459 protein-coding genes, 2 tRNA genes, 1 other RNA gene, 8 pseudogenes and 1 other annotated feature (1 of these 471 cut by a window edge) are annotated in these 461373 nt (G+C 52.7%); of the genes and pseudogenes, 222 read left to right on the top strand and 248 right to left on the bottom strand.

Going from position 1 to position 461373, the window contains the following annotated elements; genetic code table 11:
* The 4 genes in view from nifV to nifM are tightly spaced (at most 2 nt apart) and all read left to right on the top strand, a layout consistent with a single transcriptional unit that may run on beyond the window.
* Positions 1-663: the 3' portion of a homocitrate synthase gene (gene nifV, locus C5523_RS12970; RefSeq protein ID WP_108701254.1), read on the top strand. 480 nt of this gene lie to the left of the window's left edge; the window shows 663 of its 1143 coding nt (coding positions 481-1143); its start codon lies off the left edge, out of view; it ends in the stop codon at positions 661-663.
* A 2-nt stretch (positions 664-665) separates the two neighbouring features.
* The gene (locus C5523_RS12965) at positions 666-923 is read left to right on the top strand and encodes a nitrogenase-stabilizing/protective protein NifW (RefSeq protein ID WP_039079146.1); all 258 of its coding nucleotides are present in this window, start codon (positions 666-668) and stop codon (positions 921-923) included.
* Positions 920-1363: a nitrogen fixation protein NifZ gene (locus tag C5523_RS12960; protein WP_108701253.1), complete on the top strand. Its 444-nt coding sequence runs from the start codon at positions 920-922 to the stop codon at positions 1361-1363. Before C5523_RS12965 ends, C5523_RS12960 begins: the two co-directional genes overlap by 4 nt.
* Positions 1360-2154 carry a nitrogen fixation protein NifM gene (gene nifM / locus C5523_RS12955; RefSeq protein ID WP_108701252.1) on the top strand — a complete coding sequence of 265 codons (795 nt, stop codon included), beginning with the start codon at positions 1360-1362 and terminating at the stop codon, positions 2152-2154. Before C5523_RS12960 ends, nifM begins: the two co-directional genes overlap by 4 nt.
* 347 nt (positions 2155-2501) lie before the next feature.
* On the opposite strand, the gene C5523_RS12950 is transcribed toward nifM, so the two are convergent.
* Positions 2502-3032: a flavodoxin gene (locus C5523_RS12950; protein ID WP_079497365.1), complete on the bottom strand. Its 531-nt coding sequence runs from the start codon at positions 3030-3032 to the stop codon at positions 2502-2504.
* Between the two features lie 358 nt (positions 3033-3390).
* Here C5523_RS12950 and nifL point away from each other — a divergent pair, with 358 nt between their 5' ends.
* The 10 genes from nifL (at position 3391) to C5523_RS12900 (ending at position 15970) form a co-directional block, all read left to right on the top strand.
* Positions 3391-4878 (top strand): nitrogen fixation negative regulator NifL, encoded by a 1488-nt coding sequence (nifL, locus tag C5523_RS12945; RefSeq protein ID WP_079497364.1) that lies wholly within the window; start codon positions 3391-3393, stop codon positions 4876-4878.
* Complete coding sequence (nifA, locus tag C5523_RS12940) at positions 4875-6446, top strand: nif-specific transcriptional activator NifA (protein ID WP_108701251.1); 1572 nt, start codon at positions 4875-4877, stop codon at positions 6444-6446. The genes nifL and nifA overlap by 4 nt, the downstream gene beginning before the upstream one ends.
* A 167-nt stretch (positions 6447-6613) precedes the next feature.
* Entirely contained in the window at positions 6614-8014 is a 1401-nt protein-coding gene (gene nifB / locus C5523_RS12935; protein ID WP_108701250.1) for a nitrogenase cofactor biosynthesis protein NifB, read from the top strand.
* The gene (locus C5523_RS12930) at positions 8011-8514 is read left to right on the top strand and encodes a nitrogen fixation protein NifQ (protein ID WP_108701249.1); all 504 of its coding nucleotides are present in this window, start codon (positions 8011-8013) and stop codon (positions 8512-8514) included. Before nifB ends, C5523_RS12930 begins: the two co-directional genes overlap by 4 nt.
* A gap of 193 nt (positions 8515-8707) precedes the next feature.
* Entirely contained in the window at positions 8708-9946 is a 1239-nt protein-coding gene (locus tag C5523_RS12925) for an EAL and HDOD domain-containing protein (RefSeq protein WP_039078952.1), read from the top strand.
* 266 nt (positions 9947-10212) lie between these two features.
* Positions 10213-11790, top strand: a complete 1578-nt coding sequence (locus C5523_RS12920) for a methyl-accepting chemotaxis protein (RefSeq protein WP_039078951.1) — start codon at positions 10213-10215, stop codon at positions 11788-11790.
* A 254-nt stretch (positions 11791-12044) separates the two neighbouring features.
* Positions 12045-13898 (top strand): phospholipase effector Tle1 domain-containing protein, encoded by a 1854-nt coding sequence (locus C5523_RS12915; RefSeq protein ID WP_108702322.1) that lies wholly within the window; start codon positions 12045-12047, stop codon positions 13896-13898.
* Positions 13895-14554, top strand: a complete 660-nt coding sequence (locus tag C5523_RS12910; protein ID WP_369944896.1) for a DUF2931 family protein — start codon at positions 13895-13897, stop codon at positions 14552-14554. The genes C5523_RS12915 and C5523_RS12910 overlap by 4 nt, the downstream gene beginning before the upstream one ends.
* Before the next feature lie 42 nt (positions 14555-14596).
* Positions 14597-15253 carry a DUF2931 family protein gene (locus C5523_RS12905; protein WP_108701248.1) on the top strand — a complete coding sequence of 219 codons (657 nt, stop codon included), beginning with the start codon at positions 14597-14599 and terminating at the stop codon, positions 15251-15253.
* Between the two features lie 42 nt (positions 15254-15295).
* Positions 15296-15970 (top strand): DUF2931 family protein, encoded by a 675-nt coding sequence (locus C5523_RS12900; protein WP_108701247.1) that lies wholly within the window; start codon positions 15296-15298, stop codon positions 15968-15970.
* A gap of 81 nt (positions 15971-16051) precedes the next feature.
* On the opposite strand, the gene C5523_RS12895 is transcribed toward C5523_RS12900, so the two are convergent.
* Entirely contained in the window at positions 16052-17467 is a 1416-nt protein-coding gene (locus tag C5523_RS12895; protein WP_108701246.1) for an aldehyde dehydrogenase family protein, read from the bottom strand.
* A 98-nt stretch (positions 17468-17565) separates the two neighbouring features.
* On the opposite strand from C5523_RS12895, the gene C5523_RS12890 reads away from it, so the two are divergent.
* Positions 17566-18468, top strand: coding sequence for a LysR family transcriptional regulator (locus C5523_RS12890; protein WP_108701245.1), 903 nt, complete (start codon positions 17566-17568; stop codon positions 18466-18468).
* Here the strand turns inward: C5523_RS12890 and C5523_RS12885 are convergent.
* Complete coding sequence (locus C5523_RS12885; RefSeq protein WP_108701244.1) at positions 18460-18939, bottom strand: carboxymuconolactone decarboxylase family protein; 480 nt, start codon at positions 18937-18939, stop codon at positions 18460-18462. The genes C5523_RS12890 and C5523_RS12885 overlap by 9 nt on opposite strands.
* Before the next feature lie 92 nt (positions 18940-19031).
* On the opposite strand from C5523_RS12885, the gene C5523_RS12880 reads away from it, so the two are divergent.
* Positions 19032-20429, top strand: coding sequence for a PLP-dependent aminotransferase family protein (locus C5523_RS12880; protein ID WP_108701243.1), 1398 nt, complete (start codon positions 19032-19034; stop codon positions 20427-20429).
* Positions 20430-20815: 386 nt separating this feature from the next.
* Here the strand turns inward: C5523_RS12880 and C5523_RS12875 are convergent, their stop codons facing one another.
* From C5523_RS12875 to sad, 9 genes are all read right to left on the bottom strand, one after another.
* Positions 20816-22267: a tagaturonate reductase gene (locus tag C5523_RS12875; protein WP_039078944.1), complete on the bottom strand. Its 1452-nt coding sequence runs from the start codon at positions 22265-22267 to the stop codon at positions 20816-20818.
* A 137-nt stretch (positions 22268-22404) separates the two neighbouring features.
* Positions 22405-22932, bottom strand: a complete 528-nt coding sequence (locus C5523_RS12870) for a GNAT family N-acetyltransferase (RefSeq protein ID WP_108701242.1) — start codon at positions 22930-22932, stop codon at positions 22405-22407.
* An 80-nt stretch (positions 22933-23012) separates the two neighbouring features.
* A complete protein-coding gene (locus tag C5523_RS12865; RefSeq protein WP_071194263.1) occupies positions 23013-23981 on the bottom strand; it encodes a sensor domain-containing diguanylate cyclase in 969 nt (322 codons plus the stop codon).
* 110 nt (positions 23982-24091) lie between these two features.
* On the bottom strand, positions 24092-25084 hold the full coding sequence (locus C5523_RS12860) for a sensor domain-containing diguanylate cyclase (protein WP_079498250.1): 993 nt from the start codon (positions 25082-25084) through the stop codon (positions 24092-24094).
* A 212-nt stretch (positions 25085-25296) separates the two neighbouring features.
* Entirely contained in the window at positions 25297-26742 is a 1446-nt protein-coding gene (locus tag C5523_RS12855; RefSeq protein ID WP_108701241.1) for a GGDEF domain-containing protein, read from the bottom strand.
* 124 nt (positions 26743-26866) lie between these two features.
* On the bottom strand, positions 26867-27223 hold the full coding sequence (locus tag C5523_RS12850) for a DUF4186 domain-containing protein (protein WP_039078939.1): 357 nt from the start codon (positions 27221-27223) through the stop codon (positions 26867-26869).
* Complete coding sequence (gene glsB / locus C5523_RS12845; RefSeq protein WP_108701240.1) at positions 27223-28149, bottom strand: glutaminase B; 927 nt, start codon at positions 28147-28149, stop codon at positions 27223-27225. Before glsB ends, C5523_RS12850 begins: the two co-directional genes overlap by 1 nt.
* Positions 28150-28198: 49 nt before the next feature.
* On the bottom strand, positions 28199-29788 hold the full coding sequence (locus C5523_RS12840; RefSeq protein WP_108701239.1) for a methyl-accepting chemotaxis protein: 1590 nt from the start codon (positions 29786-29788) through the stop codon (positions 28199-28201).
* Positions 29789-29890: 102 nt separating this feature from the next.
* Complete coding sequence (gene sad, locus C5523_RS12835; protein ID WP_107222768.1) at positions 29891-31279, bottom strand: succinate-semialdehyde dehydrogenase; 1389 nt, start codon at positions 31277-31279, stop codon at positions 29891-29893.
* A gap of 104 nt (positions 31280-31383) precedes the next feature.
* Here sad and C5523_RS12830 point away from each other — a divergent pair, with 104 nt between their 5' ends.
* On the top strand, positions 31384-32262 hold the full coding sequence (locus C5523_RS12830) for a LysR family transcriptional regulator (RefSeq protein WP_039078935.1): 879 nt from the start codon (positions 31384-31386) through the stop codon (positions 32260-32262).
* Here the strand turns inward: C5523_RS12830 and C5523_RS12825 are convergent.
* Positions 32216-32698, bottom strand: a complete 483-nt coding sequence (locus C5523_RS12825) for a GNAT family N-acetyltransferase (protein WP_108701238.1) — start codon at positions 32696-32698, stop codon at positions 32216-32218. The two genes, C5523_RS12830 and C5523_RS12825, sit on opposite strands and share 47 nt — an antisense overlap.
* A gap of 147 nt (positions 32699-32845) precedes the next feature.
* On the opposite strand from C5523_RS12825, the gene C5523_RS12820 reads away from it, so the two are divergent.
* Positions 32846-33790 carry an L-lactate dehydrogenase gene (locus tag C5523_RS12820; RefSeq protein WP_039078933.1) on the top strand — a complete coding sequence of 315 codons (945 nt, stop codon included), beginning with the start codon at positions 32846-32848 and terminating at the stop codon, positions 33788-33790.
* Positions 33791-33803: 13 nt separating this feature from the next.
* Here the strand turns inward: C5523_RS12820 and C5523_RS12815 are convergent, their stop codons facing one another.
* From C5523_RS12815 to C5523_RS12805, 3 genes are read right to left on the bottom strand one after another with little or no spacing between them, the layout of a single operon-like run.
* Complete coding sequence (locus C5523_RS12815; protein ID WP_039078932.1) at positions 33804-34565, bottom strand: DeoR/GlpR family DNA-binding transcription regulator; 762 nt, start codon at positions 34563-34565, stop codon at positions 33804-33806.
* 1 nt (position 34566) lies between these two features.
* On the bottom strand, positions 34567-35553 hold the full coding sequence (locus tag C5523_RS12810; RefSeq protein ID WP_107222770.1) for a D-threonate 4-phosphate dehydrogenase: 987 nt from the start codon (positions 35551-35553) through the stop codon (positions 34567-34569).
* Positions 35546-36781 carry a four-carbon acid sugar kinase family protein gene (locus C5523_RS12805; RefSeq protein ID WP_108701237.1) on the bottom strand — a complete coding sequence of 412 codons (1236 nt, stop codon included), beginning with the start codon at positions 36779-36781 and terminating at the stop codon, positions 35546-35548. Before C5523_RS12805 ends, C5523_RS12810 begins: the two co-directional genes overlap by 8 nt.
* Positions 36782-36956: 175 nt before the next feature.
* On the opposite strand from C5523_RS12805, the gene C5523_RS12800 reads away from it, so the two are divergent.
* The 6 genes from C5523_RS12800 to C5523_RS12775 all read left to right on the top strand — a co-directional run bounded on the left by C5523_RS12800 (position 36957) and on the right by C5523_RS12775 (position 42802).
* Complete coding sequence (locus tag C5523_RS12800) at positions 36957-38096, top strand: iron-containing alcohol dehydrogenase (protein WP_071194322.1); 1140 nt, start codon at positions 36957-36959, stop codon at positions 38094-38096.
* A gap of 21 nt (positions 38097-38117) precedes the next feature.
* Complete coding sequence (locus tag C5523_RS12795) at positions 38118-39002, top strand: dihydrodipicolinate synthase family protein (protein ID WP_039078929.1); 885 nt, start codon at positions 38118-38120, stop codon at positions 39000-39002.
* 75 nt (positions 39003-39077) lie between these two features.
* Positions 39078-40490 (top strand): sodium:solute symporter family protein, encoded by a 1413-nt coding sequence (locus C5523_RS12790; RefSeq protein WP_079498237.1) that lies wholly within the window; start codon positions 39078-39080, stop codon positions 40488-40490.
* A 1-nt stretch (position 40491) separates the two neighbouring features.
* On the top strand, positions 40492-41655 hold the full coding sequence (locus C5523_RS12785; protein ID WP_108701236.1) for an exo-alpha-sialidase: 1164 nt from the start codon (positions 40492-40494) through the stop codon (positions 41653-41655).
* The gene (locus C5523_RS12780; protein ID WP_108701235.1) at positions 41652-42122 is read left to right on the top strand and encodes a YhcH/YjgK/YiaL family protein; all 471 of its coding nucleotides are present in this window, start codon (positions 41652-41654) and stop codon (positions 42120-42122) included. Before C5523_RS12785 ends, C5523_RS12780 begins: the two co-directional genes overlap by 4 nt.
* A gap of 2 nt (positions 42123-42124) precedes the next feature.
* Positions 42125-42802, top strand: coding sequence for an SDR family NAD(P)-dependent oxidoreductase (locus tag C5523_RS12775; RefSeq protein ID WP_039078925.1), 678 nt, complete (start codon positions 42125-42127; stop codon positions 42800-42802).
* A 52-nt stretch (positions 42803-42854) separates the two neighbouring features.
* Here the strand turns inward: C5523_RS12775 and C5523_RS12770 are convergent, their stop codons facing one another.
* Positions 42855-43649, bottom strand: coding sequence for a PhzF family phenazine biosynthesis protein (locus C5523_RS12770; protein WP_039078924.1), 795 nt, complete (start codon positions 43647-43649; stop codon positions 42855-42857).
* 182 nt (positions 43650-43831) lie between these two features.
* Here C5523_RS12770 and C5523_RS12765 point away from each other — a divergent pair, with 182 nt between their 5' ends.
* Positions 43832-45034: a sugar transporter gene (locus C5523_RS12765; RefSeq protein WP_039078923.1), complete on the top strand. Its 1203-nt coding sequence runs from the start codon at positions 43832-43834 to the stop codon at positions 45032-45034.
* Positions 45035-45129: 95 nt separating this feature from the next.
* Here the strand turns inward: C5523_RS12765 and C5523_RS12760 are convergent, their stop codons facing one another.
* Positions 45130-45804, bottom strand: coding sequence for a MarC family NAAT transporter (locus C5523_RS12760; RefSeq protein ID WP_039078922.1), 675 nt, complete (start codon positions 45802-45804; stop codon positions 45130-45132).
* Between the two features lie 239 nt (positions 45805-46043).
* Between C5523_RS12760 and marR the strand changes: the two genes are divergently transcribed.
* Genes marR through marB form a run of 3 tightly spaced genes read left to right on the top strand, consistent with a single transcriptional unit; the run spans position 46044 to position 47127 of the window.
* A complete protein-coding gene (gene marR, locus C5523_RS12755; RefSeq protein WP_039078921.1) occupies positions 46044-46478 on the top strand; it encodes a multiple antibiotic resistance transcriptional regulator MarR in 435 nt (144 codons plus the stop codon).
* Positions 46479-46496: 18 nt separating this feature from the next.
* A complete protein-coding gene (gene marA, locus C5523_RS12750) occupies positions 46497-46880 on the top strand; it encodes an MDR efflux pump AcrAB transcriptional activator MarA (protein ID WP_139153698.1) in 384 nt (127 codons plus the stop codon).
* Positions 46881-46911: 31 nt separating this feature from the next.
* Positions 46912-47127, top strand: a complete 216-nt coding sequence (gene marB / locus C5523_RS12745) for a multiple antibiotic resistance protein MarB (protein WP_039078919.1) — start codon at positions 46912-46914, stop codon at positions 47125-47127.
* Between the two features lie 40 nt (positions 47128-47167).
* Here the strand turns inward: marB and eamA are convergent, their stop codons facing one another.
* The gene (eamA, locus tag C5523_RS12740; protein WP_039078918.1) at positions 47168-48061 is read right to left on the bottom strand and encodes an O-acetylserine/cysteine exporter; all 894 of its coding nucleotides are present in this window, start codon (positions 48059-48061) and stop codon (positions 47168-47170) included.
* 194 nt (positions 48062-48255) lie between these two features.
* Between eamA and ydeE the strand changes: the two genes are divergently transcribed.
* Entirely contained in the window at positions 48256-49443 is a 1188-nt protein-coding gene (gene ydeE / locus C5523_RS12735; RefSeq protein WP_071194273.1) for an efflux MFS transporter YdeE, read from the top strand.
* Positions 49444-49457: 14 nt separating this feature from the next.
* Here the strand turns inward: ydeE and C5523_RS12730 are convergent, their stop codons facing one another.
* The 3 genes from C5523_RS12730 to C5523_RS12720 form a co-directional block, all read right to left on the bottom strand.
* Positions 49458-50687, bottom strand: coding sequence for an MFS transporter (locus C5523_RS12730; RefSeq protein WP_039078916.1), 1230 nt, complete (start codon positions 50685-50687; stop codon positions 49458-49460).
* Between the two features lie 156 nt (positions 50688-50843).
* Positions 50844-51950, bottom strand: a complete 1107-nt coding sequence (locus C5523_RS12725) for a cobalamin-independent methionine synthase II family protein (RefSeq protein WP_108701234.1) — start codon at positions 51948-51950, stop codon at positions 50844-50846.
* A gap of 153 nt (positions 51951-52103) precedes the next feature.
* Positions 52104-52499 carry a rhodanese-like domain-containing protein gene (locus tag C5523_RS12720; protein WP_039078914.1) on the bottom strand — a complete coding sequence of 132 codons (396 nt, stop codon included), beginning with the start codon at positions 52497-52499 and terminating at the stop codon, positions 52104-52106.
* Between the two features lie 67 nt (positions 52500-52566).
* On the opposite strand from C5523_RS12720, the gene ftrA reads away from it, so the two are divergent.
* Together ftrA and mgtS are read left to right on the top strand one after the other, a co-directional pair.
* Positions 52567-53571, top strand: a complete 1005-nt coding sequence (gene ftrA, locus C5523_RS12715) for a transcriptional regulator FtrA (protein WP_108701233.1) — start codon at positions 52567-52569, stop codon at positions 53569-53571.
* 109 nt (positions 53572-53680) lie between these two features.
* On the top strand, positions 53681-53776 hold the full coding sequence (gene mgtS / locus C5523_RS12710) for a protein MgtS (RefSeq protein WP_039078912.1): 96 nt from the start codon (positions 53681-53683) through the stop codon (positions 53774-53776).
* A gap of 289 nt (positions 53777-54065) precedes the next feature.
* Here mgtS and C5523_RS12705 read toward each other — a convergent pair whose 3' ends face one another.
* The 3 genes from C5523_RS12705 to C5523_RS12700 all read right to left on the bottom strand — a co-directional run bounded on the left by C5523_RS12705 (position 54066) and on the right by C5523_RS12700 (position 55768).
* Positions 54066-54263 carry a hypothetical protein gene (locus C5523_RS12705; RefSeq protein ID WP_039078911.1) on the bottom strand — a complete coding sequence of 66 codons (198 nt, stop codon included), beginning with the start codon at positions 54261-54263 and terminating at the stop codon, positions 54066-54068.
* Between the two features lie 595 nt (positions 54264-54858).
* On the bottom strand, positions 54859-55020 hold the full coding sequence (locus C5523_RS27415) for a hypothetical protein (protein ID WP_158276519.1): 162 nt from the start codon (positions 55018-55020) through the stop codon (positions 54859-54861).
* A 361-nt stretch (positions 55021-55381) separates the two neighbouring features.
* A complete protein-coding gene (locus tag C5523_RS12700; RefSeq protein WP_079498229.1) occupies positions 55382-55768 on the bottom strand; it encodes a helix-turn-helix domain-containing protein in 387 nt (128 codons plus the stop codon).
* A gap of 99 nt (positions 55769-55867) precedes the next feature.
* On the opposite strand from C5523_RS12700, the gene C5523_RS12695 reads away from it, so the two are divergent.
* A complete protein-coding gene (locus C5523_RS12695; protein ID WP_039078909.1) occupies positions 55868-56599 on the top strand; it encodes an SDR family NAD(P)-dependent oxidoreductase in 732 nt (243 codons plus the stop codon).
* A 48-nt stretch (positions 56600-56647) separates the two neighbouring features.
* Positions 56648-56743, top strand: a pseudogene (locus tag C5523_RS27995) (MBL fold metallo-hydrolase); the annotation flags it as partial.
* 77 nt (positions 56744-56820) lie between these two features.
* Here the strand turns inward: C5523_RS27995 and C5523_RS12690 are convergent.
* On the bottom strand, positions 56821-57369 hold the full coding sequence (locus C5523_RS12690) for a thioredoxin fold domain-containing protein (RefSeq protein WP_108701232.1): 549 nt from the start codon (positions 57367-57369) through the stop codon (positions 56821-56823).
* A 279-nt stretch (positions 57370-57648) separates the two neighbouring features.
* On the opposite strand from C5523_RS12690, the gene C5523_RS12685 reads away from it, so the two are divergent.
* From C5523_RS12685 to C5523_RS12670, 4 genes are read left to right on the top strand one after another with little or no spacing between them, the layout of a single operon-like run.
* Positions 57649-58464 carry an SDR family oxidoreductase gene (locus tag C5523_RS12685; protein WP_108701231.1) on the top strand — a complete coding sequence of 272 codons (816 nt, stop codon included), beginning with the start codon at positions 57649-57651 and terminating at the stop codon, positions 58462-58464.
* A 26-nt stretch (positions 58465-58490) separates the two neighbouring features.
* The gene (locus C5523_RS12680) at positions 58491-59252 is read left to right on the top strand and encodes an SDR family oxidoreductase (protein ID WP_039078906.1); all 762 of its coding nucleotides are present in this window, start codon (positions 58491-58493) and stop codon (positions 59250-59252) included.
* A gap of 41 nt (positions 59253-59293) precedes the next feature.
* Positions 59294-60493 carry an MFS transporter gene (locus tag C5523_RS12675; RefSeq protein ID WP_039078905.1) on the top strand — a complete coding sequence of 400 codons (1200 nt, stop codon included), beginning with the start codon at positions 59294-59296 and terminating at the stop codon, positions 60491-60493.
* A 10-nt stretch (positions 60494-60503) separates the two neighbouring features.
* Positions 60504-61439 carry a GlxA family transcriptional regulator gene (locus C5523_RS12670; protein ID WP_039078904.1) on the top strand — a complete coding sequence of 312 codons (936 nt, stop codon included), beginning with the start codon at positions 60504-60506 and terminating at the stop codon, positions 61437-61439.
* Between the two features lie 2 nt (positions 61440-61441).
* Here C5523_RS12670 and C5523_RS12665 read toward each other — a convergent pair whose 3' ends face one another.
* Positions 61442-62392 carry an AraC family transcriptional regulator gene (locus tag C5523_RS12665; protein WP_108701230.1) on the bottom strand — a complete coding sequence of 317 codons (951 nt, stop codon included), beginning with the start codon at positions 62390-62392 and terminating at the stop codon, positions 61442-61444.
* 121 nt (positions 62393-62513) lie between these two features.
* On the opposite strand from C5523_RS12665, the gene C5523_RS12660 reads away from it, so the two are divergent.
* A complete protein-coding gene (locus C5523_RS12660; RefSeq protein WP_107222779.1) occupies positions 62514-63047 on the top strand; it encodes a carboxymuconolactone decarboxylase family protein in 534 nt (177 codons plus the stop codon).
* Positions 63048-63153: 106 nt separating this feature from the next.
* Here the strand turns inward: C5523_RS12660 and C5523_RS12655 are convergent, their stop codons facing one another.
* The gene (locus tag C5523_RS12655) at positions 63154-64224 is read right to left on the bottom strand and encodes a LacI family DNA-binding transcriptional regulator (RefSeq protein WP_079498219.1); all 1071 of its coding nucleotides are present in this window, start codon (positions 64222-64224) and stop codon (positions 63154-63156) included.
* Between the two features lie 202 nt (positions 64225-64426).
* Here C5523_RS12655 and C5523_RS12650 point away from each other — a divergent pair, with 202 nt between their 5' ends.
* The 3 genes from C5523_RS12650 (at position 64427) to cspA (ending at position 69397) form a co-directional block, all read left to right on the top strand.
* Positions 64427-67534 carry a beta-galactosidase gene (locus C5523_RS12650; protein WP_108701229.1) on the top strand — a complete coding sequence of 1036 codons (3108 nt, stop codon included), beginning with the start codon at positions 64427-64429 and terminating at the stop codon, positions 67532-67534.
* A 57-nt stretch (positions 67535-67591) separates the two neighbouring features.
* Positions 67592-68857 (top strand): MFS transporter, encoded by a 1266-nt coding sequence (locus C5523_RS12645; RefSeq protein WP_079498216.1) that lies wholly within the window; start codon positions 67592-67594, stop codon positions 68855-68857.
* A gap of 327 nt (positions 68858-69184) precedes the next feature.
* Positions 69185-69397, top strand: a complete 213-nt coding sequence (gene cspA, locus C5523_RS12640) for an RNA chaperone/antiterminator CspA (RefSeq protein ID WP_016495754.1) — start codon at positions 69185-69187, stop codon at positions 69395-69397.
* Positions 69398-69643: 246 nt separating this feature from the next.
* Here the strand turns inward: cspA and C5523_RS12635 are convergent, their stop codons facing one another.
* From C5523_RS12635 to C5523_RS12615, 5 genes are all read right to left on the bottom strand, one after another.
* Positions 69644-70771: a response regulator gene (locus tag C5523_RS12635; RefSeq protein WP_039078899.1), complete on the bottom strand. Its 1128-nt coding sequence runs from the start codon at positions 70769-70771 to the stop codon at positions 69644-69646.
* Entirely contained in the window at positions 70764-71834 is a 1071-nt protein-coding gene (locus C5523_RS12630; RefSeq protein ID WP_108701228.1) for an HDOD domain-containing protein, read from the bottom strand. Before C5523_RS12630 ends, C5523_RS12635 begins: the two co-directional genes overlap by 8 nt.
* A 5-nt stretch (positions 71835-71839) precedes the next feature.
* Positions 71840-72934, bottom strand: coding sequence for a sensor histidine kinase (locus C5523_RS12625; protein WP_107222783.1), 1095 nt, complete (start codon positions 72932-72934; stop codon positions 71840-71842).
* 3 nt (positions 72935-72937) lie between these two features.
* Positions 72938-74050, bottom strand: a complete 1113-nt coding sequence (locus tag C5523_RS12620; RefSeq protein ID WP_039078896.1) for an FIST N-terminal domain-containing protein — start codon at positions 74048-74050, stop codon at positions 72938-72940.
* Positions 74051-74288: 238 nt separating this feature from the next.
* Complete coding sequence (locus C5523_RS12615; protein WP_108701227.1) at positions 74289-75083, bottom strand: helix-turn-helix domain-containing protein; 795 nt, start codon at positions 75081-75083, stop codon at positions 74289-74291.
* 77 nt (positions 75084-75160) lie between these two features.
* Between C5523_RS12615 and C5523_RS12610 the strand changes: the two genes are divergently transcribed.
* From C5523_RS12610 to C5523_RS12595, 4 genes are all read left to right on the top strand, one after another.
* The gene (locus tag C5523_RS12610; protein WP_108701226.1) at positions 75161-77212 is read left to right on the top strand and encodes an FUSC family protein; all 2052 of its coding nucleotides are present in this window, start codon (positions 75161-75163) and stop codon (positions 77210-77212) included.
* Positions 77202-77417: a DUF1656 domain-containing protein gene (locus C5523_RS12605; RefSeq protein WP_108701225.1), complete on the top strand. Its 216-nt coding sequence runs from the start codon at positions 77202-77204 to the stop codon at positions 77415-77417. The genes C5523_RS12610 and C5523_RS12605 overlap by 11 nt, the downstream gene beginning before the upstream one ends.
* On the top strand, positions 77414-78277 hold the full coding sequence (locus C5523_RS12600) for an HlyD family secretion protein (RefSeq protein ID WP_039078892.1): 864 nt from the start codon (positions 77414-77416) through the stop codon (positions 78275-78277). The genes C5523_RS12605 and C5523_RS12600 overlap by 4 nt, the downstream gene beginning before the upstream one ends.
* A gap of 324 nt (positions 78278-78601) precedes the next feature.
* Positions 78602-78889, top strand: coding sequence for a hypothetical protein (locus C5523_RS12595; protein WP_039078891.1), 288 nt, complete (start codon positions 78602-78604; stop codon positions 78887-78889).
* 95 nt (positions 78890-78984) lie between these two features.
* Here C5523_RS12595 and C5523_RS12590 read toward each other — a convergent pair whose 3' ends face one another.
* Together C5523_RS12590 and C5523_RS12585 are read right to left on the bottom strand one after the other, a co-directional pair.
* Positions 78985-79416 carry an NUDIX hydrolase gene (locus C5523_RS12590; RefSeq protein WP_039078890.1) on the bottom strand — a complete coding sequence of 144 codons (432 nt, stop codon included), beginning with the start codon at positions 79414-79416 and terminating at the stop codon, positions 78985-78987.
* A gap of 58 nt (positions 79417-79474) precedes the next feature.
* Complete coding sequence (locus tag C5523_RS12585) at positions 79475-80044, bottom strand: TIGR00730 family Rossman fold protein (protein ID WP_039078889.1); 570 nt, start codon at positions 80042-80044, stop codon at positions 79475-79477.
* 186 nt (positions 80045-80230) lie between these two features.
* Here C5523_RS12585 and C5523_RS27410 point away from each other — a divergent pair, with 186 nt between their 5' ends.
* Entirely contained in the window at positions 80231-80377 is a 147-nt protein-coding gene (locus C5523_RS27410; protein WP_172600650.1) for a hypothetical protein, read from the top strand.
* A gap of 91 nt (positions 80378-80468) precedes the next feature.
* Here C5523_RS27410 and C5523_RS27250 read toward each other — a convergent pair whose 3' ends face one another.
* The 3 genes from C5523_RS27250 to C5523_RS12575 form a co-directional block, all read right to left on the bottom strand.
* Entirely contained in the window at positions 80469-80648 is a 180-nt protein-coding gene (locus C5523_RS27250; RefSeq protein ID WP_125124603.1) for a hypothetical protein, read from the bottom strand.
* Between the two features lie 106 nt (positions 80649-80754).
* Positions 80755-81057, bottom strand: a complete 303-nt coding sequence (locus tag C5523_RS12580; RefSeq protein ID WP_039078888.1) for a hypothetical protein — start codon at positions 81055-81057, stop codon at positions 80755-80757.
* Positions 81058-81241: 184 nt separating this feature from the next.
* Positions 81242-81436 carry a hypothetical protein gene (locus C5523_RS12575; protein WP_071194289.1) on the bottom strand — a complete coding sequence of 65 codons (195 nt, stop codon included), beginning with the start codon at positions 81434-81436 and terminating at the stop codon, positions 81242-81244.
* A gap of 466 nt (positions 81437-81902) precedes the next feature.
* Here C5523_RS12575 and C5523_RS12570 point away from each other — a divergent pair, with 466 nt between their 5' ends.
* Positions 81903-82187, top strand: a complete 285-nt coding sequence (locus tag C5523_RS12570; protein WP_039078886.1) for a hypothetical protein — start codon at positions 81903-81905, stop codon at positions 82185-82187.
* A gap of 172 nt (positions 82188-82359) precedes the next feature.
* On the opposite strand, the gene C5523_RS12565 is transcribed toward C5523_RS12570, so the two are convergent.
* Positions 82360-82638, bottom strand: coding sequence for a hypothetical protein (locus tag C5523_RS12565; RefSeq protein WP_079498210.1), 279 nt, complete (start codon positions 82636-82638; stop codon positions 82360-82362).
* 251 nt (positions 82639-82889) lie between these two features.
* Positions 82890-84227, bottom strand: a complete 1338-nt coding sequence (clcA, locus tag C5523_RS12560) for a H(+)/Cl(-) exchange transporter ClcA (RefSeq protein WP_232034427.1) — start codon at positions 84225-84227, stop codon at positions 82890-82892.
* A gap of 288 nt (positions 84228-84515) precedes the next feature.
* Here clcA and C5523_RS12555 point away from each other — a divergent pair, with 288 nt between their 5' ends.
* A complete protein-coding gene (locus C5523_RS12555) occupies positions 84516-85034 on the top strand; it encodes a DUF6622 family protein (RefSeq protein WP_108701224.1) in 519 nt (172 codons plus the stop codon).
* A 79-nt stretch (positions 85035-85113) separates the two neighbouring features.
* Here the strand turns inward: C5523_RS12555 and C5523_RS12550 are convergent, their stop codons facing one another.
* Both C5523_RS12550 and dcp read right to left on the bottom strand, forming a co-directional pair.
* Complete coding sequence (locus C5523_RS12550; protein ID WP_039078883.1) at positions 85114-85353, bottom strand: hypothetical protein; 240 nt, start codon at positions 85351-85353, stop codon at positions 85114-85116.
* A gap of 396 nt (positions 85354-85749) precedes the next feature.
* Complete coding sequence (gene dcp / locus C5523_RS12545; protein WP_108701223.1) at positions 85750-87795, bottom strand: peptidyl-dipeptidase Dcp; 2046 nt, start codon at positions 87793-87795, stop codon at positions 85750-85752.
* Positions 87796-87967: 172 nt separating this feature from the next.
* On the opposite strand from dcp, the gene ydfG reads away from it, so the two are divergent.
* From ydfG to ydfZ, 3 genes are all read left to right on the top strand, one after another.
* Positions 87968-88717, top strand: coding sequence for a bifunctional NADP-dependent 3-hydroxy acid dehydrogenase/3-hydroxypropionate dehydrogenase YdfG (ydfG, locus tag C5523_RS12540; RefSeq protein ID WP_108701222.1), 750 nt, complete (start codon positions 87968-87970; stop codon positions 88715-88717).
* A 90-nt stretch (positions 88718-88807) separates the two neighbouring features.
* On the top strand, positions 88808-89494 hold the full coding sequence (locus C5523_RS12535) for a GntR family transcriptional regulator (RefSeq protein WP_039078880.1): 687 nt from the start codon (positions 88808-88810) through the stop codon (positions 89492-89494).
* A gap of 172 nt (positions 89495-89666) precedes the next feature.
* Positions 89667-89870 carry a putative selenium delivery protein YdfZ gene (gene ydfZ / locus C5523_RS12530; RefSeq protein WP_039078879.1) on the top strand — a complete coding sequence of 68 codons (204 nt, stop codon included), beginning with the start codon at positions 89667-89669 and terminating at the stop codon, positions 89868-89870.
* A gap of 32 nt (positions 89871-89902) precedes the next feature.
* Here the strand turns inward: ydfZ and C5523_RS12525 are convergent, their stop codons facing one another.
* The 6 genes from C5523_RS12525 to C5523_RS12500 form a co-directional block, all read right to left on the bottom strand.
* A complete protein-coding gene (locus tag C5523_RS12525) occupies positions 89903-91366 on the bottom strand; it encodes a mannitol dehydrogenase family protein (RefSeq protein ID WP_108701221.1) in 1464 nt (487 codons plus the stop codon).
* 206 nt (positions 91367-91572) lie between these two features.
* The gene (locus C5523_RS12520) at positions 91573-92907 is read right to left on the bottom strand and encodes an MFS transporter (protein ID WP_071194296.1); all 1335 of its coding nucleotides are present in this window, start codon (positions 92905-92907) and stop codon (positions 91573-91575) included.
* A gap of 58 nt (positions 92908-92965) precedes the next feature.
* The gene (gene manD / locus C5523_RS12515) at positions 92966-94180 is read right to left on the bottom strand and encodes a D-mannonate dehydratase ManD (protein ID WP_071194297.1); all 1215 of its coding nucleotides are present in this window, start codon (positions 94178-94180) and stop codon (positions 92966-92968) included.
* A gap of 255 nt (positions 94181-94435) precedes the next feature.
* Positions 94436-95815 (bottom strand): MFS transporter, encoded by a 1380-nt coding sequence (locus C5523_RS12510; protein WP_039078875.1) that lies wholly within the window; start codon positions 95813-95815, stop codon positions 94436-94438.
* Positions 95816-95981: 166 nt separating this feature from the next.
* Entirely contained in the window at positions 95982-97007 is a 1026-nt protein-coding gene (locus C5523_RS12505) for a Zn-dependent oxidoreductase (protein ID WP_079498204.1), read from the bottom strand.
* Positions 97008-97118: 111 nt separating this feature from the next.
* Positions 97119-97445 carry a YnfA family protein gene (locus tag C5523_RS12500; protein WP_039078873.1) on the bottom strand — a complete coding sequence of 109 codons (327 nt, stop codon included), beginning with the start codon at positions 97443-97445 and terminating at the stop codon, positions 97119-97121.
* Between the two features lie 143 nt (positions 97446-97588).
* On the opposite strand from C5523_RS12500, the gene C5523_RS12495 reads away from it, so the two are divergent.
* Positions 97589-97930 (top strand): DUF1283 family protein, encoded by a 342-nt coding sequence (locus C5523_RS12495; protein ID WP_108701220.1) that lies wholly within the window; start codon positions 97589-97591, stop codon positions 97928-97930.
* A gap of 62 nt (positions 97931-97992) precedes the next feature.
* Positions 97993-98553: a spermidine N1-acetyltransferase gene (gene speG, locus C5523_RS12490; protein WP_108701219.1), complete on the top strand. Its 561-nt coding sequence runs from the start codon at positions 97993-97995 to the stop codon at positions 98551-98553.
* 18 nt (positions 98554-98571) lie between these two features.
* Here speG and C5523_RS12485 read toward each other — a convergent pair whose 3' ends face one another.
* A complete protein-coding gene (locus tag C5523_RS12485) occupies positions 98572-99270 on the bottom strand; it encodes a YnfC family lipoprotein (protein WP_064572401.1) in 699 nt (232 codons plus the stop codon).
* A 93-nt stretch (positions 99271-99363) separates the two neighbouring features.
* Positions 99364-100002, bottom strand: a complete 639-nt coding sequence (locus C5523_RS12480; RefSeq protein WP_108701218.1) for a LysE family translocator — start codon at positions 100000-100002, stop codon at positions 99364-99366.
* Positions 100003-100110: 108 nt separating this feature from the next.
* Between C5523_RS12480 and C5523_RS12475 the strand changes: the two genes are divergently transcribed.
* The 10 genes from C5523_RS12475 (at position 100111) to osmV (ending at position 109835) form a co-directional block, all read left to right on the top strand.
* Positions 100111-101022, top strand: a complete 912-nt coding sequence (locus C5523_RS12475; RefSeq protein ID WP_079498202.1) for a LysR family transcriptional regulator — start codon at positions 100111-100113, stop codon at positions 101020-101022.
* A gap of 91 nt (positions 101023-101113) precedes the next feature.
* Positions 101114-101419: a DUF1161 domain-containing protein gene (locus tag C5523_RS12470; protein WP_071194302.1), complete on the top strand. Its 306-nt coding sequence runs from the start codon at positions 101114-101116 to the stop codon at positions 101417-101419.
* A 155-nt stretch (positions 101420-101574) separates the two neighbouring features.
* The gene (gene ynfE, locus C5523_RS12465; RefSeq protein ID WP_079498199.1) at positions 101575-104013 is read left to right on the top strand and encodes a selenate/tellurate reductase subunit YnfE; all 2439 of its coding nucleotides are present in this window, start codon (positions 101575-101577) and stop codon (positions 104011-104013) included.
* A gap of 10 nt (positions 104014-104023) precedes the next feature.
* On the top strand, positions 104024-104641 hold the full coding sequence (locus C5523_RS12460) for a DMSO/selenate family reductase complex B subunit (protein WP_079498197.1): 618 nt from the start codon (positions 104024-104026) through the stop codon (positions 104639-104641).
* Position 104642: 1 nt separating this feature from the next.
* Positions 104643-105500 carry a dimethyl sulfoxide reductase anchor subunit family protein gene (locus C5523_RS12455; protein WP_108701217.1) on the top strand — a complete coding sequence of 286 codons (858 nt, stop codon included), beginning with the start codon at positions 104643-104645 and terminating at the stop codon, positions 105498-105500.
* Positions 105501-105520: 20 nt separating this feature from the next.
* Positions 105521-106135 carry a Tat proofreading chaperone DmsD gene (gene dmsD / locus C5523_RS12450; RefSeq protein WP_108701216.1) on the top strand — a complete coding sequence of 205 codons (615 nt, stop codon included), beginning with the start codon at positions 105521-105523 and terminating at the stop codon, positions 106133-106135.
* Between the two features lie 255 nt (positions 106136-106390).
* Positions 106391-107101, top strand: a complete 711-nt coding sequence (osmY, locus tag C5523_RS12445) for an osmoprotectant ABC transporter permease OsmY (RefSeq protein WP_108701215.1) — start codon at positions 106391-106393, stop codon at positions 107099-107101.
* 26 nt (positions 107102-107127) lie between these two features.
* Entirely contained in the window at positions 107128-108030 is a 903-nt protein-coding gene (gene osmX, locus C5523_RS12440; protein ID WP_071195528.1) for an osmoprotectant ABC transporter substrate-binding protein OsmX, read from the top strand.
* A 9-nt stretch (positions 108031-108039) separates the two neighbouring features.
* Complete coding sequence (gene osmW, locus C5523_RS12435; protein WP_039078848.1) at positions 108040-108687, top strand: osmoprotectant ABC transporter permease OsmW; 648 nt, start codon at positions 108040-108042, stop codon at positions 108685-108687.
* Positions 108687-109835 (top strand): osmoprotectant ABC transporter ATP-binding protein OsmV, encoded by a 1149-nt coding sequence (gene osmV / locus C5523_RS12430; RefSeq protein ID WP_071195527.1) that lies wholly within the window; start codon positions 108687-108689, stop codon positions 109833-109835. Before osmW ends, osmV begins: the two co-directional genes overlap by 1 nt.
* A 106-nt stretch (positions 109836-109941) precedes the next feature.
* On the opposite strand, the gene bioD is transcribed toward osmV, so the two are convergent.
* The 3 genes from bioD to C5523_RS12415 form a co-directional block, all read right to left on the bottom strand.
* A complete protein-coding gene (gene bioD / locus C5523_RS12425) occupies positions 109942-110637 on the bottom strand; it encodes a dethiobiotin synthase (RefSeq protein WP_039078846.1) in 696 nt (231 codons plus the stop codon).
* Between the two features lie 125 nt (positions 110638-110762).
* Positions 110763-111983, bottom strand: a complete 1221-nt coding sequence (gene mlc / locus C5523_RS12420) for a sugar metabolism global transcriptional regulator Mlc (protein WP_039078845.1) — start codon at positions 111981-111983, stop codon at positions 110763-110765.
* Between the two features lie 130 nt (positions 111984-112113).
* On the bottom strand, positions 112114-113010 hold the full coding sequence (locus C5523_RS12415; RefSeq protein ID WP_079498191.1) for a LysR family transcriptional regulator: 897 nt from the start codon (positions 113008-113010) through the stop codon (positions 112114-112116).
* 108 nt (positions 113011-113118) lie between these two features.
* Here C5523_RS12415 and C5523_RS12410 point away from each other — a divergent pair, with 108 nt between their 5' ends.
* Positions 113119-114369, top strand: a complete 1251-nt coding sequence (locus C5523_RS12410) for an MFS transporter (RefSeq protein ID WP_039078843.1) — start codon at positions 113119-113121, stop codon at positions 114367-114369.
* Between the two features lie 64 nt (positions 114370-114433).
* Here the strand turns inward: C5523_RS12410 and C5523_RS27990 are convergent, their stop codons facing one another.
* Positions 114434-114493: a KPN_01571 family protein gene (locus tag C5523_RS27990; protein ID WP_369944944.1), complete on the bottom strand. Its 60-nt coding sequence runs from the start codon at positions 114491-114493 to the stop codon at positions 114434-114436.
* Positions 114494-114695: 202 nt separating this feature from the next.
* On the opposite strand from C5523_RS27990, the gene C5523_RS12405 reads away from it, so the two are divergent.
* From C5523_RS12405 to C5523_RS12390, 4 genes are all read left to right on the top strand, one after another.
* A complete protein-coding gene (locus C5523_RS12405) occupies positions 114696-116183 on the top strand; it encodes a carboxypeptidase M32 (protein ID WP_108701214.1) in 1488 nt (495 codons plus the stop codon).
* A 68-nt stretch (positions 116184-116251) separates the two neighbouring features.
* The gene (locus C5523_RS12400) at positions 116252-116722 is read left to right on the top strand and encodes a GNAT family N-acetyltransferase (RefSeq protein ID WP_172960890.1); all 471 of its coding nucleotides are present in this window, start codon (positions 116252-116254) and stop codon (positions 116720-116722) included.
* A 302-nt stretch (positions 116723-117024) separates the two neighbouring features.
* Positions 117025-117426, top strand: a complete 402-nt coding sequence (gene asr / locus C5523_RS12395; RefSeq protein ID WP_039078840.1) for an acid resistance repetitive basic protein Asr — start codon at positions 117025-117027, stop codon at positions 117424-117426.
* A 276-nt stretch (positions 117427-117702) separates the two neighbouring features.
* A complete protein-coding gene (locus C5523_RS12390; RefSeq protein WP_108701213.1) occupies positions 117703-118524 on the top strand; it encodes a serine protease in 822 nt (273 codons plus the stop codon).
* Positions 118525-118526: 2 nt separating this feature from the next.
* On the opposite strand, the gene C5523_RS12385 is transcribed toward C5523_RS12390, so the two are convergent.
* From C5523_RS12385 to C5523_RS27405, 5 genes are all read right to left on the bottom strand, one after another.
* Positions 118527-120689 (bottom strand): bifunctional diguanylate cyclase/phosphodiesterase, encoded by a 2163-nt coding sequence (locus C5523_RS12385; RefSeq protein ID WP_108701212.1) that lies wholly within the window; start codon positions 120687-120689, stop codon positions 118527-118529.
* Between the two features lie 110 nt (positions 120690-120799).
* Positions 120800-121129 (bottom strand): multidrug/spermidine efflux SMR transporter subunit MdtI, encoded by a 330-nt coding sequence (gene mdtI / locus C5523_RS12380; protein WP_071195520.1) that lies wholly within the window; start codon positions 121127-121129, stop codon positions 120800-120802.
* Positions 121116-121478, bottom strand: coding sequence for a multidrug/spermidine efflux SMR transporter subunit MdtJ (gene mdtJ, locus C5523_RS12375; protein WP_039078836.1), 363 nt, complete (start codon positions 121476-121478; stop codon positions 121116-121118). Before mdtJ ends, mdtI begins: the two co-directional genes overlap by 14 nt.
* Positions 121479-121880: 402 nt before the next feature.
* Complete coding sequence (locus C5523_RS12370; RefSeq protein WP_039078864.1) at positions 121881-122948, bottom strand: AI-2E family transporter; 1068 nt, start codon at positions 122946-122948, stop codon at positions 121881-121883.
* Positions 122949-122964: 16 nt separating this feature from the next.
* Positions 122965-123141, bottom strand: coding sequence for a hypothetical protein (locus C5523_RS27405; RefSeq protein WP_172960889.1), 177 nt, complete (start codon positions 123139-123141; stop codon positions 122965-122967).
* A 145-nt stretch (positions 123142-123286) separates the two neighbouring features.
* On the opposite strand from C5523_RS27405, the gene umuD reads away from it, so the two are divergent.
* Entirely contained in the window at positions 123287-123724 is a 438-nt protein-coding gene (gene umuD, locus C5523_RS12365) for a translesion error-prone DNA polymerase V autoproteolytic subunit (protein ID WP_223878784.1), read from the top strand.
* 8 nt (positions 123725-123732) lie between these two features.
* Here the strand turns inward: umuD and C5523_RS12360 are convergent, their stop codons facing one another.
* The 6 genes from C5523_RS12360 to C5523_RS12330 all read right to left on the bottom strand — a co-directional run bounded on the left by C5523_RS12360 (position 123733) and on the right by C5523_RS12330 (position 130068).
* On the bottom strand, positions 123733-124494 hold the full coding sequence (locus C5523_RS12360; protein ID WP_039078835.1) for an SDR family NAD(P)-dependent oxidoreductase: 762 nt from the start codon (positions 124492-124494) through the stop codon (positions 123733-123735).
* Between the two features lie 270 nt (positions 124495-124764).
* Positions 124765-125826 carry an ABC transporter ATP-binding protein gene (locus C5523_RS12355; RefSeq protein ID WP_039078834.1) on the bottom strand — a complete coding sequence of 354 codons (1062 nt, stop codon included), beginning with the start codon at positions 125824-125826 and terminating at the stop codon, positions 124765-124767.
* Between the two features lie 2 nt (positions 125827-125828).
* Positions 125829-126698 carry a carbohydrate ABC transporter permease gene (locus tag C5523_RS12350; RefSeq protein ID WP_052249243.1) on the bottom strand — a complete coding sequence of 290 codons (870 nt, stop codon included), beginning with the start codon at positions 126696-126698 and terminating at the stop codon, positions 125829-125831.
* Positions 126676-127578, bottom strand: a complete 903-nt coding sequence (locus tag C5523_RS12345; protein ID WP_039078833.1) for a carbohydrate ABC transporter permease — start codon at positions 127576-127578, stop codon at positions 126676-126678. The genes C5523_RS12350 and C5523_RS12345 overlap by 23 nt, the downstream gene beginning before the upstream one ends.
* Before the next feature lie 218 nt (positions 127579-127796).
* Complete coding sequence (locus C5523_RS12335) at positions 127797-129125, bottom strand: ABC transporter substrate-binding protein (protein WP_039078832.1); 1329 nt, start codon at positions 129123-129125, stop codon at positions 127797-127799.
* On the bottom strand, positions 129112-130068 hold the full coding sequence (locus tag C5523_RS12330; RefSeq protein WP_071195517.1) for a TauD/TfdA family dioxygenase: 957 nt from the start codon (positions 130066-130068) through the stop codon (positions 129112-129114). Before C5523_RS12330 ends, C5523_RS12335 begins: the two co-directional genes overlap by 14 nt.
* Positions 130069-130677: 609 nt before the next feature.
* Between C5523_RS12330 and C5523_RS12325 the strand changes: the two genes are divergently transcribed.
* Together C5523_RS12325 and C5523_RS12320 are read left to right on the top strand one after the other, a co-directional pair.
* The gene (locus C5523_RS12325; RefSeq protein WP_108701210.1) at positions 130678-130959 is read left to right on the top strand and encodes a flagellar transcriptional regulator FlhD; all 282 of its coding nucleotides are present in this window, start codon (positions 130678-130680) and stop codon (positions 130957-130959) included.
* Between the two features lie 307 nt (positions 130960-131266).
* Positions 131267-132844 (top strand): EAL domain-containing protein, encoded by a 1578-nt coding sequence (locus C5523_RS12320; RefSeq protein ID WP_108701209.1) that lies wholly within the window; start codon positions 131267-131269, stop codon positions 132842-132844.
* 70 nt (positions 132845-132914) lie between these two features.
* Here C5523_RS12320 and C5523_RS12315 read toward each other — a convergent pair whose 3' ends face one another.
* The 11 genes and pseudogenes from C5523_RS12315 to C5523_RS12275 all read right to left on the bottom strand — a co-directional run bounded on the left by C5523_RS12315 (position 132915) and on the right by C5523_RS12275 (position 142616).
* Positions 132915-133667, bottom strand: coding sequence for an IucA/IucC family C-terminal-domain containing protein (locus C5523_RS12315; protein ID WP_039078830.1), 753 nt, complete (start codon positions 133665-133667; stop codon positions 132915-132917).
* Complete coding sequence (locus tag C5523_RS12310; protein ID WP_369944891.1) at positions 133654-134448, bottom strand: ABC transporter ATP-binding protein; 795 nt, start codon at positions 134446-134448, stop codon at positions 133654-133656. Before C5523_RS12310 ends, C5523_RS12315 begins: the two co-directional genes overlap by 14 nt.
* Before the next feature lie 14 nt (positions 134449-134462).
* The gene (locus C5523_RS12305; protein ID WP_079498181.1) at positions 134463-135494 is read right to left on the bottom strand and encodes an iron chelate uptake ABC transporter family permease subunit; all 1032 of its coding nucleotides are present in this window, start codon (positions 135492-135494) and stop codon (positions 134463-134465) included.
* On the bottom strand, positions 135484-136470 hold the full coding sequence (locus C5523_RS12300; RefSeq protein ID WP_108701207.1) for an iron ABC transporter permease: 987 nt from the start codon (positions 136468-136470) through the stop codon (positions 135484-135486). The genes C5523_RS12305 and C5523_RS12300 overlap by 11 nt, the downstream gene beginning before the upstream one ends.
* Positions 136467-137378, bottom strand: coding sequence for an iron-siderophore ABC transporter substrate-binding protein (locus C5523_RS12295; RefSeq protein ID WP_108702319.1), 912 nt, complete (start codon positions 137376-137378; stop codon positions 136467-136469). The genes C5523_RS12300 and C5523_RS12295 overlap by 4 nt, the downstream gene beginning before the upstream one ends.
* Before the next feature lie 33 nt (positions 137379-137411).
* Positions 137412-139481, bottom strand: coding sequence for a TonB-dependent receptor (locus tag C5523_RS12290; RefSeq protein WP_107224174.1), 2070 nt, complete (start codon positions 139479-139481; stop codon positions 137412-137414).
* 464 nt (positions 139482-139945) lie between these two features.
* Positions 139946-140770 carry a colanic acid biosynthesis glycosyltransferase WcaA gene (gene wcaA / locus C5523_RS12285; protein WP_052249245.1) on the bottom strand — a complete coding sequence of 275 codons (825 nt, stop codon included), beginning with the start codon at positions 140768-140770 and terminating at the stop codon, positions 139946-139948.
* A 126-nt stretch (positions 140771-140896) separates the two neighbouring features.
* Positions 140897-141037 (bottom strand): annotated as a pseudogene (locus C5523_RS27685) (pentapeptide repeat-containing protein); the annotation flags it as partial.
* Between the two features lie 428 nt (positions 141038-141465).
* On the bottom strand, positions 141466-141891 hold the full coding sequence (gene arsC / locus C5523_RS12280) for a glutaredoxin-dependent arsenate reductase (protein WP_108701206.1): 426 nt from the start codon (positions 141889-141891) through the stop codon (positions 141466-141468).
* A gap of 7 nt (positions 141892-141898) precedes the next feature.
* A pseudogene (locus C5523_RS27400) lies at positions 141899-142021 on the bottom strand (hypothetical protein); the annotation flags it as partial.
* A gap of 97 nt (positions 142022-142118) precedes the next feature.
* Entirely contained in the window at positions 142119-142616 is a 498-nt protein-coding gene (locus tag C5523_RS12275; protein ID WP_039078826.1) for a DUF1003 domain-containing protein, read from the bottom strand.
* Between the two features lie 259 nt (positions 142617-142875).
* Here C5523_RS12275 and C5523_RS12270 point away from each other — a divergent pair, with 259 nt between their 5' ends.
* Positions 142876-143454 (top strand): YceI family protein, encoded by a 579-nt coding sequence (locus tag C5523_RS12270; protein WP_108701205.1) that lies wholly within the window; start codon positions 142876-142878, stop codon positions 143452-143454.
* 45 nt (positions 143455-143499) lie between these two features.
* Here C5523_RS12270 and C5523_RS12265 read toward each other — a convergent pair whose 3' ends face one another.
* The 4 genes and pseudogenes from C5523_RS12265 to C5523_RS12250 form a co-directional block, all read right to left on the bottom strand.
* Positions 143500-144297 carry an anti-sigma factor gene (locus C5523_RS12265; RefSeq protein ID WP_108701204.1) on the bottom strand — a complete coding sequence of 266 codons (798 nt, stop codon included), beginning with the start codon at positions 144295-144297 and terminating at the stop codon, positions 143500-143502.
* Positions 144294-144809, bottom strand: coding sequence for a sigma-70 family RNA polymerase sigma factor (locus C5523_RS12260; RefSeq protein WP_039078823.1), 516 nt, complete (start codon positions 144807-144809; stop codon positions 144294-144296). The genes C5523_RS12265 and C5523_RS12260 overlap by 4 nt, the downstream gene beginning before the upstream one ends.
* 22 nt (positions 144810-144831) lie before the next feature.
* Positions 144832-145377 (bottom strand): tetratricopeptide repeat protein, encoded by a 546-nt coding sequence (locus C5523_RS12255; RefSeq protein ID WP_108701203.1) that lies wholly within the window; start codon positions 145375-145377, stop codon positions 144832-144834.
* A gap of 85 nt (positions 145378-145462) precedes the next feature.
* Positions 145463-145621: pseudogene (locus tag C5523_RS12250) on the bottom strand (cytochrome b); the annotation flags it as partial.
* Between the two features lie 227 nt (positions 145622-145848).
* Here C5523_RS12250 and C5523_RS12245 point away from each other — a divergent pair.
* From C5523_RS12245 to C5523_RS12220, 5 genes and pseudogenes are all read left to right on the top strand, one after another.
* Positions 145849-146163 (top strand): NIPSNAP family protein, encoded by a 315-nt coding sequence (locus tag C5523_RS12245; RefSeq protein ID WP_108702318.1) that lies wholly within the window; start codon positions 145849-145851, stop codon positions 146161-146163.
* Positions 146164-146685: 522 nt separating this feature from the next.
* A complete protein-coding gene (locus C5523_RS12240; RefSeq protein ID WP_155525396.1) occupies positions 146686-148074 on the top strand; it encodes a hypothetical protein in 1389 nt (462 codons plus the stop codon).
* 120 nt (positions 148075-148194) lie between these two features.
* Positions 148195-148866 (top strand): annotated as a pseudogene (locus tag C5523_RS27680) (TraX family protein).
* Between the two features lie 74 nt (positions 148867-148940).
* Positions 148941-150050: pseudogene (locus C5523_RS12225) on the top strand (IS3 family transposase).
* 97 nt (positions 150051-150147) lie between these two features.
* A complete protein-coding gene (locus tag C5523_RS12220; protein WP_172960888.1) occupies positions 150148-150507 on the top strand; it encodes a hypothetical protein in 360 nt (119 codons plus the stop codon).
* Positions 150508-151078: 571 nt separating this feature from the next.
* Here the strand turns inward: C5523_RS12220 and C5523_RS12210 are convergent.
* Together C5523_RS12210 and C5523_RS12205 are read right to left on the bottom strand one after the other, a co-directional pair.
* Positions 151079-151351, bottom strand: coding sequence for a hypothetical protein (locus tag C5523_RS12210; protein ID WP_108701197.1), 273 nt, complete (start codon positions 151349-151351; stop codon positions 151079-151081).
* Complete coding sequence (locus C5523_RS12205; RefSeq protein WP_108701196.1) at positions 151345-152403, bottom strand: hypothetical protein; 1059 nt, start codon at positions 152401-152403, stop codon at positions 151345-151347. The genes C5523_RS12210 and C5523_RS12205 overlap by 7 nt, the downstream gene beginning before the upstream one ends.
* Before the next feature lie 291 nt (positions 152404-152694).
* Between C5523_RS12205 and C5523_RS12200 the strand changes: the two genes are divergently transcribed.
* From C5523_RS12200 to C5523_RS12185, 4 genes and pseudogenes are all read left to right on the top strand, one after another.
* A complete protein-coding gene (locus C5523_RS12200; RefSeq protein WP_108701195.1) occupies positions 152695-153060 on the top strand; it encodes a hypothetical protein in 366 nt (121 codons plus the stop codon).
* A 38-nt stretch (positions 153061-153098) separates the two neighbouring features.
* A pseudogene (locus C5523_RS12195) lies at positions 153099-153377 on the top strand (transposase); the annotation flags it as partial.
* Between the two features lie 408 nt (positions 153378-153785).
* The gene (locus C5523_RS12190) at positions 153786-154187 is read left to right on the top strand and encodes a BPSL0067 family protein (RefSeq protein ID WP_108701194.1); all 402 of its coding nucleotides are present in this window, start codon (positions 153786-153788) and stop codon (positions 154185-154187) included.
* Positions 154174-154542 (top strand): STY0301 family protein, encoded by a 369-nt coding sequence (locus C5523_RS12185; RefSeq protein WP_108701193.1) that lies wholly within the window; start codon positions 154174-154176, stop codon positions 154540-154542. Before C5523_RS12190 ends, C5523_RS12185 begins: the two co-directional genes overlap by 14 nt.
* Before the next feature lie 619 nt (positions 154543-155161).
* Here the strand turns inward: C5523_RS12185 and C5523_RS12175 are convergent.
* Both C5523_RS12175 and C5523_RS12170 read right to left on the bottom strand, forming a co-directional pair.
* Positions 155162-155536: a hypothetical protein gene (locus C5523_RS12175; RefSeq protein WP_223878783.1), complete on the bottom strand. Its 375-nt coding sequence runs from the start codon at positions 155534-155536 to the stop codon at positions 155162-155164.
* A gap of 276 nt (positions 155537-155812) precedes the next feature.
* On the bottom strand, positions 155813-156265 hold the full coding sequence (locus tag C5523_RS12170) for a GNAT family N-acetyltransferase (protein WP_108702315.1): 453 nt from the start codon (positions 156263-156265) through the stop codon (positions 155813-155815).
* Positions 156266-156555: 290 nt separating this feature from the next.
* Here C5523_RS12170 and C5523_RS12165 point away from each other — a divergent pair, with 290 nt between their 5' ends.
* From C5523_RS12165 to C5523_RS12145, 5 genes and pseudogenes are all read left to right on the top strand, one after another.
* Entirely contained in the window at positions 156556-157080 is a 525-nt protein-coding gene (locus C5523_RS12165; protein ID WP_108701192.1) for a hypothetical protein, read from the top strand.
* Between the two features lie 316 nt (positions 157081-157396).
* The gene (locus C5523_RS12160) at positions 157397-157942 is read left to right on the top strand and encodes a hypothetical protein (protein WP_223878782.1); all 546 of its coding nucleotides are present in this window, start codon (positions 157397-157399) and stop codon (positions 157940-157942) included.
* 83 nt (positions 157943-158025) lie between these two features.
* A pseudogene (locus C5523_RS12155) lies at positions 158026-158314 on the top strand (transposase); the annotation flags it as partial.
* Between the two features lie 398 nt (positions 158315-158712).
* Entirely contained in the window at positions 158713-159114 is a 402-nt protein-coding gene (locus C5523_RS12150; RefSeq protein ID WP_071925300.1) for a BPSL0067 family protein, read from the top strand.
* A complete protein-coding gene (locus tag C5523_RS12145) occupies positions 159101-159469 on the top strand; it encodes an STY0301 family protein (protein WP_108701189.1) in 369 nt (122 codons plus the stop codon). Before C5523_RS12150 ends, C5523_RS12145 begins: the two co-directional genes overlap by 14 nt.
* A 219-nt stretch (positions 159470-159688) precedes the next feature.
* Here C5523_RS12145 and C5523_RS12140 read toward each other — a convergent pair whose 3' ends face one another.
* A complete protein-coding gene (locus C5523_RS12140; protein WP_039078815.1) occupies positions 159689-160030 on the bottom strand; it encodes a hypothetical protein in 342 nt (113 codons plus the stop codon).
* Positions 160031-160283: 253 nt separating this feature from the next.
* Here C5523_RS12140 and C5523_RS12135 point away from each other — a divergent pair, with 253 nt between their 5' ends.
* Positions 160284-160766 (top strand): glutathione peroxidase, encoded by a 483-nt coding sequence (locus tag C5523_RS12135; RefSeq protein WP_108701188.1) that lies wholly within the window; start codon positions 160284-160286, stop codon positions 160764-160766.
* Between the two features lie 132 nt (positions 160767-160898).
* On the opposite strand, the gene C5523_RS12130 is transcribed toward C5523_RS12135, so the two are convergent.
* Complete coding sequence (locus C5523_RS12130) at positions 160899-162107, bottom strand: MFS transporter (RefSeq protein ID WP_108701187.1); 1209 nt, start codon at positions 162105-162107, stop codon at positions 160899-160901.
* Between the two features lie 103 nt (positions 162108-162210).
* On the opposite strand from C5523_RS12130, the gene C5523_RS12125 reads away from it, so the two are divergent.
* A complete protein-coding gene (locus C5523_RS12125; protein ID WP_071195500.1) occupies positions 162211-163128 on the top strand; it encodes a LysR family transcriptional regulator in 918 nt (305 codons plus the stop codon).
* A 94-nt stretch (positions 163129-163222) separates the two neighbouring features.
* On the opposite strand, the gene C5523_RS12120 is transcribed toward C5523_RS12125, so the two are convergent.
* From C5523_RS12120 to C5523_RS12110, 3 genes are all read right to left on the bottom strand, one after another.
* A complete protein-coding gene (locus C5523_RS12120) occupies positions 163223-164110 on the bottom strand; it encodes a GNAT family N-acetyltransferase (protein WP_071195534.1) in 888 nt (295 codons plus the stop codon).
* Between the two features lie 188 nt (positions 164111-164298).
* Positions 164299-165012 carry an SDR family oxidoreductase gene (locus C5523_RS12115; RefSeq protein WP_103245580.1) on the bottom strand — a complete coding sequence of 238 codons (714 nt, stop codon included), beginning with the start codon at positions 165010-165012 and terminating at the stop codon, positions 164299-164301.
* A gap of 17 nt (positions 165013-165029) precedes the next feature.
* On the bottom strand, positions 165030-165776 hold the full coding sequence (locus tag C5523_RS12110) for an SDR family NAD(P)-dependent oxidoreductase (protein WP_071195498.1): 747 nt from the start codon (positions 165774-165776) through the stop codon (positions 165030-165032).
* A 241-nt stretch (positions 165777-166017) separates the two neighbouring features.
* Here C5523_RS12110 and C5523_RS12105 point away from each other — a divergent pair, with 241 nt between their 5' ends.
* Positions 166018-166944 carry an AraC family transcriptional regulator gene (locus tag C5523_RS12105; RefSeq protein WP_223878781.1) on the top strand — a complete coding sequence of 309 codons (927 nt, stop codon included), beginning with the start codon at positions 166018-166020 and terminating at the stop codon, positions 166942-166944.
* 320 nt (positions 166945-167264) lie between these two features.
* On the top strand, positions 167265-167669 hold the full coding sequence (locus C5523_RS12100) for a GNAT family N-acetyltransferase (RefSeq protein WP_039078854.1): 405 nt from the start codon (positions 167265-167267) through the stop codon (positions 167667-167669).
* Positions 167670-167861: 192 nt separating this feature from the next.
* Here C5523_RS12100 and C5523_RS12090 read toward each other — a convergent pair whose 3' ends face one another.
* Positions 167862-168845, bottom strand: coding sequence for an NAD-dependent epimerase/dehydratase family protein (locus C5523_RS12090; protein ID WP_108701185.1), 984 nt, complete (start codon positions 168843-168845; stop codon positions 167862-167864).
* 94 nt (positions 168846-168939) lie between these two features.
* On the opposite strand from C5523_RS12090, the gene C5523_RS12085 reads away from it, so the two are divergent.
* The 4 genes from C5523_RS12085 to codA all read left to right on the top strand — a co-directional run bounded on the left by C5523_RS12085 (position 168940) and on the right by codA (position 174043).
* Complete coding sequence (locus C5523_RS12085; RefSeq protein WP_108702314.1) at positions 168940-169848, top strand: LysR family transcriptional regulator; 909 nt, start codon at positions 168940-168942, stop codon at positions 169846-169848.
* A 459-nt stretch (positions 169849-170307) separates the two neighbouring features.
* A complete protein-coding gene (gene codB / locus C5523_RS12080; protein ID WP_079498153.1) occupies positions 170308-171570 on the top strand; it encodes a cytosine permease in 1263 nt (420 codons plus the stop codon).
* A gap of 2 nt (positions 171571-171572) precedes the next feature.
* Positions 171573-172808: a PucR family transcriptional regulator ligand-binding domain-containing protein gene (locus C5523_RS12075; protein ID WP_039078805.1), complete on the top strand. Its 1236-nt coding sequence runs from the start codon at positions 171573-171575 to the stop codon at positions 172806-172808.
* Positions 172805-174043: a cytosine deaminase gene (codA, locus tag C5523_RS12070; RefSeq protein WP_108701184.1), complete on the top strand. Its 1239-nt coding sequence runs from the start codon at positions 172805-172807 to the stop codon at positions 174041-174043. Before C5523_RS12075 ends, codA begins: the two co-directional genes overlap by 4 nt.
* A 110-nt stretch (positions 174044-174153) precedes the next feature.
* On the opposite strand, the gene C5523_RS12065 is transcribed toward codA, so the two are convergent.
* The gene (locus tag C5523_RS12065; RefSeq protein WP_071195492.1) at positions 174154-174870 is read right to left on the bottom strand and encodes a phosphoethanolamine transferase domain-containing protein; all 717 of its coding nucleotides are present in this window, start codon (positions 174868-174870) and stop codon (positions 174154-174156) included.
* Positions 174871-174970: 100 nt separating this feature from the next.
* Between C5523_RS12065 and C5523_RS12060 the strand changes: the two genes are divergently transcribed.
* Positions 174971-175666 (top strand): response regulator transcription factor, encoded by a 696-nt coding sequence (locus C5523_RS12060; protein WP_108701183.1) that lies wholly within the window; start codon positions 174971-174973, stop codon positions 175664-175666.
* Positions 175667-175688: 22 nt separating this feature from the next.
* Complete coding sequence (locus C5523_RS12055; RefSeq protein ID WP_108701182.1) at positions 175689-176942, top strand: HAMP domain-containing sensor histidine kinase; 1254 nt, start codon at positions 175689-175691, stop codon at positions 176940-176942.
* Positions 176943-177054: 112 nt separating this feature from the next.
* Here C5523_RS12055 and C5523_RS12050 read toward each other — a convergent pair whose 3' ends face one another.
* Positions 177055-177774 carry a type 1 glutamine amidotransferase gene (locus C5523_RS12050; protein WP_108701181.1) on the bottom strand — a complete coding sequence of 240 codons (720 nt, stop codon included), beginning with the start codon at positions 177772-177774 and terminating at the stop codon, positions 177055-177057.
* Positions 177775-177893: 119 nt separating this feature from the next.
* Here C5523_RS12050 and C5523_RS12045 point away from each other — a divergent pair, with 119 nt between their 5' ends.
* Complete coding sequence (locus tag C5523_RS12045; protein WP_108701180.1) at positions 177894-178667, top strand: helix-turn-helix transcriptional regulator; 774 nt, start codon at positions 177894-177896, stop codon at positions 178665-178667.
* Between the two features lie 134 nt (positions 178668-178801).
* Here the strand turns inward: C5523_RS12045 and C5523_RS12040 are convergent, their stop codons facing one another.
* On the bottom strand, positions 178802-179260 hold the full coding sequence (locus C5523_RS12040; protein ID WP_071195487.1) for a helix-turn-helix domain-containing protein: 459 nt from the start codon (positions 179258-179260) through the stop codon (positions 178802-178804).
* 61 nt (positions 179261-179321) lie between these two features.
* Here C5523_RS12040 and C5523_RS12035 point away from each other — a divergent pair, with 61 nt between their 5' ends.
* A complete protein-coding gene (locus tag C5523_RS12035; RefSeq protein ID WP_039078798.1) occupies positions 179322-179558 on the top strand; it encodes a tautomerase family protein in 237 nt (78 codons plus the stop codon).
* 116 nt (positions 179559-179674) lie between these two features.
* Here C5523_RS12035 and C5523_RS12030 read toward each other — a convergent pair whose 3' ends face one another.
* A complete protein-coding gene (locus C5523_RS12030; RefSeq protein ID WP_108701179.1) occupies positions 179675-181093 on the bottom strand; it encodes a sugar porter family MFS transporter in 1419 nt (472 codons plus the stop codon).
* A 304-nt stretch (positions 181094-181397) separates the two neighbouring features.
* Entirely contained in the window at positions 181398-182300 is a 903-nt protein-coding gene (locus tag C5523_RS12025; protein ID WP_108701178.1) for a LysR family transcriptional regulator, read from the bottom strand.
* Positions 182301-182398: 98 nt separating this feature from the next.
* Here C5523_RS12025 and C5523_RS12020 point away from each other — a divergent pair, with 98 nt between their 5' ends.
* A complete protein-coding gene (locus C5523_RS12020) occupies positions 182399-183121 on the top strand; it encodes an SDR family oxidoreductase (RefSeq protein ID WP_039078795.1) in 723 nt (240 codons plus the stop codon).
* Between the two features lie 234 nt (positions 183122-183355).
* On the opposite strand, the gene C5523_RS12015 is transcribed toward C5523_RS12020, so the two are convergent.
* Positions 183356-184429, bottom strand: a complete 1074-nt coding sequence (locus C5523_RS12015; RefSeq protein ID WP_039078794.1) for a LacI family DNA-binding transcriptional regulator — start codon at positions 184427-184429, stop codon at positions 183356-183358.
* A 268-nt stretch (positions 184430-184697) separates the two neighbouring features.
* On the opposite strand from C5523_RS12015, the gene C5523_RS12010 reads away from it, so the two are divergent.
* Positions 184698-185963 carry a maltoporin gene (locus C5523_RS12010; protein WP_108701177.1) on the top strand — a complete coding sequence of 422 codons (1266 nt, stop codon included), beginning with the start codon at positions 184698-184700 and terminating at the stop codon, positions 185961-185963.
* Between the two features lie 246 nt (positions 185964-186209).
* Here the strand turns inward: C5523_RS12010 and C5523_RS12005 are convergent, their stop codons facing one another.
* The 6 genes from C5523_RS12005 to C5523_RS11980 all read right to left on the bottom strand — a co-directional run bounded on the left by C5523_RS12005 (position 186210) and on the right by C5523_RS11980 (position 193352).
* Complete coding sequence (locus C5523_RS12005; RefSeq protein WP_108701176.1) at positions 186210-186530, bottom strand: glucose PTS transporter subunit EIIB; 321 nt, start codon at positions 186528-186530, stop codon at positions 186210-186212.
* A 67-nt stretch (positions 186531-186597) separates the two neighbouring features.
* Positions 186598-188655, bottom strand: a complete 2058-nt coding sequence (locus C5523_RS12000) for a beta-galactosidase (RefSeq protein ID WP_107224139.1) — start codon at positions 188653-188655, stop codon at positions 186598-186600.
* 31 nt (positions 188656-188686) lie between these two features.
* Positions 188687-189886 carry an arabinogalactan endo-beta-1,4-galactanase gene (locus C5523_RS11995; protein ID WP_108701175.1) on the bottom strand — a complete coding sequence of 400 codons (1200 nt, stop codon included), beginning with the start codon at positions 189884-189886 and terminating at the stop codon, positions 188687-188689.
* A 4-nt stretch (positions 189887-189890) separates the two neighbouring features.
* The gene (locus tag C5523_RS11990; protein ID WP_039078789.1) at positions 189891-190742 is read right to left on the bottom strand and encodes a sugar ABC transporter permease; all 852 of its coding nucleotides are present in this window, start codon (positions 190740-190742) and stop codon (positions 189891-189893) included.
* A gap of 10 nt (positions 190743-190752) precedes the next feature.
* On the bottom strand, positions 190753-192060 hold the full coding sequence (locus C5523_RS11985) for a carbohydrate ABC transporter permease (RefSeq protein ID WP_039078788.1): 1308 nt from the start codon (positions 192058-192060) through the stop codon (positions 190753-190755).
* Between the two features lie 56 nt (positions 192061-192116).
* Positions 192117-193352, bottom strand: a complete 1236-nt coding sequence (locus C5523_RS11980; RefSeq protein WP_039078787.1) for an extracellular solute-binding protein — start codon at positions 193350-193352, stop codon at positions 192117-192119.
* A 353-nt stretch (positions 193353-193705) separates the two neighbouring features.
* Here C5523_RS11980 and C5523_RS11975 point away from each other — a divergent pair, with 353 nt between their 5' ends.
* The 3 genes from C5523_RS11975 to galK all read left to right on the top strand — a co-directional run bounded on the left by C5523_RS11975 (position 193706) and on the right by galK (position 197078).
* Positions 193706-194815, top strand: coding sequence for an ABC transporter ATP-binding protein (locus C5523_RS11975; protein WP_079498140.1), 1110 nt, complete (start codon positions 193706-193708; stop codon positions 194813-194815).
* A 65-nt stretch (positions 194816-194880) separates the two neighbouring features.
* On the top strand, positions 194881-195927 hold the full coding sequence (gene galT / locus C5523_RS11970) for a galactose-1-phosphate uridylyltransferase (RefSeq protein ID WP_108701174.1): 1047 nt from the start codon (positions 194881-194883) through the stop codon (positions 195925-195927).
* A gap of 2 nt (positions 195928-195929) precedes the next feature.
* On the top strand, positions 195930-197078 hold the full coding sequence (galK, locus tag C5523_RS11965; protein WP_108701173.1) for a galactokinase: 1149 nt from the start codon (positions 195930-195932) through the stop codon (positions 197076-197078).
* Positions 197079-197237: 159 nt separating this feature from the next.
* Here galK and C5523_RS11960 read toward each other — a convergent pair whose 3' ends face one another.
* From C5523_RS11960 to C5523_RS11920, 9 genes are all read right to left on the bottom strand, one after another.
* The gene (locus C5523_RS11960; RefSeq protein ID WP_108701172.1) at positions 197238-197774 is read right to left on the bottom strand and encodes a GNAT family N-acetyltransferase; all 537 of its coding nucleotides are present in this window, start codon (positions 197772-197774) and stop codon (positions 197238-197240) included.
* 189 nt (positions 197775-197963) lie between these two features.
* A complete protein-coding gene (locus C5523_RS11955; RefSeq protein ID WP_108701171.1) occupies positions 197964-198887 on the bottom strand; it encodes a DMT family transporter in 924 nt (307 codons plus the stop codon).
* A 60-nt stretch (positions 198888-198947) separates the two neighbouring features.
* Positions 198948-199967 (bottom strand): iron-containing redox enzyme family protein, encoded by a 1020-nt coding sequence (locus tag C5523_RS11950; protein ID WP_108701170.1) that lies wholly within the window; start codon positions 199965-199967, stop codon positions 198948-198950.
* Positions 199968-200634: 667 nt separating this feature from the next.
* A complete protein-coding gene (locus C5523_RS11945) occupies positions 200635-201372 on the bottom strand; it encodes an ankyrin repeat domain-containing protein (protein ID WP_041851456.1) in 738 nt (245 codons plus the stop codon).
* A gap of 76 nt (positions 201373-201448) precedes the next feature.
* Complete coding sequence (locus tag C5523_RS11940) at positions 201449-201658, bottom strand: DUF6434 domain-containing protein (RefSeq protein ID WP_041851457.1); 210 nt, start codon at positions 201656-201658, stop codon at positions 201449-201451.
* A 197-nt stretch (positions 201659-201855) separates the two neighbouring features.
* Positions 201856-202593 (bottom strand): ankyrin repeat domain-containing protein, encoded by a 738-nt coding sequence (locus C5523_RS11935; protein WP_108701169.1) that lies wholly within the window; start codon positions 202591-202593, stop codon positions 201856-201858.
* A 1-nt stretch (position 202594) separates the two neighbouring features.
* Positions 202595-204019 carry a hypothetical protein gene (locus C5523_RS11930; protein WP_108701168.1) on the bottom strand — a complete coding sequence of 475 codons (1425 nt, stop codon included), beginning with the start codon at positions 204017-204019 and terminating at the stop codon, positions 202595-202597.
* A 384-nt stretch (positions 204020-204403) separates the two neighbouring features.
* Complete coding sequence (locus C5523_RS11925; protein ID WP_108701167.1) at positions 204404-204613, bottom strand: DUF6434 domain-containing protein; 210 nt, start codon at positions 204611-204613, stop codon at positions 204404-204406.
* A 42-nt stretch (positions 204614-204655) separates the two neighbouring features.
* Positions 204656-205576, bottom strand: a complete 921-nt coding sequence (locus tag C5523_RS11920; protein WP_223878780.1) for an alpha/beta hydrolase — start codon at positions 205574-205576, stop codon at positions 204656-204658.
* 256 nt (positions 205577-205832) lie between these two features.
* Between C5523_RS11920 and C5523_RS11915 the strand changes: the two genes are divergently transcribed.
* Genes C5523_RS11915 through C5523_RS11900 form a run of 4 tightly spaced genes read left to right on the top strand, consistent with a single transcriptional unit; the run spans position 205833 to position 210556 of the window.
* On the top strand, positions 205833-206105 hold the full coding sequence (locus C5523_RS11915) for a YtcA family lipoprotein (RefSeq protein ID WP_041851459.1): 273 nt from the start codon (positions 205833-205835) through the stop codon (positions 206103-206105).
* 6 nt (positions 206106-206111) lie between these two features.
* Positions 206112-207140 (top strand): multidrug transporter subunit MdtN, encoded by a 1029-nt coding sequence (gene mdtN / locus C5523_RS11910; RefSeq protein ID WP_108701165.1) that lies wholly within the window; start codon positions 206112-206114, stop codon positions 207138-207140.
* Positions 207141-207149: 9 nt separating this feature from the next.
* Positions 207150-209093, top strand: a complete 1944-nt coding sequence (locus tag C5523_RS11905; protein ID WP_108701164.1) for an FUSC family protein — start codon at positions 207150-207152, stop codon at positions 209091-209093.
* The gene (locus C5523_RS11900) at positions 209090-210556 is read left to right on the top strand and encodes an MdtP family multidrug efflux transporter outer membrane subunit (RefSeq protein WP_108701163.1); all 1467 of its coding nucleotides are present in this window, start codon (positions 209090-209092) and stop codon (positions 210554-210556) included. The genes C5523_RS11905 and C5523_RS11900 overlap by 4 nt, the downstream gene beginning before the upstream one ends.
* Positions 210557-210736: 180 nt before the next feature.
* Here C5523_RS11900 and C5523_RS11895 read toward each other — a convergent pair whose 3' ends face one another.
* From C5523_RS11895 to C5523_RS11880, 4 genes are all read right to left on the bottom strand, one after another.
* A complete protein-coding gene (locus C5523_RS11895; protein WP_108701162.1) occupies positions 210737-211189 on the bottom strand; it encodes a GNAT family N-acetyltransferase in 453 nt (150 codons plus the stop codon).
* Positions 211190-211362: 173 nt separating this feature from the next.
* On the bottom strand, positions 211363-211674 hold the full coding sequence (locus C5523_RS11890; RefSeq protein ID WP_079497884.1) for a hypothetical protein: 312 nt from the start codon (positions 211672-211674) through the stop codon (positions 211363-211365).
* A gap of 236 nt (positions 211675-211910) precedes the next feature.
* Positions 211911-212369 carry a DUF3828 domain-containing protein gene (locus C5523_RS11885; RefSeq protein WP_041851464.1) on the bottom strand — a complete coding sequence of 153 codons (459 nt, stop codon included), beginning with the start codon at positions 212367-212369 and terminating at the stop codon, positions 211911-211913.
* On the bottom strand, positions 212369-212740 hold the full coding sequence (locus C5523_RS11880) for a hypothetical protein (RefSeq protein WP_108701161.1): 372 nt from the start codon (positions 212738-212740) through the stop codon (positions 212369-212371). Before C5523_RS11880 ends, C5523_RS11885 begins: the two co-directional genes overlap by 1 nt.
* Positions 212741-213179: 439 nt before the next feature.
* On the opposite strand from C5523_RS11880, the gene C5523_RS11875 reads away from it, so the two are divergent.
* Entirely contained in the window at positions 213180-213929 is a 750-nt protein-coding gene (locus C5523_RS11875; protein ID WP_108702313.1) for an SDR family oxidoreductase, read from the top strand.
* Between the two features lie 112 nt (positions 213930-214041).
* On the opposite strand, the gene C5523_RS11870 is transcribed toward C5523_RS11875, so the two are convergent.
* Positions 214042-215877 carry a M48 family metallopeptidase gene (locus tag C5523_RS11870; RefSeq protein ID WP_108701160.1) on the bottom strand — a complete coding sequence of 612 codons (1836 nt, stop codon included), beginning with the start codon at positions 215875-215877 and terminating at the stop codon, positions 214042-214044.
* A gap of 632 nt (positions 215878-216509) precedes the next feature.
* On the opposite strand from C5523_RS11870, the gene C5523_RS11865 reads away from it, so the two are divergent.
* The 3 genes from C5523_RS11865 (at position 216510) to C5523_RS11855 (ending at position 218203) form a co-directional block, all read left to right on the top strand.
* Positions 216510-217067 (top strand): hypothetical protein, encoded by a 558-nt coding sequence (locus C5523_RS11865; protein WP_079498013.1) that lies wholly within the window; start codon positions 216510-216512, stop codon positions 217065-217067.
* Between the two features lie 223 nt (positions 217068-217290).
* Positions 217291-217773: a cold-shock protein gene (locus C5523_RS11860; RefSeq protein ID WP_041851468.1), complete on the top strand. Its 483-nt coding sequence runs from the start codon at positions 217291-217293 to the stop codon at positions 217771-217773.
* 184 nt (positions 217774-217957) lie between these two features.
* A complete protein-coding gene (locus C5523_RS11855) occupies positions 217958-218203 on the top strand; it encodes a YmjA family protein (RefSeq protein ID WP_108701159.1) in 246 nt (81 codons plus the stop codon).
* 99 nt (positions 218204-218302) lie between these two features.
* Here C5523_RS11855 and C5523_RS11850 read toward each other — a convergent pair whose 3' ends face one another.
* Positions 218303-219196 carry a PhzF family phenazine biosynthesis protein gene (locus C5523_RS11850; protein ID WP_108701158.1) on the bottom strand — a complete coding sequence of 298 codons (894 nt, stop codon included), beginning with the start codon at positions 219194-219196 and terminating at the stop codon, positions 218303-218305.
* A 234-nt stretch (positions 219197-219430) separates the two neighbouring features.
* Here C5523_RS11850 and C5523_RS11845 point away from each other — a divergent pair, with 234 nt between their 5' ends.
* Both C5523_RS11845 and C5523_RS11840 read left to right on the top strand, forming a co-directional pair.
* Entirely contained in the window at positions 219431-220861 is a 1431-nt protein-coding gene (locus C5523_RS11845) for an EAL domain-containing protein (RefSeq protein ID WP_108701157.1), read from the top strand.
* Between the two features lie 477 nt (positions 220862-221338).
* On the top strand, positions 221339-222901 hold the full coding sequence (locus tag C5523_RS11840; RefSeq protein ID WP_041851472.1) for a methyl-accepting chemotaxis protein: 1563 nt from the start codon (positions 221339-221341) through the stop codon (positions 222899-222901).
* Between the two features lie 138 nt (positions 222902-223039).
* On the opposite strand, the gene C5523_RS11835 is transcribed toward C5523_RS11840, so the two are convergent.
* Entirely contained in the window at positions 223040-223582 is a 543-nt protein-coding gene (locus C5523_RS11835) for a GNAT family N-acetyltransferase (RefSeq protein ID WP_108701156.1), read from the bottom strand.
* A 38-nt stretch (positions 223583-223620) separates the two neighbouring features.
* Positions 223621-224832 (bottom strand): MFS transporter, encoded by a 1212-nt coding sequence (locus tag C5523_RS11830; RefSeq protein ID WP_108701155.1) that lies wholly within the window; start codon positions 224830-224832, stop codon positions 223621-223623.
* Between the two features lie 327 nt (positions 224833-225159).
* Here C5523_RS11830 and C5523_RS11825 point away from each other — a divergent pair, with 327 nt between their 5' ends.
* The gene (locus C5523_RS11825) at positions 225160-225699 is read left to right on the top strand and encodes a DUF2058 domain-containing protein (protein WP_041851475.1); all 540 of its coding nucleotides are present in this window, start codon (positions 225160-225162) and stop codon (positions 225697-225699) included.
* A 172-nt stretch (positions 225700-225871) separates the two neighbouring features.
* Here the strand turns inward: C5523_RS11825 and C5523_RS11820 are convergent, their stop codons facing one another.
* The 3 genes from C5523_RS11820 to C5523_RS11810 all read right to left on the bottom strand — a co-directional run bounded on the left by C5523_RS11820 (position 225872) and on the right by C5523_RS11810 (position 229205).
* Positions 225872-227047 carry an IS4 family transposase gene (locus C5523_RS11820; protein ID WP_108701011.1) on the bottom strand — a complete coding sequence of 392 codons (1176 nt, stop codon included), beginning with the start codon at positions 227045-227047 and terminating at the stop codon, positions 225872-225874.
* Positions 227048-227548: 501 nt separating this feature from the next.
* Positions 227549-228247, bottom strand: coding sequence for an RluA family pseudouridine synthase (locus C5523_RS11815; RefSeq protein WP_079498020.1), 699 nt, complete (start codon positions 228245-228247; stop codon positions 227549-227551).
* A 67-nt stretch (positions 228248-228314) separates the two neighbouring features.
* On the bottom strand, positions 228315-229205 hold the full coding sequence (locus C5523_RS11810; RefSeq protein WP_108701154.1) for a LysR substrate-binding domain-containing protein: 891 nt from the start codon (positions 229203-229205) through the stop codon (positions 228315-228317).
* A gap of 285 nt (positions 229206-229490) precedes the next feature.
* Here C5523_RS11810 and C5523_RS11805 point away from each other — a divergent pair, with 285 nt between their 5' ends.
* The gene (locus tag C5523_RS11805) at positions 229491-230096 is read left to right on the top strand and encodes a glutathione S-transferase family protein (protein WP_108701153.1); all 606 of its coding nucleotides are present in this window, start codon (positions 229491-229493) and stop codon (positions 230094-230096) included.
* A 127-nt stretch (positions 230097-230223) separates the two neighbouring features.
* On the top strand, positions 230224-230574 hold the full coding sequence (locus C5523_RS11800; protein ID WP_041851479.1) for a DUF1304 domain-containing protein: 351 nt from the start codon (positions 230224-230226) through the stop codon (positions 230572-230574).
* A gap of 20 nt (positions 230575-230594) precedes the next feature.
* Here the strand turns inward: C5523_RS11800 and C5523_RS11795 are convergent, their stop codons facing one another.
* Together C5523_RS11795 and C5523_RS11790 are read right to left on the bottom strand one after the other, a co-directional pair.
* Positions 230595-233711, bottom strand: coding sequence for a multidrug efflux RND transporter permease subunit (locus tag C5523_RS11795; RefSeq protein WP_108701152.1), 3117 nt, complete (start codon positions 233709-233711; stop codon positions 230595-230597).
* A 196-nt stretch (positions 233712-233907) separates the two neighbouring features.
* Positions 233908-234315 carry a transporter gene (locus C5523_RS11790; protein ID WP_108701151.1) on the bottom strand — a complete coding sequence of 136 codons (408 nt, stop codon included), beginning with the start codon at positions 234313-234315 and terminating at the stop codon, positions 233908-233910.
* A 375-nt stretch (positions 234316-234690) separates the two neighbouring features.
* On the opposite strand from C5523_RS11790, the gene C5523_RS11785 reads away from it, so the two are divergent.
* Both C5523_RS11785 and C5523_RS11780 read left to right on the top strand, forming a co-directional pair.
* On the top strand, positions 234691-235395 hold the full coding sequence (locus C5523_RS11785; protein ID WP_041851482.1) for a response regulator: 705 nt from the start codon (positions 234691-234693) through the stop codon (positions 235393-235395).
* Entirely contained in the window at positions 235392-236468 is a 1077-nt protein-coding gene (locus C5523_RS11780; RefSeq protein WP_041851483.1) for a HAMP domain-containing sensor histidine kinase, read from the top strand. Before C5523_RS11785 ends, C5523_RS11780 begins: the two co-directional genes overlap by 4 nt.
* A 10-nt stretch (positions 236469-236478) precedes the next feature.
* Here the strand turns inward: C5523_RS11780 and C5523_RS11775 are convergent, their stop codons facing one another.
* From C5523_RS11775 to fdnG, 4 genes are all read right to left on the bottom strand, one after another.
* Positions 236479-237393: an ATP-grasp fold amidoligase family protein gene (locus C5523_RS11775; RefSeq protein ID WP_108701150.1), complete on the bottom strand. Its 915-nt coding sequence runs from the start codon at positions 237391-237393 to the stop codon at positions 236479-236481.
* Positions 237394-237584: 191 nt separating this feature from the next.
* Positions 237585-238238 carry a formate dehydrogenase-N subunit gamma gene (gene fdnI / locus C5523_RS11770; RefSeq protein ID WP_041851485.1) on the bottom strand — a complete coding sequence of 218 codons (654 nt, stop codon included), beginning with the start codon at positions 238236-238238 and terminating at the stop codon, positions 237585-237587.
* On the bottom strand, positions 238231-239118 hold the full coding sequence (fdxH, locus tag C5523_RS11765) for a formate dehydrogenase subunit beta (protein WP_108701149.1): 888 nt from the start codon (positions 239116-239118) through the stop codon (positions 238231-238233). The genes fdnI and fdxH overlap by 8 nt, the downstream gene beginning before the upstream one ends.
* A 12-nt stretch (positions 239119-239130) precedes the next feature.
* Positions 239131-242181, bottom strand: coding sequence for a formate dehydrogenase-N subunit alpha (fdnG, locus tag C5523_RS11760; RefSeq protein WP_072039773.1), 3051 nt, complete (start codon positions 242179-242181; stop codon positions 239131-239133).
* A 360-nt stretch (positions 242182-242541) separates the two neighbouring features.
* On the opposite strand from fdnG, the gene C5523_RS11755 reads away from it, so the two are divergent.
* Both C5523_RS11755 and C5523_RS11750 read left to right on the top strand, forming a co-directional pair.
* On the top strand, positions 242542-243111 hold the full coding sequence (locus tag C5523_RS11755) for a TetR/AcrR family transcriptional regulator (RefSeq protein ID WP_108702312.1): 570 nt from the start codon (positions 242542-242544) through the stop codon (positions 243109-243111).
* 58 nt (positions 243112-243169) lie between these two features.
* Positions 243170-243646 (top strand): nuclear transport factor 2 family protein, encoded by a 477-nt coding sequence (locus C5523_RS11750; RefSeq protein WP_108701148.1) that lies wholly within the window; start codon positions 243170-243172, stop codon positions 243644-243646.
* A 234-nt stretch (positions 243647-243880) separates the two neighbouring features.
* Here the strand turns inward: C5523_RS11750 and C5523_RS11745 are convergent, their stop codons facing one another.
* The 3 genes from C5523_RS11745 to C5523_RS11735 all read right to left on the bottom strand — a co-directional run bounded on the left by C5523_RS11745 (position 243881) and on the right by C5523_RS11735 (position 246129).
* Positions 243881-244570, bottom strand: coding sequence for a VIT family protein (locus tag C5523_RS11745; protein ID WP_079498031.1), 690 nt, complete (start codon positions 244568-244570; stop codon positions 243881-243883).
* A gap of 453 nt (positions 244571-245023) precedes the next feature.
* Positions 245024-245803, bottom strand: coding sequence for an SDR family oxidoreductase (locus C5523_RS11740; protein WP_079498135.1), 780 nt, complete (start codon positions 245801-245803; stop codon positions 245024-245026).
* On the bottom strand, positions 245803-246129 hold the full coding sequence (locus tag C5523_RS11735) for a nuclear transport factor 2 family protein (RefSeq protein WP_108701147.1): 327 nt from the start codon (positions 246127-246129) through the stop codon (positions 245803-245805). Before C5523_RS11735 ends, C5523_RS11740 begins: the two co-directional genes overlap by 1 nt.
* Positions 246130-246219: 90 nt before the next feature.
* Between C5523_RS11735 and C5523_RS11730 the strand changes: the two genes are divergently transcribed.
* Positions 246220-246549: a helix-turn-helix domain-containing protein gene (locus C5523_RS11730; protein ID WP_041851490.1), complete on the top strand. Its 330-nt coding sequence runs from the start codon at positions 246220-246222 to the stop codon at positions 246547-246549.
* Positions 246550-246627: 78 nt separating this feature from the next.
* Here C5523_RS11730 and C5523_RS11725 read toward each other — a convergent pair whose 3' ends face one another.
* Positions 246628-247173, bottom strand: coding sequence for a GNAT family N-acetyltransferase (locus tag C5523_RS11725; protein WP_108701146.1), 546 nt, complete (start codon positions 247171-247173; stop codon positions 246628-246630).
* Between the two features lie 456 nt (positions 247174-247629).
* On the opposite strand from C5523_RS11725, the gene C5523_RS11720 reads away from it, so the two are divergent.
* A complete protein-coding gene (locus C5523_RS11720) occupies positions 247630-247872 on the top strand; it encodes a hypothetical protein (protein WP_041851492.1) in 243 nt (80 codons plus the stop codon).
* 272 nt (positions 247873-248144) lie between these two features.
* Positions 248145-249464: a guanine deaminase gene (guaD, locus tag C5523_RS11715; RefSeq protein WP_108701145.1), complete on the top strand. Its 1320-nt coding sequence runs from the start codon at positions 248145-248147 to the stop codon at positions 249462-249464.
* Between the two features lie 115 nt (positions 249465-249579).
* Here the strand turns inward: guaD and uraH are convergent, their stop codons facing one another.
* Genes uraH through C5523_RS11700 form a run of 3 tightly spaced genes read right to left on the bottom strand, consistent with a single transcriptional unit; the run spans position 249580 to position 251760 of the window.
* On the bottom strand, positions 249580-249903 hold the full coding sequence (gene uraH / locus C5523_RS11710) for a hydroxyisourate hydrolase (protein WP_108701144.1): 324 nt from the start codon (positions 249901-249903) through the stop codon (positions 249580-249582).
* Positions 249900-250400, bottom strand: a complete 501-nt coding sequence (gene uraD / locus C5523_RS11705) for a 2-oxo-4-hydroxy-4-carboxy-5-ureidoimidazoline decarboxylase (RefSeq protein WP_041851495.1) — start codon at positions 250398-250400, stop codon at positions 249900-249902. The genes uraH and uraD overlap by 4 nt, the downstream gene beginning before the upstream one ends.
* A complete protein-coding gene (locus tag C5523_RS11700) occupies positions 250378-251760 on the bottom strand; it encodes a nucleobase:cation symporter-2 family protein (protein ID WP_071195303.1) in 1383 nt (460 codons plus the stop codon). Before C5523_RS11700 ends, uraD begins: the two co-directional genes overlap by 23 nt.
* 267 nt (positions 251761-252027) lie before the next feature.
* Between C5523_RS11700 and hpxO the strand changes: the two genes are divergently transcribed.
* Positions 252028-253182, top strand: coding sequence for an FAD-dependent urate hydroxylase HpxO (hpxO, locus tag C5523_RS11695; RefSeq protein ID WP_108701143.1), 1155 nt, complete (start codon positions 252028-252030; stop codon positions 253180-253182).
* 56 nt (positions 253183-253238) lie between these two features.
* Here the strand turns inward: hpxO and hpxR are convergent, their stop codons facing one another.
* Positions 253239-254162 carry a LysR family hpxDE operon transcriptional regulator HpxR gene (hpxR, locus tag C5523_RS11690; protein WP_108701142.1) on the bottom strand — a complete coding sequence of 308 codons (924 nt, stop codon included), beginning with the start codon at positions 254160-254162 and terminating at the stop codon, positions 253239-253241.
* Between the two features lie 127 nt (positions 254163-254289).
* Between hpxR and hpxD the strand changes: the two genes are divergently transcribed.
* The gene (gene hpxD, locus C5523_RS11685; protein WP_108701141.1) at positions 254290-255327 is read left to right on the top strand and encodes a molybdenum cofactor-independent xanthine hydroxylase subunit HpxD; all 1038 of its coding nucleotides are present in this window, start codon (positions 254290-254292) and stop codon (positions 255325-255327) included.
* A gap of 8 nt (positions 255328-255335) precedes the next feature.
* The gene (locus tag C5523_RS11680) at positions 255336-256301 is read left to right on the top strand and encodes a PDR/VanB family oxidoreductase (protein WP_108701140.1); all 966 of its coding nucleotides are present in this window, start codon (positions 255336-255338) and stop codon (positions 256299-256301) included.
* 72 nt (positions 256302-256373) lie between these two features.
* Here the strand turns inward: C5523_RS11680 and C5523_RS11675 are convergent, their stop codons facing one another.
* The 6 genes from C5523_RS11675 to argC form a co-directional block, all read right to left on the bottom strand.
* A complete protein-coding gene (locus tag C5523_RS11675; protein ID WP_041851501.1) occupies positions 256374-257204 on the bottom strand; it encodes an oxidoreductase in 831 nt (276 codons plus the stop codon).
* Between the two features lie 135 nt (positions 257205-257339).
* Positions 257340-258347, bottom strand: a complete 1008-nt coding sequence (locus C5523_RS11670; protein WP_041851502.1) for an AraC family transcriptional regulator — start codon at positions 258345-258347, stop codon at positions 257340-257342.
* Positions 258348-258609: 262 nt separating this feature from the next.
* Complete coding sequence (locus tag C5523_RS11665) at positions 258610-260148, bottom strand: methyl-accepting chemotaxis protein (protein WP_041851503.1); 1539 nt, start codon at positions 260146-260148, stop codon at positions 258610-258612.
* 427 nt (positions 260149-260575) lie between these two features.
* A complete protein-coding gene (locus C5523_RS11660; protein WP_071195310.1) occupies positions 260576-261607 on the bottom strand; it encodes a methionine synthase in 1032 nt (343 codons plus the stop codon).
* Between the two features lie 27 nt (positions 261608-261634).
* Positions 261635-262618 (bottom strand): DUF1852 domain-containing protein, encoded by a 984-nt coding sequence (locus tag C5523_RS11655; RefSeq protein WP_108701139.1) that lies wholly within the window; start codon positions 262616-262618, stop codon positions 261635-261637.
* 236 nt (positions 262619-262854) lie between these two features.
* Entirely contained in the window at positions 262855-263778 is a 924-nt protein-coding gene (argC, locus tag C5523_RS11650; protein WP_108701138.1) for an N-acetyl-gamma-glutamyl-phosphate reductase, read from the bottom strand.
* Between the two features lie 112 nt (positions 263779-263890).
* Here argC and C5523_RS11645 point away from each other — a divergent pair, with 112 nt between their 5' ends.
* Positions 263891-264778, top strand: coding sequence for a LysR family transcriptional regulator (locus C5523_RS11645; RefSeq protein WP_108701137.1), 888 nt, complete (start codon positions 263891-263893; stop codon positions 264776-264778).
* Between the two features lie 125 nt (positions 264779-264903).
* Here the strand turns inward: C5523_RS11645 and C5523_RS11640 are convergent, their stop codons facing one another.
* Positions 264904-266568, bottom strand: coding sequence for a methyl-accepting chemotaxis protein (locus C5523_RS11640; RefSeq protein WP_041851508.1), 1665 nt, complete (start codon positions 266566-266568; stop codon positions 264904-264906).
* Positions 266569-267008: 440 nt separating this feature from the next.
* On the opposite strand from C5523_RS11640, the gene umuC reads away from it, so the two are divergent.
* Complete coding sequence (umuC, locus tag C5523_RS11635) at positions 267009-268262, top strand: translesion error-prone DNA polymerase V subunit UmuC (RefSeq protein WP_108702311.1); 1254 nt, start codon at positions 267009-267011, stop codon at positions 268260-268262.
* Between the two features lie 7 nt (positions 268263-268269).
* Here umuC and smrA read toward each other — a convergent pair whose 3' ends face one another.
* A complete protein-coding gene (smrA, locus tag C5523_RS11630; RefSeq protein WP_079498056.1) occupies positions 268270-268833 on the bottom strand; it encodes a DNA endonuclease SmrA in 564 nt (187 codons plus the stop codon).
* A gap of 556 nt (positions 268834-269389) precedes the next feature.
* On the opposite strand from smrA, the gene ogt reads away from it, so the two are divergent.
* The 3 genes from ogt to uspE all read left to right on the top strand — a co-directional run bounded on the left by ogt (position 269390) and on the right by uspE (position 271962).
* Positions 269390-269905: a methylated-DNA--[protein]-cysteine S-methyltransferase gene (gene ogt, locus C5523_RS11625; protein WP_041851510.1), complete on the top strand. Its 516-nt coding sequence runs from the start codon at positions 269390-269392 to the stop codon at positions 269903-269905.
* Positions 269906-270113: 208 nt separating this feature from the next.
* Positions 270114-270866 (top strand): fumarate/nitrate reduction transcriptional regulator Fnr, encoded by a 753-nt coding sequence (gene fnr, locus C5523_RS11620; protein ID WP_061495443.1) that lies wholly within the window; start codon positions 270114-270116, stop codon positions 270864-270866.
* Between the two features lie 145 nt (positions 270867-271011).
* The gene (gene uspE / locus C5523_RS11615; RefSeq protein ID WP_071195317.1) at positions 271012-271962 is read left to right on the top strand and encodes a universal stress protein UspE; all 951 of its coding nucleotides are present in this window, start codon (positions 271012-271014) and stop codon (positions 271960-271962) included.
* Between the two features lie 45 nt (positions 271963-272007).
* Here the strand turns inward: uspE and C5523_RS11610 are convergent, their stop codons facing one another.
* Positions 272008-272883, bottom strand: a complete 876-nt coding sequence (locus tag C5523_RS11610; protein WP_107223149.1) for a LysR family transcriptional regulator — start codon at positions 272881-272883, stop codon at positions 272008-272010.
* Positions 272884-272985: 102 nt separating this feature from the next.
* Here C5523_RS11610 and C5523_RS11605 point away from each other — a divergent pair, with 102 nt between their 5' ends.
* Positions 272986-273441 carry a multidrug/biocide efflux PACE transporter gene (locus tag C5523_RS11605; RefSeq protein WP_041851514.1) on the top strand — a complete coding sequence of 152 codons (456 nt, stop codon included), beginning with the start codon at positions 272986-272988 and terminating at the stop codon, positions 273439-273441.
* Between the two features lie 81 nt (positions 273442-273522).
* On the opposite strand, the gene C5523_RS11600 is transcribed toward C5523_RS11605, so the two are convergent.
* The 3 genes from C5523_RS11600 to pntA all read right to left on the bottom strand — a co-directional run bounded on the left by C5523_RS11600 (position 273523) and on the right by pntA (position 277606).
* Complete coding sequence (locus C5523_RS11600) at positions 273523-274584, bottom strand: mechanosensitive ion channel family protein (protein WP_108701136.1); 1062 nt, start codon at positions 274582-274584, stop codon at positions 273523-273525.
* A 90-nt stretch (positions 274585-274674) separates the two neighbouring features.
* Complete coding sequence (pntB, locus tag C5523_RS11595) at positions 274675-276063, bottom strand: Re/Si-specific NAD(P)(+) transhydrogenase subunit beta (protein ID WP_071195321.1); 1389 nt, start codon at positions 276061-276063, stop codon at positions 274675-274677.
* A 10-nt stretch (positions 276064-276073) separates the two neighbouring features.
* A complete protein-coding gene (gene pntA, locus C5523_RS11590) occupies positions 276074-277606 on the bottom strand; it encodes a Re/Si-specific NAD(P)(+) transhydrogenase subunit alpha (protein WP_108701135.1) in 1533 nt (510 codons plus the stop codon).
* A gap of 527 nt (positions 277607-278133) precedes the next feature.
* Here pntA and ydgH point away from each other — a divergent pair.
* The 3 genes from ydgH to folM all read left to right on the top strand — a co-directional run bounded on the left by ydgH (position 278134) and on the right by folM (position 281406).
* A complete protein-coding gene (gene ydgH, locus C5523_RS11585; RefSeq protein WP_108701134.1) occupies positions 278134-279078 on the top strand; it encodes a DUF1471 family protein YdgH in 945 nt (314 codons plus the stop codon).
* A 184-nt stretch (positions 279079-279262) separates the two neighbouring features.
* Positions 279263-280645, top strand: coding sequence for an amino acid permease (locus tag C5523_RS11575; RefSeq protein ID WP_108701133.1), 1383 nt, complete (start codon positions 279263-279265; stop codon positions 280643-280645).
* A gap of 38 nt (positions 280646-280683) precedes the next feature.
* A complete protein-coding gene (gene folM / locus C5523_RS11570; RefSeq protein WP_079498064.1) occupies positions 280684-281406 on the top strand; it encodes a dihydromonapterin reductase in 723 nt (240 codons plus the stop codon).
* On the opposite strand, the gene C5523_RS11565 is transcribed toward folM, so the two are convergent.
* Entirely contained in the window at positions 281403-281738 is a 336-nt protein-coding gene (locus C5523_RS11565) for a GlpM family protein (protein ID WP_071195324.1), read from the bottom strand. The genes folM and C5523_RS11565 overlap by 4 nt on opposite strands.
* Positions 281739-281867: 129 nt before the next feature.
* Here C5523_RS11565 and rstA point away from each other — a divergent pair, with 129 nt between their 5' ends.
* From rstA to tus, 3 genes are all read left to right on the top strand, one after another.
* A complete protein-coding gene (gene rstA / locus C5523_RS11560) occupies positions 281868-282587 on the top strand; it encodes a two-component system response regulator RstA (protein ID WP_071195325.1) in 720 nt (239 codons plus the stop codon).
* A 26-nt stretch (positions 282588-282613) separates the two neighbouring features.
* Positions 282614-283903 carry a two-component system sensor histidine kinase RstB gene (gene rstB / locus C5523_RS11555; RefSeq protein ID WP_071195326.1) on the top strand — a complete coding sequence of 430 codons (1290 nt, stop codon included), beginning with the start codon at positions 282614-282616 and terminating at the stop codon, positions 283901-283903.
* A gap of 78 nt (positions 283904-283981) precedes the next feature.
* Positions 283982-284911, top strand: coding sequence for a DNA replication terminus site-binding protein (gene tus / locus C5523_RS11550; protein WP_079498067.1), 930 nt, complete (start codon positions 283982-283984; stop codon positions 284909-284911).
* On the opposite strand, the gene fumC is transcribed toward tus, so the two are convergent.
* The gene (gene fumC / locus C5523_RS11545; RefSeq protein WP_079498068.1) at positions 284908-286308 is read right to left on the bottom strand and encodes a class II fumarate hydratase; all 1401 of its coding nucleotides are present in this window, start codon (positions 286306-286308) and stop codon (positions 284908-284910) included. The genes tus and fumC overlap by 4 nt on opposite strands.
* A 145-nt stretch (positions 286309-286453) precedes the next feature.
* A complete protein-coding gene (fumA, locus tag C5523_RS11540; RefSeq protein WP_108701132.1) occupies positions 286454-288100 on the bottom strand; it encodes a class I fumarate hydratase FumA in 1647 nt (548 codons plus the stop codon).
* A gap of 198 nt (positions 288101-288298) precedes the next feature.
* Between fumA and manA the strand changes: the two genes are divergently transcribed.
* From manA to add, 4 genes are all read left to right on the top strand, one after another.
* Complete coding sequence (gene manA / locus C5523_RS11535; RefSeq protein WP_108701131.1) at positions 288299-289477, top strand: mannose-6-phosphate isomerase; 1179 nt, start codon at positions 288299-288301, stop codon at positions 289475-289477.
* Positions 289478-289575: 98 nt separating this feature from the next.
* Entirely contained in the window at positions 289576-291132 is a 1557-nt protein-coding gene (locus C5523_RS11530; protein WP_108701130.1) for a YdgA family protein, read from the top strand.
* A 195-nt stretch (positions 291133-291327) separates the two neighbouring features.
* Entirely contained in the window at positions 291328-291762 is a 435-nt protein-coding gene (uspF, locus tag C5523_RS11525) for a universal stress protein UspF (protein ID WP_041851529.1), read from the top strand.
* 206 nt (positions 291763-291968) lie between these two features.
* On the top strand, positions 291969-292970 hold the full coding sequence (gene add, locus C5523_RS11520) for an adenosine deaminase (protein WP_071195332.1): 1002 nt from the start codon (positions 291969-291971) through the stop codon (positions 292968-292970).
* A gap of 32 nt (positions 292971-293002) precedes the next feature.
* Here add and C5523_RS11515 read toward each other — a convergent pair whose 3' ends face one another.
* Entirely contained in the window at positions 293003-294043 is a 1041-nt protein-coding gene (locus tag C5523_RS11515) for an oxidoreductase (RefSeq protein ID WP_041851531.1), read from the bottom strand.
* Positions 294044-294258: 215 nt separating this feature from the next.
* Here C5523_RS11515 and blr point away from each other — a divergent pair, with 215 nt between their 5' ends.
* The 10 genes from blr to nth all read left to right on the top strand — a co-directional run bounded on the left by blr (position 294259) and on the right by nth (position 301814).
* Positions 294259-294396, top strand: coding sequence for a division septum protein Blr (blr, locus tag C5523_RS11510; protein ID WP_041851532.1), 138 nt, complete (start codon positions 294259-294261; stop codon positions 294394-294396).
* 240 nt (positions 294397-294636) lie between these two features.
* Positions 294637-294852 carry a transcription modulator YdgT gene (ydgT, locus tag C5523_RS11505; protein WP_041851533.1) on the top strand — a complete coding sequence of 72 codons (216 nt, stop codon included), beginning with the start codon at positions 294637-294639 and terminating at the stop codon, positions 294850-294852.
* A 74-nt stretch (positions 294853-294926) separates the two neighbouring features.
* Entirely contained in the window at positions 294927-295364 is a 438-nt protein-coding gene (locus C5523_RS11500) for a DUF2569 domain-containing protein (RefSeq protein ID WP_041851534.1), read from the top strand.
* Positions 295365-295441: 77 nt separating this feature from the next.
* Positions 295442-296023: an electron transport complex subunit RsxA gene (gene rsxA, locus C5523_RS11495; protein ID WP_079498076.1), complete on the top strand. Its 582-nt coding sequence runs from the start codon at positions 295442-295444 to the stop codon at positions 296021-296023.
* A complete protein-coding gene (rsxB, locus tag C5523_RS11490) occupies positions 296023-296601 on the top strand; it encodes an electron transport complex subunit RsxB (RefSeq protein ID WP_041851536.1) in 579 nt (192 codons plus the stop codon). The genes rsxA and rsxB overlap by 1 nt, the downstream gene beginning before the upstream one ends.
* Positions 296594-298801: an electron transport complex subunit RsxC gene (rsxC, locus tag C5523_RS11485; RefSeq protein ID WP_108701129.1), complete on the top strand. Its 2208-nt coding sequence runs from the start codon at positions 296594-296596 to the stop codon at positions 298799-298801. The genes rsxB and rsxC overlap by 8 nt, the downstream gene beginning before the upstream one ends.
* Positions 298802-299854, top strand: coding sequence for an electron transport complex subunit RsxD (gene rsxD, locus C5523_RS11480; protein WP_079498079.1), 1053 nt, complete (start codon positions 298802-298804; stop codon positions 299852-299854).
* 9 nt (positions 299855-299863) lie between these two features.
* The gene (gene rsxG / locus C5523_RS11475; RefSeq protein ID WP_041851539.1) at positions 299864-300484 is read left to right on the top strand and encodes an electron transport complex subunit RsxG; all 621 of its coding nucleotides are present in this window, start codon (positions 299864-299866) and stop codon (positions 300482-300484) included.
* Positions 300485-300486: 2 nt separating this feature from the next.
* Positions 300487-301179 carry an electron transport complex subunit E gene (locus C5523_RS11470; RefSeq protein WP_041851540.1) on the top strand — a complete coding sequence of 231 codons (693 nt, stop codon included), beginning with the start codon at positions 300487-300489 and terminating at the stop codon, positions 301177-301179.
* On the top strand, positions 301179-301814 hold the full coding sequence (nth, locus tag C5523_RS11465) for an endonuclease III (protein WP_041851541.1): 636 nt from the start codon (positions 301179-301181) through the stop codon (positions 301812-301814). Before C5523_RS11470 ends, nth begins: the two co-directional genes overlap by 1 nt.
* 11 nt (positions 301815-301825) lie before the next feature.
* On the opposite strand, the gene C5523_RS11460 is transcribed toward nth, so the two are convergent.
* Positions 301826-302257 carry a CopD family protein gene (locus C5523_RS11460; RefSeq protein WP_041851542.1) on the bottom strand — a complete coding sequence of 144 codons (432 nt, stop codon included), beginning with the start codon at positions 302255-302257 and terminating at the stop codon, positions 301826-301828.
* Positions 302258-302999: 742 nt separating this feature from the next.
* Between C5523_RS11460 and dtpA the strand changes: the two genes are divergently transcribed.
* Both dtpA and gstA read left to right on the top strand, forming a co-directional pair.
* Entirely contained in the window at positions 303000-304508 is a 1509-nt protein-coding gene (dtpA, locus tag C5523_RS11455) for a dipeptide/tripeptide permease DtpA (RefSeq protein ID WP_041851543.1), read from the top strand.
* 104 nt (positions 304509-304612) lie between these two features.
* Positions 304613-305215, top strand: coding sequence for a glutathione transferase GstA (gene gstA, locus C5523_RS11450; RefSeq protein ID WP_041851544.1), 603 nt, complete (start codon positions 304613-304615; stop codon positions 305213-305215).
* Between the two features lie 70 nt (positions 305216-305285).
* On the opposite strand, the gene tyrS is transcribed toward gstA, so the two are convergent.
* From tyrS to anmK, 4 genes are all read right to left on the bottom strand, one after another.
* Positions 305286-306560: a tyrosine--tRNA ligase gene (gene tyrS / locus C5523_RS11445; protein WP_041851545.1), complete on the bottom strand. Its 1275-nt coding sequence runs from the start codon at positions 306558-306560 to the stop codon at positions 305286-305288.
* A 124-nt stretch (positions 306561-306684) separates the two neighbouring features.
* A complete protein-coding gene (pdxH, locus tag C5523_RS11440) occupies positions 306685-307341 on the bottom strand; it encodes a pyridoxamine 5'-phosphate oxidase (protein WP_041851546.1) in 657 nt (218 codons plus the stop codon).
* Positions 307342-307398: 57 nt separating this feature from the next.
* Positions 307399-307722, bottom strand: coding sequence for a C-type lysozyme inhibitor (gene mliC / locus C5523_RS11435; RefSeq protein ID WP_041851547.1), 324 nt, complete (start codon positions 307720-307722; stop codon positions 307399-307401).
* A 95-nt stretch (positions 307723-307817) separates the two neighbouring features.
* Positions 307818-308942 carry an anhydro-N-acetylmuramic acid kinase gene (gene anmK / locus C5523_RS11430; protein ID WP_041851548.1) on the bottom strand — a complete coding sequence of 375 codons (1125 nt, stop codon included), beginning with the start codon at positions 308940-308942 and terminating at the stop codon, positions 307818-307820.
* A gap of 280 nt (positions 308943-309222) precedes the next feature.
* Between anmK and slyB the strand changes: the two genes are divergently transcribed.
* Complete coding sequence (gene slyB / locus C5523_RS11425; RefSeq protein WP_071195338.1) at positions 309223-309690, top strand: outer membrane lipoprotein SlyB; 468 nt, start codon at positions 309223-309225, stop codon at positions 309688-309690.
* Positions 309691-309777: 87 nt separating this feature from the next.
* On the opposite strand, the gene slyA is transcribed toward slyB, so the two are convergent.
* Positions 309778-310218, bottom strand: a complete 441-nt coding sequence (slyA, locus tag C5523_RS11420) for a transcriptional regulator SlyA (protein WP_041851550.1) — start codon at positions 310216-310218, stop codon at positions 309778-309780.
* 177 nt (positions 310219-310395) lie between these two features.
* Here slyA and C5523_RS11415 point away from each other — a divergent pair, with 177 nt between their 5' ends.
* The 3 genes from C5523_RS11415 to C5523_RS11405 are packed head-to-tail and all read left to right on the top strand — an operon-like array spanning position 310396 to position 313510.
* The gene (locus C5523_RS11415; RefSeq protein ID WP_041851551.1) at positions 310396-310632 is read left to right on the top strand and encodes a DUF1656 domain-containing protein; all 237 of its coding nucleotides are present in this window, start codon (positions 310396-310398) and stop codon (positions 310630-310632) included.
* A gap of 2 nt (positions 310633-310634) precedes the next feature.
* The gene (locus C5523_RS11410) at positions 310635-311498 is read left to right on the top strand and encodes an HlyD family secretion protein (protein ID WP_041851552.1); all 864 of its coding nucleotides are present in this window, start codon (positions 310635-310637) and stop codon (positions 311496-311498) included.
* Positions 311495-313510, top strand: coding sequence for an FUSC family protein (locus C5523_RS11405; protein ID WP_369944877.1), 2016 nt, complete (start codon positions 311495-311497; stop codon positions 313508-313510). Before C5523_RS11410 ends, C5523_RS11405 begins: the two co-directional genes overlap by 4 nt.
* Here C5523_RS11405 and sodC read toward each other — a convergent pair.
* The 3 genes from sodC to C5523_RS11390 form a co-directional block, all read right to left on the bottom strand.
* Positions 313500-314021, bottom strand: coding sequence for a superoxide dismutase [Cu-Zn] SodC (sodC, locus tag C5523_RS11400; RefSeq protein ID WP_079498088.1), 522 nt, complete (start codon positions 314019-314021; stop codon positions 313500-313502). The two genes, C5523_RS11405 and sodC, sit on opposite strands and share 11 nt — an antisense overlap.
* Positions 314022-314099: 78 nt before the next feature.
* Positions 314100-314996, bottom strand: a complete 897-nt coding sequence (locus C5523_RS11395) for an aldo/keto reductase family oxidoreductase (protein WP_079498089.1) — start codon at positions 314994-314996, stop codon at positions 314100-314102.
* A gap of 48 nt (positions 314997-315044) precedes the next feature.
* Positions 315045-315284 (bottom strand): DUF1289 domain-containing protein, encoded by a 240-nt coding sequence (locus C5523_RS11390; protein ID WP_041851556.1) that lies wholly within the window; start codon positions 315282-315284, stop codon positions 315045-315047.
* 119 nt (positions 315285-315403) lie between these two features.
* On the opposite strand from C5523_RS11390, the gene C5523_RS11385 reads away from it, so the two are divergent.
* The 4 genes from C5523_RS11385 (at position 315404) to rnt (ending at position 318383) form a co-directional block, all read left to right on the top strand.
* Positions 315404-316000, top strand: coding sequence for a TetR/AcrR family transcriptional regulator (locus C5523_RS11385; RefSeq protein WP_041851557.1), 597 nt, complete (start codon positions 315404-315406; stop codon positions 315998-316000).
* 53 nt (positions 316001-316053) lie between these two features.
* On the top strand, positions 316054-317148 hold the full coding sequence (locus C5523_RS11380; protein WP_071195341.1) for an alkene reductase: 1095 nt from the start codon (positions 316054-316056) through the stop codon (positions 317146-317148).
* A gap of 84 nt (positions 317149-317232) precedes the next feature.
* A complete protein-coding gene (gloA, locus tag C5523_RS11375; protein ID WP_041851559.1) occupies positions 317233-317640 on the top strand; it encodes a lactoylglutathione lyase in 408 nt (135 codons plus the stop codon).
* A gap of 92 nt (positions 317641-317732) precedes the next feature.
* On the top strand, positions 317733-318383 hold the full coding sequence (gene rnt / locus C5523_RS11370; RefSeq protein WP_041851560.1) for a ribonuclease T: 651 nt from the start codon (positions 317733-317735) through the stop codon (positions 318381-318383).
* 37 nt (positions 318384-318420) lie between these two features.
* On the opposite strand, the gene grxD is transcribed toward rnt, so the two are convergent.
* Entirely contained in the window at positions 318421-318768 is a 348-nt protein-coding gene (grxD, locus tag C5523_RS11365; RefSeq protein WP_041851561.1) for a monothiol glutaredoxin 4, read from the bottom strand.
* Between the two features lie 341 nt (positions 318769-319109).
* Here grxD and C5523_RS11360 point away from each other — a divergent pair, with 341 nt between their 5' ends.
* On the top strand, positions 319110-319946 hold the full coding sequence (locus tag C5523_RS11360) for a C40 family peptidase (RefSeq protein WP_041851562.1): 837 nt from the start codon (positions 319110-319112) through the stop codon (positions 319944-319946).
* 120 nt (positions 319947-320066) lie between these two features.
* On the top strand, positions 320067-320648 hold the full coding sequence (sodB, locus tag C5523_RS11355; protein ID WP_108701128.1) for a superoxide dismutase [Fe]: 582 nt from the start codon (positions 320067-320069) through the stop codon (positions 320646-320648).
* Between the two features lie 29 nt (positions 320649-320677).
* Here sodB and C5523_RS11350 read toward each other — a convergent pair whose 3' ends face one another.
* Positions 320678-321847, bottom strand: a complete 1170-nt coding sequence (locus tag C5523_RS11350) for an MFS transporter (RefSeq protein ID WP_108701127.1) — start codon at positions 321845-321847, stop codon at positions 320678-320680.
* Between the two features lie 166 nt (positions 321848-322013).
* Complete coding sequence (locus C5523_RS11345; RefSeq protein WP_090086635.1) at positions 322014-322103, bottom strand: YnhF family membrane protein; 90 nt, start codon at positions 322101-322103, stop codon at positions 322014-322016.
* A 298-nt stretch (positions 322104-322401) separates the two neighbouring features.
* Here C5523_RS11345 and purR point away from each other — a divergent pair, with 298 nt between their 5' ends.
* Positions 322402-323427, top strand: a complete 1026-nt coding sequence (purR, locus tag C5523_RS11335; RefSeq protein ID WP_041851565.1) for an HTH-type transcriptional repressor PurR — start codon at positions 322402-322404, stop codon at positions 323425-323427.
* Positions 323428-323443: 16 nt separating this feature from the next.
* Here the strand turns inward: purR and punR are convergent, their stop codons facing one another.
* The gene (gene punR, locus C5523_RS11330) at positions 323444-324355 is read right to left on the bottom strand and encodes a DNA-binding transcriptional activator PunR (RefSeq protein ID WP_079498094.1); all 912 of its coding nucleotides are present in this window, start codon (positions 324353-324355) and stop codon (positions 323444-323446) included.
* A 113-nt stretch (positions 324356-324468) separates the two neighbouring features.
* Here punR and punC point away from each other — a divergent pair, with 113 nt between their 5' ends.
* Positions 324469-325668 carry a purine nucleoside transporter PunC gene (gene punC, locus C5523_RS11325; protein WP_108701126.1) on the top strand — a complete coding sequence of 400 codons (1200 nt, stop codon included), beginning with the start codon at positions 324469-324471 and terminating at the stop codon, positions 325666-325668.
* Between the two features lie 301 nt (positions 325669-325969).
* Complete coding sequence (cfa, locus tag C5523_RS11320) at positions 325970-327118, top strand: cyclopropane fatty acyl phospholipid synthase (protein ID WP_041851568.1); 1149 nt, start codon at positions 325970-325972, stop codon at positions 327116-327118.
* Positions 327119-327256: 138 nt separating this feature from the next.
* Here cfa and C5523_RS11315 read toward each other — a convergent pair whose 3' ends face one another.
* Both C5523_RS11315 and C5523_RS11310 read right to left on the bottom strand, forming a co-directional pair.
* On the bottom strand, positions 327257-327898 hold the full coding sequence (locus C5523_RS11315; RefSeq protein WP_108701125.1) for a riboflavin synthase subunit alpha: 642 nt from the start codon (positions 327896-327898) through the stop codon (positions 327257-327259).
* A 128-nt stretch (positions 327899-328026) separates the two neighbouring features.
* Positions 328027-328635 carry a class I SAM-dependent methyltransferase gene (locus C5523_RS11310; protein ID WP_108701124.1) on the bottom strand — a complete coding sequence of 203 codons (609 nt, stop codon included), beginning with the start codon at positions 328633-328635 and terminating at the stop codon, positions 328027-328029.
* A gap of 485 nt (positions 328636-329120) precedes the next feature.
* On the opposite strand from C5523_RS11310, the gene mdtK reads away from it, so the two are divergent.
* From mdtK to C5523_RS11285, 5 genes are all read left to right on the top strand, one after another.
* Positions 329121-330494: an MdtK family multidrug efflux MATE transporter gene (gene mdtK / locus C5523_RS11305; RefSeq protein WP_071195346.1), complete on the top strand. Its 1374-nt coding sequence runs from the start codon at positions 329121-329123 to the stop codon at positions 330492-330494.
* A 118-nt stretch (positions 330495-330612) separates the two neighbouring features.
* Positions 330613-330897, top strand: a complete 285-nt coding sequence (locus C5523_RS11300) for a hypothetical protein (protein ID WP_071195347.1) — start codon at positions 330613-330615, stop codon at positions 330895-330897.
* A gap of 350 nt (positions 330898-331247) precedes the next feature.
* Positions 331248-331412: a hypothetical protein gene (locus tag C5523_RS27675; protein WP_369944941.1), complete on the top strand. Its 165-nt coding sequence runs from the start codon at positions 331248-331250 to the stop codon at positions 331410-331412.
* Positions 331413-331727: 315 nt separating this feature from the next.
* Positions 331728-331804: transfer RNA gene (locus tag C5523_RS11290), tRNA-Val, on the top strand.
* A gap of 10 nt (positions 331805-331814) precedes the next feature.
* A tRNA-Val gene (locus C5523_RS11285) sits at positions 331815-331891 on the top strand.
* A gap of 87 nt (positions 331892-331978) precedes the next feature.
* Here C5523_RS11285 and C5523_RS11280 read toward each other — a convergent pair.
* On the bottom strand, positions 331979-333034 hold the full coding sequence (locus tag C5523_RS11280; protein WP_041851573.1) for an NAD(P)-dependent alcohol dehydrogenase: 1056 nt from the start codon (positions 333032-333034) through the stop codon (positions 331979-331981).
* Positions 333035-333345: 311 nt separating this feature from the next.
* Here C5523_RS11280 and C5523_RS11275 point away from each other — a divergent pair, with 311 nt between their 5' ends.
* The 3 genes from C5523_RS11275 to C5523_RS11260 all read left to right on the top strand — a co-directional run bounded on the left by C5523_RS11275 (position 333346) and on the right by C5523_RS11260 (position 336591).
* A complete protein-coding gene (locus C5523_RS11275; protein ID WP_071195348.1) occupies positions 333346-334137 on the top strand; it encodes an inositol monophosphatase family protein in 792 nt (263 codons plus the stop codon).
* Positions 334138-334633: 496 nt separating this feature from the next.
* Positions 334634-336046: a pyruvate kinase PykF gene (pykF, locus tag C5523_RS11265; protein WP_071195349.1), complete on the top strand. Its 1413-nt coding sequence runs from the start codon at positions 334634-334636 to the stop codon at positions 336044-336046.
* A 308-nt stretch (positions 336047-336354) separates the two neighbouring features.
* The gene (locus C5523_RS11260) at positions 336355-336591 is read left to right on the top strand and encodes a major outer membrane lipoprotein (protein ID WP_007374746.1); all 237 of its coding nucleotides are present in this window, start codon (positions 336355-336357) and stop codon (positions 336589-336591) included.
* A 69-nt stretch (positions 336592-336660) separates the two neighbouring features.
* Here the strand turns inward: C5523_RS11260 and C5523_RS11255 are convergent, their stop codons facing one another.
* From C5523_RS11255 to zinT, 10 genes are all read right to left on the bottom strand, one after another.
* A complete protein-coding gene (locus tag C5523_RS11255; RefSeq protein ID WP_071195350.1) occupies positions 336661-337677 on the bottom strand; it encodes a L,D-transpeptidase family protein in 1017 nt (338 codons plus the stop codon).
* A gap of 95 nt (positions 337678-337772) precedes the next feature.
* Positions 337773-338189, bottom strand: a complete 417-nt coding sequence (sufE, locus tag C5523_RS11250; RefSeq protein ID WP_071195351.1) for a cysteine desulfuration protein SufE — start codon at positions 338187-338189, stop codon at positions 337773-337775.
* A 13-nt stretch (positions 338190-338202) separates the two neighbouring features.
* Positions 338203-339423 carry a cysteine desulfurase SufS gene (gene sufS / locus C5523_RS11245; RefSeq protein ID WP_103245557.1) on the bottom strand — a complete coding sequence of 407 codons (1221 nt, stop codon included), beginning with the start codon at positions 339421-339423 and terminating at the stop codon, positions 338203-338205.
* Positions 339420-340691 (bottom strand): Fe-S cluster assembly protein SufD, encoded by a 1272-nt coding sequence (gene sufD / locus C5523_RS11240; RefSeq protein WP_079498104.1) that lies wholly within the window; start codon positions 340689-340691, stop codon positions 339420-339422. The genes sufS and sufD overlap by 4 nt, the downstream gene beginning before the upstream one ends.
* Positions 340666-341412 (bottom strand): Fe-S cluster assembly ATPase SufC, encoded by a 747-nt coding sequence (sufC, locus tag C5523_RS11235; RefSeq protein ID WP_071195354.1) that lies wholly within the window; start codon positions 341410-341412, stop codon positions 340666-340668. Before sufC ends, sufD begins: the two co-directional genes overlap by 26 nt.
* Positions 341413-341428: 16 nt before the next feature.
* On the bottom strand, positions 341429-342913 hold the full coding sequence (sufB, locus tag C5523_RS11230) for a Fe-S cluster assembly protein SufB (RefSeq protein WP_041851581.1): 1485 nt from the start codon (positions 342911-342913) through the stop codon (positions 341429-341431).
* Between the two features lie 8 nt (positions 342914-342921).
* Positions 342922-343290 carry a Fe-S cluster assembly scaffold SufA gene (sufA, locus tag C5523_RS11225; RefSeq protein ID WP_041851582.1) on the bottom strand — a complete coding sequence of 123 codons (369 nt, stop codon included), beginning with the start codon at positions 343288-343290 and terminating at the stop codon, positions 342922-342924.
* Between the two features lie 373 nt (positions 343291-343663).
* Entirely contained in the window at positions 343664-344275 is a 612-nt protein-coding gene (locus tag C5523_RS11220) for a histidine phosphatase family protein (RefSeq protein WP_079498106.1), read from the bottom strand.
* Between the two features lie 501 nt (positions 344276-344776).
* A complete protein-coding gene (leuE, locus tag C5523_RS11215) occupies positions 344777-345415 on the bottom strand; it encodes a leucine efflux protein LeuE (protein WP_079498107.1) in 639 nt (212 codons plus the stop codon).
* Positions 345416-345531: 116 nt separating this feature from the next.
* Positions 345532-346182: a metal-binding protein ZinT gene (gene zinT / locus C5523_RS11210; RefSeq protein ID WP_079498109.1), complete on the bottom strand. Its 651-nt coding sequence runs from the start codon at positions 346180-346182 to the stop codon at positions 345532-345534.
* Between the two features lie 187 nt (positions 346183-346369).
* Between zinT and C5523_RS11205 the strand changes: the two genes are divergently transcribed.
* Entirely contained in the window at positions 346370-346579 is a 210-nt protein-coding gene (locus C5523_RS11205) for a hypothetical protein (protein WP_041851586.1), read from the top strand.
* Between the two features lie 183 nt (positions 346580-346762).
* Here C5523_RS11205 and lpxP read toward each other — a convergent pair whose 3' ends face one another.
* The 3 genes from lpxP to C5523_RS11190 all read right to left on the bottom strand — a co-directional run bounded on the left by lpxP (position 346763) and on the right by C5523_RS11190 (position 351353).
* Positions 346763-347680: a kdo(2)-lipid IV(A) palmitoleoyltransferase gene (gene lpxP, locus C5523_RS11200; protein WP_041851587.1), complete on the bottom strand. Its 918-nt coding sequence runs from the start codon at positions 347678-347680 to the stop codon at positions 346763-346765.
* A gap of 209 nt (positions 347681-347889) precedes the next feature.
* Positions 347890-348300: a 1,4-dihydroxy-2-naphthoyl-CoA hydrolase gene (gene menI / locus C5523_RS11195; RefSeq protein WP_079498111.1), complete on the bottom strand. Its 411-nt coding sequence runs from the start codon at positions 348298-348300 to the stop codon at positions 347890-347892.
* Positions 348297-351353 (bottom strand): FAD-binding and (Fe-S)-binding domain-containing protein, encoded by a 3057-nt coding sequence (locus C5523_RS11190; protein ID WP_041851589.1) that lies wholly within the window; start codon positions 351351-351353, stop codon positions 348297-348299. Before C5523_RS11190 ends, menI begins: the two co-directional genes overlap by 4 nt.
* 194 nt (positions 351354-351547) lie before the next feature.
* Between C5523_RS11190 and ydiK the strand changes: the two genes are divergently transcribed.
* Both ydiK and rprA read left to right on the top strand, forming a co-directional pair.
* Complete coding sequence (gene ydiK, locus C5523_RS11185) at positions 351548-352660, top strand: AI-2E family transporter YdiK (protein ID WP_041851590.1); 1113 nt, start codon at positions 351548-351550, stop codon at positions 352658-352660.
* A 174-nt stretch (positions 352661-352834) separates the two neighbouring features.
* Positions 352835-352942: antisense sRNA RprA (gene rprA, locus C5523_RS11180), an RNA gene on the top strand.
* A 136-nt stretch (positions 352943-353078) separates the two neighbouring features.
* On the opposite strand, the gene C5523_RS11175 is transcribed toward rprA, so the two are convergent.
* The 4 genes from C5523_RS11175 to ppsA form a co-directional block, all read right to left on the bottom strand.
* Positions 353079-353462 (bottom strand): hypothetical protein, encoded by a 384-nt coding sequence (locus tag C5523_RS11175; protein WP_041851591.1) that lies wholly within the window; start codon positions 353460-353462, stop codon positions 353079-353081.
* Entirely contained in the window at positions 353459-353662 is a 204-nt protein-coding gene (locus tag C5523_RS11170) for a hypothetical protein (RefSeq protein WP_041851592.1), read from the bottom strand. Before C5523_RS11170 ends, C5523_RS11175 begins: the two co-directional genes overlap by 4 nt.
* On the bottom strand, positions 353659-353874 hold the full coding sequence (locus tag C5523_RS11165; RefSeq protein ID WP_108701123.1) for a hypothetical protein: 216 nt from the start codon (positions 353872-353874) through the stop codon (positions 353659-353661). Before C5523_RS11165 ends, C5523_RS11170 begins: the two co-directional genes overlap by 4 nt.
* Before the next feature lie 497 nt (positions 353875-354371).
* Positions 354372-356750 carry a phosphoenolpyruvate synthase gene (gene ppsA, locus C5523_RS11160; RefSeq protein ID WP_041851594.1) on the bottom strand — a complete coding sequence of 793 codons (2379 nt, stop codon included), beginning with the start codon at positions 356748-356750 and terminating at the stop codon, positions 354372-354374.
* 332 nt (positions 356751-357082) lie between these two features.
* Here ppsA and ppsR point away from each other — a divergent pair, with 332 nt between their 5' ends.
* The 3 genes from ppsR (at position 357083) to hemP (ending at position 359441) form a co-directional block, all read left to right on the top strand.
* Positions 357083-357916 (top strand): posphoenolpyruvate synthetase regulatory kinase/phosphorylase PpsR, encoded by an 834-nt coding sequence (gene ppsR / locus C5523_RS11155; protein ID WP_041851595.1) that lies wholly within the window; start codon positions 357083-357085, stop codon positions 357914-357916.
* 152 nt (positions 357917-358068) lie between these two features.
* Positions 358069-359115 carry a 3-deoxy-7-phosphoheptulonate synthase AroH gene (gene aroH / locus C5523_RS11150; protein WP_108702309.1) on the top strand — a complete coding sequence of 349 codons (1047 nt, stop codon included), beginning with the start codon at positions 358069-358071 and terminating at the stop codon, positions 359113-359115.
* Between the two features lie 134 nt (positions 359116-359249).
* Positions 359250-359441, top strand: coding sequence for a hemin uptake protein HemP (gene hemP, locus C5523_RS11145; RefSeq protein WP_075203641.1), 192 nt, complete (start codon positions 359250-359252; stop codon positions 359439-359441).
* A gap of 4 nt (positions 359442-359445) precedes the next feature.
* On the opposite strand, the gene selO is transcribed toward hemP, so the two are convergent.
* The 15 genes from selO to fumD all read right to left on the bottom strand — a co-directional run bounded on the left by selO (position 359446) and on the right by fumD (position 372934).
* Positions 359446-360888, bottom strand: a complete 1443-nt coding sequence (selO, locus tag C5523_RS11140; protein WP_108701122.1) for a protein adenylyltransferase SelO — start codon at positions 360886-360888, stop codon at positions 359446-359448.
* 61 nt (positions 360889-360949) lie between these two features.
* Positions 360950-361660 (bottom strand): EAL domain-containing protein, encoded by a 711-nt coding sequence (locus C5523_RS11135; RefSeq protein WP_041851598.1) that lies wholly within the window; start codon positions 361658-361660, stop codon positions 360950-360952.
* A 324-nt stretch (positions 361661-361984) separates the two neighbouring features.
* Positions 361985-362446: a C40 family peptidase gene (locus tag C5523_RS11130; protein WP_071195364.1), complete on the bottom strand. Its 462-nt coding sequence runs from the start codon at positions 362444-362446 to the stop codon at positions 361985-361987.
* Positions 362447-362522: 76 nt separating this feature from the next.
* Positions 362523-363272 carry a vitamin B12 ABC transporter ATP-binding protein BtuD gene (btuD, locus tag C5523_RS11125; RefSeq protein WP_108701121.1) on the bottom strand — a complete coding sequence of 250 codons (750 nt, stop codon included), beginning with the start codon at positions 363270-363272 and terminating at the stop codon, positions 362523-362525.
* Entirely contained in the window at positions 363269-363820 is a 552-nt protein-coding gene (locus C5523_RS11120) for a glutathione peroxidase (RefSeq protein WP_041851601.1), read from the bottom strand. The genes btuD and C5523_RS11120 overlap by 4 nt, the downstream gene beginning before the upstream one ends.
* Positions 363821-364039: 219 nt before the next feature.
* Positions 364040-365020: a vitamin B12 ABC transporter permease BtuC gene (gene btuC, locus C5523_RS11115; RefSeq protein ID WP_041851602.1), complete on the bottom strand. Its 981-nt coding sequence runs from the start codon at positions 365018-365020 to the stop codon at positions 364040-364042.
* A 99-nt stretch (positions 365021-365119) separates the two neighbouring features.
* Entirely contained in the window at positions 365120-365419 is a 300-nt protein-coding gene (gene ihfA / locus C5523_RS11110) for an integration host factor subunit alpha (protein WP_006820203.1), read from the bottom strand.
* A 4-nt stretch (positions 365420-365423) separates the two neighbouring features.
* Positions 365424-367811 carry a phenylalanine--tRNA ligase subunit beta gene (gene pheT / locus C5523_RS11105; protein ID WP_108701120.1) on the bottom strand — a complete coding sequence of 796 codons (2388 nt, stop codon included), beginning with the start codon at positions 367809-367811 and terminating at the stop codon, positions 365424-365426.
* A 14-nt stretch (positions 367812-367825) separates the two neighbouring features.
* A complete protein-coding gene (gene pheS / locus C5523_RS11100; RefSeq protein ID WP_041851604.1) occupies positions 367826-368809 on the bottom strand; it encodes a phenylalanine--tRNA ligase subunit alpha in 984 nt (327 codons plus the stop codon).
* 51 nt (positions 368810-368860) lie between these two features.
* Positions 368861-368984, bottom strand: a sequence feature (Phe leader region).
* A complete protein-coding gene (gene pheM, locus C5523_RS11095) occupies positions 368935-368979 on the bottom strand; it encodes a pheST operon leader peptide PheM (RefSeq protein WP_001386830.1) in 45 nt (14 codons plus the stop codon). (Overlaps the previous feature by 45 nt.)
* A 241-nt stretch (positions 368985-369225) precedes the next feature.
* On the bottom strand, positions 369226-369582 hold the full coding sequence (rplT, locus tag C5523_RS11090; protein WP_013366084.1) for a 50S ribosomal protein L20: 357 nt from the start codon (positions 369580-369582) through the stop codon (positions 369226-369228).
* A gap of 99 nt (positions 369583-369681) precedes the next feature.
* Positions 369682-369879, bottom strand: coding sequence for a 50S ribosomal protein L35 (gene rpmI, locus C5523_RS11085; protein WP_001124225.1), 198 nt, complete (start codon positions 369877-369879; stop codon positions 369682-369684).
* A 96-nt stretch (positions 369880-369975) separates the two neighbouring features.
* Positions 369976-370518: a translation initiation factor IF-3 gene (infC, locus tag C5523_RS11080; protein ID WP_071845866.1), complete on the bottom strand. Its 543-nt coding sequence runs from the start codon at positions 370516-370518 to the stop codon at positions 369976-369978.
* A gap of 3 nt (positions 370519-370521) precedes the next feature.
* Positions 370522-372450 carry a threonine--tRNA ligase gene (gene thrS / locus C5523_RS11075; RefSeq protein WP_041851605.1) on the bottom strand — a complete coding sequence of 643 codons (1929 nt, stop codon included), beginning with the start codon at positions 372448-372450 and terminating at the stop codon, positions 370522-370524.
* 268 nt (positions 372451-372718) lie between these two features.
* The gene (fumD, locus tag C5523_RS11070) at positions 372719-372934 is read right to left on the bottom strand and encodes a fumarate hydratase FumD (RefSeq protein ID WP_108701119.1); all 216 of its coding nucleotides are present in this window, start codon (positions 372932-372934) and stop codon (positions 372719-372721) included.
* A 110-nt stretch (positions 372935-373044) separates the two neighbouring features.
* Here fumD and C5523_RS11065 point away from each other — a divergent pair, with 110 nt between their 5' ends.
* On the top strand, positions 373045-373293 hold the full coding sequence (locus C5523_RS11065) for a Pathogenicity locus (protein ID WP_108701118.1): 249 nt from the start codon (positions 373045-373047) through the stop codon (positions 373291-373293).
* Between the two features lie 27 nt (positions 373294-373320).
* Here the strand turns inward: C5523_RS11065 and C5523_RS11060 are convergent, their stop codons facing one another.
* Positions 373321-374079, bottom strand: a complete 759-nt coding sequence (locus C5523_RS11060) for a YdiY family protein (RefSeq protein ID WP_041851608.1) — start codon at positions 374077-374079, stop codon at positions 373321-373323.
* 292 nt (positions 374080-374371) lie between these two features.
* Between C5523_RS11060 and pfkB the strand changes: the two genes are divergently transcribed.
* The 3 genes from pfkB (at position 374372) to C5523_RS11045 (ending at position 376668) form a co-directional block, all read left to right on the top strand.
* A complete protein-coding gene (gene pfkB, locus C5523_RS11055) occupies positions 374372-375304 on the top strand; it encodes a 6-phosphofructokinase II (RefSeq protein WP_108701117.1) in 933 nt (310 codons plus the stop codon).
* Between the two features lie 107 nt (positions 375305-375411).
* Positions 375412-375702: a type V toxin-antitoxin system endoribonuclease antitoxin GhoS gene (gene ghoS, locus C5523_RS11050; protein ID WP_041851610.1), complete on the top strand. Its 291-nt coding sequence runs from the start codon at positions 375412-375414 to the stop codon at positions 375700-375702.
* Positions 375703-375807: 105 nt separating this feature from the next.
* Entirely contained in the window at positions 375808-376668 is an 861-nt protein-coding gene (locus C5523_RS11045; protein ID WP_041851611.1) for a fructosamine kinase family protein, read from the top strand.
* A 34-nt stretch (positions 376669-376702) separates the two neighbouring features.
* On the opposite strand, the gene C5523_RS11040 is transcribed toward C5523_RS11045, so the two are convergent.
* Entirely contained in the window at positions 376703-377239 is a 537-nt protein-coding gene (locus tag C5523_RS11040; protein WP_108701116.1) for a YniB family protein, read from the bottom strand.
* 145 nt (positions 377240-377384) lie between these two features.
* Here C5523_RS11040 and hxpB point away from each other — a divergent pair, with 145 nt between their 5' ends.
* The 4 genes from hxpB (at position 377385) to C5523_RS11020 (ending at position 381159) form a co-directional block, all read left to right on the top strand.
* Positions 377385-378053, top strand: a complete 669-nt coding sequence (gene hxpB, locus C5523_RS11035) for a hexitol phosphatase HxpB (protein ID WP_108701115.1) — start codon at positions 377385-377387, stop codon at positions 378051-378053.
* Between the two features lie 135 nt (positions 378054-378188).
* On the top strand, positions 378189-378950 hold the full coding sequence (gene kduD / locus C5523_RS11030) for a 2-dehydro-3-deoxy-D-gluconate 5-dehydrogenase KduD (RefSeq protein WP_108701114.1): 762 nt from the start codon (positions 378189-378191) through the stop codon (positions 378948-378950).
* Positions 378951-379046: 96 nt separating this feature from the next.
* Positions 379047-379637 carry a metal-dependent hydrolase gene (locus C5523_RS11025; protein WP_041851615.1) on the top strand — a complete coding sequence of 197 codons (591 nt, stop codon included), beginning with the start codon at positions 379047-379049 and terminating at the stop codon, positions 379635-379637.
* 130 nt (positions 379638-379767) lie between these two features.
* Positions 379768-381159, top strand: coding sequence for an L-cystine transporter (locus tag C5523_RS11020; protein WP_041851616.1), 1392 nt, complete (start codon positions 379768-379770; stop codon positions 381157-381159).
* A gap of 54 nt (positions 381160-381213) precedes the next feature.
* Here the strand turns inward: C5523_RS11020 and cedA are convergent, their stop codons facing one another.
* Positions 381214-381453 carry a cell division activator CedA gene (gene cedA / locus C5523_RS11015; RefSeq protein WP_041851617.1) on the bottom strand — a complete coding sequence of 80 codons (240 nt, stop codon included), beginning with the start codon at positions 381451-381453 and terminating at the stop codon, positions 381214-381216.
* Between the two features lie 224 nt (positions 381454-381677).
* Here cedA and katE point away from each other — a divergent pair, with 224 nt between their 5' ends.
* Positions 381678-383936 carry a catalase HPII gene (gene katE, locus C5523_RS11010; protein WP_108701113.1) on the top strand — a complete coding sequence of 753 codons (2259 nt, stop codon included), beginning with the start codon at positions 381678-381680 and terminating at the stop codon, positions 383934-383936.
* 36 nt (positions 383937-383972) lie between these two features.
* On the opposite strand, the gene chbG is transcribed toward katE, so the two are convergent.
* From chbG to osmE, 7 genes are all read right to left on the bottom strand, one after another.
* Entirely contained in the window at positions 383973-384731 is a 759-nt protein-coding gene (chbG, locus tag C5523_RS11005) for a chitin disaccharide deacetylase (protein WP_108701112.1), read from the bottom strand.
* A gap of 6 nt (positions 384732-384737) precedes the next feature.
* On the bottom strand, positions 384738-386084 hold the full coding sequence (locus C5523_RS11000; protein ID WP_079496492.1) for a 6-phospho-beta-glucosidase: 1347 nt from the start codon (positions 386082-386084) through the stop codon (positions 384738-384740).
* Positions 386085-386184: 100 nt separating this feature from the next.
* Positions 386185-387021 (bottom strand): transcriptional regulator ChbR, encoded by an 837-nt coding sequence (gene chbR, locus C5523_RS10995; protein WP_041851621.1) that lies wholly within the window; start codon positions 387019-387021, stop codon positions 386185-386187.
* Positions 387022-387042: 21 nt separating this feature from the next.
* Positions 387043-387387 (bottom strand): PTS N,N'-diacetylchitobiose transporter subunit IIA, encoded by a 345-nt coding sequence (gene chbA / locus C5523_RS10990; protein WP_079496491.1) that lies wholly within the window; start codon positions 387385-387387, stop codon positions 387043-387045.
* Positions 387388-387438: 51 nt separating this feature from the next.
* Positions 387439-388797 (bottom strand): PTS N,N'-diacetylchitobiose transporter subunit IIC, encoded by a 1359-nt coding sequence (gene chbC / locus C5523_RS10985; protein WP_071195376.1) that lies wholly within the window; start codon positions 388795-388797, stop codon positions 387439-387441.
* Positions 388798-388876: 79 nt separating this feature from the next.
* A complete protein-coding gene (locus C5523_RS10980; RefSeq protein ID WP_041851624.1) occupies positions 388877-389194 on the bottom strand; it encodes a PTS sugar transporter subunit IIB in 318 nt (105 codons plus the stop codon).
* Between the two features lie 277 nt (positions 389195-389471).
* Entirely contained in the window at positions 389472-389813 is a 342-nt protein-coding gene (gene osmE, locus C5523_RS10975) for an osmotically-inducible lipoprotein OsmE (protein WP_041851625.1), read from the bottom strand.
* Positions 389814-390066: 253 nt separating this feature from the next.
* On the opposite strand from osmE, the gene nadE reads away from it, so the two are divergent.
* Both nadE and cho read left to right on the top strand, forming a co-directional pair.
* Positions 390067-390897 carry an ammonia-dependent NAD(+) synthetase gene (nadE, locus tag C5523_RS10970; RefSeq protein WP_041851626.1) on the top strand — a complete coding sequence of 277 codons (831 nt, stop codon included), beginning with the start codon at positions 390067-390069 and terminating at the stop codon, positions 390895-390897.
* An 84-nt stretch (positions 390898-390981) separates the two neighbouring features.
* Complete coding sequence (gene cho / locus C5523_RS10965) at positions 390982-391848, top strand: excinuclease Cho (RefSeq protein ID WP_041851627.1); 867 nt, start codon at positions 390982-390984, stop codon at positions 391846-391848.
* Here cho and ves read toward each other — a convergent pair.
* On the bottom strand, positions 391842-392399 hold the full coding sequence (gene ves, locus C5523_RS10960) for an environmental stress-induced protein Ves (RefSeq protein ID WP_107222826.1): 558 nt from the start codon (positions 392397-392399) through the stop codon (positions 391842-391844). The two genes, cho and ves, sit on opposite strands and share 7 nt — an antisense overlap.
* Before the next feature lie 309 nt (positions 392400-392708).
* Positions 392709-393179 carry an ATP-independent periplasmic protein-refolding chaperone Spy gene (spy, locus tag C5523_RS10955; protein WP_041851629.1) on the bottom strand — a complete coding sequence of 157 codons (471 nt, stop codon included), beginning with the start codon at positions 393177-393179 and terminating at the stop codon, positions 392709-392711.
* Positions 393180-393944: 765 nt separating this feature from the next.
* Here spy and C5523_RS10950 point away from each other — a divergent pair.
* On the top strand, positions 393945-394373 hold the full coding sequence (locus C5523_RS10950; RefSeq protein ID WP_071195377.1) for a hypothetical protein: 429 nt from the start codon (positions 393945-393947) through the stop codon (positions 394371-394373).
* 79 nt (positions 394374-394452) lie between these two features.
* Here C5523_RS10950 and astE read toward each other — a convergent pair whose 3' ends face one another.
* The 15 genes from astE to C5523_RS10870 form a co-directional block, all read right to left on the bottom strand.
* The gene (gene astE, locus C5523_RS10945) at positions 394453-395418 is read right to left on the bottom strand and encodes a succinylglutamate desuccinylase (protein ID WP_108701111.1); all 966 of its coding nucleotides are present in this window, start codon (positions 395416-395418) and stop codon (positions 394453-394455) included.
* 11 nt (positions 395419-395429) lie between these two features.
* Positions 395430-396755 (bottom strand): N-succinylarginine dihydrolase, encoded by a 1326-nt coding sequence (gene astB / locus C5523_RS10940; protein WP_108701110.1) that lies wholly within the window; start codon positions 396753-396755, stop codon positions 395430-395432.
* Positions 396755-398230 carry a succinylglutamate-semialdehyde dehydrogenase gene (astD, locus tag C5523_RS10935; RefSeq protein WP_108701109.1) on the bottom strand — a complete coding sequence of 492 codons (1476 nt, stop codon included), beginning with the start codon at positions 398228-398230 and terminating at the stop codon, positions 396755-396757. Before astD ends, astB begins: the two co-directional genes overlap by 1 nt.
* The gene (astA, locus tag C5523_RS10930; RefSeq protein WP_108701108.1) at positions 398227-399261 is read right to left on the bottom strand and encodes an arginine N-succinyltransferase; all 1035 of its coding nucleotides are present in this window, start codon (positions 399259-399261) and stop codon (positions 398227-398229) included. The genes astD and astA overlap by 4 nt, the downstream gene beginning before the upstream one ends.
* Positions 399258-400478, bottom strand: coding sequence for an aspartate aminotransferase family protein (locus tag C5523_RS10925; RefSeq protein ID WP_103245551.1), 1221 nt, complete (start codon positions 400476-400478; stop codon positions 399258-399260). The genes astA and C5523_RS10925 overlap by 4 nt, the downstream gene beginning before the upstream one ends.
* Positions 400479-400879: 401 nt before the next feature.
* Positions 400880-401965: an iron-containing alcohol dehydrogenase family protein gene (locus tag C5523_RS10915; RefSeq protein ID WP_108701107.1), complete on the bottom strand. Its 1086-nt coding sequence runs from the start codon at positions 401963-401965 to the stop codon at positions 400880-400882.
* Positions 401966-402005: 40 nt separating this feature from the next.
* A complete protein-coding gene (locus C5523_RS10910) occupies positions 402006-403154 on the bottom strand; it encodes an alpha-hydroxy acid oxidase (RefSeq protein ID WP_108701106.1) in 1149 nt (382 codons plus the stop codon).
* Positions 403151-404317, bottom strand: coding sequence for a histidinol-phosphate transaminase (gene hisC, locus C5523_RS10905; protein ID WP_108701105.1), 1167 nt, complete (start codon positions 404315-404317; stop codon positions 403151-403153). The genes C5523_RS10910 and hisC overlap by 4 nt, the downstream gene beginning before the upstream one ends.
* Positions 404318-404373: 56 nt before the next feature.
* Complete coding sequence (hutU, locus tag C5523_RS10900) at positions 404374-406056, bottom strand: urocanate hydratase (protein ID WP_041851638.1); 1683 nt, start codon at positions 406054-406056, stop codon at positions 404374-404376.
* Between the two features lie 42 nt (positions 406057-406098).
* Positions 406099-407649 carry a histidine ammonia-lyase gene (hutH, locus tag C5523_RS10895; RefSeq protein WP_107222834.1) on the bottom strand — a complete coding sequence of 517 codons (1551 nt, stop codon included), beginning with the start codon at positions 407647-407649 and terminating at the stop codon, positions 406099-406101.
* Between the two features lie 115 nt (positions 407650-407764).
* Positions 407765-408550, bottom strand: coding sequence for an ABC transporter ATP-binding protein (locus tag C5523_RS10890; RefSeq protein WP_041851640.1), 786 nt, complete (start codon positions 408548-408550; stop codon positions 407765-407767).
* Positions 408550-409431, bottom strand: a complete 882-nt coding sequence (locus C5523_RS10885) for an ABC transporter permease (protein WP_041851641.1) — start codon at positions 409429-409431, stop codon at positions 408550-408552. Before C5523_RS10885 ends, C5523_RS10890 begins: the two co-directional genes overlap by 1 nt.
* An 11-nt stretch (positions 409432-409442) precedes the next feature.
* Positions 409443-410426: an ABC transporter substrate-binding protein gene (locus C5523_RS10880; protein ID WP_041851642.1), complete on the bottom strand. Its 984-nt coding sequence runs from the start codon at positions 410424-410426 to the stop codon at positions 409443-409445.
* A 228-nt stretch (positions 410427-410654) separates the two neighbouring features.
* Positions 410655-411242, bottom strand: a complete 588-nt coding sequence (locus tag C5523_RS10875) for a HutD family protein (RefSeq protein ID WP_108701104.1) — start codon at positions 411240-411242, stop codon at positions 410655-410657.
* On the bottom strand, positions 411239-412612 hold the full coding sequence (locus C5523_RS10870) for a formimidoylglutamate deiminase (protein WP_108701103.1): 1374 nt from the start codon (positions 412610-412612) through the stop codon (positions 411239-411241). The genes C5523_RS10875 and C5523_RS10870 overlap by 4 nt, the downstream gene beginning before the upstream one ends.
* 237 nt (positions 412613-412849) lie before the next feature.
* Between C5523_RS10870 and hutC the strand changes: the two genes are divergently transcribed.
* The 6 genes from hutC to C5523_RS10840 all read left to right on the top strand — a co-directional run bounded on the left by hutC (position 412850) and on the right by C5523_RS10840 (position 418545).
* A complete protein-coding gene (hutC, locus tag C5523_RS10865) occupies positions 412850-413641 on the top strand; it encodes a histidine utilization repressor (RefSeq protein WP_041851645.1) in 792 nt (263 codons plus the stop codon).
* A 162-nt stretch (positions 413642-413803) separates the two neighbouring features.
* Entirely contained in the window at positions 413804-415066 is a 1263-nt protein-coding gene (hutI, locus tag C5523_RS10860) for an imidazolonepropionase (RefSeq protein ID WP_108701102.1), read from the top strand.
* Positions 415063-415887: an N-formylglutamate deformylase gene (hutG, locus tag C5523_RS10855; RefSeq protein ID WP_071195390.1), complete on the top strand. Its 825-nt coding sequence runs from the start codon at positions 415063-415065 to the stop codon at positions 415885-415887. The genes hutI and hutG overlap by 4 nt, the downstream gene beginning before the upstream one ends.
* Before the next feature lie 175 nt (positions 415888-416062).
* The gene (xthA, locus tag C5523_RS10850; protein ID WP_071195391.1) at positions 416063-416872 is read left to right on the top strand and encodes an exodeoxyribonuclease III; all 810 of its coding nucleotides are present in this window, start codon (positions 416063-416065) and stop codon (positions 416870-416872) included.
* Between the two features lie 60 nt (positions 416873-416932).
* Positions 416933-418129, top strand: coding sequence for a rhodanese-like domain-containing protein (locus C5523_RS10845; RefSeq protein ID WP_108701101.1), 1197 nt, complete (start codon positions 416933-416935; stop codon positions 418127-418129).
* Between the two features lie 2 nt (positions 418130-418131).
* A complete protein-coding gene (locus C5523_RS10840; protein WP_041851650.1) occupies positions 418132-418545 on the top strand; it encodes a pyrimidine (deoxy)nucleoside triphosphate diphosphatase in 414 nt (137 codons plus the stop codon).
* Here the strand turns inward: C5523_RS10840 and C5523_RS10835 are convergent.
* Positions 418508-418792, bottom strand: a complete 285-nt coding sequence (locus C5523_RS10835; protein ID WP_041851651.1) for a YnjH family protein — start codon at positions 418790-418792, stop codon at positions 418508-418510. The two genes, C5523_RS10840 and C5523_RS10835, sit on opposite strands and share 38 nt — an antisense overlap.
* A gap of 236 nt (positions 418793-419028) precedes the next feature.
* On the opposite strand from C5523_RS10835, the gene gdhA reads away from it, so the two are divergent.
* Positions 419029-420372 (top strand): NADP-specific glutamate dehydrogenase, encoded by a 1344-nt coding sequence (gene gdhA, locus C5523_RS10830; protein WP_108701100.1) that lies wholly within the window; start codon positions 419029-419031, stop codon positions 420370-420372.
* A gap of 88 nt (positions 420373-420460) precedes the next feature.
* Here gdhA and C5523_RS27395 read toward each other — a convergent pair whose 3' ends face one another.
* From C5523_RS27395 to C5523_RS10815, 4 genes are all read right to left on the bottom strand, one after another.
* Complete coding sequence (locus C5523_RS27395; RefSeq protein WP_158276515.1) at positions 420461-420631, bottom strand: hypothetical protein; 171 nt, start codon at positions 420629-420631, stop codon at positions 420461-420463.
* 193 nt (positions 420632-420824) lie between these two features.
* Positions 420825-422771, bottom strand: a complete 1947-nt coding sequence (locus C5523_RS10825; RefSeq protein ID WP_108701099.1) for a DNA topoisomerase III — start codon at positions 422769-422771, stop codon at positions 420825-420827.
* 4 nt (positions 422772-422775) lie between these two features.
* The gene (selD, locus tag C5523_RS10820) at positions 422776-423819 is read right to left on the bottom strand and encodes a selenide, water dikinase SelD (protein ID WP_041851654.1); all 1044 of its coding nucleotides are present in this window, start codon (positions 423817-423819) and stop codon (positions 422776-422778) included.
* Positions 423820-423935: 116 nt separating this feature from the next.
* Positions 423936-424487, bottom strand: a complete 552-nt coding sequence (locus C5523_RS10815; protein WP_107222844.1) for an NAD(P)H nitroreductase — start codon at positions 424485-424487, stop codon at positions 423936-423938.
* A 162-nt stretch (positions 424488-424649) separates the two neighbouring features.
* Between C5523_RS10815 and sppA the strand changes: the two genes are divergently transcribed.
* From sppA to pncA, 3 genes are all read left to right on the top strand, one after another.
* Positions 424650-426503 (top strand): signal peptide peptidase SppA, encoded by a 1854-nt coding sequence (gene sppA, locus C5523_RS10810; RefSeq protein WP_079496470.1) that lies wholly within the window; start codon positions 424650-424652, stop codon positions 426501-426503.
* 129 nt (positions 426504-426632) lie between these two features.
* Positions 426633-427649, top strand: a complete 1017-nt coding sequence (gene ansA, locus C5523_RS10805; RefSeq protein WP_041851657.1) for an asparaginase — start codon at positions 426633-426635, stop codon at positions 427647-427649.
* A gap of 10 nt (positions 427650-427659) precedes the next feature.
* A complete protein-coding gene (gene pncA, locus C5523_RS10800) occupies positions 427660-428301 on the top strand; it encodes a bifunctional nicotinamidase/pyrazinamidase (protein WP_108701098.1) in 642 nt (213 codons plus the stop codon).
* A gap of 65 nt (positions 428302-428366) precedes the next feature.
* Here pncA and C5523_RS10795 read toward each other — a convergent pair whose 3' ends face one another.
* Both C5523_RS10795 and msrB read right to left on the bottom strand, forming a co-directional pair.
* On the bottom strand, positions 428367-428645 hold the full coding sequence (locus C5523_RS10795) for a YeaC family protein (RefSeq protein ID WP_041851659.1): 279 nt from the start codon (positions 428643-428645) through the stop codon (positions 428367-428369).
* A 40-nt stretch (positions 428646-428685) separates the two neighbouring features.
* Positions 428686-429099 (bottom strand): peptide-methionine (R)-S-oxide reductase MsrB, encoded by a 414-nt coding sequence (msrB, locus tag C5523_RS10790; RefSeq protein WP_041851660.1) that lies wholly within the window; start codon positions 429097-429099, stop codon positions 428686-428688.
* A 342-nt stretch (positions 429100-429441) separates the two neighbouring features.
* Between msrB and gapA the strand changes: the two genes are divergently transcribed.
* Positions 429442-430437 carry a glyceraldehyde-3-phosphate dehydrogenase gene (gapA, locus tag C5523_RS10785; protein WP_041851661.1) on the top strand — a complete coding sequence of 332 codons (996 nt, stop codon included), beginning with the start codon at positions 429442-429444 and terminating at the stop codon, positions 430435-430437.
* A gap of 198 nt (positions 430438-430635) precedes the next feature.
* Positions 430636-431520, top strand: a complete 885-nt coding sequence (locus tag C5523_RS10780; protein ID WP_108701097.1) for a D-hexose-6-phosphate mutarotase — start codon at positions 430636-430638, stop codon at positions 431518-431520.
* 90 nt (positions 431521-431610) lie between these two features.
* On the opposite strand, the gene C5523_RS10775 is transcribed toward C5523_RS10780, so the two are convergent.
* Both C5523_RS10775 and C5523_RS10770 read right to left on the bottom strand, forming a co-directional pair.
* Complete coding sequence (locus tag C5523_RS10775; RefSeq protein ID WP_108701096.1) at positions 431611-432468, bottom strand: aldo/keto reductase; 858 nt, start codon at positions 432466-432468, stop codon at positions 431611-431613.
* Positions 432469-432559: 91 nt separating this feature from the next.
* Positions 432560-433306 (bottom strand): MipA/OmpV family protein, encoded by a 747-nt coding sequence (locus tag C5523_RS10770; protein ID WP_041851664.1) that lies wholly within the window; start codon positions 433304-433306, stop codon positions 432560-432562.
* 433 nt (positions 433307-433739) lie between these two features.
* Between C5523_RS10770 and yeaG the strand changes: the two genes are divergently transcribed.
* From yeaG to C5523_RS10750, 4 genes are all read left to right on the top strand, one after another.
* Complete coding sequence (yeaG, locus tag C5523_RS10765) at positions 433740-435674, top strand: protein kinase YeaG (RefSeq protein WP_041851665.1); 1935 nt, start codon at positions 433740-433742, stop codon at positions 435672-435674.
* 200 nt (positions 435675-435874) lie between these two features.
* Positions 435875-437155, top strand: coding sequence for a YeaH/YhbH family protein (locus tag C5523_RS10760; RefSeq protein ID WP_041851666.1), 1281 nt, complete (start codon positions 435875-435877; stop codon positions 437153-437155).
* Positions 437156-437454: 299 nt separating this feature from the next.
* Positions 437455-437955: a YbaK/prolyl-tRNA synthetase associated domain-containing protein gene (locus C5523_RS10755; protein ID WP_041851667.1), complete on the top strand. Its 501-nt coding sequence runs from the start codon at positions 437455-437457 to the stop codon at positions 437953-437955.
* A 394-nt stretch (positions 437956-438349) separates the two neighbouring features.
* Positions 438350-439246 carry a fimbrial protein gene (locus C5523_RS10750; protein WP_172960887.1) on the top strand — a complete coding sequence of 299 codons (897 nt, stop codon included), beginning with the start codon at positions 438350-438352 and terminating at the stop codon, positions 439244-439246.
* 66 nt (positions 439247-439312) lie between these two features.
* Here the strand turns inward: C5523_RS10750 and yoaI are convergent, their stop codons facing one another.
* On the bottom strand, positions 439313-439423 hold the full coding sequence (gene yoaI / locus C5523_RS27925) for a small membrane protein YoaI (RefSeq protein ID WP_272879239.1): 111 nt from the start codon (positions 439421-439423) through the stop codon (positions 439313-439315).
* A 312-nt stretch (positions 439424-439735) separates the two neighbouring features.
* Between yoaI and C5523_RS10745 the strand changes: the two genes are divergently transcribed.
* The 3 genes from C5523_RS10745 (at position 439736) to C5523_RS10735 (ending at position 443688) form a co-directional block, all read left to right on the top strand.
* The gene (locus tag C5523_RS10745) at positions 439736-441070 is read left to right on the top strand and encodes a glycoside-pentoside-hexuronide (GPH):cation symporter (protein WP_071195411.1); all 1335 of its coding nucleotides are present in this window, start codon (positions 439736-439738) and stop codon (positions 441068-441070) included.
* A 16-nt stretch (positions 441071-441086) separates the two neighbouring features.
* Positions 441087-443126, top strand: a complete 2040-nt coding sequence (locus C5523_RS10740) for a TIM-barrel domain-containing protein (RefSeq protein ID WP_108701094.1) — start codon at positions 441087-441089, stop codon at positions 443124-443126.
* Between the two features lie 115 nt (positions 443127-443241).
* Positions 443242-443688, top strand: a complete 447-nt coding sequence (locus tag C5523_RS10735) for a DUF441 domain-containing protein (RefSeq protein ID WP_041851670.1) — start codon at positions 443242-443244, stop codon at positions 443686-443688.
* Here C5523_RS10735 and C5523_RS10730 read toward each other — a convergent pair.
* From C5523_RS10730 to C5523_RS10710, 5 genes are all read right to left on the bottom strand, one after another.
* Complete coding sequence (locus C5523_RS10730; protein ID WP_108701093.1) at positions 443671-444363, bottom strand: amino acid ABC transporter permease; 693 nt, start codon at positions 444361-444363, stop codon at positions 443671-443673. The genes C5523_RS10735 and C5523_RS10730 overlap by 18 nt on opposite strands.
* Positions 444353-445108 carry an amino acid ABC transporter permease gene (locus C5523_RS10725; protein WP_041851672.1) on the bottom strand — a complete coding sequence of 252 codons (756 nt, stop codon included), beginning with the start codon at positions 445106-445108 and terminating at the stop codon, positions 444353-444355. The genes C5523_RS10730 and C5523_RS10725 overlap by 11 nt, the downstream gene beginning before the upstream one ends.
* Positions 445108-445929, bottom strand: a complete 822-nt coding sequence (locus C5523_RS10720) for an amino acid ABC transporter ATP-binding protein (RefSeq protein WP_041851673.1) — start codon at positions 445927-445929, stop codon at positions 445108-445110. The genes C5523_RS10725 and C5523_RS10720 overlap by 1 nt, the downstream gene beginning before the upstream one ends.
* Before the next feature lies 1 nt (position 445930).
* The gene (locus tag C5523_RS10715) at positions 445931-446752 is read right to left on the bottom strand and encodes an ABC transporter substrate-binding protein (RefSeq protein ID WP_041851674.1); all 822 of its coding nucleotides are present in this window, start codon (positions 446750-446752) and stop codon (positions 445931-445933) included.
* A gap of 205 nt (positions 446753-446957) precedes the next feature.
* Positions 446958-447746: a helix-turn-helix domain-containing protein gene (locus C5523_RS10710; RefSeq protein WP_071195476.1), complete on the bottom strand. Its 789-nt coding sequence runs from the start codon at positions 447744-447746 to the stop codon at positions 446958-446960.
* 99 nt (positions 447747-447845) lie between these two features.
* On the opposite strand from C5523_RS10710, the gene C5523_RS10705 reads away from it, so the two are divergent.
* On the top strand, positions 447846-449030 hold the full coding sequence (locus C5523_RS10705; protein ID WP_108701092.1) for a CynX/NimT family MFS transporter: 1185 nt from the start codon (positions 447846-447848) through the stop codon (positions 449028-449030).
* Between the two features lie 33 nt (positions 449031-449063).
* Here C5523_RS10705 and C5523_RS10700 read toward each other — a convergent pair whose 3' ends face one another.
* Positions 449064-449771, bottom strand: a complete 708-nt coding sequence (locus tag C5523_RS10700; protein ID WP_041851676.1) for a CTP synthase — start codon at positions 449769-449771, stop codon at positions 449064-449066.
* A gap of 162 nt (positions 449772-449933) precedes the next feature.
* Here C5523_RS10700 and C5523_RS10695 point away from each other — a divergent pair, with 162 nt between their 5' ends.
* Both C5523_RS10695 and C5523_RS10690 read left to right on the top strand, forming a co-directional pair.
* Positions 449934-450443: a DUF523 domain-containing protein gene (locus tag C5523_RS10695; protein WP_041851677.1), complete on the top strand. Its 510-nt coding sequence runs from the start codon at positions 449934-449936 to the stop codon at positions 450441-450443.
* Positions 450430-450774: a DUF488 domain-containing protein gene (locus C5523_RS10690; protein ID WP_041851678.1), complete on the top strand. Its 345-nt coding sequence runs from the start codon at positions 450430-450432 to the stop codon at positions 450772-450774. The genes C5523_RS10695 and C5523_RS10690 overlap by 14 nt, the downstream gene beginning before the upstream one ends.
* A gap of 1 nt (position 450775) precedes the next feature.
* Here C5523_RS10690 and C5523_RS10685 read toward each other — a convergent pair whose 3' ends face one another.
* Both C5523_RS10685 and C5523_RS10680 read right to left on the bottom strand, forming a co-directional pair.
* Entirely contained in the window at positions 450776-451081 is a 306-nt protein-coding gene (locus tag C5523_RS10685) for a hypothetical protein (RefSeq protein WP_041851679.1), read from the bottom strand.
* Positions 451082-451156: 75 nt separating this feature from the next.
* Positions 451157-451399, bottom strand: a complete 243-nt coding sequence (locus C5523_RS10680; protein WP_072039779.1) for a DUF333 domain-containing protein — start codon at positions 451397-451399, stop codon at positions 451157-451159.
* A gap of 320 nt (positions 451400-451719) precedes the next feature.
* Here C5523_RS10680 and C5523_RS10675 point away from each other — a divergent pair, with 320 nt between their 5' ends.
* The 3 genes from C5523_RS10675 (at position 451720) to C5523_RS10665 (ending at position 454850) form a co-directional block, all read left to right on the top strand.
* Complete coding sequence (locus tag C5523_RS10675) at positions 451720-452748, top strand: sensor domain-containing diguanylate cyclase (protein WP_041851680.1); 1029 nt, start codon at positions 451720-451722, stop codon at positions 452746-452748.
* 121 nt (positions 452749-452869) lie between these two features.
* Positions 452870-452923: a hypothetical protein gene (locus C5523_RS27985; RefSeq protein WP_071845982.1), complete on the top strand. Its 54-nt coding sequence runs from the start codon at positions 452870-452872 to the stop codon at positions 452921-452923.
* A 103-nt stretch (positions 452924-453026) separates the two neighbouring features.
* Positions 453027-454850 (top strand): sensor domain-containing phosphodiesterase, encoded by a 1824-nt coding sequence (locus C5523_RS10665; protein WP_108701091.1) that lies wholly within the window; start codon positions 453027-453029, stop codon positions 454848-454850.
* A 579-nt stretch (positions 454851-455429) separates the two neighbouring features.
* Here C5523_RS10665 and C5523_RS10660 read toward each other — a convergent pair.
* The gene (locus C5523_RS10660; protein WP_041851682.1) at positions 455430-455690 is read right to left on the bottom strand and encodes a hypothetical protein; all 261 of its coding nucleotides are present in this window, start codon (positions 455688-455690) and stop codon (positions 455430-455432) included.
* 483 nt (positions 455691-456173) lie between these two features.
* On the opposite strand from C5523_RS10660, the gene C5523_RS10655 reads away from it, so the two are divergent.
* Positions 456174-456389 (top strand): hypothetical protein, encoded by a 216-nt coding sequence (locus tag C5523_RS10655; protein WP_108701090.1) that lies wholly within the window; start codon positions 456174-456176, stop codon positions 456387-456389.
* A 60-nt stretch (positions 456390-456449) separates the two neighbouring features.
* On the opposite strand, the gene C5523_RS10650 is transcribed toward C5523_RS10655, so the two are convergent.
* Positions 456450-456701: a hypothetical protein gene (locus tag C5523_RS10650; protein WP_108701089.1), complete on the bottom strand. Its 252-nt coding sequence runs from the start codon at positions 456699-456701 to the stop codon at positions 456450-456452.
* Positions 456702-457687: 986 nt separating this feature from the next.
* The gene (gene icd, locus C5523_RS10645) at positions 457688-458938 is read right to left on the bottom strand and encodes an NADP-dependent isocitrate dehydrogenase (RefSeq protein WP_041851685.1); all 1251 of its coding nucleotides are present in this window, start codon (positions 458936-458938) and stop codon (positions 457688-457690) included.
* Between the two features lie 116 nt (positions 458939-459054).
* On the opposite strand from icd, the gene rluE reads away from it, so the two are divergent.
* The 3 genes from rluE (at position 459055) to C5523_RS10630 (ending at position 461176) form a co-directional block, all read left to right on the top strand.
* Positions 459055-459705, top strand: coding sequence for a 23S rRNA pseudouridine(2457) synthase RluE (rluE, locus tag C5523_RS10640; protein WP_108701088.1), 651 nt, complete (start codon positions 459055-459057; stop codon positions 459703-459705).
* A gap of 71 nt (positions 459706-459776) precedes the next feature.
* The gene (locus C5523_RS10635) at positions 459777-460703 is read left to right on the top strand and encodes a hypothetical protein (RefSeq protein ID WP_108701087.1); all 927 of its coding nucleotides are present in this window, start codon (positions 459777-459779) and stop codon (positions 460701-460703) included.
* Positions 460704-460726: 23 nt separating this feature from the next.
* Positions 460727-461176 carry an NUDIX hydrolase gene (locus C5523_RS10630; RefSeq protein ID WP_041851688.1) on the top strand — a complete coding sequence of 150 codons (450 nt, stop codon included), beginning with the start codon at positions 460727-460729 and terminating at the stop codon, positions 461174-461176.
* Positions 461177-461373 lie beyond the last annotated feature (197 nt).

Genomic DNA, 461373 nt, shown 5'->3' with positions numbered 1-461373 from the left:
TTACGTTTTGCCGATACGCTGGGGCTGCTGGACCCGTTCGCGACGGACGCGTCTATCCGTTCGCTACGGAGCTACTGGAACGGTGACATTGAGATGCACGCCCATAACGACCTGGGGCTGGCCACTGCCAATACGCTGGCGGCCATCCGCGCCGGGGCAACCAGCGTGAATACCACCGTGCTGGGGCTGGGCGAGCGCGCGGGGAATGCCGCACTGGAGACGGTCGCCCTCGGTGTGCACCGTTGCCTGGCGCTTGAGAGTGGCGTCGATTTTAGCCAGTTGCCCACCCTCTGCCAGAAGGTCGCCGAGGCCGCCCAGCGGCCTATCGACGCGCAACAACCGCTGGTTGGCGAACAGGTCTTTACCCATGAATCCGGGGTGCATGTCGCCGCCTTGTTGCAGGACAGAGAGAGTTATCAGGCGATTGATCCGGCACTGATGGGCCGGGAATATCGTCTGGTACTGGGAAAACACTCTGGCCGCCAGGCGGTGGACGGCGTCTTTGCGCGCATGGGGTATCCCCTTAATGCGCTGCAAATCGACGTACTGCTTCCGGCCATTCGCCGCTTTGCGGAGAGCTGGAAGCGTACCCCGAAAGATTATGAACTGATCGCCATTTACGATGAGTTATGCGGTGAGCCGATACGCCAGGTGGGAGGATGAATATGCAGTGGTTTTATCAGATTCCCGGTGTCGATGAGCTGGAGAGCGCTGAATCCTTCTTTGATTTTTTTTCCGTCCCGTATGAGCCCGCCGTGTTGCGAAGCCGCTGCCTGCTCGTGCTGAAAGCCTTTCACCATAAACTGCGCGACAACGTCCCGCTGCATAATCTGCTGGAAGAGGACACGCGCGCGCCGTGGCTGCTGGCCCGGCGGCTGCTGGCAGAGAGCTACCAGCAACAGATTAGCGGAGGTGGGCAATGACTCCGATCTTTACCTTTGGCGATGAGGTGCGTGTGACGCGGGCCATTCGTAATGACGGCACCATGCCCGGCTATACACGCGGCCAGTTGCTGGTTCGGCGTGGCAGTACCGGGTTTGTTCGGGAATGGGGCGTGTTTTTGCAGGATCAGATTATCTACCAGATCCACTTTCTCGACGGTGACATCGTGGTTGGCTGCCGTGCGCAGGAGCTGATCCCGGCAGGCCAGCCCTGGGATGCCGGGATGCTGCAATTCGGCGATCCTGTCACCGCCTTACAGCCCCTTTCGGTCAATGGCGCGGTGGTGGTCAGCGCCGGCGCAATGGGTCAAATCGAAGCTACCGATCAGGGGCATGACGGCAACAGTTACACTGTCACTTTTTCCGGACGCTGGTTTCAGGTACCCGCCAGCGCCCTGCGCTTAGCGGAGGAGATTGCATGAGTACAGCCTGGGAGCAATTCGGCCGGTGGCGTCTGGCGAAGAGCCACTGGAACTGCGAGCCGCAGGAAATTCCCGCCGGTGAAAAAGCGGCCTTTGAACAGGCGTGGCGCCGACAGCGTTTTCTGGAACAGACTGTCGTTCAGCAGGCCCGTGATTTACCGGTCACCGACGACCTGTTACAGCGCATTGGATCGTCGCTCGCAGAGTTACTCGCTGAGAGTGCGCTTAGCGGTGAAGAGCGCCTGGCTGTGGTGCGTCATCATGCGCTGATGGAGCTGCAATTTGCGCGGATCACCGGGCAGGCACCTAAACCTGATGACCTGGCAGTGCTCGCCTGGTATCAGCGTAATCAGGAAAAATTCAGGCGCCCGGAGCAGCGGTTAACCCACCATCTGCTGCTCACCGTTGATGACGATAGCGAGAGTGTGCGACGCCAGGCGATGCAGTTTTACCGGGAAATTGAGGCCGCACGTGAGGTTTTCCCCCGCCTGGCAAAACGCTACTCCCACTGTCCGAGTGCCTTAGAAGGTGGGCAGTTAGGCTGGATCAGTCGCGGTTTGCTGTATCCCGCGCTTGAATCCGCCCTGTTTGCCTTGCCGGAAAACGGTATCGCCGCGCCGGTGGAAACGGAGCTGGGCTGGCATCTTGTCTGGTGTGAACGTATTCGCGAGCCTCAGGCGTTGCCACAGACAGAGGCGCTGGAAAAAGCACGGGCGTTTTTATGGCGCCAGCATCAGCAGCAGCGGCAACAGACCTGGTTAAAGCAGTTGATGGCCGGGATGACGGATTGAGTGTGCTGGTTTCTGAGTTTGCGCGTTTTTAAGAACCCTGACCCGGCTGGCGCTGCGCTTAGCCGGGCTACCTGGCACCGAACCCGTAGATACTGTGAACGTCTTCAACCTTTTTAGCCACGGCTAACTCGTTTTCCCGCATGACAACCACAGCGACATCTTTGTGCCCCCCTGGCACGTTCACGGGTTCTGTCGCGACAGAAAAGCAAGGAACTTAAGGTGAACGAGATGGCCATCAGAGCCGCATTTTCCCCTCACCCTGGCCCTCTCCCCAAAGAGGAGAGGGGACCGTTCGTGCTCGCATTTTTGTGGGGGTACCTCACCCCGGGGGAGAGGGAGAAAACCGCTTACAGGATCTGCGGCTTAATCTGCTCCAGCCACGACGCTACCCGCTCTTCTGTTAAATCAAACTGATTATCCTGATCCAGCACCAACCCGACAAACTTCCCGGCCTCAAGTGCGGCGGAAAAGGAAAAATCATACCCGTCGCCTGGCCACTCACCGACAACCTGCGCGCCACTGCCCACCACCGCGTCATAGAGGGGGCGCAACGCGCTGGCAAAGTTATCCGGATATCCCTGCTGATCGCCAAGCCCAAATAAGGCAACAATTTTACCGCTCAGATTGGCATCAGCCAGTTGATCGATAAACTCCCCCCAGGATTCACTTTCACACCCGGCGGCAAGCCCCGGCAACTGCCCGTCCCCCAGCGTTGGCGTACCGAGAACCAGCACCGGGTACGACAAAAACGTCTCCAGCGACGTGCGGTTAATATTGACCGGCGCATCCGCCACATCCCCCAGTTTTTGCTGGATCAGTTTGGCGATTTTGCGGGTTTTTCCCGTGTCACTGCCAAAAAAAATACCAATGTTAGCCATGTCGCGCTCCTGTTGAGAAAGAATAAGGCCGCCTGCAAACGGCGGATATCCCTTCTCCTGTTGCGAAGGCTGTGCCAGGTTTTTTTAAGGCCTTCTGTGCACTGAAATGGGTGAAAAAATGACTCTTTTTTGTGCAGGCACCGTCCTCTCTCCGCTATCCAGACCTGCTTTGAAGGCCTGTGAGGGCCAAATCAGGGCCAAAACACGAATCAGGATCAATGTTTCGGCGCGTTACCTGTTCGAAAGGTGCACTCTTTGCATGGTTAATCACACCCAATCAGGGCTGCGGATGTCGGGCGTTTCACAACACAAAATGTTGTAAATGCGACACAGCCGGGCCTGAAACCAGGAGCGTGTGATGACCTTTAATATGATGCTGGAGACCAGCGCACCGCAGATCATTGCGGGCAACCTCTCACTTCAACATCCCGGACTGTTTTCCACGATGGTTGAACAGGCTCCGATCGCGATTTCGCTGACCGACCCGGACGCGAGGATTCTGTACGCTAATCCGGCCTTTTGTCGCCAGACCGGTTATAGCCTGGAAGAGCTGCTCAACCAGAACCATCGCATACTGGCAAGCCAACAGACGCCGCGCAGCATTTATCAGGAACTGTGGCAAACGCTGCTGCAACAGATGCCCTGGCGCGGTCAGCTCATCAATCGCCGTCGGGATGGCAGCCTTTATCTGGCTGAGGTCGACATCACCCCGGTCGTCAACAAACAGGGCGAACTGGAACACTACCTCGCCATGCAACGTGATATCAGCGCCAGCTATGCGCTCGAACAGCGATTGCGCAATCACACCACCATGAGCGAGGCGGTGCTGAACAACATTCCTGCCGCCGTGGTGGTGGTCAACGAGCAGGACCAGGTGGTCATGGACAACCTCGCCTACAAAACCTTCTGTGCCGACTGCGGTGGCAAGGAGCTGCTCACCGAACTGGATTTCTCCCGGCGCAAAAGCGATCTCTATGCCGGGCAAATACTGCCTGTGGTGCTGCGCGGTGCCGTGCGCTGGCTCTCTGTCACCTGCTGGACCTTGCCGGGGGTAAGCGAAGAAGCCAGCCGCTACTTTATTGATACCGCGCTGCCCCGCACCCTGGTGGTGATCACCGACTGCACCCAGCAACAACAACAGGCCGAACAGGGCCGTCTCGATCGTCTCAAACAGGAGATGACCACCGGAAAGCTGCTGGCCGCGATCCGTGAATCGCTGGATGCCGCGCTGGTTCAGCTAAACTGCCCCATCAATATGCTGGCGGCGGCGCGACGTCTCAACGGTGAAGATAACCATAACGTGGCGCTGGATGCCGCGTGGCGCGAGGGGGAAGAGGCGCTGGCCCGCCTGCAACGCTGCCGCCCTTCTCTCGATCTGGAAGAGAGCGCGCTGTGGCCTCTGCAACCGCTGTTTGACGACCTGCGCGCCCTTTACCATACCCGCTATAACAATGGCGAAAATCTGCACGTTGAAATGGCCTCTCCGCATCTGGCGGGGTTTGGTCAGCGTACGCAGATCCTTGCCTGTCTCAGTTTGTGGCTCGACCGCACGCTGGCCCTCGCCGCCGCGCTACCGGACAGAACGCTGCATACCCAGCTTTACGCCCGTGAAGAGGATGGCTGGCTGTCCATTTGGCTGACAGATAATGTGCCGCTCATCCATGTGCGATACGCCCACTCCCCCGATGCCCTGAACGCCCCCGGCAAAGGGATGGAGCTGCGGTTGATTCAAACCCTGGTTGCCCATCATCGCGGCGCAATAGAACTAACTACCCGCCCTGAAGGCGGTACCTGCCTGACCCTGCGATTCCCGTTATTTCATTCACTGACCGGAGGCCCACGATGACCCAGCGACCCGAGTCGGGCACCACCGTCTGGCGTTTTGATCTCTCACAGCAATTTACCGCCATGCAGCGCATCAGCGTGGTGTTGAGTCGCGCAACCGAGATAAGCCAGACGCTGCAGGAGGTGCTGTGTGTTCTGCATAATGACGCATTTATGCAACACGGCATGCTGTGTCTGTATGACAACCAGCAGGAAATTCTGAGTATTGAAGCCTTGCAGGAGGCAGACCAACATCTGATCCCCGGCAGCTCGCAAATTCGCTATCGCCCTGGCGAAGGGCTGGTAGGAGCCGTACTGTCCCAGGGACAATCTCTTGTGCTGCCGCGTGTCGCCGACGATCAACGCTTTCTCGACAGGCTTGGCATCTATGATTACAACCTGCCGTTTATCGCCGTCCCCTTAATGGGGCCAGGCGCGCAGACGATTGGCGTGCTCGCCGCGCAGCCGATGGCGCGTCTGGAGGAGCGGCTTCCTTCCTGTACGCGCTTTCTGGAAACCGTCGCCAATCTGGTCGCACAGACAGTCCGGCTGATGACCCCGCCTGCCGCCCCCACACCGCGCGCCGCGATTGCCCAGACCGAACGCCAGCGCAACTGTGGCACTCCTCGCCCCTTCGGTTTTGAGAATATGGTGGGCAAAAGCCCGGCCATGCAGCAGACAATGGACATTATCCGCCAGGTTTCGCGCTGGGATACCACGGTACTGGTGCGCGGCGAAAGCGGCACCGGTAAAGAACTTATCGCCAATGCTATTCATCACAACTCCCCTCGCGCCGCCGCGCCCTTTGTGAAATTTAACTGCGCGGCGCTACCGGATACGCTATTGGAGAGCGAATTGTTCGGCCATGAAAAAGGGGCGTTCACCGGCGCGGTTCGCCAGCGTAAAGGACGTTTTGAACTGGCCGATGGCGGCACACTGTTTCTTGATGAAATTGGCGAAAGCAGCGCCTCGTTCCAGGCCAAACTACTGCGTATTTTGCAGGAGGGTGAAATGGAGCGCGTTGGCGGCGACGAAACCCTGCGTGTCAATGTGCGTATCATCGCCGCCACCAACCGGAATCTGGAAGAAGAGGTGCGGATGGGCAATTTCCGCGAGGATCTCTATTATCGCCTCAACGTAATGCCCATCTCCCTGCCACCGCTGCGTGAACGTCAGGAGGACATTGCCGAGCTGGCGCACTTTCTGGTGCACAAAATCGCCCATAACCAGGGGCGTACGCTGCGCATCAGTGATGGCGCCATCCGTCTGCTGATGGGTTACAACTGGCCCGGTAACGTGCGTGAGCTGGAAAATTGCCTGGAACGTTCGGCAGTGATGTCAGAAAACGGCCTGATCGACCGCGATGTGGTGCTCTTTAACCACCGTGAGAACACGCCAAAACTCGCCATCGCCGCCGCGCCAAAAGAGGATAGCTGGCTTGATCAAACGCTGGATGAACGTCAACGGCTGATTGCCGCGCTGGAAAAAGCCGGGTGGGTGCAGGCCAAAGCGGCGCGTCTGCTGGGTATGACGCCCCGTCAGGTCGCCTATCGGATACAAATTATGGATATCAGCATGCCCAGGATGTGACGGCTCACTTTGTGACATTCAGCACATTGTCAGCCAAACGCCACATTTACGACAAACAACGACGAACAACGCTTTTATAACGTCATATTTTTCAAGTAATTACATTTTATGTGAGCGGTACGGGTTTTGCAGCAGGAAGACATGACTACGCAAATTAAGGAGCGATCATGACTTCCTGCTCTTCCGCTACTGGCATGGGTTGCCAGGCGCCTGGTGAACCCTTAACTGATTTTATCGCCAACAAAGTGGCATCACACCCCTGCTACTCCCGTAGCGGTCATCACCGTTTCGCTCGCATGCACCTGCCGGTCGCCCCTGCCTGCAATTTGCAGTGTAACTACTGCAACCGAAAATTCGATTGCAGTAATGAATCCCGCCCCGGCGTCTCCTCGTCGTTGCTGACCCCCGAACAGGCAGTGGCGAAAGTACGCCAGGTCGCGACGGCAATTCCTCAACTGTCGGTGGTGGGGATCGCCGGTCCCGGTGACCCGCTGGCGAACATTGGTCGCTCCTTCAAAACACTGGAACTGATCCGCGAACAGCTACCGGATTTGAAGCTGTGTCTGTCGACGAACGGTCTGATGCTGCCCGATGCTGTTGACCGGTTGCTGGAGGTCGGCGTTGACCACGTCACCGTGACCATTAACACCCTCGATCCTGATATCGCCGCGCAAATCTATGCCTGGCTGTGGCTGGACGGTGAGCGCTACAGCGGCCGCGAAGCCGGAAAGATCCTCGTGGCCCGCCAGCTTGAAGGGGTGCGCAGACTGACGGAAAAAGGTGTGCTCGTGAAGATCAACTCGGTGCTGATACCCGGTATCAACGATCATTCTCTGGTGGATGTCAGCCGGACATTGCAGCAATACGGTGCCTTTATTCATAACATTATGCCGCTGATTGCCCGACCAGAGCATGGCACCGTTTTTGGCCTCAACGGTCAACCTGAGCCGGATGCGGCGATGCTTGCCGCCACTCGCGAGCAGTGTGGCGAGGTGATGCCGCAAATGACCCACTGCCAGCAGTGCCGCGCGGATGCGATAGGTATGCTGGGCGAAGATCGCAGCCAGCAATTTCTGTTTACCCCGACAGAAACGGCACCCCAACCCTGGCTGCCGACATTACAAAAACGCGCCAGGCTACACGCCAGTATCGCCACGCAGGGGGAGTCAGACGAAGCGGATGCCTGCCTGGTCGCGGTCGCCTCCACGCGGGGAGACGTGATTGACTGTCATTTTGGTCATGCGGATCGTTTTCGTATATACAGTCTTTCCGCTGCGGGCGTTGTTCTGGTGAATGAGCGTTTTACTCCCAAATACTGCCAGGGGAGCGACGAATGTGAACCCCAGGACAGTGAAGCACGTATGGCGGCGATCATGGCGCTGCTGGCGGATGTAAAAGCCGTTTTTTGCTCACGTATTGGCTACGGTCCCTGGCAGCAACTGGAGGCACAGGGTATTGAGCCTTGCGTTGATGACGCGTGGCAACCGGTCCTCCCGACGCTTGCGCGCTGGTGGGAAAAGGCGCGTCAACAGTGGCAACAAGACGATTGTCACAAGGGGGTGGCATGACCCTCATCGCGCGGCACTACTGGCTTGATCGCCTGGTACAGCTCTATGCGCAGGGTGAAGGTTGTTACCCCTTGCAGATGGGGCTTTCCGACGATCACTGGCTGGCGCTCAGCGCGCACAATACCGCGCCGTCGGATGTGGTTTTGCGGCGTACGTTGATGTCGGAGCTGATCGCCAGCCGTAAAGAGGAACGAACGCAACTGGCCGACTGGCTGGCATGCCATATGTTGCCGGGAGCAGATCCGATGCATCAGATCATTGCCAGTGTGTCGCTGGCATTCAACCATCTCTGGCAGGATCTCGGGCTGAGTTCGCGTGAGGAATTGCGCGAACTGATGACCGACTGCTTTCCGCAACTGGTGGAGATGAACAGTGAAAATATGCGCTGGAAGAAGTTTTTCTATCGGCAGCGCTGTTTACAGACAGAAGGAGAGATCATTTGTCGCTCGCCCAGTTGCGACGCCTGTTGCGAACGGCAGCTCTGTTTCGATACATATTAACCCTTCTGGCCCTGCCCCCATGCAGGGCCTCAATTCTTTACCTTTCACAAATTGTTAAATCACGCACTTATGCCTATATTTTTAATAATCATAAGGGAGTTTTTGCTAAGCAAGCGTGTTCATTTACCTGCGGCGTTAATGTACCTTGTATTATCGAGAATGATGTGAGGCGTACGGATTTGTGAGGTAATGAATGTTTTCTTTTGTGGCCAGACAGGCAATTTTTGATAACAAATTAAACACTGTCGGTTATGAACTGCTTTTCAGGGATAGCATGGTAAACCGTTTCCCTGATGTTTCATCGGAACAGGCAACCACGCAACTGATTGAAGAACAGTTTTTTGGCGCGCCAGTGGGCCGCAAAGATGAGAACAATTCCGTTTACGTTAATTTTCCGCATCAATTATTGGTGGATGGCCTCGCCGAAACCCTGCCCAAAGACCGTGTCATCATTGAAATTCTCGAAACCGCCAGCCCCGACCATCGCTTGCTGGAAACCGTAAAACGGATGCAAACCCAGGGTTTTCGTATTGCCCTGGATGATTTTTCGCTGAGTAGCGAATGGGATGCGTTTATTCCCTATATTAATATTATTAAATTCGATATTCAGAAAAATACGCGTGAAGAAATTGCTGCTTATATAGGCAATAAGCGCGAGATGCTACGTCATGCAGTTTTTCTTGCTGAAAAGGTAGAAAGTTATGACGAGTTTGAAGCCTATAAAAAAATGGGTTTCCACCTCTTTCAGGGCTATTTTTTCAGCAAACCCGTAGTACATAAAAGAAACAAATTGTTACACAACCGCGCATTTGCCTTAAAGCTCATGCACGAAGTAAACGTCGAATCGCCAGATTTGAATCGCATCGAAGATCTACTTAAACGCGATGTGTCGTTGTCTTTCAAAATTATGCGTTACGCACAAAATATCCTTTATAACAAAAGGGGTATTTCAGGTTTACGCAACCAATCGTTGAAAGATATTGTGCTTTATCTCGGGATTAATGAACTGCGTCGCTTTGTACTGGTCGCCTGTTTAACTTCATTCGAAACCGTCAAGACTACCGAAATCTATTATTTAAGTCTGATTCGCGCCAAATTCTGCGAACTGGCTGCGGCCCGAACCCCCTCTCACCCGTTATCCAACGAAGCCTTTATGGTTGGGCTATTTTCGTTACTGGATGTGATCCTCGAAATGCCGCTGGAAGATCTCATGGCGCAAATTGCGGTTTCACAAGAGGTGATCATGGCTCTGCAGCACCAAAACGGCGTGCTTTATCAGTATGTTTGCCTTGCTATGCTCTACGAGCAACGCATGTGGGAAGAAGCCAGCGATATGGCGCAGGATATAGGGCTACCAGAAGCAGCAGTGACCGAGATGATGAATAAAGCGACAAAATGGGCCGATGAGTTGCCAGTGAGTTTTGCAAAATAAATAACTGAAACCATTCCTTGGGCGGTTATTTTCACTGCTAAATTATTTATGAGTGAAACATTATTTCAGTTTTTAAATAAACATATTCTTTTCATTTCATTTACACTTTTAACATTCATACTGTTTCGACCAGAGCCTGTTTTTTAACCAACACAGATTTCACCGCAATAAAATAAAAATATGTGATTAAGATCAATTAAAAATAATCAATATTTTCGCGTTTATTACCGATATAGGTAAAACCTTTTCATTAAAAAATGATCACTATGAAAAAATTTTCTCAGGCATCTGTATTAGCAAAATTGCTCACTGGCTTTTCCATTCTTATAGCGATGATGTTAGTACTTGGTATTGTCTCCATTTATCAGTTGCACATCAGTAAATCCCATATTGATAAATTCCGCGATAATCGCATGCCGGGCGTCAGATATACCCTGGAAATGCGTGGCGTATTATCAGAAATGCGCTTACAGCAAATTCAGTATATCGGTTCCGTCACACCTGCCGAGCGGGAGCAACATCGTGGCGAACTGCTGCAAAACCAGGCGACATTTTTAAATGCCCAGCGCCAGTTTGCTAAAATTTCCGCCGACGCACCGGAAGATACACGCACACTGTTTAATACCGTTGTCGACAACTTCCGTAATTTCGTCGACGTTAACGCCAAAGTTATCGAGGCCGTTAGCGCGGGCAGACTTGAGGAAGCATCCAAAATCAGCGGCGCGGTGTCGTCTAAATACCGTACCCAGTTGATGAAAGACCTTGCTACCCTAGTGGACAAAGAAGTGGCCAGCGGTGAAGAAGCGGGTGCGATTGCGCAGTCCGGCTACGACAAAGCGCTCTACACTTTCTGTGGGTTGTTGCTACTGGCACTGATTGCCACCGGGTTCATCGCCCTGGTTATCTCCCGTAGCCTCTCTCGCCAGTTAGGCGGCGAGCCTGCTTACGCCGTGGAGATCATGAATGAAATTGCCTCGGGTAATCTGAAAGCCGACGTCAAACTGAAAGACAACGACACCCAGAGTTTGCTGGCAACCATCAAGTTTATGAATAGCAAGCTGGCCGATATTATCGATGGCATCATTCATGGCAGCGAAGCTATCTCCCTTGCCGCCAGTGAAATTTCTCAGGGTAACAACGACCTGTCTCAACGTACTGAGGAACAGGCCGCCTCACTGGTGCAGACTTCGTCTAACATGCAGCAGATTACGGAAAACGTAAAAAGCAACGCCGACAACGCCCGCCGGGCCAGCGAACTGGCGCGCGAAACGTCACAGACCGCCGTAAAAGGCGGAAAAGAAGTGGACGATATGCTCAAGCGGATGCATGAAATCTCCGACAGCTCGCAGAAAATCGTCGATATCATTTCTGTGATTGAAGGGATTGCTTTCCAGACCAACATCCTGGCGCTCAACGCCGCCGTTGAAGCCGCCCGCGCCGGTGAACAGGGTAAAGGTTTTGCCGTGGTCGCCGGTGAAGTGCGTACTCTGGCGCAAAAAAGTGCCAACGCCGCGAAAGAAATTAAGCAACTTATCGAAGGGACCGTCCATAAAATTACCGACGGCTCTCGTTATGCAGACACCGCCAGCCGGGCGATGGAGCAGATCGTCACTTCTGTTAATAAAGTGACCGATATTGTCGCGGAGATTTCCGCTGCCTCGACAGAGCAGCATCAGGGGATTCGTGAAATCAGCGTCGCCATCGACCAGATGGATCAGGTTACCCAGCAGAACGCCACGCTGGTGGAACAGGCCGCTGTCGCTGCTCACTCCATGTCTGAGCAAAGCGAACAATTGCGTAACTCCGTGCGTTTCTTCCAGTTAAAAATGCAAGATCCACGCTAAGAAAACGTGACGCCGGGAAACCGGCGTCTCTCAATCACCGTCACCCTTCTTCATTCCTTCGCAACTCTCTTCTGACATTCCTGATACTACATCCCAGAAAAACCCTTAGCATCATCCTGGAATACGGCTGGAATTTAGGTTTAGTACAAAGACCTGGTTACCATACGCACAACGTCTTTGAAACGTTTCCAGATTTGAAAATCTACTGACAGGCGTTGCCGAAGGGGCGGAATCAAACATCAGGGAGGATAATGATGGCAATAGGATATTTTTTAGTCAGAGGCGACAAAACCACCTGTGGCGGCGTCATTATTGAGGGGGCAGATGATCATACCATCATGGGAATACCGCAGGCACGAGAGTTCGATAGCGTAACCTGCGGCAGATATTCTGGCGTTTATAAAATAATAGGGGGTGTTCCCCAGACATTTCTTCACAACAAAATGATGGCAGGGACGCTGCACAGCATGAGTAGCTGCCCATGCCGTTCTCGATTTATCGCATCTCAGCTCAACGATACATATGAAACAGGCGGAGGTGGCCGAGAGCCAACACAGCACGCGCAATCTGCCCATAAGCCAAATTTGGCCGCACCTGCTCCTGAACAGGAAAAACAGGAAGAAAAGCGCGAAGTGACGCTTACGATTGGCATTTTCTTTGATGGTACAGGCAATAACGCCGTCAATGCCGCAAACATGATGAAAGCATGTACGGCCGAACACTACCACATGTCAGGCAGGGAAGCCGAAACGCTTCTGGGTAAATGCGCACGAGATAAATTCGGTGTTTCAGGTATCGGCGCAACCAGTTATTTGGGGTATTACACCAACGTGCATTGGTTAGCGACGTTGTATAAACAATATTTTTCGTCAGAAAGTACTGAGATTCAGCATCCCATTTATATTGAGGGTATCGGAACTGAATCGGGTAAACCCGACAGTACTATCGGCCAGGGATTGGGGATATCCGACACGGGTGTTATTGCCAAGACAGACAGAGCCGTAGCTGTTATTGGTGAGCATATTCAGACAGTCCTGGCTGAATTGAAAAATAATATTCCGGATACTCAGTTCATCATCCAGTCCCTCCAGTTCGATATCTTTGGTTTTAGCCGTGGCGCAGCAGCAGCCAGACATTTTGCCAACCGGGTATATGCACGAGACCCGGCCATCATTAGCGCTATCCAGGATGGCATGCGAGGTATGTCCTTTACGGGGATGCCCGCCGGAAAGACCCGTTTTATTGGCATTTTTGACACTGTGGCTGCAATTGGCACTCCGACAAATGGGTTCAATCCCCATAATGCCGACACAGGAGCAGTAAATATTGCGCTTCGTCCCGGCGTGGCAGAAAAAGTCTTTCACATCACGGCGGCACATGAATGCCGGTTCAATTTCGCGCTAAATAGCGTAAAACCCGCATGGCCGGAGCTGGCATTGCCAGGCGTACACTCGGACATTGGCGGAGGGTACCTGCCATTACTGGAGGAAAATCTTTTTTTGACGCGCCCGCAAACGGATACCGTGCCGCTCCGTCAACCCGAAGAAGAGACCAGAGGTTACTATCAAACCCTAAAACAAATGGCAATCCTCGATAATTACCCTTGCATCGCCCCGATCATGCGTACCAGCGAGATTTCTGCAGAGACCTGGTTTGACGACCGCATGCCGTCTGATCGCTACGGAGAGCCACAAAAGCGCAGCTATGCTGCATTAACGTTGCGACACCGAAATGTCAAAAACGACTGGTCGAAAGTAGTGCTACGAGTGATGCTCGATGCAGCGCAGGATGCGGGGGTGTTATTTGAGGATATTCAAGAAAACGATAATTTGAATCTTCCTCCTGAGCTGATTCCGCTTTGTAAAAAAGCGATCGCAATAGGAAAAGCCGTGCGATCCGGCCAACCGCCGGAAAAATTTAGCGAAAAAGAATTGAATATAATCGCCACGAACTATATTCACTGCTCGGCGCACTGGAATGCCATTCTCACTGATTCGAGCGGCGTTATTCGTGGTGGCGCTTCCCCTGCCGAGCTGATTGGTTTTGTTAACCGGCCAGATGAAAATTGGATTCGAACGATTTATAACATGGACGGGAAAAAGGCATGATGTCAAAAATCCCCGCAGCCCTGATTTTGTTGATGGCTTTAAACGGCTGCCAGGCATGTGCACCGCAGACGCCGGAAGAAACCGGCGAAATGCCTTACGGCAAATGGCAGTTCGACTTTTTTACCCCCCATGCCCTACCCGCTGATGTCACGCGTGCGTTGATTATTGACAGCGAAGATGTCGTTTATACATTCAGTACGCTCGACTACACCGAGTCCGATCCTGCTGTTGTCGGGACCTGGAATAACCGAACGGGCAGCAGAAGTATTCGCTTCAACAAAGCGCGCCATCCGCCGGCCATGATGTTGTTCTGCTGGGACTCGGTGATTGATAAAAAAACGTACGAGACGCGGATTGTGTTTCACCGCTCCATCCATGACACCATGATGACGCCAACCGGGAAAGATCGCTTAGGCAACACGGCCTGGTACAAAACCCTGTTGATTGGTCTGGCTCCAGAAGGGAAAGTCCGGATATGGCTGCAGAACAGCGCAGCAGGCGATAACCTTCCCGTTGAGCCACGAAGGCTCACCACCCTGTCCGGGGATAAACTGGATGCCTGCAAAGGAATAACTAACCATTCTCAGGGTTATGGTTACACCAAAACAACCCGCGAGTTTATCAAGGATAAAACCTACCCCTACGGTCGCTGGTGATCCTGGCTGAAATAACGAACTGTTCCATGGACGGAGAAATCTATGACACGCAAAACCCCCGCAGCCCTGATACTGCTGATGACTTTAAACGGCTGTCAGGTACATTCGCCGCAGACCCCGGAAGACACCGGCGAAATGCCTTACGGCAAATGGCAGTTCGCCTTTTTTACCCCTCACGCCTTGCCCGCTGATGTCACACGTGCGTTGATTATCGACAGTGAAGATGTCGTTTATACCTTCGGCACGCTTGATAGAGTACCCGGCTATCCCGGGACCATAGGAACCTGGAATAACCGGGTCAGGATGCATGCACATTTCAACAAAGCGCGCCATCCTCCGGCCATGATGTTGTTCTGCTGGGACTCGGTTATCGACAAAAAAACGTACGAGACGCGGATTGTGTTTCACCGCTCCATCCATGACACCATGATGACACCAACCGGGAAAGATCGCTTAGGCAACACGGCCTGGTACAAAACCCTGTTGATTGGTCTGGCACCGGAAGGGAAAGTCCGGATATGGCTGCAGAACAGCGCAGCGGGAGATAACCTTCCCGTTGAGCCACGAAGGCTCACCACCCTGTCCGGGGATAAACTGGATGCCTGCAAAGGAATAACTAACCATTCTCAGGGTTATGGTTACACCAAAACAACCCGCGAGTTTATCAAGGATAAAACCTACCCCTACGGTCGCTGGTGATCCTGGCTGAAATAACGAACTGTTCCATGGACGGAGAAATCTATGACACGTAAAACCCCCGCAGCCCTGATACTGCTGATGACTTTAAACGGCTGTCAGGCACATTCGCCGCAGACCCCGGAAGACACCGGCGAAATGCCTTACGGCAAATGGCAGTTCGACTTTTTTACCCCCCATGCCCTACCCGCTTTTGCCACACGTGCGTTAATTATTGACAGCGAAGATGTCGTTTACACGTTCAGTACACTCGACTACACCGAGTCCGATCCTGCTGTTGTCGGTACCTGGAATAACCGAACGGGCAGCAGGAGTATTCGCTTCAACAAAGCGCGCCATCCACCGGCCATGATGTTGTTCTGCTGGGACTCAGTGATCGACAAAAAAACGTACGAGACACGGATTGTGTTTCACCGCTCTATCTACAACACCATGATGACACCAACCGGGAAAGATCGATTAGGCAACACGGCCTGGTACAAGACCTTGCTGATTGGTCTGGCACCGGAAGGGAAAGTCCGGATATGGCTGCGAAGTAGTGCAGCGGGCGATAACCTTCTTGTTCAGCCACGAAGACTCACCACCCTGTCCGGGGAAAGTCTTGATGCATGTAAAGAGGTGCCTACACTGATTGATTTTAATTACAGTATTCCTGATGGATATGACCAGTACGTAAAAGATTTCATCAAAGATAAAACCTACCCCTACGGTCGCTGGTGATCCTGGCAAAAAGGATCCCTGGCTGATCCTTTTTGTTTTCAGTTCATAAATCGGTCTTGCGAAAAACCATTTTTTACTGGGCTACCTGACCACCGCCTTCGGCTCCATAAACGCCGCTATCCCCCAGCGCCCCATTTCGCGACCGATCCCTGAGTGTTTAAAACCGCCAAACGGTGCCCCGGCTTCGTGTGCCAGGGTATTGATTTGCACCCGACCGGAGATGATACGCCCGGCGATACGCTGTGCGCGCTGCACATCTGCGCCCAAAACCAACGCGCTAAGACCGTAATCCGTGTCGTTAGCGATTGCTACGGCGTCGTCATCGTCTCGATAGGGAATAATCGACAATACCGGGCCAAAAATCTCCTCACGGGCGATGCGCATACTGTTGTCCACATCGGTAAAAAGTGTCGGTTTCACAAACCACCCCTTCCCGCTGTTTTCCGGACGCCCTTCTCCGCCAGTCAGCAGACGTGCGCCCTCTTGCAGGCCAAGGTGTATATATCCCTGTACCCGCTGCCACTGTTTTTCGCTGACCATCGGGCCAATGTCCGTTTGCGGGTCGAGCGGGTCACCGGATTTCACCGCCGCAACCGCTTTGCGCAGCGCCTCTTCACACTCGGCTTTGCGCGATTGTGGCACCAGAATTCGCGTACCGGCGATACACGCCTGACCGCTGTTCATAAAACCGGCCTGGATGGCAAGCGGTACCGCTGTCGCCAGATCGGCATCGTCCAGAATCAAGGTTGGAGATTTACCGCCAAGCTCCAGTGTCACACGTTTAAAACTTTCGGCGGCATTACGCAAAATCGCCTTACCGGTCTGCGTCGAGCCGGTAAACGAAATTTTGGCAACGTCCGGATGACGGCTTATTGCCTCACCCACCACCGCGCCAAAGCCGGTAACGATATTGCAAACACCCGGTGGTAGCGCGGCCGTATGCAGCGCTTTCATCACCACATGGGTTTGTAACCCGCTCATCTCGCTTGGTTTGATCACCGCCGTACAACCAGCCGCCAGCGCCGCGGCGAGTTTGCCGCAGATAAACCCGGCGTTACTGTTCCACGGTGTAATAAGCCCGGCCACCCCGAGCGGTGTCATCTTCACCTGGGCTTTGCCAACCGCAGTGGAAAATTCAAATTGCCGTAAATCATGTATGACCTGATCAATCACCGCCACCGGATAACTGGCCATCCACGCGGAACGTGACGCCGGGGCACCGTACTCCTCGATAATGGCATGCAGCAGTTCATCCTGACAGGCGGCCATGGCATCACGCATTCGCTGTAAAACTGCCAGCCGCTCTTCAACACTTGTGTGCGACCAGTGAACAAAGACCGCTTTTGCCGCTGCAATTGCCCGCGCGGCGTCATCGGCATTTGCCATACGTATCCGCCCTGTTACCTCGGCGGTGGAAGGGTTATATAGATCGAAATAGTCCTCGCCCTGGGGCCGGGTAAATTCGCCATTGATCCAGAGATGTTCAAGCTGTCGCATAGTGTCCTCCACGGTTAATGCAGCCAGTCTGGCACAGCTTTATCGCGCCGATAATCCGGGTTATCCTGCAAGGGTTGTTTCGATTATCAGGATAATCTATGCATCGTTCAGGTTTGATTGAACTGGAAGTGGTGATGGCGGTGCTGCGTCGGGGAAGCTTTCGTGCCGCAGCCCAGGAGCTGGGGATGTCGGCAACGGCGGTCAGTAATGCCATCGCCGGGCTGGAAACGCGTCTTGACGCCAGACTTTTTAACCGCACGACTCGCAGTGTCGCGCTCACCGAAGCCGGACAGCGTTTTGTCGCCCGTATCGGTCCGGCATTGCAAGAGATCCAGCAGGCCGCGGACGAAATTCACAGCCAGCCTGATGAGCCTTCAGGTACCTTACGCATTAATGTACCGCAGGCTATCGGGCAGCTATTTTTCGATGAACTGATGATTGCTTTTCTGGCGCGCTATCCGCAAATGCGCATGGAAACCGCCAGTGATGCTCGCATGATCGATATTGTCGCCGAGGGGTACGACGCCGGGGTTCGTCTGGCGGAAGCGGTTCCACAGGATATGATTGCCGTGCCGCTGACGCCGGATATTCATATGCGGGTGGTCGCCACGCCACAATGGTTTGCTGAACACGGCACGCCGCTCACCCCGGAAGCCCTCACCCGGCAGCAAGGTATCTGCATGCGAATGTCGCACGGGGGTATTTATCGCTGGGAGTTTGCGCGTCACGGCGAACAATTTGCCATTGCCGTGCCACCGAGACTTGCCACCACCGACCTGTTTACATCCATTGCCGCGGTACGCGCCGGGCTCGGCATCGGTTTTTTACCGGAATTGTATATTGCAGATGATTTACGTTCAGGCCGGCTGGTCAGTGTGCTCAATGAGTGGACACAGCCCTTTAAAGGGCTGTGTTTGTATTACCCCGGTCATCGTCATATCCCTGCCGGTTTGCAGGCGTTTATCGCCTTTATCCGCGAGTACAGACAGCACTCACTGTAACCCGGCGCGATCCAGACCATAGGCCGCATCCTGCGAGCCGGGTGCTATTTGCGCGAGAATCTGCAGGCGGTTCCAGGCGTTGATGGTGGCAATGGCAAACGCCAGTTCGGAAATTTCTACCTCGCTAAAATGATCCCCCACGTGGCGATAAACCTCATCCGTCACCCCTTGCGGACCGAGATGTGTTAAGGCTTCGGTTAACGCCAGCGCCGCTTTTTCTTTGGCGCTAAACAAGGGTGATTCCCGCCAGATAGCCACATGGTAAAGACGCAGTTCGCGTTCGCCGCGCAGTTTGCCCTGCTTCACATGCATATCCAGACAAAACGCGCAGCCGTTAAGTTGAGAAGCGCGAATATCCACCAGGTTTTTGATTGCTCCATCCAGTGAACTTTTATGTGATGCCATGCTGGCTTCAACCAGCGTGTTGATAAGTACAGGTACGGTCTGGAAGTGGTTAGCGCGAGTGGTCATTGTCATTTTCCTCATGAATTGATTTGACAGCCGCTATATTAGAGATTTATGACGTACTAAAAAGGTACAAAAACAGACAAATGAGGTAGGACATGAGGTTAGGCTATCGTGACATTTACGAACGCTATCGGCACAACATTCTCAGCGGGTTGTTAAGACCCGGAGACAAAGTCCCTTCGGTGCGTGTGCTGGCTGACGAACTGGAGGTGGCGCGAAAAACCGTGGAAACGGCGTATGCCATTCTGGTAGGTGAAGGCTATCTGGTCAGCCAGGGTGCGAAAGGCACACGGGTAAACCCGGACCTGCTGCTCCCTAAAAAGGCAGAATGTCCCGTTCAGGCCTGGACCGCTGACACACAGCTCAGATCAATGGTAGATGTTCGCGACAGGGAGGGCTATTTCCGTCTGGGCATTCCCGCACTGGATGCCTTTCCTTACAAGAAATGGCTGCTTCTGTCCGGCAAAGCCGTGCGCGCTATGTCAGCCAAAGAGATGACCAATCCCCCACTGATGGGCTATCCGCCGCTACGTGAGGCCATTGCCCGTTATCTGAGTGTTTCTCGTGGGCTGACCTGCACGGCGGAGCATATTTATATCACTGGAGGTTATCGTAATAATCTTACGCTTATCCTCGATGCGCTGGCGACGCGCGGCGATAAAGTCGTTATTGAAAATCCGGGCTATATCTTTGGTCAGCAATTACTGAGAAAGAAGGTCGAAAACCTTCATTACGCGCCAGTCGACAAGCAGGGGCTTAACGTTGATTATCTGCTGAAATACCATTCGGATGCCCGCTTTGTCTGCATCACTCCCTCACACCATAGCCCGCTGGCGGTCACCCTTTCCCTGCCGCGTAAACGCCAGTTACTGGAGTGGGCCAATGCTAACAACGCGTGGATCATAGAAGATGATTATGATGGCGAATTCCATTACACCCGCAAGGTACTGCCTGCCCTCAAGAGTATTGATAATGAGGATCGGGTCATTTATATGGGCACATTCAGTAAAACGGTGATGCCTGCCCTGCGTATCAGCTATCTGGTCATGCCGCGCACCACCCTTAACGCCTTTCATGAGGCCGGTGAAATCACTGAAAGCGCACAACCGGTGCTGACACAAAAAATCGTTGCGAACTTCCTTGCAGAAGGACATTTCTTTCGCCATTTAAAGAAGATGCGCACGCTATATCAGCAACGTCGCCAGATGGCACTCGATGCGCTAAGCCTGGTTTTTCCGGATCTGTTTGATGTTGAGGTTAACGATGGCGGCATGCACATTATCGCTTTTTTGCGCCATGGCACAGAAGATGTACATCTGGCAAAAATCTGGCAAAACGCGCAGCTAAAGGTCAGTCCACTTTCAGAGTGGTATAACAGCCCTGAAAAACGCTACGGGTTAATCATGGGTTACACCAATATTCATAGCAGCGAAGAGGCGGTGGCGTTATTACAACGAGTGGCGAAAGAAACACGGGAATGGTTTAAGGCCTGAAAGGGGAACACGTCCCCTTTCAGGCAACTACTCAGGGCAAAGTACTGACGAATGAGATATCCCATGCCGTGGCAATAAGCGAAATACTGACGACCAGACCCATAACAACAGGCACCGCTCTTTCCAGCTTTTCCATTGCTTGTCCCTCTCTTTCGTTCTTGTTGCGCCAGGCTGCGGCAACAACGGATTTCCCTGGCCGAACGTATCGGCACTGGTGTGGCAAAGTAAAGTATAGAAAAGATCTTTCGTCCTGACAGACCTTTTCACATTTTTCCGCCGATTCTGATGCGCGTGTTTTAATCCTCTTTAATAGTATGTTGTAACTAAAGGCAGGAAAAAGAAAACCCGGCGCAAGCCGGGTTCGTTACACGCTTAACAGAATGCCATTAGCACAGCGGTTTCACAGCCTGACGCATGCCCTGCAGCAGGATAGCGTCGAGATCCAGAGAAACTTGTTCTACCAGTCCACTGACTTGAGTCAGGTCCTGCTCCCAGTGTTCGCTGACCGACAATACCGCTTTTACCAGATCGCTGGTGCTGATCTGATGATCACCATGTTGGCCCCACAGTTGCTGGTAACGGGTGATCCAGTGGGCGTCATCCTGCACCGGATAGGCTTCGCCATTGCGGTCTGCACGGTAGAAAGCGATCAACGCGGCCAGCGCAAAAGTCAGGCGCGCAGGCAGTTTACCGGTAGCTTTCTGCCCTGCCAGCAGTTGCGGAAGAATGCGGGTACGGAATTTGGTCATGCCGTTCAGGGCGATAGAGAGCAACTGATGTTTGATATACGGGTTACGGAAACGCCCGGTCACCGCGCTGGCAAAGGATTCCAGCTCATCACGCGGCAGGTCGAGCACCGGGATAATCTCTTCATAAATCGCTTTCTCAACAAAGGCACAGATTTCGGTATCGTTCATGGCCTCGCCTACGGTATCAAGACCCGCCTGGAAGGCAACCGGAACCAGTGCGGTATGCGCACCGTTCAGAATAGCGACTTTGCGTTCTTTATAGGGTTTGATGTCGTCGACAATCAGCACGTTCAGCGGATATTTGTCCAGACGTAGTTCGGCGGCCAGTGACTGCGGCCCCTGGATCACAAACAGATAGAAGTGTTCTGCGGTGTCGAGGAAGTTGTCATGGTAACCCAGTTCCGCTTCAATTTTTGCCACTTCATCGCGCGGATAGCCCGTTACGATACGGTCAACCAGCGTTGAGCAGAAGGTGTTAGCAGAATCGAGCCATGCCACGAACGCATCGCCCAGCGCCCAGTCCTGCGCATAGCGCAGCACCAGTTCACGCAGCGCGTCACCGTTGTAGTCAATCAGTTCACACGGGATGATGACCCAACCTTTATCTGCCGCGCCGTTAAAGTGGCTAAAGCGTTCGAACAGCAGACGGGTCAGTTTCGCCGGATAGCTCACCGCAGGTGCGTCATCGAATTTGTCGCCAGCGTGATAGCTGATACCGGCTTCGGTAGTGTTGGAGAAGACGAAACGCATCTCCGGGTTATGCGCAAGTTTCAGGAACTCATCGTACTGCCCGTAAACACTGATTTCACGATTCACGGAACGGATCAGGCGTGAGTCGCTAACCGCTTCGCCCTGCTCATTCAGGCCACGAATGATAGTGGTATACAAGCCATCCTGGGTGCTCAGAGAGGGCGGGAAGTCGCTGTCGATCGGACGAACAATCACCACCCCGGCATTGAGGTCAGTGTGCTCGTTCAATAAATCGATCTGCCAGTCGACGAAGGCACGCAGAAAGTTGCCTTCGCCAAACTGAATCACACGCTCTGGGTAAGAAGCGCCGGGGAAATCGCGACGGTTAACTGTGTTCACAATGGGTTCCTTTTTTGATTAGTCATACAACCTAGGAAGATTGGTCTAATAACTTATCAAACTTTTCGACCATGAACCCCTGTTTTGATCAAAGCGAGACAACATTTCCAACGGCAATCACAAAAATACAACACCCGTCACAAAAACTTATAAAAGACGCTCGTCGCGGTCATCGCCCCATCTGGCATTAGGGCATAGCGCGGGATCTCACCGACCTTTTGCCAGCCGCACCGGGTATAGAAAGATTCCGCCCCGCTCCCGGTACTGGTGTCCAGTACCAGTACCGTTTTTCCCTGCTCACGGGCAACGATTTCAAGGTGTGCCATTAACTTACCGGCGATACCCTGACGTCGGGCACGTTCATGCACCAGGAGTTTGGCGACATCGGCACGATGCGGCTGGTTTTCGGGCTGGTTGACAATAAGCTGAACGGTGCCGTTTATAAGGCCTTCACTATTTTCATCTACCAGTACGACGCGTTCATTACGCCCTGCGCTGTCAGCCACACTCTGCCAGAAGGCGCGAGATTTTTCCCGCCCGAAAGGCAACATAAAGCTGACGGACGCCCCGCCCTGCACGCAGTTTTCTAATACGTCACAGAGTTCATCGATACGGGCACGGATTTCGCTGGCATCAAGGAGGCGAACTAAAGAGGTGGTGGTCATTTTTGTTCCTTAAAAATAACCACTATGCATTTTACATATTGTTAACACAACATCCCGCGTCATAGGTTTTTATTATGTCACTAGCGTTCGCGATGGTTTTTCGTCTTCATGGCGTACATCTTGGCATCCGCATCTTCCAGCCAGGCTTTTATATCGCCGTTACCGTTATGATCGAACTCACTTACCCCCCAGGAAAAGGCAAGCTTCCAGGGTTTGCCAGAGGACAAGTTCCAGGCCTGAGTCTGCTCCACCAGATACTCCAGGGCAATCCACGCCCCCTGCTCATGGGTGTCGGAAAAAAGGACTGCGAACTCATCCCCACCATAGCGCACTAACAGATCCGCTTCCCGGAAGCTTGCGCGCATCACTTTTGCCATTGAGCGCAGAGCCTCATCGCCCTCGCTGTGCCCCCAGGTGTCGTTGATCTGTTTGAAACCGTCGAGATCCACCCACGCCAGCGCTAGCGGTTCAGCGCGACGACGGGCGCTGTTTATCGCAAATTTCACCAGGTTATCAAACGCACGGCGGTTAAACAGCCCGGTGAGTTCATCGGTGGTCGCGGCGCTCATCACCGCAAACTCATTTTCCACGATCAGCGCAAAATCTTTCAGAATATCCACCTCGGCGGATGAGAAAGCGCGCGGGCTGCGATCGAGCAGGCAAAATGAGCCGACCAGCGCTCCATCGGGCAGACGCAGCGGATAGCCTGCATAAAAGCGCAGATGGGATTCGCCGGTTACCAGTGGGTTATCACAAAAACGCTCGTCGCTACCGGCATCGTTGACGATAAGCGGCGTTGTGCTGAGGATGGTGTGTCCACAAAAGGAGAGATGACGCGGCAGGCTTTCGTGGGCGGTGCCGTCACTGGTTTTAAAATGCAGAGTCTTTTCACCCACCAGGGTCACCAGCGCGATAGGAACATTGAACAACCGCTTTGCCAGCCTTGTCAGGCGGTCAAAACGTTCATTAGTTCCTGTATCAAGCAACCCGGATTCGCGCAACGACGCCAGGCGTTTTTCCTCATCAAAGGGAATTGCAGGAGTTTTCATAAAGTGCCTATCTCGCTAGTCAGTATCGGCAGGTGTCCGCGATTATAAGACGTGATCGAGCGACCGATTCGCGGTGTACAGGATAAAGCTTAGCGTATTCAGCACGTTTGTCAGTGTGAGTAGATTTGATTTTTGCCGCGGCGTTTTGCTTTATAGAGGGCGTCATCCGCCGCTTTCAGCCAGTCGGTGACGTTTTGCATCCCCTGGGTCGCACTGGCAATGCCAATACTCAGTGTACAGTGGAAGGCATATTCCTGAGTTACGCTCATCACGGCAGCGGAATCCATAATTCGCCCGGCAACGGCAAGCGCCTCTTCCTGGGTAGTATCCGGAAGCAAAATCACGAATTCATCCCCACCCAGCCGCGCCGGGGTATCCGTTTTTCGCGTCGCGGCATGCAGGATCTTCGACACTGTGACCAGCAGTGCGTCGCCCACTTTGTGACCAAACCGATCGTTAACTTCTTTGAAATTATCGATATCGATGAACATCAGCATTGAATTGCGCGGCAGTTCACGCAGTTTATCCAACTCATACTGGATACGTTTTTCCAGCAGGCGACGGTTGGCAATATCCAGCAGCGGGTCCATCATCGCAATGCGTTCCAGCTCGCGGCTTTTATTTCGCAGCTTTACGGCAATGTTGTCGGTCAGTACGCTGAGCGCCAGCATATAGATGGCAATCAGGGGCAGCGTCGTGAACATGGTGCGCTGAGACACCTCAACATAAAAATCCATCCCCTGCGCCACCCATGCCGCCGCAAAAGCGGCCAACATTAACATCCCCGCTTTGCGCATCAGCTCAACGCCACCCGCCGAGAGGCGATCGGCGAGCAGGATCGTGGCAATGACCACCGACGGCAGGGGGTTAACCGACATCATGGCTATCCAGAACCCACCGGCACCGGCATCTAAGATCAGGTTTTGATGTTCCAGCGTCAGGGGGGTGTCGGAGCGGCGGGCGCGCATAAACGCCAGTGTCGGCCAGATAAAGGCATTAGCGCCCAGTAAGAGTATCAGCCACAGGGGACGATGGAGTTCCAACAATACGGAGAGGATGGGGAAAAAACAGAGAAAGGTCCCAAGAATACGCATCAAGTACATGCGCCTGACGAACCTGCCGCCAGTGATCCGCTCGCTTTTCTTCAAATTGTCAGATCCATTCATGGCGCAAATTTTTTCCGATACATATACTCGGTTATAGTATTGACGATGAAAATTTGTAGCAAGTAATTTAATAACTTATCGCTATCGTTTTGCCTTATTACATTGCAGATGCGCGCTGTCGAAACAGGAGATTGAGAAACCGTTCGGGCTCAGAAACTGACCGAAGGCTTTAATGTTTCTTCCAGTGGCGACTGACGCATACTGGTGCAATTTCGCCCCGCCTTTTTGGAACGATAAAGATACTCATCCGCCTCAGCGAGTAATTTATTAAACGCCTCCGTCAACGAGCCGGAAAGGACCTGTCCGTTGCTGACGCCAATACTGACCGTCAGGCGCAGTGTCTGGTCATGCCAGTGAAAAAGTTGCCCCTCAACCGACTTACGCAGCCGTTCAGCCAACAGAAAACCCTGCTGCGGACCAGGCGTAGCGGCTATTACCGCGAACTCTTCACCGCCCATCCGGGCAATAATGCCCTGCTCCCCCAGCGCCTGACGAACCTTCTGCGCAAACGAGGTGAGTATCCGGTCGCCGCACTCGTGCCCGTGGTTATCATTAACGCTTTTGAAGTAATCGATATCCAGCAGCATGACCGTCAGATGTTGGTTGGCAAAGCCATTACTGTCATGGTTGAGCGCTTCATACAGACCGGAACGGGAGTAGACGCGGGTCAGAAAATCGTAGTCCGCGCGCAAAGACACATGGCGCATCAAACGGTTGATGGTTTCTACGCTAACAGAAACGATGACCGGGCAAATTGCCATTGTGGCAATGCCCAGTCGGGCAGAAAACATGCGCGACATCTGTAACGGCGAGGCGACAAAAATATTGATCAACCCGTTGGCCACCAGGATGATCTCCAGCCCGCCGGTTATCAATGTCAGCAGGCAGGTCAACGGCAAGGAGAAAGTGACGGCGCACCAGATAAGCGCCGGCAGCGGGAATGCCAGACTGCCCGCTCCCCCTACCCACACCGAGGCCAGTACGGAGACAATCAGCGCCAGTACTGGCAGCAACGTTTTGCTATTTAAAGCCAGCCGCGTATCCGGCCAGACAGCGGTCAGGATGCAGGGCAGGATCAGCACACCCGTCGAGAACTGCTCGCTGAACCAGTCACCAAAGAGCATCAGGAAATCCTGGTTGATGACTACCCCCATCGAGCCAAAGGCACCGAAAAGCGAGCAGAGCATTGCCGACACCAGACAGTAGCCAAAAAGATTAAGGGCGTTTATGGGTTGCGGCGCATGACGCATAAGCTGCTGCTCGCGTTGCACCAGTTGCGCCATGGTTATGATAAAAACCATGTTAGAAAAGTTAATCACCACCGACGACCAGCCCCACGAGGTGGTGACGCCGTCATAGAGAAGCATCGCCACAAAGCTCATCAGATAGTAAGGCCAGCGCTGTAAGAAAGCGTAACGGGCAAAGATCCCTGCCATTACTGCATTTAGCGGCCAGAAGAGCGAAAGCGCCTCGACCAGACGCAGCATCGCCCCAACAAAATAAAAAAGCGTGGTGATCAGAAAAATCACCGTCGCATTGATGAACGGCTGATCATTTCGCAGCAGGCGAAATGTGGGCGAAAAAAGAGCGCGCATTACTTATCAATCCCAGGTAAGGATGTTGCAGGTCATTTCGACGCGACAAAAACGGCGTATAGCTTAACATGTAATGTCGATATAACAGGCTTTTAACATGTATTTGCCGTTTAATTCATTAGTGTTATGAATTCATTTGCAGGACCAGCCAGTGATAAATCACCCCGACGATATAGCGCTGCTGTACCTCTGTAAGTTCAGCGCCTGCAGGAATAGCGTGCCATTTTGCCAGACACCCCCGACAGCAGGTGGCCGTAGCATGCTGGGCAATAAAGACCGGATGACCGCGCATCGGCGTCTGTTTGCCGTCATTATGAGGTAGCGCAGGGGCCAGGCGCCGGGCAACAAAATCAGCCGCGTGTGCCGCGATAACCTCTGCGCCCTTATCCACGCAGTACTGGCGCTCTTTCGCCCCCAGCCGAAAGCGGGAACGAAAAGTGGAGCGGGCAAGCCGCGCAAACAAAGCGTCGTAGTCAGACATCAATACACCGAACGCCCCAGTTTTTGGGTCAGCGCCTCCAGTAGGGCAATCCCCGCCAGTGAATTGCCGGCCTCGTCCAGTTCCGGGCTCCAGACCGCAATGGCCATCTCTTGCGGCACAATCGCGACAATGCCGCCGCCCACGCCCGATTTTGCCGGTAACCCGACACGCCAGGCGAACTCACCGGCATTTTGATACATGCCGCTGGTTGCCATCAGCGCGTTGACCTGGCGTGTTTGTTGCGGCGTTAACACCGGTTGCGCAAGGTGCGGCGCCGTGCCTTTATCGGCCAAAAAGAGAAAGGTCCGCGCCAACTCGACACAGCTCATTTTCAGCGCGCAGTAGTGAAAGTAGTTTTGCAGTACCGTGGCAACATCATTATTGAAGTTACCAAAGGATTTCATCAACCAGGCAATCGCCGCGTTACGCGCGGAGTGTTCAAACTCGGAGCGGGCCACCACGCTGTCGAACGCGATATCCGGCGTGGCGGACAGTTTGCGCACGATTTCCAGCATCCGCTGGCGCGGGGCGCTCAGGCGGCTTTGCAACATATCGCAGACCACCAGCGCGCCCGCATTGATAAACGGATTACGCGGTTTGCCCTGCTCTATTTCAAGTTGCAATAGAGAATTAAACGGCTGACCGGACGGGTCTTTACCGACACGCGTCCAGATTTCATCCTCCTCGTAATGGTTCATCGCCACCACAAGGCTGAGGACTTTTGAAAGTGACTGAATGGAAAAACGCTCGTCGGCATCACCTGCCTGGAAATGTTCACCGTCGACGGTACAAATGGCGATGCCCAATTTATCCCCGCTGATGGTCGCCAGCGCGGGAATATAGTCTGCCACTTTTCCCAGACCTTTCAGCGGGCGTACCTGCTCAAGCAATGCCTCAAGTACGCTGTTATCCATGACTGTCGCCACACCCGATCCTTACTCGCAGCCGTAAAAAGGGCTGCGAGTATAGCAAAAATCAGGCCGGGAGACGAAAGCGAGAAACGGCCTGCATCAGCGCGTGAGAATCATTATGCAGTTGCACGGACGCTTCGGTGGCATCCGTGACCAGTTCCCCGGTGCGGCGCGCCACCTTATTGAGCGAATGCAAACGACGGGTCATATGATGAATGCTCTCCCCCTGGCTTAGGGTCGCCGTGGAGATATCGTTCAGTAATCCGCTAAGATGCCCGACCAGGCCGGTGACCTGTTGCAGGTTATCTTCCAGCTTACTGACCGCGTGAGTACCGTCGTTAATGCCCTGCAAAGAGTGGTTGATCAGTTGCTGGATGGTTTGCGTCGAATGGCTGCTCTTACGCGCCAGCAGACCCACCTCTTTGGCCACCACCGCAAAGCCGCGCCCGTGGTTACCCGCGTGCGCCGCCTCGATGGCGGCATTGAGCGCCAGAATATTGGTCTGGAACGCCACCCCTTCAATCAATTCGACGATACCGCGCATTTCAGACGCCCGGCCCACAATCGCCTGCATCGACTGGTTTACCGTCTCCATCATGCTGTCGCCCCCCGCCGCGACTTTACGCGCTTCATCAGCACGTTCACTGGCAAGCTGGGCATAGCCGCTATTACCTTCAACATGGGATTCAAGGGTCGCGATATGGGCCGTCACGTCCTCAAGCTCTTGTGCCTGGCGGGTCGATTGCTGATACAGCTTCTGGTTATCCTGCGCCAGGCTATCAATATTGTTCACCATCGAACGGGTGGCGTGACTCACCTGGCTGACCAGTTGCTGTAACCCGTGTTGCATGGTGTCAACGCTCAGGACAATCTGATCAACTTCACGGTTGAAGCGTTTGACCTCCGGCAATGGCGTGGAAAGGTCACCGGCGGCCAGAGTATTGATATGGGCAATAAGCCGACGCAGCGGTGAAATTACCCAGCGTGACATGCCAAACCAGACTGCAATGGCAATAACCACCAACAGCACAGGCACCAGCACAAACACCTGTTGCAGGCGCGCTAGCCCGCCCATTAAGGTCAGACGGCCTTCATCGGCCCGCTTTTCACTGGCCTGCTGAAAACGCGCGTAGTTGTCGTTAAAATCGGCCTGAAACGCCTGGGCCGGAACGGCAAAGAACGCATCGATAGAATTGGTTTTCACCAGCCCGTCGGCCTGTTCTTTGATTGCCCCGTAGAAAAGCTGGTAACTGTTGATCAGCCCGTCATCTTTCGGTGGATTCATCGCAAGCCATGCCTGCCAGGATTTCTGCGACGTCGCAAGCGCAGCCTGCGCCTCATCCATCAGGCTATGCCAGCTACCGTCAGAACCGGTCTCTTTATCCTGCATAAAATAGACGCCTGCGCGGTTAAGCAGATCGCTTGCCGCCAGTAACGCCACGCGGGCTTCATCGACTTTTACCTGTTGCAGGTGGGTTTGTTGATTGAGCTGTTCGTTGTGTTGCGCATCGCGCAACGACAGGGTAAGAACGAAGGAGGAGGCAATCTGGAGTGCGGAAAAAAGCCCTATTATCCAGAAGATACCTGCCAGTAAGCCAAACTGCCGTGGTGTCAATTGCCGAAAAATTCGGCGGAAAATTTGCTTTAAGTTCATGATATTCTTCTATAACCTCACGATGCCCGCGAGTTTACGAAAGAAGTATGACGAAACCATGACATCCGCAGACGGCGCGCCCCCGCAAGGGCGCGCATACGATCACAGGCGATCTTTCCATACGGTTTGCACGTTACAAAACTCGTGCAGACCGAAATGCGACAACTCACGCCCAAATCCGCTTTTCTTCACACCACCGAACGCCACGCGGGCATCGCTGGCGCTGTAGCCGTTAATAAAGACGCCACCACACTCCAGGCGGGCGGCAAAATCCTCTGCCAGCGCCATATCGGCGGTAAACACCGTCGCAGACAGACCGAAATCACTGTCATTGGCCAGTTCCAGCGCATGTTCCGCATCGCGCGCTACAGTGATGGCTGCCACCGGGCCGAACATCTCCTGACGGAAAGCGGTCATCTCTGGCGTCACATGGGTCAGCACGGTTGCCGGGTAGTAGTTCCCTGCCCCGGAGGGTTTTTCACCGCCGAGGGCCAGGGTTGCCCCCTCGCTGACCGTCGCCAGTACCTGAGCGTGCAGTTCATCACGCAGGTCGTAACGCGCCATCGGGCCAAGGTAGGTTGACTCAGCCTGCGGTTCACCCTGGGGTAAGGCCGCCGCCGCCGCGATAAATTTCTCCGTGAAGGCATCGGCAATGCTGGCTTCAACAATAAAACGTTTAGCCGCCGCGCAAACCTGCCCGGTGTTCTGATAACGTCCGGCCACTGCTGCTTTCACGGCCAGATCGAGATCCGCATCACCAAGGACAATAAACGGGTCGGAACCGCCCAGTTCGAGCACACATTTTTTCAGCGCGGCGCCGGCCTGAGCGCCAATCGCCGCCCCGGCACGCACGCTGCCGGTAACGGTTATTGCCGCAATGCGCGGATCGTTAATCGCCTGGCTCACGCCGTCGTTGGTGGCATTCACCCAGCCAAAGACGCCCTGCGGCACCCCGGCTTCGGCAAAGATTTTGCCTGTCAGCGCCGCACAACCCAGCACATTCGGCGCATGCTTAAGCAGATAGCTGTTGCCCGCCAGCAGAATCGGCACCGCACCGCGCAGCACCTGCCACAGCGGAAAGTTCCACGGCATCACCGCCAGAATCGGCCCCATCGGACGGTATTCAATGGTCGCCCGGTTGTTTTCAACCTGGGTGGCTTCTGAACCCAGCATCGCCGGGCCGTGTTCGGCGTACCAGTCGCACAGGTTGGCGGATTTAGCGACTTCGCCGCGCGCCTGGGCTATCGGTTTGCCCATCTCTTGTGAAATCAACTGCGCCATCGCTTCGCCGTGACGGTGCAATACCTCACCGACCGCACGCAAAACCTGCGCACGCTCATTGACACTTTTTTGCCGCCACTGGCGATAGCCTCTGGCGGCAAGTTCCAGGGCAGCGTCGACGTCTTCACGGCTGGCCCAGGGGGTAGCCGACAGGGTTTCCCCGGTCGCCGGATTCACGGAAATGGCATGGGTGGCAGATGAAATTGACATAATTCTCTCGCTTTCGCTGTTCAGGTATTGCGCTATCGTCGCTGAATTTGTTATTCCTGAAAACTGAATAATATTAACTTACCTATTCACGAATGGAGAACGCTATGGATTTAACGCAGCTTGAGATGTTTAACGCCGTGGCGCAGACCGGCAGCATTACCCAGGCCGCGCAAAAAGTGCATCGTGTGCCGTCGAACCTGACCACCCGCATTCGCCAGCTTGAGGCCGACCTGGGGGTGGATCTCTTTATTCGTGAAAACCAGCGGCTGCGTCTTTCTCCCGCCGGGCACAGCTTTTTGCGCTACAGCCAGCAGATCCTCGCGCTGGTTGATGAAGCGCGGATGGTTGTGGCCGGGGACGAGCCACAGGGGTTGTTTTCGCTCGGTTCGCTGGAGAGCACCGCAGCAGTGCGTATCCCGGCCACACTGGCGAAATATAATCAGCGCTATCCGCGCATTCAGTTCGATCTGGCAACCGGGCCTTCCGGCACGATGATTGACGGTATTCTTGATGGCACGCTGAGCGCCGCCTTTGTCGATGGACCGGTGATGCATCCCGGCCTGGAAGGCATTCCGGTTTACCGTGAAGAGATGATGATTGTCGCCCCGCACGGCCACGAGCCCATCACCCGGGCCGCCCAGGTGAATGGTTCCAGTATTTATGCGTTTCGCGCCAACTGTTCCTATCGTCGCCATTTTGAGAGCTGGTTTCACGCCGATCAGGCTACCCCCGGGAAAATCCACGAAATGGAGTCCTATCACGGCATGCTGGCCTGCGTGATTGCCGGTGCCGGACTGGCGCTTATTCCGCGCAGCATGCTGGAAAGTATGCCCGGTCACCACCAGGTCGGCGCCTGGCCGCTGGCGGAAAACTGGCGCTGGCTGAACACCTGGCTGGTGTGGCGGCGCGGTGCGAAAACCCGCCACCTGGATGCCTTTATTGAAGTGCTGAAAGCCGATCCGCAGTCAGCCGTTTTTCCATAAAAATACTGAGCGGATCTTCTGCGTAAGGGGCAAAAGCCTCCCGCTGCTGGTATCCGCAGCGTGTATAAAGACGAACTGCCGACTGCTGTTTAATGCCCGTCTCCAGGCGCAGCGTATGGCACTCGCGCGCAACGGCCGCCGCCTCCAGGGCATTCAGCAGCTTATCCCCCAGTTGCTGACCCCGGTGGCGCGCATCGATATAGACCCGCTTCATCTCACCGGTACCATCGTGGTTAAGCACAATGGCACCGCAGCCGACCACCTCTCCGGACGTATGTACGATGGCTTGCATGATTACGCTCTCAGGTGGCAGGGTTGCCAGATCCAGCAGGTGATTACTCTCCGCCGGATAGAGTTGGGTTTGATAAGCATCCAGGGCGGCAATCAGAGTACGAATGTCCGGCTGGCTCGCCGAGGCGGGGATAAAGGTATACATGGGCTCTCCTGTTATGGTTCTGTTAAATTACGCGCAAACCCTGCTCACTTCGCCATACAATTAACTTATATATCCCTGTCCGGATTGCATAAATCGCGCCTGCGGCGGTAATTTACGCTCACGCGTAATCGTGATAACGGAAGAGAAATGAATACCAGAGCCCGCAAAGTGATGATCATCGGTACTGGCAATGTTGGCGCATCGGCGGCTTACGCCCTGCTGAATCAGAACATTGCCGAAGAGTTGATCCTTGTTGATTTGAACCGCGATCGCGTTGAAGGCCATGTGCAGGATCTGGCGGATGCCGCCGCGTATATGCCGGGCATGATGCATATCACCCACCGCGACGCCGCCGACTGTGCCGATGTGGACATTGCGGTCATCACTGTCTCCGGCGGCCCGCTTAAACCGGGGCAGACCCGCCTGGACGAGCTACAAAACACCGCGCGTATCGTTAAAAACATTGTGCCGCAGATGATGGAAAACGGCTTTAACGGCATCTTTCTGATTGCCACCAACCCCTGCGACATCATCACCTGGCAGGTGTGGAAACTCTCTGGCCTGCCGCGCAGCCAGGTCATTGGTACTGGCGTGTGGCTGGATACCACCCGGTTGCGGCGCGCGCTGGCGCAGACGCTGGATATCGGCGCGCAGAGTATCGATGCTTTTATCCTTGGCGAGCATGGCGACACCCAGTTTCCGGTGTGGTCGCACTCGTCGGTCTACGGTTCGCCGATTGCCGATGTCTGGAAGCGCCGTACCGGGCAGACGATCGATTTTGACGGACTGGCGGAGAGCGTGCGCAAACACGGTTTTGAAATTTACGCCCGTAAAGGCTGCACCGAGTACGGTATTGCCGGGACCATTGCGGAAATCTGCCGCAATATCTTTACCGGAAGCCACCGCGCGCTGGCGATCTCCTGCGTGCTTGACGGTGAGTATGGCGTAAGCGACGTTGCTATCGGTGTCCCGGCGGTCCTGACCCAGAGCGGCGTACAGCAGATTATTGAGTTACAGCTTGAAGAAGACGAAGTGGCAAAATTCAACCACTCCGTATCGGTAATAAAAGCCAATATCGCGCGCCTGCCCTGAGGGCGTGGCCCGGTTATTCCGCGATGGTTAACCGGGCAGGTAAAACGGCAAGTTTCTGGCGGATATCGTCACCCAGGTGACTGTCGGTGACAATATCTGTCAGTGAATCAAGACGGGCGACGTTAAACAGCGACCACGCCCCGTATTTACTGCTGTCGGCCAGCAACACCCGGCGCTGCGCATTATCAATCAATGCCCGTTTCAGCGCCGCCTTCTCTTCGGTTGGCGAGGTGATGCCTTTTTCCAAATCCCAACCGTTGCAGCTTACGAATGCCAGATCCGGCCAAATCCCCTGCAACAGTTTACGGCCATGATCGCCGATGCAGGACTGGCTGGTGTCATCAATACGCCCACCAATAATTGTCACTTCGATCTGCTTAAACTCGGAGAGGAACAGAGCAATGTGCAAATCGCTGGTGATCACCCGCAGCGGCAGATGCGTCAACTGACGGGCAAGTTCAATCATGGTGGTACCGGCATCAAGGACAATCGCGTCACCGGCTTTCACCAGCGACGCGGCCGCACAGGCGATGGCATGTTTTTCCGACAGGTTACGCTGCATTTTCTCATGCGTCGTCGGCTGCGAGGGGATAAACCGGTTAAGGGTAACGCCGCCGTGCGAACGGCTTATCACCCCTTCCTGATCGAGTTTGATCAAATCGCGGCGAATGGTGGCAGGAGACGCATTGGTGATGGTCACCAGTTGGTCTACCGTTACCAGATTATGGCCTTTCAGATAATCCATAATCTGTTCTAACCGGTTATATCCCTTCATATTATTCTCGTGTGATTTGCATAGCTAACTGGATGGAAACCGCCATGCTCTCCGGTTTCGCTTTTCCGGTCCAGGCGATATCAAAAGCGGTGCCATGATCCGCAGAGGTACGGATAAACGGCAAACCAGCAGTGATATTAACCCCATCGTAAAAGCCCAGCAATTTTAACGGAATATGTCCCTGATCGTGGTACATCGCCACCACCATGTCGTACATCCCTTCATTGCACTGCATAAACACCGTGTCCGGCGGGCACGGGCCGTAAACATTGATTCCTTCGGCTTTCATGGCCTCAACCGCCGGACCTACGGTGGTGATCTCTTCATCGCCAAACAGACCATTTTCTCCGGCATGCGGGTTCACCCCGGCCACCGCGATACGCGGATTTGCAAAGCCAACGCGTTTGAGGAACCTGTCCGCCACACGAATCACCGTCTTGATACGATCCTGATTCAGGGTATCGAGGAATTTACGCAGCGCGATATGCGTAGTGACGTGAATCACTTTGAGTTTGTCGGTATAGAGCACCATCGCGTAGTCATTAATGTTGGTCAGTTTCGCCAACAGTTCAGTATGCCCCGGGTAGTGGTGGCCGCCTAAGTGCAGTGCTTCTTTGTTCAGCGGTGCGGTGGCAATGGCCTTCACGTCGCCGGCCATCGCCAGTTCGGTCGCACGACGTACGCAGCGGTAGGCCAGATCGCCTGCCTGGGCTTGTACTTTACCGGGTTCCAATGCCTGCGGGTCCGCCAGCGGTTCATCCAGTACGTTAATCACGCCAGGGGCAAAATGGGCCTCACTGACCTGGTTAATAATACGCAGTTCCGCATGCGGCGTGATGTTCAGCGCCAGAATACGGTTAAACGTTTGGGCACAGCCCACAACCACAACCGGCGCCCCGGACAGTTCCCCTTCGACCAGCGATTTAATAATAATCTCCGGACCAATCCCCGCAGGATCGCCCATGGTTACGGCAATAATGTTAGTCACTCGACTTCTCCTCAATAAAATGCAAAACCTTGCGCAACGTGGTTTCGTCGCCGAAACCGCCCGCTTTGGTCATCACTGGTCGTTGCCAATCGCAACCTGAAAAATATCCCCAGGGCACGCAACCTGCGGCGCGCCCACGAATCTGAAACCCTTTTGCCCCGAGCGCCCTGGCGACCGCTATCGCCACATCACCCCCCGAGAGATAGAGACCATCAGGCGTACTGTGTTGCAGCACATCGCGGGTAAGTGCGCCTAAATAATCACAAATACGCTCGCCGCACTCAGCGCGGCTCACTCCCCAGCGCTCGCACAGCGCCGCCACCTGATGGCGCGCCTGTTCATCCGGGCAGGTATGGACCAGGCAATGGCGTCCACCGTTAAGCGCGGCGACAATCGCGGTGCGATAATCGGTGGCTGACGACTGAAAGACGTCATTAATATCAACAAAGATGTGTTCGCAGCGTGGATGTTGCGCGGCTACGCTCACCTGTTTTTGAGCGATTTCACTCATTGAGCCGACAACCGCCAGTACTACCGGCTGTTTTTGCGGCGCCAGACGGCGTGACAGGGCATCACATAACCCGGCGGAACCGACCAGCAGCGGCCTTTCACTCGCCTGCATGGCATGGGTGATGATGTCATCCAGATCGGCATCCGTTTGCGCATCCACCACCAGCAGCGCCGGGACTTGCGCACTGCCACTCAAGAGTGCGACGGGCAACTGCGAGGGTGTGATGTTCTGGCTATGTCCGCTAAAGAGCGCGCCCACGTCCGCACGGGTAATCGGCGTTTTCGGATCGCTGGCAAACTCGGTGTCGGTAAGCAGCACGCCATTGACCAGGCATTTCCCCTCGCGGGTAATGCGCCCTGCAGCCGGAAATGCCGGGGCGATAATCACAGCCTTTGCACCCGTAATTCGCTGCATGGCCATCACTTCCGCCCCCGGATTACCGCGCAGCGTGGAATCTATCTTTTTCACCAGCCACGCGGGTGAAGAGAGACGCAGTACGCTTTCGGTCAGCGCGGCGACCTTCTCGTACGCCGCCGTCGCCGTCATCGCCCGGCTGTCGCTGTTATAAATGAGCGCCTGCGCATCACTTTGATATGTCGCTTCCAGTGCTACTTCTACACGCATCCCTGCCTGCGCCAGGCTTACGCCCGCATCGTTTGCGCCTGTGAAGTCATCGGCCAGAATCACCACTTGCTGGACCGCGCTTTGTTTGTTCATCCCTACTCCGCGTCGTTACGTTCTGGACATGATTATATTCAATCATAATTGATTATATGTGAGCAAGATCAACTTATTTAATTTGCGAATAAATTATAAATTTATGCCATACAGTGACCGTGATTGAAAAAAGATGATTGAGTTCAATCACCACAAAGACAGACAGGAGAACGTTGTGGTAACAATAAACAGCACTCTGATAAGCGGCGCAGGGGCCATCCCCGCTATCGCGCCTTTGCTTACGGGTAAAAAGAAACTCTTACTGGTCAGCGATGGCAACGTCATCAAACTTGCCGCAACGCAGCAAATTCTGACGCTGCTGCAGGCAGAAGGCCGACTGGTACAGATTATTGACAACGTACCGCCGGAACCCAGCCAGCATGATGTCGCCCGTATTCTCGCCGATGCGCCAGACGCGGCATTTGATCTGGTCGTCGGAATCGGCGGCGGCAGCGTTCTCGACGTCAGCAAACTGTTATCGGTACTTTATCACCCGAGCTCTCCGGGCCTTGACGCCCTGCTGGCCGGGGAAAAGCCGACCGCACGCGTACCGTCTTTATTGATTCCGGCCACCGCCGGGACCGGCTCCGAAGCCACGCCGAATGCGATTCTGGCGATCCCGGAACAGAACACCAAAGTGGGGATCATCTCTCCGGTGCTGCTGCCGGATTATGTCGCCCTGCTGCCGGAACTGACCACCAGCATGCCTGCGCATATCGCCTCTTCTACCGGTATTGATGCCCTGTGCCACCTGATCGAATGCTTTACCGCCACGATCGCCAACCCGGTAAGCGACAACGTCGCCCTGACCGGTCTGCGTAAGCTTCTGCACAACATCGAAACCGCCGTCAGTGAGCCACACAACCTCACCGCGCGCCTCGAAATGTTGTGGGCCTCTTATTACGGTGGGGCGGCGATCACACATGCGGGTACCCACCTGGTGCATGCGCTTTCCTATCCGCTGGGTGGCACTTACCACCTGCCGCACGGTGTCGCCAATGCCATTCTTCTGGCCCCCTGCATGAAAGTGGTGCGCCCGTATGCCGTCGAAAAATTTGCGCAGGTGTGGGATCTGGTTCCGGGCGCGGATACCACGCTCAGCGATGAGGATAAATCCCACGCGCTGGTGGATTACTTTGCCGCGCTGGTAAAACGCCTCAACCTGCCGGACAACCTGGAAGCGCTGGGGGTGCCGCGCGCGGATGTTCCGTCGCTGGCCGATGCCGCCCTGAACGTTAAGCGCTTGATGAATAATGCCCCTTGCACTGTTGATCACGCCGCCGTGCAAGCGATTTACCAGACATTGTTTCACTGATTTTTCATGGAGAGATGTGCAATGAGTAAGAAAATTGAAGGCGTGCTGACGGCGATCGTCACGCCTTTTGATGAAGAAGGCGGATTGAACGTTCAGTCACTAAAAGAACAGGTCAATCGCCAACTGGCTGCCGGAAACGGTATTTTCTGCGGCGGTACAAACGGTGAATTTTTTGTGCTGAATGAGCAGGAAAAAATCACCGTCACCGCAGCCTGCGTTGAGGAAGTGGCCGGTCGCGCCAATGTGGTGGCTCATATTGGTGAGATCGCTACCCGCGAAACGATTCGTCTGGGTAAACAGATTGAAAAGCTGGGCGTCGACGCGGTCTCCGTGATCACCCCCTATTTTGTGCCCTTAAAACAAAACGAATTAATTAACCATTATACCGCTGTCGCTGATGCCCTTAGCGTCCCGGTATTTCTCTATAACATCCCTGCCCGCACCGGGAATACTCTTGAACCGCAAACCGTTCGCGTGTTGGCGGAACATCCAAACATTATTGGCATTAAAGACAGCGCAGGCAGCTATGAAAGCCTTAGCGGATTTCTGAACGCCGTAAAAGATATCGATAATTTCGATGTTCTTAACGGACCGGACTCCCTGATTCACCGGGGATTCGTGGAAGGGTGTTCAGCTTGTATCTCTGGCCTTGCGAACGTCGCCCCGAATGAAATTAATGCGATCTGGTCGCATTTCAGGGCTGGCGACGTGGAAGGTTCTCGTCAGGCGCAAGAAAATGTCACCGGCCTGCGCACCGATCTCTATAGCGTAGGGTTCTCTCCGGCGGCGGTTAAAAAAGCAGTACAACTGATGGGCTATAACGTCGGCGAAAGTCGTTATGCCGTTTCATTCACCGAAGAACAACAACTGCAAATTCGCCAGATAGTGACGCAGTACGTGCGTTAAGGCGTTTTTCATTCGTCATTAGAATATTGGGCACCTCAGGTGCCCTGGCTTCACTCGCCCCAAAGAGAGGCAAAGATGAACACGTTTACTTCACAAGATACCCTGATCATTGTCGGTATAGTCATTGCCTATATCGTCTTTACCACCTGGCTTACCTTCCGTTTACGCAGTAAAAACTCCGGCGATTTTATGGAAGGCTCGCGCGCAATGCCGGCTTTTCTGGTAGGCATCTTATTGATGTCTGAATACATCGGCGCAAAATCCACTATCGGTACCGCACAGGCCGCGTTTGAAGGTGGGATTGCCGCCTCCTGGTCCGTTCTGGGCGCGGCTATCGGTTTCCCGTTGTTTGGTCTGCTGCTGGTAAAACGTATTTATAACACCGGCAAAATCACCATCTCCGGCGCGATTGCGGAGAAATACGGCAACAGCACTAAGAACATCATTTCTATCATCATGATCTACGCGTTGTTGCTGGTAAACGTCGGTAACTACGTCAGCGGCGCGGCGGCTATCGCAACCGTGTTGAAAGTGAGTCTGCCGGTGGCAGCCTTTATTACCGCGATTGTCAGTACGTTCTACTTCGCTTACGGCGGGATGAAAGGGGTCGCCTGGGTTACCCTGCTGCACAGCGCACTGAAATATTTTGGTATTCTGGTGATCATGGGCTTCGCGCTGTACAAAACCGGTGGTTTCACCCCTATGATCAGAGAGATGCCGCACTTCTACTGGACCTGGGACGGTAACTTTGGCCCAAGCACGATTTTCGCGTGGTTGATTGGCACCATTGGTTCTATTTTCTGTACCCAGTTCGTGATTCAGGCCATCTGTTCTACCAAAGACGTGAAATCCGCCAAACGTTCCACCTGGATTGCCTTCTGGTTCTGTCTGCCTATTTCCCTGGCGATTGCGGTGATCGGTGTGGCAGCCAAATACCTGCACCCGGAAATCAGCAGCCTGTACGCGATGCCTATCTTCCTGCAGGATATGAATCCATGGATTGCCGGACTCGTGACAACGTCACTTGTTGCCTCCATTTTCGTGAGTGTGAGTACCGTGGCGCTGGCTATCGCCTCGCTGGTCGTCAAAGATTTCTACGTGCCTTACCGCAATCCAACGCCGGAGCAGGAATTTAAAGCGACGCGCTGGCTGTCTCTGTTTATTGGCTTCCTGCCGCTGATTTTCGTGCTGCTGGTCCCGGAAGTACTGAAACTGTCGTTCTTTACCCGTGCTATTCGGTTGTCCATCACCGTGGTCGCTGTGATTGCCTTCTATGCGCCCTTCTTTAAAAGCACCCGTGGTGCGAATGCTGGCCTGATTGGCGCCTGTGTCGTCACGTCTGTCTGGTATGTGCTGGGCGACCCCTTTGGTATTAACAATATGTATATTGCGCTGATTACCCCTGCGGTGATTATGGTTCTTGACCGTCTGATCCCGAATAAAGAACACCCAAAAGCGCCAACACCCGTTCAAAATAGTGGAGTTTGATATGTCCGTGACCGTTAATCGTGATGGTGTAATTCGTCAACAGGAAGACGCACAGGTACTGAGTGCAATGCTGCCCTCGCCCTGCCCGCAAAACCACGCGGCCAACATCCTGCCACTACCTGATGGCACACTGATGTGTGTCTGGTTTGGTGGCACCCAGGAAGGGGTAGCGGATATTTCCGTGTGGGGCTCACGCCTCGCACCGGGCAGCGAACGCTGGAGTGACGCGGTGAAGCTGTCTGACGATGCCACCCGCTCTGAACAGAACCCGGTCCTTTTTCTGGCCCCGGATAACGTACTGTGGCTGATGTGGACCGCGCAGATCTCCGGCAACCAGGACACGGCAATCGTCCGCTATCGCCAGTCGACCGATCTGGGTGTCAGTTGGGGTGAGATTACCACGCTGCTTGATAAACCTGGCACCTTTATTCGCCAGCCGATCACCGTACTGGAAAACGGCAACTGGCTGCTGCCGGTCTTCTATTGCCGCACAAAACCGGGCGAAAAATGGGTGGGTAATGATGATGTCAGCGCGGTGAAAATCTCCGCCGACCAGGGGAAAACCTGGCGTGATGTTGACGTTCCGCAAAGTCTCGGCTGCGTGCATATGAACATCACCGCGCTACACAACGGCACGCTGGTCGCGCTCTTTCGCAGCCGCTGGGCGGATAACATCTATTACAGCCAGTCCACTGATGGCGGTGAAAGCTGGTCCGTACCGGAACCGACAACGCTGCCTAACAACAACTCGTCTATTCAGGTCACGACACTGGCGGACGGTAATCTGGCGCTGGTCTTTAACCACATGAGTGCCGCAGGTGCGCTGGAACGTCGCGCCTCCTTATACGATGAGATTGATGATGGCGACGGACGTAAAGAGCCGGAAGTGACCGAAGGGCGAAGCGCGTTCTGGGGGGCGCCGCGCGCGCCGATGACCGTGGCGATATCGCCTGACGGCGGGAAAAGCTGGCCGTGGCAGCGTCATCTTGATGAAGGCGACGGCTATTGCATGACCAATAACTCCCAGGAAAAACTGAACCGTGAGTTCTCCTACCCGAGCATCAAACAGGGCGCGGACGGCAGTTTGCATATTGCTTACACGTATTTTCGCCAGGCGATTAAATACGTGCGCGTATCACCGGAATGGGTTAAGGAGTCAGTGTGATTTTTGGCAATCTTAACGCCCTGCCGCAGGCAGGGTTACCTGCGGTGTTGCGCGATATTCTCGCGCTTCCCCAGTGTTCGCTCGCTGCACTGCAGACGCGCGATGACGGACGTTTTCAGTTACCGGGCGCAGAATGGTTCTGTACCGTTGGCCCGGCCAACACGCAACGGCGTGAAGACCGCCATACGGAATATCACCACCAGTGGGCGGATATTCAGGTACTGCTGACGGGGGAAGAAATTATCTGCGCCGGTACGCAAAATACGCCGCTGGCAACGGATGAGGAACGTAAACCGGATCTGTTTATCACCACCACCGCAGAACTGCCGGTCAGTATGCTACTGCAAGCGGGTGATTTTGCCGTGTTCTTACCCGGCGAACCGCATCAGGCACTGTGCGCGACGGCGGAACCCATGACCGTTCGCAAAGCGGTGTTCAAAATGCCGCGCTCACTGCTGGGGGTGTAAACATGCCACATGCGATTGTAACGGGGGCAAGTTCCGGGATTGGCGAGGCCATTGTCAGCCGCCTGCTTGAGCAGGGGTGGAATGTCACCGGGCTTAGCCGTTCAAAGGTCACGCGCGACAACACACACTTTAACAGTGTCTGTGTCGATCTCAGCGACAGCGCGGCGCTGCGTGATGTGCTCAATACCCTGCCCGTGCCCCATGCGCTCATTCATGCCGCCGGAATGATGGCCGCCGCACCGCTTGGTGAAATAACGCCTGAGGTCAGTCAGCGGTTGTGGCAATTGCATGTGCTGGCGGCGGAAACGCTGGTGAACCACTTCGCTCCACAGATGGCCTCCGGGGGCAGGATCGTGGTCATCGGTAGCCGGACGTCGCGCGGCGCGGCGGGACGATCGCAGTATGTTGCCACCAAAGCGGCGCTGGTGGGAATGGTGCGCAGTTGGGCAGCGGAGCTTGCGCCACGCGGTATCACGGCCAACGTGGTGGCGCCGGGTGCGACGCAAACGCCGATGCTCAGTGCGCCCGGACGCGAAAGCTCGCCACCCAATATGCCGCCCATCGGACGGTTGATTAAACCGGAAGAAGTGGCCGCGCTGGTGGGATTCGTTCTGTCACCGGACGCGGCGGCCATGACCGGTCAGGAGCTGGTGATATGCGGCGGCGCATCGCTTAAGTAACGAAAAAGGGGTGACACTGTCACCCCTTTAACTTTCTCAACGGTGCTTATTTTTAACCACGCAAATAGACTTTGCCAATCAGATAAATGGTGGCCTGGCCGCCAATCAATACCCTTTCGCCACGCGCTTCGCAGCGCAGTTCTCCGCCACGGGCTGAGAGCTGGCGGGCCTGCAAAACGGTCTTACCGAGCTTATCCGCCCAGTACGGAATCAACATGCTATGAGTCGAACCGGTTACCGGATCTTCCGGCACCGATTCACCCGGACAGAAAAAGCGACTGACAAAATCATGCTCGTCGCCCGGTGCGGTAATACAGACCATTTTGTTTAAGGGGATCATCGCGGCGATATCCGGGGTAACGGCTTCAACCTGCTGTTGATTATCCAGCACCACCATGTAATCGCGTGCCACACGCACCTCTTTGGCCTGGGTGATACCGAGCGTTTCAAACAGCAGCGCAGGCGGCGTTTCCACCTTTTCTGTTTGCCAGGCCGGGAAGTCCAGCGTCAGCCAGTCGCCTTTGCGACTTACGGTAAGCGGGCCAACAAAGCGGGTAGTAAAGTTAATCTGCGTCTCGGGGTAGTCCAGATATTCGAAAATCACATGGGCTGCTGCAAGCGTGGCGTGACCACAAAGGTTGATTTCATACTGCGTGGTAAACCAGCGCAGCTCGAAACCGTCGTCGTTACGAACAAAGAAGGCGGTTTCCGATTGATTATGTTGTTGCGCCATTTTCAACAGCACGTCATCAGGTAACCATTCTGTTAGTGGACAAACGGCGGCGGCGTTGCCGCCAAACGTACGGTCGCTGAACGCGTCCACCATGTAGAAGTCGATTGTATGCATAGCCTTTCCTCTTGTTTTCCTTTTTGTTTTAGTTCGTTTTTCCCTTGTATTGCTTTTTGTTTCAACTGGCATCGTTGTGCCCCACCGAAAAATGAGACATTGATCACAAAAAGTTTGTATTTTGAGCAGAATTAGATCTAAGATCTGCACATCTTCTTCTCCTGCTACCGATCCCAAAATATATGACAACACAAATGGTTTCACGAAAAGTCGCGTGGCTGCGGGTGGTGACGCTTGCCGTTGCTGCGTTCATTTTTAATACCACTGAGTTCGTGCCCGTGGGGCTGCTGTCGGACATCGCGCAAAGCTTTGACATGGAAACACCGCAGGTCGGTATTATGCTGACGATCTACGCCTGGGTTGTGGCGCTGATGTCGCTGCCGTTTATGCTACTGACCAGTCAGGTGGAGCGCCGTAAGCTGCTGATTGGCCTGTTCGTGCTGTTTATTGGGAGCCATGTTCTCTCCTTCCTGGCGTGGAATTTCCATGTGTTGGTAATAAGCCGTATCGGTATCGCTTTCGCTCATGCCATTTTCTGGTCTATTACCGCCTCCCTGGCCATTCGCCTCGCCCCGGCAGGCAAACGCGCGCAGGCGCTGAGTCTTATTGCTACCGGTACGGCGCTGGCTATGGTGCTGGGTATTCCGATTGGTCGCGTCGTCGGGCAATATTTTGGCTGGCGTACCACCTTCTTCGCCATCGGTTTTGGTGCGCTGGTCACCCTGCTGTGTCTGATCAAACTGTTGCCGAAACTGCCCAGCGAGCACTCCGGTTCGCTGCGTAGCCTGCCGGAACTGTTCCGTCGCCCGGCGCTGTTATCGATTTATTTGCTGACGGTCGTGGTGGTTACCGCCCACTACACCGCCTACAGCTATATTGAGCCGTTCGTGCAGAATGTGGCGGGCTTTAGCGGTAATTTCGCTACCTTACTGCTGCTGATTCTCGGCGGTGCGGGGATCTTTGGCAGCGTGCTGTTTGGCAAGCTGGGCAATAAACATGCCTCCGGTCTTATTAGCGGCGCAATTGGCCTGCTGCTCATTTCGCTGTTGCTGCTGCGCCCTGCGGCAGGCAGTGAGATGAACCTTGCCGTGTTGAGCGTCTTCTGGGGTATCGCGATTATGATTATCGGCCTCGGTATGCAGGTGAAAGTCCTGGCGCTGGCACCGGACGCGACCGATGTCGCCATGTCACTGTTTTCGGGCATTTTCAATATCGGGATTGGCGCGGGCGCGCTGGTCGGTAACCAAGTCAGCCTGCAATGGTCGATGTCAGCCATTGGCTATGCGGGCGCCATTCCGGCGCTGGCCGCGCTGGTCTGGTCGGTCGTGATTTTCCGTCGCTGGCCGGTATCGCTTGAAGAAAGACAGCAACCGCACCATATGTAATGCCTCACCGTCAGCGGGTCGCAGTTGCGCTACCGCTGACGGTATTTATCTCCCCGCCTCTGGCACTGGCGACCATCAGCGTAACGTCTGTCACATCAGGCAGCGGCGTGGTAGGTCGTAATGATTTCCAGCACGCCATTAATGATAAATTGCACCCCCATACAGACCAGCAAAAAGCCCATCAGACGAGAAATAGCCTCAATTCCACCCTTTCCTACCAGCCGCATTATCGCCCCGGAACTGCGCAGACATCCCCAGAGGATCACCGCCACGGTGGCGAAAATCAGCGGTGGCGCAATCCACAATACCCATTCAGGGAAGGCGCTGCTTTCGCGCACTGTCGACGCGGAACTGATGATCATCGCAATCGTCCCCGGCCCGGCAGTACTCGGCATCGCTAAGGGCACGAAAGCGATATTGGCCGTCGGTTCGTCTTCCAGCTCTTCCGATTTGGTTTTGATCTCCGGCGCTTCATGCATTTTCTGCGGCGGGAAAAGCATACGAAAGCCGATAAAGGCCACAATCAGCCCACCGGCGATACGCAACCCCGGAATTGAAATCCCGAAGGTGTTCATCACCACTTGTCCGGCATAATAGGCCACCATCATGATGGCAAAGACATAGACAGAGGCCATCAGCGACTGGTGATTGCGCTGGGCGCTGTTCATATTGCCGGCGAGCCCTAAAAAGAGCGCAACGGTGGTGAGCGGGTTTGCCAACGGCAGTATCACCACCAGTCCAAGGCCAATTACTTTCAATAAATCCATCATCTAATAAGGCTCTCCAGGGCCAACAAACGTACCGGAGAGTATATCTTCATCGCGACCTGCCCGGCAGTGGCTTTGCTTATCTCTTTATTAATTAAGAAAAAACAAAGAGATAGCTGACGAAAAATGCAGACATAACGCGGCTTTAGCAAATCGTGGCATAAGCTAATTCATTCAGTTGACTTATACTTGCCTGAGCAATAATATCTGCCGTGACTAATATACTTGCCGGGGCAACCACTGTGAAAAGCACAAGTGATCTGTTTAACGAAATCATTCCACTTGGTCGCTTGATCCATATGGTTAACCAAAAGAAAGATCGCTTACTTAACGACTATCTCGCGCCGCTGGATGTCACCGCCACGCAATTTAAGGTGCTCTGTTCTATCCGCTGCCAGGGATGTATCACCCCGGTTGAATTAAAAAAGATCCTCTCTGTCGACCTTGGTGCGCTGACGCGCATGCTTGACCGACTGGTCTGCAAAGGCTGGATCGAAAGAAATCCTAATCCGCATGACAAACGCGGCGTGCTGGTGCAATTAACCACCGACGGTGCCGCGTTGTGTGAGCAATGTCATCAATTAGTAGGGCAAAACCTGCATCAGGAATTAACAAAAAACTTAACGGCAGAAGAAGTGGCAACTCTGGAGCACTTGCTCAAGAAGATCTTGCCGTAACGAAAAAGAGGTATGACGATGTCCAGACGCAATACTGACGCCATCACTATTCATAGCATTTTGGACTGGATTGAAGATAACCTGGAATCGCCGCTCTCACTGGAAAAAGTGTCAGAGCGTTCGGGTTACTCCAAATGGCACCTGCAACGGATGTTTAAAAAAGAGACGGGGCACTCCCTGGGACAGTACATTCGCAGCCGTAAGCTGACTGAAATCGCACAGAAGCTGAAAGGCAGTAATGAACCGATCCTGTATCTCGCGGAGCGCTATGGGTTTGAATCGCAACAAACCCTGACGCGCACGTTCAAAAACTACTTTGACGTGCCGCCACACAAATATCGTGTGACCGAAATACCCGGAGAGTCTCGCTATCTATTTCCGTTAAACCACTGTAATTGCTAATCGCCTGTTTTAAAGACGTATCGAGGAAATCATGAAACGTATTGCCTGTGCCGCCCTCACCGTGATGGTGTTACTGACCGGCCAGAGTTATGCGGAACAATTCGCACACCCTGCGAAACAGAACCCACGTGACACAATGGTAATGCCCACCTCCCATGAACAGTCGCCTTTCGACTTTAACCACATGGGAGCCGGGAGTGATAAATCCGACGAATTGGGCGTGCCTTATTACAACGAGCGCACCTAATCTCGTTTTGCCCCGCCTTCGGCGGGGCTTTTTTTATCTCTTACGCCTGAACTGCCCGACGTAAGCGAAAACCAAACACATTGATGTACAGCCCCGCCATAATCAGCACCGCCCCACCCAGTTGCAACAGGGACAACGACTCACCCAGCAGTAGCGCGGCACTGGCCATCCCGACCACCGGCACCAGCAGCGACAGCGGCGCCACGCGCCAGGTTTCATAACGCCCAAGCAGCGAACCCCAGATGCCATAGCCGACAATCGTCGCCACAAACGCCAGATAAACCAGCGACAGAATGGTCGTCAGGTCAATACTGACCAGGCTTTGTCGCATCAACGCCGGGCCTTCAAAGACCAGCGATGCCACCATAAAGGGAATAATCGGAATCAAGGCGCTCCAGACCACCAGCGACATGACCGGCGGGCGTGAGCTGTGGCTCATGATTTTTTTATTGAAGATATTGCCGCAGGCCCAACTGAACGCCGCCGCGAGGGTAAGGGCAAAACCGATCATCGGGATGTGTTGCCCGCTCAGGCTGGCCTCAATCAGCACCAGCACGCCGAAGACCGCCAGCGCAATGCCCGCCAGTTGTTTCCCCTGCAGACGTTCGCCGAACACGCCTGCGCCAAGGATGATAGTGAAAAACGCCTGCGCCTGCAGAACCAGTGACGCAAGGCCCGCAGGCATGCCGAACTTGATGGCGCAAAATAAGAACGCAAACTGCCCGAAACTGATGGTCAGACCGTAGCCCAACAGTAAGCGCAGAGGCACTTTAGGGCGCGCAATAAACAGCAGTGCCGGAAAGGCCACCAGAACGAAGCGTAAACCCGCCAGCATAAGTGGAGGCATGTTGTGCAGCCCGACTTTGATCACCACAAAATTCAGGCCCCATACCACCACAACCAACAGCGCCAGCAGTCCATCTTTACGCGTCATTCTTCGCCTCTGATTTTTAAACTTTTGTAAAAATTTACGTTAACGCAAAAAACAGTCCAGAGACAGATCATTATTTTTGACAGGTCAGTTTTGGCATCCACGGATAAATCAACCGATGTACATCACGCTTTATGCATGTTATTGCTGTTAGACATCACAAAAAACTATAACAACAGGCATTGTCGGGCAGGAAAATGATCTCAACACAAAAGCGCTCTACCGCCGCGCTACTGGCGTCGTCGTTGCTGTTAACCATTGGCCGCGGCGCAACGCTGCCATTCATGACTATCTATCTCAATCGCCAGTACGCCATGTCCGTTGACCAGGTGGGTTACGCAATGACGACGGCGTTGACCATTGGCGTGGTCTTTAGTCTTGGCTTCGGTATCCTGGCAGATAAATTCGATAAAAAGCGCTATATGTTGCTGGCCATCGCCGTGTTCCTGCTTGGTTTTAGCGCTATTCCACTGGTCAGCCATGCCGGTCTGGTGGTGTTATTTTTCTCGCTCATTAACTGCGCCTATTCGGTATTTTCGACCGTTCTGAAAGCCTATTTTTCCGATACGCTGGGCGCGGCGGCGAAAGCGCGGATTTTTTCGCTCAACTATACGTTTATTAATATCGGCTGGACCGTCGGGCCGCCGATCGGCACGATGCTGGTCATGTACAGCATCAATCTGCCTTTCTGGCTCGCGGCCTTCTGTTCTGCGATACCCCTGGTGTTTATTCAGCTATTTGTTCGCCGCGTGCGCATGGCGCAGAGCAGCGAAAACAGCGTGGCCTGGTCGCCATCGGTCTTATTGCGTGACCGCGCGCTACGCTGGTTTACGTTATCCGGACTGCTGGCCTCTTTTGTCGCCGGGTCGTTTGCGTCTTGTATCGCGCAGTATGTCATGTCGATCGCCGACGGCGACTTTGCTGAGAAGGTCGTTGCCGTAGTACTGCCGGTGAATGCCGCAGTAGTAGTGACGTTGCAATATGGGCTGGGCAGTAAGCTGACGGCAAACAACCTGCGCCCGTTAATGGCCTTCGGCACCGTCTGCTTTGTGCTGGGGCTGGGCGGGTTTATGTTCTCAGGGGACAATCTCTGGTTCTGGGGCGTGTCGGCCGCCGTCTTTACCCTTGGCGAAGTGATTTATGCCCCCGGCGAGTACATGCTGATCGATAACATTGCCCCGCCGGGGATGAAAGCGAGCTACTTCTCAGCCCAGGCGCTGGGCTGGCTGGGCGCGGCAATGAACCCGCTGTTAACCGGGATTATCCTGACCACCCTGCCGGCATGGACGCTCTTTGTCATTATGATGGTCACCATCGTGCTGGCCTGGCTGATGATGCTGCGGGGGATGCAGGCAAAACCACTGGGTGCGTTGCAGACAAGCTAACGCCTGCCTGTGCTTTAGCGGTTCGGGCGGATCTGCGGCGAGTTGTCGAGCAAACGAATGGCGGGAACAAAGCAGGCCGCCACCGTCGCCAGCACCACCGCCAGCGCGCAGGCCAGCAGGACAGGCGTGCTGCCATAGTGCTGCGCCAGCGGACCGGCGGCAATTTCACCAACCGGGATCGCAACAAACGAGCCCAGCGCATCATAGGCATACACCCGCGCCAGTTTTTCAGGCGGGATATGGGTTTGCAGTGACTGCGCCCAGACCACGCCAAACAGACCAAAGCTCACGCCGGCCAGGAAGAAACCAGCCATCAATGCGGTCGTCGTGGGATAGATTCCCAAAGCCAGCAACGGCAACGCGCAAAAGTTAACCAGTATCACACCAATAAACAGATCGCGTCGGGGACGCCAGCGCAGCGCAATCAGCGAACCGGCAATCAGGCCAATGCTCTGCGCCGCCACGCCGAGCCCCCAGCCGGTACGGCCAAAGGTTTCATCCGCCACGATGGGGCCGAGTACCATCGCCATCCCACTAAAGGCTGCATTGACAATAGTAAACTGCACCACAATCGCCCAGACCCAGGTACGGGCGATAAACTCTTTCCAGCCATCGCGCAAATCCTGCAGGATATTTGATTGCGTTTCATGTGATGCGATTGCCCCAACACGAATCAGTAAGTAGAGCGGAGCCGAGGCCGCAAAGCCAAGCGCATCAATCGCCAGCCCCCATCCAGGACCGATAGTGCTGGTGAGCATACCGCCAAGCGACGCGCCAATCACCGTACCGCCATACACGCCAAGCTGGATAAGAGCATTCGCTTCCCGCAGGGTACGCAGGGGCACCGTCTGCGGCACCATCGCCGATGAGGCAGGCAACGCGATGCCCGCCGCCGCGCCGTTAAGCGCGCCGAGCACAGCCAGCAGCATAATGGTTGCGCTGCCGTCGAGCACCAGCCAGGCCACCATCCCCTGGGCCACTGCCGCTACCAGCGAAGAGGAGACCAGCACCAGGCTTCGTGAATAGCGGTCCGCCAGCACACCGCCGAGCAGCAAGAAGATAACGTTGAAGAGTGAACGTGCCGCCACAACCAGCCCTAAGTCCGTCGCGGAGCCGCCGATATCCAGCACCGCAAACGCCAGCGCAATCGGGGCAATGCCGTTTCCCAGCACGGTCAGCAGGCGGCCAAAGAACAGGTAGCGAAAAGAAGAAGAGTGAAAGGCCCGTTGGCCCCGCGACGCCATCACCTCAGTGTCCACAAATCTGCTCCGATTTATCCCTTTTTGTCGCCATTAATGGCTCCCTTGTGTCTGGTTCTGGCCTGGCCGAATAAATAAAGAAAGGACATGCAGGGTGACCCGCATGCCCAAAGTATTCTGTTTGTCGTTATGACTGGCGGATTACCACACCTCTTCCGCTATCTGCGTAACCAGGCGCACTTTATCCCATTGTTGCTCTGCTGTCAGCGTGTTCCCCTCCTCCGTTGAAGCAAAACCACACTGCGGGCTCAGGCAAAGCTGATTCAGACTGACATATTTCGCCGCCTCCTGTAAGCGCGCTTTGATGCCTTCCGGGTTCTCCAGCTCCCCATTTTTGGTGGTAATCAGCCCCAGCACCACCTGCTGTTTGCCTGGGCGAATAAAGCGCAGCGGCGCAAAATCACCGGAGCGGTCATTGTCATACTCAAGGTAGAACGCATCGACATTCACGCTACCAAACAATACTTCCGCCACCGGCTCATAGCCGCCTTCGGAAATCCAGGTAGAGCGGAAATTGCCGCGACAGACGTGCAGACCAATCGTTAAGTCCGCCGGTTTGCCTTCCAGCGCTTTGTTCAGTACACGGGCATAGATTTGCGCCAGCTCATCCGGGTCTTCACCACGCTCGACTATCTGGCGGCGCTGATCGTCAGAGCACAGGTAGGCCCAGACGGTATCGTCCAGTTGCAGATATCGACAACCTGCGGCGTAGAACGCATGGATCGCGTCACGCCAGGTGGTCGCAAGATCGTCAAAATAGTCTGCCAGGTCCGGGTAGACGGTGGCGTCGATATCTTTACGGCCACCACGGAAATGCAGCACGCTCGGGCTTGGAATGGTCATCTTCGGCTGGGCATTACCGCTGATGCTTTTCAGGTAAACAAAGTCTTCCAGCATTGGGTGATCGCCAAAACCGAGTTTCCCGGTCACCCGCACGCCGTGTGCTTTGGTCTGCACACCATTGAACTGGATGCCTTTATCCGCGTCGTAACGCTCAACGCCCTGCAGACCATCAAAGAAATCGAAATGCCACCAGGCGCGGCGGAACTCCCCGTCGGTCACCACATGCAAGCCGCAGTCACACTGCTGCTGAACCACCTGACGGATAGCCTCGTTTTCCACGGTACGCAGTTGCTGCGCGCTGATTGTGCCCTGCGCAAATTGTTGACGAGCCTGTTTAATGGCATCCGGACGCAGGAAGCTGCCTACTACGTCTGCGCGGAACGGGGCCTGATGACGCTGCTGCATGGTGATCTCCTTGCACGCCGGGCCAGATAGTTTCCCGGCGTGATAGTTCATTATTTGAATTTTTAGCCTTCTGGATGGCTAAACGTCCAAATAAAATGTCATACGCAGCGTCTGTGTGGCAAACGAGATTTTCTCATCACACATGAAAAAAATTCATCTTGCCGCGAAACTGTACCCTTCATCTTCCCAGCCGGTTATCCCGCCGATCATAATTTTGACCGCCAGCCCCAACCGCGCCAGTTTAAGCGCCGCACGGTCCGCCCCATTACAATGGGGGCCTGCGCAATAGACAACAAAGAGGGTATCCTGGGGCCATTGCGCCATGCGTTCTGGTGTCATTTGCGAATGCGGCAGATGGATCGCGCCGGGAATATGGCGCCTGGCGAAGGTCTCCGGGCTGCCCACCACATGTAACAACACAAAATCTTGCTCCTCGTGGTTTAACGCATGGTGAACGTCGGCGCAATCTGTCTCGACGCTCAGGCGGCGCAAAAAGTGGCTGGCGGTAATCTCAGGCGAGGCGGCAGGAACTTCCGATACATAGCTCATAGTGCTTTCTCCAGGTTTGTGTTAACACTAATGTAACGAAAACAGGACACAGCGACTGTATAGCTTTATGCCAGATAACCGCAAAAACATGACAATTTCACTGCCCCACGAACATCAACCCCTGGTCGTCGCTCTCGCTTATGACGGTTTATGTACTTTTGAGTTTGGCGTCGCCGTGGAAATTTTTGGTCTGCCACGCCCCGAACTGGGCGAGAACTGGTATCGCTTCGCCGTTGCGGCGGTGGATGAAGGGGAACTGCGTGCGACCGGCGGTATCCGCATTGTGACCGAAGGCGGCGTGGAACTGCTCGAACAGGCCGATACAATCATTGTTCCAGGCTGGCGCGGCGCGCAAATGCCGGTACCGGAGACGCTTTGCCAGGCACTTCGCCAGGCCCATCAGCGCGGATGCCGGATAATGTCTATTTGCTCCGGAGTCTTCGTGCTTGCCGCGGCCGGGCTCCTCAACGGACGAAAAGCGACAACCCACTGGCGCTACACTGATCTGCTGCGTCAGCGCTATCCGGCAATCGAGGTGCTGGAAGATGCGCTCTACTATGATGAGGGCCGCGTGATGACCTCTGCGGGTAGCGCGGCAGGCATCGATCTGTGTCTGCATGTTGTCCGCACCGATTTCGGTCGCGACATCGCCAATAATGTTGCCCAACGCCTGGTGGTTCAGCCCCACCGCGACGGGACGCAGACGCAAAAAGTGACGGCACCGGTGGCCCGTTCGCGGGAGAGTCAGTCGCTGGGGAAACTGTTTGATTTTGTGCACCAGCAACTCGCCGCAAGCCATACCGTTGAATCGCTGGCCCGTCATGTCGGCATGAGCCCGCGCACGTTTTTACGCCGGTTTGCGGAATCCACGGGCACTACACCCGCCCGCTGGATTTTGCAGGCCCGTCTGCGGCGGGCCGAAGAGTTGCTAACCCAGTCACGAATGAATATCGACGTGATTGCCGAACAAATCGGTTTTAGCAATGGTGCCGCCCTGCGCCATCATTTTCAGCAACATTACGCACTCACCCCAGGACAATTTCGCAAAAAATTTACGCTGGTGAATAAATAGTTCACATAATTAAGCTATTGTTTAGATTCAATGAGGTAGTATTCCATTCAACGCGGCAAATAACGAAAGGTAAGTGAGGTTAGTATTATTCGATAAAAGGAGAGTAACCATGTTAGGAAATATGCATGTTTTTATTGCAGTGCTGGGAATCATTTTATTTTCTGGTTTTCTTGCTGCTTATTTTAGCCATAAATGGGACGACTAATGAACGGAGATAATCCCCCACTAAACAGGCCCCTCGCGCCGATACGCCGCGAGGGGCCTTCTTTTTTGCCGTAATGCAGGCAAAAAAAACCGCCAGTTCACACTGACGGTAAAATGCTTGCATGGATAGATTTGTGTTTTGGTCTATACGCTACCCTGTAGCCACAGGATTAACGGATCACGTTTAATCTACCCACCGTTTCCTAAATAAAGACTAAACGATGGCAAACTAAGCCCCGGAATCACATTTGTCATGGCCTTAATGTGACGCCACGCAAAATAGTGGGCCTTTATTTCCCTTTCATTACCAGACTCGCCGCCTGCGTAAAAATGGCATCCTCCACCCCGTCGCCCCTGTTTCTGCCCTGACGCTCTATCTCTTCAATGATATTGTCCCGATTAATAACCTTACCGCCCGAAATCAGCCCAATAACGGCGGCCCCAATGGCTAATCCAATGAGTCCCGTACGCTCGTCATTGAATTTCATACCGTTTCCTCTCTGTACGACCTCTTTGTTGGGTCAGGAAAAATTTAGCATAGGGTTTACAGGCCGCCATTCATCGAGGCTAAAAAGCGATAAAAATCTTACTGAATGCAGGGTTTTTAGATGAGGCGAAACGGTATTGCGTATCCTGATAATAGAGCCGAGAGATATTAATTCGGGCTAATCAACTGATTTTTCAGTACGCAAAAATGCCATGTCGGCAGGATGGCGCTTCGTGACTCTCTCTGACCCGCAGGCCAAAAAAAATGTAACGAAACCTGACATTCTGCGACTAAAAGGTGAGTGGTAAGCGCGTTATGCAACGTACCCATTGTTTTCTTGTGACGCCGTTCTCTCCCCCAACGGGCCGCAATTGCTCAACCCCCGTGCGCAATAAAACAAGCATCGTCTGGTTGCAGATCATGACAGGTAAAAGTGCAATTTTTGATAAGCGAGGCTGGAGTCATTTTTAACGGAACATAAGAGTAAAAATACGCAGGCAAGAAGACGATAAACAAATAGGGGTATAAGAGAGGATAAAATTTACACCCCGGCCTTCGCCAGGGCGTTTATTATGCAGCTAATCTTGCATTATTATTCAGTGCCACTTCAGCCCATAATGTTCGCGGACGACCTTTTCCAGTGCGACGCGATCAACGGTTACTGCCGCCCGTTCTTCGGGAATGGCCAGCCGATATTCGCAGCCGGGGATAATGGTAGTTAGCCGATGCAATCTTTTTTTATAACGGATCCATTTCATATTCATCCCCTACCTCTACAGCGCAATTCATTCTTGCTTTATTTTATTGTAGTCAGGGTAAACCTTGAGCGTAATGATAAAGATCATCTATTTGTTTTGTTTTATGAAAAAAACTAACGGGATACAGATTGTGGTGGCACAAATGTTAACACAATACGTCTAAATTTGCGTATCTGATATACAAGCAAACGTACAAAAGATATTCAGCCACCCTTCATATGAAAGTTGCATTTAAAATAAATAACATTTTTGCGCAAACACGCGGCTATTTTACCAGTCTGTTTCAGAAATACGCTTTGACGCTCAGTATCCCGCTTAAAAATAACCCACGGGATATCTCTTTTAGCAGCAAAACGTTCTGTCAGACGACGGATTCTTCCTCATGTCGCTGTTTGTCATACTCTTTTTGCGCAGCCTCCAGAGTCGGACCATGTTCCAGCGCCCAGTGGTAAAGCGCCTCGAAAGGTTCACGCAGCGAATGTCCTAAAGGGGTAATACTGTATTCCACCCCAACCGGCATGGTGGGCAGCACTTTTCGGTATATCAAACCGTTGCGTTCAAGGCGCTTGAGAGCATCAGCAAGCGCCTTGTGGGTAATGCCATCCAGGCGGCGACGGATCTCATTGAAGCGCGAAGGTTCCGTGCACAGTACGGTCAGGATCAGAATCGACCATTTGTTGGTGATGTGCTCAAGCACCGGACGCGTTTTTCCCACTTCTCTCAGGCTGTTGCAATCAATTTTTGTCATGTCGGTATATCCATTGATATCTGGTATAAACAAAGTGCGTAATTGATACTAAATATAAAACTTATATCATCTGTTTTCCACTCACTGAGGAGAGCAATGATGAACAGACTCAATAATAAAGTGTCCGTCGTACTGGGCGGAGCCAAAGGCATCGGTCTGGCGATTAGCCAACGTTTCGCCCACGAAGGTGCCGCCACCTGGTTTACGTCTCGTCGGGATGAAGAGTTGCAGGCCGCCGCTGCCACCATCGGAAACAATGCCCTGCCATTGCGCGCCGATGTCAGCCAGCAAAGCGAACTCATCCGAATTATGGAAAAAGTGCAGGCCGAATCCGGTCATATTGACGTGCTGGTGATTAACGCCGGTATGTCGGAACATGCGACGCTGGAACAGATTTCCGCCGATCATTTTGAGCAGATTTTTGGGCTGAATGTCCGCTCTCCGGTGTTTGCGTTGCAGGCGGCCCTGCCCCTGCTGAAACCCGGCGCCAGCGTGGTGTTAATTGGTTCGATAGCCGACGTTATTGGCTCGGAAGGTTATGGGGTCTACAGCGCCAGCAAAGCCGCGCTGCGATCTTTTGCACGTACCTGGACACGTGAACTCGCCCCTCGCGGTATTCGGGTGAATGTCGTCGCACCCGGTCCGGTGGACACTGAAATGATGGCCGCCGCATCGGAGGCGTTCCGTCAGGGGATCATTAGCGCCATTCCGTTAGGCAGAATGGGCACGCCGGAGGAAATTGCCAGCGCCGCGCTGTTCCTTGCCAGTGATGACAGTCGCTATATCGCCGGTGCGGAAATTTGCGTCGATGGCGGGCTGACCCAGGTGTAATAAAGACCGTGCTGTAAAGAGGCCGCTATGCGGCCTTTAATCAAACCCTTTTATATTCTGGAAAACAAAGGGGTAAAAATTGTCTTTATTGGCAAGCTTGTTCATGTCGCTGCGGTGCAATTTCCACAGCCCAGTGTCACGATCATCTAATATCCACATCGCCAAAGCAGCGGCCCGTTCTGGCGATGAAACACGTCGTGACTGGCCGCCTGTGCAGTATATTAGTGTAATTCAGAGAGAATTCTGTCCGGCGATACACTGCCCAGGAAAGTATGGGCGGAGCTATCGAGCACAACCATCGCGGGCGTTGCCTCTACGCCCAGCCGGTCTGCAAGTGCAGATTGTTGAATGATCAGATTTTTACATTTTTCCGTGCTGTCATTTGCCGGTAAAAATCCCGCCATCGCATTTTGCAGGCTTTTCGGGCGATCTGACGCACACCATACTCTGGCCATATCTTCGATAACCGAATCTTTTATTGATGACGGAACAACAGTCAGAAACGACATGGTCAAACCTGCATCCGTATATTTCTTTATATTTTTGACGACGAAGCTGCAATAGACGCACTGATTATCTACAAAGACTAACAACTTGTGTTTTTCGGGACTGGCCTGAAAGGTAATAGGTTCAAGCGCAGGTAAAGAGTGTGAGATATCTTCATAGGCCATCTGCGGCGTGGTATCGGTGGCGGGGACAGACGACGCCAGCGCTGCAGAACTGGCTGAAATCATAAAAACTGCACTTACTGCTTTTAGAAAACCCTTCATTCCCTTTTTCCTTCCTGTTTTGGTATCGGATTAACCCTACTGTGGCGGTGCCAGTAAACGCCTTATCCATTATTTTTTCAGCATTTTATTGCATAACTGTGCATCGCTTCGTTTAAGTAGGCCATCTTCGCAAGTCCGAACAGTAAAGCTGCGACATCACCTGTCACCGCACTGGTGCATCCAAAATGTCCTGAATAACGACCATTATCGTCATTTAAGACATTCCTTTCTTCCTTATGATTCTTCCATCGAATCAATGGTGACTGAAAGGAACCTGCTATGAACATCGCTACACAACCCAGTAAAGGCACCGCCGTGATCACCGGTGCATCAACCGGCATCGGTGCTATTTACGCCAATCGCCTGGCACGCATGGGTTACGACCTGATTATTGTTGCCCGCAATCACAACCGCCTGAATCAGATGGCAAGCCATATCACCGCCGATACGGCCCGCAATGTTGAGGTGGTGGCGGCCGATCTTGGCGATGCCGAACAACTTAACGCCCTCGAGAAAAAACTACGCGACGATGCCAGCATCACTTTACTGGTCAACAATGCGGGCACGGGCACACACACGCCGCTGTTATCCAGCGATGTCGACCAGATGCAAGCGATGATTAACCTGAACGTGGTTGCGCTGACTCGCCTGACATATGCCGTTGTTCCCGGATTCGTCGCGCGTGGCAACGGCGCCATCATCAATATCTCTTCCATCGTCAGCATCGCACCGGAATTGTTAAACGGTGTTTACGGCGGAACAAAAGCGTTTGTGCTGGCCTTTAGTCACTCCTTGCACCACGAACTGGCCGACAAAGGGATACAGATTCAGGCCGTATTACCAGGCGCAACGGCAACGCCGTTCTGGGATAACGGAGGACTCCCGCTGGAGCAGCTCGATAAAGCGATAGTTATGAGCCCTTATGACCTGGTGGATGCCGCGCTAACAGGCTTTTTGCGCGGTGAACTTGTCACCATCCCTTCTTTGCACAACGAAGCCGAATGGCTGGCGATGGAAAACAGCCGCAAGGCCATGATCCAACATCTTTCGAGCAATACCCCGGCTGAACGCTACCGCGACAGCGCTGGCCGCTAACCCTTTTATCCAACAGGAATGACATGATGAAACTCACCGGAAACACTCTTTTTATTACGGGCGGCACCTCAGGCATTGGTCGCGCCATCGCCGAAAAATTTCACCAGCTTGGCAATCAGGTGATCATCTCTGGTCGTCGTAAGGCGCTACTGGAGAGCGTGACCGCCGCCAATCCGGGTATGGATTATGTGGTCCTCGATGTCACCAGTGCTTCAGATATTAAAAACGCGGCACAGCAAGTACTGTCTCGCTATCCGGCGCTGAACGTAGTGATAAATAACGCAGGGATTATGCCGTTTGATAATCCCGCCGCGGAACTGGATGACGAGATGGCCACCACGCTGCTGGATACCAATCTGCTGGGCACCGTTCGGGTGAGCGCCGCGTTTGTTGAGCATCTGAAACAGCAAGATGATGCGGTACTGATCAACAACAGTTCCATACTGGCCTTTTTGCCACTGGTCACTAACGCGCTCTATTCCGCAACCAAAGCCGCGATCCACTCTTATACCCTTTCCCAGCGCTTTTTGCTCCGCGACGCGGGAGTGAGCGTGATAGAGATTGCGCCGCCGTGGGTGGACACCGATCTGATCTACAAAAGTGGCGATGCACGGGCGATGCCCTTAGCAGACTTTATCGAACAGACCTTCGAGAAACTGGCTACGGATAACCCCGAAGCCATTGTCGATAGCGTGCTCCCTGCCCGCGCCAACCCCGGTGCGAATGAACACGCAATGGTGAACGCGTTTAATCAGGCGATGGTTGAAAACCCAATCCCGGTTGCGTGATCGGATGTCGGGCAGGCAACTGCCCTTCGCTGGAGTTTATGATGCAAAACCACATTTCCACGCCGCAACGCCGCGCGCTCTGGGCGCTGAGTATTGCTTATTTTATTCAGGCAACAGGTTCCCTTTCCGTTGCCGGTAGCCTGGCGCCCATTTCCCATGAATGGGGACTCAGCGATGCGCAAAGCGCCCGTTTGCTCTCTATTTTCGGCCTGACGTTTGCCCTGGGTGCGCCACTGGCGCAAGTGATGTTTGGCACGATGATGCGCAGAACCCAGGTCCTGGCAGGCATGCTGGTGTTCGCGCTGGGGGGCGCTATTTTTGCCGTCGCGCCGAATTACGCATTGCTGGTCATCTCGCGTATTGTGATGGGGCTGGGGGCGTCGCTGATAGGCCCGGTGCTGGTGGCGTTGGGCGCTGAGTTAGTGTCCCCCAGGGAGCGTGGCAGCGCCATTGCCATGATTTTGCTGGGCGTGTCGATGGCAAGTATGGTGGGTATTCCGCTGGCCGCGTGGATAGCCAATGCCTGGGGGGCGCGGTGCTTGTTTACCCTTGTCGCGCTGGTAAGTCTGATCACCGCTACAGGTGTGTGGCTGCTGGTGCCGAATGAGGTTAAAGGCGTCGATATCCGTTTGCGCCATGTCGGCCAGGTGCTGACCGACGGTAAATCGCTGTCCGCGTTTTTGGTGGTCTTTTTTATCACCTCCGGGGTATACGATATGTATGCGTTTATCTCGCCGATGATCCGCGACCGCTGGCACGGTGCGGCCACCGATGTCTCTATCGCGTTAACGGTTATTGGCGTGGCAGGCATACTGGGCAACCTTTTTGTCAGTCGTGCTGCACGCGTTTACAGTGCGGAGCGTTTACTGATCATCGGTATGACCTTGCTGGTCGCAGATATGCTGCTGATAACGCTGCTACCCGCTCAACTGGCGTGGTTGTTTATCCTGCTGGTGGTGTGGGCCTTTTCAACGGACCTGCTATGGCCAACGCAGCAGCGGCGCATCGTGGAAATCTCCTCAGCAGAAACGCGGGGGATTTCGCTGGCTTTAACCAGCGCCTTTATGTTCTGCGGTATTGGTTTTGGCTCAGCGGTCGCGTCCTGGCTTTATCCTCTGAGCGGTTTTTACGGTGTGATGATAAGCTCGATGCTGTTTTTGTTGCTGGCATTGGCCAGCCTGGGTATATCGGAGCGGCTACGCGCCCGTTCTGCGCAATGGGTAAATGTTGAATTGCCATAAAGAGGTTGCGATGCACCGGATAGGATTGATTATTTCTGACCACTTTCAGATGCTGGCATTGTCGACGCTGACGGTATTTGAGTTTGCCAACTTCGTGGCTGAAAAGCCTTTTTACCAGTTGACGGTCTATTCCGAATCCGGTGGCAAGGTGCGTTCCTCCTCTGGTATTGGCGTGGATTCCGAACAGTTGAGCGACGAAACCCTGGTTGATTCCTGGCTGGTGGCGGGGGTGCTTTCCCCGGTAGAGGAGCCCGCAAGCCCGGCGGTGATTCATTTTCTGCAAACCTCTGCCCGAAAAGCACGCCGTATCGCGGGCATCTGCACCGGCGCCTTTGTGCTGGCACAGGCCGGGCTTCTGGCGCAAAAACGGGCCACCACGCACTGGGCGCACTCCCGCAGTTTCACCACGCTGCATCCCGGCGTTCAGCTTGAAGATGACCGTATCTTTATTATCGATGACACCATCTGGACTTCGGCAGGGATGACCGCCGGGCTGGATATGGCGCTCGGTATGGTGGAAAAAGATCTTGGCGCAGAGATTGCCCGTATTGTGGCGCATCGCCTGGTCATGAATCAGCGCCGTTCAGGCGGCCAGACACAGCATTCCGAAATGCTGGCGCTGGCGCCTCGCTCAGATCGCCTGCAAAGCGCGCTCGAATATGCCCGCAACAACCTGCATAAAACGCTGACGGTGGAACTGCTGGCCGATGCCGTGCATGTCAGCGCCCGCCAGCTCAGCCGCCTGTTTCGTCAGGAAACGGGGAAATCTCCGGCGAAAGCTATCGAAGGATTACGGCTGGAAGCGGCAAGATTGATGATTGAACAAAGCCGCCTCTCCCTGGATACCATTGCCCGTGAAGCCGGTTTTCGCGACCGGCGTCATATGCGGGAGGTTTTTATTCGCGGCTATGGTATTCCGCCGCAGTCACTCCGTACGGGCAGGTAGCATTAAGCAGTAAGGTACGAGTCTGCCCGCGTCCCCGGTTTTTGCAGACTCGCTTTTCGGTAGACGGACGGGGTGATGCCATAGCGTTTTTTAAAGGCTTTGGTGAATGATGACAGCGACAAAAAACCACACCTTTCGGCAATGATATCCACCGCCAGAACCCTTTCATCAATCAGTAACCGCGAGGCCAGCGCCATACGCAAATGTGTCAGCCACGATTGTGGCGTCTGGTGATAACTGTGCGCAAAATATCGGGCAAAGGTTGCGCGCGATAAAAAACAGCGCTCAGCCATTAACTCAAGGGTCCACGGGTACGCCGGATCCGCGAACACTGCTAATAACGCAGGCGTCAGACGCTTATCACTCATCAGCCGCAGCATACCCGGAGGCGGTTCTCGCAATGAAAGTAAAATCCGCAGCATCATCGCCAGCAGCGTATTTGCCAGCCCTTTAACCATCGCCATACTGCCTGGTAAACTGTTCTGGCTTTCACGGACTAACATCGTCAGCAACATTTCCAGCTCCGGAAAGCTTTTGCGCTCCGCAGGCTGAAGATGGATAAGCTCGCTCTCTTCGGCGAACAGCCAGGTGCAGTCCGCCCCAAAATAAAATTCCCCGCACAATACCTCAACGGACGGTCCCGAACCTTCCGTGCGTACCTGCGTCAAAATGCCATTATGATGCCCCTGCGCGGGTACCACTTGTCCCCAGTCCACCAGGCTTTCAAGGATATGGGGCGAACCCTGAGGAAGCAGCAGAATATCTCCGGCACGCACGTTAAGGGTTTTACCTGCAATGTGCAGGCGCGCCTCCCCCCGCATAATGACATGCCATGGCACAATGCCGGCTGGCAGTTGCTGATGGTCAGCAGCCCATCGCCCGTTAAACCGACAATGAAGATTCACCACGCATTGCGGTGCCAGCACAGCCAGTAATGAACTGAGGTTATCCACGCGCACTCCTGAGACGATAAGACAAAAAATAGCGGATTTGGGGGCAATAATAACATGGTCTGCGCCCTATGATGTGTCCATCGCCAATACGGTGGCGCACATTAACTGACAGGAGAACACTATGAGCCGTTTAACCGCAATTCAGGTCGAAAATGCTACAGGCAAAACTGCCGATCTTTTCACAATGATCAAACGCGCAATGGGTAAAGTGCCAAACGCGTATCAGACGATAGGTATCGCGCCCGAGATCCTGGGCCAGGCGCTGCAACACAATGCCACGCTGGCAAAAAGTACGCTGAGTAAACAGGAGCTGGAAGCCATTAACCTGGTCGTGAGTGAACTCTCCGGCTGCGATTACTGCCTGGCCGCGCATACCTTAACGGGCAAAATGGCCGGTTACAGCCTCGCGCAAACACAAGCACTGCGCCGGGGCGAATATCCGGATGATGCCCGTATTGATGCGCTGGTGAAATTCGTCGCAACCGTGGTCTCAACCCGCGGTACGCTGGCGGAAGAGACGGTAACCCGCATCCTGGCAGCAGGCTATAACGACCGCCAGGTTATAGAAATCATCAGTGCGATCAGCGCAATTCTGTTTACCAACATGGTCAACCGCGTCAACAATACCGTGGTGGATTTTCCACCCGTAAACTAAACACACTCGGACATTAAGATTTCTGATTTCTATCATGGCGGTGACGGGTTCCTTTGCACATCATTACCCGCCCCGCCGTTCTCACGGGCAGGCACGGCCTGACGCGCTACAATTTTTCCACCAGCGTTTTTAATTGCCTGAGTAAATCGTCTTTTTCATCTTCATCGCTGCCTCCGTACGGCCAGGTAGACTGACGAATAACCAGACGCGTCGGCAGCAGCTCGCGGATCCGCATCTGCGGGGCGGCCATCTGCTGAATCAACAACTCCACGGCGCGCTTCCCGAGCTTGTTGAAATCCTGCGCGACGGTAGTCAGAGGCGGCTGGAAATAGAGGCTGTCCGCCGTGTCGTCATAGCCGGTGACAGATACCGCCCTGCGGCCAGTACGATTGAGCTGTGCCAGCGCGCTCAACACCCCCAGCGCCATCTGATCGTTTGCCACGACAATGGCGCTGATCTTCGGATACTGATGTAACAGTTCAAAAGCTTTGTGCCAGCCGCTGGCCGCGCTCCAGTCGCCGAAGACCGTCACCGCATTACGCACACCGTGACGATGCAATGCTTCACGCCAGCTACTGAGCCGCATCCGCGCGGAGACTGAACTTTCCGGCCCCGCCAGTAAGCCAAACTCCCGATGCCCTAATTCCCACAGATGCGTGACGCAGGCACCGCAGCCCTCCATGTGATCAAAGCGCACACAGCAGACATCGGTATCCGGCGAGATATCCAGAAACAGACAGCAGATATCCGGGTTCTCACTCACCAGTTTTTCGGCAATGCTCCCTTCCAACGGCAGATTAATAATCGCGCCGCGGATGTTCTGTGCGCGAAACTCATTCAGCCGCGCCTGTAACGAGGGGTAATCGGCTGTCGCGGGCATCGCGATCGCCACCTCCAGCTCGTGGGCGCTGGCGTGACTTTTGATCGCGGCGGCTATTTGCGAAGGGGCATGCAGCGTTAACGACGCGGTAATCAGGCCAATCGACGGCGCCGATTTCCCGGCCAGTAATTGTGCCGAGCGGTTCGGCACATAGTGCAACGCCTGCATCGCACGGATGACTTTATCGCGGGTACGTTCAGCCACCACCTCGGGTTTATTCAGCACGCGTGACACGGTTTGCTCTGAGACACCCGCCTCACGCGCCACATCTTCCAGGGTTGCCGTACGGCGTTGCATCGCCTTCTCCTTAACCTTGTGATAACAATGTCGTTCGCTAACATTCTATGTCGAAAAGACGACAAAAAAAGGCGTCTTTCGCATGGTTTCGTGATCGTTAATGGGTTTCACTTTCCCAAATATTGTGGCACCAAACAAAATATCTGATAACTCATCCATCTTGTCGAGCGAATGACATTTCATTTTATTATCAGGTATAGCGATGCAACATTACGATTCCCACGCGCGTCGTGGCCCCCGGTTCCACGATGTACTTGCCCGTGAAGACTGGCAAAATCAGACCATTACGCACCTTAACCGCTTAGCGGCTCACCCGACGTTTGCCAGTTGGCGAGACGTTCACGCCGCAAAGGAAAATCAGCCCTCAACGCACCGTCGTCTGCTGGACGGACAGTGGCAGTTTGCCCTGGCGCGCAGCCCGTTTGAGGTGGATGCCTCCTGGCTGGAAAGCGATCTGCCCGGTAGCCGCAGCACGCCAGTTCCTTCGAACTGGCAAATGGAAGGCTATGACATACCTATTTACAGCAACGTGCGTTACCCCATTGCAACCACCCCGCCGCGCGTGCCGGAAGAGAACCCAACCGGCTGCTACTCGCTGCTGTTTAACGTCGACGCGCACTGGCTGGATGAAGGGCAAACGCAGGTTATCTTTGATGGCGTTAATTCTGCCTTTCATCTGTGGTGTAACGGTGAATGGGTTGGTTACTCGCAGGACAGCCGCCTGCCTGCAGCCTTCGATCTGAGCCCTTATCTTCATACCGGCGAGAATCGCCTTTGCGTGATGGTGATGCGCTGGAGCGCAGGGACCTGGCTTGAAGATCAGGATATGTGGCGGATGAGCGGGATCTTCCGTTCGGTCTGGCTACTGCACAAACCTGCGCTGCACCTGAGCGATGTCCAGCTCACCCCACAGCTCGATGCGCTGTATCGCGACGCAGAACTGGCGGTTGACGTCACCGTCGCCGCCCCGACGCAGATGCTGGAGCACCTGACGGTCAACGTCGAGTTGTGGAACGACACACAGCGCATCGTCAATCATCAGCAACCGCCCGGCTCGCCGGTGATTGATGAGCGCGGCAACTATGCCGAACGCGCGGTGATGCGCCTGCCGATCGAACGCCCGGCGCTGTGGAGTGCGGAGACACCGAACTGCTACCGCGCTGTGGTCTCCCTGTGGCGCGGCGATGAGCTGATCGAAGCCGAAGCCTGGGACATCGGTTTTCGTAAGGTTGAAATTGACAATGGCCTGTTGAAGCTCAACGGCAAACCGCTGCTGATCCGCGGCGTCAACCGCCATGAACATCACCACCAGCGCGGCCAGGTTGTCAGCGAAGAGGATATGGTGCAGGACATTCGGCTGATGAAGCAGAATAATTTTAACGCCGTGCGCTGCTCCCACTACCCCAACGCCCCGCGCTGGTATGAACTGTGCAACCGCTATGGTCTGTACGTCGTCGACGAGGCCAATATTGAAACCCACGGTCTGGTGCCCATGAGTCGTCTCTCTGACGATCCGTCATGGCTCCCGGCATACAGCACTCGCGTCACACGGATGGTGCAAAACAACCGCAACCACCCGTCGATTATTATCTGGTCGCTGGGCAACGAATCCGGCGGTGGCGGTAATCACGAAGCCATGTACCACTGGCTTAAGCGTAACGACCCGTCACGCCCTGTGCAGTACGAAGGCGGCGGAGCAAACAGCACGACAACTGACATTCTGTGCCCGATGTATGCCCGCGTGGAGAGCGATCTGCTGATACCGGCGGTGCCGAAATGGGGGATCAAAAAGTGGATCAGCCTGCCGGGTGAGCAGCGCCCGCTCATCCTGTGCGAATACGCGCACGCGATGGGCAATAGCCTGGGAAACTTTGCGGATTACTGGCGGGCATTTCGTGATTATCCGCGCCTGCAGGGTGGCTTTATTTGGGACTGGGCCGATCAGGCGATCACCAAAACCTTTGACGATGGCAGCGTCGGCTGGGCCTACGGCGGCGATTTTGGCGATAAACCCAATGACAGGCAGTTCTGTATGAACGGTCTGGTGTTCCCCGACCGCCGCCCTCACCCTTCACTTATTGAGGCCAAACATGCCCAGCAATTTTTCCAGTTTACGCTGCTGTCTCAAAACCCGCTGCGCATCAGTATTACCAGCGAATATCTGTTCCGCGCGACGGACAACGAAACACTGCACTGGCAGGTTCAGGCCGCAGGTGAAACCATTGCCCATGGCAGTGCAGCTCTGGATATCTCGCCGGAGGGGCACAACGCATTGACGCTCGCGGAGACATTGACGCTGCCCACCGGTGCCGAAGAGGTGTGGCTGACGCTGGAGGTTATCCAGCCGCAGGCCACGGCCTGGTCAGAAGCCGGGCATCGTGTCGCCTGGCAGCAGTTCGCTCTCGCCGCCCCGCTGGTGCTGCGAACGCCTGTACGCCCGGCGAATGCACCGGAGCTTGAGGGCAGCGACAGTGCCTGGACGATACGCTGCGATAGCCAACAGTGGGTTATTGACAGGCAAAGCGGGCTGCTTACCCACTGGCAGGTCGACGGCGTGGAACAGTTACTGACACCGCTGCGAGATCAGTTCGTGCGTGCCCCGCTGGACAATGACATTGGTGTCAGCGAGGTAGAACGCATCGATCCCAACGCATGGGTCGAGCGCTGGAAGAGCGCGGGGTTGTATAACCTCGCCGCGCGCTGTGTGCAGTGTGAGGCGCAACGTCTGGCCCATGAGGTGGTGATAGACAGCCGCTGGCACTACCAGAGCGGCGATGACGTGGTAATTGTCAGCCACTGGCGAATGACCTTTGATGCCGAAGGCAAGCTGCATCTGGCGGTCGATGGCGAACGCGCAGGCACTTTACCGCCGCTGCCGCGTGTCGGGCTGAATTTCCAGGTGCCGGATCAGTACCAGCCGGTCTCCTGGCTGGGCTTCGGCCCGCATGAAAACTACCCGGATCGGCGCGCCAGTGCCTGCTTTTCACGCTGGGCGTTACCGCTCAATGAGATGACAACGCCCTATATTTTCCCCGGTGAAAACGGCCTGCGTTGCGATAACAAAGCACTGAACTGGGGGCACTGGCACGTCGCGGGAGATTTTCATTTCTCTGTGCAGCCCTACAGTACCGCGCAATTAATGGAGACCGACCACTGGCACAGGATGCAGCCGGAAAATGGCGTCTGGATAACCCTCGATGGCCAGCATATGGGTATCGGCGGTGATGACTCCTGGACACCCAGCGTACTGCGGCAATGGTTGCTGCTTGAGACACGATGGCAATATCAGTTAACGATCCACTTCCAATAATAATCGGGGGGCGTTAAGCCCCCTGGCATACAGGCATAACAAGATGGAACAGTCACAATGAAACTCTCTCAACTCGCACCAAGAGAACGACATAATTTTATCTACTTTATGCTGTTCTTTTTCTTTTACTACTTCATTATGTCGGCTTATTTCCCTTTTTTCCCGGTCTGGCTGGCGGAAGTTAACCATTTAACCAAAACCGAAACGGGGATTGTCTTCTCGTCTATCTCGCTGTTTGCGATTATTTTCCAGCCGGTGTTTGGCCTGATTTCCGATAAGCTGGGGTTACGCAAACACCTGCTGTGGACCATTACGGTCTTGCTGATCCTGTTTGCCCCGTTCTTTATTTTTGTGCTCTCACCTCTGCTACAAATGAATATTTTCGCCGGTGCGCTGGCAGGAGGGATCTATTTAGGGATCGTCTTCTCAAGCGGTTCTGGTGCTGTCGAAGCCTATATTGAACGCGTCAGTCGCGCGAACCGTTTTGAATACGGTAAAGTTCGCGTTTCCGGTTGTATTGGCTGGGCATTGTGCGCATCGATAACCGGTATTTTGTTTGGTATCGACCCTAACATTACGTTCTGGATCGCCTCCGGTTTTGCTCTGGTGCTCGGCGTACTGTTGTGGATGTCCAAACCCGAAGGCAGTAACAGCGAGTTGGTCATCGACGCGCTGGGCGCCAATCGTCAGGCATTCTCAATGCGAACCGCCGCCGAACTGCTGCGTATGCCGCGTTTCTGGGGCTTTATTGTTTACGTGGTTGGCGTCGCCAGCGTCTATGACGTCTTCGACCAACAATTTGCCAACTTCTTTAAAGGCTTTTTCTCCAGTCCGCAGCGCGGGACCGAAGTCTTTGGCTTCGTCACCACCGGCGGGGAACTTCTCAACGCCACGATTATGTTCTTCGCACCCGCCATCGTGAACCGCATCGGGGCAAAAAACGCACTGCTGGCCGCCGGAGTTATTATGTCAGCACGTATTTTGGGGTCCTCTTTCGCGTCGTCTGCGCTTGAAGTGGTTATCTTAAAAATGCTGCATATGTTTGAGTTGCCGTTCCTGCTGGTCGGCACCTTTAAATACATCTCCTCGGCCTTTAATCCAAAACTGTCGGCCACGCTGTTCCTGATTGGCTTTAACTTATCGAAACAGCTTTCGGGGGTGGTGCTGTCGGCGTGGGTGGGACGGATGTACGACACGGTTGGCTTCCATCAGGCGTACCTCATTCTGGGCTGTATTACCCTGACTTTTACCGTTATGTCGCTGTTTACCCTGAAAGGCGGTAAAACGCTGCTGCCGGAACCAGGATATAACAGCGCCGCGTGATACCACGCCACGCAAGGGGTGACCAGGTCTTCAAAAAACGCGACGGCAGGCTATCTGGTACTGATGCGCCAGATAGCCGTCCGGGCGTGTAAGCGGTTAAAATAAAAAAATATAAACGTTGCTTAATTAATTTCGCTATGTCTTAATAGCGCCATCGGTTTGGAATACAGACCTTATGAAAGCAGTTTTAGTAAAGCAGTCCTCAGTTCAAGTGTTATCCATAGATATCCTTCTTCGAGAGCCTCCTCCTAAGTGCCAAATAAGTCACTCTAACATTACAGGCCATTATTGCCACTCTGCGTGGCCCATAAAATTAAGGAAGTATCTATGTCTAATAAAATGACTGGTTTAGTAAAATGGTTTAACTCCGATAAAGGTTTTGGCTTTATCACTCCTGACGATGGCAGCAAAGATGTATTCGTACATTTCTCTGCAATCCAGAGCGACAGCTACAAAACGCTTGATGAAGGCCAGAAAGTGTCCTTCACTATCGAAAGTGGCGCTAAAGGCCCTGCGGCCGGTAACGTTACCGCGCTGTAAGTTGCGCGCATTATCAGTGATGTTTACAACAGCGATGAAGACAATAGTCTGAGCAGATAAAATCTACTGATAAAAATAAACCCGCCGAGTGCGGGTTTTTTATTGCCTTACATTCAGCCAGCGGCTCGCTTTTATTATTTCCGGTTAGCGGACCGGTTATTAAACAGCCAGCACCTGACTTACCCCAGGGTAATTTACCCTCTGCCCTTGCAGCCCTTTTATCGACAGAGGGTTATCTGTATTTTCTCAGATGGACGTTCCCCGTACCCGGATAGGCTCTTTGATGGCATTGACGGACAACAACCGCTGGAGCGCATTAATAGCGGTGTCAGTAAGTTCATGCCCTTTGGTCAAGACCATCAGTCCATTCGATGTCAGGATATCTTCCTCAACCACCCATCCGGGCAGCAGTTCGCGAATATGGGCAGAACGAACGCCACTCACGTTTGCGCGAAAATCTGACAACGCCTTAATGATGTAGTCGGGCAGTGGCGGCGTGGCCGCACGCAGAATTTCCCATGGCCGCTCCAGGCTCCAGCCACGGACGGCATGTTTTTCCAGTTCGAGCGCGGCACGCAGCAAATGCGCGCCTCGCAGAACCTCCAGAGGGACATTCGGCGCCGGCTCTTTCGCCTGGTGACGTATAATTCCCGCGACCAGTTCGAGGCGAGGAATGTTCTCAACCAACCGCCCGGCTACCTCCGGATGACCAAGCAGCAGTTTTTTCTCTTCATCCGTCAGTTTACGCTGGGCCGCATCAGCCTGGACGATATCCGCAGGAATACCGACACAGCCTATCTGGCTTAGTGACGCCGCGATGGTGTAAATCCATTCATCGGGCCACTCCAGTTTTGGCAACGCATGATTCACACATGACTGCGCGAACGCGGAGCGCTGAAAAGCCCATGGCGCGACCATCGCGAGCACTTCGGTCAGCGTTTTCACCGAAGCGGTAAGCGTGGTGGCAAGCAACTCTTTTTCGGCACAAATAAGGCGATACTGGCGCACCGCCTCATTCAGCGTGGCAATCAGTTCGTCTTTTGGACAAGGCTTACACAGATAGCGAAAAATGGCTCCTTTATTGATAGCCGCAATTGAAGATTGCACATCGGCCTGACCGGTCAGCAGAATGCGAACACTGTCGGGAGAGATTTCCCGCGCTTTCGCCAGGAAAGTCGCCCCGTCCATGCCTGGCATACGCATATCGGACACGATGACAGCAAACTTTTCGCCCCAGCGAACGGCGTCAAGCCCGGCCTCGCCGCTCTTTGCGACCACTACATCAAATTCCCCAAAAAGATTGCGTTCAATGGCGGCGAGCACATTGGGTTCATCATCCACGCACAGTACCCGAGCGAGGGCAGTATCAGTCATGATGGGTCTCCTTTATATGAGCAAGCATTTGCTGCCACAGAGGGAGCTGGTTCAGCATGCCTGTTTGTTCGAGATAATCGTTATCGGGTACGTTATTGTTCGCCAGCGCGACCGCAACATGTACGGTACCGATCGCACCGAAGCTATTATTCGTAAGACGTGAAGGCTGGGCTTGTCGGGCAACGATCTCGACAAGATCGCCGGGCAATCCCCACAACGCCAGCATCCAGGCCCCCAGAGCGGCGCGGCTCGTGGGGGAATGGCCTTCAATATCGGGAAGCAGAAGAGCAATGTTGGCGAGCAATGCGGCGGTCGACTCCAGCCCCTCGTGGCCACACATGCGGGCGGCGAGCTGCGAGGCGAGAAAGGCCTTACGTTGTAACTCACTGACACCAGGTTCACTGTTCGCTTCGGTAAAAAACTCAGGTGTCTGGATCAATGACGTTATCTGCTCCAGACCCAGGTGGGTGATGGCACTGCCAATATCGTGGATTCGCGCCCCTCGTGTGAACCAGGCCGAATTCGCAATCTGCAAAAATCTGGCCGTCAGCGCGGGATCGCGCCTGATGAGTTCAGTAATATACGGGATATCACAGGCAGTCCCGGAAAGGCATTGTCTCAGTTCGGCGAATATCTCAGGTGTGGCAGGCAGGTGGCTAATATGCCCCGTTAAATCAATGAGTCCCGGATCGTCAATGGTCTGGCGTAGCGCGAGCGTACTTTCGATCATCTCGATCAGAGCTGTACTGTCACACGGCTTAGACACAAACCGGTGCGCGACCTGGAGCATTCGTTGGGTTGATGTGGGCTCTGAATAGCCAGAAAGGATGATCCGTACCGTACCCGGCCAGCGGGCGCGAACCTGGGTGAGCAACTCAGCCCCATCCATAAAAGGCATGCGCATGTCCGATACCACAACATCTGCCGGAGTCTGTTCAAGCATCGCCAGCGCATCAGGACCACTACTTGCAAAGCGGCACTCCCAATCAGGGTTATACATCATGACCGCTCTCTCAATGCCCGAGAGTATGCGGTTTTCATCGTCAACAAACATCACCTGCATGCCGTTCATCCCTCTTTGCGACTATGAAGCGGAAATTGCAATATGAACGTTGACCCCACCCCTTCCTCAGACTCGCAGCGGATATGTCCCATGTGTTTGTCGATGACCGTCGAGTAGACAATGGCAAGCCCCTGCCCCGTCCCCTTACCGACGGCTTTGGTCGTGAAGAAGGGATCGAAAATACGATCCAGGATACCAGCGGGTATGCCGCTACCATCGTCCTGCACCCGTATTTCCATAAAGTCACCGTTTTGCTCAGCGGAAATGACAATACGGCCTTTTTCCTTAACGCCTTTCTGCAGGGTATCGGCAATCGCATGGGCGGCGTTGACCACTAAATTAAGTATGGCCTGACCGACCATATCGCGCAGGCATGGCAGCAAGGGCAAATCGTCGCCAAAATGGGTTTCCAGATCAGCGACATATTTCCACTCGTTGCGCGCGACCGTCACGGTTGTACGAATGACCTCACGGATATCGACAGATTCTTTCTCGTTTTGCGATGGGTGAGAAAACTCCTTCATGGCAGCGACAATTTTCGCAATGTGCTCAAGGCCTTCCAGGGACTCATCTAACGCTGAGGGAATCTGGCTGCGCAAAAAATCAATCCGGGCACGTTTTAAAACCGTGTCGAATGCCTCTATCGTCGGCTCATTGTCCAGTTTCTCACGCGCAACGTCGACCACCGCAAGCGCAGCATCAAGTACCTTTGTCAGCGTTGCATGGGCGGTTTTCACAAAACCGACATTGTCCGAAACATACTGAGTCGGGGTGTTAATCTCATGCGCAATACCTGCGGCAAGCTGACCAATAGACTCCATTTTCTGCGCTTGCAACAGTTGGGCCTGCGCTAACCGTAATTCCGATAATGCTTTTTCAAGCTCGCGCCGCTCGTTCTCGAGTTCCATCGTCTTACGAGCAACGACTTTCTCCAGACCAATATTCTGTTCCAGAATGGCAAAAGGCGTTGTATGGCTATGCCTGGCCTCTTGTGCAATACGACGTTTCAGGACATCGATTGTTTTATCGCGGGCAAGAAGTTTGCGCTCATAATCGGCAAGTGACAGGCCCGCATTGGGTTCGTGGGTAAAAGAAGACATAATTTATCCTCCGATAGCGACGCCTGTGAATGTCTGGTTTACGTGCAGCCCGTTGTACTGCTCGCCGTAGGTAGAAAAACCGATCACATTATTCTGGCGCATAATGTCGCTAATCGGTTCTTCAAGCCCTTCTTCTTCAAACTGGAGGCGGCGAAGAATACAATCGCAACCGATGATGACACGCGGGTCAGGAATTATTTCATGAACTTTTTCAAACGATTGCCTGAAGGTCTCGATGGGGTCTTCTGCTCTGCCAATCGAAATAATCAACCCCTCTTCAATCGCGCAATAGCAGGTTAACGAAAAATCGGCGTTCCATTTCTGAATGGAGCGTACATAAGGTTCATCGCCAAGCGAGAGCACCAGCGGATTGCGAGAAAATATCGTGGGCGTTAACTCGTCCACGCTCAGGCCGAGAGATTCGGCGTAGACTTGTGCAGCAGGTTCGCCGTTAATTTCAAAAATGATCCGTTTCTCCGGATCGGCTTCGGTAATCACCAGTTCCACGTCGCTGGGAACAAAGTGTTGAATTTTAAACGTCGCAAGAGGAGAGTGGGTCTCAATGACCGCAAAAACCGCTGCGTCTGATACAAATTTACCATTACCGTCGTAAATGAAGCTTTGTTCAAAGCGCAGGTCATCCCCCGCCGATCCCCCGATGATAGGCACATTCCCTATCTGCTGATAAAGATTAGCCACAAGTCGCTCTTCTGCCATCGAAAGCCCATCGACAAGCAACAGACCGAAGCGATTAATATTCGGCCTTGCCTCGCTGTCGAGACGGATTTTTTCAGCCATGTCTGCAATAACGGCAGAGTATTCAACTAAAGGATGGATCATAAAAGCGGAGGCCCGAAATTCGCTCCCTAAGCCCAGGCCGAGCATCCCGGAGTGCTGAAAACCATCCAGACCAATTTGCCCGGAGGAGGTGCATCCTATAAGCGTGCATGAAAAGGTTTTTTTTAATTCGCTGCCTAATATTTCAAGATCATAATCCGGAGAGCAAAAAAATAAGATGGTTTCAATATCCTCATGACCAATCTTATTGGCAAATTCAGCTACAGCCTGGACAGGATCGCGTAATTCACTACTTGCATATTTTAGTTTGACATTCACGGCATATTCTCCGGCTGAGAAAAGCGATAGTGTTTATTTTAAACAGTACATGCTCAAAAAGATGCTCGTCTGGATTCAACAGTTGGGGAGTCATAAAAGCTGCCACCAGGCCACTTATGAATGCCTGTCTTAATTAGTTATACATGCATGGCATTTCTCTTCAAAGACGCACGTGAACTTTCTTTTCAGGCCGCCGTCTGGATCACTTTTGTTACCCTTTCATCCAAAACCCGGCTAATTAACGTACGTCTGTTTTTCGTTCGGCAAAATAGTGCGCAGGGGTGCTGCCCATCGTTTTTTTGAACATGGTGATGAAGGCATTCACCGATTCATACCCCAGGTTTGCCGCCACATTTTGTACCGAGACGCCACTTGCCAGCGCCTGGAGCGCAAGGATCAGATGGAGCTGCTGACGCCATCGTCCGAAGGTTAGCCCTGTCTCGCGTAGCATCAAGCGTGCCAGCGAGCGCTCGCTGAGCGCCAGCCGTTTAGCCCACGCTTTAAAGGTACAGCGATCCTCCGGGTTACTGACCAACGCATCTGCCATGGCGCGTATTTTGGGATGGGCCGAAACGGGCAGACTCAATTTCTGTTGCGGCATGGTGGCTAACTCGTCAAGCGTCACTCTGGTCAGTCTTGCGACATGGCTATCGGGCGGGTAATCGATGCCCTCACGCGTTAAGCGGTCCACCAACTCTTTAATCAGGGATGAAATCGCCAGCGTGCAACATTTTTCCGGAAGCGCAGTGGCGCCGGGTTCAATAAACAGATAATTGAGATGGGCGTTCCAGGTCGCTTTAGCGCTGTGAGGAACACCGCCCGGTATCCAGACTGCGCAATTTGGCGGCACTATCCATATGTCATTTTCGGCGCGACAGATTACCGCGCCATACAGCGCAATGATCAATTGCCCTTTGCGATGTGTATGTACCGGCACTTCGGCCTCGTAATCAATAAAATCAAGATGCCGCGCCACTGCCGGGCACGAGGTGGCATCAGGGTCAAATAATGTTGTAACGAATTGGGGCTTCATGTGATTGGCAACATTTAGGTATTTTTTGACAGAATAGAGTATTTAATAGCATACGCAAGCCGGTAATAATCCCCGGCATGAACACATTCGCTCTCTTTCACAGTCATTTTTTACGCGCTACCAGCAAGCTATTACGCCGTGTGGCTTCTCCCGCACTGCTGAACGACGCTAACGCGTTGCTCTATTCTGCAAAGACTTTTACCGCCGCGATGCTCGCCTATTTTATTGCGTTGTCGATAGGTCTTGAGCGCCCGTCATGGGCCATCATTACCGTCTACATTGTTTCGCAAACCTCGGTGAGCGCATCACTGAGCAGAAGCCTTTATCGCCTGGCAGGTACGGTCATCGGCGCCGGAGCGACCGTTTTGATCGTGCCCACTTTCGTGAACATGCCGGTGCTTTGCAGCGTGATGCTCACAGGCTGGATAACCTTCTGTCTCTATTTATCCCTCCTTGTACGCACTTCACGTGCGTATGCTTTTGTATTAGCCGGTTACACCGCGAGCCTGATTGGTTTTCCTGCGGTGTTTGATCCCGGCACTATTTTTCATATCGCCATTCTCCGCGTGCAGGAGATCATGATTGGTATCTTCTGCGCCGCACTTATTCACAGATACGTATTGCCCGCGCGTATTTCAGGGGTGTTCAACAACAAATTAGCGCAGACATTACACTCGGCCCGGCTGAAAATTGCCGACACCTTAGCAGGCAAACCCGATGAGCATTCCGATAGCCTTCATCTGGCGCTGGCACTGCAGTTTTTGCAGGGTATCAGCCACCATATCCCTTATGACTTTGCCCTTTCTGCGCCGGTCCGCCAGGCACGAAAAGCCATCCATGACAGGCTGGCTCGTCTGTTAATTGTGAATTGTGAATTACGCGATCGCTTACCGACGCCAGAACAGATACCCGTCGAGCTGCGGTTGTTGCTAAAGGATGTCCAGGCCTGGCTTACTCATGAGGGAGAAAGCGAGCAGATAATCAGCGCAGAGGCGCTAAAAAAACGCAGTGAACAGTTAACGGCGTTTTACGCTTCGCAGACACCAACAATGACAGATGCGATACGGGCCAGTTTTACGCGCCACCTGACAGAGGCCATCGTGCTTTTACAGCAATGCGAACGCCTTTCTGATGCGGTTCGCCACGCGAAAAACACCCCTGCGCTGATGGAGGTCAAGGCTGCAAAAGGCTACGTATTCCACCGGGATCACCTTAGCGCTGCACGCACAGCGCTGGGGGCTTTCTCGATAATCTTAAGCGGCTGCCTGATTTGGATTTACTCAGCCTGGCCTGATGGCGCCACGGCGGTCTCTGTTCTTGGGGTCTGCTGTACGCTGTTTGCCAGTTTCGACACGCCAGCCCCCCACCTTGTGAAATATATTATGGGTTCCGTCTGGGGGGTACTGATAAGCCTGTTCTATAGCTTTGTCCTTCTTCCGCAAGTGACCGACTTCGCGGTATTGGTTGCGGCACTTGCCCCCGCCTATTTGCTGGCCGGATCGCTCCAGGCGCGCCCGCCCACCACATTTATGGCCATGGGGATCACCCTCACCCTGCCTATCCTTTGCGAATTAGGCGCGCATTACAGCGGGGACTTCGCTGTAGCCATCAATACCTCTATTGCCTTGTTTGCCGCCATCGGCTTTGCCGTGGTCAGCATGAGTTTGTTGCAAACGGTGCAGGCAGACGCGGCCATTAACCGTCTGCTGAAACTCTGTCGACGCGATATCCGGCGCAGCGTGAAAGGTGTTTTTAAACCCGAGGAGACGCACTGGACCAATCTGATGATGGACAGAACTGCCCTTTTACTGCCGCGTTTGCAACGCAGTGAGCACGCCTCAGAACAGGTGCTTGAGCACATGTTGCACTATCTGCGTATTGGCCTCTCTGTCATGCATTTACGCCACTGTTATTCGCTGGCGGAAAGAAAAACAGCCAGGGAGATCAATGACCTGCTTTACCAGCTTATTCACACGAAAGACATACCCGCCGTACGCGAGCGCATTGCGTCAATGATTTGCCTCTCTCTGCCTGCGCCAGATGAACAATCGCGCCAGGTTGTCGACAGGCTTGTTGACCTGTACTGCGCACTGCGAAGTAGCAAGAAGGAGCAAGAAAATGCTGAATGACATCAATATTGGGGGGGTATTTCTCCCCGGTCTGCTGGTCATTGCGCTTATTAGCCTGGCCTGCACGCTGTTACTCGTGCCGCTGTTCTCTTTCAGCAGGTTTTATTGCCGTTTGCCTTGCCGCCCGCTGATTAGTTTCTCACTGTATATCGTCACTTTTTTCCTGTTCCTGCAGGACGCTAACGCGCTGGGGTTATTTGCATGAAATCGTTTCTCTCTTTATTGACCCGCTATGCGCTGACGCTAAGCGCAGCCGCCGTGTCAGCTATTCTGGCTTTCATGATGTGGAAGCATTATGCGCAGACGCCCTGGACCCGCGATGGCCGGGTTCGTGCGGATGTAGTGCAAATTGCGCCGGATGTCTCAGGGCCGGTTATCAGCGTGGCTGTCAGAGACAATCAGTGGGTGAATCGTGGCGATGTTCTCTATTCCATCGATCCGCACTGGTTAACGCTGGCGTTGCTCAGCGCGCAGGCTGATGTCGATGCTAAACGTCATGAAATGCTGATGCGCCAGGATGCCGCCAGACGACGTGTGCAGATAAAAGGCATGATTTCCGGTGAAGATTTGCAGCAAACAAGCAGCGCGGCGAATATCGCAACGGCCAATTACCATGGTGCGCTGGCTGCGCTGGAACTAGCAGAACTCAATTTATCCCATGCCACCGTTCGGGCGCCGGTTGCCGGTTATGTCACGCATCTGCGGCTTCGCCCCGGCGACTATGCAACTGCCGGGGAAACAAAGGTCGCCATCGTCGACGCGCAAAGTTTCTGGGTGGTGGGCTATTTTGAGGAAACCAAACTGCGCCACATTCGCGTGGGAAATACCGCGCACATTGCGCTGATGGGGTTCGAGCCCGTCCTGACCGGCCACGTTGAAAGTATCGGGCATGGGATTGGTGATAATAATGACGACACGGGCGGTCTTGGCCTGCCACAGGTTGAGCCGACTTTTAACTGGGTACGTCTTGCCCAGCGCATCCCGGTGCGTATTCACATCGATAACTTGCCGCAAGGGGTCGAGTTAGTGGCAGGCTTGTCGGCAAGTATCTCCATCGCACCTTAGGCCACGCTGGTTGTGGCAGTTATCCAAATCATTCCCCTTACGGCGTGGATAGCACCGCGCCGGTTGTCTCTTGTGGCGGTCGGAATGACGTTTCTCGCGTCCCGTCACAATAACATTCGGTGCGCGTGGAAAATAAGATATATTCCGGAGGAAAAATTCAGCGTCCTTTTACGCTCTTTCTTAAGCGTTTTTAAATTCTGCGCGCGAATTTGTCGGCACACGATGAGTTAAATAGATTTAAAAATTATTCACCCGCAGGTGCCAGGCGTATTTAAAATTGTTATTCTGGTTGTGCTTAATCACCTCTCTCCTTAAGGAGCACCCATGCCAGAGTACTGTTTTTTTAAAAAGGGTAAGCATACCGTTGCTCTGAAAAAATCAGATGAACAACGCGCATTTCAGTTGACTGAGCAGGGTTATGAAAAGCAGTTTGAAGAGGTCATCGCCGCGAATGAAAAACAGGCGCTTGCCCGTTTTGCTGATATTCGCCGGGAAAAGGAAATCGATCAGCATAACTTCCTGGCAGGCGCTATTGCTATGCCGCTGATAGGCGTTATGACGGCGGCGGCAACGTCTCTTTTCAAAAAGAAGAAAGACGCAAGCAAAACATAACGCCCTTACATGAAGGGGCACCGGATTGACGGGCCGCAGCCCTGAACGTTGCAGCCCGCCAGCGGTGATAATCGTCACTGCGACAACATCCCCATTCACGCGTGAGCAGGGTTTATCTGTTTTATCGCCAGTTCCACGACATCTTTACTGAAAGAAAAATCACCGCTCAGTAACGCCGCAGCGTCAAACCAGCGCGCTTCAAAGACATCCGACGCGGCAGTCGGTTCTCCCCCCTGCCAGGCACAAACGACCGGGATCAGCAGATAATGGTAAAGAAGCTCGCCGGCGGCGTTGTAATCGAATGCTTCCAGGGGCACATCCGTCGACTGGTAAATAACCCTCAGCCCGGTCTCTTCGTTTACTTCACGCAACGCGGCCTGTTCTATGGTTTCGCCTGCCTCGATTTTTCCACCCGGAAAACCCCAAAAACCTGCGTCAGGTGGGTTAGAGCGACGTACAAGCAGTACACGAGATTCATGGACGATCACCCCCAGTACGGCGGCAACGGGATGTATGGTGTGTGGCATGATACGCTTTCCTGCGCGCACTGGCCGGGGGCGCCCGGCGCAGCGCCCTTAAATACGATTAATTTTTCACCCACTTACTCGCAGGCGCCTGATAGTTGCGAAAATACGCCACGACACTTTCGACATCCGTGGAAAACGGCAGCATATCGGCGTAACGGGCATGCATGAATCCCTCGGTAACCATTTTCTCCACCATCGCCTGTAGCGGATCGTAATAACCGTTGATATTCAGGAATGCGCAGGGTTTGTGGTGAATACCGAGTTGTGCCCAGGTCCACTGCTCGAAAATCTCTTCCAGCGTACCCGCACCACCAGGCAGTGCGATAAAGCCATCCGATAGCGCCGCCATTTTGGTTTTTCGCTCGTGCATATTTTCCACGACGTGGAGTTCACTCAGCCCCTGGTGCGCGATCTCCTTTTCAAACAGACCTCGCGGCATAACCCCCACCACGTGGCCGCCGTGCGCCAGGCAGGCATCGGCAACGGCGCCCATCAGACCAACCTTACCGCCACCGTAGACAAGAGAAATGTCGGCCGCCGCGAGGGTTTTGCCCACATAGCGCGCCGTTTCGATATACAGCGGATTTTCCCCGGAAGATGAACCACAAAAGATACCAATCGCTTTCATTACAACACTCCGTTGTTAGTGGAGGCTGTAATTTACCATATCTTTGTGTCAGCTTATTGCGCCTGTGGGCTGGACAATATCGGTCGGCACATTCAGGGAATGAAATGCGGAACAGTAAATTTAATAAGCTCAGTTTTTGTTCCGTAATTGTTGCGTACACTCACGTTAACCATTAAGGAGGTACGTATGAATATCGATAGCTGGCTCAATCAACTGCTTAACGCGTTCACCGAACAACAAAAACCTGCATGGATGCCACAATGCCTCTGGCTGTCACCGCAGCAGAAGATAGCGATTATCCGTGAGTTGATCTGTCCGGTGAGTAAAAAGTAAAAACATCATCTGGCGTCAGGGAGGCCAGATGATGTTGATAAACAGTGCGGCCTCCCCACCAACAACCGGGGGCGTCCGTGAGTCCGGAAATTCACTCCTCTTCGGCTTCCAGTGCCCGCTTGATATCATTAAGTTTTGCTGTCTGGCGGCGCATCTCCAGCAGATAGAGCGCTTCATAGGCTTCAATACCCACAAGGTTTTGTTCACCCAGCATATCTAAATCCTCTACCAGTAATGCGATCTCTTCCGGCGTGATTTTCGGTCTCATCATCACCCTCCTTTGGGTTAAACAAGCCAGCTTTGCGTCAAAAGACTACAGGTAAGTATAACGGCAGTGGCTCCTTTTAACGAAGCAACCGCCTTTTATCGGCCTGGTGCTATTCGTACTTGTTTCGGTGTCGCTGGCAGTAAAGCAGAAGATAATCTTCAAATGAGGGGGGTAAATTGAACGTTATCGCCTGTTGCACCACGTGAATACCGTAGTGTTCAAAATAATCACTACGGGTTACGCGAAACTGGTCGATGAGGATTAGCGGTTTAGGATCAGACAGCGTGCTTTTTTGCTCGTCGATGACCTTCACTAAATACGTATCAGCATCTGTCGTAATAACATCATAACGAACAAGGCGATCGCCGGATTCGGCTGACAGATAGTGCGTTTTTATGGATGAGTAAATCATTGGCTTACTCCTTTTATACGCGACTTATCAGAAGTATATCCGCTTAAATGAGGAGTGAAATAGTAGCGTTCACATTTCTTAGATTCGTATTTACGTCTTCCTGGTGATAATACATTTCTGCCAAACGTAGACACAGCCCAAATTGACAGGCCCGCTTATCCAGGCAGGCCATGGTCAAATAAATTTACCCTTTCATTGGGGACGCAAGCGGTCCACCAACGATCTCTATTTCAACGTCATGACAGATCTCAAACCCTTCCGTAAGGCGCCAGACACCGGTCATTATTTTTCCTGTATCCATATTCTCAACTTTATCATGGGTATAGTAAGCCACCTGCACAATACCCTGGTGCTGGATCCAGTAATAACCCTCTTTCATGGGTACACTCTGCGAGTTACTCGCCGGAATGAGTGCTATGCAAGGTCACTCAAAATACGCGGCAAAAGATAAAGACCCAACAGGAGAATTGAGTCATTCAGGATGTGGAAACCGTGATGCCGGGTGCCTCCCGGTGTTCCTGACGGTCAGTCAGAAACGCATTCGCTATTCACGACTTGCATGGTATGAAGACCAGCCCCACCGCTGAGGGGGATTCATCACGTCAGAACGATTGTTTGTCGGCTTGCCATACCGAACCGTTTAAGTTTAGCCGCAAAAGGTACGTTTCACCAGCCTGGCCCGCCGCGTATGTGCGCCATAACGAATTAATGCAAAGTAAACATATTCTTGACTACCACATCGAAAATAGATAGCGAAAAAACTCAACTTCTTTCCCACCAGGCCGTTAATATAAATATGGGATAAAAAGTGAATGCAGATAGCCTGTCTGCGCGAGGAGAGAAAAATGCCGAAAATTTCTTTTGATCCTGAGTCCGGTGAACATAAGGTCATTGGTGTGATCACAACCGTCAATGTCACGCATGGCGGTTCCCTCTTCATTACTGAGACCGAAAACGGCGGCGTAACGACAACCACCGTCGAGTTTAATAACGGGGGATACGTCTCTTCTACACCAAACGAGGAGGGATTATGTGTCGCCAGCAAAGATGTGCTGATAACCTATACTGACGATCCAAATAACAAAGGCGGCATCACAATGAATGTGACCATGGATGAAAGCGTCAAATAAACGTCTGAGTACGGGTAATAAAAGCGTCGCTTTCAGGTCCTGCGGCGACGCTTTTAACGATGATTTATGCATTTCCTCTTTTGCTGCCTGATTAATTAATTTTTTGCCATTCATGGAAAATCCTGATTCTTATGAATGGACAATTGAATATATCATCATTCCTGTTGAATATTTAACTGACTAAACCATTTTGTCTGGAAAACGCCTTAACTTTCATTTTGAATGTTTCCAGGTCGTCTTGCTCCGCAAGTAATATGATATTTCCGCGAATATTATTTATTTGCTGTCGGTGTACATCCGTCAGTTTTTGCGCGGCAACAGGCTGGAGGAGGATAGCGGAAAGCGTTATTAATTTTTCGCCTGACCGTTCAGATATCACCCTGATAGCATCTGGGAAGTACCCAGGCGCACCGGCCATTACGCTGTTTATAATCAAGAAAAAATAGTCCATCGCGCACTCCCTCTCTTGAACGGGTTTTAGTACGGATTACTTCTATTAAATTACTTTTAATATATAGCCTGGCAATAACGTTGCATTGCTATTATCAGCACAGTACGACACTGATTAACAAGAATTACTTATCGGGAAGAAGATCCAGATTCAGAAAATCACAGTGTACTGCCCGTTTTGATGTCAGAGACAAACAGCAACCAGGTTCGACGGCACCAGCGAATGGCCATCGAACCAGTGCGGAGAGCAGATTATGAGGGCACCGAGCCTTCTGGCGCCGTCTGTTTTGCCAAAGTACGCGCCAGAATCGAAGAATATAACGGTTTCCCACCAAGAAATTGTGCGAGTAACGTCGCACCGAGGCAGGTAATAATCATCGGCAGTATAAGCTGATAATTATCTGTCATTTCCAGTACCAGGACGATCCCCGTTAGCGGAGCACGAACGGACGCAGCAAATAACGCCCCCATCCCGGCAATGGCAAACGTACCGGCTTGAAGCCCATAGGCCGGGAACAACTCCGCGACACCCACACCATAGGCGGTGCCGAGCACGGTACCTAACGCCAACATTGGCGCGAAAATTCCGCCAGGCGCCCCGGAGCAAAAACAGAGCAGCGTTGTAAGCAGACGGACCAGAAACATCACGATTAATGCATAAAACGTAAAGCCGCCGCTGGCCGCATCGGGGATCAATTCAAAGCCGCCTCCGGCCCCTGGCGCATAAAGCAGCGCAAGGATGCCACATCCGCCGCCTATACATCCCCCTACCACCAGGGTTCGCCATGTTCGCCCGCCATAGATATGCTGAAAACCATCCTGAAAAAGAAAGACGAGGCGATTAAATAATACGCCGACGAGGCCAAATAACATCCCCAACACGAGATAGAGCCACAGCGTATTGACTGGCGCATTGGATAACTGCCCTACGGCGATGACCGGGCTTTCGCCATTAAATGTGCGAAATACGATGCTTGCCATGATCACGCCAATAAAAACGGCTTTGATGGAGATAAGGTTATAGCGAAATTGCGGCCTCATCTCTTCGAGAATAAAGAGAATACCCGCCAGCGGTGCGTTAAACGCTGCCGCCAGACCGGCAGCCGCCCCCGTTGCCAGCAATGAATGGCGCGCCTCACCATGTTTTATCCGCAACAGGTCAGAGACCATTCGGCCAATATTACCACCGAGCTGAACGGTTGGCCCTTCTCTCCCGAGCACCATGCCTGCGCCGAGCGTTCCCATACCGCCAAAAAACTTCACCGGTATGACACGCCACCAGCGTACAGGGCGTAACTCTTCCAGCGCGCCTTCGATTTCAGGAATACCGGAGCCCGATGCTTCAGGCGCAAAACGCCTGACGAGAAAATAGCCCATCACCGCCAGCAGCCCGGAGATAATAAAAGCCATAATCCATAGCGCCCACCCGCTTAAGTCAGCCTGCTGCAGAAAACTTATTCGCCAGTGCTGCACGGCATTGACGGCGCGAAAGAATGCGACGCCAGCAAACCCTACGAGCGTGCCAACAATAGCAGCACAAATTAATACGGCGACGGGCGTCCGGTCACGGTACAGCAACGCTTTGAACATGCTTTTGCGTGCCAGTTCCGTTTCTGGAACTTGCACATCTGATGAACCAGGAACAATCATTTTTTGCAATGTCATCTACCAACAAGGGAGGAGAGTTTAACGCACCTTATGCCGACTAAACAAAAACGATGTCGTTACAGGACGTATCACTTCCCTTGCAACAGGTTCTTTCGGGCGGAATAACGCCCTGTCGTGTTGCTGTCAGCCCGCTGTCGTGTGGGTGTCGTGTTGCTCTTATCTGGCCCCAGACATACTTCTGCCGGGTAAACATTTAGCCAGGAGAATACCATGACTATTTTCACCATCCTCAGTCATACCCCGCTGTGGGTATGGACACTTTTTGCTTTTCTTATAATGCGGGGTTATGCCGCTCTCTCAGAGAGAGAAATGAATATCAGTCAGTTGTTTATTTTACCGCTACTCTTTCTGATTTGGGGAGTATGGGGTTTAAAGGAAGAGTTTAATTTTAATGTTGCCTCATTAGTGGGCATGTTTAGCGGACTTGCGTTGGGTATTGTGGCCGGGTGGCGGTTATGGAAAAACCAGCCTCGTTTAAAAAACAAACCGCATAGCGACAGAATTATTCGCGCGGGCACGCCTCTGACACTGATTTTTATTATCATGGGCTTTGGCTCGAAATATTGTTTGCTGGTTTGGTTGTCGTTGCATCCGGAAGCACCCTATGCCGTACAATTCAGCGCCCTGTTCGGCGTTATTACCGGACTTGTTGATGGGTTATTCTGGGGTGGGACACTGAATCTTTTTTCCTCATGGCGCAAAATGTCGCCACATGTACGAGGCGCTTAGGCAGATTCTGCGGCACTCTGGCACACCCTTTTGGCAAATTATGCGGCCTGCTGTCGTCATACAGGCCCACGGAACATAATTACTCGCCGTTGAGTACCAGCTTATTATAGGCCTCTAATAGTTGCGTCTGAGAAACATAACGGTCGGCCACAAAAGAGATGGCGCCACATTTACCATTGCTAAACGTCACAAAGCTAATCTCTATCGCCAGGCTTTTTACAACCGCGCCGGGATAGATACAATTAATCTTACGTTCATACGGTCTGACATCGATTAATTCAGCAGGTTTATCTTTGATAAATAAAAGGACTTTCCTCATTTTTCATTCACATTAATCAACAGATACCTGAGTGGAATGTAATTATTACATCACCCTGGCTGGCATCTTAATTTCAGGAATAATCTGAGAGCACATAACACTCATCAAAGCGTCGTGCTTTCCGGATTTATTTTATCCCTCCCTTACAGCCGAAAAAACAAAACATACTATGGAGATCAGGCGACATTAAAAAATAGTCTAACGTCATGAGACCATCGATTAAAGGTAGACATACTTAATGAATTATTGCACCGATAAATTATTTCATTATCAACTATGTCGCTTGAATCACATTGCACCGCTTCGGTTAGCACGTTAACTTAACATTTGCGTAGCATTTAATTATCACGCATAAAAAACCGGGCATCAGCCCGGTTTTTTATGCTATTTCTGGCCCTACTCGCTCAGGCCTCGGTTTTTCAGCATCGGTTCAATCTGCGGATCATGACCGCGCCACTGGCGATAAAGTTCAGCTAAATCAGTACTATTGCCACGCGACAAAATCGCTTCGCGGAATCTTTGCCCGTTTTCTCGGGATAAACCGCCCTGCTCCACAAACCACTGGAAGCCGTCGTCCGCCAGCATTTGCGTCCACAGATAGGCATAATAACCCGCTGCGTAACCGCCACCGAAGATATGGGCGAAGTAGCTGCTGCGATAACGGGGCGGTACCGCTGCGATATCAAGCCCTTCGCGGCGAATCGCCTGCGCTTCAAAGGCATCGACATCGCTGACCTGAGTCACGCCATCCAGACTGTGCCAGTTCATGTCCAACAAAGCCGCACTCAGCAACTCCGTCATGTCATAGCCTTTATTGAACTGGGTACTGCGCAACATTTTATTGCGTAGCGCTTCCGGCATTGGCTCATCGGTTTGATAATGGCGCGCATAACGTGTGAACACCTCAGGATGGCTGGCCCAGTGCTCGTTAATCTGTGACGGGAACTCAACGAAATCACGCGGCGTATTGGTCCCCGACAGGCTGGCATAGCGCTGGCGGGCGAACAAACCATGCAGCGTATGGCCAAACTCGTGAAACAGGGTGATGACATCATCCCACGATAAGAGCGCCGTCTGCCCGGCGGCCGGTTTCTGGTAGTTGCAGACATTGTAAATAACCGGTTTGGTGGAAAGCAGCGTCGATTGCTCAATGAAATTCCCCATCCATGCGCCGCCGCTCTTTGAATCGCGGGCAAAGAAATCGCCATAAAACAGCGCCAGCCCTTCATCATTCTGGTCGAATATTTCCCAGACTCGCACATCCGGGTGGTAAACAGGAATATCGGTACGTTCTGCGAAACGAATGCCAAAGAGTTGGCTCGCTGCATAGAACACCCCTTCGCTCAGCACCGTGTTGAGCGCAAAATAAGGGATGACCTGTGATTCGTCGAGGTCGTATTTCGCGCGTCGGACCTGTTCGGCATACCACGGCCAGTCCCAGGCCTGGGCGGTGAAGCCCCCCTGCTGTTCATCAATGACCTGCTGAATATCTGCCAGTTCACGTTCAGCGCGGGCACGTGCCGCCGGGGCAATACCGCGCATAAAATCAAACGCGGCCTGTGGGTTGCCTGCCATCTGGTCGGCCATTTTCCAACTGGCGTAATCCGGGAAGCCGAGCAATGACGCCTGTTGCGCCCGTAATTGCGCCAGACGCAATACGATAGCGCGCGTGTCATTGGCATCCCCGCGCGAAGTACGTGACCAACTGGCAGTAAACAGATTTTCGCGCGTCTGACGGTCCCGCAGCGCGGCCAGCGCCGGTTGCTGTGTGGTGTTTAATAGTGAAAGCAACCAGCGATCGGTCAGCCCTTTTTCTCGCGCCGCATCGGCTGCGGCGGCGATAGCGTCATCGCTCAGTCCGTCGAGTTGATGGAGATAATCCACCACCAGACCACCGGCTTTGTCTGCCGCCAGCAGGCGCTGATTAAACTGGCTGGTGAGCGTAGCCGCCTCGGTATTTAATGCTCTCAGTACCGCTTTATCGTCAGCGGAAAGCGTCGCGCCAGCCAGTATAAAGCGCTGATACATCACCTCGACCAGCCGTAAAGACTCATCATCCAGACCGGCTGATTCCCGATTGCGCCAGACGGATTCAACGCGCGCAAACAGGGCGTCATTGAGATAAATATCATTCGCCAGTTGCGCAAGTTCAGCGGAGAACGCTTCGTCGAGTTGCTGTAAAAAATCATTGGTATGCGCGGAGGTCATCGCGAAAAAGACACTGGTTACTCGCGTCAACAACTCACCGCTGCACTCCAGCGGCAACAGGGTATTATCAAACGTGGCGGGAGCCGGGTTCTGCGCAATGGCGGACACCTCGGCGCGTTTTTCCTCAACCCCACGGTCGAATGCGGGGCGATAGTGATCCTGATGGATAAGATCGAAGCGCGGTGCCTGATACGGCAGCGTGCTGACATCGAAGAAAGGATTCGTTACCGACATAATTTACTCCTGAATGCGGTTAGTTACCCCAGACCAGACATCCATGGTATTGGCTGTGATGATCTATCAGTAGCACAAAGTGAAGATTTTTTGCCAGGCTTAACTTAGGTTACCGCCACCGAGCGGTGCGTGCTATGGTAATACACCACAAAAAGCGTTGAGGAACAGCAAGATGATAATTTTGGTTACCGGGGCAACAGCGGGTTTTGGTGAGAGTATCACACGTCGTTTTATTGAAAATGGACACAAAGTCATTGCAACAGGCCGCCGTCAGGAGCGCCTGCAAGAGCTGAAAGACGAACTGGGCGACAATCTGTTTACGGCGCAAGTTGATGTGCGTAACCGCGCAGCCATTGAAGAGATGCTGGCAAATTTGCCTGCTGAATGGAAAGAGATTGACGTGCTGGTGAATAACGCCGGGTTAGCCCTGGGACTCGAACCTGCGCACAAAGCCAATGTGGATGACTGGGAAACCATGATCGACACCAACAACAAAGGCCTGGTCTATATGACCCGGGCGGTGCTGCCGGGCATGGTGGAACGCAATCGCGGTCATATCATCAACATCGGTTCGACCGCGGGGAACTGGCCGTATGCCTGTGGTAACGTCTATGGCGCCACCAAAGCGTTTGTGCGTCAGTTCAGTCTGAACCTGCGCACCGACCTTAACGGCACCGCCGTTCGCGTAACCAATATCGAGCCGGGCCTGGTGGGCGGTACGGAGTTCTCGAATGTGCGTTTTAAAGGCGATGACGCGAAAGCCGAAAAAACCTATGAAAATACCAACGCCCTGACACCGGAAGATGTGACCGAGGCGGTCTGGTGGGTGGCGACGCTGCCAAAACACGTCAATATCAATACCCTGGAGATGATGCCAGTAAGCCAGACCTATGCGGGTCTGAGCGTACATCGCGCAGGCTAATTTTCCCGCCCCGGCCTGCGGGCCGGGTATGGGAACGGCGTCTATTTAATGGTATGGTAGCTGGGTTAACCTCTTAAAAAGTAAGTGCGAATGATCGTTGAAACCCAGCTCAACCCGACGCAACCCGTCAACCAGCAAATTTACCGTATTCTCCGTCGGGATATTGTTCATTGCCTGATTCCGCCGGGAACCCCGCTTTCTGAAAAAGAAGTGTCGATCCGTTTTGACGTTTCACGTCAACCCGTGCGTGAAGCCTTTATCAAGCTGGCGGAAAACGGTCTGATTCAAATCCGCCCCCAGCGCGGCAGCTATGTGAATAAAATCTCCCTGGCTCAGGTCCGTAACGGCTGCTTCGTGCGTCAGGCCATTGAGTGTGCGGTCGCCCGTCGTGCCGCCGGGATGATGACGGACAGCTATTGTTATCAGCTTGAGCAGAATCTCAATCAGCAACGCACTGCCATTGAGCGCAAGCAGTTGAATGATTTTTTCCAGTTGGATGATGAGTTTCACCAGAAACTCGCGCAAATTGCCGACTGTCAACTTGCCTGGGATACCATTGAAAACCTCAAAGCGACCATGGACCGTGTGCGCTATATGAGTCTTGACCATGTATCACCTCCGGAAATGCTGCTGCGCCAGCATCAGGATATTTTTGATGCGCTGGAAAAAAGAGACGCCGATGCGGTGGATCAAGCGATGACCCACCATCTGCAGGAAATCAGCGGTTCTGTGAAACTCATCAGCCAGGAAAATCGCGACTGGTTTAGCGAAGAGTAACTCCCCTCCTCCTGTTTTGTTTTTGAAACGTTGTGCTGTTTTTGCGCGCTAAAAAGTGTGACGTTGATCAAAAACAAAAAATCATCTTAGCAAAAGCGTTTTCATAAGGCGTCCGTGACGGGGACGCCTTATGCCCCGGCATGTTTTGCGGATGATAAAAGGAGAAACCACCATGATGACTTATGATCGTAACCGTAATGCAATCACCACCGGCAGCCGCGTCATGATTAATGGCACAGGTCGTACCGGGAAAATTATCGCTATCCATGCCAATGGAATGACGCCAGCTCAGTTGCGTCGTAGCAAAACGGTAGAAGTGGAAGGTTGTGAAGGCCAGTTTGAACCTGTTGAACTGATTCGCCTTGGCCTGCACTAATGGTGTGATGCCGCCTGAGGGCGGCATTTAGATCAGAATTTCGCCGCGTACTGTGCAACCGTGGCTTTCGCGCCGTTCGCCAGCAATGCCTGATAGGCACGCGTTACCTGTTCAACAAAAGTCGCATCTTTCGGCAGCTCAGTGCCAAAAATCGCCTCAATACCCAGCAATGCGTTAACGCGTGCTTCCCCTTCTGCACTGCCTGCTACAGCCTGCTGAATCACAGCCAGCAGCGGATCGCTCACTTCGATCGCATTGCCCTGCTCATCAACACCGCCCACATAGCGCATCCAGCCTGCAACCCCCAGCGCCAGCAGATCAAAGGCATGCTGATGGACACGGTGCCAGCGCACGGAATCCAGCATACGTTGAGGCAGTTTCTGGCTGCCATCCATCGCAATCTGCCAGGTACGGTGACGCAGCGCCGGGTTGCTGTAACGCGCAATCAGCAAGTCCGCGTAATGCGCCAGATCGACCCCTTTCACTTTCAGCGTCGGTGCCTGCTCCTGCAACATCAGGGCATGGGCAGCGCGACGATAGTTGTCGTCTTCCATGCACTCATTGATGTGCTGGTAACCGGCCAGATAGCCCAGATAGGCGAGGAAAGAGTGGCTGCCGTTAAGCATGCGCAGTTTCATCTCTTCAAATGGCACCACGTCAGCGACGAGTTCAGCCCCGGCTTTTTCCCATTCCGGGCGACCTGCCACAAAGTTATCTTCGATAACCCACTGACGGAACGGTTCACAGGCCACGCCCGCCGGGTCGCGCACACCGGTCAGTTGTTCAATTTTATCCAGCGTATCCGCCGTCACGGCGGGAACAATACGGTCAACCATTGTTGACGGGAAGGTCACGTTCGCGTCAATCCAGTCGGCCAGTTCTGCATTAACCGCACGGGCATAGGCGCAAATAACATTACGTGTGACATGGCCGTTTTCCGGCATGTTGTCGCAGGACATCACCGTGAAGGCCGCCAGCCCTTTAGCTTTACGACGCGCCAGCGCTTCAACAATCACCCCGGCGGCAGATTTCGGCTGCTGCGGATTTTGTAAATCGGCGGCAATAAACGGGTGATCGAGCATCAATTGCCCGGTAGCCGGAGAGTGGCAATAACCTTTTTCCGTAATCGTCAGTGACACAATCGCCACCTGCGGTTCGCACATCGCCGCAAGAACCGCTTCCAGACCATCAACCCCGGCATGCAGTGCGCGTTTGGCGACACCGACAACACGCGCAGTCCACGCATCAGCAGACATTTCCGCCACGGTATAGAGATTATCCTGCGCTTTCAGATCAGCAATTTGCTGTTCGCCGCCAATCAGATTGACCTCACAGTAGCCCCAGTCGCTGCCATGCTCTGTTGCCAGAATGTCAGCATAGACAGATTGATGTGCGCGATGGAACGCACCGAATCCCAGATGCACAATGCGCGGGACAAGATGTTGACGGTCGTATACCGGAACAACGGCATTCGCCTTTAACAGCTGATTTTCCATGGTTTTACTCATTTGATAGTTAAAAATCGCTTCATTGCGGTGAGTGACATCATCATGCTGTAAACCATCTCATTTGATTGGTATGACATCTTTGATTCAAGTCAACTACCATACAAGAAGGATGAGGTTTTGCAGTTTGTTTTTACTGAATTCATTCCCCCTCCCAGAGAGGGGGCAACAAAAGAGCCGTAAGTCTGGTTTTATTATCAGTGTTGTCCCCACTGTTGGTATTCGCCCTGGCGTCGGCGCGGCGCGGTTTCAGGCATTAGCGCCAGGCCAATCACCGAAATCACACCTAATACGATGACATACGCCGCCATACCGTAATAATGCCCACCGGTCATCTGCAGGATTTTCACCGCCACCAGCCCCAGAACACCGCTACCAATCAGAGAACCGACCTGCCAGATCAGGGCGATACCGCTGCAGCGGATATGCGTCGGGAATAATTCCGGGAAGAACGATGCCTGGGGTGCGTAACACATGCTGTGGCCAAAGGTAATAACCATGACCATCGCAATCTGCGTCAGCCAGTAACTGTCCTGATTGATGGCGAGGAAGAACGGAATAATGGCAAGCACCTGCAATAGAGCCCCGGCGATGTAAACCGGTTTACGGCCAATTTTGTCGCTTAATGCCCCCATCGCCGGGATGGCAATAATTTCCAACAGTACGGCGACGATCATGGCATCCATCAGGATATTGGCGCTTAAGTTATTTGCTTTACCGTAGGCCAGCACAATCACGGTAAACATGGCGAAGGTACAGGCTTCGATTAATTTCGCGCACACCCCTTTCACCACAATCCCCGGATAATGACGGATAACCTCGACAACCGGGCGGGATTCAACCGCTTTGGTTTCGCGGATTTTGGCAAACACCGGCGACTCATCAATACGTAAGCGAATAAACAGGCCAACGATGACCAACAGTGCGCTCAGCAGAAAGGGAATACGCCAGCCGTAATCCATCATCGCCTCTGGTGAGAGAACGCCGTTGAGTAAGGCAAAGAGGGCCATTGGCAACAGGAAGCCAGCCGGTGCACCAATTTGTACCCAGCTCGCAAAAAAGCCCCTGCGCGTCGGCACAGAGTATTCTGCGGTCATTAATACCGCCCCCGCCTGCTCACCTCCTACGCCAAAACCTTGTAAGACGCGGATCAGGATGAGTAATACCGGCGCCCAGATACCGATTTTTTCATAGGTTGGTAATAAGCCGATGCAGAACGTTCCCAGCCCGACGATTAAGATTGTGATAACCAGTGCTTTTTTACGCCCGACTTTATCGCCGATATGACCAAAGACAATGCCGCCTAACGGACGGGCTAAAAAGCCCACAGCATAGGTGGCAAATGCGGCCAGGGTACTGATAAGAGGATCGGTACTGGGGAAAAAAAGGTGACCAAAAAACAGAACAGCGGCCGTACCGTAAGCGAAGAAATCATAATATTCCGCCGCGGTACCGATGGCCGACGCGGTGGCGACACGTTTGATAACAGGTGTGTTATCTGTTGCGTTTTTGATATCCACTGAACTTACCATAATCGTATTCCCGAGTAAGAAGTTTGTTATTTGGGCAACATCCTTATCAACGTGTTAACTACCAGTTCCACAACGTGCCATCTTCCAGCCGGGCGACCGGCAGACACGCTGGATCGTAGGGGTATTTTGCCGCCAGTTTTTCATCAAACTCGATGCCAAGGCCTGGTTTGTCGCCTGGATGCATATAGCCATTATCAAAGCGCCAGCTATGTGGGAAAACTTCGAGCATTTGCTCTGAATATCCCATGTACTCCTGGACACCGAAATTCGGTACCCATAGATCAAAATGCAGCGCCGCGGCATGGCAGATCGGCGAGAGATCGGACGGACCGTGCGAACCGGTACGGACCTGGTAGAGTGAAGCGAAGTCAGCGATACGGCGCATACCCGTTATCCCACCCGCATGGGTAATCGTGGTACGGATATAGTCGATAAGCTGCTCTTCAATAAGTTGCTTGCAGTCCCAGATACTGTTAAACACCTCACCCACCGCAATCGGCGTGACGGTATGCTGGCGAATCAGACGGAAGCACGCCTGGTTTTCAGCAGGCGTCGGGTCTTCCATCCAGAACATGCGGAACGCTTCAATGCTTTTACCAAAGCGCGCGGCCTCAATTGGCGTCAGACGGTGATGCATGTCATGCAGCAGGTGTTCGTGGAAACCGAATTTGCTGCGCACGGCGTCGAACAGTTTGGGGGTAAAATCGAGGTATTTCTCGGTGGACCACAGTTGCTCTTCCGGCCACACCCCTTTGGTTGCCGGTTCGTAGGCAAGCCCTTTACCTTTCGCCATGCCGTAGGTGGTTTTCATTCCCGGTACGCCGCACTGCACGCGAATCGCTTTAAAGCCCATCTCTTTGTGCCGCGCGTAATCTTCCAGCACATCATCAATGGTGTGACCCGTTGTGTGGCAGTAGACCATCACCCCATCGCGGGAAGCGCCGCCCAACAACTGATACAACGGCATGTTGGCGGCTTTAGCCTTGATGTCCCACAACGCCATGTCTATCGCGGATATCGCCGACATCGTGACCGGGCCACGGCGCCAGTACGCGCCTTTATAGAAAAACTGCCAGATATCTTCAATGCGGTGTGCATCGCGCCCGATTAACTGTGGGCAAAGATGGTCTTTCAGATATGAGGCCACGGAGAGTTCGCGACCATTGAGGGTGGCATCGCCGAGTCCAACAATGCCTTCATCGGTGGTGATTTTTAATGTGACGAAGTTACGCCCCGGACAGGTGACAAAAACCTCGGCCCCAACAATCTTCATTTTTCGTTCCTTACACCTTCACTGTGATGCAAGAAATTTATCTTTACGCATACTACCATACAAGTATAAAAGACAAGAAACCGATCCGTGATCACAAAAAAAGCGCCTGGATTTTACGCGCACCAAACGACACAGGGCCGCGCCAGCTCTCACTGGTGCGGCCCTGGTAACCCTTAACCCCGGTACATGTCTCTTACGACATGACGTTTTGCCTGTCGCCGCCTGAGCGGCAACTATGACTACCGGGCAGGCACATTAATTCGCCTGATGAATAGAACTAACCGCCCGATTCCGCCCCTGCGCTTCGGCAGCATCTTCCAGAATGCTAAGATCGCGGTCTTTGACTTCCGGCATCAGAATCGCCGACACCAGGCCAATCAGTGAATAGACAATGACCATCGCCAGAATCGGCAGCCAGGAACCGGTCATGTTGCAGAAGATCCCCGCCAGAACCGGGCCAAAGCCTACGGCCACCAGACCACCCGCCTCTTTGGATATCGCCATCCGGGTAAAGCGGTTACGCGAACCGAAGATTTCAGCCATGGTGATATTTTCCAGTGCGAACAGCCCCAGTACGGCAAAGTTATGGATAACAATCAACGCCGTCATGATAACGCCCGGACTGTAGCTCTTATCCACGACAATCGACAGCATCGGGTACGCCAGAATGATCGCCGAGATATTCAACAGAATGTAAGGCAAACGGCGACCAAATTTGTCCGACAGCCAGCCCAGCAACGGAATGGTGACAAAACCAATGATGGAGCTGATCATCAACGCATCCGTAGGGATAGATTTATTGAACATCAGCGTCTGCACCAGATACCCGGCAAGGAAAGTTTGAATCAGACCCGAGTTACCAGCCTGGCCGAAACGTAAGCCGGTCGCCAGCCAAAACGATTTGCTCGTAAACATCGCCCCCAGCGAACTTTCTGATGACTTACTCTGTGCAGGTGCGTGTTCGCCTTCGTTAACTTTTTCAAACACCGGGCTTTCTTTGAGGTTCATTCGCAGCCAGATAGCAAAGATCATGACCACAACACTCGCCAGGAACGGAATACGCCATCCCCATGCCAGCAGTTCTTCTCTGTCGAGAGCAAAGAACATCACCGCCCAGATAGCCGTTGCGCTCAGCGTACCGCAGTTAGTGCCCATCGCTACCAGCGAAGAGATAATGCCTCGCTTCCCTTTTGGCGCATATTCCGCCAGCATGGTCCCCGCCCCGGAAATTTCCGCACCGGCACCCAGCCCCTGAATAATACGTAACGTCACCAGCAACACAGGGGCAAATATGCCAATTTGCGCATAGGTTGGCAGTACGCCAATTAATGTCGTGCAGATCCCCATCATGGTGATGGTAATAAACAGCACTTTTTTGCGACCAATACTGTCACCCATTTTGCCGAAAATAAACGCACCGACAATACGGGCGATATAGCCTGCACCGTATGTCCCCATCGCAAGAATAAGCGCCATCGCTGCGGATTGTTCAGGGAAGAATATTTCATGAAAAACCAGTGCTGCGCCTAATGAATAGAGCTGGAAATCCATAAATTCCAACGCGGTGCCCAGCCAGCCGGATACTGCCGCTCTTACCAGGTCTTTTGTGCTTCGCTCATGTGTTGTTTCTGTCATAATGGCTATCTCTAAGAGGTAGATGCGTATACGCCTAATCCTTCAGGCTGCCTCTTTATTGGCTGCACTCATTTATCCCAGTTACGTACAACGCTTATGCGTCTGAGATGTCATTTATTTGCCGCCTCGACGCAACATGAATAATTCTGCGTAGATAAAAATGTCTTTATTGTTCATCGGAAAAAGTCAGTAATACCTTGCAGCACTTACGCTGGTCCTTCTCAAATACTTCTATTGCGTCGATAACGTGCTGATAATCAAAAGCATGAGTAATCAGTTTATCCGGGTCGATTAATCCTTTTTGCAACCACTCGATAACCGTGGGGAATTTATTCGCGTTCAGGCGAGAAGAAAAAATAGAGAGCTCTTTACCCGTAATACCTTGCTGAATAATCTGGCAAGGATCGCTGGAGAAGCCCATCAGAACAATGCGCGCCGCCGGTGAAGCCAGGCCAATGGCCTCCTGCAGAATTGACGGGTGACAGGCAGCATCAACAATCAGCGTGGGTTTAAGCCCCTTCTCCGCTAAAAAGTCTTGCAGGGATTGCTGCCCGTTATTAATGACCCAGTCGGCACCGCAGTTTTTTGCCATGGCAAGACGTTCATCGATACGGTCGGCCACAATAATTTGCTTCACGTTATAAACGCCTTTCAGCGCCTGAACGGTTGTTAACCCCATTGGACCAGCACCGTAAATTAGCGCAACGTCATTTTCTCTGGGGGCGGCCTGACCGGTGACATTCGCAGCGATAGTAAAGGGCTCAATCATCACGGCATGTTTATCGGAGATGGCATCTGGAATAGTGAACGCATTCTTAGCCGGTACTGTCGCATATTGGCTAAACCCACCGTCGCGATGCACCCCTAATACGACCAGTGAAGTACAAACATTCGGTTTACCAATTGAACAGGGATAACACTCACCGCAACTAATAACCGGATCAACCGAAACACGCTCACCAATACGTTTTTTATCAACCCCATCACCCACCGCGTCGATAATACCGAAGAACTCATGACCAATAACGCGCGGGTATTTTGCAAAGGGATTATGGCCACGATAAATATGGCTGTCTGAACCACAAATCCCGGCAAGTTTCACCTTTACCCTGACTTCGCCTGCTGCAGGTACAGGCAATGGACGCTGTTCAATGACCAGGTTATTTGGCTCTCTGATAACCACACTTTTCATACGTAAATTCCTTACAGCTTTTATTGCGATGAAGGGAATTTACGCAACTGAACTACTACCATACAAGTATAACGATCAAAAAAGCTGCGAGCGATCACAAAAAACGGGCGCTTACGCGCGCCCCCACCCGGCAACGATAATCAGCATGCCGCAAAGTGCGATGGCGGCCCCCGTCCAGTCATACAGGCTGAGTTTCACACCATCCACCACCCTTAGCCATAATAAAGCCGTGCAGACGTACACCCCGCCATAAGCGGCATAGACTCTCCCGCTGGCGGCAGGATGCAGGGTCAACAGCCAGACAAAAAGCGCCAGCGCCAGCGCAGCCGGAAGCAGCAACAGCGGCGTAGCCCCCCGTTTCAGCCACAGCCACGGTAAAAAGCAGCCGACGATTTCACATATGGCGGTCAGGAAAAATAGCAGGGTTGTTTTGATCATCTCTCGCGTTTTCATTGTGTCGTGGTTGAACTATCTTAACGGATAACCCACTAATATGTGGACACCCGGCAGGGTATCCGCCCAGGGATGAATCGAGTAGAATTGCTCTGTAGCTTTTAGATCCCCTCAAGAAGGAAATTGCAATGAACATTTCACTTAGCAAACGCCTGTGCCTGACGGCAATGCTGACGCTGGGTGCCATCGTGTACACCGCCAGTGCCCCAGCGCAGACCAACAAGTTAGTGATTGAATCCGGCGACAGCGCGCAAAGCCGCCAGCAAGCAGCCATGGAAAAAGAACAGTGGGATGACACCCGTTCGCTGCGCCACAAAGTTAACAAACGTTTGGAAAAAGAGTGGGATAAAACTGACGTCGCCTTTGACGCACAGGATAATTGCCACAAAAGCGCTAACGTCAACGCATACTGGGAACCCAACACCCTGCGTTGCCTTGACCGCCGTACCGGTCGTCAGATTACGCCATAACCCCTTTCCTACTTCGGGCGTTTCCCCACGCCCGTCTTTGCTGTTGTCAAAAAGGATGTCCTATGACCGACGTTGCCCATGTCAAACTTCGCCCGCTCGAACGTGAAGATCTGCGTTTTGTGCATCAACTGGATAACAACGCCAGCGTCATGCGCTACTGGTTCGAAGAACCGTATGAAGCCTTTGTCGAGCTGTCAGATTTATATGACAAGCATATTCACGATCAAAGCGAACGCCGTTTTGTGGTGGAATATGATGGGGACAAAGCCGGACTGGTCGAGCTGGTTGAGATTAACCACGTCCACCGTCGGGCCGAGTTCCAAATAATCATCTCGCCAGAGCATCAGGGAAAAGGTCTCGCCACCCGCGCGGCAAAGCTGGCGATGGATTACGGCTTTACGGTGTTAAATCTCTATAAGCTCTATCTGATCGTGGATAAAGAGAATGAGAAAGCCATCCATATCTACCGTAAACTCGGGTTTATGGTGGAAGGCGAATTGATTCACGAATTTTTTATTAACGGCGAGTACCGTAATACTATTCGCATGTGTATTTTCCAGCAGCAATACCTGGAAAACCATAAAAGCAGCGGCGGAACATTGCTGAAACCCACCGCACAGTAAGCGCGGTGGTGAATGCCATCAATAGTATTCGATGGTGTTCTTAATGCTGTATTTCTTCGCGACAGAAGGCGTCACGCTCGTATCGACAATCTCCAGTTGGCAGGCCACCGGGTTATCATGCTTGTCGTACTCGCAGGTCTGTTTGACATTACCCAGTGGTTTATCATTCAGCGTGCTGACCGACGTATAATCGAGCTTCTTACCTTTTACATTCGATGGGGTCGAGACAACAGACAGATGCATATCTTTCGAGGTTGTTGATTTGCCCAGTGGATAGCCTTCGTCATCGTAACGGTAGTTGACTTCAACATCTTTACCACGCGCGGAAGAGATAAAGCCGCGCTCATCCGTATCCCACGTCAGCCCCGCGCTGGGAAATTCCGCCAACTGACATTTCCCTTGTAGACGAAGACGTTTTTCCTGGGTATCAGCATCAAGGTAATAGTTGGCATTCAGTACCAGTGAAACCCCGGTATTGTTTTCCAGATCATGCAGTTCCAGTGAATCGAAACACCCTTCTTTGGACATCGTGCCGCTGACGCGCTTCGATACCTCACCTTTTTCATTCAGTAATGTCTGGCTGAAATCTTTTACTGGACCGCGCAGTGGGTCAAAGTCGAATTCATTCGAAAAACTCGCCATCTCCGGCGTAAAAGATACAGGTCCTTTGTTGTCATCACACCCCGCCAGAATGGCCATCAGTGCGATGAGTATCATTTGTTTTTTCAATAGGTTCACCCAAATATCACAATGCGTTGCGCTTATCTTAGCAAATCTTGTAATTATTCGGGCAGAGACAATATCATTTCATCACATAAAGAGCGATTTCGCGCCCGTAAGGTTCCAGGCAACACCACAGACGGCCAATAGCAATAAAAAGAACGCCGCACAGGCGGCAAAACGTCGACTTTGCGTGACAGGGAGAAAACGTTTGATAGCAACGATATAGCCCGCCATGACGGCAAAATCGAACACGATCCACACCAGGCAAAGCGTGGTAATGCTGGTGGTAAAATCGCGGCTAATGGCAATAAACTGCGGGAAAAATGAGACAAAAAAGAGAATATCTTTTGGATTGGAAATACCGGTGAAAAATCCGCGCATAAACCCACCTGCCAGCACAGCCTTACCCCCCTCCTGTACCGGCCTTTGCGCCCAAATCTCACGCAATGACTGCACCGCTCCCCAGCCAATAAACACAGAACCGCCGATGCCCAGCAGCGCCAGATACCCTTTGTCCAGCGATACCGCCCCGGCGATAGCGAGAACGGCCAGGGTTATCAATACCAGCGAGGCGAGATTTGTTCCCAGAAGGGTTAGAAACGCCCTCGTATACCCCACGCGTGCCGCCGTCCCGGTCACTAACAGCACAACGGGACCGGGTGTTAAGAGTAAAAAAAGCACTGCGATAACATACGCGCTCAGGAGCGCAAGATTGAGTTCAGCCATAACGCGTTTCCCCCTGTTTTATCGTTCAGGGTAAAGGCGTACGCACCGGATGAAAAACGAGTTAAACTGGCCTCAATCGTGAGTAAAACTCAATATAAATAAATCGCTATGAAACAAAATATTCCTCATCTCTATGCCTTACGCGCCTTTACCGTAGCGGCACAATCCAGCTCATTCAGCCAGGCCGCCGAATTACTCAATGTGACCCCAGGCGCAGTCAGTCGCCATATCCGCACGCTGGAAGATCACTTCGCTTGCCAGCTTTTTGAGCGTAATGGGCCGAAGGTGATGCTTACTGATGCCGGGCGCATGCTGGCGGTACAGTTACAACAAGGGTTTTCACAACTGGAGAATGCCTGTCGGCAACTGCGCAGCACCCATGTGCAGTTGCGGCTCAAGGCCCCTTCCACGCTGACGATGCGCTGGCTACTGGATGTGATGGCAGATTTCCGGGCGCAACACGAGACGCCGGAAGTCGAGGTATCCAGTATCTGGATGGATATCGACAATGTCGATTTCACCAAAGAGCCTTTCGATTGCGCCATCCTGCTCGGCAATGGACATTTCGGTGCGGGAACGCGCTGTTTGCGACTGTTTGATGAATGGCTGCTCCCCCTTTGCGCTCCTGATTTGCTTGATAAGGCGCGTGATAATCTGGCGGCCTGTGAGCTTATCCACCCCTCACGCGACCGCCGGGACTGGCGACGCTGGCTGAACAGTAGCGGCTTATATAGCGGGTTGAGTCTGGCGGGCGGCAAAGTATTTGATACCCTCGAACAGGGCATGCTGGCAGCGATGGGGGGACATGGTGTAACGATTGGCGATCTTCTGCTCAGCCAGAGCGCGATGGATCAGCATCTGCTGGTCGCGCCGTTCCCGCTGGCGATCGGTACCGGCGATGGCTATTACCTGGTCTGGCCTGGCGATTCGGCACGGCAGAATAATATCGACAAGCTTGCCCTTTTTTTGCAGAAAAATATACCTCGCTATGTACATAACGATATAACGATACAAAACTAAGATAATGCGCATTCCTGTTTTGCGCAGATTTCGCTTAGCCTTACTTCTCAATACTATGCATTGAGCATTATTAATTAAGAAGGAGTCGCAAATGAAACATTCACTCTGGTTAGGTGCACTTTTGTTCATCGGCTCGGCATCTGCTTATGCCGCACCGGATTCCTGCGAAAGAGTAAAAAACGATATACAACAACGCATTATAAATAACGGCGTCCCCGAGACAGACTTTACGCTTACCATCGAACCCAACGATCAAAATAGCGCGTCGGGCGCCCAGGTTGTGGGCCATTGTAGTAACGATAACTGGAAAATTCTTTATACCCGCACCCGGGGTAGCGCGAATGCACAATCGGGGGAAATAACGCCGCAAGAGAGTGGCAAACCCGCCGCACAATAACTTCATTACCTTACAAAAATAATGGGGATTAGCCCTCTTCTTGATCCCCATTAAGATCCCCCTAACTCTTATTAAGTAGCATCACTCTCATCGTTAGCATGCTCGTAATTTCGACGGGTAATATTTTTCTATTATAAGCTATAACGGAGTGAGCTATGTCCATTGTTGAGAGTGGTGGCGGGATCAGCCGCCGAACACTCGTGAAATCCACTGCGCTGGGTTCGCTGGCGCTGGCGGCAGGCAGTTTTTCTCTGCCTTTTGGCATGCGAACCGCTGCTGCTGCGGTTCAAAGCGCCCTGCAACCGGCAGAAGATAAAGTCGTATGGGGCGCATGTTCCGTCAACTGTGGCAGTCGCTGTGCGTTGCGTTCACACGTACGCGATAACGAGGTCTACTGGGTCGAAACAGACAATACCGGGGAGGACGTTTACGGTAATCATCAGGTTCGAGCCTGCCTGCGCGGACGTTCAATCCGTCGTCGTATCAACCATCCGGATCGTCTGAACTACCCCATGAAACGCGTGGGTAAACGTGGCGAAGGTAAATTCGAACGTATATCGTGGGATGAAGCACTTGATACCATCGCAGGTAGCCTGAAAGGGATTGTGGAAAAATACGGTAACGAGGCGGTGTACATTAACTACTCCTCCGGTATCGTCGGCGGCAACATCACCCGTTCTTCCCCTTCTGCCTCTATTATTGCCCGCCTGATGGCCATTTACGGCGGCTTCCTCGGCCAGTACGGCACTTACAGTACGGCGCAGATCGCCTATGCGATGCCTTACACCTACGGCTCCAACGAAGGCAACAGTACGTCAGACATCGAAAACACCAAACTGGTGGTGATGTTTGGCAACAATCCGGCTGAAACCCGTATGAGCGGTGGCGGCATTACTTATTTTCTTGAACAGGCGCGCGAACGTTCCAATGCGCGCATGATCGTTATCGACCCGCGTTATACCGATACCGCTGCCGGGCGCGAAGATGAGTGGATCCCGATACGTCCGGGCACCGATGCCGCACTGGTTGCCGGTATCGCCTGGGTATTGATTAACGAAAACATGGTCGATCAGCCATTCCTGGACACGTACTGCGTCGGGTATGACGAAAAAACCCTGCCAGAAGGCGCGCCAGCCAATGGTCATTACAAAGCCTATATTCTGGGCCAGGGCGACGACGGCATTGCCAAAACGCCGCAATGGGCTTCTGCCGTGACCGGTATTCCGGTCGACCGCATTGTGAAACTGGCGCGTGAGATTGGTCAAACCAAACCCGCCTATATTTGCCAGGGCTGGGGTCCGCAGCGTCAGGCAAATGGCGAATTAACCGCCCGCGCTATCGCGATGCTGCCCATTCTGACCGGTAACGTCGGTATCAACGGCGGGAACAGCGGCGCGCGCGAATCCACCTATACCATTACCATTGAACGCATGCCGATGCCGGAAAACCCGGTAAAAACCAAAATTTCCTGCTTTAGCTGGACCGATGCCATTGAGCGTGGCGCAGAGATGACCGCCCTGCGTGACGGTGTTCAGGGTAAAGACAAACTCGACGTCCCGATCAAATTTATCTGGAACTATGCCGGTAACACCATCACCAACCAGCATGGCGACATCAACCATACCCATGACGTTTTACAGGACGACAAGAAATGCGAAATGATTGTCGTCATTGAGAATTTCATGACCTCATCGGCGATGTATGCGGATATCCTGCTGCCCGATTTAATGACCGTTGAGCAGGAAGATATCATCCCGAATGATTACGCCGGCAACATGGGTTATCTGATCTTTATCCAGCCGGTTACCGCACCGAAATTTGAGCGTAAGCCGATTTACTGGATAACCAGCGAAATCGCCAGACGCCTGGGGCCGGATATTTACCAGAAATTCACCGAAGGGCGTACACAGGAAGAGTGGCTTAAATATCTTTACGCCAAAATGCTGGCAAAAGATCCCCAACTGCCGTCCTATGACGATTTGAAAAAAATGGGGATTTACAAACGTAAAGACCCTGCCGGGCATTATGTGGCCTATAAAAAATTCCGCGACGATCCGCAGGCTAATCCGCTGAAAACGCCCTCTGGCAAAATTGAAATCTACTCCAGCAGACTGGCCAGAATTGCCAATACCTGGGAGATTCCGAAAGGGGAAGTGATCAGTCCGTTACCGGTTTATGCCTCGACGCCCGAAGGCTGGGACGACCCGGCGCGTAGTAAATATCCGCTACAGATGTTCGGTTTCCATTACAAATCCCGTACCCACTCCAGCTACGGCAATATCGATATCCTTGAGGCCGCCTGCCGCCAGGAGGTGTGGATCAACCCGATTGATGCGCAAAAACGCGGCATCGTAAGTGGGGATATGGTCAGAGTGTTCAACGGACGCGGCGAAGTACGCATTGCCGCTAAAGTCACTCCACGCATCATGCCGGGAGTGAGCGCCATGGGCCAGGGGGCCTGGCACAACGCCGATATGCAAGGCGATCGCGTTGACCATGGCGGCTGCGTGAACACGCTGACCACCCATCGTCCGTCACCGCTGGCGAAAGGTAACCCGCAGCACACCAATCTGGTCGAAATCGAAAAGGTTTAAGGAGTAGCCGATGACCACACAATATGGATTTTATATCGACTCCGCGCGCTGCACCGGCTGCAAAACCTGTGAGCTGGCGTGTAAGGATTACAAGAATTTAACGCCGGATGTCAGCTTCCGCCGCATTTACGAATACGCGGGGGGAGACTGGCAAGAGGATAACGGCGTCTGGCACCAGAACGTTTTCGCCTATTACCTCTCCATCGCCTGTAACCACTGCGAGGATCCGGCCTGTACCAAAGTCTGCCCCAGCGGGGCGATGCACAAACGCGAAGATGGCTTTGTGGTGGTGGACGAAGATATCTGCATCGGCTGTCGTTACTGCCATATGGCCTGTCCGTACGGCGCGCCGCAGTTCAACGCCGAAAAAGGCCATATGACCAAATGCGACGGCTGCTACAGTCGTGTCGCCGAGGGGCATAAGCCGATTTGCGTGGAATCCTGCCCGCTGCGTGCGCTGGACTTCGGTCCCATTGAAGAGCTGCGTAAAAAATACGGTGAGCTGGCGGCTGTCGCCCCGCTCCCGGCGTCGCACTTCACGAAGCCGTGCATCGTGATTAAACCTAACGCCAACAGCCGCCCGACAGGGGATACCACCGGCTATCTGGCAAACCCGCGGGAGGTGTGAGATGGGTAACGGATGGCATGAATGGCCGCTGGTGCTGTTCACGGTATTAGGGCAATGCGTGGCAGGTGGCCTTATCGTCACCGGGATGGGCTGGATGGCGGCGAAAAACGATGCGCCCGGACAGCAGCGAATTACGCGGAGCATGTTCTTTCTTTGGGTGTTAATGGGCATCGGCTTTATCGCCTCTATGATGCACCTCGGTTCACCGATGCGCGCGCTGAACTCACTCAACCGGGTGGGCGCCTCTGCGTTAAGTAACGAAATCGCCGCTGGCTCGATTTTCTTCGCCGTAGGCGGCTTCTGGTGGCTGGTGACAGTGCTGGGTAAAATGCCGGCTACGCTGGGCAAAATCTGGCTGGTGGTCAGCATGGTGCTGGGCGTAGTATTTGTATGGGCTATGAGTCGTGTCTATCAGATTGATACGGTACCCACCTGGCATAACGGATACACCACCGCCGGGTTCTTCCTCACGATGCTACTCGGTGGCCCGCTACTGGCGGCATTGCTGCTGCGTCTGGCGCACGTCACGTTCAATGGCGCGACCTTCGCCTCGCTGAGCGTGGTGGCGCTGCTGGCAAGCCTCGGTCTGGTGATTCTGCAAGGGATGAGCCTTGCCGGGATCCACAGTTCCGTGCAGCAGGCCAGCATGCTGGTGCCAGCCTGGAGTGAAATGCAGGTCTGGCGCATGGTCCTGCTGGCCGCGGGTCTCGGCTGTTGGCTCTGTCCGTTGATCATGCGAAAACAGCCACGTGCTGTCAGCCTGCTTGCCGGTGTCATACTGGTGGTTGCAGGCGAACTGGTGGGGCGCGGTCTGTTCTATGGGTTACATATGACTGTCGGTATGGCGGTTGCAGGTTAAGCAGAGATTCAGGGAACGTAATGACTGACACTTTTTACACAGCCGATTTCGCCTTTTCGGCACGCATTCTGGGGGCGCTGTTTTACTACCCGCCGGAAAGTGAACAGACGCAGGCGCTGATCGCCGCATTCCGCCAGGGGGAATGGCAAACCCAATGGCCGCTGGCGCCGGAGGCGTTGACTCCGCTCGTGCCGTTATTTTGCGCAGAAAGCAATGAAACAATTCCCGAGGCCTGGCAACGGCTGTTCATCGGCCCGTGGGCGCTGCCTGCGCCGCCCTGGGGATCCGTCTGGCTGGATAAAGAAAGCGTACTCTTTGGCGACTCCACGCTGGAGCTTCGCCAGTGGATGCGTGACAACCACATCGTCTGGGAGGCCAGTCAGAATGAGCCGGAAGATCATTTTGGCACTCTGCTGATGCTGGCAGCCTGGCTTGTTGAGAATCAGCGCTACGCCACCTGTGATGAGCTGCTTGCCTGGCATCTTCTGCCCTGGGCCGGACGCTTTCTTGAGATTTTTGTAGCGGAAGCCCGTCACCCGTTCTGGCAGGCGGCGGGCAGGCTTGCCCGGTTAACACTAAGCGACTGGCAGAACCGTTTATTAATGCCGGTTGCCCAAAAGGCGTTATCGCGTTAATCCCTGCCAATGCGCCCTTAAGGTGACAACGTCACTTTAAGGGCGCATTTTTAAGACAATTCTTTAGTTCCCCTCTTAGCCGTTATCCCATCAGCGATAGCGTAAATCCTCCGCAAAATCCGCAGGTTAAAAGATTCGCGCCAAACTGGAATCCTTCCCAGGTGCTTGCTATAGCTCAAATACCCTGCCGAACATGGCATAACAACACGCAACTCTCCGTTGCCATAACGCATGCACACAGGGAGACACACTGCAATGCACACTTCCGCACTCTCACGCGCCCTGCTGTTTATCGCGGCTATCGCCGTCGTACTGGCGCTCCTGGTTTGGGGTATTGGTCTGGATACAATCAGAGCCCGCCAGGTGGATTTGGTCTATCTCGGGCAACAACACTTGATACTGGTGTTCAGCTCTATGTTCTTTGCTCTGCTGGTCGGTATTCCCAGCGGGATTGCGCTTAGCCGCCCGGCTGCGCGCGGTGTCGCCGAATACGTGATGCAGATTTTTAACGTCGGTAACACGCTGCCACCGCTGGCCGTACTCGCACTGGCGATGGTCATCATCGGGATTGGTGATAAACCCGCCATTATCGCCCTTTTTCTGGCCTCACTGCTGCCCATTGTGCGTAACACCTATGCGGGGCTCTGCTCGGTTCCGGCATCGCTGCTGGAAGCCGCGAACGGCATCGGTATGACCAAATGGCAACGGCTGTATCAGGTGGAGTTGCCCAATGCATTGCCGGTTATCCTCTCCGGAGTGCGTATCGCCACAGCCATCAACGTGGGTACCGCGCCGCTGGCCTTTTTAATCGGCGCCAGCAGTTATGGCGAGCTGATCTTCCCGGGTATCTATCTGAACGATTTCCCGACCTTGATTCTGGGTGCGGCGGCAACCGCGCTGTTTGCCCTGATTCTGGACACGCTGCTGGCGGCGCTGGGGCGTTTTCTGAGCCCTCACTCAGCCTGAACCCAATAATAAGAAAAGGAATCCCTATGAGACTGACTTCACGCCTGTTGGGGCTATTGAGTGCCACGCTGCTTTTTACGGCAAGCGTGCATGCCGCCCCACTGATTCTGGCGACCAAAAGCTTCACTGAGCAGCATATTCTCTCGGCCCTGACGGTGCAGTATCTGCAAAAGAAAGGGTTTCAAGTGCAGCCACAAACCAACATTGCCACGGTGATTTCCCGTAATGCGATGATCAATAAACAGGTTGATATGACGTGGGAATATACCGGCACCTCGCTGATTATCTTCAATCATATTAAAGAGCGTATGACGCCGGAACAGTCTTACGAAACGGTAAAACGGCTGGATGCAAAACATGGCCTGGTGTGGTTAAAACCTGCCGATATGAACAATACCTACGCCTTTGCGATGCAGCGTAAACGCGCCGAGGCCGAGCATATCAATACCATGTCTGACATGGTGGCGAAGATTGAGCAGATTCGAAAAACCGATCCTAAACACAACTGGATGCTGGGGCTGGATCTCGAATTCTCCGGGCGTAGCGACGGTATGAAACCCTTCCAGCAGGCCTATAACCTTGAGCTGGACAGGCCGCAAATCCGTCAGATGGACCCCGGGCTGGTCTATAACGCTGTCCGTGATGGCTTCGTCGATGCCGGTCTGGTTTACACGACGGATGGTCGGGTAAAAGGCTTCGATTTGAAAGTGCTGAAAGATGATAAAGGCTTCTTCCCCAGCTATGCCGTGACGCCGGTGGTGCGTAAAGACACGCTGGAGGCCAATCCGGGGCTGGAAGAGGCGCTTAATACGCTTTCTGGTCTGCTCAACAACGACGTCATCATGACGCTCAACGCAAAAGTCGATATTGACCATCAGACGCCACAGCAGGTGGCGCACGACTTCCTGCGTGAGAAAGGTCTGCTGTAAGGAGCGCCTATGGATACGATTCACTACATGATGGATAACTGGAGCTATCTGGCAATGCTCACCTTCCAGCACCTCTGGCTGGTGCTGCTTGCGGTCGGTCTGGCAATTGTGACGGGTGTGCCGCTGGGGATCCTTATCGTAAGGCATAAATGGCTGGCAACGCCCGTGCTGGGGCTGGCAACGATTGTGCTGACCATCCCGTCGATTGCCTTATTCGGCCTGATGATCCCGCTTTTCTCGCTGATCGGCCAGGGGATTGGCGCCCTGCCCGCTATCACCGCCGTCTTCCTCTACTCCTTGCTGCCGATTGTGCGTAATACCCATACCGCGCTGGACAGTCTGCCTCCTGGCCTGCGTGAAGCCGGGCGCGGCATTGGCATGACCTTCTGGCAACGTCTGCGCTGGGTAGAGATTCCCATGGCGCTGCCAGTGATTTTCGGCGGTATCCGTACTGCGGTGGTGATGAATATTGGCGTTATGGCCATCGCGGCGGTCATTGGCGCAGGCGGCCTGGGGCTACTGTTGCTCAATGGTATCGGCGGCAGCGATATCCGCATGTTAATTGCCGGGGCGCTGATGATCTGTTTACTGGCCATTGTGCTCGACTGGTTACTGCATCGCTTGCAGGTGGTTCTGACACCGAAGGGGATTCGATAATGATAAAACTGGAAAATTTAACTAAACAATTCACCCAGAAAAACGGCCAGACCGTGAAGGCCGTCGACAATATCAACCTGCACGTGCCGCAAGGTGAAATGTGCGTACTGTTGGGCCCGTCCGGCTGCGGCAAAACGACCACGCTTAAGATGATTAACCGCCTGATTATGCCCAGCAGCGGTAAGATCCTGGTCAATGACAAAGATACCAGCGACATGGATACTGTCAGCCTGCGTCGTAATCTGGGCTATGTTATCCAGCAGATCGGCCTGTTTCCCAATATGACCATTGAAGAGAACATTACCGTGGTGCCGCGCATGCTGGGCTGGGATAAAAACCGCTGTAAGCGTCGTGCCGAAGAGTTAATGGATATGGTGGCGCTGGATGCGAAAAAATTTCTTCACCGCTATCCGCGTGAGATGTCCGGCGGTCAGCAGCAGCGTATCGGGGTGATTCGCGCACTGGCGGCGGATCCGCCGGTCCTGCTGATGGATGAACCGTTCGGCGCGGTCGATCCCATTAACCGCGAGGTTATCCAGAATCAGTTTCTGGAGATGCAGCGCACGCTGAAAAAGACCGTCATGCTGGTCAGCCACGATATAGATGAAGCGTTAAAGCTGGGGGACCGGATTGCGGTGTTCCGCCAGGGGCGTATTGTGCAATGCGCCAGCCCGGATGAGTTACTGGCCAAACCGGCGAACGAGTTTGTCGGCTCTTTTGTCGGCCAGGACCGTACATTGAAACGTCTGCTGCTGGTTTCCGCAGGTGATGTCACCGACCAACAGCCGACGCTGACGGTACGTGAGTCGACGGCGGCTCAGGAAGCGTTCGCGATGATGGACGATAACGATATTCGCGCGATTACCGTGGTGGATGGCGACGGTAAACCGCTGGGTTTTGTGAAGCGTCGCGAAGCGCGTGGCGCGCAGGGCGATTGCGCCGGACTGCTGCATCCGTTCCGTATCACCGGGAAAGCTGAGGATAATCTGCGCGTGGTATTGTCGAAGTTGTACGAGAGTAATACCAGTTGGATGCCGATTGTTGATGAAGCCGGGCGCTACAACGGGGAGATTTCACAGGATTATATTGCAGATTATTTAAGCTCCGGCAAAACACGCCGGGTGCTGAATATTCACAGCGATGCCTGACCCCGGCTGGCGCGACGCTTAGCCGGGCTACGTATGAGGTATGTGCCGCACCAAACGCGTAGTCCGAATCAGGCGCTTGCGCCGCCATCCGGGTCTGGCTGCCGGTTTACGCCAATACACGCTCGGCGGCCAGCATCCCTTTCGCCATCTGCAAATTGATATACTGCGCGAGGTCGCGCTGTTCGGCACGCGGTAGATAAGGTAACTCACCCACCAGCGGCGCAGGCAACTTGCGGCTGAGAACATTAATAATTTCAGCGTAATGCGCAAGCCCTGGGTTAATGCGGTTAGCCACCCAGCCAATCAGCGGCAGACCATCGCTGGCAATCGCCTGAGCGGTCAACAGCGCATGGTTGATACACCCTTCCTGTATCCCGACCACCATCAACACGCCCATTTGCTCTTGCACAACCCATTCGGAAAGCGGACGCAGATCGTTCATCAGGCTACGCCAGCCGCCCGTCCCTTCCACCACCACATGATCAACCTGCTCGCACAGGCTGGCCAGGCCATTGGACAACAGGGTGTAATTAATCGCAGAACTGTGCGCCACGCTACTTTCATCTTCGCTAAACGCAATGGGATTGACAGCAGAATACGGTAAATCAATTGAAGACACGCTTTGCAGCACCAGCGCGTCTTTATTGCGCAGGCCTTCCGGCGTCTCTTTACTCCCTTTAGCGACTGGCTTGTAACCCGCGACGGTACTGCCGCAAGCGGCCAGCGCCTGTAGCAGCGCGCGGGACACCACTGTCTTGCCGACAGACGTATCAGTACCCGTTACAAAGAAACGCTTAAGCATCGCTAACTCCACCGTTATGCTACGAAAATATAAATCAGGAAAATAATTCAGTAGCGAAAGTCTACGTTAGGGATGCGGTGTTCAGCTTGAGATAGCGCAATTTTTAGTAGAACAGTGTAAAAATGTTACCCCTGCAACAAACGAATCAACAAAGATCCGTTATACATCGCGTCTTTCACCAGTGCCGCACCTGCCATAGTGCCCTGATTGGTGAATTGTGTGCTTTCGACGGCGATATGTTTGCTGTAGGCGGGCAGCGCCTGCTGGCGAATGCAATCAGCAATCGCCGGGAAGAGGATATCCGCCGCCTTACTGAGCGGCGAACCAATGAGAATTTTTTGCGGATTGAATAAATTCACCATGATGGCGAGAATGCGACCAACATTCGCCCCCACGCCACTGATAATGTCTTTCGCCAGCAAATCGCCCTGTTGAGCCGCTTCACATAACGACTCTACCGTCAGCGGCTGTTGATGCAACATCGAGCTCATGGACTGGCTCATGCGTAGCTGCGCCAGTTCCAGCACACTCTCCACGCTGGCAATGGTTTCCAGACACCCATGATTACCGCAGTAGCAGCGCTTACCGTATGGGTCGACCTGCGTATGGCCGATCTCCACCAGGCTACTGCTACCTGCATGAAGCAGGCGACCATCGGTAATAACCCCGGCCCCAACGTTATGGTCGATGACCACCTGGATAACATCACGCGCCCCGCGCGACGCGCCAAACAGCGCCTCTGCCATGGTCCACGCGCTGATATCATGCTGCACATAGACCGGCACACCGGTGTGCTGTTCCAGCATTTCCCCCAACGGCATATCTTTGACGTCTTCATAAAACGGCATGCGGTGCACAATGCCATGTTCCGTGTCGATAATCCCCGGCAAGGTGATAGCAATGGCGGTTAACCGCTCTAGCTTCTGCTGATGGCGGATAAAGAACTGATCGATATGAACAATGATGCGCTGCAGCAACGGTTTTTCGTCGGTCAGCGGAAGCTCCTGACGCTCTTCCACCACCAGTTTGCTGCTTAAATCGCGTAAAGAGAGGAAGATCTCCCCGCGACTGATGCGCAGCGAGAGATAATGCCAGGCTTCGGTCTCCACCACCAGCCCAACGGCGGGCCGCCCGCGGCTTCCCGGCTCCTGAATTTCGGTCTCCTGCACCAGGTGCGCTTCAAGCATTTCCCGCACAATCTTGGTAATACTGGCCGGCGCAAGCTGCGCCAGACGTGACAGATCGATGCGCGACACCGGGCCAAGCTGATCAATAAGGCGGTAGACAGCCCCTGCATTGGTCTGCTTAATCTGATCAATATGCCCAGGCTGACTATCAGCAACCACCTCTTACTCCCTTTATTTTTGAGCTCGAAATAAACTTTGGGATATGGTGAAGCACTTCAATAGTCGCCGTCAAATATTTACGTAGGCTTGTGATTTACCGCACGTTTTGCGGGCGTATACTGGCCACTTTTTATGCATTCGCCGCAGAAATGAGTTGCTGCCTGAAACGCTGTGCCGCTGTTCCCTGTTCATGATGCTTTGCCCATACGAGCCACATTTCCGATACCGCATCCGTTTCCAGGATCGGTACCCAACGCATTTCTGTCAGTTGCACGCGCCGAAATGAGGCAGGCAGAATCGACACCCCAAGTCCTGCCGCCACCAGCCCAATAATGGTCATCGCCTCCCCCACTTCCTGGGTAATCGACGGCGTCAGGTTATAACGGCGCAACAACCCAAGAATATCGTCATACAACCCGGTTCCCACATGTGGGTCGAAAAAGACAAACGGCTCCCGCGCCAGCTCGGCCAGCGATACGCCGCTTTTCGCGGCTAAAGGGTGATCGCGATGAATCATCGCCAGCAGCGGCTCGCGCAAAATCACCTGCCAGGCCAGCGTGTCAGGCAGCAAGGTATTGCGCATCAATCCAAGGTCAAGCTTGCCCTCATTGAGCGGGGCTATTTGCTCACGAGTATTGATTTCCCGGGTCTGGATATGCACATCCGGGTAAGACTGGCGAAACGACGACAGGGTGTCAGACACTGCGCTAATAAACGGTGCCGATGAGGTAAAGCCAATGCGCAAATCGCCGGTTTCCCCCTGATGCAGGCGGGACGCCCGGCTAACGGCATCATCTACCTGGCTTAATATCTGCCGACTGTCTGCCAGAAACTGTCGGCCTGCGGGCGTCAGCGATACGCTGCGGTTGGTACGCGCCAGTAGCTTCGCGCCGATTTGCTGCTCAAGGATTTGGATTTGTTGGCTCAGCGGCGGCTGGGAAATATTTAACCGCGCCGCCGCATGACCAAAATGCAGCTCTTCGGCGACAGCAATAAAATAACGGAGATGGCGAAGCTCGATATTCATATTTTAAACATATCATTTGAGATTATTAATATATTAGACAGAACAATGGCCGTTTCATACCCTTAAATACATCCCCGCCTGACCGGGATGTAAACTTAAGGATTTCAAGTGAGCCGTACAACTACCGTTGACACTCTTCCGGCAAGTGGTGTCGATGAAAATAATCGTTCTTTGCCGACACAATTTATTAAACGTGGTACCCCCCAATTTATGCGCGTCACCCTGGCGCTCTTCTCCGCCGGACTGGCTACCTTCGCCCTGCTTTATTGTGTACAGCCTATTTTGCCGGTGCTGTCGCAGGAGTTCGGCGTCTCCCCGGCAAACAGCAGTATTTCACTCTCTATCTCTACCGCCATGCTGGCCATCGGTCTGTTATTTACCGGACCGTTATCAGACGCGGTTGGCCGTAAGAAAGTGATGGTGACGGCATTGTTGCTGGCCTCATGCTGTACGCTGCTTTCAACGCTGATGACCAGTTGGCACGGCATTCTGATTATGCGTGCCCTGATTGGGCTGTCACTGAGCGGAGTTGCCGCCGTGGGCATGACCTACCTTAGTGAAGAGATCCATCCCAGCTTTGTCGCCTTTTCCATGGGGCTGTACATTAGCGGTAACTCGATTGGCGGCATGAGCGGACGCCTTATTAGCGGCGTGTTCACTGATTTTTTTAACTGGCGTATCGCGCTGGCGGCAATTGGCTGTTTTGCACTGGCTTCCGCGTTAATGTTCTGGCGTATTTTGCCGGAATCTCGTCATTTCCGTCCGAGTTCGCTACGCCCGCGCACCCTGTTCATTAATTTTCGCCTGCACTGGCGCGATAAAGGATTGCCCTTATTATTCCTTGAGGGTTTCCTGTTAATGGGCTCGTTCGTTACCCTGTTTAATTACATTGGTTATCGGTTAATGCAGTCGCCGTGGTTTTTAAGCCAGGCGGTGGTGGGGTTACTTTCCGTCGCCTATTTAACCGGCACCTGGAGTTCGCCACGCGCCGGAGCAATGACCGCCAAATATGGTCGTGGGCCGGTGATGGTCGCCTCGATTGCAATTATGCTTTCCGGTCTTTTATTAACGTTACTTCCTTCACTGTGGGCGATCTTTATCGGTATGCTGCTTTTTACTGCCGGTTTCTTTGCTTCCCACTCCGTCGCCAGTAGCTGGATTGGCCCACGCGCGCGCCGCGCCAAAGGGCAGGCTTCATCGCTGTATTTATTCAGCTATTATCTGGGTTCAAGTATTGCGGGTACGCTCGGTGGTGTGTTCTGGCATAACTATGGCTGGAACGGTGTGGGCGGCTTTATTGCGCTGATGCTGTTACTGGCGTTATTTGTCGGCAGCAGACTGCATCGCCGCTTACGCTAAAGCGGTACGAGTTAACATAGAGCCCCGGTCTATTTTCGGGGCTTTTGCTCTGTGCCCTGGCAGATCAGAACATCCCCAGTATCGACGATGCCCCTAAAAGTTCACGTACTGCGTCAAGCACCATAAGAGCAAATAAGATCCACACAAAGGGATTCATCATTTAGGCTTTAGGGTTGATTCAACGTATATCACCTGCGACTTTTTCATTATGGTTCAGTTGGTAATGTCCTATCATAACCCGACGAATAATCTTGTTTGTCCATTGATAAGCGCCTGAATCTCTGTACTCTCATTCATATCGTTCCGAACCCGCTTGCAGAGGCAATATGGATAACAATCAAAACTATCAATCCCTTACCCGCACCTTCACGCGCCTGAGCCGTTTTCAGCACCTCTCCGCCATCGCCGGATGGGACATGTTCGCCATGATGCCGCCGGGGGGCAGCACCGCCCGTGGTGAGGCGCTGGCTGAACTGGGGGTGCTACAGCACCAAATCCTGACCGACAAAAAGGTGGGTGACTGGCTGCGCAATGCACTTCAAGAAGAACTTAATGATGTGGAGCAGGCCAACCTGCGCGAGATGACGCGCCAGTACCAGCAGGCCGCGCTGCTGCCGGAATCACTGGTGGAGGCCAAAGCACTGGCGGGCAGCAAGTGCGAACATGCCTGGCGCACTCAGCGTCCGGCAAATGACTGGGCCGGGTTCAGCGCAAATCTGAAAGAGGTAGTAAAACTCAGCCGCGAAGAGGCGAAGATCCGCGCCCAGGCAAAAGGCTGCTCACCGTATGACGCGCTGCTGGATATTTTCGAACCGGACATGACCAGCGCCCGCCTGGACGTCCTGTTCGCCGATCTAAAATCCTGGCTCCCGGACCTGCTGCAGCGCGTGGTTGACAAGCAATCGCGTGAAACGCTGATTGCCCCCGTCGGCCCGTTCCCGGTCGCCACCCAGCGCGAACTGGGGCTGGAAGCCATGACGCTACTCGGTTTCGATTTTAACGCCGGGCGTCTCGACGTCAGCGCGCATCCGTTCTGCGGCGGCGTGCCGGAAGATGTCCGCATCACCACCCGTTATGATGAAAATGAACTGCTGAGTGCGCTGTTTGGCGTGGTGCATGAAACCGGGCACGCCCGCTATGAGCAAAACCTGCCGCGTCAGTGGCTGGGGCAGCCGGTCGCGCTGGCGCGTTCTACCGCCATCCATGAGTCGCAAAGTCTGTTTTTTGAAATGCAGCTTGGCCGCAGCGAAGCCTTCCTGAAACGTCTGCTGCCCGCGATTATTCAACATTTCGGCGCACAACCCGCGTTTGAAGAAAGTAACTTCATCGCCTGGAACCAGCGCGTTAAACCCGGTTTTATCCGCGTCGATGCCGATGAAGTCAGCTATCCGGCCCATGTGATCCTGCGTTATGAAATTGAGCGAGCATTGATTAACGGCGAGATAGAGGTGGACGATATCCCCGCCCTGTGGAATGAAAAAATGCAGGCATGGCTGGGCTTGTCCACCGAAGGTAACTACCGTAACGGCTGTATGCAGGATATCCACTGGACGGACGGCGGGTTTGGCTACTTCCCGTCGTATACGCTTGGCGCGATGTATGCCGCTCAGCTTTTCCAGGCCGCGCGAAATGCCCTGCCAGGGCTGGGCGAAGCTATTGCGCAAGGTGATTTTTCCGCACTGTTTGACTGGCTGCGGCAGAATATCTGGCAGCACGGCAGCCGTTTCTCCACCTCGCAGTTGATCGAACAGGCCACTGGCGAGGCGCTGAACAGCCGCTATTTCCGCCAGCATTTAACGGCGCGTTATTTGTAATCATCCCCGGCACAGTTCACGCACCGCGCGCTGAACTGTGCCAGCCCCTCACTTTGAAAGGCAAAAATATGGTTGTGCTTCACCCCATGTCTGAAACGGAATTCGCAGGCTTTCTGGCCTATTTTATTCCCGACTATGCTGCGGAGATTGCCGCTAATTATCACCTCTCCCAGGATGCGGCGTTGGCGCAGGCAAAACGGGAAATTGCCACCAGCCTGCCCGACGGTGTGAAAACGCAAGGTCAAAGCCTGAAAAGCATCGTGCATACAGATAACGGCAGCGAAGTGCTGATTGGCTATTTATGGTACCGGGCGAATGGGGAGGATCAATCGGCATTTATTTATGACTTTTACCTCCTGCCCGCGTTTCGCGGTAAAGGGCTCGGTAGCCGCGCGATGCAAAGTCTGGAGGCTCTGCTGGCAGGCGAAGGTATCCGGCAAATCAAATTACGCGTCGCCGCCGAAAATGCGCATGCCAAAAAAGTCTATGAAGCGAATGGCTACCAGGTCACCGGCTATAACATGAATAAATTGCTTTGAATCATGCCGGGGGGGACTCTGTACTGGCTTTCAGCCCCCCTTTCTGGCTTTATTCGTACAATAACGATGACGTCCACCTTGCGGGTGTACCTTGATCAACTGATAACAATAAAACTAACCCTCTGAAAATAAACACTTTCATCATCTAACAAAGACTACGTTCTGCGCCCCCCGCCTCGTTTGTACATCCCGTTACACGCCGAAACCAATCACTCACGGAAAGAGATCATCGCTGTCGGTATAGTCTCTTCAACGGCCCCGCAGTGGGGTTGAACAATGAAACCAAATTCGAGGATATCAGAATGAAAAAAGTATTAGCTCTGGTTGTTGCCGCTGCTATGGGTCTGTCTTCTGTTGCGTTCGCTGCTGATACCGCAGCCACAACTGCAGCTCCGGCTACCACCACCACTACTGCTGCTCCGGCCGCTGCACCTGCTGCTGCCCCGGCTAAAACCACGCATGCGAAAAAAGTTCACAAGAAAAAAACCGTTGCACAGAAAGCTCAGGCCGCTAAGAAAAAACACCACAAAAAAGCAGCAGCTAAACCAGCTGTAGAGCAGAAAGCTCAGGCTGCTAAGAAAAAACACCACAAAAAAGCAGCGGCTAAACCGGCTGTAGAGCAGAAAGCTCAGGCTGCTAAAAAACACCATAAAAAACACGTAAAACACACTGCAACTAAACCAGCTGCTCAACCGGCTGCATAAGTTACCGTGTAATACCCCGCCTGCTGTACAGGCTGAGTAAATCGTCGGCGCTGAACCCTGAGGTGAAGCGCCGTTTTTCTCTGGAGGGCCTATGCTGCGACGTTATCGTTTCGAGTTCATCCTGTTAATGCTGATTGTCTGCGCGCTCATTGCCCTTCGGCTTTTTCTTTCCTGATGTAGCACGCTGATTTTACTCCCACTTTTTTCTCGCCCCGTCTATAGTTTATAAACTTGGGTTCACATTTAATAATCATAATTACCCCACCAGAGTGTGATATGCGAAAAACCGTTGTGCTATTGCTGGGATCGTTTTTTCTCTTTTCTGCTTACGGACATGCCGACGATGGTGATGATGACACCATTGATGCGGCTCAGATCAAGACGCTGTTCTTTGGTCATGATGATCGCGTTCGCGTGACCACTCCGACCCGCTCCCCCTGGGATGCGATTGGGCAACTGGAAACAGCAAGCGGTAATTTATGTACCGCGACGCTTATTTCGCCTCACCTGGCCTTAACCGCCGGGCATTGTCTGTTGACGCCGCCGAACGGCAAACCGGATAAAGCGGTAGCGCTGCGGTTTGTTTCGCAGAAAGGAACCTGGCGTTATGAAATCCACGGCATCGAAGGGCGCGTCGATCCGTCGCTGGGTAAAAGGTTGAAACCCGATGGCGATGGCTGGATCGTGCCGTCATCCGCGGCACCTTGGGATTTTGGGCTGGTTGTGCTGCGCAACCCGCCATCCGGCATTACGCCGTTACCGCTGTTTGTGGGTGATAAAGCGGCGCTGACGGATGCGCTCAAAGTGGCAGAGCGCAAAGTGACGCAGTCGGGTTATCCGGCCGATCATCTGGACACGCTCTACAGCCACGAAAACTGCGTTGTTACCGGCTGGGCGCAAAACAGCGTTCTGTCGCATCAATGCGACACGCTGCCCGGCGACAGCGGCTCGCCGTTGATGCTGAAAACCGCCGAAGGCTGGCAGCTTATTGCGGTCCAGAGTTCAGCCCCGGCCGCCAAAGATCGCTGGCGCGCCGACAACCGGGCCATTTCGGTGACCGGTTTTCGTGACAAACTCGAAGCGCTGGCAAAAGAGTAAAATCAGCCCTGCCGCAGATGACGAAAATGCAAAATGTCGTCCAGCGGCATGGGTTCGCTAAACCAGTAGCCTTGTAACTGGTCGCAACCGGCCAATCGTAGCATCTTCATCTGCTTTTCATTTTCCACGCCTTCGGCCACCACCATCATTCCCAGCGCACTGGCGATACGAATTGTGCCGCTCACCAGCGCCGAGGCTTGTTCATCATCATCTACCAGCCCGGCCAGGGATTTATCAATTTTGATCGTTTCAAAATTAAAGCGTCTCAGGTAGCCGATACTGGAGTATCCGGTACCAAAATCGTCCAATGCGACCGACATGCCCAGCGCTTTCAGGGTGGTAATAGCGATATGTGCGCGCTCCGGATTTTCCACTACATAGGTTTCGGTCACTTCCAGTTGCAGACGTGCTGGCGGGAAGCGCGTACTTTTCAGCACCTTCGCCACCTTATCTTCAAAATCCGGGTCGCGAAATTGCGCCGGGGAGATATTTACCGACAATTTTAAATCGCTATACGCCTGCAGATCGTTACAGGCACGACGCAGAACAAATTGCCCCAGTTCGTAAATCAGGCCACTAGTTTCCGCAATCACAATAAAATCATCGGGTTTAAGTTCGCCACCCGGGCGGCGCGGCCAGCGGACAAGTGCTTCGACGCCAACCATCGCCAAGCTACGCGCATCCACAATGGGCTGATACCAGACATCGAATTCATCGCGTTCCATACCGTTACGGATATCATTTTCAATCAGCAACTGCCGCTCGCGAGCACTGTTCAGCGCCGCATCGTAATGCGTGATGCGCCCTTTGCCGATACTTTTTGAGTGATACATGGCGATATCGGCACGGCGGAAAAGCTCAGTACTGGTGCACTCCACCAGCGTGCCGCTGGCGATGCCAATACTGGCGCCAATATGGATCGTCCGCTCTCCCACCTGGATGGGGTTATTCAGATACGCCAGCACGTGCCCGGCAAATCTCGCGGTCTGCTCCTCTGCCCAGGGGCCGCCAATGGTCATGGCAAACTCATCGCCCCCCATCCGCGCCAGCATCCCCTGCGTCGGCACTTTCTCCCGTAACGTCTGGGCGATGGTTCTGATCAGGCGGTCCCCCACGTCATGCCCGTAAATGTCGTTCACATCCTTGAACCCATCAAGATCGACAAAGGCGACGCTCATCATACTGGTGTCGCCCCGCGCGGCGAGTTTATCGAGATGTTCAATCAGGGCGCGGCGATTAGGCAGGTGGCTCAGCCAGTCGGTTAAGGCAATCCGACGGGCAATATTTTCCCCTTTCGCCAGCTTATACAACCCGGCGCTGCTCAGGAGAATAAACAGGAGGATCAATCCCGATGCCAGCAGGGCGATTTGACGAATATTGGCAGAGGCCGCCTCGGCAGCTTCCGCGCCCGGCAGGCGCCGTGACCAGTCTAACCAGCCCAGCACCTCCCCCGCCGAACTTTCCAGCGGCACGGCGAATTCATCCGGCTTCTGCTCCGTGAACGCTAAATCGGCTATCTGGAAGGTATCGCCCAGCTCTTTAAGGATTTGTGTATTCAGGTGGCGGGTAATCACCAGATAACGCCGGGTATTATCATTAACCGCTAAATTACCCACCATCGGGCGGACAAGGCCTATCCCTATAAATGCGGTGCCGCTGCGGGTACGGGTAATCCCGGCATAAATGTCATTACTGGAAATCAGTGAAGCCGAATTATTACGGATGAGCGCCTGTAAACCCTTGCCAAAAAAATCGAGCGAATGTTCCGTAAATGTGGCGCTGTGAAACGCTCCCCATAAGACGTTGAAGTTTTCATCAAGAATAAAGGTGCCGTCATAGAGATTATTGACTTTAAATCCCTCACCCCAGGTTTTGTAGAGCCATTGTGTATCAAGCTGTGGGCGATACGCTTCCCGCACCGCGTCATCCCAGACGGCGTTATCAATGACCAGCGAGCGCACGCGATTTACCGAGGTCTGAATCGCCCCCTGCACGGACAGTACGGTGCGGTGTTCATCAATTTCGTTGGCTTTGCTACTGATCAGATGTAATGAAAGGTAGAGCAGCGCAACGATAGAAAAAATAAGCCCAATCCCTGCCAGGAAGATCATGACGAACAGGGTTTTGGCATTCGGGATATTCCGCCAGCTAAATGGGTTCAACATGCACTGCCCCCTCTATCCTTAACAGGAAAAACAGCCAGTTGAGGACTTCCGTTAACTAAGCGTAATACAGTCGGTGGATTTCGCTGCCTCTGATTCGGGCAGCGATCACATCAGGCGAGTTTTATTAGTATCATACCCACAATCAGTAAGATAACCCCCATCCAGCCTTTATTATTCAGGCGCTGGCCGAAGAGGATCCAGCCCGCCGCCAGGGTCGCGGCAATGCCGAACCCACCCCAGAGCGCGTAAGCTACTGACAAATCTATCCCTTTTACTGCCTGAGACAGCGCAGCAAAGGCACCAAGCACCGCCACCAGCGAGCCAATTCCGTATAATTTATGGCGAAAACCGGCTGAAAATTTAAGGAAAATATTGCCGACGATCTCCAGCACAATGGCCACCGCCAGCCAGGCGCCGTGAACCCACTCAAACTGTTGCATTGCGGCGCTCCTGCGGCGTCTTAGCCGCTTTCTGGGTGCCCGATTTGATAAGCACAATCCCGACCACCAACGTCATCAGCCCGGCAATTTTCATCGGGGAGAGCGCTTCATCAAACAACACAACGCTAAACAGGGTGATCAATAAAATACCGATCCCCTCCCACAGGGCGTAGGCCACCCCGAGGGCAATCTTTTTAACCGCGAATGATAATAAAATATATGACAGTGCAATCATCACCAGCATCAGAATAAAACCGGCGTGTCCGTTGGTCACACTTGCCCACTTCATTGATAATGTGCCGGTTATTTCAGCCACAATGGCCAGCGCTAATAATATCCAGTAAATCATCATGCTTCTCCTGCTTGAGAATATAATTCTGCAGGGTTCTTCCCTAACGGAAAACCCGGTGCGTAAAAAATGAAAGTCGCGTGATTTACGCGAACCTAAGCAGAGAGAAAAGGACTATAGCGCCGAGCGCCAGTGTTGTTCGCCGGAAAGCAGAAAGACAGAAGAAGTAAGACGGGAAAAGCCAGAGATGAACGTCCTGAACAAATTATCCATAAAATTACAATATCCGCACATTGCTTCTCATCGCGGCGGAACGATTGTCCTCAGTAGTAAAACACGCTCTATTTCTACCACAGGCCCTGTTTTTCCTCAAATTCTTTTCACTTCTTTACCTGTGCTCACCAGGTTTGTGGAAATGGCATCACAGCCGCCGGTGAAAAATATCGGCGGCGGCAATACAAATTATTGTTCCGATTTCATTGCCAGCGCACGGTCTTCGGCGAGTAAATTCCACGATGCAATAAACAGCCCGGCAATCATTGGCCCCAGCACAAAACCGTTAATGCCAAAGAATTGCAACCCGCCAAGCGTAGTCAGCAAAATTAAATAATCGGGCATCCGGGTATCTTTGCCGACTAATAATGGCCGCAGGATATTATCAGCCAGCCCGACCACCACGACAAAATAGAGCGTCATCATTGTACCGGTGATAATTTCCCCGGTGGAGAAGAGAAAAATAGCCGCCGGAACCCAGATAAGCGCCGTACCCACCGCCGGGATCAGCGACATGAATGCCATCAGCGACCCCCACAACAGGCTGCCGTTAATGCCGGAAAACCAGAAGCCGAAGCCTCCCAGTGCCCCCTGCACAATTGCTACCACCAGTGTCCCTTTCACCGTGGCGCGGGAGACGCTGGCAAATTTATGGAACAGGCGGCGTTTGATTTTATCCGTCAGCGGAATAGCCGTAAATATTCTGCGAACCAGCCGGGAGCCGTCTTTCAGTAAAAAGAACAGCAGATAGACCATCAGACAGAAACTGACGGTAATACTCAGGGTATTTTTACCAATAATCACCGCGCTGCCCGCCAGATATCGCCCGGAGCTCAGCGCCACACCGGATAATTTTTCGCGAATGGCACCAACAGAGTCAAAGTCATTTTCACGTAAATATCCCTGCGCCCAGCCGGGCAGATAACTAATACTGTCAGTAAAGAGTTGTGGTAAATCCGTGGCGTTATTTTGCAACCGTTGATAAAGCGCATTAATTTCCGCAATCAGTGACGTAACAATAATCATTAATGGAATAAAAACCAACACGCAGATAAGCAGTACGGTCAGCAACGAAGCAATACCGTCACGCCCCCGTAACCAGGCGGATAATTTCACCCGCAGCGGATAAAAAATAAGCGCCAGAATAACAGCCCAGATAATGGCTGCATAGTACGGCTGGATCAGGCTAAAAAACGCCACACTGACCAGCAACAACAGAACGATAAAAAAGAAATTATGGGTTTTCAATGCCGTCATTTTCGCCATCCAATGGTTAAACTGCTGCTAAGTGTAGTGGCTGGACCAGTGAATGTAAAAAACGTCCGCCGCCGCGAAATAATAAAATAGCGTTTTTTCCCTTATTATTCTCATGGTTGCCTGCGGCCAGACGAGGGCCAGAAATACCCGAGTCGCGCATTTTTTCATCATCCAACAAAAATCCTTGTGTCATCAATCTCTTCACAAAAATCGCAGCGAGGCGGCTTGATCGGTACTCCTTTTTGGCGATACTGTATATATAAACAGTAATATATAAAAACAGTCATCATGGATGTATCAGCGGCGAAAGCCTCACCTTTATCAGGACGTCTACAGGTTTGTCAGGCAGCCTTATGCCTGCCATTACGTGGGAGCGACATGCAATGACAACCAGCGCTTTTCCCAGCCCGGCGGCCGATTACATCGAAGGCGCGATCGACCTGGTGGCACACTTGATTAGCCACCCGTCCGCAACCTATGTGCTGCGCACCGCCAGCGATGCCATGTGCGGCGCGGCGATCCTGCCCGGATCCTTACTGTTGGTGGACAGCAGCCTGCAACCGGCGGATGGCGATATCGTCGTCGCCCGCCTGCTGAGCGGTTTTACCGTCCGGCGTTTACGCCTCTCACCGCCGCGCCTGGTGGCAGAGAACGAAAACTATCGCACGGTATACGTTGATGAGGAGGAAGGCGCGCATATTGTGGGCGTCGTCACCACTATCATCACGACGCCCCGGCGCACCCTGCACGTGCGCGCAGCCAGCGTGCGGGGGTGAAGATGCGGTCACACCAGGCGGATACCGGCGTCGATAAAAAAGAGCCCTCCGGTACAGCCACGGGCGTCATCGGAGGCGACAAACAGCGCCATGGCGGCAACGTCCCGGCCTTCAAGGGTGATATCCAGCGACTGCATGGCCTGGATCTCCTTTTCGGATTCCGGCGTGCGCCACAGCGCCTGCTGACGCGGGGTGGAAATCGCCCCCGGTACGATGCAGTTAACGCGAATGCCCGATGGCCCCAGTTCGCGCGCCAGCGTCTGGCTTAGCCCAACAATCGCCGCCTTTGACGTGGTGTAACCGGACATGCCCGGTCTGCCCTTCATAAAGCTGGTGGAGCTGGTCAGAATGATGTTGCCGCCCTCGCCTTTTTGCATCAGCGCGGCAACGGCCTGGCTGGCAAAGAATTGGTGATCAAGATTCACCGCCAGGCTCTCGCGCCAGGCCTCCGGTTCCACCGTGAAGGTATCGGTCCGGTCGTCACGGGCGGCGTTATTGATCAGCACATCAATGCGGCCTTCCTGGGCGGCAATGTTGTTGATTGCCTCGCGCAACGCGGCAATATTTCGCACATCGACCGGATGAAAACAGGCGCCTCGAGCCTGTGCCAGCGCACTCCCCGCCGTCATATCGATATCCAGAAAATGTACCCGGCTCTCCTGCTGGCGAAACGCCGTCACCAGATCCGCGCCAATCCCGCTGGCCCCGCCGGTGATCACCACCACTTTGTTTTGCAAACTCCCGTAACGGGTATAACGATGTTCGGTCATCTTTCTGTCCCATCTGGCGCCAGTAACGCCTGCATTATAGAACCGCCGAGGGTAGCGCGTTTGACGCCAGGCCGATAAGCAATGGTTGCGCCCGCCTGTCGCGCACCTCCCCCTGGGTTAAGGTGACATGCCCATGAGTTTTGACATTAAGTGACAACGTCACGTGACACATCTACAGGCGCGGTTGCGGCAGTGACTTTTTGACAGGCGGCATCATTAATCCATCGACGCCAAAGACAATCGCTTTCCTGTTCATTACCTCCCTCAGCGTTAATTGAGTCGCACGCCGCTTGCGGCATCAAACAGATGAGCATGACGGGCATCCGGCAGGATTTTCAGCGTTTCACCCGGCAGTGCCGCCACGCGTTGATGAAACAGCGTGGTCACTTTTTGCTGGCCGATATTGAGCAGAATCTGCGTCTCCGAACCGGTGGGTTCCACCACGTTGACATGGGCATCGATCGACGCCCCCGGCGTCAGCACAAAGTGCTGTGGTCGCACCCCGTAGAGCACTCGCTGCCCGATATTCAGCCCCGGCGTCTGGGCTACCGGCAGGGCAATGCCGTCATCGGTCATCACGATACCAGGCCGCTCCACGTGTCCGGTGAACAGGTTCATCGACGGCGAACCGATAAAGCTCGCCACAAAGGCGTTGGCCGGGCGGTCGTACAACTCCAGCGGCGTGCCCACCTGCTCAATATGCCCGTCGCGCAGCACCACGATACGGTCGGCCATGGTCATGGCCTCAATCTGATCGTGGGTGACGTAAATCATGGTGGTGTTAAGCCGCTGATGCAGCGCCTTGATTTCAGTGCGCAGCTCCACGCGCAGTTTGGCGTCGAGGTTAGAGAGCGGCTCATCAAACAGGAACAGGCGCGGATGGCGCAGGATCGCGCGGCCCATTGCCACGCGCTGGCGCTGCCCGCCGGAAAGCTGCGACGGTTTACGCGCCAGCAGCGGCGTCAGCCCTAACGTGTCGGCGGCCTGGCGCACCTGGCTGTCAATTTTCGCCTTCGCCACGCCCTGCATTTTGAGCGAGAAACCGAGGTTATCCGCCACCGTCATGTGCGGATAGAGCGCGTAGTTCTGAAAGACCATCGCCATGTTACGCTCCTGTGGCGAGAGATCGTTAATCACCTCGCCGTCCAGAATCAGCTCGCCGCCGTCGATACCCTCCAGCCCGGCAATCATACGCAGCAGCGTTGACTTTCCACAGCCGGACGGCCCCACCAGGGCAATAAATTCGCCGTGGTGAATGGTCAAATCCAGACCAGGGATAATGGTCTGCCCGTTAAAACGTTTTGCGATGTTGTTGAGTGTCAGGGTTGCCATTATTAATCCTTAAGTCCACCAGCGGTTAAGCCCTGTACCAGATAGCGCCGCACCAGCAGGGTGAAGGCAACCACCGGCAACATCACCAGCGTGCCGCTGGCGGCGATCTTGCTCCACTCCCACCCCTCGTATTGCAGGAAATTCACAATGGCGACCGGGGCGGTAATAGCGTTAGTACGGGTTAAAATCAGGGCGTAGAAAAAGTCGTTCCACGAGAAGATGAAACAGAGAATGGCAGTCGCCGCGAGGCCCGGTTTGACCAGCGGCAGCGACACCCGCCAGAAACTGCCCCACAGGGAGCAGCCATCCATCCACGCCGCCTCTTCCAGCGTGACCGGAATGGCGGCAAAGAAGGTCTGCATCAGCCAGATAACGACCGCCAGGTTAAAGGTGAGATAGACAATCGCCAGTCCGATAATGGTGTCCTGCAGACCAAGCCAGCGAAAGGCGAGAAAGAACGGAATGGTAAAGGCGATGGGGGGCGCCATGCGCGTCACCAGGATCCACAGCGCCACATAACGACGGGCGCGAAAACGCCAGCGCGTCAGCACCCAGGCGGCAGGTACGCCGAGCAGGAGCGAAAATACCGTGGAAATCACGCTGACCATCAGGCTGTTGCCAAACGGCTGCAGGAAATTCCCGGCAATCAACTGGCGATACGCCTCCAGCGTGGGCGTGAAAAACAGCGTCAGGTCGAACGCATCCATCGACGGGCGCAACGACATGATGACCATCCACAGGAAAGGTGCGAGAAACAACACCAGCAGCAGTAACGCCGCCAGCGTGCGCTTGCCTTTGAAACGCCACTTCTTGCGCCGCGTAACGGTGAACGCGAGCGGACGGCGTTCATCAGTGTGCTGTACTGTCATCATTCCACCCCGCACGGCCAATCAGCCAGCTTAAAATAAACACCCCGACCAGGATCACCACCGCGATGGCGCTGCCGTATCCCCACCAGGAAAAGTTAAAAGCCTGAATAAAACCGTAGTAGTTAGTGACTTCTGTCACCGAGCCCGGTCCGCCGTCCGTGAGGATGTAAATCAGCGGAAAGGCTTTGAAGCTGTCGATCAGACGAAACAGAATGCACACCGCCAGTACCGGTTTGAGGTGCGGCAATACGATGTAGCGGAAGATGTTGAACGACGAGGCACCGTCGAGGCTTGCCGCTTCGCGCGGTTCACTGGGCACCATTTGCAGGGCCGCCAGCACCATCAACATGGTGAACGGAAACCACTGCCAGACGTCGGCCACCACTATCGCCCACAGCGCGGTGTCCGGGTTGGCGATAAGCGAGTTCAGCGGCAGGTTGATGCGCTCCAGAATCTGGTGCAGCGGGCTGATGTCCGGGGTGTAGATAATTTTCCAGATCAGCGCCACGATAATCGGCGGCAGTACCATAGGGATGAGCAACAAAGTACGCACCCCGTTGAGCAGCCGCGATGAGCCATTCAGCAGCAGCGCCAGCAGCAGTCCGATCAGCACCTGGAAGAAGACACTCACCACCGATAGCTTAAGCTGCGTCACCAGCGAGTTGAGAAAGCGGTCGTCATGCAGCAACTGCTGATAGTTCACCAGTGGGTTACTAAAGGTGAATGTCGCTTCCGGGTTAGTCAGGCTGAACGGCGTGAGGCTGGTGACCAGCAGCGCCGCCGCCGGGACCAGGGTTAACAGCGTCAGCACCACAAGCGACGGCGATAACCCCAGCAGCCAGGCGTAATGCTGGCGCTGACGCCAGCTTTTGAGTTGTGCCATCGTTTCAATTCCATAGAGCCTGAACTACAGGCGTAATTGTTGCAGGCAGTTTGGACTCGGACAGCGCGGAACAACCGGAGCGTACTTGAAGTACGTGAGGATTATTAGCTTCGCACACCCTCCGGGCCGCCCTAACGGGCGTTCAAAACGCTATGCGTTTTGTGTGAGCACTGCCCCCCAGGGCCAAAATGGCAAATAAAATAGCCTGTATTCAGGCTCTAAATCTTCGCCCCGGCGCGTTTTAAATCCGCAATCGTCCCGGCCTGCGCCTGGGCCATCGCCTCTTTTGCCGAAAGCTGGCCGGAGGCAATCAGCGCAATGGCTTTGTTCAATTGCTGGTCAACCTGCGGATAAAACTCCACGGTGCGGTATTTCATGTAACCGCCCTTGCCCGCCTGGTCGATGGCATCAATGGAAAGCTGCGCCAGATCGACGCCGTTGATCACCTGCTTAGAACGGAACACCGGCGAGTCGATATCGCTGCGCCGGGTCGGTGAACCGTATCCGGCGGCCAGCGTGCGTGCCGTGTTCTGTTTCGAAAGCGCCCACTGGATAAACGCCCACGCCGCCTCTTTATTTTTCGAACCTGCCGGGATACCCAGCGCATGGGTCGCCATGCCGGGGAACCACCCTTTTGGCCCGTTGACCATTGGGCCAAAATGAGCCGTGTTCAGAGTGCGCGAGCTTTCCGCATTGCCCAGTTGTGCAAGGTAGGTCTGGCTGGCGTCAGAGAGGTTCACCCTTCCCTGTTTTAGCGCCTGCAAGGACTGGTCGGCGGTATAGGTGATGCCGCCGTTCGGGCCAAACTCGCGAATAAGGCGGGCAAAATAGTCAGCCGCCTGCACCGCTTCCGGGGTATCCAGCGTCGGGAACAGGTCATCCGGCGGCGCGCGGAACACGTTGCCGCCAAAGGCCTGCAGATAGGGAATAAAGGTCCAGCCATAGTGGTTGTCGGTGACATACCCGGCGACGCGCTCTTTCTTGTTCACCGCCTGTAGAACCTTCACCAGATCATCGGTGGTTTTCGGGAATGCCAGCCCGGCCTGTTGAATCAGGTCATAGCGTGAGGCCCCGGTCAGCATGGCTTCTACCACATAAGGGATGCCGTACAATTTGCCATCGCGTCCGGTTTCCGCCGCCAGGGTAGCAGGCAGAAAATCCTGTAACCCCCAGTCAGCCGGCGTGAGATTGGGATTAGCGACAAACTCATCCAGCGGGGTCAGCCAACCCGCGTTGATCCAGCGGCTGGTGTAGATAAAGGTGACGTTGACCACGTCATAGGCCGATCCGCGTGTCGACAGTTCCAGGTCGGCACGCTGGTTGTAAACCGGGAAAGCAGGCGTATCGAGCTGCACTTTTGCCCCGGTCAGGGCTTCAAATTCCGGCAGCCACTGGCGAATCAGTTGCGGCCAGGCGGTACTGAAGGTGGAGACATTGAGCGTTACGCCATCATATTTGCGGGCCACATTTGCCCCCCGCGCGATAGCCGGGATCATGCTGTAGACCCCGAACGCCGCCATGGCCTTGAGTAAATCACGACGCTGCATAGTTCACTTCCCTGTCTGGGGTATCGTTTACGGCATCCTGCGGACGGGTTACGGTGCGGCTACGGCTGCCGTCAATGGCGACGGCCGGTTCGCCTTCAATGGTGACGCGACGGACCAGACGTGGCTGGTTGCCATAATCATTGACGGCGTAATGCTGAGTGCTGCGGTTATCCCAGATAACCACATCGTCCTGCTGCCACTGCCAGCGCACGGTATTTTCCAGGCGGGTAATACGGTTTTGCAGTAATTCAAAAAGCTGCGCCGATTCACGGCTGTTAAAGCCGACCAGTTTTTTCACAAAGTGACCAAGTAATAAGGCGCGCTCGCCGGTTACCGGATGAACATGTACTACCGGATGTTCCGCTTCCCATACGGAAGAGACAAAAACATTTTTATGGTGATTAAGGCGATGTTCTTCGGTGACAATACGTTCTGCGCCGTAGTCGTAATTATTACTGTGAATAGCGCGCAGTGTACCGACAAATTGTTTTAACGATTCCGGCAATAATTCATAGGCTAATGCGGTATTCGCCCAGACGGTATCACCACCATATTCCGGGATGGTGACACCGCGCAGAATGGATATTTTCGGGAAAGCATCCACAAAGGTGACATCGGTGTGCCAGGAGTCGGCCCGACCACCACCTTTGGAGGCATCCAGCTCGAACAATTTGGTGCCCGCAGGCGACGGCACCGTAGGATGCGCCACGATCTTACCCAGACGCGCACCGAAGGCCTGATGGGCTTCATCGGTCAAATGATGCTGTTTACGGAAGAATAAAACCTTATATTTTACGAGTGCATTTTCAATTTGCTGAATATGGTTATCATCAAGATCAGCCGAAAGCGAAATATTGCGTATCTCCGCGCCAATATTTCCGGCAACGGGGTAAATTTCCAGTAGATCAGTATCGTGACGGGCAATGCGCTGGGTTGAGGTCATGGTTGTTTTCCTTCAAAATTGTCCGGAAACCAACTCTAGTAATAAACGAAGTGTGACTAAAAAGATTTTTTGGTAATAAATATATTAACCGCTTACGCATAAGCTAAGCTGAAAAATGCAATTAGAGGCATTGCTGGTGAAATACACTGTCTTTTTATATTAATCCTGGGAAATGGTTTTTGATCCTGGTCAGATTAAGGGTTCATACCTCTTCGTTTTCGTATATGCGAAATAGGGAAATGGAGACGCTATAAGGTGGAAATATATATGTCAGGTGAAAATGGTAAGTTTCTGATGCGCGGCTCGTGCCTTAGGGAGGCGGGCAACGGTCAGGACCGTGTAGATACCGTTAAAAACGGCTAATGGCACATTGCCAGTCGCGATACTTTCTCTGTTATAGAAACATAATTTCCGTAACGCCAACGCGAATGACTTTCATTATTACCCCATTCTCAGGATGACATTCTGGAAATATTTTCGGGCCAGATATAACCGCATTGTGAAAATAATGTAAATTTTCACACGAAAGTTGTATTTTGCATGTATCATAACAGCAGCGGGTTTTCCTGATGAACACCTCTCTCTTCCGTTTCTTAATCCGGCGTATAAATGACCACACAAGTTTCTGTCCTTAAAGAAATTCACAATCTTAATTTGTCATATCTTTTACTGGCACAACGCGTAGCAACTGAAGATGCCAAACAAGCCGAAAGCTTTTTAAACATGGACATTGAATTAATTCAGACGGTTAAGCAATTAACCGCCACGCAAATACTCGCGCTGGCGCAGACAAATCAGTGCATCATTAAAGTTAAACCAAACCTGATCACCCCTCTTGCTGAACCGACCGGTGCTCAGGCCATTCACAGTCAATCTCAGCGTCGGCGTTAAGATATTTCTCTTTTAAATATTTACGGGTGTCGAATATTGTATTGCTTTGAGAATCTTTACGGGAATCACTCTTTTTAACATTCACCTTTGAAAGGGTACTTTTTTGCAATTCATGGCGCCATTCCACTGGTGTTGACGACGGTCGCAGGAATGCACAGCGATAACAGATAAAGTCCCGGGCAATATGGCCGATAATCACGATAAGTGCGGTTTACCTCTCAGGTCTGAGAGCATGACTGGGATAGGGTTAATACTGTACCGAGCGTGCACGTTGGATAACCATAAAGACAGGGGAATGTTGTCAACAATGCCACTGCAAATACTGAGAACTCTCCACCACAGGATCGGCATTTACGCATTATCCATAGTGTTAACCTTCGGTGCCCTGTATGGCGCAGGCCTGGGGGTGTACTATATCTATGCCCATGAAAAACTAGAAGATTATGCTGAATCCATTCTGGCACGCAGCAATAGCCTTATTTCGCAAGTTAAACTGATTGATGGGCTGCGACAAGAGTTTGCGGTCTATGAACCATGCAGTGCTCAATACCAGCAGGCGCTGCGTAAACGGCTCTGGCCTTACCCGCTTATTAAAGATATCGCCTATGTTGAGGATGAGAAAATTGTCTGTTCGGCCCTCTGGGGAAAACTGAACGCGCCCCTTTCGTTGAACATGTTCAGAAATAAGGTCAACCGGGGGAGCTATACGTGGGTCTTTGATGCGCAGATTGAAGAAAACATTACGGCAGACGTCTTTTATACCAGTAATTTCGCCATAACGGTGTCACCTTTTGCCTTCCAGCGTTTTTGGGAGGAAGCCAATAAGATGGATTTTGATGCCATCATAGGTGATTTCAAACATGAAAATCATTTTTTTATGATTGGAAAAAACACACACTTACTGGAGTCTATAGAACATAACAAAGCACATTCCTGGTTGTATTTTACGGAGCATGCCTGTAATAGTACGAATGACATTTGCGTTATTGCCGGGACATCACTCCCTTTATTTTTCAAAAACAATTTGTATATCCTAATTTCTCTGTTTAGCGCATCGCTTATCATCGGCCTGTTGATTGGCGCGCTGTACGTTAATAACGTGTCACATAAAGAGTCTTTACTTTCCCGACTGAAACACGCAATCGAAAACCGCGAGTTGCATTTCGTCTATCAACCCATCTACAGGCTTAAAGACCGCCAAATAACCGGCGTCGAGGTACTGTTACGCTGGACGGACCCTCAAATCGGACGTATCGGCCCGGATATATTTATTCCTCTTGCGGAAAAAAATGGCTTAATAAATAAGATTAGCCTGTATGTGGTTGAGCATTCCATTAGAGAGTGCGCGCCGATACTGCTGAACAGCGATATCACTCTTAGCATCAATGTCAGTTGCGCGGACATCTGCTCGGAGGTGTTTCGTGAAAAATTACTCAGCACGTTAAAAGATGAAAAGGTTGCAGGCGAATCGATTATTCTTGAAATTACAGAAAGGCAAAGTTCCGGTACAGAAGATATTAAACGCTCGATGGACCTTTTTAAGGGGACCGGTATTATGTTTGCCCTCGACGATTTCGGAACCGGTTATTCAAACCTGAACTGGCTTTCCTTACTTGACGTGGGCGAAATTAAGATTGATAAGTCGATAACGGATTCAATAGGAACAGAATCCACCAATAAAGATATTCTTCCTGGTCTGATAGAGATGTTTAAAAACATACCTAAAATAGTGGTCTTTGAAGGGGTGGAGACAGACATACAGTATCAGTTTCTGAAAGATAACGTACCGGGAGGCTGCGCGCAGGGGTGGTACTTTGCAAAAGCGGTTCCTTTAAGCGAACTCCGTAGCGTCCTTGCCGGTCCCTGCGGCTCATTGCCTGCCTGAGTTTTCGCCCTGGCAGGCCCGCGCTGTATGATACCACTAAGCTCCCGCCCATAACCGCTGCGCACGCAATCTAGAACGACGTTGCCTTGCACAGCGGGCAATTGTGGCAATACTCCACAGGTTGCACCGTTTTGTAATAAAAACAGCAGGTGCGGCGAAAGCGCACCCTGTTTCCCGCCACGTCTTTTTGCAGGGGCCGACGAAAACGTCTTAGCGGGTTCCATGGCAGGCCAAACAGTGACGGGTCAGCCTCTTCCAGCAGCCAGGCAAAATCCGCCTGTTGGCGCTTCTCCTGATCGGCGCTAAGCCCCTCCATCCGTCCCTGATATAAGGAGTAGACCCGCACAGCGGTATTTTCCCAGAGAATGTGCTCCGGCAAACCGCTCACCTGTGACAGGCTTTGCCACAGCGGCGCGAAAAACGTTCTGAATAAGGTACTGACAATGGTTTCACGCCACGCATCACGCGCACCCGGGGCGTACCCCGTCGCCGTAATATCGGCTGGCAACGACGATGTCCACAAACCGTTATCGTGCGCATATTCCAGTCGACACGCAGTGAGTGATAACGGCAGGCCTTTATCAAACACACTCATCGCGTAAAGCACACTTCCGGATGCGAGAAATGCCACTCTTTTGGCGAAAAGCGACGCGGCAATCGCCAGGTCCGGCGCACCGATAAGCGGCATCACGCGCGCAAGTACCTCCCGACAGGTTTGCGCATCCCGCAGGGCCTCGCCCGGCACGCTTCGCCAGTCTGCCTGTGCGAGTGAGCGCAGGCGAAACACGGTTTGCAGGTACGTATGTTCCTCACTCGTCAGCATGCGAGTCTCCCGGAAAAGGAATGCACAACGGCGTATGGAAGAAAGGATCGTCAATAATCCGACAGCGCAAATTAAACACCTTGTTCACCAGAGCTTCCGTCATGATCTGCTTTGGCGCCCCTTGCGCATACACCCGGCCTTGATGTACGGCCACCAGGTGATCGGCATAACGACAGGCCAGGTTCAGATCGTGCAGTACCATCACAATGGTTTTGCCCTGCTGCTGATTGAGGCCGCGCAACAGTTCCAGAATCTCAATCTGATGCGCAAGGTCAAGGTAGGTTGTGGGCTCGTCCAGTAACACAGTGTTTGTCGCCTGTGCCAGCGTCATGGCAATCCACACCCGTTGACGCTGCCCGCCGGATAACGCATCCACCGGGCGATGTTGCAGAGCGGTGGTTCCCGTCAGGCGTAACGCCTCCTCCACCTGCTGTTCATCTTCCGCTGACCACTGTCGCAGCCAGTTCTGGTAAGGAAAACGCCCGAGGCTGACCAGTTGACGCACGGTGATACCCTCCGGTGCGACGGGGGTTTGCGGCAAGATGGCCAGTTGGCGGGCAATCTGCGCCGTATTGCTGGTGTGAATGTCCGCGCCATCAAGAATGACCGTCCCTGACTGTGGCGTCAGCAGTCGCGCCATGGCTTTAAGCAGCGTGCTTTTACCGCAGCCGTTGCTGCCAATCAGCACCGACACTTTTGCCGCTGGCAGGGCTAAATCCAGCGAATCGATCACCTGTTGCTGGTGGTAGCTGATGCTCAGCTTTTGCGTTGTGAGAGACACGTTTTCCTCATCGGTTACGTTCGCTGCCGGATAAGCAGCCATAAAAAGAACGGCGCACCGGCCAGTGCCACAAAAACCCCGGCCGGAATATCAGCGGGCCGAAACAGGGTTCGGGCCAGCAGATCGGCGGTGGTCACCATGCAGCCCCCACAGCAAACGGTAACAAAGGCCTGACCAAAAAAGCCCTGACGCACCACCCGCCTGGCAATGTGCGGCGCTATCAGACCGACAAAAGCCATTGCCCCCACCAGCGCAATCGCCCCGCCGGAGAGCACTACGCAGCCGAGCAACAACAGCACCCGCAGGGGATGTACTCGCACGCCGAGTCCGGTCGCCAGCTCATCATGCAATTGCAACGTTTTCAGGTAGCGCAGCAAAAAAACCACCACCGGAAGTGCCCAGAGATAAATCGTCAGCAGCCTTAGCACCTTCTCCCAAGTCGCGGCATAGACGCTACCGCTTAGCCACACCCAGGCGGAAAAGGTGGTGGTAAGCGGGCTAAAGACCAGAACTAACGTGACGACCGCCCCTGCCAGCGCCGAGACACCGACACCGGTCAGGATCAGGCGCAGCGGCGTGAGCCCTTTACGCCAGGAGAGCAGGAAAATCAGCCCAACAGCGCAGGCCGCGCCTGCCATCGCCGCCCATGGCATCCCTGCGCTGCCGTATTGCAGGCTGAAAAAGGAGAGCCATATCAGCGCACCGGCGCTTGCTCCGGTCGTTACGCCCAGGGTATCCGGCGAGGCCAGCGGGTTACGTACCAGCGTTTGCATGATGAGCCCGGCCATTCCTAACCCGCCTCCGGCCAGTAGCGCCAGCGCCACGCGCGGTAAACGTAACTCATGCAGAATAAAACTCTGCGGACGGGCGTCAGGCTGGAACAGGAGCCAAAAGGTTTGCGGCAGCGAAATCGCTACATCGCCGATACTCAGCGCCACAAGGGTGACGAGCATGGTGATGAGTAAACAAGCCAGTAATACTGGCAGCAAACGCGGCGAGAACTGGCGTGAAAAGGGCCCCACACGGAAAAGTTGGCTATTCGGCATGGTTCCCCCTGCGCTGCGCCAGCAAAATAAAGAACGGCGCGCCCATGAGTGCCGTCATCACCCCAACCGGAATCTCCTGCGGCAAAATCACAACCCGGGCGGCAATGTCTGCGCCCAGCAGCAGCAAAGCACCGAGCACGGCGCTGGCCGGGAGCGACTGGCGCAGATCGCTGCCAAACAACTGGCGGGCGATATGCGGCACAATAAGCCCGACAAAGCCGATATTGCCCGCCAGCGCTACCGCGCAGCCCGCCAGTCCAATCACCAGGACGCTGGCCAGCAATCGTACCAGTGCGATGTTGAGCCCGAGCCCACGGGCGATCTCTTCGCCAGCGTTCAGCACGTTCATTTGCCCGGCGAACAGGCAGGCAGCGACCACCAACAGCACGCCAGGGAGCAGTACCGGGTACAGATGCACAAGATCATTTCCAGCAAGACTGCCCGCCAGCCAGAACAGCATGGTATCGAGCGTCTCCTGGTCAATAACGAGTATCGCCTGAGTAAAGGCGTTACACAGCGCGGTAATGGCAACACCTGCCAGCACCAGCCGCAGTGGGTTGAGCTGGCCTTTGCTAATACGGCTGGTGAACCAGACCAGCGTGCCGGTGGCACACGCGCCGGTAAACGCCAGACACAATGTGACCCAGGGGGAGCTAATGGCGAAAAAACTGCCCACCAGCACAATCATCAACGCCGCACCGGCATTCACGCCAAACAGTCCCGGTGCGGCTAACGGATTGCGGGTCAATGCCTGCATCAAGCCGCCCGCCACCGCCAGAAAGGCCCCTACCCCCATCGCCAGCAGGGTACGCGGCAAACGTGAGGTGCGAATAATGGTATCCACCGCGCTGGTCGGGTCCGCATGTAACAGCGCATTTGTTAACTGCGCAAAGGTATAAAAGCGGGTGCCTGTCATCATACTGACCACTGCCATCACCACCAGCAGCAGGCCACAGAGCAGAAATCGCCCTCTCATGCTCGCCCCCTGAGTAGTGCGTATTCCACATCGTTGAGGATTTGATTCGCCCCCAGAATGCCGCCGGACAAACTCCAGGGCACGCTGTCCACGACCCATAATTGTCCCGCTTTCACCGCCCGCAGTTGCTGCCAGAGCGGATGTGCCGTGAGTATTTGATACTGCCGGGCGATCGCCGGACTGTTAGCGCGTAGTAAAATGAAAAAGATATCGGCATCCAGCAAAGGAATATTCTCCATGCCGGAGAAACGTAACGAAGCGCTTTGCGCCTGCATCGCCTGTTCACTCCAGGCAAAACCCAGTTCGGACATCACCGAGCCCGGAAAGCTTTGCGCAACGTAGCTACGAATATGATCAGGGCGCACCTCAATCACCGAAACCTGCGGGCCGTTCGCCGTATCAAATCGCGTCCGGATAAGATTGCGCAGCGTGGCAACGCGCGCATCCCAGCGCTCAAGCAGTTGTGCCGCGGCGCTTTTCATCGCCAGCTTTTCTGCCACGACCCTCAGTGTTTTTTTGAACTCAAAGACATCATCAAGCAGCGCAACAGGGGCAATTTTTTGCAACAGCGGCGCGATATCCTGGTGACGGAAGCGGGAGGCAAAAATAATGTCCGGGTTGAGCAATACGATTTTTTCCAGCGCAGGCTGCGTCTCAAGCCCGAGCTGTGGTACGCCGGAGAGCTGCGGGCGCAAATAACGATAAACCGGTTTCTCCGTCCAGGACTCAACAATGCCAGCGGGTGTGGCACCCAACGCAGCCATGCTGTCGGTCGCTCCCTGGAAAAGTGACACGGCGCGCAGCGCGGCCGGTTGACGGGCAAACAGCGTCGGTGAGACAACACCCAGCAACAGCGACTGGAGCGCGCGGCGGCGCGTCAGAGAAAATGAGAATGTGTTTTTCATCATCATGGATACCGCCCCGGAAAGGGGCGGTCTGAGTCAAAAATCAATACTGTAGCCGAGCGTGGCTGTGCGCCCGCGTCCGGCGAAATAGCGGTCCGGGTCAACAGAAGCGCTCTGTGAATAGTAGGTAACGTACTGCTTATTCAGCAGGTTAGAGATACCGAGATTCAGCTTACCGTAAGGCAGTTTGTAACCCACGGCAGCATCCACCAGCGCATAGCCCGAAAAGTCTTTTTCCGCGTCGTCGAACGCTTTACTTAACGCCCAGTTAGCCTGCAGGAACGTGCTCAATTCGGCATTCCAGTTGGCCGACCAACTGGCGATGATACGATCCGGGGAAATATTCAGGCCATCGAGTTTCGCATCCAGGCTGCCGTTGTCATCGCTGTCATAACGACCGCGCATGTGCGACCAGGCTAACGTCAGCTTGTGGTCCGCATTAGGGCTGTAGCCCGCGCTAATTTCGACGCCATCAATTTCTGTTTTTTCGCGACGGGCAACAAACGCATCATTGACCAGTTCCACGCGACTCCCCAGCTTCGAGGTAGATTTGTAATAACTGGCTTCGAGGTCAAACGGGGCTTTCTGCACCCGGAACCCGACCTCACTGTTTTTCGTGACGATGGGTTGCAGGCCGCTGTAGTCATTGAGTTTTACCCCCGGCGTATCGATGCCGCGCAGTACGCGCCCGACATCCGGCACGGTAAAGCCTTCGCTGTAGCTGGCAAACAGGCTGAGCGGCTCAATGGGGGTCCACACCACACCCGCGTTATAGAGCGTCTTATCAAAGGACGGTGTTCCGCCCTCCACTTTCACACGGTCATTCGCCCACACCGTCTGATAGCTGTCGATGTTCAGACGCGCGTACTCATAACGCACACCACCGCTTAATTTCACCGATTCAACAGGCGAAAACTCCATTTGTAGGAAAGGAGACAGGTCGGTGTAATTAATTTCCGGCACATAGGTGCGCCCGGTAGACCACAAATCCTGTTTCGAGTTATCAAACAGGGTATCGAAACCCAGCGTCGCTTTGATGCGATCATCCCAGATATCGTCCCTGGTCAGCGCAATTTTACTGCCGTATTTTTCGGTATAGGCCCGGCTCTGATCGTAGAGGGTGCCAATGGGCGCAATGGCAGGATCCTGGAAAGAAGAGGAGTTGGTTGCGCCAAACAACGCTTCATAGCGCTGATAATATGCGAGCGCCGTCAGCTTCATGCCCGCAAGGTTATGGTTATCGTAGGTTGTGCCCACGGTCCAGACGTCGTTGTGGGGGGCGCTGCCTTCCGGGTTACCCTTCACCGAGGTGGTGAGCACGCCAGCGTCGCGATCGCCCCTCACACTGACGTAGTTATCTTTGTTTTTCAGGCGGTAACGGTTGAGGCTCAACTGTATGCGCTGATCGTTATCCAGCCAGTACCCCACCTTGGCCAGCATGTCCCATGCGCGGGAATCCATCAGGTCGCCCTGCGTATTATCAACGCCGATGGCGTGATTATTCGCATCCTTAAACAGGCCCTGGTCTTCATAGCTCAGCGAGAAAAGATAGTCGATATACTCTTCGCTGCCATTGATGCTGTAGTTGGTTTTATATGCCTGGGTATCACGGTCAAATTCCGCCGTCGGGGTGGTGGTTTCCACGCTGAAATGTTGGTTTACGGTGCCCGGCTGCGCGCGTTTCGTGATGATATTTATCACCCCGCCCGTAGCGCCGACGCCGTTGCTGGCGTTCGCCCCTTTGATCACCTCAATGCGCTCAATCATCGACGAGTCAATGGTGTGCATTTCTCGCCCGGTCGGGCGCAGCGGGTTTGACTGTGGAATACCGTCAATCATCACCAGCGGCATACGCCCGCGAAGCGTTTCGCCACTGCCGGACATTTTCTGCCGCGGAGGCGAAAATGACGGCAGTAAATTGCTGAGGATCTGCGAGGTGTCCGAGGTGATTTGCCGTTGCTGGGCAATTTCTTTTTCGCTTATTACCTTAATGACCTGGGGGGAGTCATTACGTGACCCCTCCGTACGTGTCGCGCTGACAATCAATTCATCATCACTACTTGTCGCATCCTGCGCATAAAGCGGCGACGTAAAGACCAAAGCCATCGCGCCGTATAAAGGGGAAAATCGCATGCAAACAACCCTCAATCATTATTCCCCATCTTTTTTGGGGATCATTCCGTAAAAGAAACAAATAACAACAATAAGAAATATTTTGATAATGATTATCAATATCATGAATGAAATGTAAAGCAGAGATGCGAATTTTTGCGCAATGCACGGTAAACGCATTACGCAGGCGCATATGACGCCTCACTGGCGGCTAGCACCGTGCATTCCCTGCGCTGCGCTAAAAGGTTTTTCTACAGGTTGAGGATCCGGCGACGCTCAATGGCGGACAACAGCGTGACCCGCAATAGCGGGTCGCGACATCCGGCGTGAATGAGATATTGAGAATAGCGTCCCTGCTGAGGCGCTCATCCAGAAAGCGGTGATCGTGATTGTTAAGCCCCAGTAAGCTTGAGATGAAGATGCTGACTGATCATACGCAACGGGTTGCCCGTAACGTTTTAGAATTTCTTATCCTTAAACACAGTTTGCAGCATCATGTAACGCTTAACGTTGCGTAAGCACAGTAAACTTCTAAAAACCCGAAAAGACATCGGTTTTTTGCGAATATAGTAAAGTGTGAAAAGTTGGTACTTCTTACTTGTCTTGTCGAACTTATCGCTATGTTTTTTATAAAAAGAGAAATAGCCCGAAAATTTCTTCCTGGAAGCGGTTATTCTTACTTCACCGTGGTTTACATAAAGAATTTGCGTGGCAAGATTCAGTTTAAACGGCCCGCCATATTGCTCTGCCAGTCGGTAAAATGCATCATAATCCTGCGCCGCGGCAAGCTGCGTATCAAAAAGGACAGTTTGCAAACGCGATGTTAAGGTGAAAACCTGATTACCGACGATATTCTTTTTGTTAAATAATTGCTGGTTATAATCGGGTTTTGGATAAAGCCTTAAACTCTCCAGCGAGAGATAACCTGACGCATCACAAATATAATCATCGGCATATAAAAATGCATGCTGATTCAGTTTGTGTTGTTCCTTAAGAAAGGATGTGAGACGGTTTGGCAACCACTCGTCATCATCGTCAATGCCAGTGATAAAATAACCATTCGCAAGCGTAATCGCCTGATTTCTCACAGCACAAGCGCCGGAGTTATAATCATTTCTGATATATTTTATACGAGGGTCCGCCAGACCCTCAATAAACCCTTGAAGGTTAAGGTAATTGGGAGAGAAATCATCAACAATGATCAGCTCCCAGTTCTCGTATTCCTGTTTCAGGATCGATTCAACAGCGCGCTTTGCTAATTCCTCTCTGTTCCACGTGGGCATATAGATGGAAACCAGCAGATTGGGTTTTACTACGGAATCAGATAACGCGTCTGACTCGGAAACCGTTTTGTAAAAGCTCGCATTTTCAGGATCGCTTTCCGTAAAGTTCACACCATAACAATTGGCATAATCAAAGATTGCCCCTTTCAAAGAGCAATAGCTAAGATTTGCTCCGCGTAAACATGCATATGAAAAATCGGCATTTCTCAGATCACTAAATGACAGATCTTCACCAGCAAAATCAGCGTTTCTAAAATTTAGACCCATATAATTCTTAAAACGGCGATCACTTTTAAGAAATATATTTTTAATGCTCTTATTGCCATGCCGCTTAACCCTATATTCTTTTTCATAAGGGGCAGCTTTTTCATTTAAAAGCATGATTTTTTCCTGTCTTGTTCTCTCCCAGAGAGCAACAGCATATCAAGCCCTTTTTAAGCAATGTATAAATTTTACAATTTATAATTCCTTTTAAGAATTTCCTTATTAACACATGGTGTGGATATTGATTTTATTGTTTTTTATCAATAAATTAAGCCAGCTTAATATAATGTAATTTCATTGCAGAGTATTAATATGCCAGAAACAGTTTGCGTGGTAATAGTGCCAGTACACTGACGCGATGAGCCGTCCCGGAAAGAACGGCAGGAAGGAATGGCGAAGTCATCATAAGGGGACCTCTGCCCCTTTGAGATTTATTTCAGGCGTTTACCTGCCCCATCAATCACCTTCTCGCCATCTTCTTTAGCAAACGGTCCTTTCTGCACACCCGGGAGAATATCCAGCACCACTTCTGAAGGACGACACAGTTTCGTCCCCAGCGGCGTCACCACAATGGGGCGATTAATCAGGATCGGATGCTGCAACATAAAGTCGAGTAACTGCTCGTCAGTGAATTTATCTTCCGCAAGCCCCAGTTCTTCATACGGCTCAACATTTTTACGCAGCAGTTCCCGTACCCTGATCCCCATATCCGCAATGAGTTTGACAAGTTCATCGCGTGACGGTGGAGTCTCAAGATAATGGATAACGGTCGGTTCAGTACCGCTATTGCGGATCATCTCCAGCGTGTTGCGCGACGTGCCGCAGGCCGGATTGTGATAAATGGTGATGTTGCTCATATCAGTCTCATTGCAAAGTGAAAGAGAAACGTAGCGCCAGCGCGGCCAGCGTTACAAATAGCACAGGCAGAGTCATGATGCTTCTGGTGCGGAAATAATAGCCCCATGTGATGGTCACAGTTTTCTGCGAATGAATCGCACGCTGCGCAGGGGCGTTGCCCGGATAAGGCACCCGCGCCGCCATCCGGGGCTCCCCGATGCGCTACGCTTATCGGGGCTACTTACGGCTACGGTTTGTGAAGCTCACGCTGTGCAAGCTGCAAGGCGAGTGCTTCGATACGCTCGGCCATTTCCCGGGTCAACTCGGTCAATTGGGTATTTTGTTTGAGCAATTCCAGCAGTTGCGCCGACTGCTCCTCGGCAAGTATCTGGCGCTTCGTCATTGCCTCGTCCAGATCTTCGCGGTGTTGAGCATCTGCCAGCGCATGCGCCTGATCGCGCTCCGCCTGGCGGGTTTGAGCCAGCAGGATCAACGGGGCGGCATAAGCAGCCTGAATACTGAACGCCAGGTTAAGCAAAATAAAGGGATAGGGATCAAACTTCACGACGCCTGCCACGTTCAGAACAATCCACACGATCACCGCGAATGTCTGCCCAATCAGAAATGTCGGCGTGCCGAAGAAACGTGCGAAGGCCTCTGCTTTCAATGCAAACCACTCGTCGCCAAACGTATGCGTAATACCCTTGAGGGGACGATATAACCGAAATTTTTTATCTGTATGCATATCAAAAACTTCCTGTGGGAGACGTTGCCAGGATCGCCGAAAATGTTTGCTGTGGGCTCTGATGCCCTGGCATACGAAAATATACGCCAGGTATGTTATACGTTAGCTAAAGCGACGATATAAGGCCTTTCTGCCCATTATCACCGCCCTGTAGGAGGAGCAGATCGCGTTAACGCTGCTCACACTCAATGTGAAGCAAAAATCGAATAAAAAACACGGCTCGCGCGTTTACACGTTAAACACATCAAGGATCATCAACATGACGCGTATCGTGCCTTTTTTCGCCCTCGGATTATTCATCAGTTCCTTTTCAGTATGTGCCAGCCCGGCTAACTACAGTATCAACACGCAGAAAACGACGATCCCCCTCTCCTGGCATGCCTTTGGGGATACTTCTGAGGCCAGCCTGGGAGATGTGAGCGGGAATATTGCACTCAATGGCGGAAACGAAGAAGGCGATAATATCAATGTTTCTATTCCGGTGGCGACGCTAAGGGCGTCTAACAGGCTGTTAACCTGGCAGATGAAAAGCAGCCTTTTCTTTGACGCCGGACGTTATCCGAACATCACATTTATAAGCAGCCGCGTGGTGGCTCTGGGACAGGGTCATTTTCGAATTTTTGGCACACTGGCGGTGAAGAACATCTCGCACCCGGTCATTCTGGATGCCTCAATGCCAGGCAAGAACAACGGACTCACCGGGGCGGATAACCTTTTCCTGCACGCCTCAACGACGATTTCCCGCTCAGCATTCAATATGGACAGTTTCGCCACGCTGGTAGATGACAACGTGACAATCAATATTGAGATTCAGGCCCGCCCACATCAGGCGGTATAAGCATACCCGGCAGCTCTTTACTGGCATGCCGGCGTCTCTCTTTTGCTATGAAAGCGCAGCCTGCAACGTCAGTGCGTTTTGCTTCAACTGGGATGCAGGGTTACGGCCAATCAACACAAACTGGTATCTTCCGGAGTGCCACCAGACGAGATTCATCTTATGGCGCTGCTCGTGATTCAATTCCGGGCTGGCGGGCTTACTATCCGGTGAAATACACAGCGCCATCGGGCCGTAATCGGCATGCATCCAGGCGATTTGTGCAATCGAGGTGCTGTCATAGCGCAGCATTCGCACCATTTTCAGCTCTGCCCCGCTCAACACAAGTTGCTGCTCATTCGCCTGCAAACCTATGTCTTGCGCAGTACGCGTTAATCCACGCTGCAAGGCTGATGGAGAACTGTCCGCATCCAGCAACGTTTCCGCACTGTACAAAGACATATACTGTGCTTCGAGGTCACGAATTTTTTCGCTCTCCCCCTGCGCCCGCGTTGCCGGGCGTGCCAGATAGCCCAGCCCTGAGCCGATTACCAGAAAACTGAGTGAGGCGGCGATCAGCGCACGTCGGCTGACGCCCGTTGCTCTGACAGTGGTTTCTGGAGGTTGGGCGAGCACATTGGCCAGTTGCGCCTCCAGGCGAGAGCGCGGAGCCTCATTCAGAAGTGGCGCGAAGGCACTGGCAATGTCTGTCTGGTTAAGCCTTAACATTTCGGTTCGTGCAGCCAGTTGTTCATCCTGACCAAGCGCGACCTCAAAGCGCTCTGCATCACTTGCCTGCATTTCGCCATCCAGCCAGGCCACTATCGCCTCATCGCTGTACGGTGCTGTAAATCTTATTGATTTCAATATCGCTTCTCCTGTACAGGGTGCGGCGTGTGAATAAGCTGGACGATTTTCGCTCTTGCCGTAGCCAGCCGGCTCATGATAGTGCCAATCGGGACAGACAAGGTATCCGCCGCTTCCTGATAGGTAAAACCTTCGACATATACCAGAAATACCGCATTGCGCTGTGCTTCCGGCAAGGCGCTCACGTACTGCATAATTTTCCCATAGTGCAGGCGAGCCTCATCCTGTTCATTCGTCTCCGGTGCCAGTAATTCATCGCTTTCGACAAACCCCTGCCCCAGGCGCACCCGGCGGGCACGCACCTCTGAAATCCAGATGGAATGCAGGATAGTGAATAACCAACTGTCGATGCGTGTGCCAGGGGTAAACTGCGCGCTTTTTTCAAGCGCGCGGACACAGGTAGACTGAACCAGTTCTTCGGCAACCTCGCGGTTACGCGACAGAACCAGCCCATAACGCCACAGGCGTGTCAGATGTTCAGCAAGATGCTGACGGACGTCACTGGTAGTGATTTTTTTATCCTCGTACCATTACTCAGGATTCAGGATGACCGTCGATAGCGGCCTGGAGATCCCTGTACTCCTCGCAACGCTGGCCGCAAAGTGTGGCAATGGTTTTCAATTGCGCTTTTGCCAGATCAGGACGCCCTTTCACCAGCCATGCTTCACCCAGGTATTCACGTACTTTGGCATAGGTCGGATCGAGGGCGATGGAGCGCTGATAATAGCCGATACCTTCATCAGTACGCCCCAGCTTACGCGTGGCATACCCCCGGTAATTCCAGGCCTCTGCAGTATCGCCGTTTTTCAGCGTGTTGAGCAGATCCAGGGCCGCCTGATACTCCCCTTTTTTTGCCAGATGGTACGCATAACGCGTTTTATCTTCATCGCTGATCTGGCTTGTTTTCTCGGGTACGCATTGTTTTCTTGCGCTGTCATACACCTGCCCTGTGGGGCAATCGGGCGTTTTGCTGTTGGTATTATCGTCACCTGCGGCAAAAACCGGCGAACTTAGCAGAACAAACACCGCAGGCACCAGACGTTGAATAAATGCGGAATATAATAACGAAGAGAGGTTCATAGTGAGCTCCGGATTAACAAAAAGCGCGGCCAGGCAGCATACGACGCAGTATGCTGTCCCGTAACAGATAGTGATGAAAAAGCGCGGCCTGCAAGCCTTTTCTCAGGGGCGTCCCCCGCTCCAGTTGCTCCCAGATATGTGCGCTTGCAATAAGGAAAATGACACTGGCTGCAGTGACCCAGTGCAGTGCCAGGGTAAAGCTATCGTAGCGCTGTCTTAGTGGCGGCGGCGTTGTTGCAGTCATAAATGTGATTCCATCAGTGTGTTGATGATGGATAAACGCCACATCCTCTGAATCTATTCGATAAAAAAAGCGTTTTTTTCGTTTTTATCCCGACGCGCAGTTCAGGGCCGGAAAACAGAAATGCCGATGGCGCGGTATATCAAAGAAGAGAAACCTGCGGTTTCATGAGCGTAATATGTAGTACTCTCTGGGTCATACCAAAATGTTAAATCGCGGATATGGACATTATGCCAAACGTTATTGAAGTTCTTCAGTACACATTAAAACCCGGAACCGGTGATGCATTTCACTCGATAATGAAGTGCCAGAGCGTCCCCCTCCATACATCTTGCGGCATCAACGTCCTGAGATTTGGTAACTCACTCCATGACAACGATAACTATTATCTCGTCCGCGAGTTTGAAAATTTAGCAAAAATGGAGGCCGATCTTGCCCAATTTTATGCTGATTCCCGCTGGCGCGAGGGGCCGCGAAGCGAAATCATAAGCATGATCCAGGAAAGCCACCGTGTTGTCATGTCGGGCGACTTCTCCATCGCGTAAGGTTCGATTTCAACCGCATGAAATCAAAGCATATTAGCCATAATTGTCCTACATCACGGGACTGATAAAGGTAGCCAGAAACGGATTTCTTCAAACCTTAACAGACGCGATAAGGGTTCTACGACTGAGCAATGGGCAGAAGCGAATCTCATCGCGCCGCGTATATCGGTTCGTTCTAACGTGCAAAACGGAGATCGGAGGGCCGCTTTGTGCCAGAAGCGGAAGTGGCTAACAACAGCCTGTGTTACTTACACCTGTTATTCTCGATTACGTCAAAAGCTTGTGCCCACCTAAAGACGGGCTGACATTTGAAACAGTACAACAGGCTTACATTACGAGCGAGGATGTGGAAACGGAACACTTTGGGTCTGTGATCATCCACCAATAAAGACGGGATGCATTGCCGCGCAAGTCAGGTGAACTAAACGCAATTATTTAATACTGATTTTATTCGAAGGAGCAATATGACAGTTCAAAATACGATGCAAACCATGGCATTAATTATCCTTTCAGGAGGTGTGTTTGCTTTTTTTAATGCTTCAGCTCTCAACAACACTGTTCTATTTAAAAACGCATTCTTTTGGCACTTTCATTTATGTAGCGAAGTCTCTAGCCATCGTGCTTCTGACCATTCCGGTTACCATACTTGTTCTGTGCGTCCCGTTCTTCTATCTTCTGAAGAAGCTAATCCCCCCGATATGGCGTCGAATCAAAAGAAAAAAAGCCAACATTATGGTTCCTGATGAGGTAATTACAGAGAATCCGGATGCGGTTGTTCACCTCATCCATGGCACGTTTGAAAACGATGCACCATGGACATTGAACGGCTCGGCACTTCGTGATGAGTTCACATCATCGGGACTGAAAGTGGGAATTTCGCATTTTAGCTGGGGTGGTAAAAATGCCGCTGCGGCCAGATCTCTCGCAGCCCAGGCACTGGCCACTAAGATAGCGGGCTCACCGGCTAAACATCACTATCTAATTGCGCATAGCCATGGTGGTGCAATTGTGCGCGAGATGTCGCACCTGAGACAAGATATTGCCCATAAGATATGTGGAGTGAGCCTGCTTTCAACGCCATTTATATTTCGCCGCGAAAGAGACCGTTCATCAGGTTCCTTCTTTCACTTGACTGATATAAGTGGCACATTCAGCTTCCAATTGATGTTATTTGGTCTGTTCTATTCACTTGGCCTGTATAATTTTTATGTCTTTCTATTGAGCATGATGCTCTCATTGCTTCTTGAATTCAAAATTTCATCAAGGCTGAAAGGCACCTTAAAGGAAGAGGTAAAGCGTGATCTGAAACGTGAATCAATTAAGTTCAACAATGTGCAAATTTATCATGCTATCGGCGATGAAGCTGACTCTGGGCTCAGATTTATCAGTTCCCTCCATGAAGGTTGTTTTGCCGTCCTGGCACAGTTAAAAACAGCATCCCTCTCCATCAGTAAACATTTTCATTTCACCACAAAAGCTAGCTATCTCGGCTTTGTATTAATACTGGGTTATCTCTGGTTATTTGTACCAAATTCAGAAGATTGGAGGTTCACCTGTGTGGTAGGCATCTTCACCGTTGCCTTGGTGGATTGGTGGAAGCGACGAAATCAAGCAGATGAATTACCGTTTTTACTGGTGACGGCAGCGTTTCCGGTAGTTATCTGTTCATTCTGGCTTGGCGTAGCGAAAGCTCTTGCCTATGGGGACCTGAGACTAATCTTCTGCCCCGAGATCTTTATCTCCTCATCAGAAACACCTGCCGGCAAGTTTCCGGTGACCAAGATTGCACCTCCAGATGATGACAGTGCTCTGATTCACTCCACACATTCACACCCGGAAGTAATAAAGAACGTGGCAATTTGGCTCAAAGAAAGCGAAGAAGGCAGGATATCACAAGGGCCTGTAGATTGACTGAAATACGAGCCTGATAGTAAAAGCGAGTCGCATCCTTCTAGTTCAGCCGTGATTTTAAGGCTCTTTTAGGGCTAGGGCGCACGGCACGGTTTTCCCCTGTTTGCTCTGATATGGGCCATGAATGTCTGCCGGGACCCGGCGAGACTTCAGTTGAGGGCGCGCCGGCTGTGGATTTGGGCGGTGGCCACACAACCGATTTTCACCCTGACATTTCTGGGAGTCGTTCCCTGGTACGCGTTGAACATACTGTTCGTCTTTGCCGGCGTCACGCAGCTGCTGGCACTCCGCCACAGCGCAGGCAAACATGGCACACTGTGCGGCCTGGTATTGCTGGCCATCATGGTCTAGCCGCTGACGCCTGCCAGTTATGGCATTCCGGGTCTGGCCCTGTCTCTGTCCCTTGCAATGTGGTTCGCGTTACCGGCGGGCACTCAGCGCAATGCGGCGGGTTTCACGGCAGTGATATCACTGGCGATGCTCAACGGGGTAACACATCTCACCGATGCCCCTTTAGCCGCCCTGGTATTCGCAGTTATTCCGACGATGCTTCTTCCGGCCGTCGCAGTGAATGTCGTAAAAAAAATTCAGATCGGCCATACGCAGCGGTTTATGCATCGTCACTTCTTTTACCTGGCTTATGCGTGCCATCTCATGGTGCTGAGCCTTATCCGGTTATCCGGTATTTCAGCTGATAAGCCGGCGCCGGCTGAACGTGCAACCACGATATTTCCACCGACAACAAACAGAGGATCTCTGATGAGCAGCAAAACTGGACAAGCGATTTTGTAAGCATCCCGGTAAACCGGACCATTCACATTTAGAGATCTTCCTGCATACTGATCATGTTCCTGGAGGAGATCGCCATGCGCAAAGCCCGATTCACCGAACACCAGATCATTGCCGTTCTGAAGTCCGTCGAAGCCGGACGCACCGTCAAAGATGTCTGCCGCGAAGCCGGGATTTCTGAGGCCTCGTACTACAACTGGAAAGCGAAGTTCGGCGGTATGGAAGCCTCTGATATCAAAAAGATGAAGGACCTCGAAGATGAAAACCGCCGGTTGAAACAGATGTTTGCGGACCTGAGTCTCGAGTGCCGCGCATTGAAAGAAGTTATTGAAAAAAAGCTTTAAAACCAGCGATAAAGCGTGAGCTGGTCAGCTATCTGACCGCGCAGTTTGCCATGAGCTTACGTCAGGCATGCAGGATATTGTCGCTGAGCAGGACGGTATTTCGTTATCAGCCGAATACGCAACGTGATGAGCCAGTCATTATGGCGCTGAGCGTGGCGGCTGAACGCTATCCGCGATACGGATTTAAAAAGCTTTTTCAGGTGCTGCGCAGGCAGGGCAAAAGCTGGAACCATAAGCGCGTTCACCGGATTTACTGCCTGCTGAAACTGAATTTTCGCCGTAAGGGAAAACAGCGCCTGCCAGTGCGTAATCCGGCTCCGCTGGCGACGCCAGAGGCGATGAACCAGAGCTGGTCCATCGATTTTATGCACGATGCGCTGGTGTGCGGCAGACGCTTCCGGACCTTCAACGTGGTGGATGATTTTAACCGCGAAGCACTGGCGATCGAAATTGACCTGAATATCCCGGCGCAGCGGGTCGTGAGAGTGCTGGACAGGATCGTGGCAAACCGCGGATATCCGCTAAAGATACGGATGGATAACGGTCCGGAACTGGTCTCGCTGACGCTGGCACAATGGGCAGAAGAGCGGTGTGATGCTGGAGTTTATCAGGCCCGGCAAGCCAACGCAGAATGCCTTTATCGAACGGTTCAACCGGACATACAGAACAGAAATACTGGATTTTTATCTGTTCAGAACACTGAATGAAGCACGGGAAATTACAGAGCGCTGGCTGGCTGAATATAACGGCGAGCGCCCCCACGAATCCCTGAATAACCTGACACCGGAAGAGTACCGACTGATGGCTGAAACCCCGGAAATCTCAAAAAGTGCGTGGAACTAAAACGGGTGTGCTTACAATTTGCGCCGGGATAAACAGACCTATCACACATCCCCCCGGCCGCGCGCGGTCAAACGCCATTGTGCATTCCGGGCGCTATGTGGCGCTTAACCCTGCAGAAATCGAATGCTTTATGTCGCTACAGCTCGATAACGACAGATACGAATACACCATCCGATTCATTGAACTGGCCATACAATGCCGGCAGCTCGAAGGAATGGACCACGCTGATGTTTGTGGTTTACGTAACGATGTGATTTTCTATGAAGCCATGTTCCACCTGTTCAGTGAAACTGGTCGTACAGCGCATCAGCAGGGTACAGTCATGCAACGCTGCAGAGAGATTGAGGAAGATCCAGGATACCTGCCCCTGTTCAGCCAGTCATTATTTCTGACCCACCGCAGAGAGCCCGGAGCAGATAACCAGAATGGATCTGCTGCGCAGTCGTACAACATCTAAAAGGCCGTATCGCGCGGCCATTTTTTTATTGGTTTAGCCTTTCCGGCAGGATTTTGATGATGAATGCTACAACCAGCACCGACAGGCTAATTGCAATAATACGTTCATGCCAGGTTTCGTAATGAAAGAACCAGTAGCAGCATAAGAAGAAAAGCAATCCCCCCAGGATTGCGGCTCCGGTTTCAAGCAACGAATGGAATATTCGTCGCCCTATACTCAGCTTTGGTGACTCATTTCGTTGTTGCATGTAGTTCACTCTCTACCATGTCGAGGATCTGTTCAAACGTTCCCTGCCCTGAGTCCGCCTGACGTGCAGTGCTTCAAGGAAAGAATTCAGAAACGGTTTGGAAGACAGTTGCCAACAGGGTCGTTGGAGTGGTTGACGGATAACGATTTAGCATACAGGACTCCTGCAAGAATTCTACCTATGCACGATAGTGCATAGCCATGCATTTCGTTAAAATTCATCAGGTGCGTTTCCGGTAGTTTTCGAGGTTTTAAGGTCACTCTTTTACTCTAAAAACACCGGAAACGGCGCAAATCCCTTTCCATTAGGGCGTAAAATGAGGCGTTATGGTAAATCGGCCTGGTATTCCTCTTTGATGCTGTTCAGAAAGAGGTGGCCAGATTCTGATACGCGGTAGTAATCCATTCCGGATGGGTTTCCGCTTGGGACGGTATCTACCAGTCCGGCTTTAGAAAGATTATCGACAAGCCTCGCAACGTTACCAACACCCTCCATTTTTCTGCGGGTCATCGCCCGGTCCAGATTGTACCAAGTCCAGTTAACGTCCTCTCTGGAGGCCAAAAGTTTCAGAATATTCAGTTCTGTTTTATTTACCATAGTGGTGCATCCGGATGATAGAGGTCTTCTACCTCACCTTTTAACTTGTAATCTTCAAGAGTAGCAGTGTGGGTATTGTTCCACAACTCATGGGCTTCGAGATTATCTGCAGGAGCGCCGGTTTCCCATCCTAAATTACAATAACGCTGATATTCACGACATTCATGAGTATAGTAATTTAAATCTACTTGTTCATGGGGGATTTCTCCATCGGCTATCTTTTTTAGCCTATTAATCATGAACTCATTTCCTGGGTCTTCACCAAATCGTGACGTGTGTTTCTCAACAATTGCTATACCTTCGTGGGTGATATTCACGCCATCCGTCGTCAGGTCTTCAATCGGCCCGCCTGCTTTATCAGGATCGAATGGCCTGCCTGATACTGTGCCTCTGGCACCGAATTGTTCCAGCTCTTCCAGCTCAGGAAAACGCATCCTTCCCATCGTCAGCCCGGTCGCTACAGACGCGGCGGTAATAAATAAACCTTTGTTATCCATGACCTGAGCATAACCTGCAGGCGCATCACCACCGAGCTGCTCTGCGGTCTTTTTGAACCCATCGATATTGCCGTTATAAACACCACCCGCAGCGAGAAGCCGACCGGCGGATTTACTGTTAATGGTTTTTGCTGACTGAGCATGTTGCACCGGTACCGCAGGACGAACGGAATAGACCTGGCGTTTTAGTTGTTGACTAATGATGTAGTGGAGACGCGAATAAAGGGGAAGTGGAAGGCCATCCTGGATATTTCCTGAAGATGTCAGCACACCGGTGATAGGGATAGCTGTTATGTTTTTCCTCAGCAGAACGACTTTCCCGGTTTTGATATCGGCCAGCGCGTCGCTGTATGCCATCCATGGATGCTGATAGTGAAACGCATTGTACTGGTTAACAAAAGCGTTGTAGCCCTGGGGTAAATCCCACACCGGGATATTCCGGTTTGGCAGGGCTGTGTCAGCCAAGTAACGCGCTGCCGTCTCCGGATGAATAATGTGGATGATATCCTCCAGATAGATGTCATCCACTGACCTTGCCTGACAGTGATGAAGCATGATGTCCCTTTTTCTCAGAAGTTATCCGTTCCATTATTGCGCATACGGTAAAATTGACAATTCTCCCGCATCCAGTCAGGTAACAAAATTATTTTCCATTAAAGATCGGCACGCCAAACGGATTTTATTTTAAATTCAACCGCGTAGCGGGTTACAGTCTCGTTCAGGCAGTAGAGACGCCGGAAATATATCTCTTTTACATCGAGCAAGGCGTAGCCGGCCGAACGGTGCGATATACTGCACTGTTAGATACAGCAGGAGAAAAGCTAACGAAAAAAGAGATACTACAGCATGAGAGCTTTAGCACTAATCGCCCTGATTATGCCTGTTGCATCATTCGCAGCAAAAAATACACTTTGGAGTGATGTTATTGACGCTGGACGCTACGTTTCGCCGAAAGGATATAATATGCAGCAAGCGTTATTACGCGACTTTTGCGCCAGGACACAGGACTCGCGTAATTGCATGAACCTGTTCGCGGCAGTAGCTTTTAATGCCACCTACGCCAGGGACGCCGCCGAGTGCTGGAAGGATGAAGCCAAAGCGAAGACGCAGGTATGCAAAGATGCTCTAGACTATAACAGCCTCATTATGAGTGACTACAACGCCGCCACGGATGATATGAAACACCAAGAAGATAAGGCTAACGGATATTAGAATGACATGTCCTCAGCATAGCGGGCTGATGCAAAGCTACCTCTGTTAGAGGGCGTTCGCGTATGTCTAAAATTGGGCCCCCGGAAATAAGGGCCAAGTTGTATCTTGCTGCTCTCTCCGGCCTGAGATTCAACATAGCAATGAAAACCATGTATGAACGCCTGTGCCTGATCGGTAAGGCAAAAATGGTAGCTATAGGAGCTTTAATGAGGAAATTGATCCACTGGTGTTTCGGTGTCCTAAAATCCAGGCAACCATTTGATATAAATTATAGTAATGTGGAAAGAATGCCAGCCAGCATTGCTGCATTAGCCTGAATCTCGATCATCAGGTCTGATGGATTAGCCGTAGAGTTCGCTTCTCAACGGGGGATTGTTGCGCCTCTTATAGACAGGTGTCCGCTGAGTGCCAGAAGCGGAAGTGGCTAACAACAGCCTGTGTTGATTCACGGGGAACAGGTCAGAACCACTCCAAACGACAACGTTAGCTATTGACGTGCTATACGAGCGTGTGCACCAAAGGCGTAGTGAGTTGCAAATTAGCAACGCGGTTAACTATGCGCATTAGCCCTCTGGCCGCTGTCATCATTTCTGATTAGGCAAGTGGATAAGTGTCGACGCCGACCAGGAATAATCCTAATCGGACATTCTCTCTCATTCCCCGTTTGCCTGTAATCTGGCATGTAAAAGAATATGGACGCACTAATCCACACAGGAACAAAGGAAATGGCTTACATAGCGGCAACGCCACGGGCTTATATCGGGCAATCTGTTGGCAGTGGCCAGTGCGTGGCGTTTACTCAAAAGGCAGCCAATATGCCGCGAACAGCAGCATGGCGACGCGGCGCACTGGTTAAAGGAAATACATCGATTACCCCGGGCACAGCAATAGCAACGTTTGATGCCGATAGTCGATATGGAAATCACACAGACGGCAGATCCCACGCGGCAATTTATTTGGGGCAGGATTCTACCGGGATTAAGGTGCTTGATCAGTGGATGAGACATGATGTTGACAAACTTGGCAGGCCGATTACTGTTCCACACAAAGTTTCACCCAGGACTATATTCTTCAGGTCATCCCCTCGCGCTGAAAACAATGGAGTAAATTATTATGTCGTGGAGTAAAACAGCGTTGCTAAGTGCTGCGGTTATGTTGTTCTCTGGCGTAGCAAGCGCAAAAGGAATCACCTGTCCGGACTCACTCCAGGTTGATAACAAGCCGCACAGGCTTAACGATGTAAGCCTTTTTCAGGGGCTGCCAAAAAATCTTGGCGAGTTAATGCCGGATACGCAGGATAAAACAGAGTGGACGCTAAAAGATTACCAGGACTATGCCCGGGAAAATAATATGCCTCTGTATCTTGTATGCCACTACACCGGAAGTGAAAAGACCATCGTTCTAAAGGTGCCGGAAACAGCAAAAAAATGTTCCGCGAGGTATGGATACAGCAAAGAAGAGTTTTACGCCTCCTGCGAATAAATCCATCTTATTGCCAGATATCGCCCTGCTGGTGTTTCTGGCAATTCCTTTCCCACAGAAACGAGAAAGGCGTAAATTACAGGCCCCCCCCTCCATGAATAAGGATTATCTCCGGGGCATAGGCTTGCTCCATCGATACTCAGGAGCGGTCATGCACTGGCGGTGACGCTCCTTTACGGCGAGCGTTCCGGCAACGCGGCAACGCGGCAACGTATATCCAGATTATCAGCGGCATTCAACTCATGGCTCTGATGACGGGTCACCTCAATCAGTACTGATTCGATATCTACCATGCTTTATCCCTGTACCTGATATGCGGGTCAGTCATATTCACTTTAAGATTGGGCAACCTTATGGGCCATTTCTTCACGTAATTCATCAATAACATCCTGGACACGTAACAGCGCTGATGACCTGCTCTCCATTTATTAACACGCGTCATTAACTATGGGATAAATTACGAACTTCCGCAGTTCGCTCACTGCGGGCATCGATTTTCGGGCTGGTTCGCTCAGTGCCAGGAGCGGATCTTTCTATGGCTATTGTGTGTCAAAAAATTGGGCACAGGTCACATCAGCACATCATATCTATAAGTCTATTTCTCCATCTGCAACCTAAATCACGCCTTCACTTCATTTGGCAATTTTTCATATTTCAATGGTGTTTTTGGTTTCGAAATTAATTTATATCCACCTTGTTCATAGTCGTAGCTGAATAACCCTTTACTTGACATCTCAACAAATGAGCGCAGATAGCAAGAACGTTGATGCTCATTTGAAAATGCAGGCAGATTGCCTTCTATCACATAGACCTCTGACAGGGGGTCCAGTGAGTAAATATAATCAAGAATAAAATTATAGTCCTCGACAGATGCTTTGATCCTTTCAGGAACCGGCCCCTGACCTACTGTTGCAAAATGCGCCAGGTACCCTTCCTGGCTGGATAAAAACCAGTTCAGGTCATATTCTAAAAAGTCATCGTCCATTTCCGTCATTTTTTAACACCAAATATCTTTGTACATTTCTCACAACGTAGAATCACATCGCCATTTCCTGATCGGACGCGATGACCTATCCCCGGTTGATTATCACATGCCAGTGTTAGTCCTGCATCTGATACACAATGGATAAAGGACCGCTTTTCGCTCATAGCAACCGTTCCGTTGCTTCAGAACAGTGACCATCAAACTCTGACCCCGGCTGCAGATGAGAAGATGCTCTAACCGTCTGACATAGGACACAATCGGCGCTGTGTCCAAAACGAGAATGTTCTACCGTGCTTGCTTTCTCAGGCAAAAGTGGTGTGTAACTTTATCCATATCACATAAAGCAACAAAGCCGGCTCGTTCATAAAAAGTGAATGCCGATGATGGTGCGTTGGTGTTGATAAAATCAAACCAGAGGCCAGCATCTTTAAGTATTTCACTGAGCAAACCGCTGCCAACATGATTTCTTCTCCATGCCGTGTCTACATAGAGATGCCGCAGACGTCCGGTGCCAGTTATTTCCGTAAAGGGATCGATGTTAAGTCCGCACACGCCAACAATTAAATCATCAGCATAAGCCCCAAGCAGTTTTTCTCCGGCCCTGTCAAAGCGGTTCTGTCCGTTTAACCAATTTTCTTCCAGTCGGTGTAGCATGTTAAATCCTTCAGCCATGCTCTTTAATTTTAACTCCGTAAACCCTGGGCTGGCCGGGGTAATGTTTGTGAATTGGATATTCATGAGCCGTTCCAATGATTTCGGTTTGCATAGCCTGGGCAGAATTGACATCGCGTCCAGGGGAAATCTGCCGTGCCCGGATGTCCCCTGGACGCCATGAGCGGATGTTCAACGGAATTACTAAAGTTGAAGCGTCTGGAGCAGGTCATATCTGATTTTTGTCACCACCTAAACATCAAAAACCCCGCAGTACCCACACGCAAGAAATGGATGCTAATTCACCCGCTATTTGTCGCATGGCTGCGCATTGTAATTACTAGAATGGGAAGGCTTACTAACTGAAGGAGTAGAAAATGGCAATTCAAGGAATTGGAAGTACAACTTCGCTATTGAACACCATCGATAGAAAAACAGAGCTGCAACAGGCTTTCAAAAATCTGATGGCAAAAGCGACTGATAACCTAAACGCTATGTCGTCAGACAAGGCGCAAGCTTCAACCATGAGCAACGGCGCAACACTATCGAGGACTGCGGTACAGGAAGACATTTTACGCTATGCACAAGCTAGCTCTCAGGATGCAGAAAGGCTAGCTCATGATATGGCTTATAGCCGCAGTGATATCTGCTATGACCTGACAGAGTCGATCAAGACCAACAGGATGGAAGATATCAAACTGGCTTCAACCGGCGAAAAAGTTGGCGATGACTATAAGCGTCAGTTTTACCATAATGCATCGAAAATCGATGCTCAGCGGATGCAGATTTACAATACCGAGATGGCAAAGGGCACCGACCCTGTAATCGTCCTGAGCAAAATGATTGATTTCACGAATTCCCAATCAAGGGACTACCTTGCTGCGACTGGGTGGCTGGCATAGATAACGCCAAAAAAGCCAGTCATCGTGGCTGGCTCTTTCTTACTCTGCGCTAACACCAGCTTCTTGCTTTGGCCTCCTGATATACTGCTACTGGCAGATTTGTGCCGAAAGTAGACGTTGATAACGTTGAGATATGTTAATTTATGGGGAGCAGGTCACCTGAGGGGCGCGCACTATATGATGTGTCTAATTCTCTGATTAAGGTGGTCGAGTGGAACCAAGCTTCGAATGGAACATATTTTCCCAAGAAGGGAAGTGATACAAAAGCTTTTGAGGAAAATGTTCCTCAGTCGGTTCTTGATAGTTTAGGATTGAAATGATGAAAGTTTATCAGGGTAATATTTCTAAAGAGTCATTAGGTCTGTTTGTTTCAGATATTGGCGCCGGAGAATTTTTTTCATATGTAGGGCACTTGGTTTCACTAGAGCAAGCAATTTCTGTGCTGGGTTTGCTCTCTCCTGATTTTATTGAGATCCAAGGGCATATTTTCTGGCTACCTAACGCTCAGCAATACGACCCGAAAAGGTTTCATTTGCTTGGGCTAGTAGAGAGTAAATCTAGTGTATTAGTACAAAGTACATTGCGCAGAGACGTTGAACGATACAGAAATATTTTTTCAATAAATCAGTTTTTTTCAAAGTGGGAAGATGCACCGGACCGCCCCGTATTTAAAGTAGGTCTGTCAAAAGAGGATTATCGTCTTTGTCATTTATTTGCCGAGCAGATAACTAGATATTGGAAGCGCGCGTTAGCAGAGGCTTTCCCGGATAAGGTGTTTCAGTTTGAAATTGCTGACGACCTTCTGGATGAATATGGGGTTTGTCTGACATTTTGGCAGGAGTCTGTCAGTAATTCAGTGTAACTGCCCACTAGTTAAAGGTTTGAATCGCCACAGGTTTAACAGACACCTCGGAGTCATTTAAGATGGCTTAAAGAGAGGTGCCCATGAGCGGTAAGCGTTATCCCGAAGAGTTTAAAATTGAAGCAGTTAAACATGGTGTTGATCGTGGTTACTCTGTTTCCGGCATTGCAACACGTCTCGATATCACCACCCACAGTCTTTACGCCTGGATAAAGAAGTACGGTCCGGATTCTTCCACTCATAAAAAACAGTCAGGTGCTCAGGCCGAGATCCGCCGTCTCCAGAAAGAGCTCAAGCGGGTTACCGACGAACGGACTTATTAACGTACTTCTCAAAGCTGTCCGACTGAGGTACGCCTTTATACGTGACAACACCTGTTGCTGACATGTTCGCCTGCTCTGTCGGGAGCTGGATCATCATGAAATGGATTGAAAAGTGCTTATTGATTTAAATATAAATTTTCTTATGGATGGAATTGGTAAAATCAACTGCAATACACAGTGATGCGAACCACTCCAGGCGACAACGTTAGCTATTGACGTGCTGTACGAGCGTGTGCACCAAAGGCGTAGTGAGTTGCAAATTAGCAACGCGGTTAACCATGCACATTAGCCCTCTGGCCGCTGTCATCATTTCTGATAAGGCAAATGGATAAGTGTCGACACCGACCAGGAATAATCTCAATCAGACATTCTCACTCATTCCCTGCTTGCCTGTAATCCAGCATGTAAAAGAATATGGACGCACTAATCCACACAGGAACAAAGGACATGGTTTACATAGCGGCAACGCCACGGGCTTATATCGGGCAATCGGTTGGCAGTGGTCAGTGTGTGGCGTTTACTCAAAAGGCAGCCAATATGCCGCGAACGGCAGCATGGCGACGCGGCGCACTGGTTAAAGGAAATACATCGATTACCCCGGGCACAGCAATAGCAACGTTTGATGCCGATGGTCGATACGGAAATCATACCGATGGCAGATCCCACGCAGCAATTTATCTTGGACAGGATGAAAATGGGATTCAGGTTCTGGATCAGTGGATGGGACACAGTACCGATAGACGAGGCGAAAAAATAAAAACACCTCATCCTGTCAGTCAGCGCACAATCCGATTCACTCAGCAACCACGCCCCGAAAACGTAGGAGGGAATTACTATGTCGTGGAGTAAAACATTAATTTTAGGTAGCGTGGCCTTGCTTTTTTCCAGTTCTGTTTTTGCCGAAAAAGTAAGCTGCCCGCCTGTTTTAAAAGAAGGCAACAAAACACACCGAATGAATTTAGTTGATGTCTTAGTTGGGCCGCCAGAAGAAAAGGCTTCACTCTTACCGGATACGGATGAAGAAATGGTATGGACCCTTAAGGACTCTCAGGATTATGCGAAGAAGCATAACACGTCCGTATTTCTTGTTTGCCAGTATAAGGGAACACATAAAACTGCCACTGTAAAGGTACCCACAACAGCACAGAAATGTTCTGCGTGGTATAGAAACAGCAAAGAAGAGTTTTACGCCTCCTGTGAATAAATCCGTCTAATTGCCAGATATCGCCCTGCCGGTGTTTCTGGCAATTCCTTTCCCACAGATGACCTGCTCCCCATTTATTAACACGCGTCATCAACTATGGGATAAATTACGAACTTCCGCAGTTCGCTCTAAGCAGTCGTTCGGTTGCCTCAAAATGAAGGCCATCATACAGGGGCGATCTGCCGGGTCCGAACGTCCCCTGTCTGCCAGTAACGAACGTTAACTGTTCGTTGACGGATCGTACTCCCACTGTGATTCATCACTGTAAATCGTACCGTCATCATCCATTACCTGTGCATTGAGGTGCTTTGCAATCTCCAACATCTTTCTGTACAGATATGTGTCTGGCCATTGGGTATAAATATTACCTGCGCTCCAGTCGAGCCAGGGTTCTGCGTACAATGAAGGGCCTGACCACAAGGCGTGGTAATCGCCGTTTATAATATGTTTGCTTAATTCCTTATCGCTATTAATGTAGTCAAGCCATTCATCAGCAGTTATCTGCGCATCATCATTATCTGCCCAGAATTCAGCTCTTGTTATGTGAAATTCAACACCCATAGCATCCCCTAAACAGTGAAATAATTATCACAAACTAATGTAGTGCCCTATTCTATACGAATGTAAACCCACACAAAGCACAAAAGTCGCCTGTTTGTTGTTCTTTTTGTTCAACTTTGCAAAGATGTATCACACACGATCCCACACCTGCCACACTCGCAGGAGCAAGATCTTCCCTTCACGCCCAGCCCCGGCAGTAACGCGCTACGTGGCGATGTCGACATCGAACTGATTCTGCTTTGAGGATTTCGCTATGACTACCTTTTACCAACTGTCAGCCACCAGCCTGGGCGGCCAGCTTATCTCTATGGCCGACTACGCGGGTAAGGTGGTCCTGGTCGTTAATACCGCCAGCCATTGCGGCTTCACGCCACAATACGGCGGCCTTGAAGCGCTCTACAAAAAATACGCGGCCCAGGGTCTGGTGGTATTGGGTTTCCCCTGCAACCAGTTCGGCAAACAGGAACCCGGTGGCGCCGAGGAAATCGCGCAGACCTGTCAGATTAACTACGGTGTGAGCTTCCCAATGTTCGAGAAAATAGAAGTCAACGGAAGCGCAGCGCACCCGGTGTTTCGTTATTTGAAACACGAATTACCCGGCGTGCTGGGTGGGCGAGTTAAGTGGAACTTCACGAAGTTTCTGATCGGACGCGACGGTAAACCGCTCAAACGTTTTGCGCCCTTCACCACTCCACAGAAAATGGAAACCGCAATCCTTGCGGCACTTAAAAACTGAATTTTTCGCACATTCATTTTTAACGCTTTATGCAAAAAGAGGATCAACATACCGTCAAACTTTTGCTTAAACAGCAAGTAGCGTTCTGATGACTCTTTTTGTGGCAGATTCGTGCCAGCAACGAACGTTGTGCTAATCAATGATGGGGGGCTCAGGCTGGATAGTCCGCTTAGCCAGTTTCTTTTGAAACAGTATGACCATTACAGGAAATCCTGATGCCGCTAATGCACTGACAACCAACAGTCTGTTCAGATTTTGCGTGGTTAATCCCTGGTCAGGTAATAATAAAGAGGACAGAAAGAATGCGAGAGTGGTTATCAGGAACATAATGGCTGTCTGTAATGAAGAAAAACCGGCTCGTTGTTCATCCTCAGGATACTGGACAGCCACCACCGAAGCGCAAACAAGTCGGCTATATGAGGCGCCAAGAAATAAGGTGATAAAGAGACCTGCATTATGATAACCCACCGCAGGAATCAGCAAACTTGCCACAAAGAACAGCGTCGATATTGTTGCCAGCACTAGCGTGGATAAACGCGCCGTTAGAATACCTGTTATTTTTGTAGACAGATAACCTGCAATCCCGCCACTTAAGAACAATACGGGCAACAGGTTTTGTTGTGCTCCCATATATTGCGTCATTAATGGCGTTATTATGGGAATAATCAGCATTGGACTAAATTGTGCCAGTGCCGTACAAGAGGCAAAAAATAAGGTTTGCGTATCAATAGGCAATCTGGTCTTCCCGCCTGATGAGACCGTATCCCTGGGGATGATAAAGCCTGTCAAGGGTAAAGAGACCAGGCAAAAAGAACTGATTAACCACAGCGCCGTATGCCAGGCATAGTGTGAGCACAAAAATAATATAGTGGGCATTCCTACAATGCTTACCATCGAAAATGACGCAATTACCGTCGCCAACATTTTTCCGCGCAAATGCGCCGGTGCATTATTTATTAACAGGCTTGTACCCACCCCCATTGTCGTACCGCCGACCAGACCTGCGCAGAATCGTAGTATAAGCAGAAGACTAAAACTCGAGGTAAATGTCGTCAAAAGTGTCAGCAGGCCTAATAGTGCCATATTGGCGATTAAAAAACGCTTCTTATTAAAACGACCAATCCAGTAAAAAGCGATAACGCCCGAAATGACTGCCCCCAATGTATACATACCGGACACATAACCTGAGAAGGATACGGGAACGGCAAAGTCTGCTGCCATAAAGGCAAAAATAGGATTGAACATCATATATTCCAGCGCATTCGTGAACTGGATAAAAGCCATTACAATGGCAATACGCATGAGGGCTTTATGATTAAACGTCTGTATGGCCTGTGACATAGCAAGCAACCTGTGGATGAAAGATATCCGAGTGTAACTGCTATCAATGCTGCGCATTAGGTGGTAAAAATGGCACTTATTGTTATCAATAATGGGATAATTGATGCGTGCGGCCCTGGATTTTACCAGCCTGAAAGTGTTCATTGCTGTGGTTGAAAGAGAGAGTTTTGTGGGGGCAGCGAAAGCCCTTGAAATGCCGACATCCAACGTGAGTCGTTGTATTTCTCAGTTAGAAGAAAAACTGAATCTTCAGCTCATTGAGCGCAGCACCCGCCATATGAAACTCACCCAGGCGGGGCATCTACTCTACATTCGGGCGAAGCCACTGCTGGAGGCGCTTGAGCAAACTGAGACAGAATTAACGTTGCGGCAGATGCAACTCAAAGGCCCATTACGCATCTGTATTCCCAATGAAATAGGTCCTGCATTGCTGGGTTCTGTTATTGCCGATTTCGCCTGTCAGTACCCGGAACTGGAGATCAGCTGCGTCACAAATTTGTCAGGTTTAGAATCCCTTCGCGATGATCTGGATTTAGCTGTCATTGTTACCCGTGGTCAGATGGATGACAGTGACTACATAGCCCGTCATCTGATGACCATCCCTTGTACCGTTGTTGCCGCCCCCGCCGTCATTCAGCGTTATGGCACCCCTTCGCATATACAACAACTTGAAGAGTTACCCTGTATTACAACGGTCAGTGCACTGAAAGGCGCGCCCTGGCAATTTGTCGATAAAAAGGGGGGATTCGAGACAATTAAGGCTAACGGGCATTATCGGGTCAACAGCGGAGAGATGGCAGGACGAGCCGCTATAGCAGGTGTCGGTTTTGCAATTCTGGCGAAACAAGCCTGCCAGCCCTATATTAGCGATGGTCGGTTAATCGAGGTTGAGTTTGAGCAATCGGCAGCGCCATTGCAATTATTTGCGCTTTATTCAGATCGACGTTTTTTGCCTGCCAAAACAAGAGCGCTGATTGATTTCATGCATCAGAAATTAAGCAACATATCCACAGTAAAATAAGGCGGTAGTGAATAGCCGCGAAGCATCGCATTGGCACCAGGAAGAGGATGAACATACCGTCAAATTCTCCCCCGTGCGGCGACAGGTCAGCCGATTAACTCACCATGACAGGTAAAAATTCGTATCTGAGAATGCATGTTCGCCCCGCTTTTTCGGCTGTTTTTATAGACGGCAAATTTTCTGGAACGATAGTACCTGCCATCAGGCAGATATCCTGGCTGGAGTGGGCAAGATAGTGACGAAGCCAACACTGAGCCCGGGAAGCCAGCGAGCGTCCGCGAAAGGCGGGTAGAATAACCTCATCAGAAATTCGGTAACCCCGTAAAAAAGCGACCTCTGCCTTCTCGCAAATTATCAGTCCGGCACGGATCCCCTCTTCGTAAATAATATACGCGGCGCCTTCTGAAATATGATGATGGAGTTCTTCGTCATCAACGGACAACAGGCTGGCTGGTAAGGCAGGCATAACAGACAAGGAATGCTGCCAGCCATCAATCAGAGCCTGCCGACACCATTTAAAATCGGCATATTCAGCCGCTCTTAGGGTTACGGTGTCATTATATTCCGGAGCACCCGTCAGGCAGGATGCATAGATTAGCTGGTCTGTTATGCCTTGAACTTTATCGTGGCCTGGCGTGAGTATACGGATGTACTGTGGCTTTAGTTGCGCCCATTCCTGGCTGATAAATTTGAGTACCGAACAATCAATATTGGAGTCTGACGCGACGATATCAATAAAAGGACTATTGATATCACCTCCCCGATAACGCGGGCCAGTAAGAAACTGTCGGCCATTAATATTGAGTTTTCGCTGTAGGAAGTAATCCTGCGGTAAGCCCGTCTCTTTCCATGGAAATTGTGCTGAAAAGGTCTTATCCACACACCGTTTTTCCTGCTCAGAAAGCCATTTATCAAGCCAGCAAAAGAGCGTTTCCTGTGGTACGGGGAGTTCAGCATACTGAGAAAGCATGAATGTTAGCATCGTATCCATCTGACATTACTCCAGGTATCGGGTCTGGCGTCACAGATTGCCCTACCTTTGACGCTAATAACAAGCAGCTTTCTGAGGCGTAAAGCCCGCCAGGCTTATAACGCCTTGCGACCAGGTATCGCCAAAAGCGGGCGTTTGAAAGAAAAAGCCAGCAAGATGGCTGGCTTGTTTCGCCGCTTTCACCAGGGCCAGGTGTTATTTTCATAGTCAAGGAACAGATGTTTTCTATCATTACGGTGTAGCTCAATGACCTCAACCATTCCGTTGACGCTGGTGTTCACGTCAATCTCTGCTTCAACGGCGCCATCCAGGGTGCCCATCGCTGTCGCTACCCAGCCCGGATGAATAGACAGGACAGTATGCTCCCCCTGCATCAGATCCATATAAATACAACGCGCCAGCATATTCAACGCCACTTTACTGGCCCGGTAGAGCTCAAGACCTATTCCGGGTTCGGTATTGCTGGCAATGCTACCCCGGTGCGACGACATAAAAACCAGTGTGCCGGCAGGCTTAAGGAAAGGCAGAAGGTGCCGGGCCAGGCGGGCAGGACCAAAAGCATTGGTCATCATAATCTGCTGGAATTCCGCATCTGATGCCTGCAACACTGATTGATGTAACGGACCGTAGATTCCGGCAACCAGAAAAATAATATCAAACTGCCATGCACCGAGCCTGGCGATAAGGGGCCCGATATGGCACACATCAGTGACATCAATCTCGCCGGTCGCGAGACTGCCCGGATATCCCTTTTCCAGGGCGATCAGGGAAGCGATATCTGCATCCGGTAAGTATGTAGCAAAAACGTCCCAGCCCTTTTTCAGATAGGCTTGCGACAGACCCAGCCCGAGCCCTTTCTCAGCCCCGACAATCAAAATACGCTGTTTATTCATTCTTCCGGTGCTCCTGGTTACTGTGCGGTATAACCGCCGTCTGCCATTAATATCGTTCCCGTCACGAAGCTGGCTTTGGGCGATGCAAGCCAGATAATTGCCTCCGCAATTTCTTCCGGCTGCGCCACGCGTCCAAGTGGATGAGCGTGACCATAGCTCGATAACGTGGCGCGGCTATCTTCCACGATGCCGGAAAGGATATTCGTTTCGACCACGCCAGGTGCGACAGCATTAACCCGGATACCATACTCAGCCGCTTCCAGAGCCAGCACTTTTGTCAACTGGGCGATTGCGCCTTTAGAAGCCGAGTAGGCGGACGTTGCTTTCATGCCCACCATACTCACGACTGAGGCCACATTGACAATCGCCCCCTGCCTGCGGGGTTGCATAACCTTCAGGCTTTCCCTGGCCAGGAGAAAATACCCTCTGGCATTAATGGCCATAATGTTGTCCCATTCCTCAGCCGACGTCTCGATAGCACGTTTATTCAGGGTCTTGCCTGCATTGTTGATGAGAACATCCACCGTACCGAACGCTGACTGTGCGAGTTTCACGGCGCCGATAACCTCATGTTCCAGACTGACGTCGCAAATATGTGTCACCACCTGATCGTTGTGTATCAGTGAATGAACCTGCGGATTAATATCCAGAGCCAGCACCTTCACTTTATGACTCACCAGTAGTTTTACTGTCGCCCTGCCAATATCGCCCGCAGCCCCCGTGACAATCGCCACTCTGTTTTGGAGTCCCAAAAAATCTGCCATTTTTACTCCTTAATTGCTGAATTACATTGCCAGAGCGCCATCTCGTTTATCAGCCGGTACTAAAAAACCCTGCTGCGGATAAATGCCTCTCCACCTTTCTTTTGCCGCAAAAAGGATATGAGAAGCAGATAAACGCAACAATGTTGATTACTGTACAAACATTATCTATTCCTCTCATAATGTCTTTTGGTAAGCTGCTATAAGTCACAAAAATTATCCTTTCGTATTTTCAGGGGGACTGGTGTCTGGATTTACCTCAATACTGACGCGGAAAATGATCCCGGCTTTTCTGGCGCTTGCACCGGATGAAGGCTACTCACGAACCTGTATGAAGGAGGTCAAACTGCTGCGGGTAAATGAGCCTATGCCCCATACGCCCGTTCTTTATGAGCCCTGCATAGTTATTGTTCTGCAGGGAAAGAAAACGGCGTTGATGGGCGGACAGGCGTTTATCTACGATGCAGGACATTATCTGGTTGTCTCAGTCCCTCTTCCTTTTACCAGCCAGACGACAGCCAGCCAGGAGAAACCTCTTCTGGCTATGTCTGTATCGCTTGATGTCAGCCTTATAGCCGAATTGATTATTGAAATGGGGGAACGGGCCCCAACCGATAATGAGAATGCGGGAATACTGTTTTCCACCCCGCTCAGAGAAGAACTGGCAGATACGGTTTATCGGCTTCTGACGGCGCTTGGAAATAAAGAGCAGGCCAGAATTCTGGGGCCGGGAATTCTGAAAGAACTTTATTATCGTATGCTGATTGATACTCAGGGTGCTTCAATAAGGGCGGCGCTTTCCGGAAAAGGGCATTTCAGGCAAATTGCAGCGGCTATCCGTACGATGCATACCCGGTTTATGGATAATATCGATATTGATCTGCTGGCGAAAGTTGCAGGAATGAGCGCGCCTTCTTTTCACCGCCATTTCAGAGCATTCACAGGCACAACACCGAAACAGTATCTTATTTCCATCAGGTTGCACCAGGCACGTTTTTTAATGGTCAAAAGTAATGTCACTGCCAGCGAAGCCGCTTTACGGGTTGGTTATATCAGCCCGACACAATTCAGTAGGGAATTTAGCCGGTTCTTTGGTTGCCCCCCTCAGAAGGAAGCGCATCGTTTACGTCATTTATTAAAGGTTAAAGCTGAGTCGTACTGGCCTGAATAATATTATTCCGATCATGAAATTGAGATAATTTAACTTGATGAAATTTCAGCGAGTTACCAGTGAGGCTCACCATAACAGATTTTACAAGGGTGTATTCTGCAAGGTTACCTGTTGTCTAACAAAATTCCCAAGACCACGTCGAGAGTGTCTGTACTTAATTGATTCCCCTGCCCCTCTCATCGCATCCGGGTTCTTCCCCAGATGCGATGAGGCGGAAAAATCACACTACTTTAGACTATGCTTCTTTTTTCTATCAACTGTATTGATAACATGATTGATGATAAAACCGGGGTCATCCATTAATGAACAATGAGAGTAAAATGGAAGCAGAATACATTTTAATTGACGCTGTCCCTGCGGCAGAAGATTTTTGCCGCTTACGTATTATTTCAGGCCTAACCCCCCGCCCTCTGGACGCGGTAAGAAAAGCGCTCCCAGGAAGCTGTCATGGCGTGCATATTCAATTTTTGGGTAAGGTGGTTGGAATGGGAAGAATTGTCGGTGATGGCGTTCTTAATTTCGACATTGTAGATGTGGCGATTGATCCACAACATCAGGGTAAAGGCCTTGGGCGAAAAATTATGGAAGCGTTAATGTTATGGCTGAGAGAAAAGGCAACAACGGGTGCTTACGTTACCTTGATTGCTGATGTTCCCGAACTTTATGAAAAATTTGGCTTCAAATGCGTCCGACCTGAGAGTGAGGGTATGTCGTTAATGTTATAAGTTCTCCTCTCTCTTTGTGCGACTGAGAACAATGCGTCGAGGAAGAAGGAAGAAAAAGGGGCTGCCCTACTACATTTTTATACACGATATACTTCCAGGCAGCCGCTTGTTCTAAAAAATAAGGTTGGAAAGAGTTCGACCATATTGCGTGCAAATCCGAATAGTTATTAAGAAAATTTTATGAAGGTCTGCTCACGAAGGCCCCAATCGGGTGTCATTAAGACAGCCCTGACCGAGTAAAGTGGTATGCACAGCGTCAATAAGCGGGGTATGCGGCTCGTAGCCTAAAAAATCGATCAGTTTTGCATTAACCATCTGTATCGCCTGTTCCCACAAATAGCGCATCTCCTGCATTTCATGCAGCGTGGTGTTGAAAGGTGCCATCGCCGTGATGAGCCACCAGGGAAATGCTTTTACCTTCGCGTTAACACCCGCAAGCTGTGCGACACGCTGTATGGCTCCGGCCATTGCCGTACCATCGGCATCCCAGTGTCCTCGCATATGAAAACAGGCAAAAGAGTCGAGTTGATCGCGACGCGCTAACAGCGCAACCAGCGTTTCGGCGACATCCGGCAGATAGGCCCACTGATGGCCTGTCCCGGCTCTGCCTGGGTTTTTAATTATTCGCGGGCGTTGACCCGGTTTGATCAATCCCTGCGAAAACCAGTTATTGCCTGCGTCAGGGCCAAAGAAGTCACCGGCCCGCAGAATCAGCACTTTTCCGCCGCGCTGCGCGTAAGCGAATAAGGCCTTCTCCATTTGCACCCGTATTGCCCCTTTTCGGGTGACTGGATTTTGGGGAGAGTCTTCCCGCAAGAGTGGAAAGGCGTCCGGACCGTAGTTATAAACGGTGCCGGGGAGAACAATTAATGCACCATTTCTCTCTGCGGCATAGATGGTGTTCTGCAACATTGGCAAAACCAGTTGTTCCCAGTGTCGATAACCGGGCGGATTAACAGCATGGACTATCACACTGCATTCTGACGCGGCAGCCGCGACCTGCTCAGCATTCAGCGCATCACCCTTTATCCACGTCATGCTCCCGTGCTCTTCATTCTGCGGGGCGCTGCGACGCAACGCGTGGACGTCCCATTTTTCGCGGATGAGTTTACGGGCGATTTCTCCACCGATTCCGCCTGTTGCGCCCAGGATGAGTACCTTGTTTGTGTTTTTCATTGTCTTACCTCTGCCGGATGTCTGCTTGACATCGTAGTGTCTGTGCGAGCTAAATGTAATTGCATGACATCAGGCAGCAGGTATGCATTTTTGTATGAAGCTAAATATTCCATGGGAATGGTATCGAACCTTCCTGGCGGTGATGAAAGAAGGTTCCCTCTCGGGGGCAGCACGCATGCTTGCCATCACCCAGCCCACTGCGGGGCGACACATAGCAGCGCTGGAATCCGCCCTTGGCCTGGTTTTGTTTACACGTTCGCAAACGGGCCTGCAGCCTACGGATGCGGCAGCCGCGCTGCAAGGCCATGCGCAAGCGATGGAAAACACGGCCAGTATGATTGAGCGTTCGGCTGCCAGCTTCAGTGCCCACTCCGCCGGGTTACATGGCGTGGTTCGTGTATCGGCGAGTGAAATTATCGGCACTGAGGTACTGCCACCTCTGTTTGCACGAATTAAAGAAGATTATCCGCAGCTTACCCTGGAACTGGTGATCTCTAACCGAATGCAGGATTTATTGAACCGGGAAGCGGATATTGCGGTACGCATGAGCACACCGGTGCAGGAACAACTGATTGCGCGTCGGTTGGGCAGTATTGAAATTGGTTTGCATGCCTCGCCGTCTTATCTGGCACGCCACGGTACGCCGGAGAGTATTGACGCGTTGTTCACCCATACGCTTGTGGGCTTTGATAAAACGACGCCCTTTATTTTACAGGCACTGAAACACTTTCCTCAGTTGAATCGTGAACGCTTTACCGTGCGCACTGACAGCGATGTGGCGCAATTAAACCTTATCCGCGCAGGTGCGGGTATAGGAATGTGTCAGGTTCAACTGGCAGATTTCCCTGTTCCGTTAGAGCGAGTGATGACTGGTTTCTTTGCCTATCATCTCGACACCTGGCTGGTTATGCATGAGGACTTGCGCCACAGTAAAGCCTGTAAAACGGTGTTCGATATTCTCGCCGCGGGCTTACAGACATATATCAATAATGCAGGTATGTAACAATCCCGTCGCGATTGCCGCGCTGCTGCTAACAGTAATGGCGGGCTTCACTTCGACCCGAACAGGATGATGTCGGCGCCGCCTTTTAACCGTTCTGTCCCGTTGATTAAGACACCTCAATTTACGTATTGCTTTGATCGTTAGTATGAACAGCTTCTAACCGTGAACGTGATACTCACCCCAGCCTGAATCACAGCCCGGAGATGAAAATGTCCCCGTTTCCGGGCGCACCCCTATCTCTCTACCAGGTGGATATACAGCGAAACAGGTGTCTGCGCCGCTGCTCTGTTATGGTGCGAAAAATTGCACCATGCACACTCTCCTGACAATGACCTGCCGATTACTCAAGGTTTATGTGCAATGTGCACACTTCATTGTGTTACCTCTGCCCGGCTATTTTTGGCATACCTCTTGCTATTTCTTGCATAGCCATTCAGATAGCCACTCAGAGGTTTCACAATGTCAAACAGCAATGATTTTCCGCTCGTCGAAGCGCCCGCCTCCGGACGTAAAGGCGTATTTTCGATCTCCATGGTTTTGTTCAGCTTTACTTTTTTTACCGGCACGATGTTCGCAGGCGGCAAACTTGGCGTCTCCTTTTCTATCGTCAATCTTTTATGGATTGCGGTTATCGGTAACTTTTTGCTGGCCCTCTACGCCGCTTCGCTCGGCTGGATTGCCGCCCGTAGCGGGCTGAATACCGTACTGATGGGCCGCTTTTGCTTCGGAGAAATCGGCAGCAAACTCGCCGATTTTATTCTCGGCTTTGCCGAACTGGGCTGGTACGCCTGGGGGACCGCAACGGTCGCCATCTCACTGGTCAAAATCCTCGCCCTGCCCGCCGCCATGACCATCCCGCTGATGATCCTGTTCGGCATCCTGTTCTGCGTCACTGCGCTGGTGGGTTACAAAGGGCTGGACGCGCTGTCTCGCGTGTCGGTGCCGCTGATGTTTATTCTGCTGGTGGTGTCGATGTACCTGGCCGCCCATCACGCCGGTGGCTGGCAGGCGATGACCAAAATTGAACCGGGCGAAACCATGACCTGGTCTGCGGCTATCACCATGGTGTTTGGCACCTTCGCCAGTGGCGCGACCCAGGCAACAAACTGGACCCGGTTGGCCAATTCCAGCCGCACCGCTATCGTTGCCAGTATGAGTAGCTTTCTCATCGGTAACGGGCTGATGATTGTTGCCGGAGCGTGGTGCGCTATCGTCTATCAGCAGGCCGATATTGTGGAAGTGCTGATTTTGCAGGGGTTGTCGGTCGCCGCGGTGGTAATGCTGTGCCTTAACCTGCTGACTATTCAGGGGCCGACGATTTACAACGTCTCGGCCGCCGCCTGCCATCTGCTGCGCAGCGAGCGCCGCCGTACCCTGACCGTGGTCGCCGCTGGCGTCGGCATTGTGCTGGCGATTGGCGGTATGTATGAAATGCTGATCCCATTCCTCGTTCTCCTGGGCAGTATCATTCCGCCCATTGGCGGCGTGATCCTTGCCGACTACTGGTTTTATCGCGGCGGTCGTTATCCTCTGCTGCAAACGGCCCGTTTGCCGCGCTTCAACTGGTTGGGACTGGGCGCCTATGCCGTGGGCGCAGTGGTGGCGTATCTGTCGCCCTGGATCGCCCCGCTGGTCGGCATTACCGTCTCCGCGCTGCTCTACATCGCCCTGACGCGTCTGAGCAAACGTCAGCCCGCCGCTGATTCGGTCGCGGAGCAGTAGTTATGAGCCTGACGGTCAGCGAAATCCTCGCCCTGGAGGAACTCTCCCCCATGCGCCTGCGTGCCGGTAAACAGGGGCTGCAACTGGCGGTTCGCTGGTACTACGTGGCGGAAAATGAAAATATCGCCGAATGGATCATGGGCGGGGAGCTGGTCTTTATCACCGGCATCAACCATCCCCGCGATGAAGACAACCTGATCCATTTACTGATGGAAGGCAAACAGCGCGGGATAGCCGGGATGGTGATCCTCACCGGCGATGCGTATATTCAGGCGATCCCCCCTCGCCTGATCGCACTGGCCGACGAGCTGGGCATTCCGCTGATCGAACAGCCCTATCTGTTAAAGATGGTGATTGTCACCGAACGCATCGGTACCGCGCTGGTGCGCAGTGAAAATGCCCTGCAATCGCAGCGCGATATTCTGTTGCAACTGTTAACCGGCGATTTTCCCGACCTGCACATCCTGCAGCAACGCGCTATCCACCAACAACTGGATTTTAGCCGTCCCCTGCGGGTGGTGGCATTGCGTCTTGAGGGGATACAAAACCTGTTTCGCCAGTTTCCACCCGGGCAGGCCGAGGCCTGGTTACAGCAGGCGCGACGTACCATCCGTCAGCGATTGCAGCAGCAGCTCAATCAGCAGGAGAACCCCTTTCCGCTGGTCGAGCGCAGCAATATGTTTATCTTCCTGCTGCCGGATGAGGACGGTGAGTTTTATCAGCAGAAAAAGTGGTTAGCACAGTGGCTGCTCGCGCTGGCGGAAGGTGACGACAGGCTGTCGCTACTGTGTGGCCTTTCCGCTCGGGTGCAGCAATTACAGGACTATCAGCGCGCGCTATCGCAGGCGCGTCAGGCCCTGGATCTTAGCGATACTCTGCGCCCGGCCCAGCGCATTACCGACTATCAACAACTGGGATTTATCAAGCTCCTCTCTGCCATCGGCGACCCTGCGCTGCTGAGCGATTTTATGCACGACACCCTTGGCTGCCTGATAGAACGCGATCGCAAAAGTCCGTGGCTATTGATGGAGACGCTGGAAACACTGCTCCAGGAGAACGGAAACGTGGTCAGAGCCGCCGGGCGGCTTGGCATTCACCGTAATACGTTACATCAACGCATCCAACGTATTGAAAAGCTGACCAGCTATCCGATTAGCCATCCGCAATTCCACCTCAACGCCTCGGTCGCGTTAACGATCTGGCGTATGTCACAAAACCATTTACGGGAATACTCATGAAAATTATCAACGCACGCCTGCGCCATAAAGAATCGCTTTATACCCTCGACTTAGATGACGGCGTGATCAAGAGCATCACTCCGCAGGCCGCCGTGCAGACGGCTGACGCCAGCGATATCGACGCGCAACAAAAGCTGGTTATCCCGCCGTTCGTCGAGCCGCATATCCATCTTGATGCCACCCTGACCGCGGGCGAGCCGGAGTGGAATATGAGCGGCACACTGTTTGAGGGTATCGCCCGCTGGAGCCAGCGCAAAGCGAGCGTAACGGTTGAAGATACGCGCCAGCGGGCGCTGAAAACCATCGGTATGTTACGCGATAACGGCGTGCAGCACGTGCGCACCCATATTGATGTGACCGATCCTTCCCTGACGGCGCTTGAGGCGATGCTGGCTGTGAAAAAGGAGGCGGCCCACCTTATCGACCTGCAAATCGTCGCCTTTCCGCAAGAAGGCATTGAATCCTTCCCCGGTGGCCGCGAGCTGATGACGCGCGCTATCGAGATGGGCGCCGACGTGGTGGGCGGCATTCCGCACTACGAAAATACCCGCGATAAAGGCGTCAGTTCGCTGGGCTTTTTGATGGATCTGGCCCAGCGCCATGGCTGTCTGGTCGATGTGCATTGCGATGAAATCGACGACCCACAATCACGCTTCCTGGAAGTGCTGGCGGAAGAAGCCAGGGTGCGTGGGATGGGCGCACAGGTCACCGCCAGCCATACCTGCGCCATGGGCTCTTACGATAACGCCTACTGCTCGAAGCTGTTCCGCCTGCTTAAAGCGTCGGGCATCAACTTTATCTCTTGTCCAACCGAAAGCATCCACCTGCAAGGACGCTTCGACACCTGGCCGAAACGTCGCGGCGTAACACGGGTGGCAGAGCTGGACCGCGCCGGGATCAACGTCTGTTTTGCGCAGGACTCCATTCAGGATCCGTGGTATCCGGTGGGCAACGGCAACATCATGCGTATTCTCGATGCCGGTCTGCATATTTGCCATATGCTGGGGTATGAGGATTTGCAGCGCTGCCTCGATCTGATTACCGATAACAGTGCCCGTGCGCTGTGCTTAGGTGATAACTACGGCATTGCCGAAGGGCGCCCGGCGAACCTGCTTATCCTGGATGCGAAAAATGACTACGATGCAGTGTGCCGCCAGGCCAAAGTGCTGACCTCTGTTCGCCACGGTAAAGTCATTATGCAGCGCCAGCCGGAAGAGATTTGCTACCCGGTCTGACACCTTCCCCTCGCCCGGCCGGTTAATCTGTCGGGCCAGATAACCATCACCACAGCCGCTGGTTTTCATCATCGCGCAGATAAGGATCACGCGGCTCGCCTGCCACATAATCACTCATCGGCTTTTGCGTCTGACATCATAACAATACGGGTAGCCCTTTTCGCCATGGCCCGTAAAGGGTGAATTTTTACGCCAGATTTCTGTTTCCGGTAGTGATGGGTATTGGTGACAACATTAAACGGCACGACCTGATCTTTCATATGTCTGTTATCACGCAGCAGAGAAGCGTAGTCCTTGTTAAGCGCGAGTAGGATTGCTGCAAGAAGCGTCAGGTTCACCAGAATATGGCTCAGCCACCAAAAAAGGGTATCTGCGGGATTCCCAGTTTTTTTTGTCGGTATAAACATCATCACCACCGCAGGTAAGAGACCAAGAAAAAGCAGGCAGAGCGCCAAAGGCAGAGAGAAAGATGCGATGAGTTCAGCCGTCGGCGCGCCTTCAAAAAAATCCTGCACCCGGCTGTAGTCGATAAGTATGTTGTAGCGAAGCATGACGTAAGTACAACCCGCGCTGATAACCACCAGCCCGGCTAACAAAGGCTTACGCAAATACGGCAACATCATTACCGGTGTAAGGAAAAGGTTTATGCAGCAGAAAAGGGAAACCGGCAGGCTGATAAAGAACAGCACCTGCTGATAACAGGTGAACTCAACATGCGACCACAATGTTTGCCACAGTGAAATATTACCCAGGGTCGTAAAAAACAGGGCTGCGACCCAGGTCAGTTGTACCGGGTTGAGCCGAAACGACGAAAGACGAAGAAACATGCTCTGTTCTCAGCGTGTTAGAAATGTGCTGAGTATCAATAAGTCCGTGTCAGGAAGTTGTTAAGGTATTCGGCCCATTTATGGATACGTCAATTTTCTTATGACTCGCCTGCTTATTATCGAAGATAACCCCGAACTGATTGCCAATCTCTATGACTTTTTCGAGCCGTTGGGTTATGTGCTGGATGAGGCGCGTGACGGTGTCACAGGCCTGCGTATGGCAACGCAGAATAACTACGACGCTATTCTTCTTGATCTGATGCTGCCGCGTATGGATGGCATGACACTCTGTAGCAAACTTCGCTGCGACTATCAAAACCCGGTGCCAGTGCTGATGTTGACCGCACGCGATCCCGTTGATGACCGTGTGCAGGGGTTTGCGCTTGGGGCTGATGATTATCTCATTAAACCCTTTTCTCTCAGGGAACTGGATGCCCGTATCCAGGCGCTCGTCCGCCGGGCTCAGGGTCGGCAAGTTCAGGGGACGCTAAAATGGGAAGATCTGCTCGTGGATGCCAACGCACCGCAGGCATGGCGCCAGGGGCAAATCATCAATTTGACACCCAGCACCCATAAGTTGCTGCTGTGTCTGATGCGTGCGGCACCGGGTGTGGTTAAAAAGCATGAGATGGAGTACCTGCTCTGGGGCGATGAGCCACCGGAAAGCGGTGCGTTGCGCACACATATTCATGATTTACGCCAGCGTATTGACAAAAACTTCACACCTGCACTGATAGAAACCGTTCATGGCATCGGTTTTCGCCTGCACAAGCCTTTCGAGGTTTCTCAAGAATAACGACCAGGGCAGCCCAGTAATCATGAAATCCCTTTACCGTCAGATGACGCTCAAAACGCGTATTACTGTTTCGTTTGTCCTGCTGATGGTTGCCGTGATGGCGGTTCTTGTCGTAGCCGAACAGCTTGACTACGATGAGCTCAGAGCCTGGGCAATGACAGAAAACCTCGACAAGGCGGCACCGCATCTGGAAGAAGAGGTTGCCAGTGGCGTAGTGCCTACCCTGCCCGCCGGTAGCCTGCTGTATGACGCCCAAACCGCCCCCGATGCTTTGCTCCGGTACGCAACGGGCTACCATCTGTTGGAATCGTCTGCATACCGCCACCTGCTGGTCTTTGAACGCAATGCACAGCGCTTCTATTTTCTACAGGATGGCGAACCCTACGCCGGGCTTGAGTTGCTGATTGATGGTTTCGCACCGCTTGTCATTGCGGTGTGCATCCTGGGCGCATTCTGGATGGGACGCCTCACCTCAGCGCGCGTTACCGTCCCGATAACCCGGCTGGCGAACGCAGTACAACGCAACCAGAAGCCCTTACCTTTCATGGATTCTAATGACGAGATCGGCGTGCTGGCGCGCGCATTTGCCCAACACAGTGATGAACTTGAGCGGTTCTTGCACCGTGAGCGATGTTTTGCGGGCGATGCCAGCCATGAATTACGCACACCGCTGGCTATCATTGGCGGTGCCGCAGAAACGCTGGTGCATCAGTTGCCTGCTGACAGCCATTTAGTGCCCGTCGCCGAGCGCGCCGTGCGCACCACGCAGGAAATGGAGCGTCAACTGACATGCCTGCTTTTACTCTCGCGGGATCCGCATACGCTTCCCATCGCCAATGTCTCATTACGCCCCTTAATCGAAGAGTGCATGGCGCGTTGCCAACCCTGGCTGGCACGAAAAAAAGTCGAACTCAGGCTGGACGCGCCGCAGGAAACCCATCTGGCGACCAACGCTGAACTGGCACGCAGCGTCATATGGAACCTGCTGCGCAATGCGTGCCAGTACACCGTTGAGGGCGAAGTTCTTGTGACGTTACGCGACACCACCTTAACGATCACGGATACCGGTCCTGGGCTGCCGTCCAGCATTGCGCCTCATCATTTTCAGCGCTTTCAGTCTGGATCTCCTCAACATGGCGAAGGGCTTGGATTATCGATTGTTCAGCGCATTGTCGACCATCTGTGCTGGCACATGACAGTCGACAGTTCGCAACAAGGCTGCTCTTTTACGCTGGTCATGCATCGCCGTGTCTCGCCAGACGATACCCTGAGATAAGCCTGCGTATCACTGAGTATCCTCTTTCGAGAAACAATTTGCGCAGGCGGCCTGAATAGGGAGCATTCGATGATCACCACACGTGTGTTTATCACCGGGCTTCATTCTATGGTTAAACCGATTTGTAACGTGCTTCCAGCTTATCCAGGAAGACAAATAACACCTGGTTCATTTCGCTGTAATCGTGCGCACGAAGTTCCTCTGGTGTATTAACGAAGCGATATTCTGCGGCGCGGTCCAGATCTTTCGCAGACTGTTCGATGAGCAGTTCCACAATATCCGGCGTCAGTTCCATGTGGCACTGGAAACCAATGACACGATCCGAGTATGAAACGATCTGACGTGGGCATCCCTCACTGTAAGCGATGAGTTTCGCATCCGGCGTCAGACCCGGCATATCGTTATGCCAGTGGCCGACTTCGAGCGTCCTGGCAAAGTGAGAGAACATCTCATCGTTGCTACCGGCTTCTGTCAGGGTGATCGGGAATTTACCTATCTCTTTTTCAGGGCTGTGCGCGAACGATGCGCCGAGGGCTTCACCGATCAACTGTGAGCCGAGGCAGATGCCAATAACGACTTTACCGGTATTAACAGCAGAATAAATGAGCGCCTGTTCGGCTTTAGAATCGAAGTGCGGACACTCTTCGACTGTTGTGGCTGGATCTTGCGGGCCGCCCATAACGATGAGGAAATCGATGCCTTCAGCGTCAGATGGCAACAGATCCCCTGCGTATACGCGTGAGAAAGTCACATCATGTCCGTGGCTTCTGGCCCATGTTTCATATGCGCCTGGTGCTTCAAAACTTTCATGTACGATAAAGTGTACTCGCATTAGGATAGGCTCCTGTAATACCTATGATAATCTGAAAATTAAATCACTCCCCCATCCAGTAAGGCTTTACTTCGGATGGTTCCAGGGTCGCTATCATAAGTGCAGGAGCTAAATCTGAAATGCCAGGTAGTATAGATAAAGCGCCAAGACATGATGAAGCCACAGGGTGGTCAAGCACCGCGATAAGTTATCAACGTGGAGAGACAGATCCTCCTCATCATCATATTGAGGGGCAACTGCTGTTTGCCACCAGGGGCGTTATGCTGGTTGAAACAGAAAATGACCGGTGGGTAATACCGCCTCAGCGTGCATTATGGCTACCGCCTCTTCAGATCCATAGTTACAACCTGCTTTCACATACAGACCTACGGGCCGTCTATTTCAGCCGCAGCCTTATCGCAGAGTGCGCGAATTTTACGAAGAGTCATCAGGTGCATGTGATTACGGCTACAGCACTGGTGAAAGAGCTGATAGCCGGACTCTTTTGTGATGACTACAGCAAACCGAGCCAACGGAAAATGGCTCTGTTGCTTCTGGAGATTCTCAGTGAGGCTCCCCCTTTAGCCGCGGAACTTCCAATGCCGCATGATGAGCGATTAGCCTGTGCGGCCAGAGAATTATTGGTTAATCATCGTTGGGAGGCATCGCTAAGCGATCTGGCTTATACCGCTACCATGTCCGAACGTACATTTTCGCGATTGTTTATTAAAGACACTGGATTTAGTTTTAGAACGTGGAAGCAGAGAGCCAGAATTTGTGCTTCGTTAGATCTTCTCGCCAACGGCATCTCAATCAAACAGGTCGCCTACCAGCTTGGCTTCTCATGCCCGGCTGCATTTACCGCTGCTTTTCGCGCCATCCTGGATTCAACACCACGCGATTTTTTGCCTTAATCGGGCTCAATAGCTGCCCCTCGCGCATAACAGCCCCTCCCCCTGACAGGCTTGTCTGTACAGTCCCGAAGGTGTATGCGAAATGGGGCTTTTAATGAGCCCTGAAAACCAGTGAGACAAGGTTACCAGGCAAATTAACGTTTCAAAGCCACTATCTGTAAATTTTTAGCCTCAACGACATCACCTTTTGTTGACACGAATGCGCTGTGTACGACATCCCCCGTACGTTTATCCACTAAGGAAATATGTGGCTCATCATGCAATATATTTTTATGCCCCCATTCCATCAGGGAAATAAGAAGCGGTGCCAGCGATCGGCTTTTTGGTGTGAGAACATATTCATAGCGTTCACGTGTCCCCTCTTCCTGATAAGGGATTTTGCAAAGCAGACCGAGTTCAGTCATTTTTTTTAATCGGTTTGCCAGTGTCTGTTTTGCAATTTTTGTATGTGCGCGCATCGTTTCAAAGCGCGTCACCCCGTAAAAAGCCTCTCTTAGAATCAGCAAAACCCATTGATCGCCAAGGAGTTCCGCTGCCGCCGCAAGCCCGCAAAGTTCAGGTAACAGGTACGGTAATGAATTATCTTTTGACATGTGTAGATTTGCCTCTTAACCTAAGTATGATTTTAAGACCTAGCTAATTAAGGAGAATACAATGCCCTTCGTAAATGTGCAAACCATCAAAGGGATTTTGAGCCCGGAGCAAAAAAATGAACTTCTACGTCGTATGACTGACCTTATTGTTGAAATTGAGGGAAAAGGCGATCCTGAGTTTCGGCGTTCGGTATGGGTCCGAATTGACGAGCATGAACCGGAACAGTGGAGTCTGGGGGGAATACAACCCACATCTGAAATGATTGCTGCGAAATTTGGCTCACCGCAGCGATCATAATTTAGCAGAGATAGTGTATGGGTGAGGGTTGTGGATTAAAGCAGGCTAATTTATTAACCTGCTTTCCTGCTCACCAATGCGGGATAAATTACGCGGGATAAATTACGCGCGATAAATTACATCCCAATATTACGCAGTTTTTCACCCGTCATAAGACGACGTTCAATATGTTCCAGCGTCACATTTTTGGTTTCCGGGATAAGCCAGAACGTTAATGCAATGAAAACCAGATTGAGTGCAGTGTAGAGCCAGAACGTACCCGCCGCGCCAATCGCGTCAAGCAGAGTCAGGAAGGTTGCGCCGATAATCATGTTCGATACCCAGTTTGTGGTGGTTGAACAGGTAATACCGAAATCACGGCATTTTAAAGGCTGGATCTCAGAGCACAGGATCCATACGACCGGTGCCGCGCTCATCGCATAACCTGCAATACACATCATCGTCATACCGACTGAAAGCCATGAAAGGCTGCTTGATGGCGAACCGTTATCGAACTGCATGAGGCAGTATCCGAGGATCAGCGTGCCGATAGCCATCACGCTAAAACCGATTTTCAGCGCAGGTTTACGCCCGGCTTTATCGACGGTGAATACCGCAATAAAAGTGGCGAACATAAAAGTTAGCCCAACCACAAGGGTGGCGATCATCTGCTGCTCAGTGGTTGTAAATCCAGCCATTTTAAAAATGCGTGGCGCGTAATACATAATAATATTCATGCCCGTGAATTGCTGCATCGCCTGCAACAGCATGCCAAGGTACACGGCTCTACGCACATTACGATTAGCTTTAAACAACTGGAAACCACCCTGCGTCAGCTTCAAACTTTCGCGGATCTCGTTCAGTTCATCGCGCGCCTTTTCAGAGGTATCGCGCAACATACGCAGCACCTCTTCCGCCTCAATGTGTCGCCCTTTTTGGGCCAGCCAGCGTGGGCTATTGGGCAGAAACACGACCAGAATAATCAGGACAACCGCAGGCAACGCCAGCACGCCGAGCATGGCTCGCCAATTGCCACTGTAGCTGAAAGCAGTATCGGAAAGGAACGCCAGCACAATGCCTAAGGTGACCATCAACTGGTACATGCTGATCATCTTTCCACGCACATTTTCGCTCGCCATTTCAGAGAGATAAAGTGGTGCAGTGTAAGAGGCAATGCCGACCGCAACGCCCAGCAGCACGCGGGAGAGCAACAACACCTCGACATTGTGGGCAAAAGCAGAGCCAAGTGAACCTGCGACAAAAAGTATTGCGCCCGCCATCAGGCTGTATTTACGCCCAAGACGAAATGATAACCACCCGTTGAAAAGCGCACCTAGCGCTGCGCCCAGCATCATGCTGCTGACGACCCACTCCTGTAAACGGCTGGAAAGCGCAAAATGCTCGGAAATAAAGGGCAATGCACCGGCAATCACCCCGATATCCAGACCAAACAACAGCCCCGCAACAGCAGCCGAGATAGAAACAAACAAATTCATGCGTCGGGTATCACGTAGTGCGCGCGGTAACACTACAGAATCACTACTCATAGAAGCCATTTTTCCTGCCTGCAAAAAAGTAAGGTATCGAATGAAAGTAAATCAGCACCGGGGCAGAGTGTCAGTGAGTGACATGCGAAAATATGGACAAATTTGCTGTAACCTGTGTTTCTGTGATGGACTTTACAATTACACAAAAAAACATGAAAGTGACGACATTAATTAAGTTATTAATTTAAAAAAATAAGTTAAACACCATCTCTAAAAAATATGGATTTTTGAATTTACAGAATATGGATTAACCAGGTGAGATTTTGAATGTTGACCCACCTGTCGCGTTCTACCTTTTCAGCGCTGTTCTCCGCTATTGCAGTTCCTGCTGCCGCCACCGCCTGACATGGTCGACAAGGGCACGGAGTTTGGGCGCCATATTGCGGCGATGAGGAAAGTAGAGATAGAAACCCGGGAAATAAGGCAGATAATCATCCAGCAGTGAGACAAGTTGCCCGTTCTCAACAAAAGGTCTGAATGTATCCTCCGTGGCAAACGTAATCCCGCCACCGGCCAGCGCGAGCCGCAACATCAGGCGCAGATCGTTCGTCGTAATCTGCGGTTCAATCGCCAGATTGAAAGGTTCCCCCGCCTCCTCAAATTCCCAGCGATAAGGGGCGACATCTTTGGCAGGACGCCAGCCGATACAACGATGGTGAATCAACTCACGCGGGTGCACAGGGGCGTTATGCGCTGCAAGATACGCAGGCGAGGCAACCGCCATTTCACGTTGCTTTCCGGTAAGCGGGACGGCAATCATATCCTTTTCGATCACCTCTCCAAGCCTTACGCCAGCGTCATAACCCGCAGCCACAATATCAAACTCTTCATCGGTCACGACAATATCAACCGTTACGGCAGGGTTGTCAGCCGCAAACGAGGCAATCAGCGGGCCAGAAAGAAACGCTTCGGCTATCGAGGTCACGGCAATCCGCAGACATCCTCGCGGCACATTGTCCGACGCTATCTCTTCGAATGCCGCGTCAATACTGGATAACGGTGATGACAGAGATTCTCGTAGCCGTTCCCCTGCTTCCGTCAGGGTTACTGAGCGTGTCGTACGCATGACCAGCATTGTGCCGAACGCATCCTCAAGCCGCCTTATTCCCTGGCTGATCGCCGATCGGGTGACGCCCAGGCGTGCAGCAGCGGCGCTGAAATTACGCTCTTCTGCCACGGCGAGAAATACGGGTAAGAGATTGAGATCAATTTTCATTGTTTAACATTGCTAACCAGTGAGTCCAGTCAAAGCAGGGTACTGGAAACAATCGTGAAGTTCTATGATCGTTTCGAACTCAACTAAAGGAGCATGCTATGCAGAAAGTGATATTAATTACCGGCGCATCAAGCGGGATTGGCGAAGGGATTGCCAGAGAGCTTGGAAACGCAGGCGCGAAGGTGTTATTAGGGGCTCGCAGGCTGGAGCGTATCGAAGCCATTGCCGCAGAAATACGCGGCGCGGGCGGTGTTGCTCAAGCACGAGAGCTGGATGTCACCAGTCGCCTGTCGATGGCAAGCTTTGTGCAGGACGCGCTGGATAAATGGGGCCGCGTCGATGTGCTGATCAACAATGCGGGTATCATGCCGCTTTCTCCGCTTGCCGCAGGTAAACAGGATGAATGGGAGCGTATGATAGACGTCAATATCAAGGGTGTGCTCTGGGGCATTGGCGCTGTGCTTCCCGTGATGGAAGCGCAGGGTTCCGGCCAGATTATCAATATTGGCTCGATCGGCGCCCTTGCTGTCGTACCAACCGCCGCCGTCTATTGTGCCTCGAAATTCGCGGTCCGCGCGATTTCGGATGGATTACGTCAGGAAAGCCCCACTATTCGCGTGACCTGTGTTAATCCAGGTGTTGTGGAAAGTGACCTTGCCTCAACCATTACGCATCCGCAAACCAGGGCTGCGATGGATGTCTACCGTTCTGTGGCACTAAAACCTGCGGATATTGCCCGTGCCGTGCGGCAGGTCATTGAAGCCCCTGAGAGCGTCGATACAACAGAGATCACCATCAGACCAACCGCATCCGCCAACTGACACGCCTGACTGATAGCGGATAGCTGTCTGTTATCATTTCCCACCCCTATGACTGATCAGGCATGAGCACGCGTGGATGAGCCCCAATTCACGTAAGGCTCATCCTGACAGTCCTGTTTTTTATAAACAGAGCGTTTTGCGAATCCATAGCGTATGAGCACTGTTCATATGGATTGAGCAAAACGCGGCGGGCTTTTGCTATGGAGCGCCTCAGCGTCAGTAGACGCCTGAACGTTACTTCCACAACTTATGCGCAATTTCCTGCAATTGCTGGGCGATATCCTGCAGGTTAATCCCCTGCTCCTGCACTGCCCCGGTTGAATGACGGACGATAAGCTTTGCCGGTAATACAGACGAACTGCGCGCTGAATCACCGTGACCGCTATCAAGCAGGCGACGCACCGCTTCCTTGCCCTGCAAATCGAGATCCAGCGAAACGGTGGTCAACGCCGGATGGAAGAACGAACTTTCATAGGTCCCGTCATACCCCACCACTGATTTCTCCCCCGGAATGGCGACCTGATGTTGATGGAAGGCGCTCAGCACGCCGAGCGCCATCTGGTCGTTCCCCACCAGCACGGCAGTGAAATTCGGTGTTTCACGTAACATCTGTAACGCGCCCGCGTAACCGCTTTGCGCATCCCAGGTGCCATGAAAAACAGTCACCGGTTTCAGTCCATAACTGTTAAGCGTATCGATCCAGCTTTTGAGCCGCAGCCTGGCCGACACGGAGGTTTCCGGCCCGGCCAGTAGCGCAATCTCCCGATGGCCCAGTTCATAAAGGTGTTTGACGCTGGCGCGGGTGCCGTCAGCCGGGTTAAACGAAACGTTAAACACGGAACTGTAGGGATCGACATCGAGGAACAGGCAAACGATGTCATCGTTATCAGCCGCGATGCGCTGGGCCTCTTCGGTTTCCAGCGGCACGTTGATGATCACTTTGTCTACCAGTTGTGATTTCAGTTCGTTGATGGCGGATTGAATGTCTTGATTGACGTTCTCATCGATCATTGAAATCAACACCTGGTAGCCATCGAGGTTGGCGTAGCGTTTCACCGCCGCCGCCACTTGCGAAGGGGCATGGAGTGCCAGCGAGGTGGTCACCAGACCGACGGTCTGGCTTTGCTTACCCACTAACTGCTGCGCCAGCCGGTTCGGTACATAACGCAATAACTCTATGGATTTCTCCACTTTTAAACGCGTGGTTTCGGATACATTGGCAGATTTGTTGAGTACCCTGGACACGGTCTGGTAGGAGACACCCGCATGACGGGCTACGTCTTCCAGCGTTGCACTTTTAGACTTCATGGTCCGGTTCCTTATGTTGTTATACGCCAAGTGTAACAGGGGCGACCTGAAAAAACGCTCACCACACATCCCCTTGCCTCATTTTAACAAAATAAGTATGACGCTCACAACCTCCAACATTGTGAACAGATTCGCTAACGGTAACAAAAAACGCTGATTTATTTGCAGTTAATCACATATTCACAATCGTTAGTTTGCCTGTTTTTACATTTAGGCATTTTATGACACTGCTTATGTGAACGTAATACAAAACAATAAGAGGAATGATATGAACACTATGCTACGCACTCTCTCTCTTGCGTTAGCCACTGCGCTGACTTCAACTTCTTTGCTGGCTGCGACATCTGTCCCTATCGACTTTCACGGTTACCTGCGCGGCGGTGTAGGCGTGTCCGGCGATGGCGGACAGGTTGAGTGGCAAAAGAACAAACTGGGTCGTCTGGGTAACGAAACCGATACCTACGGTGAGCTGGAACTGGGTTCAGAAGTCTATAAAAAAGATGATGTAAGTTTTTACCTCGACAGTATGGTCAGCATGGTTTCCGACGGTTCTAACGACAACGAAACCACCATTGGTGACGACGCGCAATTCGGCTTGCGCCAGTTGAACCTGCAAATTAAAGGGCTTATCCCCAACGATCCTAATGCGGTCATCTGGGGCGGTAAGCGTTACTACCAGCGTCACGACCTGCACATCATCGATACCAAGTACTGGAATATCTCCGGTTCCGGCGCGGGGATTGAAAACTACAGCGTCGGGCCAGGCGCGGTCTCGGTAGCCTGGATCCGGGGTGACGCCAATGACGTTGATTACCGCGTCGATAATGACAATGACGTAAATATCAACTACATCGACGTTCGCTATGCGGGCTGGAAACCGTGGTCAGGCGCCTGGACCGAGTTCGGCATTGACTACGCGATGCCAAATCCGACGAAAAAGCAGAAAGAGTACGGCGGCTTATACGAAGCGGATGACGGTGTGATGGTGACCGGCGAAATCAGTCAGGATATGTTTGGCGGCTACAACAAACTGGTGCTGCAATATGCCAACAAAGGGCTGGCGCAGAACATGGTATCGCAGGGCGGCGGCTGGTACGACATGTGGCATTATGTGAACGATGCCAGTGGTTACCGCGTGATCAACACCGGCCTCATTCCGATTACCAGTAAGTTCTCGCTGAACCATGTGCTGACCTACGGCTCTGCTAACGATATTACAGAATACACCGACAAAACCCGTCTGGTTTCACTGGTGGGCCGCGCGCAGTATCAGATGACCAACTACGTGCGCCTGATCGGTGAAGTTGGCGGCTTCTACCAGAAAGATGACTACAAAAACGGTACCCATTACAAACAGAGCGGCGAAAAATATACCTTCGCGGTGGGTCTGGCAGATGGCCCGGAATTTATGTCACGCCCTGAGCTACGTGTCTTTGCTTCCTATTTAAATGATTCAGAAAATGGTAAATCATTTGAAGATGGCACCAAAAATAACACCTGGAACTTTGGCGTACAGGTTGAAGCCTGGTGGTAAATAAACATTCTCTTTCCCGTTATCGCTTAATTGGCTACATCTGTTAATACCGGTTGCTTATATAAATAAGCCCCTGGTTATGTCCAGTGCTGCCGTCGCGATATAACGCGAGATGATTTTGTTTATTAATGCATTACCCTCGTTATTTATCTCCGAGAACTGGCGGGTTATTACCTGACAGTATTTATATTGCCTTTGCTTTTCTTTTTTGTATTTCGGGATACCCTCACGGGTATCCCTTTTTATTTATGTGCGGGAAAAGAAATGTTCATCCAGTAATTTGCGCAGCGCATCTGACTGTTTGCCAAATATCGCATGCACCTGCTGACCGAGAATAATCACCCCCAGCGCCCCTTCATGTTGCAGCGCTTGCGGATCCACAACGGACAGATCTTTCATCGTCACCCGTAAACGGGTCAGACAGGCATCCACGGTCTCAATGTTCTCCGCACCGCCAAATGCCTTTGCCAGCCGCTGGATCAATTGCAGCTCAGCTTCGCTGATGGGCACTGCCGCGGTATTTTTCGGTTCAGAGAAGTAGTGCAGGAAAGATTTAAGACTCACCATCATCGACTCCTGATTTTCAACAGATAAAAAAAAGCCTGCCCGAATGGGCAGGCGTATAAGTCAGACATTACGCCTGACGGCGAACAACACGGCAATCCCACGGCGTCAGCACCAGCGAACCACTGACCGACGCGGCGGACAGGCAATCCTGATAGCCCTGCGGCAGGGTGATCGTCTGCTGCTGGGCGCTAAAGTTCTGAATAAAGACAAACGTGCTTTCCCCGTCGGTACGCGCCGTTGCCACCACCCCAGGCGGGAAATCCTGCTCAACGGCACGCGGCAAGGCCAGTTCATCAATAAGGCTGGCAAAGAAATCGCGCTGGAACGCCAGGTCGTTGCGTGAAGCAACGTGCCATGCTTTACCCTTGCCGAACTGATTGACCGTCACCGCCGGGCGGCCGGCATAGAAGTCATCCCGATAAGTAGCCAGCGGTTTGGCGCTCTCGGCATGTATCAGTTCACACAGATGGCGCACCTGATACGGCCCCTGTAATCCCGCATCGTTCCCTGCCAGCCCCTGCACCAGATTGCGCTCATTGTCGTCCAGGCAGTCGATCTCCTCGGCCCAGACGCCAATCAATTTGCGCAGCGGGCCTGGGAAACCACCGAGATAACAGAGGTCGCTCTCGTTCACCACGCCGGTCCAGTAAGAGGTAACCAGATGCCCGCCCGCCGCGACAAATGCTTCGGCGCGCTGCGCAAACCCCTCACGAACCATGTAAAGCATGGGCGCGATCACCAGTTGATAACGGCTGAGATCCGCATCGGCGTTAATGACATCTACCGCAATGCCTTTTTCCCAGAACGGGCGGTAGTGTTCATTTACTGTTTTTTCATACTCCATGCCTTTATTGCGCGGCCCCTCAGCATCGTCCAGCGCCCAGCGGTTTTGCTGGTCAAAGATGACCGCCACACGCGCATCGGTGCGACATCCCATCACCGGGGTGAGTTTTTCAAGCATGTCGCCCAGCGCGCACACTTCACGCCCGACACGGGTATCAAGATGACCAACATGATCGATAATCGCACCGTGGAACTTCTCTACCGAACCGCGGCTTTTACGCCACTGGAAGTACTGCACCGAATCCGCGCCGTGGGCCACCGCCTGCAACGAGGACAAGATATGCATCCCCGGCTTTTTCACTTTGCTGGTTGGCTGCCAGTTGGTGACGCTCGGCGTTGACTCCATCAACACAAACGGCTTGCCTCCTTTTAGCGAGCGCATCATGTCGTGGTACATCGCGGTGTAGCAGGCGAGCTGCGTCTCATCTTTGTCCCGGTGCCACATGGGGTAGCTGTCCCAGGAGATAAAATCGATCGCTGGCGCAAGCTGCCAGTAGTCGTAATCGTAGAAATACTCCATAAAGTTGGTGGTCACCGGAAGCTGCGCATTCGCCGCTTTCAACGGGGCAATTTCATGGCGGCAGAAATCAGTGACCTGCGCGGTGTTAAAACGTCGCCAGTCCAGATTCAGCCCATGGATCGACACTTCGCCCTGCGGCGACGGCGACTGAATTTGCGACCAGTCCGAATAGGTGTGGCTCCAGAAATCGCTCCACCAGGCGTGGTTAAGGTTCTCCAGCGTCTGGTAACGGGCTTTCAGCCAGTCACGGAACTTTTGCTGGCACAAATCACAGTGACATTCACCACCGTACTCGTTGGAAATATGCCAGCCGAGTACCGCCGGATGCTGCGCATAGCGCTCTGCTAGCAGCGTATTGATTTTGAGCGTTTTCTCCCGGTAGACCGGCGAGGTCATGCAGTGATTATGCCGCCCGCCGTGCAGTGCCGGGACGCGATCGCGCCCGACACGCAGCACTTCCGGGTATTTCTGCGACATCCAGGCAGGCCGGGCACCGCTCGGTGTGGCGAGGAAAATATGAATTCCCGCCGCATATAACTTCTCAATAACCGAATCCAGCCAGCCGAAATTAAATTCCCCTTCCCGAGGTTCCAGTTTTGACCAGCTAAATATCCCGACCGACATGACATTGCATTTTGCTTGTTTCATCATGGCAATATCGTCATCGATAATACCGGGGTAATTCTCCCATTGCTCCGGGTTATAGTCCGCGCCATGCAATAGCGAGACAACCTTCGGGCTTAAAGGCGCAAATTTATTCATATTAAAGATCCTGAAATTTACAACACCAGCGTTAATTAAATACTTTTATCGAAGGCAGCACTTTTCCCTGACAATCAAACAATGCCTGGTTTTCCCGCGCATTCCCCTCTTTCCATTTGTCGTTGATATAGTTCATTCCCGCCTGCGTCGCCCAGGTATTTCCGGGGACCGCAATCCAGGTCGGCTCCCAATAAAAAATACCCTTGCCGCGATGGCCCTGAACATTGATAACCGACTGCATTAAATCGTGGATATAGTCATACTGCCCCTGCACGGTGCCGGGGTAGCCGCCCGCTTTCTCTTCTTTTTCCTGGAAGCTATTTTCGGCGTTATCGCAGTTGGCCAGCGTATAGGCGTAAGCCGCTTCCACCACAATCACATCTTTGTTGTAGCGTTTGCTGATGTCATCCATATTGGCCTGCAACGCGCTGATCGGTCCGTTCCAGTAGGTGTACATCGACAGGCCAATCACATCGAACGGCACATTGCGTTTCGTGATTTCATCAAACCACCAGCGGAAGGTATCGTTTTTGGTGCCTTCGGCCAGGTGCAGCATAATCTTCACCTGTTCGCCGTTTTTCAAATTCTCCTTGAGCCCGTCAATGGCGGAATTGAGCAGCCCCGCCAGCCGGTCAAACTCACCGCCGCCCTGCCCCCAGCTTTTGCCTTCCGGCCAGAGGATACCGGAGTTAATTTCATTGCCGATTTGCACCATATCCGGCAGTACACCCTCCTGTTTAAAGCGGGCAATGGTGTCGCGGGTATAGTCATGGATCGCGGTTTTTAGCTGCGGATAATCCATTTTGTCCCAGGCTTTCGGTTTGAACTGTTTGCCCGGATCGGTCCAGAAATCACTGTAGTGGAAATCGAGCAGCAACTTCATGCCCTGCGCTTTCGCGCGTTTTGCCAGCGCGAGCGTGGTCGCCAAATCGTTATCGCCCCCGCCATATGCCTGGCCTTTAGCGTCCTTCGGATCGACCCATAAACGCAGGCGCACATAGTTCACGCCATTGGCTTTCAGGATAGCGAGCGCATCCTGCGGCTGATTCTTGTCGTTATAAAACTTCGCCCCGTGCTTTTCGGCATCCAGCAGCGTTGAGATATCCGCCCCTTTAATAAAGTCGGCTGGCATGCCGCTGAACGGGCGCGTCTTTAACGCGTCGGCGGCAAACGAACTGGCGGACAAACTACAGAGACAAACAGCAAGCAGAGCGGGTGTAAATCTTTTCATGTGGTTATCCTTTAGTGCTGCCGGAGGTCAGGCCGGAGACGAAGTATTTTTGTAAGGCAAGGTAGAGAATGGCCACCGGCACGGCGATCAATACCGCGCCCGCCGCGTAGGTGGTGTAACTGGCACCCATTTTTTGTGCCACCAGGTTGTACAGACCAATCGGCAGCGTGTATTTGTCCGGGGTGCGTAAAATGGTGCTGGAGAGAATGAAATCCCCCAGCGGACCGGTGAAGGAGAACAGCGCCACGACCGCCACAATCGGCTTTGACAGCGGCATGATTATCTCGATAAAGATGCGGAAGTTGCTGGCACCGTCCATGCGGGCCGATTCGTCCAGATCGCGCGGAATGGCATCGAGATACCCCTTCATCAGATAAGTATTCATCGGGATCATCCCGGCAACGTAGATCAGCACCAGCGCCATATGACTGTTAATCAGCCCCAGCAGTTGCGACAGCACGAAGATGGCGATGAGCGCAGAGAACTGCGGGATCATCTGCAACAGCAAAAACAGCATCAGGCCATTCTGCCGCCCTTTAAAACGGAAGCGCGAGAAGGCGTACGCGGTAAAGCTGACGCTGATTAAGGTCAATATCATGGTCAGCAGGCTGATCTTCATTGAATTCCAGTACCAGGTCAGGTAGTTCACCTGGCCGTTAAACAGATCGGCATAGTGCTGGAACGAGAGGTTCTCCGGGATTATCGATGTGCTGAGCAGGCTGTTACCGGCGTTCAGCGAGGCACCGACCGTCCACACCAGCGGATAGATAATGACAAGCGATACCAGCACGATAACCAGCCAGGAGAGCGACAGGCGGATCCACTTTTCGCGGCGGATACTTTGTGATTTAGCCATTTTTCTTCCCTTATGCCATGTCGTCGTTTTTAAAGGATTTGGTGGCACGGAACTGCCACAACGCCAGGCCGACAACAAAAATCGACAGCAAAATGGTGATGGTCGCGGCAATCGCATACTGCGATGAGGACATCGTCAGCTTGTAGATCCACGACACCAGGATATCGGTGCCCCCGGCGTTCGCCCCTGCCACCGCCGGGCCGCCGTTGTTAAACAGGTAGATAATGTTGAAATTATTAAAGTTAAAGGTGTACTGGGTGATGATGATTGGCGCGATCGAATAGAGCACCAGCGGCAGCGTAATCGTGCGTAACCGGGTCCAGGTGCTGGCACCGTCCATCTTCGCCGCCTCGTACAGATCGTCAGGAATGGCCTGCAATACCCCGGTGGTCATGGCAAAGACAAACGGAAAACCGAGCCAGGTTTGCATCATGATCAGCGCTGTTTTCGTCCAGAAGGGATCGGTAAGCCACGCTTTCGGCGCAATACCAAAGAAAGCCAGAATAGCGTTGTTAATCACGCCAAAGGAGTCGTTAAACATCCCGGCAAAGACCAGAATGGTGACGAAGCCCGGCACCGCCCACGGCAGAATAAAAATGGTGCGTACCAAGGGCTTAAACCGCAGATCTTTCTGATTGACCAGAATCGCCAGCAGTACGCCAACGGTGCATTGCAGAGTGGTTGCCAGCAGCGTCCAGACCACCGTCCACTGCAGCACATCAAGAAACGTCGAGCGCCAGATCGAGAGGGTAAAGATATTGACGAAATTCTTTAATCCCACCCAGTCCACCAGTTTGGCGGGCGGCGTGTGGTAGAGGTTGTAATTGGTAAAGGCAATGGAGAAGCCGAACAGGATCGGGAAAATCACCACAAACACCAGCAGAATAAAGCCGGGGGTGATCATCAGATAGGGAAACCCATCGCTGAGCAGCATTTGATACTGCTTGCGCACGCTGTTAAGCGGCTTACCTTCATCGCGCTTTTTACCGTTAATCCATGCATCGCGCAGCGACAGATACCAGACCATCACGCCAAAGGCGATGATCAACAGACTGATGATCCCTTCCGCCAGTAAAAAGATGGAGTTATCACGCGGCACCTCTTCGCCAAGGGTGTATAACCCCCAGAGTCCTTCGCGTAGAAAATCATAGAAAATGCCGGTAAAACTGCTCAACAGTACAAGGAAGATAAGGCCTTTTAGCCACTGACGGTGATAGAACTGACCAAAGCCCGGCACGATGGCCAGCAGCAGCCCGCACCATGCATGACGGCCTGCACCTTGCGTTTTGGCAAAATTCTCGCTGGGACTGATAATCACGTACGACTCCTTTTCGACAACGGGAGGTTGCCCTCCCGTTCTGCTACAACAAGCGGTTACTGGTTACTGGCCTGCATGGCTTCAACTTGCATATGGATCTGTTTGGTGGCGGCATCGAGCGCGGCCTGCGGCTCCTGCTTGCCGGTCAGGCTCAGCTCCAGCGCCGCGTTTGCCGGCCCCCAGACTTCGCCCATCTCCGGAATGCCCGGCATGGCCGTTGCGCGCGCGGCCTGCACCGCGACCGCACTGGCTTTCTCGTCGTTTTTGATCATCGGATCGTCAATCATCGCTTTCTGCGCCGGGATCTCGCGGGTAGCGATATAGCGCGTTTTCACGTACTGCGGCTGGTTGATAAATTCGAGAAATTGCTGCGCCAGTTGCTTATCTTTGCTCCAGGTGGAGACCACATAGCCTTTCACGCCCAGGAAGGAGCTCATGGGTTTGCCATCCGGCAGATTTGGCAGAGGCACCACGCCGTAGTTAACGCCAGCGGCCTCATACGGCTGGAAAGCCCACGGGCCGTTAATCACCGCCGCGGCTTTTTTCTCGGTAAACAGTGAATCAATGGCGTTCAGCCCGTTATCACCGAGGATCCCCGACGGGAAGACCCCCTCGCTGTAGAATTTTTTCAGGAAGGTGACCGCTTCCACCGCGCCGGGTTTATTCAGACCGATATCTTTCGGGTTGAAGCCGCCCTTGTCGTTTTTCCCGAACAGGTAGCCGCCCATCGGACCGATAGCGCCCCAGCTGTAATAGATTTGGTCAAACTTGGCCAACAGACCGTATTTGTTCTGCTCACGCTGTTTCTTCGAGTAGTCGAGCCACTCCGGCAGGCTTTGCAGCGGTTTGTCGATGAGGTCTTTGTTGTAAATCAGCACCAGCGTTTCGACCGCTTTCGGCACGCCGTACAGCGTGTTGTCCAGACGGAAGGCGTTGATGGAAGCCGGGGTAAAGGCGTCAACCTTTTCTTTGTCCAGATTCAGGGGGGCCAGCAGCCCTTGCACAACCGCGCCACCCAATTGATCATTGGGGATGACCAGCACATCCGGCCCGATGCCTGCCGGGCCATCCAGGCGTAATTTTTCCAGTTGCTGCGCGTAGGGCATCTCCTGAACATTCACTTTAACGTCGTACTTTTGCTCAAAGTCTTTGACGGCGTCCTGGATACCAACGGACTTTTTAATGTCTTCCCAGACGTTAAGCTGCTTTGTTGCCGCATGCGCCGACAGGCTAATAAGCTGGCCGGCAGCCAGTGCAGAGAGGATCAGTGCGGTAAGTGTTCTCTTTTTCATTATCACCCTCATGTCAAGGTATAACATTTTAGTGGTTTTCATGGTGCGACATCCGATGAGACAACGTTAAAATCACCTGATATCACTGGGGTTAAAACGTATTCATGCGCTCAATTCGATTTGTTATACGTTACGCTTGAGTGGCTAACAAAACGAGAATTAACTGTCAGTTGTGTGACAGACACAACAGAAATGGAAATTCGATATAGGGCGCTAAAACACTGGAAGTTATAGTCTGAGCATGAATTTTCGCGGTTGAGCAAGCCTGTCGCCTGATTGTTATACGTAAAACAAAAGCATCCGACAACGCGCTTATCGCTGCACATAACGGCTACTAATTTCGGGGAACGTTGATGTCCAATATACGACTGAGGAATGTCACCAAGCGCTTTGGCGACACGGTGACGCTGAACAATGTGAATCTGTCGATTGAAGACGGTGAGTTTGCCGTGTTTGTCGGCCCTTCCGGCTGCGGGAAATCGACCATGCTGCGCATGATTGCTGGCCTGGAAGAGGTCAGCGAAGGGGAAGTCCTGATTGGCGACGAGGTGATGAACGATGTCGCCCCCGCCCATCGCGGCGTGTCGATGGTGTTCCAGTCTTACGCGCTCTATCCACATATGACCGTGGCGGAAAACATGGGTTACGGCCTGAAGGTCAATAAAGTCCCGAAGGAGGAAATTCGCCGTCAGGTGGAGATGGTCGCCACAACCTTACAGCTCAGCCATCTGCTGGACAGAAAACCGAAACAGCTCTCCGGCGGTCAACGCCAGCGTGTGGCTATTGGTCGCGCGATTGTGCGCAACCCGCGCGTGTTTATGTTTGATGAACCGCTTTCTAACCTCGATGCCGAACTGCGCGTCGAGATGCGTCTGCATATCGCACGCCTGCACCAGGAGCTGAAAACCACCATGGTGTATGTCACCCACGATCAGGTAGAAGCGATGACGCTGGCCGATAAAATCGTGGTGATGAATTACGGCAATATTGAGCAGATGGGCTCGCCAATGGCGCTCTATTACAACCCGAAAAACCGCTTTGTCGCCGGGTTTATCGGCTCGCCGAAAATGAATTTCCTGCCTTCGACAGTACAAGCGTGGCAACCGGGTGAGTTGACGGTAACGCTCGCTCAGGGGCACACATTAACGCTGGCAATCACTACGTCGCCTCTTGAACCTGGCGCGGAAGTCACGCTGGGGATCCGCCCGGAACATCTCTCTACGGATGTCACGCGCGGCACGCAACTGGAGTTCCAGTGCGAAGTGGTGGAGCGACTTGGCAACAATACCTATCTCTTCGGCCAGTGCTATGGTCACGACAACATTAAAATCCTTCTTCCCGGCGATGTGCACTTCCGCCCATGGCAAAAAATCACACTCGCGTTTGACAGCCAGCACTGCATGATTTTTGACAATGACGGACTGCGTGTCAGCAAAGATATTGCCCTGCCAAACCATGAATAAACACACGGCAACATCCGCACAGCCGGTTACCCCTCATCTGAGGGGGCTTTTAAACAAGGTAAATCATGATGCAATTTAATCCGGTCGATCATCCGCATCGCCGTTACAACCCGCTGACCGATCAATGGGTTCTGGTGTCGCCGCACCGCGCCAAACGCCCCTGGCAGGGGGCTCAGGAAACCCCGGCGAAACAGACCCTGCCGGCCCACGATCCCGACTGCTTTTTATGTCCGGGGAACACGCGCGTCACCGGCGATAAAAACCCCGATTACCCCGGCACCTATGTCTTCACCAATGACTTTGCGGCACTGATGACCGACACGCCGGATGCGCCGCAAAGCAGCGATCCGCTGATGCGCAGCCAGAGCGCGCGCGGCACCAGCCGCGTTATCTGCTTCTCGCCGGATCACAGCAAAACCCTGCCGGAACTGAGCCTGAGCGCGCTGGAAGCGGTGGTGAAAACCTGGCAGGAACAGACCGCCGATCTGGGCCGCACTTACCCGTGGGTTCAGGTTTTTGAGAACAAAGGCGCGGCAATGGGCTGCTCGAACCCGCACCCGCATGGTCAGGTGTGGGCCAACAGCTTTCTGCCCAATGAAGCCGAACGCGAAGACCGTCTGCAGAACGCCTATTTCCGCCAGTACGGCTCCCCCATGCTGGTGGATTACGCTGAACGCGAGCGCCAGGACGGCAGCCGCACCGTCGTTGAAACCGAACACTGGCTGGCCGTGGTGCCCTACTGGGCGGCCTGGCCGTTTGAAACGCTGCTGTTACCCAAAGCGCATATCCTGCGGATCACCGACTTAACCGACGCGCAGCGTGGCGACCTGGCCCTGGCCCTTAAGCAACTGACCAGCCGCTACGACAACCTGTTTCAGTGCTCCTTCCCCTACTCGATGGGCTGGCACGGGGCGCCCTTCACCCAGCAGGATCAGAGCCACTGGCAGTTGCACGCGCATTTTTACCCGCCGTTATTACGCTCCGCCACGGTACGTAAGTTTATGGTCGGTTATGAAATGCTGGCTGAGACGCAGCGTGACCTGACGGCAGAGCAGGCGGCCGAACGTCTGCGCGCGGTCAGCGATATTCATTTCCGCGAATCCGGAGTTTAACCATGAGTCTGAAAGAGAAAACACAGTCCCTGTTTGCTGAAAAATTTGGCTACCCTGCCACCCATACCATCCAGGCGCCGGGGCGCGTAAACCTGATCGGTGAACATACCGATTATAACGACGGGTTTGTGCTGCCCTGTGCCATCGATTACCAGACCGTGATCAGTTGTTCACCGCGTCAGGATCGTACCGTGCGCGTTATTGCCGCCGATTACGACAACCAGCAGGATGAATTCTCACTCGATGCCCCCATTGTGACCCACCCTTCACAGCAGTGGTCAGACTATGTGCGTGGCGTGGTGAAACATCTGCAAAAGCGTGACAACAGCTTTGGCGGCGCGGATCTGGTGATCAGCGGTAACGTGCCGCAGGGCGCGGGCCTGAGCTCGTCCGCCTCGCTGGAAGTGGCGGTCGGCACCGTGTTCCAGCAGTTGTACCACCTGCCGCTGGACGGCACGCAAATCGCCCTGAACGGCCAGGAAGCGGAAAACCAGTTTGTCGGCTGTAACTGCGGCATTATGGACCAGCTTATCTCGGCGCTGGGTAAAAAAGGCAGCGCGCTGCTGATCGACTGCCGCTCGCTGGGCAGCAGGGCGGTCTCCATGCCGGAGGGCGTCTCCATCGTCATCATTAACAGTAACTTTAAACGCACCCTGGTGGGCAGCGAGTACAACACCCGTCGCGAGCAGTGCGAAACGGGCGCGCGTTTCTTCCAGCAAAAAGCGCTGCGTGACGTGAATATCGATCAGTTCAACGCCGTCGCGCACGAACTGGATCCGGTGGTTGCCCGCCGCGTCCGCCATGTGCTGACCGAGAATGCGCGTACCGTGGAAGCCGCCAGCGCGCTGGAAAAAGGCGACCTGCAGCGTATGGGCGTTCTGATGGCGGAATCCCATGCCTCCATGCGTGATGATTTCGAAATCACCGTACCGCACATCGACACCCTGGTGGAGATCGTGAAAAACACCATCGGCGATAAAGGCGGCGTGCGCATGACCGGCGGCGGATTTGGCGGCTGCGTGGTCGCGCTGGTGCCGGAAGCGCTGGTGCCTGCGGTGAAAGAGGCCGTTGCGGCACAGTACGAAGCTAAAACCGGCATTAAAGAAACCGTCTATGTCTGTAAGCCTTTGGCGGGCGCGGGACTGGCTTAAAAACGCGCAGCGAAAGGATTGGTATCTTTTGATACGTACAAGCGTATTCAGGGAGATATGCAATCATCATCTATGCAGCCTTTCGGGAAATGTTCCCGGAAGGCATTCCTCAGACGGCGTCGGCCCCCGCGTCACACTCAGATCAGGCGTTAATCCAGACTATTTTGAATTACTCAGCCATTCATCCACGGTGAGTGAAAACAGAAGGCTTGGCGGCGCATCGTTAACATCATTAATGTCTTTGATATAGCGTAGCCCTGCTTTCTCGAGCACCTTGCGCGACGCCAGATGGTTTTGTCTTACGACAGCGGAAATCTCGGTAAACGCGATATTTTCAAATCCATATCTCAGCGCATAGGTTGCAAATTCTGTGGCCAAACCCTTTCCCCATGCGTCAGTTGAAAATCGATAGCCAAGGTTATTAATCATAATATCGTTGTAACTTCGAATGCTCAGCCCGCCAAAACCAATGATTGTTTCAGGACGATCGCGCAGTGATATTGCCCAGTTTCCGACCCCGTGAGTGTGCCAATGGTCGAGCCAGCGAACGAGCACCGCTTTTGCATAATCAATGTCCGGGTATGGCCCGGCGGGGTTAAATGTGTTCGTCGCCGGATCACCATAAATCCTGAACAGATCGGCGACATCTGATGCCAGGACTGGACGAAGGGATAAGCGGGATGTTTCAACATGCACATTAGACTCCTGAGATGTCATTGCGAGTACTCTGACTTAGGGATCTCTGATTTAAGCACACTTTTGCTTTGACGTTATCGCATTGATGCGGATTGGATATGTTAGCAATTCGCGCATAGCAGACCAGACCGCGCTCCGGCCTGTCTGCTGCGTGCCAGGCGTACCCGGCGTATCTGTGGCGCTGCAATCTTATGAGCGCTCACTCTGTTGTTCGGGGCGGTTATTGACGGAATGTCGGGACGAACAGCAGACGATACCGGAGACAATCAGAACCAGGGTGACGATGTGATAGGTGTGTAGTTCATTGCCCAGAAATACGACGCCCATAATACCGCCGGAGACAGGGATAAGATGGGTGTAAATCTCACTTCGGGTAGTACCAATCAGCGATACGCCTTTATTCCAGAACACATATGACAGCCATGAAGGGAAGATAATCAGATAAAGGATACCGATGATAACAGAGGGTGACACACTATAAATAACGCCCCGATACGCCTCTGCAAACGCGGCATGGATAATAAACATCGGTACGAGTATTAAAGTCCCCAACAGGGAACTGAAAGCGACAAAGGATGTATTTGTTACCGTGGTGTCTTTAAAACGCAGAAATGCGCAGTAAAACGCCCAGCTCAACGCGGAAATAATGGTCAGCACATCTCCCAGACCAAAAGCCTGCATCCTCCCGTTACCGCTGGCACTGGAAAATGCGAGGTACAGCACCCCCACCGTACTGGCCACGACACCCGCAATATTGCGCGCTGAAATGTATTCGCGGAAAAGAAAATGGTTAATAAGCAGAACGAGGCAGGGTGTGCTGGAAATATAGATAGCTGCGTTAAGGGAAGTGGTGTACTGAAGGCCTATGTATAAACTGAGCGGGAAACAGACCTGCCCCAGGAAAGAGAGGAGAATGTTTATGCGAATATGCTTTCGCATCGAGGCGAAATCGACGCAGAATCGCTTCCAGTAAAAAGAAAGCATCAGCAGGGTTGTCCCTCCCCAGCGGATCAGACTCAGCCCGTAGGGGTCAACGTACTGAACCAGTATATGCCCCACGACATAGTTCCCACCCCAGAAAATAGCGGCCAGCGCCAGCAGTAAGTAAGCCACACATCCACTCCTGTTCAGCATAATTAAAAACCCGGAGCTCCCTCCGGGCCGGTATCATCATCAGAGTTGCATCAATTTCTGCATCAGTTGATCGTAATAGCGCTCCGCGGTCCGCAGCCTCAGTAAACTGCCGAGATAGAACTCCCGGCGGGTCTCAGGGTACTTCCCGGCAATCACATCAATGACGTTATAAAGCCAGTCATCCCCGTGTTTGATATCAATGGTGATATGTTCCGTATAATATTTCACATCACGATCGATAAGGCCCAGACGCAGACATCCATTTACCAGTTTTTCATACTGGGGCGGATCCAGCACCTCCGTCATAGCCATTACCCCAAGCAGTTTGTAATAGTGGCTGCGGTTAACAGAACCGATCATGAAGGCATTGTGTCCGGCCAGTGCTTCTGCCCCGTACATGTCGATATAATGGTTTTCTGGCAGTTTTATGTCCTGCCGCGCCAGCACATCTTTATAGAGATTGACGTGCGTAAACACATTGTCACCATGCCCTATTTCATCCCAAAGGTTTTCACTGATAGTACCGCGGGTTTCCGGCTGGGAGCCAATCAGCGTATAGGCAACCAGATCAAAGAAAATCAGATTAAGTGCGCTGTCGCTTTTGAAGAAATAATAGAGTTGCGCCGTTGAAGCATCCTTTTCCAGGAACTCAAACAGAGGGTGATGCGAAGCATTATGTGCATGCCACACCGTTTTTAAAAAATCACCGTAACTCGGGGCTGAATTCACCTCTTCGGGTAGAGAAAGTTGCCCGAACTCATGTTCCAGCCATTCATTCTCGATGATTTTTTTAATTTCCAGCAACGCCGGGTCGTACTGCCGGGATGCAGGGGCAGAGAGCGGATGAGCCAGAACACTCTGGTAAATAATAAAAAGGGCATGCTGGGCAATTTTCTGATCCGCAACTGCGCCCTGATGATAGGCCCGGTGCGTTATGTCACGCAGTTTTTCGCTATCTGGTGTTTTATTCGTTTCACCATTGATATAGCTGAGCAGGCTCTGCGTGAAACCATACATATCTTCTTTAAAAGCCGGTTCGATCCTACGGATATTAAACATGCTGATTTCCTTTGTTATTAGGCGCACTAATTTTGTGGTTATCAGCGAAATGAATTTTGTGACACAGATCACATTAAAAAAGCATATATTTTAACAATAAAAGCCTTTTAGGTTGCCGCTTACCTGGTATTGTTTTTCATGAAACATTCAGCGAATAATAATATTCTTGTCAACAGATGGCAGAGCCATTGTTTTATGATGCTTATAATTTATCGCTAAAGGCAGAATAAAATAACCGCGTAAAGTTCGAAGGGAACTTCCCAATTTGATGTACCAAATTTTGATTATAATTAATGGAAAAATAACAATATCAGTACTACGTTATTCAATTCTGATCGTAACAGAACGACTATACTAAATAGACAGATGATTTCCAGCACATCACTCTATTCTGGCCGCTTCGCGCCAAAGTGGATATAAAATTTCTTCTGTACGGAATGAAGCAGAAGCCAGGTTTAGCGGCCATCAGCAAATTTCTGTCATCTGCGAAAGTAACTGTTCTATCACCTGAAACGAACCATGTTCTTCAATTTGTTCAGACAATTCAGAGCCGCGCTCATTATCCCTTAACTGGCATTTCCCGGACACGGCCTGAGTGCATGTGGCGCAGGCTCTGTCCTTTAAGTTCCAGAGCCTTATACCGCCTCACATCACGCTTTCCAATATATCATTGAGACATGCTGTTAAGCTTTTCTTTTAATCTCAATAAATTATCGTAATACTCACCGCCTTTCTTAACCCTCTGAAGTTCAAAATCGACCATCTGCCTGAAGGAGCGACCCTGCTTATTCACCGGGTTGGGATCAGCACCGTTGTCCAGCAGAAAAAAAACCTTCTCAAATTCGGATCTAAAAAAAGCCTCGACAAGTGGCGTTTGGCCTAAGGAGTCTCGTGTATTGATATCGGCTCCCCGCTTGATTAGCAGCGCCAGAGGTGAATTATTTGTTGATTTAATTGCCGAGAAAATAAGGGCCTCATGATACACCTTATCCCTGGCGTTAGGATCCAGCCCACCATCGAGCATCGCCTTCAGCCAGATGTCCTTGTCAGCTTTTGCGGTAATTTCAGCAGGGCTACCCGGCATATTCATTTGCGGCTGTAGAGGATCTGCTCCCGCGCGAACCAAATCCGTTATGATCTGCAATCGCTCAGGAGGGTTATTATTGTAAAAAGACTCATTCATTGCGAAAAATAAAAGTGTCAGCTCCTCGGCTCCCGGGCTATTAAGATCAGTATTTTTCGCCAGATGGAGAATGGCCTCACGATCTGCCGCCTGGATAGCCTTAGCCAAAACCAGTTGCGAACCCGTAAAATATTTTTCCGGTTCTATTTTTTTCATATCATTGCACGCCGATAACAGCACACACAGAAAAGAAAGCATAATTACGGATACACGTTTTTTCATGCTAACCCCTACTATGCTCATAACAGACCTGACAATTCTCCAGTCTGTCTGCCTCAAGCGAATACAAAATTTTCTTTTATAAACCTTGTCTGCGTTTCCACTCGTCGATCACATCGCCCAGATTTTTGGGGATATCATTGCGGATCCAGGCCATGAAATCACGGTCGAAACGGAAGTTTTCCCCGCATTGTTCCATCATGAAACGACGAACGTTTTGCGTGTTTTTGTAGTGTTTATCTATGGCTGTGGAACGGGTGAGCAATGCGCTATGCCAGTCAATTTTCAACGTCCCAACTCCCGGATTGTCTATTAATTAAAAAATGGCAGCTTAGCTTTTGGGTTACTATTATGCGTCAGAAACTGCACAATGGCCTCAACCACCCCGGCCGCCTGGAGAAGCGGAGATGTGACACCGGATTATCGCAGTCGATGGCTGCGCCGAATTATGGTGCGGGCAATCGAGTATCACCCCTTGCCAACAGATCATTGAGACATGCTGTCTATTTTTTCTTTTAATTTCACCACATGATCATAGTACTCAGTACCTTGCTTAACCTGTTGAAGGTTCCTGTCCAGCATCTGACTGAAAGAACGGCCTTGCTTATTTACTGGATTAGGGTTCGCACCATGCTCAAGTAAGAAATAGACCTTATCAAAATCAGTGCGGAAAAAAGCGTCAACAAGTGGCGTCTCACCCAGGGTATCCCGCGTATTTATATCGGCTCCCCGTTCAATCAAAAGCGCAAGCGTGGCTGTATTTTTTGCACTTAGCGCTGAAAAGATAAGAGGAACATTGAGTAATTTATCCCGGGAATTAGGATCAAGTCCGCCGTCGAGAAGCGCTTTAAGCCATATATCTTTATCACCCATTGCCATCATTTGAGCCGGTGTGCCGCGTGCATTCGGTTGTGCTTGTTGGGGATCCGCACCTGCGCGTACAAGTTCCGTGACAATATCTAACCTTTTTTGAGGATTGCCGTTATACATAACCTCATTCAGAGCAAAAAGCAGCAGTGTAAAATGCTCGTTTCCCGGTGTGTTCAGATCGGTTGTTTTTGACAGACGGATAACAGATTCACTATCTGCCGCCTGGATAGCCTTAGCCAGAACAAGCTGAGGACCGGTGAAATATTTTTCAGGTTCTATCTTTTTCATATCATTGCACGCCGATAAAAGAACAAACAGAAAAGAAAAAACTATCGCGGATGCGATTTTTTCCACGCTACACCCTGCTTTTAATGATTCCAATGTCCTCATCCTTCTGTGCTTCTATACAGTCAATAACCTGCGTCATGCTGTGCTTGTCCATCATGCTTCCGGTACCGCCAGCAAGTCCGACGGTTTTACCTATGGCATTAGGGAGCATATTTGAGATACCCACTTTCGCTGCAAAAAGAGACATATCAAAATTCGCATCCGTCAGGTCTGTAATACTCACTTCCTGAAGCTTAGTCAGTACCTCGCCATTGACTCTGTAAGCTGTTATCGCAGAGCCATCTCCAATAAGCTGACCACCATATTTTGTAACCGTACCACTGTTCAGTCCTGCGGCGTTGAATGTCCAGGTTGCTTCGCCACTTGCCATTCCAGCCGCCGATGCAAGGCCTCCACCGAGTGAATGACCAACGATGTCAATTTTGCTGCCAGTTCGAGCGATGTTATTACCAATATTTACGGCTTTTTCATAATAGGATGAGCCGAATCCCCCGCCCTGGCTGATGTTATTGTCCCAGTCTTGCAGTACCTCCGGCCGTGTCCCCCGAAAAACAACCGTTGGGTTCATATCATTCCCGAAGACATATTTGTCAGGGGCATAAACACGGCTAAAAAAATTGGGGTCAACCGGCTGGTCAAATAACATCTCGCGTTTCAATCCCAGCGAGGATAGCGCTTGCTCATCATTACTGATATCAATCCACCCTTCAGGCACATCCGGCATCGTTTCAAGCGCATTTATCGGTTGCCCGGCACGGCCATAGACATTCTGAGCGAGTTTTGCTTTTTCGACTGCGATATTATTCTCAGCAAGCCGGTTAGCGGCGGTCTGCGCATCAGGATACACACTACGCTGGCCTTTACTGATGAGATTTTTTCTCGCCTGCCAACGTTCAGCTTTTGTGAGTGGGCGGTCAGGCTCATTTATTCGACTACTACGGCCACCGCCAGCACTGGGTTCTTCACCTCGCATAGCTGAATCAGCACGCCTAAGTTGACGTTGACTTAGAGGAATGTCTGTTGGCGCGGGACGATTACCGAATGTGCTGACCATTTCTTCATATCGACGGATGATAGAGCTAACCGGATAGGCATCAGGCAGCGTCGTAGCATGAAGTTGAAGGCATCCCTCATTATCAATGAAGAACAGAGCGACCGCGGGCGACCACAAACCAAAGCGATCATCAATAGCCACCATAATGCCACGCTCAAGCTCCACTGTGGCAACAGTACGGATGTCCCGACCAGCCTGATAAGGATTTGCTCCACTTTGTGACTGAAATTTATCCTGACGACTTAACATCGAGTTCAGCGAAGAGGGGGGCATCGTTCTGATTCTTTGCACGGCAAGGTCAGGATGGACGATGAAGGGAAAGCGCCATGGAGCAACTTTTTCCTCGAAAATGTAAGTCAATGCCATGTAACTTGTCATGATATTGACTCCTGGAACACATCATTCCATTTACTGGTATGCATTTGTTATCCTTAACAAAAAGGATTGCTTAGCGGGTGGGCATGAAGCCTGCTGGCTCGCAATTTCTAGCCCGGTTCAATACAGAAGTATATAAACTCTTCCAGTTATTTAAAGTACAGGTGCCTGAAGTCGCCTGCCAGGACCAGTGGTTATGTTCACAAGACATCGACGCAATAATAAACGGCAATAAAATCAACTAATTCAGCTATTGTCCTGTAAGTTTTATTGGGAAATTGGTCGACATGGGAGGCGCTGAGTCTTCGCCCCCGCCCTCCATAGACGTTCATAACAGACCTGACAATTCTCTAGTCTGTCTGCTTGAGGCGAATAAAAAATTTTCTTTTATAAACCTTGTCTGCGTTTCCACTCATCGACCACATCGCCCAGATTTTTGGGGATATCATTGCGGATCCAGGCCATGAAATCACGGTCGAAACGGAAGTTTTCCCCGCATTGTTCCATCATGAAACGACGAACGTTTTGCGTGTTTTTGTAGTGTTTATCTATGGCTGTGGAACGGGTGAGCAATGCGCTATGCCAGTCAATTTTCAACGTCCCAACTCCCGGATTGTCTATTAATTAAAGAGTGGCAACTTAGCTTTTGGGGTTACCGTTCTGCGTCAGAAACTGCGCAATGGCCTCAACCACCCCGGCCGCCAGGGGAAGCGATGCGTTTGTATAAGCCGCATGATTCTCTTCCCTGTCATCAGAATTCACCGCTTTAAGAACATGGTTTACATCCGGTAAAAGAACAAGGGTTGCTTTCGGGTTGGCTGCCTTAAACTGTCTGGCATCATATTCCGTTACCTGGAGATCGCGTTGCCCCTGTAATACCAGTACAGGTTTAGTAATACGCGCGATCAAATGAACTGGATTAAAGTAAAAAATGTCTATAAGAAACCCCTGCACTGCCGGATAAAATAAATGTTGCACAGCAGGATGCCTGTTCTGAACATTAACATGTCTACCCTGCTCCAGTTCGTTAATAACAAAAAACGCATCGTCCAGCAGAATTGCATTTTGCGGATTGGCTTTAAGCTGTTCTCTTAACACATCCCCCAGCGGGCGCGAAGGTGTTGCGACCAGCATTAAACCATAGACATCAGGTTCCTGCGCCGCCGCCAATGCCACGATCCCCCCCTCACTGTGCCCGAGAAGCCAGATACAGGGGTTTTCCAGACGCTGTTGCAATACCGTTATCCAGGAACGTACGTCTTCTACATAATCACTGATTGTCACAGCATTGGCGTCCGTTATCGCCGCTGAACTGGCAAACATTCCACGCTTATCCACCCGCAACGTTGCGATACCTTTCAATGCCAGATTTTCAGCCAGAAGCCGATACGTTGACGCATTAACCCCAAGCGGATTATTACCATCGCGGTCCGTCGGCCCTGAACCGGGAATAATCAGAATGACCTGTTCTGGCTTCGGACAGGGGCTAAGCAAGGTGCCTTTGAGAGAGCCTTGCGGGCCGGGTGCTTCCAGCAATGTTTCATATATGGTGTTATGCATAGCCAGGTGAGTCATATAAAGTTAGGGTGTAAAAAATACCAACGGCATTTTTTGTAATCCTTTGAATATAGGAATTAAAATGCAGACAATCCATATAGTTTTACTTTTATATTTGTGGTGATGCAAGATGATCACAAAACAATGTAACCAGAGGAAAAGAGACGTTCTGTTTGAGATACCTGATGAGTTTCTTTTCTTTCACAATCAAGGAGATTAAACTCATTTCACCTTAATCCGAGCACTCAGGTATTTCGTCTTGAATCGCATTGTTAAGCTGGCGTGCCCTGCGCTCTTATTTTCGCTATTTACGCTCTCCGGCTGCTCATTATCCCCGGCGATTCCGGTTTTAGGCGCAGCATTTCCCGGCTGGTTCTTCTGCTTATTAGGCGCCGCGCTGTTACTTATTCCCTGCCATATCCTGATTGTGCGTCAAGGATGGCAATCGCGATTTTCTCCACTGGTCTTCAGCTATCTGGCGCTGATGTTCCTGTTCGCCACGATTCTGTGGTTCCTGTTCTTCGTAAACTAGATCCCTATGACCCAATCCCGCTCAAGCGTTATCCGCAAAAAATGGCCCCTGCTGGCGCTCGTTCTCGCCGCGATCGTGGCGCTGATTCTGGTTATCTGGCAGCTACAAACCTCGCCGGAAACCAACGATGCCTACGTTTATGCCGACACCATCGACGTGGTGCCGGAAGTGAGCGGGCGGATCGTCGAAATGCCGATTCGCGACAATCAGCGGGTAAAAAAAGGCGATCTGCTGTTCCGCATCGACCCGCGTCCCTACCAGGCGATGCTTGATGATGCCAAAGCGCGGCTGACCACGCTTGATGCGCAGATTATGCTGACCCAGCGCACGATCAAAGCGCAGGAGTACAACGCGCAGTCGGTCAACGCCGCCGTTGAACGCGCTAAAGCGCTGGTTAAGCAGACCACCTCTTCACGCATACGCCTTGAGCCGCTGGTACCACAGGGGTTTGCCTCACAAGAAGATCTGGATCAGGCGCGAACGGCCGAAAAAGCGGCGCGCGCCGAACTGGAGGCCACCCTGCTGCAGGCGAAACAGGCTTCCGCGGCCGTGACCGGCGTTGATGCCATGGTGGCGCAGCGCGCGGGGATCCTGGCGCAAATTGCGCTGGCCGAGCTGCATCTCGAATTTACCGAAGTGCGCGCGCCGTTTAACGGCGTGGTGGTGGCGCTGAAGACGACGATCGGCCAGTACGCCTCGGCCCTTAAGCCGGTCTTTACCCTGCTGGATGACGACCACTGGTACGTGGTGGCGAACTTCCGTGAAACCGACCTGCAGAACGTGCGGCCCGGCGTTCCGGCCAGAATCACCGTCATGACCAACCACGGCCGCACCTTCGAGGGCGTAGTCGACTCGGTCGGCACCGGCGTTCTGCCCGACGGCGGCAGCGTCATTGAAGGCCTGCCGGTCATTCAGAAAAGTATCAACTGGGTCCACGTCTCCCAGCGCTTCCCGGTTAAAATCGCCGTCAAAGACCCCGATCCGCACCTGTTTCGCATGGGCGCTTCCGCCAGCGCCGTTCTCCAGCCGCAATAAGGAGACGGCATGCAAAGCTTGTGGCCCTTTCTGACCCGGGAACTCCGCGATGCGCCGGGGCGGGCGAACTACACCCTGCGCCTGACGCTCAGCTGTGCGGTGCTGATCGTGCTGTTTATGACCCTGCATATTCCCTTCCTCGCCGTGGCGCTGATCGTGGTGTTTTACGTCAGCCAGCCTAACGTGCTGATGATTAAGCTGGTGAGCGTGGTTTTCGTGGTAACCGTCAGCGTCGCGCTGGGCGGCGTACTGCTGATTATCAAGTGGACCTATGACTATCCGCTAATTCGCCTGGTCGCCTCGGTGATCCTGTTCTTCTGTGCGATTTACCTGATGCGGGTCCTCGGCAAGCTGGGGCTGGCGTTTTTCGTGGTGGCGCTGGCAGTCATCTACGCCCAGACCTTCCCGTCGATGACCAGCCAGAGCGAAATTCTGGTACGCCTGCTGCTGTGGCTATGGGTGGCGATTAACACCGCCATTCTGGTGACGCTGCTGGTCAACGCCTGTTTCCAACAGGCGTTCCCCGGCTATCAGTTTAAAGCCCGGCTGGTGGTCATGCTGCGCCAGACGGCGCGGATTCTTAGCCAACCGGATGGCGGGGCGCCGCAACCCTCCTTTAAAGAGATCGCCGGCCAGTTTAACCAGTTGCAGTCCCTGTACCAGCAAGCCGCCCGCGCCACGCCGGAGATTGCCGCCAGCCCGCAGGCCTGGCAATCGCTGATGGCCGCCGCGCTGCGCTGCTACCATTTAACGGCGCAGCTACAACCGGGCCGCGACCATTCCGATGCGCGCCAGCAGATAGCCCGCGCGCTGAACGCGCTGGCGGATAATCTGCCCAGCCCCACGGCGGCGGATATTGAGCCGTTAATGGTCCCACGCGATAGCGATAACAGCGCCATTTTGCAGGAGATCGCCGGGGTGCTGGCGCGGCTGGCGCGCGGCGAAACCATCGCGTTACCGCAGGGTGAAGTGGAAAAAGCGCCGCTCCTGCTGCCGGACGCGTGGTCCAATCCCGCCTATCTGCACTTTGCCCTGAAAACGCTACTGGCGACGCTGCTGTGCTACGTTTTCTATACCGCCGCCGACTGGCAGGGCATCCACACCATTATGCTGAGCTGCGTCATTGTCGCCCAGCCGGGTCTGGGCGCTACCCTGCAGAAAACGTGGCTGCGCATCGGCGGCGCGCTGCTGGCGACGCTGATTGCGCTGCTCCTGATCGTCTTTGTGCAGCCCTGGACCGACTCGCTGAGCGGCCTGCTGGCGATGACCCTGCCGGTGTTCGCGCTGGCCGCGTGGATTGCGGCAGGCTCAGAGCGCATCGCCTACGCCGGGATCCAGATAGGTTTCACCTTTGCGCTGGCGTTCCTGAGCTGGTTTGGCCCGCTCAGCAACCTTACCGAACTGCGCGACCGGGTTATCGGTATCCTGCTCGGCGTGCTGGTCTCCTCGATTGTACATCTCTATTTATGGCCGGATAGCGAAGCCCCGCAGCTCAAAGCGCGTCTGGCACAACTTTATCGCCAGCTGGCGCAGACCCTCTCCTCAAGCGACGATGAGGTTCAGCTGGTACCGCTATTTGCCGCGCTGACCGAGAGCGAAACCTTAATCAACCGGGTAGCCGCCGAGCCGCTGGGAACCTACGCCCACCCGTGGCCGGAAGCCAAAAACTGGCCGGTGCGGGCGACGTTCCATCAGGCGGAAGAGATCCTGCGCCTCAGCGAAGGCTATCGTCTGTACGCCGCGCCGGGGGATACTTTTTTACCCCGCTGCGCCCGGCGGCTTGAAGGCTACGCTGCCGATATCGACGCGCAGCAAACTGCAACAGAACGCCCCCAGGCGCTTCTCCCGGACCCGGCGAATCCATTTGGCGCACCGCTGGTCAACGCGCTGGCCGCTCTGCCGGCGTGGCCATTTGCGTCTTCCGATATTCCGCGACAGGCAATGCAATCATGATTAAAACCTCTACTCTCCCGCGCGCCGCGCGCTCCCCGGTGTTTGCCTTCGCCCTGACGCTGTTAACCGGGTGCGCATTAATTCAGGACGATCCCGGCCAGGTTCCGCTGGTCAATCCGCAGCAGGCCGAGCTGGCGCAGGTGATCCATCTGGCGAATAGCGGCTGGCCGACGGCGCGCTGGTGGGAAGGCTATCAGGATCCGCAGCTCAATATGCTGGTCAATCGCGCGCTGCAGAACTCCCCCACCATGCAGGCGGCGCGGCTGCGTATTTCGCAATCGCAGTCCACGGTCGAGCTGGCGCAGTCGGCAATGGGCGTGCAGGCCACCGCCGTGGCGGCGCAAAACCGTCTGCGGGTCACCAATAAACAGTTCACCTGGCCCTACTCCTTCTCCCTGCCGGTGGATAAAAACGGCCCCTGGTACACGCTGAATACGGTTGGCGTCGGGGCGACGCTGAATATCGATTTATGGGGCGCCGACCGCGCCCGCGTTGCCGCCGCGATTGGCGAAAAGAACGCCCGCCAGGCGGAGACCGCCGGCATCGAGCTGGATCTTGCCAGCAGCGTGGCCCAGCTCTATTTCGCGATGCAGGCAACTTACCAGAAAATCGCATTACTTAATCAGCTGGAGGCCATCGCCAGGCTCTCGGTGCAGGCGCATGAGCATCGTACCGCGCGCGGCGTGGAGGATAGCGTCGATGTCGCCAACGCCCAGGCGGAGCTGCTGGCGGCGCAGCAGCAGGTGATTACGGCACAGGGGACGCTGACGCAGTATCGGGAAACGCTGCGGGCGCTGATCGGCGCCGATGCGCATAGCATGCCGGAGATGCATCCCGTGCCGCTGCCGGCGCTGCAGGAAACGCTCCCGGATTCGCTTTCGTTTGAACTGCTGGCCCGTCGCCCGGATCTGCAGGCGCTGCGCGGCTACGTCAGCGCTTCGATGAACCAGGTGGACGCGGCAAAAGCGGCGTTTTACCCGCACTTCGATATCAAAGCCTTCTGGGGCTACAACGCGCTGAGCGTTGGCGATCTGTTTAAGTCCTCATTCCAGCAGATCAACCTGCTGCCGGGGCTCTATTTGCCGCTGTTTGACGGCGGGCGCTTAGACGCCAGCCTGAAATCGACGCGTACGGCGAGCAATATTTTAATTAAGCAGTACAACCAGGCGGTGCTGGATGCGGTGCGCGACGTGGCGATTAGCTCCAGCCAGTTGAACGATTTGAACCAGCAGGCCGCGCTGCAGCAGCAGAAAGTCGCGGCGGCGATGATGACTACCCGCAGCGCCAGCGCACACCATCAGCGCGGACTGGTCAGCTACTATGCGGCGCAGGAGGCGCGTCGTCCGGCCATCGCGCAGCAGCTTTTGCTGCTGGATATCGAGGCCCAGCGGCTCAGCACCGATATCACCTTGATTAAAGCCCTGGGCGGCGATTACCGCGGCCCACAGTCTGCCAGACAGTGAAAAATGGAAACAGAGCGTCTGATTTTAAAGCAATATATGCTCGAAGATTTCCCGGCGCTATTTTAAGGACTAAATATGCAAATTGAACTGAGTTTTCTTGAAAAAATCGTCAATACAAAGAAGATGCCCTGGCCATCTGACACAGGACACAATCGGCGCTGTGTCCAAAACGAGAATGTTCTACCGTGCTTGCTTTCTCAGGCAAAAGTGGTGTGTAACTTTATCCATATCACATAAAGCAACAAAGCCGGCTCGTTCATAAAAAGTGAATGCCGATGATGGTGCGTTGGTGTTGATAAAATCAAACCAGAGGCCAGCATCTTTAAGTATTTCACTGAGCAAACCGCTGCCAACATGATTTCTTCTCCATGCCGTGTCTACATAGAGATGCCGCAGACGTCCGGTGCCAGTTATTTCCGTAAAGGGATCGATGTTAAGTCCGCACACGCCAACAATTAAATCATCAGCATAAGCCCCAAGCAGTTTTTCTCCGGGCCTGTCAAAGCGGTTCTGTCCGTTTAACCAATTTTCTTCCAGTCGGTGTAGCATGTTAAATCCTTCAGCCATGCTCTTTAATTTTAACTCCATAAACCCTGGGCTGGCCGGGGTAATGTTTGTGAATTGGATATTCATGAGCCGTTCCAATGATTTCGGTTTGCATAGCTTGGGCAGAATTGACAGCGCGTCCAGGGGAAATCTGCCGTGCCCGGATGTCCCCTGTGTGCCAGAAGTGGCCCTAAGGGCATTAAATGAGTATGGATATTTTAAAAAATTCGGGTAACCGACAGGTTGCCCCGGAAACGAAGCTAAAGCGGCGCAACGTTCTCCACTACATGCTGGAAAACGTAGGGATCGGAAAGTAGTTCAAATTCTTCGTCACTCGGGTACGTCACCGCTACGTGATAGCTTTCTCCGGCAAATGCCTTAACCGACTGCAGATCCTGCCAGTAAGTCGCCAGGAAAAAATGCTCCCATTCCCCCTGGGTTTCTCTACGCACAAAAGCGCCTCTGTTCCCAGATATGCTCTTTGAATGTTTTACACCGGTATTCTCAAGGTGTTTCGCAAAAGCTTCAGCATGTTTTAGCGGAACACAACCGTGCCAGGTCCTTACAATCATTAGTGTTTCCTCTTTTCGTGGTAAGAATGTAACCATACCATCGAAAGTCACTTTATGGCGTATTTTCCAATGAGTATGCCTCGTCACTCAAAAGCTCATTATTGGGATAAGCCAGCTTCCCTCTTCTTGTATGTCCGCTCCTCGCTCAAAAAAAGGACGACCAGTTCCGTGACAGGAGCAGAAGTAATAATTTTGCCCGTGTCGCCACAGGCTTTTTCACCGGATAATGTAAGAACTCAATAGAGCTTCTGCTCGATATGGTTTCCTGCATCAACCACTCGCCAGATTTTCCATTCGCCATCTTCCTTCCGGGTCCAGACCTGCAAATGCTTATATTTATTATCCTGTATACCCAACCAAACATCCACTCTCTGGCTGCTGCCATCCACAACGCCAGGAGTTGTACGTAAGCGATGGATCCATTCAGTTGCATAATCCTGCGTATAGGTAAAATAATCAGCTTCAAGAAATTCTTGTTCGGGAATCTTGTAGATAGCATCAAGGCGGGCAAGGAGCTTTTTTGATACCCATTTTGTCATTTTTTGTTTATGAGAAGAATTATCTGGTGAGATATTAGTAAAATCGCCCAGATAAAATTGATAGAATTCTGTGACGCTCTTCTGAGCACTAACGGGTGCACTTGCACTGGCAAAAGGCAAGTAAAAAGCCAGAATAAAGGTGAGTATCAGGCGCATCAATTCTTCCTGTAGATAACGTAAGGTGGGTGATTCCTCCGGTAACCATTACCGGGATATAAATCCTTTTGTTTAAAATCGGAATACCACGTTTTCCCATCAAACATGGCCATATGGCCAGCCTGAAGGCGGCTTCCGGGATATGGCTGAATAACAACAACATCGCCCTTTTCAAGATTTGAAGATGAGGGTAAAGCAGTGAATCCGGCCTTGAGCAGTGAATTGCCATAATCTTTTGCGAATTCTGTATTTAGAATATTTATTCCTCCGGCCGCAATAGCCAGGCGCGTATAAACTGCACACTTACTCTTTGAAGTCGGCCCAGCGTGTTTTACAAGGTAATCTACTGCTGCATCTTTATTCCATCCCATAAAAATCCCTCTGAAAACAATAATGACCAATATAATGTAAGATGCTGCAATGCTACATCAGGATAAAAAGCAACAAATAAGAGTTATCTTATTTCCCCTCGTTTACCATCAATATCGTGCTGTGTAGTGGTCTACAAAAATCAGGCTGAGCCAGATAAGTATCATGATGATCGGGATAAGAACTGTCTGGTCATCGCTGCGTAATTTTCATACAGTTTGCAGAAGAATTTTCAGCATCATAAAAAACGGGAGCCCATCGGCACTTCTCATAGTCCGCTCCAGGCTGTGAGTTCAACTGATGGATGCAACACATTGGTTAAAACGCTCTGCGGCTTATTCATCTTCCTCCTATACAAATGGCACGAACGGAAAGATGTCACTGCCCCTCCTCCTGTATATCTACATCCACACAGAGTCATTAAGAAAGGGAGGCATGGAGATGCTCAGAGGAAAAAGAGCGGTTATTACCGGTGGAGGTGGAGGATTTGGCCAGGCGCTGTGCGTGTGGCTGGCCCGAGAGGGTGTCGAAGTGGATTTTTGCGCGCGGCGGGCTGAGGATATTCAAAAAACCTGCAGCATCATCACTGCAGAAAGCGGCATTGCAAAAGGGTATATCTGTGATTTAGCCCGGCCTGAATCCGTTTCTCAGTTTTCTTCACAGCTTTTAACCTCAGACAAGCCCATCGACATTTTAATTCTCAATGCTGCTCAGTGGTTGTCAGGCAGCTTAGACGATCAGCCTGACACAGAAATTATTAATACCGTCAGTTCAGGTCTGACAGGTTCGATCCTGTTGACTCAGGCGTTGCTGCCTGGGTTAAGACGTTCAGACAGTGCTGATATCATCTCAATAATATCTTCATGTGGCGTCCCGAATTTTACGGACTCAATTGCGCATCCCGCTTTTTTCGCCAGCAAACACGGTCTCAGCGGGTTTACAACTAAACTGTCACAGCAGTTGTCCGAAGAAAATATCCGTGTTACCGGGCTGTATCCGCCGGATTTCGAACTTACAGGGTTAGAGACGTCTGTCGATGGTCAATCCAGGATGGGGGAACGTCTTTTGAATGGACGATCGGTCTGGGAAACGATTCGTTTCGTGCTGACGCAACCGCGCAGTTGCCATATCAGTAGCATCTACTTTCAAGGTCCAACTCGCGAGGACCTGAGTGGCAGGTCAAACGCCTGAGGCTCAGCTTTTCCCATGACAGCCTTGCCTAATCACGCAGCGAAAAGCTCATTAATAATGATGAATAAAAGTTGTAGCTCAACCCCTGTCACAGGGTTGAGCCACTGCTTATTTATGCGTCGTGCTGAGTCACCGTTTCGGGTTGTTGCAGTAGTGACCGTACCGTCTGATGGCGGTGCCAGTACCAGGCCAGCACTTGCTTGAATCTCTCAATCTCTTTCTTCAGGCCCGGCAGAGGAATTTTGCTGCGTTTTTTGCCGTGGGCGTTCGGCTGCACATGTTGTACGTGCAGGGTATCCCGGCCAAAATTTCTGAGGACGTTGATATTTTTAACATTATCCCAGTCCAGCAGTTCAGCCGTTTTCGGCAACACAATGCCCTGCCAGGTGATTTCGACCTGCGAACCGTCTTTCAGCGTAAAGGGAACATTCGGGAAATATTTAAGGACCAGCGCGGTCTCTTCCTCTCCCGTGGGCTGATAGCGCCAGGCCAGGCTCTCTTCATGCGTAGACGAGAAATCACGCTCATATTTCTGCCAAAGCTGCTGTTCGATGTTGTCGGCAACGGGCATTAAATCAACCCAACTCTCCGTCGGGAGTTCCGCTGCCACCGCGGCATAGGCGGTTTCTTCGACGGAAAAACCAACGTTACGCATCCTCTCAGTCAGCGGTGGGTGTGAATCAAAGGGATGCGGCACATTATGTTCACGCATGGCACTGATAAAACCGGGCGAATTTACATGTGCAGGCAAACCGGCGGCGATGGTTTTGCGGATCCCCAATTCACTCTCATGCAGCGCGTTATTGGCAAACAGATCCCTTTCAACTTCATAGCGATAACTCGCATACGCTGAAATTTTGATCAGGGATTCGATGATCGCGGCAGGTGAAATGAGCGCGGAGGCATTGCTATCGGCAACGAACTCACGTTCACGGCTGTTGCGTTGCCATGCCAGTTCAAACAGCATGCGATACAAATACAGCGGATAGTAGACAATGAGCGTGGCCACATTCTCGCTCATCAGGGCAATATAGAGATCGAAACGGTGGAGCTTCGGCCCCAGTAACGCGCCCGATGCCGTGTCGCCTTCATGCAGGTGAGTCAGTTCATGAACCATGACGCCATCCGCCTGCGCAAGCGTCAGTTGGCGCAACAGCGGAATACTGACATAGAGTTTGCGGCCCTTTAGCAGATGGTCATTAACGCGCAGCGGTGCTTCTGTTACGTAGAAATTGGCGTCGATACCAGCAATAACATGGTCCGGCGGGGTTGTTCCTACTCTGGCAGCCAGCGCATCAATCCGTGACCACAGTGCAGGGGCGGCTTCGCGGCTCACGACTTCGCCTTCGATATTCTCCTCAGGCGGGAGCTTTTTAAAGATGCCTTTGATGATGTAGTAGATACCCGCCAGCACCATCAATCCGACTAATATAACCAGTTTTGGATAGTAGGTTTGTGTGAAGAAGGCGGTTCCCCAGAAAGAGAGCCAGACCAGCATCGCCCCTTGAACAATCACTTCAAGTGAACCTGCTAACATCAGGAATGGCCGTGCCAGCATCAGGCTTAACAACTGGCTCTTACGGTTTCTAAAGGCCAGCGCGCTGAATAGCACGATCATCAGCAGTACAAAACAGCCGGCAATCAACGTCCAGAATGCAACGTTGTCCATCATGTAGAACTGCCAGAGTTCGGAACCTGGTGCGCAGACCGCCTTTTTATAGTTGAGCAGATCTTCGCTAACCGGGCCGCAAACGCTTGAAGGTGGATTCTCTTGCAGGAACCCGGCAAGTTTCCCGGCATCCTGGTGTTGTTTTTGTGCATCCTCAATAAAGAATTGCGTGTATTCCTGATTGAGTGATCTATTCCCGTACTCAGCAAAACCTAATGTGATCGCTGGTATAAGAAACAGGGTTAACAGTAACCAAAAGAGTACTTTTGTATAACCCATTTTCAATTCCGTTATGCTTTTCAACGTTATTAACTCATCCACTGTTTGTAATGGGAAAAACTGCTTTCGCGGAGATTACCGGAAGGAGTTTACTGTACAAGTTAAAGAGGAAAGTGCCCTCTTGCTATGCTTACACTATTTTACAAATGGTAGATTCTGATTGTAAACCTACCTTTGTTAGTAATGGAAACGGCAAAGTTATTTTCAGCAGCAATTTCAGTTTGGGATGGGCACAATGGTTGCTTTATTAAATTAAGGCTTCTGAAAAAATCAGGTAAATATCTTGTTTAACCGTGACATTGCTGAGTAAGTGCAGGGATAATTCATGCGATAAACTATATTAACCACAATAAAAACAACAAGTAACAAATCCCTCCCTTGATTAACAACACCTATCTGTGTGCAATAGGATAATTCGTAATTTGCATTATTATTTTTCATATCAATAAGAATGAGGAGACACTGCCTTTATGTTCCCACCCATTATTTGTGTGGTTTTGTCTGCATTATCGGGCATAAAAAAGGAATTCGAAATGGAATATGCTATCCCGCCTTGCTGCCTGCTTACTTAGCTTCTACGCTGTAACCCCTGCATTTTCATAAAAAGGAAATAACACCATGAGGAGCTCACAATGAAGTTAAAGAATATATCTAACCTGTCAGCCGCAATATTCTTTACCGTAACGCTGGGTTGTACAGTTAATGTGGCATCAGCCGCCGAAGTGCAGACGACGGAACAAAAGGCCGCTACGACTGAAACAATCTCTCTTCTGGATGGAAAGCAGGAATTCCAATTACAGGGCTATGAGGTTCAGCCTGTTCCTGGCGGTGCGCCTGGGAAAATGTATGTCAATAAACAGGCTAAACGTGTGCTCATTATTGGCGAAGAAGACATCCCGTTGGCGGCCCGTGCTGCCAGTGAGGATGATTTTCTCACGGGCCTGAAATCCATAAAAGATCAGCAGAAGCAAGCCTCTCCCTCTTATAAGGTTGTCAGTGAAAAAACGGAGAACGTGAAGGGATTGAAGGTTTATCACATTGAGGCCACCAGCAATATGGACGGTACTGACGTATTTCAGGCAACCTTAATTGCTGTCGCCAACAAAAAATTCACCATTATTCAGGTCATTTCGAACCAGAAAGATAAGCCGGGTCACATCGCAGCGGTAAACAATATTCTCGGCAAATGATTTGACAGGCGCGCCCGGGAAGGCCCGGGGGCGTCTGTTCCCCTCCCCCTCTTCCCGGAGGAGCAAGGTAACCGAACGTGCACACTCGCAGGCTTTAGCGCATCACCTCGACATCCCCCAACTTTATCACTCACACTTAATCCAAAGACGTAGTCTGCGCGGGCATTGTGCTTTACACTGCGCGCTGCAAAAATTGAGTAGATAAACGATTAATCAGGCGGTAATGGCGATGAACGGAACAATCACAACGTGGTTTAAAGATAAAGGTTTTGGATTTATCAAAGATGAAAACGGCGAAAACCGGTACTTTCATGTGATTAAGGTCGCCAACCCTGATCTTATCAAGAAAGATGCCGCAGTGACCTTCGAACCGACCACCAACAACAAAGGCTTGTCCGCGTATGCGGTCAAAGTTATTCCGGAAAGCAAGTACATCTATATTGCAGGTGAGCGCCTGAAACTCGCCTCGATCAAGTCTTTCGTGGTGTTCAGCGAAGAAGTGCCAGTTGAAACCGGGATCGATAAAGAAAATGCGGTGCTGTCGGTGGGGCTTCTGATGAACAACATCAAGCCGAAATCCGCGCAGAAACCAGGCGAAATGCGCTCGGTAAAAAAACTGGCGATCACCACCTTCCAGGGCACGACATTAATCTTCTCGGAAGATGAAATTGACGTTGAAGCCACGGTAAAAATGCTCAAAGTCTGACATCATCAGGCTGACCCTGTGCCGACCTTGTGCGCGGTCCATTCGCCGCCTGTCGGCACGATTTTCTGCCCTCCTGGATGTTGCCGTATTAATCCGGCAATTTTCCCGCGGGCAGTAAAATAAGACTGCTATTATCTAAACCACATCGGCAGCATCAACTGGCTCAGACCTTAGGGAAAGACTTATGAACAACGAAATACCGCTTAAATTTTATGACATCGTGGATGAGTATTCGTCGGAAAGCGAGAAGCCGGTGAGCGAGTCAGAGCGCGATCCCCTGGCACACTATTTCCAGTTGCTGATCACCCGCTTAATGAATAACGAAGAGATCAGCGAAGAAGCGCAGCAAGAGATGGCCAGCGAAGCCGGTATCAGTGAAAAGCGTATCGATGACGTCGCGAATTTCCTCAATCAATGGGGCAACGAGTAACGCCCCATCAGTCTGTATCGGGAAGGCGGCAGCCTGTGGTGACTGTCCCCCTTCTCGCTTAGCGCCTGCCTGGCGCACTCATGCCAGGCGGATATGACCTCACAGCGTCAACGTCCCTTCCATCGTGATCACACTGCTGCCGCCCACCCGCACAACCGGTGTACCCTGCGAGGCGTCATACTCTGCCAACAGCAGGCTGGCACGCCCCATATCCACACCCTGCCTTACGCGCAAAGAGAGCGTCGTCTTAGCATTAAGCGAAGCCAGCAGCGCCGTCACTGCAGCCGTCGCACTGCCTGTCGCCGGGTCTTCGGTCATCCGCGGCGTAAACATCCGCGCCTGCAAATCACAGTCCTCTTCCTGTGTTGTGTCCAGGGTATAGGCATAAATGGAGACTGCGCCGTCCAGTGGCAGAACAGCCCGAAAACCTTGTAAATTTGGTACGCAGCGGCGTAGCGCGTCGCGGGAGGCGAGCTCCACAATCAGAAATGGCAGCCCCACCGAGGCCACCAGCGGCTGATGCACAGCCGTACTGATGCAGTCTGCCTCCAGCGACAGACAGGCGGCGACCTGCTCCGGGCTCACTTCGGAACGGCAGGATAACGGCTCCGGCACCCGTAGTTCGGCCCCGCTCACCACACCATTGTTTTTGAGCAGACGAACGGGTACCAGACCCGCCGCTTCTTCAAACTGCAATATCTCAGGCAGCGTCTCGCCGTTCGCCGCCGCGTAGCTTGCCAGCACAAAGGCAGTGCCGACATTGGGATGCCCGGCGAAAGGAATTTCCCGCGTGGGGGTAAAAATGCGCACATGCGCCGTGTTTGCCCTGTCGGCGGGCGGCAGTACAAACGTCGTTTCGCTGTAGCCGAACTCGGCGGCAATCTGTTGCATTTGCCCGGTGCTCACCCCCTGTGCATCTAAGACGACGGCGACGGGGTTGCCAACAAACGGGGTATCCGTAAAAACATCTGCGATGACATAACGTCTTTTCATTCTCTGCCCTGAATTCAATGAGGTACTTAACCACGAGTATCACAATTTAGCGGTCAGCACACCTGCCAGTTTCATTAGCATAAAAAATATCATGTATAGTAGACTCAATCGCTGCCTCTTTTTAAAAAAGGAATCAGATATGAAAAACGAGACGAGAAAACCCTTAATCCGTATTTGTCAGGATCTGCACTGAAAATGAGTATTTCTCAATTATAAAGTATTTCAGGAGATCGCATGCATACATTAGTGAGTTCATCTGTTTCTTTTTTTGAATCTTACATTCAAAAACTACCCCGCTGTAATCATACAAGACGGCAATATTTCTTACTTTTTCTGACCGGTATTATCTGTTTGACAGGCGGTGCGGCATGGAGCACGGCATATCTATTTGCTGGCAAACCGTATATCTCCGCATTATGTTTATCTGTTATTCTTGTTGGGTTTTATGCCATTAAGATGGCATTCAGTGGGATCACACAGAAAAACACGCTTATATTTTCTCACATGATATTGATTGTATGCATTTTGATCCCTTTGACAGATTATCCGCTTAACGCCATACCCCGCTCATCCCACTCTTACCTGTTGGTATACGCGGTTGGCGGGGCTTTATTTCTCAGGCATGAGCGGTTCTATGTAAAAACAGTGATGCCCTTTATTGCCTTTGCATTCTATTTGATCTACGCGGTGTCAGATATCTCCTTCACCAGTGAGTTACTTCATCCTCCCGAACACATCATGACCACAGGTGTTTTCATAAACTATTTTACTTCTGTTGCGCTTATTTTTGGGATATTAATCATCTTCCGGGGTGATTACACTAACGAGAAGTATCTCACCTATGCGTTATCGAAAGCTATAAAAACAAACCAACTTTCTGTCTATTATCAGCCACAAATCAATCGCCAGGGAAAAGTGGTTTCAGCAGAAGCCTTACTGCGCTGGAAACATCCCGTCAGAGGGTTTATACCACCAGATTATTTCATCCCGATTGCTGAGGCATCCGGATTAATTTTACCAATCGGCTATTGGATTTTAGAGCGCGTGAGCAATGATATCCACGCGATAAAAGATAAGATAAAAGACATTACTATTTCTGTAAACATAAGCCCCATACAGTTGATGGATGCTGAATTCCCCGACACATTAGGCAGCATTCTCAATAAAAACAAGCTTAGCTTCAAAAGTATTAAATTTGAAATCACCGAAGGTGCTTTTATTTATGATAAGAAGTACATATTAAATGTCATGAATGATATCGCCCGCAAAGGTGCGTTATGGTCACTTGACGACTTAGGCTCTGGTTACTCTTCATTAAATATCTTAAATGAAATGCCATTCAGTGAAGTAAAAATCGATAAGCATTTATTAAAAGGTATTGATCATAGCTTAAAAAATAGAGTGATTTTAGAAAAAATCATCGAGATTGCAAACGATGTTGGTATGAACATCGTCGTCGAGGGTATTGAAACACAAACCATGGCTGACACCGTTTTTAAAATGGGGTGCGATCTGCAACAAGGCTACCTTTATGCAAAGCCGATGCCTTTAGATGAGTTCTTATTATTTTGTGAGCAAAGTAATACACACGTTGCCAGCGATAATCCGGATGTCGCTGATGTTTATTTTCCACCATGTCTGACTGATAATAATGATCAGGCGTGACAGATAATGGCGGCGGTAGCCGCTTCGCCTGACAGAAGCGTTTTATAAGGTAATTTCAGAAAAGAGAGGGAAAAGCACGAAACGCAGGCCAATGCGCTATCAGATCGACTGCGATTAGTGAAGAATCGCTTATGTCCATTGCGTCATCTCTTTATCTGCTGGAACCGTGCCATCATCTAATCATGATCGTCTCTTTTTAAATTCCCTTAGCAATTCGGCGGTTAAAAGCCAACTTCTTCCTTTTCAATACAGATTGCGAATAATAGCACAAATCGTTCAATAAATTTGTTGCATTAAATTTATGCAACATTCCATCGATCAATCGAATTAACTCTAATAGACATAAACTATCAATAATTTAATTTTTTTAGTTTTTAACGATCAATAGCTAAGCATAATCGGCTTTATGCCGATGTGTATTAAATGCCCTCTGCAGGAGCAGAGAGGCATAACTTCAAATTTAACAAGGAAAGAATAATGAAAAAAGTTAAGACCAACAGTCAAACACAAGGTTTAAGTATCAAAAATAAAATATTACTGGCATTTAGTGTGATATTGCTTTTGATGGTTTTTATTTCAGCAAACTCTCTATTCAGGCTTAATGAAGCCAAAGATAAAATATCCAAGATCGTAACGGAAGACTATCCGACGACTGCCCTTGGTAATAATGTTATAAGAGAGGTCAATAACGCGACAACGTTATTACTTAACGCAATTATAGAAAAGGAACCAGAGAGAAAAGATCAGCTTTTGCAGGCATTGAATGCTAAAAGTAAAGACGTAACGGCGTTATATGAACAGCTAAAGGAAAAAGCAGACGATGAACCCTCACAATTATTATTAAATAAGATATCTGAATTTCGCTCAGCTTACATTCAGTCACGCGCTTTAGTGATAAAAAATCTTAAAACCGATCCTGAGGCCGCCGTCAGTGAGTACACCACTCACACCCGCGCTTATGAAAGTCAGTATCAGGGGAAAATAATGGAATTTATCGATTTGCAACGTAATGAAATGCAGACATCCTATACGGGTTTTCTCGGTGACTATGCAGTGAGCAAGGCGACCATGATCGTTGTTTCACTGATCTGTTTGGCCCTTGGTATCATCATGGCTATTCTGATTTCACGTGCTATTGTCCGCCCTATCAATCATGCTGTAAGCGCAGCAACCCGTATTGCAGAGGGCGATCTGGGTACCGATATTGTCATCACCTCTAAAGATGAAACGGGAATTCTGACAGGGGCTATTGCCCATATGCAGCAAGAATTACGAAAAATCGTGACGGAAATTCGCAGTGGTGCGGAAAATATCGCGACGGGCGCCTCTCAAATCATGGCTGGCACGCGGGATTTGTCAGCGCGAACGGAGGAACAAGCCAGCTCTGTAGAACAAACCGCCGCGTCAATGGAGCAAATTTCCGTAACGGTGAAAAATACCGGCAGTAATACGGCGAATGCTTCCCTCCTTTCAGAAAATGCCAGCATCACGGCCAAAGATAATGAAAAGTTAATGTCATCTCTCACCCATGAGATCCACAATATCACCAACTCAGCGGACAAAATGTCTGACATTATTAGTCTGATCGATTCTATTGCTTTCCAGACCAATATTCTGGCACTTAACGCAGCGGTCGAAGCCGCCCGCGCAGGTGAACACGGAAAAGGATTTGCGGTCGTTGCCCAGGAAGTTCGCGTTCTCGCGCAAAAAACCGCAAATTCATCAAAAGATATTCGTTCTCTGATTGAAAATTCCATGCAGCAAAGTTCCCGCGGCCTGGATATGGTGCGCCAGGTGAGCGGCAAAATGGATGGTCTGGTGCAAAACGTCGATAGCGTCTCAAATATACTTAAAGAGATCGAACAGGCGAGCCTGGAACAAAGCGAAGGGGTGCACCAAATTAATATCGCCATCGGTCAGATTGATACCACGACCCAGCAAAATGCGGCCCTGGTTGAAGAGTCTGTGGCAGCATCAGAAATGCTTAATGAACAGGCCAGAGTGCTTAAAGATCTGGTCAGTGTATTTAAAATGGCCTGAATGCCCGTATAACATCTGTTATTTATAGTTAATGACCAGACAATCCGGTAATACATTAACATGGTTACCGGATTGTCTTATTTATCGCCAAGGAAACCTGACAGTTGAGCCAGCGCACTGCCAGGCGACATCGCGACCTCAGCCCCTTGCTTGCCACTCTTTTTTAAGCAGCGCATAGACAAACGTCGAGTCGTACCGTTCTTCGCCCTGTTCATCTGTGAACGAGACAAACTCCTTAAAGCAGCCTTCCTGTCGCATATGCAGACGGGCACAGAGTTTTTGCGACGGCAGATTATAGTCTTCCACATAGGCATACAGGCGTCGGGCCTCTTTATGTGTAAACAGATAAGTAAACAGCGCGCTCACCGACGCGGTGGCAAATCCCTGCCCTTCATACTGCGGGTTGAAGTGCCAGCCTACACTCCAGGTATGCGGATCGGGCTCGCCGCTGTTATCGGCAAAAAGATGTCCCACAAGCGCGTCACTTTCTTTAAGACAGACGGCGAACTGGCTCTCATCGCTGGCGCGTTTGGCCACCTCTTCTTCGGCTTCTGCCAGGGAACGCATTCTCTCATCATAAAAACAGGGCACACGCGGCGATGCCATATACGCAAAAAACGCCGCCGCGTCTTTACGATGAAAACGCCGAATAATAAGCCCTGGCATAGTCGTTAAAATCATCTCACTCCCCTGTTCATTATTTTCCCTTTCGCGCCGACTCAATAAGATTGTCGCTCTTCGCGGGTTCCATAAAAAAAGCGGCGCAGAGTCCAGATAAGCAGCGCCAGTAACGCAATTGCTCCCAGCACCGCAAAGGCCACGCTGTAGGAGTATTTTGCCGCAATGGTACCCGCAAGGCCCGGACTGAATGCCGCACCAGCCCCCTGCAACAGCATGACAAAGCTCTGCCCGGCGTTGGTATGGCCGCTGCCTTCCAGCAACTTGACGATGTAGCCCGGAACCGCCACACCCAGAAGGCCTGCCGCCACGCCATCCATAATCTGCACCGGTATCATAAAGAGCGGGTCGGCTGAGGTGCAGGCCAGCGCCGCACGCAGCGGCAGCACTATTAATGCCGCCGCAATCAGTAGCGGGTAGCCATATTTTTCCGCTCTGGCCGCCGCGAATAAGGCTACGGGGATCATCACCAGTTGTGAAATGACAACCGTCGCCGCCGCATACACACCCGCGCTTATCTCCCCGCCCGGCGCCGATGCCACGCGCATACTGAGCATCGGCAACAGCGCGGCGTTAGCCAGATGAAAAAGCAGCAGCGTGACCCCGAGGGTGATGACCGCAGGGTGCGTGATAATAACGGACAATTTGGGAAGCGCCGCAGGATCCGCGCTGCCGCTTAATCCACGAGCGACGCGGTTATCTATATCCTCATGGCGAATAGCAAACACCGCCATCGTGGCGCAAATCGCCATACCGGTCATCAAAATGAACACGGCATCTGTGCCAAAGTAGAACACCAGCACACCCGCCAGTATTGCGGCGCTCATATTTCCGCCGTGGTTAAACGCCTCGTTTCTGCCCATTTGATGGTTAAAGCCGGATGAGCCGGTTAACCCAAGCGTGATGCCAGTTAGCAAAGGGGCAATAAAAGCCGCAGACACGCCCGTGACGAGCTGAGAAAAGCCGACGATATAGAGTGTCGGGAATACCCAGAGCAGCAGCGTCGCGGCGGTGATAAGCAGACCGCAGGTAATAAGAATTGCCAGCTTATGCCGTGACGCATCAGCAACCAGCCCGGAGGGCATCGTGGCAAGCAGCCCTGCCAGACCACCAAGCGTCATCATCCAGCCAATACTGTCGGTTTGCCAGTGATGTTCAGTGAGGAAGATCCCTAAAAAAGGGCCAAGACCGTCCCTGACATCCGCCATGAAAAAATTCACTAAACACAGTGCCTGTAGCGATCGTAAAGACATGCAACCTCTTCTTACGTGGCAATCCAGCGATGGTCTCGCATTCACAGAACGGGAATATGTGCCGTTGTTTGCACGCGGCCCTTCACGCATTCCATTTTAAAATCAGCAGGTTAAAAACCTGCGTGTCGCGTAATACTCACAAGAAGAGAGAGTAGCGAGTTTTCAAGTCAGTAGCATGATACATAAATGTAACAATTGATTCCGCTGTGCTTTTTTATGTCAGCGTCTGGTTTAGGGCGCGTAACGTCGCGGTCGCGGGCGCACCTGTTACATCCGCGACAATTATCGTTATAATCACGCAAATTCTTTACCAGGTTAGAAACGACGATGACAAAACTCACCTTACAAGAGCAGATGCTGAAAGCAGGCTTAGTGACCAGCAAGAAGATGGCCAAAGTCCAGAGAACGGCCAAGAAATCACGCGTTCAGGCTCGTGAGGCAAGAGAGGCGGTAGAAGAGAATAAAAAAGCCCAGATCGAGCGCGATAAGCAACTGAGCGAGCAACAAAAGCAGGCGGCATTATCAAAAGAGTATAAAGCGCAGGTGAAGCAGCTTATTGAGATGAACCGGATTGTGATTGCCAAAGGCAATATCGATTTCAACTTCACCGACAATAACCTTATCAAAAAGGTCGTTGTGGATAAGGCAACGCAGACACAACTGATCAATGGCCGTCTCGCCATCGCGCGTCTGGTGACCAACAGTAACGGCGACAGCGAATACGCGATCATCCCCGCCGTCGTTGCGGATAAAATTGCCCAGCGCGATGAGAGTTACATTGTCTTAAACAGCGCGCTGAGCGAAGAAGTGCAGGACGAAGACGATCCGTACGCCGATTTCAAAATTCCTGACGATTTGATGTGGTAATCCGCAACGTTTAGTCCCCCCTTCCCACCGCACTTATGTAGCGCGCCGGGCATCCTCCCGGCGCCTCATCCGGATCTACGGGTTCGGTGCCCGATCGTAGAGGGGGGAGGGACCCCCTGCGAGCACGATCGGTCCCCTCTCCCTAGGGGCTGAGAGATCCCCAGTAATATGGTCAGTTCACCATGACCATATTACTGTACTCTTTACCTAACATTTTCAGTGCATTAGCGATATTCAGCCGCCTTAGTATTCCGGGCTCATGCCGCAGAACCTCAACCGCCAGCCTCACATAAGACAGGATCCTTTTGTCTTTTATACTGTTTGCCTGATAGCGCAGGTGGCGCTGCTTTTTCTCCGCCAGATACCCTGCCAGCCACATCACCAGACTCGCCATGGCCGCCACGACGCTCAGTACCGCCAGACGTCCATTGCCCTGGCTGCGGCTCAGCCTCAGTCCGAACCCGAAGCGCGGGCTTTTTTCATCCCGGAAGTTCTGCTCTATCTGCATCCGGCGACTGTACAGCGTCATTATCTGTGCTGGCTCCATACCTGCCACATTGCTGAACAGCAGCCACGGCTCCTGTGCGCTGCGACGATGCTCTCTCTGCGTTTTTGGCATCCCCCCTTTGCCGTGACGGCCTGCTCCCGGGCGTTTCTGCAGATAAAAGTGACCGTAACAGGGCGTGCGGGGTTTCCGGGCCAGGACGCCATAACCCACTCCTACCGGGTATTCGCCGGCATGAAGGTCGCTGATTTTCATCCAGCGTGTATCGCCGTCCATCCGGAAGCACACGAGCCCTCTGACCCGACCGACGAAGGACCAGCCCAGCAGACTGATGTGACGGAACCAGTCGGTGCGAAAGCCGGCATCGGTAATAATCGTGACCGCTTTTTCCGGCGGAACAGCCGCATGGAGGCGGTCGAGGAAGGCGCACTGTATCCTGCTGTTCTGGGCGAGTTCAGCCGGAACGACTTCGCTCATCAGCGGAAGTGAGCGGCCGTTACAGACCAGACTTGCGCGCAGCAGATGCCAGTTTTTATCAGGCCATCCGGTCCAGTCGACAGCAATAACGCAGAACGGCATGAGGGAGGTAATGGCACGGGTGAGCTGCATCTGGATACGGGGAAGGTCGCGGTGAAGGGCGGAGTTACCGAGGGCACGGTCGACCCGTTTGATTTTATTTTTGACGTGAGCGGAACCGGGAAGGGAGCGTCCGAGACTGGTCAGGGTGAGTTCAGCACCGTTGCAGAGCGCAACAGCCATGGAAGTGAGGACATTAATGCGGAAAGAATGAATCCCGCGTAAAGACGAGGAAAAGAATTTCTGGCACACTGTCTTTAAAGGCACGATGAGGTCTCTTCTGATTTGTTAGCGCAGCCAGTAGATCACACTTCATCGTGCCTTTCACTTTTTCTGGGGATTCCTCAGCCCTAGGGGAGAGGGTCTGGGTGAGGGGGAAAATGCAGCTCGGGAGGTGGGTTCCGTTCACCGTATGTTCATGGCGACATGTCACCTTCGGACACGTGAACGGGTAAAGGGGAACACCGCGTTCCCCTTTACAATCCCCGCGGCCCCGCAAAGAAATCGGTGCTTCGCACTACGTTCGCCTCCCGCCCCGCTGCCTGCGGTCGGTTTGACTCGACGTCCTGTCTCGACAAACCTCAGTCCGCCATCCCTGGCGGCCTGCCCTTGTCATCGGGTCTTCGTCTCACCGATTTCAGCGGGGACTCAACTCCCTCGCTGCACGCTCTGCGCCAGGGGGGGCACAAAGATGTCGCTGCGGTTGGCATGCGGGAAAATGAGTCAGCCATGGCTAAAAAGGTTGAAGACGTTCACAGTATCTACTGTTCAGAACGGGCTGGCGTGGCAGGCGTTTATCGGCGCTGCGCTGACCGGATGCACAAAATGCAGTTCGCTGGCGTGCAACATCAGTCGTGGTGTTCGCGCCGTGCCCGGTAGCGTCAGGCCACCATACAGATCGCAGCCCAGAATCGGATGACCCAGGTGCTGGCAGTGAATGCGCAACTGATGGGTGCGCCCGGTCTCCGGGATGAGTGCAACCCGCGTCAGTGGCAGTAACGCCCCGTCTTCCCCTTGCTGATAAAAACGTTCCACGACCCGATAGCGGGAGCGTGCCGGTTTGCCGTGTGCAGCGCAAATCGACATCAGCGGAAAGAGCGCCGGATCTTTGCCGATCGGTGCGTCGATCACTCCGTCGTCATCGGCCAGATGCCCACACAGCAACGCGTTGTAGACCTTGCTTACCGTGCGCTGGCTGAACTGGTGGCAAATCGCGGCATTTATCGCTTTGTTGCGTGCCACCACCATCAACCCGGAGGTGCCGAAATCCAGGCGGTGGACCAGGGTACAGCCGGGGAACATGTTAACCAGCCGGTGATGCACCGAGTCGAGGTTTTGCGGATTTTTCCCGGAGAGGCTGAGCAGCCCGGCGGGTTTATTGATGAGCACCAGATGTTCGTCCTGCCAGAGGATCTCTATCTCGTCATGGCACGGCGGGGCAATAAAGGTATCGATAATCTCAGACATCAGGCTGCCCGGCAAAAAAGTGAGAGCGGATGATAGCGAATTCTCCGCCGCCTGGCGAATTCGGGCTTTACTGCACCTGTTCGCGCCACAGGGCGATCTCTTCATCAAGCCAGGCGATGAAAAGCGAGATTTCCCGCGCTTTCTCCGCCTGTGGAGAGGTCACCAGCCAGTAGTGCCAGGGATACGGCGCTGTGAACGTCGTTATCTGTACCAGCTCACCCCGCGTGATAGCGTCCCGGACCAGAGAGCGTCGCTCCAGCGCAATACCGCGTCCCAGCCGCACGGCTTCAAGGACCAGGTTCGAATCGTTGATGCGCAATCCCGCGGGCACGATCTCTTTTTCCAGCCCGGCATTCAGACACCAGCTTTTCCACGACTCCGTCGAAAAGATAATGGCACTCTTCGCCACCTCTTGCGGTGTGGCGGGTAAGTTGCCCTTGTTGTAGCCAGGTGCCGCAACGACAATCAGCTCATCAGAAAAAAGAAAGCGGCTCTCCATGCCTTCCCAGTCGCCCTGCCCCATACGGATAGCAATATCGATGCCCTCCTGTTGCAGGCTGGTGACCGTCAGGCTGGCCTGCAAACGTAATGAAATTAGGGGATATTTTTCGCGAAAGCGCATCAGGCGCGGCAGCAACCAGTGATTGCCAAAAGACGGCACCGTCGCCAGCGTCAGTTCCATCGTGCGCGGCTTTACCTGTACCAGCCGGGTGGCCTCCGAGATGTGGTTCAACGCCTCGCGTATCTGTAGCGCATAGAGCCGCCCCTCTTCGTTAATCTGCACCCCGCGCCCGTGACGGATAAACAGTTTTACGCCAACCAGCGCCTCAAGGATTTTGATTTGCTGGCTGATGGCGGAATGGGTCACGTTCATCTCTTTTGCTGCCAGTGTCACGCTACCCAGGCGTGCAACCGCCTCAAAGCTTCGCAGGCTGGCGATAGGGGGGAAATCCGACATAGTGCTTTCCTCAAACACAGGGGCCACCAGGTTAACGTTACTACCCAACAGGCGTTATTACAGCGGCCACTGATAACCCAGCATGGTGTTATGCCCGTTAATTTTAACGCCGTCTACAGGCTGAGCGATAACCGCGCAAGATGTTAGAAACACTAACACATAAGGTTAGAAACCCGTGATATTCGCCCACGACCATTTGCGGTAAGGTCTCTCTGTTTTCGTTACCGGGGCAGGTGTCGCGGTCAATCACTTAATGGCTATTGCTATGTAGGGGCAGGAGTTACGATGAAACTCATTGGCATGATGGACTCGCCTTACGTCAGGCGTGTTGCGGTATCCCTGGAGCTCTATGGCATCGAATTTGAAAGTATGCCGCTGTCAGTTTTTCGCTCATTTGAGGCGTTCGCCCACATTAACCCGGTCGTCAAAGCGCCAACACTGCTGCTGGATAACGGCGTGCAGTTAATGGACTCATCTCTTATTTTGCATTATTTCGAGGCCCAGGCAGGCGCAGACCAGAAATTACTCCCTGCGGAGCCTGGCGCGCTGGCACAGGATCTTCGTCTGTTGGGGGTGGCGCTTGCCGCCTGCGAAAAAGCGGTGCAAAACATTTACGAACACAATCTCAGACCGGAAGAAAAGCAGCATCAGCCGTGGGTAGCGCGCGTGACCCAGCAATTGTTAGCCGCCTGCCGGGAGTGGGACACGATGCTGGCAGGCCGCGCTGCCGCCCGGCGCCCCGATCAGGTTACCGTCACCAGCACGGTGGTGTGGACCTTTATTCAATCGATGATCCCGAATATGGTGCTGGCCGACGATTTTAAAAACATTGCCTCACTTGCCCGTTCCTGTGAGGCGTTACCCGCCTTTAAAAAATATCCCTTATGCTAAAACGGGGCGGGTGAATGACATGATTCATTAACCCGCATCCGCCCGTTAAAACGCAGTGATTTTTCTTCGTTTTTTTATGCCGTTATCTATACTCCAGATACCCTGCTCTTATCCGTTAAGGTTTCTTGTGTTAGCAACTATCCTCATCGCGCTTGTCGCCGCGATCCATGTCTACATTCTGGTTCTCGAAATGTTTTTGTGGGATACCAAAACCGGCCGCAAGGCGTTTAACCTGAGCGCCGATTTTGCCCGCGACACCCGCGTGCTGGCCGCCAATCAGGGGCTGTATAACGGCTTTTTAGCCGCCGGTTTACTGTGGGGGTTATGGCTGGGCGATGCCGGGTTTCAGGTCAAGCTTTTCTTCCTGGCATGCGTGTTGATCGCCGGGGTGTTTGGCGCGGCAACCGCCAGCAAGAAAATCCTCTATGTTCAGGCGCTACCGGCGCTTATCGCGATGGTAGCGCTCTTGATGCAATAAATGACGAACGATGGCGGAGATTAATCGTTCCTGGTCTTTTTGTGTTCCAGGTTTCGCGTTTCAAGAAAGCGGACAATCACGACGAAAAAGACGGGAACAAAGAAAACAGCGAGTAACGTTGCACTGATCATCCCGCCAAACACCCCTGTCCCAATGGCATGTTGCGTGCTGTCACTTGCCCCTTTGGCAAGCATCAGGGGCACCACCCCTAATGTGAACGCTAAAGAGGTCATGAGTATCGGGCGCAAACGCTGTCCGGCGGCGATCAGGGTTGCTTCGATGACGTTTTTGCCCTGGCGCATTAATTGTCTCGCAAATTCAATGATCAGAATGGCGTTCTTGGCGGAGAGCCCAATCAGGGTTATCAGACCGACTTTAAAAAAGACGTCGTTCGTCATCTGTGCGACGATGACCGCCAGCACGGCGCCGAGTAGCCCCAGCGGAACAACCAGCATAACCGCGAAGGGAACAGACCAGCTTTCATAAAGCGCGGCGAGCACCATAAACACCACTAGCATCGACAGTACAATGAGCCCCGGAAGCTGCGATGCAGAGGCCTTTTCCTGTAATGAACTGCCTGCCCATTCGCCCGCAAAACCCGACGGTAAGTTTTTTGCAAGTTCCTCCATTGCCGCCATTGCGGTGCCTGTAGATTCACCAGTGGATGCACTTCCGGTAATTCGAATGGCAGGATAACCCTGGTAGCGATTCAGTTGCTGCGGCGCGACATGCCAGGCAAGCGTCACAAACGTGGACACTGGCAGCATCTCCCCCTGGCGGTTTTTAACCGATAAACGCAATAGCTGTTCCGGCTGCATACGAAACGGCGCATCAGCCTGAACAATGACCTGCTGAACCCGCCCATTATTGATGTAATCATTGACATAGTTAGACCCCGTTGCGACAGAAAGGGTTTGATTGATTTCATCAAACGAGACCCCCATGGCTTCGGCTTTTTCCCTGTCAATGTTCAGGGCAAGTGTTGATCCCTCCGGCAGGCCATCAATATAGACATCGCTCAAATACGGGTTCTTATTGGCGCGCTGGACGAGTTCATCCGCTGCCTTTTTTAGCGCCTGATAGCCCTTCCCTCCCCGGTCTTGCACATAATAAGTGAACCCGGATGAAGTCCCCATATCAGAAATAGCCGGAGGAAGCAGACTCATGGTTACCGCGTCGGACACACTCTCCATTCTTGATTGGATATGGTCAGCTTCATCCTGTGCGCTTGTTCCTTCACGGTGTTTCCAGTCCTTGAGTGTGGTAAAAGCCATCGCCGAGTTCTGACCAGAGCCTGAAAACCCAAAGCCGAGGATCATGATGTTGCTTTCAATCGCCGGTTGGCTGGCGATTTCCTCTTCAAATTTTTGAACCACCTTGAGCGTACGCTGCATCGTCGCGTCTGAGGGAAGCTGGATTGACGACATAAAGTAGCCTTGATCTTCATCCGGTAAAAACGACGACGGCAATGAAGAGAGCCCCAAAAAAAGCGCCATGCACAGCGCGGCATAGAGCACCATCATCCGTCCGGTCCGTTTCAGAGCAAATCCGAGGCCGGATGCGTAAAACGCAGTAAGCGCATGAAACCGACCGTTGAACCACACGGAAAACGCGCGGCCTTGGCGGGAGGCATGATGATGGGGCTTTAATATCGTTGCGCAGAGTGCTGGCGTGAGCGTCAGGGCCAGAAAGGCGGACAGTAAAATAGACACTGCCATAGAGATACAGAACTGCCGATAAATAATTCCGACAGACCCTCCGGCAAATGCCATCGGAATAAATACCGCCGTAAGCACCAGGGTAATACCAATGATTGCGGGCGTGATTTCATGCATAGCTTGCCGCGTAGCTTCCTTCGGGGAGAGCCCCTTTTCTTCCATCAGGCGTTCGACGTTTTCGACCACGACAATGGCGTCATCAACGATAATGCCGATAGCCAGCACCATGCCAAACATGGTGAGAATGTTGATGGAATAACCGCTTAATAGCATCACCGTAAAGGTGCCCAGCAGCGCCACAGGTGCCACGATGGCAGGAATCAGCGTGCAGCGGATTTTATGCAGGAAAAGCAGCATAACGAGGAAGACCAGAACCATCGCTTCAACGAATGTCTCCACCACCTTCATTATGGAAAGTTTAACGAAAGGTGCCGTATCAAAAGGAACCGTAAATTCCATTCCCTCAGGCAGTACACCTGACAGCTCAGCCAGCCGCGCACGGACACCGGACGCCGTGTTGATAGCATTTGCACCGGGCGAAAGCTGGATAGCGGCCGCCGTTGCGGGTACACCGTTTTCACGTATACCAAAGGTATAGCTTTGTAACCCGGATTCAACGCGGGCAATATCGGCCAGTGTCAGACGCGCACCGGAGACCGCCGATTTAAGGGTGATATTACGAAACGCCTCAACCGAGGTAAGTTGCCCTCTGACGGTGATCGGATAGGTAACGGTCTGACCCGCGACCGCAGGCTCGTCTCCCGTTCTGCCAGGTGAAACAATCACGTTTTGCTGACTCACGGCGGTGAGTACGTCCGTAACAGAGAGCCCGTAACTGTGTAATTTCATGGGATCAAGCCAGATTCGCAGCGCTTTTTCACCGCCAAAGAGCTGGACTTTCCCCACACCCGGCACACGTCGCAGTTCATCCGTCAAATTTCTGGCGAAATAGTCGCTTAAATCCGCTTCCTGATATTCGCCGGTGGGGGATTTTAAACCCACCATCATCAGAAACCCGGAATTAGCGGCCTCAACGTTAATACCATTTTGCCGCACAGCCTGCGGTAAACGCGGCTCTACAATCTTTATCTGGTTTTGCAGGTCCATCTGGGCGAGTTTAATGTCTGTACCTGGCCTGAATGTTACGGTGATCGAAGCCATGCCGGTGGTATCACTGGACGATTCAAAATAGAGTAAGTTATCCACCCCTGAGATCTCGCGCTCAATAAGCGAAACGACAGAGGTGTTCATGACATCCGGGCTGGCGCCGGGATAACTGAGCGAGATGATAATACCAGGCGGTGCGACCGCCGGATATTGCGCGACAGGCAGTCGGGGGATGGACAATATGCCGGTCAGTACAATAAACAGCGCGACCACCCAGGCAAAAATGGGTCTTTCAATAAAAAAATGCGGCATCAGAAATAATTCCAGTCAACTGACATAACGTTCATAAAAAAAATAAAACGGCTCACTAGCCTGCTCCAGGCTACCCGGCGCAAAGTCATCTGCGAAAAATGAATTCCAATGATAAGAAGTTGATATTGACCACGTATGGCAGGTTTATGGAAAGAGTGTGGAGCCAGACATTGTTCTACATTTATGTCTCACTCCATTATTTCATTGTGAAAAAAATCCAAATCATCCGCATCACTAAGTACACTGGCGTACCGAAGAAAAAGATGCTCAAAAAACACCCATAATAAAATATAAAATCATCCAGACCCGGCATGATATTGAGAAGTAAATTGAACACCAGAATAGTATAAATAAAGACAACAATGACATAGAACGTTATGACGGCTAGCTCCTTTAATGCCCCCGGTTTCTTCTGGATGATAAAAAAGAAAAAAGCGATAACGACACACGCAAACGCAAGGGGCAATGAGATGACCGCCACATTCGTTTTTTCTTCAATAGCGTGCGCGACAAACAACCACGGAAAGAGTAATATGCATGACACCAGAAAAAATAAAAAAGAGTCCCAAATTACCTTTTGAAAAATACGTTCAATGTCTTTCATACTGTTTTCCCTGACACAATCTGGCACGCATAAATTACGCATAAAGCGCTGGCTTTAGACGTTATAAATCTTGAAATGAATAGCAATCGGCGTCTGGCCGGGTTTCTCCAGATGAAAATGATTGCATCAGATTGTTGATTGTTTATTTCGGGATTGTGTAGCCAGTATGGAGAAACCCTCACATACTCTAGATCTTTCGGAAAAAGACATGAAAATGAAACTTTTTCGAACCGTGGCTGTCAGATTGTTCTTAACAGGGAGTAATATCAGACATGCAAACTTTACGCATATTGTATTCAATAACCTTTAAACAATTACGACATAAGATCTTTTAAGATAGAGTAATTTCTATCATCGGTACTGATGGAAGATAAAATGAACAACGATAACCTGATCATTGTCGCTGAAGACGACGATGAAATTGCCGACATACTGATAAGCTATTTGCAACGCGCGGGTATGAAAACCTTCCGGGCCAGGGATGGTGAGCAGGCAATTAATTTTACTCGCCTGCACAAACCAGACCTCATCTTACTTGATATCCATCTGCCTGTTTATGACGGATGGAATGTTCTTACAACCTTGCGCAAAGAGAGTAACGTACCGGTTATCATGGTGACGGCACTTGATCAGGATATCGATAAACTGATGGGGCTGCGGCTCGGGGCTGACGATTATGTGATAAAACCGTTTAACCCTTCGGAGGTTATTGCACGGGTTGAAGCTGTACTACGCAGAACCAAAGTAAACACAGAGGTTGCAAATACAAGGCCGATAAGAACGCCTTGCCTGACCATTTATCCTGATGATTTTTATGTTGAGATAACCGTCACGGATGAGGTCGTCACGCCGGTGTTGACGACGACGGAATTTAAACTTCTCACCTATCTGGCGCGCAATCCACGCAAGGTATGCTCACGCGAAGAGTTACTTGATGCCTGCCTGCCAGAAGGTGATTCACTGGACAGAACCGTGGACAGCCACATGAGTAAGCTGCGCAAAAAGCTTGAGAATGCGGGGCTCAAAGGGATCCCGGAGAGTATCAGAGGGCTGGGTTACCGCCTGGGTGAGAATAAATGAAAAAAGACCCTATTCTTAGTCGTCAAATATTGACCTATATGGTGTCGCTCACCTTCATCATTATTGCTATCGCCATCCTGGGCTCTTATTTATTTTATAGTTTCTTAATTTACTATCTGCCGGGGGGTGCCCTGACAGGAAATGAAGATGAGATGACCCTCGTGGACTGGCTGTGGATCATGATTGCTTCGCTGACCAGTCTGGTCGTGTCTCTCTTCTTTACGGTGAAACTCTCTTCAAGAATTTTGACGCCGCTAAATGCGGTAGCGTATAGCCTGAAACAGATTTCACAGGGCAATCTTGACGCAAGGGCAACCTGTACAAGCTCTCAGTTGGGAGAGATGAATAATCTGGTTAATGATTTCAACGAAATGGCAGAAAAACTGCAGACACTGGATATTCAGCGCAACTTATGGAATTCGGCCATCGCTCATGAACTTAGAACCCCGGTGACTATTCTGCGAGGACGGCTGCAAGGACTGGTTGACGGTGTGTTCGAGCCCGCGCCCGTACTGTTCCAAAACCTGCTTAAGCAAACCGAAGGCCTGGCGCATTTAATCGAAGATCTGCGGGTTGTTAGTTCTTACGGCGGAGCCGGATATACGCTAACCCTCAGTGAGACCGATCTTGAGGTAACGATTACCAGTGTGCTGGATAACTTTTCGCCGGAATTTCAGCGCGAAGACTTTACTATCGCAACCGAACTTGAGCACCAGCGCTGTTTCTGTGACCCTATGCGCATTATGCAATGCCTGACCGTGCTTTTTGATAATGCCTTAAAATACTCATCGTCACGATCGCTACGGGTAAAAAATGGCATTGTCGGGAAAGAGAACGTCATCCTCGTTGAAGACAGCGGCCCTGGCATTCCTGAGGAACTCCACAGTCTCTTATTTCAGCCTTTTCAACGTGGAGAATATGCAAGAAAGAGTCACCCTGAGGGGTGTGGCTTAGGATTATCGGTGGTCAGAGCGATCATGCTCGCCCACGGCGGGAATGCAACTTACACCCTGACACCAGAAAATCACTCAATTTTTACACTGTCGTGGCCGGTGAGCCAGGACCAAAAATAACAATGCAGGCTCAATTGAGCCTGTTTTTACACAGCGTCAGATCCCACATCTCCCCTAATTTTACGTTCCAGCTTGCAGGGGTGATCTTTAGCTTCCCGCGCCTGGGGCTTAATGTTATTTCACTAAAATAGATTTCATCCCCTTGCAACATCAAATCGACACGACCATAGTCAATCTCTCCTGCCAGTTCCTGAGCCGCAATAATAGCGTTATAGAATAATGTTGGCTCCTCAACGGCATCAGGTGTGTTTGGGTATTCCATCTGGAAAGGTTGAAGCTTCCATGATCTGTCATAAACATTAATGTACTCATTGCCGTTTTCATCGGTAAAATCGGCTTCAACAAAACAAGCCACACCATGAAAGCAGTGTATTCTTAACATTTCTGGCGTCTGTTTTTTCACTGTCCCAGAAAAAATATCGATATACTCTTCGCAGAGAATAACCGGTGTTATAGATTTGTACTGCCATTCTCTGGTGGTGTAATACATGTTTTTATTGAGGGCTAGTTTTAATTTATTTAATGCTTTCGCAGGCTCAAATCTGCCTTTATCGGTACAAATTACCGCACTGCCACTGTCATGATTGCATTTTAACACAAAGCGTTCGGGTAACTGGCTAAAGTCAATATCTTCCACACGGTGATAGACGCCAATCAAGGGGATGGTTTTAACCCGTTTGGTTCTGGCATGGACATATTCTCTAACGGCGAGTTTATCCGCCAGTAATGTATAAAGAGGGTTGCGATCAAATACCAGACGATGACAAATTTTCTCACTCAATGTCACTGGCTTCATCAGGTTTGACGGGCGTTCGGAAAGTTTGTTGAGCGCGGCTGTATGAAAGTAAAGATCCGTAGTAACAAACACCCTGCTTTTTCGGATTAAATATTCAGCGTATTTGAGAATGTAATTAAGTTTATTCATGGTTCCTCCTGGGCACAGTCGATATTGTGTCGGAGGATGATTGATTTATATTGTTCAGTTAATGGAGAGAGTATGGAGCACGCGGCGATAAATCATACGTGTCTATTTAAATGCCAAAACCTGCGGGTTTTCTGAGGTCAAACGCAATGCTTTACAACAGCGACCACCGCTGCGCAGTGGTCGCCATGACATTATAAAGATTTACCCTCTTGCGCCTTATTTTCGGCCGCTTCAACGTCACGATACCAGCGCGGGTGATGCTTCTTCGCCCAGCGGCGGCTGACTTTGCCTTCAATCATGCCTTTAATCGAGCCTTTCACCCAGAACGCCATATACATATGGATCAGAATGGCGTGAATCAGCACAATCGCGGCCGTCGCGTGGATTAATAAACTCCAGCGCACAAAGGTGATGGAGAAATAATGGGCAAAATAGGGTCGCCAGATAATAACGCCGGTGATCAGCAGCACAAAAATCAGGCTCATGATGCTCCAGAACATCATCTTCTGCCCGGCGTTATATTTCCCGACATCCGCCACTTTATGCTCGTTACCTTTCAATACCTCAATAATCCCTTTAAGCCACGGGATATCCTGCTTATCAGGAATGTTGTGATGCACAAAACGGACAAACATAAACATCAGCAGAACGAAAATCAGTACGCCGAAGAAGGGATGCAAAATGCGCCCTACCTGCGGCGTCCCGAAGGTTTCGGTTAACCATTGCAGGGTGGGGAAAAAGAGCGCGATGCCGGAAAGTGACACCAGAAAGAAACTGATCACCACCGTCCAGTGACAGGCGCGGTCAATAAACTTTGTGCGCAGGATCATTTTGCTTTTACTCATGGCCGTTTTCCTCTTCGTCGTCATCCGTCTCTTTGTTCGGCCCTATTCCCACATAGTGGTAAATCAGCCCGGCAAAGGTGGCGATAAACCCGGCAGCGGAGAGCGGTTTGAGAACGCCTTTCCATAAATTGACCGGCGTGGAAATCTGCGGGTCGTTTGGCAGGTTGTGATACAGCGCAGGCTGGTCCGCATGATGCAGAACATACATCACGTGCGTGCCACCCACGCCTTGCGGGTTATAGACGCCCGCGTGGTCGTATCCGCGCTTTTTAAGCTGCTCCACGCGGGTTTCGGCCACGTTCAGCATCTCTTGTTTGGTGCCAAACTGAATCGCCCCGGTCGGGCACGTTTTCACGCACGCCGGTTCCTGGCCGACGCTGACCCTGTCAACGCAAAGTGTGCATTTATAGACACGGTTATCGTCCGGGTTCAGCCGTGGGATGTTAAACGGACAGCCAGCAATGCAGTAGCCGCAGCCAATACAGTGCTCGGACTGAAAATCCACAATCCCGTTGGCGTACTGAACGATCGCCCCGGCAGACGGGCAGGCCTTAAGACAGCCAGGATCTGCGCAGTGCATACAGCCATCTTTGCGAATAAGCCATTCCAGTTTGTCGTTCTGCGTGGTTTCGCTAAAACGCATTACCGTCCAGGACTTCGCGCTCAGGTCGGTTGGGTTGTCATACACGCCGTTGCAGTAGCCCACCTCGTCGCGAATATCGTTCCATTCAGAACAGGCGACCTGGCAGCCTTTACAACCAATACAGACGCTGACATCGATAAGTTTTGCCACTTCCGCGCGGAAGTCCCGCGCCTGAGGCGGCGGCGTCAGCCCATTGGTTGCGGAGCGCTTGATAACATCTTGTGATTGCATAGCCATAGGTTCCCTCCTTTACACGCGCTCGATGTTAACCAAAAACGCCTTGTACTCCGGCGTTTGCGAGTTGGCATCACCGACCGATGGCGTCAGCGTGTTGGCAAGGAAGCCTTTGCGCGTTGCCCCTTCAAAACCCCAGTGACAGGGTATGCCGATCGTATCCACTGGCTTACCGTCTATGGTCAGCGTCTGCAGACGTTTCGTCACCACCGCTTTCGCTTTGATAAAGCCGCGTTTCGAACTCACTTTCACCGTATCGCCTGCCGCAATGCCTTTTTTCTGTGCCAGCGCTTCACCAATTTCGATGAACTGATCGGGCTGAGCGATGGCGTTGAGACGCGCGTGTTTGGTCCAGTGGCGGAACAGTTCGGTAATGGAATAGGTGGTCGCGACATACGGGAAGGCGTCCGCTTTGCCCATATTGGCGATATCATCATGGAAAATACGCGCCACCGGGCTGGAAACCACCGCCGGATGCAGCGGGTTAGTGCCAATCGGCGACTCAATCGGTTCGTAATGTTCCGGGAACGGCCCGTCGTTCATTTTGTCCAGGGAGAACAGGCGCGCCACCCCTTCCGGGTTCATGATAAACGGCCCGACATGACTGCCCGGTGCGGCCTGGCTGTAATCCGCCACGTCCATCCCGCTCCACTTTTTGCCATCCCAGTGCAGCAATGCACGTTTGGCGTCCCACGGTTTCCCTGCCGGGTCGGCAGAGGCGCGGTTATAGAGGATACGGCGGTTTGCCGGCCACGACCACGCCCAGCCCGGCGTACAGCCAAGGCCATACGGATCGCTATTATCGCGGTTGGCCATCTGGTTGCCCTGCTCTGTCCAGCACCCGCAATACACCCAACAAAAGCTGCTAGTGGTGCCGTCATCACGAAGCTGGGCAAAACTGCTGAGCTGCTGGCCTTTTTTGACAATCAGTTGCCCCTTGTCGTCATAAAGATCGGCCAGCGCCATTCCGTTCGCTTCACGGGCAATCTCTTCCGGATGCGGATCGTACGGGTCTTTATAGTTCCAGTTGATGTTCATCAGCGGTGCCGGGTTTGCGCCCCCTTCCTGCTGATAAAGCTCACGCAGGCGCATAAACAAACGCCCGAGGATCTTGCCATCGTGCAACGCTTCGCCTGGTGGCTCCGCCGCCGCCCAGTGCCACTGTAGCCAGCGCCCGGAGTTGGCAATCGAACCGTTTTCTTCGGCAAAACAGGATGACGGCAGACGGAAGATTTCCGTTTGGATATCCGCAGGATTGACGTCATTCATCTCCCCGTGGTGCTGCCAGAAATTCGACGATTCCGTTACCAGCGGGTCAATCACTACCATGTATTTCAGCTTTGAGAGCGCGCGGGAGGATTTGTTTTTATCCGGAAACGCCGCCAGCGGGTTAAAGCCCTGCACGATGTAACCGTTAATCTTCCCTTCCAGCATCAGCTCGGCCTGGGTCATCACGTCATAGAGGCGATCCCACTTCGGCAGCCAGTCATAACCCCAGTTGTTCTCCGCCGTCGCATGCTCGCCCCAGAAACTTTTCATCATGCTGATAAAGAATTTCGGTGTGTTTTGCCAGTAGTTCACTTCGTTCACCCCCAGCGCAGGCGGGGTGATTTGCGAAATATAGGTCTGATAATCCGGCTGTTTTTCCGACGGCAACGGCATGTAGCCGGGAAGATTGGTCGACAGCAGGCCAAGGTCGGTATAACCCTGAATGTTGGAGTGACCGCGTAGCGCGTTGACGCCGCCGCCCGCCATACCGATATTCCCGAGCAGCAGTTGTAGCATGGCCGCGGCGCGGATGATTTGCGCCCCGGCGCTGTGGTGTGTCCAGCCCAGTGCATAGAGGATGGTCGCGGTGCGATCCGGCACGCTGGTGCTGGCAAGGATCTCGCAAATGCGGTTGAAATCGGACAGTGAGGTGCCGCACAGGCGGTTGACCATTTCCGGCGTGTAGTGTTCGACGTGTTTTTTCAGCAGGTTCCAGACGCAGCGCGGATGGCTTAACGTCTCGTCACGCAGCGCGTTGCCCTTTTCATCCAACTGATAGAACCAGCTCGATTTATCGTACTGGCGTTTTTTCGCGTCATAGCCGCTGAACACGCCATCTTCAAACTGATAGTCGTCGCGGATAAGCAGGCTGGCGTTGGTGTAATGGCGCACGTAGTCGTGTTGAATACGATCGTTTTCCAGCAGATAACGGATGACGCCCAACAGGAACGCGGTGTCCGATCCCGCACGGATGGGCGCATAGAGATCGGCCACGGCGGCACTGCGGTTAAAGCGCGGATCGACCACCACCACGGTGGCGTCATTTTTCGTTTGTGCTTCAACGACCCACTTAAAGCCCACCGGGTGAGCCTCAGCGGCGTTGCCGCCCATGATCAGCACCACGTTGGCATTTTTAATATCCACCCAGTTGTTGGTCATCGCACCGCGACCAAAGGTGGGTGCCAGCGCAGAGACGGTCGGCCCGTGGCACAGACGCGCCTGGCAATCGATAGCGACCATCCCGAGGCTGCGGGTAAATTTGCCGTCGAGAATGCCGGTCTCATTACTGGCCGCCGAGGAGCAGAGCATGCCGGTGGTGGTCCAGCGGTTGACGGTCTGCCCCTGCGCATTTTTTTCGATAAAGTTCGCGTCACGGTCATCTTTCATTAACCGCGCAATGCGGTTAATGGCGTCATCCCAACTGATACGCACCCATTTATCCGAGCCTGGCGCACGGTATTCAGGGTATTTCAGGCGCGTTTCGCTGTGAATATAGTCAAGCACGCCAGCCCCTTTCGGACACAATGAGCCCCGGCTTACCGGGTGATCCGGGTCGCCTTCAATATGGTAAATGCTTTCTTTAACGTTTTTGGCCGTATCGCCAAGGCTGTACATCAGCATGCCGCAACCGACTGAGCAGTAGGTACAGTTATTACGCGTCTCTTTTGCTTTTAAGAGTTTGTATTGACGTGTTTCCGCATGAACGGAAAAAGATGATAAAAATCCGAGAGATGCAACAGTGGTTCCTGCCATACCGCCCGCGCAGATTCGAAAGAACTGCCTCCGGCTGAGCTCCATGTATCCTCCAGCTTAAACTTAAGACATGAAAAGGGACGGAGATTATAGGGTCAATCGAAGCGGGAAACCATTACTCTTATGTGGTTATTGATACAGGTCAATTTTTTGATTGTATTGAAGAAAAGGGAAACTGATCGCAACGGGTTATTTGCGTGGTTAAACGCCTGTTTCGCCTTATCGCTTTTTAAAAAGATCGATGCAGGAAGCGACTGTCCCCGGCAAAGAAACGCGTCGCCGGGTGGCATCAGCGACCTGCGTTGCGCAGCACGGCAAGCAGCGTCTGCGTTGGCCGGGAAGCGGCTCAGTAACTTTTTGCAGATAAGTGTTGACGAGGTAGAACGATCGTTCTACCTTTATCACATGAACAAGACGCCAGGCACTACCCGAGAAAAAATCCTGACTACCGCTGAACAGTTGATCTATCAGAACGGTATCCACGCCACTGGCATGGACCTTCTGGTTAAGACCTCAGGCGTAGCAAGGAAAAGTATTTATCGCTATTTCGCGACCAAGGATGACGTGGCAGCCGCCGCGTTGAATGCGCGTGATGAACGCTGGATGCAGTGGTTCAGAACAGAATCTGATAAAGGCGATACGCCTCAGGCTCGCATTCTGAATATGTTCAGCGTGCTCAAGAGCTGGTTTGAGTCAGACGGTTTTCGCGGTTGCGCATTTATCAACACGGCCGGAGAAGTGGGTGATCCTGACGATCCCGTCCGCCAGATAGCAAAACGGCATAAACAAAAATTGCTCGATTACACGCTCGAACTCACTACGCAACTAAACATTCAACAACCGGCCGCGCTGGCCAGACAACTGCTGATTCTGATGGAAGGCGCCATCACCCTCGCCTATGTGATGGGGGATAACAGCGCCGCCGACAATGCAAGGGATGTTGCGAAACTTTTGCTGGAGCAGGCCCCTGCATAAGGCCTGAGTAACAAAAACGCTTTCTTTTGAAATATCCACATTTGCAGGAGACGTAAGCATGCCCGATATTCAACCTCGCCCGCCCCTTCCTCCTTTCACGCGCGAATCGGCGATTGAAAAAGTGCGCCTCGCAGAAGATGGCTGGAACAGCCGCGATGCCGAAAAAGTAGCGCTGGCCTACTCGCTGGATACGCAATGGCGTAACCGCGCTGAATTTGCCAATAATCGTAAAGAGGCCAAAGAATTTCTCAGCCGCAAATGGAAAAAAGAGCTGGAGTATCGCCTGATTAAGGAGTTATGGGCGTTTACTGACAACCGTATCGCCGTGCGGTACGCCTATGAATGGCATGATGATTCGGGTAACTGGTTCCGCTCTTACGGCAACGAAAACTGGGAATTTGAAGCCGATGGCCTGATGCGCCGCCGTTTCGCCTGTATCAACGATATGCCGATTAAAGAGAGTGAGCGCAAATTCCACTGGCCGTTGGGACGTCGCCCGGACGATCACCCAGGTCTTTCGGAACTGGGTCTGTAAAGTTATCGCTTATCTTATGTGAAGACCCCGGTCAGGGTTTTAACCGGGGCTTTTCTCAATTCAACATGAACGGTAAATGTTCATAAACGTCATGAGACCCGTCCAGTGAAGTGAATTATCTTATCGCGTTATGGGTAGCCCCATGATTGACGTTTGCCCGGCAACGTTGCCGACCCGCCAACTGTTTTCAACGGTTCACTGACACTGTTTCTCTTTCAAGAGAATTAACGCGCGCTAAAACAGAGCTTGCCCGGCAAGATGACCGATTCCCATCGACAAAACCATGGCCATAGTGCTCCAGAAGGTAATCCTGATGATGGCCCTGACCGGATTGGCTTTGCTCACCGCCGAGGATATATAACCCAGGACAGCAAGTGATAACAGGGTCGAAAGAATAATAAAGAACGAAACCAGCGCTGCGGGAGCGAGCCAGGCAACGATGAGGGGCAACGCCGCACCGGCAGAAAAGCTCCCAGCCGAAAAGAGGGCCGCCTGCAAAGGCCGCGCAGAGTTCGTAGCTGTCAGCCCAAGTTCTTCCCTGGCATGGGCATCAAGCGCATCTTTCTTCATAAGCTGCTCTGCAACCTGCCTGGCAATGGCGGGCTCCAGCCCCCGTTGCATATACAGGGAAGTCAGCTCCAGTACCTCTCCCTGATAATCTGTTTCCAGTTCCTTTTTTTCCTGGGCGAGCGCCGCGTTTTCTGTATCAGACTGAGAGGAGACGGAAACATACTCCCCGGTTGCCATCGACATCGCCCCAGCCACCAGCCCGGCAACACCCGCCAGTAAAATGGCTGAAGGCTCAGGCTTTGCAGACGCCACCCCAAGCACAAGACTGGCAGTGGAAACAATGCCGTCATTCGCCCCCAGTACAGCAGCCCTCAACCATCCCACGCTTTCAATGCTGTGTCGTTCAAGATGCATGTTTCTGTTTTCCAGTAAATGTGCAGGTTAATAACACCAGTATTGCTCATATATAAAAATGCGCATTCCACGATTGTGGCTATTCAATCTTAAGATTGTATTAACGCTGAATAATAGCTATCCGTTAATCCGCAGGTTATATAATTCAGGATGTTGTTGGTGAAATGATAATAGATATCATAGTCGTTCAGTGATTATACAAAAAAGGTTATTTTTAATTGTTCTTTTAATTAGAAAGATGCTGGCTGGTTTATTTTCAGGATCGCAAGTTTTATTGGCACACTCGAAGAGGTTGCCGCCATGGTGACTTATCTTGCCGATCCGTAAGGGATATCACCGGCGGCGTTTTTACTATCGCGGGCGGGCTGAACCTTTAATTTTTGCTTTTACACCGTAAAAGTCCGGCTTGCGAATGGTCTTAATCGGCTCGAATACAAGCCGATTAAGCCAGGGTTACACTGTTGGAACGGTACCACCATCTATCACATATTCCGTGCCGGTGATGGCGGCGGCATACGATGACGCCAGAAAAGCAATAAGATTCGCCACTTCAAGGGGTTTTGATGGGCGCCCCAGCGGGATCCCACCGAGTGCCTTCATGATTATCTGCTTTCCGCCTTCGTAATCGGTTCCCGCCTGCTGCGCCAGTCGCTCCGCCATTGCTACCGAGGCTTCTGTTTCAATCCAGCCGGGGGCAACGCGAACCACGCGAATGCCTTTTGGCGACACCTCTTTCGACAGGCTTTTGCTGTACGCCGAGAGCGCCGCTTTGGCCGCCGCGTAGCCGGTTGTCGATTCCGGTAACGGCAGCTCACGCTGGATAGAGGTGACGTGGATGATTACCCCACTCCCCTGCGCCAGCATCCCTGGTAGCAGTGCCCGATCCAGGCGTACCGCGGGCAGTAAATTAAGGTTGAGTTCCTGCTGCCACTCCTCTTCGCCCAGCGCCGCAAACCCGCCGCCGGGTGACGTAGAGCCCCCCGCCACATGAATGATGACGTCTACACCCCCCAGGTGTACTTGCACAGCTTGCGCCACGCAGGCACAGCCTTCTATCGTGGTGAGATCTGCCGCCACGAAGGCATCGGCAACCGATTCCGTCGGTACATGACGCGCGGTGGTTAACACTGTGGCACCCAACTGTTTTAATAGCCCGACGACCGCTTTGCCAACGCCTTTGGTGCCTGCGGTCACCAGCACGCGTTTGCCCTGGAAATCAAGATCTAAGGCCATCATACAATCTCCAGTGTATTGATTTTGTCACCCACCAGCCCGAAGGCATGCCTGAGCGTTACCGGGCTGCCGGGAAAATTGCCGACAACCTTCGAAGTGACGATGACCCGCTCGCCTTCGCTATGCATTTCAAGCGGCTCAACGCTGTAGTCAAACGCGGCCTGCGCGGCACGTTGCCATGCCGCGATCGCCGTGTGCCCCTGATGGGTTTTACCTTCATCTTTTACAATAGCGTCGGTGGTAAAACAGTGCTGAACGCTGGCGATATCGCCGCCATTACTTATCGCAAAATAGGTCGCAATAGCATGCGGTAATAGTAAAGACATGGCTCCTGACTCCCGTTATTTACAGTGCGGGTATATTCAACATAGACTGTGAAATTAACAAGTACGCACGAAAAAGTGAGCTACTGAATTATGAGTAAGTTATATACGCCGGAAACTGCCGCAAGCGGCGTGGAACAGGTTCTGCGCCTTCTCGAAGGCCGCTGGAAATTAATTATTCTTTTTCATTTGTTCGATGGAAAAGTACAGCGCTATTCAGATTTTGAAAAACTGATCCCCGCTATTTCGCAGAAGATGCTCGCCCAGCAGTTGCGACAACTGGAGTCCGATGGCCTCGTCTCGCGCACGGTGTATCCGCAAGTGCCGCCAAAGGTAGAATATCGACTCACCGAGTGGGGCCAGGCGCTTTGCCCGGCACTCGATGCAATGCTCAAATGGGCTGAAAAACGCGAGGACTGCTGAGCGGTGAAGCCTTTGATAACGCGATAAAGCGGTATGCCAGCACCCTTGCGTTGTTTCTTTTTTGACTGTTCCTGTGAATTAATTCTCCGGGAGAACAAGCGAATTGAGAACGTGATCCTGCCACTTACCGTTTATTTTGAGATAAGAACTGGCATATCCCTCTTTAATAAACCCAAGTCGTTTAAGGGTATTTGCGCTGCGTAGATTATCAGGAAGGTGATTCGCCATAATACGATGCAAACCATAATGTTTATGGATATGGTGAATCGCCTCGCTGAGCACTTCCTGCATCAGGCCTTTACCCTGATAAGCGAGATCAATTGAAAACCCAAGGTAACACGCCTGAAAAACGCCATAGACAAAATTAGTAAAGTTGACGTTGCCAATTATTTTCTTCTCGCCTTGCATCGTAAAGACAATTGACAGATTTTTCTTTTCTTCGAATTCATTACAAGAGGCTTTTATCCTGGCGATAATGTTTTCTATGGAAAAGTACGCTTCATCGCGTAAAGGTTCAAAGTGCGAAAAATAGTCTCTGTTGTCCACGATATAACGCTGAAAGCTTTCAGCTAAATCTTCTGTTAATAACCAGGCATCAGTTCGTTGTGTTGAGAATAATTTCACTTTCCGTCTTCCGGGAAATTAATGGGGGAAGTGAGTGTATTGCTTAATTTCCTCTATTTCAAACATTTCAAATATTCACACCATGAATATAAAGTCCTCCCCCGCGTATTCTTATTTTATTATTCTTAGCGACCACGTTACGTGAGCCCCTGTCCGGGCTCTTACATAATGCCGATATCCATGGCCGTACGCTGGGTTTCGTAAGAGGCGCAAAAGCCACAGAGCACCGCGGTCCTTCTGTCAAAAACGGCTGCTATAAACGCGGACACAACAAAAAATTTGTACCATAGGGGCCTGCCGACAACGGGGTGAAAAGGCATAAGAAGCTGCTAAAATTTACAACGAGGATATATCTTCATAATGTGGAGACAATACCTTCCATTGATCACTTGAATATGTGTTAAAAGTAAATGATTCTCAGTATTGCTTAGCAGCGAAACAATTAAGGCTTACTTAATGGATAATCAGGAACAGATTTATGCAGAGATTAAAAAGGCTCTGCGTGACGCACCACCTCGCGCTAAATCGGCTGAAATGCACCTGCAACTTATTAAATATGCTGATGAGTTGAAGCATGTCCCTAGCGACGTGGTGTGTGACCGAATTGGCGTCAATCAATCATTCAGAACAGTGGTCAGTAAAATGATTAAAATTGTCAATCGCCTGAAAGCAGCCGGGCTGGATGTTTCGAAAATTTGAGGGACTTTAGCCGTGGCGTCTCTGATGGCGTGAAAACAAAACCCAATCAGCTTGCTTTTAATTGTAATAAAAGCGTCTCTTTTCGCCGTTAGCACTGACCCCGTGTGCACTTCCGGAAGATGCACGCGCGCGCTTCTCACCACTGAATACCGGCTTTTCACACTTAAACTACAACCCGGTGTAAATGGGTTCCACTCCCCACGCCTCGCCATACGCTGGCACTCATCTTGCATTACTTTTTTACCCGTACGGAAACAATGAAGGCAGAAAAGATGATTGACTACCATGTCGCGATTCGCGGTGCGCTGTTTGATATTGCCCAGGTCTGCGAAAACGCAGACGATATCGCCCTTAATGCGCGTTTTATTGAGGACGGGCTGCTGTTTATTCGCGACGGAAAGATCCAGGCGCGAATGACCTGGCAGGAGGGAGAACAACATCTGGATGCGCAAAAAGGCTACACCGACAGGCGCGGTAAGCTGCTGATGCCTGGCTTTATCGATGCCCATGTGCATTACCCGCAAACGGAGATGATTGGCGCGTTTGGCGAACAACTGCTGGAGTGGCTGACCACCTACACTTTCCCGGTAGAGAGCCAGTTTGCCGATGAGGCTTACGCGGCAGAGATTGCCCGTTTCTTTATTGGTCAGTTGCTAAGCCACGGTACCACCACGGCAATGGTGTTCTGCACGCTGCATCCGGAGTCGGTCAATGCCCTGTTTAGCGAAGCGTTGCGCCTCAACATGCGCCTGATCGCCGGTAAAGTGATGATGGATCGCCATGCACCCGATTACCTGAGTGAAACCGCCGAAGAGAGTTACCGGCAAACACGTGAGTTGATCCAGCGCTGGCAACACCAGGGGCGACTGGGCTACGCCCTTACGCCACGCTTTGCGCCGACCTCGACACCCGAGCTGCTTGATGCGGTGCGCCGTTTGCGCGAGGAATTTCCGCAGACCTGGCTACAGACGCATTTAAGTGAAAACCCTAATGAAGTGGCGTGGGTGAACGATCTCTGGCCAGAGCATGCACGCTATCTCGATGTTTACCATCATTATGGGCTGACCGGCGAGGGCAGCGTATTTGCGCATGGCATCCATTTGCATGATGAGGAGTGGCAGTGTCTGCATGATACCGGCTCCGCGGTGGCGTTCTGCCCGACCTCGAATCTGTTTCTCGGCAGCGGGTTGTTCCGCCTGCCCGCCAGTTGGCAGTACAAGGTACGTATGGGCATTGGCACGGATGTAGGCGCAGGCACCACGTTCAGTATGCTACGTACGCTGGGTGAGGCCTATAAAGTGGGCCAGTTGCAAAGCTATCGTCTGCGCGCCAGCGAAGCGTTTTACCACGCCACCCTTGGCGGCGCTCATGCCTTGCGTCTGGACGATAGAATTGGCAATTTCGCCGTCGGGAAAGAGGCCGATTTTGTGGTTATCGACCCGGCAGTCACGCCGTTGCAGCGCCTGCGTAACGAGCGCAGCAAGGATATTTATGAGCAATTGTTTGTGCTGATGACCCTCGGCGATGAGCGCAATATCAGCGAGACGTGGATTAATGGCCAGTGTGCATGGGGAAATGAGGCCGCGCAGTGATACATTTCCCGGGTAGCGGCGCAAGCGCCTTACCGGGGCTACCCTACCGAACGTAGCCCCGGTAAGCGGTAGCGCCACCGGGGGGAGTCAGCCGCAGGTGAAAACGCAGCCAAAATCAGCTCCCGCGATAGGTTGACCAGCCGCCGGGAGCAATTAAAAACGGCAGATGGAAATGTTCCTCTGCCCCTTGCGCAACCACAAAATCAATTTGCGCGCAGGGAAACAGTGTCGCCACATCCTGCTTCGCAAACCACTCCCCCGTCTGCGCCACCAGCCGGTAACGCCCCGGCGTCAGCGGCACGGAAAACGCACCAATTCGCCCATTCGCGTCGGTGATGCCCTGTGCCAGCACGTGCTCATCACGCGCCAGAAACACCGTCACACTGGGTGCCGGTTTGCCGGTAGAAATATCAAGAATATGTGTACTGAGGCTGCTCATTCGCCAATCGCTCCTGCCAGTCGTAATAAGGTAATTTCCCGTAACTGCTCCAGCGCCACCGCCGTCTCTTCGGCATCACTGTGGGTCAGCCGTTGCCTGAGCGCTTCTAAGATCTCTTCTGCGCTGCGCCCTTTGGCGCGAATCAAAAAGACCCGGCCAAAACGCGCTTCATAATCTGCATTTCCCAACCGTAACGCCTCGGCCAGTTGCCTATCATCTGCGTTCACCGCCGACTGCTCCTGGCGCGATAACACGGCATGCGCCTGCTGCCCGCCAGGTTTTTCGCCAATACGCGGATGCGCGCTCAGCGCCTGTTCAAGCTCGGCGCCTCCCCAGGATTGCGTCAGCGCCTTCGCGGTATGGTGCAACGCGGCAAGACTGGCAAACGGACGCGCGGCAACCAGCGCCGCCGCCCAGCCAGGGAGCGCAACGCAAGGCTGTAACAGCGCCATCGCGGCATCAGCTTCCAGTTGATTAAAGTGATTCAGCGCGATCATCGTGACTCCTTGTCTTCGCAGCGGTAGCGGGTTTTTCTTCCGGAATAATCAGATTCAGCACAATCGCCACCAGACCACCGCAGGTTGCCGCCGAGCCAAACAGATTACCGATAATCGCCGGGAAATGGGCGAGAAAAGCGGGTACGGCTTCGACGCCCATACCGAAACCAAACGCCAGCCCGACAATCAGCATGTCGCGGCGGGTTAACGGGTTCTGGGTAATGATGCGGATCCCGGCCGCCACCACGCAACCAAACATCACCATGGTCGCGCCGCCCAGTACCGGCAGTGGGATCTGGCGCAGAATTTCACCAAACGGCGGAAACAGCCCAAGCAGAATCAGTACCACGCCGATATAGCGCCCGACAAAGCGGCTGGCGACGCCGGTCATCTGGATGACGCCATTGTTTTGCGCAAAGGTCGTATTCGGAAAAGCGCAGAGCATCGCCGCGATCATACAACTGATGCCATCGGCGAGGATGCCGCCTTTCAGCCGTGAGCGAAAGGCGCTGTCATCAATTGGCTGGTGAGAGATAAGACAGTTGGCGGTGAGATCGCCTACGGCCTCAAGAATACACACCAGTGACACCAGCGCCACGGGCAGGAAAATGGCGCCATTGAACTGAAAACCAAACGGGAACAGCGCAGGCAAACGAAACCAGGTATCGCCCAGGCCATTGAAATGAAACTTACCGGCAAGCGCCGCCGCAATACAGCCTACAGCAATGCCGACCACCACAGACGAGAGGCGCAACCAGCGGTTCTTCGCACAGCTCAGTAATACAATCACCGCCAGCGTGCCTGCGCCAAGGGCGATATTGCTCATGCTGCCAAAATCTTTCGCCTGCACACCGCCGCACCAGTTATTCACGCTGACTTTAATCAGGCTGATACCTATCAGGGCAATCACGCTACCGGTAATGATAGGTGTAAAGATGCGTTTGAGCGGCTCAATAAAACGGCTGACGATAATTGGCACCAGCGCGGCAACGACATTCACACCAAACAGCATCGCCATCACATCCTGGGCGGTGCCACCCTGCCCTTTGACCCACATCCCACCAGCGATAGCCACGCCGAGAAACGCAAAGCTGGTGCCCTGCATGCAGATCATCCCGGCCCCAATGCCCCATACGCGGTTGGATTGTAAAAACGTGCCAATACCCGAGGCCAGCAACGACATGCTGATGAGATAAGGCATCCACTCGCCCAGCCCCAGCGTCGCGCCAATGATGAGCGGCGGCGTGATGATCCCGACTAACCCGGCCAGCACATGCTGTAACGCACTGAAGAAAGCGGGCAGCGGCGGGATCCGCTGTTCCAGCCCGTACAATAAACCGTTGTTTTTTTCATCAGACATGGTCTTGCATCCTGTTATTTATGAGCGTCAACGGCCTGATGCACAAAGCAGGCCAGAGTCAACGATCCCTGCCATCACTGTGAAACTTTAGATTCCTGACATTCAGTAAAGAAATTTTTGATTCACAAAAAGGCAACACTAATGCAAATACGCACAACAATAGTGCAACACAACAGTGCATTGCACGCTTTACCCTGTGGTTACGCGTCTGCACATTCTGGTACGCAAATTGCTGAACCTCTGATACGCAGATAAAAGGAGATCAGAATGAAAGCACTGGTGATTGGCGCAGGTATTGGCGGGCTGAGCGCTGCCGTAGCGTTAAAAAATGCAGGCATCGCGTGTGACGTCTTTGAGGCGGTAAAAGAGATCAAACCCGTCGGTGCGGCGATTTCCATCTGGCCCAACGGCGTGAAATGCATGCGTCATCTGGGTATGGGCGAGATGATGGAGACTTACGGCGGCCCAATGCGCTTTATGGCCTATAAAGATTATCGCCAGGGTGAAACCCTGACGCAATTTAGCCTGGCACCGCTGGTTGAGCGGGTTGGTGGTCGCCCGTGCCCGGTATCGCGCGCAGAGTTGCAGCGCGAAATGCTCAATCACTGGGGACGCGATAAGGTGCAGTTTGGCAAGCGTGTAAGCAACGTGGAAGAGAACGCCGACAGCGTTACCGCATGGTTTACCGATGGCACTACAGCGCACGGTGATTTCCTGATTGCCGCCGACGGCAGCCATTCGGCGCTGCGTCCTTACGTGTTGGGCTACACGCCGCAACGCCGCTATGCGGGTTACGTCAACTGGAACGGCCTGGTGAAGATCGACGAGGCGATTGCCCCGGCCGAGCAGTGGACCACGTTTGTCGGCGAAGGCAAACGGGTGTCGCTGATGCCGGTTTCTGATGGACGTTTTTATTTTTTCTTCGATGTGCCGTTGCCTGCCGGGCTTGCCGAAGACCGCACCACGCTGCGTGACGATTTAACACGTTATTTTAGCGGCTGGGCGCCGCCGGTTCAGCGGCTGATCGCCGCACTTGATCCGCAGACCACCAACCGCATTGAGATCCATGATATCGAGCCGTTCGATAAACTGGTGCGGGGCAAAGTGGCATTGCTGGGCGATGCCGGGCACAGCACGACGCCGGATATCGGCCAGGGCGGCTGCGCGGCAATGGAGGATGCTGTGGTGCTGGGAGAGATTTTCCGTACGCAGACCACTATTGAAAGCGCGCTGCAAGAGTATGAAGCGCAACGCTGTGACCGGGTGCGCGATCTGGTGCTCAAAGCGCGTAAACGCTGCGATGTTACACACGGTAAGGATATGGCGCTGACGCAGGCCTGGTATCAGGAACTCAAGGAAGAGAGCGGTGAGCGCATTATCAACGGGCTGTGCGACACCATTCAGGGCGGGCCATTGGGGTAATCTGCTCGCAGACAGCTATGCACCGTAGCCCCGGTAAGCGGCAGCGCCACCGGGGATCAGACCAACGGCGGGTGCAGAATCTGCATCTCCTCCATCACGGCGGTCAGCTTCTGGATGACCATCTGCGCCGGACGGGAAAGCTGGCGCGAGGGGGCGGTGCACAGCGCCAGAGTCAGCGGACGCAACAGCTTGTTACGCAGCGGGACAAACGCCAGTTGCCCGCTCTTCACCTCATCCAGCACATCCAGCAGGCTCAGCACCGTCACGCCGCTCCCCTTTAACACCAGCGATTTGATAAGCCGGATATCGTTACAGTTGATGGTGTTTGCCGGGGCCAGATCGTAGTGGCGATAGAGCATACCGACACGATCATGCACAATCAGGGGCGCGCCGGGCAGAATATGTCGCGCCTCGCTCAGCTCGCCCAACGACAATGCCGATGCCTGGGCCATTTCATGATCCGGGCGCATCACCACCCCCATCTCCAGCTCGGCGAACGCCAGCACGTTTAACCCTGTCTGCCCCTCCGGATCGAGGATCAAGCCAAAATCAAGATCCGCCTGCCGCACTTTCTGGCTGACGGTATGGCTATCCGCGACCTGTAACACCAGCTCCAGCCAGGGTTGCCCGCTAATAATATCGGCCAGCGCACTGGCAAAGCTCCCCTCGGCCAGCGCCTGCACCATCCCCACGCTAACCGTGCCGCGCTTAAGCCCCTGCAACTCATCAAATTTCTGCCGGGTAAGCTGAAACTCTTTTTGCCAGCGCAGCAGATTGTCGTAGAGCAATTCTCCCGCGGTGGTCATCCGTAAGCCTTCCGGTAGCCGTTCAAACAGCGGCGTACCAAACGTCTCCTCTGCCTGCAGGATCTGTCGGTTAATGGCTGAGGGAGAGATATGCAATTTTTCGGCGGCACGGCGCAGGCTACCGCTACGGGCAACTTCGGCAAAGTAGAGGGCGAAACGCGAAAATGGACTCATGCAGCACCTGTACACTTTTTTGCAACGGAGCAGTGAGTTAATGGTGATGGATGTGCACACCCTAATATGACAACAATAAAGTTACAACAATTAAACAATTGCTTTTCCGTGAGCAGGAAGGATGACCATGAATACAGCACTCCCCACCCCACCCGCCCGTTGCACCTTCGAACCGGAGGACTGGTTACGTCTGGCAAAATGCTGGCATCCGGTCGCCCGCGCCTGTGATATTGGCGCCGCGCCGGTCAAAGCCACGCTGCTGGATGAACAACTGGTGATTTACCGTGTGAAAGGTCAGGTAGTGGTCGCCCGCGATGTCTGCCCACATCGTGGCGTGCCATTAACGCTCGGTTTTCACGACGACGAAGGGATTGTCTGCCCCTACCACGGGCTTCGTTTCGGCGAAGATGGCCGTTGCAACCGCATCCCCTCCAGCCCCGGCCAGGCGGTCCCGGCGAAACTCAACCTGTTAACCTATGCGGTTGAAGAGCGCTACGGTCTCATCTGGACGTGCCTGGCGTTTGACGCGGAAACCCCCCAGCCACTGCCAACAATGCCGCACTGGGATGACGCTGGTTTTCAGCAGATCAACTGCCCCGCTTTTGAAGTGAACGGTTTCGCCGGACGGCAGGTAGAAGGGTTTCTCGATGTGGCCCACTTCGCCTGGATCCACACGGCAACCTTTGCCGATGCCAGCAACCAGGTCGTCCCCGATTATAATCCGCAGGAAACCGAGTTCGGGTTTGTCGCCGATTACTGGAGTTCGGTAGGCAATTATCCGGCAAGCTCCCAACATCAGGCGCCGGACGGCTTTCAGTGGTTGCGTCATTTCGAAATGCATCTGCCGTTTACCGCCACGTTAACGATCCATTTTCCCGGCGAGGCGCGGCTGGTGATCATGAATGCCGCATCGCCTGTCTCATCACGTGTGACCCGCATGTTCGCGCCTATCGCACGTAATTTCGATCTGCATGTTCCCGTTGAGGATGTCCATGCCTTTAACCTGCGCGTATTTGAAGAAGACCGCGTGATGGTCGAAACCCAACGCCCGGAAAGGCTGCCGCTGGATCTGACGCTGGAAGCCCATATTCCGGCAGACCGAAGTTCAATTGCCTATCGCCGTGGCCTGAAAAAAATGGGCTTTGGCGAGTTTTTCCTGGTTTGAGGTGCGCCATGAACGAGATGCTGAACGTGGTGGTTGACGGATTATGGTGTCAGGGTGACAGAAGTCTGGCCGTGCGGCTGGTTAGCGCCAGTGGCGAGCCCCTGCCCGGTTGGGAGCCCGGCGCCCATATTGATGTGCATCTGCCCTGCGGCCTGATCCGCCAATATTCCCTGACAGGTGACAACAGAGCGGGAAGTTACCTTATCTGCGTGGCGCAGGAGCGCGCATCGCGTGGCGGTTCACGCTATATCCACCAGACGCTACGCCCCGGCCAGAGGCTGCTGATTTCCGCACCGCGCAACCTGTTTGCTCTGCGCGATGATGGCCCGGTTCTGCTACTGGCGGCGGGGATTGGCATCACTCCATTGTATGCAATGCTGCTGCAACGGGAGGCCACAGGCCGGCCATTTGTACTGCACTATTTTGTTAAACGCCGTGAAGAGGCCGCATTTTTGCGCGAACTCTCCCGACCACTCAAACACGGTATTTGCGTGGTGCACTGTTCCGCTGAGGGGGAGAGCCCACGTCAGTGGCTGGCGACCCTGCTTTCCGCCCCCGGCGACGAACAGCGTATTTACACCTGTGGACCCGAGGGGTTTATGGCGGCGGTCAGGGAGGCTGCCCTGAAAAAAGGTTGGGCGGAGACGCACATCCACAGCGAGGCCTTTGCGCCTGTTGCCCCGGAGGCGATCGCGCAAGATGCAGCGACCTTTACGATTACCCTGGCGTCCAGCGGGGAGAAATGGCCGGTACCGGCGAATAAGAGTATCGCGCAAGTGCTACAGGATAATGGCGTGGCGGTACCGCTTTCCTGCGAGATGGGGATCTGTGGGGCCTGCCTGACGCCGGTTGTCGACGGCGTTGTCGATCACCGGGATACCGTGCAATCGGCCGCAGAGAAATCCGCCGCCGCGCAACATATCGCGCTGTGCTGCTCCCGTAGTCACTCCGGGGAACTGGTGATTGACTTATAGTCACCCGCAGAGGGGTTATCATAAACACAGTCACTATTGTTCCCTATCTCGCTGACTAAACCAGCCCGTTTGTTAGCGTGTCTGGCTGAGGATAAGCCGATCGAACAAACGATCGCCGAGCCAGACACGCATACGGATGAGCATCTTTGCAAACTTACCGACGGCATAGCGGGTACGTGGGTTGTTGCTGTTCACGGCACGGGAGACCACATCTGCAATGACCTGTGGGTCACTGCCTGTCCCCTGCCCGTAGGTTTTTTTAATTGATGAAGCCACCTTCTGTACCAGATGTCCGTACGGGCCGCTGGCCGAACGTTTGACAATACTGTTGCTCGCGGCATCACCGAAACCTGTCTCGATGACGCCGGGTTCGATGATCACGACGTTTATGCCGAATTCTGCGACTTCCAGCCGCAAACAGTCCGACCATCCTTCCAGTGCATGTTTGGTTGCGTGATACCAGGCCCCCAGCACGCTGTACATCTTTCCTCCCATGGAACTGATGTTAACAATATGCCCGGCGCGTCTGGCCCGCATGGCGGGGAGCAGGAGTTGCGTGAGCCGCGCGGCACCGAAAAGATTAACCTCAAACTGATAGCGTGCTTCGTCCATACCGATCTCTTCTACCGGGCCGTAGAGACCAAAACCGGCGTTGTTGACCAGCACATCGACACCGCCAGTCTGATCCAGAATGGTATTCACGCCGGATACGATGTCCTCATCGCGGGAAATATCCATCCTTAGCGGTTGTGCGCCGAGCCGGACAAGGTCAGCCATTTTTTCGATACTGCGGGCAGCCACGTAGACCTGATAGCCATCCTGAATAAGACGACGAGCAATGGCCTTTCCCATGCCTGACGATGCGCCGGTGACCAGCGCGGTTTTCTTTTTTTGAGTAAACATAGGCACCTCGTTGAGTGAACTGTCTCCAGTTTGCCTGAGCAGATGCCTGATTGTTCTTGCCTGACGCGCCAGAGTACTTGCTAAGCGCGCCATCTGACGGTGAGAACCGCTTTGTGCCGAAGGGAAATGTTCAGTTTAATTAAGACGCAGAGAGCCCCTGACTGTTTCTGGCGTCTGACCAGTCCAGGCCATAAAGGCGCGGTAGAAGGAATTAGGGTCTTCAAAGCCAAGCAGGAAGGCAATTTCGTAGCCGGACAGGTTGGTATTGCTCAGATAGTGTCGGGCCAGGTTTTCCCGACAGCGATTGATAAGGACGCGGAAATTTTCCCCTTCTTCTTCAAGCCTGCGTTGCAGAGTGCGCTTGCTCATCCCCAGACGTTCTGCCGTTTTCTCAATCGTGGCTTCGTTACCCGGCAGCAGTTCCAGAAGTACCGCACGCACACGTTCGGCAGTGGAAGCCGTTTCATCTAACTGGCTGAGACGGCGGCGCAATTCAGGCTCAAATACCTGCCACATCCCTTCATTTACCGTCAAAAAGGGTCGCAGGATATCCGTGGCGGAAAAACGAATGTACGGCTTTTCTCCATACTGCATGGCGATACCGAAAAAGCGCTCATAGTGGCGCGCCGAAACAGCTTCCGGGCGCTGTGGAATCGCCACGCTTAGTGCCTTAACCGGTTCGCGGGTTGCCAGTCGTAGCAGCCGGAGTAAAAAAGCAAGCTCGGCGACCTGCAACGATATGGGGATGTCTGTGGCGAACAACCACCCCGGAGACACGGTCAGGCTGCCGGTTTGATCCACGGTAGTCTCAAGGGCCATCGGGGCAATGAGCTGTTTATATCTGGCCAGTCGCTGCACGGCCTGCATCATATTTGCACTGCACAGCGCCGCGAAAAGAGGAGGGTCGAAGATTTCTGCAGAGACATGTTCAACCAGGCGCAAGGGAAAAGCCGCATCATTTGCTTCCCTCTCCAGTGCGCGCCAGAAACGAAAATAGTGGCCTGTATCGAGTCTGCGATCTGGCCTGGAAAAGAGATCGTCAGGCAGGCCGGCTTTGCGCAGTATTTGTTCAGGCTGGAGACCTGCGTCTTTCAGCAGCGTTCTCCAGCCAATATCAAGAGAGAAAGTGCGGTTACGTGCCATTGTTAAATTTCCGAACGGGAATACTCATCAGGGTTTCGGATGACAGCATAACGTTTCAGTGCGGGCGAAGACATTCAAAAGGCGCCATCTTTGGCGTAAAGCGCGCCAGGTACGGAAATTTAGCCCTGACCCCGACAAATGTCCGCTGCCTGTTTTAACAACTGACCGGTAGGCAGGCCTGCCCCGTGTCTTTATCAGTGTCTGACACGACACGGGCACAATGCAGGTCTGCTATGGTGGTAAATTGGCGATCAACTGGCCTTTACAGGTGGAACGCTTCAACTTCTTTCAAGAGTGTACTGGCCTGCTGACTTAACGAGTTTGCCGCAGTGGCCATCTGCTCTACCATCGCCGCGTTCTGTTGCAGGTTACCTTCCATTTGGCTTACTGCAATATTGACCTGTTCGATGCCATAACTCTGCTCGCCGGAAGAGTGGTTTACCTGATTAATAAGCTGTGTCGTTTCATCTACCATTCCCAGCGCATTATTCATCTTCGTTGTCACACTTGCCGCATACACGACGCCTTTGTTGATATTTTTCAGCGCCTCTTCAATTAAGTCGCGAATATCGCGGGCAGCAACGGAGGAGCGCTGGGATAAAGAGCGCACTTCTCCTGCCACTACGGCGAACCCTTTACCCTGCTCACCGGCACGCGCGGCTTCAACCGCAGCGTTAAGCGCAAGAATATTGGTTTGAAAAGCGATGCCGTCAATGATGGATGTAATTTCTGCAATCTTGCTTGAGGATAACGAAATATCATCAATAGACCCTTTCAGCGCACCGAGTTCCTGGTGGCTTTCATTGACTATCGACTGGACCTGGCCAATATACGCATTCGCTTGTTTAGCGTTATCCATGTTGTGACTGACGGTAACTGACAACTCATTCATACTTGCCGCCGTCTCCTCCAGAGAAGAGGCCTGAGATTCAGTCCGTGAAGAGAGGTCGTCGTTACTGACCGCAATTTCATTCGCGGCGGTATCGACTTCTTTACTTGCATCTTTTACGCTTGATAATGCCCCTCTGATTTTTTCAACCAGCCCGTTAAAACTCTTTGCCGTAATACCCAGCTCATCGTTTTTATCAATATTTAATCGCAGGGTGAGATTCAGCGTATCGCTGATGGTTGCCATGCTTTCCTGAAGAGTACGTAACCCTTTTTTCAGATAAGTCAGGATTTGCCATGAGAAAAGGGCAATAAGTGCCACCGCAACAATAATGATGATGCTCAAAAACCACACTGTTTCGTGATATTGATTGTGGTTCTCTTCGGCATAATTAACAGCGATTTTATAGTTATATTCCAGCATTTCTTGTATCGCTGCGCTAAGCGCCACAGAAGCAGTGGCCGTAGTTCCTCCATCGGATACCATTAATCTCGCCGCATCAATACCTTCTTTCTCATAGACACTTTTCATGTCCATCACTTTTACTTTATAGTCTTCAAACGCGCGGATGGTTTTTTTAATTAATTCACCATCATGTTGGTCTGAAATCAGATTTGACTGGTATTCATTTAATATGCTTTGAACTTTATTTAACTCACTTGTTGCTGTACCTATGTGTTTTTCAAATACTTCTATCTGGTTTACCAGCAACGACATAAGAATCTGACGCCTCGCCTCTTCCCTGTGTAGCAACCCCTCACTGAGTTTACTGATACTCGGCATACTATTGGTTGTCACATATTCGAATCTGTTTTGTGCGTTGTTGAGCGCTTTCAGACTAAGTCCACCCAGGGTGATCATTATCACAATTGAAAAAATAAATATTAAGGTCAGTTTTTTAAGAATGGTCATGTTCAGCCTCATCAGCGCATATACAGTTTTATTTTTATCGGCGCCGGTGGGCTTATCTTTATATCTGCAATAGATAAAATTTTAGTTAAGGAACACTTACTTAATATTAAGCAAGATTAAATAGTTTTGAATGTTATTTATTTTATAAAGAAAAATCACATATAAAACAGGTTATTATCGCAAAGGGAGGCATTAAATAAATTATCGCCCGACGAGCGAGCACAACAATCACAACGGGATAAAAAAAATATATTATATAAATACTGTTTGCGGATTTAAGCAATCAAAAAGTGATATAGTAGCCGTGCTACAACTTTTAGCGCGGCCACCACAGATATTGCATAGTCCGGTTATTCAGTCAAGGACGATATTTATCCCCTCACCTGACCCGGACTGCATTCTTTAAATTCACCAATAACGGGTGGCGTTATTTTCCCGCAAGTTCCCGGCGGATAATTTCCGCACCCGCACTTAATGCGTTGAGCTTACCATTGGCGACCCGACGCGATAACGGCGTCATGCCACAGTTAGTCGAAGGGTAAAGCTTATCGGCATCAACAAACTGGAGAGCTTTACGCAGCGTACTGGCGACCTCTTCAGGCGTTTCGATGGTCGAAGTCGCCACGTCAATCGCCCCTACCATCACTTTCTTACCGCGAATCAGTTCCAGCAGATCCATGGGAACACGCGAGTTATGGCATTCCAGTGAAATGATATCGATATTCGATGTTTGCAGTTTGGGAAACGCCTCTTCGTATTGCCGCCACTCAGAGCCCAGTGTCTTTTTCCAGTCGGTATTGGCCTTAATGCCATAGCCGTAACAGATGTGTACCGCCGTTTCGCATTTCAGCCCTTCAATGGCTCTTTCTAATGCGGCAACACCCCAGTCGTTCACCTCGTCGAAGAAGACATTAAAAGCCGGTTCATCAAACTGGATAATATCAACACCCGCAGCCTCTAGTTCTTTGGCTTCCTGATTGAGAATTTTTGCAAATTCCCAGGCGAGTTTTTCACGGCTTTTGTAATGGGCATCATAGAGCGTATCGATCATCGTCATCGGCCCGGGCAACGCCCATTTAATGGGCTGTTTAGTCAGTTGCCGCAAAAATTTGGCATCGTCAACAAAAACCGGTTTTTGACGCGCCACCGCACCTACCACGGTCGGAACACTCGCATCGTAGCGATTGCGAATTCTGACGGTCTCGCGTTTTTCAAAATCAACGCCGCTGAGGTGTTCAATAAAGGTCGTGACAAAATGTTGGCGCGTTTGTTCGCCATCGCTGACAATATCAATCCCTGCCCGCAGTTGATCGTAGAGAGATAAACTCAGGGCATCTTTTTTCCCCTCAATTAACTCTTCATTTTGTAATTTCCAGGGCGACCACAGTTTTTCGGGCTCTGCAAGCCAGGACGGTTTGGGTAAACTGCCAGCCGTTGAGGTGGGAAGCAATGTTTTCATAATAAATGACCTTTTAATCCTGGTTAATTAAAGAGCGAAGTTAGCGGACCATTGTTCAAGAATATTTTTGTAGGGTTTAATAAAGTGTTCTTCAGTAAATTTGCCCTGCTCAATAGCCAGTTGGCTGCGCTCTTCACGGTCATACACAATTTTGGTTAATGAATGATCCTGGTGGTTCAGGTCTGGCTGATAAAAGTGACCGGCGACAGCGTTAGCATTATAGATTTCAGGTCGATAAATCTTCTGGAACGTCTCCATCGTACTGATGGTACTGATAAGCTCAAGACTGGTGTAATCGCGCAGCAAATCACCCGAGAAATAAAAAGCCAGCGGCGCAACGCTATTTTGCGGCATGAAATAGCGAACCTGCAGGCCCATTTTGTTGAAATACTGCTCCGTCAGCGACGTGCCGTTGGGCTGGTATTCAATGCCTAATACAGGGTGCTGATTGCCCGTGCGGTGATAGATATCTTTACTGGACACGCTCAGGCAGATCACCGGTGACTTTTTGAAGTTCTCTTTGTAGGCATGGGAATTGACGAAATGCTTAAATAACTTGCCATGCAAGTCGCCAAAATCATCCGGAATACTGAACGTCCCCTGGCCTTTGTTGTGCTCTAAGAGCAATACGCTAAAGTCATAATCCCGCACATAAGACGAGAAATTATTCCCGACAATGCCCTCTATGCGTTCGTTTGTTTCTTTATCAACGATATTCGTTTTCAATATTTCAATTGCCGGAAACGCAATGTCATTGCCTTCATCGCCAATATTCAGTTCAGCGGAGATAATGTCAAGTTCAACAGAATAACGATTGGCGTGCGGGTTATCCCAATAGGCCAGGGCATTGAAGCGGTTATTAATCATCACTAGCGTATTACGCAGATTCTCCTGACGATTGTCGCCTCTGGCCAAATTAGCGAAGTTAGTGGTGATACGGGTATTTTCTGAGGGGTTATAATTTTCGTCGAAGCGACTGCTTTTAATGGTAAATGTGAAATCTTTATTCATTGTAATTTTACACCCTGAGTTCTGACATAAAAACTGGCTTATTTTATTAAGCGACCGGGTGTCTCATTCCGCAGTTTTCATGTTATCAATAAGTTAATAATACATATTTATGCCAGAGCCTCTGGATGAGAGAAAGCGAGTTAATTTCATTGCAACATGAGACATCGTCATGTTCGGCTTAGCGTCCGCTCGGGGGGCTGGCGCCGGGCGTAAAAGCCCGACACCCTGGCCGCGTGTTAATGGGTGTCGATGAGCAAATTGAGGTTTTGCACGGCAGCGCCCGATGCCCCTTTGCCCAGGTTATCGAAGACGGCAGTCAGCAGTATTTGTCCATTTTCGGGGTTTGAGAAAACGCCAAGCTCCATGTCATTAGTGCCGTTCAGGCGCTCCGGGTTGATGCGCTCTGCATCACCCGCTGTTATGTGGGACAGCACCTTTACATGTTGGCTATGGCTGTAATGTTCTGTAAGGCAGGCATGGATTGCCACGGCACTGGCATTTTTGGGCAGCAAGCGTTGCTGCAACGGCACACTCAGCACGATCCCCTGACGGTACGCGCCGTAGGCAGGCATAAAGACGGGCGGTACAGAGAGCCCTGCGTAGCGCGCAATCTCCGGAACATGTTTGTGCCTGAGCCCCAAACCATAGACCTGAAACGCGGGCGCCAAATCGGCTTGCTCGCCTTCGAACTGTTCTATCGCCGCCCTTCCCCCGCCCGAATAGCCGGAAACAGCATGGATAGAAAGGGGGTAATCGGCAGGCAACAGTCCGGCATTGACCAGCGGGAGCAGAAGACCAATCGCGCCCGTTGGGTAACAGCCAGGGTTCGTAATGCGCGTTGACGTCCGGATGCGTTCGGGCTGCTCGGCACTCATTTCAGGAAAACCATATGTCCAGCCGGGCGTAACCCTGTGGGCTGAACTGGCATCGATAATCCGCACGTGCGGGTTTTCCACCAAGGCCACCGTTTCGCGAGCGGCCTCATCGGGCAAACACAAAATTGCGATGTCGCAGTTGTTGAGCATCCCGGCCCGCAGGCGCGTGTCTTTGCGATGCGAAACAGGCAGCGTCATCAGGGTAATGTCTGAGCGAGCGCGCAGTCGGTCATGGATCTGTAAGCCTGTGGTGCCCTGCTCGCCATCGATAAATACGTTAGTCATTGTGTTTTCCCGGTCACGGATAAAATTTTATGACATTGATGTTGTGCCAGGTTTTAGTGTGGGTAAAGTTGAATTATCTTTACGTCAAATTCAGTTTTTCTGAGGTATGTTGATGCGTGAGATTAACCTTGATCAGTTACGCACACTGATAACAATTGCCGATACCCGCTCTTTCAATGAGGCTGCCGGACGACTGCACTTGTCGCCGCCAACGGTCAGCCTGCATATTTCCGAACTTGAAAACCGGGTGGGGGCGACATTGCTTTCCCGTACACGAGGCAACGTCAGGCCGACGGCGATTGGCGAAAAGCTGGTTACCCATGCGCGCCGCTTACTTGCTGATGCCGCGTATGTCCTTGACGATATCTCGCGCCAGGCGCAGGGCCTGACCGGACAGGTAAGACTGGGGGCGTCTACAGGGGCTATCGCCAATCTGTTGCCACAGGCTATTGAAAAAATGGCGCGGCTTCATCCGAATATCGATGTACAGATTACCGTCCTCACATCTCAACAAACGCTTGAGCAACTGAAATCCGGCTCACTCGATATCGGTATTGTTGCGCTCCCACAACTGCGGGGTAATGGCCTGGAAATTGATGCCTGGCGGCGGGATCCTGTTGTCGCGTTTCTGCCTGCAAACTGGGATCTGCCGGATGTGGTGTCGCCTCAATGGTTGATTGAAAAACCGCTGATTCTGAATGGTTCCGGCACCCACTTATCACAACTGACAAATCAGTGGCTTGCAAAAACGGGACACCGGCCTGTACCGCGAATCAAACTTGATTACAACGATGCGATAAAAAGTCTGGTAGGCGCAGGTTATGGCGCCACGCTGTTGCCGCTTGAATCGGGCACGCCCGCCTCCGCTGATAAGCGCGTCGCGGTTCGTCCTTTAAAGCCCGCATTGTGGCGGGAGTTAGGATTAGCCTGGCGAGAGGGGGAAAATGAGATGTCGACCGCGCACCTGTTGTCAGTTTTGCGGGAATTAAAACAGGAGTGAGTGTGGGGATGGCGCGGTTTGTTCCCTCTCTCCTTTGGAGAGAGGGGGCCAGAACGGTGCGGTTTACTGCCATGCCTCTCCTTTAAGGGATAGGGCATAACGGCAGGTTACCCGCCGGGATAAATTTAGAAGGTTTCCCAGTTACCGTCGCCAACAGCAGGTGCGGTGGAAGCAACGGCCGTGCGCGGGGCGATGGTCGGTTTACCGGGTTTGCTTTGCAACAGCGCGCTGTGACCATTGACGCGGAAGACCGCGACGGCCTGACGCAGTTGTTCCGCCTGCTCTTCCAGTGCGGCTGAGGCCGCAGCGGACTCCTGCACCAGCGAGGCGTTCTGCTGGGTAACGCTGTCCATTTGCGATACCGCGAGGCTCACCTGCTCAATACCTTTACTCTGCTCGTCCGAGGCTGACGCGATTTCGCCCATAATATCGGTTACGCGCGTTACGGCATTAACGATCTCTTGCATGGTATTACCCGCTTCGGCCACCAGCGAGGTGCCGGAATTGACGCGGTTAACGGAGTTTTCAATCAGCGTTTTGATCTCTTTTGCCGCCTGCGCACTGCGGCTGGCCAGTGTGCGAACTTCCCCGGCAACCACGGCAAACCCACGCCCCTGCTCACCCGCTCGCGCGGCTTCAACGGCGGCGTTCAGGGCGAGGATATTGGTCTGGAAGGCAATGGCGTCGATCACGCTGGTTATCTGGGCTATTTGCTGCGAACTGCTGGAGATCTCGCTCATGGTGCGTACCACATCGCTTACCACACGGCCACCGCGTGCTGCGGTGTCGGAGGCATTTTTCGCCAGGTTAGAAGCCTGACGGGCGTTATCGGTGTTCTGTTTCACCGTTGCGGTCAACTGCTCCATACTGGCGGCGGTCTCTTCGAGTGACGAGGCCTGCTGTTCGGTGCGGGAAGAGAGATCATTGTTGCCGGTAGAGATTTCACTCGCACCGGTATAAATCGAATCGGAGCTGTTACGCACCGCGCTCACGGTTTTGACCAGCGAGGATTGCATCTCGTGCAGGCCACCGGCCAGTTGGCTCATCTCATTGCGGCCTTCGGCGGAGATCGGCTGTGTCAGGTCGCCGTCGGCGATAGCGCGAATATGCCCCATCACGCTGTGCAGTGGTTTGAGCAGCAGATGTTGCAGCCCCAGCCAGATCACCGTCATGACCGCGATCACCACCAGCAGAATTACGCCCAGGGTCCATTGCATGCTGGTGAAGCTGCTCTGGTTTTCCTGTGCGGCGGCCTGCAGGAAGGTGTTGTTTTCTGTGCGCCATTTCGCATAGCTGGCGTCCATATCATCCTGCGCCTGTTGGGCATCCAGGTTGCCATAAGCTTCGTAGTTGTTTGCCTTCAGGAAGGTGATGGACTGCTGCAGTACGTCGTGCATTTTGGTGATGTTTTGCGAAACTTCATTCGCTAACCCGGCATCCTGCCCTGCGACACGCGGTGTATTTTTATAGTTATTAAAGTACCCCTCGGCTTTATTGAGGGATTCAGTAGCCGTAGTGAGTAGCTTATCGATACTGGCAAGCGATGCCGGATCGCGTTGATTTTTTAAAAAGCGGATCGCAACACGGGTAACGGTGACGCGTGTTTTAATAAGCGTATTGACGCTATCGCCAAGATTTTCCTGCTGTGCGCTAAGGATGCCCGTGTTCTGAAAGTTCACTCTGTCATTATTGACAGCAGAGTAGAAAAGCCCGCCGGTAACTAGCTGAAGCAGACAAAATACCGACAAGGCAATGATGATGCCGGTGATGACGCGTATATTTTTGAGCATATTATGGTCCAGGGAAGAGGCAAAGTTGCTCAATATATATCGACACAACAGGCATTAACTTTATGGTGGCGCACGCCAGACCTGTTAATTTTCGGGGTTGACAAGGGGGCTCATGCGTCTGGTTCCCCCTGCCCTTACCTACAATTTCACACTGACAGCGTCGTCTCTTGTCATGCTCCCTCAAGAGAGGCGATCTGCTGTAACGCATCGTCATGAAGATGTTGTAACTGCCCGTTGAGCGCGGGCGCATGGGCTTCGTATACCGTACCCGCCTCGTTACGCCGGTAAGCGGATCACATAGCGCGTGGGGCTGATAGACCCAGTGCCGATGATCGCTTTATTTTCTGCTCTTCCTACCCAGGCGAATAAGCCACTTGATCATTTCAAATGCCAGAAGTACTGTATATAAAAACAGTATTTATAAAAGAGGCCAGATCATCATGTTCGCCCTTGTTGACGTGAACTCGTTCTACACCAGTTGTGAAACCGTCTGGCGGCCCGATCTGAGCGGTAAACCGGTGGTGGTGCTCTCAAATAACGATGGCTGTATTGTGTCCCGCTCAGCCGAAGCTAAAGCTCTGGGCATTGGTATGGCGGAGCCTTATTTCAAACAAAAAGATCTGTTGCAGCGGCATGGCGTGGCGGTATTCAGCAGCAACTACGCCTTATATGGCGATATGAGCCAGCGGGTAATGACGACGCTGGAGGAAATTTGCCCGCGGGTAGATCAGTACAGTATTGATGAAGCGTTTGTGGATCTTTCCGGTATTCCCAACCTCAAACGCTTCGGTAAATATATTCGCGATACCGTTTATCAACGCACCATGCTGACCGTCGGGGTGGGCATCGCACCGACAAAAACGCTGGCAAAACTGGCAAATTACGCAGCTAAAAGGTGGCCAGCGCAGAGCGGTGGCGTGGTGGATATCTCAACGCCCGCCAGGCAACACCGGTTGATGGCAGCCATCCCCGTAGACGAGGTCTGGGGCATTGGTCGACGGCTAACGAAAAAGCTGAACACCATGAATATCACCACCGTGCTGGATCTGGCGAAATGCGATTTATGGTTTATCCGCAAAAACTTCAGCGTGGTACTCGAAAGAACCGTTCGCGAACTGCGTGGCGAACCCTGTCTCGGTTTTCAGGAATTCTCTCCGGCAAAGCATGAAATTATTAGTTCGCGATCTTTTGGTCAGCGAATTAGCGATTATTCCTCAGTCCGTGAAGGTATCAGTACCTGGGCGGCCAGAGCAGCAGAAAAATTACGTGCTCAGCATCAATATTGCCGATATATCGGCGCGTTTATAAAAAGTAGTCCACACGATCCTGATGAACCTTATTACAGCAATAGCGCAGGAATTACGCTACTCACCCCCACCCAGGACACCAGAGATATTATTGCCGCAGCAACGCGTAGCCTGGATATTATCTGGAAGCAAGGTCCGCGATATCAAAAAGCGGGTGTTATATTAGGAGACTTCTTTAGTCAAGGCGTTGCACAACTTAATTTATTCGATGAGTATGCCCCCCGGCCAAATAGCCAGACACTGATGGGCGTAATGGATCTCATGAACAAGAAAGGTAATAAAATGTGGTTTGCCGGCCAGGGCGTGACCCCGGCCTGGTCAATGAAACGACACCTGCTCTCGCCAGCCTGGACCACCCGAATTGAGGATATCCCGCTGGCACAGTAGCCGCCAGTTAGCGGCTACGCTTGGCGTGGCGCTCCCAGTTTTCCTGCTTCGCCTCTGCCGATTTGCGTAATGACACATAGCATGCGCCGTTGCCGCCATGACGCGGTTGTGCGACGCAAAATGCCTGAACATCGTCAAATTCGGTTAACCAGCGGGCAAGATAGCTGCGAATAATATTGGCATGGGCGTTATCGTCGCGCCCTTTCCCATGAATTATCAGGAGATTACGCAATCCGTCTTGCCGCGCCTGATGCACAAAGCGAAATAGCAGTTGTCGACACTGCTCCACGGGCTGGCGTAACAGGCTGAGGCTGGCCTGCTGGGAGTACTTGCCGGTACGAAGCTTATCAATCACCCCGGTTTGCAACCCCTCGCGGCGGAATTCCAGTGGTGTATCAAGGGGTAAGACATCAAGGAACCCGGTGGTCAGGAAGTTATCAAGTTGCAATGTATCGATATGCTGTGGTGCACGCGTGTTTCGGGCCGGATGCCAGTGAACATCGGCACAGCGCTTAAGTGGCTGGACATCCTCCATGGCGTCAAGAAACAGTGATTTGTCATCAGGGTTCATGGTTTAGTCCTCCCGCTACATCTGAGGGACTTACTATAGCGGGCGCTGCAGCCCGCCACAATGCCTGATATTCATTTAATGGCTGACAATTAGTGAGGTATTTGAAGCAATTATCGGAAATTAATTTCGCGTGCTATTTAACTCCACTTAACTACAAGTTTACTGCCATTAACCTCAAAAATTTCAGTTAAATTATCGTGAAACTAATCACCATTTCATACTGGAATTATCTGGCATGGGAACTATAACTATATTTACCGCGCAAGGATGAAGTTTAAAATAATTACCGAACGGACGCGTTGCTGTGTGTACTGTAGAGCCTGACGGATGTCGGCAGGCTCTATTTTTTTATTTCCGCAACAATAAAGAATATATCATCTATTCAGTGACCCAACATTTCCTATAGCGAAAACTATTCACCTCATGAATAATTAATAATCTTTCTCGATTCTCTTTGATTTATTGCGCCTCTAATGGGGTATAGAGTCACTTTCTTGATCGTGCTAGATTGCGCCACTCCCCCTGTGCTATTGCGATATTTGAGAAAGGATTGCCGATGCTTACGCTACTTGAGGATAAAATTGCCACTCCGCTGGGTCCACTGTGGGTACTGTGCGACGAAACATTTCATTTGCGCGCGGTTGAGTGGGAAGAACATAGTGAACGCATGAATGAACTGCTGGATATTCATTATCGCAAGGAAGGTTATACGCGCATTCCTGCCACGAATCCCGGTGGATTAAGCCGCAAGCTTCTGGACTATTTCGAGGGCGATCTGGCGGTGATAGATACTCTGCCAACCGCCACGGCGGGTACCCCCTTTCAACGTGAAGTCTGGAAAGCGTTACGTGAGATCCCGTGTGGCCACGTGATGCATTATGGTCAGTTAGCGGAGAGGCTCGGACGAATTGGTGCCGCGCGGGCGGTTGGTGCCGCGAACGGTTCAAATCCGGTCAGTATTGTGGTTCCCTGCCATCGGGTGATTGGCCGCAACGGCACCATGACCGGCTATGCAGGTGGCGTGCAACGTAAAGAGTGGTTGTTGCGGCACGAAGGCTACTTGCTATTGTGAAAAAAAGAGGCTCTTTGTGCTCTTTTTCGCGGCATTCTGTGGTAAAAGCCTTACTGAAACGATGGAATATCAATGAGATGGTCTACTCCCCTGTTTCATCGTTTTTCACACCTGTTTTAATTCTACTGAATTGACGTTTCGCCAGGCTTACGTGTTCAAGAAAAAGATGATAAAATTGACTAAAATCAATTACGGCTTGAGCAGACCTATGATCCCGGAAAAGCGAATTATACGACGCATTCAGTCTGGCGGTTGTGCAATCCATTGCCAGGATTGCAGTATTAGCCAGCTCTGCATCCCCTTCACACTCAATGAACACGAGCTCGATCAGCTCGACAACATCATTGAGCGCAAAAAGCCCATCCAGAAAGGTCAAACTTTGTTCAAAGCTGGGGATGAACTGAAATCGCTTTACGCTATTCGTTCCGGCACGATCAAGAGCTACACCATTACTGAACAGGGTGACGAGCAAATCACCGGTTTCCATCTGGCGGGCGATCTGGTCGGCTTTGACGCCATCGGCACCGGCCACCACCCGAGCTTTGCTCAGGCGCTGGAAACGTCAATGGTTTGTGAAATCCCGTTCGAAACGCTGGATGACCTGTCAGGCAAAATGCCGAACCTGCGTCAGCAGATGATGCGCCTGATGAGCGGTGAAATCAAAGGCGATCAGGATATGATCCTGTTGCTGTCGAAAAAGAACGCCGAGGAGCGCCTGGCCGCGTTTATCTATAATCTGTCCCGTCGTTTCGCTCAGCGTGGTTTCTCTCCGCGTGAGTTCCGCCTGACCATGACACGTGGCGATATCGGTAACTATTTAGGCCTGACCGTAGAAACCATCAGCCGTCTGTTGGGTCGTTTCCAGAAGAGCGGTATGCTGGCGGTGAAAGGCAAATATATCACCATCGAGAACAGCGATATCCTGGCTCAGCTTGCCGGACATTCGCGTAACGTCGCCTGATTTTATCCCCCTCCTTTTGACCTTTTGCCGGACGCTTAAATTTTTCTGTTTTATTGATCTGGCAAAAGGTTTTCCCTGTTTCATTCAGTACTTATAGGTTATCTTGTATTTACAGACTGTGGTGACAGATGTAAGGAGACCCTGTATGGCTAAGTATCAAAATATGCTGGTCGCCATCGATCCTAACCAGGACGATCAGCCCGCATTACGACGCGCCGTGTATTTACATCAACGGATTGGCGGCCGGATTAAAGCTTTCCTGCCGATCTATGATTTCTCTTACGAGATGACCACCCTTCTGTCCCCTGACGAACGCACAGCCATGAGACAAGGCGTGATCAGCCAGCGTACGGCCTGGATTCGTGAACAGGCAAAGTACTATATAGACGCTGGCGTCCCTATTGATATTAAAGTGGTGTGGCATAACCGTCCCTTCGAAGCCATCATTCAGGAAGTGATGTCCGGCGGCCACGACTTGCTGCTGAAAATGGCCCACCAGCATGACAAACTGGAATCCGTTATCTTCACCCCCACCGACTGGCATCTGCTGCGTAAATGCCCTTGCCCGGTCTGGATGGTCAAAGATCAGCCCTGGCCGGAAGGCGGGAAAGCGCTGGTGGCGGTCAATCTTGCCAGCGAAGAGCTCTATCACAACGCGCTGAACGAAAAGCTGGTGAAAGAGACGCTGCAACTGGCAGAACAGGTCAACCACACCGAAGTTCATCTGGTTGGCGCGTATCCGGTAACCCCAATTAACATTGCCATTGAACTGCCGGAATTTGACCCGAGCGTCTATAACGACGCGATTCGCGGCCAACATCTCATTGCCATGAAAGCCCTACGGCAGAAATTCGGTATTGATGAAAAAGTGACCCATGTGAATAAAGGCCTGCCGGAAGAGGTCATTCCGGATCTGGCGGAACATTTACAGGCGGGGATCGTCGTACTGGGCACCGTCGGGCGCACCGGGATCTCCGCCGCGTTCCTCGGAAATACCGCTGAACAGGTGATTGACCACCTGCGCTGCGACTTGCTGGTCATCAAACCGGACGACTACCAGAGCCCGATTGAACTGGATGACGAAGAAGACGATTAACCCTAATACGTAGCAAAACGCCCGCCACTCGCGGGCGTTTTCTTTTTATTGCTGACCTCGCCAGTGCTGCAAATAGTGCCGCAGCCAGCTTCCGGCAACACCGGGCGGCTGTTTTTTATTCCACAACATGTCGACAGGGATGCTTTGCGGCCAGCCTGGTACATCGACACGCGTCAATTTTTTTGCCCCGGAAAACTCATCCACCAGCGCACAGGGTAATGCGCACCAGCCAAATCCCTGTTCCGCCATACTGAGCAACAGCAGATAGCTCGGCGCAGACCATACCGGGCCGCGCGCGGGCGTATTACGGTTTTCCAGATAGGTATTAAGCCGCAGCTCACGCCAGGTACGTAATTGCGCCTCAGAGACACTCCCCTGCTGCGCCAGCGGATGCCCGTGCGCCACGTAGATATCCATCTGACTCTGCATTGGCAGGCGCATCGCGCTGATGTCCGTCGGATAGGCATTGCGGGCTTCCGTTAAGCCTAATTGTGCCCGCCCTTTTTGCAGGAGATCGATGACATCCTCGTTTTCGCCAATCAGACACTCAAATTCGGTATGGGGATAGCGCTTGTCGAACTCTCCCAACAGATCTGCCAGCGTATCCGGGTTCAACGTATCGGAAAGGATGAACGTCAGCCGCGTTTCCGTTTCCCCCGCCAGCCAGACCGCCAGCTCATCCAGTTTATCGCTGGCGGCGAGAATGGCCTGCACGTAGCTGAGCGCCCTTACACCTTCCGGTGTCAGCACCGGATGACGCGCTGAGCGATCAAAGAGCGCCACGCCCAAGTCTGCTTCCAGATTAGCGATGGCGGTACTGATGGTGGACTGGCTTTTACGCAGTTTCCGCGCAGCAGCAGAGAAGGAGCCAGAGGCAACGGTTTCAACAAAGGCAGTCAGAGCTTCAGGAGAGTAGCGCATGATGTATCTATTTTAACGATGGTATCTATCTTTAATTTATCTCATAAAACGATAAAAATCCTCTCAGCTAAACCCGTCAAACGACAAAGAGGACCCAAAATCATGCAACAACCTGCCGTACAGCGCCGCACTCTGGCCGAGCGTATCTTTCACGCAGTGAGCTTCGAAGTGATCGCCACCGCCATTTGCGCCCCGGCCAGCGCCTGGATAATGCAGCGCCCGGTGCTGGAGATGGGCGGATTGACATTATTGCTGGCTACTGCGGCGATGATCTGGAACGTGATTTACAACGCGCTGTTTGACAGGCTTTGGCCGGTTCATCGACTGGCGCGTACCGCGAAGGTCCGCGCCTGCCATGCGCTGGGGTTTGAAGGGGGGTTTATCGTGATTGGCGTGACCATAGCCTCGCTGACGCTTGGCATCGGCCTGGTAGAAGCGTTCTTACTGGAGATCGGCTTTTTCCTCTTCTTCCTTCCCTACACCATGGCGTTTAACTGGATCTACGACATAGTGCGCGCCCGGGTGGTTCACCGTCAGGCGGCGCGCATATGTCAGTAAGATGTTTCGGATACGCCTGTTTTAACTGCGCGTTCCCGTCATCGTCTCTTGCTGGCTGTCGGCATCCGGCACGCCAGCGGGTCAGGGTCCTTTAACCACTGTAGTCGGCAGCGCCAGTTGCACGTCGTTCGCCGCCAGTTGCTCCATAATGCGGATATTAATCTCCTGCTGGATATCCATATATTTGTTGTAATCCGCGGTATTGACGATATGGACAACTTCAAAGTTGAGTCGATCGGTGCCGAAACCGAGAAAATGAGCGCGGTCGAATTTGGTTTCGCCGACGTCATTAATAATGGTTTTTATCATCTCGCCAATCTGACGGAGTTTATCCGGCGGGGTTGACAAGGCGACACCGAAAGTAAAAACGATACGTCGGGTTTGCATACGTTTATAGTTATGCAGCGTCTGCTGCAGAAGAATGGCGTTACCACAGACAATCTGCTCTCCACTCAAACTACGTATGCGCGTGGTTTTGAGGCCAATATGCTCAACCGTCCCGGCGACATCGTTAAACACCACGAAATCACCAATTTCAAAAGGCTTATCAAAACCAATCGACAGCGAGGCAAAAACATCGCTGAGGATGGTCTGTACCGCCAGGGCGATGGCAATACCGCCGACGCCGAGGCTTGCCACCAGCGCGGTAATATTCACCCCGACATTCGCCAGAATTGACAGCAGCATCACGGTCCATACCAGCATCCGTAGCAGCAGTCCGGTGATGACCAGCGTCACCGGGTTTTTATGCATACCGGGTTCATAACGCAACTGATGCAGCCAGGAGATAATCCCCTGATCAAACCAGAGCGCCATTTGAATGGCGAGCACCAAAAACCAGGCATGACTGATTGTTGCGGAGAGATTTGTGGGGAGCTCAACAAAACGCAGGCTAAAAAGAAACGCGACGATAAAGAGCAGCACCTTGCTGGTTCTGACTAACATATCATTCAGCACCAGACGCATTTTCTGCGTGCTTTGATGCTTATCGCCCCAGCTCTGCACGCCTTTACCAACGATACGCAGTAAACGGTTAAGCAACCAGTAGGCCAATATCGTAATGATGACGACCGTGAAGACAGCAATCCAGAACGATGGCGTCATCATTAAAGATATCAAATCGAAACGTGATAAAAATTCCATTCTTTCCCTCATCAAAGCCGTGAAGAGAAAAAGTATAGACGCAGACAAAAAAAAACCGCTCCGAAGAGCGGTTGAGATACGCGCAGAGAATTACAGCGCTTTCAGAATCGCATCGACGCTGGCTTTGGCATCGCCAAACAGCATCTGGGTATTCTCTTTAAAGAACAGCGGGTTCTGTACGCCAGCATAGCCGGTATTCATAGAGCGTTTGAACACGATAACGTTTTGCGCTTTCCACACTTCCAGAACAGGCATACCTGCGATAGGACTCTTCGGATCGTCCTGCGCCGCTGGGTTAACGGTGTCATTCGCACCAATAACCAGTACGGTGTCGGTATCGGCGAAGTCATCGTTGATTTCGTCCATTTCCAGCACGATGTCATACGGTACTTTCGCTTCCGCCAGCAGGACGTTCATGTGGCCCGGCAAACGCCCCGCAACCGGGTGAATTCCGAAGCGCACTTTCACGCCGCGCGCACGCAGTTTCTCGGTAATTTCCGCAACCGGATACTGCGCCTGTGCGACCGCCATGCCGTAGCCTGGGGTGATGATGACAGAGTGTGAGTTTTTCAGCATCTCAGCCGTCTCTTCGGCGTTGATCTCACGGTGCTCGCCCACTTCTTCATCGGACCCTGTAGAGGAACCGTCAGTACCGAAGCCGCCAGCGATAACGCTGATAAAGGAGCGGTTCATCGCCTTACACATGATGTAAGAGAGGATCGCACCGGAAGAACCCACCAGCGCACCGGTGACGATCAGCAGGTCGTTGCTCAGCATAAAGCCCGCCGCCGCTGCCGCCCAACCGGAATAGGAGTTCAGCATCGAGACCACAACCGGCATGTCAGCACCGCCGATAGAGGCCACCAGATGCCAGCCAAACACCAACGCAATCGCCGTCATCACCAGCAGCGCCAGCGCCTGCAGGCCCACGCTTTCAGTACGAACAAAAATCACCAGCAGGACAAAAGAAACCACCAGCGCCGCAAGGTTCAATTTGTGACGGTTTGGCAGCATCAACGGTTTTGAGGAGATCTTGCCGCACAGCTTGCCGAACGCCACGATAGAACCGGTGAAGGTGACGGCGCCGATAAAGATGCCGAGGAACACTTCGGTCAGGTGAATATTGACCAGGATCGGTTCCATGCCCGGTTCGTGGTAAAGGTAGCTGTTAAAGCCAACCAGCACCGCGGCCAGACCCACAAAGCTGTGCAGTACAGCAACCAGCTCAGGCATCTCGGTCATTTCAACTTTGCGCGCCAGGCGAATACCGATAGCACCACCGATGATCATCGCAACGATAATCCACGCTACGTTGCCAGTGTCAGGCCCGAAAATCGTGGCAATCAGCGCAATCGCCATCCCGGCAACGCCGAAACGGTTACCCTGTTGGGACGTTTCATGTTTCGATAGCCCCGCCAGACTGAAAATAAACAGGATCGCGGCAACAATGTATGCAGCTGTAACTAATCCTCCAGACATGTGCTACCCCTTAGTTCTTCCGGAACATTTTCAGCATGCGCTGAGTGACGGTGAAACCACCAAAAATATTAATGCTGGCAATCAGTACAGCGATAAAGCTTAAGAAGCTGACCCAACCACCATGGCCGATTTGTAAGAGTGCGCCAACAACGATAATGCCGGAGATTGCGTTGGTAACCGACATCAACGGAGTATGCAAGGCGTGGGAGACGTTCCACACCACGTAGTAACCGACCACGCAGGCCAGCGCGAAGACGGTGAAGTGACCAAGAAACTCTTTAGGTGCAACGTCGGCCAGCCAGCCGAAGAGAATAATCACCAGCGCCATGATGCCGTATTTCAGCCATGGCGATGTGGGCTTAGCCTCTTCTTTCGCGGTGGCAGGTGCCGCTTTCGCCGCAGCCTGCGGTTGCGCGGAAACCTGAATCGGCGGAGCCGGCCAGGTTACTTCGCCCTCGCGAATGACGGTCACGCCGCGCACGACCACATCCTCGAAATCGACTGTCACATTGCCGTCCTTTTCTTTGCACAGCAATTTCAGCAGGTTGACCAGGTTGGTGCCGTAAAGTTGGGAAGACTGCGCGGCCAGACGGCCTGGCAGGTCGGTATAACCGATGATTTTCACGCCGTTTGGCGTAGTGACGACTTCGTTCGCCACGGTGTATTCGCAGTTACCGCCGTTTTGCGCCGCCAGGTCAACCACCACGCTGCCGGATTTCATGGAATCCACCATCTCGCGGGTGATCAGTTTCGGTGCCGGTTTACCCGGAATCAATGCGGTGGTGACGATGATATCAACGTCTTTCGCCTGGGCGGCAAAGAGTTCCATTTCCGCTTTGATAAACGCTTCGGACATCACTTTCGCGTAGCCGTCGCCGCTACCGGCCTCTTCTTTGAAATCCAGCTCAAGGAACTCAGCGCCCATACTCTGGACCTGTTCCTTCACTTCCGGACGGGTATCAAACGCGCGGACAATTGCCCCGAGGCTGTTGGCGGCACCAATAGCCGCCAGGCCGGCAACGCCTGCGCCAATGACCATCACTTTCGCCGGCGGGACTTTACCTGCGGCGGTGATCTGCCCGGTAAAGAAACGGCCAAATTCGTGGGCTGCTTCCACAATGGCGCGGTAGCCAGCAATGTTGGCCATTGAGCTCAATGCATCCAGCGCCTGGGCACGGGAAATACGCGGCACAGAGTCCATCGCCATGACGGTAATATTACGGGCAGCCAGTTTCTCCATCAGCGGCGCATTCTGCGCAGGCCAGATAAAGCTGACTAATGTCGTGCCCGGATTAAGCAAGGCGATTTCGTCATCCGTCGGTGCATTCACCTTGAGGATAACGTCAGAGTGCCAGACGTTATTTTCGTCCACCACGGTTGCGCCAGCCTGGGTAAACGCGTTGTCATCGAAGCTTGCCAGTTTGCCCGCGCCGCTTTCAATCGCGACGGTGAAACCCAATTTAAGCAATTGCTCTACCGTTTTCGGCGTCGCCGCAACGCGGGTTTCATTGGCCAACCGTTCTTTTGGTACACCAATACGCATAGTTTTCCCTTCCATCGATTTTAGATGATGGTTTGTCAGTGATGCCCGGGCATGATATTGCCTGCCAGAGATAAATAAACAGACTGCATCCCGGAAAATAAAACAGTAACAAACTTTCTATAACCTACTGAAAATAACGCCTGTGATCTACCGCCAGAAAACAGAAATTCTGTTTTTATCTGTGAAAACCGGGCGGGTAGCGGGGCTGACAGGGTTATTTCCCTTTAATTCATTTAAACAAGCCGATATTCCGCTCAGGCGAAGCGGCAAAACACGATTAATCTCCACTACACATTGCTCTTTTAACAATGTATTAACTTAAAAAACTCATATGCTTTATGACTTTTGCAGGTCAACAGCCTGTTTTTTCAACATATCACTAAACGTTATCGTAAAACGTCTGGCGTGTAGCACACTCAGTGAAAAATGACGCAGACAGTCGTGTTGATTAAATGCAATAATCAGCGACGTTTTTAAGTCAACAACAACACCAGTATCTGGTTTGCGCAAGGCGAAGGATCATTTTTATGAAGCTTAAGTACACCCTCCTGGCGTCAGCACTTTTGTCCGTTACGACCCTGTCAGTCAACGCAGCGACAGAGTTAACGCCGGAGCAAGCGTCAGCATTGAAGCCCTACGATCGCGTTGTTATCACCGGTCGCTTTAACTCTATTGGCGATGCCGTTAAAGCCGCTTCAAGCCGTGCTGATAAAGAAGGCGCGGCCTCGTTTTATGTTGTAGACACCTCCGATTATGGTGAGAGCGGCAACCAGCGTGTCACCACGGACCTGTATAAAGCCGATGCGCCGAAAGCCGATGCGCCAAAACTGCGCGTCATCAATGGCGTTACTGAGTTGCCGAAGACCGATGCTATTGAGCTGGAACCGTTCGATACCGTTACGGTACAGGGTTTCTATCGCTCACAGCCGGAAGTAAACGATGCCATCACCAAAGCCGCGAAAGCGAAAGGGGCTGCCTCTTTCTATATCGTGCGTCAGGTTGATGCCAACGAAGGTGGCAACCAGCGGATTACGGCATATATCTATAAAGCTGATGCCAAAAAACGCGTACTGCAGAGCCCGGATGCCATTCCACGTGATTCCGAAGCAGGCCGTGCGGCATTAGCAAAAGGCGGTGAAGAAGCCAAGAAAGTAGAAATCCCGGGCGTTGCAACTACCGCTGCGCCGAGCGCTGACGTGGGTCGTTTCTTTGAAACACAATCCTCCACCGCAAACCGTTACACTGTCACATTACCTGACGGAACAAAAATCGAAGAAGTGAATAAAATCACGGCTGCGCAGATGGTTCCGTTCGACAGCATCAAGTTCACCGGTAACTATGGCAACATGACCGAGATCTCTTATCAGGTTGCGAAACGTGCCGCGGCGAAAGGTGCCAAGTACTACCACATCACCCGCCAGTGGCAGGAAAATGGTAGCAACATCACCATCAGTGCCGATTTGTACAAATAAATAACCCTTCATTTTAAAGGCGGCCCTGGGTCGCCTTTTCTATTTTTTTCGCGAAATTAAGCCGTCACGCATTGCATGCCATTACGACTCTCCGTAAAATCCCGCGCCTCAGTGATATCCACCATTTTTATGCGCATAAGCAAAATAATTATTCTGGATTGAGCCCGTTCATAACAGGATACCCATGGAAAAGAAACTTGGCCTGAGCGCTTTAACTGCGCTGGTATTAAGCTCAATGCTCGGTGCGGGCGTTTTCAGCCTGCCGCAAAATATGGCGGAAATCGCCAGCCCCGCGGCTTTATTGATTGGCTGGGCGATTACCGGCGCGGGGATATTACTGCTCGCCTTCGCCATGCTTATCCTGACGCGTCTTCGTCCGGACCTGGACGGCGGTATTTTTACCTATGCCCGGGAAGGTTTTGGCGAACTTATCGGTTTTTGTTCTGCCTGGGGGTACTGGCTGTGCGCCGTTATCGCCAACGTCTCCTACTTAGTGATTGTCTTCTCTGCGCTGAGTTTCTTTACCGATACGCCAGAACTGCGCTTTTTTGGCGACGGTAACACCTGGCAAGCGATGGTGGGTGCATCCCTGCTGCTGTGGTTTGTTCATGCATTAGTGCTGCGCGGCGTGCAGACGGCGGCGAGTATTAATCTCGCGGCGACGCTCGCCAAACTGGTGCCGCTTGGCCTGTTTATTGTGCTGGCGGCCATGGCCTTCCATTACGATACCTTTAGCCTGGATTTCTCCGGTATCGCCCTGGGTGTACCGGTATGGGAGCAGGTGAAAAACACCATGCTCATTACCCTGTGGGTGTTTATCGGGGTTGAAGGCGCTGTGGTCGTCTCCGCCCGCGCGCGCAACAAACACGATGTGGGACGCGCCACCCTGCTGGCAGTGCTGGCTGCCCTCGGCGTCTATTTGTTGGTTACACTGCTGTCGCTGGGAGTGGTGCCGCGCCCGGAACTGGCGGCGATGCGTAATCCGTCAATGGCAGGCCTGATGGTCAGGCTGATGGGCTCCTGGGGCGATGTGGTCATTGCTGCCGGGCTGATTGTCTCGGTTTGTGGCGCTTACCTGAGCTGGACGATCACGGCAGCGGAAGTGCCGCTACTGGCTGCCACCCATCAGGCGTTTCCACGTATTTTTGCCCGACAGAACAAGAATAATGCGCCCGCGGCGTCGCTGTGGTTAACCAATATCAGTGTACAGGTCTCGCTGGTGCTGATCTGGCTCACAGGTTCCGATTACAATACGCTGTTGACCATTGCGTCAGAGATGATTCTGGTTCCTTATTTCCTTGTCGGGGCATTTTTACTGAAGATCTCTCGTCGTCCGTTGCACCGCGTCGTCGCTATCGGCGCCAGCCTCTATGGCTTATGGTTACTGTATGCATCCGGTCCGATGCATTTGCTGTTGTCGGTTGTGCTCTATGCGCCGGGGCTGCTGGTCTTTATCTACGCACGCCGCACGCATGACATAGCCAGTCTGCTTAAACGCCGGGAAAGAGTGCTGATTGGTCTGTTACTGATCGCCGCCGTTCCCGCCACGTGGAAGTTGGTGGGGTAAGCAGCGCATGCGCCCCGTTGAGAAGGAGAACGCATTCGATGGGAAACTCGAAGACACGCCCGATATTGATTACCGGAGGAGGCCGTCGCATCGGTCTCGCCCTCGCCCACCATTTTCTCAGCCAACAGCAGCCGATTATCGTCAGTTACCGGACGCTCTATCCGGCGATTGAACAGTTAACCGCCGCGGGCGCGTTGTGCATTCAGGCAGACTTCAGCAGCGATGAAGGGGTGCTGGCCTTTGCCGATATCGTGAAGGAGAAAACCGAGGGGCTGCGGGCAATTATTCACAATGCGGGCGACTGGGCGGGTGAAAAACCCGGCGTTGCGCTGCCCGATGTGCTTTCACGGATGCTGCAGATCCACGTTCATGCCCCCTACTTACTTAACCATGCGCTGGAAAGATTATTGCGCGGATTCGGGCATGCCGCTGGCGATATTATTCACTTTACCGATTATGTTGTTGAGTGCGGAAGCGACAAACATATCGCCTATGCCGCCAGTAAAGCAGCGCTGGATAATATGACCCGCTCTTTTGCCAAAAAGCTGGCTCCAGAAGTGAAAGTCAACGCCATTGCCCCGGCGCTGATCCTGTTTAATGACGATGATGACGCGGAATACCGTCAGCAGGCACTCAATAAATCGCTGATGAAAATCGCCCCGGGCGAAAAAGAGATAATCGATCTGGTCGACTATCTGCTGACCAGTTGCTACGTCACGGGACGGACGTTTGGCGTCGATGGCGGCCGCCCGCTGCGCTAGTGGAGGCGGCTCCAGATAAAAATGAGCAGCCAGGCGCTGAGGCACCAGCAAAGTACCGCAGCGCCCAGCGCGTATCCCACCCGCATAAATCCGGTGAAGTACCACAGCGACAGCAGGTAAAGGAAATAAGGAATAATGGACCACATACCAAAAACGATGGTGGTGCGTAGCGCGTCCACGCCCCGCTCGGTCGCCACGATATAATGAGCGATTAAAGCAAAGGTCGGAAATAACGGTATTAGCCCGGCGATATAGTAATTTTTCGTTTTTGACAGCAAACCAATTAATAACACCACCAGCGCGCCAATTGCCGCTTTTATCACCAGCGCCATCACGTTCCCTTTCTCATAATGCCAACAAAGGCCTACAGCATAGCGGATGGGGAGCTTGTTTAGAAAAGATTAATGGCAGGATCAATAAAGGCAGTGTATGTTCATCTTTTTGACTCATCACGATGATATATGAATAAAATCGTTTTTGTGGAAGACGACCCGGAAGTGGGCGCACTTATTGCGGCATATCTGGGCAAACACGATATGGATGTGATAGTTGAACCGCGTGGTGACCGAGCAGAAGAGGTCATCGCCCGTGAAAAACCAGATCTGATTCTTCTGGATATCATGCTCCCCGGCAAAGATGGGATGACACTGTGCCGCGATTTACGCCAGCAGTGGACCGGCCCTATCGTCCTTCTCACCTCTCTTGATAGTGATATGAACCATATTCTGTCGCTGGAGATGGGCGCGAACGACTACATTCTTAAAACCACCCCACCTGCGGTTTTACTGGCGCGTCTGCGGCTGCATTTACGCCAGCAGGCCGGTGCCACACAGCAAGAATCCGCGCCGTCATCGCTAAAGCAGCATAAGACGCTGCAATTTGGCACGCTGACCATCGATCCGGTCAACAGGCAGGTGCTGCTGGCTGGCGAGCAGGTTGTTCTCTCAACCGCCGATTTCGATCTGCTGTGGGAACTGGCCACCCACGCAGGGCAAATTATGGACCGCGATGCGTTACTGAAAAACCTGCGCGGTGTGACCTATGACGGAATGGATCGCAGTGTTGATGTGGCCATTTCGCGCCTGCGCAAAAAATTGCTCGATAACGCCACCGAGCCTTTCCGTATTAAAACCGTGCGCAACAAAGGCTATCTTTTCGCCCCACACGCCTGGGATAACTGAGTCCGGTCCTCTTCGCGGGTGTCGCCATGAAAAAACTTTTCGTCCAGTTTTATCTGTTGCTGTTTGTCTGCTTTCTGGTGATGACCATGCTGGTCGGGCTGGTTTACAAATTCACCGCCGAGCGCGCAGGGCGACAGTCGCTGGACGATTTGATGAAAAGTTCGCTGTACCTGATGCGCAGCGAACTACGTGAAATCCCACCGCACCAGTGGAACAAAACGCTCAAAGAGCTGGACCTCAATCTGTCCTTTAACATGCGCGTGGAACCGATGAGCAAGTTCTCGCTGGAAGCCCCCGCGCAACAGCGGCTACAGGAAGGCGATATTGTCGCGCTGGATTCGCAATACACCTTTATCCAGCGTATTCCACGTAGCCACTATGTCCTGGCTGTCGGCCCTGTCCCCTACCTCTTTTATCTGCATGAAATGCGTCTGCTCGATATGGCGCTGATGGCCTTTATTGCTATCTCACTGGCCTTCCCGGTGTTTATCTGGATGCGTCCCCACTGGCAGGAGATGCTGCGGCTGGAATCCGCCGCCCAGCGCTTTGGCGAAGGTCATCTGGAAGAGCGCATTCATTTTGACAGCACCTCCAGCTTTGAACGGCTGGGGATTGCCTTTAACCAGATGGCGGATAACATCAACGCCCTGATCGCCAGTAAGAAAATGTTGATTGATGGCGTGGCCCACGAACTGCGCACACCGCTGGTCAGGCTGCGTTATCGCCTGGAGATGAGCGACAACCTGAGCGATAGCGAACGTAGCGCGCTGAACCGCGATATCGGGCAACTCGAAGGACTCATTCAGGAGCTGCTCACCTACGCACGCCTTGACCGTCCGCAGACAGAACTGAAACTGACCACGCCCGATCTCAACGCATGGCTGGACGGTTATATGCTGGATGCCCGCAACGTCAATCCCGACCACCAGCTAGAACTCCATAATCAGCCCGGCGACTATGGTTCGCTGGATATGCGCCTGATGGAACGCGTGCTGGATAACCTCATCAATAATGCCCTGCGCTACTGCCAGAAAACGGTCAAAGTGACATTACAGCTTGAAGGCTCGCAGGCAAGCCTGATTGTCGAAGATGACGGTCCGGGGATTGCCCCGGATGAGCGTAGCCGTGTGTTTGAGCCTTTTGTGCGCCTCGACCCCAGCAGAGACCGTGCGACGGGCGGTTGTGGCCTGGGGCTTGCCATCGTGCACTCCATCGCCCAGGCAATGAGCGGCGAAGTGAAGTGTGAAGAGAGCGCTGCGGGCGGCGCCCGTTTTTGTTTTCAGTGGCCGGTCTGGCACGACACCTCCCTCACCTGAAAAGCGTGACGTGCACGGTGTTAAGGTGTGGAAGGTTGTGCTACAACATAAGTATGTTGTAACTAAAGGAATGATAAAATGGCCGCATACGACCTGATAGAACGCCTTAACACCACTTTTCGCCAGCTCGAACAGGAACTGGCCGTCCTGAAAGGACAACTCTCCGATTGCCGTTTACTGGCGGGCCGCGTCTTCACCCTGCCGGACGTCGCCAAAGGCGCGGAGCACGAGCCGCTGCCCACCATTCAGGTAAAGCAGCGGGTGGGCAAGCGTGCCGCCGACGCGGCCCTGCGCCACTATACCCATCTGTTTATTCAGCAGCAGTCGGAAAACCGCAGCAGTAAAGCCGCCGTGCGTTTGCCGGGTGTCATTTGTTATCAGGTGGATATGGCGACCCGCGCCCGACTGGAGCAGACCATTAACACCATCAATGCCCTGAAAATGACCTTTGAACGCATCGTGACCGTCGACTCCGGGCTGGCACCGACCGCCCGCTTCGAGTGGGTGCATCGCCATTTACCCGGTCTGATTACCCTGAATGCCTACCGCACGTTAACCGCCATTCGCGATCCCGCTACCCTGCGCTTTGGCTGGGCTAACAAGCACATCATCAAGAATTTCACCCGCGATGAGGTGCTTGCACTGCTTGATAAAAGCCGTAAATCGCCGCGCGCCGTCGCGCCGTGGACCCGCGAGCAGTGGCAGGAGCGTCTTGAGCAAGAGTACGCCGCGATTGCCTCTTTGCCGCAGCAGGCTCGCCTGAAAATCAAACGTCCGGTAAAGGTGCAGCCGATTGCTCGCGTCTGGTATGCGGATTCGCAAAAGCAGGTGCAGTACGCCTGCCCGACGCCGCTGATTGCGCTGGTGAGTGAAGAACATGGCGGGAAAGTGCCGGACATCGGCGAGCTGTTGAATTACCAGGAGGATAATATCCAGCACCGTTTTAAACCGCAGGCACAGCCGTTGACGCTAATTATCCCCCGGCTGCACCTCTATCTTGCTGATTAAACGGGCTTCATGCTGCCCACCATCGATTCCGGGCGCACCCAGCTATCGAACTCGGCTTCCGTCAGGTAGCCGAGCGCCAGCGCCGAGGCCTTGAGCGTCAGCCCCTCTTTATGGGCTTTTTTGGCAATTTCTGCCGCTTTGTCATAGCCGATATGGGTATTCAGAGCGGTCACCAGCATCAGCGACTCATTGAGCAACTGGTCGATACGTTCACGATTCGGCTCGATCCCCACCGCACAGTGCTCGTTAAAGCTTTCCATACCGTCGGCCAGCAGACGCACCGACTGCAGGAAGTTATGAATGACCATCGGGCGGAAGACATTGAGTTCAAAGTTGCCGGATGCGCCGCCCATATTGACCGCCACGTCGTTGCCTAACACCTGACAGCAGAGCATGGTCATGGCTTCACATTGGGTGGGGTTAACTTTACCCGGCATGATGGAGCTGCCCGGCTCATTCTCCGGAATAGAAATTTCACCAATCCCACAGCGCGGGCCGGAAGCCAGCCAGCGCACATCATTAGCAATTTTCATCAGTGATGCCGCCAGCCCTTTCAGCGCACCGTGGGCGTGGACTAATGCATCACAGGTGGCCAGCGCCTCAAACTTGTTCGGTGCGGTAATAAACGGCTGCCGGGTAAAGGCGGCCAGTTCTTCTGCTACTCGTCTGGCATATTCCGGGTGGGTATTCAGCCCGGTGCCCACCGCCGTACCGCCGAGCGCCAGTTCACCCAGGTGCGGCAGGCTCAGTTCGATATGTTTGAGGTTATGTTCCAGCATCGCCACCCAGCCGGAAATCTCCTGGCCGAGCGTTAGCGGCGTGGCATCCTGCAGGTGAGTACGACCAATTTTGACAATATCGGCGAAGGCAATCGCTTTTTCGTTGAGCGTTTTTTTCAGAACCAGAAGCTGAGGCAGCAGGTGTTCGCGCACGGCAATCACCGCCGCCACGTGCATCGCCGTCGGGAAAACGTCATTCGAGCTTTGGCTCTTGTTGACGTCGTCGTTCGGGTGCACTTTACGCCCCATGCCACGCTCGCCGCCCAGCAGTTCACTGGCACGGTTCGCCAGCACCTCATTCATGTTCATGTTGCTCTGGGTGCCGGAGCCTGTTTGCCAGATAGCCAGCGGGAATTCATCCGGGTGTTTTCCGGCAAGCACCTCATCCGCCGCCTCGATAATGGCCTGTGCTTTTTCCGCCGCCAGCAGCCCTAAATCCTGATTGACCTTTGCCGCCGCACGTTTGGTCAGTGCCAGTGCGTGGATAAGCGAGACCGGCATTTTTTCCGTCGAGATGCGGAAATGCTCAAGCGACCGTTGGGTTTGCGCCCCCCACAGCTTATCTGCCGGGACGTCAATCGCGCCCATCGAATCTTTCTCACTACGATGCGTTGTCATTACTTTCTCCCTGTTACGAAGTGATGTTGAGTACCGACATTGCTCACCTGCAAACAAAGCTTAAGTATTGATGCTTGTTATGACGACGTTTATTGCTTCGTGCGCTTAACCGGCGCAAAAAAACCGCCCCGAAGGGCGGCAGTTCTTATTTTACACAGCGTGCGCACTGGCCCGACTGGATTTGCTCGAAGAAATCGTTACCTTTGTCATCCACCAGGATAAAGGCCGGGAAATCTTCAACATCGATTTTCCAGATAGCTTCCATCCCCAGTTCCGGGTAGGCCACACATTCAAGGCTCTTGATACTGTTTTGCGCCAGAATCGCCGCCGGCCCGCCGATACTGCCAAGGTAAAAACCGCCGTGTTTATGGCAGGCATCGGTCACCTGCTGGCTGCGGTTGCCTTTTGCCAGCATGATCATGCTGCCACCTTGCGACTGCAACTGGTCAACGTACGAGTCCATACGCCCGGCGGTGGTTGGGCCCAGGGAACCCGAAGCATACCCCTCAGGGGTCTTCGCAGGTCCCGCGTAGTAGATGGGGTGATCTTTCACATACTGCGGCAGCGGCTTGCCTTCATCCATCAGCTCTTTGAGCTTCGCATGCGCAATATCACGCGCCACGATGATCGTCCCGGTCAGCGACAGGCGTGTGGAAACCGGATACAGTTTGAGCTGGCCGAGGATCTCTTCCATCGGACGGTTAAGGTTGACCTTCACCGCTTCGCCCTCACCGGCCTGGCGCAGCGATTCCGGAATGTATTTGCCGGGGTTCTGCTCCAGTTTTTCCAGCCAGATGCCTTCGCGGTTGATTTTGGCTTTGATGTTACGATCCGCCGAGCAGGAAACCCCCATCCCCACAGGACAAGAGGCACCGTGGCGCGGCAGACGAATCACGCGGATATCATGCGCAAAGTATTTGCCGCCGAACTGTGCGCCCAGGCCAAGCTGCTGGGCTTCAAGCAGCAGTTCCTTTTCCAGTTGCACATCACGGAACGCCTGGCCGTGCTCATTACCTTCGGTTGGCAGGCCGTCGTAATATTTCGTCGAGGCCAGTTTGACCGTTTTGAGCGTGGCCTCTGCGCTGGTACCGCCAATCACGAACGCGATGTGGTACGGCGGACAGGCAGCGGTGCCCAGGGTACGCATTTTCTCGACCAGATAACCTTTCAGTTTCGCCGGGGTGATCAGCGCTTTCGTTTCCTGATACAGATAGGTTTTGTTGGCGGAACCGCCCCCTTTGGCGATGCAAAGGAATTTATATTCGTCGCCGTCAACGCTATACAAATCGATCTGTGCCGGCAGGTTAGTCCCGGTATTGACCTCTTTGTACATATCCAGCGGGGCGTTTTGCGAATAACGCAGGTTATCTTCGATAAAGGTGTTATAGACGCCGCGCGCTAAGGCCGCTTCATCGCCGCCCCCCGTCCATACACGCTGCCCTTTTTTACCCATAATGATCGCCGTGCCGGTATCCTGGCAGGTGGGCAAAATACCTTTTGCGGCAATCTCGGAGTTACGCAGGAATTGCAGCGCGACGTATTTGTCATTTTCGCTGGCATCCGGATCACTGAGGATATCGGCAACCTGTTGCTGATGCGCCGGGCGCAGCAGGAAGGAGGCATCGTGGAAGGCATGTTGCGCCAGAAGGGTCAGCGCCTGAGGATCGACTTTAAGCACTTCCTGACCATCAAAATCGGCGACGGAAACGTAATCGCTACTGAGTAAATAATATTCGGTCTCGTCCTTTTTCAGCGGAAAAGGCTCTTGATAATAAAAAGGTTTATTCGACATTGTTCTCTCACTTACAGCACGAACTGGTTATTGTTTCGGCAGGACATCCATCTGCCACAAAAAAGCGAGTCCGCATATCCTACACAATTATTTAACAAAAACTGAGACTAGTACGACTTTTTGCCTGCTCTGATTACTTCGAACAAATTTATTGCTTTAATACGTGCAATTAAGTTGACCATGATGAAGGGCGGGATAATGCAAAAACTCATTAACTCAGTGCAGCACTATGCCTGGGGAAGTAAAAACGCGTTAACGGAACTCTATGGTGTCGAGAACCCTGACAACCAGCCAATGGCCGAGTTGTGGATGGGCGCGCACCCCAGGAGCAGCTCAAAAGTGCAGGACGCGCAGGGTAACCTTCACTCGCTTCGCGAGGTGATTGAACAGGACAAAGCAGGCTTGCTGGGCAGCGCAGTCGCCGAACGTTTTGGCGAGTTGCCCTTTTTGTTTAAAGTGCTGTGTGCCGCCCAGCCGCTGTCCATTCAGGTGCATCCGAACAAACAGGCCTCTGAAATCGGTTTTGCGAAAGAGAACGCCGCCGGTATCCCACTCGATGCGGCCGAGCGTAACTACAAAGACCCGAACCATAAACCGGAACTGGTCTTTGCACTGACGCCCTTCCTGGCGATGAACGCCTTCCGTCCGTTCTCCGAAATCGTCTCTCTGCTACAACCGGTGGCGGGCGCCAACCAGGCTATTGCTCATTTTCTGCAAGAACCCGGCGCGGAACGCCTGAGCCAACTGTTCGCCAGCCTGTTGAATTTAAAGGGCGATGAAAAATCGCGGGCGCTGGCGGTGCTGAAAGCGGCACTCAATAGCCAGCAGGGCGAACCGTGGGAAACCATTCGTGTGATTTCCGAGTTTTATCCTGATGACAGCGGCCTGTTCTCCCCGCTGCTGCTCAATGTGGTGAAACTTAATCCCGGTGAAGCGATGTTCCTGTTCGCCGAAACCCCGCATGCCTATCTTCAGGGGGTAGCGCTGGAGGTCATGGCCAACTCTGATAACGTACTGCGCGCAGGGCTGACGCCGAAATACATCGACATTCCGGAACTGGTCGCAAATGTGAAATTCACCCCCAAACCTGCCAGTGAATTACTGACCCAACCCGTAAAACAGGCTTCCAGCCTGGAATTCCCGATCCCGGTTGATGATTTTGCATTTTCGCTGCATGACCTCTCTACCACCGGTAGCGATGTGGCGCAGCAGAGCGCGGCTATCCTGTTCTGCGTGGAAGGCGAAGCCGTGCTCAGCAAAGGGGATGAGACTCTGGCGCTCAAACCCGGCGAGTCGGCATTTATAAGTGCCAGCGAATCTCCTGTGACGGTAAGCGGCGTGGGTAGACTGGCGCGGGTCTACAATAAGCTCAACTAGTTACTGAACTTTTTAGCAAGGATTGCTAAGCTCTACAGAGCCTTTTCACATACCCAGGCGGATGATCCCGCCTGGTTTTATTTTTAGGGATAATAACGATGAAAAAAACGCTGGTTGCTGCCGGAGTTGTTATTGCGCTCGGGATCATCTGGACAGGTGGTGCCTGGTACACGGGGAAACAGCTTGAAAGCCGTCTGGGGGAGATGATCAGCCAGGCGAATGAACAGATTAAACGCACCGCGCCTGAGGCCAGCGTGGAGTTATCTTCTCAAAACTACCATCGGGGCCTGTTCAGCAGCCAGATGGAACTGGTGGTAAAACCGGTCGAGGGTAAGGAAAACCCATGGTTTAAACCGGGCCAGACCATCGTACTGCATGAAAATATTGATCATGGTCCTTTCCCACTGGCGCAACTTAAAAAGCTGAACGTCATCCCATCGATGGCATCGGTACATTCCACCCTCGTCAACAATGAGATGACGAAGCCGCTGTTTGATATCGCCAAAGGGCAATCGCCGTTCGTCGCAGAGACCCGCATCGCTTACAGTGGCGATACCCGTACGGATCTCACGCTGCACCCGCTTAACTCGGAAAAAGAGGGCGAGAAAGTGGCCTTTAGCGGGGGTGAATTCCGCATCAGTTCCGATAAAGACGGCAATGCGGTTACCGTCAGCGGCGAGGCGCAGAGCGCGCTGGTTGATACGGTTAACGAATACGGTCAGAAAATTCAGCTCTCCCTCAATAACCTGAAAACGGAAGGCTCGACCCAACTTGCCAGCTTTAACGAGCGCGTTGGCAGCCAGAAAGTGACGCTGGACAAGCTGGCCATCTCTATTGAAAACAAAGAGATGGCGGTCATTGAAGGGATGAAACTGAACGGCAAATCTGAGGTCGCGAAAGATAACAAAACCATTAATAGCCAGCTCGACTACACCATCCAGAGCCTGAAGATCCAGAATCAGGAGATGGGCAGTGGCAACCTGACGCTGAAGATTGGCCAGATTGACGGCGAAGCCTGGCACCAGTTTAGCCAGCAGTATAACGCTCAGACACAGGCGTTGATGGCACAGCCAGATGTCATGAAGGACCCGGCGCTCTATCAGCAAAAGGCGGCGGAAGCCTTCTTTAATGCCTTCCCGCTGCTGTTAAAAGGTGAGCCTGTCATCACCATTGCTCCACTGAGCTGGAAGAACAGCAAAGGCGAAACGGCACTCAACCTCTCCCTGTTCCTGAAAAATCCTGCCGCCGATACGGCTGTGAGCGCGCCGCCGCAGACGCTGGCCCAGGAAGTGGACAAAAATGTGAAGTCGCTGGACAGCAAGCTAACTATCCCGATGGATATGGCCGTTGAGTTTATGACTCAGGTTGCGAAGCTGGAAGGCTATCAACAGGATGAAGCAGCCAAACTGGCAAGCCAGCAGGTAAAAGGCCTGGCGGCAATGGGTCAGATGTTCCGTATTACGACCCTCGAAAACAACACCATTGGCACCAGCCTGCAATACGCTAACGGTCAGGTGACACTGAACGGCGAGAAAATGCCGCTGGACGAATTTGTCGGTATGTTTGGCCTGCCCTCAATGCCACAGCAGGAAGATTCACCGGAAACGCCGGATGATCCGACCGCTCCTGTCGAACCTGCGGTGCCGCAGCAGTAACCCTAAAGCCCCTTACCCAAGGGGCTTTTTTTTCAGCTATATGCGCCGCTCAACCGTTACGCTTGAAAAATAAAATCGATGCTACGACAAAAGTCGTAATTGTCCTTATTTACCTGGAACTGAAACCAATCACACACTTTTTTTGTGGCTAATGACATACTATTTAACCTGTATGAATTCATACAGGAGGTCTATATGTATCGCTCCATATTAGTACCCATCGACATTTCCGAAAGCGAACTGACCCGACAAGTCATCCCGTATGTTCAGGCACACGCCGTTATTAATATTGCGAAAGTCCATTTTTTGACGGTTATCCCTTCTCATCCTTATTATTCAACGCTGGGACTGGCATATTCAGCAGCATTACCAAAATTAAAAGACCTGCAAGAAGAGGCGTTATCGCGGCTGAATGAAATCGTCAAAGCATTTAAAATTCCAATGGAAAAAGTGCAGACGCATGCTGTTACCGGGACGCCTAAGGATCAGATCCTCAAACTCGCGGATACCATTCAAGCGGATCTCATCATCATTGCTTCACACCGGCCAGATATGACCACCTATTTGTTAGGTTCAAATGCCGCAGCGGTGGTCCGCCACGCAAAATGCCCGGTGCTTGTTGTTCGTTAGTCTGCTGAATGGATAGAAATATAACGTCATGACTCCCCCTGTAATCGTTGCAGGGGGAGGTAAAAAATAGTGCCAACAGTCTACGGCCATTCTGACGTTTCCACGCGTAAAACTTCATCATAAATTCAATCTATTACCACTAATGCTAATGCGCTGCTGACATGTGGTATAATGTATCGCACTTTACTTAAAATAAGAGTGCGACCATGATTGATACCAACTTGCCATTAACTGATATTCATCGCCACCTGGACGGCAACATTCGGGCACAAACCATTCTCGATCTTGGCCGTGAGTTTAATCTTCCCCTTCCCGCGCAAACGCTTGAAACATTGCTGCCACACGTGCAGGTTACCGCCAACGAACCCGATCTGGTGAGTTTCCTTGCGAAGCTGGACTGGGGCGTAAAAGTGCTGGCCTCCCTTGATGCCTGCCGTCGCGTGGCTTATGAGAATATGGAAGACGCCGCGCGCCAGGGTCTGCATTACGTTGAGCTGCGTTTCTCCCCTGGCTACATGGCGATGACGCACAATCTGCCTGTCGCTGGCGTGGTTGAAGCGGTTATTGCCGGCGTGCGCGAAGGCAGCCAGGCGTTCGGTGTCGAGGCACGCCTGATTGGCATCATGAGCCGTACTTTTGGCGAAGCCGCGTGTTTACAGGAGCTTGAAGCATTGCTGGCTCATCGTGAGAGCATCACAGCGCTGGATCTGGCGGGTGATGAGCTGGGCTTTCCCGGTAGTCTGTTCCTGCCCCACTTTAACCGTGCGCGCGACGCAGGCTGGCATATCACCGTGCATGCGGGCGAAGCGGCTGGCCCGGAAAGCATCTGGCAGGCGATTCGCGAGCTGGGCGCAGAGCGTATTGGTCACGGGGTCAAAGCGATTGAAGATCCGGCACTGATGGCATTTCTGGCCGAACAACGTATCGGTATCGAATCCTGCCTGACGTCCAATATCCAGACCAGCACCGTGCCGTCACTGGCACGACATCCGCTGAAAACCTTCCTGGAGTATGGCGTGCTGGCCTCGATTAACACGGACGATCCGGCCGTGCAGGGTGTGGAGATTGGTCATGAGTATCAGGTTGCCGCCCCTGCTGCCGGGCTGAGCCGCGAACAGATTCGCCAGGCGCAAATCAACGGCCTGGAAATCGCGTTTCTCTCTGCGGCTGAGAAACAGGCTCTCAAAGAAAAGGTGTTACAGGGGTAAAAAAAAGCCGCTCATTTGAGCGGCTTTTTTATTCAGGTCAGATTGAGCGTTGAGCGATGTTTTGCCGACTCAATACCCAATTCAATAAGTTCCATTATCTGAATGGCCTGGCTTGCCGGAACCGGGTTTTCTCCCGCACCGTTTAACGCGTCACGAATAGCCGCATAATAGGCCGGATAGTTACCCGGCACCGTGAGCCAGGTTTCTTCAATACGGGCATCGCCATTGACTCGGGTTAAGACCCCGTCGCGCATATCGTATCCCCAGTCTTCCTGCGGCAGTTTTGCGCCCGATTTCAGGCGCTCTTCCTGCGGATCGAGACCAAACTTCACGTAGCTACCACGGGTACCGTGCACGATATAACGCGCTGATTCCGCCGCGGCCAGCATCGTGCCATGCAGAATAACTCTGCGCTGCGGGTAAGAGAGCACCGCATGGAAATAATCTGTCGCCTGTGCGCCTGGACGCAGTTGCGCCAGATCCACCGTCAGCGAGACAGGCAGACCAAACAGGTTGACGGCCTGATCCAGTAAATGCGGGGCCAGATCGTACCAGATACCGCTTCCCGGACCCGCCTGTTCACGCCAGCGGTTACGAATTTCCGGGCGATAACGGTCAAAGTGTGATTCGAAAAAGGTCACCTCGCCTAACGCGCCATCGGCCAGCAAGGCTTTCAGCGTCAGGAAGTCACTATCCCAGCGCCGGTTATGAAACACAGACAGCACGCGGCCACAGCTTTTCGCCAGCGCATCCAGTTCCCTTGCTTGTGACAACGTCACGGTGAAGGGTTTATCCACGACGACATGCTTGCCCGCTTCCAGCGCGGCTTTGGCGAGCGGAAAATGGGTGTCGTTAGGCGTGGGGATGACGATTAAGTCAATTTTCGGATCATTAAATAGATGTTTCGGTTCTGATACGACCGACACTGCCGGCCAGTCCGCCTTCACTTTCGACTCATCGCTACTGGAGATTGCCGCCAGTTCCATTCCCGGCGTGCCGTCAATCAACGGCGCATGGAAAGTTTTACTGGCATAGCCGTAACCAATTAGTCCGACACGGATATTGTCATTCATAAAGCGGCCTCTCGTTATTGGAACGTGTATTTCACACCATCTCTCTTTCAGGGACAACAGCGACATATGCGCTTAAGGAATTTAACCGTGAAAACAGGGTTCCTCATGCAATTACTTTAATGATACGGAATTTTCCAAAAACAGGCGTCGGTCCCTTGTCGTCCGCTGTTCGCCCAGGTAACATCCCAAATCAGACCTGAGGGAGTTGTAGAGTTATGGCCACTATCATCAATCGGATTATTGAATTAACAGGCTGGGTTGTATTGGGTGTTTCGACCGTTCTTCTGGTGTTCGCCAGTCATATCGATAATTACCAGCCGCCGGAACAGAGTATCGTCGCGCAGAAAAAATAAAATGCGAAGCGAACGCGGGTATACCTAATTATGGTACTGCGTTGCGTATTGCCAGGCGTGGCGAAGAGCGCTAATCTTCTTGACGGATGCCGTTCTGGCATCCATTTAACCTTAAAGAAAATTCCTAATTTCATGGCGATACATTCAGAGACAATTTACGTCCTGATAAGCCCGACTATTATTCGAACGAATTACCCGCGAATGTATTAATGCCTTTTTATAACATGGATAACGCTTAAAATGACCGTTCAGGATTATTTATTAAAATTCCGCAAAATCAGCTCACTTGAAAGTCTGGAAAAATTGTTCGATCACCTTAACTACACACTGACCGACAACGAAGAAATCATTAACATGTATCGCGCCGCGGATCATCGCCGGGCTGAGCTGGTTTCCGGTGGTCGGTTGTTCGATATTGGCCGTGTACCAAAGTCCGTGTGGCATTACGTGCAATAACGCCACTGGCATCTGGCGCATAATGCTTTATACTCCTCGGCCGATAAATCAGTGACCGCCTGTGAGGAACAAGCATGATAACGACACCTGCAGAAAGAATCGGCGGCTGGCTGCTTGCGCCTTTAGCCTGGTTGCTGGTCGCGTTATTGGGCCAGACGTTACGTCTCCTGGATGTCGCTAAAACTCAGGTTCCGCTGGTCATTGCCGCTATCGGTGTACGGCCCCTGGCGGAACTGTTGACCTGGTTTGCCTCTTTTGCCCTGGCGGCAGGCGTCTGGTATTACACGCTATGGCTGATTATCGCCTTTTTTAAACGCCGCCGTAGTGTCCTGAAACATATGATTATCTGGTTACTGATTAGCGTGCTGCTGGCGCTAAAAGCTTTTGCCTTCTCCCCTGTTTCTGACGATGTGGCGGTACGCGGGCTTTTATCGGCATTACTCGCCGCCGCGCTGATCGTGCCCTATTTCAAGCGATCGCAGCGGGTCAAAGCGACCTTTGTGAACCCGTAATAACCTTACAGTTATCCTGTTGTCGCCCGGTGCTGTTTGACCGATAATAGGCGGCTTTTTTTATTTCAGGCCAAATAATGACAGACTATCTGCTGCTATTTATCGGAACCGTTCTGGTCAATAATTTCGTACTGGTGAAATTTCTTGGCCTGTGCCCGTTCATGGGGGTTTCGAAAAAGCTCGAAGCCGCGATGGGCATGGGGCTTGCCACAACGTTCGTTATTACGCTGGCGTCTATCTGCGCGTGGGTAATCGATACCTGGCTGCTCATTCCGCTGGATCTCATCTATCTGCGTACACTGGCGTTTATCCTGGTTATTGCCGTGGTGGTGCAGTTCACCGAAATGGTGGTGCGCAAAACCAGCCCGGCGCTGTATCGCCTGCTGGGGATTTTTCTGCCGCTTATCACCACTAACTGTGCGGTGCTGGGCGTGCCATTGCTGAATATCAACCTCGGGCATAATTTCCTGCAATCCGCGCTGTACGGTTTTTCCGCTGCCGTCGGGTTTTCTCTGGTCATGGTGCTGTTTGCCGCCATCCGTGAACGTCTTGTCGTCGCCGATGTGCCCGCACCGTTTCGCGGTAATGCGATTGCCCTCATTACCGCCGGTTTGATGTCTCTGGCCTTTATGGGCTTTAGTGGTCTGGTGAAGTTGTAATGAATGCAATCTGGATTGCCATCGCGGCCCTGAGCGTGCTCGGGTTGTTGTTTGGTGTCGTACTGGGATATGCCTCGCGTCGTTTCGCGGTAGAAGACGATCCCGTCGTTGAGAAAATTGACGATCTCTTGCCGCAGAGCCAGTGTGGACAGTGCGGTTACCCTGGGTGCCGCCCTTATGCCGAGGCCGTTGGCCTGCAGGGCGAGAAAATTAACCGCTGCGCACCCGGCGGTGAAGCGGTGATGCTAAAAATCGCCGAAATGTTAAATGTGGAGCCGCAGCCTATCGACGGTGACGTCGTCGTGCCCGAACCGGTACGCATGCTCGCCATTATTGATGAAGCGAACTGCATCGGCTGCACCAAATGTATTCAGGCCTGTCCGGTCGACGCCATTGTCGGCGCGACCCGCGCCATGCACACGGTAATGAGTGATCTCTGTACCGGCTGTAACCTCTGTGTGGATCCCTGCCCGACGCAGTGTATTGAACTGCGTCCGGTGGAGACGACCACCGCCAGTTGGAAATGGGACCTGCAGGCCATTCCCGTGCGCATCATTCCCGTGGAACAACATGCTTAAGTTATTTTCTGCTTTTCGCAAAGACAAACTGTGGGATTTCCACGGCGGTATCCATCCGCCGGAGATGAAAACACAGTCCAGTGGTACACCGCTGCGCCAGCTTCCGCTGGCGACGCGATTTGTTATACCGTTAAAACAGCATATCGGCGCTGAGGGTGAACTGTGCGTCAACGTGGGCGACAGCGTGCTACGTGGTCAACCGCTGACCCGTGGTCGCGGGCGGATGTTGCCAGTCCACGCGCCAACCTCCGGTAATATTGTCGCCATTGCCCCCCACTCTACCGCGCATCCCTCTGCCCTGCCCGAACTGAGCGTCATTATTGAGGCTGACGGAGAAGATCGCTGGATTGAACGTGACGGCTGGAGCGATTATCGCTCTCGCGATCGCGACGCGCTGATTGAGCGTATACATCAGTTTGGCGTTGCCGGGCTGGGCGGTGCGGGTTTCCCGACCGGCGCGAAGCTGAAAAGTGGCGGCGATCTTATCGAGACCTTGATTATCAATGCCGCCGAGTGCGAACCCTATATCACCGCTGATGACCGCCTGATGCAGGACTGCGCCGCACAGATAGTCGAAGGTGTGCGCATCCTGATGCATATTCTGCAACCGCGCCAGGTGCTGATCGGTATTGAAGATAACAAACCGCAGGCCATTTCCATGCTGCGTGCGGTGCTGGCGGGTTCACATGACATCCAGCTACGCGTCATCCCGACTAAATACCCGTCCGGCGGTGCAAAACAACTGACTCAGATTCTGACCGGCAAGCAGGTTCCGCACGGTGGTCGTTCATCTGATATTGGTGTGCTGATGCAAAACGTCGGCACCGCTTATGCCATTAAGCGGGCCATTATCGACGGCGAACCTCTCACCGAACGTGTGGTAACACTGACCGGTGAGAGCGTCAGCAAACCAGGAAACGTCTGGGCACGTCTGGGGACACCGGTGCGTCACTTGCTGGAACATGCCGGTTTTTGTCCCTCCGCTGAACAACTGGTCATTATGGGTGGGCCACTGATGGGCTTTACCCTGCCCTGGCTTGATGTTCCGGTGGTGAAAATTACCAACTGCCTGTTGGCGCCCTCGGCCAGTGAAATGGGTGAGCAGCAGGAAGAGAAAGGCTGTATTCGCTGTAGCGCCTGTGCCGATGCCTGCCCGGCGGATCTGCTGCCGCAGCAGCTTTACTGGTTCAGTAAAGGCCAGCAGCATGACAAAGCCACTGCGCACAATTTGTCCGATTGCATTGAGTGCGGTGCCTGCGCGTGGGTCTGCCCAAGTAATATCCCGCTGGTCCAGTATTTCCGTCAGGAAAAAGCCGAGATTTACGCCATTGCGCAGGAAGAAAAGCGCAACGCCGAAGCTAAAGCGCGCTTTGAGGCGCGTCAGGCACGCCTGGAGCGGGAAAAAGCCGCTCGCGCTGAACGCCACAAAAAAGCCGCCGTCCAGCCTGCCGCAAAAGATCAGCAGGCAATTGACGCAGCCCTCGCCCGCGTGCGTGAAAAACAGGCCACCAGCGCGCAACCTATCGTGGTTCAGGCCGGAAGCGTACCGGATAACACTGAGGTGATTGCCGCCCGCGAGGCGCGTAAGGCGCAGGCGCGCGCACGTCAGGCAGAAAAAGCGCAGCAACAAGATGTGCCGGAAAGTATCGCTGTCGCCAGCGAAGCTGTCGATCCGCGTAAAGCTGCCGTCGAAGCGGCGATTGCACGCGCTAAAGCCCGTAAAGCCGGAGCCACAGACACGCAAGCGGCTCCCGTCGCCGCTGAACCTGTCGACCCGCGCAAGGCAGCCGTCGAAGCCGCTATCGCACGGGCAAAAGCCAAAAAATTGCAGCAGCAAGCGGCCAGTGACGTCGTCGTGCCCGTGGAAGCCCCGGCCCCCGTCGCCGCTGAACCTGTCGACCCGCGTAAGGCAGCCGTCGAAGCCGCTATTGCGCGGGCAAAAGCCAAAAAATTGCAACAGCAAGGCGCCAGCGACGTCGTCGTGCCGGTGGAAACCCCGTCCCCCGTTGCCGCTGAACCTGTCGATCCGCGTAAGGCAGCCGTCGAAGCTGCCATCGCGCGTGCAAAAGCCAAAAAATTACAACAGCAGGCCGCACCAGCCCCTGCCGCCAATGACGATCCCCGAAAAGCGGCCGTAGCGGCAGCTATCGCCCGGGTTCAGGCAAAAAAAGCCGCACAGCAAGCAGTTAACGAGGATTAAATGGTTTTCAGAATTGCCAGTTCCCCTTATACCCATAATCAGCGCCAGACATCGCGCATTATGCTGCTGGTCGTGCTTGCGACCCTGCCCGGTATTGCAGCACAACTTTGGTTCTTCGGCTGGGGAACGTTGTTGCAGATTATCCTTGCCTGCGTGAGTGCGCTGGCGGCGGAAGCGCTGGTATTACGGCTGCGTAAACAACAAATCGGGGCCATCCTCGGGGACAACTCTGCCCTGTTGACCGGTTTACTGTTGGCGGTCAGCGTTCCGCCCTTTACCCCCTGGTGGATGGTGGTGCTGGGCACGGTGTTCGCGGTTATCATTGCTAAACAACTCTATGGCGGCCTTGGGCATAACCCGTTTAACCCTGCAATGATCGGCTATGTGGTCCTGCTGATCTCCTTCCCGGTGCAGATGACCAGTTGGTTACCGCCTTTTGAGATAGCCAAAACGGTTCCAGGCCTGATGGATGCCGTACAAATCATCTTCACTGGACATGCAGCCACCGGACATACGATGGATAGCCTGCGGATGGGGATTGATGGCATCAGCCAGGCAACACCGCTGGATACCTTTAAAACATCGCTTCATGCCGGGCATCCGGTCGATGAGATCCTCAAATCGGCCATTTACAGCGGCGTGCTGGCGGGCGCGGGCTGGCAGTGGGTCAATCTGGGGTATCTGCTGGGTGGTATCTTCCTGCTGTGGCAGAAAACCATTCGCTGGCATATCCCGGTAGCCTTCCTGGTTTCGCTGACTGTCTGTTCAACGCTGGGCTGGATTTTCTCACCACAAAGTCTGGCGTCGCCGCAACTGCATCTGCTCTCGGGTGCCACTATGTTGGGCGCGTTTTTTATTCTGACCGACCCGGTTACCGCCTCGACAACCAATAAAGGCCGCCTGATTTTCGGCGCCCTTGCGGGATTACTGGTCTGGCTTATCCGTAGTTTTGGCGGTTATCCGGACGGCGTGGCCTTCGCCGTGCTGCTGGCAAACATTACCGTGCCATTAATTGATTACTTCACACGCCCACGCGTGTACGGCCATCGTTAAGGAGTCGCCATGCTAGATACCATGCGTAAATACGGCATGACGTTGACGCTGTTCGCGGCGGCCTCAACCGGAATGACAGCAGCAATTCACCAGTTGACCAAATCGACCATTGCCGACCAGGCGGTGCAGCAGCAAAAGGCATTGTTTGGTCAGGTATTGCCTGGCGACATCTATAATAACGCCTTGCAGGAGAGCTGTTATCTGGTCGATGACCCGGCGCTGGGGAAAGGCAAACATAAAGTCTATATAGCCCGTAGAGACGATACGCCGGTCGCTGCGGTCATTGAAGCGACGGCACCCGACGGCTATTCCGGCGTTATTCAACTACTGGTAGGCGCCGATTTTAACGGTACCATTCTTGGCACCCGCGTGACCGAGCATCACGAAACGCCGGGGTTGGGCGATAAAATAGAGTTGCGTATTTCTGACTGGATCACCCATTTCACGGGCAAGAAAATCGCAGGGGCCAATGACCCGCACTGGGCAGTGAAGAAAGACGGCGGCGATTTTGATCAGTTCACCGGAGCGACCATTACCCCGCGAGCGGTGGTCAATGCGGTGAAACGCGCCGGATTGTACGCGCCGACGCTGCCCGCGCAACTTTCCAGTTTACCGACCTGTGGAGAGTAACCATGAGCGAAATTAAAGACATTATTGTCCAGGGGTTGTGGAAGAATAACTCCGCGCTGGTTCAGTTATTAGGTATGTGCCCGCTGTTGGCGGTGACCTCCACCGCGACCAATGCGCTGGGCCTTGGCCTTGCCACTACGCTTGTGCTGACGCTGACCAATTTTACGATTTCACTGGTACGTCACTGGACGCCGTCTGAAATCCGAATTCCTATTTACGTAATGATCATCGCCTCCGTGGTGAGCATCGTCCAGATGCTGATTAACGCCTATGCCTACGGTTTGTATCAGTCGCTCGGTATCTTTATTCCGCTGATCGTCACCAACTGTATCGTGGTGGGGCGCGCGGAGGCGTTTGCTGCCAAAAAAAGCCCGGGCTTGTCTGCCCTTGATGGCTTTGCCATCGGCATGGGGGCAACCTGCACCATGTTTACACTAGGGTCGATTCGTGAAATCCTCGGCAACGGAACCTTATTTGACGGCGCGGATGGCTTGCTGGGCAACTGGGCGAAAGTTTTGCGTATTGAAGTGTTTCATACGGACTCGTCCTTCCTGCTGGCCATGCTGCCGCCGGGGGCATTTATCGGCCTTGGCATGCTGCTGGCTATTAAATATCTGATTGACGAGAGAACGAAGAAACGTCGCGCAGCGACCGTTGCCGACGAAACTGCCCACACGGTGCCCGGGAAGGCCTGATGAACAAAACAAAGCGACGGGAGATCCTCACCCGCCTGCGGGATGCCAATCCGCACCCGACGACAGAGCTTAACTTCAACTCACCCTTTGAACTGCTGATTGCGGTCCTGCTTTCTGCGCAGGCAACCGACGTCAGCGTGAACAAGGCAACAGCCCTGCTCTACCCGGTTGCCAATACCCCGCACGCCATGCTGGAGCTGGGTGTCGAGGGCGTCAAATCCTATATTAAGACCATTGGTCTGTTTAATACCAAAGCAGAAAACGTCATTAAGACCTGCCGTATTCTGGTGGAAAAACACGGCGGCGAAGTGCCCGAAGATCGTGCGGCGCTGGAAGCGCTACCGGGTGTCGGGCGGAAAACGGCTAATGTGGTACTGAATACGGCCTTTGGCTGGCCGACCATTGCGGTTGATACGCATATTTTTCGCGTCTGTAACCGCACCCACTTCGCGCCGGGGAAAAACGTTGAGCAGGTTGAAGAAAAGCTGCTGAGCGTCGTCCCGGCGGAATTTAAGGTCGATTGTCATCACTGGCTGATTTTACATGGCCGCTATACCTGCATCGCCCGTAAGCCACGCTGCGGCTCCTGCATTATCGAAGATTTATGCGAATTCGAGAGCAAAACCGAGCTCTGAATTCGCTTTACTCAGAACGGTCTAAAGACAACCAGCAAAATGATGACCGCCACGGCCACAATGACGATGGTCGTGGCGCGTGGCACCATCCCCGGCACCTTCGTGATTTCACCGCCAGCAAGCCGACGTAAAGTTGCGGATAACATTCCGTGAATACCTGACAGCAACACCACCAGCACCAGTTTGAGAATCAGCCACAGATGCGGCATCTGCCCGTGTGCCAGCACCATCGCCAGCCCCATGACCCACAGCACGATCATCGCCGGGGTGGTGACTTTACGACTCCAGTTGCGCACAAATGCCGCCAGCGCTGTCGCCGTCGGCGCATTTTTGCCCACCGCCTGTGCACACCAGGCCGCAGCCGTGGCCATGACAAAAATTCCACCAATCCAGATTATCGCCGCGATGATATGTAGTGCGTTAAGCCACGAATGCACGTTCATGAAATGACTCCAAAGAGTTACGAAAGAAGGATTTTGACAGTATCGCGTAACACTGTCATCGACTTGCTCATTTAAAGGAAAAAATCCGTGAAAACATTGATCTACTGCATTCTGATGAACAAGGCAATAGGCGTGAGTAATGGGTTCTGCTGTTCATACTTTGCTATAAGCAAAAATGCATACCTGTAATGTTTTCTTGTTAACGCGCTTTATACGGCATAACTCGCATTTTTATCATATTATCTGTTGCTTATTAGCTTTTAATCAGAGCCAATGTTTTTTTATGACAAAAAAATTCTACAGATGTGTGATTTTTATCACATTGATGCAAGCGTGTTAAAAAAAGGATCTTTAGCTGAACGAAAACAAGGTCAGAGAGTGTCATGCAGGGTTTAAACCAACACATAAGACCATTAATTATAATCAGACCAGGCTGATAAACTGCCATTACCGCTTAACAGCAGAAGATATCACCTTTGACCAAATTTTACCGGTCTGCATTAGTGAAAAAAACTGCCATTAATTACCCTGCAAAATTTAACTCTGAATAACATTTCCACCGCTGGATTATAATATCGCTAAAGATAAATGTAACAGATCATTACAAAAGCCTTGCCTCGAATCCCAGGATCAGGAACATTACCCGCCGTTTTCCCTCCCGCAATAATTATAAGCGCGATGAATACTGGGCATCGCGTCTCGAATCACCCCATTAATATGGGATGTAAAAAAAGAGGTCTATGTGTCAACTGCAAACAAACCAACCGAAAGTGTGAGTCTGAACGCTTTCAAACAACCTAAAGCGTTCTATTTGATCTTCTCCATCGAGCTGTGGGAGCGTTTCGGCTTCTATGGTCTGCAGGGGATCATGGCTGTCTACCTGGTTAAACAACTGGGTATGTCCGAAGCGGACTCCATTACCCTGTTTTCCTCTTTTAGCGCGCTGGTTTACGGTCTTGTCGCTATTGGCGGCTGGCTGGGCGATAAAGTTCTGGGGACAAAGCGCGTTATCATGCTGGGGGCCATTGTGCTGGCCATCGGTTACGCACTGGTAGCGTGGTCTGGTCACGATGCCAGTATCGTATATATGGGTATGGCGGCGATCGCCGTCGGTAATGGTCTGTTTAAAGCCAACCCGTCTTCCCTGCTCTCCACCTGCTACGCAAAAGATGACCCGCGTCTCGACGGTGCATTCACCATGTATTACATGGCTGTTAACGTCGGTTCATTCTTCTCTATGCTGGCTACCCCGTGGCTGGCTGCAGAATTTGGCTGGAGCACCGCGTTTGCCCTGAGCGTCGTCGGTCTGCTGATCACCATCGTGAACTTCGCGTTCTGCAAGCGTTGGGTCAAAAACTACGGTTCTAAACCTGACTTCGAGCCGGTTCGTATGGGCTACCTGCTGGCTACCATCGTAGGCGTTGCTATCCTGATTACCATCGCCACATGGCTGCTGCATAACCAGGGCATCGCACGTATGGTGCTGGGTGTGGTTGCGCTGTGCATCGTGTGCCTTTTCGCAAAAGAGACATTTGCTCTGCAGGGCGCGGCGCGTCGTAAAATGATCGTCGCTTTCATTCTGATGCTGCAGGCCATTGTCTTCTTCGTCCTGTACAGCCAGATGCCGACATCGCTGAATTTCTTCGCCATTCGTAACGTTGAACATACGCTGCTGGGTATCACGTTCGAACCGGAGCAGTTCCAGGCGCTGAACCCGTTCTGGATTATTATTGGTAGCCCGATCCTGGCTGCTATCTATAACAAAATGGGCGATACCCTGCCGATGCCGTATAAGTTTGCCATCGGTATGGTGCTGTGTTCAGGTGCATTCCTGATCCTGCCGCTGGGTGCGAAGTTCGCCTCTGATGCCGGTATCGTCTCCGTAAACTGGCTGGTTGCGAGCTACGGGCTGCAGAGTATCGGTGAACTGATGATTTCCGGTCTGGGCCTCGCCATGGTGGCACAGCTCGTTCCACAGCGTCTGATGGGCTTTATCATGGGTAGCTGGTTCCTGACGACCGCCGGTGCGAACATCATCGCAGGCTACGTCGCAAACCAGATGGCTATCCCGGAAAACGTCACCGACCCACTGATGTCACTGGATGTCTACGGTCACGTCTTCCTGCAAATCGGTATTGTGACTGCTGTTATCGCCGCGCTGATGATCCTCGCCGCGCCGAAACTGAACCGCATGACCCAGAGTGATGATAGCGATAAAGCCGCCAAAGCGTCGGAAACCGCGACAGCATAAGACTGCGCAGAGTTTCAGCAGAAAGCCGTTAACGCACGTTAACGGCTTTTTTTTTATACCCGCAGGTAATAACCTATGCCCGAATTCAACCACCGGAGTGAAGAATGAAACTGTTTTATAAACCAGGCGCCTGCTCACTGGCTTCCCATATTGTTCTGCGCGAAGCAGGTAAAGAGTTTGAACTGGCACGCGTGGATTTAGCAAAAAAATGCCTGGAAAATGGTGATGACTTTTTGGCTATCAACCCGAAAGGACAGATCCCGGCACTGGCCATTAATGCCGACACCCTGTTAACCGAAGGCGTGGCGATTATGCAGTATGTGGCTGACAGCGCGCCGAAAAGTGACCTGCTGCCGCCGGTAGGTTTCCTGAGCCGTTACAAGACGCTGGAGTGGCTGAATTTCGTGGCAACTGAGCTGCATAAAGGGTTTACTCCCCTGTTTCGTCCGGATACGCCGGAAGCGTTCAAACCGACCGCTCGCGCTCTGCTGGAAAAGAAACTGGAGTATGTTGACGCGGCGCTGGCAGACCAGCAGTGGATTAACGGCGAGAACTTCTCCATTGCCGATGCATACCTGTTCACGGTACTGCGCTGGGCGGTAGCGGTGAAACTGAACTTCCCGCAGGCCGGGAATATTGCCAACTATATGCAACGCGTGGCCTCTCGTCCGGCGGTTGCCGCCGCTATGGCCGCAGAAGGGATTTAATCTTCCACGCTTTTGCCATAAAAAAAGGAGTGGTTTCCCACTCCTTTTTCATGTTTCGCGTATCTGCCGGTTATTTCCAGCACACCAGACAGTAGTTCTTCTTACCGCGACGTAACAGCGTATAACGACCGAAGAGAATGTCCGTTTCCTGGAAGAAATATTCCGGGTCAGACTGTTTCTCGCCGTTGATGGTGACCGCATTGGAGGCGATGGTTTTACGCGCCTGACCACGAGATGGCTGCAGCTCCGAGTCTACCAGCGCCTGCATCAGGTCTGCGCCTTTCTCCATTTCGATCATCGGTACGCCATCCTGCGCCAGTTGCTCGAAATCCGCCTCGCTGAGATCGCTCAGGTTGCCGTTAAAAAGGCTTTCGGTAATGCGTTTTGCCGCCACCAGCCCTTCTTCGCCATGAACCAGTTTGGTCACCTGCTCGGCCAGCACATACTGGGCACGCGGTGCTTTGCCACTGTTCTTGTCTTCTTCTTCCAGAGCATTGATCTCTTCAATATCCATAAAGGTGAAGAATTTCAGGAAGCGATAAACGTCAGCATCCGCGGTATTGATCCAGAACTGGTAGAATTTGTACGGGCTGGTTTTCTTCGGATCGAGCCAGACTGCGCCACCTTCGGTTTTGCCGAACTTCGTGCCGTCAGCTTTGGTGATCAGCGGAACGGTCAGGCCAAAGACCTGATTCTGGTGCAGGCGACGGGTCAGATCGATACCGGAGGTGATGTTCCCCCACTGGTCGGAACCGCCAATCTGCAGCGCCACACCGTGCAGTTTGTTCAGGCAGGCAAAGTCGTAACCCTGCAGCAGGTTGTAGGAAAACTCAGTAAACGAGATACCCTGATCGTCACGGTTCAGACGCTGTTTCACCGCTTCTTTGTTGATCATCTGGTTAACGGAGAAGTGCTTGCCGATATCGCGCAGGAAAGTCAGCACGTTCATATTGCCGAACCAGTCGTAGTTGTTGGCCGCAATCGCCGCGTTTTCACCACAGTTGAAGTCGAGGAACGGCGCAACCTGTTTGCGGATTTTATCCACCCACTCCTGCACCGTGTCTTCGGTATTCAGTTTACGCTCAGCGGCTTTGAAACTCGGGTCGCCAATCAGCCCCGTCGCGCCGCCCACCAGCGCGACAGGTTTGTGCCCGGCCTGCTGGAAGCGTTTCAGGCATAACAATGGAACAAGATGCCCCAAATGCAAGCTGTCGGCGGTAGGGTCGAAGCCGCAATAGAGCGCGATCGGGCCTTGCGCCAGTCGCTCTGCTAACGCTTCCTCGTCCGTCACCTGGGCTACCAGCCCGCGCTCTTGCAATTGTTTAATCAAGTTACTGCTTGCCATCAAATTCTCCATTTAAAACGACTGCACCTCTGCCGGTACACGACTTTTCGCCAGTTGCGAAAGTTACATAGAATAAAGCGCCGGATGCAGGAGCACCAGCGCTTAGCGCAACATTTTTCAGGGTTTACGGCGCGAGGCGATCAATTTTCCATGCGTCATTTTCACGCTGGTATAAAAAACGGTCGTGGAGACGATGCGCGCCTCCCTGCCAGAACTCCATTTGCTCAATACTGACGCGATAGCCGCCCCAGAAGCTGGGTAACGGCACTTCGCCCTGCTGGAACTTCTGCTTGAGTTCAAGGAATTTGCTTTCAAGAATGCCACGCGCGGAGATCCGGCTGGATTGCTGCGAGACCCACGCGCCAATCTGGCTGTCGCGTGGACGGCTGTGGAAATACTTCACCACTTCGAGGGTAGAAAGGCGCTCAGCTTTACCGATCACCATGACCTGGCGCTCCAGCATGTGCCACGGAAACAACAGGCTGATAGCCGGGTTTTTCTCGATCTGGTGGGCTTTGCGGCTGCCGAGGTTGGTATAAAACACCAGGCCTTTCTCGTCATAGTGTTTGAGCAGCACAATACGCTGGTAAGGTTGACCGGTTTCATCAACAGTCGCAACGACCATCGCGGTCGGGTCGGCGAGTTTGGCTTCACACGCCTGACCAAGCCAGCGCTCAAACAGCGGCAACGGTTCGGAGGGAAGATCGGCACGGCGCAAGCCGCCTTTGGTGTACTCACGGCGCAAATGCGCGATTTGCTGCAATTGATCGTTATCAGACATGGCGTTAGCAAGATGAATTATCAGGTGGGGCTATTGTGCCCCCCCCTTGCGAAAATCTCAACGCCGCGGATTTTGTAACTGGCAGTTATTCAGTACGATGCGATCGCGCTTGTAGACCGTGGCGCCATCACCCTTCGACCAGAAAACATAAATACCGTCAGTGTAGCGTGCCCCGGACGCCGACAGACCTTGCTTGAGGATCAGCGGCGTATTGTCATAAATAAAGCTCACTTCCTGGCGGGGATGGTTCAATTTCACCGTAAGCGGCTTTTCGTCACACTGATAGTTAAGCGTATCCGTATTCATGCGCTCAACAAACTGGTTGTAGTAACTACACCCGGCGAGAAGCGCGGGCAGGCAGGCGATTAACACTCTTTTCATTAGGTTTTCCCGAGACTGTCCTGGTCATGGGGGACGCGAATAACGTCCTCCGTAAACCCCGGAGTCTAACGGTACGCAGCCTGGGTGAAAGTCAGTTAACTCTGATTCTGTCGCGGATTAGCCGGATAGATAGCCCCCAGCACGCTGGCCTGCGATGCCCCCGTTACCGAAGGTAAGTTGCCGGGTAAACCGGCCAGCGTACGCCAGGCAAGCCAGGCAAAGGCCAGGGCTTCCATATCATCGCCGCTGATTCCCGCCTCATCCGTCGTGGTGACCTCAGTACCCGGCAGCAGCGCAGAAAGGCGCGCCATCAACAACGGATTGCGGCTCCCCCCACCACAGACCAGCAACCTTTCGCAGCCGCCGCACAACAATACCTGTTCGGAAATCGTCACCGCCGTCAGTTCTACCAGCGTGGTTTCGACATCGCGCGGATCCAGCGCCGGGAAAATAGCCAACTGACGCTCAAGCCAGCCATAGTTAAAATATTCACGTCCGGTGCTTTTCGGCGCGGGTGCAGCAAAATAGGGATCGCTGAGCATGTTTTGCAGCAGCGGCAGGACGACTTTCCCACCACTCGCCCACTGGGCGTCTTTATCGTAAGGCTTGCCAAGTTGACGCCAAATCCAGGCATCCATCAGCATATTTCCTGGCCCGGTGTCATAACCGCGGACCGGCTTGTCCGGGAAAAGTAGCGAGATATTGGCGATGCCGCCGATGTTCAGCACTATCCGGCGCTCGATGGGATGTGCCAGTAACGCATGATGAAACGCCGGGACCAGCGGTGCCCCCTGCCCGCCAAGGGCAATATCGCGGCGGCGGAAATCCCCGACCACGGTCACACCGGTTAACGCGGCGATTTGATTGTTATCGCCAATTTGCAGCGTATGAGGCGCATCGCCGGTGGGTTCATGCCAGATGGTTTGACCGTGGCAACCAATAGCCACGATATCTTTTGCACTGAGTTGTTCTTGCGCCATCAGTGCAAGGACAGCTTCGGCAAAGAGTTTGCCCAGACGCGTATCCAGTTGGCCCAGTTGCGACAGGGTGAGCGGTTGGCCCTGGCAAATGCTCAGAACAGCCTCTTTCAGTGCTATCGGCATCGGCCAGGTGAGACTGGCCTGTTGGGCGACCATCTTGTCATCAATAGCGGCAAGCACAACATCCACACCATCAAGGCTTGTTCCCGACATTACGCCAATATAGCGACCCGATTTCATACGCCTTCCTCGTTGCAGGGCTTTAGACGCTCACTCCACCATAAAGTGTTTTGTAAAGCTATCGATTACAAATACTTTTTAACAATCAAATCAGAGCTCACTGAAGGAAAAACAGCGGCAGACGCTTATAATCGGCTTGTTTAGGACCGGTTAAATCCATCATTGTTATTATTTTTGCTATGTTTTGGCAGAAGATGTGACCTGGTGTGACTAAATGCCATATAATTTAACCATGACGGATGCTCAACTGAGCATGTTTTGGTGAACAGGAGATTCATAGATGATGTTACGTGCACTGGCAGTTACGCTGGTTGGATTTACTCTGGCGGGTTGTGTTAATGACAGTACTCTTTCCGGAGATGTCTATTCCGCTTCAGAAGCCAAACAAGTACAAAATGTCACTTACGGCACCATTGTCAACGTTCGTCAGGTACAGATCCAGGGCGGTGACGACAGCAACGTTGTCGGCGCTTTGGGTGGCGCAGTTCTGGGTGGCTTCCTGGGCAACACCGTGGGCGGTGGCACCGGGCGTTCTCTTGCAACAGCGGCGGGTGCTGTGGCGGGTGGCGTAGCCGGTCAGAGCGTGCAGGGTGCGATGAATAAATCACAGGGTGTGGAGCTGGAAATTCGTAAAGACGATGGCAGCAGCATTATGGTTGTGCAGAAACAGGGCAACTCCCGTTTCGTCGCCGGCCAGCGTGTCGCACTGGCAAGCAATGGTCGCCAGGTTACCGTCTCCCCGCGTTAATGGCATCACTGCCTTCGCAGGCAACGACCTGAACGTAGAGATAAAAAAAGCCTCGCAGATGCGAGGCTTTTTAATTACAACTGAGCATTAGTCTCGCGACTGCAACTCAATGATGTTCTGTTCCAGCCTGGCAATCAGGCTAATCAACAAATCCAGCTCTTCCGGTGAAATACCCGAAAGAATTTCGCCCCGCGTTTGCTTAATCACCGTTTCCATTTCTTCGATGATCGGGTCAGCTTTTTCTGTCAATTTGATCCGTTTTGCGCGGCGGTCATTGGCACAGGTCTGGCGAGAAATAAGCCCTTTCTCTTCCAGTTGGTCCAACGTACGCACCAGCGAAGGCTGCTCGATGCCGATCGCTTTTGCCAGTTGAATTTGCGACTGATCGGGAGGAAGCTGATGAATGTTATGCAGCGTGACCCAATGCGTTTGCGTCAATTCCAGAGGTTTCAGGCGATGGTCAATCAGAGCACGCCAGATGCGCACTAAGCGTGCCAGATCAGAACCTAATGGCGATTCCAATTTCATCTCCTTATAATTAGCTTGCTAAGTTATTATACTCATTTTAGAATAGTGTGCAGCATTTATATTGGTAAAACAAATGCATTGCTGCCTTCACCGTGTTCGCCCATTCTTAATATCTCCGTCTGGCGGTCTTCGCCGTCAAAACGAACCGGTGAACCTTTCTGTAAAGGACTAACGCTTGTGACGCTGACAATTCGCTCCCCGGAATTTCCCCTGCAGGACCTGATCTTCGGCGCTTCGGTCTACTTTCCCCCTATCTTTAAAGCAGTACTGCTGGGGTTTATGGTGTGGCTGGTTTTGCATCGCTTACTGCGTGACTGGATGTACGCAGGGGATATCTGGCATCCCATCCTGATGGATCTCTCACTTTTCGTGATCGCAATCAGTCTGTCTCTCGGCTTTTTGATCATGTGGTAACTATGCGCCTGAAATCACTTAAATACTTTTCGACGTTACTGGTTCTGGCCGTGGCGCTCGCCGCTGGCTGGTGGTTATGGAATTTCTATATGCAGGCCCCCTGGACGCGCGACGGTAAAGTCCGCGCCGAGCAGGTCAGCATCACCCCGCAAGTGTCAGGAAGCATTACTGAGCTGAATATCAAAGACAACCAGTTGGTTAAAGCGGGCGATATTCTGTTCCGAATCGACGACACACCGTACAAAATCGCCGTGCTGAATGCCCAGGCGCAACTGGCGCGCGCGCAAACCGATCTCTCCAAAGCCAACAATGAAGCCAACCGTCGCCGCCATTTGTCGAAAAATTATATTTCAGCAGAAGATCTCGATACCGCGAATATCAATGTGAAGGCGATGCAGGCGAGCGTCAATGCGGCCGAGGCCGCCCTGCAACAGGCGCAATGGCAACTTTCACAAACGCAGGTAAAAGCCCCCGTAGATGGCTGGATAACCAATCTTTCCACCCGCACCGGCAACTACGCCACCGCCGGGCAACCGCTGTTTGCACTCATCGACAGCCACTCTTTTTATGTGGTGGGGTATTTCGAAGAGACAAAATTGCGTCATATTCGGGAAGGTGCTGCGGCGCAAATCGTTCTCTACAGCGGCAATTTCACGTTACAGGGTCACGTTTCCAGTATCGGTCGGGCAATTTATGATCAGAGCGTCGAGACCGACAGTGGTCTGGTGGCAGACATCAAGCCGAATGTGCCCTGGGTGCGTCTGGCCCAGCGCGTGCCTGTTCGGATTCAGTTCGATTCCCTGCCCGCCGATGTGACACTGGTGTCCGGCACCACCTGCACGGTATCGATCGGCGGCGCGAAGTGAAAATCGCGATTCCCCTGCCCTGGCTTACCGCGACGCGCCCTCAGTGGCGGTACGCCATGCGCAACAGTATTGCGATGTGCCTGGCCCTGACCGTCGCCTATTACCTCAATCTGGATGAACCTTACTGGGCAATGACTTCTGCCGCCGTCGTGAGTTTTCCGACCGTGGGCGGGGTGATCAGTAAAAGTCTCGGTCGCGTCGCGGGCAGCCTGTTGGGAGCGACGGCGGCGATGATCATTGCCGGACATACGCTTAACGATCCGTGGTTGTTTCTGTTCGCTATGGCCGCATGGATAGGTTTTTGTACCTGGGCCTGCGCGCAGTTCAGTAATAACGTCGCTTACGCCTTCCAGCTTGCGGGGTACACCGCCGCGATTATTGCCTTTCCGGTGGTCAATATTACGGACACCACCGAACTGTGGGATATCGCCCAGGCGCGCGTTTGTGAGGTGCTGCTGGGGATTTGCTGTGGCGGCATGATAATGATGATCATGCCGAGCACGTCTGACGGTACCGCGTTGCTGAGCGCGCTGAAAAAGATGCACGCCCGCCTGCTCGAACATGCCAGCCTGCTCTGGCAACAGGAGATAACCGACGCCATCCGCACCGCCCATGAAAATGTGATTGGGCAGATATTGACCATGAATTTGCTGCGCATCCAGGCCTTCTGGAGCCACTATCGTTTTCGTCGTCAGAACCGGCTTCTCAACCACCTGCTCCATCAGCAATTACGTCTGACCAGCGTTATCTCCAGCCTGCGCCGACTGCTATTGAACTGGCCGCATCCGCCTGAGAATACGCGAGCAATACTCGAAACGTTGCTGGCGGAGCTCGCCCGGCCCGGTGCGCACTTTTATACCGTAGCGCGCATTATTGCCCCTCTCGCGCCGGTGAATGACGACGACTATCGGCACCGCGCCTTCTGGCACCGCTTGCGCTATTTCTGCCGACTGTATCTTGCCAGCAGCCGGTGGCTGGCGCGCCTTGAAAATGCCACCCCGATAACCGAATTTACGCTGCCCAGAAGCCGTGCTCTGGCGCGCTTTACCGATAACGCCGAGGCGCTATGGAGCGGAATACGTACTTTCTGTGCACTGAGTCTGGTGGGCGCCTGGACGATCACCAGCCAGTGGGAGCACGGCGATGCGGCGCTGACCCTTGCCGCCATCAGTTGCGTACTCTATTCGGTTTCTCCCGCCCCGTTTAATTCATTGACGCTTCTTCTACGTACGCTCGCGTTGCTGACATTATTCAGTTTCGTCGTGAAGTTTGGTCTGATGGTACAGATCAGCGATTTATGGGTGTTCTTGTTATTTTTGCTGCCACTGTTGACCACAATGCAGTTGCTCAAGCTCCAAATGCCCAAACTGGCCGGGCTGTGGGGGCAATTGATCGTTTTTATGGGATCGTTTATTTCGGTGACCAATCCTCCGGTCTATGATCTCGCGGATTTTTTAAATGACGATCTGGCGAAAATTCTCGGCGTGGCGCTGGCGTGGCTCTCTTTTGCCGTTTTGCGCCCAGGGTCAGATGCACGCAAAAGCCGCCGTCATATTCGTGCGCTTCGGCGAGGTTTTGTCGACCAGCTCAGCCGAATGCCGACGATGAGCGAGCATGAATTTGAGTCGGTGGTTTATCACCATATTAGTCAGTTGAGTAACAGCAAAGATGCGCTCGCCCGCCGCTGGTTATTACGCTGGGGAGTGGTTTTGCTCAACTGTTCGCATGTGGTCTGGCAACTGCGCGACTGGGAGGCACGCTCAGATCCCTTGTCGAAAGTCAGGGATCTCTGTCTGAGCCTGTTACGCGATGTGATGAGTGAACGCGGCGTGCAACAGCGCCCACTGGCCGCAACGCTTAGCGAACTGCAACGGATTTGTGATGCGCTGGCACGCCATCATCAACCTGCCGCACGGGAACTGGCATCGCTTATCTGGCGATTGTATTGCTCGTTATCGCAACTGGAGCAAGCCCCGGCGGCAGGCACACTGGCCGATTCCGCTAGCGGATAACACCACAGGCGTAACGCGCCCCGCCACCGCCGAGCGGTTTCGGCGAATCAGACATGTTATCGCCGCCAACGTGAACCATCAGGGCTTTGTCTTTCACGTCACTGAGTTTTTTCAGGCGCGGCGCAACCACCGCATCGGTCGCCTTACCGTCGTTGTTAACCACCAGCACCGGTAAATCCCCTAAATGCCCCATACCCTCGGGGCCTTCATGTTTACCGGTTTTATCGGGGTCGAGGTGACCACCAGCCGCCTCGGCAGCAGAGGGTTTTCCGTCTTTCAACGCAGGCTCACACGATCCTTTTGCATGAACATGAAAGCCATGTTCACCGGGCGGGAGTCCTTTTAGATCGGGCGTAAATTTCAGCCCCTTATCGGTTTCGCTGATGTTCACCGTGCCGACGGACTGCCCCGTCCCCTCGGCAGTGACGAGGTTCATCTTCACTTCGGTACTGGCCGCCTGCGCACCGGCGCAGACGAACAGTGTCAACACTGCCAGACTAAAACGCTTCATATGACCTCCGTTTTTGGCTTTTGCCCTGTAAGTTTAAACCAGGGAAAAAGATTTAGCGGAAAGTCACCTTAGCGCTTATCAGGGAACATCGTAACCCAGGGCCGCTTTGCGGATGCGGAACCACTGCTGGCGGGTCATCTCAAGGCTTGCCGCTCCAAGCGCCGAACGGACGCGTTCAATTTTTCCGGAACCGATAATCGGCAGCGGCTGCGACGGCAGACGCATCACCCAGGCATATACCACCTGTTCAATACTCTGGGCATTCAGCTCTTGCGCCACTTTCGCCAGTTCATCACGCAGTGGCTGGAACGCCTCGTCGTTGAACAGACGTCCACCGCCAAGGCAGGACCAGGCCATCGGCCGAATGCGCAATTGCTGGAGTTGATCGAGCGTACCGTCCAGTAATAGCGGCTGGTGAACCGGAGAAATCTCAACCTGGTTGGTCGCCAGGGTAAACGGCAGGCGCGACTGGAGCAGCGAGAACTGCGCCGGGGTGAAGTTCGACACGCCAAAATGGCTCACTTTGCCGCTCTGGTGCAGATGCAAAAACGCCTCAGCCACTTCATCGGCATCCATCAGCGGATCCGGGCGATGAATGAGCAGCAGGTCCAGACGTTCGGTCGCCAGATTCACCAATGACTGTTCGGCGCTGGCGATAATGTGATCGCGGCTGGTGATATAGTGGCCCAGCACATTCTCAGCACGGGCAGTGGTGGCGATGCCGCATTTAGAGACAATCTCCATGCGTTGACGCAGATGGGGAGCCAGCTTGAGCGCCTCGCCAAAAGCCGCTTCGCACTGATAACCACCGTAGATGTCCGCATGGTCGACGGTGGTGACACCGAGATCCAGGTGCTCCTCAATAAAACTCACCAACTGACGGGCAGACATATTCCAGTCCATCAGTCGCCAGTAACCCATCACAAAACGGGAGAACTCCGGTCCCTGCGGCGCAAGGGTAATTCTCTGAACCATAACCACTTCCTCAGCAATAATTTGCCATGAGTATACGCAATTATGGCGTCAAAACAGTGAAGGTTGCTCAGGTTCTTCAGGCGGGAGGGCTTTATTCGCCCGTAATTTGCGCAGAAAACGCTGACGACACAGGCGCAGGACATCCTGTTTTTGGGCGTCGCTCATGGTTTGCCAGTTGAACCGTTCTTCGCGGCTGCGCATACAGCCACGGCAAAATCCCCGCTCATCTGACTGGCATATTCCCCGGCACGGGCTCTGGACGGGGAAAAACTCCAGTTGTTCTGGCACGCATCGCCTCCTGTAGTATTCGTCTCTCTTTATTGAAGACTGCGCGCGCGGAACCTGCAAGATTGAGATCGCATCTATTGCTACTTGCAATAGACCAATCGGTCTAGTAGATTGTGCCCATGAGCAGAAATACTGAACACGATACCCGCGAACACCTGCTGGAAACCGGCGAGCGCTTATGCATGCATCGCGGTTTTACGGGCATGGGGTTAAGCGAATTACTGAAAACAGCGGAAGTGCCGAAGGGCTCTTTCTACCACTATTTTCGCTCGAAAGAGGCGTTCGGGGTTGCGATGCTCGAACGTCATTATGCCGGGTATCACCAGCGTTTGACGGATCATTTTGCCACAGGTGCAGGAAACTATCGCGATCGCCTGCTCGCGTATTATCAGCAGACACTGATCCAGTTTTGTGATCAGGGGATTATCAGCGGCTGCCTGACCGTCAAGCTTTCTGCCGAGGTGTGTGACCTGTCAGAAACGATGCGTGAAGCCATGGACAAAGGTGCCAGTGGCATTATCACCTTACTGGCACAGGCGCTGGAAAGCGGCCGCCGTGATCAGTGTCTGACCTTTACTGGTGATGCGCTGACCCAGGCGCAGGTGCTCTATTCCCTGTGGCTGGGTGCCAATCTGCAGGCTAAGATTTCACGCAGTGCCGTGCCGCTGGAAAGTGCGCTGGCCCATGCGAAAACGATTATTGCAGCGCCTCTTTAACAGGCGTTTTTATTTACCACTTTACTAGTCGACCGGTCTATTCAGGAGAATTTATGTCCAGCAATTTGTTTACGCCGCTGAAAATTGGCGCGATTACCATCCCAAACCGTGTGCTGATGGCTCCGCTGACACGTCTGCGCAGCATTGAGCCTGGCGATATCCCGACTCCGCTGATGGGCGAATACTACCGCCAGCGCGCCAGCTCTGGCCTAATCATCAGTGAAGCGACCCAAATCTCTGCACAGGCGAAAGGCTATGCAGGCGCGCCGGGCCTTCACAGCCCGGAACAAATTGCCGCATGGAAAAAAATCACCGCTGGCGTACACGCTGAAAACGGTCATATGGCGGTTCAGCTCTGGCACACCGGACGCATTTCTCACACCAGCCTGCAGCCTGGCGGCCAGGCACCTGTTGCCCCTTCGGCGATCAGTTCCGGTACCCGTACCTCCCTGCGTGACGCTAACGGCAACGCAACCCGCGAAGACACGTCGATGCCGCGAGCGCTGGAAACCAGCGAAATTCCGGGCATCGTCAATGATTTCCGTCAGGCCGTCATCAACGCACGTGAAGCCGGTTTTGATTTAGTCGAATTGCACTCTGCCCACGGCTATCTGTTGCACCAGTTCCTGTCACCGTCTGCCAACCAGCGTACCGACCAGTATGGCGGCAGCATCGAAAACCGCGCCCGCCTGGTGCTGGAAGTTGTTGATGCCGTAAGCGCTGCCTGGAGTGCGGATCGCATCGGTATTCGCGTCTCCCCTATCGGTTCCTTCCAGAACACCGATAACGGCCCGAATGAAGAAGAAGACGCACTGTACTTTATTGAAGAACTGGGTAAACGCGGGATTGCCTATCTGCACATGTCCGAGCCGGACTGGGCAGGCGGTCAGCCGTACACCGAGGCGTTCCGTCGCAAAGTGCGTGAGCGTTTCCACGGCCCCATCATCGGTGCTGGCGCCTACACGGTAGAAAAAGCAGAAGATCTGATTGCGAAAGGCTTGATTGACGCCGTGGCCTTTGGTCGTGCTTACATCGCTAACCCGGATCTGGTTGAACGCCTGCAGCGCAAAGCAGAACTGAACCCGCAACGCCCGGAAAGCTTCTATGGCGGTGGCGCGGAAGGTTATACCGACTACCCTTCTTTATAATCACTTCGTTGATAGCGGCAGGGATCCGCCGCTATACTAAAACTCTGTTTCGAATGACAATTCATTGACGCTTAAGAGGACATTATGCGCTTACTTCACACCATGCTGCGCGTTGGCGACCTGCAACGCTCCATTGATTTCTACACCAAAGTGCTGGGCATGCAGTTGCTGCGTACCAGTGAAAACCCGGAATACAAATACTCACTGGCCTTTGTGGGTTATGGTCCGGAAACAGAAACGGCAGTTATCGAACTGACCTATAACTGGGGCGTAGATAAATATGACCTGGGCAGCGCTTACGGTCATATCGCGCTGGAAGTGGATAATGCGGCAGAAGCCTGTGAGCGTATTCGTCAAAATGGCGGCAACGTAACGCGTGAAGCGGGTCCGGTAAAAGGCGGCACCACCGTTATCGCTTTTATTGAAGATCCGGACGGCTATAAAGTCGAACTGATTGAAGCCAAAGACGCGGGACGCGGTTTGGGCAATTAATGCTTTACGGGCGCCTGTGGCGCCCGCTGTTTTACATCCCTTCGCAAAATTTGCCATAATGCGCTGCCATTTTCCCTTAGCAAGAGACTCCAATGTCCGATAACGCCCAACTTACCGGTCTGTGCGACCGTTTTCGCGGTTTTTACCCTGTCGTGATTGATGTTGAAACCGCCGGGTTTAACGCCAAAACCGATGCACTGCTGGAGGTCGCTGCCATCACACTGAAAATGGACGACCAGGGTTGGTTAATGCCTGACAGCACCCTGCATTTTCATGTTGAACCGTTTGAGGGAGCGAACCTGCAGCCGGAAGCACTGGCATTTAACGGTATCGACCCGAATAACCCGCTGCGGGGTGCCGTGAGCGAGCACGACGCGCTCCACGCTATTTTCAAGATGGTGCGTAAAGGTATCAAAGATCAGAACTGTAATCGCGCCATTATGGTGGCTCACAACGCCACCTTCGACCACAGCTTTATGATGGCTGCCGCTGAGCGCGCATCCCTTAAGCGTAATCCGTTCCATCCGTTCGTCACTTTCGACACCGCCTCGTTGAGCGGGCTGGCGCTGGGGCAAACGGTGCTCTCAAAAGCCTGCGCCACCGCCGGCATTAATTTCGACGCAACCCAGGCACACTCCGCGCTGTATGACACTGAGCAGACTGCGCTGTTGTTTTGCGAGATAGTTAACCGCTGGAAACGGCTGGGCGGCTGGCCGCTACCCATCGCAGATAGCGAGGCATAAAAAAAGCGACCCGAAGGTCGCTTTTTTATTGCGATAATTATTCCGCGTCCGGCTCTTCGGATTTGTACTTCGCCGCCGTCTCTTTGATCAGCTGCTGCAATTCGCCGCGCTGGTACATTTCGATTACGATGTCGCACCCGCCAACCAGCTCGCCATCAACCCACAGTTGCGGGAAGGTCGGCCAGTTTGCATATTTCGGCAGCTCGGCGCGAATGTCCGGGTTTTGCAGAATATCAACGTAAGCAAAACGTTCGCCACAGGCGGAGAGCGCTTGCACTGCCTGTGCGGAAAAGCCGCAGCTTGGCAGCTTCGGAGAGCCTTTCATATACAGGAGAATCGGGTTTTCAGCGATCTGACGCTGGATTTTTTCAAGGGTAGAGCTCATTGTCTTGCTTCCTTCAACTTCTTTTCGGCAGATAGTCGTCATTGTAACGGTTAAGGTGCGTAACCGAAAATAACATTTTGTTCACCACTCATTATTTTATCGTCTGTTGCGATAAGTTGCTTTTAAAATATCACTTATCTTACGTTTCACCGCACGCCAATAGTTCAACATTTGAGCTTCTTCCAGAGCCAATTGGTGATTTTTTTTGCGCTTGCTAACGAAACACAGTTTTAGATGCAAAAACCCTATTAACTTTTGTGCTTTTTTTAGATTAGAATCGACGCGGTTCTAAATCATACGCAAGCATTATTGAATGCCTGCACTTATCAGGGGATTGCTCAGTGGCGCGAATTCATACAGCTTCGATCACGCTCTGTGCTTTGTTGTTCACCACGTTGACTTTCACGCCATTAGCGAATGCTTCCGAGCAGACGCGAGGTTCGGCCGTGCATAAGACAACGCATCTGGCGAAAGCATCCGAGAGTAAGAAAAAAACCACCACAGAAAAAACATCAAAGAAAAGCAGTCGCACCGAAACAAAAACAACGGCTAAAGCCGGAAATAAAAAAGTGGCAGTGACGAAAAAATCGTCAACCAGCAGCAAAAATACCACCAGTAAGAATTCCTCCCGTCACAGTAAAACCAGCACGAAACCCATCGCCGCTACCGCTATGACGGAAAAATGCACAAAGCGTAAAGGCCATAAACCGCACTGTGTAAAAGTGAAAAACAGCAAACTTGTTGCGCTTTCCGATGCGCACAAAGTCCGCATCCAAAAAGTACAGAAAACTGCCATGTCCAAGCTGATGAATCAGATTGGCAAACCTTACCATTGGGGCGGCACCTCCCCGATGACCGGCTTTGATTGCAGTGGTCTGGTCTATTACGCCTATAAAGATCTGGTGAAATTCCGTATTCCCCGCACCGCGAACGAAATGTATCACCTGCGTGATGCCTCTCCGGTCAACGTTGCGGAACTGGAAAGCGGCGATCTGGTGTTCTTCCGTACACAGGGTCGTGGTACCGCGGATCACGTGGGTGTGTATGTCGGCAACGGCAAATTCATTCAGTCACCACGCAGCGGCCAGGATATTCAGATTACCTCATTAAGCGAAGATTACTGGCAGCGTCATTATGTGGGTGCCCGCAGAGTGGTTACGCCAAAAACCATCCGCTAATCTCCTGCCTGCCGCTAATGCGGCAGGTAACTCTCTCTTTTTTCTCCCCTTTCGATTTGCTACCCTATCCTTACACTCAATAAGGTTATTGAGTGCATTACAACAATAAGGAGTGAAGCAATGTCGTTCGAATTACCTGCATTACCGTATGCAAAAGACGCCCTGGCTCCGCACATTTCTGCGGAAACACTGGAGTACCATCACGGCAAACATCATCAGGCTTATGTTACCAACCTGAACAACCTGATTAAAGGCAGCCCGCTGGAAGGTAAAACGCTGGAAGAGATTATTCGTAGCTCTGAGGGCGGCGTGTTTAACAATGCAGCCCAGGTCTGGAACCACACCTTCTACTGGCATTGTCTGGCCCCGAACGCAGGCGGTGAACCGACCGCTGCAGTGGCGGCTGCGATCACCGAAGCTTTTGGCAGCTTTGCTGAGTTTAAAGCGAAATTCACGGATGCCGCAGTGAAGAACTTTGGTTCAGGCTGGACGTGGCTTGTGAAAAACGCCGATGGCAAACTGGCCATTGTTTCGACATCAAATGCCGGAACACCGCTGACCACCGACGCCACGCCGCTGCTGACTGTGGATGTGTGGGAACACGCTTACTACATTGACTATCGTAACGCCCGTCCAAACTATCTGGAGCATTTCTGGGCGCTGGTCAACTGGGAGTTTGTCGCGAAGAACCTCGCCGCGTAATCATCAGGAGGGGAAACCCTCCTGTTTTTTTACTCCGCTGCTGTGCAGGAGCGCTCTGCACTGGCTCTGCCGGAAAACAGCACCAACAGTAACGCCATCCCTGCAATAATCGCCCCGGTGACCGGCACAACGGTATACCCCAGACCACCCGAAATCACCGCGCCCCCTGCCGCTGCCCCAAGCGCATTGCCCAGGTTAAACGCGCCAATATTGACTGACGACGACAATCCGGGAGCTTCATGTGCCACACGCATAACACGCATCTGCAACGGAGGCACTACCGCAAAGGTTGCCGCGCCCCAGATAACCATGCTGATTGCCGCACCGATCTCACTGCGCGCCAGCCAGGGGATCGCAACCATAATCACGATCAATAACAGCAAGAAGCCTTTCAGGGTCGCTGTGACCGAGCGGTCAGCCAGCTTGCCGCCAAGGTAGTTGCCAATGGAGAATCCAACGCCCACCAGCACCAGCATCGCGGTGATAAAGGCCGGAGTGGCATCGGTAATACGGTGCAGGACCGGTGAAATGTAGGTGTAGAGCGTGAACATCGCCCCTGCCCCCAGTACCGTCGTCAGCAACGCGGAAACCACCTGAGGTCGCATTAAGACCGCCAGCTCTTTGCGCACATCAGGACGTTCGCCGGCACTGCCTTTCGGCAAGGAAAAATAGAGACTAACCATGGCGATAACCCCCAGCCCCGCCGTAGCAAGGAACGACATGCGCCAGCCAATCGCCCCGCCCAGCCAGGTTGCTGCAGGCACACCGCCAATATTGGCGATAGTGAGCCCCATAAACATGGTCGCCACTGCGCTTGCCTGTTTTTCTTTTGCCACCACGCTTGCAGCCACCACAGAACCCAACCCAAAGAAAGCGCCATGGTTAAGGCTTGTAATAATGCGGGAGAGCATCAGTGTTGTGTAATCAGGTGAAAGTGCTGACAGCACATTGCCGAGGGTAAAAATCGCCATCAGGAATACCAGCGCATTACGTCGTGCCCGGTGTGAAAGCAGCAATGTCATTAACGGTGCTCCAACCATCACGCCAATGGCATAAGCGCTAATAAGCATACCCGCTGCCGGGATCGAGACATCCACGCCCTGGGCGATAACGGGCAGTAACCCCATGGGGGAAAATTCGGTCGTACCGATGCCGAAAGCGCCAATCGCCAGGGCAAGCAGTGGGAAATTAATCTTCATAAATAGACTCCGGAATTGCCGTGTCGACGCGCGACACCGTCACAGAAGTCAAAAGTATGACATTAATCACAAAAAACAGAAGTTAGCGAAATGGGAAAAGACTATTGCTAATTTGATGACAATCGAGGAGTGAAACGAGGGAGAGTGGCCTCTCCCACGGGATAGATCAATGCAGTGCGGCAGTCAGCCCGCCGGCAACAATCAGGGCGAGTACAATCACGGTAGTCACTAAAGAAAACTTCAGGTCGGTGCTCATCAATTTTTCTCCTTATTAATTCCCACACAGAAAGTGATGTAACGCATTTTTGCACAAATAAACGTAAAAATCTTGCAGGATTTAGGGTGATACACGTTTTAGCACTTCCCCTTTTGGTCAAGATCAGACAAAATTCGACGCTAAATTTATTAGCGTACCGGCCATTGACTCCCCTCCTGACGTCCAGTGTCTTTTTCCCGGCGTATTGCAATCCCTTCTTTGGGTACAGGGTGATGGAAGGCAAACGTTTACCTTATGTATTATCAGGAGTTTACGATATGGTCTGGAGTAAGATCTGATGGCAACGATTAAAGACGTAGCGAAGCGAGCAAACGTTTCCACCACAACCGTATCACACGTAATTAACAAGACGCGTTTCGTTGCAGAAGAGACGCGTAACGCCGTCTGGGCGGCGATTAAAGAATTACATTACTCCCCCAGCGCGGTTGCCCGCAGCCTGAAAGTCAATCACACAAAATCTATTGGCCTGCTGGCGACCAGTAGCGAGGCGGCTTATTTCGCTGAGATCATCGAGGCGGTTGAGAAAAATTGTTTCCAGAAAGGCTATACCCTTATTCTCGGTAACGCCTGGAATAACCTGGAAAAACAGCGCGCCTATCTGTCCATGATGGCGCAAAAACGTGTGGATGGCCTGCTGGTCATGTGTTCGGAATATCCGGAATCGTTACTCAGCATGCTGGAAGAGTATCGCCACATTCCCATGGTGGTCATGGACTGGGGTGAAGCAAAGGCCGATTTTACCGATACGGTGATCGATAATGCCTTTGCCGGCGGCTATATGGCTGGCCGTTACCTGATTGAACGCGGCCATCGCGAAATTGGCGTTATCCCAGGTCCCCTTGAGCGCAACACGGGCGCAGGCCGTCTGAGCGGGTTTATGAAAGCGATGGAAGAGGCCCATATCACCGTGCCAGAAAACTGGATCGTGCAGGGTGACTTTGAACCGGAGTCCGGCTATCGCGCCATGCAACAGATCCTGACCCAGTCCTCTCGCCCGACCGCGGTGTTCTGCGGCGGCGATATTATGGCAATGGGCGCGTTGTGTGCGGCAGACGAAATGGGCCTGCGCGTGCCGCAGGATATTTCGGTGATCGGTTATGATAACGTGCGCAATTCGCGTTTCTTTACCCCTTCACTAACGACCATTCACCAGCCGAAAGACTCGCTGGGGGAAACCGCGTTTAACATGCTGCTTGACCGCATCGTGAACAAACGTGAAGAATCACAGTCGATTGAAGTGCATCCGCGCCTGATTGAACGCCGCTCGGTTGCCGATGGTCCGTTCCGCGACTATCGCCGTTAATCCTGCCGGGAGCAGTTCACTCCTGCTCCCGCAGCCATTCCCTGTTCAGCGTTTCGCTGTCGCCCAGATAACTCAGTAACCAACTCAGCGCCGGTGAGGCGTCATTCTGCTGCCAGGTCAGACAACATGCGGCGTCCGGGAAGGGGTTTTCCAGTGCCAGCGCAACCCACTCACCGCGATCGATCCACGGGCGGGCGAAATGTGCAGGCACCATCCCAATACACAGCCCGGCAGACAAACAGGCCGCAGATGACTCCCAGTCCGGGGCGACAACCCGTTTCTGATTATCCAAAAGCCAGGTGATGCGTTTAGGCAGCGAGCGGGAGGTATCTTCGCGTACCAATGAGGGCCAGTTGCGCAACGTATCATCACTGAGCGGTGATACCATTGTCGCCAGAGGATGATGGCGGGCGACCACGCATTTCCAGCTCAGCATGCCCATATCGCGAAAAGTATATCGGCCCCCGACCGGAATCGCCTGGGTCGCGCCGATAGCCAGTTCGACACGCCCGTCGGCCAGCGCATCCCACACACCGTTAAACACCTCCTGGGAGACCAGCAGTTCGACATCGCTAAAATGGCGATAAAAATCGACAATCATCTGGCGCGTACGTTCCGGTTTGACGATGTTATCGACCGCGATAGATAGCTGCCCCCGCCAGCCGTTGGCGATTTGCTGGCATTGTTGACGGGTGATCTGCATTTTTTTGATAACAGAACGCCCCTCTTTCAAAAACCACACGCCAGCCGGCGTCAACTCCACATCCCGGTGACGGCGTTCAAACAACGGCACCGCCAGCCACTCTTCAAGCTGACGCACGGTATAGCTGACCGCAGAAGGCACGCGATGCAACTCCTGCGCCGCACCGCTAAAGCTGCCGTTTCGCGCCACGGCATCAACCACTTCGAGAGAATATTCTGACCACATAATCTGCCTGCAAAAATTTTGAAACCAATGCGCAAATATTAGCGTTTCACAAGCCGACTTGCACTCCTTAGACTCTGGAGCCCTGTTAACCTGCCATAAAAAAGAGATCTGCCATGCAACCTGGAAAAGGATTTTTAGTCTGGCTCGCGGGCTTAAGCGTACTGGGCTTTCTGGCCACCGATATGTACCTGCCGGCGTTCGCCGATATTCAGCAAGATTTAAATACGTCTGCCGCAGCGGTCAGCGCGACGCTGAGCCTGTTCCTTGCGGGCTTTGCCGTTGCACAACTGGTCTGGGGACCGCTGTCGGATCGCTATGGCCGTAAACCCATTTTGCTAAGCGGCCTGGCCATTTTCGCCGTCGGCTGCCTTGGTATGCTGTGGGTTCAGGATGCTGTCTGGTTGCTGGTGTTGCGTTTTGTCCAGGCGGTCGGGGTCTGTGCTGCTGCCGTGACCTGGCAGGCGCTGGTGACAGATCACTATCCGGCGCAGCGTACAAACCGCATTTTTGCCACCATCATGCCGCTGGTGGGGTTATCGCCTGCCCTTGCGCCGCTGCTTGGTAGCTGGATTCTGGCGCACTTCTCCTGGCAGGCGATCTTCGCCACATTATTTGTTATCACCGTCATATTGATGCTTCCGGCACTGCGTCTGCGTCCTGGCGCGCAGAAACCGGCAAAAACCGCACAGGCGCTGACCTTCGCCGCGCTGTTGCGCGATAAAGCCTATCGCGGCAACGTGCTGATTTATGCCGCCTGCTCAGCCAGCTTTTTTGCCTGGCTTACCGGTTCACCGTTTATTCTTCATGAAATGGGCTACGGCCCGGCGGTTATCGGCCTGAGTTATGTGCCGCAAACCATCGCCTTTCTGGTCGGGGGCTACGGCTGTCGCGCCGCCTTGCAGAAATGGTCTGGTGCCCGTTTATTACCGTGGTTGCTGCTGGCCTTCGCATTGAGCGTTGCGGCAACCTGGGGCGTGGGGTTAATGCCTGGCGCCTCACTGACCGCCCTGCTGATCCCCTTCTGTCTGATGGCGATGGCAAATGGCGCAATCTATCCGATTGTCGTGGCTCAGGCGTTGCGCCCCTTCCCGCAGGCTACCGGACGGGCGGCCGCCTTGCAGAATACACTGCAGTTAGGGCTGTGTTTTGTCGCAAGTCTGGTGGTATCGGCTCTGATTACCCATCCGCTGCTCGCCACCACCAGCGTGATGCTGTCAACGGTCGTTCTGGTCGCTTTTGGCTACCGTATGCAGCGCCAGGAAAGTGAGAGTTATCAAGCGGATGAAGGCAGTGAGTCATCCTCGCACGCGTAATTTCATGAGCGACTATGTTACAGTTTAGTGATTAGCTTGCTAACAGTTTTCTGTTGTATCACCGGATTTTGAGGCCTATACTCTTTTCCGGCTAGTTACAAATACGATAAATATTAAGTATTAACGGGAGCCGGAGCGCTCCCGTTTGTCCATGGAAGGCCTTTCTGGCAAGGGTCATCTCCCTTCCTCTGTTCTACGTCGGATATCAGCCTCACGGCGCAAACCGTGAGATTTCTCACATACCTCAAAAAGCGTCTACGCTCTTTTAAGGTTCTGATCACTTGCTGGTGGTGGAGAAGTTATGAGTTCATCGTGTATAGAAGAGGTTAGCGTACGGGATGATAACTGGTTCCGTATCGCAAACGAGTTGCTGAGCCGCGCCGGTATCCAGGTTAATGGACCGTCGGCATCTGATATTCAGGTTAAAAACCCTGATTTTTTTAAACGTGTTTTGCAGGAGGGGTCGCTCGGACTGGGGGAAAGTTATATGGACGGCTGGTGGGAATGTGACCGGCTGGATGTGTTTTTTACGAAAGTCTTGCGTGCCGGGTTGGAAAAACAGCTTCCGCGCCATTTGAAAGATACCCTGCGTATCGCCGGGGCAAGATTATTTAATCTGCAATCCAAAAAACGCGCATGGATCGTCGGGAAAGAGCATTACGATCTGGGTAACGATCTTTTTACCCGCATGCTGGACCCGCAGATGCAATACTCTTGCGCCTACTGGAAAGATGCTGAGCGCCTTGAAGACGCGCAGATCGCCAAATTACGCCTGATTTGCGAAAAACTTCAGCTCAAGCCAGGGATGCGCGTGCTGGACATTGGCTGCGGTTGGGGCGGTCTGGCGCAATTTATGGCGCAAAACTACGCGGTCAGCGTCGTGGGCGTCACTATTTCTGCCGAGCAACAAAAACACGCGCAACAGCGTTGTCTGGGGCTGGATGTCGATATTCGCCTGCAGGATTACCGCGATCTGAACGATCAGTTCGACCGCATCGTCTCTGTCGGTATGTTCGAACATGTCGGTCCTAAAAATTACGACACCTACTTTACCGTCGTTGATCGTAACCTCAAACCGGATGGTCTTTTCCTGCTCCATACCATCGGTTCACGGCGAACCGATCATAATGTGGATCCCTGGATTGACCGTTATATCTTCCCCAATGGCTGCCTTCCGTCAGTGCGGCAGATAGCGAATGCCAGTGAGTCCCATTTCGTGATGGAAGACTGGCATAATTTCGGTGCAGATTACGATAAAACATTAATGGCCTGGTATGAACGATTCCTCGCCAGTTGGCCAGAAATCGCCGATAACTATTCCGAACGGTTTAAACGCATGTTCAGTTACTACCTGAACGCCTGCGCAGGCGCTTTCCGTGCGCGGGATATTCAACTCTGGCAGGTGGTATTCAGCCGGGGAATTGAACACGGACTTCGCGTAGCACGCTAACAGCCCACCCCGCATTTGCGGGGTTTTTTCTTTCTGTCAGACAGTGCAGCTTGTCAACCAACGCCCCTTTTCTGCTGGCATAAAAAAGGAGAATACTTTTCATATTCTCCCTTATTAGCTCACTCTTTTTTCGCGGGATTATTCGTCGTTACTGACAACAGCAGCCGCTGCCTCTTTGGCCGCCAGAACGCGTTCAACCGTGTCGACAACCGCCTGCGTTTGCGGATCAATTTCGATGTTCACGCGATGACCCAATTTTTTACTGCCAAGCGTGGTGCGCTGCAACGTTTCCGGGATCAGATGCACACAGAAACGGGTTGGCGTCACTTCGCCCACCGTCAGGCTGATGCCATCAATCCCAATAAAGCCTTTATAAAGGATGTATTTCATCAGCGCCGGATCCTGTACCTTGAACCAGATCTGACGGTTATTTTCGGAGGTCAGGATTTTAACGATTTCCGCAGTAGCCATAATATGGCCCGACATTAAATGCCCGCCAATTTCATCGCTGAATTTTGCCGCGCGCTCAACGTTTACCGCATCGCCGACCGCCAGCTCACCCAGATTGGTAATGCGCAGCGTCTCTTTCATCAAATCAAAACTGATGTGGCTGCCATTAATCTCCGTGACCGTCAGGCAGCAACCGTTGTTTGCCACAGACGCCCCGGTTTCAAGCCCTTCCAGCATATGATCCGGTAGCTCGACGACGTGAGTTCGGAAATTGGGCTTATCATCGATGGACACCAGTTTTGCCGTGCCCTGTACAATACCAGTAAACATGCCTACCACTCCTGTATGTCATTTACGGCACCGCCGTTTTCTAAAACGCACAATAACAGGAGGAAAATCATGTTGCCAGCCTCGCGGGGCGGATGATGGCAAGGGAGGTATAAAACCACACGATAATCTCAATTCACCTTCTTACACAGCCAGATAGAGTGATAACCGCACTCCGGATCCTCAAACTGTACATCAATAACGGAGAACCCGTGCTGTGCCAGGATCTTCCGGTACTCCTCAGGCGCGAGACTCGCGTGATACAGCGGCTCACCGGCGAATGTCCCCATCGCTGTGCCATTCGACGTACCGCTGGTAAACATTAATGCGCTGCCCGGGTGACTAAGTGCTGCAAAAAGGGGAAACATGGCGCGTTGATCGTTCTGTGTCAGATGAAAAAAGCTGTCCCAGGCTATCAGACCATCAAAGGTCTCATCCATCGCCAGATGGCGCATGTCATGATGGATCCAGCGTTGCGTCGGGAAATCCGCCTGCGCCTTCGCAATCATCGCCGCTGAACCGTCCACGCCCGTGAGCGTAAAGCCGCTGCCAATAAAATACTCAGCAATGGGTTTTCCGTTTCCGCAGCCGATATCCAGAATATGCCCGCCCGGCGGGAGTAGCTGTATAAATTTGTCGAGCCATTTTTTTTCAAATAGCTGACGAGAGCGCTGCCTGGCGAACTCCTCAGCATGCTTTTCGTAGAGCGAAAGTATTTGCTTCGCCGCGTCAGATTCCATGATGTTCAGCCTCTCTTTTTTAATGTCAGACACTAAGGTAAGGGAACTGACGTACAATGCTCACCTGCCAAAAACAGTGGGACTGATAACGTTCACTTATCGTTAACGTGGCAAAAATGTGCAACAAGCTGTAAGATTTGCCTGTAACTCTGATAATAGAATAAAAGAAACAACCGCTTCGCGTTAACATCCCGGCACTGACGGGAGACGACGATACTTTTCGGGCACGCGTTACCGTACCCCGACGCTTTTTTCGTGCTGGTTTTCCCCGGCGCCTTTCCTTTATTCACAACTGACCCGATGGGTATGATCGCCTGACTGGTTTACTCAAACTGAAAAGCAAGATGAACAAGGATTTGATCGCAATGCTTAACGCTATGCTGGATTTCTGACCATCCCCGCAGTGTCCCGGACCAGAAGACACATCTATATTTTTAATGAATTAAACATTCATCGCATATAACAACTATACCAAGGTGTTTTCAGTGCAGAAGTACTTTACAGAAGCGCGCCAGTTGCTCGCCCTGGCTATCCCGGTGATCCTCGCGCAGGTCGCCCAAACCGCAATGGGGTTCGTTGATACGGTTATGGCTGGCGGTTACAGCGCCACCGATATGGCTGCTGTCGCCATTGGCACCTCTATCTGGCTGCCCGCTATCCTTTTTGGTCATGGACTGTTGTTGGCACTGACCCCGACGGTGGCGCAACTTAACGGCTCCGGGCGTCGCGAGCGTATTGCGCATCAGGTACGTCAGGGCTTCTGGCTGGCCGCGACGGTGTCGATTCTGATAATGATCGTGCTGTGGAATGCCGGTTATATTATTCACGCCATGCATGACATCGATCCGCAACTGGCGGATAAAGCCGTGGGCTATTTACGCGCCCTGCTGTGGGGTGCGCCGGGCTACCTGTTCTTTCAGGTTGCACGTAATCAGTGCGAGGGGCTGGCGAAAACCAAACCCGGCATGGTGATGGGTTTCCTCGGCCTGCTGGTGAACATTCCCATTAACTACATCTTTATTTATGGTCATTTCGGCATGCCGGAGCTGGGCGGTGTGGGTTGCGGCGTGGCAACGGCATCGGTCTACTGGGTGATGTTTGTCGCCATGCTCTCGTACGTTAAACGGGCGGGGTCCATGCGTGACATTCGCAATGAAGCGCATTCTGGCAAACCGGATCTGGGCGTTCTGAAACGTCTGGTACAGCTTGGTCTGCCTATCGCGCTGGCGCTCTTTTTTGAAGTGACCCTGTTTGCCGTTGTGGCCCTGCTGGTATCGCCGCTGGGCATTGTGGATGTCGCAGGTCATCAGATCGCCCTGAATTTTAGTTCGCTGATGTTCGTGTTGCCGATGTCGCTTGCCGCCGCCGTCACAATCCGTGTCGGCTTCCGCCTGGGGCAAGGGTCCACGCTTGATGCGCAAACAGCCGCACATACCGGTCTTGGCGTGGGGGTGTGCATGGCGGTACTGACCGCTATCTTTACCGTTGCGCTGCGTGAACATATTGCGCTGCTTTATAACGACAATCCTGAGGTCGTCACGCTGGCTTCGCAATTAATGCTGCTGGCTGGTTTGTACCAGATTTCCGATTCGATTCAGGTTATCGGCAGCGGGATTCTGCGTGGTTATAAAGATACACGTTCTATCTTCTTTATTACCTTTACCGCCTACTGGGTACTGGGTTTACCGGCAGGTTATATACTGGCGTTAACCGACCTGGTGGTTGATCGGATGGGCCCGGCTGGATTCTGGATGGGCTTTATCATTGGGCTGACGTCGGCAGCTATTCTGATGATGCTCAGAATGCGTTTCCTCCAGCGCCAGCCGTCGTCCATCATTTTACAGCGCGCCGCGCGTTAATATCGGCGTAGCCGTCATCGGGCGGCTACGTTTCCTTGCCAGGCGACCGGCTTTCAATGAGCGAAGATATGCAAAACATCCTGGTGAAACGAGAGAAATTCAGCAAAAGGAGTGCCTGATGGCTGGCATTGTTGCGTTAGTTTACTTTGTTGTAGGTTTCGTGACTTTCACGCGAAAAATCAAACTTTTTACCATTGCCTCCACCCTGCTTCTGTTTGTCGCACTGAAGATGATTGCCGTCAGCCAGCCACTCACACTCGTCTTCATCGCGCTACTGGTCATCGCATTTGTGGTGTTGATCGTCATGAAAAACGAACGTGACAATAAAAGCGTCTTTTATTTCTCGCTTCCCTGCTGGCTTCTGATTGGCGCGGTGCTGATTCATCTGTTTTATCTCACCTGATTTTTTGTCACACAATTGCCTTGCGACAGCCCCGGCCGTCGCTTGCTTTTGTGCGGCATGCGGATCATTCTCAGGCTATATATCTCCCGCAGATTCCTGAATGTGTTAACCCTCCCCTTGAAGTCAGTTGAGTATACGAAGGCACCGTTATTTCGATCCTTTACTTGTTACGATTGAACTTGCATCAGAGCACCTTTCCCGGCTTGCGGCCGCGTGCTTTGAAATACACTATGCCCCCACAGCGTCGGATCGCGTAAGGTTGTAGAACACGACGGCGAGCGCATCCGCACCGTCCTCACCAACGGTTCGACCGGCCTTAATGCCTCACAGCACTCCCGAAACTCGACCTCATCTGCGCGCTGGGTGCCGGGTATGAAAATATCGATCTATCGGCTGCAAAAGCGCGAAATATCACCATCGCCCATGGACCGGGGACCAATGATACCTCCGTCGCCGATCATGCGATGGCACTGCTGATGGCAATCGGGCGGGGAATTCAAGTTAGTGTTAGATAACCTGCAGGCCTATTTTACAGGTCAACCGGTGCTTACCCCTGTCCGTTAAGCGAAGGGCATGGCGCATTGCGGTTTTTTGCGCCATAAAATGCAGGCCAGAGGGTAGACGCAAAATCACGTACTGTGCGGATAATCGTCAAAGCAATGCTTCGGAAATGCATTCTGCTCAATCATTATCCTTTAACATCAGTGAAATATGCCGTTCATGTATAAAAGTTCCGCAGTCGGGCGCATTCCGGTAGAAAATAGCGATTTTCTTCTTGCCACATCACAAGGCTGCCGCTAATATTCGTCCCCGTTGTCAGGCACAACAATGCGTTCATAGCTCAGTTGGTTAGAGCACCACCTTGACATGGTGGGGGTCGTTGGTTCGAGTCCAATTGAACGCACCATCTCTTTAGTGCGTCCGTAGCTCAGTTGGTTAGAGCACCACCTTGACATGGTGGGGGTCGGTGGTTCGAGTCCACTCGGACGCACCATTCAAGCGTTTCTTCTGTTTTTTCTTCTCTCTTATTTATCAGCCTTCAAAAAAGGCCCCGGCGTTGACCGAAGCCTTTAGTATCACCTTATTCCACCAGCGTCTGCATATCGATCACGAAGCGGTATTTCACATCGCTTTTCAGCAAACGTTCAAAGGCATCGTTGATCTGGTCCATGCGAATCACCTCTGAATCCGCCGTGATATTGTGCTTACCGCAGAAATCGAGCATCTCCTGCGTTTCGGCAATGCCGCCGATACACGAACCGGATACAGAACGACGCCCCAGAATCATCGGTAATGTACTGACCGCCGGTTCAATATCGCCTAACAGTCCAACGAATACCAGTGTGCCGTCCAGCGTCAGTGTTGGCATATACGGATTGATATCATGAGCATAAGGTACGGTGTCGATAATCAGCTCAAACTGCCCTTTCACGGCGTCCATCTGTTGCGGATCGGTCGAGAGCACCACGTGTTGCGCACCCAGTTGCCGCGCATCCGCCTCTTTGCCCGGTGAGCGGGTGAACAACGTGACTTCCGCCCCCATCGCATGCGCCAGTTTCAGCGCCATATGCCCTAACCCGCCCAGACCAATGACGGCGACCTTGCTGCCAGCTTTTACGCCCCAACGACGCAGCGGCGACCAGGTGGTAATGCCCGCGCAAAGTAACGGCGCAACGGCCTGTACATCAAGGTTTTCCGGGATGCGCAACACGAAATCTTCACTACAGATAATAGAGCGCGAATAACCGCCGTAGGTCGGCATGTGGTCATGGCGGTCAATGCCGTTGTACGTCTGAATGTTGCCCTCTTCGCAATATTGTTCAAGCCCCTGCTTACAGGAGGAACACTCACGGCAGGAATCCACCATGCAACCGATGCCCACTAAATCTCCGGCCTTAAATTTACTCACGCCCGGACCTACGCGGGTGACGCGGCCGACGATCTCATGCCCCGGCACCAGCGGGTACTGGCTAAACCCCCAGTCGTTGCGCGCCTGGTGTAAGTCTGAGTGGCACACGCCGCAATACAGAATATCGATAACCACATCATCCGCTCTGGGATCCCGACGCTCAAAATAGTGCGGAGCAAGGGGAGCCTTACTCGATTGTGCGGCATAGCCAAGTACTTTTATCGTCATCTTTATCACTCCGGGTTCTGACATAATTGACCAGGATTCGTCCTGAGACGGTACATACGTCCACGACGTCTGGTGTTTGAGTATCCATTGTCTGTATGTCCTGCGCTTTGCACTTTCTGTCATCCGGTAACGGTGAGACCGTAAGAACCGAAACGCTCGATCATGTTCACTTTATTTCTAGCAAATCCTTGATTCTATTAATTGCGCAACAAACTCATCAGAATCATTTGAAGAAAAACCAATAAAAATGCACAATCGAGCAATAACGAGCATGGAAGACTGACGCTAATTTCGTTGATGAGGACTCAATCATGAACCACGCTGTACCCGACATCGCTTTTTTGCATGAACTTGCTGATGCGGCAGACAAACAGACATTGCCGCGTTTTCGCTCGCAGTTAAATCTGCATGTAGACACAAAACCGAAAGAGGGTTATCGCTTTGATCCTGTGACCGATGCGGACCGCGAAGCTGAACGCGCCATTCGCGCCATCATTGACGCCCGCTATCCTGACCATTCAATTATGGGCGAAGAATTCGGGATCTCCGGAAGCGGGCCGTTGCAGTGGGTGCTGGATCCCGTTGACGGTACCCGGCCGTTCCTGTGTGGTATTCCGGTATGGGGAACGCTCATTGGCCTGACCGTTGAAGGCCGTGGGCATCTGGGCATGATGAGTCAACCGTTTACCGGTGAACGTTTTTGGGCAGATGGCAGGCAATCCTGGCGCAGTGGCCCACAGGGAACCGCTCCACTGAACACCCGAAAAGGACTCTCTGTGGAGCAGGCGATTTTGCACATCACCTCGCCTGAACCAGTTTCCCGTTTCCCAGAGGTTAATTTTGCTGCGCTGGATGACGCCGCGCTCATGACGCGTTACGGCGGGGAGTGCTATGCCATGGCGATGCTGGCTGCCGGACAGATTGATCTCTGTCTGGAATATTCCCTGCAACCCTATGATATTGTGGCGTTAATCCCCATCATTGAGCAGGCAGGCGGCGTTGTAACCACTTTAAGCGGTGGTCGTCCTGAGGCGGGCGGGCATGTTCTGGCGGCGGGTTGCCCCGAGGTTCATGCTCACGCGCTGAAACTGCTTCATAGCTAAATCGGTTAAGCTGTGGCCATCGTATGCCGAACGCCTGAGTATTTGTTTCAAATTTGTTAGCATAAATCGATAGTCGCTTTATCCGTATCCCTTACTGAACCTTTGCCTTTTTGTGGGCAAAGGTTTTAGTTTCACGTCAACAAGGCAAATTCAATTTTGTGATAACTTAACACGTTGATAACACTTCGTTGTGAAACTGCCCAGATGATTTTTGAAACAGCGTTTTCATTTTCCTTTTGCCCGATTTTCATCGTATAATGGCATTCTATTCACTCTTGAATGGTTTCAGCTCATTGAACTGTAAAACTCAACCATTACATTATGACTTTCCCGGCTGGGCTGAAACACAGGCACACATTACTCTGCACGCTTTTTTGATGTCACCTATCCTTAGGCTGTGGCATCGCAACTTTCGTAACACAGGTTTGACTCCGAAGCTTCGCACTAACCGGAGCGTGATTTCCATATCCTTCTCAACTTAAAGACTAAGACTGTCATGAAAAAGACCAAAATTGTTTGCACCATCGGTCCGAAAACCGAATCCGAAGAGATGTTAGCAAAAATGCTGGACGCAGGAATGAACGTAATGCGTCTGAACTTCTCTCACGGTGACTATGCTGAGCACGGCCAGCGCATCCAGAACTTGCGCAACGTAATGAGCAAAACCGGTAAAAAAGCGGCGATTCTGCTGGACACTAAAGGTCCGGAAATCCGCACAATCAAACTCGAAGGCGGTAATGATGTTTCGCTGAAAGCGGGCCAGACTTTCACCTTCACCACCGACAAAACGGTTATCGGCAACACGGAAACCGTTGCCGTAACCTACGAAGGTTTCACCAGCGATCTGCAGGTTGGTAACACGGTACTGGTTGACGACGGCCTGATCGGCATGGAAGTCACCGCCATCGAAGGCAACAAAGTCGTCTGTAAAGTACTGAACAACGGTGACCTGGGCGAAAACAAAGGCGTTAACCTGCCAGGCGTATCCATCGCTCTGCCAGCGCTGGCTGAAAAAGATAAACAAGACCTGATCTTCGGTTGCGAACAAGGCGTTGACTTTGTTGCTGCCTCTTTCATCCGTAAGCGTTCTGATGTGGAAGAAATTCGTCAGCACCTGAAAGCGCACGGCGGCGAGAACATCCAGATTATCTCCAAAATCGAAAACCAGGAAGGTCTGAATAACTTCGACGAAATCCTCGAAGCCTCTGATGGTATCATGGTTGCGCGTGGTGACCTGGGCGTAGAAATTCCGGTTGAAGAAGTGATCTTCGCGCAGAAGATGATGATCGAGAAATGTATCCGCGCGCGTAAAGTGGTTATCACCGCGACCCAGATGCTGGACTCTATGATCAAGAACCCGCGTCCGACCCGTGCGGAAGCAGGTGACGTGGCGAACGCCATCCTCGACGGCACCGACGCAGTCATGCTGTCTGGTGAATCCGCAAAAGGTAAGTACCCGCTGGAAGCAGTGACCATCATGGCGACCATCTGCGAACGTACCGATCGCGTCATGACCAGCCGTCTGGATTTCAACAACGACAGCCGCAAACTGCGTATCACCGAAGCGGTGTGCCGTGGTGCGGTTGAAACGGCTGAAAAACTGGATGCCCCGCTGATCGTGGTTGCAACCCAGGGCGGTAAATCTGCACGTGCAGTACGTAAATACTTCCCGGATGCCACCATCCTGGCGCTGACCACTAACGAAACCACCGCTCGTCAGCTAGTACTGAGCAAAGGCGTTGTCGCGCAACTGGTTGAAGAAATCGCCTCTACTGATGATTTCTACCGCCTGGGCAAAGAGCTGGCCGTACAGAGCGGTCTGGCGCAGAAAGGCGATGTTGTGGTCATGGTTTCCGGCGCACTGGTCTCCAGCGGCACCACCAACACGGCATCTGTACACGTCCTGTAATAATACCCGGACGAATATTCGTGTTTAAAAAAGCGCCTTCGGGCGCTTTTTTTATATATCAGAAGTCACCCCGAATAAAAAAGCAAATCGGATTTCACTATTTAAACTGCTTATTATCTAAGATGAATCCGATGGAAGCTTGCTGTTTTATCACACTTTTTTTAACGTTTTATACAAAGTCGGTGTTTCTTTGAGCGAACGATCAAATTTAAGTGGATTCCCATCAAAAAAATATTCTCAACATAAAAAACTTTGTGTAATACTTGTAACGCTACATGGAGATTAACTCAATCTAGAGGGTATTTATAATGAATCGTACTAAACTGGTACTGGGCGCGGTAATCCTGGGTTCTACTCTGCTGGCTGGTTGCTCCAGCAACGCTAAAATCGATCAGCTGTCTTCTGACGTTCAGACTCTGAACGCTAAAGTTGACCAGCTGAGCAACGACGTGAACGCAATCCGTTCCGACGTTCAGGCTGCTAAAGACGACGCAGCTCGCGCTAACCAGCGTCTGGATAACCAGGCTCATTCTTACCGTAAGTAAGAGTACCTGTGATGAAATGGCGCACATTGTGCGCCATTTTTTTTATCTGCGATTTACCCTTCCCTGTTTTTACTGCATCACGGTCTTCCCGCTTTCTTCCGTATTCACATCTGCACTGGCATCACGATTCTGTGCCGATACAACGCTTTCCGTTGTTACCTTGCCGCTTTTGTTCGCCGGAATGGCGACGGGATAACCCGCACGTCGGTATAACGCTTTGTCTATCAGCGCCCTGTCACCACCACCCTGCTCTATGGTGCTCGCCAGTCCTGCCGGGAACGAGATAGGCAGCGTCTGTGTATTCTCCCCGACGTTCTGCGACAGAGGTCGATGTACCTCGATATAGTGGCGTCCATCGGGTTCTACGGCGTATTTGACCGGCTCGTTAAGGATGGTGACCCGCGTACCGGTATTCACCTGTGAGAACAGAGACTGAATATCCGCAGCGTTCATCCGCATGCACCCTGAACTGACACGCAGCCCTACGCTGTCAGGCGCACTGGTACCATGGATGAGGTATTCGCCGTTGCCTATCCCCAGACGCAGCGCATAGCGCCCCAGCGGGTTATTTGGCCCGGCGGGTACCACAGCGGGCAATTCAATGCCTTGCGCCAGCGAACGCGCGCGGATGCCTGCGGTAGGCGTCCAGGTCGGGTTGGGGATCTTCTGGCTGATACGGGTGGTTGTGACCGGCGTTTCAAGCCCCTGCTGACCAATCCCCAGCGGGAAGACCTGAACGATATCTTTGCCGGGTGGATAATAATACAACCGCAATTCAGCAAGGTTAACAACGATCCCGTCCCGTGGCGTATCTGGCAGCAGCATTTGCGACGGAATGGTGACGACCGTACCCGCTCTGGGTACCGGTGCGATAGTGTTATTGGCTTCGATAATCAGCATTGCCGCCGTATCAAAGTGCCGGGCAATGGCCTGCAGGTTTTTATCGCTCTCCTGAACGGTATAAGTCTGGTTTTGACCGATAAGACGACTTCCGGCCGGTGGGAGCGGATAATCCACAGCCCAGGCCATCTGAATAGCGCTAAAAGCGCCAATAAGAGACAATGTTATAGTAGACGCGCGTTTCATGCTGGATGTCCTGTATCACGGCAGAGGCCGAAAGCTGAATAACCAACGAGGCGCGGGTGCACCTCGCGTAACAGGATGAAAGCTGTCTATTTAGTTTAGCTAATGTTGGCGGCTTTGGAGCGAATTGCGCGAATCATCGCTTCCAGCCCCTGAGAACGGGACGGGGTAAGGTGTTGAGTCAAAGACATCTTTTCAAACCACGGGCGCACATCGAACGCCAGGATGTCCTGCGCGGTCATCTGCTGGTAAAGAATGAACACAATGGCAATAAGCCCTTTGACGATGGCTGCATCGCTATCGCCCGCCAGCTCAATCACGCCTTCGTCATTACGGTGCATGATAATCCAGACCTGACTCTGGCAACCCTGAATAATGTTTTCCGGATTGTGCGCCTCGTCGCTGAGCGCAGGCAACCGTTGCCCCAGCTCAATGATGTATAAATACTTCTCTTCCCAGTTGGCACAGCGCCCAAAATTGCGCAGTAGTTTGTCTCTGTCGGGTAAAACGGCCATGTATGCCTCTCTGTTAGCCCAGCAACTGATGAATACGTTTCAGGCCAGCCACCAGACGATCCACCTCTTCTTGCGTGTTATACATCACCAGTGACGCACGACACATTGCCGGAACATTATAAAAAGCCATCAGCGGCATGGCGCAATGATGCCCTGTTCGCACGGCCACACCATAATTATCAAGGAAGCTCCCCACATCATAGGCATGATGTTTGCCGAGGTTAAAGGCAATGACCCCCAGACGCTCCTGCGGGCCATAGAGCGTTAAATCGGGCACATCCGCCAGCGCATTCAGGGCATAGCGCATTAGCGTCTGCTCATATTGAGCAATCGCGTCCAGCCCAAGACTGCTGACATAATCGATTGCGGCACCCAGACCAATAATACCCCCGGTATTGGGTGTACCCGCTTCGAAACGCCACGGCGCTTTGGCATAGGTTGTCCCTTCGGTCAGACTCACGGTGGCAATCATAGAGCCGCCACCTTCCCACGGCGGCATGGCCTGTAAGATGTCCTCTTTGACATACAGCACGCCAATCCCCGTCGGGCCGTAGAGCTTATGGCCTGAGAAAACGTAGAAATCGCAATCCAGCGCCTGCACATCGACCGTGTGATGCATGATGGCCTGCGCGCCATCAATCAGCACCTTCGCGCCATGTTGATGGGCCAGCGCTATCATTTCCGCTACCGGATTTTCAGTTCCCAGCACATTGGAGACCTGTGTGACCGCCAACAGCCGCGTACGCGCATCAAACAAGCCAGGCAGCGCCTCACGTTGTAATGTTCCGTCGATATTGAGCGGTATGACGCGCAGCTCAGCACCGACGCGCTCACACAGCATCTGCCACGGCACGATATTCGCGTGATGCTCCATGGCGCTGATGATGATATTGTCGCCCGCCCGCACCTGACTGTTGCCCCAACTGTTGGCTACCAGATTGATGCCTTCGGTGGTGCCACGCACGAAAACCAACTCTTCTGGTAACCGGGCGTTCAGGAAACCGGCGACTTGCGTGCGAACCTGTTCCATGCGCTGCGTGGCTTCGGCGCTCAGGGTATGGATCCCTCTGTGCACCGCCGCATAGCCGTGGCGAAAAAACTCGGCTTCGGCATCAATAACCTGATTCGGTTTTTGCGCGCTGGCTGCACTGTCCAGATACGTCAGCGGCACCCCGTTAACTTCACGCGTCAGGACCGGGAAATCGGCGCGTACGCTGTGAACGGAAAAACTCATGCTAAGCCTCCCGCAAGGCGTTGGCCAATGCGCGCCAGCACCTGCTGCCTGAGCGCTTCGTCGCTGATCGCTTCGGTGAGCTCAGCGGCGAAGGCGTAAATGATCATCTTCTGTGCCGCCTGCTGATCAATGCCACGCGAGCGCAGGTAAAACATCTGTTCATCGTCAATACGACCGACCGTTGCACCGTGGCTACATTTCACGTCATCAGCATAGATTTCCAACTGTGGTTTGGTGTCCACTTCCGCCAGTCGTCCCAACAACAGGTTGTTGTTGGTCATCTGTCCATCAGTTTTGATGGCGTGTTGCGCAACGTTGATCAGTCCGTTGAACACCGCGCGACCTTTGTCGCTGACAATGGTTTTGTGCAACTGGCGACTGTTGCAATAACCTTTATTGTGCTCAAGCCAGGTGCGGGTATCACACACTTCTGATTTCACCGGCATCGCCAGGCTGTTCATACGCAGCGTGGTATTTTCACCGTTGAGTTGAGTACTGGTATTGTGGCGTAACACCGCGCCGCCCAGCAGGAAGCTATGACTGTGCGCCGCTGCATCCGCGCCAAGACGCATGTCGTTATGCGCAAAGTGGTAGCTTTCCGGGTTTTCAAAAGCCAGTTTGACATGATGCAGTTGGGCGTTCGCCGCCACGTCCATGGTCAGCCGCGCGCCGGTGAAATGGCGATGCGTATTCAGACTGACATAATGTTCGTAGACCGTCGCTTCGGCCCCTTCGGCCAGTGAGATATGGTGGCGGTAATGAGCCGTATTCATCTCAGCCCCGCCCAGCCCCTGGGTGATATGCATCAGCAGAAGCGGCCTGGTCGCCCGCTGATTACGACCAACGCTAATATGAGTGATGCTTTGCGCCAGGCTTTCTGTTAAGTGTAAAAACACCTCCGGCTGCACCGGGGCCTGCAAAGTCTGACGGTCATCGTTAATGGTCACGGTGAAGCCAGAACCGGCTACATCATCACTGAGCGTCGCGTTGTAATACCCATCCACAAAGACCAGGCGTAGGGCATCAACCGGCAATGCGAGTGCATCACACTCTTGTGCGCTCAACGCACCCGCCGTGGTGACAAACTGGCTATTTAGTAAACCGTCGAGCGGTGTGTATTTCCAGTTTTCGTGTTTGCGCGTCGGCAGCCCTAAACGCAGCATTTGTTGCAGATGCTGTTGCGCCTGCTCTGAGCGCGCCCCACCCTGTTGCTCAAACAGATGATGCCACTGTTGCAGCGCGTTACTGCTGTTCTGTAAGCCAGCCATAACCTTGCTCCTCCAGTTGCTTAACCAGTGTGAAATCACCGGATTTCACAATGCGCCCCTGATACAGCACGTGGACATAGTCCGGCTTGATGTAATCCAGGATCCGCTGATAGTGCGTCACAATAATGAAAGAACGCTTATCATCACGCAGCGCGTTAACGCCATCGGCAACGATTTTTAGCGCGTCAATATCAAGCCCGGAGTCGGTTTCATCGAGGATGCACAAATCAGGCTCCAGCACCGCCATCTGCAGGATATCGTTACGCTTCTTCTCGCCACCGGAGAAACCAACGTTAACCGAGCGCGTCAGCAGGTCTTCCGGCATTTTGAGCAACTTGATTTTGTCTTCCATCAGGTCCTGAAAATCAAAGCGGTCCAGCTCGTCCTGCTCACAGTATTTGCGCACAGCGTTAAGCGCCGTTTGCAGGAAGAATTGATTACTGACGCCAGGAATTTCTACCGGATACTGGAAAGCCATAAACACCCCTTCTCCGGCGCGATCTTCCGGAGAGAGTTCCAGCAAATCCTTACCTTTGTACTCGACGCTGCCGCCGGTAACTTCATAATCTTCACGTCCTGCCAGCGTTGCGGATAGCGTACTTTTGCCGGAACCGTTGGGTCCCATAATCGCGTGCACTTCCCCCGGACGCACATCCAGGCTCAGGCCACGCAGAATCTCTTTATCTTCAACGCTTACCTGCAGGTCTTTAATACTTAACATGTGTATTCCTTAATTCTTAACCGACGCTGTGTTCAAGACTAATAGCCAGCAATTTTTGTGCTTCAACGGCAAACTCCAGCGGCAACTCGGAGAACACGTCTTTACAGAATCCATTGACGATCATTGAAATGGCATCATCTTCGCTGATACCGCGCTGCAGGCAGTAGAACAGCTGATCTTCCCCAATGCGTGAAGTGGTGGCTTCATGCTCCAGTTGCGCACTGTTATTGCGGCATTCCACATACGGGAAAGTATGCGCCCCGCAATCCGGACCAATCAGCATAGAGTCGCACTGGGTGAAATTACGGGCGTTGGTGGCGCTCGGCATGATCTTCACCAGCCCGCGATAGCTGTTCTGGCTATGACCGGCAGAGATCCCTTTCGAGATAATGGTCGATTTGGTGTTTTTGCCGATGTGAATCATCTTGGTGCCCGTGTCCGCCTGCTGGTGGCCGCTGGTGAGCGCCACGGAGAAGAACTCACCGATGGAGTTATCGCCGCGCAGGATGCAACTGGGGTATTTCCAGGTGATAGCTGAACCGGTCTCCGACTGTGTCCAGGACATTTTGCTGTTCTCCCCTTCGCACAGCGCACGCTTGGTCACGAAGTTGAGGATACCGCCAGTGTTGTTATCGCCGGGGAACCAGTTCTGCACAGTAGAATACTTCACTTCTGCATCTTTATGGATGATGACCTCTACCACGGCCGCATGAAGCTGGTAACTGTCGCGCACGGGTGCGGAGCAACCTTCGATATAGCTCACGTAGCTGCCTTCATCCGCGATCAGAATGGTGCGTTCGAACTGCCCGGTTTTTTCAGCATTGATGCGAAAATAGGTCGACAATTCCATCGGGCAGCGCACCCCTTTCGGGATATAGATAAACGTACCGTCAGAGGCGACCGCCGCATTCAACGCCGCAAAGAAGTTGTCATTGGAGGGCACGACGGTACCCAGGTATTTTTTCACCAGCTCAGGATGGTCATGAATGGCCTCACCAAACGAGCAAAAAATAATACCCTGTTCGGAGAGTTTTTCCCGGTAGGTGGTGGCAACAGAAACGGAGTCAAAAATGGCATCGACCGCCACTTCGCGCCCTTCACGGACCGGCACGCCCAGTTGGTTAAATGCCGCTTCCACTTCGTCCGTCAGGAAAGAATTTGCGCCAGTTTGCTGAACGGCCCCCGGCTGCGAAGCACAGGTATCATCACAACTTCCGCAGGAAGGCGCAGAATAGTAGCTGTAATCCTGATAATCGAGTTTCGCGTAATGGGCTTTCAGCCAGTGCGGCTCTTCCATCTCGAGCCAGGCGCGAAATGCGCTCAGGCGAAACTCCAGCATCCATTCCGGCTCGTTACGTTTGGCTGAGATCGCCCGCACGACATCTTCATTAATGCCTTTCGCCAGTTCGTCTGTGGTTAGCCGGGTAAAAAAACCCTCTTTATAGTTGAGGTTCCCGGTCCAGGTTTTGACATCATCAGTTGCTTCAGTATTACGAGACATAGTACCGCCTATACCCCAAAGCTTTCGCCACAGCCACATTCATTCTGGGCTTTCGGGTTATGAAATTTGAATAACTGGTTTAAACCTTCGCGCACATAGTCCACTTCGGTGCCGTCAATAAATGGCATCGCCGCGAGCGGCACGTACAGTCGTGCACCCTCATTTTCAAAAAGCAGGTCGTCTTTATCAGGCTGCGTGACGGTGTCCAGCACATAACCAAAACCTGCGCACCCGGTCTGTTTAATGCCCAGCCGGACCCCCAGCAGGTCGGGTTGCTTACGGGTTAATCCGCGAATATGTTCTGCGGCGGCGGGTGTCATCGTTAGCCCGCGCCAGGAAAAGTCTGCCGGGTCGAACGTCTCTGATTGCAATTCCATAGTTCTACCTCACGTCATAAATCATGAAGGACATAACACTATGTTAGTGATAATGATTATCACTTCAACCTCTATTCCGAAGGGTTATTCGTGTACTGCCCGTTTTTTAAGCTCATGGTATAAGCATAGACTCTGTGCGAAGGCTTTACAGATAAGTGAAAAATTGTTTAATGATTTGATAAATAATAGCTATTTTCAGCGGCAAGGAAGGTCTGTCTGCTTCAGTAAAAGATGTATAGGTAATACCTATTTTTGAGATAGGGAGCTAAAAAAGGGATCTACGAAAACTTTTCCTGATATCAGAAAATTAACTGCATCACAAAACGCATAATCAACGAGATACGGCACATTTAACCGCCAGCAGAACAAATGCTCATTGCCTACTTCGGGAAAAAAGATGGGTCGATATGCCCCATTTCTCTACGGTGAGCCCTTTTTCCGGGCAGGTCAGAATTGAATAAGCGCCATTTAAATGCGCGTACCGCTCAAAATGGTCGGCATTATTCCCCACCAGGGTATTGATAACTGACTGGATAACGTGGCCGTGGGAAACAACGCACACATTGCCTTGCCGGGCTGAGAAGCCTGACAGCGCGCCAAGGACTCTTTGAGTGGCATCCTGTAGTGCTTCGCCATTTTGCGGCCCGATAGCCAAACTGCCGGAAAGCATCGCCTCAGCCTGCGCGCGCTCTTTCTCTGTCAGTTCGCTAATGCGTTTGCCTTCTAAGTCGCCGAAATGACGTTCGACAAGGGCAGGATTAAAGTGCAACGGGCAATCTAAGTGCGAGGCAATTTGCCCGGCTGCGGCCACTGAACGGCCCAAAGGTGAAGCGATAATAGAGGTAATGGATTTGTCTGCCAGATCCTGACACAGTGCAGAGATCTGCCTGATACCGACCTCCGTAACCGGGCTATCAAGGTGCCCCTGAATTCTGTTTTCAACATTCCAGACGGTTTCACCGTGGCGGACCAGATAGATTTTCATCACACACCACAAAAAGTGAGGGTTGGGGAAACGATGTTATTTAATCAATGCTCGCAGTCAATGCAGCAATGATGAAATTCAGTATGTTTTTTAAAACCACTGTTGTTGTACACAGCAAAAAAGCATCGGGACGACGCGCCAGATAGCAAAAATTCGACGCAGAACAGTGATGCGCCGACGACAGGTCAACGGTTTACCCTTGCGTATTGCGAAATAACAAGACACAGTTATGCATAGTTTTCATACGCGAAATGAATGCATTACATAGGTCTTATAATGATAAGATGACCGAACACTGTCTCTACCCAAAGTGGCCGTCATCATGCGTTGGTTCCTGGGCATTCTTGCCATTGTCATTATCTTTGCTGTCCTCGTTATTCGCTCCCGATTAAAAGATACCGATGACGACTATTAATCCTGACCCTGGCATCAAAAAAAGTGGAATCGGGAGCCTGCATGGACATTGCAATAAAGCCCGTTAAACACAGGCCTTAATGCTATTCAGGATTGCAGCGTTGCCAGTCGGGCGGCAAAACCGACAAAAATAAGACCAATTAATGAGTTGCCGAGTTTTGCGAGACGTTTTTTCGTTTTCACAAACTGAGTCACATAGGACCCGGAGATAATCAGGAAGCTGAAATAACAGACGCTAATTAATTCCAGCGTACTGGCCAGAATAAAGAACGCCATTCCCGTGTTGGTATAATGGATGTCGATAAACTGCACAAAAAAAGACACATAAAACAAAATCGCTTTCGGGTTGGTCAGGCTCAGTACCAGCGAACGTTTGAAGATATCGCCCTTATGTACCTCATGCTCACTCACGCTTTTGCCCTTACGAGAAAGCGCACTGTAGAGCATTTTCACCCCAAGCCAGAGCAGGTAAAACGCGCCAAGATAACGGACCAGATTGAACAATACTGGCGTTGTTTTGATAAGCGTTGCCACCCCCATATAGGCGAGGAACATCAACACCGCATCGCCGATAAACACGCCCGCAGCGGCGACATAGCCATTTTTCAGCCCACCCGCCACGCTGGTTTTGAGCACAAAGAAGGTATTCGGACCAGGCACTAAGATAATGAAAATCGCCCCGATAAAATAAGACCAAAAACTGATAACACCATATTCGGCAAACACTTTGCCTCCTGCAAATACCGTTAAAGCCGATGAACGGCCTATGCTACAAGAGCCGGCGGAGAAACTAAAGCGCAGGAAGACACAAAAGGCCCGCCGAAGCGGGCACAGATTTTCCATTAATGGTGAAGCATCTCATCAACAATCTGATCTTTTTTAAGCTGATAAGGGTAATAAGTTGGCCAGTTGTCCATCTCTTTTAGCAGCGCCTCCTGAGAGGTATTACCCATAAAGATATGGAAATGCGTGGATGTGCGCGGTGCAATAATGTGATCGCTAAACTGCACAAACTTTGGCGCCTTACTGCTGGCATCTTTACATTCGAACAGGTAACGCACGCCCTTCTTGCCGGAGGTATACGTCAGGATTTTATGCCCGGCGTAATCATATTTACAGGCACTCACCTTGTCGCCGACATGGAATTCCATTACCCCATTTTCAATACCGATTGTATCGATATCGGTGGCATATCCCTTGCGGTAGTACGCTTTCAGTTCATCGAACGATTTACGCTTGTCTTTCTCTGCCTTTTTCCGCAACACCGGATCCAGATCGCCGCTTTGCAGATAAGGATAGAGAGACTGCCACATACCGTCCCAGTCGGTCAGCTTTCTGTCCCTGACATCGCTATCGTTAAATTCACCGTTCGCCGCTTTTTCCTCAATTTCACTCAACGGTTTTCCGTGCGAATGGTGGCCATGAGAAAAGGCATTCGCGCTTACTAAAAGCGTCCCCAGAACTATCGTTGTTTTTGCAAAATGGCTGACCAAAATCCGTCCCTCGGTTTACGAAAAGAAGAAATGTTATGTTATAATATAACATTATTCAAGATGTGAAATTTCCCTGTTAACGTTACGTGCTGCTCCCTGCTTATCAGATGGAAATTTCGCCATTGCCTGCTATAAACCAATGGTCAGGTTTTAACCACTTCGTCATCACTTCTGAGGTTCTTTTATCATGTCGATAGCCAAAGCACACAGCTTAAAGCAAGTTTATCAGATGCTTAACTCAGGGAAGTACAGTGAAATCGAACTGGCGTTCGATGTTGACGCGGATGCGTTTTTTCAACTCTCAACCGAATATTGTGACGACGGCGCGAAAATTACCCGTCATGAAAATCACTTCGTCATTAAGCTCAAAAAAGTGGCGATTCCGGAGCTCGATTAATACGCTATCGCCGCGAAAATTTGACGTTTCGCGAAAGGCGCAGTGTGCTGCTCCGTAAGCAATATTGGCAGATCCATCGTGGGTGGATGGGGGACGATATCGTTTTTTGTCAGGAGAAAAACCGGCGGAGTCCGTTCTTGCGAACCAGTAACCGGCCGGCTGTGCGCCGACCGGGGGTAGGAATTACAGGTACAGCGAAGCTTCTCCTGGCGGGCGGGTTTTGAAGCGACGATGGATCCACAGATACTGTTCCGGCGCGCGCAGAATCTCACGTTCAATGACTTTATTGATATAGCTTGCGGCTTCGTGTTCATCTTTCGCCGGATAATCGGTCATCGCCTTGCCGATATGCAGCGAATAACCTGAGCGATCAGCCTTACGCACCATGGTCACCGTCAACATTGAAGCTCCGGAAAGACGGGACAACACATAAGTACCGTTGGTGGTTGCCGCGTTTTCGACAGAGAAAAATGGCGCGAAGGTGCTGCCCTTACTGCCGTAATCCTGATCGGGGGCAAACCAGACGGCCTCGCCTTTTTTCAGTTCGCTCACCAGACCTTTCAGATTACGTCTGTCGATCATCGATTTATTGGAACGCATACGGCCTCGCGTCTGCACCCACTCCATCAACTCACTGTTATGCGGACGGTATGTCGCCATCATCGGCTGGCACAGCCCCATCACGCGGCCACCGAGCTCCAGCGACATAAAATGGACACCGACGACCATCACGCCACGCTGGCTTGCCTGTGCGGCAACAAGGTTCTGGTAACCTTCAACGTCGAACCAGCGGCGCACCCGGCTATCAGACCAGAACCAGGCCATACCGGTTTCAAACAGCGCCATGCCGAGCGACATGAAGTTTTTCTCAATCATTGCTTCGCGGAGTTCATCGCTCATATTTGGAAAGCAAAGTTCCAGATTGCGGCGGGCAATACGTTCGCGACGTTTAAGAAAAGGACGGGCTAATTTCCCGAGGGTTTCTCCCAGACGGGAGAGAAGAGGATAAGGCAATTGAACGAGCAACCAAAGCAGGCCAAGCCCGGCCCATGTGCCCCAGTGGCGTGGGTGTAAAAACGCCCGTTTAAACGATGAATGCATTATTGTTACCTGTAAGCCTGTAGGGAGTAGCGCTTAAGGAAACAACGAATCACTTCATTAGGTCTTTATGCGTTACAGCGTCTGGCTTCGATGGCCATCGAAGCGGTTTTCAAACCCGCCCAATATAGCACGAATGGACAAGTCTGAATGTGAAAATGAATGAAGAAAATATGAATTTTTGCGACAGGTTTCCCTGTCGCAAATTTATCTCAGATGACCGCGGTGGTGAGGCGCGAAGTGCAGCATAATTTATCCTGCTCATCGTAAATATCAATTTGCCATACCTGATGGCGGCTACCGGTATGCACTGCACGACAGACGCCGCGCACACGCCCGCTCCGTGCGGAACGAATATGATTGGCATTCACCTCTATACCAACCACTTTCTTCTCACCTTCGGTACATAAATATCCGGCAACGGAACCCAGCGACTCCGCCAGCACCACAGAAGCGCCGCCATGCAGCAAACCAAACGGCTGATGTGTGCGGCTATCAACCGGCATTGTTGCTTCCAGCGAGTCGTCATGAATTGCAATAAAACGGATATCGAGCAGTCCTACCATATTGCCCTCGCCCATCGCATTGAGCGCGTCAAGGGTTACCTCACGTTTCCAGATCATCCTATTATCTCCAGTAGCGCCTGCAACGGATGGCGTACGCCATTTCCTTCCACGCGTTTCACCTGGCTGCGACAGGAATAGCCTGTCGCCAGACAGCGGCTACGCGGTAAACGTTGTAGCGCCTGATGCCAGGACAACTCGTAAATCCCCAATGAGTTGGCGTGATTCTTGACTTCATGTCCATAGGTTCCTGCCATACCGCAGCACCCTACGCTAACGTTTTCCAGTTTCGCGCCCAGACGGGCAAAAATGGACGTCCATTGCGAAACGGAAGCAGGCAGCGCTGTCACCTCAGTACAGTGGCCAAACAGGTACCAGGATTCACCGCTGATGGCGCGATTCTCACGCCCTTCCAGTGCAGAAGGCAACCATTCGTGCACCAGCATGACGTGAAAATCGCCACGCTTCTCACCGAGCGTCTGCTTGTATTCATCCCGGTAGCAGAGCACCAGCGCCGGGTCGACGCCCACCATCGGCATGCCCAGTTGCGCAACTCGGTTGAGAAAATCCGAAGTTTTCTGTGCGGTTTTCGCAAAACGCTGCAGGAAGCCTTTGATATGCTGCGCTTTGCCATTCGGCGAAAAGGGCAGGACAACGGGCTGGTAGCCCAGTTTTTCCACCAGCCGAACGAAATCGGCCACCACTTGCGCATCGTAGTAACTGGTGAACGGATCCTGCACCACCAGCACCGTAGTGGCTTTTTCCGCATCGCTCAACGTTTCAAGCTGTTCCAGCGTCAGGTTCGCCGAACGGTGGCCGATCATCTGCCGTTGTAATGAGGGAACAGACAACAGTGGCAGATCCACCATGCCAATATGTTTTTGTGAAAGCGAACGCACCCACGGCTGGCTCATAAAGAAATTGAACGTTTTCGGCGCACGGGCCATCAACGGCGCGTAGCTTTCCACGGTCGCAACCAGGTGATCGCGCAGCGGACGCAGATAGCGTGTGTGGTAAAGTTGCAGGAAGCGCGAGCGGAACTCCGGCACGTCTATCTTGATCGGGCACTGGGTCGAACAGGCCTTACAGGCCAGACAACCCGACATAGCCTCTTTCACCTCATGCGAAAAATCATACTCGCCGTGACGCGCATGCCAGCTATTGCGGGTACGCTCAATCAGCGAACGCAGGCTGGCGCGTTTTTCCGGCATCTCTTTTTCCAGCTTCACCGGGTCGATACCGCGATCGGCCAGCAGACGCAGCCACTCGCGCACCAGCGTGGCGCGACCTTTCGGCGAATGGATACGATCGCCGGAAATTTTCATCGACGGGCACATAGGGCTTTTGGCGTCGAAGTTGAAGCACAGGCCATTGCCGTTGCACTCCATCGCCCCACGCCAGGATGAGCGCACGGCAATCGGGATTTGCCGGTCGAAGCTACCGCGCTTCACGTCATCTACCTGCTTCATCGGCGCATCAATCCCCTCAGGGGGACAAATTTTACCCGGGTTGAGACGGTTTGCCGGGTCAAATGCAGCCTTCACTTTGCGCAGCTCTGCGTACAGTTCCGCACCAAAGAACGCCGGGCTGTATTCGGCGCGGAAACCTTTACCGTGCTCACCCCACAGCAAGCCACCGTATTTGGCCGTTAACGCCACCACATCATCGGAGATTTTCTTCATCAAAACCTCCTGTTGCGGGTCGCACATGTCGAGCGCCGGACGCACATGCAATACGCCCGCATCCACATGACCGAACATGCCGTAGCTCAAGCCATGGCTGTCAAGCAATGCGCGAAACTCGACGATGTAGTCCGCAAGGTGTTCCGGCGGCACACAGGTATCTTCTGCGAACGGGATCGGTTTTGCCGCCCCTTTCGCATTGCCCAGCAGGCCGACGGCTTTTTTACGCATCGCGTAGATACGCTCAATGCCCGCCAGGTCGTCACAAATTTGCCAGCCAATCACCCCGCCCGCCCCTTCCGCCATCAGGGAATCCAGGCGAGCGCACAGAGAGGTAACCTGCTCATTAATTAACGCCTCATCATCACCGGCAAACTCGACAATATTCAGACCAAGCATGGTCTTATCCGGCACATCGGTGATGAGTTCATTTACGGAGTGCCAGATGATGTCTTCGCGCGCCAGATTGAGGACTTTTGAATCGACCGTTTCAACCGACAGTGCGCGCGCTTCCACCATAAACGGGGCATTACGCAGCGCGGAGTCGAACGAATCGTATTTCACATTTACCAGACGGCGTACTTTCGGCAGACGGGTGATATCCAGCCGCGCTTCGGTAATGAATGCCAGCGTTCCCTCTGAGCCCGTCAACACGCGGGTCAGGTCAAACTCGGTCATCTCATCATTGAAGACATGGCGCAGGTCGTACCCCGTGAGGAAACGGTTGAGTTTGGGGAATTTATCGATAATCAGTTGACGGTTGTCCCGGCAACGTTCGAACACGGTGCGGTAAATGCGCCCCACTGCGGTATTTGCTTTACCCAACGTCTGCGCCAGTTCAACGGGCACCGGTTGGGTGTCCAGAATATCGCCGCCAAGCAATACGGCCCGCACGCCGAGGACATGGTCGGACGTTTTTCCGTAGACCAGCGATCCCTGACCGGAAGCATCGGTATTGATCATGCCACCCAGCGTCGCACGGTTACTGGTGGACAGTTCCGGCGCGAAGAAATAGCCGTAGGGTTTAAGAAACTGGTTGAGTTGATCTTTGATGACACCCGCTTCAACCCGCACCCATCCTTCCTCAGGATTAATCTCCATAATGCGGTTCATATAGCGGGACATATCAACGATGATGCCCTGGTTCAGCGCCTGACCATTTGTGCCGGTGCCACCGCCGCGCGGTGTGAACACCAGCGACTGAAAACGCGCTTCCGCCGCGATGCGTGAAATTAAGGCGACATCAGAAGTAGAACGGGGAAAGACAACTGCATCGGGTAACAATTGGTAGATACTGTTGTCGGTCGCCATGGTCAGCCTGTCGGCATAACTTGTGGCGGTATCGCCGGTAAAACCTTGTTGCTCCAGTGCCTGTAAAAAATTCAGCACCAATTGAACGACACCCGGTGCCTGAGAAATCTGTGGGATCATTACTCTTGACCCTGCCTGACTGTTAGTAGTTGTGAATAGTTAATCGTTTGCTTGCAGCATCCATCGTTGTATCACATTTTTTTCTTATGCGCCCACCAGAATTACGGGCAGAATCAGACTGTCAAAAACCGCTGAAATCATTAATCATTATCTTTACTGATTTCGCATCCTCTCACTTAAGGTGATTACGTTTTATGGCCTTTCAATCGCAGTCCCGGGATGTACCGCAGGTGATGCTGTCGGTACTGTTTTTAGCCCTTATGATCATCGCCTGTTTGTGGATCGTTCAGCCTTTTATTCTTGGTTTCGCCTGGGCAGGTACCGTGGTTATTGCCACCTGGCCGGTGCTTCTGCGCGTACAGCGCGCGCTGTTTGGTCGCCGCTCACTGGCAGTCATCGTGATGACATTATTATTAATTCTGCTGTTTATTCTTCCGGTCGCGCTACTGGTTAATAGCCTGGTGGATAACAGCGGTCCGGTCATTCAGGCCATTACATCGGGTGAAATGACTCCGCCGACCCTGGAGTGGCTGAACAGTATTCCGCTGATCGGCGACAAGCTGTATAGCGGCTGGCACAATCTGCTGGATATGGGCGGCAGCGCGATACTTGCCAAAGTACGCCCTTATGTCGGCACGACCACCACATGGTTTGTCGGTCAGGCGGCACATATCGGTCGCTTTATGTTGCATTGTGCCCTGATGTTGCTATTTAGCGCCCTGCTGTACTGGCGCGGCGAGCAGGTCGCACAGGGGATTCGCCATTTTGCCTATCGTCTGGCGGCCAGACGCGGCGATGCTGCGGTTCTGCTGGCCGGGCAGGCCATCCGTGCTGTCGCGCTTGGCGTGGTTGTCACCGCGCTGGTACAGGCGGTTCTGGGAGGGATTGGTCTGGCGGTGACAGGAGTGCCATACGCCACGCTGTTCACAGTCATTATGTTGATGACGTGTCTGGTACAACTGGGCCCGCTGGTTGTGCTGGTGCCTGCGATTATCTGGCTCTACTGGAGCGGCGACTCAACATGGGGCACGGTGTTATTGGTCTGGAGTTGCGTGGTCGGCACGCTGGATAACTTTATTCGTCCCATGCTGATTCGTATGGGGGCCGATCTGCCGATGATACTGATTCTTTCCGGCGTTATTGGCGGCCTGGTGGCATTTGGGATGATCGGGCTGTTTATTGGTCCTGTGTTACTGGCTGTTTCATGGCGACTCTTTTCCGCCTGGGTTAACGAAGCGCCCATGCCAGGGCCGGAGGAAAATGACGCGCTGGAAGAGATACACGATGCAGATGACACCCGCATCTGATACGCCAGCTTCGATGATTATGAAGCACTGCTAATCATTTATTTACTGTCCCTCCCGTGCGCAAGCCTCCTGACCGGAGGTTTGCGCCGTTTTCCCCGCAAAATCTTAACCGCCGTTTAACTAATGAGACGAATCTGATCGACGCTAAAATCCCGGATGGCCTACTATAAGGTCACGGTTATAAATCAACACCTTGATTTATAAGCATGGAAATCCCCTGAGTGAAACAACGAATTGCTGTGTGTAGTCTTTGCCCATCTCCCACGATGGGCTTTTTTTTATCCCTCAAACAGGCGGTGAGGCAGGTTAACCTGCGGGGAAGAACTCTGTGACGCGGTTACGTCTGTCGCGCCTCATCGGGGGGCATCCTGAATCGTCCATACGGCAAATAGTAAGAAGCCGATAATGATAAGCCACCTCATACATTAACGCCTGTCATGACAGCACAGTCTACGGCGGGGCTGGTGTAGTCAAAATGCATGATGCCTTCCCCTTTGCTGTCCTGGATATAGATGTTGTACGCCTTCCCGTCATATTTAAAATGGACAAATTCGACGGCATCCAATGTGCTGTCCCAATGGTCAAAGACATTCAGGCCTTTTATCGTACGAACCGTTTTGCCATTCACTGCTATATCCAATGTGGTATTGGCTAATTCAGCATGGTTGTAATCATATTTTATTACACTCATACCGTTAATACAGATAACGGATTCCTTCGTCAGCCAATTCCCATTAACCGGACCAGCCATAACTGCGCAGGAATAAATACAGGCGGTTAACAATAATAACAATCGCGTCATAGTTCTACCTTAATTGCCGCCAGTGTTGAACCACATTCAGACATAAAAGTGTTATACGCATCTTCGCTATGTATTCTGAGGGCCTTTTCTCCCTCATCACATAACTGCGCCAGCGTATTTTCATAAGCATGGTATTCGCGGGTAAGCTCTTTCAGGCGTGCAATGACAGCCGCTAACGTATCCGTTTGATAGAAATTCATTTTGCGCCATCCGTGTTGCTAAAGTGCGCACTGTTGCCGGTAACAGCACAGGTTCCGTTATCAAGTAGCGCGCCAATCGGCAGATAATCAAAGGCCAGATGCGCGGTACTCACATCCTCTCCGTCGCACGCTTTAATATGATCGTTATACGATGCGCAGCCGTTAAGCGCGATGCAGGAGAGCACGGTCGCAATCAGCAATAAACGTTTCATGGCATTTACCTTAATTGAGATGAGATCATTGGGATGCGTGAATAAAAGACTCACGCATCCCGATATAAATAACCTGACAGAGTTTTCTGACTGACCGATAGCAAAATGTATCCGTAACCATCGGCAGGCAGGCTATCGTTATTTTTTTGCAGTTCTGGTAGCCAACTAAAATAAAAGCGCAAGGTGTGAGCATGGCAATGCAGCCACATTCATACAGCTTTACGCGGTCGCGTAGATTCCCTGAAAAAACGAAAAGAAAAATATATCTGACGCAGCACATGCGATCAGAGGCATCTGCAAAGGATGGGTTGGAGTATTTGAATCGTGCAGATGTGTTAAAACGAGGCCAGTGTAATTCGATTGCTGACACATCTCTAAGGTAAGCGTGCGCAAACACATTTTGTTTCAGCTAAGAATTTACTTATTCCAGCCGAATTTCCGCCATAAAAAAACCCCACTTCGGAAGAAGTGAGGTTTTATCGTAAGGGAGTAATGGATTATTTGTTCAGTTCAGCCAGTGTCAGCCAGGTTTGAACAACGGTGTCCGGGTTCAGGGAGAGGCTATCAATCCCCTCTTCCATCAGCCAGGCCGCGAAGTCTTCATGGTCCGACGGGCCCTGCCCACAGATACCGACGTATTTGCCGTGTTTTTTGGCAGCGCGAATGGCCATCGACAACAGGGCTTTCACCGCGTCATTACGCTCATCAAACAGCTCAGAGACAACACCGGAGTCGCGGTCCAGCCCCAACGCCAGTTGCGTCATGTCGTTTGAACCGATAGAGAAGCCGTCAAAGTGCTCCAGGAACTGGTCAGCGAGCAGCGCATTCGACGGGATCTCGCACATCATGATGATCTTGAGTCCGTTTTCACCACGTTTGAGCCCCTGACGTGCCAGCTCTTCCACCACCGCTTTCGCCTGCTCAACGGTACGGACAAAGGGGACCATGATTTCCACGTTGGTCAGCCCCATTTCGTTGCGCACACGCTTCACCGCCTCACATTCCAGCGCGAAACAGTCACGGAAGCTGTCGGAGACATAGCGACCGGCACCACGGAAGCCGAGCATCGGGTTCTCTTCGTCCGGTTCGTAACGTTCACCGCCGACGAGGTTGGCATACTCGTTGGATTTAAAGTCTGACAGACGCACAATCACCCGTTTTGGATAGAATGCCGCCCCCAGCGTTGCGATGCCTTCGGTCAGACGTCCAACATAAAACTCTTTCGGCGAATCATAACCTTTCATGATTTCGCGGATTTCGTTTTGCAGCTTCACGTCCTGATCGTCAAACTCCAGCAATGCACGCGGGTGCACGCCGATCATACGGTTGATAATAAATTCCAGTCGCGCCAGGCCGACACCTTCATTCGGCAGACAGGCAAAATCAAACGCTCTGTCCGGGTTGCCCACGTTCATCATGATTTTGAGCGGCAGCGCAGGCATTTCATCAATGCTTGAGCTTTTCACGCTAAAGTCGAGCATCTCGGCGTACACATAGCCCGTGTCGCCTTCGGCGCAGGAGACGGTCACTTTATCGCCATCTTTCATGCGCTCCGTTGCATCGCCACAACCGACGACCGCCGGGATCCCCAGCTCACGAGCGATGATGGCCGCATGGCAGGTACGACCGCCACGGTTGGTGACAATCGCTGCCGCTTTTTTCATGATCGGTTCCCAGTCCGGGTCGGTCATGTCAGTCACCAGCACATCACCCGCTTCGATGCGATTCATTTCACTGATATCGTGAATCACTTTCACCGGGCCTGCGCCAATGCGCTGGCCAATCGCACGCCCTTCGGCGATGATTTTGCCCTGCGCATGCAGCGTATAACGCTCCATCACTTTACCGCGAGAGCGCACGGTCTCCGGGCGCGCCTGCACAATAAATAGTTTGCCAGTATGGCCGTCTTTCGCCCATTCAATGTCCATCGGCCGGCCATAGTGTTTTTCAATCTGCACAGCCTGTTTCGCCAGCTCCTGCACTTCCTCGTTGGTCAGCGAGAAACGATCGCGGTTAGCCTGTTCGACGTCTTCGATACGCACCTGTTTGCCATGCTCCTGGGTTGGTGCATAGACCATGCGAATTTTCTTCGACCCCATCGTGCGGCGCACGATAGCCGGACGCCCAGCCGCCAGTGTTGGCTTATGAACATAAAATTCATCCGGGTTGACTGCGCCCTGTACCACCATTTCACCCAGCCCCCAGGCAGCGGTGACAAATACCACCTGATCAAAGCCGGATTCCGTGTCGATAGAGAACATCACGCCTGAAGAACCGATGTCTGAGCGCACCATCCGTTGCACCCCGGCAGAGAGCGCAACACCGCGATGATCGTAACCCTGATGCACGCGGTAAGAGATCGCACGGTCATTGAACAGGGAGGCGAAAACATGCTTCACCGCCACCAGCACGGCGTCATACCCCTGCACGTTCAGGAAGGTTTCCTGTTGGCCCGCAAAGGAGGCGTCTGGCATATCTTCTGCCGTTGCGGAAGAACGCACCGCAAAGGATGCCTGCTCGTCATCAGCAGACAGTTTGGCATAGGCCTGATGGATTGCATCTTCAAACGCCGGCTGGAACGGGGTATCGACTATCCACTGGCGAATCTGCGCGCCAGCTTTCGCCAGCTCGGAAACGTCGTCAATGTCCGTTTTATCCAGCAGGTCATAGATGCGCTGATTCAGGCCACTTTGATCGAGAAACTGGTTAAACGCATCGGCAGTGGTAGCAAACCCATTGGGTACGCTTACGCCCATACCGGACAGATTAGTAATCATCTCACCAAGGGAGGCATTTTTGCCCCCAACTCTGTCTACATCATTCATGCCGAGTTGGTCATACCAAAGCACCAGCGGAGACGAGCCATTGTTGGACATCTAAACAATCCTTTTGTGATATTTGAATGGGGTAATAAAGCATTTACTACCTTTTCATCCTGGCATAATTATTCCGGCTGAAAAAACGGTGAATCGTTCAAGCAATTTAAATTTTTGTCTTTTCGGACACTTTCCCGTCAACGATTCCGTATTCGATAATCGGAAAATCCTCAAAGTCATTCTTTTTTTAAGTGCATAATAAAAATGAACCATACTTTTCATTAAAAACAAAAATACCGTTTCATTTTAAAAATTCAGAAAAGACGCTACGCAGATGGGTGACTTTAATTTATGCTTTCAGATAATTACGCATGACAATCAGGAAGGGTAAAATGGACAGCGCTGTGGATCGCCAGGTTTTTTATATTTCCGATGGTACCGCTATCACCGCAGAGGTATTAGGCCATGCGGTGATGTCGCAATTCCCTGTTGCCATCAATAGCATCACGCTGCCGTTCGTGGAGAATGAAAGCCGCGCCAGAGCAGTGAAGGACCAGATTGACGCTATCTATCAGCAGACGGGCGTACGTCCGTTAGTGTTTTATTCCATCGTACTGCCTGAAATCCGCACCATTATTTTACAAAGCGAAGGGTTCTGTCAGGACATTGTTCAGGCACTGGTGGCACCATTACAGCAAGAATTAAAACTCGACCCGACACCTATTGCGCATCGTACCCATGGGTTAAATCCAGGCAACCTGACGAAATATGATGCGCGGATTGCCGCTATTGATTACACGCTGGCTCATGATGACGGTATTTCGTTGCGCAACCTGGATCAGGCCCAGGTGATTTTGTTAGGTGTTTCCCGTTGCGGCAAAACGCCAACCAGCCTTTATCTGGCAATGCAATTCGGTATCCGTGCAGCTAATTATCCTTTTATTGCCGATGACATGGATAATCTCGTTCTGCCTGTTTCATTGAAGCCGCTCCAGCATAAATTATTTGGTCTGACCATTAATCCTGAGCGCCTGGCCGCTATTCGCGAAGAGCGCCGTGAAAATAGCCGTTACGCTTCATTACGCCAGTGCCGCATGGAAGTGGCAGAGGTGGAAGCGCTTTACCGTAAAAATCAGATCCCCTGGTTAAACAGTACCAACTATTCGGTAGAAGAGATCGCCACCAAAATTCTCGACATGATGGGGCTTAACCGCCGCATGTACTAAGACACTAGTACATGGATGACAATTTTGCTATCATGCTGGCCTTCGATGTGATGCGCATCACAACCTGCTATTGAATTAAGCAAGGATTGGTTTAAGGTGTGCGCATCGCCTCCGGCATTTGGCCGTTTGAGCACAAAATTTTGAGAATTCTGATGAACAAAACCGATGAACTTCGCACTGCGCGCATCGAGAGTCTGGTCACTCCGGCAGAGCTCGCGCAGCGGCATCCCGTTTCCCTTGCAGTTGCGGAACATGTCACACAATCCCGTCGCCGTATCGAGAAAATCCTCAACGGTGAAGATAAACGGCTATTAGTGATTATTGGCCCCTGCTCCATTCACGATCTGGACGCAGCAATGGATTATGCCCGTCGCCTGCAGGGGTTAAGGCAAAAGCACAGTGCGCAACTGGAAATTGTGATGCGCACCTATTTTGAAAAGCCGCGAACCGTAGTGGGCTGGAAAGGGTTGATTTCCGATCCCGACCTGAACGGCAGCTACCGCGTTAACCACGGCATCGAACTGGCACGCAAACTCCTGCTCGCAGTGAATGAGCTGGGCGTACCGACAGCAACCGAATTTCTGGATATGGTGACAGGACAGTTTATTGCTGATCTGATCAGTTGGGGGGCGATTGGCGCGCGTACCACAGAAAGCCAGATCCACCGCGAGATGGCGTCGGCGCTCTCCTGTCCGGTAGGCTTTAAAAACGGTACTGACGGTAACACCCGAATTGCGGTAGACGCGATTCGCGCTTCGCGAACCAGCCATATGTTCCTCTCGCCGGACAAAACCGGACAGATGACCATTTACCAGACCAGCGGTAACCCTTACGGGCATATCATTATGCGTGGCGGAAAAAAACCGAATTTCTACGCCGACGATATTGCCGCCGCCTGCGCAACTCTGCGTGAGTTTGATCTGCCGGAGCAACTGGTCGTCGATTTCAGTCACGGCAACTGCCAAAAACAGCATCGTCGCCAGCTTGAAGTCTGCGATGACATCTGTCAGCAGATTCGTGATGGCTCCACGGCAATTGCGGGGGTGATGGCGGAGAGTTTCCTGCAAGAGGGTACGCAAAAGATCGTCAGCGGCCAGCCGCTGGTATACGGGCAGTCTATCACTGACCCGTGCCTGAGTTGGGAAGACAGCGAAGTATTGCTCGATAAACTCGCTGTGGCAGTCTCCTCACGTTTGTAATCCTTTTCCCGTCGGGTCTCCCGGCGGGGCGCGTCCCCCTACCCCAAATGATTGGTTTTCCAAATATTACTTGCAGCCCGCACGGCAGGTATTAATAATAATTATCATTGTCATATCCAAACAGTTAGCGTGAAATGTCGAACAAGGATAAGCCGACCACTCCGGCAGAGAAACTACCTGCCAGCCCAGCCACTATTCATCCTGAGGATCGCCGCATCAACAGCAAAACCCTGTTGGGGGATTCGGCGCGCGTTGTCATTGAACATCAGGGACAAGAATATCTGTTGCGACAGACGCACGCCGGGAAACTGATACTAACGAAATAGAGGCTCAGCTCGAACAGCTAACCTCCAGTCTTTTACCCCAGTCCGGTGGGCGACGGCTATAGTCATCGTTGCGCTCTGCATAAGGCTCCCGCAAGACGGCATGCAGACGCTCCAGCTCTTCGATATTTTCCTGCTCTGCCTGTTCAATCGCCCGCTGTGCGAGCCAGTTACGCAGCACAACCGCCGGGTTTACGTTTTGCATCTGCTGCTGACGTTGCGCATCCGCAATAGTCTCCTGCGCCAGACGCGCACGGTAGCGGCTAAACCAACTGTCAAACGCTTCGCGATCGATAAACTCGTCACGTAGCGCGCTGCTGGCGCTCATCTGCTCAGTATGGCTTAACATGCGGAAAGTGCGGGTATAGTCGCTGCCTTCACGTTCCATCAGAGCGAAGAGCTCGCTTAACAACACATTGTCATCCTTTTGCTGGCTAAAAAAGCCCAGTTTCTGGCGCATCAATATGCCATATTCGCTCAGCAATACCGGCTGATAACTGTCCAGCGCCGCATTGAGCACATCGGCACTCATAAAGGGCGACAGAGTTTGCGCCAGCCGTTGCAGATTCCACAGGGCAATTGTTGGCTGGTTATCGAAGCTATAACGTCCCTGGTAGTCCGAGTGATTGCAGATAAAACCGGGCTGGTAGTCATCAAGAAAACCGTAGGGGCCGTAATCAATCGTCAGCCCCAGAATCGACATGTTGTCCGTATTCATGACCCCATGGGCGAAGCCGACCGCCTGCCAGCGAGCCATCAGCGCAGCGGTACGGGCAATGACATCCCGGAACCAGACTTCATATTTGTTGGCGTCATCCTGCAGATGCGGCCAGTAATGGCGAATCACAAAATCCGCCAGTTGGCGTACCTTTTCGGGTTCGCGCCGATAATAGAAGTGCTCGAAGTGGCCAAAACGGATATGACTTTGCGCAATGCGCATCATCATCGCCCCCTGCTCAACGCTTTCGCGGTAGACAGGCGTGTCACTGGTGACAATAGAAAGCGCACGTGTCGTCGCAATCCCCAGATGGTGCATGGCCTCAGAGGCCAGGCTTTCACGAATGGTTGAGCGCAGCACCGCACGGCCATCACCCATACGGGAATACGGCGTAAGCCCGGCACCTTTCAGGTGCCAGTCCAGCGTTGTACCATCAGGCAGTCGCTGTTCGCCGAGCAGGATACCGCGCCCGTCGCCCAGTTGCCCCGCCCAGACGCCAAACTGATGTCCGCTGTAGACCTGCGAAAGCGGTGACATTCCGGGAAGCAGCGTTTCGCCCCCCCACACGCCAGCCCCCTCGTTCGGCGTAAACAGGGCGGGATCGATGCCCATGGTTTTCGCCAGAGGGGCATTATGCCAAAGCAAGCGGGCATTACTCAGCGGTGTCGGGGAAAGGGCAGTATAAAAACCGGGCAGCTCATCGCGCCAGCGGGTAATAAAAGACAGGGTCATAGTACCTCCTGTCTTTATTGTAGTGGGTTTAGAGGATGTTAAACACGGGTTAAAGGCAAGGTTATCCCTGAACCAGGCTGGTGATCTGAGCGGCGGGGACCGCTGGCCATAAATTCCCCTGCATGGCACTGAACTGATACGGCTTCACCCGCTTTAAGGTTTTTTCATCGTCAATACCGTCAATCATTACCGAACGGCAATAGGGGGAAATTTGTGAGACGATCGCGCGCATAAAGGGTTCGAACGAACGCGAGGCCAGCCGCTGATGGATAAAATTTTTATCCAACACCACCCGCTTAAACAGCCCGTCAAAAATGGCGCGAGTGGAAGCCGCCCCGGCACCAAAATTTCCCAGGATTAAAGGATACCGTTCGCTAAACAAGACGAGAGAATTATTTTCATTACCTTTCGTCAGGTTGGGATAATTCTCATTCACAGTAAATTCGAGAAAAGGATATTTCGCTACCGTTTCGGCAAGTTCAGCATTAGAGATCAATGCATCGACAATAAGCGGTGAAATATGTATCCAGGCGAGAAGTTGATGCTGAATAAAGAATAGCTTACAAGACTCGAGTAATTCTAATTGCTCAGTAAAAAGCGTCAGCGTTTCGTCTGGGCTCAGGCGTGGCACTATCCGCTCTGCAGATGCCCGTACAGAACCCGCCCCAACGAAATTGACCACGATTTCAATCCCGACAAGCGTGCCGTAACCGTTGCGCGCAGGCTGTAGTAAAAACTCTGAGCGATAGGTGTCATCAAACGATACGATCATGGCGCCAACCCCGCATTAAGGTTGATATCCTGCATCGAAAAACCAATGCGCACATGCATCAACGTAGTTGAACTTAACAAAACTGACTTCATCATTTCCCATTATATTGTCGAAAATTCCTTATTTTCGTGCGCAAGCTTATCCTGGTTAAATTGCTCACACCAGCGTATGCCACGATACTGACAGCCCTTTAAGGTAACGAATAGTTAAATAATAAATATTGAAGGAAAAATGAATGAACGGTGAGGAAAATAACAAAATTTGCGTTTAGTTCACAAAAGCAGCGAACCGGTTAGCTATTCGCTGCTTGTTATGGGAAGGGGATTAGATACGACGCGCCTGCCAGAAATTCTTGCGCCAGTAGACATTGTTTAACGAAGAACGCACGACTCCCTGGCTGGTGGATGCATGGATAAAGGCATTATCGGTGTCGTAGATGCCCACATGCAGACCGTTATCGCCGGAGCCTGTTTTGAAGAACACCAGATCGCCTGGCAGCAATTCATCCTTATCGATTTTCGTTCCCACTTCCGCCTGTTTACGCGTATCGCGGGGAAGCTCAAGGTTAAATTTATCGCGGAAGGTCATCATCACGAATGCCGAACAATCAACGCCATTACGGCTCATGCCGCCATAGCGGTAAGGCGTACCGCGCCAGTCGCGCAGTTGATCATTAAGCCCCGCAATGACGGTGATGGAATCAGAAAGGCGTGCGTTAGGTGGCGGTGCCCGATGACTGCTGCACCCTGAAAGAATTAATGCCGCCAGAAGAAACCAGATGCGCATCCAGCAAAACCTCTATTTTTGTTATGCTGGAATAATTTAGCGTGTGAATTGCAATTCTTGCAAGTTCCGTTTACTGCTATACCTCGGGAATGAGCATCCTGTGACCAGCCAGGTCGAGGCGACGAAATGGCATACCGTATGCGGTCGCCAGATTTTGCGGCGTTAACACCTCATCACGTGGGCCACTGGCAATCAGTTTACCCTGGCGTAATAGCCACACCTGATGCGCGCGACGCAGCGAATGGTTTAGATCGTGGCTGCTCATCACAACGGTGATCCCTGCCGCCACCAGCTCGCTTAACATGCCATCCAGCGCGGCCTGCTGGGCGACATCGAGACTGTTCATCGGCTCGTCTAACAACAGGAGTTGCCCATCCGCATTCGCTTCCGGATGAATTTGCGCAATCACCGCTGCCAGCCGCACCCGCTGCCATTCGCCACCGGAGAGGTGATTGACAGTGCGCCCCAGCTTATCCGCCAGCCCAAGTTTATGCGTAATCTCTTCAACCACGTTGTCGTTGGGATGGTGAGGCTGATGCAGTGCCAGATAATGCCATACCGGCATGGCGAAGGGCGGTGTCTGCTGCTGGGACAGGTAAGCGCGATGACGAGCCAGTTGCGGCGCATGCCATTGCTCAAGCGGGCGACCATTTAACTGCACACTGCCCTTTCCCTGCGTCAAACCGGCGAGACGTGCCAGAAGCGTGCTTTTCCCGGCACCATTCGGCCCGACGAGATGCAGCATTTGCGCTTTGTCGACCAGGGCCGTAATTGGCCCCAGTCTGCCTGCATCCTCAAGGTCACGAAGTTGCAGCAACGGCATTATTTTGCCAGCGCCAGCTTAATCGCTTCCATCAGGATAGGATCTTCGGGTGTCATATCCGGTGAGAAACGCTGAACAACCTGACCATCACGACCAATCAGGAATTTTTCAAAGTTCCACAGGATATCATCCGGATAAAGCGGTGCCCGCCCTTTGCTGGCCATGCGCTCATAAAAACCGCTCTCCTCCGGGGCGACAGCCTTTGGTGCCGCGGCAATCAATTTGCGATACAAAGGATGGCGGTTTTCACCGTTAACATCGACTTTGGCTGCCATTGGGAAAGTCACCCCGTAGGTCGTGCTGCAGAAGGTTTTGATCTCTTCTTCACTGCCCGGCTCCTGCCCGGCAAACTGATTACACGGGAAGCCGAGAACGATAAACCCGTCTTTCTCCCAGGCTTTCTGAATGTTTTCCAGTTGTTCATACTGTGGCGTCAGGCCACATTTTGAGGCCACATTCACTACCAGAATAACCTTGCCCTGGTACTTTTCCAGCGTGATATGTTCGCCATCAATTGTTGTAATCTCGGTGTTCAAAATATCCTGGTGCATAGCATCCCCTTAGTCGGTTCATTCGTACGCCGGATCTCTCGCCCGGCCAGTCATTAATAATAGCCAGATAATGCGCGATAATCCTTTTCCTGTCATTTACCAAAAAAAGGCATAAAACCAACGAATTAAGTAATTTTTCTTTTTTTGACGTGCTGTTGTTACACACTTTTACGTAATTATTGTCTGCGGGTGAATACGGGCATTGCGTCCTCCGGCCTTTTAGCGTCTTGCCGTTAGCAAGAGCCAGATGAACACCGGTGCCCCCAGTGTTGCCGTCACGACACCGATAGGTAATTCCGCGGCGCTCAGCGCCATTCGGGCAACAATATCGGCAAAAAGCAGTGCCGTCGCCCCCGCAAGCGCGCAGGCGGGCAGAAGCACGCGATGGTCGGTGAGGCCGCAAAGACGCAGAATATGGGGGATAACCAGCCCTATAAAGCCAATGGAGCCAGCCAGCGCGACGCTGACGCCCACCATCCAGCCGGTTGCCACCACCAGCACATTGCGCCAGAACCACAGGGGTAGCCCAAGTTGACGGGCCGATGTCTCCCCCAGCGCCAGTACGTTAAGTGGCTGCGACTGAAAGCAGGTCCAGCCCATAACCGGTAACAGTGCGACCATCAGCCAGCTTTGTTGCCAGTCTACGCCGCCAAAACCGCCCATCATCCAGTACATGAGCTGGCGCAGGTCGAATGAAGTGGAAAAATAGATGGCCCAGGTCATCAGCGCGCTACAAATGATCCCCAACGCGACGCCGGCTAACAGCAGACGACTGGTCGACATATGCCGTCGGGCAAAGCGCAGCAGAATAAGCGTGATGACCAGCGCCCCGGCGATGGCGCATAACCCTAACGCCCAGCCAGGCAACAGACCTTTTCCCAGCAGTACGGCGGCTATTAACCCGACGCCCGCACCGTTAGACACGCCCAGAAGCCCCGGCTCGGCCAGTGGGTTTTCAAACAACGCCTGCATAATCGCGCCGCTTAATGCCAGCGCCGCCCCCACCAGCAAAACCGCTAACGTACGGGGCAGACGTATTTGCCAGACAAAAAGTTGCCCACGGGCATCAAGCCAGTTTGCAGGACCAATCCACTGATCGCCCGCGCACAGGCTAATAAACAGCGCGATCAGCAAAAGCAGCGCAAGGCCGCAGAGCCACTGACCATTGCGACGCTGTTGGAGTTTTGCGTAATTCAGCATGCAGTTCAATTGATGCGTTATTGAGTGAGTTGATTTTAAAGATGATATTCAGTATTGAAAGAAAAAGGCCGCAATTGCGGCCTTTTTAATTAGTCCAGATTACTCTGCTTTGGGCGAAGCGTTTTCGACGCGGCTTTTTAACTTCTGGCCGGGTCTGAAGGTCACCACGCGCCGGGCTGTAATGGGAATATCTTCGCCCGTTTTCGGGTTACGTCCCGGACGTTGATTCTTATCACGCAGATCGAAATTGCCAAAGCCGGAGAGTTTTACCTGCTCACCATTTTCCAAAGCACGACGGATCTCTTCGAAAAACAGCTCTACCAGCTCTTTAGCATCTCGCTTGCTAAGCCCAAGCTTATCAAACAGATATTCGGACATTTCAGCTTTTGTAAGCGCCATAGGTTCAATCCCTCAATGATGCCTGGAATCGCTCTTTTAATGCCTCTACACATTTGGCGACGGTAGCGGCAATCTCCTCTTCTTCGAGTGTACGGCTGGTATCCTGAAGGATCAGGCTAATGGCGAGGCTTTTATACCCCTCCGCAACACCCTTACCGCGGTACACGTCAAATAAGTTTACGCCAACTACCTGATTTACGCCAACTTTCTTACATTCGGCTAAAATATCTGCCGCAGCCACGTTTTCAGCGACGACGACAGCGATGTCGCGACGGTTCGCCGGGAAGCGTGAAATCTCCTGCGCCTGAGGAACCACGCGGTCTGCGACCTTGTTCCACTCCAGTTCAAACACCAGCGTACGACCATTCAGATCGAGCTTACGTTCCAGCTCCGGATGCACGACGCCAATGAAACCAACGTATTCATCTTTCAGATAAATCGCTGCGGATTGCCCAGGATGCAGCGCCGGATTCGCCTCTGCGCGGAACTCAATCGCGGACAATTTGCCGGTCAGGTCGAGTAAGGACTCCAGATCGCCTTTCAGGTCGAAGAAATCAACGCTGCCTTTAGCCAGATCCCAATGCTCTTCATAGCGGTTACCGCAGATGGCGCCCGCCAGCATCAGATCCTGACGAATACCTAAAGGCGCCTGGGTGTCCGGTACGAAGCGCAGACCGGTTTCGAAGATACGCACACGGCTCTGCTGACGGTTCTGGTTATAGACGATAGTCCCGAGCAGGCCGGTCAGCAGTGACATACGCATCGCTGACATTTCGCTGGAGATCGGGCTTGGCAGAATCAGCGCTTCTTCACCCGGATGGATCAACTGCTGTACTTTCGGATCAACGAAACTGTAGGTGATCACTTCCTGATAGCCTTTGTCATTGAGCAGCGTTTTCACGCGCTTGAGCGACAGATTGGCTTCGCGGTGTGACCCCATCACCAGCCCGGCTTGTACCGGTGCATTCGGGATGTTGTTGTAACCGTACAGGCGCGCAACCTCTTCTACCAGGTCTTCTTCGATTTCCATATCGAAACGCCAGCTCGGCGCAACGGCCAGCCACTCATCCTGCCCTTCGGTGACTTCGCACCCCAGGCGTTTAAGGATGTCAGTAACCTGTTCATCCGCAATATGATGACCAATCAAACGATCCAGCTTGCTGCGGCGCAGACGGATGGTCGCCCGTTTCGGCAGCGTGGCTTCATTGGTGATATCAACAACCGGACCAGCTTCACCGCCGCAGATATCAATCAGCAGACGGGTCGCACGCTCCATGGCTTTGTACTGCAACGCCGGATCAACGCCACGCTCATAGCGATGGGAAGCATCCGTGTGCAGACCATGACGACGCGCACGGCCAGTGATGGACAGTGGGTTAAAGAACGCGGATTCCAGCAGAACGTTCTGTGTATCACCGTTCACGCCAGAATGTTCACCACCAAAAATGCCGCCCATAGCCAGCGCTTTATTGTGGTCAGCAATCACCAGCGTGTCGGTTGCCAGTTTGGCTTCGCTACCGTCGAGCAGTACCAGCGTTTCGTTCTCTTTCGCCATACGTACGACGATACCACCGTCGATACGATCCATATCGAAAGCATGCATCGGCTGACCCAGTTCCAACAGAACATAGTTGGTCACGTCCACAACCGCATCGATAGAACGCACACCGCAGCGACGCAGTTTTTCTTTCATCCACAGCGGGGTCGGCGCTTTTACGTTAATACCCTTAACCACACGCCCCAGATAACGCGGACAGGCATCAGCGGCGTCAACGGTGATTGGCAGCGTATCGTTAATGGTGGCGACAACCGGGGTGATTTCCGGTTCAACCAGCGGTGCTTTGTTCAGTGCGGCGACATCACGCGCGACGCCAATGATCCCTAAGCAATCCGCACGGTTCGGCGTCACACTGATTTCAATAGTGTTGTCATCAAGTTTAAGGTAGTCGCGAATATCGGTACCAATCGTGGCGTCCAGCGGCAGTTCGATAATGCCGCTGTGGTCATCGGAAATACCCAGCTCAGAGAACGAACACAGCATGCCTTCTGACGGTTCACCGCGCAGTTTGGCCGCTTTAATTTTGAAGTCACCCGGCAGTACTGCGCCGATGGTGGCAACAGCCACTTTCAACCCCTGGCGGCAGTTCGGCGCGCCACAGACAATATCCAGCAGGCGTTCACCGCCCACATTCACTTTTGTAACGCGCAGTTTGTCTGCATTCGGGTGCTGACCGCACTCCACAACTTCACCCACAACCACGCCGTTAAATGCGCCCGCCACAGGCTCGACGCCGTCAACTTCCAGGCCAGCCATGGTGATTTGATCGGAAAGCGCTTCACTGTCGACTGCCGGGTTAACCCACTCGCGTAACCACAGTTCACTGAATTTCATTATTTGTCCTGCCCTTATTTAAACTGTTTGAGGAAACGCAAATCGTTTTCGAAGAATGCTCGCAGATCGGTCACACCGTAACGCAGCATGGTCAGGCGCTCCATTCCCATCCCAAACGCGAAGCCAGAATAGATTTCCGGGTCAATGCCCACATTGCGCAGTACGTTCGGATGCACCATGCCGCAACCCAACACTTCCAGCCATTTGCCGTTTTTACCCATCACATCCACCTCTGCAGACGGTTCAGTGAACGGGAAGTAAGATGGACGGAAACGTACCTGCAGATCTTCCTCAAAGAAGTTGTTCAGGAAATCGTGCAGCGTACCTTTCAGGTTGGTAAAGCTGATGTTGGTATCAACAATCAGACCTTCCATCTGATGGAACATCGGGGTATGCGTCTGGTCGTAGTCGTTACGGTACACGCGGCCCGGCGCGATAATACGAATCGGCGGCTGCTGTTCTTTCATGGTGCGAATCTGCACGCCAGATGTCTGCGTACGCAGCAGGCGGGTGGCATCAAACCAGAAAGTGTCGTGGTCAGCGCGTGCCGGATGATGGCCTGGAATATTCAATGCATCGAAGTTGTGATAATCATCTTCGATTTCCGGGCCCGTCGCCACGGTAAAGCCAAGCTCACCGAAGAAACTCTCAATGCGGTCGATAGTACGGGTGACCGGATGCAGGCCGCCGTTTTCGATACGGCGCCCCGGCAGGGATACGTCGATGGTCTCAGCCGCCAGGCGCGCGTTCAGTGCAGCATTTTCCAGATCGTATTTACGCGCGTTCAGCGCCTGCTGGACCTGTTCTTTTGCTTCGTTAATCACCGCCCCGGCAGCCGGGCGCTCTTCTGGCGGCAGCTCACGCAGGGTGGTCATCTGAAGGGTCAGATGCCCTTTCTTACCCAGATATTCAACGCGTACGTTATCTAACGCGGCAACATCTGAGGCATCATTAATGGCTGCCCGTGCACTGGCAACCAGCTCTGCGAGATGTGACATAATTTTCCTCGTTATGTCCTTGTTGTTGGACTTTTTACTTAAAATTCAGACACAAAAAAAGCCTCCTGTTGGAGGCTTTTGGCGTTAATTTTCCGTTTCTTCTTTCACGCGCTAGCCTCCCGGAGTCAGGTGCTAAAGTAAAAAAAGAAGCGGAAAATAGCAGCATTCATGCTTGCGTTACCTTGTGTGGTAAAAAGCGGATTACCTTATTGAAAGGGCTCACCGGAAAAAAGTCAATCTTCTGATGGTGTTATACCCTAAATAATTCGCGTTGCAAAACAGCGGCGAGAGAGTGAAACCACAGGAGCTTACTTAAGTAAGTGACCGGGTGAAAACCTCAGCCTACGCGCATGCAATGCGAGACATGACGGGTATAAACGAAAAGAGGGAGCATCGCTCCCTCTTCCACTGACTTATTAAGCCAGAGCTGCTTTCGCTTTTTCGACCAGAGCGGTAAACGCTACTTTGTCGAATACTGCGATATCAGCCAGGATCTTACGGTCGATTTCAACAGAGGCTTTTTTCAGGCCGTTGATGAATTTGCTGTAAGAAATACCGTTCTGACGTGCTGCTGCGTTGATACGCGCAATCCACAGTTGACGGAACTGACGCTTTTTCTGACGACGGTCACGATAAGCGTACTGACCTGCTTTGATAACAGCCTGGAAGGCAACGCGGTAAACGCGTGAACGCGCACCGTAGTAGCCTTTAGCTTGTTTCAAAATTTTCTTGTGACGTGCGCGTGCAATTACACCACGTTTTACGCGAGCCATGTTGCTCTCCTGTATCTATATTCTGAGTGCCCTTCTCCCGTCGCATTTATCATGCAAACGGACAGGGGGCATAAAAAAGTTAATAAAAAGGTTAACGACTTATGCGTACGGCAGGCACGCGATTACCAGGCCCAGATCGCCTTTGGAAACCATGGCTTTCGGACGCAGGTGACGTTTACGCTTGGTAGCTTTTTTGGTCAGAATATGACGCAGGTTAGCGTGCTTGTGCTTAAAACCACCTTTACCGGTTTTTTTGAAGCGCTTAGCAGCACCGCGTACGGTCTTGATTTTTGGCATTTTAATAACTTCCACTTCGCATTGTTAATAAACGAAACCCAGGCGAACAAAACCTGTGAAGCCCAAAGGCGCCACAGGAATTGCTACTTGAAGGCCTTACTGTTTCTTCTTAGGAGCGAGCACCATGATCATCTGGCGGCCTTCGATCTTCGTAGGGAAGGATTCGACTACTGCCAGTTCACTCAGATCGTCACGGACGCGGTTAAGCACTTCCATACCGATCTGTTGGTGGGCCATCTCACGACCGCGGAAACGCAGTGTGATCTTGGCCTTATCGCCATCTTCCAGAAAGCGAACCAGGCTGCGGAGTTTTACCTGGTAGTCGCCATCATCGGTGCCAGGTCGGAATTTGATTTCCTTGACCTGAATAACTTTTTGCTTTTTCTTCTGTTCCTTAGAAGACTTACTCTTTTCATAAAGGAACTTGCCGTAGTCCATGATACGACAAACTGGCGGTTCGGCGTTAGGGCTGATCTCAACTAAATCTACTCCAGCTTCTTCAGCCTTTTCGATAGCTTCTCTCAGACTCACAATACCCAGCTGCTCACCTTCCAGACCAGTTAAGCGAACTTCCTGGGCGCGAATCTCGCCATTGATACGATTCGGACGTGCCGTTTGAACTCGTTTTCCGCCTTTAATACCTTATTCCTCCAGTTGTTGAAGACTGCGGCTGCGAATCTCTTGTTGCAGCTTCTCAATCACTTCACTTACGTCCAGGCTGCCCAGGTCTTTACCGCGGCGGGTGCGAACGGCCACTTTGCCTGCTTCCACCTCTTTATCACCACAGACCAACATATAAGGGACACGACGTAAAGTGTGCTCGCGGATTTTAAAGCCAATCTTCTCGTTTCTCAAGTCCGCTTTTACACGAATGCCCGCATTTTGCAATTTACGGGTCAATTCGTTGACATATTCAGCTTGAGAATCAGTGATATTCATCACCACAACCTGAACAGGGGCCAGCCAGGTCGGGAAGAAACCGGCAAATTCTTCGGTCAGGATGCCGATAAAGCGCTCCAGTGACCCCAGAATTGCGCGGTGAATCATCACCGGAACCTGACGCTCGTTGTTTTCGCCAACATAAGAGGCGCTTAAACGAGCCGGTAACGAGAAGTCCAGCTGGACTGTACCGCACTGCCATGCGCGATCGAGGCAGTCATATAATGTAAATTCAATTTTCGGACCGTAGAATGCGCCCTCACCCAGTTGATATTCAAACGGGATGTTGTTTTCTTCCAGCGCAACTGCCAGATCCGCCTCAGCACGATCCCACATCTCATCGCTACCGATACGTTTTTCCGGGCGAGTAGACAGTTTGACGACGATTTTCTCGAAGCCAAAGGTGCTGTACATATCATAGACCAGTCGAATACAGGCGTTGACTTCATCACGCACTTGTTCTTCGGTACAGAAGATATGCGCGTCATCCTGCGTAAAGCCGCGAACACGCATCAGGCCATGCAGCGCGCCTGATGGCTCGTTACGATGGCAGCTACCGAACTCTGCCATACGCAGCGGCAGATCGCGGTAGGATTTCAGACCCTGGTTAAAGATCTGCACGTGGCCCGGGCAGTTCATCGGCTTGATGCAATATTCACGGTTCTCGGAAGAGGTAGTGAACATCGCATCTTTGTAGTTGTCCCAGTGGCCAGTTTTTTCCCACAGCACACGGTCCATCATGAATGGGCCTTTTACTTCCTGATACTGATACTCTTTCAGTTTGGAACGTACAAAGGTTTCCAGTTCACGGAAGATAGTCCAGCCGTCATTGTGCCAGAACACCATGCCAGGCGCTTCTTCCTGCATGTGGTACAAGTCGAGTTGTTTACCGATTTTACGGTGATCGCGTTTTGCGGCCTCTTCCAGACGCTGCAGGTAGGCGTTGAGCGCTTTTTTATCTGCCCACGCAGTACCGTAAATACGCTGCAACATCTTGTTGTTGCTGTCGCCACGCCAGTAAGCGCCGGCGATTTTCATCAATTTGAAATGATGACAGAAACGCATGTTCGGCACGTGCGGACCACGGCACATATCGACATATTCTTCATGATGGTACAGGCCAGGCTTGTCATCATGGGCAATGTTTTCATCAAGAATGGAGACTTTGTAGCTCTCGCCACGCTTCACGAAGGTTTCACGCGCTTCGTGCCAGCTCACTTTTTTCTTAATGACGTCATAGTTGGTTTCGGCGAGCTCATGCATACGTTTTTCGAGCGCGTCGATATCTTCCTGGGTCAGGGTATGGTCAAGATCAACGTCGTAATAGAAGCCGTTATCGATAACCGGGCCAATCGCCATTTTGGTGTTCGGCCACAGTTGCTTGATAGCGTGACCTAACAGGTGCGCACAGGAGTGGCGGATGATTTCCAGACCGTCTTCGTCTTTGGCGGTGATGATAGAGAGCGTTGCGTCATTTTCAATCAGATCGGACGCATCAACCAGCTCACCGTTCACACGACCCGCAATGGTCGCTTTCGCAAGACCCGGACCAATGTCCAGAGCCACATCCATTGGACTCACAGCACGATCGAAATGGCGTTGACTGCCATCAGGAAGAGTAATTACAGGCATTTCATATCCTTAATTCGCAGTGGTGACCCACACGAAAGATCACATACGAAGTAAATATTTGTTTAGTCGAAATAAATTACGCCGCCATCTAACCAACAATCGCTAAATTGGCGCGTAATCTGTTACGTCAATGAAGGCCATCATGGCTCACACTTTTCATTGCGTCAGAGGATGGTAACACTAAAAAAAGGGGGAATGTACCTCTTGTTTGATATTGGTTCCCTTGACTATTTCCTGTGTCCTACCGCTGGCTCACAAAAATAGAATCTCAGGAAGCCTCAAAACCCAGCGCGCGGATTACTTCCGCCATCGCCTGTTTAGTCAATTCCGTACGCAGCACACGTTGATTCGCCAGCATCGTGCGCACCATCCCGGCAATCACCACATGTTTTGGCTCCTGGCCAAGGTCTCGCATCTCAAGCACCACTTTCCCAACGACCCGGCACATTTCTTCATATAACTCGGCATCTTTTGTCCTGCCCATGCACTCCCCCATGAGGTGATCACGACTTTTCGTGGTTTGTTGTTCTTCTGTTACTCATTAATAATACTGAATAACCACAGCAAGGTGATAATCACAATAAGGAAATGTCGATGTCATTTACCGCACAAGAGCGCACTGCCCTGCTCGCCTGCAAAGGTGTCGGCCCGAAAGTCATTGAACGACTGGAGCAAATGGGATTTAGCGCGCTCGATCAACTCCGTGAAGCTTCCGTTGACGATATCGTCGCCCAGGGGGCGGCGCTCGTCGGATCAACGTGCTGGAAAAACAGTCCGCAGGCAAAAGCTGCTATTAGCAATGCTATCGCGCTGGCAAAAACAACAGTATCTGAGGGAAAATAAAGGGCCGGAGAACCCGGCCCGGTGCGGTTACATCTTGTAGCCGAGGGAGACTGTGGTTCGACGATCGGTATGCTCTGGCGCCGATGATGGCGGCTGAGAATTCCAGGTCACGTTGTATGCCACTTTCAGACCAAAGTGGTCATTAATAGCGACATTTAACGCAGTCTCAGAGTTCAGTGTCGTGTCATCTGAACCAAACACAGATACACCCTGTGTGAATTTGGCGTTGTCGGTCATCTGCCAGGTATAGGTACCAGAGGCATAGCCCAGGCCTTGCGTTTTGGTGTCCCCGTCAGTGTATTCGTCGTAACGAACACCGGGACCAAATTCAAAGCGGAAGCTGTGCACCGGACCATTGAGGAACTGACGACCATAACCAGCGGTCAGAACATCACGTTCACGATAGCCGTTGTATCGGTCAGTCAGCCAGCTTGCCTGGCCAAACAGATAATCGTAATCCGTCATGTTGTAACGGCTACGTCCACCTACGGAATATTTCTCTGAGGAACGCTCATCATTTGATGAGGTGTTGCTCGCGGTTCCCCATAAAGACCATGCGGTAGATGTGCCATACCAGGTCAGGGTGGAGTCAGCAGTCAGAGAAGAACTTGTGGTATTGCCAGACTGGGCCAGGTAACCACCGTTAACGCTACCTTCAAACGGTTTCTTCGCGGTGGAGGGGTCATCCATAACAGTAAAAACGGTGTCATCTGCGGCAGCATTCAACGACGCAAGCACGCCTCCCGCGAGAACAATCAGCACGGGTACTGTCTTAAAAAGCTTCATTTATTAGGAGTCCGAACAACAAAAAAAGAGACCATAACGGTCCCGGAAACTTTCAGGTGGATCAACGACCGACGGTCCATTGAAAGGTAACAAATTATAAAAAGGCCCGTTTAACATAGCAATGAATTCTTATTTCATTTTTTGAATAAGACAGATCTCAAATAGACATTAAATGTATAAAAGCTTTACGGCGACTTATCGAAAATTCATATTCTAAATCATCGATTTATTTACATTGCCTTCTGAGAATCAGATGCCAGGATTAATACATTCACCGTAAAAGGAGATCATTATGGTATCGGTTTATACCCTAACGCTGGCCCCTTCCCTCGATAGCGCGACTCTCACGCCGCAGATTTACCCGGAAGGGAAACTCCGCTGTAGCGCCCCCGTCTTTGAACCCGGCGGCGGCGGCATTAATGTCGCACGCGCCATCGCCCATCTGGGGGGGAAAGCCACGGCAATTTTCCCGGCAGGTGGTGCGACAGGCGAGCATTTAACGGCGCTGCTTGCCGATGAAAATGTTCCCACGCAATGTGTCGAAACGCATGACTGGACCCGGCAAAATCTGCATGTGCATGTTGAGGCCAGTGGCGAGCAATACCGTTTTGTGATGCCAGGCGCCACGCTAACCGCTGATGAATTCCGCCGACTGGAAGAGAAAGTACTCGCCATTGAGAGTGGCGCGATCCTTGTGATTAGCGGCAGCCTGCCGCCGGGTATTGATGTGACGAAGCTGACGCAACTGGTTAAGGCCGCGCAACAACAAGGGATCCGCTGCATCATCGACAGTTCGGGTGATGCTCTCTCCGCGGCGCTCGAAATCGGTAATATAGAACTGGTCAAACCGAATCAGAAAGAGCTCAGCGCGCTGGTAGGCCGGGAATTAACGCAGCCGGATGACGTTCAGAATGCGGCAAAAGAGATTGTTCGTCAGGGCAAAGCGCGACGGGTCGTGGTTTCTCTCGGCCCACAGGGCGCGCTCGCCGTTGATGAAAGCCAGTGTGTCCAGGTTGTGCCGCCGCCGATGAAAAGCCAGAGTACCGTGGGTGCCGGCGACAGCATGGTCGGCGCGATGACGCTGAAACTTGCCGAAGGCGCGTCGCTTGAAGAGATGGTGAAATTCGGTGTTGCCGCCGGGAGTGCTGCGACCATTAATCAGGGTACGAAATTGTGTTCCCGCGCCGACACACAAAAAATCTACGATTACCTGCGCAATCTCTGAAAATACGCCCTCGCCTTACCGCGAGGGCCTTCCCTCCTCTGGCGGCAGTCGACAAATCCCCTTCGCCGACTATGCTAAAAAAATTCAGGATAACAACGAGGTGAATTATGAGCAGCGACGGTATTACCCGCTACGTGGTTACGGTGAAATTTCACGAGCAGAGCCTGGCGGAAATCAACGAGCTGAATAATCAGTTTACGCGCGCCGGATTCCTGCTCACGCTCACGGATGAAGAAGGCAAAGTGCATGACCTCGGGACAAATACCTTTGGCCTTATCAGCCCGTTGAACGAACAAGAGGTGACAGAGCTGGCCAGTGGCCTTGCAGATAGCGTCGTCAGCGCAAAGCCCGACATTAGCGTGACAACCTGGGAAGCATGGCAAAAACAGACACAATAAGTGCCATTGTCCGTCCCAGGATGCGCAGGTGTGCGTTGGTTCGTATTTTTTCATAGCAGTAGTGCGCTAACCTTATGATCTGGCTGATAACATGGGAGACATATCATGTGGCAAGCAATAAGTCGTCTGTTAAGCGAACAACTAGGCGTTGGTGAGATCGAACAGCGTGACGAGTTGCCAGGTGGAGAAATCCATGCTGCATGGCACCTGCGTTATGGTGGTCAGGATTTGTTTGTAAAATGCGATGAACGGGAATTACTGCCCATCTTCACCGCAGAGGCTGACCAGCTAGAACTGCTCTCCCGTAGCAATACGGTGCGCGTACCCAAAGTCCTGGCGGTCGGCAGCGACCGCGACTACAGCTTCCTGGTGATGGAGTATCTCCCTGCCCGCCCTCTCGATGCCCACAGCGCTTTTTTACTCGGCCAGCAACTGGCACGGCTGCATGAGTGGAGCGACCAACCGCAGTTCGGTCTTGATTTTGATAATGACCTGTCGACAACACCGCAGCCCAATGCCTGGCAACGTCGCTGGTCAACCTTTTTTGCCGAGCAACGTATCGGCTGGCAACTGGAGCTGGCGGCAGAAAAAGGGCTGGAGTTTGGCAATATCGATGCCATTGTCGAACATGTTCAGCAGCGTCTTGCTTCGCACCAACCTCAGGCGTCTCTGCTTCATGGCGATCTGTGGTCAGCAAACTGTGCGCTTGGTCCGGATGGTCCATTTATTTACGACCCGGCATGTTACTGGGGAGACAGAGAGTGTGACCTGGCAATGCTCCCGTTACACCCGGACCAACCGCCGCAAATTTATGATGGCTACCAGTCCGTGAGTCCCTTACCGGGCGATTTCCTTGACCGTCAGCCCGTATACCAGCTTTATACACTCTTTAACCGGGCGATTCTGTTCGGTGGGCAGCATCTGGTAACGGCGCAAAAAGCGCTGGAGCGGGTACTTGCCGCATGACGGAACGATAAGGCCACCCAGAGGTGGCCTTAGTTCAAAGGAAGTTGAGCAGAGAGAAAAAGAAGTAACCTGCGACGATACAGATAACAGGCAGGACATAGAGCGGGAAAATCTGTCGGAAAATGGAGTGATTCGGTACCACGATACGCGCTGCTATTTGTTCGCGTGACAGCCCTTCGGCCCCTTTTGCCTTTTCCAGAATCAGTTGATCTTCAAGGTTTTCACGTAGAAACCGCGTCTGACGGCTCATCCTTGCCCCGGAAGCCTGCAGCGCCAGCCCCACAAAGATCAGCGCAAAAATAATCCAGAAACCGATATTAAGCTGGTGATGGAAATCCGGCGTGGGTGAGTTGTACCAGAAAAAATTGAGGAATGGCGTGTTAAACCGCATCATCTCAATCATCACATGGGCGAAATCCAGCATAACGGCATTGATGCCCGGCTGTTTTTCACTGTGGTCGTACATAAACTTAAGTACTGAAATAATTGTCGAAATCACCGATGGGATAAAGATAACCCACCCCAGGACGCGTTTTAGTATGGCAATGCGTCCAGCTTGTTGATACGTCATGGATTCCCCTTGTGAGACGTTCCGTTTTCCGCCTAAGTCTACCCTCTCATATTCATTTTCGCCCGATCTTTAAAGACGGTATGATGACCTCCTGACCAGAAAAAGTGTTTCTCCCTGTGTTCTAACGTAAGAAAGAGAGGTGTGAATGTCTGCCCCGCGACAAATACTCGCTGCCATTTTCGATATGGATGGATTAATTATGGACTCAGAGCCACTCTGGGATCGTGCTGAACTGGATGTCATGGCAAGCCTGGGGGTTGATATTACCCGCCGCGATGAGCTACCGGATACCCTCGGCCTGCGCATTGATATGGTTGTTGGCCTGTGGTTCGCCCGCCAGCCGTGGACCGGCCCGGACTGCGAAGAGGTCACCCAACGCATCATCAGTCGCGCCATCGCCCTGGTGGAAGAAACGCGCCCGTTGCTGCCTGGCGCGCGTGAAGCGATTGCTCTGTGCAAAGCCAGTGGTCTTAAAGTGGGTCTGGCCTCGGCATCGCCGCTGCATATGCTGGAAAAAACGCTCTCTCTGTTCGGCCTGCGCGCTAATTTCGATGCGCTGGCGTCCGCCGAAAAACTGCCCTACAGCAAACCGCATCCGCAGGTTTATCTGGACTGTGCCGCAAAGCTTGGCGTTGACCCGCTTACCTGTGTGGCGCTGGAAGATTCTGTCAATGGCATGATCGCCAGTAAAGCCGCCCGGATGCGCTCCATTGTGGTGCCTGCCGAAGAGAACCGTGCCGATCCGCGCTATGCGTTAGCCGATGTGAAGTTAGCCAGCCTTGAAGAGCTCACCCTGACGCATTTGTGCGGCTAACTCCTGACACCAGAGATAGGTAACACTGTCTCTGGTTTTTATTTTAAAACATCGTTTCATTTTATTTGTAATTCTCCGTATCTGCCCCTATCCTCATCTCAGGCGCGATGACAATAACCAGGACCTGGGGGAACTATGATTCTTGATGCCTTTTCACTTGCAAACAAAGTCGCCATCGTTACCGGCTGCGATACCGGCCTGGGGCAAGGGATGGCGCTGGGGCTTGCCGAAGCAGGATGCCATATCGTCGGCGTTGGCCGTAAAAAACCACAGGAGACCGCCGAGCGAGTCACCGCGCTGGGCCGCAAATTCCTCGCAATTCAGGCTGATCTCAGCAAGCAAGACAGCATTAATGACATCGTCAGCCAGACCGTTTCACAGATGGGGCGCATTGATATTTTGCTCAATAACGCCGGGACGATTCGTCGCTGCGATGCGCTGGAATTTAGCGAGAAAGACTGGGACGATGTGATGAACCTTAACGTCAAGACGGTTTTCTTTTTGTCTCAGGCTGTCGCTCGTCAGTTTATTGCCCAGGGCGACGGCGGAAAAATCATCAATATTGCTTCTATGCTCTCGTTTCAGGGGGGCATCCGCGTACCGTCATATACCGCGTCTAAAAGCGGTGTTCTGGGGCTGACCCGTCTGCTCGCCAATGAATGGGCATCACACAATATTAATGTTAATGCCATTGCCCCTGGTTACATGGCGACCAACAACACCCAGGCGTTACGGGAAGATGCAGAACGTAACCAGGAGATTGTCGATCGCATTCCGGCAGGCCGCTGGGGAAAACCGGATGATCTCAAAGGCCCTGCGGTCTTTCTGGCCTCTACGGCTTCTGACTATATTAATGGCTTTACTCTCGCCGTGGACGGTGGCTGGCTGGCGCGTTAAATGTCATTCTTGTGACAAAGAGTTACACCGTCACCTCTTCCGCCTACTGTATAAAAACCCTATACTGTATGCATCGACAGTTTAGCGAGTTTTATCATGACGGCGGAAGGACACCTGCTTTTTTCCATTGCCTGCGCGGTGTTTGCCAAAAATGCCGAGTTGACGCCCGTGCTGGCACACGGGGATTGGTGGCATATTGTTCCGTCAGCTATTCTGACCTGTCTTCTGCCCGATATCGACCACCCGAAGTCGTTTCTTGGGCAGCGGTTAAAATGGATCTCAAAACCCGTGGCCCGCATGTTCGGTCACCGGGGTTTTACCCATAGCCTGTTGGCCGTTTTTATTGGCTTAACGCTGTTCTATCTCAAAGTGCCCGATAGCTGGATTATCCCGGCAGACGCACTGCAGGGGTTGGTTCTGGGTTATTTGAGCCATATCCTTGCCGATATGATCACCCCGGCAGGCGTCCCTCTTCTCTGGCCCTGCCGCTGGCGATTCCGTTTGCCCTTGCTCTCGCCGCAACGCGGTAACCAACTGGAGCGTGTGTTATGCATGGCGCTGTTCACCTGGGCGCTGTGGATGCCGCAAACATTGCCCGATAACAGTGCAGTGCGCTGGTCGTCGCAGATGATTAATGTGCTGCAAAACCAGTTCAATCGCTTTATTCATCACCAGACCGACCATTAAATCGCCACTTTCCGCTCTTACGGCATAATTCATTCCATTTGGATATAAGGCTTGCGGACCTCTTCTGCTAACCTTCCGCCATTGGCTGACCTTTGGATGCCAGCCTTATAATGAGATCAGGAGAACGGGGATGAACTTTCCTTTAATCGCAAACGTTGTGGTGTTTGTCGCACTGCTGCTGTTGCTGGCGCAAACGCGTCACAAGCAGTGGAGTCTGGCAAAAAAAGTACTGGCCGGTTTGGGGCTGGGCGTGGTGTTTGGCCTTGCGTTGCAGGCTATCTACGGTTCGGATAACCCGGTACTGAAGAATTCTATCCAGTGGTTCAACGTGGTCGGTAATGGCTACGTGCAACTGCTGCAGATGATTGTTATGCCGCTGGTTTTTGCTTCTATTCTGAGCGCCGTTGCACGCCTGCACAACGCGTCTTCGCTGGGAAAAATTAGCTTTTTAACTATCGGCACTCTGCTGTTTACGACGATGATTTCAGCGCTGGTTGGCGTCATGATGACCAACCTCTTCGGTCTGACCGCCGAAGGTCTGGTTCAGGGGACCGCCGAAACGGCCCGTTTAACGGCCATTCAAACCAACTATGTAGGCAAAGTGGCCGATCTGAGCGTACCGCAACTGCTGCTGTCGTTTGTACCGAAGAATCCGTTTGCCGATCTGACGGGTGCAAGCCCAACCTCCATTATCAGCGTTGTGATTTTCGCTGCTTTTCTGGGTGTCGCCGCCCTGAAACTGCTCAAAGACGATGCGCCGAAAGGCGAACGCGTGCTCATCGCCATTGATACGCTGCAAAGCTGGGTGATGAAGCTGGTGCGTCTGGTGATGCAATTGACGCCGTATGGCGTTCTGGCGTTGATGACCAAAGTGGTGGCCGGCTCGAACATCCAGGACATTATTAAGCTCGGCAGCTTTGTTATCGCCTCATACATTGGTCTTGGCATCATGTTTGTGGTGCATGGCCTGCTGCTGGGTGTGAATGGCATCAGCCCGCTGAAATACTTCCGCAAAGTATGGCCGGTACTGACCTTCGCGTTTACCAGCCGTTCCAGCGCCGCGTCTATTCCGCTGAATGTGGAAGCGCAGACCCGTCGTCTGGGCGTACCTGAGTCTATCGCCAGCTTCTCCGCCTCGTTCGGTGCGACCATCGGTCAGAACGGCTGTGCGGGTCTCTACCCGGCAATGCTGGCGGTAATGGTTGCTCCGACAGTAGGTATTAATCCGTTGGATCCGATGTGGATTGCCACCCTGGTCGGTATTGTGACAGTCAGCTCCGCAGGTGTTGCGGGTGTCGGTGGTGGTGCGACCTTCGCCGCACTGATTGTACTGCCTGCTATGGGTTTACCCGTCACGCTGGTTGCACTGCTGATTTCGGTGGAACCGCTGATCGACATGGGGCGTACGGCGCTTAATGTCAGCGGCTCAATGACCGCAGGTACGTTGACCAGCCAGTGGCTTAAGCAGACTGACAAAACCATTCTGAACAGCGAAGAGGACGCCGAACTGGCACATCGCTAATTTCGACGTCATTCGAAACGAAAACCGCCTGACAAGTCATTGCAGGCGGTTTTTTTATTCGTCAATTTCGCCTTCCTGACGAATCTGAGTTGCCCAGCGCTGAGCGGCTTCAGGCACGCTAAAAACAGGTGAACGCGTAAAACGCTCGCCCTGTAACACGAAGGCCACATATTTCCCGCGCAATAACCAGACGTCACGAAACCCATCAACCTTCAAAGCATGTTCAGGCGGTGCAGGTTCGATACGGGGTACATAGCTGATAACACGACGGTTTTGATGGCGCAAAGGTTTCATAAGCGAAGAGTTCACTAAAACGATTTCCACTAACACGAAAGTCCTATCATAGCCGATCGTCACCCCGCGCGTCGCCTCCGGGCTGACTTTCTGCGTATTTTTGCCGCTCTCTCAGTGCGCCCATAGCCGTTACGCCTGAGCACTGTCCTGAGTTGTTCTATAGTTAGAAGGGTTTTGCCAAAGCAACGACCATTTTTCAGCAATGAAAACAGGAGACGTGTTCAATGTCGGATCAAGAACAAAACCCTACAAATCATCAATCACCGGTGCATGATGCCAGTGAGTCAAAGCCCGGTCTGGATTCTCTGGCGCCGGCAGACGGTTCCCATCGCCCTTCCCCACATCTCTCCGCGCCCGGCGAGCAACCCACGGCCCCAGGCAGTTTAAAGGCCCCCAACACGGCCAATGAGAAACTCACCGCGCTGGAAGCCTTTCGTAAGGGCAGCGAAAATTTTCCACTGACGACAAACCAGGGCGTACGCATCGCAGACGATCAAAATTCACTGCGGGCAGGCACGCGGGGACCGACGCTGCTGGAAGACTTTATACTGCGCGAAAAGATCACCCATTTTGACCATGAGCGCATTCCTGAACGCATCGTCCACGCACGCGGTTCTGCCGCCCATGGCTATTTCCAGCCTTACGAAAGTTTATCGGCCATCACCAAAGCAGATTTTCTCTCCGACCCGGAGAAAATCACGCCGGTATTTGTGCGTTTTTCAACGGTTCAGGGAGGAGCAGGCTCCGCCGATACCGTGCGGGATATCCGTGGATTTGCCACCAAGTTTTACACCGAAGAGGGTATCTTCGATTTGGTGGGTAACAACACGCCCGTATTTTTTATTCAGGACGCGCATAAATTCCCGGATTTCGTTCATGCGGTCAAACCCGAGCCTCACTGGGCAATTCCCCAGGGGCAGAGCGCCCATGACACCTTCTGGGATTATGTCTCGCTGCAACCGGAGACACTGCATAATGTCATCTGGGCAATGTCTGATCGCGGGATCCCACGCAGCTATCGCACCATGGAAGGCTTTGGTATTCATACCTTTCGCATGATCAATGCCGAAGGCAGAGCCACGTTTGTGCGTTTTCACTGGAAACCCGTGGCAGGCAAAGCTTCACTGGTCTGGGATGAGTCGCAGAAATTGACCGGTCGTGACCCCGATTTTCATCGTCGCGATCTGTGGGAAGCGATTGAAGCGGGTGATTACCCGGAATATGAGCTTGGATTACAGCTCATTCCCGAAGAAGACGAATTTAAATTTGATTTTGATCTCCTCGACCCGACGAAACTGATCCCGGAAGAGCTGGTACCAGTGAAGCGAGTGGGCAAAATGGTGCTCAACCGCAATCCGGATAATTTCTTTGCCGAAAACGAGCAGGCCGCGTTCCACCCCGGTCATATTGTCCCCGGGCTCGATTTCTCTAACGATCCCCTGCTGCAGGGGCGTCTGTTCTCCTATACGGATACGCAGATTAGCCGTCTTGGCGGGCCAAACTTTCATGAGATCCCCATAAACCGCCCCACCTGCCCGTACCATAATTTGCAGCGCGACGGCATGCATCGAATGGATATTGATACCAACCCGGCAAACTATGAACCCAACTCGATTAATGACAACTGGCCGCGTGAGACGCCGCCGGGCCCCAAACGGGGTGGGTTTGAGTCGTACCAGGAGCGGGTCGAAGGCGGCAAAATTCGCGAACGTAGCCCCTCATTTGCCGAATATTATGCGCATCCACGCCTGTTCTGGCTCAGCCAGACGCCATTTGAGCAGCAGCATATTATTGATGCTTTCAGCTTCGAGCTGAGTAAAGTTGTGCGCGAGTACATTCGTGAACGGGTGGTTGACCAACTGGCGCATATTGACGTCCATCTGGCAAATGCCGTCGCCGGGAACCTCGGCATTACGCTGAGTGAAGAACAACGTAACATCGCGCCACCGAAGGAGGTGAACGGCCTGAAAAAAGATCCTTCGCTCAGTCTGTATGCCATCCCGGATGGCGCCATCAAAGGGCGCGTCGTCGCCGTGTTGCTGAATGATAAAACGCGCGCCGACGATGTGCTCACCATCCTGCAAGCGCTTAAGGCGCAAGGGGTGCACGCGAAACTGCTCTATTCCCGAATGGGCAGCGTTGTGACCGATGATGGCTCCGTCTTACCTGTCGCGGGGACTTTTGCGGGCGCGCCGTCACTGACGGTTGATGGCGTCATTGTGCCTGGCGGTGATCTCAGCCAGTTACTGAATAATGGCGATGCGCTTTACTACCTGCTGGAAGCCTACAAACATCTAAAACCCATTACGCTGCTGGGCGATGCCCGTCAGTTCAGCGCCGCTTTACAGGTTGGCGCGCAGGGGGAAGAAGGTGTGATCCAGGCCGAGGATGCCTCAGGCAGCACCCTGGATGATTTTCTGGGGTTATTGCGCGCGCACCGTATTTGGTCACGCATGAGTAAAATCGCCAGCATTCCTGCCTGATAAACGCGCACCGCGGCCTGTTCCGCGGTGCGTGACTTACAGATCACGAAAAGTGCCCGGTCTGAAGGCACGTTCGGCAATGACCCGCTTCAATGAAGGCTGCGTCAGCACTTCCAGCTCTTTTAAACGTGGGTAACAGTACTGACTTGCCATAAGCTGATTATCCACAAACGCCGGATGGCTCATGATCTCCAGTGAGCTGTCGCCACGCAGCGCGGCGGCATCCAGAATGGCGGTAAACAGCGATACCGTGATCTCATCGCCATAAAAGGCGCTGGAAAAACCGCTCGTGCTGCATACCCCGTTTGCATCAATTCCCTGGCGCCGGGCCTCATCGCGATCGACACGCAGCGGAATGCCTTTCTGCCGGGCAAACGCCGCAACCAGCGGGAAAATGGCGCCAATCATATGCACATGATGATGACTGTCGATGTGTGACGGCTGCTTGCCAAACAGCGCGATAAAACGCGCATACTGGCAGGCCAGCTCATCGGCAATCTCCTGGAGCGGCAGGGAACCTTGTGCAGCCAGATCCCAGATCCATTTTCCCAGTTTCCCCTCTCGCGTCAGTGATGGCGTATTTCCCACGGGTTTTCCCAGCGTCAGGGTGAAATGCAGCCCCACCGCCAGTTCCGGAACCTGCTCGCACAGCGCAACCGCATGTTCGATAGCGGCACCGTTCACCAGCGCAGTCGTGGACGTTACGACGCCGTTACGGCAGGCGTCGACGATGCCGTAGTTCTGCCCACGGCTTAAGCCAAAGTCATCCGCATTGACGATTAACAGTCTTTGCATAACCCCTCACTGTTTGAAGGATGCTATTGCCGTAGCAAAACGCGGTAACCACTGCTGATTGGCCAGCAGCATATCGCGGGCCAGTTTTTCCGCGTCTTTATCAGAATGGATCAACGGATTCAGGTTGAGCGCCAGCAAAATGTCATTCAGTTCACCGCTCAGTGCCGCGTTGCTGGCAGCAATCTCAAAGCCCTTAATGGTGTAAATCAGCCCAAGAACCTTGTCATCAAAGTGTGTGATTCGCGGATGCGGCGTCGCCCCCTCGCGCCCCAGAAGACAGGTCATTTCTACCGCCCATTGCGCAGGGATATTTTCTACACAGCCCCGGTGCGGCACATTCACGTAATGCTCCGTCTGCTTATCATTAAAAATCGCATTGATCACTTCACAAGCGGCATCTGAATAATAGGCCCCGCCGCGCATCTCCAGCGCCTTCGGTTTCACATTGAGTGTCGGATCTTTGTACATCTCAAAGAGATTTTTTTCGACCTCCTGAACCACCTGCGCACGCGTCCCCCCTTTGTAATATTCCCCCATTTCGATACCCAGCATCTCTTTGGATTTGAAATAGTATTGCAGGTAGGAACATGGCAGCAGGTTGAGCGAACGCAGTAAGCCTTCCGAGAAGGGTAAATCAAAAATATTCTTCACCGAAGATTTCGCCAGACGCCCGGAAGCGACCCCGTCCATTAATTCGGCAAAGCGCGACTCGCCATTCACCAGCACATCTTTGATAAAGACCAGGTGGTTCAGACCAAATAAATCGATCGATAGCGTGTCAGTCGCGGCGAGTTGCAGAACATCACGGACGAACATTTTCATGCCGATGGGGACATTGCATACGCCAATAAAGCGACGGAAGTTGGTATGCCGATAAACCGCTTCTGTGACCATGCCAGCCGGGTTAGTGAAATTGATCACCCATGCCTGCGGGCACAACGCTTCCACATCACGAAGAATATCGAAAATCACCGGGATAGTGCGTAGCCCTTTAAACAAACCACCGGCACCATTGGTTTCCTGACCAAGATAACCATGGCTTAACGGAATGCGCTCGTCGAGTTCCCGTGCTTTGAGCTGGCCGATACGGAATTGTGTGGTAACGAAATCCGCATCGCGCAGCGCTTCTCGTCGATCAAGGGTTTTAAATATTTTTAATGGCACCCCCGCTTTGTCCACCATGCGGCAACAAAGATCATAAATGATATCCAGCTTATGTTTCCCCTCCTCCACATCTACCAGCCATAATTCGCTGACGGGTAATTCATGGTAGCGAAGAATAAATCCTTCCAGTAATTCCGGGGTATAACTGCTGCCGCCACCGATAGTGACAATTTTCAGTTTCGTCGTCATATTTTCTCCCTCAGGCCTGATGTTAAGGCAAGCCGTGTCATTACCGCAGTGCGATAATTATAGAATGGTGATGTTTGTTAGCGGGGACGAACCCCGCAAATCAGGAAATATTCGTCAGTTGTTTACGGTAACTACCCGGTGTAAATGAGGTCAGTCGTTTAAATGTTTTAATAAATAAGCTGGGGCTGCTGTACCCTGCCTCCCATGCAATATCATTGATTGAGAAATTCGAAATTTCGAGCTGCTTGCGGGCAAAATTAATCCGAATTTCATTAATGATTTGCAGCGGTGTTTTATGATAATAACGCTGTGTCGCCCTGGTTAAATATTCCTGAGATTTCCCCGACAAGGCGACCATATTTTCCAGCGCGTTTTCAGCAAAACGGTGTTTGTCATGCATACCCTCTACGGTCATTTTTAACCATTGCGGAATGCAATCTTCCTCCTGCTGCTCGCGGTAATGGCGCAAGCGATTGATAACATGGAAAGTGACATTCTCAATAAACTCATCGAGTTCACTATCACGAAAATTGAGCGATGCTATGACCGATTCAATGTACGCCAGAAAGGTTGCCTTGATGCGGTAACTCTGCGAGGCAACGAAACAAAACGGCACCAGCGAAAGATAATGCGTATCAAAAAATTGCCGGCTGATCCCCACATTAAGGATCCGCGTTGCGCCAAACTCATAAAAACTCTGGTGGGTTGAACCGACGGGTATAAACACAAAGTCACCTCGCTCCAGCAACACCCGTTTCCCGTTGATCACCTGATAGTAACGCCCGGTCAGGACGAGCGTAAATTCATAGTAATCATGCTGATGCAGCCCACTGATGCTCTCAACTTTATTGTAGATAAACACGTGAAAAGACCGGCCATTAAAAAGCTGCTGCTCTCTGACTATTCTCGCGTCCGTCGCATTTATCTCTGGCTGCATCTGCGGGCTTCTCCTTTATCGTCACATTTTCTCGTGCAGTTCAATCAGCTCGGCAATAAGCTCACGCGCCAGCATGGCTGTCATCAGGTGATCCTGCGCGTGAACCAGCACCAGGCTTACCTTTATCTTACCCTGCCCTTCATCACTTTCAATGAGCTGAGTCTGTACGCGATGTGCCTCATGCAGGGCGGCATGGGATTGCGCCATCAGCGTTTTTGCCGTCTCAAAATCCCCCTGCTTGGCTTGTTTTAATGCGCTGTACGCCAGGCTTCGCGCCTGACCCGCGTTGATGATAAGCCCCATGACGACCTCTTCCAGGGCGTCCGCGTCGGTGTCTGTTTCCGGCAGGTTATCTAAATCCAACATGATGACTCCTCGTCTGTAGCCGCGGCAGTACACAGGCCGCGGCGAAGTTCCTTAAAATTTCAACGCCTGGGCGATATCTTCCTCGCTCTCTTCGGCTTCGATAGTGTTCTGTGCTTTGTTCGATATCACGACGAACGGCAGATAGAGCAGTGTCGCCACACCGAGGTTGAACAGCGCCAGCAACAGGGCAGCTATACTGCCGTTGGTGTTAAAGAAAGCCCCAAGCCCGGTGGGCATGGTCCAGGGTGCGATATTGGTGACAGGCGGGATGATTCCCATGTAATAAGCCGCCATGGTGATGGCTGCCAGTAACGGCTGAACCAGAATGAACGGAATAAACATCACCGGGTTCATGATAATCGGCAGGCCAAACATCATGGGTTCGTTAATCTGGAAGATCCCGGAAGGCAATGCCAGCTTCGCCACCTGGCGGTGATCGGCGCGGCGGGACGCAATAAAGATGGCGATAATTAACCCCAGCGTCGCCCCGGTGCCGCCCAGGAAGATATAGGAGTCAAGAACCGGTTTCGCCCAGGCATGGAAGGTTTTCCCCGCGGCCAGCGCCGCATCGACTGAACCATATTCGGTATACAGCGCCACGTTTTCCAGCGCCCACGGCGTCATGATGCCGCTATCCAGTGCGGCCAGGGCCAGTGAACCATGGACACCAAAGAACCACAGCAGCGAGGTAAAGATGACATACGCCCAACCAACCACCCCGCCCATTGCCGCCAGTGGCTTAGAGATGGAGTCCATAATGATCTGGTGAAAGGTCGTTCCGGCACCGGCCAGTCCCCATGCGATAATCCCCATGACAGAGAGGATCACAAAGCCCGGAATCAGCGCCGAAAAGGAGCGAGAGACCGACGCAGGAACGCTGTCAGGTAACTTAATCACCCAGTTACGCCGGACAACAAAGGCGAACATTTCCGCGACCACCAGCCCAATTAACATACCGGAGATAATGTTCGAGCCGCCGAGCCAGTTGGCATCTACCGCATACGCCTCCCCAACGCTATAAGGGGTCACCGTCATAAACGCCGCCACGGCCAGCAACCCGGCAGCAAGGGGATCAACTTTGCGTTCCTCCGCCAGCGCCATGCCAATAAAAAAAGGCGCCATCAGCGACATAATGCCCAATGTACCGTTATAGACATTACCGCCGATGGCTTTAAGGCCATTCAGGGAATCAATTGTTGACGCATCCAGTCGAATGCCAAGAGAGTAGAAAAAAGATCCTTCGCCAAAACTAAGAAAGACATTATTAATTAAGACAAACATGGCCCCGGCGAGCGTTAATGGCATTAATTTAATAAAGCCATTTTTAATCGCATTGACATGCGGTTGCTTGCCTATTTTTACCGCGAACGGCAGCAGCACCTTTTCCAGAGAATTGATCGCTTTATTCATACAAATAAGCCCTTAAGTGCCGCAACGTTAATTGCGGCATGAATGTGTGAAATTACTCTTTGACGGGAAAAATAAAAATTTAAAGCGCTGCTTTTTTAATGGCAGCAATGGCACTTTTAAGAACGGCTAAACCATCGATTTTGCCATAAAGCAAAGAATCAATAACTTCTACTGGCTTATCGGGCAGAATGCGCTGAATTTCAGGCAACATATACGCAATTTGCGGACCTAATAAGACGACATCCGCCTGCGGGCCTTTCTCTGCCGCCAGCGTTTCCGGAAAAGCATCGATAATAACCGGCACATTATACTTTTCTGCCTGCGCGCGCATTTTCGACACCAGCAACGAGGTAGACATGCCCGCTGAGCAGAACAAATAGATGATTTTCTTATCCATAAAAACCTCCCTTGAGCGGCATTTATCATCGAAGAATGCAATGATTAAGCCGTGTGGCGAGACGCCGTGTTATCTGTTTTTTGATGTTGTAATGAGTATACGTTGGCGCGCTGCGAGGGGATAATTCGCTACAAACCACAATTGTCTCTCATTGACCTGGCATCATGACTCCCTTCACATTACGGCCAAATAATTCGCTTCGTTAAAAAAGATCCTGACGTAAAAAAACCGGCCCAGGGGCCGGTTTTAGATCTGCTCAGGCAAAGAGAATCAAAGGTTACTGCTTAGGCGCTTGCGGATCGGTGTCATATTCGGCACAGGTCTGGTAGCCTGAGTTCATCACGTGACCCGTCTCATCCAGCGCGACGAAATAGGTTTCAGTTTTACCATTACGTTGACCCAGGATATAGGTCTGGCAAGTGCCACGCGCGTGGATCATGGTCACTTCGGAAGAAGGACGACCGGCAACCTGCATAACCTGCTGGCGCGTCATCCCTTTTTTGACATCTTTCACTACCGGCTGGCTCACCTGATCTTTAGCGCGATCGTAAGCCGTACACCCTGCCAGCATAGTCAGTACCGCCGCTGCACCCAGAATTCCTGCGATGTTCTTGTTCATATTCCATCCTCTTGTTTATCCGCTTGTGTATCAGCGTGTTATCTAAGCCTGGAATATAAAATTGCATTTTTCAACTATACGGCGTGACTGGCATAACTTTCGGAAAAATCTAATAAAACGACGATAACCTGCTAAAACGGCGTAATATGCGACACTCAAATTCGTGATCCTTGTCGTTTTACCGTCAAAGGGTTAATTTGGCTGCATCACCTATTTGCTACCTGCATAGCAGGCCACATGACGGAGGGGTTAAATGACTCTGCAACAAGAAATTATTCAGGCACTGGGCGTCAAGCCGACCATCAACGCCGAAGAAGAAGTTCGCCGTAGCGTAGATTTTCTCAAATCCTATCTGAAAACCTATCCTTTTTTACGCTCACTGGTGCTGGGGATCAGCGGTGGTCAGGACTCAACGCTGGCCGGTAAGCTTTGCCAGACCGCCATCTCCGAATTGCGTCAGGAAACCGGCGACGCCAGTTACCAGTTTATCGCCGTACGTTTGCCTTACGGCGTACAGGCTGACGAGCAGGATTGCCAGGATGCTATTGAGTTTATCAAGCCGGATCGCGTGCTGACGGTAAACATCAAAGGTGCGGTGCTGGCCAGCGAACAGGCGCTGCGCGAGGCAGGTATTGAGCTGAGCGATTTTATTCGCGGCAACGAAAAAGCCCGTGAGCGTATGAAAGCCCAGTACAGTATCGCCGGGATGACGAAAGGTGTCGTCGTAGGTACTGACCATGCGGCAGAAGCGGTCACCGGCTTCTTCACCAAATACGGTGATGGCGGTACAGATATCAACCCGATTTTCCGTCTCAACAAACGTCAGGGTAAACAACTGCTGGCATCCCTGGGTTGCCCGGAACATCTGTATAAGAAAGCCCCTACCGCAGACCTGGAAGACGATCGCCCTTCTCTGCCGGATGAAGCGGCACTCGGCGTTACCTACGAAAACATTGATGATTACCTGGAAGGCAAAACGCTCGACGCCGGTACAGCGCAGATCATCGAAGGCTGGTATGTGAAGACGGAACATAAACGTCGCCCGCCGATCACCGTTTTCGACGATTTCTGGAAAAAGCAATAAATCTCAGGGGCGGCGCAAGCCGCCTCTTTTTTCACCTGCCGCAGCCTGCTACACTGGATATCTAAACAGTACCAGGAGTCCGCAGTGAACAGGCGTCAATCCGCCCCGCGTCTTGAATTTGAAGCGGCGGCTATTTATGAATATCCCGAGCATTTACGTCCATGGCTGGAAGCACTACCAAAGCAGCCAGGCGTCTATTTTTTTCATGGCGAAAGCGACGCGATGCCCCTGTACATCGGTAAAAGCGTGAATATCCGTAGCCGGGTGCTTTCCCATTTGCGTACCCCCGACGAAGCGGCGATGCTCCGCCAGTCCCGACGCATCACCTGGATATGTACCGCAGGTGAGCTTGGAGCCCTGCTGCTTGAAGCTCGCCTGATTAAAGAGCAACAACCGCTTTTTAATAAACGTCTGCGCCGCAATCGACAGCTTTGTTCATTATCAGTCAACGGCGATAAACCACAGGTAGTCTACGCCCGTGAAGTGGATTTTTCCTCAGAGGTCGGCCTGTACGGCCTGTTCGCCAACCGCCGCGCCGCCCTGCAAACCTTGCAGTCCATCGCCGATGACGAAAAGCTCTGCTATGGCCTGCTTGGCCTGGAGTCATTAACCCGCGGTCGCGGCTGTTTTCGTTCGGCGTTGCGCCGGTGCGCAGGCGCGTGTTGCGGTAAAGAAACCGTGGCCGAACATGATGGCCGTTTTCTGGCCGCAATGGAGCGTATGCGTCTGGTGTGCTGGCCCTGGAACGGGCCAATTAGCTTACAGGAAGTGGGTGAACAGATGACGCAATACCATATCATCCACAACTGGCTGTGGCTTGGCGCAGTAAACCATCTGGATGAGGCGGCAGAGTTACTCCGCACGCCCGCCGGGTTTGATCACGATGGTTATAAAATACTCTGCAAACCATTACTGTCCGGGGAATATTTGATTAGTGAGTTCCCTCAGTGACCGGGAAGCCAGGTAATTTCGCTAAAAAGTAACTGACCTTCTGATTTTAACAAGCGAAGCGTCTGGCGACCTTCGCTCCAATAGGCCCCCTGATCGGCGGTAAGCAACTTATCGCCAAGTTGCCATGCCCCACTCAGTACGAAGATCACGCCCCCACGGGTACCAAATGTGGTAAAAGTCCGGTCCGCAATACGCACTTTTGCACGACAGTGATCGCGGCGAGTCATAATATTGAAATCCATCGACATCTGCCCTTCATGAAGCTGGACTTTCACCGGCTGTTCTCCGGGAAACGTAAAAGGCTGGAATTTTTTCAACGTGTGACAGAATTCATGGCCGGCATCTAAGGTAACTTCACCGCCTTCAATAAGGGTGATGACACGATCGACGCCGGGAAATTGCGGAAACTCACCGTTACTGGCCAGCGATGCGATACTTGCCCGCCAACTGAAATCTCGCGTCGCCTCCGGAAAACAACAAATTTCTCGGGTTTCCCCTGCACCATTACGCCAGAGATTTACCGGCATTTTGCGGATATCAAAGAATTCCATCATCACTCCTGAATGGCGCAGCATGGAAGCGCCGCGCCGCTGCTTCTAAAGGCAGCGTGTCATTATCATCCATCCTGCCATTAAAAGATTATCGGCAGCAAAGCAGGATGCCTTAGCGATGCTGTGGTCAGCATGTAAAAAATTAACGTAATGATACACGGAAATTTTTTCTCAAAACGAGCAGGTTGAGGATACCGTGATACAGGCGGCAGACAAGGGGGCGAAAAAGAAAAAACCGCCAGTCCTGCCCACAACGTAAACACGTGCTATGAGCAAGACCGGCGGTCTTGATGAGGGTTGCTGAATCAATTATTCAGCAGGTTGAGGCATTTTACCTTCTGGCGCCGGACGTTCTGTCAGACGCTTCTCAAAATTGGCATTAAACTGTTTTTTCTGTTCCGGCGTCAGAACATTGTAGATTTTGTTCTGGGTTTCCAGATGTGCCAGCATGTGCGCTTTACGCTGCTCATCCATCTTCGCGATTTGCGCTTCTGCTTTCGCTTTATCGAAGGTGTCACTGGCAATAATGTTGTGCATATCGCGGCGTTCTTGCAGCATCTGCTCATACTCGCCTTTCCTGATGTCGCGGATCTGCTGTTTCTGCGCATCCGTCAGGTTCAAACCTTTGAACATCATGTCATGATGAGGTCCGCGTGGGCCTTTATGGTGCATTGCCGGGCCGCCATCAGCCGGTGCGGTCGTGGTATCGGCAGCATGCGCCAGGTTAGCAGCGCCAAGAGCCAGGGTAGAGGCAACAAACAGAGCGGTGAGTTTACGCATAATATTATTCCTTACTATTCATGTTTTCTTGCGGCGTGTGCCGTATCGACGATATTCACTTTAGCGTTTTATTCGTCAATAAATCAGAGCATCAGTAAAACAATGAAAGTGTAAAAAACATTTTTACAGCAATTGTGGAGAGAATATGGATAAACGGAGGAGAGTGGCAAACCAAATATAACAGCAGGGAGTTTTACAGGTAATAGTGGAGATTATATAGTGCTGATGAATAATAACAAGCCAATGCAACAGGAATAATCTGCATATGCATTGAAAAAATATGCAAACTGGTAAGCCATGACTGATATATCACCATCTATAGTCAACGGATCCGCGACGCGGATCCGTTGACCACTTCCCGGCTTCGGCTGAGACCAAAAAGCCTTATCTCAAAAAGATGATGAGGCCGGCACCGATTCTTAAGCGTCTGCTGGTGTCGGGCAATACGCGATATGCACGCTATCGCAAAAGCTAAACACTTCCATTCCGACTTTCGCAAAAAGAATTAAAAGCGACTTTTTAGTATGGGTTGTTATATGACTATTTCGCGGCACGACATACCAACTATGGGTGTCTTCTTTGGTCATCGAATGCATGAGTATAGAGTAGTCAATAATTCTCGTTACGATGATAATAAACCGGCACTACCATCAATGGTAATACTACATGATCAGGTAACTTATTATTAAATTAAGTATTAAAGACACCCCCCCACAAAATTAGTCAAATAATCAATTTTTTCTAAATAGCCACAAACGTGCTCTGATGACCATTACCAACCCGCACGCTATTTCCGCAGTCAATGCGTTTTCAATTATGGAAACGATCTATTTTATGCGCCATTGCGCGCTATTGATCGCCTGTGATTCCGGTCCGGTTGCCCTTGCAGGCATGACTTCGATCGGCATCATTTCTATTTACTCGCAAATTGAGGCGAAAAACCGTTTACCGTTCAGGAATGGCGCTCAGGGTTGGAATGCATTAGGTATTGATGTTGCCTGTCCGGCTTACGGTCCCTGCGGCAGGCTGGTGAGCACAAACCCCAAAGAAACTACCGGGGTGTCCTTTGCTGAATGGTGTCCAAAAGACAAAACCTATGAGTGCATGCGTGGCCTGTCAGGAGAGACCATGGTCTACCTGATTAACCACTTCCTGCAATCTGATGACTATATTCCGCAGGTGGCTAACGCCTGACGGATCATTGCAAAGCACTTCGCAATAAAAAACGCGCCCGACGTGATGTCCGGGCGCGTTTTTCTTGATAGCGACTTTCCTAACTGATGCGCTCCAGCATCAATCCCGCCCGTAGCCCCACCGCGACCTTTGGATTAGGAAAGAGCACATATTCCTGATCGCGCTGGACAACGTAACGCTCGCCGCGATCTTCTGCCAGCAACGTTCCCGCCGCAAACGGGGTAAAATTGAGCGTATCGTCCGACATATAAAGCACGAACTCTTCACTGCGCCGTGTTAACTGCTGCACCACACGATAGCGTATCGGTGCGTTTTCCGCTTCGGGCACCACGTCGCCAGCAAGCAACGCTGCCAGCGCCCAGCGGGTACGTTCGAACTGGCTCAAATCATTTTCACCAAAAGGTAGCGCTTTACCAAGCTCCAGCGTACAGGAATGGGCCTGAAACTGTTCGCAGGTGTAGTGAGTAAAGGTTCCCGCCGGGGACTGATGGAAGACTAACGCTTCCAGCCCGGCATCGCCCAGCCATTTGAGAAAAATTTCATCCCAGGGTTCTGCACGCGCAGGCAGTACACCAAAACGTACATGATGAGAACCACGGATCGCCGTGTGCAGGTCAAGATGCCAGCGATCTTCATCATCTTCGGCGTAAAAATGGGTGACGGCCCGTTCCAGTTGTGCGGCGCGAATCGTCTCATCACTGGCCGGAAAACCTTGCCAGCGCGCGCCAAACATGCGGTTAAGGTCGCTGCGCAGAAAACGTTTATTCTGTCCCAGCGCCTGCGGGTTACCGATAATGATCAGCAAGCGCCAGCTTAAGGCCAGCGTCCCGTTCAGGAGCTGTTTTAACAGACCATCCAGCATCTCCACTGGCGCGGTTTCATTGCCGTGAATCGCGCAGGAAAGCACCAGAGAGCGCTTTACTGGCTTTGGGGGCACTAACTCCAGAACGCCCTGCTCATGCCATAACCAGTGGATCGCGCCAGCCTCCCCCACCGTCCTGCGGGGCATTTCACCTGACAGCGTCATTGCGAGAAAATTGTCCATACGGCCTCCTGTCACTGCTGGAAGGGATAAACGGAACCTAATCTCAACATTTGCGTCAACGTATCCAGTGCTTCCCGGCTCTCCCGTAATAGCATCGGATCAGCCAGATCGGCCTGCGTTAACCTGTCACGATAATAACGCTCAATCCACTCATTTAGTGCGCGGAACAGCACATCATTCATCATCACTGCCGGATTTACCGCACGCGCCTCTTCGTCCGTCAGGACGACGCGCAGGCGCAAACAGGCCGGGCCGCCGCCATTAGACATACTTTCGCGCAGATCAAACACCTTGATCTCGCTGATGGGGTTTTCTTGCTCAAGCAGCGTGGTCAAATAGCGCCAGGCGCCCGGATGCTCGCGGGATTCCTGAGGCAATATGAGCACCATGCTGCCATCTTCGCGGCTTAACAACTGACTGTTAAACAGATACGTTTGCACCGCATCGCTGACGGATACCTCAGCGTCGGGTACCTCCAGCGCCATAAACCCCGGCACCCGCGCACGCAACTGGCTAAACAACGCCTGTTGATGCAAGAACGCCTGCTCATGGCAGAAAAGCACCTGTCGGTTTGATACCGCGATAACATCATTATGGAAGACGCCCTGATCGATAACAGCAGGATTTTGCTGGGCGAAGATAACCTGTCGTGGGCAGACCTGATTAAGCCGCGCGACCGCCTGGCTGGCTTCCAGCGTCTGGCGGGCGGGATAGCGCCCTGGTGCGGCGTTGCTGCCCTCTTCTCGGCCATAAACAAACAACTGAACACCCGGCTCGCCGTAGTCGCCTCCAAGACGATTATGGTTAGCCGCCCCTTCATCGCCAAACATGGCCACCTGAGGCAATGCGGGATGCACGGCAAACTTACGCTCATCGCGGAAGATGGCTTTTAGCACCGCTTCGGTGGTCGGCGCTTCGATGGCCCGGTGAAATTTGTTATTGAGGTTAGCCACCGTCAGATGCACCCGCCCGTCGAGCGCATCGGCAGAGGGGCAGACCGTTGCCGCATTCGCCACCCACATGGATGATGCAGAGCTGACGGCAGAAAGCAGATGCGGTGAATGCGCAGCGGCTTTTTCCACCACCTGCTCATCACTTCCGCTAAAGCCCAACTGGCGCAGGACCGGGATGTTCGGCCTCTCCTGCGGTGGGATCACGGCCTGCACAAAACCGGCATCCGCCAGCGCTTTCATCTTTAACAGCCCCTGCTTTGCCGCAAGCTTCGGGTTAGAAACCTGGTGACGGTGTTTCGTCGACGCCTCGTTACCGAACGACAGTCCGGCATAATGGTGCGTCAGGCCCACCAGACCATCGAAATTGACTTCCCGCGCTTTCATCACCTCTCCTCCCGGCTGAAATCAAGCCCCGGACTGAGCGATTGCGGCAAGGCCAGCTCTGCCGATTCAAGGCTCGCCATAGGCCAGGCGCAGTAATCGGCGGCATACCAGGCGCTGGCGCGATGGTTACCCGAGGCGCCCACTCCACCAAATGGCGCGGTGCTCGCGGCGCCGGTGAGCGGTTTGTTCCAGTTGACGATCCCGGCCCGCGCCTCCAGCAGCAACTGGTCGAACTGTTCACGGTCCGGCGAAATCAAACCACAGGCCAGCCCGTAACGCGTGTTGTTTGCCAGCGTGATGGCCTCGTCAAAGTCCTCATACCGCCAGACACAGAGCAACGGTCCAAAGACCTCTTCATCCGGCACATTCTGCGCCTCCGACATCTCAATAATGCCAGGGCTCAGCAGTGAGGTGCCGGGCTGTAGCAGACGAGGTTCAAGCAAGGTTTTACCGCCACGTTCGACGTGGCCCTGCCAGGCCTGCCAGACATGCTGTGCCGCTTGTTCCGAAATCAGCCCGCCAAAGAAGGGCTGTGGATCCGCATCCCAGGCCGCAGGTGTCAGCCGTGAGGAGACCTCCACCAGACGGCGCAAAAACGCATCCCCCGCTTCGCCCCGTTTGACCAGCAGACGACGCGCGCAGGTACAACGCTGCCCGGCGGTGATAAACGCCGATTGGATGGTCAGATGGACGGCTGCGTCAAGATCCGCCGGGTCTTCAACAATCAGCGGATTGTTGCCGCCCATCTCAAGGGCCAGGATCTTCTCCGGCTGCCCGGCAAGCTGGCGATGTAACTGGAAACCGGTATTGGCGCTGCCGGTAAAGAGCAGACCATCAATCCCTTCCAGGGCACTGAGCGCCTGGCCGGTCTCCCGTCCCCCCTGCACCAGGTTCAACACGCCCGGCGGTAACCCCGCCTCTTCCCACAGTTTGACCACCGCCTCGCCGGTCCACGGCGTCAGCTCGCTGGGTTTGAAAATCAGGGTATTTCCCGCCAGCAGGGCCGGAATAATATGCCCGTTGGGGAGATGTCCCGGGAAATTGTAGGGGCCAAACACCGCCAGAACGCCATGTGGGCGATGGCGCAGCGTGGCTGCGCCGTCCGGCATCTCTGTGTGCTGAGTGCCGGTCCGCGCGTGATACGCTTTTACCGAAATGGCGGCTTTATTGATCATCGCCGTGATTTCCGTGGTCGCTTCCCAGCGCGGTTTCCCCGTTTCGCGGGCGATAATCTCAGTTAATGCGGCTTTGTTGGCTTCCAGCAGTCCGGCGAATTTTTCAACAATAGCCTGACGCTGGCTAAACGCCAGTTTTGCCCAGGCCGGAAACGCGGCGCGTGCCGCCTCGCAGGCTAAACCGACCTGAGAAGCATCGGCATCATTACCCTGCCACAGCGTTTCGTTACTGACCGGGTTCGTTTTGCTACGTCGGGCACCCAGCCCCGCAATCCACTCACCGTTAATCCATTGAGTCATGATTTTTTATCCTCTGCGCACAGGCGTACCAGGCGAACTTTGTCGCCCGGGTGACATTTAAGAGCATCAAGTTGTGCAGCGCTCAGCACCAGCCGTTCCGTTGCCGGGTCGGCATAGATAAGCATGGATCTGAATTGATGATATTGCTCGTTGGCTACCATGCAGGCAGGCCATTCCCCAGGCACAGGCTCTCCTTGTACCACCTCCACCAGTCGGCTTTTACGGATTGCGCGAACGCGATCAATGTCGCACTCAAGGGTTGGCCCGCCGTCGAAAATGTCGACATAATTGCAGTAGCGAAAACCTTCTTTCTCCAGTACCGCGCGAGCTGGCGCGGTTTGCGGGTGTACCTGACCAATCACCGCTTGCGCCTCGGGCGAGAGAAAATCGGTGTAGATGGGGTGCTTCGGCATCAGTTCGGCGATAAACGCCTTCTGCCCGGTGCCGCACAGGTAATCCGCACGGGCAAATTCCATTGAAAAGAAGCGCTTACCAAGGCTCTCCCAGAATGGTGAATAACCGGTCTCGTCGATGACCCCGCGCATCTCGGCCACCACTTTTTCGTTAAAGCGATCGCGGAACGCGGCCATAAACATAAAACGCGATTTAGAAAGCAGATAACCATTGCCCTCTTTGCGCCAGGCCGGGTCGAGAAATAAGGTGCAAAGTTCGCTACTGCCCGTATGGTCATTGCTGAGGAACAGCGTGGGGAGCGCGTTATAAACGTTCAGCTCTTTTGAGGCATGGACCAGCGTGCCGACGCGGTAGTTATACCAGGGGTCGTTGAGGCCCACGGCGACCTCAATGGCGCAGATCCCGGCCACTTCGCCGGTCTCTACGACTTCAAGGACAAACACATACCCCTGTTCGCTTTTCGCCAGCTCCCCGCGCCAGGTTTTCAGGGCGCGCTCGATGCGCGCAGAGAGCGTGGCTTCGTCCGCAGGCAGCGAGGTCAACCCCCCGCCTGTTTTTCCAGCCAGCGCCATCAACGCCGGAAGATCGTCGTGCTCAACAGGACGAATCACCATCATGATGGACACCCCGCAAGGAATTTATCGCAGGCGATACCAAAGCGTGCCAGCCCGCGAGAGACTTCATCTTCGCTAATATTGAGCGCAGGCGCGAAACGCAACACATTTGCCCCGGCAATCAGCACCATGACGCCCTCAGTGGCGGCCAGTTGCGAAATCTGTTTCGCTTTTCCGGCGTATTCAGCGTTGAGTTCGCAGCCAATCAATAGCCCCAGACCGCGAATTTCACGGAACAGGCCGCAGCGCGCATTAATGGCCTGCAACTGCTCGTTAAACCACTGGTGGCGCTGTTTGACGCCATCGAGCGTCTGACGGGTGTTCACAATATCCAGTACCGCACCGGCAACCGCAGAGGCAAGCGGGTTACCGCCGTAGGTCGTACCGTGGGTGCCAACGGTCATCACGCGGGCATATTTCTCACGAGCCAGCATCGCCGCTACCGGGAAACCACCGCCCAGCGCTTTGGCGGTGGTCAGCACGTCAGGCGTTACGCCATAGTGCATATACGCATAAAGTTCGCCGGTACGCCCGACGCCCGTTTGTACCTCATCGAAAATCAGCAGCGCATTATGGCGATCGCACAGCTCACGCAGCCCCTGTAAGAACGCGGTGCTGGCCGGCACCACGCCGCCCTCACCCTGCATCGGCTCAACAATCACCGCACAGGTATCGTCATTGATAAGCGCACTGGCCGCCGCCAGGTCGTTGTACGGGGCATGGGCGATATCCGGGGGTAAAGGGGCAAAATCCTGCGAGTAGGCAGGCTGACCGCCTGCACTTACGGTAAACAGCGTGCGACCATGGAAAGCGTTTTTGAACGCCACAATGCCGGTTTTCTTGCCGCCATAGGTATCGTGAGCATATTTGCGCGCCAGTTTCAGCGCCGCTTCATTGGCTTCTGCCCCGGAGTTACAGAAAAAGACTTTCTCAGCAAACGTGGCGTCGATTAAGCGTTTTGCCAGACGTAATACCGGCTCATTGGTATAGCCGTTTCCGGTATGCCAGAAGCGCGAAGCCTGCTCGCTCAACGCTTTGCATAACGCGGGATGGGCATGGCCCAGCGCATTAACGGCGATGCCACCTGCAAAGTCGATGTACTCTTTATCGTTCTGGTCCCAAAGGCGCGAACCCTCGCCACGGACCGGAATGAAAGGCGCTGGCGCGTACACAGGCATCATCCATTCATCAAAGTTCTCACGCGTAATTGACTGTGACATAGCGACCTCATCCGGTAAATAATTGGTTGAATATATGTTAAAAAATATGAGTATTTACGCTGTAAATGTATATTGCACAGGGCGTGCCAGCCAGCCATCAAAATGCATAAACGCGGCCTGACAACGAAATATCAATAAGTTAAAACCTGTCGCTATTCACTTAAATTGCATAAAAAGTGAATAATATTAGATGAAGTCTGGATGGCGGAGGGAAAATCAGAAAGATTATGCAGCGATAAAATATAATTCTGGATCTGTGATCGTCTGCGAAATTTATCGGTAAATCCTGCGACAATTTGGGGCATCACGCACTGCCATGGGGCAATTATCCTGTTCAACAGAATAAAAAAGCTGGCTTCGTTGCCAGCTTTTTGAGTGCTATGACGTAACAGGTTCTTGAATCAGAGTTGCTCTGCCATCGCTTCGACGCGCGCAATCGCCTGGTAGAGCGCCTGTGCGGTAACGTTATCCGGCATATTTTTCATATCCGGGGCATGCAATGACATTTGCACAATTTGCTCAAGCTCACCGGTATCAAGCGCGGCAATATCACTCAGGCGCAGCGGTACCGCGCAGGCATGCGCCAGACGTACCGCCTCAAGTAGTTCGTCATCACTACGATTTTCCAGCGCCAGCAAACACAGGTTGCCAAAGCCCACCAGGAGCCCATGACCAAATTCGCGGGTTTTATCACAGACCGTAAAGCCTTCATAAATCGCATGGGCGGCGGCGGCATGCGCACCGCTGCTCATCAGCGATGTCAGCCCGGCAAACATAAATATGGCATCCAGCACCTGTTCCAGCGCGGCGTTGGGTTTGCCTGCCCGCACGGCGTCGCAGGCGGCAGGTCCGTGGGCCTTAATCAGGTCATAACAGATACGGCTGTTGGCGCTGGAAGCCTGCGCGACGCCGCTGTGGTTCTGATGCCGCACGCTAATAGCACGGAATTCGTACCATTTTGCCAGCGTGTCGCCAAGGCCCGCCGCCAGCCAGCGCAGCGGCGCGGTGGCCAGAATTTCGCTGTCGATAATAACCGCAGCGGGCGCCTGCGCTAAGGGGAAAAGATCGCGAAAATGACCATTGGCGTGATAACGAATGGTCAATGGCGTCACGGCCGCACAGGTCGCTGCGATGGTGGGAATGGTAACAACCGGCATATGCGTCTGTACCGCAACGGCTTTACTGGTATCAAGTGCTTTGCCGCCGCCGACGCCTATCACCAGATCCGCCCCTGTCACCTCGACCTGGTGGGCCAGGCGCTGGATATTCTCTTCACTGCACACGCCGCCAAACCATTCCAGGCCCACCAGTTCGACCGCAGAGGCCGCCAGTTGATGGCGAATCTGTGTGTTCACCGCTGCCAGCCCGGCATGCCCGCCAATGACAAGTGCGCGTTTGCCCAACGCGGCGCACACCCCGCCAAGGCGGTTGATAACGCCTGCGCCACGTAAAATTTGCGCCGGGAAGATGATATTCAGTGCCTGCATAATTGACTCTCCGTGATAAACAAACCAGCCCCCTTCTCTGTCAGGATTGAGGACGCAGCAAATGTGGCCCTAAGCGGGCAATAGACGTACATCCCAACTGTGCCAGGGTGCGGTCAACTTCCTGCAAAATCAGCGCCAGAGCCTGCTTCGCCCCGGCCTCACCGTCAGCGGCCACGCCATAGAGCATTGGCCGCCCGAGTAACACCCCGTTTGCCCCCAGCGCCAGTGCTTTCACCACGTCGGTACCACGGCGAAAACCGCTGTCGATAAGGATTGTGGCCTCCGTCCCGCAGCGGCGACGAACCTCGGGTAGCACCTCCATGGCGCTCACTGAACCATCCAGTTGCCGCCCACCGTGGTTAGACAGCACAATGCCATCGGCGCCTGTGGCAAAAGCACGGGTTGCGTCATCCGGCGCGAGAATACCTTTCACCAGCAGCGGCCCCGACCACTGGCTGCGGATCCACGCCAGCGTCTCCCAGGTCAGGCGCGTATCCATTTGCCCGGCAAAATAACTGGCGCCCCCGGCGCCCCGCTGTTTATCCGCCGGGACATAAGGCGTTAAGTTACCAAACCCCGGTACCCCCGCAGGCCGGATGGTGCGCCACACCCAGGCCGGATGTAACGCGATATCAAACAAACTGGAGAGGGAGAGCTTCATCGGGCGGCGGTAATTGCGTTTATCTTTTTCACGATTGCCGAAATGTACCGCATCAACGGAGACCACCAGCGTGGTGCAGCCTGCCGCTTTTGCACGGGCAAGTAGCCCCAGGGTGACCGTGCGGTCTTTAAGTACATAGAGCTGAAACCAGTGTTGAGGCAGATTTTCAGCGGCGATCTCCTCAATCGCAGCGGTCGAGACGGTGCTCTGGATATAACCAATCCCGGCATCTCTGGCGACACGCGCGAGCATCGCATCGGCACCATAACGTAACATGCCGTTATAACCGGTAGGGGCAATCAGCAGCGGCGCCGCCAGTTTCTGCCCAAAGAGGGTGACCGCGAGATCGCGTTCGCTCGCCTCGTTGAGTACCGGGGGAATAAAACGCCAGCGGGCAAAGACACTGCGGTTATCGCGCAACGTTTGCTCGTCATCCGCGCCCCCTTCCAGATAACTAAAAGCAAAACGCGGTAGCGCCCGTCTGGCGCGATGGCGCAATTCTTCGATATTCAGTGCCGGTCGTTTCACGCCGCCCCCTGCGCGAGGATCGCTTTCAGGGCGTCGATAAACTGCTGATTATCCTCTTCGTTGCCAATCGACACCCGGATCCACCGCTCATAGCCTGGCTCCCGCCACGGCTTGATGATGACGCCATAGCGCAACAACTGCTGCGCCATCTCGCCGCTGGACCGTCCACAGTCAAAGAAGAGGAAATTGGCATGAGAGGGCGCTACGTAAAACCCCAGCCTTGTAAGCTCTGCGGCCATGCGCTCCCGCTGCACGCGCATCAGAGCAACGCTCGCTCTCACATGCGCCTGGTCGCCTATCGCCGCCACCGCTGCCGCCTGCGCCGCGCGGTTAATATTAAAGGGCGTACGCACGCGGTTGAGCAGATTGACCAGTTCAGGATGACTGGCTAAGCCATAGCCCACGCGCAGCCCCGCCAGGCCATAAGCCTTCGAAAAGGTCCGCAGCACGATCCACGGGCGCGACTGCGCCGCCAGCACTGCCAGACTGTCGGGATAATCCGGGTCGTCCTGGCAATATTCGAAATAGGCTTCATCAATGACCAGCACACACTCCTGTGGCGCGGCGGCAATGATGCGGGCAAAATCGTCTTTGTCGAGCATGCACCCCACGGGGTTTGACGGATTGCTGAAAATGACCATTTTCGCGGGCGTGGAGAACGCTTGCTCCCAGGCCACAACATCAAACTGCTGGTGTTGATCCACCCCGACCAGGGTTACATCTGCCCCCATCATGCGCGGGAAAATCTCGTGCAGGCCAAAGGAAGGGATCAGCGTGACAACGCGGTCGCCAGGGTTAAGAAAAGCCAGCGCCAGCATATGCAGGATGTCTTCTGAACCATTGCCGGTGACAATCTTATCGGCGCTCACACCGGTATAGTTCGCCAGCGCATCACGCAATTGGCCGCTGGCGGCATCGGAATAGACCGCGCTAAAACCGGCATCCTTCTGTAAAGCCGATACCACCTGCGGGCTGGCGCCTGACGGGTTTTCATTACTGGCCAGTTTGGCGATATGCGTTACGCCATATTGCTGTCGTACCGCCTCTGCCGACAGCCCGGCGTTATACAGCCCCAGGCTACGTGCCGTAGGGCGGGCAAGGTTGTTGAGCGTCTGGTGTTGTAAAGCAAAAAGCGGGTCGGAAACTGCGACATCTGAAGCCATTACTCCCCCTCCGGGAAAAGCCGGATAACCGCGAACGGCCTGTCCGGCATTCATCATCAGATCATGGGTAAATTCAGGTGGTTACGCTGCGCGCAGGCTTTTGCCTGTTCATAACCCGCGTCCGCGTGGCGCATAACACCGGTGGCCGGGTCATTCCACAGCACGCGCGCCAGCCGCTCATCCGCCTCTTCGCTCCCATCACAGACGATGACCATCCCGGCGTGCTGAGAGAAGCCCATCCCCACACCGCCGCCGTGGTGCAGGCTGACCCAGGTCGCGCCACCGGCGGTATTGAGCAGCGCATTGAGTAGCGGCCAGTCGGAAACTGCATCGGAACCGTCTTTCATCGCTTCTGTTTCACGGTTTGGCGACGCCACAGAGCCGGTATCCAGATGGTCACGGCCAATCACAATCGGCGCTTTTAATTCACCATTGCGCACCATTTCGTTAAAGGCCAGACCAGCAAGATGGCGTTCCCCCAGGCCAAGCCAGCAGATACGTGCAGGCAGCCCCTGGAACGCAATGCGCTCGCGCGCCATATCCAGCCAGTTAATGAGATTAGCGTTATCCGGGAAGAGCTCTTTCAGTTTGGCGTCGGTCTTGTAGATATCTTCCGGGTCGCCGGAGAGCGCTACCCAGCGGAAGGGGCCTTTACCCTCGCAGAAGAGCGGGCGAATATAAGCAGGAACGAATCCGGGGAAATCAAAGGCATTGGTCACCCCTTCCTCTTTGGCAACCTGGCGAATATTGTTGCCGTAATCGACGGTCGGGATCCCCATCGCGTGGAAATCGAGCATCGCCTGCACGTGTTTCGCCATGGACGCGCGGGCCGCTTTCACCACCGACTGCGGGTCGGACTGGCGCGCCTGCTGCCATTTTTCCAGGCTCCACCCCTCCGGCAGATAACCGTTGAGCGGATCGTGCGCCGAGGTCTGATCGGTGACGATATCCGGGCGCAAACCGCCTGCTTTCGCCCGCGCCGCCAGTTGGGGCATCAGTTCGGCGGCGTTACCCAGCAGGCCAACGGAGATGGCTTTGTTCTCAGCGCAGGCTTTTTCAATCATCGCCAGAGCCTCGTCGAGGCTGTTGGTTTTGTAGTCGAGATAGCGCGTACGCAGACGGAAATCGATGCGCGATTCCTGGCACTCAATCGCCAGCACGCACGCGCCCGCCAGCACCCCTGCCAGCGGCTGTGCGCCGCCCATACCGCCCAGCCCGGCGGTTAAAATCCACTTACCACGCAGACTACCGTTGTAATGCTGGCGGCCCGCTTCGGCGAAGGTTTCGTAGGTGCCCTGCACAATGCCCTGCGCACCGATGTATATCCAAGAACCGGCGGTCATCTGGCCGTACATCATCAGACCCGCTTTATCCAGTTCATGAAAATGTTCCCAGTGCGCCCAGTGGGGAACGATATTGGAGTTGGCAATCAATACGCGCGGGGCGTTGGTATGGGTACGAAAAACACCGACCGGTTTCCCCGACTGTACCAGCAGCGTTTCGTCTTCCCGCAGCTTGCGCAGGCTCTCAAGGATCGCCTCAAAGGCGGGCCAGTTGCGGGCCGCTTTGCCGATACCGCCATAAACCACCAGATCTTCCGGGCGCTCGGCGACATCCGGATCGAGGTTGTTCTGAATCATGCGGTAGGCCGCTTCGATCAGCCAGTTCTGGCAGCTCAGTTCGCTCCCCTGGGGAGCACGGACAACGCGGGCTTCGGCATTTTTGTGTGGCGCATTCATGTTCATTTCCTTCTCTAAATTTGAATTTTTTGCACAGCGTTATCAGGCGAAGCTTGGTAACAGCGCTTCGATTTCTGCGGGCCAGTGTTCGCGGGAGGCCCACAGACGCATCATCTCGACGTCCGGTGACATCAGGCGGTCCTTTTCAAGGAACGCAACGTTCTGGCGGATCGCCTGCATTTCGTTTTCCAGGGTACTTGAGCTTTGCAGCGGACGATGGAAATCCACCCCTTGCGCGGCGGCCATGGCTTCAATGCCAACCACAACGCTGGTGTTAAAACACATATCCCCCAGGCGACGCGCGGCGTAGGTCGCCATTGAGACATGGTCTTCCTGATTGGCTGAGGTAGGCAGGCTATCGACGCTTCCCGGATGGGCCAGCGATTTGTTTTCTGAGGCCAGCGCGGCGGCGGTGACCTGGGCAATCATAAAGCCGGAGTTTACGCCGCCGTCGCGTACCAGGAACGGCGGCAAGCCGGATAATCCCGTATCCAGCAACAGCGCCATACGGCGCTCCGATATCGCCCCGATCTCAGCGACCGCCAGCGCGATAATGTCCGCGGCGAAGGCGACCGGTTCGGCGTGGAAATTGCCGCCGGAAATTACGTCGCCGTTTTCCGCAAACACCAGTGGATTATCGGACGCAGCATTGGCTTCAATGCGCAAAATGCGGGCGGCGTGATGTAAGTTATCAAGGCACGCCCCCATCACCTGCGGCACACAGCGGATGGAGTACGGATCCTGTACGCGGCCACAGGCCGCATGGGAAGTCACAATCTCGCTCCCGGCAAGAATTTTGCTCAGCGCTGCCGCCACGGCAATCTGCCCTTGCTGTCCGCGGGCTTCATGGATACGCGGGTCCAGCGGTTTAACCGAACCTTTAATGGCTTCCAGCGACAGTGCGCCAGCCACCAGCCCGGCGGAAAAGACGCGTTCTGCCTCAAACAGTCCCGACAGCGCGAGGGAGGTCGACACCTGGGTACCGTTAAGCAGCGCCAGCCCCTCTTTCGGCCCGAGTTCGAACGGCCGTATCCCGGCGCTTGCCAGACCTTCCACCGCAGACAGGGTATTGCCCTGTACCGTCACCGTGCCTTCGCCAATCAGCATCAGCGACAGATGCGCCAACGGGGCTAAATCGCCGGAGGCGCCCACCGAGCCTTTTTCGGGAATGCAGGGATAGACCCCGGCATTGAAGAGGGTTATCAGGGCATCAATGACTTCAATGCGAATGCCGGAATGGCCGCGTGACAGGCTGAGGATTTTGGTTGCCATCACCAGGCGCACGATGTTATCCGCCAGATATTTACCCGTCCCCACGCTGTGCGACAGCACCAGATTGCGCTGTAATTCCGCCAGGCGCTCGGCCGGAATACGGGTTTGCGCCAGCTTGCCGAACCCGGTATTGATGCCGTACACCACTTCCCCCGATGCCACAATGCGGGTGACCGTCTCCTGAGAGGCCAGCACATCGGCACGGGCCTCTTCCGCCAGCGCGAGATGAACATTGCCCTGATAAATCTGGCGCAGCATTGGCAGATCAACATGACCAGGCTGCAGGCGGCAAAGGGTGAAACCGGTGGATGAAGGAGCCATAATCTATTCCTGTATATACAAGTAGAGCTGAAAATATACCCGGTCAGGACTCGGCCCACCGGGTGCTTACGCACAACCTGACAAAAAAGTGGCAACACGACGCAAAAAATAGCGATCAATGATCCAGGGTTTGCAGCGTTTCGGTACGGATCTCTTCCGTTATCCGCGCTTTGAGCGTCATAAACTCCGGCGATGTCTTTAAGGTGTAATCACGCGGGTGCGGGAAGTTCACCGCCACTTCGGTTTTGATTCTCCCCGGCCGGGCGCTGAAAATTGCCACTTTATTGGCCATAAAAATGGCTTCATCAATATCGTGCGTCACAAACAGCACCGTCTTGCGCGATGACTCCCATATGGACAGTAGTAACTCCTGCATCATCACGCGCGTCTGGTTATCGAGCGCGCCGAAGGGTTCATCCATCAGCAAAACTTTCGGGTCATTCGCCAGCGCACGCGCAATAGCCGTACGTTGCTGCATGCCACCTGACAGTTGCCGTGGGAAGTGATGCTCAAAGCCGCGCAAACCGACCTTATTAATAAAGTAGTCGCTGCGCTCCTTTTGCGCCGCTTTACTCACGCCTCGCTCCTGTAAGCCGAAGCGGATATTTTGCTCAACGGTCAGCCAGGGGAAGAGCGTATAGCTCTGGAATACCATGCCGCGATCTGCACCGGGGCCATCGACCAGCTCCCCATCCAGCCAGACTTCACCGCGTGTCGGCTGATCCAGCCCGGCGACAATACGCAGCAGTGTCGATTTGCCGCAGCCGGAAGGACCGAGAATGGTTATAAAATCGTTCTCATTGACCTGATAATCCACCGGCAACAGTGCCTGGGTTTTTTCACCTTTCGGGCCAGTGAAAACACGCTCTACCTGGCGAACGCTGAGCTTCGGATAGTTCATTACAGAGAGCTCCATACAAACAGGCGGCGGTTGACCGCTTTAAACAACAGGTCGGAGAGCAAGCCGATACAGCCAATGACGATAATGCCGAAGATCATCTGCCCGGTGTTGAGTAACGCCTGGCTGTTGACAATCATATGGCCTATCCCGCTGGATGAACCGATAAGCTCCGCCACGATGACGTAGGTCCAGGCCCAGCCGAGCACCAGACGCAAAAGTTCGGCGATTTCCGGTGCCGCACCGGGAATAATCACCCGACGCACCACGCTTTTATTGGTCGCCCCCAGCGTGTAGGCCGCTTCGACCAGATCGCGACGCGCGGCACCTACGGCGACAGCGACCATCAGGGTTATCTGGAAGAAAGAGCCAATAAAAATCACCAGGATCTTCTGCATTTCACCAATGCCGGCCCACAGGATCAAAAGAGGCACAAACGCGGAGGCTGGCAGATAGCGGCAAAACGAGACAAACGGCTCGAAGAAGGCTTCGATAAGCTTGTACGAGCCCATCCAGATGCCCAGCGGCACGGCGATAACGCAGGCCAGGACAAACCCACCCAGTACGCGCATTACCGTCATGCCGATATCGGTGGTGAAATCGAAATCGGTAAACAGTAATACCCCTTCCTGCACCATGCTGGCGGGGCTTGCGAGGAAGGTCGGTGCCACCAGGCCGGTAAAGGTCACCAGCGCCCACAAGGCGAAAAACAGCACAAAGAAGCAGAAGCCCAGAAACCAGCGATGACGGGGCGCAACGGGGCGTAATGGCACCATCATCGGGTTATGCCAGACCTTTTTGCTTGCCGGCAGGGGAGCCGGCTCGCGTAAGTCTGTCGTGGTCTTGCTGGCGTAGTCCGCGGCCTGACTGACAGGACTATTCATATCGTGGTCCTTCATGGCTGAGTAACGTACTTCGCGTCGTACAACGTATTGATATCCGGCGTTTTACGCAGAATTTTCATCTCTGTGAGCAGCCGTGCCGCCTCATTGGTGAAGCTTACGATTTCGCCGCTAAAGAATTTTTTGTTGGCATCGCGATCCTGCCAGCGCAGATAGCTGGACTCTTCGGCAAACTGTTTGCCGGTCTCTTTCACCGCCGCGCCCATGATTTCATTGGCTTTATCCGGGTCGGCTTTTATCATGTCCAGCGCTTCGAAATAACTGTTGACCAGCGCCTGGGCCGCTTTCGGGTTTTTATCCAGCCAGGACGGCGTGCAGCCAAGGGTATCCATCACCATCGGGTAGTCGAGCGTGGTGGTCAGGATTTTGCCCTTATCCGGGCTCTGGCGGATGTTGGAGAGATACGGTTCGTAGGTCACGGCAGCGTCGTTCTGCCCGGCAATGAACGCATGCGCGGCGGCATCCGGCCCTAAGGTCGCGAGCTTGACATCTTTCATCGTCATGCCGTTTTTATCGAGGATCCACGCCAGCAGGAAATAAGATGACGTACCGGGCGCATCGACGCTGATCGTTTTGCCTTTCAGGTCCGCCACGCTATTGATACCGCTGCGTACCGCAATCCCATCCGCACCGTAGGATTTATCCAGTTGGACAATTTGCTTAACAGGCACGCCGCTGGCATTCCAGGTGAGATAGGTTTCAACCGTAGTCCCGGCGCATTGCAGCGAACCGGAGGCAATCGCCAGATGACGGGATTGCTGCGGGACCATTTTCAGGGTGACATCAAGACCATTCTTTTTGAAAATGCCCGCTTTATCGGCAAGGGTCAGCGGCGCAAAGCCGGTCCAGCCGGAAATCCCAATCGCCACCGGCGTATCCGCCGCCAGTGCTGTATTAGCCGCACCGCCTAACGCGACTGCCAGCCCTAACAGAGATAACGAACGCTTTAGTACAGTCCTGGAAATCATGTTGCTCATCTGCCACTCCTGCCAAATTACCTGTCTCGGGAATGCCTGCGCAGCAATGTGCCACCGGCGAATGACGCTACTGTATATTCTTGTCTATACAATTAAGCCGAGAAAGATAAAGCAAGCTTTGTGCCAGTCCGTAAGAGCGCCCGTATCGTTGCTTTCGCCCACTGACCGTGGGCCTGAAGAATCAAAGTAGTGCACCCGGCGCGCTATTTCAGTGCACTCTGCTCCGGGTTAGTCCGTGACCGCGGCCCACAAGAGCAGACCCTGCCCGGTATGGGTTTGCGCACAAGACGAAATAGCCCACTGCGCATGCGCCTGGCTGTCGCTCGTCGACCACCAGAAACCGTCGCCCTTGCCAAAGCGGGTCCCGTCCGGCAGTTGCCACTCACCCTCAATGGCGTAGATCACACCGCCTTTCTCTGCGGTGACTGTCCCGCTTTCACGCAGGACGACCACGCGAGGGGCGCAGACATGGCGGCGGGTCATCAGATTGAAATCCATCGTCATACCGCCCAGCAGATGCGCGCTGAGTGAGAGGTCGCCACTGAAAGCAAACGGTGCGCCGACCGTGCTCAGACGGTGGCTAAGCTGCCCGCCATCGGACAGATGTACCCCCTCTCCGCTCAGTAAAGTTATCGAGCGATCAATACCCGGGAAGGCGGAAAACGGGCCATCGGCGGCGATAGTGGCAATGCTGGCGCGCCAGTCAAATTCCGCCGTACCCTGCGGCCAACTGATGATCTCGCGGGTTTCTCCCCCGCCATTGCGCCAGCGACTTACCGGCAACGTCGCTTGGGAAAACGGATGCCAGTTGTTCATGCGTTCTCCTGACAAAGTTGTTGCAACAGATGCAGAAAATTAGATGCGGCGGCCTGCTGCTGAGGATGAACCCCGTCAATAACCCGCGCCACGCCGCCAACATAAACATCGCGAATTTGCCCGGCATGACCGGCAAACAACCAGCGGTTAAGTAACTCGTTGTCGCTTGCCGCGGCCAGGTAAGGGTCCTGATGGTCAAGCACCAGCCAGTCGGCGCGATAACCGACCGAAAGTTGCCCCAGCGGGACACCGCAGGCCTGCGCACCACCGGACAACGCCTGCGTGTAAAGCACATCCCCTACCCGCGTTTGCCCCGTAGCGACCAGCCGGTTACGCCGCTGGTCGCGCAGGCGCTGGCCATATTCCAGCCAGCGCAACTCTTCCACCACGTTGAGCGAGACATGGCTGTCCGAGCCGATGCCCCAGCGCCCTTCCTGCGCCAGATAGTCAACGCCGGGGAAAATACCGTCGCCAAGGTTCGCTTCGGTGGTTGGGCACAATCCGGCCACCGCACCGCTGTGGGCCATTTTTGTCACTTCGCTGGCATCCGCATGGGTCGCGTGGATCAGGCACCAGCGGGCATCCACGTCCAGATGATCATACAGCCAACTGATCGGGCGCTGACCGCTCCAGTTCAGGCAGTCGTTAACCTCTTTTTGCTGTTCGGCAATATGAATATGGACCGGGAGCGTCGGGTCGCTGGCGCGTAACACCTGCTCCATTTGTTCAGGCGTGACCGCGCGCAGGGAGTGAAAGCACACCCCCTGGTTTTGCAGCGGTTTTCCGTTGATTTGCCGCCCAATGATCGCCTGCTGCTCCAGATAGCTGTCGGCATCCTGAATAAAGCGTTTTTGCCCGGCCTGAGCGGGTTGGCCGCCAAACCCGGCATAGCTGTAAAGCACCGGCAATAACGTCAGGCCAATGCCCACATCCCCGGCGGCGGCGCTCAGGTGTGCGGTCATCTCACCACGATCGGCATAGGGTTTGCCGCTGATGTCATTGTGCAAATAGTGGAATTCGGCGACCTGGGTGTAGCCGCCTTTGAGCATTTCGATATAGAGCTGGCGGGCAATCACGCCGACTTGTTGCGGGGTCAGGCGCTGCACCATGCGGTACATCAGATCCCGCCAGGTCCAGAAGCTGTCCTGCGGGTCGCCCGCCACCTCCGCAAGCCCGGCCATCACGCGCTGAAAGGCATGGGAGTGCAGGTTTGGCATGCCCGGCACCACCGGGCCGGAAAGCGGGATACTGCCATCGGGAGTAGCATCAGGCGTGATGGCGGTCAGCATGCCGACATCATCAACCTCCAGTCGGACATTGTGCGCCCAACCTGTAGCGAGCAAGACACGTGGAGCAAAATATGCAGGCATAACAACGTTCCTGAACGGGGAAAAGCAACGTCTGAGCACCGTTGCGCAGACCACTGCCAAACCTTTGACCAATTTGTCTATACATATACATATGCCTGAATTGGCTGTAAACTTGCAGCGTGTTTTTTTTACTATTTTCGTTTTTTCATCAACGTGCGCTTACCCCCTGTGCGGTGGACATGGCCGGACGTTGGGGAAACGTTCCTGATACCTGTGGATTTTTTGAGAGGTAAGAAAATGTCGGAGCCTTCACCGAACGGTGTCGCACAACACGGCGTGACCCGGCAGGCATTGTCTGAGCTTGCCGCTGCCATGAGTGATACCCCTGCCCCGATTTATCAGCGCGTGAAGCAGGCTATCATCAGCCAGATTCGCTCCGGTGCCTGGAAGCCCCATCAACGTATTCCGTCGGAAAGTGAACTGGTCAACGAGATTGGCGTGAGCCGCATGACCATTAACCGTGCGCTGCGTGAACTGACCAGCGAAGGTTTTCTTATCCGCATGCAGGGTGTCGGCACCTTCGTTGCCGAAGCGAAGGCCTACACGCCAATGCTCGAAGTGCACAATATTGCCGATGAAATCGCCCAGCGCGGCCATCGCCACGACAGCAGGATTCTGGTGTGTGAGGCCCGCGAGGCCGATGCCGATCAGGCCATGCAATTGGGTATCGCGCCCGGTGACACGCTGTTTTATTCGCAGATCGTCCATTACGAAAATAATGTCCCCGTACAAATCGAAGACCGCTACGTTAACCCGGCCGCCGCGCCGGATTATCTGCGTCAGGTCTTCAATAAGCAGATGCCCTACACCTATCTGATGGAAATATCGCCGCTCACAGCCGGTGAACATCGGGTCGAAGCGGTCAGCGCCAGCGACGAGCAGCGTGAATTGCTGCAACTGGAGGAGCACGAACCCTGTCTGCTGATCCACCGTCGCACCTGGAGCGGCAGCCGCATCGTCACCTCCGCCCGTCTGGTTTACCCCGGTTCGCGCTATCAGCTATTTGGCCGCTTCACCAGCCACGGCTAACCCCGCTTTACCCATAGCGGCTTTTCTGGCCGCTGTGTCTCCTGATATGTAAGCTCACCAGCAATAAGAAAAAACTCTTTCTGCTCGCCTTGCCGCGTTTCCGGTTATGCGTTAGGTTGACTTTAATTGTCTATACAAGATAAATCCAACCCGGAGTTTGTCATGTCGTTAGCCGAATCTTTGTCGTTTTCCGCCACGCCACCCGCCCGTTGCGATAGCGTCTGGCGTGGCGCCACGCTGGTCACGATGCAAAACGGACACTACAGCCAGATAGAAAACGGTGCGATTGCTGTCACTGACGGAAAAATTGTCTGGCTCGGCCCGGCCGCCGATTGTCCTCCCTTCCCCGACGCGGAGTTGCATGATTTTGCAGGCGGGATCATTACGCCTGGTTTTGTCGATTGCCATACCCATCTGGTCTTTGGCGGTAACCGCAGCGGTGAGTTCGAGCAACGGCTGAACGGGGTGAGTTATGCACAGATTGCCGCTGCCGGCGGTGGGATCATCTCCACGGTTAACGCCACCCGTCAGGCGACAGAAGAGGAGCTGATCGAATCGGCGTTATTCCGCCTGCGCCCGCTGTTGGCAGAAGGCGTCACCAGCGTTGAGATAAAATCGGGCTATGGGCTGTCCATCGACAGCGAACTGAAAATGCTGCGGGTGATTCGCGCATTAGCGACCCGGTTGCCGGTTGACATTGTATCGACCTGCCTTGCCGCCCATGCGCTCCCACCTGAATACAAAGACCGCGCTGATGCGTATATCAGCCTTGTCTGCGACACCCTGTTACCGATTGTCGCCCGGGAAAAGCTGGCCGATGCGGTCGATGCATTTTGCGAACATCTGGCGTTCTCTCCGGCCCAGGTTGAGAAGGTATTCACCACCGCGAAAGCCCTGGGCCTGCCGGTGAAATTGCATGCAGAGCAGCTCTCCTCACTGCACGGCAGCGCACTCGCGGCCCGGCATGGCGCCCTGTCGGCCGATCACCTGGAATATGCCACCGAAGAAGATGCCATCGCCATGGCGGCCAGCGGGACCGTCGCCGTGTTGTTACCCGGCGCGTTCTATTTATTGCGCGAAAAGCAGCAGCCGCCGGTGGCCTTATTCCGCCAGCATCGGGTGCCGATGGCGCTGGCCAGCGATGCCAACCCCGGCACCTCCCCTGTGCTCTCGTTACGCCTGATGCTGAGTATGGGCTGCACGCTGTTTGGTCTGACGCCGGAAGAGGCGCTGGCCGGGATCACCTGTCACGGCGCCCGCGCGCTCGGTTTACAGGACTCTCACGGCACGCTGGCGCCAGGCAAAGTCGCCGATTTTATCCACTGGCCGCTCTCGCGACCGGCTGAGCTGGTCTACTGGCTGGGCGGAGAACTGCCCTGCACGGTGGTCTATCGCGGAAATGTACGAGGAAAACATGACCTATGAGTCTTTCAGCTATCACCGCACCCTATGATTTCACGGCGGGCACATCGCCGCTGCTGATCAGTATTCCCCATGCCGGAACACGCCTGACGCCGGAGGTCGCCGAAGGTCTCAGCGAGGCGGCGCAGCCTCTGGGCGATACGGACTGGCATATCCCCCGCCTGTATGACTTTGCCCGCGCCCTCGGAGCCAGTATTTTAGTCGGCAATTATTCCCGCTTTGTTATCGACCTGAACCGACCGTCTGATGACAAACCGCTCTATACCACGGCAACGACGGGCCTCTATCCCGATACTCTGTTTGATGGTCGTGACACCTTTAAGCCCGGAATGGCCCCGACCGATGCCCAACGCCAGGATTATCTGGCGCAAATCTGGCAGCCATATCATGAGCGCCTCCAGGCCGAACTCGCACGGATTAAGCAGCAGTTTGGCTATGCGCTGTTATTTGATGCCCACTCCATTGCGTCGGTCATCCCGCGGTTGTTTGACGGGCAGTTACCCGATTTAAATCTCGGCACCAATAATGGCGCCAGTTGCTCGCCCGAATTGAGTGGTGTGCTGACGGGGATTTGCCAGCAACAGTCACAGTTCAGCCACGTGCTTAACGGGCGTTTCAAAGGTGGTTACATCACCCGTGCTTACGGACAGCCCGCTGCCGATATCCACGCCGTGCAGCTTGAATTAGCGCAGATGAATTATATGGATGAAACGCCACCTTATGCCTGGTCTGAGACCCGCGCCCCTCAATTGCAGACGCTGTTAAAACAGATGCTGGAAGGGATGGTGGCATGGGGAAGCGAACAGTATGGCAATAAAAGGTGAAAAGGCTGATGTGCCAGTAAGTTCAGCGTAGCGATGGCATGTGGGCAATGTATGGTTTAATAAATGCGTTGCCCCATCTACAGACAGGCCCCGCCCCCTGCCCAATCCCATAGGCATCCGTTGTCATTATCTGCTAACATCCCTGCCACATTCCCACAGCAATCTGGCGGCGACTATGAAATTTGTCTCTTTTAATATCAACGGCCTGCGTGCCCGTCCCCATCAACTGGAAGCGATTGTCGAGCAGCATCAGCCCGACGTGATTGGCCTGCAGGAGACGAAAGTCCACGACGACATGTTCCCGCTCGAAGAAGTCGCGAAACTCGGTTACAACGTCTTTTATCATGGGCAGAAAGGGCACTATGGCGTGGCGCTGCTGACCAAAGCGACGCCTGTTTCCGTGCGTCGCGGTTTCCCGGACGACGGTGAAGAAGCCCAGCGCCGTATCATCATGGCGGAAATTCCGTCTCCGCTGGGTAACATCACGGTCATCAATGGTTACTTCCCGCAGGGGGAAAGCCGCGACCATCCGACCAAGTTTCCGGCAAAAGAGAAGTTTTACCAGGACCTGCAAAACTATATTGAAACCGAACTCAAGAAAGAAAATCCGGTGCTGATTATGGGTGATGTTAACATCAGCCCCACCGATCTGGATATCGGCATCGGCGAAGAGAACCGCAAACGCTGGCTGCGAACCGGCAAATGCTCCTTCTTGCCGGAAGAGCGTGTATGGATGGATCGCCTGATAAACTGGGGGCTGGTGGATACCTGGCGTGCGGCGAACCCGGACAATAACGAGCGCTTCTCGTGGTTTGACTACCGCTCCAAAGGGTTTGATGACAACCGGGGCCTGCGTATAGACCTGCTGCTGGCAAGCTCACCGCTGGCAGAGCGCTGTATCGAAACCGGCATCGACTACGATATCCGCAGTATGGATAAACCCTCCGACCATGCTCCGGTATGGGCTACATTTAACGTCGAATAAGCGTCATTTTCCCATTATGGCGGCCATCTTTATGACCGCCCTCTTTGGACCTGCCACGCTATGGCTCAAAACATTACACTTTCCCAATTCCGCCAGAACAACGGCGTAGTTATCGATACTCGCAATAGCGCCTTGTACAACGGCTGGCCGGACGCGCTGCACGGTACATCCGGCCATGTATCCGGTGCGCGTAATCTTGCCGCTTCCTGGCTGGACGAAATGACGAACGCACAGTTTGACGCCTGGTCTGCCCTGCGCCCGTTAAGCGCCGAAACCCGCATCGCGCTCTATGGCGAGCCAGAAGACAACGCCGCGGTAGAGGGCTGGTTACGTCAGAAGGGTCTCCATGCGCCATGGCGTATCAGCGACGCCTTCTCCTGCGCTTGCCCCCTCGAACGTTTGCCCGGTTTTCATCAACTCGTCCCGGCATGCTGGCTTAACGCGCTGATCGCTCATCGCCAGGTCAGCGAAAAACCCGTCGGTAAATGGACGGTGATTGAAGCGGGCTGGGGCGTGCGCGATACCTTCCGGCAAGGGCATATTCCCGGCGCGGACTACCTCGATACAGGCGAGCTGGAAAGCGAGCCCCTGTGGAACGTGGTTGCTCCTGAGGCGTTGCGTAACGTGCTGGCCGCGCACGGCATTCGTTGCGATACCACGGTCATTCTCTATAGCCGTACCCCGCTTGCCGCGACGCGCGTGGCCCATATTCTGTTGTACGCCGGGGTGGAAGATGTGCGTGTGCTGGACGGTGGCTGGCGAGCATGGCTTTGCGCTGGTTTTCCGGTGGCATCCGGCGATGCGCTCTCCATCACGCCCGCTTGTGATTTTGGCGCACCGCTCCCTGCTCAGCCTCAATTGATGTTTTCCCTGCCGCAGGCACGGGCGCTGCTCAACCGTAAGGATGCTTCGATGGTGAGTGTTCGCACGTGGGCTGAGTTTTCCGGCGCGACCAGTGGTTATGATTATATTGATGCCTGTGGCGAGATCCCCGGTGCGCGCTGGGGACGTGGCGGACGCGGTAAAGATGGCGTTGAGGATTTCCTTAATCCGGATGCAACTTTACGCTGCGCGGATTACGTTACGGCCATGTGGGAAGCGTGGAATATTACCGCAGACCAGCACATCGCTTTTTACTGCGGAACCGGCTGGCGGGCCTCACTGGCGTTTATCTGCGCGCGCGCCATGGGCTGGACGAACATCGGAGTATATGATGGCGGCTGGTATGAGTGGAGTTTGCATCACAACAATGGATAACCATGCTTAAAACGATAGAGGTTGTCGCCGCGATTATTGAGCGCGATGGCCAGATTTTGCTGGCCCAGCGCCCGGAACAGGGCGATCAGGCAGGGCTGTGGGAATTTGCTGGCGGTAAGGTAGAAGCCGGAGAGAGCCAGTCAGACGCATTAATACGCGAGCTTCGCGAAGAGCTGGGCATTGAAGCCGTGCCCACGGCGTACATCGCCAGCCACCAGCGGGAGGTCTCCGGGCGCATAATCAATTTGCATGCCTGGCATGTGCCGACTTTCACTGGCACACTGACCCGTCATCACCACGCGGCGCTCATCTGGTGCGCGCCACAGGAAGCCTTTAACTGGCCGCTTGCGCCTGCCGATATCCCTCTTCTGGAGGCGTTTATGGCTTCACGCGCCGCCAGACCAGCGGGTTTGTAGAAACGGTGCGTTCATCGCGCTGGCACTGGAGCAGCACCCCTTCGGCTTTAATAACCGCCCCTTCGGTGTAATTCTGATTCTGATAAACGCAGCACTGGTTACAGGGCTGCGAACTCTGCTGACCACCAGAGGTAAACACTTCCGGTGGAACATTCACCTGCACATCCGGCGACAGGCGTCTCTCCGCACTGGCCCCCGCTGAAACTAACATCAGTACACAACCCCATACCCACAGTGAACGCTTCATAGCATTTTCTTCCTGAATAGAACCTTTTATCACTATAACGTATCTCTATTACCGAACCGCATTTTCTTTCTTCATCGGTTTTTATTATGACAAGCCACCCATTATTAATTTGATACCGCTGAACTATTTTTGCTTGCTTTACGCCATATTGCAGATGTTATAGTCGAAAAACGCTGAATTTTTAGCTCACAACAACCAATAAAATCGGACTATCAACATAAGAGGCTCTTATATCTATGGAACAGACATGCTCTCTTGAATCGTTTCTTTCCCACGTTCAAAAGCGCGATCCGCATCAGCCTGAATTCGCTCAGGCCGTACGTGAAGTAATGACCACGCTGTGGCCTTTTCTCGAACAAAACCCTCGCTATCGTCAGCTCTCCCTGCTGGAAAGACTGGTTGAACCGGAACGTGTTATTCAGTTCCGCGTGGTGTGGGTAGACGACAAAAACCAGGTGCAGGTTAACCGCGCGTGGCGCGTGCAATTCAACTCGGCCATTGGCCCGTATAAAGGCGGCATGCGTTTCCACCCGTCCGTCAACTTGTCGATACTGAAATTCCTTGGCTTCGAGCAGACCTTCAAAAATGCCCTCACCACCCTGCCGATGGGCGGTGGTAAAGGCGGTAGCGATTTCGATCCGAAAGGGAAGAGCGACGCGGAAGTGATGCGTTTCTGTCAGTCGCTGATGACCGAGCTGTATCGCCACCTGGGGCCGGATACCGATGTCCCGGCGGGTGATATGGGTGTGGGCGCGCGTGAAGTGGGCTTTATGGCCGGGATGATGAAAAAACTCTCCAACAACACTGCCTGCGTGTTCACCGGTAAAGGTCTCTCCTTCGGCGGCAGTTTAATCCGCCCGGAAGCTACCGGCTACGGCCTGGTGTATTTCACCGAAGCGATGCTCAAACGCCATGGTATGGGTCTGGAAGGTCTGCGCGTGGCCGTCTCTGGCTCCGGTAACGTGGCGCAGTATGCTATCGAAAAAGCGATGGCTTTTGGCGCCCGCGTGATAACCGCCTCAGACTCTAACGGTACCGTGGTTGATGAAGCTGGTTTCACCGCCGAAAAACTGGCGCGTCTGATTGAAATTAAAGAGCAGCAGCATGGGCGCGTAGCGGATTACGCCCGTGAATTTGGCCTGCAATACCTCGAAGGCCAGCAACCCTGGTCAGTGCCGGTCGATGTCGCTCTGCCGTGTGCCACCCAGAACGAACTGGATGTCGATGCCGCGCGTACGCTTATCGCCAACGGCGTGAAAGCGGTGGCGGAGGGCGCCAATATGCCCACCACGATTGCGGCAACCGATCTGTTCCTGGAAGCAAGCGTCCTGTTTGCGCCGGGTAAAGCGGCGAATGCCGGGGGCGTGGCAACGTCAGGTCTGGAAATGGCGCAGAACGCCGCACGTCTTGGCTGGAAAGCGGAAAAAGTGGATGCGCGTCTGCACCACATTATGCTGGATATTCACCAGGCCTGTGTGGAGTATGGCGGCGAAGCGAAGCAGACACACTATGTTCGTGGCGCAAACATTGCGGGCTTCGTGAAAGTGGCGGATGCGATGATCGGTCAGGGGCTTATCTAAGTCATTTTGCCGGGCGGCGCTGCGTCGACCCGGCTAGCATGTTCCATGCCCGGTAAGCGCAAAGCCGCCGGGCAACCTCATCAGGCGTTCAGTTAACCACCAGCGATGAGACAATTTCCCTGTGACGTTTAAGAATGATCGCGATTTGCTCATCCGCGGTAAGCTCGTTGAACATTTTTTCATTGCGATCGGAATGCGCGTTGCGCACAGTGGCGGGGATACGTACTTCGCTTTTTTCTATTGCTTTTTGCTCGCTCATTTTCCAGTCCTGCTACTCAATGGTCTGTGTTCGCGCGCATAATAATCCCGTTTAGCTGTGACAGGAAGACGACACCATCACGTCTTTTTACGAATTGTGCAAGTTAACGTCATCTTTGGGCAAAATCACGGTGATTCTACCGTGACTGCCCCTCTTCTTATGCATATGCTGATGTCTTACCGCTAAACGTGCCTCAGGCAACGGGCTGTGGAGGTGTCGGGTCGTCTTTACGTGGCTTGCGCGTTGTGCGTTTACCCGCTGTTTTTTTCTTCTCACCTGCCGGAGCGCTGATTCCCCGAAACCGCTGCACTGGCGTATTGCGCGCCTGATGAATCAACTCATGCAAGGTGCCAACCAGCGGCTGCATAAAGTCCTGGTAACGACACTGCTTCTCGCTGATTTGCGTCAGCACAGACTCCCAGTGCGCGGTCATATCCGGCCTGGCAGCCATCTCCGGCAGAGAATGGATCAACGCGCGTCCGGCGTCGGTCGAGAGGATATAGCGCCCTTTCTTACTGAGAAAACCACGCTTAAACAGCAGTTCGATAATCCCGGCGCGGGTGGCTTCAGTGCCCAGACCGTCCGTCGCACGCAAGATCTTTTTCAGATCTTTATCCTGCACAAAGCGGGCAATACCGGTCATCGCCGACAGCAGTGTCGCATCGGTGAAATGGCGCGGCGGTTGCGTCTGTCGCTCCACAACCTCACCTTTTTCACACAGGAGTTCGTCACCTTTCGCCACCACCGGAAGCGGCGTGCCGTCGTTTTCTTCGTCGCGCTCTTTGGCACCCAGCAACGTGCGCCAACCCGCTTCGGCAAGGAAACGCGCTTTGGCGATAAATTTGCCGTTGGCAATATCCAGGTCGATCTGGCATTTACGGAACACCGCATCGGGGCAAAACTGCATCAGGTACTGACGCGCAATCAGATTGTAGACGTTGGCTTCACCTTCGCTCAGGTTCACCTTTGTACTGCGCGCTGTGGGAATAATGGCGTGGTGGGCATCCACTTTTTTGTCATCCCAGCAGCGGTTACGCAAATCGCCATTCACCACGGGCTGGGGCAGAAGATCCAGTGCATGGGCACCAATTGCGTTCATCACCGCATGACGCCCGGCATAATGTTCTTCCGGCAAATAGCGACAGTCCGAACGCGGATAGGTAATCAGCTTGTGGGTTTCATAGAGCTTCTGGCAGATGTCGAGTACGTTCTGCGCGCTCAGGCCATAGCGTTTCGCGGCTTCAATTTGCAGTGCCGAAAGCGAAAAAGGTAACGGCGCCGGCTCCGATTCCCGCTTATCGTTATACGCGGTAACGTTCGCCGGTTGCCCGGTAATACGGGCGACCACATGCTCGGCCAGCGGGCGGTGCAGCAAGCGCCCTTCTTCATCCTGATAAGGCTCACAGGCATCGCTCGGCTGCCACAGGGCGGTAAACCGCTCTCCGGCCGGGGTGACAATGTGCGCCTTCACTTCGAAAAAATCTTTTGCCACGAAGTTCTCGATCTCTTCGTCGCGGCGCACCACCAGCCCAAGGACCGGCGTCTGTACGCGTCCAACGGAAAGTACCCCCTGATACCCGGCATTACGCCCAAGCAACGTATAGGCGCGAGTCATATTGATGCCGTACAGCCAGTCGGCGCGTGCACGGGCCAGTGCCGAGACGCACAGAGGAATAAACTCACTGTTGGCGCGCAGGCGAGAGATCGCCCGCTCCACCGCCTGGGGGTTAAGATCGTTAATCAGGCAGCGCTGGACCTGCTGACGCTTTTGCGGCGACAGTTCGAGGTAATCAAGCACCTCATCAACCAGCAACTGCCCTTCTCTGTCCGGGTCACCCGCGTGCACGACTTCCGTCGCTTCGGCGAGCAGCCGCTTGATCACATTAATCTGTTTGGTCACGGAAGGCCGCGGTTGCAGCCGCCATTTTTCGGGCACGATCGGCAGATCCGCCAGATTCCAGCGCGCATACCGGCTGTCGTAGACATCCGGCTGTGCCTGCTCCAGCAGGTGACCGATACACCAGGTCACCACCTGCCCGTTGCCACATTCAATATAGCCGTCGCCTTTGCGATGTGGCTTGGGTAGCACATCCGCAATGGCGCGGCCCAGACTGGGTTTTTCGGCAATAAACAACCGCATTGGCTTAACGGATCTCAATCATCGGACGCCCTGCGCGTGCGCTAACCAGCTCACCCACCGCCGCAAGGGTAATACCATATTCTGCCGCCGTGGCGTAAACGTCGCCTTCGGCTTCGGGGCTCACTGCCAGTAACAGGCCGCCAGAAGTCTGCGGGTCGCAGAGCAAATCGCGCACCGCATCCGGCATCTCGCCCATCAAATGACCGTAGCTGGCGAAATTACGCTGGGTGCCGCCCGGTACTGCGCCAAGCGCAATATACTCTTCAACACCGGGTAATTTCGGCACATCCTGATACCAGATTTGCGCCTGCACGCCGGCACCCTGGCACATTTCACTCAGGTGCCCCAGCAGACCAAAACCAGTGACATCGGTCATCGCCTTCACGCCACTGATGCCCGCAAACGCGGCTCCGGCCAGGTTCATCTGGCACATCACGTCCGTTGCCAGCCCAATGTGTTCGGGTTTTAACAGCGATTTTTTCTCGGCGGTCGTCAGCACACCAATGCCCAGCGGTTTGGTCAGGAAGAGACGGCAGCCCGCCTGCGCGGTACTGTTTTTCTTGATGCGATCGGTTGGCACAACGCCCGTCACCGCCAGCCCGAAAATGGGTTCAGGTGCATCAATAGAGTGCCCGCCCGCCAGAGCAATACCCGCCAGGCGGCAGGCATGGCGACCACCCTCAACCACTTCCCGGGCAATCTCCGGCGCCAGTTTGTTGACAGGCCAGCCTAAAATTGCAATCGCCATGATCGGTTTGCCGCCCATGGCGAAAATATCGCTAATCGCGTTAGTGGCAGCGATACGACCAAAGTCGAAAGGATTGTCGACAATGGGCATAAAAAAGTCGGTTGTGCTGATAACGCTGGTGCCGTTGCCGAGATCGTAGACCGCCGCGTCATCGCGGGTTTCGTTCCCCACAAGCAGGTTCGGGTCGATAAACTTCGCTTGCTCGCTATGCAGGATAGTATCGAGCACTTTAGGGGAAATTTTACAACCACAACCCGCTCCGTGGCTGTATTGCGTCAGACGAATACCTTGTTCGTTCATGGACAACTCCTGTCAGGACAATCCGGCTATGGTAACGCCCAAAACGTTGCATGATAAGCGTGACTGTCCGAATTGCGGCGGTTCGCTCACAATCCAGACAGTTTTACCGGCAAGTATCAGAAATAACGGACGAAAGGCGCGGTATCCGGTGTGCTAATGGTCGTAGAGGCTTTGAGTTGCGGGGTGCCAAGGTATAAGAAACCGACGACTTTATCCTGCGCGCGGCAGTTCAGTGCCTCGCGGACAACCGGGCTGTCGGTCAATGGACCGGTACGCCAGATCCCGTTGAAACCCTGGGCCAGCGCCGCCATCTGCATCGCCATCACGGCGCAACCTGCCGAGAGCAGTTGCTCCCACTGCGGCACTTTCGGATTCTCTTCACATTTCGCCACCACGGCGATAATCATCGGCGCGCGCGACGGTGAAGTCCGGGCTTTTTCTACCGCTTTTTCGTCCAGCCCGGCGCTGACAGCACCCTGCTCCAGCGTCTTGCCAAAGCGGGCCAGACCTTCGCCTTCAATAATGAAAAATTGCCACGGCTGTAGCGTACCATGGTCCGGCGCGCGCATCCCCGCACGGATAATATTGTCCAGTTGTTCGCCTGTCGGTGCCGGTTCAGCCAACCGGGAAGCACTACGGCGGTTGACGAGCAGTTCAAGTGCATCCATTAGTTAAACTCCTGTATTGAAATTTGTTCCTAAAATTAACACGTGCGTAGATTTTGTTACAGCACCGGCAGCGATTCCTGCTGACAACAGGAGCCCGGCTAATTAGGATAACCACACTTGCTGCTCAGGGCAGCGGCAAACGTTACTAACCAGGGAGAATACATGCGAACCCTTTGGCGCTTTATTGCCGTTTTTTTTAAGTGGACATGGCGATTGCTGAACTTTATCCGCAATCTGGTGCTCAATTTGTTCTTTATTTTATTGGTACTGGTCGGCGTGGGCCTGTGGATGCAGTTTAGCGACAGCAAAGCAGAACATGCCAGCCGGGGTGCGTTGTTGATGGATATTACCGGCGTGGTCGTGGATAAACCCTCCGCCAGTAACCGACTCGGCGCGCTGGGTCGCCAGTTCTTTGGCGCAAGCTCCGACCGCCTGCAGGAAAACTCGCTGTTCGACATCGTCGACACCATTCGTCAGGCGCAATCAGACCGGAATATCACCGGGATTGTGCTCGATTTGAAAAACTTTGCCGGGGCGGATCAACCGTCAATGCAGTATATCGGTAAGGCACTGCGCGAGTTCCGCGATAGCGGTAAGCCGGTTTATGCAGTGGGCGATAACTACAGCCAGGGGCAGTATTACCTCGCGAGCTTCGCCAATAAAATTTGGCTCTCTCCGCAAGGGGTGGTTGATCTGCATGGCTTCGCCACCAACGGCCTGTATTACAAATCCCTGCTCGACAAGCTGAAAGTCAGCACCCATGTGTTCCGCGTCGGCACCTATAAATCCGCCGTTGAACCGTTTATCCGCGACGACATGTCTCCGGCTGCGCGCGATGCAGATAGCCGCTGGGTGGGCGAACTTTGGCAAAATTATCTCAACACCATTGCCGCAAACCGTCAGGTTACCGCGCAACAGATTTTCCCTGGCGCACAAGGCGTGCTGGACGGTCTGCGTAAAGTAGATGGCGATACGGCGAAGTACGCGCTGGATAACAAACTGGTGGACGAGCTGGGCTCCAGCGCCGATGCGGAAAAAGCGCTGACCAAACAGTTTGGCTGGGATGACAAAGACAAGAATTTCCGCGCCATCAGCTATTACGATTATCAACTGAAAAAACCGAGCGATATGGGCGACGCCGTAGCCGTGGTCTTTGCGAACGGCGCGATCATGGACGGTAACGAAACCCCGGGGAACGTGGGTGGCGATACCACTGCGTCGCAGATCCGCGACGCGCGTCTGGATCCGAAAGTGAAAGCCATTGTGCTGCGTGTTAACAGCCCTGGCGGCAGCGTCAGCGCCTCGGAAGTGATCCGTTCTGAACTGGCCGCAGCCCGTGCGGCAGGCAAGCCGGTCGTGGTCTCGATGGGGGGTATGGCGGCATCCGGTGGTTACTGGATCTCAACGCCTGCGAATTACATCGTGGCGAATGCCAGCACCCTGACCGGGTCGATTGGTATTTTCGGCGTCATCAATACGCTGGAAAACAGCCTCGACAGCATTGGCGTGCATACCGACGGCGTGGCAACGTCTCCGCTGGCGGATGTCAGCGTGACCAAAGCGCTGCCGCCGGAAGTTCAGCAGATGATGCAGATTAGCATTGAGAATGGCTATAAACGCTTTATCACGCTGGTCGCTCAGTCGCGTAACAGCACGCCGGAGCAGATTGATAAAATCGCACAGGGCCATGTCTGGACTGGTCAGGATGCGAAAGCCAACGGGCTGGTCGACGGGCTGGGTGATTTCGACGATGCGCTAAACAAAGCGGCTGAGCTGGCGAAACTCAAACAGTGGCATGTGGACTGGTATCAGGATGAACCGTCATTCTTTGATCGCGTGATGGATAGCATGTCAGGTTCCGTACGCGCCATGTTGCCACAGGCATTGCAGGCGTATCTGCCTGCGCCGCTGGCCAGTGCGGCAGTTCAGGTCAAAGCTGAAACAGACAAACTGGCGGCGTTTAACGATCCGCAAAACCGTTACGCGTTTTGCCTGACCTGCGCCAACATTCGCTAACGAACTGCACGTTTTGTATTCAGGCAGAGATCGGCATCACGCTGGCTCCGCCTTTTCTTTGCGCTTTCGCTGTATCATTCATTCACTGCGTATATAATCCCCCCACTCTGTAACAACACATTTTCAATCATGCAAAAAAAATCGATTTATGTTGCCTACACTGGCGGTACCATCGGTATGCAACGTTCCGAACACGGCTACGTTCCCGTCTCCGGTCACCTGCAGCGTCAACTGGCGTTGATGCCTGAATTCCATCGCCCTGAAATGCCTGATTTCACCATCCACGAATATGATCCGTTGATGGACTCCTCCGATATGACGCCGGAAGACTGGCAGCATATTGCTGACGATATCAAAGCCCACTACGAGGATTATGATGGCTTTGTGATCCTGCACGGCACCGACACCATGGCATACACCGCCTCGGCGTTGTCGTTTATGCTGGAAAATTTGAGTAAGCCGGTTATCGTCACAGGCTCGCAAATCCCGCTGGCAGAGCTGCGTTCCGACGGACAGATCAATTTGCTCAATTCGCTGTACGTGGCGGCCAACTTCCCGATTAACGAAGTGACGCTGTTCTTTAATAACCGCCTCTATCGCGGCAATCGCACCACTAAAGCACATGCGGACGGCTTTGACGCCTTTGCCTCACCGAACCTGTCGCCGCTGCTGGAAGCGGGAATACATATTCGCCGCCTTAATACCCCGCCTGCGCCGCACGGTAACGGCGAGCTGGTTGTTCATCCGATCACCCCGCAACCTATTGGCGTGGTGACGATCTACCCGGGTATCTCGGCAGACGTGGTAAGAAACTTTCTGCGCCAGCCCGTGAAAGCGCTGATTTTGCGCTCTTATGGCGTGGGCAATGCGCCGCAAAACGGGGAGTTTCTCAAAGAGTTACAGGAAGCCAGCGCTCGCGGCATTGTGGTGGTCAACCTGACGCAGTGTATGTCGGGTAAGGTCAATATGGGCGGCTACGCCACCGGTAACGCACTGGCGCATGCGGGCGTGATTGGCGGGGCGGATATGACAGTAGAAGCCACGCTGACTAAACTGCATTATCTGTTGAGTCAGGATTTGGACGCCGCGGCGATTCGCAGCGCCATGACGCAGAACCTGCGCGGTGAGCTCACCGCAGACGAATAAGGAAAAGCCGATGAAACAACGCGCTTTGCTTTTGGTCGACCTGCAAAATGATTTCTGTGCAGGCGGCGCGCTGGCTGTGGCGGAAGGCGACAGCACTGTCGATGTGGCGAACACGCTGATCGACTGGTGCCAGGCACGCGGCGAACCTGTACTGGCGACCCAGGACTGGCATCCGGCTAACCACGGCAGTTTCGCCAGTCAGCACCAGGTTGCGCCCTTTTCACAAGGTGTGCTTGATGGCCTGGCGCAAACCTTCTGGCCGGACCATTGTGTGCAGCACAGCGAAGGTGCGGCGTTGCATCCCCTGTTGAAAGCCTCAGCCATCGAGGCCGTGTTCCACAAGGGGCAAAACCCGGCTATCGACAGCTACAGCGCTTTTTTTGATAACGGGCATCGGCAGAAAACCGAACTCGATGACTGGTTACATCAGCACGACATTGCTGAGTTAACCATCATGGGGCTTGCCACCGACTATTGCGTGAAATTCACCGTCCTGGATGCGCTGAAACTGGGCTATCGCGTCAACGTCATTACCGACGGCTGTCGTGGGGTGAACATCAATGCGCAAGACAGCGCCCACGCCTTTATGGAGATGGCCGCGGAAGGCGCAACGCTCTATACGCTGGCCGACTGGCAGGAAACCCAGAGGTAAGACTTTTGCGGGCCGCCGACTTCAACCCGGCTACTGGCAGGAAAACGTAGCCGGGATCTTGCGAATCATTGCATTTTCAGCGTCGCAATTGGCTTAGGCGTAATGCCAAAGTCTTCTTTCAGTTGCTGCTTGCTTTTCATCACCATCTGTCCTTGCGTGTCGATGGTCATGTGCTGCGCGTCGGTATTATGGCGGGCCTGCCATAACATGACCAGTTGCAGGCTGTTCTCTTTTTGTTCCGGCGTCAGTGCAACACCATCCGGCCACTTACCCAATTCGACAGCCGTTACCAGACGTTGATAGATGTCCGGTGTCATACTGTTAATGACTTGTTCGAAATCCATGCTAAATTAACTCCACTGGAATAATAGCTGAATCGATTCCTCACCCAAGAGTCCGATCGCCGTTTTCATCGTCGGTAAAACTCAACGAGGCAGAATTCACGCAATAACGTTCACCGGTTGGTTGTGGACCATCCGGGAAAACATGTCCCAGATGCGCGTCACAATTACCGCAACGAATTTCAACACGCTGCATACCGTGCGAGTAATCGTTTATATAGCGAATGGACTCTTCACTTACTGGCTCAAAAAAGCTCGGCCAGCCGCAGCCTGAATCATACTTGGTCTGCGAATGAAACAGGGGAGCGTCGCAAACCAGACAGTGATACACGCCTTCACGTTTGTTGTGTAAAAGACGGCCTGTGAAAGGCGGCTCGGTACCGTGATCCTGTGTCACGTAGAACTGCATCTCCGTCAGATTTTTTTTCAGGTCATCCTGAGAGGATTTCGTCGTCATAAGCTCACATCTCGCGGTAAGAATTCGTACAACTTCACTTCGATTCTAACAAAACATTAACAATGAAGTGATAACTTTTGATCTAAACTTACTTGCTGCGAATCCCCGGGCGGGTAATTGTGATCACTCTCACATTTTTATCCTGCATGACCTTTAAAATTCGGGGCGGCGTCCCCATATGGGGAGCATGCTCATAGGAAGAGTGAGACGAGTCAGTCGAACAAAGGTTATGCGGAGGATTGATTTGTCGCAATGATTGACACGATTCCGCTTGACGCTGCGTAAGGTTTTTGTAATTTTACAGCCAACCTTTTATTCACTAACAAATAGCTGGTGGAATATATGACTATCAAAGTAGGTATCAACGGTTTTGGCCGTATCGGTCGCATTGTTTTCCGTGCTGCTCAGGAACGTTCTGACATCGAAATCGTTGGTATCAACGATCTGTTAGACGCAGAATACATGGCTTACATGCTGAAATATGACTCTACTCACGGCCGTTTCAACGGTACCGTAGAAGTCAAAGACGGCCATCTGGTTGTTAACGGCAAAACCATCCGTGTTACTGCTGAAAAAGATCCGGCTAACCTGAAATGGAACGAAATCGGTGTTGACGTTGTAGCAGAAGCTACCGGTATCTTCCTGACCGACGAAACCGCGCGTAAACACATCACTGCTGGCGCGAAAAAAGTTGTTCTGACTGGTCCTTCCAAAGACAACACCCCGATGTTTGTTAAAGGCGCTAACTTTGACAAATACGAAGGCCAGGACATCGTTTCTAACGCATCCTGCACCACCAACTGCCTGGCGCCGCTGGCAAAAGTTATCAACGACAACTTCGGCATCATCGAAGGTCTGATGACCACTGTTCACGCGACCACTGCAACTCAGAAAACCGTTGATGGCCCGTCTCATAAAGACTGGCGCGGCGGTCGTGGCGCATCCCAGAACATCATCCCGTCCTCTACCGGTGCAGCTAAAGCTGTAGGTAAAGTACTGCCAGAACTGAATGGCAAACTGACTGGTATGGCGTTCCGCGTTCCGACTCCGAACGTATCTGTTGTTGACCTGACCGTTCGTCTGGAAAAAGCAGCGTCTTACGAAGAAATCAAGAAAGCAATCAAAGCGGCTTCTGAAGGCGCAATGAAAGGCGTTCTGGGTTACACCGAAGACGACGTTGTATCTACCGATTTCAACGGCGAAGTTTGCACTTCCGTGTTCGATGCTAAAGCAGGTATCGCACTGAACGACAACTTCGTGAAACTGGTATCCTGGTACGACAACGAAACCGGTTACTCCAACAAAGTTCTGGACCTGATCGCTCACATCTCTAAATAAGTTGAGATGAGACATTGATCTATAAAGGCGACTTCGGTCGCCTTTTTTTATGTTTCGCGTCATCCTGAAAGCTGCTTCCTCACTGGCGCTGCTCGCGGATGCTGGCCGCAGAATTCTCTGTGCTCCCGGCTCTCTTCAGACTTGCCGTCCCGATGCAGCTTTCATGATTTTGTGTCTCGCTAAACGAAGGATTGCACCATGATAAACAAAATTTTTGCTCTCCCGGTTGTTGAACAAATTTCCTCCGCCCTCTCTCGCCGCCTGATGGACGAACTGGACGTTATCGTTATCGACCACCCACAAGTTAAAGCCTCTTTTGCTCTGCAGGGCGCACATCTGCTCTCCTGGAAAGCGCAGGGTGAAGACGAAGCGCTGTGGTTAAGCGGCAACACGCCGTTTAAAAACGGCGTGGCGTTGCGCGGCGGCGTACCGATCTGCTGGCCATGGTTTGGCCCGGCAGCACAGCAGGGTCTGCCTGCTCACGGTTTCGCCCGTAACATGGCATGGACACTGAAAGCGCATAATGAAGATGATAAGGGGGTTGTGCTGACATTTGAGCTGCACAGCAGCGAAGCGTCCCGCCAATACTGGCCGCATGATTTCACGCTGTTTGCCCGCTATAAATTGGGTAAAACCTGCGAAATCGAACTGGAAGCGCACGGCGATTTCGAAACCACCTCAGCTCTGCATACCTATTTCAACGTCGGCGATATCCATGCGGTGAAAGTCAGCGGTCTGGGCGATCGTTTCATTGATAAAGTGAACAACGCGCAAGAAGATGCACTGACCGATGGCGTACAGACATTCCCGGATCGCACCGATCGCGTCTATCTGAATCCGGAAGCCTGCAGTGTGATCCATGACAGTGCGCTGAACCGCACCATTGAAGTAATCCATCACCATCATACTAACGTTGTCGCATGGAACCCGGGTCCGGCGCTCTCTGCCAGCATGACCGACATGCCGGATGATGGTTATAAAACATTTGTTTGTGTTGAATCAGCCTGCGCGACCGCGCCGCAAAAAACCACCGAAGAAAAACCGTCTCGCCTGGCGCAGACGATCCGCGTGGTTAAACGCTGATTGTGATAGCCCGGGTAAGCCGTGTTCCCGGGCTCTCCCCGACTTATTCGGGCAACAGCATCCGCATCTTATACACTTATGCGCGACGCGCTACACCACATCCAGGGGTGTTTTACGCCCCGGTGCCGGAAATGCGTTATCCAGCCGCGCCAGATCCTCTGCGCTCAGCGTAATGTTCAACGCTGCGGCATTTTCCTGGGCATGCGCCACAGTGCCCGCTTTTGGAATAGCCATCACCCCCTCGTGACTAATAACCCAGGCCAGCAGAATTTGTGCCGCCGTCGCGTTATGGGCTCGAGCAATATCGGTCACTACGCTGTTATTCAGCAATCCATCACGCAGACGCCCGGCCTGCGCCAGCGGGCAGTATGCCATCACCGGCATCTGTTGTTGCTGGCACCAGGGCAGCAGGTCATATTCGATACCGCGCGACCCCAGATGATAGAGCACCTGATCGGTCACGCAGGCTTTACCACCCTGCACCCGCCAGAGTTCCTGCATATCGACATAATCGAGGTTCGACACACCCCAGCGGCGAATTTTGCCCTGCGCAATGAGGGTCTCCATCACCTCCACCGTTTCAGCCAGCGAAAAATTTCCCCGCCAGTGCAGCAGATAGAGATCGAGATAATCGGTTTTCAGACGGCGCAGGCTCGCCTCACAAGCCGCAATTGCTTTTTTACCGCCGGCATTCCACGGATACACTTTCGACACCAGGTAGACTTTGTCGCGTAATCCACCCTGCAGGGCATCACCGACCACCTCTTCTGCCCCACCGTCCGCGTACATTTCCGCCGTATCGATAAGCGTAAGCCCGGCATCAATGCCCGCCCGTAGTGCATCCACCTCTTTACTGTGCTGGCGGTCATTCTCCCCCATATACCAGGTACCCTGACCAATAGCAGGCAGTGTCACCTCGCCTGCGAAGACCACATTTCTCTCTGCCATATCATCCTCCTGCGCTAAATGCACCACCGTAAAGCAAAACAGGGCCAATGGCCCTGTTTTAATGCACAGATTGCACTATAAAGACGCACAATCAGAAACGATACGTTACCCCTGCCGATAACAATCCGGCCCAGGATTTATCCACCATCGGACTGTCTTTAATTTCATCAGACAGGTGGGTGTAACGGCCCGTGCCGTAAACGCTCCAGTTGTCGTTCAGACGATAGCTGGCGGTAAGTTCCAGATAAGGGCTCCAGCCATTGTCCGGATCGTAGCTATTAAGGCCGCTGCGACGTGACTCTTCGCGCGATACACCATAATAGTACTCGTTTTGATTATCGCTGTTCCATTCAACCCCGATACCCGGCGTCAGCGTCAGGCCACCATTGGTATAGCGATACAGCCAGGCCAGATCCCATGTCACACCATTACTGTTGTCCAGCACATCACCAGCCAGAGACGTGCGCAGGAAACCGTATTCGGTGTTATGAATATACGAAAGCCCCGCCACTGCGGTTGACTTACGTTTATTCAACTGACGCAGTTGATTATTGTCGCTGTCACCCGGCTTAAAGCTCCAGGGCGAATATGCGGCAAAGATGGAGAGTTGGTCGGCCTGATCATTCCACAGGTAGTAGCCGCCGCCTAAACCACGGAACCAGAAGTCATCACTTTCATAGGTGATAACCGGGATCGGATAGGTTTTATTGTCGTACTGTTTATACGGAGTCTCTACAACGCCCACGCCCGCACCCAGGGAGAAGTTGCTTTCGGCATTGGCAGTAAAAGTAGAAGAAGCGATCAGCACGCCCAGTGCCAGGAGTTTGAGTTTCATCACAGTCCATTAATTCCTGTAGTCAATAATCGGCGGAGTGAAGTTTAACCGTCCAGAACAGTCTACCCAAATTTTTTTACTTAACCATTACAAAACTAAACCCTATAGCCTGTGGTCTGTATATGACAGGGGGCTTACTGTTTTATGAAGCCGCTGTGATTTGAGAGTGGAAGGCTTATCACAAAAGAAAGCATTTATGGATGAGTTATTGATATGTCATTGAAATTAGTTTTAGGCGGCATGCAAGTTTTGCAAATGCCATCTACGCTTAAATTAAGAAGACGATTTAACGAACCCGCATATTGTTAATAACATGCAACCTGGCATGAGGGTTGCTGTATGACTCTTAGCGTCGTTCAGTTAACGCTTCCGGGAGCCTCTACTATTCATATGAATGGCTCTTTACCTGTGCTAAAAAACGAAAGGACGGCATGCCATGAATATATTCGATCACTACCGCCAGCGCTATGAAGCTGCCAAGGACGAAGAGTTCACACTGCAGGAATTTCTTACCATCTGTCGGCAAGACCGCAGTGCCTACGCTAACGCGGCAGAAAGGCTACTGATGGCCATTGGTGAGCCAGTGATGGTGGATACTGCCCAGGAGCCACGGCTTTCCCGTCTCTTTTCGAACCGGGTTATCGGACGCTACCCGGCGTTTGAAGAGTTCTATGGCATGGAAGAAGCAATCGAGCAAATTGTGTCTTATCTCAAACATGCCGCCCAGGGGCTGGAAGAGAAGAAACAGATCCTTTATCTGCTCGGTCCGGTCGGGGGCGGTAAATCCTCGCTTGCCGAACGCCTGAAATCCTTAATGCAGCGGGTACCGATTTACGTGCTGAGCGCCAATGGCGAACGCAGCCCGGTCAACGACCATCCGCTATGTCTGTTCAACCCGCAGGAAGACGCGCAGATTCTGGAAAAGGAATATAACGTTCCGCGTCGTTACCTCGGCACCATCATGTCGCCGTGGGCGGCTAAACGCCTGCATGATTTTGGCGGTGACATCAGCAAATTCCGCGTGGTCAAAGTCTGGCCATCCGTACTTGAACAAATCGCCATCGCGAAAACAGAACCGGGCGATGAGAACAACCAGGACATCTCTGCTCTGGTGGGTAAAGTGGACATCCGTAAACTGGAAAACCACGCACAAAACGATCCCGATGCCTATGGCTACTCCGGTGCACTGTGCCGCGCGAACCAGGGCATCATGGAATTCGTTGAGATGTTCAAAGCGCCTATTAAAGTGCTGCACCCATTGTTGACCGCTACCCAGGAAGGCAACTACAACGGGACCGAAGGGATTTCCGCCCTGCCCTTTAACGGCATCATTCTTGCGCATTCAAACGAATCAGAGTGGGTCACTTTCCGTAATAACAAAAACAATGAGGCGTTCCTTGACCGCGTCTATATTGTCAAAGTCCCTTATTGCTTGCGGATCTCCGAAGAGATCAAAATTTACGAAAAACTGCTTAACCACAGTGAGTTGACCCATGCGCCATGCGCCCCGGGTACGCTGGAAACGCTGGCCCGCTTCTCGATTTTGTCGCGCCTGAAAGAGCCGGAAAACTCCAGCATCTACTCGAAAATGCGTGTCTACGACGGTGAAAGCCTGAAAGATACGGACCCGAAAGCGAAGTCCTACCAGGAGTATCGCGATTACGCCGGGGTGGATGAAGGGATGAACGGTCTGTCGACGCGTTTTGCCTTTAAGATCCTCTCCCGTGTGTTTAACTTCGATCATGCCGAAGTCGCCGCTAACCCGGTACATCTCTTTTATGTACTGGAACAGCAGATTGAACGTGAGCAGTTCCCGCAAGAGCTGGCAGAGCGTTATCTGGAATTCCTCAAAGGCTACCTGATCCCGAAATATGCTGAATTTATTGGCAAAGAGATCCAGACGGCCTATCTGGAATCCTACTCTGAATACGGACAGAATATTTTCGACCGTTATGTCACGTATGCAGACTTCTGGATTCAGGATCAGGAATACCGCGATCCGGATACCGGTCAGTTGTTTGACCGTGAATCGCTGAATGCGGAACTGGAAAAAATTGAAAAACCGGCCGGGATCAGTAACCCGAAAGATTTTCGTAACGAGATTGTCAACTTCGTGCTGCGTGCCCGTGCTAACAATAGCGGCCGTAACCCGAACTGGACCAGCTACGAAAAACTGCGCACGGTTATCGAGAAAAAAATGTTCTCGAATACCGAAGAGTTGCTGCCTGTTATTTCGTTTAACGCCAAAACCTCAACCGACGAACAGAAAAAACACGATGACTTTGTCGATCGTATGATGGAGAAAGGATACACCCGCAAACAGGTTCGCCTGCTGTGTGAATGGTATCTGCGTGTACGTAAATCATCATAATGCCAAAATGGCCCGGCAGCGCAGCGCTGACCGGGCCTGAACAATCTGTGCGTATCCTCGTTTTTCGCGGCGCAGGCAGGTGGCAAGCGGGCGGCTCGTGACATACTGACAGGGTCAGTACGTTGTGGAGCGAAAGCAGCCAATACCGGCGGCACGAAGTACAATGGATAGAGTTGGCAAATGCAGTACGGGAGGGACTTATGACCTGGTTCATAGACCGGCGTCTTAACGGTAAAAACAAGAGCACGGTTAACCGCCAGCGATTTTTACGCCGTTATAAAGCGCAAATAAAACAGTCGATCTCCGAGGCCATCAATAAACGCTCGGTCACCGACGTGGAGAATGGTGAGTCCGTCTCCATCCCGAACGAGGACATCAGCGAACCGATGTTTCATCAGGGACGCGGCGGTCTTCGCCATCGCGTCCATCCGGGTAACGACCATTTTGTGCAAAACGACCGCATCGAGCGTCCTCAGGGAGGCGGTGGCGGTGGTGGCAGCGGTCAGGGCGAAGCCAGCGCTGACGGCGAAGGCCAGGATGAATTCGTTTTCCAGATTTCAAAAGATGAATATCTCGATCTGCTGTTCGAGGATTTGGCGCTGCCAAACCTGAAAAAGAACCAGCAGCGTCAGCTCAATGAATTTAAGACTCACCGAGCCGGCTATACGGCAAACGGTGTTCCCGCCAATATTAGCGTCGTGCGTTCACTACAAAACTCGCTGGCGCGCCGTACCGCGATGACAGCAGGCAAGCGTCGTCAGCTACGTGAACTCGAAAGTGACCTGGACATTGTCGCCAAAAGCGAACCGGCCCAGTTGCTGGAAGAAGAGCGTCTGCGTAAGGAAATTGCCGAACTGCGCGCGAAAATCGAACGTGTCCCCTTTATCGACACCTTCGATTTACGATACAAAAATTATGAAAAACGCCCGGAGCCTTCAAGCCAGGCGGTAATGTTCTGTCTGATGGACGTATCTGGTTCAATGGATCAGTCGACAAAAGACATGGCGAAGCGCTTTTATATCCTGCTCTATCTGTTCCTGAGCAGAACCTATAAAAACGTAGAAGTCGTCTATATTCGTCACCACACCCAGGCGAAAGAGGTTGATGAGCATGAGTTTTTCTACTCGCAGGAGACCGGCGGTACCATTGTCTCCAGCGCGCTGAAACTGATGGATGAAGTGGTCAAAGAACGTTATGACCCGGCGCAGTGGAACATCTATGCGGCACAGGCATCGGATGGCGATAACTGGGCCGATGACTCACCGCTATGTCATGAAATTCTGGCGAAGAAAATTCTGCCCGTTGTGCGTTACTACAGCTATATCGAGATAACACGCCGCGCGCACCAGACGCTGTGGCGCGAATATGAACATCTGCAGACGATGTTTGATAATTTCGCAATCCAGCATATCCGCGATCAGGAAGACATCTACCCGGTGTTCCGCGAGCTTTTCCACAAGCAGAACGCCAGCTCCAACTAAACATAGAGAAAGCCAGTGCTCTGCGCGCTGGCTTTTTCTCCTCGCCGCAAACGCGCAAATTACGGTACAAAAATGCAGCTATTTGCCCCCTTGCATCGTGGCAAATATGGCATATTACTTCCCAGGCAAACTCGATTCTTACTTCGTTCCTTGCGAACGTCGTTTTTTCAACAGTACACATAAAAGCGTTTGTAAAGTGCTAGTACTTTTAAGCCGCCAATTTTGAGGCGGCTTTTTTATTTTCATCTTCGGGTAACTGCATTACTCTTGATTTTTATTACGTTTCTCCAGGAGTGATGATGTCAGAGATTGCCAGCCAAAATATCCATCAACATCTTATTGAAACCCTTGATAATTCTCAGGCGCGCTACCGCATCGTCGAGCATGAAGCATCCGGTAAATGTGAAGCCGTGAGTGAAATTCGAGGTACAGCGCTGGGCCAGGGAGCGAAAGCGCTGGTGTGTAAAATCAAAGGCAATGGCGTGAAAATGCATGTACTGGCGATCCTTGCCGCTGACCTGCAGGCCGATTTAGCACGGCTGGCCTCTTTTTTTGGCGGCAGTAAAGCTTCGCTGGCAAGCCCTGCCGAAGTCGAAACCTTAACGGCTTGCGTATTTGGTGCGATCCCGCCATTCAGTTTCCATCCCGAACTCAAACTGGTTGCCGACCCGCTGCTTTTTACGCGTTATGAAGATATTGCTTTCAACGCCGGACTGCTGGAAAAGTCGATAATTCTCAATACGAAAGATTATTTGCGTATTGCCCGTCCTGAACTGGTGAATTTTCACCGCGAGGGTTAAGAACGTTTCTCTGCTGCGTATTAAAACGCATGCAGAGATGTTCTGATTTATTACAATTTTTATTTTTAATTTTTATCGTTATCCTGTATCACCGTAGGTCCGGCCAATCGGCGGCGAAAATTTCAATTCTTAGCGCCCCCTATGTTCCATCATCCCACATGATCCCCTCTTTTCAGGAAACCGCATCATGTACAGGATAAGGATAGTTTTAAACGCAGTGGGTCTTCTGCTGCTGAGCCTTACGGGCGAGGCTGTTGCAACATGTGCGCTTGAGCCAGTACCCGACTATATGGCGACCGGGCCGGTCTCCGTTGTCGCGCCACTTGATTCACGTATTTTCTCTGTCCCGCCCGATCTCCCTGTCGGCGCGCAAATCTCAAAAATGTATATTAACATGTCAAACAATCCTACTGGCTGGCATATTAAGTGCACTTCCGGCAACACTCTCTATCTCATGTACCTATACGATACTTTGCCAGGTACGTTGGTTCCGGGATTTAGCGATGTTTATAAGACGGATCTGGATGGCATTGGCGTTCGTTATTTAACCAACTATGCCAGCGAGCCCTCTTTCCCGTTTTGGCATATAGAGGGCGTGGGCATGGAACAATACATCCCCGCCTCGATGCAATTCAAAATGGGGCTCCAGTTTATCAAAACCGCCAATGTGACACAGGCGGGCATCATTACCGCCACGAAACTACCCAGTATCCGTATTGCTGCCGGGCAATCAGGTCAACTTGTTTATATTGCCAAACTCAGCGTCAGCGGAAATTTTGAAGTCAACACTCCTACCTGCAATATCGCGCCGCTCAGCGCCAATATGTCGGTGCAAATGGGCGAACATAACAAAAAAGTTTTTAAAGGCGTGGGTACCGGTAGCCCATGGAAAAACGCCAGCATTCAGTTAATTAATTGCCAACGCTTCTATGGCAATATGCCCACGGGTGATTCAAGCACCAGCATTAATGGCGTTACCACAACCAACCCGCTCACCCTTAATTCCGTGTCGCTGACATTAACGCCGCGCAATGGTATGGTCGATGCGACAAAAGGGATCATGAAAATTGATGAGGAAACAGGAAAAGCGACAGGCGTGGGCATTCAGCTTTCTACCACTGAAAGCACGACAGGGATTATCAATCTCAACGAAAAATTGACCACCAGCATTCCAAATAGCGCATCAACGACACTTACCCTACCGCTCTATGCACGCTATGTGCAGACAGAAAGCAGCGTAAATGCCGGTACGGCGAATGGACGCCTGGAATATACGGTGACCTATCAATAAAGCATGTATCCGTGACAAGGCCGCCGGAGAGCAAATGGCTGTAATGGCTAACAATTAAAGCGCTCTCTACGGCCAGCCCGCTTTTTCCAGCGCAAGAACAGAAACTACCAGCACCACCATGATGGCGATAAATGACGACGCGATGATAACGCCATCTGTCAGCATAAAATCATTCATTTTCAACCTGCCTCTTTTTAGCCCGGTTTTCTTATTCATAATGTTACCGGGTGACAATTCGATGACAGTTTCGGGTTATTCAAGTGAATATTCTAACGCTGAAACGATTCCTGCCGCCTGCTTACCAACACGTTATAAACGCAGTGCTAAATAATGTTTTTCATTGCATGCTTACTAAATTGTTACCGGTATCACGAAAAGCAGTTTCCATAATTCCGATGACAAATCTCGCAATTGTTATAAATACAATCTTGCAACACCCTTATTCTCTAGCGCACTTCTGAAATAACCTTACAAACCCAGGTGAATACAATGAATTTAACGATCACCCGTAAAGAGAAAATCAGTTATGGACTCGGTGATATGGCAAGCCATGTCGGGCTGGATAATGTCATTATATTTCTGACGTTTTATTACACCGACGTTGTTGGATTACCCGCCGCGTTTGTTGGCACCATGTTTCTGCTGGCCCGTACCGCCGATGCCATTATTGACCCGGCAATGGGTTATCTTGCCGACCGGACAAATTCACGTTGGGGTAAATTCCGCCCGTGGATGCTGTGGCTGGCCTTGCCTTTTGGCATCAGTTGCCTGCTAACCTACGCCGTGCCTGAATCTTTAACCCTGACCGGTAAAATGGTGTTCGCGACAATTACCTATACCTTTATGATGTTGATGTATACGGCGATCAATATCCCTTACTGTTCAATGGGTGCGGTCATTACTCCCAATAACGAAGATCGTATTTCACTGCAATCGTATCGATTCTTTTTAGCCACCCTCGGCGGTGCGATGTCGACATTCTTTATGATGCCGCTGGCGCAATATCTCGGCGGTGACGATAAATTATCCGGCTACCGCTGGGCTATGGCGATAATGGCCAGTGCCGCCGTCGTCATGTTCTGGATCTGCTTTGCCAATACCCGCGAGCGTATTAAAGCGCCTGCAACCCACAATAATTATCTCGGCGAATTACGCGATTTATTACGAAACGACCAGTGGCGCGTGGTCTCTGTGCTGGTTATTACCAACATCGGTTTTGGGGTCATTCGCCTTGGCGCGATGATGTACTTCGTCACTTATTATCTGGGCAGCGCCAGTTATTTTATGTGGATGCTGGGCGCACATATTCTGGGTAAAGCAGCCGGTAGCGCGCTCGCAAAACGCCTGACCCGCAACTTTAGCAAAGTACAAATGTTCGGTTATTGTGCTGTCCTCGCCGGTGTACTGAGCATCGCCCTCTTCTTCGCGCCGAAATCGATATACGTGCTGGTGCCACTGACTTTCGTGGTATCTACCCTCTACCAGGCCACCACCACATTGATGTGGGTCATGATGGCGGATGTCGCCGACTACGGGGAATGGTTGCAGGGTAAACGCATGGACGGCGTGATTTTCTCGACCTTTCTCGCCGTGCTCAAACTCGGCATGGCCATCAGCGGCGCTATTGTCGGCTGGACGTTAGGGCTGAGCGGCTATGTCGCCAATGCGCCAGAACAGACATCGGTTGCAATGTACTGCATTGTTGCCCTCTTCACCGTGGTGCCGGGGCTGCTGTCGCTGGCCGCTTTTGCCACCCTGCGCTGGTACAAACTCGACGATAACACCATGAAATCTATCAATCTTGCCCGTCATAGTCTCTCGTAAAAAGGACCTGTTATTCATGAGCGAACTTATCCAACACCCGGACAGTATTGAATGGCGCTTCGAGCGTCAGATCCTGCGCGTTGAAGCCTGGGGAGAGCACAGCCTGCGCGTGCGTGCCACCTGCGCCCCGGCCTTTAGTGACAATCTGCACGCCCTGTTGCCACCGCAGAGCTGTCAGCCACAGATAACCGCGGGCGCGGAACAGCTAACGCTGCGCAATGGTAACATCACCGCGGTGCTTAATCTGAAAGGCCAACTGGCGTTTTACAACCAGCGTGGCGAATTGTTGCTTGAGGAGATGTGGCGGCAGCGTTCAACCGTCGGTATCGGTGCCAGTGAAAAAAGCCAGGACAAATATATCAGCGCTCTGAAACTCGATGGTCGTGAATTTAAACCGCTGCCCGGCGGCAAGTATCAGTTGACCGTTCGTTTTGAATCGCGCCCGGATGAACGTGTTTACGGCATGGGGCAATATCAGCAGCCATGGCTGGATCTGAAAGGCTGTGCGCTGGAGCTGGCGCAGCGCAATTCACAGGCCAGCGTCCCTTTTATGCAGTCAAGCCTCGGCTATGGTCTGTTATGGAACAACCCGGCAATTGGTGAAGCCAACTTCGCCAAAAACCAGACCACCTGGCTTGCTCGCGTCACTCAGGAGATGGATTACTGGATCACCGCTGCTGATAGTGTCCAGCAGCTTACCCGCCAGTACGCCAAAGCCACCGGAACGCCGCCGCCTGCCCCGGCATTCACCAGCGGCCTATGGCAATGCAAACTGCGCTATCGTACCCAGCAGGAGGTACTGGAGGTCGCCCGCGAGTACCGCCGTCGTCATCTGCCGCTCTCGGTGATGGTCATTGATTTCTTCCACTGGCCGAATCAGGGCACCTGGTGTTTTGATCCCATCGACTGGCCAGATCCGAAGGCGATGGTCGACGAGCTGAAATCGATGGGCATTGAGCTGATGGTTTCCGTCTGGCCAACGGTGGAAGCGCGCAGCCCACTCTTTCCGGTGATGAAAGCCAAAGGTTTACTGGTCACCAGCGACCGCGGCGTGCAGGTTAATCTCGATTTTATGGGCAACACCACCTTCTTTGACGCCACCCACCCGCAGGCGCGTGAATTTGTCTGGGAGACAGTGAAGAAAAACTATTACGATCTGGGCATTAAGTTGTTCTGGCTGGATGAAGCCGAACCGGAGTATCGCGCCTACGATTTTGACAACTACCGCTACCACGCCGGGCCTGTACTGGAAGTGGGGAATCAATATCCGCGGGATTTCGCCCAGGGTTTTTATGAGGGTCTGCAAGCCTGCGGTGAGCGCGATATCGTTAACCTGGTACGCTGCTCCTGGGCGGGTAGCCAGCGTTTTGGTGTGCTGGCCTGGTCCGGTGATGTGCATTCATCGTTCCATGCATTTCGTAACCAGCTCGCCGCCGGGTTAAATATGGGGCTGGCGGGCATCCCTTGGTGGACGACCGATATTGGCGGTTTCCAGGGTGGAAATGTTAACGACCCGGCTTTCCACGAACTGTTGATCCGCTGGTTCCAGTGGGCGGTTTTTTGCCCGGTACTGCGTATGCACGGCTACCGTGAACCGCAAATCCAGCCGCCGGAAAGCTACCGTAACGGCATCCCGCAATGCAACAGTGGTTCGCCTAATGAGCTGTGGAGCTACGGCGAAGAGAACTACGCCATCATGCAGCACTGGCTGTCCGTGCGTGAAAAACTGCGTCCCTATGTGGATACGCTGTTCGCTAATGCCCACCAGTATGGCGATCCGCTGATGCGCCCACTGTTCTGGCACTACCCGGATGAGCCACAAAGCTGGCAGGTGGAAGACCAGTATCTGTTTGGCGAGGATATTCTGGTGGCGCCTGTTCTGCACGCGGGGCAACGCCAACGTGAAGTCTGGCTGCCAGGTCATCATGGCTGGGTGGATCTGAATGGCGAGCGCTATCAGGGCCAGCAGCGAATTACCGTCAATGCCGGGCTGGAGACGATCCCGGTCTTTATGCGTGAAGGAAGCAACGCGGCCGCTCTTTTGTCCGCTGTTTAAGGCAAACGCCTGAAAACGTGTGTTTCGTTATAAAAAGCCTGCTTAACAATGCGCATCCGCGTAAGGTAATGTAAGCAGGCTTATTTTTTCATTGGCAAGGAACGAAACACTCTCCATGTTTGATACCACTCTTTTTATCCTTATTGGCCTTGTGGCACTGAGCTTCTTTAGCCACAACACCACCGTCGCCGTTGCCGTTATGGTGTTGATCATAATTCGTATCACGCCGCTCAATGCTTACTTTCCGTGGGTCGAAAAGCAGGGTTTGACGCTCGGTATTGTCATTCTGACCATTGGCGTTATGGCTCCCATCGCCAGCGGATCATTGCCACCATCAACGCTGATTAGCTCTTTTCTGAACTGGAAATCGCTGATAGCCATCGCTGTGGGGGTTTTTGTCTCCTGGCTGGGGGGCCGTGGGGTGACACTGATGAGCGCGCAGCCCTCGCTGGTCGCCGGACTTCTGGTGGGCACCGTACTGGGTGTGGCCCTGTTCCGGGGCGTGCCGGTAGGGCCACTGATTGCGGCAGGTCTGGTTTCGCTGTTAATTGGTCGGCAGTAAATGCCGCCTCTGCCAGCGTTTAACCCCAAGCTCCAGTAAAGTACACAGCAGGTAATAGACCAGACCGGTGAAGATAAACAGGGCCGCCGGGTAAACCTGTACCCGGTTATTCACCTGCCCGGCCACCGTGGTCAGCTCCGGCACATTGACGATAAAGGCCAGAGAGGTGTCTTTCAGCAGAGCAATAAGCAACCCCACGTAAGACGGAATGGCATTACGTAACGCCTGTGGCAGCAGCACCAGGCGCAGAATGTCCAGGCTGCCAAACCCACCGCTTATCGCCGCCTCATATTGCCCCTTCGGTAACGCGTTAAGCGCCGCCAGCGTCGAGTACATGACCGATGCCGAGGTAAACCACGCCAGCGCCAGGGTAACGGTAACCGCCCCCGGCAAGTCAGCGCCAGTGAGCCACGGCAGCAAAAACCACAGCCAGAAGATGACAAAAATCAGCGGGATCCCACGAATCAACTCTGCCCACAGAAAGAGCAGCTTGCGCGGCCAGCCCGCAAAACGCCACGCGCAGCAGGCGAGCAACACGCCGCTGGGGAATGCCAGCACCGCCGCCCCCAGAGTCATCAATACCGATAACAGCACGCCGCCCGGTTCGCCCTGTGCGGCACGGCCCAGCAGCAGATAACCGAGGTTATCGGTAATCACGGTAAGATTATCGATCACGGTGTGCCTCCTTGCGGACCATTGCCCGCCATCCGCGCGGCAGGTTAAACAGCAGGCTCATTAGCAGCCCCAGCGCCAGATACAGCACACTTCCCACCGTAAAGGCTTCCAACGCGTGGGCATTAAAGCTTTCAATTTGCCGGGTCTGGTAGGTGAGCTCCGCAAAACCGATGCCGGTCGCCAGCGATGAGAGTTTCATCAGGTTCAGATACTGCCCCACTACCGGCTGCCAGGCGTTCTCCAGCCCCTGCGGCAGAAGCACCCAGCGAAATAGCGCCAGATCGCTAAAGCCCTGCGATTTTGCCGCTTCAATTTGCCCACGCGGCACGGCATGCAGCCCGGCCTGAATCTCTTCAACCAGAAATGCCGCCGTGAATAGCCCAAGCGCCCACGCCGAAGAGAGAAATTCCGGGGTAAACCACCAGACATCTCCCGGCAAGATACTAAAGGCGTGGTCATCGTTGACGTACTGACGAAATGCCAGCGGCAACACGTTCCAGGCAGCGAAATACCAGAACAGCAGTTGCACCAGTAGCGGCGTATTGCGAAACAGCGAAACCCATCCCGCCACTACCGCTCGCCCCACCTTACCTCCTGCCAGACGCAGGGCCAGCAGAAATACCGTCATGGCGGTCGCAAGGATAATCCCCACCACCGTGACCCAGATGGTGGTCAGAAAGCCAGACGTGAGCCATTGTGCGGGTTGGCCGGTAAAGACGCCCGCCCAGTCGAGATGAATCCCCATTACAGCTCCTTGCCGTCAGCATGGAGCGGATTGAGCACTTTTTGCAGGAAGCGCCGGGCGCGCGGATGCTGCGGCGCGGTGAAAAACGCCTCCGGTGCGGCCTGTTCGAGGATTTCCCCGCCGTCGATAAATATCACCCGGTCAGCAATTTCGCGGGCAAATTGCATCTCGTGGGTCACCACGATCAAGGTGATCCCGCTGTGGGCCAGCGATTTCATCACCTGCAAAACTTCGCCAATCATCTCCGGGTCGAGCGCCGATGTCGGTTCATCAAACAGGATGATATGCGGCCCTGCCGCCAGGGTGCGGGCGATGGCCACCCGCTGTTGCTGGCCGCCGGAAAGCTGCGCCGGGTAGTGGCTGGCTTTGTCGCTCAACCCAACACGTTCCAGCAGATCCAAAGCGATTTTTTTCGCGTCTGCTGCCGACTTGCCATGAATGCGGGTTAACGCCAGGGTGATATTTTCCAGCGCGTTCAGATGCGCATAGAGGTTAAATTGCTGGAACACGAAACCGACCTGACGGCGCAGGTTCCGCAATTCGCGCCCCTTAAGCTGACTGGTGGGTTTGCCGTCCACCAGAATCTCGCCGCTGGTCAGGGTTTCCAGTTGGTTGATAAGACGGATCAGCGTCGATTTGCCAGAACCGGAAGGCCCGCATACGGCAATGACTTCCCCTGCCGCAACCTGCAAATCAATCGCGTTCAACACACGGTGGTCACCATAGCTTTTGCTGGCCTGACGAAACTCCACCGTTCCTTTTTGCACGGGAAAAGCCTCCGGGGCTTGCGCCACGGAGGTAGAAAAGAGACCTGCCAACATATTACTTCGCTTCTATTTTAAAACTGCGTGGAGCCGGGGCTTTGGTTTGCGGACCAAACCAGACGTCGTAGATTTTTGCGGCTTCACCGCTCTGCTCCAGTTTCACCAGTTCATCATTCACCGCTTTGAGCAGCGCGGTTTCGCCTTTGGTGACACCTACGCCAATCTCCTCTTTAGAAAGCAAGTCTGGCAGGATTTTGAATTTGGCTTTATCCGGCGCTTCCGCCAGCAGGCCCGCCAGGATGGTGCTGTCCTGCGTAATCGCCTGTACGTTGCCGTTACGCAGCGCGGTCAACGCCAGTGGGATATCGTCATAGGCCAGCACGCGGGACTGCGGGAAACGCTGATGCAGCGCCTGCTCGCCAGTGGTGCCTTTTACCGCACCGATACGCGCTTTGCTGTAACTATCCAGTTTGTCGGACGCGCTGGCAGGGACCAGGAACTGCTGGCCGGTCACGAAATACGGCGTGGAGAAATCAATAACCTGTGCACGTTCCGGAGTAATGGTGATATCAGCAACAATCAGATCCACTTTACCGGACTGCAACAGCGGAATACGGTTCGCCGGGTTGGTGGCCACCAGTTCCAGCTTCACGCCGAGGCTTTTCGCCAGCGCTTTGGCGAAATCCACGTCGTAGCCGACAATTTCGTGGCTCTGCGGGTCGATGGCGCCAAACGGCGGGTTCGCGTCAAAGGTCGCCACTTTGACCACACCTGCGGCTTTAATATCGGCCAGTTTGTCTGCGTGAGCGGCAAATGAGAAAGTTGAAAGCAATGCCAGTGCGGTAAGCGCACCGATTTTTTTAGAAGATGTGGTTGCCATGCTAATCCTTACGCCCTGTTATTAGTAAAATTTCAGGGCTAAAGTCACATAACCGTAATCATCAGACAAATATCAAAAAGTGCATTTATTATCTAAAAAAGTTATTAAAAACGGCTTCGCCATATGAATCACTTACCACAAGCCAGCCAACCGTGAAAACAGCCATAAACCACACAGCATAAAGGGAATTGGCAGCAGAAAATAATTATGTACTGCCAAGCGATGCAAGATAACGTCCGGGAGTTTGCCCTAACCCTTTTTTAAACATCGTAATAAATGCGGTGGTGGAATCATAACCCAGCGCCTGGGCGACATTTTGTACCGACTCGCCGCTTATCAACAAGCGCAGGGAAAGAATCAACAACATCTGGTGCCGCCAGCGGCGAAAACTCAATCCCGTCTCCTTCACCACCAGCCGTGCCAGGTTGCGCTCGCTCATGGCAAACTCCTGCGCCCATTGCGCCAGCGTCTGCCAGCGGGCCGGTGACCGCTCCATGGTTTCGACCATCTGGCGAATTTTACTGTGCGGGGAAACGGGAAGTTGCAGTTGCATTTGCGGCTGACGGGGCAGTTCATCAAACAAAACCTGCACCAGACGTTGGGTGGCTGGTTGCTGGCGTTCGCGATGGCTGCGCGCAGAAAGCGTCAGGATCAGTTCGCGCACCAGTGGGGAGATTTTCAGCGTGCAGCACTGCGCTGGCATATCGACCCGCTCAGGTTCAATAAACAAAAAGCACAGCTTCGCCCCCGGCGTCGCGAGATTACTATGGGCAATAAGCCCCGGTATCCACACAGCGTGATGAGGCGGTACCATCCAGCGGGCGTTTTCCACCTCACTGGTGATCGCCCCACTCAGGGCCAGAATTAACTGCCCTTTACGGTGACGATGCTGCGGGATCCGCTGCTCATCGGCCTCGACGGTGATACTAAACGCCAGGGCCGCCTCTTGCTGACTGTCAGGATTAAAGCCATCCAGGCCAAGACCGTGCTGCATAATGTTGTCCGAATTTAGCGATAAATTGTCATTTTAGCTTGATTATATCAGCGCGAAAAACGGGTATGGTAGGGTTCTGCTATTTATCCTGAGAATACAATGACCACGACGATTTCCTCACGGGGCAAACAAGGGGCACTGCTTATGGCGGGGATCCTGATGATTGCCACCACTCTGCGTGTCACCTTTACCGGGGCCGCACCACTGCTTGATTCCATTCGTAATGATTATGGCTTAACCACCGCGCAAACCGGGATGCTCACCACCCTGCCGCTGCTGGCCTTTGCGCTTGTTTCTCCCCTGGCGGCAGGCATTGCCCGGCGCCTGGGTATGGAGCGAAGCCTTTTTGCCGCCATGCTGCTGATATGCGCAGGCATCGCCATACGTTCTCTGCCCGCACCGGCACTGCTTTTTATTGGCACCGCCATTATCGGTTGCGGCATCGCGCTGGGGAATGTGCTGCTACCGGGGATCATTAAACGGGATTATGCAGGCCAGATCGCTAAACTGACCGGCGCGTATTCGCTGACCATGGGAGCTGCGGCGGCGCTTGGTTCTGCACTGGTTGTCCCGATTGCGCTGACGGGCGCAGGCTGGCACGGCGCGTTGCTGATGCTTATGACCTTCCCGCTCGTTGCGATGCTGCTGTGGCTACCACAGTTGCGTTTCGCAAAGCCCGCCAGCTTATCAGGCAGCCCGCTGGCGCAAAGTCGGGGGATCTGGCGTTCAGCGCTTGCCTGGCAGGTAACGCTCTTTTTAGGGATTAACTCGCTGATTTATTACGTGGTGATTGGCTGGTTACCGGCAATTCTTATCAGCCATGGCTTTAGCGAGTCCGGTGCGGGTTCTCTGCACGGCCTGCTCCAGCTCGCCACGGCGGCGCCGGGTATTCTGGTTCCGCTCATTCTGCACCGCTTGCGTGATCAGCGTGCGCTGGCCGTACTCTTTGCCCTGCTGTGCGCAGCGAGTGCCGCCGGTTTTTGGCTCTGGCCGGGTCAGGCTGTTGTCTGGACGCTAGTGTTTGGCTTTGGCTCGGGTGGCACAATGATCCTTGGGCTGACCTTTATTGGCCTGCGTGCCCGCTCCGCGCATCAGGCCGCTGCGCTGTCAGGGATGGCACAGTCGGTAGGTTATCTGCTGGCGGCTTGCGGCCCCCCGCTGATGGGGAAAATCCACGATGCCAGCGGTTCCTGGCAAATCCCGCTTATCGCCTGCGCGATCTTGTCCGTAGTGATGGCGCTGTTTGGGGCCTGTGCCGGCCGCGATCGCGAAATGGCGACATAATAAAACAGGCCTGTGCGGCCTGTTTTCATTGACTCAATCTTTCGCAGCTTTCAGCATCGCCTGCACCAGCGGAACCGGGCGTCCGGCAAGGGCATTACGCTCATGCTGGAAAAGGGTGGCGACAAAAAATGGATGGTTGCTCAGCTCAACCGCACGAATTTCGCCATCTTCATCCCAGGCAGTGACCCGCATATCGCTTTTCTCCAGCTCGGCAGCAAAATCAGGCGAGATACCGTAGTTACAGTGGTAGCCTTCACTGATTTTCTCCCGCCCATAAGCACGGGCAATCAGCGTATTCGGGCGCAATTCAACTTCCGCCTCCTGCTCGACCAGCGAGCAGCTCAGCGGAACAATCACCATCCGGCCAGCGCTGTCGGTTTCCTGATGGGCGGCATCACCCACACCCATTACGTTGCGGGCATATTCAATAATGGCATGCTGGAAACCGCCGCAGGTGCCAAGAAACGGTATCGCGTTTTCCCGCGCATACTGAATAGCAATAAAGGCCCCTTCGGGATTTTTATACGGACTTGCCGGAACGACCCAGATTGCATCATAGCCAACGAGGTCATCGCGACTTTTAATCTCGGAGGTCGCCAGCCAGTCGTAATCTGCGGTAATCTCAAGGACGGCGGCGGCATCGTCGATCGCCAGCGGAATGGCCTGGTGTGCGACAACGTCGTGATTGTAATCACCAACGAGGGCAATTCGCAGGGTATCTTTAACGGGAATATGGGTCATGAAGGGGTCCCTATGTCAGAGCAATTAACGAATAACATAAGGAACCTCACATTAGCGATCTTTCGTCTACATCACAACACATTAAAAATGGCAGGGCATATTTTGCCGTATTTCGATAAAAACGCTGCTTAAGGCAACAGATGCGTCGAAGCTGGAGAAAAAATGCGCAGTAAAATTCTGGTCAGCGCCTGCCTGATGGGGTTCAACGTTCGCTATAACGGCACTAAAAAAGGGTCACTACAGCAAACGCTGGCCTACTTACAGCAGGAACAGCGTCTGGTTATCCATTGCCCGGAGCTGGCGGCAGGGCTCCCGGTTCCACGTTCACCCGCAGAAATACGCGATGGCAACGGCAAGGATGTGATGGGCGGCGCAGCACAGATTGTTGAAGATAGTGGCCAGGATGTCACCGCGCACTATCAGCTCGCCGCCTGGCTGGCCCTCAAAACCGCACAGTCAGAAGGCTGTTGCGCAGCACTACTGACCGACGGCAGCCCCACTTGTGGTAGCCAGCAGATTTACGACGGCACTTTTAGCGGCGTTCAACGTCCAGGAATGGGTGTCGCTGCCGCGCTGCTGGAGGCAAACGGCATTCGCGTGTTTTCCCACCAGCAGATCGCGGAACTCGTCGCCTTTATCGAAGAGAGGGAACAGACAGATGATTCAATGTAAACGTGTCTATGACCCGGCATCCGGACAGGATGGCTATCGGGTTCTGGTCGATCGCCTGTGGCCGCGCGGCGTTAAAAAAACCGATCTGAACTACGACGAGTGGTGTAAGGATTTGGCCCCATCGGGCGATTTACGTAAAGCCTTTCACGCCGATGTACTGGATTTCGCCGCGTTTCGGGAAGCATACCTGGCGGAGCTTGCGGATAAGCGAGAGGCCGGACAAACGCTTAATGCGAAGCGTCAAAGCGGTGTTCTCACCCTGCTCTATGCCGCCAAAGACACCAGGCAAAATCATGCGCTGGTGCTGGCAGAATGGCTGGAGTCGCTATAAATCAGGAAATCACCTGCTCGCGATGATGTTCAGGCAGGCTGTCCGGGTCGAGAGGCATCAGGTGTTCGGCACGAACAAAGGCGAAACCTTGTTGCCCATCGAAAGACCGCACATCACCCGTCACCAGCCACAACGCACGATTCGCGCTTTGCGGCATGCGCGTCATCACACCATTGACCGGGTTCAGAAACATCTCGCCTGGCTGGCAAAGGCCAAATAACTCTACAGATTTACCAATATTACAGCGCCCGGCAGGCGTTTGCGCGCCAATGACCATCGCCAGGCTACCCGGTCGTAACTGAAACATAATTCTCTCGCGTACACATGCATCATGGAAAATAAGATTATTCTTAACCAAGTTTACCCTGATGCAGGTAGCGTGTCACGAGCGAGATTGAGGGTGATCGCGTCGCCACAGTTCCCATTCATCTATCACTTCACCGCCTGGCAATTTGCATTCTGTACGCACCCCCTGGGGGCTTTGCACAGGCACACGTTGCCCGCCCATCTGCAGACAATGCACCGCCGCCGGATTGGCTTTTCCTGCTACGGGTTGACGAGTCGTACCCGGTGGCGTGGAGCATGCCGTTAATGCACAAATGAAAAGGAAGAAAATATTACGCATCGAATTATCCATATTGAAATAATAAGCCAGAAATTTAGCTTAATGCGTTACGCCTGACATCTCCATGATTTCTCCATCCTTACGCCACTTTTTGCAGATATATTTGCCTCGTTCTCACCCATGACCAGAGAACATCATTCCGTAATCAATGAGTTTTTGCCCCGTCTCATCAACGGGGCTTTTTTTTACGCAATCTCCTGAACCGCCCGTTTGACGCTGCCGATATATAAAACTTATTTAAGCCATGCTTTAATATGGCGAGTTTATATTTTCAGCATCAAGTGCATACAGCGCGCAGTGCACAGGAGTTAATGAGTGTAATGTCCGATTTCATTTTGGCCCGAGTTTCCGAAACACTCCATAAAGATCAATCCCTTGAAAGCCTGGTACGACAGCTCCTTGAAATGCTGGAGATGGTCACTGAAATGGAATCGACGTACCTTACCAAGATTGACGACGACGGTGGTTTTCAACATATCCAGTATGCGCGAAACAGCAAACAACTTGATCTTCCAGAGGGTTTTTCTCTGCCGTGGGGTGACAGCCTGTGCAAGCGCGCGCTGGATGAGGGCTGTTTTTTTAGCGATGACGTGGCAACGCAGTGGGCAGATTGCGAAGCGGCGCAAAAAATTGGGATCACCACTTACTTAAGCATGCCTGTGCATCTGGCGGATGGTTCGCTTTATGGCACGCTATGCGCCGCCAGTAAGGACACGCGTAAGTTGAGCGTTCGCGGTGAACACGTTTTACGTCTTTTCGCCGGGCTGATAGCGCGTTCCATCGAAAAAGACCACCTGGTGGAACAACTGCGAGAAGCTAACGCGGCACTCATCGCCCACTCTTATACCGATCCGCTGACCGGCCTGCCTAATCGACGGGCGATCTTCGATAATCTGACAATGCTATTTTCTCTTGCCAGAAACCTTGATATTCAGATTATTATTGCGTTTATTGATCTCGATAACTTTAAAAGAATAAATGATGAGCTTGGCCATGAATCAGGCGATCAATTCCTTATTCAGATTGGGCGTCGTCTTCTGGATGGTTGCGATAAAGATGATGTGGTCGGGCGGCTTGGCGGCGATGAATTTTTAATTGCCTGTCCAGGCGGGCCGCGCGATCAAACACAAACCGAAAGATTATCCTCCCTTAAGCAAAATTTGCATAAATGTCTCACTGGAGAATATCGACTGGGTTCCGTCAATATATTTTATCCCGGAGCCAGTATCGGTGTGGTCGAAATTAATCCCGATAGTATTGATGCTGACAGTGCATTGCGCATCGCCGATCGCGCTATGTATCAGGATAAAAACGGAAAAAACAAACAGCCGTTTTTACGCCTCAATTAATTCACTTCAGGGCGTTTTTTTGCTTGAGAATTATCTTATTTTCTTCTATTTAATTATTATCTGCATCGCTGGCAAAGGCTGCCAGCTCAGGAGCTAGTTCGTGAGAAAGTCAACAATCATTATGCTCATTGTGGCTGTTGTTGCCGTCGCCGGTACTCAACTCGGCTGGTGGTAGACGGTGGGCTAAACTTAACAGTCATTGTAGATGTCATCCTGGCCAGTGATGTTGTCGACAGAGCATAACCTAACAGCCTCATTTATCTGAGCAGGAGCTCGCAATGTTCACGGGACTTAAAAGAAGCGAAAGCAAACGGCTGGCGGCGCTGGAATTATTGCGTAAAGAGGATAAAACCCGCGACGCAGCCCTGACAGAGTATGCCTGCCTTGCTTGCGAGGTGATGAATGTCGAAGGCTGCTTTATTACCGTATTTGATGATGATTACCAATATATCAAATATGTTAAAAATGTACCGCTGGAGCATTTCAAAGTCCCGATAGAAAAAACAATGTGCCAGTACTCGCGCGACAGCGGGCAGACCGTTGTCTGCCCTGATGCCCGGCTGGATTCCCGTTTTTCTCATCAACCACTGGTGCAAAACGGCGATATTCTGTTTTATGCTTCTGCGCCGATGATAACGCAAGAGGGGATGGTTCTTGGCACGCTTTGTGTCAGTAGTTCCAGTATCTTCACCCCGACGCAGCAACAAATAGAAAGTTTTAACCGCATCGCAGAGCTTTCCGCAGTCTACCTTGAAGCGCGCTATTCTATTGGTCGCGTCGACACGCTCACGGGGCTTCCCAACCGCCAGTTTTTGCTGCGTGAAATGGAGCAAAAAACGCTGGAAAAAGACCCCAAAACCTATGGTCTGGTGATATTTGACTGTATTGATATGCCTCGTGCCTACGAGCTAATCCGCTATCTGGGATTGCGCGCCGTGGATAATATGCTGCGCAGCTTTATCCCGCTGTTGCGTCTGCGTCTTCGGTTAAAAGAGAATGTTCTTTTATACTCTTTCGCCCCCGCCCGTTTTGCGGTACTGGTTGAGATTGAACAAGCCTTAACGCTCGTTAAACGCGCAGAAACGCTGCCAGGGACGCGGGCACAAATGGCGCAAAACATTGATATTACGCTCACTATCCATACCGGCTACGTCAAGTTCTCGCCACGGGAAGATGATGCCCATGAAATTGTGCGTCAGGCGATCAGCGCCCTGCACGAATCAATCCGCCAGAATATTCCGGTCCTGCAATTTAATCCCATCCTTGATCACAAAAGAAATAAAGACTTCAAACTCTTGTATGACTTAAGTGAGGCGATTAAATCAACCAGTCAGCTTTATCTGGTTTTTCAACCGAAGGTATCGTTGCGCTCTGGCAAAACAGAAGGGGTGGAAGCGCTGCTGCGCTGGCGACATCCACAGCTTGGCAATATTTCTCCGGCAACCATTGTTTCGCTGGCAGAAAAAACCAGCCTGATGTCGGAAATTACCCAATGGGTCATCAAAACCGTCATCGCGCAACTGAAATCCTGGCGTAGCCAGGGTATTACCCTACCGGTTTCGATTAACGTGACAGTGAGTGATTTTTCTCGTCCCGGCTTTGCGGATGAGCTGGAAAATAATGTTCTCAATGCGGGCTTGTATCCGGCTGATATTCGCATTGAGTGTCTGGAGACAGAAAAAGTTCTGGAGAGTGAAGCCGCGCTTGAAGAACTCGATCGCCTGAAACTGCTAGGTTTCCAGATTCTGCTGGACGACTTTGGCGCCGGTTACAGTAATATCAGTTACCTGCGTCGCATTCCTATTGATGTGATTAAATTGGATCGCTCACTGGTCAGCCAGATAACGACTGATTCCGGCAGTCGTATCATCGCCCGTAATGTCATCATGATGCTTAAAGAACTCCATTATGTGGTGCTGGCCGAAGGGGTTGAAGATCATGAGACGGCGCAAATGCTTACCGAGTTTGGCTGTGATGAGGCGCAAGGTTATTATTTTTCAAGACCCATCCCGCCAGAAGATATTAAAGCCTGGCTTGCGGACTGTAAGCCCTATCGTGTGTTAGGACGTATTAACAACGATCAGCATCAGTATGGTTCGTAATGTATGCTTAAGCGTCCTCTCCTGCTGAGGGCGCATGTTAAGTCTTAACCAATAAAGCCCGACATTAATAACCCGATCATCAATTTTCTCAATCCACAACGAGAAAAAAATGCGTTGGTAAATTTCGCTTAGGAAAGATATAAAGTACGCATGTGAAGGAAATACGATTTAACATTCTCTACCGCATTCTCGGACAGTTTTGATGTCGAAACTGTCCTTTTTCTTTAGTCGAAATTAATCCCCCGACCATTTAATTATATTTTAAACAATCATTAGCAGACTTCGTATTGTCAAATACTCTTCTCCTCGTCGATTAATTATTTCCTTGAAGTACTTGCGCAACGCCAGATGTTCGCTTTATGGATTCTTTAAAACGCGGTCGGATTTATTGACAGGAGGCCAGTAATCACAACATTTGCGCTGTGACCAGGCCCATCGACGGGGGTCTTATTTACATCACTCCTTGTCAATATCCAGAATGGCTGACGCGACAGCCCTGCATGGCAAAATGCGTCGCTATCCCGTCAGCCAAATGTTTTTCTGACAAGTCGGCACCTGGATCACACGATAATGCGTAACTCAGTGGGCTTTTTGAATCATCTGGATTGTTGCATCTTCGGATAATCCATGCCCCTGGATATGAACATCCAGCGAGACATCCTGGGTTTCGTTATGGAAGGTTTGGTCGCCTTCACCATGCAGGAACCCAACAATGACATCACCTCTTTCAATATCGCTTCCTGTTAGCAGTTTTACGACGGTGTGATTGCCGAATTCATCGCGAATGATGACATAACCAATCCGATGTTCATGATGAAGGACGACTCCGCGCTGATTCATCTGAATGCTCCTTTGGACTATTTGATAGAGAAAGAATAGCCGAAAGTGGCAGGCTTTTACGTGAGGCAGCGCATTTTCGTGATACACGAGATGCGCCTGAGGTTAAAAGGTGTAAAGCGTCGTTTCGGGTGGGTTTTAGCGCCCATCAACCATGTCGCATATCAGCTTGCGCTCCTGTCTTGTCCCAGACCTCAACGACCTGTCTTATTACTTTTTGGCGTTGATGATTTGTTGAAAATGTATACATCGCATTGAGATAAGATGGTAGAGATATTAGCCTGCCAACAAAGGTGGACGCGTTGAATAAAAATCATATTCGCTGGATAAGTATAGGATTTATGTCACTCTGTCTGGTCAATGGGATGATGGATCTCTTTTCGCACCACAGAAGGTTTATTGCGATTGTTATGGTTGTCGGTAGTATCATCGCAATTGCATCAACATTGAGGCTTATTTTTAATCAAAAATAAGGTATCCGGGCAGGTGCAGCCTCGCAAAGAGCAACTGCCAATGGTCCATCATATTGCTCGTATTTGTAGTTTATCCAATGATGGCGTCATTGAATCCCTGCTTATCAGATATCCGGGTGCGCCGAAAGATAACGGTGCGGCCTTAAATGATATTTTTCGTCTGACCCTCTATCCAGACCGGCGGTATCGTGAAGCGCGACAACGCCTGCCGACGTCGTTGCAACGGTAAAAGCCTGTGCTTCCACGTTAACTTACACAGGCCCCTTTCTGCTGTTGCACTGACATATTTTTAAAGAACGGATGCCATCCCAGCCACGCCAACAAAAAGCAGGCTGTCAGAATAGTCTTTTAATTCCTTAAGATATTCATCATCATTTTGTTTCATCATCGCGATAGCATCCTTAGCGCTGTCAGCGTCGACCTCAAAATGATGCTTTTTGTAACCCTTACGTTTGAGAAGCGCCTTTGCTTCCTCATTTACGCTACTTTTGGGAAAGACTCGTGCACCCGATTCGTTGTAATAAAAAACATATACACTCACAGTAAACCTCCATGGATAGTACGGTGATTTCCGTTACTAAATTAGCATCTCCGCTTAGGCCAAGATACGTATATCCTTAAATAAAATAATGACTTTCCTGCTGCTTGCTTAGTGTTTTTACGTCAGTCAGTAACGCGCCTTGCCAATGCGTCAATCTCAGTCATTAGCGTCAGGATCGCTTCATGATGCCCGACTGTTTTCTGTGCATGATCAAATGGGTCACTAAACATCAAAATGTTGCCGGGATGGGCATATAAAACATAATACTGGCACTAACTTCTTTTGTGGAACTTTTTCAGCGAAGGCTATAAGAACGGGCGTATTCAAGCGTTGGTATCATGGAACTCTCCTGAATATCACATATATTGCGCTATGAGCTATGGAGTTTATCAACTGGCGCGGGAAATATAATTTGGTGAAAACACCAGCATCTTTAAATGAGATCACATTGGGTGAATTTATCGGAAGTCTTCAAAAAATACCTTTGCACTGACAACGGTGCCAATCCATGACCCTGCATAAATAATACTTACCACAACTTATTCTTGGGCTGCTTTTTCTGCTGCTACTTTGATCCCGTTACAAAACTCTTCGTTTTTTGCAGGGCAAAAATGCGACGCCTGATTCTGGATTTTACCCAGATCTTTGGTATCAAGCATTGAGCCGATGTGTCTAAGATAATATTTTTTAGGTTTCCATTGCCATCCACTAGAGTGATTTGGTGTATAGAACCATTAAAAAATAATTTTGCCATATCCACCTGACCTACCAGGGAAAAGCGTCATGATGTTTGCCCTAACCTTACCGGTAGGTATAGGTAAAACAAACTGAACAATATCATGATGACCGAGGTAAAGACTGGATTGTGGTCGGCTAAAGTATCGTTTTCAGAGGGAGTTTTGGGGAAAGTTTTGGGGAAGATTTCCTGAGTCGCATAAAAAACGGGAACCATCAGGCTCCCGTTCTTCGTAAACCCAGAAACTGGATTACATGTTTGCGATGATCGCGTCGCCAAACTCTGAACATTTCAGCAGTTTAGCGCCTTCCATCAGACGTTCGAAATCGTAGGTCACGGTTTTGGCAGCGATAGCGCCTTCCATGCCTTTCACGATCAGGTCTGCGGCTTCGAACCACTGCATGTGACGCAGCATCATCTCAGCGGAGAGGATAACGGAGCCCGGGTTCACTTTGTCCTGGCCCGCATACTTCGGCGCAGTACCGTGAGTAGCTTCGAACAGCGCACATTCGTCACCAATGTTTGCCCCCGGTGCGATACCGATACCGCCTACCTGGGCTGCCAGGGCGTCGGAGATATAGTCACCGTTCAGGTTCATACAGGCGATAACGTCGTATTCAGCCGGACGCAGCAGGATCTGTTGCAGGAACGCATCAGCGATCACATCTTTGATGATGATCTCTTTGCCGGTGTTCGGGTTTTTGATCTTCTGCCACGGGCCGCCGTCGATTAGCTCACCACCGAACTCTTCGCGAATCAGCTGGTAGCCCCAGTCTTTGAACGCGCCTTCGGTGAACTTCATGATGTTGCCTTTGTGTACAAGGGTCAGAGAATCGCGATCGTTGGTGATAGCGTATTCAATAGCCGCACGTACCAGACGTTTGGTGCCTTCTTCGGAACACGGTTTGATACCGATACCGCAATGTTCCGGGAAGCGAATTTTCTTCACGCCCATCTCTTCACGCAGGAATTTAATCACTTTCTCTGCGTCAGCAGAGTCCGCTTTCCATTCGATACCAGCGTAAATGTCTTCGGAGTTTTCACGGAAGATAACCATGTCGGTCAGTTCCGGGTGTTTAACCGGGCTTGGCGTGCCCTGGTAGTAACGTACCGGGCGCAGGCAAACATACAGGTCCAGCTCCTGACGCAGGGCAACGTTCAGAGAGCGGATACCGCCACCAACCGGCGTGGTCAGCGGGCCTTTGATGGCAACGCGGTATTCACGAATCAGATCGAGAGTTTCAGCGGGCAGCCAGACGTCCTGGCCGTAAATTTGGGTAGACTTCTCACCGGTGTAAATTTCCATCCAGGAAATTTTACGCTCGCCTTTATAGGCTTTCTCCACAGCGGCATCGACCACTTTCAGCATCGCAGGGGTAACGTCGACACCGATACCGTCACCTTCAATGAACGGGATAATCGGGTTATTCGGAACGTTCAGCTTGCCGTTTTGCAGGGTGATCTTCTTACCTTCCGCCGGAACAACTACTTTGCTTTCCATTCACCTCTCCTTCGAGCGCTTCTGGTTGTTACTGATTTTTGTTAATGAATTGTAATTAGCCTGTCAATACTACCTGATAGTTGGGTTCCATGAAAGGCAATCATGTTTCAGTTATAATGCGGCAATTGATAACCACTGAAAATACCATGAAGAAAACTTCTTTTAGAAATCACCACCTTGAGCGATTCAGCTCACGACAAGCTACTAAGCGGCGACGCGAAAACCAGCCAAAGCGGGTGATTTTGTTTAATAAACCCTATGATGTTTTGCCGCAGTTCACCGATGAGGCCGGACGCAGTACGCTTAAAGAGTATATACCTGTTCAAAATGTATACGCGGCGGGGCGTCTGGATCGTGACAGTGAAGGTTTACTGGTGTTAACCAACGACGGTGAATTGCAGGCAAAACTGACGCAGCCGGGGAAACGTACCGGGAAAATCTATTTTGTTCAGGTTGAAGGAGAGCCGGGTGAAGAGGCGCTGGCAGCGTTGCGCGACGGTGTCACCCTGAATGATGGCCCTACTCTGCCCGCCGGCATTGAACGAGTTAGTGAGCCAGAGTGGCTGTGGCCGCGCAATCCCCCCATTCGCGAGCGGAAATCCATTCCCACCAGTTGGCTTAAAATCACGCTTTATGAAGGCCGCAATCGCCAGGTCCGACGAATGACCGCACACGTTGGTTTTCCCACTCTCCGCCTCATTCGTTATGCGCTGGGTGAATATACCCTCGATGGGCTGCCCAATGGCCAGTGGCGAGAAGTGAAATAAACGCGTTGTTTATACTGAATAATTCCGCAAACTAATCATTAACTGAAATTTGTCATGGATGAGGAGAAGGTATGTTGTTACGGGTTGCGGCTTTTTTGCTGCTCTGCGCTGTTTCGTCATCATGTTTTGCTAATGAAACTTGCGAGACCATCGGCGGGAGGGCCGCAGGCGAAGCAGATTATCTCTTCGAGGTTGCAAAAGTGACCAGCCCTGACCGGTTACATTTTTATTCTGCTCCCGGCTCGGAATGCCAGCTTCCCGCGTTTTTAGTCAACGGCGATACCGTTGAAGTCCTGCGAAGCTCGGTCTTATACGGGAAATCAGGCGGGGTCTCCCCCACTCATCCCTTTCGCTATGTACGCTACCGGGATGCCAACGGCGCATTTGTCACCGGCTGGGTGACGGCCGATGAGTTGACCGCTCTGCCCTCCTCGTTGCCGGTCAGCCATGAATGCCAGACGTGGGCAGACGACACCTTGCGTACACGCGTGCGCGAAGCCCCTTCGGCCAATAACCGATACCGCGTTCAAGGTCAGGCGCGCGCATGGTTTTACACGATGCCCAATGAAAAGTGCCGTAGCTCGTCGGTCTTCCTGGTGCCGGGTGATAGTGTTTCCGCTCAGGAGCAGTCCGAGGATGATTTTCTTGAGGTGAACTGGTACGGTCCCGAGCACCGCATCATTCGCGGCTGGCTTAAAAAATCACAGCTTGCGCCCATTGACGAAGGCGATCGCTATCGCGACGACATTAACCCGCTCTCTGTCGATAAAGCCACGCGTATCGCCACGCTTTCCCTGCGCACCGATTATCACTGTGTGTTCTATGAAAGCTGGAACGCGCAAAAAGAGATTCAGATTATCGTTCGCGAAGATCACCAGTCGGCGCTGTGCCGTGGCAGTGCGGATAGCGAGACGTCTCCACCGGTGGCCTATATTAGTATCAACAAGCAGAGTGGCGAGATCAATTGGCCGGATATGGCCGATGGCTTTGATGAATAACTTTGATAAACAAAGAGGAAAGTATGTTTAAACCTCATGTCACCGTCGCCTGCGTCGTCCATGCGCAGGGCAAGTTTTTGGTCGTAGAAGAGACAATCAGCGGCAAGGCACTGTGGAATCAGCCAGCCGGCCACCTGGAGGCCAATGAAACGCTGGTGCAGGCTGCAAAACGCGAGCTGTGGGAAGAGACGGGTATTCATGCCACGCCCGATGCCTTTATTCGTATGCATCAGTGGATAGCACCGGACAAAACACCTTTCCTGCGTTTTCTGTTTGCCGTCGATCTCGAAGACATCTGCGCCACCGAGCCGCACGACAGTGATATTGACCGCTGCCTGTGGGTCAGCGCTGATGAGATCCTGAACGCGAAAAACCTGCGCTCCCCGCTGGTCGCAGAAAGTATTCGTAGCTGGCAAACCGGTACACGTTATCCGTTATCGGTGATTGGCGAATTTAACTGGCCTTTTAACTAAGCGTCAGGTTTTGACAACAGCCGCGCCTGCGCGGTTGTTGTGTTTTCCCCGTTGTGCCCGTCAACAACACCTGGCTGAATTAATACCAAAGCGAAATATTTAACCGCAACTTAACCCACCAAAAGTAACGCTACACTCGCTATATTCCTTCACGTTCCGCGCACGTCGGCGATTACTCCTGCTACACATCCCCTTTT

The organism is Phytobacter sp. SCO41, assembly GCF_003073275.1.
GTDB classification, from domain to species: Bacteria; Pseudomonadota; Gammaproteobacteria; order Enterobacterales; family Enterobacteriaceae; genus Phytobacter; species Phytobacter diazotrophicus.
Note: the sequence above shows the minus strand (reverse complement) of the source record. Positions and strands in the feature narration are given on the sequence as shown.

Bases quoted from the DNA above. Each gene is read 5' to 3' on its own strand.
- C5523_RS12675 (WP_039078905.1), top strand. From the start codon at position 59,294: ATGCAAAACCACATTTCCACGCCGCAACGCCGCGCGCTCTGGGCGCTG.
- nifA (WP_108701251.1), top strand. From the start codon at position 4,875: ATGACCCAGCGACCCGAGTCGGGCACCACCGTCTGGCGTTTTGATCTC.
- C5523_RS12520 (WP_071194296.1), bottom strand. From the start codon at position 92,907: ATGGTAAGTTCAGTGGATATCAAAAACGCAACAGATAACACACCTGTT.
- uraD (WP_041851495.1), bottom strand. From the start codon at position 250,400: ATGATCGCGCTGAATCACTTTAATCAACTGGAAGCTGATGCCGCGATG.
- kduD (WP_108701114.1), top strand. From the start codon at position 378,189: ATGATTCTTGATGCCTTTTCACTTGCAAACAAAGTCGCCATCGTTACC.
- C5523_RS12050 (WP_108701181.1), bottom strand. From the start codon at position 177,774: ATGCGAGTACACTTTATCGTACATGAAAGTTTTGAAGCACCAGGCGCA.
- gstA (WP_041851544.1), top strand. From the start codon at position 304,613: ATGAAACTGTTTTATAAACCAGGCGCCTGCTCACTGGCTTCCCATATT.
- C5523_RS11645 (WP_108701137.1), top strand. From the start codon at position 263,891: ATGCGTGAGATTAACCTTGATCAGTTACGCACACTGATAACAATTGCC.
- pntA (WP_108701135.1), bottom strand. From the start codon at position 277,606: ATGCGTATTGGTGTACCAAAAGAACGGTTGGCCAATGAAACCCGCGTT.
- C5523_RS12655 (WP_079498219.1), bottom strand. From the start codon at position 64,224: ATGCAACGCCGTACGGCAACCCTGGAAGATGTGGCGCGTGAGGCGGGT.
- C5523_RS12110 (WP_071195498.1), bottom strand. From the start codon at position 165,776: ATGGCAGATTTTTTGGGACTCCAAAACAGAGTGGCGATTGTCACGGGG.
- C5523_RS11255 (WP_071195350.1), bottom strand. From the start codon at position 337,677: ATGAAACGCGCGTCTACTATAACATTGTCTCTTATTGGCGCTTTTAGC.
- pheT (WP_108701120.1), bottom strand. From the start codon at position 367,811: ATGAAATTCAGTGAACTGTGGTTACGCGAGTGGGTTAACCCGGCAGTC.
- C5523_RS12930 (WP_108701249.1), top strand. From the start codon at position 8,011: ATGACCCTCATCGCGCGGCACTACTGGCTTGATCGCCTGGTACAGCTC.
- C5523_RS11855 (WP_108701159.1), top strand. From the start codon at position 217,958: ATGAACAACGAAATACCGCTTAAATTTTATGACATCGTGGATGAGTAT.
- C5523_RS10950 (WP_071195377.1), top strand. From the start codon at position 393,945: ATGACCATTACCAACCCGCACGCTATTTCCGCAGTCAATGCGTTTTCA.
- rsxB (WP_041851536.1), top strand. From the start codon at position 296,023: ATGAATGCAATCTGGATTGCCATCGCGGCCCTGAGCGTGCTCGGGTTG.
- C5523_RS27410 (WP_172600650.1), top strand. From the start codon at position 80,231: ATGAATATCGATAGCTGGCTCAATCAACTGCTTAACGCGTTCACCGAA.
- rsxA (WP_079498076.1), top strand. From the start codon at position 295,442: ATGACAGACTATCTGCTGCTATTTATCGGAACCGTTCTGGTCAATAAT.
- chbA (WP_079496491.1), bottom strand. From the start codon at position 387,387: ATGTTGGATTTAGATAACCTGCCGGAAACAGACACCGACGCGGACGCC.
- C5523_RS11795 (WP_108701152.1), bottom strand. From the start codon at position 233,711: ATGCCGCATTTTTTTATTGAAAGACCCATTTTTGCCTGGGTGGTCGCG.
- C5523_RS10755 (WP_041851667.1), top strand. From the start codon at position 437,455: ATGTCAGAGATTGCCAGCCAAAATATCCATCAACATCTTATTGAAACC.
- C5523_RS12565 (WP_079498210.1), bottom strand. From the start codon at position 82,638: ATGGACTATTTTTTCTTGATTATAAACAGCGTAATGGCCGGTGCGCCT.
- C5523_RS10795 (WP_041851659.1), bottom strand. From the start codon at position 428,645: ATGGATTTCGAACAAGTCATTAACAGTATGACACCGGACATCTATCAA.
- C5523_RS10635 (WP_108701087.1), top strand. From the start codon at position 459,777: ATGTTGTTACGGGTTGCGGCTTTTTTGCTGCTCTGCGCTGTTTCGTCA.
- C5523_RS11790 (WP_108701151.1), bottom strand. From the start codon at position 234,315: ATGAAAGACATTGAACGTATTTTTCAAAAGGTAATTTGGGACTCTTTT.
- C5523_RS11885 (WP_041851464.1), bottom strand. From the start codon at position 212,369: ATGCGCCTGATACTCACCTTTATTCTGGCTTTTTACTTGCCTTTTGCC.
- C5523_RS11730 (WP_041851490.1), top strand. From the start codon at position 246,220: ATGAGTAAGTTATATACGCCGGAAACTGCCGCAAGCGGCGTGGAACAG.
- C5523_RS12645 (WP_079498216.1), top strand. From the start codon at position 67,592: ATGAAACTCTCTCAACTCGCACCAAGAGAACGACATAATTTTATCTAC.
- C5523_RS10825 (WP_108701099.1), bottom strand. From the start codon at position 422,771: ATGCGGTTGTTTATTGCCGAAAAACCCAGTCTGGGCCGCGCCATTGCG.
- C5523_RS12000 (WP_107224139.1), bottom strand. From the start codon at position 188,655: ATGAATAAATTTGCGCCTTTAAGCCCGAAGGTTGTCTCGCTATTGCAT.
- fumA (WP_108701132.1), bottom strand. From the start codon at position 288,100: ATGTCGAATAAACCTTTTTATTATCAAGAGCCTTTTCCGCTGAAAAAG.
- C5523_RS12805 (WP_108701237.1), bottom strand. From the start codon at position 36,781: ATGAACAAACAAAGCGCGGTCCAGCAAGTGGTGATTCTGGCCGATGAC.
- C5523_RS11410 (WP_041851552.1), top strand. From the start codon at position 310,635: ATGCGCCTGAAATCACTTAAATACTTTTCGACGTTACTGGTTCTGGCC.
- hutH (WP_107222834.1), bottom strand. From the start codon at position 407,649: ATGGCTCCTTCATCCACCGGTTTCACCCTTTGCCGCCTGCAGCCTGGT.
- C5523_RS12165 (WP_108701192.1), top strand. From the start codon at position 156,556: ATGGCAATTCAAGGAATTGGAAGTACAACTTCGCTATTGAACACCATC.
- C5523_RS12455 (WP_108701217.1), top strand. From the start codon at position 104,643: ATGGGTAACGGATGGCATGAATGGCCGCTGGTGCTGTTCACGGTATTA.
- C5523_RS10705 (WP_108701092.1), top strand. From the start codon at position 447,846: ATGACCACGACGATTTCCTCACGGGGCAAACAAGGGGCACTGCTTATG.
- C5523_RS27415 (WP_158276519.1), bottom strand. From the start codon at position 55,020: ATGAAATGGATCCGTTATAAAAAAAGATTGCATCGGCTAACTACCATT.
- C5523_RS10815 (WP_107222844.1), bottom strand. From the start codon at position 424,487: ATGGATGCACTTGAACTGCTCGTCAACCGCCGTAGTGCTTCCCGGTTG.
- arsC (WP_108701206.1), bottom strand. From the start codon at position 141,891: ATGAGCAACATCACCATTTATCACAATCCGGCCTGCGGCACGTCGCGC.
- C5523_RS12005 (WP_108701176.1), bottom strand. From the start codon at position 186,530: ATGGTGAGTCTTAAATCTTTCCTGCACTACTTCTCTGAACCGAAAAAT.
- C5523_RS11600 (WP_108701136.1), bottom strand. From the start codon at position 274,584: ATGGAATTTTTATCACGTTTCGATTTGATATCTTTAATGATGACGCCA.
- ansA (WP_041851657.1), top strand. From the start codon at position 426,633: ATGCAAAAAAAATCGATTTATGTTGCCTACACTGGCGGTACCATCGGT.
- C5523_RS10710 (WP_071195476.1), bottom strand. From the start codon at position 447,746: ATGCAGCACGGTCTTGGCCTGGATGGCTTTAATCCTGACAGTCAGCAA.
- C5523_RS12905 (WP_108701248.1), top strand. From the start codon at position 14,597: ATGACACGCAAAACCCCCGCAGCCCTGATACTGCTGATGACTTTAAAC.
- sodC (WP_079498088.1), bottom strand. From the start codon at position 314,021: ATGAAGCGTTTTAGTCTGGCAGTGTTGACACTGTTCGTCTGCGCCGGT.
- C5523_RS12605 (WP_108701225.1), top strand. From the start codon at position 77,202: ATGCTGAATGACATCAATATTGGGGGGGTATTTCTCCCCGGTCTGCTG.
- rsxC (WP_108701129.1), top strand. From the start codon at position 296,594: ATGCTTAAGTTATTTTCTGCTTTTCGCAAAGACAAACTGTGGGATTTC.
- C5523_RS12130 (WP_108701187.1), bottom strand. From the start codon at position 162,107: ATGTCACAGGCCATACAGACGTTTAATCATAAAGCCCTCATGCGTATT.
- rstA (WP_071195325.1), top strand. From the start codon at position 281,868: ATGAATAAAATCGTTTTTGTGGAAGACGACCCGGAAGTGGGCGCACTT.
- C5523_RS12170 (WP_108702315.1), bottom strand. From the start codon at position 156,265: ATGAATATCCAATTCACAAACATTACCCCGGCCAGCCCAGGGTTTACG.
- C5523_RS12900 (WP_108701247.1), top strand. From the start codon at position 15,296: ATGACACGTAAAACCCCCGCAGCCCTGATACTGCTGATGACTTTAAAC.
- chbC (WP_071195376.1), bottom strand. From the start codon at position 388,797: ATGAATAAAGCGATCAATTCTCTGGAAAAGGTGCTGCTGCCGTTCGCG.
- lpxP (WP_041851587.1), bottom strand. From the start codon at position 347,680: ATGCATTCATCGTTTAAACGGGCGTTTTTACACCCACGCCACTGGGGC.
- C5523_RS11020 (WP_041851616.1), top strand. From the start codon at position 379,768: ATGAACTTTCCTTTAATCGCAAACGTTGTGGTGTTTGTCGCACTGCTG.
- uspF (WP_041851529.1), top strand. From the start codon at position 291,328: ATGTATCGCTCCATATTAGTACCCATCGACATTTCCGAAAGCGAACTG.
- C5523_RS12400 (WP_172960890.1), top strand. From the start codon at position 116,252: ATGGTTGTGCTTCACCCCATGTCTGAAACGGAATTCGCAGGCTTTCTG.
- osmV (WP_071195527.1), top strand. From the start codon at position 108,687: ATGATAAAACTGGAAAATTTAACTAAACAATTCACCCAGAAAAACGGC.
- C5523_RS12670 (WP_039078904.1), top strand. From the start codon at position 60,504: ATGCACCGGATAGGATTGATTATTTCTGACCACTTTCAGATGCTGGCA.
- C5523_RS11565 (WP_071195324.1), bottom strand. From the start codon at position 281,738: ATGGCGCTGGTGATAAAAGCGGCAATTGGCGCGCTGGTGGTGTTATTA.
- ydfZ (WP_039078879.1), top strand. From the start codon at position 89,667: ATGATGACTTATGATCGTAACCGTAATGCAATCACCACCGGCAGCCGC.
- C5523_RS12015 (WP_039078794.1), bottom strand. From the start codon at position 184,429: ATGAAGTCTAAAAGTGCAACGCTGGAAGACGTAGCCCGTCATGCGGGT.
- chbG (WP_108701112.1), bottom strand. From the start codon at position 384,731: ATGCAAAGACTGTTAATCGTCAATGCGGATGACTTTGGCTTAAGCCGT.
- C5523_RS12025 (WP_108701178.1), bottom strand. From the start codon at position 182,300: ATGAAAATTGATCTCAATCTCTTACCCGTATTTCTCGCCGTGGCAGAA.
- C5523_RS12305 (WP_079498181.1), bottom strand. From the start codon at position 135,494: ATGCCGAATAGCCAACTTTTCCGTGTGGGGCCCTTTTCACGCCAGTTC.
- xthA (WP_071195391.1), top strand. From the start codon at position 416,063: ATGAAATTTGTCTCTTTTAATATCAACGGCCTGCGTGCCCGTCCCCAT.
- ydeE (WP_071194273.1), top strand. From the start codon at position 48,256: ATGATCTCAACACAAAAGCGCTCTACCGCCGCGCTACTGGCGTCGTCG.
- C5523_RS11205 (WP_041851586.1), top strand. From the start codon at position 346,370: ATGTCGATAGCCAAAGCACACAGCTTAAAGCAAGTTTATCAGATGCTT.
- C5523_RS11850 (WP_108701158.1), bottom strand. From the start codon at position 219,196: ATGAAAAGACGTTATGTCATCGCAGATGTTTTTACGGATACCCCGTTT.
- C5523_RS11470 (WP_041851540.1), top strand. From the start codon at position 300,487: ATGAGCGAAATTAAAGACATTATTGTCCAGGGGTTGTGGAAGAATAAC.
- fnr (WP_061495443.1), top strand. From the start codon at position 270,114: ATGATCCCGGAAAAGCGAATTATACGACGCATTCAGTCTGGCGGTTGT.
- pfkB (WP_108701117.1), top strand. From the start codon at position 374,372: ATGGTATCGGTTTATACCCTAACGCTGGCCCCTTCCCTCGATAGCGCG.
- C5523_RS11275 (WP_071195348.1), top strand. From the start codon at position 333,346: ATGAACCACGCTGTACCCGACATCGCTTTTTTGCATGAACTTGCTGAT.
- menI (WP_079498111.1), bottom strand. From the start codon at position 348,300: ATGATCTGGAAACGTGAGGTAACCCTTGACGCGCTCAATGCGATGGGC.
- C5523_RS12245 (WP_108702318.1), top strand. From the start codon at position 145,849: ATGCCAAACGTTATTGAAGTTCTTCAGTACACATTAAAACCCGGAACC.
- yeaG (WP_041851665.1), top strand. From the start codon at position 433,740: ATGAATATATTCGATCACTACCGCCAGCGCTATGAAGCTGCCAAGGAC.
- C5523_RS12910 (WP_369944896.1), top strand. From the start codon at position 13,895: ATGATGTCAAAAATCCCCGCAGCCCTGATTTTGTTGATGGCTTTAAAC.
- C5523_RS10980 (WP_041851624.1), bottom strand. From the start codon at position 389,194: ATGGATAAGAAAATCATCTATTTGTTCTGCTCAGCGGGCATGTCTACC.
- yoaI (WP_272879239.1), bottom strand. From the start codon at position 439,423: ATGAATGATTTTATGCTGACAGATGGCGTTATCATCGCGTCGTCATTT.
- C5523_RS12040 (WP_071195487.1), bottom strand. From the start codon at position 179,260: ATGTCAAAAGATAATTCATTACCGTACCTGTTACCTGAACTTTGCGGG.
- purR (WP_041851565.1), top strand. From the start codon at position 322,402: ATGGCAACGATTAAAGACGTAGCGAAGCGAGCAAACGTTTCCACCACA.
- C5523_RS12140 (WP_039078815.1), bottom strand. From the start codon at position 160,030: ATGGGTGTTGAATTTCACATAACAAGAGCTGAATTCTGGGCAGATAAT.
- tyrS (WP_041851545.1), bottom strand. From the start codon at position 306,560: ATGGCAAGCAGTAACTTGATTAAACAATTGCAAGAGCGCGGGCTGGTA.
- astB (WP_108701110.1), bottom strand. From the start codon at position 396,755: ATGAAAGCGCGGGAAGTCAATTTCGATGGTCTGGTGGGCCTGACGCAC.
- C5523_RS12535 (WP_039078880.1), top strand. From the start codon at position 88,808: ATGATCGTTGAAACCCAGCTCAACCCGACGCAACCCGTCAACCAGCAA.
- astD (WP_108701109.1), bottom strand. From the start codon at position 398,230: ATGACTCAATGGATTAACGGTGAGTGGATTGCGGGGCTGGGTGCCCGA.
- C5523_RS11880 (WP_108701161.1), bottom strand. From the start codon at position 212,740: ATGGGATGGAATAAAGATGCAGCAGTAGATTACCTTGTAAAACACGCT.
- C5523_RS10740 (WP_108701094.1), top strand. From the start codon at position 441,087: ATGAGCGAACTTATCCAACACCCGGACAGTATTGAATGGCGCTTCGAG.
- C5523_RS12700 (WP_079498229.1), bottom strand. From the start codon at position 55,768: ATGACAAAAATTGATTGCAACAGCCTGAGAGAAGTGGGAAAAACGCGT.
- ihfA (WP_006820203.1), bottom strand. From the start codon at position 365,419: ATGGCGCTTACAAAAGCTGAAATGTCCGAATATCTGTTTGATAAGCTT.
- C5523_RS12020 (WP_039078795.1), top strand. From the start codon at position 182,399: ATGCAGAAAGTGATATTAATTACCGGCGCATCAAGCGGGATTGGCGAA.
- nth (WP_041851541.1), top strand. From the start codon at position 301,179: ATGAACAAAACAAAGCGACGGGAGATCCTCACCCGCCTGCGGGATGCC.
- C5523_RS11865 (WP_079498013.1), top strand. From the start codon at position 216,510: ATGAAGTTAAAGAATATATCTAACCTGTCAGCCGCAATATTCTTTACC.
- C5523_RS11975 (WP_079498140.1), top strand. From the start codon at position 193,706: ATGTCCAATATACGACTGAGGAATGTCACCAAGCGCTTTGGCGACACG.
- blr (WP_041851532.1), top strand. From the start codon at position 294,259: ATGGCCACTATCATCAATCGGATTATTGAATTAACAGGCTGGGTTGTA.
- C5523_RS27395 (WP_158276515.1), bottom strand. From the start codon at position 420,631: ATGAGCGAGCAAAAAGCAATAGAAAAAAGCGAAGTACGTATCCCCGCC.
- C5523_RS12145 (WP_108701189.1), top strand. From the start codon at position 159,101: ATGTCGTGGAGTAAAACATTAATTTTAGGTAGCGTGGCCTTGCTTTTT.
- C5523_RS11060 (WP_041851608.1), bottom strand. From the start codon at position 374,079: ATGAAGCTTTTTAAGACAGTACCCGTGCTGATTGTTCTCGCGGGAGGC.
- C5523_RS11860 (WP_041851468.1), top strand. From the start codon at position 217,291: ATGGCGATGAACGGAACAATCACAACGTGGTTTAAAGATAAAGGTTTT.
- mdtI (WP_071195520.1), bottom strand. From the start codon at position 121,129: ATGCAACAGTTTGAGTGGGTTCACGGCGCCTGGCTGGCGGTGGCCATT.
- C5523_RS10720 (WP_041851673.1), bottom strand. From the start codon at position 445,929: ATGTTGGCAGGTCTCTTTTCTACCTCCGTGGCGCAAGCCCCGGAGGCT.
- C5523_RS11025 (WP_041851615.1), top strand. From the start codon at position 379,047: ATGACGGCGGAAGGACACCTGCTTTTTTCCATTGCCTGCGCGGTGTTT.
- cfa (WP_041851568.1), top strand. From the start codon at position 325,970: ATGAGTTCATCGTGTATAGAAGAGGTTAGCGTACGGGATGATAACTGG.
- gapA (WP_041851661.1), top strand. From the start codon at position 429,442: ATGACTATCAAAGTAGGTATCAACGGTTTTGGCCGTATCGGTCGCATT.
- fdxH (WP_108701149.1), bottom strand. From the start codon at position 239,118: ATGGCTATGCAATCACAAGATGTTATCAAGCGCTCCGCAACCAATGGG.
- C5523_RS12385 (WP_108701212.1), bottom strand. From the start codon at position 120,689: ATGTTGAACCCATTTAGCTGGCGGAATATCCCGAATGCCAAAACCCTG.
- C5523_RS12965 (WP_039079146.1), top strand. From the start codon at position 666: ATGCAGTGGTTTTATCAGATTCCCGGTGTCGATGAGCTGGAGAGCGCT.
- C5523_RS12295 (WP_108702319.1), bottom strand. From the start codon at position 137,378: ATGATGAAAAACACATTCTCATTTTCTCTGACGCGCCGCCGCGCGCTC.
- C5523_RS12870 (WP_108701242.1), bottom strand. From the start codon at position 22,932: ATGACCACCACCTCTTTAGTTCGCCTCCTTGATGCCAGCGAAATCCGT.
- C5523_RS10735 (WP_041851670.1), top strand. From the start codon at position 443,242: ATGTTTGATACCACTCTTTTTATCCTTATTGGCCTTGTGGCACTGAGC.
- C5523_RS12045 (WP_108701180.1), top strand. From the start codon at position 177,894: ATGCCAGGTAGTATAGATAAAGCGCCAAGACATGATGAAGCCACAGGG.
- C5523_RS12960 (WP_108701253.1), top strand. From the start codon at position 920: ATGACTCCGATCTTTACCTTTGGCGATGAGGTGCGTGTGACGCGGGCC.
- hutG (WP_071195390.1), top strand. From the start codon at position 415,063: ATGAGTCTTTCAGCTATCACCGCACCCTATGATTTCACGGCGGGCACA.
- asr (WP_039078840.1), top strand. From the start codon at position 117,025: ATGAAAAAAGTATTAGCTCTGGTTGTTGCCGCTGCTATGGGTCTGTCT.
- C5523_RS11640 (WP_041851508.1), bottom strand. From the start codon at position 266,568: ATGCTCAAAAATATACGCGTCATCACCGGCATCATCATTGCCTTGTCG.
- mdtN (WP_108701165.1), top strand. From the start codon at position 206,112: ATGACCCAATCCCGCTCAAGCGTTATCCGCAAAAAATGGCCCCTGCTG.
- C5523_RS11530 (WP_108701130.1), top strand. From the start codon at position 289,576: ATGAAAAAAACGCTGGTTGCTGCCGGAGTTGTTATTGCGCTCGGGATC.
- C5523_RS11345 (WP_090086635.1), bottom strand. From the start codon at position 322,103: ATGAGCACCGACCTGAAGTTTTCTTTAGTGACTACCGTGATTGTACTC.
- fdnI (WP_041851485.1), bottom strand. From the start codon at position 238,238: ATGAGTAAAAGCAAAATGATCCTGCGCACAAAGTTTATTGACCGCGCC.
- C5523_RS12830 (WP_039078935.1), top strand. From the start codon at position 31,384: ATGGATTTAACGCAGCTTGAGATGTTTAACGCCGTGGCGCAGACCGGC.
- C5523_RS11870 (WP_108701160.1), bottom strand. From the start codon at position 215,877: ATGGGTTATACAAAAGTACTCTTTTGGTTACTGTTAACCCTGTTTCTT.
- C5523_RS12505 (WP_079498204.1), bottom strand. From the start codon at position 97,007: ATGAAAAGTGTGGTTATCAGAGAGCCAAATAACCTGGTCATTGAACAG.
- C5523_RS11920 (WP_223878780.1), bottom strand. From the start codon at position 205,576: ATGCATAACACCATATATGAAACATTGCTGGAAGCACCCGGCCCGCAA.
- C5523_RS11700 (WP_071195303.1), bottom strand. From the start codon at position 251,760: ATGTCTGATGAAAAAAACAACGGTTTATTGTACGGGCTGGAACAGCGG.
- sufC (WP_071195354.1), bottom strand. From the start codon at position 341,412: ATGTTAAGTATTAAAGACCTGCAGGTAAGCGTTGAAGATAAAGAGATT.
- C5523_RS11045 (WP_041851611.1), top strand. From the start codon at position 375,808: ATGTGGCAAGCAATAAGTCGTCTGTTAAGCGAACAACTAGGCGTTGGT.
- C5523_RS11350 (WP_108701127.1), bottom strand. From the start codon at position 321,847: ATGAAGATTAATTTCCCACTGCTTGCCCTGGCGATTGGCGCTTTCGGC.
- C5523_RS11750 (WP_108701148.1), top strand. From the start codon at position 243,170: ATGCCCGATATTCAACCTCGCCCGCCCCTTCCTCCTTTCACGCGCGAA.
- C5523_RS11120 (WP_041851601.1), bottom strand. From the start codon at position 363,820: ATGCACCAGGATATTTTGAACACCGAGATTACAACAATTGATGGCGAA.
- osmE (WP_041851625.1), bottom strand. From the start codon at position 389,813: ATGAACAAGAACATCGCAGGAATTCTGGGTGCAGCGGCGGTACTGACT.
- C5523_RS12075 (WP_039078805.1), top strand. From the start codon at position 171,573: ATGAGCCTGACGGTCAGCGAAATCCTCGCCCTGGAGGAACTCTCCCCC.
- C5523_RS10725 (WP_041851672.1), bottom strand. From the start codon at position 445,108: ATGGGGATTCATCTCGACTGGGCGGGCGTCTTTACCGGCCAACCCGCA.
- msrB (WP_041851660.1), bottom strand. From the start codon at position 429,099: ATGACGACGAAATCCTCTCAGGATGACCTGAAAAAAAATCTGACGGAG.
- katE (WP_108701113.1), top strand. From the start codon at position 381,678: ATGTCGGATCAAGAACAAAACCCTACAAATCATCAATCACCGGTGCAT.
- C5523_RS12345 (WP_039078833.1), bottom strand. From the start codon at position 127,578: ATGGCACAACTCAAAAGCTGGCGTCAGCGCCAGCATTACGCCTGGCTG.
- C5523_RS11945 (WP_041851456.1), bottom strand. From the start codon at position 201,372: ATGAAAAAACGTGTATCCGTAATTATGCTTTCTTTTCTGTGTGTGCTG.
- C5523_RS12255 (WP_108701203.1), bottom strand. From the start codon at position 145,377: ATGAACCTCTCTTCGTTATTATATTCCGCATTTATTCAACGTCTGGTG.
- C5523_RS11040 (WP_108701116.1), bottom strand. From the start codon at position 377,239: ATGACGTATCAACAAGCTGGACGCATTGCCATACTAAAACGCGTCCTG.
- C5523_RS11875 (WP_108702313.1), top strand. From the start codon at position 213,180: ATGCTCAGAGGAAAAAGAGCGGTTATTACCGGTGGAGGTGGAGGATTT.
- C5523_RS11780 (WP_041851483.1), top strand. From the start codon at position 235,392: ATGAAAAAAGACCCTATTCTTAGTCGTCAAATATTGACCTATATGGTG.
- C5523_RS12760 (WP_039078922.1), bottom strand. From the start codon at position 45,804: ATGATGGATTTATTGAAAGTAATTGGCCTTGGACTGGTGGTGATACTG.
- C5523_RS10915 (WP_108701107.1), bottom strand. From the start codon at position 401,965: ATGCAGGCACTGAATATCATCTTCCCGGCGCAAATTTTACGTGGCGCA.
- C5523_RS12615 (WP_108701227.1), bottom strand. From the start codon at position 75,083: ATGAAGCCCCAATTCGTTACAACATTATTTGACCCTGATGCCACCTCG.
- cedA (WP_041851617.1), bottom strand. From the start codon at position 381,453: ATGAAACCTTTGCGCCATCAAAACCGTCGTGTTATCAGCTATGTACCC.
- C5523_RS10685 (WP_041851679.1), bottom strand. From the start codon at position 451,081: ATGTTTCAGTTACGACCGGGTAGCCTGGCGATGGTCATTGGCGCGCAA.
- C5523_RS12635 (WP_039078899.1), bottom strand. From the start codon at position 70,771: ATGACTGATACTGCCCTCGCTCGGGTACTGTGCGTGGATGATGAACCC.
- sufB (WP_041851581.1), bottom strand. From the start codon at position 342,913: ATGTCTCGTAATACTGAAGCAACTGATGATGTCAAAACCTGGACCGGG.
- C5523_RS12525 (WP_108701221.1), bottom strand. From the start codon at position 91,366: ATGGAAAATCAGCTGTTAAAGGCGAATGCCGTTGTTCCGGTATACGAC.
- C5523_RS12680 (WP_039078906.1), top strand. From the start codon at position 58,491: ATGAAACTCACCGGAAACACTCTTTTTATTACGGGCGGCACCTCAGGC.
- C5523_RS12925 (WP_039078952.1), top strand. From the start codon at position 8,708: ATGTTTTCTTTTGTGGCCAGACAGGCAATTTTTGATAACAAATTAAAC.
- sufE (WP_071195351.1), bottom strand. From the start codon at position 338,189: ATGGCCGTTTTACCCGACAGAGACAAACTACTGCGCAATTTTGGGCGC.
- C5523_RS12895 (WP_108701246.1), bottom strand. From the start codon at position 17,467: ATGCGACAGCTTGAACATCTCTGGATCAATGGCGAATTTACCCGGCCC.
- add (WP_071195332.1), top strand. From the start codon at position 291,969: ATGATTGATACCAACTTGCCATTAACTGATATTCATCGCCACCTGGAC.
- ppsR (WP_041851595.1), top strand. From the start codon at position 357,083: ATGGACAGCGCTGTGGATCGCCAGGTTTTTTATATTTCCGATGGTACC.
- C5523_RS11660 (WP_071195310.1), bottom strand. From the start codon at position 261,607: ATGAAAACATTGCTTCCCACCTCAACGGCTGGCAGTTTACCCAAACCG.
- C5523_RS12880 (WP_108701243.1), top strand. From the start codon at position 19,032: ATGAGGTTAGGCTATCGTGACATTTACGAACGCTATCGGCACAACATT.
- sad (WP_107222768.1), bottom strand. From the start codon at position 31,279: ATGTCAATTTCATCTGCCACCCATGCCATTTCCGTGAATCCGGCGACC.
- C5523_RS12585 (WP_039078889.1), bottom strand. From the start codon at position 80,044: ATGAAAGCGATTGGTATCTTTTGTGGTTCATCTTCCGGGGAAAATCCG.
- C5523_RS12325 (WP_108701210.1), top strand. From the start codon at position 130,678: ATGACCACACAAGTTTCTGTCCTTAAAGAAATTCACAATCTTAATTTG.
- selO (WP_108701122.1), bottom strand. From the start codon at position 360,888: ATGACCCTGTCTTTTATTACCCGCTGGCGCGATGAGCTGCCCGGTTTT.
- astA (WP_108701108.1), bottom strand. From the start codon at position 399,261: ATGATGGTGATTCGTCCTGTTGAGCACGACGATCTTCCGGCGTTGATG.
- C5523_RS11000 (WP_079496492.1), bottom strand. From the start codon at position 386,084: ATGACGACGAAACTGAAAATTGTCACTATCGGTGGCGGCAGCAGTTAT.
- C5523_RS11720 (WP_041851492.1), top strand. From the start codon at position 247,630: ATGGATAATCAGGAACAGATTTATGCAGAGATTAAAAAGGCTCTGCGT.
- C5523_RS11810 (WP_108701154.1), bottom strand. From the start codon at position 229,205: ATGTCGGATTTCCCCCCTATCGCCAGCCTGCGAAGCTTTGAGGCGGTT.
- C5523_RS12915 (WP_108702322.1), top strand. From the start codon at position 12,045: ATGGCAATAGGATATTTTTTAGTCAGAGGCGACAAAACCACCTGTGGC.
- C5523_RS10675 (WP_041851680.1), top strand. From the start codon at position 451,720: ATGTCCGATTTCATTTTGGCCCGAGTTTCCGAAACACTCCATAAAGAT.
- C5523_RS11745 (WP_079498031.1), bottom strand. From the start codon at position 244,570: ATGCATCTTGAACGACACAGCATTGAAAGCGTGGGATGGTTGAGGGCT.
- C5523_RS12785 (WP_108701236.1), top strand. From the start codon at position 40,492: ATGTCCGTGACCGTTAATCGTGATGGTGTAATTCGTCAACAGGAAGAC.
- C5523_RS11130 (WP_071195364.1), bottom strand. From the start codon at position 362,446: ATGCGCATCTGGTTTCTTCTGGCGGCATTAATTCTTTCAGGGTGCAGC.
- C5523_RS10875 (WP_108701104.1), bottom strand. From the start codon at position 411,242: ATGAACAACTGGCATCCGTTTTCCCAAGCGACGTTGCCGGTAAGTCGC.
- astE (WP_108701111.1), bottom strand. From the start codon at position 395,418: ATGGACAATTTTCTCGCAATGACGCTGTCAGGTGAAATGCCCCGCAGG.
- C5523_RS11785 (WP_041851482.1), top strand. From the start codon at position 234,691: ATGAACAACGATAACCTGATCATTGTCGCTGAAGACGACGATGAAATT.
- C5523_RS10885 (WP_041851641.1), bottom strand. From the start codon at position 409,431: ATGAATAGTCCTGTCAGTCAGGCCGCGGACTACGCCAGCAAGACCACG.
- C5523_RS12190 (WP_108701194.1), top strand. From the start codon at position 153,786: ATGGCTTACATAGCGGCAACGCCACGGGCTTATATCGGGCAATCTGTT.
- dcp (WP_108701223.1), bottom strand. From the start codon at position 87,795: ATGTCGGTAACGAATCCTTTCTTCGATGTCAGCACGCTGCCGTATCAG.
- ydgH (WP_108701134.1), top strand. From the start codon at position 278,134: ATGAAGCTTAAGTACACCCTCCTGGCGTCAGCACTTTTGTCCGTTACG.
- C5523_RS10700 (WP_041851676.1), bottom strand. From the start codon at position 449,771: ATGACCCATATTCCCGTTAAAGATACCCTGCGAATTGCCCTCGTTGGT.
- rsxD (WP_079498079.1), top strand. From the start codon at position 298,802: ATGGTTTTCAGAATTGCCAGTTCCCCTTATACCCATAATCAGCGCCAG.
- C5523_RS12890 (WP_108701245.1), top strand. From the start codon at position 17,566: ATGCATCGTTCAGGTTTGATTGAACTGGAAGTGGTGATGGCGGTGCTG.
- C5523_RS11735 (WP_108701147.1), bottom strand. From the start codon at position 246,129: ATGTCTTTACTATTACCGCATGCTATTGCGACCTATTTTGCGATAAGT.
- C5523_RS11655 (WP_108701139.1), bottom strand. From the start codon at position 262,618: ATGAATAAAGATTTCACATTTACCATTAAAAGCAGTCGCTTCGACGAA.
- sodB (WP_108701128.1), top strand. From the start codon at position 320,067: ATGTCGTTCGAATTACCTGCATTACCGTATGCAAAAGACGCCCTGGCT.
- C5523_RS11840 (WP_041851472.1), top strand. From the start codon at position 221,339: ATGAAAAAAGTTAAGACCAACAGTCAAACACAAGGTTTAAGTATCAAA.
- hisC (WP_108701105.1), bottom strand. From the start codon at position 404,317: ATGGCTTCAGATGTCGCAGTTTCCGACCCGCTTTTTGCTTTACAACAC.
- C5523_RS12865 (WP_071194263.1), bottom strand. From the start codon at position 23,981: ATGAAAACTCCTGCAATTCCCTTTGATGAGGAAAAACGCCTGGCGTCG.
- C5523_RS12885 (WP_108701244.1), bottom strand. From the start codon at position 18,939: ATGACCACTCGCGCTAACCACTTCCAGACCGTACCTGTACTTATCAAC.
- C5523_RS12415 (WP_079498191.1), bottom strand. From the start codon at position 113,010: ATGAATATCGAGCTTCGCCATCTCCGTTATTTTATTGCTGTCGCCGAA.
- ftrA (WP_108701233.1), top strand. From the start codon at position 52,567: ATGCCAGATAACCGCAAAAACATGACAATTTCACTGCCCCACGAACAT.
- hpxO (WP_108701143.1), top strand. From the start codon at position 252,028: ATGAAAGCACTGGTGATTGGCGCAGGTATTGGCGGGCTGAGCGCTGCC.
- C5523_RS12055 (WP_108701182.1), top strand. From the start codon at position 175,689: ATGAAATCCCTTTACCGTCAGATGACGCTCAAAACGCGTATTACTGTT.
- C5523_RS10715 (WP_041851674.1), bottom strand. From the start codon at position 446,752: ATGGCAACCACATCTTCTAAAAAAATCGGTGCGCTTACCGCACTGGCA.
- C5523_RS11280 (WP_041851573.1), bottom strand. From the start codon at position 333,034: ATGACGATAAAAGTACTTGGCTATGCCGCACAATCGAGTAAGGCTCCC.
- marA (WP_139153698.1), top strand. From the start codon at position 46,497: ATGTCCAGACGCAATACTGACGCCATCACTATTCATAGCATTTTGGAC.
- clcA (WP_232034427.1), bottom strand. From the start codon at position 84,227: ATGTTCAAAGCGTTGCTGTACCGTGACCGGACGCCCGTCGCCGTATTA.
- C5523_RS12725 (WP_108701234.1), bottom strand. From the start codon at position 51,950: ATGCAGCAGCGTCATCAGGCCCCGTTCCGCGCAGACGTAGTAGGCAGC.
- marB (WP_039078919.1), top strand. From the start codon at position 46,912: ATGAAACGTATTGCCTGTGCCGCCCTCACCGTGATGGTGTTACTGACC.
- guaD (WP_108701145.1), top strand. From the start codon at position 248,145: ATGATTGACTACCATGTCGCGATTCGCGGTGCGCTGTTTGATATTGCC.
- punR (WP_079498094.1), bottom strand. From the start codon at position 324,355: ATGTGGTCAGAATATTCTCTCGAAGTGGTTGATGCCGTGGCGCGAAAC.
- umuC (WP_108702311.1), top strand. From the start codon at position 267,009: ATGTTCGCCCTTGTTGACGTGAACTCGTTCTACACCAGTTGTGAAACC.
- C5523_RS12555 (WP_108701224.1), top strand. From the start codon at position 84,516: ATGACTATTTTCACCATCCTCAGTCATACCCCGCTGTGGGTATGGACA.
- C5523_RS12370 (WP_039078864.1), bottom strand. From the start codon at position 122,948: ATGACGGCATTGAAAACCCATAATTTCTTTTTTATCGTTCTGTTGTTG.
- hxpB (WP_108701115.1), top strand. From the start codon at position 377,385: ATGTCTGCCCCGCGACAAATACTCGCTGCCATTTTCGATATGGATGGA.
- C5523_RS11930 (WP_108701168.1), bottom strand. From the start codon at position 204,019: ATGACAAGTTACATGGCATTGACTTACATTTTCGAGGAAAAAGTTGCT.
- C5523_RS11905 (WP_108701164.1), top strand. From the start codon at position 207,150: ATGCAAAGCTTGTGGCCCTTTCTGACCCGGGAACTCCGCGATGCGCCG.
- C5523_RS10660 (WP_041851682.1), bottom strand. From the start codon at position 455,690: ATGAATCAGCGCGGAGTCGTCCTTCATCATGAACATCGGATTGGTTAT.
- C5523_RS10835 (WP_041851651.1), bottom strand. From the start codon at position 418,792: ATGAAGCGTTCACTGTGGGTATGGGGTTGTGTACTGATGTTAGTTTCA.
- slyA (WP_041851550.1), bottom strand. From the start codon at position 310,218: ATGAAATTGGAATCGCCATTAGGTTCTGATCTGGCACGCTTAGTGCGC.
- C5523_RS10925 (WP_103245551.1), bottom strand. From the start codon at position 400,478: ATGTCACAGTCAATTACGCGTGAGAACTTTGATGAATGGATGATGCCT.
- C5523_RS12480 (WP_108701218.1), bottom strand. From the start codon at position 100,002: ATGGCTGAACTCAATCTTGCGCTCCTGAGCGCGTATGTTATCGCAGTG.
- C5523_RS12610 (WP_108701226.1), top strand. From the start codon at position 75,161: ATGAACACATTCGCTCTCTTTCACAGTCATTTTTTACGCGCTACCAGC.
- tus (WP_079498067.1), top strand. From the start codon at position 283,982: ATGGCCGCATACGACCTGATAGAACGCCTTAACACCACTTTTCGCCAG.
- C5523_RS12275 (WP_039078826.1), bottom strand. From the start codon at position 142,616: ATGCATACAGATAAAAAATTTCGGTTATATCGTCCCCTCAAGGGTATT.
- codB (WP_079498153.1), top strand. From the start codon at position 170,308: ATGTCAAACAGCAATGATTTTCCGCTCGTCGAAGCGCCCGCCTCCGGA.
- ves (WP_107222826.1), bottom strand. From the start codon at position 392,399: ATGGAATTCTTTGATATCCGCAAAATGCCGGTAAATCTCTGGCGTAAT.
- C5523_RS11890 (WP_079497884.1), bottom strand. From the start codon at position 211,674: ATGATTGTAAGGACCTGGCACGGTTGTGTTCCGCTAAAACATGCTGAA.
- C5523_RS12320 (WP_108701209.1), top strand. From the start codon at position 131,267: ATGCCACTGCAAATACTGAGAACTCTCCACCACAGGATCGGCATTTAC.
- C5523_RS12360 (WP_039078835.1), bottom strand. From the start codon at position 124,494: ATGACCGAACATCGTTATACCCGTTACGGGAGTTTGCAAAACAAAGTG.
- dmsD (WP_108701216.1), top strand. From the start codon at position 105,521: ATGACTGACACTTTTTACACAGCCGATTTCGCCTTTTCGGCACGCATT.
- C5523_RS12695 (WP_039078909.1), top strand. From the start codon at position 55,868: ATGAACAGACTCAATAATAAAGTGTCCGTCGTACTGGGCGGAGCCAAA.
- C5523_RS10780 (WP_108701097.1), top strand. From the start codon at position 430,636: ATGATAAACAAAATTTTTGCTCTCCCGGTTGTTGAACAAATTTCCTCC.
- manD (WP_071194297.1), bottom strand. From the start codon at position 94,180: ATGAAGATTGTTGGGGCCGAGGTTTTTGTCACCTGTCCGGGGCGTAAC.
- C5523_RS11980 (WP_039078787.1), bottom strand. From the start codon at position 193,352: ATGAAAAAGAGAACACTTACCGCACTGATCCTCTCTGCACTGGCTGCC.
- gloA (WP_041851559.1), top strand. From the start codon at position 317,233: ATGCGCTTACTTCACACCATGCTGCGCGTTGGCGACCTGCAACGCTCC.
- C5523_RS12595 (WP_039078891.1), top strand. From the start codon at position 78,602: ATGCCAGAGTACTGTTTTTTTAAAAAGGGTAAGCATACCGTTGCTCTG.
- C5523_RS11135 (WP_041851598.1), bottom strand. From the start codon at position 361,660: ATGATCGTATCGTTTGATGACACCTATCGCTCAGAGTTTTTACTACAG.
- nifL (WP_079497364.1), top strand. From the start codon at position 3,391: ATGACCTTTAATATGATGCTGGAGACCAGCGCACCGCAGATCATTGCG.
- pncA (WP_108701098.1), top strand. From the start codon at position 427,660: ATGAAACAACGCGCTTTGCTTTTGGTCGACCTGCAAAATGATTTCTGT.
- fdnG (WP_072039773.1), bottom strand. From the start codon at position 242,181: ATGGAGCTCAGCCGGAGGCAGTTCTTTCGAATCTGCGCGGGCGGTATG.
- C5523_RS11995 (WP_108701175.1), bottom strand. From the start codon at position 189,886: ATGAAAAGATTTACACCCGCTCTGCTTGCTGTTTGTCTCTGTAGTTTG.
- C5523_RS12035 (WP_039078798.1), top strand. From the start codon at position 179,322: ATGCCCTTCGTAAATGTGCAAACCATCAAAGGGATTTTGAGCCCGGAG.
- C5523_RS12085 (WP_108702314.1), top strand. From the start codon at position 168,940: ATGAAGCTAAATATTCCATGGGAATGGTATCGAACCTTCCTGGCGGTG.
- C5523_RS12355 (WP_039078834.1), bottom strand. From the start codon at position 125,826: ATGGCAACCCTGACACTCAACAACATCGCAAAACGTTTTAACGGGCAG.
- ydgT (WP_041851533.1), top strand. From the start codon at position 294,637: ATGACCGTTCAGGATTATTTATTAAAATTCCGCAAAATCAGCTCACTT.
- C5523_RS12185 (WP_108701193.1), top strand. From the start codon at position 154,174: ATGTCGTGGAGTAAAACAGCGTTGCTAAGTGCTGCGGTTATGTTGTTC.
- C5523_RS12350 (WP_052249243.1), bottom strand. From the start codon at position 126,698: ATGATGACAGTACAGCACACTGATGAACGCCGTCCGCTCGCGTTCACC.
- C5523_RS12160 (WP_223878782.1), top strand. From the start codon at position 157,397: ATGATGAAAGTTTATCAGGGTAATATTTCTAAAGAGTCATTAGGTCTG.
- C5523_RS11775 (WP_108701150.1), bottom strand. From the start codon at position 237,393: ATGAATAAACTTAATTACATTCTCAAATACGCTGAATATTTAATCCGA.
- pheS (WP_041851604.1), bottom strand. From the start codon at position 368,809: ATGTCACATCTCGCAGAGCTGGTTGCCAGTGCACGGGCAGCCATTAAT.
- C5523_RS12090 (WP_108701185.1), bottom strand. From the start codon at position 168,845: ATGAAAAACACAAACAAGGTACTCATCCTGGGCGCAACAGGCGGAATC.
- slyB (WP_071195338.1), top strand. From the start codon at position 309,223: ATGATGTTACGTGCACTGGCAGTTACGCTGGTTGGATTTACTCTGGCG.
- C5523_RS11665 (WP_041851503.1), bottom strand. From the start codon at position 260,148: ATGACCATTCTTAAAAAACTGACCTTAATATTTATTTTTTCAATTGTG.
- C5523_RS11380 (WP_071195341.1), top strand. From the start codon at position 316,054: ATGTCCAGCAATTTGTTTACGCCGCTGAAAATTGGCGCGATTACCATC.
- C5523_RS12795 (WP_039078929.1), top strand. From the start codon at position 38,118: ATGAGTAAGAAAATTGAAGGCGTGCTGACGGCGATCGTCACGCCTTTT.
- osmY (WP_108701215.1), top strand. From the start codon at position 106,391: ATGCACACTTCCGCACTCTCACGCGCCCTGCTGTTTATCGCGGCTATC.
- C5523_RS12775 (WP_039078925.1), top strand. From the start codon at position 42,125: ATGCCACATGCGATTGTAACGGGGGCAAGTTCCGGGATTGGCGAGGCC.
- galT (WP_108701174.1), top strand. From the start codon at position 194,881: ATGATGCAATTTAATCCGGTCGATCATCCGCATCGCCGTTACAACCCG.
- ppsA (WP_041851594.1), bottom strand. From the start codon at position 356,750: ATGTCCAACAATGGCTCGTCTCCGCTGGTGCTTTGGTATGACCAACTC.
- C5523_RS12200 (WP_108701195.1), top strand. From the start codon at position 152,695: ATGAGAGCTTTAGCACTAATCGCCCTGATTATGCCTGTTGCATCATTC.
- ogt (WP_041851510.1), top strand. From the start codon at position 269,390: ATGCTTACGCTACTTGAGGATAAAATTGCCACTCCGCTGGGTCCACTG.
- C5523_RS12950 (WP_079497365.1), bottom strand. From the start codon at position 3,032: ATGGCTAACATTGGTATTTTTTTTGGCAGTGACACGGGAAAAACCCGC.
- C5523_RS12210 (WP_108701197.1), bottom strand. From the start codon at position 151,351: ATGGTAAATAAAACAGAACTGAATATTCTGAAACTTTTGGCCTCCAGA.
- C5523_RS12475 (WP_079498202.1), top strand. From the start codon at position 100,111: ATGAAACAAAATATTCCTCATCTCTATGCCTTACGCGCCTTTACCGTA.
- C5523_RS11310 (WP_108701124.1), bottom strand. From the start codon at position 328,635: ATGGAATCTGACGCGGCGAAGCAAATACTTTCGCTCTACGAAAAGCAT.
- rnt (WP_041851560.1), top strand. From the start codon at position 317,733: ATGTCCGATAACGCCCAACTTACCGGTCTGTGCGACCGTTTTCGCGGT.
- mdtJ (WP_039078836.1), bottom strand. From the start codon at position 121,478: ATGATTTACTGGATATTATTAGCGCTGGCCATTGTGGCTGAAATAACC.
- C5523_RS11675 (WP_041851501.1), bottom strand. From the start codon at position 257,204: ATGTTTACTCAAAAAAAGAAAACCGCGCTGGTCACCGGCGCATCGTCA.
- C5523_RS11065 (WP_108701118.1), top strand. From the start codon at position 373,045: ATGTCATTTACCGCACAAGAGCGCACTGCCCTGCTCGCCTGCAAAGGT.
- C5523_RS12820 (WP_039078933.1), top strand. From the start codon at position 32,846: ATGAATACCAGAGCCCGCAAAGTGATGATCATCGGTACTGGCAATGTT.
- thrS (WP_041851605.1), bottom strand. From the start codon at position 372,450: ATGCCTGTAATTACTCTTCCTGATGGCAGTCAACGCCATTTCGATCGT.
- ydiK (WP_041851590.1), top strand. From the start codon at position 351,548: ATGGCCTTTCAATCGCAGTCCCGGGATGTACCGCAGGTGATGCTGTCG.
- btuC (WP_041851602.1), bottom strand. From the start codon at position 365,020: ATGCTGAATTACGCAAAACTCCAACAGCGTCGCAATGGTCAGTGGCTC.
- pykF (WP_071195349.1), top strand. From the start codon at position 334,634: ATGAAAAAGACCAAAATTGTTTGCACCATCGGTCCGAAAACCGAATCC.
- C5523_RS11395 (WP_079498089.1), bottom strand. From the start codon at position 314,996: ATGGTTCAGAGAATTACCCTTGCGCCGCAGGGACCGGAGTTCTCCCGT.
- eamA (WP_039078918.1), bottom strand. From the start codon at position 48,061: ATGACGCGTAAAGATGGACTGCTGGCGCTGTTGGTTGTGGTGGTATGG.
- C5523_RS11755 (WP_108702312.1), top strand. From the start codon at position 242,542: ATGAACAAGACGCCAGGCACTACCCGAGAAAAAATCCTGACTACCGCT.
- C5523_RS11815 (WP_079498020.1), bottom strand. From the start codon at position 228,247: ATGTCTGAGATTATCGATACCTTTATTGCCCCGCCGTGCCATGACGAG.
- C5523_RS11315 (WP_108701125.1), bottom strand. From the start codon at position 327,898: ATGTTTACTGGTATTGTACAGGGCACGGCAAAACTGGTGTCCATCGAT.
- manA (WP_108701131.1), top strand. From the start codon at position 288,299: ATGCAAAAACTCATTAACTCAGTGCAGCACTATGCCTGGGGAAGTAAA.
- punC (WP_108701126.1), top strand. From the start codon at position 324,469: ATGCAACCTGGAAAAGGATTTTTAGTCTGGCTCGCGGGCTTAAGCGTA.
- C5523_RS12575 (WP_071194289.1), bottom strand. From the start codon at position 81,436: ATGAAAGAGGGTTATTACTGGATCCAGCACCAGGGTATTGTGCAGGTG.
- C5523_RS12660 (WP_107222779.1), top strand. From the start codon at position 62,514: ATGAGCCGTTTAACCGCAATTCAGGTCGAAAATGCTACAGGCAAAACT.
- sufS (WP_103245557.1), bottom strand. From the start codon at position 339,423: ATGAGTTTTTCCGTTCACAGCGTACGCGCCGATTTCCCGGTCCTGACG.
- rstB (WP_071195326.1), top strand. From the start codon at position 282,614: ATGAAAAAACTTTTCGTCCAGTTTTATCTGTTGCTGTTTGTCTGCTTT.
- sppA (WP_079496470.1), top strand. From the start codon at position 424,650: ATGCGAACCCTTTGGCGCTTTATTGCCGTTTTTTTTAAGTGGACATGG.
- C5523_RS11895 (WP_108701162.1), bottom strand. From the start codon at position 211,189: ATGAATATCCAATTCACAAACATTACCCCGGCCAGCCCAGGGTTTATG.
- C5523_RS11740 (WP_079498135.1), bottom strand. From the start codon at position 245,803: ATGGCCTTAGATCTTGATTTCCAGGGCAAACGCGTGCTGGTGACCGCA.
- osmX (WP_071195528.1), top strand. From the start codon at position 107,128: ATGAGACTGACTTCACGCCTGTTGGGGCTATTGAGTGCCACGCTGCTT.
- C5523_RS27250 (WP_125124603.1), bottom strand. From the start codon at position 80,648: ATGATGAGACCGAAAATCACGCCGGAAGAGATCGCATTACTGGTAGAG.
- C5523_RS10890 (WP_041851640.1), bottom strand. From the start codon at position 408,550: ATGAACTATCCGAAGCTCAGCGTTCGCCAGGTAGAGCGTGTTTTCACT.
- C5523_RS11300 (WP_071195347.1), top strand. From the start codon at position 330,613: ATGGCTGGCATTGTTGCGTTAGTTTACTTTGTTGTAGGTTTCGTGACT.
- cspA (WP_016495754.1), top strand. From the start codon at position 69,185: ATGTCTAATAAAATGACTGGTTTAGTAAAATGGTTTAACTCCGATAAA.
- C5523_RS12405 (WP_108701214.1), top strand. From the start codon at position 114,696: ATGGATAACAATCAAAACTATCAATCCCTTACCCGCACCTTCACGCGC.
- C5523_RS12510 (WP_039078875.1), bottom strand. From the start codon at position 95,815: ATGACAGAAACAACACATGAGCGAAGCACAAAAGACCTGGTAAGAGCG.
- C5523_RS11515 (WP_041851531.1), bottom strand. From the start codon at position 294,043: ATGAATGACAATATCCGTGTCGGACTAATTGGTTACGGCTATGCCAGT.
- C5523_RS11670 (WP_041851502.1), bottom strand. From the start codon at position 258,347: ATGGCACGTAACCGCACTTTCTCTCTTGATATTGGCTGGAGAACGCTG.
- C5523_RS12860 (WP_079498250.1), bottom strand. From the start codon at position 25,084: ATGTACTTGATGCGTATTCTTGGGACCTTTCTCTGTTTTTTCCCCATC.
- C5523_RS12065 (WP_071195492.1), bottom strand. From the start codon at position 174,870: ATGTTTCTTCGTCTTTCGTCGTTTCGGCTCAACCCGGTACAACTGACC.
- C5523_RS11460 (WP_041851542.1), bottom strand. From the start codon at position 302,257: ATGAACGTGCATTCGTGGCTTAACGCACTACATATCATCGCGGCGATA.
- C5523_RS12205 (WP_108701196.1), bottom strand. From the start codon at position 152,403: ATGCTTCATCACTGTCAGGCAAGGTCAGTGGATGACATCTATCTGGAG.
- anmK (WP_041851548.1), bottom strand. From the start codon at position 308,942: ATGAAATCGGGTCGCTATATTGGCGTAATGTCGGGAACAAGCCTTGAT.
- C5523_RS11385 (WP_041851557.1), top strand. From the start codon at position 315,404: ATGAGCAGAAATACTGAACACGATACCCGCGAACACCTGCTGGAAACC.
- C5523_RS12690 (WP_108701232.1), bottom strand. From the start codon at position 57,369: ATGAAGGGTTTTCTAAAAGCAGTAAGTGCAGTTTTTATGATTTCAGCC.
- C5523_RS12335 (WP_039078832.1), bottom strand. From the start codon at position 129,125: ATGCAGCGTCGTGATTTACTCAAGGCCATGGCGGCGTTCGGGGTCTAC.
- uraH (WP_108701144.1), bottom strand. From the start codon at position 249,903: ATGAGCAGCCTCAGTACACATATTCTTGATATTTCTACCGGCAAACCG.
- selD (WP_041851654.1), bottom strand. From the start codon at position 423,819: ATGAACGAACAAGGTATTCGTCTGACGCAATACAGCCACGGAGCGGGT.
- C5523_RS10745 (WP_071195411.1), top strand. From the start codon at position 439,736: ATGAATTTAACGATCACCCGTAAAGAGAAAATCAGTTATGGACTCGGT.
- C5523_RS10775 (WP_108701096.1), bottom strand. From the start codon at position 432,468: ATGGCAGAGAGAAATGTGGTCTTCGCAGGCGAGGTGACACTGCCTGCT.
- C5523_RS12705 (WP_039078911.1), bottom strand. From the start codon at position 54,263: ATGAAATTCAATGACGAGCGTACGGGACTCATTGGATTAGCCATTGGG.
- C5523_RS10695 (WP_041851677.1), top strand. From the start codon at position 449,934: ATGCGCAGTAAAATTCTGGTCAGCGCCTGCCTGATGGGGTTCAACGTT.
- C5523_RS11175 (WP_041851591.1), bottom strand. From the start codon at position 353,462: ATGACGCGATTGTTATTATTGTTAACCGCCTGTATTTATTCCTGCGCA.
- C5523_RS12150 (WP_071925300.1), top strand. From the start codon at position 158,713: ATGGTTTACATAGCGGCAACGCCACGGGCTTATATCGGGCAATCGGTT.
- ydfG (WP_108701222.1), top strand. From the start codon at position 87,968: ATGATAATTTTGGTTACCGGGGCAACAGCGGGTTTTGGTGAGAGTATC.
- aroH (WP_108702309.1), top strand. From the start codon at position 358,069: ATGAACAAAACCGATGAACTTCGCACTGCGCGCATCGAGAGTCTGGTC.
- spy (WP_041851629.1), bottom strand. From the start codon at position 393,179: ATGCGTAAACTCACCGCTCTGTTTGTTGCCTCTACCCTGGCTCTTGGC.
- folM (WP_079498064.1), top strand. From the start codon at position 280,684: ATGGGAAACTCGAAGACACGCCCGATATTGATTACCGGAGGAGGCCGT.
- C5523_RS12720 (WP_039078914.1), bottom strand. From the start codon at position 52,499: ATGAGCTATGTATCGGAAGTTCCTGCCGCCTCGCCTGAGATTACCGCC.
- codA (WP_108701184.1), top strand. From the start codon at position 172,805: ATGAAAATTATCAACGCACGCCTGCGCCATAAAGAATCGCTTTATACC.
- C5523_RS10750 (WP_172960887.1), top strand. From the start codon at position 438,350: ATGTCAAACAATCCTACTGGCTGGCATATTAAGTGCACTTCCGGCAAC.
- C5523_RS12010 (WP_108701177.1), top strand. From the start codon at position 184,698: ATGAACACTATGCTACGCACTCTCTCTCTTGCGTTAGCCACTGCGCTG.
- C5523_RS12825 (WP_108701238.1), bottom strand. From the start codon at position 32,698: ATGTATACCTTTATCCCCGCCTCGGCGAGCCAGCCGGACATTCGTACT.
- speG (WP_108701219.1), top strand. From the start codon at position 97,993: ATGACCGACGTTGCCCATGTCAAACTTCGCCCGCTCGAACGTGAAGAT.
- C5523_RS12730 (WP_039078916.1), bottom strand. From the start codon at position 50,687: ATGGCGTCGCGGGGCCAACGGGCCTTTCACTCTTCTTCTTTTCGCTAC.
- C5523_RS10870 (WP_108701103.1), bottom strand. From the start codon at position 412,612: ATGCCTGCATATTTTGCTCCACGTGTCTTGCTCGCTACAGGTTGGGCG.
- C5523_RS12600 (WP_039078892.1), top strand. From the start codon at position 77,414: ATGAAATCGTTTCTCTCTTTATTGACCCGCTATGCGCTGACGCTAAGC.
- C5523_RS12855 (WP_108701241.1), bottom strand. From the start codon at position 26,742: ATGCGCGCTCTTTTTTCGCCCACATTTCGCCTGCTGCGAAATGATCAG.
- galK (WP_108701173.1), top strand. From the start codon at position 195,930: ATGAGTCTGAAAGAGAAAACACAGTCCCTGTTTGCTGAAAAATTTGGC.
- smrA (WP_079498056.1), bottom strand. From the start codon at position 268,833: ATGAACCCTGATGACAAATCACTGTTTCTTGACGCCATGGAGGATGTC.
- C5523_RS12815 (WP_039078932.1), bottom strand. From the start codon at position 34,565: ATGAAGGGATATAACCGGTTAGAACAGATTATGGATTATCTGAAAGGC.
- C5523_RS11900 (WP_108701163.1), top strand. From the start codon at position 209,090: ATGATTAAAACCTCTACTCTCCCGCGCGCCGCGCGCTCCCCGGTGTTT.
- C5523_RS11260 (WP_007374746.1), top strand. From the start codon at position 336,355: ATGAATCGTACTAAACTGGTACTGGGCGCGGTAATCCTGGGTTCTACT.
- hemP (WP_075203641.1), top strand. From the start codon at position 359,250: ATGTCGAACAAGGATAAGCCGACCACTCCGGCAGAGAAACTACCTGCC.
- ghoS (WP_041851610.1), top strand. From the start codon at position 375,412: ATGAGCAGCGACGGTATTACCCGCTACGTGGTTACGGTGAAATTTCAC.
- C5523_RS10630 (WP_041851688.1), top strand. From the start codon at position 460,727: ATGTTTAAACCTCATGTCACCGTCGCCTGCGTCGTCCATGCGCAGGGC.
- C5523_RS12495 (WP_108701220.1), top strand. From the start codon at position 97,589: ATGAACATTTCACTTAGCAAACGCCTGTGCCTGACGGCAATGCTGACG.
- C5523_RS11835 (WP_108701156.1), bottom strand. From the start codon at position 223,582: ATGATTTTAACGACTATGCCAGGGCTTATTATTCGGCGTTTTCATCGT.
- C5523_RS10680 (WP_072039779.1), bottom strand. From the start codon at position 451,399: ATGCGTAATATTTTCTTCCTTTTCATTTGTGCATTAACGGCATGCTCC.
- C5523_RS12115 (WP_103245580.1), bottom strand. From the start codon at position 165,012: ATGAATAAACAGCGTATTTTGATTGTCGGGGCTGAGAAAGGGCTCGGG.
- C5523_RS12470 (WP_071194302.1), top strand. From the start codon at position 101,114: ATGAAACATTCACTCTGGTTAGGTGCACTTTTGTTCATCGGCTCGGCA.
- C5523_RS12315 (WP_039078830.1), bottom strand. From the start codon at position 133,667: ATGCTGACGAGTGAGGAACATACGTACCTGCAAACCGTGTTTCGCCTG.
- C5523_RS27405 (WP_172960889.1), bottom strand. From the start codon at position 123,141: ATGACACAAGGATTTTTGTTGGATGATGAAAAAATGCGCGACTCGGGT.
- C5523_RS12650 (WP_108701229.1), top strand. From the start codon at position 64,427: ATGCAACATTACGATTCCCACGCGCGTCGTGGCCCCCGGTTCCACGAT.
- C5523_RS12920 (WP_039078951.1), top strand. From the start codon at position 10,213: ATGAAAAAATTTTCTCAGGCATCTGTATTAGCAAAATTGCTCACTGGC.
- C5523_RS11990 (WP_039078789.1), bottom strand. From the start codon at position 190,742: ATGGCTAAATCACAAAGTATCCGCCGCGAAAAGTGGATCCGCCTGTCG.
- C5523_RS12500 (WP_039078873.1), bottom strand. From the start codon at position 97,445: ATGATCAAAACAACCCTGCTATTTTTCCTGACCGCCATATGTGAAATC.
- C5523_RS12120 (WP_071195534.1), bottom strand. From the start codon at position 164,110: ATGCTAACATTCATGCTTTCTCAGTATGCTGAACTCCCCGTACCACAG.
- gdhA (WP_108701100.1), top strand. From the start codon at position 419,029: ATGGAACAGACATGCTCTCTTGAATCGTTTCTTTCCCACGTTCAAAAG.
- icd (WP_041851685.1), bottom strand. From the start codon at position 458,938: ATGGAAAGCAAAGTAGTTGTTCCGGCGGAAGGTAAGAAGATCACCCTG.
- C5523_RS11220 (WP_079498106.1), bottom strand. From the start codon at position 344,275: ATGAAAATCTATCTGGTCCGCCACGGTGAAACCGTCTGGAATGTTGAA.
- C5523_RS11610 (WP_107223149.1), bottom strand. From the start codon at position 272,883: ATGCGCTACTCTCCTGAAGCTCTGACTGCCTTTGTTGAAACCGTTGCC.
- C5523_RS11830 (WP_108701155.1), bottom strand. From the start codon at position 224,832: ATGTCTTTACGATCGCTACAGGCACTGTGTTTAGTGAATTTTTTCATG.
- C5523_RS12550 (WP_039078883.1), bottom strand. From the start codon at position 85,353: ATGAGGAAAGTCCTTTTATTTATCAAAGATAAACCTGCTGAATTAATC.
- C5523_RS12060 (WP_108701183.1), top strand. From the start codon at position 174,971: ATGACTCGCCTGCTTATTATCGAAGATAACCCCGAACTGATTGCCAAT.
- C5523_RS11680 (WP_108701140.1), top strand. From the start codon at position 255,336: ATGAACGAGATGCTGAACGTGGTGGTTGACGGATTATGGTGTCAGGGT.
- C5523_RS12125 (WP_071195500.1), top strand. From the start codon at position 162,211: ATGCGTGCGGCCCTGGATTTTACCAGCCTGAAAGTGTTCATTGCTGTG.
- mgtS (WP_039078912.1), top strand. From the start codon at position 53,681: ATGTTAGGAAATATGCATGTTTTTATTGCAGTGCTGGGAATCATTTTA.
- chbR (WP_041851621.1), bottom strand. From the start codon at position 387,021: ATGCAGCCAGAGATAAATGCGACGGACGCGAGAATAGTCAGAGAGCAG.
- C5523_RS12460 (WP_079498197.1), top strand. From the start codon at position 104,024: ATGACCACACAATATGGATTTTATATCGACTCCGCGCGCTGCACCGGC.
- C5523_RS12175 (WP_223878783.1), bottom strand. From the start codon at position 155,536: ATGACGGAAATGGACGATGACTTTTTAGAATATGACCTGAACTGGTTT.
- C5523_RS11575 (WP_108701133.1), top strand. From the start codon at position 279,263: ATGGAAAAGAAACTTGGCCTGAGCGCTTTAACTGCGCTGGTATTAAGC.
- osmW (WP_039078848.1), top strand. From the start codon at position 108,040: ATGGATACGATTCACTACATGATGGATAACTGGAGCTATCTGGCAATG.
- rluE (WP_108701088.1), top strand. From the start codon at position 459,055: ATGCGGCAATTGATAACCACTGAAAATACCATGAAGAAAACTTCTTTT.
- mliC (WP_041851547.1), bottom strand. From the start codon at position 307,722: ATGAAAAGAGTGTTAATCGCCTGCCTGCCCGCGCTTCTCGCCGGGTGT.
- C5523_RS12300 (WP_108701207.1), bottom strand. From the start codon at position 136,470: ATGAGAGGGCGATTTCTGCTCTGTGGCCTGCTGCTGGTGGTGATGGCA.
- hutU (WP_041851638.1), bottom strand. From the start codon at position 406,056: ATGAATGCGCCACACAAAAATGCCGAAGCCCGCGTTGTCCGTGCTCCC.
- hutC (WP_041851645.1), top strand. From the start codon at position 412,850: ATGTCGGAGCCTTCACCGAACGGTGTCGCACAACACGGCGTGACCCGG.
- wcaA (WP_052249245.1), bottom strand. From the start codon at position 140,770: ATGCCCACGTGGAACAGAGAGGAATTAGCAAAGCGCGCTGTTGAATCG.
- pntB (WP_071195321.1), bottom strand. From the start codon at position 276,063: ATGTCTGGAGGATTAGTTACAGCTGCATACATTGTTGCCGCGATCCTG.
- C5523_RS11605 (WP_041851514.1), top strand. From the start codon at position 272,986: ATGCAACAACCTGCCGTACAGCGCCGCACTCTGGCCGAGCGTATCTTT.
- C5523_RS11805 (WP_108701153.1), top strand. From the start codon at position 229,491: ATGAAACTCATTGGCATGATGGACTCGCCTTACGTCAGGCGTGTTGCG.
- rpmI (WP_001124225.1), bottom strand. From the start codon at position 369,879: ATGCCAAAAATCAAGACCGTACGCGGTGCTGCTAAGCGCTTCAAAAAA.
- C5523_RS12570 (WP_039078886.1), top strand. From the start codon at position 81,903: ATGCCGAAAATTTCTTTTGATCCTGAGTCCGGTGAACATAAGGTCATT.
- C5523_RS12100 (WP_039078854.1), top strand. From the start codon at position 167,265: ATGGAAGCAGAATACATTTTAATTGACGCTGTCCCTGCGGCAGAAGAT.
- nadE (WP_041851626.1), top strand. From the start codon at position 390,067: ATGACTCTGCAACAAGAAATTATTCAGGCACTGGGCGTCAAGCCGACC.
- bioD (WP_039078846.1), bottom strand. From the start codon at position 110,637: ATGCTTAAGCGTTTCTTTGTAACGGGTACTGATACGTCTGTCGGCAAG.
- C5523_RS12685 (WP_108701231.1), top strand. From the start codon at position 57,649: ATGAACATCGCTACACAACCCAGTAAAGGCACCGCCGTGATCACCGGT.
- C5523_RS11500 (WP_041851534.1), top strand. From the start codon at position 294,927: ATGATAACGACACCTGCAGAAAGAATCGGCGGCTGGCTGCTTGCGCCT.
- C5523_RS10665 (WP_108701091.1), top strand. From the start codon at position 453,027: ATGTTCACGGGACTTAAAAGAAGCGAAAGCAAACGGCTGGCGGCGCTG.
- ynfE (WP_079498199.1), top strand. From the start codon at position 101,575: ATGTCCATTGTTGAGAGTGGTGGCGGGATCAGCCGCCGAACACTCGTG.
- hpxR (WP_108701142.1), bottom strand. From the start codon at position 254,162: ATGAGTCCATTTTCGCGTTTCGCCCTCTACTTTGCCGAAGTTGCCCGT.
- rplT (WP_013366084.1), bottom strand. From the start codon at position 369,582: ATGGCTCGCGTAAAACGTGGTGTAATTGCACGCGCACGTCACAAGAAA.
- C5523_RS10845 (WP_108701101.1), top strand. From the start codon at position 416,933: ATGGCTCAAAACATTACACTTTCCCAATTCCGCCAGAACAACGGCGTA.
- fumC (WP_079498068.1), bottom strand. From the start codon at position 286,308: ATGACAACGCATCGTAGTGAGAAAGATTCGATGGGCGCGATTGACGTC.
- C5523_RS12770 (WP_039078924.1), bottom strand. From the start codon at position 43,649: ATGCATACAATCGACTTCTACATGGTGGACGCGTTCAGCGACCGTACG.
- C5523_RS11190 (WP_041851589.1), bottom strand. From the start codon at position 351,353: ATGATCCCACAGATTTCTCAGGCACCGGGTGTCGTTCAATTGGTGCTG.
- C5523_RS10690 (WP_041851678.1), top strand. From the start codon at position 450,430: ATGATTCAATGTAAACGTGTCTATGACCCGGCATCCGGACAGGATGGC.
- C5523_RS12135 (WP_108701188.1), top strand. From the start codon at position 160,284: ATGACTACCTTTTACCAACTGTCAGCCACCAGCCTGGGCGGCCAGCTT.
- C5523_RS12840 (WP_108701239.1), bottom strand. From the start codon at position 29,788: ATGAACTTAAAGCAAATTTTCCGCCGAATTTTTCGGCAATTGACACCA.
- C5523_RS11825 (WP_041851475.1), top strand. From the start codon at position 225,160: ATGACAAAACTCACCTTACAAGAGCAGATGCTGAAAGCAGGCTTAGTG.
- C5523_RS12390 (WP_108701213.1), top strand. From the start codon at position 117,703: ATGCGAAAAACCGTTGTGCTATTGCTGGGATCGTTTTTTCTCTTTTCT.
- C5523_RS12330 (WP_071195517.1), bottom strand. From the start codon at position 130,068: ATGACCTCAACCCAGCGCATTGCCCGTCACGATACTGATCTACTGGAA.
- sufD (WP_079498104.1), bottom strand. From the start codon at position 340,691: ATGGCTGGCTTACAGAACAGCAGTAACGCGCTGCAACAGTGGCATCAT.
- pdxH (WP_041851546.1), bottom strand. From the start codon at position 307,341: ATGTCTGATAACGATCAATTGCAGCAAATCGCGCATTTGCGCCGTGAG.
- argC (WP_108701138.1), bottom strand. From the start codon at position 263,778: ATGACTAACGTATTTATCGATGGCGAGCAGGGCACCACAGGCTTACAG.
- C5523_RS12630 (WP_108701228.1), bottom strand. From the start codon at position 71,834: ATGCAGGTGATGTTTGTTGACGATGAAAACCGCATACTCTCGGGCATT.
- rsxG (WP_041851539.1), top strand. From the start codon at position 299,864: ATGCTAGATACCATGCGTAAATACGGCATGACGTTGACGCTGTTCGCG.
- C5523_RS12625 (WP_107222783.1), bottom strand. From the start codon at position 72,934: ATGTCTTCTTTTACCCACGAACCCAATGCGGGCCTGTCACTTGCCGAT.
- grxD (WP_041851561.1), bottom strand. From the start codon at position 318,768: ATGAGCTCTACCCTTGAAAAAATCCAGCGTCAGATCGCTGAAAACCCG.
- C5523_RS10760 (WP_041851666.1), top strand. From the start codon at position 435,875: ATGACCTGGTTCATAGACCGGCGTCTTAACGGTAAAAACAAGAGCACG.
- C5523_RS12270 (WP_108701205.1), top strand. From the start codon at position 142,876: ATGACGCGTATCGTGCCTTTTTTCGCCCTCGGATTATTCATCAGTTCC.
- C5523_RS12765 (WP_039078923.1), top strand. From the start codon at position 43,832: ATGACAACACAAATGGTTTCACGAAAAGTCGCGTGGCTGCGGGTGGTG.
- C5523_RS12590 (WP_039078890.1), bottom strand. From the start codon at position 79,416: ATGCCACACACCATACATCCCGTTGCCGCCGTACTGGGGGTGATCGTC.
- hpxD (WP_108701141.1), top strand. From the start codon at position 254,290: ATGAATACAGCACTCCCCACCCCACCCGCCCGTTGCACCTTCGAACCG.
- C5523_RS11170 (WP_041851592.1), bottom strand. From the start codon at position 353,662: ATGAATTTCTATCAAACGGATACGTTAGCGGCTGTCATTGCACGCCTG.
- C5523_RS10840 (WP_041851650.1), top strand. From the start codon at position 418,132: ATGCTTAAAACGATAGAGGTTGTCGCCGCGATTATTGAGCGCGATGGC.
- C5523_RS12790 (WP_079498237.1), top strand. From the start codon at position 39,078: ATGAACACGTTTACTTCACAAGATACCCTGATCATTGTCGGTATAGTC.
- nifM (WP_108701252.1), top strand. From the start codon at position 1,360: ATGAGTACAGCCTGGGAGCAATTCGGCCGGTGGCGTCTGGCGAAGAGC.
- C5523_RS12485 (WP_064572401.1), bottom strand. From the start codon at position 99,270: ATGATACTCATCGCACTGATGGCCATTCTGGCGGGGTGTGATGACAAC.
- C5523_RS12850 (WP_039078939.1), bottom strand. From the start codon at position 27,223: ATGTCTGACTACGACGCTTTGTTTGCGCGGCTTGCCCGCTCCACTTTT.
- uspE (WP_071195317.1), top strand. From the start codon at position 271,012: ATGGCTAAGTATCAAAATATGCTGGTCGCCATCGATCCTAACCAGGAC.
- nifB (WP_108701250.1), top strand. From the start codon at position 6,614: ATGACTTCCTGCTCTTCCGCTACTGGCATGGGTTGCCAGGCGCCTGGT.
- C5523_RS11950 (WP_108701170.1), bottom strand. From the start codon at position 199,967: ATGTTTAATATCCGTAGGATCGAACCGGCTTTTAAAGAAGATATGTAT.
- hutI (WP_108701102.1), top strand. From the start codon at position 413,804: ATGTCGTTAGCCGAATCTTTGTCGTTTTCCGCCACGCCACCCGCCCGT.
- C5523_RS12290 (WP_107224174.1), bottom strand. From the start codon at position 139,481: ATGGCTTTGGTCTTTACGTCGCCGCTTTATGCGCAGGATGCGACAAGT.
- C5523_RS10880 (WP_041851642.1), bottom strand. From the start codon at position 410,426: ATGAGCAACATGATTTCCAGGACTGTACTAAAGCGTTCGTTATCTCTG.
- C5523_RS12580 (WP_039078888.1), bottom strand. From the start codon at position 81,057: ATGATTTACTCATCCATAAAAACGCACTATCTGTCAGCCGAATCCGGC.
- C5523_RS11845 (WP_108701157.1), top strand. From the start codon at position 219,431: ATGCATACATTAGTGAGTTCATCTGTTTCTTTTTTTGAATCTTACATT.
- C5523_RS11165 (WP_108701123.1), bottom strand. From the start codon at position 353,874: ATGAAACGTTTATTGCTGATTGCGACCGTGCTCTCCTGCATCGCGCTT.
- fumD (WP_108701119.1), bottom strand. From the start codon at position 372,934: ATGGGCAGGACAAAAGATGCCGAGTTATATGAAGAAATGTGCCGGGTC.
- sufA (WP_041851582.1), bottom strand. From the start codon at position 343,290: ATGGAATTGCAATCAGAGACGTTCGACCCGGCAGACTTTTCCTGGCGC.
- C5523_RS12030 (WP_108701179.1), bottom strand. From the start codon at position 181,093: ATGGCTTCTATGAGTAGTGATTCTGTAGTGTTACCGCGCGCACTACGT.